Origin of the sequence: Knoellia sp. LjRoot47, assembly GCF_964253435.1 — a bacterium.
Classification (GTDB): Bacteria; Actinomycetota; Actinomycetes; order Actinomycetales; family Dermatophilaceae; genus Knoellia.
On record NZ_CAXUQS020000001.1, the window covers coordinates 1,292,937 to 1,734,627 of the forward strand.

The window sequence follows — 441,691 nt, forward strand, 5'->3', positions numbered from 1 at the left end:
TCGCCTTGGCCTGCGCGGCGACTTGCACAATTGCCGGGATCGGTGCGGCCTCCGAGACTGCGGCAATCGCGCTCGCCGAAGTCGGAGCCCCCGGCGCCATGGCGGGAGCAGGCGCTATAGGCACAGGCTTGGTCAAGGCCTCAAGTGCCGCAAACAGCGTGAAGTCTGCCGCTCCAAGTACGTTTACTCGTGCGGAGACTCTCAGCGGACGTGCATCTCAGCGGACAGTAAACGAGATTGCGGATTCGATGCGTACCAATGGTTGGCAGGGCGCACCAATCGATGTGGTCGAACTGCAGGGCCAACGCATCGTCGTTGACGGACATCACCGACTCGCTGCCGCTCGGCGAGCCGGTATCGATGTGCAGTACCAGGTCGTAGATCCGTCATCCGTGATTGGCCCGGGCAGGTACACCTCGATCGACGACATTCTCCAATCGACCTATTCCGTCGGCAGGGACAGGCTGCGATGAGGCCCCGCGAAATCGTAGACACCTTCGTGCAACTGACAGCCCAGTGCCTGGATGCCCTCATTGCCAAGTACGAAGGGACTGAACGCCCGACGGTTTGGACCGGCCTCTTCCTGCAACCGCGAAACGGCGGCGAGCCTGTCCGGTCTGGGGTGCTTGAAGGGTTGGGGACCTTTAAGCTCCACGGTCGTGGTTGTCAGTTCGAGCTGGAGTCGGGCGCCGACGTCGACGTCGACTGGGACGCCGAGGGTCGCGCGGTGTTCGATTCCTGGGGAATCTTGATGTATGCCCGGTCGATCGGCGAAGTGTCCGCCGACCGAGAGTCCCTGCGTGTAGCCGCGTCGGAAGTGGCCACGGTCGTCGTGATTGGCCCCGACACCTTCACATGGCGCGATCGGCGCTACGACCTCGCCCTGGGTGACGCCTGATGCTGCGCGCCATCCGCACGCTCCTCGTCGCGCTCCAGGCGCTGGTTGAGTTTGCGCGGGCCGCGGCAGCCGCTGAGTTGGCTTCTCTGATGGGGTTCATCACATACACGTACGCCAACACTTGAACGAGCCTGACGACGCTGCTGCCCTGGGTGGTCAGTTTGGTTGGGCGCGGAAGGTCCGAACGCCGATATGGGGACAGGGCCTGATTGAGACTCTGGGTGCGGAGCTCCTGACGTGGCTGCCTCGTCATGCGCAGAGCCAATCGTGACGTCCTCATCTGCCGCGGATGGTGAGACCTGTTCGGGGAAGGTCGAATGAGCATGTCCAACGATCCGCCGACTCTTCTGGCACCGTAGCCACGTCCGCCGGAAAGCGGCTTGAACTGCGAACGGCAATGCGGGGGAATCATGGTGAGTTCCGGCCGGGGACGGCTGTCGAATCGGTGGTTCGAGCAGGAGCGCCGCACCTGGAAGCGGCTGGTCATCTCGCTGTATTTGTTGATGGGGCTCGCCGCCGCGCCGTGGCTTACGCGTGACCTCCTGGCAGGTACAGGGGCTTACATCTGGCTCGGACTGCTCGTCGTGGGGATGGTTGTCCTATGCGGCTGGCTTGCCGTTCGCATCACTCGGTCTATCCGCCTAGGGCGCGACGATCTCCGTCGGTCGAGTGAGGCATCAGAGAGCGACGAGCCGCACTGAGACCAACGGTGCCTCTTGGGTGATTGGTGTTCTCGAGGAGGACCCGGTGATTGCCACATCGTGATCCGCTCGGTGCGCCGCTACGACATGGTCACCGCCTCGAGAAGGGGCGCAACTTCACCGAGTGAACATACGGAAATGCCGCGAATCGCGCGGTCGCTCCAGCCGATGAGCGGGTGCGTGACCCTTCGGCCCAGCAAGGCAACCTCACCCAAGCGGCCCCTCGTATAGCCTCCCGTTATGGGTGACACGAGAGGTTGGACCAGTTCCGACGCGTGGATCCTGGCTTCGATTGCCGCCTCACGACGAGGCTCCACGCTGAGCCACGTGATCGGCACTGCAGACGCGTTCAACCACGACATTCCGAGCCGTGACCAACTCGCTTCCAGCATCGGCGCACTTATTGGTGCGGGGCTCGTGGACTCAGTTGACGAGCGTCTTCGCCTGACCCGCGAGGGCCAGCGGATTCGAAAGACTTGGCGCGGTGGCGCCTTCGAGTGGGGCGAGATGTTGCCGCATCTGCAGCGCACGCCGCGCAGCGGTCAGGTTTACCCGCTTAGTGGCGAGGAGTGGCAGCGCGCCTATGACGAGTACTACCCGCCGGAGCGCCGGTCGCAATAGCTGGCACGCACATGCCGCGACTCGGACTGATGGCTACCCCGCGAATCCCCGCCACCAGGACTCATCGCGCTCACCTTCGAGCGCCGTGGTCATGTTGATGGCGTGCTGGACGAACTCGTCCGGCGGCCGCACTTGGTGCTCCAGTACGTAGTGCGCGAAGCCGCTCGGCCAGACATAGGTCCCGTCCGAGTACTCGCTGTCGCCGTTGTCCTTCTTGCCGCAGACTCGGCACGTGGAGTAACCCATGTACAGCCGGCCCAGCACCCCGTGGTTCAAATAGCTCGCGATGAAGTCGCGTTCATCCTCACCCCAGTCTGGATCGACAAACCGTTCGATCTCCGGCCAGCCAGCAGGCGTATGCGCCCCGTTCCAGAACCCGATCGCACGTGGCCCGTCACCCATGGCGCAAGCCTCCCATCCATCAGAACTCTTGCGACAGGATTGCGTTGCCAACCATCCTCAATTGCCGCGTAGCGCGCGCTCGAGACTGCCGATGTGTGGGGCACCCCAAGACGCTATTCGTAGTGGGGACGCCAATCGCCCAGCGGTTCCTTGTTCTCGTGCCATGGCCGCAGGAACTGATCGGTCACTCGTATCTGCTCAGTTCCCACTCAACAGCTCGTCGTCGCTGCCTCAGCTGGTTCACTGGGAGCGACCGCTTCCTTTCGCGGGCAAGTTCAGCATCGATCAGTCTGAGGGCCGACTTGAGCGTGCGTCGTCGTGTGTGCGCCTTCGAGCGATGTTCGTCGCTGCAGTACTTGTGGCGTCCGGGTGCTAGGTCGCTCAGCGGAGGGATGAGGACCTCGGTGCACCGTGGCCAGCCGCAAGAACCGATGGAGCGCCCGACGTTGCGGGCCAAGAAGGTGGCTGCGTCCATAGTGCGAGACTATCGCGGGTGTTCCCCTCTGACCTGCGAATCTGCGACGCAGCCCCGGGATTGATTTCGCGCCGGCTCGGTATACCTTGTGTCAAGAAGGCAGGTAGAGCCCGGGGGCAGGCCAAGGACGTGCGACGGAGCCCCCTTGTCACGTTTGCTCGGTAGGGGCATACTGGCCGATGCGTCCCACCCTTGGCCCGACATGGGCGAGGACGCCCAAGGTCGTAACTTGGGCGCCCTCGTGGGGCTCCCAGAGCTTTGCGAGTCACAGGAGCACCCAATGGGTCATTGTGTCATGCCCACCTGTCGTCGGACGGTGGTCGCGGACCAGGACTACCGCGCGTCATGCGTGGCCACGCCCCCGCACCTCGGTGCGTCACGCGAGCACGGGCAGGCATGCCGTGATGCTCGTCTGCGCCAAGGACGCCGGGCACTACCTGCACATGTGGCGCCGGTAGCGAGGGGGCGCACAAGCATCAGTTCGTGCGCCCCCTCGCGTATCTGATCCGCATGCCTGCCGCAGGCGGCATCTCCTCGAAGTCCCAAAAGCGACGGGGCGCGAAGTGGCAATCCGCGGTGGCGCTTCCGGACGGGGGACGACTTCTTCGCGACGGAGAGTTGCCACGAATCGTCCTGAACGACTGTGGTGCACCGAGCGTGACAACCGACCAGGCTGAGATTGCGTCAGCAGCCATCGCAGGGCGGATCCTTCCGGCCCGGGTCTTCAAGTCCCGGATTGGAGACAGGCACACGCCGCAGACGCCCTTCCTGGACAGACTCGGGCGGCACGTTCAGGTGGAGACGGTCACTGAGACCCCACCGGCTCACCTGCTCGATCGGGACCCCGGCGTTGTCGCGCTCATCCCGCAGGGCCTGTGGGTGGAGCGTGTCGGTGCGCGTAGTGGTTGGGCGTGCCCGGACTACCTCGTGGTTACAGCCTCTAGCCGAGTGGTGGCGGTGGAAGTGAAGACCCACCGAAGCTTCACCAAATACGAGACTCGCAGAAAACTGGCGCAAGTCGGGGCGGCATGTCTGAGGGCCGGAATGGGCTACGAGGTCTGGTGCGAGCTGTCGCACGATCAGAAGACTCTCTACGACCGTGTTTTCGCGCTTGGACGCGATCGGTTGGATGACGACGTCCACAACTCTTGGCTGGACGACGAGATAGTCGGAGCGGCCGACCTGCCCATTCCGTTCGGCACCCTTCACGCTTCTATTGACGCACCGAGTGCGGATTTCCTTCCAGCGTTCTGGCGACTGTGCTGGCAGGGACGCCTGTGCATCGATTGGGAGAAAGAGTTCACCGACGGGGCACTAGTTCGCGCTCACGGGGACCACTGTCGGAAGGTCGGCCAACGCACCACGGGCTGGTCGGCCATCTGCGGACCGGTGCTCGAGGTGCATCCATTCTCGCGCCGAGGGTTTGCCTGATGAAGACAGATCTCGCACCCGGGGTGACGGTCGTTGAGCCCGGTGTCCAGCTGATCGTGGACGGTCAGCTTTGGACGGTCGACGCGCTCACGGGAACTGACCTGGTGATGAGTCGGCCGGGAAGGGGCGGCTCACAGAGCATGTCCAAGTTGACGCCTTGGTCTCGGGTGACCGCGGTTAAGGGCGCGGGGGCCGTGACGTATCTGGATTCGAACGCTGCGCGCCAGTGGACCGAGTGGGGTCCTTCCGACCGACTCCGCTGGTTTTTCCGGCTCTGCGTCGTCAACCTGGTGTTGACTGGCTACCGGTTGGGTCACGAGGCACTCGCCGGTGACGGTGAGCCACTACTTCCCCCGGCTGGGCCCAACGGTGCACTCGAAGAACCGATCAAGACGCGGGCAGAGCAGGTGAACTCCCTATTAGCCACGCGGCGAGACCTCGACTGGGTCGTCGAACTCCTAGTCGCAGCTCGTGGCGAAGACCCCGGCGACAAGCCCGTGCTACCCCTCAACGCGCGCGTCCCGTCCGCCCGCACCATCCAGCGTTGGGTCCAGGCCGTAGAACACGAGGGCGTGTTTGCCCTGCAGGACGGGCGTCGCGGCAGGTCTGGCGGCAAGAAGGGCGACAGGCTCCGACGCAAGCTGACGGAGGAACTTGTCGAGGAGGTCATCAAGAGCAAAAAGACCAGCTCCACGATGATGGCCGGGACCTACTACACCGAGGTGCGGCGGCTAGCTGAGGACCGTGGTCTTGACATCCTTGGTCGGACGACCGTTCTGGACATTATCGGCGTCGTAACGAAGCGATACGGGAAGACGCCCGCGCAGAAGAAGTCGGTCGAGCTGAACGACACAAGGTTCACGCGCGCCAACACACGCATGGCCTACCCAGGCGCTCTGCTCGCCTGGGACGCGACATGGTCCGACAACCTCGTCACCATGACGATGGGCGGGAAGCCGTTCAGGCCGTGGGTCATCGCCATCTGGGACGTGGCGACAGGCATCATCCTGGGGATCTGGGCCACCGGCCACTATCGGCAGATCGACGTGCAGATGGTGTTGCACGACGCGTGCCGACCCATGCTTGTGGCACCTGCCAACCTGCACATACCCCCTCGAATCAAGGGACATCCAAGGAGCATCGAGGCATGGAGCGACACGGCCTGGGCGCCAGTCGGGTCATGGGTGAAACCAGGGGCGATTCCGCGTACCGTCCGTGCCGACAATGCTCGGCAGCACTCCGGAGCCAACATTATGGCCAGCCTGCGCAGTCTGCAGTGCGACCTCTCTCCGTCGCGGAAAGGTCGTAGCACTGACAACCCCAACGCCGAATCCGGATTTGCCGCGCTCCGCGGCTTCTCGGAGTCTCAGCCTTGCTTTACGGGCAACACGACCGAGAACCGCGGCGTTTTGGATGAAGTGCCGCTCTTGCTGTCCCAGTTCAACGCGAAACTTCAGCGCTTTGCATTTGTGGAATATAACTTCATGCCGTCAGCCGCGCCGTTTGCAGGACTGGTCGGTGGATCCGGCCTGACCCGCATGCAGCACTGGGACGCGATCGTTGAGGCAACCGGAGCCATGCCCGTGCTCACTGATCCGACAGCGCGCTTCCTCTTTACGCCGCAGACGACATGCACGAGAACGCAGAAGGGCATTCGGCTCAACCGGCAGGTCTATAGCGACCCCGTTCTCTTCGAGTTCGGGCGGAACGTCGTCGGCCGGGAACAGCAGGTGAGAATCCACTTCGACCCGCGAGACGAATCATGCATCTGGGTGCACAACTCCGAAGACAACCATTACTACGAGATTCCAAACGTTCTTCGACAGCACACCCGCAATCCACTGACCCACAACATCCTGACCGCCGGGTTGCGGCTCGCGAACCTAAACAACGCCCACAACCCGAACCATCACGCTCTGCTCGCCGACCGCATCGCCGACGTGGACCTGTCTGACCTGGGCATTCGTCGCGACCTTGCTGACCTCTCCAATGCACGCTTCACGCTCGACGAGGTGGTGCGCGCCGGCGCTCGGATCGTTCCGGGTTCGCAGGTCGCCGATCGTGCGGCAGGCGGGCCGGTCCACGACCTGTACGCGCCGCTGCCAAGATTGGAGGTCCGCGCGTGACGTCTGGGTCAGCTCCGTACGTGCGGTTCGCCCATCGCGCTGCGGCGGCTCTGCCGCCGGAGCCAGAGCCGCTCACGGCCCATGAGCGGCGTCGCCTCCCCGAAGGGCAACGCCGCCTCCGACTTGACGCTGAGCAGAAATACATCGGGCGCCTTTACGTGCCTACTCCGCAACAGACGCAGTGCGAGCAACTGGTCAGGCGAACGCAAGGACGTGCCGCACACAACCTCGAAGGCGCACAGGTCGCCCTGTATGTACTCGGACGGCCCTTTCTCGGGAAGTCGACGGCGGTGGATCGCGCAGCGTTGGCCATCCACCGAGAAGCCATTGCTGACAGCGACATGTGGGTGCAGGGCCAACCACGGCTACAGCACGCGGCCGGCCACGACGCGCATATGCCGGTGGTGCGTGTGCTGGTTCGACCTGATGCGCAGCGTCGCGCGGTGGTGACTCACATCGTCAACTTTTGCGGGTACGGAACCCAGGGATCGGCCAACGAACTGACAGACAAGGTGGCCGAGTTCGTGGCCAAGCACGGGGTACGACTAGTCGTCCTCGACGACGTTCACAACCTCGCGACGGACAGGCGCGACGCCCACAAGATCTACAACACGATCAAGGACCTCAATACCGAACTGGGCGACCAGCACGTCGCGTTCGTCTACGTAGGTAACCCCGATGCGGCCGGCTTCGGCAATTTACTGGAGCACGAGCAACTGAGCTCGCGGCTGATCACCCTCCCCATGAGCCCGCTGGGCTTGGACCAAAACAACCTTCGCAGCGACGAAACGTTGGCATGGCAGGAGTACTTGACTGCCTGGGAAACAGCGCTCCGTCCAGTGCTTCCCGATCTCAATGCTGGACGCTTAAGCGCCGATTTGGGACGTGCCCTGTGGGCACACACTATGGGGTACGCCGGCGGAGTGGCACTGCTGCTGAAGGACATGGCCGTTGAGGCGCTTGAGGACCCCAGTCCGCGTCGTCAGCTGACCGTGACCATGGAAGCCCTCAAGGCAGCCCACATGCCTGACAAGTTCGTAAAGGAACTGGCCAAGCGCAGGTCGGCGGCATGATCACCCTGTTGCCGAGCGTCCCGGACCTGCAGTCAGGGGAGGCCCTAACCGGATACGTGAGCCGACTCGCATCAAGCAATGACCTGCGCACCTCAGATGTGCTTGCCCGGACCAACGCAGCAGACCTTTACAGGCGGCGAGTCGCTACTTCGGAGGGACTGCAGGCCCTTGAGGACCTCACGGGAATTTCCGCCCGAACTCTGGCTGACGCGACTCTCGACCGCTACCCGGGTGCGGTGATTGGCAGGCCCGACATCACCTACCAGCACGCCGATCCGATGGGATGGGTTTCCCCCGCCTTCAGTGCCTATTGTCCGACGTGCTTGCAAGACGGCTCGGGCTGGAGGCTCGAGCACCAAACAGCGCTGGCGATGACCTGTCCGACACACGGAGGATTTCTACGGACCACATGCGGAAGTTGCGCCACACAAGACTCATTGACGCGTCGTCCGTCGCGCGGATGCCGACATCACCGCCAAGGCAGCGCAGTCGCCGGGGCACGAGAGCCGTCCGAAGAGGCTGAACGCACCCTTTTGAGGGCGCTGGACACAGCCCGCGGAAGTAGCGATCTGATCATTGGCCTGCGCCGCATTCGCGCCGCGACCGCACTTGTCTGGATAGATGCGCTCACTGGGAACCCGCAGGAACCTATGACCCGAGACTTGCGGAAGTTGGTGGACTCGCATGGAACCGGACTGTGTGGCGGTGGCCGTTGGGCAAGTCGTCGCTTGATCAGGCCCCCCGGTGAACCTTGGATCAACGCTCAGTTGCTGAACGCCACCTGGCCGCACGTGGACCCCACAACCCTGACTTTAGAGCCAGCCTGGCTGACGCATCTTGGATCGATCGGCGAGTCTCGCCCAAGTGCGCAGCGAGCCGCCGTATTCCTCGAAGAACTTGGCGTCCGGACACCTGTCCCGAGGCTCACCCTGCCCATCCATGACGACTGGCTCCGCATGGCAGTGCGTGGAGTAGCGGAGCGTCCCAACGAAATGACGGCCGCTGAAGTGCCGCCATGCCTGTGGGCACCTGACGAAGATCTCTTTGGGAGCTGGCTCGAGGCTGCTGCCCGAGCGATTTTGTATCACCACGCCGCGACCGCCTGTGCCTACACCAACAGCGTCCTGACTCTGGGGCATCGGCAAGCGGTGTCGACAATGACGCGCACCATACTGACCAGCGCCCCAAAACCGGCACAAAAGCGAGCCTTCGAGGCGGCGATGGCGGCGTTTCACTCCGCCGACGGAGTGCATGGGGAAGTAGGGCGGTGGGCGCAAGGCCAGGTCGGATCCGTAGCCCCCACAGTGCTGAGGCGGATGCTTCGCCCGTTGCCGCAGCATCCGGGCGTCACCCCCGGACAGATGGGTGCGCTGTGGCTGTGGACGATGACCACACATGGACCCTTGGTAACCGCTCCGTTCCTTGATGGGCGATCCGTGCGGTCTGCGGCAACACCGTTGCGGCAATGGTCGGAGGCCGCGTCGGCGGACGACAAGCTGGCCCTGCTGGATTGGAACAACTCTCAACTCGTCACGGTGGGTGTCCCAACGGCTGCTCCAGTGCTGACGCACGCAGCGACCGGCTGACCATGTTTCCAACGACGATTCTGCCCCGGCCAGGGGAGAGCCACACCTCTGTCAGACGTCGGACTCTACGAGCCAACAACGTATCCGTGAGCGAAGCGCAGAAGCGCTTCCCCCAAGTCAACTGGACATCCCGCCAGAACCTCCTCGCGAGTGCAGAGCTGAGAGCGGCCAGCCGTGTAATGGGAGTGCCCGTCGAGGTCGCCCGCCCGACAACGATGGCTCGCTACGTCGAGGCGTTCCCGGCTCTTCAAGACGTCCTCGACGGGCATAGTCCCGTCAACTCGTTTGCTCGCCGCCACTGGTATTGGCTTAGCGCCAGCCAGTGCTGCCTGCTGTGCCTGCACCAGTCACCCACTGTGTGGCGACTGGAATGGCACCTCCCGTGGAGCATCGTGTGCGAGACTCACGAGCTGCCTTTGCTGTCGACGTGCCCGCTCTGCGACCAAGTGCTCTTCGAGGCCCATCGTTGCCCCCGCCGCATTGGGGGTCCCCGTCGATCCGAGGACTTCGCCGCGGTGCTCCTGCGGCTGTGGCCACACCTTGGCGACAGGCAAGCCTCCGCAGAGACAAGGGCGACCGTCCGTGACATCAACTCAGCCTTGGACGGGTCCACAGTTGGAACAAGTGCTCTAGGAGTCCTGACTTGTGACGACTACTTACAGGCGCTTCGCAGCCTTGCGGGCCTGGAGGAGCACCTTCGGAACTTCGAACCGGTCCGTGGCGTCGTGACCCGACGGGCCGTCGCCGCCCCACCTCGCGCCACCACCACTCGAACGACGCTGCTCACGACCGCGCACCAGCTCCTCAGCTCACCCGCGGAAACCGTTGTCGCCCACATCCGCCAGAGCCTGGACAGACACGTGGTGGGCACCAGCTCCAGGCTGACCTGGCTCCGAGACCGCACCATCGCTCTGCCACCACTCGCTCCCATACTTGAGGAGGCAGCTCAAGGGACAGCGAGCGTGGGAAACCGTCGAATGGTTCCTGTATCCGACCGGGACGCATCCGTACGGCACCTACCCCAGCTGACCTGGATGGAAGTCTGGGACGACCTAAAGCCGATGACTGAGTCTGCTGAGGTCGTCGGACGCGGCTTCGCCTCACTCGCCATGGCGAAGTACATCCTTCGCTGCACTTGGCAGGCGGCTGGCGCGGCCCTCCAACTTCCCAAGCCCATCGCGATCAAGCTTGCCCGCAGCGGCCATCAGGCTCTCCTCGTCGACGATGGAACCTACTTCGAGACGCTCAAAGCAGGCCTCATGGAGGGCATCACGGACAGTCCCGACTATCGGGTCCGTGAGGACAGGTTCCGGGCCTGCCTTTGTGATGGTGACTGGATGTCCCGGACGCGAAACGCCGTTGGCGTTTCGCCGGCTTTCGATCCTGTCCTGCGCCAACACGTGTGGCACGACTTCGTTCAGGGCCACCCGGCGACTACACCCGCCAACTTCGAATTCGATCACGCGGAACGAAGCAAGCTCGCCGTCCAGAAGCGACGTTGGACCAAGGACCAGACCGCGTTGCTCCTTGCCCATCTCACGGCTGACGAGCCGAAGGGTTCACGCCGTCAGACGTTGCCCACCTCGGGCCAAGGCCGCGTGGCAGCGGATCGAAGTGACGTCGCCCCAATCAACCCCACAAGACCAAAGGACTCGCGATGACGGACAACAGAAGCTTCAAGCAAGCGGTAAGGGCATACGCGGACGTTCACGGACTGACCTACACCACAGCTCTGCGACTCCTGAAAGCCGAGCGATCGGGAAAAATCTCCGATGATTCTGGGACCGAAGACGCACGTGCCTCGTGGGGCGCTGAGATGCAAACAGTTGAAGTTGGCGATGCGAGCGAAGGCGGCGCACGCGCCGCAACTTCCCCTAACGACGACCTGATTCCCCAGGTCATCGCGCGAGAAGAAGTAGAGGCGCGCGAGGCAACAGCAGAACGTAGTTCCATGTCACGTGGAGAGCGGTCAACGCGGCGGTCCCAGCCGCCGCGGACGTCTCGTTTCGAAGGAGGTCCGACGCCCTACGAGGAGTTCCTTCGCGCGATGGGCCTGTCCACCTCACCGCATGAAGACGGCCAAGGACGCCAAGCCGATGCGCCGCGTGGTACAGGACGCCCACAACGATGAGTACCTGCCTTGCGGCGAACGGTACTCCCTTCACGAGGTGGATGAGACCGAACGCGATGGCCCGCAACGCCCGCTGCCACAGTGGGCGGTGGCGGCTTCCCCCTCGCACGTCTCTTGGGCACCATCTCGCCTAACCGACCTTCGGTGGCGTCACCGAGAACAGGACTGCGGCGATGGCGATGAAGATTCCGCCCAAGGTCAGGATCGACGACCCGGTGTTGTGGATGGCCGACCCCTGGGCCAACACGACGTCAGGGTGGGTGACCGCCACCCCTGCTGGCCAGTGTGGAGCGTCCTCCAAAAGTTGTGGACACCCTGACTGCACGGTGCTCTAGTCGGTGCATTGACTCAGGTAGGTGGCACGGGAGAACCAGCGTTCTGCTTCGTCGAACGCCGCATCCGCTGACATCAACGTCAAACAGCCCAGACCGAAGGCGCCCACAGCCAGTACTCGCACGATCCAACGGGACCAAAAACGCGCCCAGCGCATCACGATCCCACCCCATCATCGTCGGGCTGGCCGCAGAAGGCGCAGCGTGGGTCTTGGCGGGGGTTGAGAAGGTCTCGATTGCGGGTTCGAGGCCGCACGAGCACGCTGGCCGGGTCGACGTCATCGCGGTGGAGATTGGTGACGGCGAGCATGAAGTGGTTGACCGCCTCGGCAACGGCCAAGGCGTTCAGGGTGATCACGCTGGGAGCGGGAACCTCGTCCAGGTAGCGGGCCCGGCGTGCTTCGTGCTGTGGCAGGTGGTCCAACGCGAGATCGGTGCGGTCGATGAGCCCGTTGCACCACAGGCAGCCGCTGCCCGGCACCATCGGTCGGGTGACTGCGTGGATTTGTCCGACGGTGCCATCGTCGAGGACTTGGACCTTCACTCCGACCTGAGTCCCGGGGATGAGGTGCTCCTCGACGATCATGTTGGCGTAGTGCCTCGCACCTGCTGTGTCAGCCGCGAGGAAGATCCAGTCGCAGGACGTGATCAGGTGCGCGGTGGTGGGACCGAGGGTCGCCTTGTGCAGGGTCAGGGCGATGGACGAGTTGGCCCGACGGGCGGTGTCGGCGGCGACCTCGGTCTTGGGACGCCCAACGTCCGCACGGGAGGCGCCTGTGAGCCGGTTGAGGTTGTTTTCGGCGACCGAGTCGTCGTCCATGAGAACGAGTTGTCCCACGCCGAGGCGGGCGAGGTACTCGACGATGAGTGACCCGGCGCCGCCGAGACCCACGATTCCGACGGTCATGTTGCTGAATGCGGCCTGCCCGGCGTCGCCGAAGAGGCGGACCTGGCGGTCCGCGGCAGGATCGGAGGCCCTCGCAGTGGCGGGCGTGGGACGCAGCCGGAGGAGGTTGTTGCTTGGCACGACAACGTCGGCGAGCTGAGTGCGGGTGCCGTCTGGAAGCCAGAGGTCGCCGGCCGCGGCGCCCTCCGCGAGGACCAGTGCGCCGACCACCTGACCTGTGATCTGCCGCAGCGCCGGGTAGCCCCGCTCATGGCTGGCGAGGTCGACGTCGGAAAACTTGACTCGACCAGCACCGCCATGGGCGTGCACGGCGATGTAGGCCTGACCCGCCGTGCGGGCTCGTAGGGCGGCGTCCCGCACGAACGAGGCCGAGAGTGCGTGATGCCCGAAGGTGCCATCGACGTAGTCAGTACCCGCGGCCGCCGGAATGAGTGTGGTGGCCAGCAACCGGGGACCGCGCGGGCCGTCCACTTGACGAGCCAGCAGGACCGCCCCACCTCCGTTCAAGCTGTACAGGTGATCTTGGAGGTCCTGCCAGATCGACGCTGGGATGGTGAGGCTCCATCCGTGCGCCGGCGGGTTCAGAGCTCGGCGAACCATGCCCTCACCTTCTCCGCTTTCAGAGCCGCGTTGTCGGTGGCGGGGTTCCACCGGTTCGACCGTCGGGACAGCTGTAGGGCGGGTCGGCCCTGCCACTCGACCGACTGGACGGCCGAGCAGTGCGGCTGGTGGTCGCGCCGCTCGACGCATCCGATGTAGTGGGGGTAGACGTCCGAGTGAGGGTAGGCGGCGTTGAGGTGGAACCCCAGCCAGGTCTCGTCCGGCTCGTAGGTACCGCCGATCGAGACGGTTGGGATGACGACGTGGGCGCCTCCCGCGCCGTCCTGAGTCACCTCCGGCTCTTGCTCGAATTGGCCACGAAGGGCGTCAACGGCGTTCTGCACGGCGGGCGTCAAGTCGCCGGTCATGAGTTGTCGTCCGGGGCGACGCACGTGAATTCCATGTGGTTGTGGACCTTGACGATGTCCTCGTCGCCGACTACGTCGTACCGCTGACCGTGCAGGACGGAAAGCTGGAAGTTCAGTTCGATGGGTGCGTGCTGGGCGATGGCGGCCTGCTTGATCTGCAGCCCGGTCTGGTCACCCTTGGCGAGGTACAGCTGGATCTCGGTGTTGAACGTGACGGTGACGGTGTCCGCCTTCGGGTTGTGCTTCTGATCTGGCTTCTCGGTCATGGATGGTGCTCCTCATGCTGGGCGGCGTGTGCCGCGATGTCGACAGTGTTCGATAAGTCGAACACTCTGTGCGACAGAGTAGCATCACTGTGCGACATGTCGAACACCGTCGTCTCCGCCCCAGCCCCAGGGAGGTCTCATGGCCAGAACGAGCATCGACGTACCCGCTCTCTACTCAGCCCTCGACGCCAGTCGCGAAAGCCGTGGTATGTCTTGGCGCCAACTCGCCCGCGAGATCGAAGTCAGCCCATCAACCCTCTCCCGCCTCGCCAACGACCTCAAACCAGACGTCAACGCCTTCGCGGCGATGCTCCAATGGCTACGAATGGACGCTTCCGCCTTCATGGTTGGTCATACCGATGACTCCGACGAGGCGGGACTTGAGCCCGACTTAGTGGCTGAGCTCGCCCCTCTCCTGCGAGCTCGCAAGGATCTAGATGGCGAAGACGTGCGACACCTGGAGGAACTCATCGGGTCAGCAGTGAAGCGGTTCAACACCGAACGAGCGAAATCTGGCAGGTAGCAAAATGGCGCAGCGGTGGACACAGGCCCTAATGAGACAGGTCGCGCAGGAAGAACGCGCTGGCCTACATCTCGACTTGTACCAGCCGCTCGATCCCTACGCCCTCGCCGCCGAACACGGCATCCCGGTGTACTCCTTCGACGACCTCTTGGAGTCCGGCTGCCCGATCGAGTCGGTTCAGCACTTCACCCGATTCCGCGCGAGCAGTTGGTCAGCGGCCCTCGTGGCTGTCGGCAGCCACCGACGGTTCATCATCGAAAACGCCGCGCATGCGCCCGTTCGGCGGCGATCCAGCATCGCTCACGAACTCGGACACCACCTGCTTGAACACGTCTTCGACCGGATACTCCTCGCTGACGACGGCTGTCGCCGATTCGACGCGAAGATGGAGAAGGAGGCCGACTACCTCGCCGGCGAGCTCCTCATCCCGAAGGCGGCCGCAGAGCGGGCGGCCTTCGCCGGCTGGAACAACGACCAAGTGGCCCAACACTTCGCGGTCAGCACCCAATTCGCCCAGCTTCGCATGTACGGCGCCCGGGTGTTCGCCAAGCGGGCACTCGCTAAGCAGTCCCGTCGTGGGAATCAGTAGCGCGGCGGCTCCACGCAGCCCGGGGCGCAGGCTGGTTGATTCGCTGGACGTCAGCCAATCTCACGGACGATCGTCTGGAACGAGAAGGACGCGATGATGCTGCTTCCATCTTTGAATACATGGCTCTGGGGCGCTTCCGGCGTGGTGAGGAGAACTGACGTCGGCTTTAGGCGTCGCTCGGCTCTGCTCCGTTGTCTTCTGGGGGTCGCGGAGGGGCTCGGCCCCGACGTGGAGGACTCTTTGGGAGCCAAAGCATTCCCGCGCGCGGTGCGACTCCTTGAGTCTCGTTTCCAGAGCGGCGCATTTGTGCTGATCAGCGACTTCTAGAACGTTCGGAGGCGTACCCTCCACCCATGCAGGACAGTCTGTTCAGCCTGCAGGGGGATGAGGCAGTACTGGCCAAGCCACTGGATAGACGACCTCGACGCCTGCGAGTTCTCATCACCGTCACGGCTGCGCCCAATCCGTCCGCGAGCCACGGAGAAACGGTGTGCGTGGCTGGTTTGGAAGTTGGCGTCACGGGCACCAATTGGATCAGGCTCTATCCCGTGAACGTGAGGCACTTGGGCGATTCCGCGAGGTTCGGCAAGTACGACGTGATTGAGGTAGATGCCACCCCAGCAATCGCTGACTCCCGCCTCGAGAGCTGGAAGCCCGACATGAGCACGTTGAGGGTTGTCTCACGCCACAAGAAGCCTTGGGATCGACGAGCATGGATCGACCCGATGATCCGAGCGTCGATGTGCTCACTGCTCACCGCGGTTGCGGGAAACCCCGCTGCCCCATCCCTGGCCCTGATTCGTCCGGCCCGCATCGTCGGATTAGACATCGAACCCCACCCCGGCTGGACGCACGCCGAACAAAACAAGATCGATGCCTACGTCAACCAGTACGAACTCTTCGACGACAGGGCGAAGATCCCGCTAGAGGCCCCACGATTCAAGGCCTGGTACGCGTACGTTTGTGGCGATTCGGAGTGTCACGGACGGCACCGTCAGGGCATTCTCGATTGGGAACTGGTGGCCTATCAGCGCCGGCTCGGACGAGTTCCTGACGCGAAGGCAAGGCAAGCCATCGCGGACAGGTTCTTGGGGATGGTTTGCGATGCTCGCAAAGACACGTGCTTCTACGTCGGCAATCAGGCGAAGCACCGGAACACCTACAGCGTGATCGGCATGTACTACCCACCCCGTAGCTAGACGTGAACGGCGTTGACGCCGACGCGTGACCGAAGGTCGGCCACGACGACATCTCGGTGGCAGCGGCGGTGATCGGCCTCGAAGCACATCACGGCGATGACCTCTGACGACGCCTTTGAACCCAGGTCGCTTAGAGCCTTTTCCGCCTCGGCGCTCTTAAGCACCTGACGGAAGTGGGCAATTCCCTCGTCCAAGGGGCCCTTCCGAAAGCGCTCTCGGTTCTCCTTTGGATTACCCAAGCAGCGCAGGTGGACATACTCGATACCGGCGTCCGCAAGTGCCTGCCCCAGCCGAGTCTTCGAGAAGCCCACCCTGCGGCTTATGGCGTTGAGCCGGACATCAGCCAAGGTTCCAACGTGATGGGCCACCAGAAGGTTGACGAAGTCAGCGAGGTCTCGTCCCTCGTAGCCGACCGACACGATACCGAAGTTCAAGCTGCTCCTCGCGTTGCAGGCGGGCAGCCCCTTCGGCTGCGACATCAAGCATCCCACCCGTAAAGCGGGGAGGGGCGGGGTGCCCCCAATGCCCCTCGCACGGACCTGCGCCTGCCTGATGCTGCACAAGACGCGAGCGGGGGTTCCTTCGCTGATATGCCCCCGGGCCTTGGACTTCGAGCGGTCCCTCGGCGTCTGCCGGTCAAACTTGGCATCGAGAAGTGGATTCGCACCACCGGTCGCGCTGGATGCCATGTCACCTATCGGCGGAGGGACCAGCGGCTTCTGACCCCGCGCCCGCACCGGCCCGGCCGGGCGCTTCGTCCGGCGAAACCAGCGACGCCACCTCGGTGTGGCCACCCGCAGAGGCAGCCACACCGAGATGGAACACGCAGCGCTACACCGCTACCCGGGGCGTGCCCCGAGTCGCGGCCAGAGAAGCTGCGACCCGGTCAGCCCACCGTCCGGTACACCAGGCGGGACGCCCACTTGTCGCGGGTGGGGTCGAAGCCCAGAACGCTGCAGGGAACGACGATCTTCGTCCACGAGGAGTTGTACGCGGGTGCGGCCGCCTTGCACTTCTCGAGGCTGCGAGCCGCTGTGTCCGCGAAGAACCACACGCTCTGTTCGCTGCTCGCCTGAGCGGACGGGGCGCTCATCCCGACCACGGTCACGGTTCCCAGAACGGCGAGAGCGGTGGCACCAAACTTCCGACGCATCAGCAAATCCCCCTCTTTCGGCGAGGCAGAGGCCGACGACCCCCTTGTGAACCCCGCCAGCAGATGCAGGGTAGACGGTGAGGGCCGCTCGCGCTCGGTCAAGAGCGTCGCCGAGCCGGTTCGCCGGTGTCGCAGTGGTTTCGCAGCGGTTCCGCAGTGGCGGTTGCGACGGTCTGAGCCGTGCAGGTTTCCAGTGCACGAAGGTCCAGACCAGCGAGCGGGCGGATGGGCATGGGGGTTCTCCCGTGTTCGGCAACCCGATCACGAGCAGATTCGGGAGAACTGTCATGACAGACCATGAGGAACTGCAGCGCACCCCCAGCCGACGGATGCTGTTGGGCGGCGGCGCCGCCCTCGGCGGGCTGGCGATCGGTGGCATCGTCGGAGCGCCGGCAGCCAACGCCGCGTCCTACGTGCGGCCGGTGAAGAACCCCACCGCGCACCCGATCACGGCCCAGTGGCGCCAGCCCGGCAACTGGGCGGCCGGCTACCACACGGGCGTCGACATCGGCTGCCCCATCGGCACCCCCGTCTACGCGACCATCGGCGGTGACGTCCGCACCGGTCGGGCGAACTGGGGATCGGCTTACGGCACGATGATCCTCATCAACGACAACGTCGACGGCTCGGACTGGGGCTACTGCCACCTGTCCCGCCGTGTCGTGAGTGACGGCCAGCGGGTCGCCACGAACCAGCTCATCGGCTACTCGGGCAACACCGGCAACACGACCGGTCCGCACCTGCACCTCGAGCGCCGCCCGCGCTACGGCGGCTACGGCTCGGACAAGAACCCCAACCTGTGGCCCTGACACAGGTCTGAGGTCCGGCCATCGCCGGGAGGGCCTCCGGGTGCCGCGTGGACGTCCACGCCACCCGGAGGTCCTTGCGTTGGGCGCGGGCGCGGCTCAGGAACGAGGGGGCCTCAGCCCGCCGCCACCGCTGACGTGTCGACGCACACGACTCCACGGTTGCCGTCCTGGTCGGCGAGCACGGTGAGCCCGGGCGACTCGCTGTCGTCGACGACGACGCCGCCGGCGGCCACGGCAGCCGCGATCCGCTCCTCCACGACCTCCGGGGCCAGATAGACCTCGACGTGGAAGCGCTGGCCGGTCCCGTCGCCCTGCGGGGCGTCACCGAACCAGAGGTTCGGGGTGCGTCCGGTGGCGTCACGGACCTCGTCGCCGGGCGTGCCGCGTCCCTGCGAACCGGCGTCGCCCGTGAGCAGAGCCGCCCACACCGGGGCGATCACCGCCGAGTCCGCGGTGTCGAGACCGAGCTCGACCTCACTCACGGAGCTGGGGTCGGTTCCGAGCCCCTGCATGGCGGCGATCTCGCTGATCGTGCGCGCGAGGTCGACGTCCTGCTGCGTCACCCACTCGACGACGTGTTCGGTGCCCTCGTCATCGCGATAGATCGCGTCGGCCGTGACGAGCTCGAGGTCGACGTGGCCGACTCCGATCACCGCCCGCGGGTGGTGGCCCAGCGCGTCCCCCGCCTCGGCCACGGCGGTGACGAAGCGCGCCCCGACGCCGAAGTCGTCGATCACGAAGCGGGCGTGCAGCCCCTGCGCGAGCTTGCGCCAGTCGGTGAGGTTCGCCTCGGCGATCTGTGGCCCCCTGAGCATGTCCATGCAGCGAACCTACGCCCGGGCGACGCCCGAGGTCAGGTTCGCGCGATGCCGTCGTGGACGAGGGTGAGCCGCTCGGTCACGGGCTCCGGGGCACCCGCGCGCAGGCCGGCATACTCCAGCTTCCTCGGCCACGCCCGCGTCAGGGTGAAGGTCGCGACCCGCTGACCCTTGCGGTCGAGGACGAGGATCGCGACGGTGCGACGACCCGCGTCCGCGTCGGCGGTCACGTCGCGCATCCACTGCTCGAAGGTGGGTTCGGTGGTGAGGCCGCGCACGACGGTGACCTCGCCGGACTTCGTGCGGCCGGGCAGCTTGCGCACCACCTGGGTGCCGTCCGCCCCGCCCTCCCTGAACTCGACGACCTCACGTTCGACGGTCAGTCCGAGGACTTCGGTGAGCATCGAGACGCGCACCCCGTCGAGCTCGAGTCCGAAGCTGTGCCCGACCCCACCGTCGGGCTCACGACGACCTGGCACCGGGTCCTCCGTCCTGCCGTGCGCGACCTGTCAGGACGAGCGTGGCAGCGTCGGCGGCGGACCGTCAACGGTGGACGCGCACGCCCTTCGGGGTGGGGTGGCCCGCGCTGTCCGCATGACAGGTTGGTGGCATGAGCCCCGTGCAGATCCGCCCCGTCGGAGGCGCCGCCGGCTGCCTCACGATGATCGCCGTCTCCGTCGTCCTGTCGATCCTGCTCACGGTGGTGCTCAACCTCGTCCTGTGACGCCGTGACGTGGTCGTCGGCGTGCGTCATCCTGTCGTCATGTCCGCACGCACCAGCCCGTATGCCGTCCACGGCACCTGTGCCTTCCGGCTCATGCCGAACGACCCGCTCGCCGAGGGATCGTCGTCGGCGACGCTCACCACGATCGGTGACCAGGGCTTCACGTTGACCTACACGTGGGTGCACCCCACCGACGGTGAGCAGCAGGGCGCGCTCCTCGTCGGCGGCACTGGCGAGGGTGGTGCGGTCGAGGCCAGCCTCTTCGACACGTGGCACCAGCAGCCCGGCCTGATGTCGCTGCACGGCACCCGCTCCGGCGACGGCGTGGCCGTGGGCGGCACCTATCTCCAGGAGTGGGGCTGGAGCGTCGACATCGACCTCATGGGACACGAGGTGTCGATGACGATGCGCAACGTCGTGCCCGAGTCGGCGCTCGCGTCGTTGCCGCCGGACAGCCCGCCGATGAGCGCGGGTCCCTACGACGTCATGGTCGCGGTGTGGCGGGCGGCCATGACCGGCTGAGCCGGAACCGCGCCGTCCGCTCCGACGTCGAAGCGTCATGAGGAGACGGTGGCGGTGGCTCGCGCTCGCAGCGCTCGTCGCGCTGGCAGGAGTCGGTTCCCTGTATGCCGTCCAGCTGGCGATGGAGCGGTCCGCGGACCGGAGCGCGGGATGGCTGCACTCGCTGGACGAGGTGCGGGGGAAATGGGTCTCCCGCACCGGGTTCGCCTACGACGGCACCAGCCCGTGGACGAGACCGGTCACGCTGACCGTCGACGGTGACGAGCTGCGCTTCGACGTGGGGTGCAACCGGATGAGCGCCGTCGTCCACGTCGAGGACCACCGCCTCCGGTCCGAGCAGGGTGTGGTCACGACCGAGATCGGGTGCCCGCCGGAGGTGGCAGCCGCGGAGGCCTGGCTCGCGGCCCTCGTCACCGACGGGGCACAGGTGCAGCTCAAGGGGTCCACCGAGGGGCCGATGTTCAGCCTCGACACGAACGCCGGCTGGATCGGCTTCGTCCCCCGCTGACCCGGTGCGGCCGAGCGTGGGCCGTGTCGCCGCCTGCCACGATGACCGGGTGGACACGCTGAGGTCGATCGCCCTGTTCGTCGCCGCCGCGCTCGCCGAGATCGGGGGCGCGTGGCTCGTCTGGCAGGGAGTGCGCGAGCACCGCGGCTGGGTCTGGATCGGCGCCGGCGTCATCGCCCTCGGGCTCTACGGCTTCGTCGCCACGCTGCAACCGGACGCGCACTTCGGACGGATCCTCGCGGCATACGGAGGGGTGTTCGTCGCAGGCTCGCTCGCGTGGGGGATGGCGCTGGACGGCTTCCGGCCCGACCGCTACGACGTCGCGGGAGCGCTGCTCTGCCTCGCCGGGGTCGCCGTGATCATGTACGCACCTCGCTCGGCCTGAACCGCATCGCTGTCACCTCCGTGGGACATGCTGGAGCCATGACGATCCGCACCGGTACCACCGTGAAGTGGAAGTGGGGCTCCTCGTGGGCGAAAGGCTCGGTCACCGAGGTCCACCACGACTCGGTCAGCCGCACAACCAAGGGTGAGGAGATCACCCGCAACGGCAGCGAGGACGACCCGGCCTACGTCATCGAGCAGGAGGACGGCACGGTCGTCCTCAAGCTCGCCAGCGAGGTGCAGCGGGCGGACGGCGACTGACGGGTGGCCGAAGGTCACGCGGTCCACGGCATGGCGGCCCGACTGCGCCAGCTCGTGGGCCAGCCGGTGCGGTCGTCCTCCCCCAACGGGCAGCTCGACGCCGCGCTCTTCGACGAGCACGTCGTGGCCGACGCCCAGGCGGTCGGCAAGCACCTCCTCGTGACGGCGGTCGACGTGCCGCTCGCCGTGCACCTCCACCTCGCCATGGACGGCGGTGTCTCGGTGCGCAAGCACTCGCGCGCGCTCGATGGCGCCTATCCCCGCACCGAGCCACCGTCCCACGGCAACGTCGCCTGGCGCCTCCTCTCCGCGACCCACCACGCGGAGGTCACCGACCCCGCGGTGTGCGAGCTCCTCGACGAGGACGGCGTACTCGCCCTGCGAGCGCGCCTGGGACCCGACCCCTTGCGCGAGGATGCGGAGCCCGACCTCGCCAGGCGACGGATCCAGAACTCCCGCAGGCCGATCGGCGCACTCCTCATCGACCAGAAGGTCATCGCCGGCATCGGCAACGTCTATCGCGCCGAGCTCCTCCACCGCGCCCGGCTCGACCCCTTCATCCCCGGGCACGACATCGACGACGACACCTTCGCCGCCCTGTGGCACGACGCCGTCGAGCTGCTGACGCTCGGTCTCGGAGCCGGGTGGATCGTCACCGACGAGGTGCAGATGACCGCGGCGCGCGAGCTCCTCGTCCGTGGCGAGCGGGTGCCCCGCTGGCCCAAGAGGTATGCCGTCTACGGCCGTGCCGGGAAGCCGTGCCACGTGTGCGGAAGCACCGTGCGTGCCGAGCGCATGGGGCCGCAGCGCATGTTCTGGTGCCCGGGCTGCCAGCACTCCTGAGTCGCGGCGCCGCGAGGTGGCCGACCTCCGGGGCACGATGGGGGCATGCAGGCACTCGAGCTCCTCCTCGACGACGACACCGACGCAGTGGTGCGTGAGGAGTGGGCAGCCCTGCGGGACAGGGGTTTGCCGAGCCAGGCCGACCACACGGGCGAGACCAACGCGCCTCACGTCACCGTGCTCGCCACCGACTCCCTGCCGGCGACCGACGAGGAGCTCGCCTCGGCGCTGCGCCCCTTGCTGCCTGTCCCCGTGCGGCTGGGTCCGGTGATCGCCTTCCCCGGCCGCAGAGCCGTCCTCGCCCGCCTCGTCATCGTCGACTCCCGCCTGCTCACCCTCCACGAGACGGCGGTGTCGACGAGCCGGGCCGACGCCTCGCCACTGACCGCCCCCGGACGGTGGGTCCCGCACGTCACGCTCGCCCGCGGCTTACCGCTCGACCGGGTCGGTGAGGCCCTGGCGCTGGTGCGGGCCGCGGGGCACGACGGCACGGCCACGCTCCTGCGCCACTGGGACAGCGACGCACGCAGGACCACCGCGCTGGCCTGAGCAGGCCGTGAACGCCCGACGGCTGTCGGCGCGACGGCATACGTTCGTGTCCGTGCTCACCGCCGTCGCCGTCTCGGGATACCGCTCGCTGCGCGACGTCGTCGTGCCACTGCACGGGCTCGACGTCGTCAGCGGCGCCAATGGCACCGGCAAGTCCAGCCTCTACCGCAGCCTGCGGCTGCTGGCCGGGTGCGGGCGAGGGGACGTCATCGGCACCCTCGCGCGTGAGGGTGGTCTCCAGTCGGCGTTGTGGGCCGGCCCCGCGAGCCTCGACGGCGCGCGCAGGCGTGGAGCAGCCGTCCACGGGACCGTGCGCAAGGGTCCGGTCAGCCTCCGACTGGGCTTCGCCAGCGACGAGTGGGGCTACCTCGTCGACCTCGGTCTGCCACAGCAGGCGTCGGGCTCGGACGCCGGTGGCTCCGCGTTCCTGCGCGATCCGGAGATCAAGCGCGAGGTCGTCTGGTCGGGGCCGGTGATGCGCCCGGGGTCCGTGGTGGCCCGACGGAAGTGGGGCACGGTCGAGATCCGCACGGACGACACGGCACCCGACCGGGGGTGGGACGACGAGTGGGACACCGGTCGCCCGGCCGGCTGGGAGTCCGACCCCCAGCCACGCGAGACGGGACCGGGCCGGTCGCAGGCGCGGGGTTGGACCACGCTCACCGGGTCGCTGCGGCCGTGGGAGTCGATGCTCACCGAGCTCGCCGACCCCGACCGCGCCCCGGAGCTGCTCCAGGTGCGTCGGCTCATCCGCGGCTGGCGGTTCTACGACGGGTTCCGCGCCGACCCCGCGGCACCCGCTCGCCAGTCCCAGATCGGTACGAGGACACCGGTGCTCGCCGACGACGGGTCCGACCTGGCCGCGGCGCTCCAGACGATCCGGGAGAGCGGACGCGGTGCCCTGGACGCAGCCGTCGCCGACGCCTTCGACGGGGCGATCCTCGACGTGCCCGTCACGGACGGCCGGTTCGACGTCCACCTGCACCAGCCGGGGATGCTCCGGCCGCTCGCTGCCGCCGAGCTCTCCGACGGGACGCTGCGCTACCTCTGCCTGGTCGCAGCGCTGCTCACCGTCGACCCGCCGTCGTTCATGGTGCTCAACGAACCCGAGACCTCACTGCACCCCGACCTCCTGCCGCCGCTGGCCCGCCTCATCACGGCCGCCTCGGAGCGGAGCCAGGTCATGGTGGTCTCGCACTCGCAGGCCCTCGCGCGCGAGCTGGGTGAGGACGCCACCGGCGTCACGCTGGTCAAGGACCTCGGCGAGACCTTCGTCGAGGGACAGGGGCTGCTCACGACCCCGTCGTGGAACTGGGGGAGCCGGCGCTGACGCCGAGCACGGCGGTGGTCCCGCGTGTCCGGATGCCGGGACGGGCGTTGCCGGACGGGGACCCATCGCCACACTTGTGACCTGGATCACTTCGCGGGCGCCATCGTCGCCGTTCGCGCCATCCGTCCTCGAACTCCCCTCAGGAGACCCATGGCGCCCGTCATCCGTCCTGCCGTCAACCCTGCCCTCCATCCCGTCCTCGACGCGGTCACCGCCCGCGTCACCGAGCGCAGCGCCGCCATCCGCACGGCCTACCTGCAGCGGACCGCGCGCGCCGCCTCCGAGCTCAGCCTGCGCCCGGCCCGCACCGACCTCGGCTGCTCCAACCTCGCCCACGCCGTCGCGGCCTGCGGCGGCAGCGACCGCGACGTGATGTCCGCGACGAGCGGGGTCAGCCTCGGCATCGTCACGTCCTACAACGACATGCTCTCGGCGCACGCGCCGTTCGAGCGCTACCCCGAGCAGATCAAGGCGACGGCCCGGGACCTCGGCGCCGTGGCGCGGGTCGCCGGCGGTGTCCCCGCCATGTGCGACGGCATCACCCAGGGTCGGGCCGGCATGGAGCTCAGCCTCTTCAGCCGTGACGTCATCGCCATGTCGACGGCGATCGCCTTGTCGCACGACGTCTTCGATGGGGCCCTGCTGCTCGGTGTGTGCGACAAGATCGTGCCCGGCCTCGTCGCCGGCGCGCTCGCCTTCGGTCACCTGCCGATGGCGCTCGTCCCGGCGGGGCCGATGGCGTCGGGCCGCTCGAACGCCGACAAGGCCGAGACGCGCCGCGCGTTCGCCGCCGGTGACGTGGGGCGCGACGAGCTGCTCGGCAGCGAGGTCGCGTCCTACCACTCGCCGGGCACCTGCACGTTCTACGGCACCGCCAACTCCAACCAGCTCCTCATGGACGTCATGGGCCTGCACCTGCCCGGGGCCGCCTTCGTCCACCCCGACGACCCGCTGCGCGCGGCGCTCACCGCGGCCACCACCGCCCGGGTCGCCGAGATCGCCGCCTCGGACGAGCCCTACGGCATCGGGCAGATGGTCTCGGAGAAGTCCGTCGTCAACGGCGTCGTCGCGCTGCTCGCCACCGGTGGCTCGACCAACCACACGATGCACCTCATCTCGATGGCGGCCGCCGCGGGGATCGACCTCACCTGGGACGACTTCGACGAGCTCTCCGCCGTCGTGCCCTCCATCGCGCGCATGTATCCCAACGGCACCGCGGACGTGAACCACTTCCACGCGGCCGGCGGGACGGCATACGTCGTCTCGACCCTCCTGGACCACGGGCTGCTCCACGACGACGTCCTCACCCTCGCGGGCGAGGGCCTGCGTCGCTACGCCCAGCGCCCCGTCCTCGTCGACGGCCGGCTCGAGTTCGTCGACGTCGCTGCCACGTCGGGCGACGTCACCGTGCTGCGCGGCGCGGACGACCCGTTCACCGTCGACGGCGGCCTGCGGGTCCTGCGCGGGTCCCTCGGGCACGCGGTCATCAAGGTGTCCGCCGTGGCCGACGCCCACCGCGTCATCGAGGCGCCGGCGAGGGTCTTCACCGACCAGGTCGGCTTCCTCCAGGCCTTCTCACGACGTGAGCTCGACCGCGACGTCGTCATCGTCATCCGCGAGCAGGGTCCGAGCGCAAACGGCATGCCGGAGCTGCACGCGCTCACCCCCTCACTCGGCGTCCTGCAGAAGCGTGGGTATGCCGTGGCTCTCGTCACCGACGGACGCATGAGTGGCGCTTCGGGAGCCATTCCGGCGGCCATCCACGTCACCCCAGAGTCGGTCCACGCCGGACCCATCTCGAAGGTCCGCGACGGCGACGTCATCCGGCTCGACTCCGTCACCGGGCGGCTCGACCTGCTCGTCGACGCCGACGAGCTCGCCGCCAGGCCGTCCGCGCCGCGGGTCACCACCGACGAGCCCGGCACGGGGCGCGAGCTGTTCGCCCCGATGCGGGCAGCCGTCGGTCGGGCCGACGAGGGTGCCCACGTCTTCGGGCGGCTCGGTCTCGCACCAGAGCTCGCCACCGCCGCACCGATCCTGACCTCCGAGGAGACCCGATGAGCACCGTGCTGACCCCCGAGACGACCGCAGCGCAGAGCGCCGTGCCGGCGAACCTGCGCAGCGGCGCCGACGTGCTCGACCTCGCGCCGGTCATCCCCGTGGTCGTCGTCGACACCGTCGAGCAGGCCGTGCCGCTCGCCCGAGCCCTGGTGCGCGGCGGGATCCCCGTCATCGAGATCACCCTGCGCAGCGAGGCCGGTCTCGGCGCCATCGAAGCCGTCGCCTCGCAGGTCGAAGGCATGGTCGTCGGGGCCGGGACCGTCGTGACGCCGGAGCAGGTGCAGCAGGTCACGGACGCGGGCGCCCAGTTCGTCGTCACGCCCGGCTCGCCACCGCGGCTGCTCGAGGCGGCCCTCGCCAGCGGTCTGCCGCTGCTCGCCGGGGCAGGAACGCTCACCGAGATGCTCACCCTGGTCGAGGCGGGGCTCGAGGCGATGAAGTTCTTCCCCGCCGAGGCGAGTGGCGGCCGGCCCTACCTCTCGGCTGTCGCCGGGCCGTGCCCGCAGCTGCGCTTCTGCCCGACCGGCGGCATCACGCCCGAGACGGCGCCGCAGTGGCTCGCGCTCGACAACGTCGGCTGCGTCGGCGGATCGTGGCTCACGCCCAAGGATGCTGTTGCACAGGGGGACTGGGCCCGCATCGAGGGTCTCGCCGCCGAGGCGTCGGCCCTGCGCCGGCCCACCGACTGAGCGGAGCGGGTCGCGCGGACGTGACGGGACGGCATACGAGGACGTCGTTCCTCGTATGCCGCCCCGCCCCGGTCACGCCCAGAAGTCGCGGATCGCTGCGGCCAGCTCGTCCGGAACCTCCATCGAGGCGAAGTGGCCGCCACGCGGGTGCTCGGTCCACGACACGATGTCGGTGTTGTCGCGCTCGGCGAACGGCCTCATCGAGCGGAAGTCGTCGGCGAAGACGGCCACGCCGATCCGGCCCTCGTTGACCTTGGGCTCGACCGTCTGTTCGGTCCGGTAGTAGCGGGCCGCGCCTGCGCTGCTGTTGGTGAACCAGTAGAGGCTCACCTGGGTGAGGACCTGGTCGCGGGTGAGGGTGGAGGTGCCGTTGCCGAAGTTCTCGAAGAGCTCGTTGTAGGCCAGCTGGCCGACCGGAGAGTCGCTGAGGGCCGCCGCGATCGTCTGCGGGCGGGAGGCGTTCATCGTCGCGAAGCCGTTCACGGTCTGGAACCACCCCGCGAACTCGAGGGCCGCGTAGTCGGCCGGCGTCATCCGCTCGAACTCCGCCGGGTCCCCCGACGGGAACGAGAAGAGCTGGAGCACGTGGGCGCCGAGGAAGCCCTCGGGCGCCATCGCGGCGAGCTCGCGGGAGACGACCGCACCGTTGTCCGAGCCGTGCGCGCCGTAGGACTCGTAGCCCAGACCCCGCATGAGCGCGTCCCAGGTGCGGGCCACGCGGGGCGAGTCCCACTGGCCGTCGGACAGGGGTTGGCTGAACCCGATGCCGGGGAGCGTCGGGATGACGAGGTGGAACCGGTCGGTGAGGCGCGGGATGAGGTCGAGGAAGTCGACGAACGAGCCGGGGTAGGTGTGGGCGAGCAGGAGCGGGGTCGCGTCCTCGTTGGCCGAACGGACGTGGACGAGGTGGATGGTCTGGCCCTCGACCTCGGTGAGGAACTGCGGGTAGGCGTTCATGGCCCGCTCCTGGGCGCGCCAGTCGAAGCCGTCGCGCCAGTGGGCGACCATCTCGCGCAGGTAGGACACCGGGGCGCCGTTGCTCCAGTCGTCGGTGCCGGACTCGGAGACCGGCTCGGCGGCGAAGCGGGTGGAGGCCAGGCGGCGCTGGAGCTCGTCGAGCTCGACTTGAGGGATGTCGACGGTGAAGGGGCGAAGGGACAGGGCGGGGGACTTCTCGGTGGTGGTCATGAGAAGGACGGTATGAAGGGTTCCGGCACGTTTCGTTCCTGTTCAATGGGGGCTGGGCGACCTTTTCCTGACGACCATGAGGAGACTCGATGCTGCAGACCTCGACCCGGCTGCTGGCGCTGCTCGGTCAGCTCCAGGCGCGCGACATCGTCTCCGGCGTCGAGCTGGGCGCGCGGCTCGGTGTCGGTGAGCGGACCATCCGCAAGGACGTGGAGCGGCTGCGCGAGCTCGGCTACCCCATCGACTCGGTGCGTGGTCCGGCCGGCGGCTACCGCTTCGGTGACCACGGGCGGCTGCCCCCGCTGCTCCTCGAGCCCGATGAGGCGGTCGCGGTGGCGGTCGGCCTCGGGGCGGTGGCCGCGGTCCGGGGCGTCGAGGAGTCGAGCGTGCTCGCCCTGGCCAAGCTCGAGCAGGTGCTGCCGGACCGGTTGCGGCGGCAGGTTCGCGCGCTGCACGAGAGCACGGACGTCGGGCCGGCCAACACCGCAACCAACGTCGAGGCGCCCGAGGTCGACGTCGCTCTGCTCGCCGAGCTCGCCGCCGCCGTGCGAGACCACGAGGGGCTGCGGTTCCTTCACCGGCCCGGCGCCGGTGACGCCGAGGAGCGGGTCGAGGCCGATCCCTACCGGCTCGTGAGCTGGCAGGAGCGCTGGTACGTCGTCGCGCGGCGTCGGCCGACCGGGACGTGGCAGGCCTTCCGGGTGGACTGGCTGACCCTGCGGGTGCCGGGTGCGGGGCGCTTCGTGCCGGCACCGCTCGAGGGAGGTGACTACGCCGCCTTCGTCCTGCGCGACGTCGCGTTCTCGGGCTGGAAGGTCCACTGCCGGATCGCCGTCGACGCCCCGGCTGACGAGGTCCTCGGCCGGATCAACCCCACAGTCGGGGTCGTCGAGACCGTGGACGAGGGTCACAGCGTCCTCGTCACCGGCGGTGACAGCGTCGAGGTCGTCGCCGTGTGGATCGGCATGCTCGGGCTCGACTTCCACGTCACCGAGCCGCCCGAGCTCGTCGAGCACGTGCGCCTGCTCGGCCGGCGCTACTCCCGGGCCGTGCGCTGAGCCCGACGGGGAGCCGACTCGGCTCCCCGTCGGGAGTCGGGTTCAGCCGGCGCAGTCGACCGATTTCGCGCCCGCGACCCAGGTCGCGACCATCTGGAACGGCAGCTCGGAGCCGGCACCGAAGTACTCCAGCCCCTTGCCGTTGGCGCCGTTCGGGTTCATCCGGCCCGTGTGCTTGGGGTCGCCGATCGTCATCTTCTCGTTGATCTTGATGGCGACGGGCAGCTTGGCTGCGCGCAGGGCGGCGTAGCCGGCGTCGACGGCGGCGTCGCACCCGGCCTCGTAGCCCGCCTCGAAGACGGCGCCGTCCTCCGCCGTCAGGACGAACCAGTTGGGGGAGGCGGGGCCGCCGAGGCTGTACATCGGGACGAAGCAGTGGTGGGCCATCGCGGGTGCGGCGGCGAGGACGGCGACGGTGCCGGTGGCGGCGACGGCGAGCCCGGCGCGGCGCAGGGTGGAGCGGTTCATGGTGTTCCTCCGGGGGTGGGTGACCGGCGGCCCGTCCTGGGACGCCGTGGTACCCGAGAACGGTGGCTGCCACCGCGTCCCGACCGACAGGGTCAGGTGTCCCGGAAGGGCGGGAGGTGCGGCCATGGCCCGGCCGTCCCAGAGGTCACTGCAGTGTGTGGGAGTCCGAGGCGCCTTCGCTGTCGTCGCTGTCGTCGGACGAGTCGACGGTGAAGAACGAGAACCCGCCGTCGACCTCGAGGACGCACAGCTCGATGTCGCGCAGGCGGCGAATCCCCTTCTCGCGAGCGGCCTCTTCGACGTCCTCGATCGTGAGGTGCTCCGACGACAGCACCTCGAGGAGCGGTGCGCCGTCACGCACGACGACGCGCGCCCGTCCGGACAGCAGCGGCCGGGTGACCGGGAAGCGGTAGTGCGTCCAGGCCAGGAGCAGGCTGAGGACGCAGAACGTCGTCACCGCCAGCGCCGCGGCGCTCAGCGAGTAGTCCTCCTGCACCACACCCTGCGCGACGAGGTCGCCGAGGGTGACGACCATGATCATGTCGAACGCCGAGAGCTGGGCGACCTCGCGCTTGCCCGAGACCCGGATGACGAGCCACAGCAGCAGGAAGATGGCCGTGGCCCGCAGGACGATGTCCATCAGGGCACCACCCTCACGCCGAAGTCCGCTCCCACCACGGGGGCGTCGTCGACGAGCACGGTGGCGCGGCATCGCTCGTGGCCACCCCACTGTCCCGGGGCCGCGCGTGCATCGAGGCTGACCTCGAGCACCGACCCCGACGGCGGGTCGAACTCGTAGAGGAGGCGACCCGGTGAGCTCGTCTCCGCGGACGGGTTCGGGTACCAGTTCTGGAAGTCGAGGTGGTCGAACAGGCCGTCGCACAGCGCGATCTGCACCGGCTGGGTGAAGCCTTCGGCGTGCTCGACCCGGAGGTGGAGCGGCGCCGGCTGTCCCGACCGGGTGATCGAGGCGTGCTCGACGGTCAGCCGCCAGCCACCGGCGGAGGCCGTCTCGGTGCTCGTGCGCGGGCCGAGGAGCCCGGCCATGCCTGCGACGACGATGAGGACGACGATCGCCAGACCGGTGCGGTGCGCCAGCTGGCCACGGAAGCCACGCGGCGCCTCGACCAGGTCCTCGGTCGTCGAGTCCGTGCGAGCCACGACCCGACGCTAGGACCTGGGCCGGGACGCCGCACCGCGCCACGCGGGTGTCGGGCCCACCGTTTCGGCAGCCCGGTGACTCACGAGTCGGCCCGGGTCACCCGGTAGTCGATCGGCTTGCAGACCCCGCCGTTGGACTTCTCGGCCGAGCAGGCCGTGATGCCGACGTGGAGGGCCATCTCGGCTCTCACCGAGAACCGGTCTCCCGCAACGCTCGTGGGCGGGTCGATGTGCAGCTCGCCGGTCTCGTCGGCCCAGACGTTCATGAAGACGTTGAGCGTCGTCCCGATGTCGTCGGGGCGGACCCCGTGGGGCTCCAGCGCACCGACGAGGTTGCCGAAGCAGCTCGGGTGCTCGGCGCCACCGAGGTCCGGGTAGAGGATGTCGAACGTCTGCTGGCTGCACGGGGTGAGCAGGAAGTCGTGGCTGCCGCAGGTGTCCTCGACGACGGTGAGCATCGGGCGGCTCCGGTTGCTCCACAGCCGCGAGCCCGTGGTGAATCGGATGCTGTTCTCGAAGTCGATCGAGCGGCCCGACGAGAGCCGCTCGGCGACGTCGTCGGCGCTGACGCAGTAGAGGTCGCTCACCTGCACCCCGGTGGGGTCGAGCAGGGTGAGGACGTCGCCGGGCGCAAGGCGCACCGAGGTTCCGGTCTGCGGCGCGAGCCGTGAGAAGCCGTCGGCGAGGTCGTGAGTGTCGGTGGTGTCGCTCGTCACCGACCTCACGGTGCCATGTCCGCGTTCTCGAGCGGCGCCCGCCACGACGGGTCGACGGCGCGACCGGAGTACTGCCGGGCCTCGGACTGCTCGCCGTGGTCGGCCACCATCGGGTTGACCGAGCCCTGCAGGTCGAGGTCGCGGCTTCGGATGAGGTCGCGCATGCGCTCGTAGCGACCCGAGGCCTTGAGCTCCTCGAACTGCGAGTGCAGGTTGAACACGAGGACGGGCCATGGGGTCCGGCGCGCGTCGCGGGAGGCGCCCGGGTGCAGCCCGACGACGAAGTACGCGATGCCGCCGATGCTGAACGAGAAGTCCACGTCGGCCGGGTCGCTCGACACCTCCGCGTTCCACGGGGTGTCGTCGAAGTCGTGGAGGTGCTGCAGCGTCGTCCAGAGCCGGTCCTCGAACGCGCGCTCGCTGGGCGGCGCCTGGCCTCCGAACGCCGCGACGAGCGAGGTGAACCCCTCGTCCGGGTCGGCGTCGTCTCCGAAGTCGCGCAGCGCCTGGTAGACGTCCAGGCTGCTGCTCGCGCTCCCGAGCCGTCCGGTGGTGACGATCCGGGCGCGGTCGCGGTTGAACACGGCGCGGGCGCCGAGGCAGGGGTACTCGGGGTCGAGCACCCACTGGGCGAGGTGGTCGTGGACCGCGTCGACGGTGGGCTCGGGCGCAGGGGTGGGCACCGCGGCGCCGGCAGGGGTGGGGGTGGTGCTCATGGGGGCCTCCTAGGCACGTTGCCTCGACGGTAGGCAGCCGCCGGAAGGAGCCACTACCTCCCTACGGGTGCTGGCCGTGCGACGCACCTCACGCCCGGGGTCTCCACGTCCTAGGGTTGTAGCCATGGATGCACCCGCACCAGCTCCTCGCGCCGACCTGCGGGTCGCGCTCTTCGCGACGTGCTTCAACGACACGATGTGGCCGGAGACGCCCAAGGCCACGGTGCGCCTCCTCGAGCGGCTCGGGTGCCGGGTCGAGTTCCCTGCCGCGCAGACCTGCTGCGGCCAGATGCTCACCAACACGGGGTATGCCGGCGAGGCCGTCCCGCTCGTCCGTCGCTTCGTCGACGTGTTCGGGGACTACGACGCGGTGGTTGCGCCCTCAGGGTCGTGCGTCGGCTCGGTCCGCGACCAGCACGCGATGGTGGCCCGGCGCGCAGGCGACGAGGGCCTGGCGAGCGAGGTCGAGCAGGTGGCGCCACGGGTGCACGAGCTGTCCGAGTTCCTCGTCGACGTCCTCGGTGTCACCGACGTGGGCGCGTGGTTCCCCCACCGCGTGACCTACCACCCGACGTGCCACTCGCTCCGGCTGCTGCGGGTGGGGGACCGGCCGCTACGGCTCCTCCGGGCTGTCGAGGGCATCGACCTCGTCGAGCTCCCCGGTGCGGACGAGTGCTGCGGCTTCGGGGGCACCTTCGCCATGAAGAACTCCGACGTGTCCGTCGCCATGGGCACCGACAAGGCGGCACACGTCGTCGAGACCGGTGCCGAGGTCGTCGTCGCCGGCGACAACTCCTGCCTCGCGCACATCGGAGGGATCCTCGGGAGGCAAGGGGCCGGCATACGCAGCCTGCACCTCGCCGAGATCCTCGCCTCGACGAAGGAGGACCCCGCATGAGCGTTCCGGTCCAGCGCACCTCACCGACCTTCGTGGGTATGCCGTCCTTCCCCGAGGCCGCGCGTGAGGCGCTCGCGAACACGCAGCAGCGCCAGAACCTCCATGACGCGACGCACACGATCCGCGAGAAGCGGGCGGCCGTCGTCGGCGAGGTCCCCGAGTGGGAGGCGCTGCGGGTGGCGGGCGCGGAGGCCAAGGACGAGGCGCTGACTCACCTCGGCGACTACCTCGAGCAGCTCGAGGCGAGCCTCACGGCCAACGGCGCGACGGTGCACTGGGCGCGGGACGCCGACGAGGCCAACGCCGTCGTCGTCGAGATCGCGCGGGCCAAGGGAGTCGACGAGGTCGTCAAGGTCAAGTCGATGGCGACCCAGGAGATCGAGCTCAACGAGGCCCTCGAGGCTGCGGGCATCGCGGCGTGGGAGACCGACCTCGCCGAGCTCATCGTCCAGCTCTTCGGCGACCGGCCGAGCCACATCCTCGTGCCCGCGATCCACCGCAACCGCACCGAGATCCGCGACGTCTTCCTGCGCGAGATGGCCAAGGTCGGGCGTCCGGCGCCGGAGGACCTCACCGACGAGCCGACCCGGCTCGCCGAGGCTGCACGGCTGCACCTGCGCGAGAAGTTCCTGCGGGCCCGCGTCGCCGTGTCGGGCGCGAACTTCGCCGTCGCCGACACCGGGACGCTCGTCGTCGTCGAGTCCGAGGGCAACGGGCGCATGTGCCTCACGCTGCCCGAGACGCTCATCTCGGTCGTCGGCATCGAGAAGGTGCTGCCGACGTGGGACGACCTCGCGCCGATGCTCCAGCTGCTGCCGCGGTCGAGCACGGGCGAGCGGATGAACCCGTACACGACCATGTGGTCCGGGGTCCACGACGGCGACGGGCCGCAGGAGGTCCACGTCGTCCTGCTCGACAACGGTCGCAGCCACGTGCTCGCCGACCGCGTCGGGAGGCAGGCGCTGCGGTGCATCCGGTGCTCGGCCTGCCTCAACGTCTGCCCGGTCTACGAACGCACGGGTGGGCACGCCTACGGCTCGGTCTACCCGGGGCCGATCGGCGCCGTCCTCAACCCGCAGCTGCGGGGCACGGCGAGCGAGGTCGACCAGTCGCTGCCCTATGCGTCGTCGCTGTGTGGCGCGTGCTTCGACGCCTGCCCGGTGCGGATCAACATCCCCGAGCTGCTCGTCGAGCTGCGCGGCACGGTCGCCGAGCAGGGCGGGCACCGGGCCGAGTCGGCGGCCATGAAGGCCGCGGCGTGGGTGCTGTCGGATCCTCGTCGGCTCGCGGTCGCGCAGCGCGGTGCGACGACGGTGGGGCGCCTCCTCGGCGACCGGACGGTGCATCGGGTGCCCGGACTGGGCGCCTGGACCGATGCCCGTGACGTGCCGAACCCGCCCAGGGAGACCTTCCGGCAGTGGTGGGCCCGCGAGCGTGGCGACGGAGGCACGCAGGTGGGCGGACGGCATACGGAGGACGGCCCGGACCGACCGGGAGGTGAGCCGTGAGCGCCCGCGACGAGATCCTCGCCCGGGTCCGGTCGGCCACGTCGGACGTCACGACCCCAGCGCGACTGATTGCGCCACGGCGAGGCGAGGACGGATCGGACGGAGGGCAGATCGCCTCGCGATGGGGCAATCAGTCGCGCGCCGTCGGCGAGTCGATCGACCTGTTCGCCGAGAACGTCGCGGACTACCGGGCAGAGGTGCTGCGCGTGCCCGCCGAGGAGGTGGCCGCGACCGTGGCGCAGACCCTGCGCAGGCGTGGCCTGGGCTCCGTCGTCGTGCCCACCGGTCTCGACGCCGGGTGGCGGGCGGCGCTCGCGGACGTCGCCACGGTCGTCGCCGAGGGCGAGGCCGGTTCGGCTGCCGAGCTCGACCGGGTCGAGGCGGTCGTCACCGCGTCGGCCGTGGGCATCGCGACGACGGGCACGATCGTCCTCGACCACGGCCCGGACCAGGGCAGGCGTGAGCTCACCCTCGTCCCCGACACGCACGTGTGCGTCATCCGGGCCGACCAGGTGGTCCACGACGTGCCGGAGGCCGTGACCCGGCTGGGCGGAGAGGCGCACCGGGGTCGGCCGCTCACCTGGGTCAGCGGACCGAGCGCCACGAGCGACATCGAGCTCCAGCGGGTCGAGGGCGTCCACGGTCCCCGGACCCTCGTCGTCGTCATCGCCGGTGGCTGACCCGTCAGGGGTGCGGCGCCGCAGGGGTGTGCCACCATCGGGCCATGGGACCCCAGGACGCCGCGAGTGACACGCCGACGCCGGTCTTCTTCCTCGCCGGCGGCACCGGCATCTCGGCCGAGACGCTCGGCAACCTGCTGCTGGCCCAGTTCCCCGGGCTCGCCTTCACCCGCCGCAAGATCCCGTTCATCACCACCGCCGACAAGGCGAGCGAGGTCGTCGCGCAGATCGACGCCGCGATGACCGACTCGGTGACCCCCCTGGCGTTCTCCACGGTCTCGGACGACGAGATCCGTCAGGAGCTGCAACGCACGCAGGCGGCGTTCATCGACCTGTTCGGCTCGCACCTCGACACCGTCGAGCGGGTGCTCCACGTCAACGCCACCCACAGCCCCGCCGCCCTCCACGGGGTCGGCGACACCCTGCGCTACGACCGCCGGATGAAGGCGATCGAGTTCGCGATGGAGCACGACGACGGGGCCAGCCTGCGCAACCTCGCGCAGTCCGACCTCATCCTCGTGGCGCCCTCGCGGTGCGGGAAGACGCCGACGTCGATGTACCTCGCGCTCCAGCACGGGCTCAAGGTCGCGAACTACCCCCTCGTGCCCGAGGACTTCGACACCGGCGACCTGCCGCGACCTCTTCGCGACCTCGGTGAAAAGTGCTTCGGTCTGCTCTCCACGCCCGCCCGTCTCAGCCAGGTGAGAGGGGAGCGCAGGCCGGGGTCGACCTATGCCACGCTCGCCCAGTGCAGCTTCGAGCTGCGCCGTGCGGAGGCGATGTACAGGGCGCATCGCATCCCGTCGATCAACTCCGCCAAGATGTCCGTCGAGGAGATGGCTGCCGTGATCATGCAGAGCAGCCGACTGCCCGACCTGGCCTGAGCTCACGAGGGCGACGACGCCCCGACGAAAGGACCGCCATGACCGCCACCCAGCAGGGCGCCGGCAGCACCAACATCGCCTGGTTCGCCGAGCTCGGACTTGACGACGTCGAGCACGTGGGCGGCAAGAACGCCTCCCTCGGCGAGATGGTCCAGCACCTCTCGAAGGCCGGCGTGCGCGTGCCCGACGGGTTCGCCACCACGGCCGATGCCTACCGCCGGTTCCTCGCCCACGAGGGCCTGGCCGACCGGATCAACGCCATCCTGCGCGAGCTCGACGTCGAGGACACCCGGGCGCTCGCCGCCGCCGGTGCGGAGATCCGCGACACCGTCGAGAAGCAGCCGTTCCCGGCCGACCTCGAGGACGAGATCCGCACGGCATACGAGCGTCTCGTCGGTGAGGCGGGAGCGGCGGCCGACGAGGTGAGCTGGGCCGTGCGCTCCAGCGCGACGGCCGAGGACCTGCCGGACGCGAGCTTCGCGGGGCAGCAGGAGACCTTCCTCAACGTCCGCGGCATCGACAACATCCTGCTCGCCATCAAGCGGGTCTTCGCCTCGCTCTACAACGACCGCGCGATCTCCTACCGCGTGCACAGCAACTTCGACCACGAGGCCGTCGCGCTCTCGGCCGGCATCCAGCGGATGGTCCGCTCCGACATCGGCAGCTCGGGCGTGATGTTCACCATCGACACCGAGTCCGGCTTCGCCGACGCCGTGTTCATCACGAGCAGCTACGGCCTCGGCGAGGCGGTCGTCCAGGGCGCGGTCAACCCCGACGAGTTCTATGTCCACAAGCCGTCGCTGCGCGCGGGTCGCCCCGCGATCCTCAAGCGTGGCGTGGGGAGCAAGGCCACCAAGATGGTCTACACCCAGGACTCCGAGGTCGGCCGCTCGATCGACTTCGTCGACGTCGACCCCGCCGAGCAGGTCCGGCTCAGCCTCACCGACGCCGAGGTCACCGAGCTCGCCGAGCACGCGCTGAAGATCGAGGAGCACTACGGCCGCCCCATGGACATCGAGTGGGGCAAGGACGGCGTGGACGGCGGCATCTACATCCTCCAGGCCCGTCCCGAGACGGTGAAGTCGCGCCAGTCGGGCTCGACCCTGCAGCGCTTCCGGATGGACCAGCCCGGCGAGGTCGTCGTCGAGGGTCGCGCCATCGGCCAGAAGATCGGCGCCGGCGCCGTGCGCGTGCTCGCGTCCGCCGAGGCGATGCACGACTTCCAGCCCGGCGAAGTGCTCGTCGCCGACATGACCGACCCCGACTGGGAGCCGGTGATGAAGCGCGCCAGCGCCATCGTCACCAACCGTGGCGGCCGCACGTGCCACGCGGCGATCATCGCCCGCGAGCTCGGCATCCCCGCCGTCGTCGGCACCGGCTCCGCGACGCGCGACCTCGCCGACGGCCGCGAGGTCACCGTGTCCTGCGCCGAGGGCGATACCGGCTTCGTCTACGACGGGCTGCGCGAGTTCTCCGTCTCCGAGACCGAGCTCGACGCCATGCCCGACATCCCGGTGCGCATCATGATGAACGTCGGCACCCCCGAGCAGGCCTTCGAGTTCTCGCGCTTGCCGCACAGGGGGATCGGGCTCGCCCGGCTCGAGTTCATCATCAACCGGCAGATCGGGATCCACCCCCGCGCCCTGCTCGAGCTCGACGACCAGGAGCCGGACCTCAAGGCCGAGATCGAGACTCTCATCGCGGCATACGACTCGCCTCGCGACTTCTTCGTCAAGCGCGTCGCGGAAGGCGTCTCGATGCTCGCCGCGGCCTTCGCACCCGAGCCGGTCATCGTGCGGATGAGCGACTTCAAGTCCAACGAGTACGCCCACATGATCGGCGGCCCGCGCTACGAGCCCACCGAGGAGAACCCGATGATCGGGTACCGCGGCGCTGCTCGCTACCTCTCCGACGACTTCGCCGAGTGCTTCGCCATGGAGGCCGAGGCGCTCAAGCTCGTCCGCGACGAGATGGGTCTGACCAACGTCAAGATCATGATCCCGTTCGTCCGTACCCTCGCCGAGGCCGAGGGCGTCATCGACCTGCTCGCCTCGCACGGCCTCAAGCGTGGTGACAACGACCTCCAGGTCGTCATGATGTGCGAGGTCCCGTCCAACGCGGTCAACGCCGACGCCTTCCTCGATCACTTCGACGGGTTCTCGATCGGGTCGAACGACCTCACCCAGCTCACCCTCGGTCTCGACCGCGACTCGGCGCTCGTGGCGGGCTCGTTCGACGAGCGCGACCCGGCGGTCAAGAAGATGCTGAGCATGGCGATCGAGGCGTGCAAGGCGCGCGGCAAGTACATCGGGATCTGCGGGCAGGGCCCCTCGGACCACCCGGACCTCGCCGACTGGCTGCTCGACCAGGGCATCGAGTCGATGTCCCTCAACCCCGACACCGTCGTCGACACCTGGCTGCGGCTCGCCAAGCGCGCCGACGCCTGAGCCGCTCTCCCGCCGCCTCACCTCCCCAGCGTCTGCGGATCCGGTCGTTCTAGCAGCCATTTGCGCAGACGCTGCGGCGGCGAGGGTGAGGGTTACGCTGCGAGCGTGACCACGACACTCGTCCTCTCCGTCATCGGCAACGACCGCGCGGGCCTCGTCAAGTCGCTCGCCGACGTCATCGAGGCCAGTGGCGGCAACTGGGAGCGCAGCCACCTCAGCGAGCTGGCGGGCAAGTTCGCCGGCATCGTCGTCGTCACCGTGCCCGAGGACCGGGTCGACGAGCTGCGCGGTGCGCTCGCCCCGCTGCAGGGTCTCCTCGACGTCTCGGTGCACTACGGGTCGAGCGGTGACTCGCCCGGCGCCGCAGCCGAAACCGCGCGTCGCGAGGTCCGGGTCGAGCTGCTCGGCAACGACCGGCCCGGCATCGTCGGCGCCGTGTCGGGGGTGCTCGCCAAGCACGGCCTGAGCGTCGCCGAGCTCGAGAGCGGCACGCGCGACGCCCCGATGGCGGGCGGCCGGCTGTTCGAGGCGACGGCCGTGGCCACGGTGCCGGCCGACACCGACCTCGAGGCGCTGCAGGCCGACCTCGAGGAGCTCGCCACCGAGATCATGGTCGACGTCTCGCTCCGGGCGACCGACGCCGACCCGACTCCCTGACCGGGGCGCCTCAGCCGGCCGCGGCACCCGGCCTTCTGATGCGGGTCGGGCGAGCGCACTGGCCGTCACCGCAGTCGCGCCGACGTCGGCGCCCCGCCCACGTCGGCGCCCCGCCCACGTCGGCGCCCCGCCCACGTCGGCGCCCGAGCCGCTCGGACGCGTGCGCTGTGTCAGCGTGAGTTGAAGACGTAGCAGAGCCAGATGTTCGGGGCCCAGCGGTCGCCGATCCGGCCGTCGACCTTGAGGCAGTAGTAGTCGCGGTCGGGGTTGGCCGGGTTCGCGCCGCCGACGTGGATGTCGTACGAGCCGTTCCAGTCGCCGGAGGTGCGGATGGCGCCGGCGTACTGCGAGTGGTCACCGCGGTCGTACTTGCTCCCGATCGACACCATCGTCCACATGGTCTTCCCGACGGTGCTGCCGACGTGGACGTTCTTCACGCAGACCTCGGACTCGCGGTAGCGGCCGTACTCCCAGATCTGGACCCGGCTGAGGACGGTCCCGCCGGCGCTCGTGATCGGCACCGACCGGCTGAGCGTGCCGCGGCAACCGGCATAGGTCGTCGTGTTGCTCTCGGCGCTCGCCGACGGTGCCGAGGCGAGGATGGCGCCGATCGCGGCCGTGGCGGCCAGGACGGTGGTGACGAAGCGCTTCATGGGGGGTTTCCTCTCGTCGGGTGTGCCGCAGCCTCGCGAGACGCACTGCGGATCGACTGCGATTTCGCTGCGGGCGGAGGGCTCGGCGAGGATGCCGTATGCCGTCCGCCCCCGTCCCGCTCCCACCGCACGAGGCCGCGCTGGTCAGGTCACGCCTCGAGACCCTCGGGCTGCCCGGGATGGTCGACATCCACACCCACTTCATGCCGGCCCGGGTGCTCGACAAGGTCTGGGCGTACTTCGACCGGGCGGAGGAGGCGTTCGGGCGGCCGTGGCCCATCGCCTACCGCACCGGCGACGACGAGCGGGTCGAGACGCTGCGGGCGTTCGGTGTCGAGGCGTTCACGGCGTTGAGCTATCCGCACCGTCCTGGCATGGCGCAGTGGCTCAACGCGTGGGCCGCGGACTTCGCCGACACCCACCCGGACTGTCTGCGCTCGGCGACCTTCTTCCCCGAGCCGGGCGCGAGCGCCTATGTGCGAGAGGCGATCTCGTCCGGTGCGAGGGTGTTCAAGGTGCACGTGCAGGTGGGCGCGTTCGACCCCAACGACCCCCTGCTCGACGACGTCTGGGCAGCACTCGAGGAGAGCGGGACGCCGGTCGTCATCCATGCCGGCAACGGCCCGGCGCCGGGCGAGCACACGGGCGTCGCCGGGGTCCGGGCCCTGCTGCGGCGCTTCCCCGGGCTCGTGCTCGTCGTCGCCCACGCGGGGATGCCGGAGTACCGCGAGTTCCTCGAGCTCTGCGTCGCACACCCGCGGGTCCACATCGACACGACGATGGTGTTCACGCGGTTCACCGAGGAGCTGGCGCCCTTCCCGTCGGAGCTGCGCGACCTGCTCGGCGAGATGGGGGAGCGGGTGCTCTTCGGGAGCGACTTCCCCAACATCCCCTACCCCTACCTCGAGGCGGTCGACTCGGTGATCGACCTGGCCATGGGGGAGCAGTGGACGCGTGACGTGCTGCGTGAGAACGCGCGGCGGTTGTTCAGGCTCGACGACGCGGGCGCGACCCGGCGCCCGCCGCAGAGCTGACCACACCGACCGTCCGGGCCTTCCGCCCATTGGGGTGAGCCGGTGGCGCCGGTTCGTCCATAGCGTCATAGACATGACCGTCTTCAGCACTGCCGTCCGGGCGACCCACCTCGTCACCAACGCTGCGTGGTTCGGTGGCTCCCTCATGGGCGCGGTGGGGCTCAACCCCGCGGCCCGGGAGGGCGACGACGACACGGAGAGGGCGCAGATCTCCGACCGTGGCTGGACGGCCTGGGGGCCCGTGCAGGGTGGCGCCATCGGGCTGCACGTCCTCAGCGGGCTCGCCATCGTCGCCGACAACCGCCGCCGCACCCTGGCCCACCCACCGACCACGGCCGCCGTGGTCCTCAAGACCGCGCTCACCGGGGCCGCGCTCGCGGCCAGCGCAGCGGCCTACCTCAACGGCGCCCGACTGGGACGGGCCCAGGAGGCTGCCGCGAAGGATCCGGCTGCCTCGGCCCGCAAGGACGAGCTGGTCCAGCGCATGCGGTGGCTGCAGTGGGCGACGCCCGTCACGACGGCGGGGCTGCTCGTGCTCGACGCCTACCTCGGTGAGCAGCAGCGCGGCCCGGCCGGGCTGCTCGACCGCCCGATGTCCCTGCTGCGGCGCCGATGAGACGCCGCTTCAACTTCGCGTTCGCGCCGGCATACCGGCTCCCCGGCATGCTCTTCGGGATCCGGCCCGAGACCGCCTGGGTCGACGTCGGCGACGACGAGCTCCGGGTCCGCTTCGGTCCGTGGCGCCTCACCACCGCGCTCGAGAACATCACGGGGTGCCAGGAGAGTGGCGACTTCGCCTGGATCAAGACCGCCGGTCCACCCCACCTGTCCCTGAGCGACCGCGGGGTGACGTTCGCGACCAACGGTGACCGGGCCCTGTGCGTGACGTTCCGCGACCCGGTCCCCGGCATCGACCCCACGCGCACCATCAAGCACCCCGGGGCCACCCTCACCGTCGTCCGCCCCGACCTGCTGCGTGACCTCCTGACCGACCTCACCCGTGGCTCCGCCGGGGACACCACGACACCGACGAGTGGCTGACGGAGGCGTCGTGGCGGAGTTCTCCAACGACCCGGTGCAGGCCGAACCCATGGCGCCACGGGAACCCTCGGGGTTCCTCGGGTGGTCCGACCCGGCGCTGGTCGATGCTGCGCGCTGGGTCGGCGAGGACCTCGACGCCGCCCTGGAGATCGCGCGGTCGCTGAGCCCGGTCGCGGGTGCCCTCGGCGGGTCGACGTGGACCTGGCTGCGGACCCTGGCCTCGCTGGGCGCGGGCGACCTCACGGTCGCCCGCGTCGTCGAGCCCCACCTCGACGCCCTGGCCATCCTCGACCAGGCCGTGCAGCACGAGCGCGCCACCGACGACAGCTGGCCGAGCCCGGTCCCCCCGCGCAACAGCACATGGGGCGTCTATGCCGCCCATGCCCCGGGGAAGCACCTGCAGGCCGTCTCGTCGGGGGGTGAGTGGACCCTGACCGGGAGCAAGCCGTGGTGCTCCCTCGCCGACCGGCTCACCCACGCCGTCATCACCGCCCACGTGGACGAGCACCGGCGGCAGGCGTTCGCGGTCGACCTCGCCCACAACGGGGTGCGGGTCAGCTCGGACCCGTGGGTGGCGAGGGGGCTCGCCCGGGTCCGCAGCACGTCGATCACCCTGACCAGGGTCCCGGCGATGCCGGTGGGGCCCCCGCAGTGGTACCTCGAGCGTCCCGGGTTCGCCTGGGGAGGCATCGGTGTCGCCGGCGTCTGGTTCGGGGCCTCCTGCGCCCTCGCGCAGTCGGTCCTCGACAACGCCCACAGGCGCGACCCGGACCAGCTGGCGCTGACCCATCTCGGCCGGCTCGACACGGCCCTGCACACCACCCTGCTCTCGCTGCGGGACGCCGCCGAACGGATCGACGCCGGGGAGGCCCGCGGACCGGGGGGCGAGCTGCTGGCCGCCAGGGTGCGGGCGACGTCCGCAGCGACGGCCGAGCTCGTCCTCACCGAGACCGGTCGTGCACTCGGACCCGGACCCCTCACCTCCGACGAGGAGCACGCCCGTCGGGTCGCGGACCTCACGGTCTACGTCCGGCAGCACCACGGAGAGCGCGACCTTGCCCGGATCGGCGCCCAGCGCGTCAGGGAGCCACGGTGAACGCCGGCTCGCCGGCACCCCGGCTCGACCACCCGGAGGGGGAGCGACGGTGGGTGAGGGACCCCCGGTGGTCTTCGGTGACGCGGACCGACATCGAGACCGTGCACACGGCATACGACCGCCTGCTCGTCGTCGCCGCCCACCCCGACGACGAGTGCCTCGGCGTCGGCGGGCTCATCGCCGACGCCTGCGACTCGGGCATCGAGGTCGTCGTGCTCGTCCTCACCGACGGCGAGAACTCACATCCGGCGTCGCCGACGGTGGCGCCGGCACGGATGCGGGCACGCCGGGCCATCGAGGCCGACCGGGCCGTCGCGGTCCTCGCCCCCGGGGCGCGGGTGGTCCACGCAGGGCTGCCCGACGGCGACCTCGCCGCCCGCCACGACCAGGTGGTTGAGCAGGTGCGCGCCCTCGTCGGGCCGCGAACCCTCGTCCTCGCACCGTGGAGCGCCGACGGCCACCCCGACCACGATGCCGCCGGCCGCGCGGCCGCCGAGGCCGTGGGGACGGACGCCGCGACCGGCCTGGCGCACTACCTCGTCTGGCTGTGGCACTGGAGCGAGCCCGACGACCTGCCGTGGGACCGGGCCGTTGTCCTCGACGCCTCGCTGACCGCCACGACCCGCGCCGCCCGGGCCCTCGGCGAGCACCACACCCAGGTCGCGGCGCTCTCGCCCGCCCCCGGGGACGAGCTCATGCTCACCGACGGGGTGCTCGCGCCCGCACGACGTGGGTTCACCACCCTGCTCCTCGCCGACGGGATGACGCTTCCACCCGCGAGTGGTGACGACGACCACCGGGTGGCCTCCTTCGACGCGATGTTCGCCGACGGTGACGACCCGTGGTCGAGTGCGAGCTGGTACGAGCGCCGCAAGCGCGCCCTCACGCTGGCCGTGCTCCGCCGCGAGCGCTACACCCGGGTCCTCGACCTCGGCTGCTCGACGGGCGTCCTGACGCGGTCGCTGGCCGAACGCGCCGACCACGTCGTCGGGGTCGACGTGAGCGCGCAGGCGCTGGACGTCGCCCGACGTGCCGGTCCGACGACGGTCGAGTGGGTCCGTGGTCAGGCGCCGGGTGTCGTCGACGCGCTCGAGGGGCCCTTCGATCTCGTCGTCCTGTCGGAGGTGGGCTACTTCCTCACCCCGTTCGAGCTGTGGCTCACCGTGGCCGCGGTGCTCGACCGGCTCGCCCCGGAGGGCGAGCTGGTGCTCGTCGACTGGCGCCACCCCACCGAGCACATCCCGCTCGACGGGCCGGCCGTCCATGCCCTGGTCCGCTCCATCTGCCACGAGCAGGCCACGGTGACCCACGTCGAGCCCGACGTGCTCCTCGACTGCTACGAGGTGGCGACGTGATCCGCGCGGTCCACGTCGTCATCCCCGCGCGCGACGAGGAGGCGCTGCTGCCGAGGTGCCTGCTCAGCGTGGACCGGGCGCGACGGGTGCTGCGGGCCTGTCGCCCCGACCTGCTCATCGACGTCACCGTCGTCCTCGACGGCTGCGCCGACGGCTCGGCCGACGTCGTCGAGGCCGCCAGGATCGGCAGCCTCGTCGTCGACCACGGTCTGGTCGGAGCCGCCCGGCACGCCGGGGTGAGCCGGGCCGTCGACGCCGCCGCCGAGTCGGGTGTGGCCGCCGAGGACCTCTGGGTCGCGTGCACCGACGCCGACTCCGTCGTCCCGCCCCACTGGTTGGTGGCGCAGGTCGGTCTGGCGACGACGCGCGACCTCGTCATCGGCACGGTCGAGCCGATCGGGCTCGCCGACACCGCCCTCCTCGAGGCCTGGCGTGAGCGCCACGAGCTGGTCGAGGGACATGCGCACGTGCACGGAGCCAACCTCGGCTTCCGCGCCAGCACCTACCTCGCCGTGGGAGGCTTCGGGCCCACGGCCGTGCACGAGGACGTGGACCTCGTCCGCCGGATCCGCGCCCACACCACGCGCTGGGTCGCGACGGACTCCGCCCGGGTGGGCAGCTCCGCCCGCGGCCAGGGCCGCACCCCCGGGGGCTTCGCGGGCTTCCTCGCCCGACTCGCCGACGAGGTGGGCTGATGCGCATCGCCATGCTCGCGACCTCACGCAACCCGATCGTCGAGCCGTATGCCGGGGGCCAGGAGTCGCACACCGCCATGCTGGCGCGTGGGCTGCGGCGCCTCGGCCATCACGTGCGGCTCTATGCGCGTGCCGGCACCGACACGGAGCTGTGCGACGAGCTCGTGCCCTACGTCGACCTGCCCGCACTCAGCGAGGTCGCCGCGATGGACCACCAGCTGCCCGAGCCGGACTTCCTCACCGACCACGCGGCGTTCACGGGCGCCGTCGCCGACCTGCTGACCCGCCGGGACGTCGACGTCGTCCACAACCAGAGCCTGCACTTCCTCCCACTCGCGTTCAGCTCGGCACTGGCGCTTCCGGTCGTGACGACGCTGCACACGCCGCCCTTCCCGTGGATGGAGCTGGGGGTGGCCCTGGCCGGTCCCGGGTCGAGCTATGTCTGCGTCTCCCGGGCGAACGCGGGTCTGTGGACCTCGCTCCCGGACGCGCCCAGGATCATCCACAACGGTGTCGACGACGACGGCCGTGGGCCCGGCCCGGGTGGTCGCCCCCTCGTGTGGACGGGCCGGCTCACGCCGGAGAAGGGTGCCGACCTCGCGATCCGCGCCGCCCGACGCGCCGGTCTCCCGATGCGCCTCGCCGGGCCGGTGAGCGACCCCGCGTGGTTCGACGACGTCGTCGCACCCGAGCTCGGACACGGCGTCGAGCACGTCGGGCATCTCTCCCACGCCGAGCTCGCCGACCTCGTGCGCGAGAGCGCCGTCACGCTGGTCACTCCCAAGTGGGACGAGCCGTTCGGCCTCGTCGCGGCGGAGTCGGCCATGTGGGGCACCCCCGTGGTCGCGCTCGACCGCGGTGGCCTCCGCGAGTTCGTCACGCCCGACATCGGCGTGCTCGTGGGCCCGGAGGGTGACGACGACTCAGTCGTCGGAGCGCTCGCGGACGCCGTGCCCGTGGCGACCGCGCTGGCGCGAGCGCAGGTGCATGCAGCGGCTCGTGCCGCACTGGGCTCGGACCGCATGGTCGAGGACTACCTCGAGCTCTACCGCGACCTCGTCATCCGACAGGGGACCCTGACATGAAGGTCGGTTGGTACGTCCATCACCACGGCGCAGGTCACCGCACCCGTGCGACGGTGGTGGGGCGCGAGCTCATGGGCCGAGGCGCCGACGTCACGCTGCTCGGGTCGGCTCTCGAGGGGGATGCGGCCCGGCCGGGACCCGTGACGTCGGTCCGGCTCGCGATGGACGCCCCGCTGCCGGAGCCGGTCTCCGCAAGCTCGGCGGACGTCACGGTACACGGGTCGATGCACTGGGCTCCCCTGTGGCACAGCGGATTCCGCGAGCGGATGACGACTATTGCCCGATGGGTGCAGGTGGAGGAGCCGGACGTGGTCGTGGTCGACGTCTCCTGCGAGGTGGCCGTCATGGTGCGGCTGCTCGGTATCCCCGTGGTCGTCGTCGCCCAACCCGGAGAGCGCACCGACTCGGCCCACGCCGCGGCCTACGACGCCGCCACCGCGGTCCTGGCACCCTGGCCCGCGTGGGCCACAGACGACATCTGGCACACGTCCCGGGACTCGACCTGGACGAGCGGACCCGACCAGCGCGTGGTCGCCGTCGGTGGGATCGCGCGGCAGCCCACCACGGGGTGGACCGCGGCGACTCCCACGGCGAACCGCCGTGGGCGAGGACTCGTCCTGGCCGGCTCCGACGGCTTCGACGACCCCGGCCTGGCCGACCTCATCACCGCCGCCGTGCCCGACATCGACTGGACCGTCGTCGGCGGGCGGGCCTGGGTCCCGGACGTCCAGGACCATCTCGCGAGCTCGGACGTCGTCGTGACGCACGCCGGTCAGAACGCCATCGCCGACGTGGCCGGCTGGGGCCTCCCGGCCGTCGTCCTCCCGCAGAGCCGACCCTTCGAGGAGCAGCACCACATGGGCGCCGTCCTGGCACGCTCGGGGATCGCCCAGGTCGTCCAGCGCGACCGGGTCGAGGGGGCGCCCTGGGGCGAGCTCGTGCAGCGGGCGCGCAACCACGGCGGCCAGGGCTGGTCGACGTGGGGGTGCGACGGCGCGGCCTCACGGGCGGCCTCCCTCGTCGAGGTGGTGGCGGGTGGCTGAGCCGGCGACCGTGGTGACGATCGTCAAGGGACGCCACGAGCACCTGCGGGAGCAGCGTCGGGTGCTGCGCGCTGTCGCTCCGCGGACACCGCACGTCGTCGTCGCGATGGGTGATCCGGCCATCGACGACGTGGTGGGCGCGGACGACCTGACCACCGTGGTGCACGTCGACGACGACCCGGGCGGGCTGCCGCTGGCGAGGGCACGCAACACCGGGGTGTCCACGGCGCTCGCGGCCGGCGCCGAGCTGGTTGTCCTCCTCGACGTCGACTGCGTCCCCGGTCCCGACCTCGAGCCGGCCTACCGGCGGGCTGCCCGGCTCGCGCCCGGCGCCCTGCTCGCCGGACCGGTGACGTACCTGCCCGAGGGTGTGGAGGTCCCGCAGGACCCCCGGGACCTCACCGCCCTGCGCGCCCCACACCCGGCTCGACCCGACCCACGCCCCGGGGAGCTCGAGCGTGCGGGCAACCACGACCTCTTCTGGTCGCTCAGCTGTGCCGTGTCGGCGAGCACGTGGGTCACCCTCGGCGGGTTCCACGAGGGCTACGTCGGCTACGGCGCGGAGGACACCGACCTGGGCCGGGTGGCCAGGGCAGGCGGGGTCGAGCTGGTCTGGGTCGGCGGGGCGGACGCCTTCCACCAGTTCCACCCCGTCTCGCACCCGCCGGTGGAGCACCTCGAGGACATCGTGCGAAACGCCACGACGTTCCATGCGCGCTGGGGTGACTGGCCGATGGAGGGCTGGCTCGTCGAGTTCGAGCGCCGCGGGCTGCTGCTGCGGAGCGCGGGGCGCATCACGGCCACGGCTGACGGGCAGGTGTCGGCCGGGGACGGAGGTAGCGTTCACCCATGACCCCTGTGCCCGACCGTCCCGTGAACGTGGCGGTGATCAACGACCACGAGCTCATCGTGCGGGGCGTCGCCTCGATGCTGCTGCCGTACCCCGACCTGGTCCGCGTGGTCGAGCTGGACTCCGACCTCATGCCGGTCACCCCGGTCGACGTCGCGCTCTACGACACCTTCACCCACACGAGCCTCGACGAGCCCGACCTCGACGACCTCGCCGCGAGCCCTCGGGTCGGTCGACTCGTCCTGTTCACCTGGGTCCTCACCGAGGAGCTCATCGCGACGGCGCGCGCTCGTGGTGTGCACGCCGCGCTGCCCAAGTCCCTCGACGGGGCGGGTCTGGCCGCCGCCCTGGTCAAGGTGCACCAGGGCGAGCTCGACCTCGTCACGGTCAACGAGGAGCCGGTGATCCCCAGTGAGTCCTGGCCGGGGCGCGACCACGGCCTCACCCCGCGAGAGTCCGAGATCGTCTCCCTCGTCACCTCGGGTCTGAGCAACAACGAGATCGCCGAGCGGACCTATCTCAGCATCAACTCGGTGAAGTCCTACATCCGCTCGGCCTACCGCACGATGGGAGTCACGAGCCGCAGCCAGGCCGTCCTCTGGGGAATCGACCACGGTATGGCGCCGACGCGGATGAGGGTCCTGCTGCCGGCGGCCGGCAGCGAGACGCTGTCGGTCGGATCGTCCCCCGGCGGCGAGCGCGACGCCTAGAGGTCACGCGACCCCGTCTCGTTGAGCCGACGTGCGGCCCGGTCGCCCAGCACGCTGACGCCGTCGACCACACGCGAGCCGAGGGTCCGTCGCGCCTGCTCGCCGTCGACGTGCCCCGATGCATCGCTCATCGATGGTGCACGGTCATCACCGCGTGGCAACGCCCGGGCCACGAACCCGAGCACGCGGGAGGTGATGCCCGGCGCGAGCCCGTGCACCCGCCGTCCGACCCACGTGAGCGGGGTGAGCTCGACCTGCGACCGGCCCGCGAGCACGCCCTCGACGATCCGGCGGGCGGCCCGCTCGGCGGACACCGAGAGCAGGGGCATCGAGGCGCCCGGCGCGAACCAGGCGTAGTCCCTCGGAGCGTCCCCGACGAACTGAGCGTGGACGTGACCTCCCGTGCGCATGAGGCCCGGGACGATGGTCGTCGCGGTGACCCCCGTGCCACTCAGCTCTGCCTGCAGCCCCTCGCTCAGGCCGACGGCGCCGAACTTCGCCACCGAGTACGGCAGGAGGTGCGGCACCGCCACGACTCCACCCACGGAGCTGACGACCCCGATGCGCCCGTGGCCGGCCTCGAGCATCGCCGGCAGCACCGCGAGGCACAGGTGGACCGGCCCGAGGAGCATCGTGTCGATGGCGGCGCGGAAGTGGCCCAGGGTGGTCGACTCGACCGGGCCGACCTGGATGATCCCGGCGACGTGGATCGCCACGTCCACAGAACCTTCGCGGGTGCGCACGCCCTCGACCCACGCAGCGACGGCGTCCGCGTCGGTGACGTCGCAGACCTCCCCGATGAACGACCCGACCGGTCGGTGGCCCGTGGCCTTCGGCACGAGCTCACCGAGCCGCTCGGGGGCGAGCAGGTCCTCCGCGCGGTCGAGCTCGCCCCGGTCGCGGGCGCACCCGTGCACGCGGTAGCCGCGCGACACCAGCTCGGCGCTGATGAGCAGACCCAGCCCGCGCGACGCCCCGGCGACGAGGGCGACTCCGCTCACGGGCTGAGCACCACCTTGATGCAGCCGTCCTCCTTGGCCCGGAACATCGCGTAGGCATCGGGGGCCGAGGCGAGGGGGAGCCGGTGCGTCGCCAGGGACTCGAGGCCCAACGGGTCGCCGTCCTCCATGACGACGGGCACGATGTCGTCGACCCACCGCTTGACGTTGCACTGCCCGAACCGCAGGGTGAGCTGCTTGTCGAAGATCTCCATCATCGGCATCGGGTCGGCCATCCCGCCGTAGACACCGCTCACCGACACCGTGCCGCCGCGACGCACCGCGCCGATCGACGACCTCAGGGCGGCCAACCGGTCGATGCCCGCGCGTTCCATCACGGGCTTGGCGAGGGCGTCGGGGACGAAGCCGACACCCTTGATGGCGGCCTCGGCGAAGGGGCTGCCGTGAGCCTCCATCCCGACCGCGTCGAGGGTGCCGTCGACGCCGCGGCCGGCGGTGAGCTGGAGGATCTCGTCGGCCGGGTCGCCGTCGGAGCTCACGACGGTGGCGCCGTAGGCCTCGGCCTTGGCCATCCGCTCGGGCACGTTGTCGACGCCGATGACCCGCAAACCGCGGTGGACGCCGATCGCCACGGCGAGCAGCCCGACCGGCCCCAGCCCGAAGACCGCGAGGCTCCCGCCCTCCGGCACGCCGGCATACTCCACGCCCTGCCACGCCGTCGGGAGGATGTCCGAGAGGTAGAGGAACCGCTCGTCAGGAACGCCGTCGGGCACCGGGATCGGCCCGAACTGGGCCTGCGGCACGCGGAGGTACTCCGCCTGACCGCCCGGCACCGACCCGTAGAGCTCGGTGTAGCCGAACAGCGCCGCACCCTTGCCCTGCGAGCGCACCTGCGTGGTCTCGCACTGCGACATGAGGCCGTGCTCGCACATCCAGCAGTGCCCGCACGCGATGTTGAACGGGATGACGACGCGGTCACCGGGCGCGATGTTCGTCACCTCGGCGCCGACCTCCTCGACGACGCCCATCGTCTCGTGGCCGAGGACGTCGCCGGCGGACAGGAACGGGCCGAGGGGGTCGTAGAGGTGGAGGTCGGATCCGCAGATCGCCGTCGAGGTGACCTTGATGACGGCGTCGGTCGGCTCCTGGATCCGCGGGTCAGGCACCTCCTCGACGCGGACGTCCTTCTTGCCCTGCCAGGTGAGTGCCTTCATGTGGTGCTCCTTCGGTCGTGCGGGCGATCGGTCGGGTCAGGCGCTGATGTCGCGTTCCCAGTGCCGAGTACCCGCGATCCGGGTGACGTATGCCGTCGTCTCACCTGCCGTCCCCACGGCCAGGCACGCCTCGTCGAGCTTCCCGTCGAGGCCGGCGGCCGTGACGAGGGCGTCGGTGGCCCCGGCGAGGCCGATCACCTTGAAGTGGGTGAAGGCGTCGGTGAGGAAGTCGCGCGCTGCCGGCTCGTCGGCCAGCGTGGCGCCGCCGTCGTCTCCGGTGACGATCGCGACGGTGTCGTAGAGCACCGACGGTGCCCCGGCGATCGCCTGCTTGGCGGTGAGGCTCGACCCGTCGGACAGGGTCGCGCCACCCACCTTGGCCGCGATGACCTCAACGACCCCACCGGCCTTCTCGACCGCCTTGGTGAGTCGCTTGACCGCGGCGGCGTTCGCGCCGTCGCCGACGAGCAGCCCGAGCTTGCGGCCCTCGAAGGTCTCCTTGGCGTTGGCCAGGATGCTCAGCGCCGGCGACACCTCGGTCTCCACGACGGGGGCCGCGGGCTCCGACGCGGCGGGCAACGGCATACCGAGTCCGTCCGCGACGCGAGCGGCGAGGGACTCGTCGACGTTGCGCAGGTTCGCGACCATCCGCTCGCGGATGGCCGGGATCTCGCACTTGCCGAGCTCGAAGACGTAGGCCGCGACGATGTGGTCCTGCTCGACCGGCGTCTGGCTCAGCCAGAACTGCCGGCCCTGGCTGTAGTGGTCCTTGAACGACTCGGCCCGGATCCGTCGCGTCTCGCCCTCGACCGGCGCGGCGAAGGGCACGTGCCCGTCGGACCCTGCTTCGCGTGGGCCGCGGTCCTCGCCGGTGAAGGAGTTCGGCTCGTATGCCGCCCGCCCCCGTTGTGGAGACGTCTGCATGTGGCCGTCGCGCTGGAAGTGGGCGACGGGGCAGCGCGGGGCGTTGACCGGCAGCTGGCTGAAGTTCGTGCTGCCGAGTCGCTTGAGCTGGGTGTCGAGGTAGGAGAAGTTGCGGCCCTGGAGCAGCGGGTCGTTGGTGAAGTCGATGCCCGGCGGGACGTTCTGGGTCATGAACGCGACCTGCTCGATCTCGGCGAACACGTTGTCCACCACCCGGTTCAGCGTCATGGTGCCGACGGTGCGGATGGGGACGAGCTCCTCGGGGATGATCTTGGTCGCGTCGAGGACGTCGAAGTCGAACTCGTCGGCGAACGCGTCGTCGAAGACCTGGACGCCGAGCTCCCACTGGGGGAAGTCCCCGGCGGTGATGGCGTCGAACAGGTCGCGGCGGTGGAAGTCCGGGTCGGCGCCGTTGATCTTCACGGCCTCGTTCCACACGACGGACTGCATGCCGAGGACGGGCTTCCAGTGGAACTTCACGAACGAGCTCTCGCCCGCGTCGTTGACGAACCGGAAGGTGTGGACGCCGAAGCCCTCCATCATCCGGAACGAGCGCGGGATGGCACGGTCCGACATCGTCCACAACGTCATGTGGGTCGACTCGGGCATGAGCGAGACGAAGTCCCAGAAGGTGTCGTGCGCCGACTGCGCCTGCGGGAAGCCGCGGTCCGGCTCCTCCTTGACGGAGTGCACGAGGTCGGGGAACTTCACCGCGTCCTGGATGAAGAACACCGGGATGTTGTTGCCCACGAGGTCCCAGTTGCCCTCGTCGGTGTAGAACTTCGTCGCGAACCCGCGCACGTCGCGGGCGAGGTCGAACGAGCCGAGGTTGCCGGCCACCGTCGAGAAGCGCACGAAGGTCTCGGTCTGCTTGCCGGCCTCGGCGAACACACTGGCCCGGGTGATGTCGGCGAGCGACTCGGTGCACTCGAAGACGCCGTGCGCGCCGTAGCCGCGGGCGTGGACGACGCGCTCCGGGATGCGCTCGTGGTCGAAGTGGAAGATCTTCTCGCGGAACGCGTGGTCGGCCATGAGCGTGGGACCGCGCTCGCCCGCACGCAGCGAGTTGTTGTCGTCCTGGACTGGTGCGCCGTGCGCGGTCGTCATCACGGGGCTGTCGCCGCCGGCCAGCTGGTGGAGCTCGCCGCCGTTGCCGACCTCCTCGGTCGCCGTCTGGGCCGCGCCTCGGGCCTTGCCGGTGGTGGTGGCCTTCTTCTTCGTCGCCATGCTGGTGCTCCCTCTCGCGGGTGTGTGCCCGGGAGCGACCGCTCCGCGAGCATGCGGACGTCTTCTCGACGCTATGCCGCCAGCAGGGGGTCCGGCACCTCCTTCGGGGTGTATCGGGCCTGCCTCACGATTGGCGGTGTTCTCGCAGGTCACGGGGCCTGAGTGCTGACCTAGGGTGGACGGACCCGACTGGAGGAGGACCTCGTGGTCCACATCGTTCGAGAGTTCGAGGTGCCCTGCCCGCAGGACGCCGCTGTCGCCTACCTGGCCGACTTCGCCAACGCCGTCGAGTGGGACCCGGGCACGGTGTCCTGCGTGCGCGACGGCGACCCCGCCGCCCCGGTGGTCCCGGGGGCCACCTGGACCAACGTCAGCAAGGTGCTGGGCCGCGAGACGACCCTGACCTACGAGCTCATCACGCTCGAGGACGACCACGTCGTGCTCGAGGGCAGCAACAAGACCGCCGACTCGCGCGACGACCTCACCGTCACCGCCGTCGACGCCTCGACGAGCCGGATCCGCTACGAGGCGACCATCACCTTCAAGGGGATCGCCAAGCTCACGGACCCGCTCATGGCGCTCGTCTTCAAGGGCATCGCCGACGAGACGGTGGACGACCTCACGGCGGCCCTCACCCGCGTCGCCTCGTGACGACCGACGTCCAGGCCGTCCAGGCCGACGCGCTCGGGGCCGAGGACTTCGTGCTGCTCACGACCTTCCGTCGCAGCGGCGAGGGCGTGCCGACGCCCGTGTGGGTCACCCGGCTGGCCGACGGCGGCCGCGTCGGCTTCTACACGACCATGGGCACGGGCAAGACCAAGCGGCTGCGCCACACGCCGCAGGTCACCGTCCAGCCGTGCAGCCGCACCGGAACCCCGACCCCCGGCACGCACCCGGTCGAGGCCACCGCCGAGATGGTGCAGTCCGGCCGGGAGTTCGACGAGGTGCAGGCGGCCATCCGCGAGAAGTACGGCTGGCAGACCACGCTCTTCGCCGTCGTCGCGGGGCTGGCCACCCGCCGCAAGGGCCTCACCTACCGCGACACCGTCGTGCTCATCACCCCCACCCCGAGCAGTTCGCACAGAGAGGACGACCAGCATGGCTGACAAGGACCCCAGGGCGCTCACCGCGCAGATCATGAAGGAGACCCGGATCGCGACGTTGACCTATGTCGACGACGAGGGCCGGCTCGTGTCGACGCCGATGGGCACCCAGGACTTCGAGGACCCGGGCACCGTCTGGTTCATCACCGAGCTGGACACCGACAAGGTGGCCGCGATCCGGCAGCGCCCCGCGGTCAACGTCGCCTACGCCAGCGACACGGGCTGGGTCTCCTACGCCGGCACGGCCGTGATCAGCACCGACCGCGCCAAGCTCGAAGAGCTGTGGGACCCCTCGGTGTCCGCATACATGAAGGGCGACGCGCAGGACCCCAACAACGGTCTCATCGAGGTCCGCGCCGACACCGCCGAGTACTGGGAGTCGCCCGGGAAGGCGGCCATGCTCGTCCACCTCGTCAAGGGTCTCGTCACCGACGACAAGGCCGAGGACGAGGACGACGACTCGAGCGGGGTCGTCCAGCTCTGACGACGCGTGCCGGCCCCGGGCGACCCGGGCCGGCAACGCCTCGTCGTCAGTTGCCGCGCAGGGAACGTAGGACGCGTGGCAGGTGATCGACGATCTCGCTCGCGAGGTAGCCCACGCGCCCGAACGTCATGACGAGGTCGTCGCCCGCCGCCGCATGCATGTACTTCGCCCAGACGAGGGCCTGAGTCGGGGTCGCGCCCCGGCTGAGCAGCCCGACGACCGCACCGGCGACGACGTCACCGCTGCCCGAGGTCCCGAGTCCGGTGTCACCGGTCGTGACCTCCCAGACCCTGCCGTCCGCGACAACGGTCGTGCCACAACCGATCACGGCCCCCAGACGGCGTGAAGCAGTGAGGCAGGCTTGGGCGACGCCCTCGTCGTCGAGGTCGTCACGCCCGAGTAGACGGGCGAGCTCACCGGTGTTGGGGGTGAGGACGAGGCGCCCGGCCAGCGCCCGAGCCGTGTCGGGCGAGGCGTCCGGCAGGCTGGTCAGGCCATAGGCGTCGAGCACGACCGGCGTCCTCCTCGGCAGGAGCGGCACGAGCTCGTCGAGGAGCCGCGCCGACCCCTCGCCGTCGTCGAGCCCGGGTCCCACGAGGACGGCGTCCGCGCGCTCGAGCTCGGAGGACAGGACCTCTCCGGCCCCGACACCCGTCACCGACCCGCTCTGGTCCTCGGCCAGGCCGAGGGTCCCGCACTCCGGCAGGGCGACGGCCACGGGGGTGGCGACACTCTGCGCGACAGCGAGGCTGAGACGACCCGCGCCCGTACGCAGCGCCGCCCGTCCGGCGAGCAGCACCCCGCCCGGGGTGCCGCGCGCCCCGCCGACGACGAGGGCCTGCCCCCGGCTGTACTTGCTGCCTGCCGGCTCCGGCAGCGGCCAGTCGTCGAGCAGGTGCGGTGTGACCGGGCGGGGCGATCTCGCCGTCCCCCCGCGGACCGCCTCGGGGACGTCGGCCGTGCCGGTCGGCTCAGCCACGACCGGCACCGACCTCGTCGGAGGCGCCGGGCTGGTCCGTGACCTCGACTCCGAGCTCTCGCAGGTGCGTGTCGATGTTGTAGTCCTGCACCACCCAGCCGGTGGGTGAGTCCTCGTCGCGGCGGAGGCGGCAGATCGCGGCGTTCTTGAGCGGGTCCTTCCGCGACCGCTCGAGCACCGCCTCCTCGTCGAGCCCCTCCGCGACGTAGGTGAACATGAGCAGGACGACGTCGTGCGCGGCGACGAGCACCCGCTCGTGCCGCTCGGTGTGGGCGATGTCGGTCAGCACGGCGCGGACCCGCCCTGCCACGTCGGACCAGGACTCCCCGCCCGGAGGCCGGTAGTAGAACTTGCCGAGCCACTCGCGGCGCTCCGCCTCCTCGGGGTACTTCGCCCGGATACCGGCCCCGGTGAGCATGTCGGTGATCCCCATGTCGCGGTCGCGCAGGCGCTCGTCGACCCGGACCTCGAGATCGGTCCCGGTCTCGTCGAGGGCGAGCTCGGCGCTCTCGCGCGCCCGCCGGTAGGGGCTCGTCCACACGATCTCGGGGCGCTCGTCCTCCGGCAGGTCGGACAGCCAGCGTCCCACGGCAGCGGCCTGCTCGCGCCCGAGCTCGGAGAGCTCCACGTCGGGGTCTCGGGCGGGGACGGCGATCCGTTCGAGGTTGTCCCGCTGGGCGGACTCGGCGGCGACGTTGCCCTCGGACTGGCCGTGGCGGACGAGGATGAGACTACGAGCTGACATGACTCGAGGCTATGGCGAAAAGCGCTGTGCGGCAGCGCTACCGACCGGGCGAAACCTGTCCCCCCGCCCCGAGGTCCCAGCTCGTGGGAATGAACATCTGGCAGTCTGCTCGCCATGACGACCTCGGGGGAGACGGCGATGGCGTGCGGGCGGTGGCGGGTGCTCCCGGGCTGGGCGGTCCTGCCGCTCGCCGCAGCAGTGTGGTGGGTCGTGGGCTTCCTACCCTGGATCGTCGAGGGCATGCACCTCAGCTCGTCCGCGTGGCCCATGACCCTCACCCTCGAGGGTCCGGTCGCGGCGCTGCCCTTCAGTGAGTTCGGGTTCCCCACGCTGCTCGTGTGCGGCGTCATCGGCGGGACGGCGGCCCTCGCCGTCTCCCGGCTCGCGGCACCGGGGGTGTCCCACCCGAGGCTTCTCGCGGCGACGGGTGGCGTGGTCGCCGTGCTCGCCTCGCTGGCGCAGACGTGGCGCGCGATCGAGCCGGCCAAGGCGGAGACCGACGAGGCGACCCTCCTGCTCGTGGCGTTGGTCGTCGCGACCGTCGTGTTCGCTGCAGTCGGGCTGCTCGTGGGCGCCGGGGTGGCCCGAGGTCGAGGCTGGCCGTGGGTCCTCGGTGGCGCGACGGGCGCGTCCCTGTCGGGGTCCTGGGTCCTCGACCTCCTGGACCGGGGACAGGGCCCGCTGCCCGGGTGGCTGGCTCAGGTCCTTCTCTGGCACCCGTGGGTCGTCGGCATCCTCCTCGGCGGGGTGCTGGCCGTCGTCGGGTTCAGGCCCACCGGCCGCGTCGTCCGCTGGGTGGTCGCCCTCGCGATCGCGTGGGTCGTGCCCTCGGTCCTCACCGCGATGACGTATGCCGTCTTCTACTTCAGCCAGGGGCCGGTCACCCGCGCGCACGCCATGGAGGTCCTCGACGCGGGCAGTGAGGTCTTCGTGCAGTCGCTCTCGCCGGGGGACCGCCACCTCGGGTCACTCGTGCTCGCGGTCGTCATCGGCGTGACCGGCTCGTGGCGGCGGCGGGCCTGACGCCGGTCGGACGGCCCGACGCCGGTCAGGCCAGCCAGGTGCCGTCGCGCATGAGCGTGCGGTCGGCGAGCTCGGGGTACTCGCGCCAGGCCTGGACGAGGCGGGGCGTCACGACGTAGCCCGCGTAGGCAGGACCGGACTCGCGCGGGTCCCAGCCGGCGCGGACGGCATACGACTCCCAGCGGACGGCCGGGAGCGAGTCGAGGGCGACCTCGACGACCGGACCCTCGACCATGACGACATCGCGCAGCTCGCCGAGCGCGAGACGGACGAAACCTCGGTCGCGCATGTTGCGGCCGGCGGGGGTGTCGCGGCCGGTGGCGAGCAGCAGCTCGGCGCCGTCCCAGTCGAACGACAGGGGGACGAGGCCGGGCGGGCCCTCGCCGGTCGGTGCGGTCGCCACCCACGCGTCGACGTCGTTCTCGAGCCGGGCTCGTGTGTCGGCGAGCCGGACCGTGAGGGAGCGCGGAGTTTCCATGGGCCCATCCTGCTGCCCTGGGCCTACGCTTCGCCCATGGTCATCGTCGCGTCCGTGTTCGCCGCCGTCGCCGCCCTCATCCACGTCTACATCTTCCGTCTCGAGTCGCTCGCGTGGACCGACCCGGGCACCCAGAAGGTCTTCGGCACGACCCCGGAGACCGTGGAGGTGACCAAGCCGCTGGCCTACAACCAGGGCTTCTACAACCTCTTCCTCGCGGTCATCGCCGTCACCGGCATCATCGTCTCGGCCGCCGGACCCGACGACGTCGGGGAGGCCCTCATCTATGCCGCGTGCGGCTCGATGCTCGCCGCCGCCCTCGTCCTCGTGACGAGCGATGCGAGCAAGCTCCGGGCCGCGCTCATCCAGGGTGTGGCCCCGGCCCTGGCCGTCGTCGCGCTCCTCGTCGCCTGACGGGCGTAGCGTCGGAGCCATGCCCGCACCCGCCCAGTTCCCCGTCTCCGGCGACATCGACCCGAGCGTTCCGCCCTCTGGGCCCGGATGCGCCGAATGCACTGCGGCACAGGGCTGGTGGGTGCACCTGCGACGGTGCACCGCCTGCGGCCACATCGGGTGCTGCGACACCTCGCCGGAGCAGCACGCCACCGCGCACTTCCGTGAGACGGGCCACAAGGTCGTGGCGAGCTTCGAGCCCGGGGAGTCGTGGTTCTGGAACTACGAGACCGAGGAGACCGCGCGAGGGCCGGTGCTCGCCGAGCCGTCGGCGCACCCGGAGGACCAGCCGGCGCCGGGCCCCGAGGGCCAGGTCCCCGACAACTGGCGCGACCTCATCCACCGGTGAGCGGACGGCATACCCCCATGGACGACGCGACGAGGTTCCTCGCCGAACAGCAGTACGTCGAGCTGACCACCTTCCGCCGCAACGGCAAGGGCGTCGCGACGCCGGTGTGGATCGCCCCTGACGGTGACGACCTCCTCGTCGTCACCGTCGACGACACCGGCAAGACCAAGCGTCTGGCCCACACCGCGCGCGTCGAGCTGCGCCCGTGCAGCGTGCGGGGCGAGGTCGCGCCGGGCGCCCCACGGTATGCCGCCCGCGCCAGCGTGCATCGTGACGCTGCGGCCATCGCTCGGGTCAAGCGGGCGATCGGGGCGAAGTACGGCTGGTGGTACCGCGCGCTCACCGTCGTCGAGCCGGTGCTCGACCGCCTGCCGGGACGCAAGCCCCGGGCCTCGATCGTCGTCACCGACGTCAGCCGGCTCGAGCCCTGAGCTCCTTCTCGATCGATCGGGCGAAGCCCGAGCCCATGACCTCGAGGACTCCGTGCATCGAGGCCTGCACCGCGGGCCGGGTGATCCCGGGGAAGGGCAGGTCGACCGAGACCGCGAGCTCGATCCGGAGGTCGGTGGTGTCGGGCTCGGTGCCGTCGCTGAGGTCGTAGCGGCCCTCCGTGCCGGCTCGCTCGTGCCCGTCGGGGTCGTGGCTGAACGTGATCCGGGTCCGCGGGTCGAAGTCCATCTGCTCGGTGAAGGCGAGCTCGAAGGACTGTCCGAGGACGGGGATGCGGGCGAGCTGCCACCGCCAGCGGTCGCCGGTCGCCCGGATGGAGCGCACCATCGGGGTCAGCCTGGCCACCGTCGCGGGGTCAGTGAGCACGTCCCACACGAGGTCGCGGGGGTGGGCCACGGTGGCCTCGGAGGTCTTCTTCGCGGAGAAGGTCGCCATGTCAGTAGCCCGAGATGAGGGAGACGCACGCGCCGCCGAGCACGAGACTGCCGAGCGAGAGACCGAGCATGACGCCGACTCCCCACATCCGCGTGCTCTTCGCGATGAGCAGGGGTGACGCGAGCAGCGGCGGGATGATCGTGACGAGCAGGACGAGGAGCTCGGTGGGCGCCTGGACGCCGGCCAGCGCGAACGCGAGCAGCGGCGAGCCGACCGACGCGACGAGCCCGATGAGGCCGCCGAGGACGACCTTGGCCCACGACGGCAGCCCGGTCGGGAGGGGCTGCTGGGGGTACATCGGGCCGTAGGGGCCGTGTGGTCCCGGTGGCATCCCGGGCGGCGGTCCTGGTGGCATGCCGGGTGGTGGGCCTTGGGATGGCGGGCCGGGTGGGAACCCCGGCGGCGGGCCGGGCGGTGGGCCGGGCGGTGGCTGGGTCATGGTCCCTCCCTGGGGTCGGTGGCGGTCACCAGAGCCGCCAGGGTCCGAAGCCGACGACGAGTGCGGCGACGGCGACGACGACGAGCAGTGCGAGGTAGCCCAGCACGATGCGGGTGTCTCCGAGCAGGCACTTCGAGCGCAGCAGCCCGGCCCGCCGTGCCCGGGCGTACCCGAGCACCCCGAGCCCGGCGAAGAACACCAGCGCGAAGGGCCCGAGCAGCCAGCCGAGCAGCGCCACGGTGGCGAAGATGCACAGCCGCAGCGGGTCCGGCGTCTCGTGGTCGGCGGACGTTGTCGGGCCGACCGCCGGAACGCCGGTCGGCACGATGCGTGGGTCGGTCATGACCGCCTGCCCGTCGCCGTCGAGATCCGCGTGCGCGACAACGGTGCCCACGCCTGCACCGCGCAGAACGGCGCGCACTGGTGGGCGTCGGTCTCGGCGTTGACGGTGGCGACGTGCACGCAGCACTGGGTGAGCCGCTCCTCGATCATCGTGTTCATGTCCATGAACGGCTTGACCGTGACCCGCAGCACTCGCTCGCCGAGCATCGCCCGCAGCTTCTCGTGCCGGCCAGGCAGCCGCGAGGAGGCGAGCGTGGCGAGGGTCCCGATGCCGATGTCGCAGTTGGTGCAGATGTCCTTCCAGATCGTCGACATCGACGGGTGCGACAGCGACGACTGCTCGCTGAGCAGGTCGAGCAGGGAGCCCTTGACGACGGCCTTCATCGCGTCGGGGATGGTGTCGTCGGCGATGCGGTTGGCGAGCAGGTCGGGCTCGAGGTCGAGCCACTCCTTGAGCCGGGCGTGCCCGATGAGGCTCGTGAGGGAGCGCCACTCGCCCGCGTCGTCGCGCAGGAGGTAGCCCACCGAGCAGCAGTGCGGGTGGCTGCACGGCAGCGCAGTGAGGTCGCGCCAGGTCACCAGCCCGCCGGTCTGGCCCTCGAGCCGGGCGAGCACACCGGTGTGGGTGAGCCGGTCGAGCGGGTCCACGGTGCTGCCGCGGCCGCTGCCGAACACGGGCTGGATGGTGACGCCACCGATGTAGGGCGTGTCCAGAGCGCGTTTGACGACGTGGCCGATCTCGTCGTCGTTGACGCCGAGTGCCGCCGTCATCGTCAGCGTCGTGAACACACCGGCAGCGGAGAGCCGCTCGATCGCCCGCTCCTTGAAGCGGCGGATGTCGGCGCCACGGTGGGTGATCGACGCCTGTGCGGACTCGCCGTCGTACTGGAGGTAGACCTCGACCCGCTCGCGGTGACGGCGCAGCAGGGCGACCAGCTCGTCGTCCTGGGCGATGCGCAAGCCGTTGGTGTTGACGAGGATCCGCACGATGGGCCGTTCGATGACCGCGTCGAGGAGCTCCTCGAGCTGCGGGTAGAGCGTCGGCTCGCCACCCGAGAGCATGAGGACGTCGATCCGGCCGTTCTCCCGGGAGAGCCGGGTGTCGATCGACGCGAGCACCTGCTCGAGCGGAGCCACCGATGCCAGCGCGGGCGAGGACTCGGCGAAGCACGTCGGGCACTTGAGGTTGCAGTGGTCGAGCAGGTCCTCGAGCAGGATGCAGGTGTGCTGGGTCTGCATCTGCGGCAGCCCGTCCTCGTAGGCGCTCGGCACCGGCTTGAAGTTCCCGGTGACGTCGGGCTGGTGGACCTTGGTGGGCGCGGTCCACTGCTCGAGGTAGGCGAGGATCTCGGGCGACTCGTCGTAGAGCGTGCGGATGAGCCCGTGGTCGGGGCAGCCCCGCTCGAGCCAGACCCGGTCGTCGCGCACGGCGAGCCAGCCGCTGAGCCGGCGCACCTCGGCGAGCGGCCGGTCCGGCTGCTCCTCGTGGCACAGCGGGCAGAACGCGTTGACGTAGCGGTGGACGCGATAGTCGCGCAACGGCATACCGGCTCCTCGGGGTGCGCTCACGCGCTCACCTCCACGGGCTGGTCGGGACGGGCGGTGGCGTAGGCGCCGGTGCGCCAGCGCCACGCGATGCGGACGAGGACGAGCGGGACGGTCACGCAGAGGAAGAGCTGCGGCCGGGTGAGGCCCATCCAGACGTCCTCGTTGCCGCGCACCGTCTCGACGAGGAAGCGGAAGACCCCGTATGCCGCGACGTACCAGACGAACGTCTCTCCCGGGGGCGTGTCGCGGTGCCTCAGCCAGAACCACAGGATCGCGAACGCCGCTGTGTGGAAGGCGATCTCGTAGACGAACGACGGGTGGAGCGGGACCCCGGTGACGCTCCCCGTCCGGGCGGCCTGGGTGGCGTCGAGGGTGATGCCCCAGCCGTGGCCGGTGGGGGTGCCGGGCTCCTCGGTGAGCAGGCAGCCGATCCGCCCGACGGCCATGCCGAGAGCGACGGCCGGTGCGAAGAGGTCGCCCGTGCGCAGACGGTAGCCGGTGACGCGCTTGGCGACGTGCACCCCGAGCCAGGCACCGACGAGTCCGCCGAGGATCGACCGGTTGCCGTAGAGCCACTGCTCGGCCACGGACGCGTTCGCGCGCAGGTCGACGTGCTGGAGCCAGGTGCCCATCCGCATGAAGATCGCGCCGCCGACGACCGCGCCCAGCACGACATGCAGGAGACGCTCGTCGCGGTGACCCCGCCGGCGGGCCTCGACGACGAAGACCGCTGTGGCGGCGACGACGCCGAGGGCCACGAACAGCTCGTGGGCCGGGATCGGTCCGAGGCGGGTGATCACGCCCACACCCTTCCATCCGAGCCCGCGTTCTGCCCGAGTATCGCGACTCAAGCCGCAGGGGTGGGCGATGCGCGTCAAGATCACGTCAAGATGGTGAGGATCCTCGTCAGTGGGTCTAGCGTGCGGGCAGTGACGAGGAACGAGCCGCGGCGATCGATGAGGCATTGGTTGCTCGAGGTCGAGGACGCTGATCCCGGTGGCTACTACGAGGGCGAGCGCGAGGCGCTCAAGAAGGACCACGTCCAGCCGTGGTGGCGGGTCATGTGCCTCACCGGCGTCGACTACTTCTCGACGCTGGGCTACCAGCCGGGGATCGCGGCCCTCGCCGCCGGCGCGCTGGCCCCCGTCGCGACCCTCGTACTCGTGCTCGTGACCCTCTTCGCCGCGCTGCCGATGTACCGCCGGGTGGCGAGGGAGAGTCCGCACGGCGACGGCAGCCTCTCGATGCTCCAGCGGCTCCTGTCGTACTGGCCGAGCAAGCTGCTCGTGCTCTCGCTCCTGGGCTTCGTCGCGACCGGGTTCATCGTGACGATCACCCTGTCGGGCGCGGACGCCGCGGCCCACCTCACCGAGAACCCGTTCCTGCGCGACGCCCTCCACGGCAAGGAGGTGCTCATCACGCTCGGCCTCATCGCGCTGCTCGCCGGCGTCTTCCTCAAGGGGTTCAGCGAGGCCATCGGGGTGGCCGTCGTGCTCGTCGTCGCCTACCTCGGTCTGAGCGCGATCGTGCTCGTCCGTGGCGTCTACGAGGTGTTCACCCACCCCACCGTCATCGGCGACTGGACCGACCACATGACGGCGACCCACTCGATGCCGTTCGGGATCATCGCGGCGTCGCTGCTCGTCTTCCCCGCGCTCGCGCTCGGCCTGTCAGGGTTCGAGACCGGGGTCGTCGTCATGCCGCTCGTCAAGGGCGACCCGACGGACACCGCCGAGGACCCGGCCGGGCGGATCCGCAACGCCAAGAAGCTCCTCACGACCGCCGCGCTCATCATGAGCGTGCTGCTCGTCGGCTCCTCGCTCGTCACGACGATGCTCATCCCGGAGGACGCCTTCAAGGCCGGTGGTGAGGCCAACGGCCGCGCGCTGGCCTTCCTCGCGCACCAGATGTTCGGCGACGGGTTCGGCACGGCATACGACGCGGCGACGATCGGCATCCTGTGGTTCGCCGGCGCCAGCGCGATGGCGGGCCTGCTCAACATCGTGCCGCGCTACCTTCCCCGCTACGGCATGGCGCCGGACTGGGCGAGCTCGACCCGACCGCTCGTCCTCGTCCTGGCGTTCATCGCCGCTGTCGTCACGCTGCTCTTCAGGGCAGACGTCGACGAGCAGGCCGGCGCCTATGCCACCGGTGTCCTCGCCCTCATGACGTCGGCGGCGATCGCGGTCTTCCTCACCGAGCTCCGCCGAGGGCACAAGGGGGCCGCGGCGTTCTTCGCCCTCGTGAGCGCGATCTTCGTCTACACGTTCGTCGTCACGGTGGTCGAGCGCCCGGAGGGCCTCATCATCGCGCTGCTGTTCATCGCGATCATCCTCGCCGTCTCGGTGGCCTCGCGGATCTCGCGCAGCACCGAGCTGCGCGTGCGTGAGGTGGAGTACGACGACGCCTCGACGGCGCTCATCCAGCGCACGAGCGACGGCCGCAACCCGCTGCGCTTCATCGCCAACAAGCTCAATGCCGGTGACGACGCCGAGTACGACGGCAAGGACCTCGAGGTCCGCGTCGACAACCACCTCAAGGGCTGGCAGAAGGCGCTGTTCATCGAGGTCGAGATCACCGACGCGAGCGACTTCGACTCACCGGTGACGGTGCGGGCCGTCAAGGTCGGCCGGCACGAGATCCTGCGCGCCACCGGGACGTCCGTGCCGAACGTGCTCGCGGCGGTCCTGCTCGACATCCGCGACCGGACGGGCATCCCGCCGCACGCCTACTTCGAGTGGAGCGAACGTGCGCCGGGCGCCAACGTGCTCCGCTTCCTGCTCGCCGGTGAGGGCGACGTCCCGCCGCTGACCCACGAGATCCTCCGTCGTGCCGAGCCCGACGAGCCCCGCCGCCCGAGGGTGCACGTCGGCGGCTGAGCCGAATCGGGAGAGGGGTCTTGACCACCGCGCCTGGGCACCGCGCGACATCGCGCGAGGACGACGTCAGCGGACGAGGCCGCGCTCGTGGGCGATGGCCGCCGCCTCGGTCCGCGACGACGCGCCGAGCTTGGCGAGGATGCGGGACACGTGGACACTGGCGGTCTTGGTCGAGATGAACAGCTGTGCCCCCACCTGGCCGTTGCTCAGGCCGCGGGCGACGAGCTCGAGCACCTCCTGTTCGCGCGGGGTGAGAGCGTCCGGCGAGTCGGCCGTGGACGTCGGGTCCGCGGAGAGCTCGTCGAGCTCGCGCAGCAGGGGCGCGGCCCGCAGCCGGGTCGCGACCTCACGGGCGAGGTCGGCCTCGTGTCGGGCGCCGGCGGCGTCGCCCGAGACCCGGAGCGCCGCGGCGAGGCGCGCACGGGAGCGCGCGGTCTCGTAGGGGTGGCCGTAGCGCTCGAAGGCTGCGACCGACTCCTGCCACGCGGCGACCATGGCCCCCGGGTCCGGCGGCGACCCCTGGCCGGACCGCCACTGCAGTCGGAGCAGCTCGGCGCGCAGCCTGCGGTCCCAGGCCCAGGTCTCGGTGTTGGTCTCCTCGATGACCTCGGTCGTCGGCTCGCGGACGCCGCGCTGTGGCTCGGCGACGATGGCGTCGACCTTGGCCGTCATCGAGTCGAGGTCGGCGTGCGCGCGGCGCAGCAGGGTCGCGTCAGCGTGCGGGGCGTTGCCCGCCGTCTGCCCGGCGACGAGCGCGGCGAGCCGGACGACGGCGTGGAACCTGCCCCAGGTGCGCTCGAGGACGTCGACGGCGTCCTCGGCGATGTCGAGAGCGCGCGCGAGGTCTCCGGAGTTGCCGTAGTGCTCGACCGTCGGCATGACGAGCTGCACCACGCCGAACCCGTCGACGTGCCACCAGTCGCGGACCGCCGCGATCTCGCCCTCGCCGATCTCCTCGCCCCGACCGACCCGCACGACCATGAGTGCGGCATCGAAGAAGGACCGGCCCGGCTGCGGCAGCAAGGGGTCACGCACGTCGAGTCGCCGGACCGCGCCGTCCCAGTCACCGATCTCGTATGCCGTGAGCCCACCGACGAGCCGCGCCTCCAGTGCGAAAGGAGCCCAGTCGATGTGGAGCTCGCTCGCGAGGGCGGCGCCGCGGTCGTAGGCCTCGAGCGACTGCTCGAGGCGTCCGCGGCGGTGGTGCATCGTCGCCGCCTGGTGGTGGATGCGCACCCGCAGCGGGTCGCGGTCGCCGAGGTCGGCGAGCAGCTGGTCGATGTGCCGCTCGAGCGCGTCGAGGTCGTCGTGGACCTCGATGACGCGTGACATGACCGTGCGGATCTCGGTAAGCGCCCCCGGCAGGTCGAGGCGCTCGGCGAGCGAGGTGGCCTCCTCGCCGAGCGCGGCCGCCTCGGGGTAGTGGCGGATGTCGACGAGCTGCTGCATGTGCGCCGTCATGACGAACAGCCGGTCGGCGCTGTCGCCGTCCGGGACGACCGCCATGGCCTCGGTCGTCATGTCGAGCGCGCTCTCGGCGAACGCGAGGTCGACGAGCCGGCACCGGTTGGCGCACGTGGCCAGGAGCCGTGCCCGGGTCGCCGGTGACTGCGCCGGGCCCGGGTGCTCGATCCGGTCGCGCAGCAGCTGGACCGACCGGACGATGTCGCCGGCGGTCAGGGCCGCATCGGACGCCTCGAGGCTCACCTCGTCACGCTCGTCGCTGTCCTCCGGGAGCCACCCGAGCGCGTCCTCGAGGTGCTGGAGGGCGTTGGCCGGGCCACCGACGGCGAGGTCGGAGCGCGCTGCCTCGCGCGCGGCGCGCACCGCGGTCGCGAGGTCACCCGACGCGGCGGCGTGGCGGGCCAGCTCGGCAGGCGGGCCGAGCGTGGGATCGGCAGCCAGCGCACCGGCATACGCGCGGTGGAGCCGGATCCGTTGGCCAGGGAGGAGGTCGCTCGTCGTCGTCTCGGCGAGGAGGGCGTGCCGGAAGGCGTAGGCGGGTGGCCAGCGGGTCTCGATGACGTGCCGCTCGACGGCTTCGGCGATGGCGGCATCGAGCTCGGGTTCGGTGAGGTCGACGAGCCGGACGAGGAGGTCGTGGCTGATCGTGCGCCCGCCGACCGCCATGGTCCGCACGACCTCCTGGGTGGGGGCGGAGAGCTGGTCGACCCGCGCCCAGAGGACGCGGCTCAGGCCGCCCGAGATCGGCTGTCCCGAGACGGTGCTCGCGGCGAGCTCCTCGGCGAAGAACGGGTTGCCCTCGGCCCGTCGAGTGATCTCACGCGTGGTGCGGTCGTCGGGGGTGAGCGAGCCCGACGCCACGACGATGTCGCGAATGGCGCTGTCGCCCAGCGGTTGCAGGTCGACGTGCTCGACCCCGGCGATCCGGGCCCAGACGGCAAGCGTCTCGTGGAGCGGGTGCCGGCGGTGCAGGTCGTCGGAGCGGTAGGTCACGACGAGCGCGACCGACGAGGCGAACCCTCGGGTCAGCAGCAGCGTCATGAGGTCGCGCGAGGAGGGGTCGGCCCAGTGGGCGTCCTCGAGCACGACGAGCAGCGGGGTGCGCTCACCGACGGCGGTGAGCAGCGCGTGGACGGCCTCGGCGACCTGCCCGGGGGAGTGGTTGCCCGCCGATGTCTCCCGGCGCCCGGGCAGGAGGACGGCGAGGGCGGGGCGGGTGGCGACGACCTGTTCGACGACCTCGGGCTCGAGGAGGTCGAGCCGGCCGACGAGCTCGGTGAAGGGGAGGTGGGCGACGCCGCTGCCGGACTGTCCGACGCAATGCCCCCACGCGACGCTCCAGCCCGCGGCCTCGGCGTCGGCGGACACGCGCGCCAGGAGGGTGGACTTGCCGATTCCGGCGTCTCCGGACACGACGACGCCGACCCCACTGGGTGCGTCGAGTCCGAGGATCTCGGCGAGCCTGGCGAGGTCGGCGTCGCGTCCGACGAGCTCGCGCACGGGAGGAGTCATGAGTCGCAGTATCGACGACTGCACCGACTCCTCGCTGGCGAGCGCTGCTCCGGGGACCACCCGATTCAGCGGGTGGCGCGGGCGGCGGTCATCCGGGCCCGCACCCGGCGGATGACGTGGAGCGAGGATCCGGGACGCTCCTGCGTCTCGGGGAACTGCCCGTAGCGGGCGTGCATCTCGGCCCGGACGGCTTCGGGGGTGAGGAACGAGGTGTTCATCGCTGGTCCTTTCCGACCTGTGCTGTTGCTGACTCCTCAACAGTCGTCGGGTGAGGTAGCCGCCCACATCGGTCAGGTGCCGTATTTCGTGCGTGTCAGCTACCTCAGGCGCGTCTCGTCTCCTACCTCAGGAGCCCGTATGCCGTGTGCTTCAGAAGGGGATCGCCTCGGGGTCGGTCTTGGCGCGGGTGGACCGGTGGGGCATGTCGAGGGTGAGGGTGTGGTGGCGGCCGGTGGTGTGGTGGGTCAGGTGTCCTGGTGTGGAGTCGGTGCGGGGCAGTGGTCCGGTGAGGAGGTGGCCGCGGGCGTCCCAGACCTTGGGTCGGGTGCGCGGCGTCAGGGGGATGGCTTCGTGGTCGAGGAGGGCGGCGAGCTCGTCCTCGAAGGTGGCGGGCGCTGGTGTGGTGGGTGCGGTCGTGGGGGTGTTGCCGGGCGTGGTGTTGCCGGGCGCGGTGGGGTGGGGCGCGCTGGGGTGGGTGGCGGTGGCGAGGTGGAGGTGGTCCACGGGCCAGGTGGTGGATGCGTGTGCGGTGGGGTCGTGCCAGGTGACGCGTCCGTCAGGGTGCAGGTGCACGGTCCAGCCGGGTCGTTGCTTGATGCGGTGGTGGTGTCGGCACAGGGCGATGAGGTTGCTCGGGCTGGTGGGTCCGGTGGGCCAGGGTCGGACGTGGTCGAGGTCGCACTGCCTGGCGGGGGTGGAGCAGCCGGGGAAGCGGCATCCGCCGTCGCGCAGCCGCACGAGGCGGGCCATGCCGTCGGGGATCCGGTAGGCGGGGGTGGGTTCCTCGGCGCGGCGCGACCGTGCGGGTCGGGTACGTCCGGTGGCGAGCGCTTCGGGTACGTCCCCGGCGATCAGGGCGCCGGTGTCGGGGTCGCAGACCAGTTCGCGGTCCCCACGGGTCGTCTTCTCGGTCGAGGTGGTGGCGTCGTCGACCCAGGCTCGAGGGACGAACGTCGTGCCGGGCGTGCCGAGGCCTCCGACTTCCCTCAGCCCGCCACCGGTGGATTCGTCGTCGGCTGCGCGGGTGGTGTGGACGACGACGGCGACGTCGCAGTGGTCCAGGACGAGCTCCATGAGGGCGTCGGCGCGGGCGAGCTCGAGGGTGGGGGCGGTGCCGTCGCGGACCTTGCGGCGGGCGAGCTCGGTGATCGCGGCCCAGGCGGTGCGGGACTGCTCGACGAGGAACTCGCCGCGCCAGGCGTCGGTGCCGTGGCTGCCGGTGCGTCGGGTCAGTCCACGTCGGGAGCGTTCGTCGTCGGCGTGGGCGGCGACGGCTTCGGGGTCGATGATCGCGGCGGCACGCGCCAGCAGCTGGCGCAGCGGTCCGACGGTGAGCCCGGCCCAGCGTGGCGCGACGAGGTCGACGACAGCGGCCGCGGACCCCGGGGACAGGAACTCGGTCTCCTCGGTCACGGCCGCGGCGCGTCGTTCGTCGAGGTCACCGCACGCCATCGCATCGACCACGGCCGGGGTGCGGGTCAGCTGGTCGATCGCCTGGCCCACCCGCCGCGACGCGACGTGCACCGACACCCCCATCCGGGGTGCGGCGAGCTCGGGTGCGTCCATCCGCTGGTAGCCCACCCCGTGGTGGACCTCGACCGTGGTGCCGTCCTCCTGAAGGTGCGGCTCACGCGCCGACAGGTGCGCCAGCGCGAGTGCCTGCCGTGCCGACGCGGCGTCCTTGTCGCGCTGCGCGGCCTCGATGACGTCGAGGAGCTCTTCGGTGGTCAGCCCCGCGACCTCACCTCGCAGCACGGCATACCGGCCCTCGTGGGCGGCAGACGCGGAGGTGGCTTCCATGAAGCAATCTTACCCGAACACATGTTCGATAACAAGAGTTGTCCACACGAATTCGGTTCTGCCACAAGCGAACACGCTCGACCCGGAATTGCAGATCAGAGCCGCACTCGATCGCGCTCGAATCTCGACCAATCCAGACGACCCCGGGTGGCGAACCCCCCAAGCAACTCGCCGGGCCGACCTACGGTCCGGACCAGCGAAGGAGCGCAACGATGCGAATGACTTCCAAGGCTGCCCTCGCCCTCCCGGGCACGGCACTCCTCATCCTGACGGGTGCCACCGGCGCCAACGCCGCGGACTCCTGGAACATGAAGCTCACCGACACCATGGGCAACGACAGCGGATCGAGCTCGACCGCCAACCTCACGGTCGACGGTGACAGCCTCAAGATCTCGATCAAGGGCACGGGCTTCACCCCCAACTCGCCGCACGCACAGCACTTCCACGGCTCCTTCAGCGGAGACAAGAAGTTCACCTGCCCCGACTCGTCCGCCGACAAGGACGGCGACGGCCAGGTCAACACCGAGGAAGGCCTGCCGATGTACGGCGACGTCATCCTCTCGCTCACCACCTCCGGCGACACGAGCGCCAAGAGCGGTCTGGCCATCGAGCGGATGCCCAAGGCGGACGCCGACGGCAACCTGTCCTACAACCGCACGATCGAGCTGCCCGCCGGTGCGGGTGCCAAGCTCAAGAACCTCCACATCGTCCAGCACGGGCTCGACGCCAACGGCAACGACAAGTACGACCTCGACGCCCTGGGTGAGTCGACGTTCGCCAAGTCGCTCGGCGTCAACGGCATCCCGGAGGAGGCCACGAACCCGGCCACCTGCGGCACCGTCTCGAGCGCGTCCGCGGGTGAGATGCCGTCCGGCGGCGTCGCGACCGGTGACGGGACGACCGACGGCATCGAGGCCGGTGGAGCGTTCGGCCTGGCCGGAGCCGCCTTCGCCGCAGCCGGTGGCGCGCTGCTCTACCGTCGCCGCCTCGCCACCGACAAGGCCTGACCGGTTCATTCCATGACTGACGACGACACGAACCGCAGCCGGCGCCTCACGGTGTCGGCTGCGGCCGTCATGGCCTTCGGGCTGCTCGGGATCGGTGCCACCGGCTACGCGTTGGCGCAGCAGACCGGCCCGCCCCCGAAGGTCGCCGCCGGTCAGGGTGGCCACGAGGGTCACGGCGGGATGCAGCCCTCGACGACGCCGTCACCCTCGACGACCACGTCGCCCTCCGGCAGTGCTGGGAGCCCCCACGCAGGTCACGGCGGCACGGCTCCGGCAGGGACGGCATACGAGACCCCCAAGGGGCCGCTGCTCGAGCGTTCACGTCCGACCAAGGTGACCCTGCCCGGCATCGGCGTCAGCGCCCCGATCATCGACCTCGAGCTCAAGTCCGACAAGACGATGGAAGTGCCCGGCAACGGGACGGACGCGGGGTGGTTCACGAGCAGCCCCACCCCCGGTGAGCTCGGTCCGGCGATCATCGCCGCGCACGTCACCCACCGGAGCAAGCCCGCCGTGTTCTTCGAGCTCAGCGGCATGCGCAAGGGCGACAAGATCCAGGTGGCGCGCGAGGACGGGACGACCGCGACGTTCGGCGTGACGAGCGTGGGGCAGTACCCCAAGGCGAAGTTCCCCACCGAGGAGGTCTACGGACCCGTCGACCGGGCGGCCCTGCGCCTCATCACCTGCGGCGGCGTCCTCGACGGCGAGACCGGCAGCCACGTCGACAACGTCGTCGTCTACGCCGACCTCATCCAGTAGCCGACCACGGCAGCAGCGACACCACGACGGCCGTCATGGCCGCCGTGGTGCCGCTGTGCGATCGGTGATGTCAGAGCCGGAAGGACATCACCGACCCGCCTCCGGGGCAGACCGCGCACGTCGTGACGTACGCCTTGCCCGAACGGATCGCGACGCCGTACGGCGCCGGAAGGTCACCGACGACGACGGTCGGCGACGTGGAGCCACGGTTGACCTTGACGAGCGAGCCCATCGGGAGGCCTTCGGTGAGCAGACCCTTGGTCGCGATCTGCACGGCATACAGCTGGCGTCCCTTGAACGCGAGGTCGGTGACGTTCGTCAGGCCGGTGGCGTAGACCGTCGGGGTCGAGGAGTGACGACCGATGCGCCAGATCGTCGAGCCGCCGACGGGGAACGGGAAGCCGGTGAGCTGGCTGACGTAGAGCGCACCGTCAGGACCGACGACGACCGAGGTCGGGACCGCCTGCATCGGCATCATCCCGCCACCGGGGGCAGGGACCATCGTGTCGGGGAACGTCGCGACGGTCGAGGTGGCACCCCACGGGCGCACCCGGTTCACCGCGTTGGCACCGGCGTCGGCGACGACGAGGCCGCCGCGCCAGGACGAGATGCCCACGGGGTTGGAGTCGAGCTCGCCACCGTCCGGGTTCGCCCTGGTCTCGTAGGCGCCGAGGTCGGTCAGGGTCCGCATCCCGCGGCCGAACGTGCCGACCTGGATGGTGTCGAGCTTCTGCCCGGCGGCTGGGAGCATGGCGCGGACGGCCGGGTCGGCGCCGAGTCCCATGCTCAGGGCGAACCTCTTCGATCCCATGACGAGGATGTCGGCGGCCCCGATGGCGCCACCGCCCTCGGGGGACGCGAGCGAGGGCAGGCCGGTGAGCACCCGGCTCTGCGACCCGCGGTGGACCCTGGTGACCGAGCCTGAGAGGCCGAAGCACGTCTCGCCCTCGGGGCCGGGCATGCACGGGCCGGCGCCGCCGGTGCCCGCCTCGGCGACGTAGAGGTCACCGTTGGGGGCGAACGACAGCTGGCGGGGGTTGTTGAGCCCGGAGGCGACGACCGCAGTGTGCGAGCCGTGGGTGCCGTGCGACCCGTGGGCCGAGGCGGGTGGTGCGAGGACGACGAGGGTGGGCAGGGTGAGGGCAGCGACAGCCGTCGCGACCCGACGCAGTCTCGATGACATGGGGTCTCCATCGTCAAAAGGGCGCGGGTGATGGCCGTGCAGGCCGTGGGAGGCCGCCTCGCCTCCGGTGCTGGAGATGGGTCGGCTCGGTCCCGCGACCCGGCGACCCGTCCCTCGACAGTGGCCCGGCCCCCAGACCGGGTCAACCGCCCAGACGTGTCAGATGCCGGGGGGTCACACCCGCCTAGAACACCGGCTTGCCACCGGTGACCCCGACGACGGTTCCCGAGACGTAGCTCGCCTCGTCCGAGGCGAGGAACACGTAAGCCGCGGCGACCTCGACCGGGTGCCCTGCACGCCCCAGCGGGGTGTCGGAGCCGAAGCCGTCGACCTTGTCGGGCGCCATCGTCGCGGGGATGAGAGGGGTCCAGATCGGGCCCGGCGCAACGGCGTTGACGCGGATGCCACGAGGGCCGAGCTCTCCGGCGAGGTTGACGACGAGGTTGTTGAGCGCGGCCTTCGTCGCCGCGTAGTCGAGCAGGTGGCCGGAGGGCTCGTAGGCCTGGATCGACGTCGTGACGATGACGCTGCCACCACTCTTCTCGAGCTCGCCGGCGAGCGCCTGCACCAGCCAGAACGTCGAGAAGACGTTCGTCGCGAACGTCCGCTGGATCTGCTCGGGCGGGAAGGCTTCGATGTCGTCGAAGGTCATCTGGTATGCCGCGTTGCACACGAGGACGTCCAGCCCACCCAACGCGTCGACCGCGTCCGCGGCCAGCTTGGTGTTGGCGTCGAGCTCGGTGAGGTCGGTGGCGAAGAGGTGCGCCGTGCCGCCCGCCGCCTCGACCGCGCGGGCGGTGTCCTCGGCGTCGAAGCGCTCGGCGGTGAGGTGGGCGATCGCGACGTCCGCTCCCTCCTTGGCCATCGTGATGGCCACGGCCCGGCCGATGCCGGAGTCGCCGCCGGTGACGAGGACACGCTTGCCCTCGAGGCGTTGCCGTGGCGTCCACGTGGACTCGCCGTGGTCGGGGCTGGGGGTCAGCTCGTCGGTGCTGCCCGGCCACTCCTGGGACTGGCTGGGGATCTGCGTGAGCGTCGCGCGGGGCATGCCGATCTCCTTCGGTGCGGGTCCGGGAGGTCTCCTCCCACCATGGCACTACCCCGGGGGCCCTGAAAGGATGCGTCAATGCCCGACTACGGCCTCGACCTCGAGTTCGGTGTCTTCCCGAGCCCCGACGCAGCGCATCACCACGAGGTGCTCGAGCTGGCCCAGCTCGCCGACGTCCTCGGTCTCGAGCACGTGAGCATCCAGGACCACCCCTACCAGGCCAAGCACCTCGACACCTGGACCCTCCTGTCCGCGATCGGCGCCCGCACCACGCAGGTCAGGCTGTCGACCAACGTCGCCAACCTGCCGCTGCGTCCTCCTGTCGTGCTCGCCAAGGCGGCGGCGAGCCTCGACGTCCTCACCGGTGGGCGGGTGGAGCTCGGGCTCGGCGCCGGAGCGTTCTGGGACGCCATCGAGGCGGCCGGGGGCGGACGCAAGTCCCCCAAGGAGTCCGTCGACGCGCTCGTCGAGGCGATCACGATCCTGCGGGGCTTCTGGGCCGGTGAGCCCGGCCGGCTCCGGGGCGAGCACTACTCCGACCACGGGCTGCGGCCCGGGCCACGGCCGGTGCACGACATCCCGATCTGGCTCGGCGCCTACAAGCCGCGCATGGTCCGGCTCACCGGTCGCCTCGCCGACGGCTGGGTGCCGAGCATGGGCTACGCCGACCCCACGGACCTGCCCGACCTCAACGCCCGGCTCGACGAGGCCGCGGTCGCGGCGGGCCGTGCGACGCAGGACATCCGGCGCATCTACAACGTCTTCGGGCAGTTCGGCACCGGGTCAGGTCTCCTGCGCGGCACCCCGACCGACTGGGCCGAGCAGCTCACCGACCTCGCCGTCGGTGTCGGCATGTCCACGTTCATCGTCGGCACCGACGACCCCGACTTCCTGCGCCGCTTCGCGGAGGAGGTCGTCCCGCTCACGCGCGAGCTCGTCGCGGCCGAGCGCGAGGGTGGGGAGAGTGCGCCCGCACCCGTGGACGCGACGCCTGCGGTGGCCGACGCCACGCATTCGCAGCGGACCGCAACCGTTGCGGCCCAGGCCGATTCGGGCTTCACCGCGCAGCAGCTCGCCATCCCGGCTCACCTCGTCGAGGTCCATGACTACCTTCGCGCCGAGCTCGACCAGGTGCGCGACATCGTCCGCCAGGTCCGTGAGGGGCACACGACCATCGGCTCGGCGCGTTCGGTCATCAACACCATGACGATGCGCCAGAACAACTGGACCCTCGGCGCCTACTGCGAGTCCTACTGCCGGATCGTCACCGGTCACCACACCAACGAGGACCGCGGCATGTTCCCCCACCTGCTGCGCTCGGACCCGGCCCTCACCCCGGTCATCACCCGCCTGCACGACGAGCACGAGGTCATCGCAGGCCTGCTCGACTCGCTCGACCGCGCGCTCGTGTCGCTCGTCAGCGACCCCGGTCACGGCAGCGCCGGCTCCCGCGCCCTCGATGCCCTGTCCGACGCGGTCGACGAGCTCACCGAGCAGCTGCTCGCCCACCTGTCCTACGAGGAGGAGGCACTCCATGACGCCCTCGCCACCCACGGCTTCGGCTGAGCCCGCCGACGTCCCCGGCATCCCGCTCGACGCGGTCGAGTTCTACCGCACGCTCGAGACGTCGAACTCGCGCGAGTGGTGGGCCGCCAACAAGGAGCGGTATGCCGTCTCCGTCCGTGAGCCGATGGCGCACCTCGGCGACGTGCTCACCGACGAGTTCGGCGAACCGAAGCTGTTCCGCCCCAACCGGGACGTTCGGTTCAGCAAGGACAAGTCGCCCTACAAGAACCACCAGGGCCTCTTCGTCCCGACGTCGGCGCGGATGGGCTGGTACGTCCAGATCGGCGCCGACGGCCTCCGCACCGCCGGTGGCTTCTATGCCTCGGAGTCCGACCAGGTCGCCCGCTACCGCGCCTCGGTCGTCGACGACGTCGCGGGCGCGCTGCTCATCACGATCCTGGATGCCCTGTCCGACAACGGTTTCGAGATCGGGGGAGAGGTCCTCGCGACGCGACCACGCGGCATACCGTCAGATCATCCGCGACTGGAGCTGCTGCGCCACCGGACGCTGACCGCGACGCGCGACCACGGCACGCCGGACTGGCTCGAGTCCGACGACGTGGCAGACCGGGTCCGCGCCGACTGGGTGGCGATGCGACCGCTCGTCGAGTGGTGCGACCAGTACGTCGGTGCGACCGAGAAGCCCGGACGTCGCTGATGGTCCGGCGGGCGAGAGCGAGCGACGTCGACGAGATCGCGGGGTCGCTGCCCGAGACCGAGCTCGGGATCTCGTGGGGGGACCGGCCGACGTGGAAGGTGCGCGGCAAAGGGTTCCTCCTCTACCGGATGCCGCACAGGACGGCGGTCGACCCCGAGACCGGCGAGATGTGGGACGACCTGCTCGTCGTGACGATGCCCGACATGGGGGCCAAGCAGGCGGTCGTCGAGGCGGACAACCCGTTCTTCGACATCCCGCACTTCCGCAGCCACGCGGGCGTGCTCGTCCGGCTCTCACGCCTCGGCGAGATCGACCGCGACGAGCTCGAGGAGATCATCGTCGAGGCGTGGGCGGCTCGGGCACCGGCGAAGCTCGTCCGCGAGCACCTCGGGCCTGGGACACTGCCCCCATGAGCGGAGACGGCACCAAGGAGTCCCCCTGGGAGCTCACCACGGCCCCCGGGACGTCGGCCTAAGCCGCGGACGAGAAGAAGGACGCCAAGGACGGGACCGTCGAGGGGTGGGGGCGCTCGCAGGACAACCCGGTCGGCGGCTGGTACGGGCTGCGCAAGGGCTACCGGGGGCGGTTCGGGATGTACCTCCCGCCGCTGCTCGAGGAGCTCGGTCTCGCCGAGCTCGAGCACAACCCCCGCAACAACCGCGTCCGCGCCATCTGACCGAACGGACCCTCGAAGGGGCCGCCCTGCGAACGCCACGGGGCGGGTCCACGCGTGCTGCGCGAACCCGCCCCGCGGACGTGGCCGTGGACCGTCAGCCGACGTGCACCGGCTCCGGACCGTCGGTGGCGAGCTCCTCGTGCTCGACGTCGAGGAAGATCCAGATGACCGCGGAGGCCGCGAGCATGAGGAGCGAGCCGACGAGGAAGGCCTGCGTCGACCCCTCGGTGAAGACCTGGAGGCGGGCGACCGCCTCCATGGCCTGCATCTGCTCGGGCGACGGCGCCGGGCCGCCGGCGGTCGCTGCGGCCGCGCCGGCGCTGGCCAGCTCGGCACCGCGGTCGGTGAACGTCTGGGTCGCCACGGTGGCCAGCACCGCGAGGCCGAGCGCGCCACCGACCTGCTGCGCCGTGTTGAGCACACCTGATCCGATCCCGGACTCCTGAGCGCGCAGGTGGTGCACTGCGGTCGTCGTGAGCGGGACGAAGGTCAGGCCCATGCCGAAGGCCATCATGACGACGAAGGGCAGGATGTCGGAGACGTAGCTGCCGGTGAGGTCCTGGACGGGGAACGACGTGTCGTAGGGAAGGGTCGAGAACCCGTAGAGCGCGCCGGCCGCGATGAGCGTGCCGGTGCCGGCGATGAAGCGCGGGTTGACCCGGCTGAGGAGGTTCGACGCGAGCCCGGCGCCGACGACGATGCCGACGGTGAAGGGAAGGAACGCGACGCCCGCCTTGAGGGGGCTGTAGCCCATGACGTTCTGGATGTACTGGCTGAGGAAGTAGAACATCGCGAACATCGCCGCCGGGGCGAAGAACATCGCCACGAAGCTCGAGGCCCGGGTCCGGCTGGTGAAGATGTGGAAGGGCAGCAGTGGGTGCGCCACCCGACGCTCGATGAGCCCGAAGACGACGAGCATGACGACACCGGCGGCGAGGCTGGCGAGGGTCCAGCCGTCGGTCCACCCCTCGGTGCCGGCGCGGGAGAGGCCGTAGACGACACCGAGCAGGCCCAGGGTGCCGGTGAGGGCGCCCGGCAGGTCGAGCTCACCCGGGTGCGACTCCGACTCGTTGAGGAAGCGGGGCGCGAGGAACGCCGCGGCCAGGCCGATCGGGAAGTTGATGAGGAAGGTGAGGCGCCAGCCGTCGATGGCGGTGCCGAAGAGCTCCGGCGAGGTGCCCGTGAGCCAGCCGCCGAGGATGAGACCGACGGCCGCCCCGGCGCCGGACATCGCGGCATACACCGCGAAGGCCCGGTTGCGCGCGGGTCCGGCCGGGAACGTCGTCGTGATGAGCGCAAGGGCTGCGGGTGAGGCGAGGGCTGCACCGAGACCCTGCAGGCCGCGGGAGGCGAGCAGCATCGGCTCGCCCGTCGCGAAGCCGCCGAGCAGCGAGGCGACGCCGAAGATCACGAGGCCGACCATGAAGACGCGGCGACGGCCGTAGAGGTCGCCGAGCCGGCCACCGAGCAGGAGCAGGCTGCCGAACGCCAACGCGTAGCCGGTGACGACCCACGTGAGGTTGGCCTGGCTGATCTCGAGGTCGGCCTGGATGTAGGGGAGGGCGATGTTGGCGATGGTCCCGTCGAGGACGATCATGAGCTGGGCGATCGAGATGAGCACGAGGGCCCACGTGAGGTTGAGCTCGCGCTGCGGCTTCGCGACGTCGGCCGCGGGTTCGTCGAGTGGTCGTACGTCGGTCATGCGTGGTCCTTGTCGTCGGGCTGGGCTGACGTGGGGGTGGCGTGACAGGCCGGGAGGACGACCTGGTCGATGAGCGCGGCGATGGTCGCCGTGCTGGGGGGTTCGCCGAGCAGGTGGGTGCGGTGGAGCACCATCCCGGCCAGGGCGGGAGCGATGAGGTCGAGGTCGACACCGGCGTCGATCTCGCCGCGCTCGCGGGCCCGCTCGAAGACGGCCCGGCCGGCGGCGACCTTGGGGCCGATGAAGTCCCGCCGGAAGGCGGTCGCGAACTCGGGGTCGATGTTGATGGCGGTGATGACCGACGCGAGGACGCTCATGGCCCGCTCGTCGGTGACGCCACCGGCGCCGCAGTGCATCTGGAGCAGGTCCTCGCGCAGGCTGCCGGTGTCCGGCGTCGACGTCGGGCCCTTCTGCGCGAGCACGGCGTCGATGACGAGCGCCGACTTGCTGCTCCACCGGCGGTAGAGCGTCGCCTTCGACGCCTTGGCCGCGGCGGCGACCGCGTCCATCGTCAGCCGGTCGTAGCCCACCTCGGCGAGGACGTCGAGCGTCGCCTGCAGGATCTCCTGCTCGCGGTCGCCCTCGACCCGGGGTCGGGCCTGCGCTTCGGGGGTCATGGGTTCTCGAGTCCTTCCGGTGATGAAACGAAACCGTTCCGTACGATAGAACGAAACGGTTTCGTTCCGCAAGTGGCGTTCGTGGACGACGCCTCGCCCGGCGCCGCAGCGAAACCGCAGCGACTTCGCAGCGCCCCCGGCCACGGTGGGTCCCATGAACGACCTCGTCCCCTGCGACCCTCACCAGGTGGTGGCTGCCTTCGCGCTGACGCACTGACCCGAACCCACGTCCGGACCCGGCCCGCGGGTCGACAGGGGGAGCGCTCCCCGGCTCCTCCTGATGCGAGGCGTGCCCACCGTCGCTAACCTCGCGGTGTGGTCAGACGACCGGCAGAGGACATCCAGGAGCGCGGCCAGGAGACGGCGACGGCGCCCGAGATCGGCGCGTGCGTGCTCGGCATGGTCCGGCTCGTCCGGGACGGGCGAGACGTCCCGCTGACCCCCTCCGAACGCGCCCTCGTCGCCGGCCTCACCGTCGCCGAGCACCGGGTGGTCACCGTCGACGCTCTGGCCGAGTGGATCTGGGGCGGTCGGTCGCACGCCTCCCCGCGCAACCGCGTCCAGGCCGTCGTCTCCGGGATCCGGCGCAAGGTGGCTCCGACCGCGCTCATCGTCACCCACGAGGCCGGCTACCGCCTCGACGACGGGGTCTGGACCGACGTCGGGCACCGCGCGTCCCTCACGCGCCGGGCTCTCGGCCTCGACGCCGCCAGCACCGAGAAGCACGCCCTGCTCCACGAGGCCGAGGCTCTCGACCTCGGCGCGGCCCTCGGTGGCGTCGCCGACAGCCCCGACGTCGAGGCGCGCCGCCGCCGGATCGACGAGGAGAGCCTCGAGGTCACCCTCCAGCGCATCGAGTCCGACCTCGAGACCGGACACCTCGACGGCGTGGCCAGCGCGCTGGGCCACCTCAGCGAGAGTCACCCCTTCCACGAGCAGGTGCACGCCCTGCTCATGCGCGCCCTCGTCCGGGTCGGGCGGCAGGCCGAGGCGCTCACCGTCTATCGCGATGTCCACACCCGCCTCGACGAGGACCTCGGCGTGCGACCCGGGCCGATCCTCGCGGCCGCCCACCACGAGGTCCTCACGTTCGACAGCCCGGCCACCTCGCACACGGCAGCAGGCGACGGGACCCGCGACAGCACCGCAGCCCCGGCGCCAGCCGCAGCAGACCCGGCCGACGCCGCCGACACCGACGCAGCCACCGGCACCAGCACCAACGCCAGCACCACCGCGGGCACCGGGACCCCCATCTCCCTCCGCCAGATCCCCGCACCCCGCACGGCGCCGCGCAGCGTGGCCCACCTCGTGGGGCGCGAGTCCGAGCTCGAGCGACTCGTCGCCGCCGCCACGCGGCCCACCGGCACCGCCCCCGTCGTCGCCGTCACCGGGCTCGGTGGCATGGGCAAGACCACCCTCGCCGTCGAGGCCGCCCACCGGCTGCGCGACGACTTCCCCGACGGCACCCTCTACCTCCACCTCGACAGCGAGACCGGACGCGCTGGTGTCTCGAGCGTCCTCGCCCACTTCCTGCAGCTCCTCGGGGTGCCCGCCGACGTGCTGCCCACGAGCCACGACGCGCGGGTCGCGATGTACCGCTCGATCCTCGACACCAAGCGTCTCCTCGTCGTCCTCGACGACATCGGCCCCGGCGTCGACGTCCGCGACCTCCTGCCGACCCGGGCTCCCTCCGCCGCGATCCTCACGAGCCGGCTGCCGCTCACCGAGTGCGAGCCCACGCTCCGCATCGTCGTCACCGCCCTCGGCGACCAGGAGAGCGTCCACCTGCTCGGTGGTCTCGTGGGCGACGACCGGGTCGAGGGCGAGGCCGACGGCCTGCGCCAGCTCGCCCAGGCCTGCCTCGGGCTGCCGCTCCTGCTCCGCATCACGGCCCAGCGGGTCGCCTCTCGTCCCGACCTCACGCTGCGCCGGGCGGCGTCGTCGCTGAGCAGCGAGATCCGCGGGCAGTCCGACGGCGAGCAGTCCGACCGGGCGATCTATGCCGGACTCGGGCTCGCCGAGGCCCCGCTCGGCGACGCGGCCAGAGAGGTCCTCGGGCGCTTCGCGGGGCTGCCGTTCCGCGCGGCGAGCCGCTGGCTGCTCGCCTCGCTCGTCGCGGACTCGCCGGACGCCGACGGCGACGCCGCGGTCGACGAGCTCCACGCGGCATACCTGCTCGAGACGGAGTCACGAGAGGGCGTCTCGACGCAGTTCGTCCTCCACGACCTCGTCCGCCTGTATGCCGTCCAGTCCGAGCCGCACGCGGACGTCGCCGAGGACCTCGGCCGCGTCGCGCGGACCCTGCTCGTCACGGCCCTGCCCCAAGCGCAGGCCTACCCGGTGCAGTTCCTCCCGCTGCCGCCGTGCCCCGACGGCCGCCGGCTCACGCGCACGAGCGGGCCGGTCGACTGCGAGGAGGCGCTCGCGTTCTTCCGCACCGAGCAGGACACGTTCCTCCTGTGTGCCCGCGAGGTCGCCGCCACCGACGCGGCCACGGCCTGGCGCCTGCTCGTCGTCCTCGGGCAGCACGCCCAGAACGGCCTCGAGCTCGAGCGCTGGTTCGCCGTCGCCGAGACGGTCCGGGGCCACCTCGACGCCGACCTCGTCGACGACCGGCGGGGGCTGGCCCACCTCGACCTCGTCGAGGCGCACCTGCGGCACGAGTCGGCGCACTCGCGACTCGCCGCTACCCTCGCCACCCACGCCCGGCGCACGATGCTGCTCGACGGTGACGTCGACGGTGCCGTGGTCGCGGCGGTGGTCCTCGGCCGGGCCCACCGGGCCAACGGCGAGCGGGCCGCCGCCGAAGAAGCCCTTGAGTGGGCGAGCCGGTCGAGCGACGAGGACGTCGACGGCATCGTCCGCGCCTACGTCGCGCTCGCCTGGGGCAGCCTGCTCGACGACTACGACGTCCTCGAGGCCGGGCGCGAGCAGCTCTTCGAGGCGACGCGGCTCTTCCGCGACGTCGAGGACTGGTCGGGCTCGGCGACGGCCCTGTTCGCCCTCGCGCGCATCCACCGCCGTCTCGGCGAGTACGCCGCGGGCCTGCCGCTCTGCGATGCGGCCATGGACCTCTTCACCCGTCTCGGTGACGTCAACGGCCTCACCGCCGTCCTCGACACCCGGGCCGACATCCTCGTGCAGATGGGCGAGCCCCTGCAGGCGCTCCCCGGTGCGGTCCAGGCCGTAGAGCAGGCGGCCGTGCGGCACGACGACTTCATGCTGCACCGCGCCCAGCGCACCCTCGGCCGGGCGCACGCCGCCCTCGGACGACTCGTCGAGAGCGAGTCCGTGCTGCGCGACAGCATCGCCGGATTCGAGCGGCTCGACCGGCCGCTGAGCCGCGCGGCGAGCCTGCGTGACCTCGGGCGGGTGCTCCAGCTCCAGGGCCGGCTCGGCGAGGCCATCGAGGTCCTCGAGTCCGAGCGCGACTGCCTCGTGAGGTCCGGCCTCACCGACAACGCCGAGCTCGACGGGATCCTCGCCCGTCTCGACGCCAAGGTCCGGGCCCAGGGTGGGCGTCCCGGTCGCGAGGCGCACCGCGGGCGGGGAGGTCCGGGCGTCGCCTGAACCGCAGCCGATCCGCAGTGGCTTCGCAGCCGATGTTGCCAGCCTGCGGGCAGAGGCCGGGACGGTCTCGTCCGTGACGGAGAGGACAACCCGATGAGCACCCTTCGACGAGGCGCGGCCGTGGCCGTCGCCACCCTGGCCGCGATGGCCTCCGTGGGCCTGGCCGGTGGCCCGGCCGCCGGCGCGCCCAGCGAGGTCGCTGCCCTGCCGGTCGTCAACCACGAGCGCCTGCTGCTGGCGGCCCAGCTCGACCCGAGCAAGCCCGACCGTGGGCTGACCTCTGGCGCCGAGGCGTCGGTCAAGACGGTCAAGGCTGCGCTGAGGGCCAAGGGGCTGCTCGCCGCGAGCGACACCGACGGGCACTTCGGCAGGGGCACGATGGACGCCTGGCGCGCCTGGGAGAACCGGGTCCACACCACCGCCAACCCGTGGTCGACCAACGGCCTGCCGAGCCTCTACGAGCTCAACGAGCTGGCCCCGAACCGCTTCACGCTGAGCAACAAGGTCGACCAGGGCTCGTGGGTCACCGAGGACGGTGAGGCAGTCAACGAGCGGACGAGGGCGATGTTCCGCAAGGCCGAGGCGCTGAGCAGCAACATGACGATCACCCAGGGACGTGGAGGAGCGGACGCCTCGGCGGGCACCCACGTGGGCGGCGGAGTGATCGACATCCGGGTCAATGACGCCCCCTCGCAGACGAGCGCGCGCGTGGCCGCCCTGCGCAAGGTCGGGTTCGCGGCCTGGTTCCGCAACTGGAGCGGCAACGAGCACATCCACGCGATCGCCATGGGTGACCCGTGGGTCGCCTACGGCTCGCACCGCAGCCTCTGCCAGATCTACCAGTTCCGCTTCGGCGGCGAGGGCGGCTCGTGCAGCGACTCGACCGCCGGTGCCGACCGCCCGCTCGTGTGGTGGGAGCAGTACCAGCGCACGCTCTGAACCCTCGAGACGAACGAGAGGCGGTATGCCGGGTGCGCACCCGGCATACCGCCTCTCGCTCTGTCCCCACGCGCGTGCACGTCACTCGCGGGAGGTGTGCCCCATGAAGTGCTTGCCGTCCTTGGTCGGGCCGTTGGCGTCCCACGCGTAGGTGTAGCGCCGGATCTCGTCACCCTCGACGTTTCCCTCGACGCTCGTGACGACCTTGGTCGTGGTGTTGACGGCGGTGACGACACCGACGTGGCCGGTGGCCGTGCCGTTGTCGACGCCCGCGGTGCCCGCGCCGTTCTGCCAGACGAGGACGTCACCCGGCTTGGGCAGCAGGCTCGCCGAGAAGCGGTGATAGGGCGTCTTGGACTCCGTGCGCCACGCCTGGGACCGCATGTAGTACGTGGGGATCCGCGGGTATGCCGTGGGTGCGGGGGTGTTGGTGCCCGTCCAGGTCCGCGCGACGAAGTAGCCGCACCAGTCGAGCCCGTTGTAGTCGTTGAGGACGTTGCTGTTGGTGTTGCTGCCGCCGAAGGACAGGACGTTGCGGTTGGTGCTGGGCTGGGTGCTCGTGCGCACGGTGCCGGAGTCGTCCTTGAACTTCAGGTCGGCCGCGAGGAGGGAGTTGGCGCGGTCGACGGTGTCCTGCCGCAGCGTGGACAGTGCCGTCGCGGCGCCCTGGACGGTGGTGCTCGCGGTGCCGTCGGCGGCGTTCTGCTGCGCCTGTGCGGTGGGGATCGCGGCGACGAGCCCCGCGGTCGTGGCCGCGGCGGCGAGTGCGGCGATGGTGCGTGCCTTCATGTCAGCCCTCCCTGTCGTGGGTGCGGGCGCGGTGCCCACGACAGGCACGGTGCTCGTCAGCGCTGCGAAACCGCTGCGATTCCGCTCCGGGGGGCTCCGGTCAGTGCTGCGGCTCGCGGATCGAGGTCCGCACCGAGAACAGCTCGGGGAAGAACGTGAGGTCCAGCGCGCGCTGGAGGAAGCCGACGCCGCTCGAGCCGCCCGTCCCGGTCTTCATCCCGATGACCCGCTGCACGGTCTTGAGGTGGCGGAAGCGCCACAGCTGGAAGTTGTCCTCGAGGTCGACGAGCTCCTCGCACGCCTCGTAGACGTCCCAGTGCTGCTCGGCGTCCTCGTAGATGCCGGTGAGCACCTGCACGAGCTCGTCGTCGGGGACGTGGGCCACGCTCACGTCCCGCTCGAGGATCGACTGCGGCACGGCATACCCACGCCGGGCGAGGTACCTGAGGAACTCGTCGTAGATGCTCGGCGCCTCGAGCAGCTCCTCGAGGATCGCGTGGGCGGCCGGGTCGGCCTCGTGCACCTTGAGCATCCCGCGGTGCTTGTTGCCGAGCATGAACTCGACGGCGCGGTACTGCCAGGACTGGAAGCCCGACGCGTGGCCGAGGTAGCCGCGGAACTCGCTGTACTCGGTTGGGGTGAGGGTCGCGAGGACCGACCACTGGTCGGTGAGGGTGCGCTGGATGTGCTTGACCCGGGCGATCCGCTTGAGTGCGATCCGCATCTCGTCCTGCGCGAGCAGCGCTGCGGCAGAACGCAGCTCGTGCAGGACGAGCTTGAGCCAGAGCTCCGACGTCTGGTGCTGGATGATGAAGAGCAACTCGTCGTGGTGCTCGGGGTCGCTCACCGGGTGCTGGGCGCTGAGCAGCTCGTCGAGCGAGAGGTAGGAGCCGTAGCTCATCTCGCGGCTGAAGTCGGTGTGGATGCCCGACTCGATCGGCCGGGTGTTGCCCGCGGAGGTCTCGCTCATGCCGCTCACCCTAGAGCCCGCGGCAGGGTGCTCAGATGCGGCGGAACAGCGCGGCGAGGGCCTGTCCGCCACCGATGCACATCGTCACGACGCCGGTCTCGAGGTCGCGCCGGTGGAGGTCCTTGGCGACGCGCAGCGACAGGATCGCGCCGGTGGCGCCGACGGGGTGGCCGAGGGCGATGGCCCCGCCGTACGGGTTGACCTTCTCGGGGTCGAGCTTGGCGTCGCGCACGACGGCGACGGCCTGCGCGGCGAACGCCTCGTTGACCTCGTAGGTGTCGACGTCGTCGGGCGCCAGCCCGGTCTGCTCGAAGAGCTTCTCGAGCGCGATGACCGGGGCGTAGCCCATGAGCTCGGGCTCCATCGCGCCGGTCGTCACGGCCTCGAGGGTGACGAGACCGGTGAGGCCGCGCTCCTTCACGACGGACTCGCGGGCCAGGACGACGGCCGCCGCGCCGTCGTTGATGCCGGACGCGTTGCCGGCCGTGACCGTGCCCTCCTTGGCGAAGGCCGGGCGGAGTCCGGCGAGCGCCTCGAGGGTCGTGCCGGGCTTGGGGTGCTCGTCCTCGGTGGCGGTGAACGGCTTGCGGCCGCCGACCTCGACGGGGGTGATCTCCTCGGCGAACGCCGCGCGACCGGCCTCGCTCGTCGCGAGCTGCTGGCTGCGCAGCGCGAACTCGTCCTGCTCCTCGCGGCTCACGCCGTAGCGCTCGGCGACGTTCTCGGCGGTGACCCCCATGTGGATCCCGTGGAACGGGTCGGTGAGCATCATGACGGTGCCGTCGACCAGCTCACGGTTGCCGAGGCGGTAGCCCGCACGGGCACCGAAGTCGTAGAACGGCATACGGCTCATCGACTCGTCGCCACCCGCGAGAGCGACGTCGACGCCACCCCAGCGCATCTGCATCGCCGCCGACCAGATCGCCTGCAGTCCCGATCCGCAGAGCCGGTTGACGGTGTATGCCGGTGCCGACCTCGGGAGCCCGGCCGCCAGTGCCACGCGTCGCGCGTTGTAGGCGTCGGGCCCGACCTGGCCGATGCAACCCATGACGACCTCGTCGACGTCCTCGGCGGCGACACGGGCGCGGACCAGGGCCTCGCGCGCGGCCGTGGCGCCGAGCTCGTGGGCGGGGACGTCCTTGAACATCCCGCCGAAGCTGCCGACGGGCGTGCGGGCGCCGTCGACGAGGACGATCGGCTCTGCGGACGGGTTCGCGGCGGGGGTGCTCATGGCGACCATCGTAGGAAGCGACCCGGGAGCCGGACAGGGCTGTGGGGTGTGACGTGCAGCCGACCTATGGTTTTCCGGTGACCGCTCTCGCCGACGCCGACCGCCCGCTGCTCGCCCTGTGGCAGCGGCACCGCCGCTACCGGGGTCGTCTCGTCGCCGCCGTGGTGATGTCCACCATCAACAAGGTCGCCGACGTCGTGCCCGAGCTGCTCATCGGCGCAGCCATCGACGTCGTCGTGCGGGGCGACGACTCGTTCGTCGGCACGCTCCTCGGGATCGACTCGCGCTACGCGCAGCTGGGCTGGCTCGCCGCCTTCAACGTGCTCGTCTGGGTCATCGAGTCGGGGTCGCAGTACGTCGCCGACGTGCTCTGGCGCGGACTGGCGCAGGGCATCGAGCACGACCTGCGGGTCGAGGCGTACGACCATGCCCAGCACCTCGACATGTCGTGGCACGAGGGCCGGGCGAGCGGGACGACCCTCGCGACGCTCAACGACGACGTCAACCAGCTCGAGCGCTTCCTCGACGTCGGGGCGGCCGCGATCCTGCAGACGGCGCTCAACGTCGTGCTCGTCGGCGCGGTCTTCGCTGCCTCCAGCCTCCAGCTCTTCGTCCTCGCCTTCCTGCCCATCCCGGTGATCATCGCGGGCTCACTCGTCTTCCAGCGCCGGCTCGAACCGCTCTACGCGCGGGTCCGCGAGACCGTCGGTGACCTGTCGGGGGCGCTCAGCGCCAACCTCGCCGGCATCTCGACGATCAAGGCGTTCACCGCGGAGGAGCGCGAGCGGGACCGGATCGCGGCGCTCTCCACGGCATACCGGAAGGCCAACGTCGACGCGATCCGGTCGAGCGCGGCCTTCGTCCCCCTGGTGCGGATGGCGATCCTCGCCGGGTTCACCTGCACGCTGCTCTTCGGTGGCTGGTCGGCGCTGCGCGGTGACCTCCAGATCGGCACCTACTCGGTCCTCGTCTTCATGACCCAGCGGCTGCTCTGGCCGCTCACCGAGGTCGCGACGGTGCTCGACCTCTACCAGCGCGGCCGGGCCTCGGCCGGCCGGATCCTGCGCCTGCTCGACGAGCCGGTCACGGTCCCGGCCGGCACGCAGGCGCTGCAACGACCGGTGCGTGGTGCGGTGGAGCTCCGGGGCGTGACCGCGGGCTACGGCGAGGGTCCAGCGGTCCTCCACGGCCTCGACATGGTCATCCCCGCCGGCGAGACCCACGCCGTCGTCGGCGCGACCGGGTCCGGGAAGTCGACACTGCTGCGGCTCGTGCTCCGCTTCGACGACCCGAGGGACGGCGCCGTGCTGCTCGACGGGCGGGACGTGCGGGAGCTCGACTGGGACTCGCTGCGAGGCTCGATGGGCTACGTGGCCCAGGACGTCTACATCTTCTCCGGGTCGGTCGCCGACAACATCGCCTACGGCCGGCCGGGCGCGAGCCGCGCCGAGGTCCGCGGTGCTGCGGTCGCCGCGGCCGCGGCCGACTTCATCGAGGCGCTTCCCGACGGCTACGACTCGCACCTCGGCGAGCGCGGCGTCAACCTCTCCGGCGGCCAGCGGCAGCGCATCGCCCTCGCGCGCGCCCTCCTGCGCGACCCGGCCGTGCTCGTCCTCGACGAGGCGACCAGCGCCGTCGACAACGAGACCGAGGCCGCCATCCAGGCCTCGCTGCGCCGGGCCACCCTCGACCGGACGGCGATCGTCGTCGCGCACCGCCTCTCGACGGTCCGGCACGCTCACCGCATCTGGGTCCTCGACGACGGGCGGGTCGTCGAGGCCGGGACGCACGACGAGCTCCTCGCGTCGGACGGCGCGTATGCCGCCCTCTGGAGGGTGCAGACCGGCGAGCTCTGAGGCTCTCTCGACCGAGGGGCATGTGTTGGACTTCTCGCCATGGACCTCCCCGCCCAGGAATCTCCTGCCGTCGTGCTCGTCGCCCACGGCACCCGAGACGCCCGCGGTGCCGCCACGGTGCAGCGCCTCGCCGACCGGGTCGCCGAAGCCCTGCCGACCCGTGAGGTGGCGCTCGCCTACGTCGACGTCCAGTCGCCGCTCGTCGGTGAGGCGCTCGACGACGTCATGACCCGGCACGCGTCGGTCGTCGTCGTGCCGCTGCTGCTGAGCCGGGGGTTCCACGTCGACGTCGACATCGCCGAGGCCGTCGCGGCGCACCCCGGGTCGGTCGCAGCGCCCCAGCTCGGACCGGACCCGCTGCTCGCCGCCCTGCTCGTGGGACAGCTCCGCGCGGCGGGGGTTCTCGAGACGGCCCACGTCGTCCTCGCGGCAGCCGGGTCGAGCCGGGCCGAGGCGGCGGAGGACGTCGAGGTCGCGGCCGAGCAGCTCGACCAGGAGTGGGCCGGGCCCGTGACGGTTGCCTACGCCACCGGGACCGAACCGTCCGTGCCCGACGCCGTCGCGGCCGCACGGGAGGCGGGCGCGACCTCGGTCGCGGTCGCCTCCTACCTCTTGGCGGAGGGCTTCTTCCACGACCGCCTCGACGAGGCGGGTGCGGACGTCGTCACCGCACCCCTGGCAGCGACCGCCGAGGGTGAGGACGCCGTCCTGGCCGTCGTGCTCACCCGGCTGTCCTCCGACTGACCTGTGGGGGTCGTCTGCATGCTCGATGACCGATAGGTGATCATCACGAACGCCGATCGGTCATCGACGCCGGCGTACCACCCTCGCCATCTCGTGACCGGGAGCTGTGAGTCGCGGCAGCCGCGACAGGCCCATCGGAGGCAGTGGCTCAGGTCGTGATGTCGCGGTGCCAGGACTCCGTCTTGTATGCCGTGACCCAGCCCATCGAGTCGTAGAGGCCGTCTGCTCCGGTCGGGGAGTCGGCGTCGACCTCGAGCCCGACGCGGTTGTGCCCCCGCGCGGCCGCGTCGCGGATCACGGTGTGCAGCAACGCCTTCGCGACACCGCGTCCGCGGGACAGCCGGTGCACTCCGATGTAGTCGACGTAGCTGCCGAGCTCGCCGGACGCGTCCGGCGGCAGGATCGTCGCGACCAGCGCACCGCCCGGGACGGTCTCGCCGTCGACGTCGAGCTCGGCGATCCACCAGTGGTCCCATCGGTGCCCCGGGTCCTCGCGCAGTCGGGTCAGGAACTCGGGGAAGGACTCGCGATAGCTGTTGAAGTGGTCGGCGAACGACTCCTCGAGCATCCGGTGCACGGTCTGGAGGTCGGCGGCGACGGGAAGGCCGTTGTCGTGCTTGGCCACCCGCCGGATCGTTACGCCCTCGCGCGGAGCGGGCAGGACGCCCTCCTCGCCCTCGGCAGCGGTGACGGGACGGGACATCTGCAGCCACGTGCGGGTCTGCCGGTAGCCGGCGGCGGCGAGCCACCGACGCTGGCGGGAGTCGTCGGCGTAGGCCCCGGAATCGAGCTGGGTGCCCTCGAGCTCGCGGCCACCGGCAATGACCCGACCCGCGTCCTCTGCCCAGGCGAACAGCGCCGTCGCCAGCGTGTCGGCGTCGCGCTCGGAGAGCCCTTCGGCGGCCACGGTCACCTCGACGAGCGTGCGGCCACCGGCGCGGTCGTGCACCGACACCCACCCGACGACCGTCCCCGACGCGTCGGTGACGAGCGCCTGGTGCCGGGTCCACGAACCCGTGCCGGCGACGTTGCTCTCGACGGTGTCGACGTCGACCGACCCCGACCCCTTGGCCATCCGCTGGTGCGCCTCGGCCAACGACACCAGAGCCGTGACGTCCTCACGCGAGGGGACGCGCGCGACCCAGCCGGACGGCATACCCTCCAGATCCGGGAGACCGGACTGGTGTGGCGGGATCCCGGTCTCGGACAACGGATCTGGCGAATGCGACGTCATGCGATGGGTCCTCCGGACTCCACGATCTGGACAAGGTCGGCGATCGAGTCCATCACGGCCGTGGGGCGGTAGGGAAACAGCTCGACGTCGGCGGGCCTGGTCGACCCGGTGAGGACGAGCACGGTGCGCAGGCCCGCCTCGAGACCGGAGACGACGTCGGTGTCCATCCGGTCGCCGATCATCACCGTGGTCTCGGAGTGCGCCTCGAGCCGGTTGAGGGCGCTGCGCATCATGAGCGGGTTGGGCTTGCCGACGTAGTAGGGCTGGCGACCGGTCGCAGCCGAGATGAGCGCGGCGACCGACCCGGTGGCGGGCAGCGTGCCCTCGGTCGACGGCCCGGAGACGTCGGGGTTGGTCGCGATGAACCGGGCGCCCTTCTCGATGAGTCGGATCGCCTGGGTGATCTGCTCGAACGAGTACGTGCGGGTCTCGCCGAGCACGACGTAGTCGGGCTTGCGGCTCGTGAGGATGTAGCCGACGTCGTGCAACGCCGTGGTGAGTCCGGCTTCGCCGACGACGTATGCCGTGCCCTGTGGTCGTTGGTCGGCGAGGAACTGCGCGGTCGCCATCGCCGACGTCCAGATCGACGCCTCGGGCACGTCGATGCCGCTCGCGAGGAGCCGGGCCCGCAGGTCGCGGGCGGTGTAGATCGAGTTGTTGGTGAGGACGAGGAAGGGTCGCCCGGCGGCCTTGAGCGCCTCGATGAACTCGGTGGCGCCGGGGATGGCGTGCTCCTCGTGGACGAGGACGCCGTCCATGTCGGTCAGCCACGTCTCGATCGGCTGGTGCTCGGTCATCGGGGGTCCTCTGTCATTCCGCCATTGTGGTGCCTACGGTGGAGCCATGGCGCAAGCACAGGCATCGAGGACCGAATCCGACACGATGGGCTCGGTCGAGGTACCAGCCGACGCGTACTGGGGAGCGCAGACGCAGCGCAGCATCGAGAACTTCGACATCGGGCGCGACACGTTCGTGTGGGGTCGTCCGATGATCCGGGCCCTCGGCATCCTCAAGAAGGCTGCGGCGCAGGCCAACGGCGAGCTCGGTGAGCTCCCCGCCGACGTCGCCGACCTCGTCGTGCGGGCCGCCGACGACGTCATCTCGGGTTCGCTCGACGCGCACTTCCCGCTCGTCGTCTTCCAGACCGGCTCGGGCACGCAGTCCAACATGAACGCCAACGAGGTCGTCTCCAACCGCGCCATCGAGCTCGCCGGCGGCGAACGCGGGTCCAAGACGCCGGTCCACCCCAACGACCACGTCAACCGCGGCCAGTCGAGCAACGACACCTTCCCGACGGCCATGCACATCGCCGTCGTCCTCGAGGTCGTCGAGCGCCTCGAGCCCGCGGTCGCGGAGCTGCGCGAGGTCCTCGACGGCAAGCGGACGGCATACAGCGATGTCGTCATGGTGGGGCGCACCCATCTCCAGGACGCGACCCCGGTGACCCTCGGCCAGGTCTTCGGCGGCTGGGTCGCCCAGATCGACGACGCCATGCAGGCCCTCTCGTATGCCGTGGAGGCCACCCGCGCGCTCGCCATCGGTGGCACCGCCGTGGGGACCGGGCTCAACGCCCACCCGGACTTCGGTCGCCTCGCCACCGAGAAGATCGCGGCCGAGACGGGCCAGGCGTTCAGGCAGGCGCCCGACCTCTTCGCGGCGCTCTCCGCGCACGACGCCCTCGTCGGCGTGAGCGCTGGACTCCGCACCCTCGGCGGTGTCCTCATGAAGCTCGCCAACGACGTGCGCTGGTATGCCTCCGGGCCGCGCAACGGCCTCGGCGAGCTGCGGATCCCCGAGAACGAGCCGGGCTCCTCGATCATGCCGGGCAAGGTCAACCCGACCCAGGCCGAGGCGCTGACGATGGTCGCGACGAGGGTCTTCGGCAACGACGCGACGGTGGCGTTCGCCGGCTCGCAGGGCAACTTCCAGCTCAACGTCTACAAGCCGGTCATGGCCCATGCCGTGCTCGAGTCGACCCGGCTCCTCGCGGATGCCTGCCGCTCGTTCACCGAGCACTGCGCCCGGGGGATCGAGCCCAACGCCGAACGGATCGAGGCCAACCTCGCGAGCAACCTCATGCTCGTCACGGCACTCAACCGCCACATCGGCTACGACAAGGCCGCGGCCATCGCCAAGAGCGCCCACAAGCAGGGGCTGTCGCTGCGCGAGGCCGCGCTCGCCTCGGGCGACGTCACCGGCGAGCAGTTCGACGAGTGGGTCGTTCCCGAGGACATGACCCACAGCTGAGCCAGGGCGGCACGAGCTGCACCGGGCCGGTCGACTCAGGTGGTGCTGCGACGACCGCGACCGAGCATGTTGAGGACCGCCTCGGCGCGCGACCCGGCCCCGGTCACGTCGAGGATCGCGGCGACGTCACGTGCCACCGTCCGTTCGGAGACGCCGAGCTGACGGGCGATCGCCGCGTCGGTCCGGCCCAGACAGATCCCCCGCGCGACGTCGACCTGTCGGGGGAGAAGCGGCGGTCCAGCGCCGTCGGCCAGTGCCGGCGTCGACTCGTCCCACGTCCGGTCCCAGACCTCGACCGCGTCCTCGAGGAAGACCCCGCCGGTGGCGATCCACGCGGTCGGGTCGCCCTCTCGGGTCACCGGTCCGTCGAGGATCACCGCCCTGCGGTCGATGACGATCATCCACGTGACCACCGGCCCGAGGTGCACGCCCGTGGACAGTGAGGTCAGCAACGGGTTGAGCCGGAGTGAGCGCCGCGTCGTGATCAGCCGCAGGTCCACGCCGCGCGAACGTGACCGCTCGTCCAGCGCGTAGGAGGTGTCCTCCGGGTCGAACCGGGGATGGGGTTGCAGGCTCCACACCGAGGCCCGGGTGCGGCGTTCCAGCTCGGCCTTCATCGGCGCCACCGCGGCATGGCCGATGCCGAGGAGGGCCAAGCCGGGTGGAAGGGCCTGCCCCGGATGAGCCACCTCGTTCATCCGGCCTGCGAGGGCCAGGGCGAGTCGGTGTGCGTTCGCCATCCTGAACCCCCTCACGTCGGTCGTCGGATGGACGGTATGCGGTGCGCCCACGCCGCGCCAACCGTGTCAAGGCTCGCGTCGAGATCTCGCCACGGGTCTCGACGTCCGCAGAGGTCGACGGTCATCCTGTGCCAGTCGCGGGCGGCAGGGGGCTCGCGACCCGCGCGGCTGCTGGGGGGCAGCCCACGTGGCACCAGCCGGCGGGGCGGTCGGCGTGCGCTACCCGGCCTCGAGCGTCCACCGGATGGCGGGCGGCCGCACCGCGGCGCACACCGGTCCGCCGCGGGCGTCGACGAGCGAGAGTCGGCCGACGAGGACGTCGTCGTCCCGGGCGTCGACGAGGTCGGCCGGGTCGAGCACCCCGAGCATGAGCTTGGCCCGGCGGAACAGGTCCAGGTCGGACCCGTCGCGTCCCCCGTGGCCCCAGCAGAGATAGAGGAAGCGGTCGCCCCGGCGGCCCTGCACGAACGGGCCGCGCAGGTCCAGCCCGTCCGGCGTGACCACGACGTCGAGCGACAGGTCGAACACCATCGGCGACCCGGTCACCGGTCGCGGGTTCTCGACGACCCGGCCGCGCTGCACACCGACGAGCAGCGCAGGGCCACCGGCCGGAACGGCCGGGACCGGGTCCCCGACGAGGCGCACGTCCACCGACACATCGTCGCAGCAGTCGTGCCCCGAGTTGTGGCAAACCCCGGGTGCGCCCTCCTGCCCGGTCCTACCCTCGAAAGATGGCTGATGCGGACCTCAACATGAACGCCATCGTCCACGCCGCCGTCCGGCGTGACCTCGGCCGGATGGAGGCAGCGCTGCGCGGCTTCCCCGCCGGCGACCAGCAGCGGGCCCGAGGGCTCCAGCGCGCCTGGTCGACCCTGTGGAACCAGCTGCACCACCACCACGTCGGCGAGGACACCCACGTCTTCCCCTACGTGCGCGGCCTCGGTACCGACGTCCTCGACCCCGCCCTCGTCGACGCGATGGAGTCCGAGCACGAGGCCATGAGCGAGTCGATGCAGCGCGCCACCGCCGCCATCGACGCCCTCGCCGCGGATGCCAGCGCGGCCAACGCGGCGGCTGCCGTGACCGCCGTGGCCACGGCGGCGCAGGTCACCGACGGTCACCTCGTCCACGAGGAGACCGACGTCGTGCCGGTCATCGCCGCCCGTGTCGAGACGCCGGAGTGGAAGGCGGTCGAGAAGCAGCTGCGCAAGGGCAACCTCCGCGACACCGGCGAGATGTTCGCGTGGCTCCAGGACGGCGCCGACCCGCAGGTCCAGCAGTCCCTCGGTGCGCTCGTGCCCGCGCCGGTGCGCTTCGTGCTGAGCCGGGTGTTCGGCCGGTCCTACCACCGCGAGGTCGCACCGGTCTGGCGCTAGCGGTCGCGGCGTCCACGCCGCCACTAGGTTGAGCGCCATGGACTTCCGCGCTCCTTCACCCCACTCCGGCATGGGGGCCACCCTGGCCGACGACGGCGTGACCTTCCGGGTGTGGGCGCCGCACGCCCAGCACGTCTGGGTCATCGGCGACTTCAACGGTTGGGACAGCGGCCACAACCCGCAGCTCGAGCGGGACGGCGCCGGCGAGTCCGGCACGTGGTCGGTCCACGTGCCGGGAGCGCACGCGGGGCAGGAGTACCAGTTCCAGGTCGACACCGGCTCCGAGGTCGTCTGGCGCGCCGACCCCTACGCCCGCCAGATGACGAGCTCGGTCGGCAACTGCGTCGTCTACGACCCGTCCTCCTTCGACTGGGGCGACAACCACTTCCGTATGCCGTCCTGGGACGACGTCGTCATCTACGAGATGCACGTGGGCACCTTCGGGGGCGACGGCAACGGCGGGCGCGGCAGTTTCGAGTCGGCCGTGCACCGGCTCGACCACCTGCGCGACCTCGGCGTCTCGGTCATCCAGGTCATGCCGCCGTTCGAGTACGCCGGCGACATCTCGTGGGGCTACAACCCGAGCCACATGTTCGCCGTCGAATCCGGCTACGGCGGGCCCGACGCGTTCAAGACGTTCGTCCGGGCGGCCCACGAGCACGGCATGGCGGTCGTCGTCGACGTCGTCCACAACCACATCGGCCCCTCCGACCTCGACCTCTGGCGCTTCGACGGCTGGTTCGAGGGCGAGGGTGGGGGCATCTACTTCTACAACGACTGGCGGGCGGACACCCCGTGGGGCGCGACCCGTCCCGACTACGGCCGGCCCGAGGTCCGCGACTTCCTGCGCGACAGCGCCCTGCTCTGGCTCGAGGAGTTCCGGTGCGACGGGCTGCGGTTCGACGCGACGAACTACATCCGCTCGACCACCGGCGGAACCTGGGACGGCGGGGCCGCGATCCCCGACGGCGGGAGCTACCTGTCGTGGCTCACGTCCGAGATCAGCGGCCGCCAGCCGTGGAAGCTGCTCATCGCCGAGGACCTCCAGAACGACCCACTCGTCACGAGGCCCAGCGACGAGGGTGGGCTCGGGTTCCACGCCCAGTGGGACGCCGGCTTCGTGCACCCGGTGCGGCGCGCGCTCACCGAGCTCGCCGACGAGAACCGCGACCTCGCGAGCGTCGCCGCGGCGATGCTCGGCGAGGACCGGGGGCCGGCTGGGACCCGCGTCATCTACACCGAGTCGCACGACGAGGTCGCCAACGGCAAGACCCGCCTGCCCGAGGCCGTGGCCCCCGGCGACGCCGACTCGTGGGCGGCGAAGAAGCGCGCCGCGCTCGGCTTCGTCACGGTGATGTGCTCACCCGGCATCCCGATGCTCTTCCAGGGCCAGGAGTTCCTCGAGGACCGCTGGTTCGACGACTCGGTCGCCCTCGACTGGGGCAAGTCCGAGGAGCACTCCGGCATCGTCGCGCTGCATCGCGACCTCATCCGGCTGCGCCGCAACGCCGACGGCGTGAGCGCCGGCCTGCGCGGCCCGGGTGCACACCTGCTCCGTGTCGACGACGAGGCCAAGGTCCTCGTCGTCCACCGCTGGGCCGAGGGCGGGCCGCATGACGACACCGTCGTCGTCCTCAACTTCTCCACCCGGGTGGAGCGCGAGCTCGAGGTCGGCATGCCGGCCCCGGGGCTGTGGAAGGTCCGCTTCAACTCGGACTCCCCCCTCTACGCCCCCGAGTTCGGTGGCGTCGACGCCTTCGACGTCGAGGCCGACGGCCCGGCGATGGACGGCTGCGAGCAGAGCGCCGTCCTCACTCTCGGCCCCTACAGCGCGGTCGTCCTCACCCGCGAGGCGTGAGGCGAGGCGGCCTCAGCCGGTCGTGTGGCGGTCCGCGACGTCGAGGGCGGCGTCGAGCATCTCGAGTCCCTGACGCATCTCGGCTGCCGTCGTCGTGCACGGCGGCACGACGTGGGTGCGGTTGAAGTGCACGAACGGCCACAGCCCGTTGTCCTTGCACGCCGCCGCGAACTCGACCATCGGCTTCGCCGCGGGGCCCGAGGCGTTGAACGGGACCAAGGGCTCTCGGGTGCGCCGGTCGCGGACGAGCTCCACGGCATACATGAAGCCGACTCCGCGGACCTCGCCCACCGACGGGTGCCGATCCGCCATGGCCTCGAGACCGGGTCGCAGGACGGTCTCCTCGACACCGCGCACGTGCTCGAGGATGCCCTCCTCCTTGAAGATGCCGATCGACGCGACGGCCGAGGCGCAGGCGAGCGGGTGGCCCGAGTAGGTGAGGCCACCGGGGTAGGCGCGGTCGGCGAAGGTCGCCGCGATCTCGGCCGAGATGACGACGCCGCCGAGCGGGACGTAGCCCGAGTTCACGCCCTTGGCGAAGCAGATGAGGTCAGGGGTCACGCCCCAACGGTCGACCGCGAACCATTCGCCGCACCGCCCGAACCCGGCCATGACCTCGTCGGCGATGAGGACGATGCCGTGCTCGTCGCAGATCTCACGCACCCCGGCGAGGTAGCCCGCCGGCGGGACGAGCACGCCGTTGGTGCCGACCACCGTCTCGAGCATGACCGCGGCGACCGTCGAGCCCCCCTCGACCATGATCGTGTCGCGCAGGTGCTGCAGCGCGCGCTCGCACTCCTCCTCCTCGGTGGTGGCGTGGAAGGCGGAGCGGTAGAGGTAGGGACCCCAGAAGTGGACGATGCCCGGCACGGACGGCTCCGAGGCCCAGCGCCGTGGCTCACCGGTCGCGGCGATCGCCCCGGCGGTCGCGCCGTGATAGCTGCGGTAGGTCGTGAGGACCTTGTGCCGCCCCGTGTGCAGGCGCGCCATGCGCATGGCGTTCTCGGTCGCCTCGGCGCCGCCGTTGGTGAAGAACACGGAGTCGAGGTCGCCGGGGGCCAGCTCGGCGATGAGTCGTGCCGCCTCGGAGCGGGCGTCGTTGGCGAACGCCGGCGAGACCGTGAGCAGCCGGCCGGCCTGCTCCTGGATCGCGGCGACGAGCTTGGGGTGCTGGTAGCCGATGTTGACGTTGACGAGCTGGCTCGAGAAGTCGAGGTATCGGCTGCCGTCGGCGAGCTCGAAGTGCGACCCCTGCGCGCTCACGACCTCGGCCGGCGAGATCTGGCCCTGCGCGGACCACGAGTGGAAGACATGCTTCCGGTCGGACTCGGTCACGGAAGGGGCTGCGCTCGTCGTCGTCACCCTCGGCAGCATATGGGCCGCCCCCTGACGCGGCACGTGTCACACGTCAAAGACTGTTCAACCACCGTCACTCTTCGCTACGCTCGGATCAGCCGGGCGCGCGTCGTGAACTCCCTGTACCGACGCGCGCCCGTGGCGTGTCCCGGCCCGGACGTGGCGTATGCCGTGTGCCCCCCGTGGATGATCCGCGTGCCTTCCGGTGTTGACCCCCTCGACGACATCCGATCAGACACCCCTGACACCCCGACTCCGAGGAGACCCCTGCATGGCAACCGTCGAGCTGACCGCCGAGACCTTCGAGAAGACCGTGACGGGCAACGGCATCGTGCTCGTCGACTTCTGGGCCGACTGGTGCGGTCCGTGCAAGCGCTTCGCCCCCGTCTTCGAGGAGGCGTCCGAGAAGCACCCCGACGTCACCTTCGGCAAGATCGACACCGAGGCCGAGCAGCAGCTCGCCGCCGCCGCCCAGATCACGTCCATCCCGACGCTCATGGCCTTCCGTGACTCGATCCTCGTCTTCTCGCAGCCCGGCGCACTCCCGGCCCCGGCGCTCGAGGGCATCATCGAGCAGATCAAGGGCCTCGACATGGACGACGTCAAGAAGCAGCTCGCCGCCGCCCAGCAGGACGACGCCGCCAAGGCCTGACCGCACGACCCCCACGGATCCCCGCCCGAGCCCGTGCTCCGGCGGGGATCTGTCCGTTCCCGCTGCTTGGATGGCCCGATGGCCCTTCCGTACGTCGCCCTCGGAGACTCGTATGCCGCCGGCGTGGGTGGCGGTGCCAGGCTCAACGACTGCTGGCGCGCCGTCGAGGGCTACCCCGTGCTCGTCGCCCGCGCCCTCGGCGTCGACCTCGCCTACCAGGCGTGCCTCGGCGCGACCGTCCGCAACGTCGAGCGCGACCAGCTCGCGGTGCTGGACTCGGCGACGACCCACGTGTCGCTCACCGTGGGTGGCAACGACATCGGGTTCGTCCCCGTCCTCGTCGAGTGCGCCAAGCCGTCGTGGATGGTCGACTCCGACCCCGTCATCGACCGGGCGCTCGAGCTGCTGCGCACCGAGCTGCCCGCGCGGCTGGCCGGGCTCCTCGGGCAGGTCGCGGGAGGTGCGCCGAACGCACGACTGGTGCTCACGGCATACCCCGTCCTGTTCAACGGTGAGGACTGCAACGCCCTGACCTTCTTCAGTCCCCACGAGATGCGCCGGATCGAGGCCGGTGTGGGTGAGCTCGCCGAGGTCGTCGAGGCGGCGGGGCGCGCGGTCGGGGCGGTCGTCGTCGACCCCCGGGCGACGTTCGCCGGGCACGCGGTCTGTGACGACCCGGAGTGGGTCAACGGGGTCGCGTTCCCGCTCGAGGCGTCGTTCCACCCCAACGGCCAGGGGCACGAGGCCTACGCGCGGCTCGTGGCCGCGGCGTTCGGGGGTGGCGAGTCGGCCGGCCCGCCGCGCGAGGTGCGCATCGAGCAGGGTCCGGCCGGGCGTGGGGAGGCCTCGACGTTCAGCCTGCCCGACCTGCTCTCACCCGAGAGCCTCGACGGGGCCCGGCGGCACGGGCTCGACGCCGACCACGTGGCCGACCTCGCCCGCCGGGCCCAGGCCACCGCCCTGGGTGAGGACGCGGAGGCCGCGCGGGTCGAGCTCCAGGCGCTCGACCGGCTGGTGCGGGAGCGCCTCGGGAGATGAGTCAGCGCCGAACCGTGACACGGTCCAGCGCTGTCGGGGTGCGCCCGTGAGGGGCGCAGGTGGTGCGGTCGTTCTCAGATCGAGCGGTTGTGCTGCTGGAACTGCGAGGCGACCATGAGCTCGTGGCTGGCGCGGGTGTAGTCCATGTCGACGGTCGTGGACCAGCCGGAGGTGCCGGGGCGACGGAAGTTGCGCAGGCGCTCGGCGATGCGGTGGGCGGTGGTGAAGGTCTGGGTGCGGGGGATCATGGGTCCAATGGTCCTCGTTTCAACTGCTTAGCACAACGTGACTTTACTTAGGGGTTGTTAAGCAACGCTGTAGAGTTTTCGCATGCTCGATCCGCACCGTCTCAGGGTCTTCCGCGCCGTCGTCAGCAGTGGCTCGGTGCAGGCCGCAGCCGACAACCTCGGGCTCACGTCGAGTGCCGTGAGCCAGCACCTCAGCGCTCTGGCACGAGAGACCGGCCTCACGTTGTTCCAGCGCCAGGGCCGGGGCATCTCACCCACCCCGGCCGGGCTCGGGCTCGCCGCCCAGAGCGAGGAGGCGATGAGCCAGTGGGACCGCCTCGACTCGGTCGTCGCCGACCTCAGGGAGGGGCGCAGCGGACGCCTCACGGTGGGCTACTTCTCGTCGGCCGGCTCCGCGTGGATGCCGGCGCTCGTCAAGCGCCTCACCGCAGAGATGCCGGACCTCACCGTCGACCTCGTCCTCACCGAGGTGACGAACCGTAGCGTCACCCCCGACATCGACATCGTCACCCTGCTGCCCGAGACGCCGGAGCGGCCGGGCTACCGTCGCGAGGCCCTCGCGAGCGACCCCTACGTGGCCGTGGTCCCGCGAGACCATGAGCTCGCGTCGCAGCGGTCGGTGCCGCTGGCCGACCTGCGCGGCGAGACCTGGGTGTCCAACGACCTCGTCGGCAACCCGGGGCACCGCATCCTCGTGCAGGCCTGCGCCGCCGCCGGCTTCACACCCCGCTTCACGGTGCAGGCCCAGGAGCAGTACTCCGCGATCCAGTTCGTCGCCGCCGGGGTGGGCATCTCGGTCATGCCGCGCCTGGCGGCCCGGGCCCTGCCGGCCGAGGTCGTGCGGCTCCGCATCACGGACCCCACGCCGGTGCGTGAGATCTCGGCGCTGGTGCGCCAGACGGGGCGCCCGAACCCCGCGGCGGAGCGGCTGCTCGAGATGCTCCTCGACCTCAACACGCACCCCGCCCGCCGCGGCCGACCCGGCGTCTGACCGTCACGGCGCGATGGTGTGCGCTTGACGATGGTGTGTGTCGCACACTATCGTGTGCGGCATGGACCAGGACTTGGTGACCGGTCACCTGCAGGAGCTGCGCAGGGGCACCGTCGTGCTCGCCTGCCTTGCCACCCTGGCCCGGCCCCGCTACGGCTACGCCCTGCTCGAGACGCTCGCCGACGCCGGGTTCGCCGTCGACGGCAACACGCTCTACCCGCTCCTGCGTCGTCTGGAGAAGCAGGGCCTGCTCACGTCGCAGTGGAACACCGACGAGGCACGGCCGCGCAAGTTCTACAGCGTGAGCCCCGACGGCGCCGCAGTGCTCGACCAGCTCAGGACCGAATGGCGCTCGCTCGACTCCGCGATCGCCGCGCTCGACGGAGGGAAGCAGTGATGACGACGAGGACCGCGACCACGCTCACCGACCGCTACGTCTGGACGGTCACCCGCCACCTCCCGGCCGACGTCGGGCCCGACGTCGCCCGAGAGCTGCGTGCCACGATCGCCGACGCCGTCGACGCCAGGGTCGAGGCCGGCGCCGACCCGGTCACGGCCGAGAAGGAGGCCGTCGCGGAGCTGGGCGACCCCGATGTCCTCGCGCGGCAGTACGGCGGGCGACCGGCATACCTCATCGGTCCCGGCGTCTATCCCGACTACGTGCGGCTCATGCGGGTCCTGCCCGCGATCGTGCTGCCGCTCGTCCTCGTCGCGAACTTCGCCGCGAAGGCCGCGACGACCGACGAGGGCTGGGGGCCGATCCTGCTCGACGCGTTCCTGCTCGTCCTCACGACCGCGGTGCACCTCGCGTTCTGGGTGACGCTGACCTTCGCCGTCATCGAGTGGACGCGCCCGGAGGGGGAGCGCGAGCGGCCGCTCAGCGTGTGGACGCCCGACCAGCTCACCGCCGACGTGCCGTGGCGGACGGTGAAGATCGGGGAGACGATCTTCGAGGTCGGGTTCGCGCTCGCCCTCGCGGCGCTCGTCACCTGGCAGCTCGGTGGGGTCGGCGACAACGGCATCCAGGTGCTCGACCCCGACATGCACGCCGTGTGGAAGGTCCTCCTCGTCGGCTGGTTCCTCGTCGACGCTGCCGTCGCCCTGCTCGTGTGGCGGGTCGGCCGCTGGACCCCGTCGTTCGCGGCCCTCAACGTCGTCACCAACGCCGGCGCGGCGATCCTCGTGCTCTGGCTCCTCGCCCGCGACGAGTTCATCACCGACCTGCCCCAGGTCCTCGGCGAGAAGTTCGGCTGGTCGACCGACTGGTCGGTCTCGTCAGCAGCCGTCGGCGCGGTCATCGTCGCCATCGCCGCGTGGGACGCGGTCGAGTCCGTCCTCAAGGCACGACGGGCGTCCCGTGCGGGGCAGTGAGCACGCGGGTGTCCACCACGGCTGAGGGGTTGATCGGCCCGTAGACGTGGGGGAACTGCTCACCCGTCTCGGGGTTGCCGACCTCGCGCACGAGCCGCGACTCGAGCAGCTCGGGGTCGATCGTCAGCAGGAGCAGGTCGTGCGGCACACCGGCATAGAAGGTCGTCAGGACGAAGTCGAGCTGGTCCGGGTCGCAGCAGTGGATGAAGCCCTCCTGCTCGAGAGACCGGTCCAGCGTCGACTCGGTGAACGCCCCGTCGGCCACGGCGCGCTCCCACGTGTCGGCCGTCGTGACGTGGTGGATGGGGTGTGTCATGGCTGTCAACCTACGCCGCGGCCTACGCTCGCCGACATGACGATCCGCGAGGCCACCCCCGACGACGTCCCGGCGATCCTGCGGCTGGTCCGCGACCTCGCGGTCTACGAGAGGGAGCCGGATGCCGTCGAGGCGACCGAGGAGCACTTCGGCGCCGCGCTGTTCCCGTCGGACGGCTCTGCGACGACGTTCGCTCACGTCGCCGAGGTCGACGGCGAGGTCGTGGGCATGGCGATCTGGTACCTCACCTTCTCGACGTGGACCGGGGTCAACGGCATCTGGCTCGAGGACCTCTTCGTCCAGCCCGAGCACCGCGGCAGCGGCGTCGGGAGGGAGCTGCTCGCCACCCTCGCGCGCACCTGCGTCGAGCGCGGCTACCGCCGGCTCGAGTGGTGGGTCCTCGACTGGAACGAGCCCTCGATCGGCTTCTACAGGGGCCTGTCGGCGGTGCCGCAGGACGAGTGGACCGTCTTCCGGATGGACGGCGACGCGCTCGCCGCGCTCGGCGGCTGACGGGTCTCGATGACGACCGACCCTGCTGCGTATGCCGTGGACCTGCGTCCGCGGCATCGCTCCACCTTCGTGGTCACGACCGCCATGTGCTCGTGGGACCTCGTCGTCTTCAGGGTCGAGCCGGCGTCGGGTGGTCGCCCGGTCTTCGTGGCCAAGCCCGGTGAGGAGGTGCCGTCGTTCGTCGCGGCGCTCGACCGCGGTGAGCTCGACGAGGACCTCGTGCGCGCCCTGCGGCGTCCGCCGCGCCGCCGGCTCGTGCGGGCGCCACGTCCCCGTCGCGGCATCCGGCTGGGGGTCGAGCACGAGTTCGTCGTGAGCCGCGAGGAGGAGGTGGTCGACGTCCGGGATCTGCTGGCGGACCTCGACCTCGGGGTGCGGGCAGACCCGACCGACCCGCGGGCCCAGCGCTGCCCCTGGGGCGGCGTGGTCACGGCCGACGGGCGCGAGGCCGAGATCGCCACACCGGCGGTGGTGCTCGGGCCGGGGAGCCCGGCGATGGTGCGGGCGCTCACCGACGTCGGGCTCGACGTGCTCGCGACCGCCCTGCGCTCCCGCCTCGAGCCCGAGATGGCCCTTGCCGGCTACAGCACCCACCTCAACGTGACGGCGCCGAGGCGGGGTGCGCGTGCTCATGCGCGGCGCTTCGCGTCGGTGTTCGCCCCCTCACTCATGCTCCTGCTCGACCGGCCGACCTCGCCCGGGCTGCTGGTCCGCCCCCGTCCCGGTCGGCTCGAGCTCGGTGGCGAGTTCTGCGCCGGTACGGACCTCGAGGTGGCGCTGACGTTCGCCGCCGGGGCGGTGCTGGCCTCGCGCGGCCCGGCGTGGGCCCGAGCCCGACGCCTGCAGGTGGAGGTCGTGCTCGAGCCGGCGCGGGAGCGCTACGGCTGGTACGTCGACCGGCGAGCCGTCGGGTGCGACCTCTACACGCTCGGGCGGGAGGCGCCGCTGCGACGCCTCCACACCTCCACGAGCGTCTCCGCGGGCCTGCACCTCGAGCAGACGTGGGAGCTGGCCCGGGCGGCGTTGGCCGGCCGGCTGTCGGCGCCCGAGCTCGCGCTCGTCGACGCGGTGGTCGGTGGGGACACCCCGCTGCCCCGGCCTCAGGACGGCGTGGCGTCGAAGACGTAGGTCTGCTCGGCTCCGAGGCAGTTCACGGTGGGGAGCTGCTCGGCGACACGGCTCGTATGGGCCACGCCGACGATCCGGGCAGGGTGCCTGATGCCCTCGGTGACGGCTTCCCCCACGGGGGTGATGCTGATGTCCCAAGAGGTCTCCTGGCACCCCTCCGTCGCGCCGTTCGTCTTCCCGGACATGGTGAGCGGTCCCGTGAGCGGACCCTCCCTGACGTAGTAGACCGTGCAGCCGTCGACCGTGCAACGCACGGTTAGGGGGTCGTAGTCGTTCGGGAACTTGTCGCACTCCCCCTTGCCCGACAGGTCGGTGCACCGGTCGACGGTGAGTTTCCCTCCGGAGTACTCCAGCGTGATCGCCGATGCGACTGCGGCGGGAGCGTCCGTGGCTGAGGCGGCACCGGGGGAACCGGTGACGTCTCCCGCGCCGCCCGTCGCGCCCGTCTCGGGGCCGCCCGTGGCTCCAGGGGTCAGCACCCCTGCCGTTCCCGCGGACGCCGGCGCCGCATCGCCGGCGCCGCCGAGGGCGCGTGCCCCGAGCACGCCGCCGGCCACGACGATGGCGAGGACCGCCACCGCGGTGGCGATGACCGCGGGGACCGAGGCCGAGGTGGACAGCGACGCGAACGACCGGCCCGACATCGTGGGTGCGTGCTGTGACGACCCGTGGGTGTCGGCGTCGTGCTGGTCCTGGTCGTCGTGCCGCTTGTCGTCGCGCTGGCCGGTGAGCCGTCCGGTGACGACGTCCCGTTCGCGGGGCACCAGCCGTCGCCAGTCCGGGACGTCGCCGTAGACGTCGTTCACGGCCCGGCGCCCTCCGGCACGAGGAGCAGGCGTCCCTCGTATGCCGTGAGGCTGCACGTGCCCTTGAGGCCGGCGGCGTTGGGGTTGAGCCGGTCCTTCCACGTCCCGGCGAAGATGGGCTTCGCGTCACCGGTCAGCGCGACCGCGTGCAGCGCCTCGAAGGTCTCCTGGGCGTCCGCGCCCTTGGGCACCGTCGACCCCGAGACGGCCCGGCAGTCGTTGGGGCTGACCGGCGGGGTCGAGGCCCACCCCGCCGGCGAGGACGTGATCGGCCCGGGCTGCTTCGTCAGGCCGGTGATCGTCTGGTTGCTGCCGGTGCCGGACGTGCTCATGGTGCCGAGCCACAGCACGCTCCCGATGCTCGCGACGCTCTTGGGCTTGGCCGCGGTCGTCGTCATGGACGCGTCGTAGCTCCCCGACAGGGGAGTCGTGACGGGGAGCGATCCCGTCGGGACCCCGCCGACGGCTTCCGTCTCGACGAAGTCGGTGCATCCTTTGGCCCGACTGGCGGGCGTGCCCTTGGCGGTGTGCACGATCGTCCCGTGGAGCCGCGCGGGCGTCGCGCCCGACGGGGGGACGAAGGTGAGCGAGAAGCGGCTGACCTGGACGTAGCCGTCGGGCACGCTCGTGCCCTCCTTGGTGAGGCACGAGCTCTTGCGCTCGGGGGACTGGCCGGAATACGCCTTCCCGTCCCAGGCGAGGTCGATGGGTGCGGTGGCCGGTGTCGAGCCCTCGGCGACCGGCGCCTCGGCCTCACGGAAGGTGCCGTTGTTGCCTCCCGGCGCCATGGTGAGGTCACACGGTCCGCTGGCGCACCCCGGGGTGAGGACCCCGAGGATCGTGCGCGCCATCCGTTGCTCGACGGTGAGGTCCGAGCGCTTCACGGTCCACGCGACGAGCGTCCACCTGCCCTCGGGTCGGGCATCCGCGGTACGCGTGCTCGGCGAGGCACTGGGCGGGTCGGAACCGGCAGCGGGGGTGCTCCCGCTACAGCCGGCGAGGGCCGTGGCGAGCAGCGGCGCGAGCGCCCCGGCTGCGAGCAGACGGGTGCGACGACCGGAGAGCGCGCGGGGCTCAGGCCCTCGGCCCGACATCCCCGCCGTCCTCGTCCGCTGGCGTTGCGTCCGCCGAGAGCGGCGCCTGCGCGCCGGCCGCCGGATCCTCGCGTCGTCGGAGGCGGCGACGTGCCTCGTCGATCGTCGCGTCGGCTCCCTTGTCGAGGGCCTTGTCCTTGACCGATCCGAGGGCGTCCTTGCCGACACCGAGGAGCGTCTCGGACGTGGTCGTGGTCACCCGTTCGATCACCGACGGCTCGGCCGCCAGGCCGGTCGCCATCGAGGCCACGGTGGCCATTCCGCCATCGAGCGCGTTGCCCTTCTCGCCCATGCCACACCTCCGATGGTGCGCGCACCAGGCCGGTGCGTGTCGGGCTCGGCACGTCGTCGGTGCGGTGACAGCGACTCTAGGACCGCGGCGCCACCACCGATGCCGGTTTGCCGGGATTGCTCAGGGCCAGATGGAGGCGACCCATTCCGGGTGGTCGATGAACGGGTTGCGGTTGCCCTGCCACTGCGCGTGGATGCGGTCGTTGCGGCGCTTCTCGAAGGCATCCGGCGGGTCACCCGCGCTCCAGGACTTGAGGACCGAGAGCTTGCCGATGTAGGGAGCGCTGCCGTTGGCCACCGACTCGTTCGGTTCGAGGTTGGGCCAGCCGTCGCCACCCTCGTAGCGCACGGCCATGTAGAGGATCATCCGTGCGACGTCTCCCTTGACCGCGTCGCGCGGCTCGAAGGAGTCGGCGTCGCGCCAGCAGTCCGAGCACTGGTTGACCGCCGACCCGCCGTTGTCGAAGTCGAGGTTGCCGCGGTCCGAGTTCACCGTGACGTCCTCGGGGCGCAGGTGGTGCACGTCGGTGCCCGGCCCGTTGGCGGTGCCGAAGTCACCGTGGCTCTTGGCCCAGACGTGCTCGCGGTTCCACTGGTCGACGCCACCACCGTTGTTGGACTTGGCGATCGAGCGGCCCGAGTAGATCTCGATGACGTTGCTCGAGTTGTTGGGGTCCTGGTCGGTGTCCTTGAGGGCGTCCCAGACCTGGTCGTAGGTGAGCACCGTCTGTTTGCTGATGATGCCGTGCAGGGCGCTGCGCAGGGCGGTGCCGGACTTGCCGAGGGCGCCGGCATAGTAGGTGTCGGTGCCGCCCGTCGACGTGGGCGTCGGTGTGGGAGTGGGGGTCGTCGTCCCGGTGGGTGTCGGGGTCGGCGTCGTGCCCACCGATGAGATGGCCGTCGGCGACTTGAGCCCGGCGTGCGAGAAGTAGGCCGTGAGCGGCCCCGTGACGTCGATGAGCTTCCCCATGAGGGACGGGTTCGTCCGGAGCCCCCACGCACTGCGCCACTGAGTCGTCAGCTGGACGTAGAGCATCTTCGTCGTGTCGGTCTGGCTCGCCGAGTCGGCGATCGCGATGGCGAGGTCGCCGGTGAAGCCGCTGCGGTTGACCGTGGTCGTCGCGACCGGCTCGCCGACGACGTAGCCGCGCACGGTCTGGGACGTGCCGTTCTGCGTGGCGATGGCCTGGCTGACGGTGAGCGGCGCCGCAGCCGACGCGGTCCGGGCCGTGGCGGCGCCGAGCGCGATGACGGCGACGAGGGCTGCGAGGAGCAGCGCGGCGAGCGTGGTGGAGCGGACCCGGGTGGCGGGCCGGACGGTGAGGGGCGCGGTCGTGGGCATGACGCACAGCCTCTCGCCGGCATACGGAGGGTGGGGCAAAGCCCGTGTCCGGGTTCGGCAAGGGTTCGGCAAAGGCGCCCCGCTCGGGGTGGGACCCCGAGTCCGCTCGGGGTCGGTCAAGGGGTGGGTCGGGTCCCGTCCCCGATGTGCGCGGGGGCACCCCGGCGCGAGGGTTGCCGTCATGATCACCATCGACTCACTCACCAGGAAGTACGGCGACCACGTCGCCGTCGACGACGTCTCCTTCACCGCCCGCCCCGGTCGGGTCACCGGCTTCCTGGGTCCCAACGGGGCCGGGAAGTCCACGACGATGCGCGTGATGGTCGGGCTCACCCCGCCCACCAGCGGGTCGGCCACCATCGAGGGCCGGCGCTTCGTCGACCTGCCCAACCCGGGTCTCGAGGTCGGCGTCCTGCTCGACGCCTCGGCTCAGCACGCCGGACGCACCGGCCGCGAGATCCTCACCGTCGCCGCGATGACGATGGGTCTGCCCGCGTCCCGCGTCGACGAGATGCTCGAGCGGGTGAGCCTCACGCCGACCGAGGCCGGCCGCCGCGTGCGCCACTACTCGCTCGGCATGCGCCAACGGCTCGGCATCGCCACCGCCCTCATCGGGGACCCGCACGTGCTCATCCTCGACGAGCCGGCCAACGGTCTCGACCCGGCCGGCATCCGGTGGATGCGCGACCTCCTGCGGGGCTACGCCGACGAGGGAGGCACCGTCCTGCTGTCCTCGCACCTGCTGCACGAGATCGAGGTCGTCGCCGACGACATCGTCGTCATCGGCAACGGCCGCATCGTCGCCCAGGGCACCAAGGACGAGCTCCTCGCGGCCGCCGGCACCGTCGTGCGCACGCCGGACCGCACCGAGCTCGCCGACGCCCTCACCCGTGAGGGCGTGGAGTTCACGTCGTCGCCCGACGGTGCCCTGCGCACCGTGGCCGACCCCGCGCTCGTCGGCCGGATCGCCCGGGCCGCCGGGTGCGCCCTCACCGAGCTCAAGTCCGCGGACGGCGCGGGCCTCGAGGAGATGTTCCTCGAGCTCACCGCCGACACCCAGCGAGAAGGAGTAGCAGCATGACCGCCACGACCGCCCCGACCCTGGCCCCGGCCGGGTCCCAGACCACGAACCCGGTCGCCGCACGGCGTCGTCCGGTGCCCGCCGCGATCCCCACCAGCCGACTGCTCAAGGTCGAGCTGCGCAAGATGTTCGACACCCGGTCCGGGACGTGGCTCATGGCCAGCATCGGGATCCTCGCGGTGCTCGCAACGACCGCGGTGATCCTCTTCGGTCCCGAGGCGGACCAGACCTACGACAACTTCGGTGCCGCCGTCGGCTTCCCGATGGTGATCATCCTCCCGATCGTCGCCGCCCTCTCCGTGACCAGCGAGTGGAGCCAGCGGAGCGGTCTCACGACCTTCACGCTCGTCCCGCACCGTGGCCGGGTCATCACGGCCAAGCTCGTCGTCGCGGCCGCGGTCGGTGTCGTCGCCATGGTCTTCGCCCTGGCCGTCGGCGCGCTGGGCAACCTCGTCGGCGCCGCGATCGCCGGCATCGACCCCGTGTGGGACATCTCGGTCACCCAGGCGCTCACGATCACGCTCGCCACCGTGCTCAACATGCTCATCGGCTTCATGCTCGGCGTCCTCATCCGCAACTCGCCGGGCGCCATCGTGGCCTACTTCGTCTACAACTTCGCCCTGGCGCCGCTGTCCATGGTCCTGGCCGCGAGCCAGACGTGGTGGCGGGACCTGCAGCCGTGGATGGACTTCAACTTCACCCAGGGCGCCCTGTTCGAGGGCGACCTGACGGGCCAGCAGTGGTCCCAGCTGGGAGTCACCGGACTCTTCTGGCTGGTCATCCCCCTCGCGGTCGGGCTGCTTCTCATCCGTCGCTCCGAGGTCAAGTAGCAACCACCGCACTCCGAGTGGAGGATCGCCGGGGCCCGGGTCCCGGCGATCCTCCATGTGGATGTCCGGGTCAGGCAGTCGGGACGTTGCGCTCGATCTCGGCGAGCCACGCGGCCGACGAGACGTCGGACGGCATACGCCAGTCGCCGCGAGGCGACATCGTCCCGCCGGCGACGACCTTGGGTCCGTTGGGCAGCGCGCTGCGTTTGAACTGGTTGCTGAAGTAGCGCCTGACGAAGACCTCCAGCCAGTGCCGGATCGTCGCGAGGTCGTATGCCGGCCGCTCACCCTCGGGGTAGCCCGCGGGCCAGTCGCCGGTCGCCGCGTCGGACCACGCGTGCTGGGCGAGGAAGGCGATCTTGCTGGGCCGGTAGCCGCGACGGAGCACGTGGTAGAGCGTGAAGTCCTGCAGCGCGTAGGGCCCGACCGAGTCCTCGGTGGACTGGATCTTCTCGCCCTCCTTGGTGGGGACGAGCTCAGGGCTGATCTCCTGGTCGAGGATCTCGGTGAGGGTCCCGTTGACCTCTCCCTCGAACTGGCCGGACGAGACGACCCACCGGATGAGGTGCTGCATGAGCGTCTTGGGCACGCCGGTGTTGACGCCGTAGTGGCTCATCTGGTCGCCGACGCCGTAGGTGCACCAGCCGAGCGCGAGCTCGGACAGGTCGCCGGTGCCGAGGACGATGCCACCGCGCTGGTTGGCAGCACGGAAGAGGTAGTCGGTGCGCAGCCCGGCCTGGACGTTCTCGAAGGTGACGTCGTAGACCTCCTCGCCCTCGCCGGCCGGGTGGCCGAGGTCCTTGAGCATCTGCGTCGCGGCGGGCCGGATGTCGAGCGTCTCGAAGGTGATGCCGAGCGACTCCATGAGGTGGATGGCGTTGGACTTCGTGCCCTCGCTCGTCGCGAACCCGGGCATCGTGAAGCCGATGATGTCGGTGCGCGGGCGGCCGAGCCGGTCCATCGCCTTGGCCGCGACGATGAGGGCGTGGGTCGAGTCGAGGCCGCCGGAGACGCCGATGACGATCTTGGGCTGGCCGATGGCCCGAAGCCGCTGCTCGAGCCCGGAGACCTGGATGTTGTAGGCCTCGTAGCAGTCCTGTGCGAGCCGGGCCTCGTCGTCGGGGACGAACGGGAAGCGGTCGACCTTGCGGCGCAGCCCGATGTCGCCGCTCGGCGGATCGAGCTCGAACGCGATGACCCGGAAGGACTCTCCGCCGGGCTCGCCGATGCCCTCGACCCGGCGGTTGTCGTCGAAGCTGCCCTGACGGAGCCGCTCCTGCCGCAGCCGGTCGAGGTCGACGTCCACGATCGTGGCCAGCGGGCCGCTGGGGAAGCGCTCGCTCTCGCCGAGCAGGTCGCCCATCTCGTAGACCATCGTCATGCCGTCCCACGACAGGTCGGTCGAGGACTCCCCCTCGCTCGCGGCGGCATACAGGTAGGCCGCGTTGCACCGCGCGCTCGCGGACCGGGCGAGGAGGTGGCGGTCGTCGGCGCGGCCGACGGTGATGGGGGAGGCGCTGAGGTTGAGGAGCACGGTGGCTCCGGCGAGCGCGGCTCGGTGGCTCGGCGGCACCGGCACCCACATGTCCTCGCAGATCTCGACGTGGACGGTGAGCCCGGGGACGTCGGTCGCCTCGAAGAGGAGGTCGGTGCCGTAGGCGATGTCGCCGTCCTCGTCGGCGCCGGGCCAGTGCGGGCGGTTGACGAGCGTGTCGACGGCGTCGTCGCCGGCGGCGAACCAGCGCTTCTCGTAGAACTCGCGGTAGTTGGGGAGGTACGACTTCGGCGCGACCCCGATGACCTCGCCGCCCTGGATGACGACGGCACAGTTGAGCAGCCGGTTGCCGACGAGCAGCGGTGCGCCGACGACGACGATCGGGGTGAGCGTGGCGGTGGCCTCGGCGAGGGTGACGATCGCGCGGTCGACCTCGTCGAGGAGGACGTCCTGCAGGTGGAGGTCGTCGATCGCGTAGCCACTCAAGCCCAGCTCGGGGAAGAGGGCGACCGCGACACCGTCGTCGTGGAGCCTGCGGACCTGCTCGATCGTGGCCTCGGCGTTGCGGGCCGGGTCGGCCATGACGACGGGGAGGGTGCAGGCGGCGACCCGGGCGAACCCGTGCGCGTAGGCGTTGCGGAAGTCCATGCGCCGAGTCTGTCAGGTGGGCCACGGTGTCGGGGGTCGGTGGCAGCGTGGACGACGTGCTCATCCATGCCGACGCCGACGCGTTCTTCGCCTCGGTCGAGCAGCGCGACTTCCCGCACCTGCGCGGGCGACCGATGGTCGTGGGTCCGCAGGTGGTCGCCTGCGCGAGCTACGAGGCCCGAGCGCTCGGCGCCCATGCCGGTATGCCGTTGCGCCAGGCCCTGCGTCGCTGGCCCCAGATCGTGGTCGCGGACTTCCGGGGTGAGGTCTACGAGGCCGTGAGCGCCGAGCTCATGGCGCTCTTCCGCGACGTCACCCCGCTCGTCGAGCCCGGGTCGATGGAGGAGGCCTTCCTCGACGTGTCGGCCCTCGACGGCGGGTCGGTCGAGGAGGCCGGGCGGATCGCGGCGGGGCTGCGCGAGCGGGCGCGCCGCGAGCTCGGGCTCCCGGTGTCAGCGGGTGTGGCCCGGGCCAAGCTCTTCGCCAAGCTCGCGTCGCGCCGGGCCAAGCCCGACGGGCTCGTCGTCGTCGACGCCGAGACCGAGGCCCGCGTGCGTCCGCGGCTGCCGGTCTCCGACCTCTGGGGCGTCGGGCCGGCGACGAGCGCCAGGCTGCACGACGCCGACATCGTCCACGTCGCCGACCTCGCCGGCTGGAGCGTCGACGGGCTCGTCGAGCGCTGGGTCGCCAGGGCGATGGCCAAAAACCTCGTCGCCATCCGCGACGGCCTCGACGACGCCACGATCAGGCTGCCCGGTCCCCGCAAGTCGATCTCGTCGACGCGGTCCCTGGGCCGTGCCACCCGGCAGCGGTCGGTCGTCGAGGAGGCCCTGCGGGACAACGTCGTGCGCGCCCTGGAGCGGCTGGGTGACGACCCGAGGGAGCCGACGCGTCTCGACGTCCACCTCCGCTACGACGACCAGCACGCCGTCATCCAGCCCGGGTCGCTCGACGAGCCCAGCCGGGACGTGCCGACCCTCGTCGGTGCGGCGCTCGCGGCGCTGGGGCGGACGGCATACGAGGAGGACGGCAGGGGAGTGGCGATGGTGGGGGTGTCCTTCACCCTCCCGACACGAAGGCCGTGATGAACCCGACCGCGGACTCGAGGTGGCCGGCGCCGTCGAGCGGCTCCTCGTCCATGACGGCGCGCAGGGTGAGCTCGGTGAGTCCGGCGACCACCGCGACCGACTCGGGGACGCTGAGCGCGCGCAGCTCGGGGTGGTGCTCGCGGGCGTCGTCGACGAGCTGGCGCAGGTAGGCAGCGTGTCCGTCCATGAGTGAGCGGCGGGCCCGCAGCCCGAGGTCGCCGAGCCCGTGCGACTCGAGGATGTGGGCGCGGGCGAGCTCGGGGTTGTCGGCGAGGAAGCCGAGGTAGGCCGCGACGCCGACCCGGATCTGCTCCTCGATCGGGGCCGCCGGGTCGGTGACGACGTCGGCGATCGCGGCGACGAGCTGCTCGGCCCGGGCGGCGTAGAGCGCGAGGAACGCCTCGTCCTTGGTGGAGAAGTGCTCATAGAACGTGCGCTTGCTCGTGCCCGCGATCCGGGCGACGTCGGCCACGGTCGTGCGGGCCAGGCCCTGCTCGACGATGGCCTCGCCGAGGGCGTCGAGGAGACGAGTGGCAGCCGGTGCGGTCATGGTGGTACGGTAGCGTACCGAAAGTGGTACGCACGAGTACCACGCCAGCATGGACACGTCCGACCTTGCACCGGGAGAGCACATGACCGCACTTCGCGTCGCCCTGACCGAGCTCCGGCGACTGACCGACACCACCTTCGCCAAGGTCGCCCTCGTCGCGATGATCGTCGTGCCGTCCCTCTACGCCGGCCTGTACCTCTATGCGAACAAGGACCCCTACGCGAACCTCGAGGGCCTGCCGGCAGCGGTCGTCGTCGAGGACGCGGGTACGACGCTCGCCAGCGGGGAACGCCTCCAGGTCGGGGACGAGGTCGCCGACACCCTCCTCGACGCGCATGACCTCGACTGGCACGAGGTCGGTGCCGCCGACGCGGCCCACGGGCTCGAGGAGGGGACCTACGCCTTCGTCCTCACCATCCCCAGGACGTTCTCGGCCGATCTCGCCTCGAGTGCCGACTTCACCCCGCGCCGGGCGAACCTGCGCATCGACACCAACGACGCGACGAACTACCTCGCGAGCACCATCGCGGATCGCGTCGTCGGCAAGGTGCAGGAGTCCGTCGCGAGCCAGGTCAGCCGCACGGCCGCGAGCGAGGTCCTCGGCGGGCTCAGCACGATCCACGCCCAGCTCGGCGACGCCGCGAAGGGTGCGGGCGAGCTGGCCAAGGGCGCGCACGACGCCCACGCCGGAGCCACCCGGCTCAGCGAGGGCGCCACCCAGCTCGCCGCCGGGCAGGCGAAGCTCGCCGACGGGACGGCCACGCTCAGCAGCGGTGCGACGAAGCTGAGCAACGGTCTCGCGACCCTCGACTCGCGCACCGACGCCCTCCCCGGGCAGACCGCCAAGCTGGCCGACGGTGCCCGCCAGGTCGCGGACGGCAACGCCAAGGTGGCCGCTGCCGGGCAGAAGGCCGCCGCCGCGGGCACGAAGGTCGTCGGCGAGCTCGACGCCTTCGACAGGACCCTTCCCGCACGTCTCGAGAAGGCCGGACTGACCCAGGACCAGATCGACGCCGTCCTCGCCGAGACCGCGAAGCTGCGCACCCCCGTCGCGGACGCCAATGCCACGCTCCAGTCGACCTCGAAGGACCTCACCCGTCTGTCCACCGGAGCCGAACAGGTCGCCGACGGTGCCGCGACCCTCGCGTCGTCGTCGGAGGACCTCGAGAGCGCGATCGACTCCGCAGCCGCGGGCAGTGCCCAGCTCGCGTCCGGCGCCTCCGACCTCAACGCCGGTCAGCAGAAGGCCCTCACCGGGGCGAACGACCTTGCCAAGGGGGCGAGCGCCCTCAACAGTGGGCTCGTCCAGCTCGACGCCGGCGCCGCCACCCTGAGCAGCTCGCTCGCCGACGGCGCGAAGCAGGTGCCCAACCCGACGCCGGAGCAGCGCAAGGCCGTCGCGCAGACGCTCGGCGCCCCCGTCGGTGTCGTCGCCTCCGCGCTCGCCAAGGCCGGGTCCTACGGCGCCGGACTCGCGCCCTTCTTCCTCTCGCTGTCCCTGTGGATCGGCGGCTTCACGCTCTTCACTCGCGCACGGCCGCTGCTCGAGGAGGCCCTCACGACGCGGTGGGCCGTCATCCCCGTCGCGTTCGGCGGCTGGCTCGCCCCGGCCGTCATCGGTGTCGGTCAGGCGCTGCTCACGTGGCTCGTCGTCAGGTTCGCCGTCGGCATCGACCTCGCCCACCCCTGGTGGATGCTGGGCTTCATGGTCCTCGTGTCGATGGTCTTCATGGCGATCATCCACGCCCTCATGGCCCGGCTCGGGGACACCGGCCAGTTCCTCGCACTCATCCTCATGGTGCTCCAGCTCGTCAGCGCGGGGGGCACGTTCCCGTGGGAGACGCTGCCCGGTCCGCTCCAGTGGCTGCACCACGTCCTGCCGATGTCGTATGCCGTCAGCGGACTTCGCGCCCTGGCCTATGGCGGGCCCGCCGCCCACCTCGGCCTCGACGTCGGCGTGCTCCTGGCCTGGGGAGCCGGGGCGATGCTGCTCTCGACGGCCGCTGCACGCCGCGTCCACCTCCGGCTCCGGGCGCAGCCGGCATGACCGTGACTCGTGCCGGGGTGCGTGCCCTCGCCGCCGTCCTCGTGACGACTCTCCTCCTCGGCGGGTGCTCCCTCATGCCGGGTGGGGACGACGGACACGGTGAGGGTGACACCGGAGGGGAGCAGGCGGCATACGAGATGTCGGTCGACTGCCCGGACGCTCCGGCGGAGCAGCGGATCGAGCCGACCGTCGCGCAGCTCAACTCCGTCGTCGCGCAGGCGGACCTGCCCTACTGGCAGGCGGGTGACATCGGCGCGAGCGCGCGGCTCACCGACGGGCGGCTCGTCTGGATCTTCGGCGACACGTTGCGGCGCACCGGCATCGGCCCGGGGATGGTCGCGAACTCGATGCTCGTGTCATCGGGGCTCTGCGTCAGCCAGCTCATGGCGACCGCGCGCGGGCCGATCATCCCCGACGTCGAGCCGGGGGTCGTCCGCTGGCCGATGTCGGTGAGTGTCGTGCGCGAGGGCGACGAGGACATCATCGTCGTCTTCGCCGGCCGCATCCGCCGCGGGAGCGGTGACGACGTGTGGGGCTTCAGCTATCTCGGGTCGGACGCCGTGACCTTCCGGGTCAGGGACGGCGAGGCTCCGCAGCTCGACGCCGTCCTTCCGCTCACGGCCGACGACGAGAACGCGCACCAGGTCAACTGGGGGTCGGCGTCGATGGTGTCCGACGGCCACATCTACGTCTACGGCACGGAGCTGCCCCGCGGTGTCGCGTTCGGCCGGTCCCTGCGGGTGGGCCGCGGCTCGCTCGCCGACCCCGAGGACCGCCGGACGTGGGAGTTCTGGGACGGTGCGCGCTGGCAGCCCGACCCCGCGAAGGCGGTGCCGGTCATCCCGGCCGCCGGGGGTGTGTCGCAGACGCTGTCGGTCGACCGGATCGACGGGTCGTTCGTCGCGGTCTCGAAGAAGGACGGCGACCTCGGCTCGACCGTCGCCACGTGGACGTCGTCCTCACCGGTCGGCCCGTGGAAGGTCAGCACGGCCATCGAGGCACCCTTCCTCACGGGCGAGGACGAGTTCTCCTACGCGCCGCTGGCGCACCCCGAGATCTCGCTGGCGAGCGGCAGGCTGCTCGTCTCGATCTCGCGCAACACGACCGACCTCGCCCGGCTGCGGCAGGACCCGACGATCGGCCGGCCGGTGTTCGCCGAGATCCCGCGCCCCTGAGAGGACGCGCACCTCAGGGAGTCAGCAGGATCTTGCCGGTCGCACGGCGCTCGTCGATGTCGCGCAGCGCCACGGCCACCTCGTCGAGCGAGCGCACCGTCCCGATGACCGGGTCGAGCTGTCCCGACTCGAGCAGCGGCACGAGGTCGTCCCACTGGCGGCGCACGAAGTCCGGACCGCCGGCCCCGGTCCAGTAGGCGCCCCACCCGACGCCGACGACGTCGACGTTGTTGAGCAGCAGTCGGTTGACCTTGACCTCGGGGATGGCGCCGGCGGTGAAGCCGATGACGAGCATCCGACCGAGCGGTGCGAGTGAGCGCAGCGAGTCGGTGAAGCGGTCGCCACCCACCGGGTCGACGACGACGTCGACGCCGTGCCCGGACGTGAGGTCGGCGACCGCGTCCTTGAACCCGTCGGCCAGCACCACCTCGTCGGCCCCGGCCGACCGCGCGACGTCGGCCTTCGCGTCGTCGGACACGACGGCATACACGGTGGCACCCCAGGCCTTGGCGAGCTGGGTCGCGGCGGTGCCGATCCCGCCGGCGGCCCCGTGCACGAGGACCTTCTCGCCCTCGGCGAGCCGGCCCCGGGTGCGCAGGGCGAAGTGGCAGGTGAGGTAGTTCATCGGCAGCGATGCGCCCTGGTCGAACGTCACGCCGTCGGGCAGCGGGAAGACCATGGCGGGGTCGCAGACGACCTGCTCCGCGAACCCGCCGAGGAACGGGAACGCCGCGACCCGGTCACCCTCCTCGAGCCCGCTCCCGGCGGGGGCGACCCGGACGAACCCCGCCACCTCGGCACCCGGAACGAACGGGGTGGGCGGCTTGATCTGGTACTCGCCGCGCGTCAGCAGGACGTCGGGGAACGAGACCCCGGCCGCGGCCACCTCGATGAGCACCTGCCCGGCGGTCGGCTCGGGATCGGGGACGTCGGCCACCTCGATGGCGTCGGGTCCGTCGAGTCGGGTCACGAGGGCTGCACGCATGCCCCCGATCCTAGGAGGGCTGGTTCGCCGGCCCGCGAGGGAATGTCCGGGCCGTCTCGTCGCTTGTCCTTGTGTGCCCGAGCCTCGTCATGCCCTTCTTGCCACGATCGCCCTCGTCGTCGGCGGCTTCGCCATCGGGACGACCGAGTTCGTGACGATGGGCCTGCTGCCCGAGATCGCGGACGGTGTGTCGGTGTCGATCCCCACCGCCGGGCACAGCATCTCGGCGTATGCCGCGGGCGTCGTCGTGGGTGCCCCGCTCCTCGCGATCCTCGGCGCCACGTGGCCGCGCAAGGCGCTGCTCGTCGGGCTCACGGTCGCATTCGTCGTCGGCAACGTGGGCACGGCGCTCGCGCCCGACTACTCGTGGCTGCTCGTGGCGCGCTTCGTCGCGGGTATGCCGCACGGTGCGTTCTTCGGTGTGGCCGCGCTCGTCGCCGTCGACATGGCGGCTCGCGGGCAGCACGGGCGCGCGGTCAGCCGGGTCATGCTCGGCATCCCGATCGCCAACGTCGCGGGGGTGCCCGGCGCCACGTGGCTCGGGCAGCACTACGGCTGGCGCTCGGCGTACTGGCTCGTCGCCGTGCTCGGGGTGCTCACCATCGGGCTGCTCCTCGCCTACGTGCCGCACATCGAGCGCAACATCGAGAGCACCATCAAGCGCGAGCTGCGCGGCTTCGCCACGACGCAGGTCGCGCTCACGCTCGCCGTCGGCGCGATCGGCTTCGGTGGCATGTTCGCCATGGCGAGCTACATCGCTCCGACCGTCACCGACGTGACCGGGCTCGACGCGAGCGCGGTCCCGATCTTCCTGCTCGCCTCCGGCATCGGCGGGCTCGTCGGCACCCCGCTCGCCGGGCGGCTCGGCGAGTGGTCGGTGCTCCGGTCGATCACCATCGGGTGCGTCGGCATGGGCGTCAACCTCGTCGCGTTCGCCCTCACCGCGCAGTGGTGGGCGCCGGCGATCTTCTTCTACTTCCTGTCGTCCGTGCTCGCCGGCATCCTCGTCGTCAACCTCCAGCTCCGGCTCATGCAGGTCGCGGGGCAGGCGCAGACGCTCGCCGCCGCGAGCAACCACGCCGCCCTCAACACCGCCAACGCGCTCGGCGCCTGGCTCGGTGGCGTCGTCATCGCGAACGGCTACGGCTACACCGCGCCGAGCTGGGTCGGTGCCGGCCTGTCCGTCCTCGGCGCGGGCGTGCTCGGGCTCAGCCTGCTCAAGCACCGCGCCGACACCCGGCCCACGCCGGTGCGCGCTGCCTGACCGACGGACCGGGCCTAGTCTGCGGGGATGACCGAACTCGTCACCTGTCGCACCGAGGACGGCGTCGCCCATGTCGCACTCAACCGGCCCGACAAGCTCAACGCGCTCACCCTCGACACCCTCGAGCAGCTCGTGTCGACCGCGCGCCGGCTCCACGCGGACCGCACGCTGCGGGCGGTCGTCCTCTCCGGTGAGGGTGACGCGTTCTGCGCCGGGCTCGACTTCGCGACCGTGCTGCGTGACCCGAAGCGGGTGGCTACGGCCTTCGCGCCCCGCCCGTGGCGCGGCACCAACACCTTCCAGGAGGCGTGCTGGGCGTGGCGACGGCTGCCCGTCCCCGTCATCGCTGCGGTCCACGGCCACTGCCTCGGGGGTGGCCTGCAGATCGCGCTCGCGGCGGACTTCCGCATCACCGCGCCCGACGCGACGTGGAGCGTGCTCGAGGCCAAGTGGGGGATCATCCCCGACATGTCCGGCATCCAGGCGCTGTCGCAGCAGGTCGGCATGGACGTCGCGAAGCGCCTGACGATGACCGGCGAGTCCCTGTCGGGCACCGAGGCGGTCAGGGTCGGCCTCGCGACGGAGACGAACCTCGACCCGTATGCCGGTGCGCTGGCTCTCGCGTCGACCCTCGCGGAGCGCTCCCCGGACTCCGTCGCGGCGGCCAAGCGCCTCTTCAACCGGACGTGGTCGGCGAGCGACCGTCGCACCTTCCGGTGGGAGCGGCTCGAGCAGGCGCGCCTGCTCATGGGAGCCAACGCGGCCGAGGCGCGGCGCGCGGCCACGCGACGGGAGCGGCCGGCATACAAGCCTCGTGCCGGGATCGACCCGCGCGGGTGACCTCGGTGACGAGCGGCGCGGGTGGCGAGGCCACGACGACACGGCACATCACCTGCGTGCTGTGCGAGGCGTCCTGCGGTCTGCAGGTCGCCCTGCGCGGCGACGAGATCGTGAGCATCAAGGGGCACGCCGAGGACCCGCTGTCGCGGGGCCACATCTGCCCCAAGGGCGTGGCGCTCCAGGACCTGCACACCGACCCGGACCGGCTGCGGCGGCCGGTGAAGAGGGTCGGCGACGAGTTCGTCGAGATCGGGTGGGACGAGGCGATCGAGCTCGCCGCGGACCTGCTCCACGGTGTGCAGAAGAGGCACGGGCGCGATGCGGTCGCGACCTATCTCGGCAACCCCAACGTCCACAGCGTCGGCGCCCTGACCCACGTCACCGCGATCCCGCGCACGCTGCGGAGCCGGCACGTCTTCAGCGCGACGAGCGTCGACCAGCTGCCGCACCACGTCGTGGCGTGGGCGATGTACGGCCACCAGTTCCTCCTCCCGGTGCCGGACATCGACCGGACGCGGCTGCTCGTGCTCGTCGGGACGAACCCGATGGCGTCGAACGGCTCGCTGTGGACGGTGCCCGACTTCCCGGGCCGCCTGCGCGAGCTGCGTTCTCGCGGTGGGCGGCTCGTCGTCCTCGACCCGCGCCGCACCGAGACGGCGGCGGTCGCCGACTCTCATCATTTCGTGCGTCCGGGCACCGACGCGACGGTGCTGCTGGCGCTCGTCAACGTCGTCCTCGCGGAGGGGCTGGCGCGGCCGGCGGCGTACGTCACCGGGATCGACGAGCTGCGGGTGGCGGTCGCGGACTTCACGCCCGAGCTCGCGGAGTCGGTGAGCGGCGTTGCGGCAGAGGTGATCCGGGCTCTGGCACGCGATGTCGCCGCGGGTTCGGCGGCGGTGCACGGGCGGATGGGGGTGTCGACTCAGGAGTTCGGCGTGCTGTGCCAGTGGGCGATCCAGTGCCTCATGGCGATCACCGGCAACCTCGACCAGCCCGGCGGCACCATGTTCACGACCCCGGCGATCGACATCGTCGGGCGAGGGTTGGTGGGGCGCGGCCATCGGGGCCGGACGCACTCGGCGGTGCGTGGGCTGCCGGAGTTCGGTGGCGAGCTGCCTGTCTCGGTCATGGCCGAAGAGATGGAGGGGCCGCGGCAGGCCATCCGCGGGCTCATCACGATCGGGGGCAACCCGGTGTCCTCGACCCCGGCGGGAGGTCGGCTGTCGGAGCGGATGGCCGAGCTCGAGGCCGTCGTCGCGATCGACCCCTACGTCAACGAGACGACAAGGCACGCGCAGGTCATCCTGCCGCCGACGGGCCCGCTCGAGCGCGACCACTACGACCTGATCTTCCACACGCTCGCGGTGCGCAACACGGCCCGGTGGTCACCGGCGCTGTTCGAGCGGGGGGAGGACCAGCGGCACGAGTGGGAGATCGCGCGCGATGTGGTGCTCGCGCTGGGGCGCCTCGGTGGTCGGCGGATGCCGCTCAAGCAGCTGGTGCGGCTGCGCGCCTCCCCGCGTCTCACCATCGACGTGCTGCTGCGGTCGAGCCGTCGCGGGCTGTCGGTCCGGCGGCTGGAGCGAACTCCGGGCGGGGTCGACCTCGGCGCGCTCGAGCCCAGGCTGCCGGAGCGGCTGCGGACGCCGGAGCGCACGGTCGTCCTCGCGCCTGCGGTCGTGACGGACGGGCTGTCGGCGCTGCGCTCGCGACTGCCCGCGCTGAGGCGCGCGGCGCACAGCGACGACCTGCTCCTCATCGGCCGCCGGCACCAGCGCGACAACAACTCGTGGATGCACAACACCGAACGGCTCACGAGGGGGAGGCCGCGCCACCAGCTGCTCATGCACCCCGACGACCTGGCGTCACGCGGGATCGTCGACGGTTCGGTCGTCACCGTGACCTCCGAGGTGTCCTCGCTCCAGGTCGAGGTCCGCGCGACCGACGAGGTCATGCCCGGCGTGGTGTCGCTGCCCCACGGCTACGGCCACCGGCGTCCCGGGGTCCGGCTGAGCCGGGCCGTCGAGGTGCCGGGGGTGACGATGAACGACCTCACCGACCCGGCCCGGGTCGAGGGCGTGTCGGGCAACGCGGTGCTCAACGGCGTGCCCGTCGTTGTCACACCTGCGGTGGCTGTCTGACCCTCGAGTCGAGGGAGTCGTTCTGGTCCGTTTGGGCTGTGCCACAACCGAATTGGCTGTGGACAACTCCACTCGATGTCATCGAACAGGTGTACTATTGGTGCATGGGGACGGGGAGAGAGTCGAGCGACGGACCAGTGGTCCAGATCCGCTCCGTCCTGTCCGCGTTGGCCGACTTCGCCGCCGAGGGGCTCACCGAGGCCGAGCGGGTCGAGGCGGTGGCCGCGCTGGAGTCGCTCAAGGGTGCGACCGCGGCTGCGCAGGCACGGTTGACCGCTGCCGCCGTGGTGGACCGCGAGCAGCTCGGTGAGGACTCCCGGAGCGTGCGCGCCGACCTCGCCCTGGCACGACGGTGCTCGCCGACGCTGGCTGACCAGCACGTCGGCGTGGCCCGCGCACTCGTCGAGGAGATGCCCTCGACGATGGGCGCTCTTGAGCGCGGCGAGATCAGCGAGCGTCGCGCCACGATCGTCGTCCGCGAGACCGCCTGCCTGAGCAGGGAGCACCGCGCCGAGGTCGACCGGCGCCTCGCCCCGACGATCGGCACGCTGAGTGACAAGGCGCTGGCCGCGGCCGCACGCCGGGCGGCGGCGGCGCTCGACTCGGAGTCGCTCGCCGAGCGCAACCGGCGGGCCGTCGCGGGTCGACGAGTGTCCGTGCGACCTGCGGCCGACGGCATGGCGTGGTTGTCGGTCCTCGGCCCCATGGCCGAGGTCATCGGTGCCCACGTCGCCCTGGTCCGCGCCGAGGGACAGCGCCACGTCATCGACGCCGATCTGCCACCCGCCGAGTGGGAGGCGGCAGCCGCCGCAGCTCGTGACGACACGCGCGGCAAGGGTGCCTGGCTCGCGGACCGGGCCCTCGAGCTCCTGTCCGGACGCGCGAAGGGGCAGCCGCAGGCGGTCGAGGTCGACCTCGTCATGACCGACCGCACGCTGCTTCCGGCTGCCTTCGGGGGTGGCCGACCCGACGACGACGTCGCCGTGGTCCCCGGCTGGGGTCCGCTCCCGGGCTGCGAGGCGCGGGACCGGGTCGCTGCCCTCGTCGAGTCGGGCGTCACGGTCTGGCTGCGTCGGCTCTTCACCGACCCGACCGGTCGTGATCTCGTCGCCATGGACTCGACCCGGCGACGCTTCCACGGCGGCCTGCGCCGGTTCCTCGAGCTGCGCGACCCCACCTGTCGTATCCCGTGGTGCGACGCCCCGGCCGTCGAGGTCGACCACGCGGCAGCCGTCCATGCGGGTGGTGCTACCTCCGGCGGCAACGGCGAGGGCCTGTGCCAGCGTCACAACCTCGTCAAGGAGCTCGACGGCTGGCACGTCCGGGTGGAGTCCACCGGCCTCGACGGCACGGGAGCACACGGCATACGGATCCAGACACCGACAGGTCGCACGCACGACTCGACCGCCCCGCCGATCCTGGGGGAGGGCTGGGAGTCGCAGCCCGTCGATGCGCACCCGCCGGACGACGCGGACGAGCTCGGCGAGCGCTTCGGTGACTGGATCGACCACGCGCGCGAGGGCCACTACTGGGCCGCCTGACGACCCTGCACCTCCAGTGAGCCATCCCACTGTCCGCCTAAGCGTGCGCTCACCTAAGGTCGGGGGATGGACTTCTCACCGTCGGCGCGTTCGCTCGACCTCGCGCAGCGTGTCCGCGCCTTCGTCGACACCGAGATCGAGCCGGCCGAGCGGGTCATCGCCGCCGACATCGCGGCCCGCCGCGCGGCCGGTGAGGACCCATGGCCCGCGCACCCGCTCATCGCCGAGCTCCAGGGCAAGGCGCGCGAGCAGGGCCTGTGGAACCTCTTCCTCCCGGCCAGCCACGAGGGTCCGTATGCCGTGCAGTTCGGCACCGACGGCGGCTCCGGTCTGTCGAACGCGGAGTACGCCCCGATCGCCGAGGCGATGGGCCGCTCCTTCTCCGCGCCGCTGGTCTTCAACTGCAACGCCCCCGACACCGGCAACATGGAGGTGCTGCTCAAGTACGGCACCGACGAGCAGAAGGCCGACTGGCTCGAGCCGCTGCTCGACGGGCGGATCCGCAGCGCCTTCCTCATGACCGAGCCCGGGGTCGCGTCCTCGGACGCCACCAACATGGAGGCGACGGCCGTCATCGACGGCGACGAGGTCGTCCTCAACGGGCGCAAGTGGTGGTCGACCGGTGTCGGCAACCCGGACTGCAAGGTCGCGATCTTCATGGGCGTCACCGACCCCGAGGCGTCGCGCCACTCGCGGCACTCGATGGTGCTCGTGCCGTTCGACCACCCCGGCGTCAAGGTCGAGCGGATGCTGTCCGCCTTCGGCCAGCACGACGAGCCGATCGGGCACGGCGAGGTCTCGCTCACCGACGTGCGGCTACCCGTCACCAACATCATCGCCGGACCCGGCCGGGCGTTCGAGATCGCCCAGGGCCGCCTCGGTCCCGGCCGCGTCCACCACTGCATGCGCCTCGTCGGCCTCGCCGAGCGCGCGCTCGAGCTGGCCTGTGAGCGGGCCACGACCCGGACCGCCTTCGGCAAGCCCATCGCCAACCTCGGAGGCAACCGTGAGCGCCTCGCCCACGCGCGCATCGCCATCAACCAGGCCCGACTGCTCGTCCACCACGCGGCGTGGAAGCTCGACACCGTCGGAGCGCTCGGCGCCATGAGCGAGGTCAGCGAGATCAAGGTCGCCGTGCCGCAGATGGCGTGCGACGTCATCGACATGGCGATCCAGCTCCACGGCGGAGCCGGCATGTCCGAGGACTTCCCGCTGTCGGCGGCCTACGCCAACGCGCGTTCACTGCGCCTGGCCGACGGACCGGACGAGGTCCACCTCGGCGTCATCGCCAAGCTCCTCCTCCACCCCTACGCAGAGAAGGCGGGCCGCGCATGAGCCGCCGGGTCCTCATCACCGGCGGCGCCTCGGGTCTGGGCCTCGCGCTCGCCAAGGCGTTCGCCTCACGCGGCGACCAGGTCCTCGTGGGTGACCTCGCCGAGAGCCGTCCGGACAGCGTCCCGGACGGGACGGCATACCTGCGTCTCGACGTCCGGAGCCAGCAGGACTGGGACGGCGCCCTCGCCCACGTGCGCGAGACGTGGGGTGGGCTCGACGTGCTCGTCAACAACGCCGGTGTCGCGACCGGTGGCCGCATCGACGTCGAGTCCATCTCGGACTGGGAGCGCGTCCTCGACATCAACCTGCTCGGTGTCGTGCGGGGCTGCCAGACGTTCACCCCGATGTTCAAGGAGCAGCGCTCCGGCCACATCGTCAACACCGCGTCGCTCGCCGGGCTCGTGCACGGACCGGGGATGTCGTCCTACAACGCCGCGAAGGCCGGTGTCGTGGCCCTGTCCGAGACCCTCGGGTTCGAGCTGGCGCCGTGGGGGATCCACGTGTCTGCGGTGTGCCCGGCGTTCTTCCGGACCAACCTGCACCAGTCGCTCCAGGGCAAGGACACCGCCATGGAGGAGACCGCGCTCAAGCTCATCACCAAGGCGACGATGAGCGCCGACGAGGTCGCGGAGACGGTGCTCAAGGGCATCGACCGGCACAAGAAGGTCATCCTCACGGACCGGCTCGGCCGCCAGGCCTACTGGACCAAGCGACTGGTGCGGCCGGCATACGACCGTGTCGCGACCCGGGCGGGAGCGAAGCTCGCGCGGAAGTCCCGCGATGCCTGACGTCCCCTCTGTCCCGAGCAACGCCGTCAACGTGCGCGACGAGGACGCCTTCGACGTCGAGTCGTTGGCCACGTGGCTGCGCGACGCCGCCCCGGGCGAGGCCGGGCTCGAGGCGACCCCCGAGGTGCGCCAGTTCAAGGGTGGGGCGTCGAACCTCACCTACCTGCTGCGCTACCCGACCCGTGACCTCATCCTGCGGCGGCCGCCGCGGGGGACCAAGGCCAAGGGTGCGCACGACATGCGGCGCGAGAGCGACATCCAACGCGCGCTCGGGACCGTCTTCGACCGCGTGCCGCGCATCGTCGCGTGGTGCGGTGACGAGTCGGTCATCGGCTCCGAGTTCTACGTCATGGAGCGCCTTGTCGGGACGATCCTGCGTCGCGACGTCCCGGCATCGCTCGGCCTCTCGCGTGACGGCGTGAACTTGCTGTGCCGCAACGCTCTTGACACCCTCGTCGACCTGCACCAGGTCGATGTCGACGCCGCGGGGCTCGGCGACCTGGGCAAGGGCCCCGGCTACGTCGAGCGGCAGGTGACCGGCTGGTCGGCGCGCTACCGCAAGGCCCGCACCCCGAACGTCGGCTCGTTCGAGGGCGTCATGGAGTGGCTCGAGGCCAACCGGCCCGACGACGCCGGACAGGTCCTCATCCACAACGACTTCCGCTTCGACAACCTCGTCCTGGCCGAGGACGACCCCACGCGCGTCGTCGGCGTCCTCGACTGGGAGATGGCGACCGTCGGGGACCCGCTCATGGACCTCGGTGGCGCGATGGCCTACTGGGTGCAGGCCACCGACGACCCGGTGGCCAAGGCGCTGCGGCTCCAACCGACCCACACTCCCGGGATGCTGTCGCGGGTCGAGGCCGTCCGCTACTACTGCGACCGCATGGGCATCCCGATGGATGCCGAGCGGTGGCGGTTCTACCAGGTCTTCGGGCTCTTCCGCCTCGCCGTCATCGCGCAGCAGATCTACCTGCGGACCTATCGCGGCGAGACGACCAACCCGCAGGCCAAGCGAATGCGCTGGTTCGTCCTCTACCTCGACCTGCGGTGCCGGCTACTGGTCCGTCGGGCGCGCCGCGAGGCCCACCGATGAGCCGGATCATCCTCGTCCGCCACGGCCAGGCGTCGTGGGGAAAGAAGGACTACGACAAGCTGTCCGACCTCGGGCACGAGCAGGCTCGGACGGTCGGGGAGGAGCTCGCCGCCCGCGGCGTCGAGGCGTCGAGGGTCGTCACCGGCTCGATGCGCCGCCAGATCGACACCGGGGCCGGGCTGGTCGCCGGCGCCGGCTGGTCGATGGAGACCGAGACCGACGCCGCGTGGGACGAGTACGCCCACTCGGCGATCCTCACGGCATACAAGCCCGCCTACCGCTCGATGGCGCTCATGAAGGCCGATCTCGCGCGCACCCTGCGCCCGCACCGCGCCTTCGACGAGATGTATGCCGTGGCGACCGAACGCTGGGTCGCCGGCGCCCACGAGGCGGACTACGACGAGCCGTTCTCGGCGTTCGGTGAGCGCGTGCTCGCCGGGCTGAAGTCGTTGGCGGAGAACGTCGGTCGCGGTGAGACGGCGGTCGTCGTCAGCTCTGCGGGTGCGATCTCCTGGGTGGCCGCCGCATTGCTGGGCGGTGGCTCGGCGGTGTGGACGTCGTTGCAGCGTGTCATCGCGAACGCGTCGCTCACCACGCTCTCCGTCGGCGCGACCGAACCCGTGCTCCGCACCTTCAACGACACGTCCCACCTCGAGCGGGTGCCGGACCTGCTCACCACCCGCTGAGGAGAACCACGCTCATGACGACGACCCTCATCACCGGCGCCAGCTCGGGCATCGGCGCCGAGCTCGCCCGACAGCTCGCCGCCCGCGGTCACGACCTCGCGCTCTGCGCCCGCCGCACCGAACGGCTCGACGAGCTGCGCGCCGAGATCGTTGCGGCACACCCGGATCGGACCGTGGCGCTCAAGGCCCTCGACGTCACCGACGACGAGGCAGTGTTCCGGGTCTTCCACGAGTTCGACGAGGAGCTCGGTGGCATCGACCGGGTCGTCGTCAACGCCGGGCTCGGCAAGGGTGCGCCGATCGGCGTCGGTGGCTACGCCGCCAACAGGGCGACGGCGATGACGAACTTCATCGGCGCGCTCGCGCAGTGCGAGGCGGCGATGGAGATCTTCCGCCTGCGCAAGCGCGGCCACCTCGTCGTCATCTCGTCGATGTCGGCGATGCGCGGAATGCCCAAGACGGTGACGACGTATGCCGCGACCAAGGCGGGGATCGCCCACCTCGCCGAGGGGATCCGGGTCGAGATGCGCGGCAAGCCCGACCTCGACATCACGGTGTCGACGATCTACCCGGGCTACATCCGCTCGGAGATGAACGAGAAGGTCGAGCAGCGCACGAAGTTCATGGTCGACACCGAGACCGGTGTGCGCGGCATCGTCGAGGCGATCGAGAAGGGCGTCGAGTCGGCGCGCGTTCCGGCGTGGCCGTGGAAGCCCTTGGGGACAGCGATGCGTCACCTGCCGCTCGGGGTCGTCCGCAAGCTCACCTGACGAAGAGGAGTGCTGCCTGGTCGTCGCGCTCTGTACGCATGGCGCGGCGGACCAGACGAGCGGACTCGGTGAGGCCGGCGTCGCTCGCCCACGCGGCGGCTTGGTCTGCGGTGAAGAGGTGTCGCACCAGCTCGACGTCGTGTCCGAACCTCGCGTAGGCCGACGAGACGTTGCGCGTGCCCTCGCCCGCCTGGAAGGCGACGAGCAGGTGTCCGCCGGGCCGCAGGACCCGGGTGGTCTCGGCCCAGATCTCGGGCTGGTCCTCAGGTGCGGTGTGGATCGTCGAGTACCAGAGCACCACCCCGTCGAAGGTGCTCTCCGGGTGGGGGAGCTCGGTGAGGCGCGCGACGTCGAACTCGAGGTCCGGGTGGGCGCGGCGAGCCTGCTCGACCATGCCCGGGGAGAGGTCGACGCCCTCGACCCGGCAACCGCGGTCGGCAAGGTAGCGGCTCATCCGGCCGGTGCCACAGCCTGCGTCGAGGACCCTCGGGCTGGCGGTGCTCTCGGTCACGGCGGCGGTGAAGGCGTCGACCATCGCGAGGTCGAGCGGTGCCTCGGGTTCGGTGCTGGGGAAGTGGGCGGCATACGTCGTTGCGACCTCGTCATACGCACGTCGCACGGAGTCCGGGGTCGCCATGCGGTCATGCTCCCACTGCCTTGTGGCGAGCTCGTATGCCTTCCCGCCGCTACGTTGGATCGGTGACGCTGGACGAGATCGACGAGTTCGCGACCTCGCTGCCTGGCTGCAAGCGCAAGGGACATCCTGGGCGGGTTGCGTGGTACGTCGACGACCGGCTCGTGGTCCGGCAGGACGAGCCGGGGACGGTCCTCGTCCGCGTGACCTTCGAGGACCGCGAGCGGCTGCTCGAGGCTCACCCCGAGACGTTCGGGGTGCCACCGAGGTTCAAGGCGCACATGGAGGTCCAAGCCGACCTCGACGGAGACCCCGACGGCATCAAGGAATCCATCCGCCTCGCCTGGACCTCCCAGAGGAAGCGCTGAAGGAGCCGGTCACTCGGCCTCGTAGACGCACCAGTCGTAGGGGGCTCCGCTCTCGTATGCCGTGGGAGCCCGGTGCCGGAAGGCCTCCCGGCCAGCATGGGGAAGCACCTCGACGACATCGGCGGGGTCGACTCCCGGTGGCCAGTTCGGGAAGTCGACCGCATTGCCGACGACGAACGGCAGGGTCGACCCGTCACGCAGCCGAGCAGTGAAGACCGTGTGGCCCATGCCGGACTCTCCGGCTTGGTACAGGGTGTTGGCCCAGTGGACCGGGAGGCGCAGCGGGCTGTCCTCGATGCGCTCGATGTCGCTCAGGTCCAGAGTGGTCCGGCTCGATCCCCACACCCGTTCGAAGCTGACGGCCTCGACGAGATAGACGCGGTCGATCACGTCGCCGGACCCGAGCGTCACCCGGCACGGTGCGTACTCGCAGTGCCCGTCCGAGGACTTGGGCACACGGCTCAGCTGTTCCGCCAGGTGTCGGGGCAGTCGCATGCCGTGATCCTCGCATCGGCACGCTCGTCAGGCGTTGGTCCAAGTCCAGGCGGTGCAGCCGGTCATGGGGCCGTTCGCGGAGTAGTCCTTGCGGCAGGCGGATATCGCCACACGGGTCGTCCCACGAGGAAGCGAGATGTTCGAGACCTTGACGGTGCCGTAGCCGTTGGCGTTGCGGAAGATGAGAACGGTCCCACCGTAGCTGATCCTCGCGACGGCGGAGTAGCCGTCGCGCACGGTGTCGGTGATGAGCAGGCTGTTCTGCGCAGCGTTCCAGTAGACGCTCGACCCGTAGGTCGCGACACCCAGGTCGGCCGAGGCGTTGGCCGACAGCAGGAGCGCGGCGGCGCTCGTGGCGCCGAGAGCGGCGATGGTGCGCCGGCCGGAGAGAAGTCGCATGGTGAGTCCTTGTCGACGAGGTGCGTGCGAGTGCGGCCACGGGCTCGTGGCCGCACTCGGCACGCTAGGGACCCTCAGCCACCCGGCGAACCCAACGAAAGCGCGGACTTCGGCTCTCGATGCTGCGCCTGCGGCGAACCGCTGGCAGGCTCGGTGACGGCAGCGCCTGCGCTGTCCCGAGTTGTCAGCACCCGGCGCGTGGAGGGGCGCGCCGGGCGCCACGGCGAACGTCAGAGGTACTGGTGCATGACGTGCAGGCCGACCCGGCCGTGCGACGCACTGTCGAACGCCTCAGGAACCGTCCCGATGACGGTGAAGCCGAGCGACTTCCACAGCTCCACCGCAACGGTGTTGGTCTCGACAACGGCGTTGAACTGCATTGCGGCATAACCCTGCTCGCGCGCCCAGCCCAGCACCCACTCGCCCAAGGCTCGACCGACACCCCGACCACGAGCGGCCGACGTCACCATGAACGACGCCGTGGCGACGTGCGACCCGCGACCCGGCCGGTTCGGCCCGGTCTTGGCCGACCCCAGCAGCTCACCCTCGTCCGACACCGCGACGACGGTGATTCCCGGCGGCTGCTCCACCCACCAACCGCGCGCCTCGTCGAGCGAGAGCCCGACCGGGAACGCGTAAGTCTCGCCGGCCTCGACGACCTCGGTGAACGTCGGGAAGAACGCGACCCAGTCGTCCTCGGTGATCTCGCGAATGATCATGCGGTGGGGTCCTCCGGGACGGGGTCGGGCTGCACGGGGTCGAGGGGCGCGGGCTCGTCGCGCAGCCCGTGGACGAGAAGGGCCAGGGCCGCGGCATACGTCGCCATGATGGTGCCGGAGACGACGGCCCGTTGTCGCGGGGTTTTCGCCACGTGCTCGCCGACGATGATCGTCGCGTCGGACAGCAGGAACAGCGCTCCTCCCCACCCGACCGACCGTCGGCCCGAGCTCGTCGCGAGCGCCGCCATCGAACCGAGAAGCATCCCGTATGCCGTGAGCACCAGATCCGGTCGCGCCCCACCTTCCGTGTCGACCACCGCCAGCCCCACCAGCGTGCTGCCGACGACGGCGGTCGGCAGCGCACGAGGTCGCGCCCCATCGGCGAGGAGCAGCCGGACGAGCCCGGCCTGTTGCACCGCGAACCCGGCGGCCCCACGCTGCAGGAGCGCCCGCTGACGGTGGGCATCGCCCGCCCGACTCGACGCGTTCATGAACCAGTCGCCGACCGTCGAGCCGACGAGGGCGGCCACGAGCGTCGCGGTGCGCGACGTCGACCTCGCTCCCCGCGTCGCGACCACACCCGCGGCGAGGCTCGGCGCCAGCAGCAGCTTGCTCGCCAGGTGCGTCCGCTCACGACCGGCCACGGCGGCAGCCGTCGTCACGACCGCCGCCGGCACGAAGGCGAGCAGGCCCCGAGCCCTCATCGACGTGTCGTCGTGAACTCGAAGTCGTTCCCCTCCAGTCGCGACACGAGTGCGTCCCCGAACGCCACCGACGGCGTGAGCACCCCGCCACCGGAGTCGAGGTGGTCGAGCACCAGCGACAGCCCGGCCTGCCCGAGCATCACTGCCGTGCCGGAGTAGCCGGGGTCGTAGGGCGCGGCGACGCGGGATCGGTAGCGCGCCCGCGTGGTCGTCGTCGTCTCGACGTCCATGACGAACCGGCCGCGCTCCATCGTCTCCTCGGACGGGCCCTCGCCGGGCTTGGGCAGGACGACGTCGAGCAGCCGGCGCGTCGGTGCGGTCGACATCCCCGCGAACAGCCCGCCCAGGACGGCGGTCGTGAGGCCGGCCTTCACCGCACCCATCGGCCCGCTGCCGGTGTCCATGACCTCGTCGTATCGGAACTCCCGTCCGTAGGACCAGTTCGTCAGGGCGTTGCTGCGGCGGACGATGCGCGTGTTGAACGACGCCATGAAGAACGGCGCGACCCAGCGCTTCGTCACGGAGTCGTAGCGCGTCCCCGTCACGGCCTGCACCTTGTCGAGCAGGCCGAACTCGTCGGGGTTCGGGCGGTTGCGCGACGGCGGCTCGGCCGACCGGTCCGGCGACAGCCCGTGCGGGTCCGTGACGGCCTTGCGCCGCGCCGGGTCCGAGACCTCGATGGCCTGCTGCCGCATCGAGTCGATGGTGCCGCCGCTGACGCCACCTCGCAGGGTGCGCACGTGGAGCACGGTCTCGCCGAGCGTGCCCTCACCGTCGGCCGCGACACGCTGCGCGAGCCTCCACACCCCGAGGTCCGAGGGGATCGAGTCGAAGCCGCACGAGTGCACGATCCGGGCTCCGGTCCGCTCCGCCTCCTCGTGGTTGGCGTCGATGCTGTCGCGCACGAAGAGCACCTCGCCCGTGAGGTCCGCGTAGTGGGTGCCCGCGGCGGCACACGCGGACGCGAGCGGCATACCGAGCCTGGCGTACGGACCCACGGTGGTGACCACGACACGGGTGCGGGCTGCGAGGTCGGCGACCGCGGCCTCGTCCGTCGTGTCGACGACGAGCAGCGGCCAGTCCTCCACGCGGTGGGGCAGCAGGGACGCGCGCACCTCGGTGAGCCGGTCGAGCGAGCGCCCGGCGAGCGCGATCCGCACGGACGACGGCGCGTGCTCGGCGAGGTGGGCGGCGGTGAGCCGCCCGACGAACCCGGTGGCGCCCACGAGGACGAGGTCGAACTCCCGATCAGTGCTCATGTCCCCGAATCTAGGCGATGCCCTTGGGCCAGACCACGGTCGAACGATCCGGTGGGGCAGAGTGAGACGCATGTCGCGACGACCCCGGGTGCTGGCCATCGTCCAGGCGGGTGGCAAGGGCTCCCGCATGGACGTCCTCACCCGTGAGCGGGCCAAGCCCGCACTCCCGTATGCCGGCCAGTACCAGCTCGTGGACTTCGCCCTGTCGTCCTTGGCGCACAGCGGGATCAGCGACGTCTGGCTGTCGGTGCAGTACCTCGCGACGAGCCTGCACAAGCACGTCGCCAACGGGCGGCCGTGGGACCTCGACCGCACGCGCGGCGGGCTGCAGTGGCTGCCTCCCGAGGAGGGCAGCGGCGCCGCCTCGCAGGACGGGTTCAGCGAGGGCAACGCCGACGACCTCTATCGCAACCTCAAGAGCATCACCGACTTCGGCGCCGACGTCGTCCTCGTGCTCAGCGCCGACTCGGTCTGTTCGATCGACCTGCGCGACGTCGTCGACCAGCACCTCGACCGGGGCTCGTCCTGCACCATCGTCACGACCGAGGTGACCCGGTCGCAGGCGAGCGCGAAGGGTGTCGTCCGGGTCGGCCGGGGCGGGCGGGTCACGGGTTTCGACTACAAGCCCGAGGATCCGGCGGGCACCACCGTCGCCGCCGAGATCTTCGCCTACGACCCGGCCCGCCTCGCTCGGGCGCTCGAGGACTTGCGGGCCGAGCGGGTGGACGCCGCCGACGGCGAGGACTCCGGCCTCGGTGACTTCGGCGAGCACCTCGTCCCGCGGCTCGTCGCCGACGGTGACGTGCACGCCTTCGCGCTGCCCGGCTACTGGCGCGACGTCGGCACCCCGAGCGAGTACGTCGCCTCCCACCGCGACCTCCTCGCCGGCCGGGTCGACGTCATCGACGACCCGGAGTGGCCGATCCTCACCCGGTGGCCCGAGCTCCCGCCGGCACGGATCCGCAAGGGCGCCGTCGTCGAGGCGTCGGTCGTCAGCGCGGGCGCCGACGTCGCCGGCACCGTCCTCCGCAGCGTCCTCGGACCGGGTGTCCGCGTGGGCAGGGGTGCCCTCGTCGAGGACTCCGTGGTCTTCGCCCAGACGACCATCGAGGCGGGCGCCGAGGTCCGCGGCGCCGTCGTCGACTCGGAGTGCACGATCGCCCGCGGCGCCTGGGTCGGTGAGACGCCTCCCGGCACCCGGGTCGGTGACGACCGGATCGTCCTCGTCGGCCACGAGAGCCGGGTCGGTCGGAATGTCGTCGTGCCACCCGGCGCGCGGCTCGAGCCCGGTTCGACCGCCTGACCTGCGAATTTGCCCTGCGGCTCCCCGGTGTCGCCCCGCTCCTCAGGGGGTAGGAAGGAGGGACCGGCGCCGACCGGCTCCGGATGACCACAGGAGGTACGCGATGACGCAGGACCAGAGTGGCACGGACCCCGAGGGCGGTCTCACCATGGGAAAGGGTGCCGACGACATCTCCGGCAGCCAGTCCGGAACCGACGCCGAGGGCCCCGCTGACAGCGGCGCCGGCGAGTCCGGCCAGCCCGGCGAGCACGACGGCGGTGCCGACGGTGGCGCCGACGGCGGCGTCCTCAGCGGTGACGGCGGCGACGGCCTGAGTGGCGCCGGCGGCGGCGACGGATCGGACGATGCCGAGGGCCCGGCCGACAGCGGTGCCGGCGAGTCCGGCCAGCCCGGCGAGCACGACGGTGGCGCGGACGGCGGGGCCGACGGCTCCCGGTGACCGCACCTCCCGAGGACCCGCGGCCGGAGGCGACGTCTCCGGCCGCGGGTTCTCCTGCGCTGACGCGCCTCGTCGGTATGCCGTCCGCGGACTTCGCGTCGGACGTCTGGTCGCGCGGGCCCCACCTCAGCCGCGGGGCCGAGCACGACCGGGACGTCAGCGACCTCTTCGGACCCGATGCCGTCGACGAGCTCGTGGCCCGCCGCGGGCTGCGCACCCCCTTCGCCCGGATGGCCAAGGACGGCTCGACCCTGGCGGAGCGCCAGTTCACGCTCGGGGGCGGTGTGGGCGCGGGCATCGGCGACCAGCTGAGCGAGGACCGGGTCCTGCGCGAGTTCGCCTCGGGCGCGACCCTCGTGCTCCAGGGGCTGCACCGCACGTGGTCACCCGTGCGGGAGTTCGCCGCCGCGCTCGCCGACGACCTCGGCCACCCCGTCCAGGTCAACGCCTACGTCACCCCACCCCAGAACCAGGGCTTCTCCGACCACTACGACGTCCACGACGTCTTCGTGCTCCAGGTCTCGGGCGAGAAGCGCTGGCGCGTGCGCCCGCCCGTCCTCGAAGCACCTCTGCGCGACCAGCCGTGGGAGCAGCACCGGGCGGCGGTCGAACAGGCCGCCACCGCCGAGCCCCTGCTCGAGGAGACTCTGCGACCCGGCGACTGCCTCTACCTCCCGCGCGGCTACCTCCACTCGGCCACGGCGCTCGGCGGGACGAGCATCCACCTGACGTTCGGCGTCCATGCATGGACCCGGCGCCACCTCGTCGACGCCCTGCTCGACCGCATCGGGGACCGGCTCACCGACGACGTCGAGGCGCGCCGGTCGCTGCCCGTCGACGGCGGTCGGTCGACCGGCTCCGAGGTCGCGTTCGGTGACGACGCCGAGGTCGTCCGCTCGCTCGTCGCCAAGGCTCTCCAGGACGTCACCGTCGACGAGGTCGTCGCAGCCCTGCGCCCGGCGGTGCGTGGTGCGCAGCGCGCCGAGCCGCTGGGAGTCCTCGACCAGGTCGAGCGCGCATCGCGCATCGAGGCCGGCGACGGGACGTCCTGGCGAGTGCGCCGCCACCTGGCCGCCCACTGGGAGGGCGACGGCCAGCGCTCCACGCTCGTGAGCCGGGTCGGCCGCCTCACCGTCAGCGGAGACGAACGGGACGCGGTCGCGGAGGTGCTCGACGGCATACGGGATCCTGCGGACCTCGAGCCCGAGCTGAGGCGACGGCTCGCGCTCGCCGGACTGCTCGTCCCCGCGGACGTCAGCGACGCGTGACCCGACCGGCCTCGACGTGCCAGCGCTGGTCGAGGTCGACGTTCTCGAGGAGCCGGCGGTCGTGCGACACGAGCAGCAGCGCGCCGTCGTAGGACGCCAGCGCCTCCTCCAGCTGCTCGATCGCCGGCAGGTCGAGGTGGTTGGTCGGCTCGTCGAGCACGAGGACGTTGACCCCGCGGGCCTGGAGCAGCGCCATCGCCGCCCGGGTGCGCTCACCCGGCGAGAGGCGTGTCACGAGGCTCGTCACCTGGTCGGCGCGCAGCCCGAACTTCGCGAGCAGCGTGCGACGGTCGGCCGGTGAGAGGTCGGGGGCCGCCTCGCCGAACGCGTCGTGGAGGGTGAGGTCGTCGCGCAGCCCCGTGCGGGCCTGGTCGATCTCGCCGATGGCGACGCTCGTCCCGAGGCTCGCACTGCCCGTGTCGGGCGCGAGTCGGCCCAGCAGGAGGCCGAGCAGCGTCGTCTTGCCGGCGCCGTTGGGCCCGGTGATGCCGATCCGGTCGCGTGCATCGACCTGGAGCGAGACGGGTCCGAGGGTGAAGTCCCCGCGGCGCACGACGGCCTCGTTGAGGGTCGCGACGACCGAGCTCGACCGTGGTGCGCTGCCGATCGAGAACTGCAGGACCCACTCCTTGCGCGGCTCCTCGACCTCCTCGAGCCGGGCGATCCGCGACTCCATCTGGCGGACCTTGCGGGCCTGCTTCTCGGCGGAGTCGATGCTCGCCGCACGCCGGATCTTGTCGTTGTCCGGGCTCTTCCTCATCGCGTTGCGGACGCCCTTGCTGCTCCACTCGCGCTGGGTCCGGGCCCGCGACTGGAGGTCGGCCCTGGTCTCGGCGAACTCCTCGTAGGCCTCGCGCGCGTGCCGCCGGGCGATCTCGCGCTCCTCGAGAAACGACTCGTGGCCGCCGTCGTGCACGGCGACCGAGTTCTGCGCGAGGTCGAGCTCGACGATGCGGGTGACGCAGCGCGACAGGAACTCGCGGTCGTGCGACACCAGCACGACGCCACCGCGCAGCCCGGTGACGAACTCCTCGAGCCGGGCCAGCCCGGCGAGGTCGAGGTCGTTGGTCGGCTCGTCGAGCAGGACGATGTCGAAGCGGCTGAGCAGCAGCGCGGCGAGGGCGGCCCGGGCCGCCTGGCCGCCCGAGAGCGAAGTCATGAGCGCCTCGCCACCGACGTCGAGGCCGAGCTCTGCGAGCATCGCGGGGATCCGGTCCTCGAGGTCCGGGGCCCCGCTCGCGAGCCAGTGGTCGAGGGCGTTGGCGTATGCCGTGTCGGCGCCGGGCGTCCCAGCGGCGAGCTCCACCGCGCTCACCTCCATGGCCTGGGTGGCGTCGGCGGCTCCGGTGCGGCGCGCGATGTAGGCGGCGACGGTCTCGTCCTCGAGGCGCTCGTGCTCCTGCGGCAGCCAGCCGACGAAGGCGTCGACGGGTGCGGTGGTGACCGCACCGGCCAGCGGTGCGGTCTCACCGGCGAGGAGGCGGAGCAGGGTGGTCTTGCCGGCACCGTTGGCGCCGACCACTCCGACGACGTCGCCGGGCGCGACGGTGAGGTCGAGGTGCTCGAAGAGGGTGCGGTGGGCGTGACCCCCGGACAGGTCCTTCGCGACGAGCGTGGCACTCACCCGGACAGACTAGGTGGAGCCGGGGAAGGGTCGCTCGCGAGCTTGCGAGCCTCGGGTCAGCCGTGCAGCCGCCCCCGGAGGTCGGCGTAGCGCCCTCGCAGCTCGGCGCTCGCCTCGCGCGCCGCGTCGTCGGGTTCGACGACGGTCTCGGTGCGCACCTCCCACTCGGGCAAGCCCTCGCCGGTGAGGGTGGCCGCGGCCTGGCGGGCGGCGCCGAGGGCGACGTACTCACCGGACACGGGCACGTGGACCGGCACGCCGAACAGGTCGGCGGCCATGGAGCGAACCGCCGTCGAGGCGGCGGCACCGCCGATGAGCAGCACCCGCTCAACGTGGACACCCTGTCCCCGCAGGGCGTCCAGCGCCTCGGCGAGGTTGGTGACCATGCCCTCGACGACGGCGCGGGCGAGGTTCTCCGGGGTGGCGTTGGCCCGGGTGAGGCCGGAGAGGGTGCCCGACGCGCTGGGCAGGTTCGGGGTGCGCTCGCCGTCGAGGTAGGGCAGGAGGGTGAGCCCGCCGGCGCCGCGGGGGGCCGTGCTGGCGAGCCGGTCGAGCTCCGCGAGCTCGACCCCGAGCATCGAGGCGCCGGCCGTCATGACGCGCGCCGCGTTGAGGGTGGCGAGGAGGGGGAGGAAGTCACCGGTGGCATCGGCGAAGGAGGCCACCGCCCCCGAGGGGTCCGCGACGGCGGCACCGTGCCGGGCGAAGGCGGTGCCGCTCGTCCCCAGCGAGATGACAGCGTCACCGGGGCGCAGGCCGAGCCCCAGCGCGGCGCCGGCGTTGTCACCGGTGCCCGGGCCGAGCACCATGCCGGACCCGGTGCGCCCGGCAGCCTCGGTGGGCCCGAGGACGCGAGGCACCTCGAGCGAACGGCCGATCGCGAGGTCGATGAGCTCGGGCAGGTAGTGGCCGGACCCAGCCGACCAGTAGCCGGTCCCCGAGGCGTCGCCGCGGTCTGTCGTCCAGCCGTCGAACCCGTTGCCCTGCTTGAGGATCTGTCCGGTGAGCCAGTCGTGGGGGAGGACGCACGTGCGCGTGCGCTCGAGCGACTCGGGCTCCGCCCGGCGCAGCCAGCGCAGCTTGGTGATCGTGAACGAGGCGACCGGCACGACCCCGACCTCGTCGGCCCACCGCTGGGCGCCCCCGAACTCCTCGGTGAGGTCGCTGGCGTCCTGCGCCGAGCGGGTGTCGTTCCACAGCAGTGCCGGGCGCACCACCTCGTCGGCCTCGTCGAGGGTGACCATCCCGTGCTGCTGCCCGCCGACCGCGATCGCCCGGACGCCGTCGAGGAGCCCGTCGGCCGTCGCGGCCTCGTAGGCCGCCCACCACTCGCGCGGGTGGACCTCCGTACCGTCGGGGTGCGGCGCCCGCCCCTGCCGGACCACCTCGCCCGTCTCGGCGTCGCAGACGACGACCTTGCAGGACTGGGTGGACGAGTCGACGCCCGCGACGAGCTGCTGCTGCTTCGTGGCCATGCCTGCATCCTTCCCGACCGGCCGGGCCGGCGCACGGACGCGGGCACCGGGGAGTGCTCCCCACTGACGGACGCGGCGATCCGTGCTTGGATTCACGCAGCGTCGGTCGACCGCTGTCCGCGGTCGTCATGAGGGAGGGAGCGCTGGTGGTCGACCCGGAGGACCTGTTCCGCGACCTCGTGTCGGGCAACCCGCCCACGGTGCGCGGGCAGGCCGACACCGTCGGCGACGCGATGAAGAAGGTCTCCGAGGCCGCCTCGCGGGTCGAGGAGGCCGCCGACCGCCCGACGTGGACCAGCGCGGCGTCGGCCGGCTACAAGGTCCGCACCGCCGGGGTGAGCCAAGGCATCGAGGTCAACTACTTCGTGCTCGGCCGGATCCAGACGGCGCTCACGACCGGCGCGAGCCAGTGTGCCGCGATGGAGAACCGGGCGCGCGAGGTCATCGGCACCTGGCGCAACCGCCCGGCCGGGCTCAACCCGCTCGTCGAGGAGATCCTCGCCCTCGTCGTCAACGGCCAGCTCCTCCAGGTGTCCGCCGACTACAACAAGGACCTCGCGACCGTCGCGGCCTTCGCCAAGGGCGAGAAGATCGACACCGACGAGCTCGACGCCGACACCCGCGAGTGGCTCGAGCGGGGCATGGACAAGACCGCCGACTGGCTCCGCGAGAACGGCGGCGGGCTGGGGCCGCTCATCCCCAACCTCGGTCTGGGCGGCGACACGCGCGGCCTCATCCCGCAGGGGCTGGGCGTCGACCCGAACACCGGCTGGATCATCCAGACGAGCTACTCCAAGGACGGCGGCCAGCACTCGGTCCTGTCGATGGTCGACCCACGAACCGGCCGCGAGATGGTCGACGTCGAGCTCGGCGGCTACGGCGACATCCCGACCCCCGACCACGCCGGCGGCGTCGCGTCGGACGGCAAGTACACCTACGTCACCTCGAGCGGCAACCCCTCGCACGTCTTCACGTACCTCACCTCCGACCTCAAGAACGGCGGCAGCACGCCCGTCGACCCGATCGGTCCACCCACCGAGCTCCCCGACGGCGCCGGGGCCTACGGCACGGTCAAGGACGGCGTCCTCTACGTCGGCACCCACCACGACACCATCGGCGGCGGAGGCAACCAGTACGACGGCGCCGACGACGACGGCAAGCTCTACGCCTACGTCTCCGACGGTCACGGAGGGTGGACCCCGGACACGAGCTTCGGCGGTGGCGCGGGCTACGTCCACACGCCACCGCAGGCGCAGGGAGTCGTCGTCCGCGACGGCGAGTACGTCTTCAGCACCTCGCTCGGCCGCGACAAGGCCGGCCGCCTCATCGTGCAGGAGCGCCAGGACGACGAGCCCGGCAACGGCGACCGGGGAGAGGCCTACGAGCTGCCCTACATGTCCGAGGGGATCATCGAGCTCGACGGCGAGATCCTCACGACCTACGAGTCGGGCGCCGACCACTACGGCCCGGACGGCTCCGACGACGAGGACCTCTGGGCCAACCCCTACATGACCCGGACCTCGCTCGAGGCCCTCGGTCTCAGCGAGGACATCGACGTCGACCCCGAGTCGCTCAAGGGCGCGGCCAAGGACTTCGAGACGGCCGCCGGACCACTGTCCCGGGCCGCCAACCTCGTCGGTGGCATCACCGTCAACGCATCCGACTTCGGCAAGGTCCCGTCGGCGAGCACCCTCGCCACCGCGGTCAACACGGAGCTGGGCAAGGGCGAGACGAGCCTCGACACCGGCGCCAAGGCGGTCCACCGCACCTCGGCGCTGCTCAGCGGCAACGCCCGGACCTACACCAACACCGACGACTACGCGGCGGACACGATCCGCCGTCCCGGCATTCCCTGAGGCCGCCTCAGTCCCAGGTGATGACGACCTTGCCGGAGGCACCTGCTGCCGCGACGGCATACGCCTCGTCTGCGTTGGCAAGCGCAAAGCGGTGCGAGACAACGCGTTCGGCACTCTCTCCCCACCGGGCGAGGAGGTCGAGCAGCTCGGCCATGTGCCCGAGCGAGGTCACCCACGAGCCGTGCAGCGCGATCTGCTTGTGGATGAGCAGGTCCGAGACGGGGAAGTCGATCCGGCCACCCTCACCGACCATGACACAGCGCCCGCGTGCGGCCGTGTGGGTCAGCGCCGCGAGACGGGCGTGGGCGTTGCCGCTGCAGTCGAGCGTCACCTCGCAGCCGCGTCCGTCGGTGGCGTTACCGACGGCATCGGGGAGCGCGTCGGGGTCCGTGACGACGACGTCGACGAGGCCCAGCTCCGCTGCGAGAGAAGCACGCTCGGCGTTGGGCTCGAGTCCGATGACCGTGGACGCGCCGAGGTGCCGACCCAGCATGGCGGCGGCCAGGCCGACCGGCCCGAGCCCAGTGACGAGCAGCCGGTCCCGTCCGCTCACTCCACCACGCAGCAACCCTTCGTATGCCGTCCCGAACCCGCACGAGACCAGCGCGCCGTCGACGTGGCTCACGCCCTCGGGCAGCCGCAGGCACGACACCGCCTCGGCGAGCATGTAGTCCGCGTGCCCGCCGTCGCGCTGCCAGCCATGGGCGGCGCGCGTCGGTGAGGTGCAGCCGATGGGGTAGCCGACGCGGCACTCGTCGCAGGAGCCGCAGCCGGTGATGTGGTAGACCGCGACGCGGTCGCCGACCTCGAGCGTCCGGACCCCGGGGCCCAGCTCGACGACGTCGCCGCAGGGCTCGTGCCCGGCGACGACGCCCTGGTAGGCCTCGGCGCCGTGTCCGAGGTGCTCGCGGTAGATCGCGCGGATGTCGCTGCCGCAGATGCCGGAGGCGCGCATCCGCAGCAGGACCTGACCCGGTCCGGGGGAGGGCACGTCGACCGTGACGTGCTCGACCGTGCTGTCACCGGGCAGTCGTACGGCAGCCATCGTCGTCATGCTCTCGATCCTGCCACTTCGGCTCCGTCTCCAGCCGACGACACCGGCGCGTCAGGATCGCGTCAAGACCGGTCAGGGCGGCGTCAGCACGCGCCGCGTCGAACCGGCCCGGTGGTTGCGTGGACGGCATGTGGCAAGACCTCCTCGCGGGCACGATCGCCCTGCTCCTCCTCGCGTACCTGACCGTCGCGCTCCTCCACCCCGACCGGTTCTGAGGCCGGCATGGGTACTGCACTGCAGACGGTCACCGCCGTCCTCCTCGTCGCCGCGATCCTCGCGGCCCTGCACGTCCCGCTGGGGTCGTGGATCCACGGCACCTTCACCGACGAGTCGGACTGGCGCGTCGAACGGCTCGTCTACCGCCTCGTCGGCGTCAACCCTCGCGTCGAGCAGCGCTGGACGTCGTATGCCGGGTCCGTGCTCGCGTTCTCCGCCGTCGGTGTGCTGGCCCTCTTTGCGCTGCTCATGGTGCAGGGGTGGCTGCCATGGTCGTACGGCCGGTCGATGCACTGGCACACCGCACTCAACACGGCGGTCTCGTTCGTCACCAACACGAACTGGCAGTCGTATGCCGGTGAGGCCGGCACCGGGTACGCGGTCCAGATGCTCGGTCTCACCGTCCAGAACGTCGTGTCCGCGGCAGTCGGCCTCGCCGTGGCCATCGCGCTGCTGCGCGGTATCGCCCGCGAGAAGACCGACCGGCTCGGCAACTTCTGGGTGGACCTCGTCCGCGGCACGGTGCGCGTCATTCTCCCGCTCGCGGCGGTGGCGGCCGTGCTGCTCCTGCTCGGTGGCGTCATCCAGAACCTCTCGGGCCCGCACACCGTCGAGACCCTGAACGGCGCGCAGCAGGTCATCCAGGGGGGACCGGTCGCCTCGCAGGAGGCGGTCAAGCTCCTCGGCACCAACGGGGGTGGCTTCTTCAACGCGAACTCGGCGCACCCGTTCGAGAACCCGGGGCCGTGGACCAACCTCCTCCAGATCGTGCTCGTCCTCGCGATCCCGTTCTCCCTGCCCCACACGTTCGGCCGCATGGTCGGCGACCGCCGCCAGGGCCTCGTCGCCGTCGGCGTCATGGGCAGCCTCCTCACGGCGAGCATGGCGCTCGCCGTGTGGGCGGAGACCGCGGCCGCCTCGTCTCCGCCGGGGTCGATTGAGGGCAAGGAGCAGCGCTTCGGCGTCGTCTGGTCCGCGCTCTTCGGCGCCGCGACCACCGGCACGTCGACGGGTGCGGTCAACGCGATGCACGACAGCCTCAGCCCGCTCGGAGGTGGCGTGGTCCTGCTCAACATGATGCTCGGTGAGGTCTCGCCCGGCGGGGTCGGGACCGGCCTCTACTCGTACCTCGTCGTCGTCGTCATCGCGGTCTTCATCGCCGGGCTCATGGTCGGGCGCACCCCCGAGCTGCTCGGCAAGTCGATCGGCCGCGCCGAGGTGACGAGCGCGGCGCTGGTCATCCTGACGATGCCGGCGCTCGTCCTGCTCGGGACCGGACTCGCGGTCGTCGTCCCCGTGTCGGTGGCCGCGCGCCTCAACGACGGTCCCCACGGGCTGAGCGAGCTCCTGTATGCCGTGACCTCCGCCGCGAACAACAACGGCTCGGCCTTCGCGGGGCTCTCGGCCGACCAGCCGTTCCTCAACCTGCTGCTCGCCGCGTGCATGCTGCTCGGCCGTCTCGTCCCGATCGTGCTCGTGCTCCGGCTGGCGGGCTCGCTCGCGGCCCAGGGTCGCCGCCCGGTCACGGCCGGAACCATGCCCACGGCGACTCCCCTGTTCGCGGTCCTCGTCCTCGGCACGGTCGTCATCGTCGCCGGCCTGACCTTCTTCCCGTCCCTGGTCCTCGGACCCCTTGCGGAGGCACTGTCATGACCTCGTCCCTCGTGCGCACCGGCTGGCAGGCCCTGCCCGCGGCCTTCGCCAAGCTCGACCCGCGCCACCTCTGGCGCAGCCCCGTCATCCTCACCGTCTGGGTCGGCTCGGCGGTCACCACCGTGCTCTCGGTGCTCGAGCCGTCGGTGTTCTCGGTGTCGGTGACGCTCTGGCTGTGGGCGACGGTCCTGTTCGCCAACCTCGCGGAGGCCGTGGCGGAGGGCCGCGGCAAGGCCCAGGCCGAGACGCTGCGCCGCACCCGGACCGAGACGACCGCCCGCCGACTCCTCGGCGACGGCAGCGAGGAGGAGGTGCGCGGCACCGAGCTCCTGCTCGGCGACCTCGTCGTCGTCGAGGCGGGACAGGTCATCCCGGGCGACGGCGACGTCGTCGAAGGGGTGGCGACGGTCGACGAGTCGGCCATCACCGGGGAGTCCGCGCCGGTCGTGCGTGAGTCCGGTGGTGACCGGTGTGCCGTCACGGGCGGGACGACCGTCCTGTCGGACCGCATCGTCGTACGGGTGACGAGCCGCCCGGGTGAGACCTTCATCGACCGGATGATCGCGCTCGTCGAGGGTGCCTCCCGGCAGAAGACGCCCAACGAGGTCGCCCTGTCGATCCTCCTCACGACGCTGACGATCATCTTCGTGCTCGCCGTCTCGGCCATCCAGCCGATGGCGGTCTACTCCGGCGGCCGGCTCTCGCTCGTCGTCCTCGTCGCCCTGCTCGTCTGCCTCATCCCCACGACGATCGGTGCGCTGCTGTCGGCCATCGGCATCGCCGGGATGGACCGTCTCGTCCAGCGCAACGTCCTCGCGATGTCGGGCCGGGCCATCGAGGCCGCCGGTGACGTGAGCACCCTGCTCCTCGACAAGACCGGGACGATCACCTTCGGCAACCGGCGTGCCAGCGACCTCGTCGCGGTGGGTGGGGCCGAGCCCGACGAGCTGGCCCGCGCCGCGCACCTCTCGTCGCTGGCCGACGAGACGCCGGAGGGCCGGTCGATCGTCGAGTATGCCCTCGAGCAGGGCGTCGCACCCGGCGACCTCGTGGCCCTGGGGCGCAGCGGCGCGACGGTCGTCCCGTTCTCGGCGACGACCCGGATGTCCGGCGTCGACCTGCCCGACGGGGCGCGGGTCCGGAAGGGCGCGGCCGGCTCCGTCGTGGACTGGGTCCGTGAGGAGGGCGGCGAGGCCCCCCGAGACCTCGACGTCCTCGTCGACGGCATCGGCGCCACGGGAGGGACACCCCTCGTCGTGGCGGCCGCCGAGCCGGGCGCCCGTCCTCGTGTCCTCGGGGTCATCCACCTCAAGGACGTCGTCAAGCCCGGCATGCGCGAGCGGTTCGACCAGCTGCGGGCTATGGGCATCCGCACCGTGATGATCACCGGCGACAACCCGCTCACGGCCAAGGCGATCGCGCACGAGGCCGGTGTCGACGACTACCTCGCCGAGGCGACCCCCGAGGACAAGATGGCGCTCATCCGCAAGGAGCAGGAGGGCGGCCGCCTCGTCGCGATGACCGGTGACGGCACCAACGACGCACCCGCGCTCGCGCAGGCCGATGTGGGGGTGGCGATGAACACCGGGACCTCGGCGGCCAAGGAGGCCGGCAACATGGTCGACCTCGACTCGGACCCGACCAAGCTCATCGACATCGTCGCCATCGGCAAGCAGCTCCTCATCACCCGCGGAGCCCTCACGACCTTCTCTATCGCCAACGACGTGGCCAAGTACTTCGCCATCGTGCCGGCGATGTTCGTCGGGATCTTCCCGGGACTCGACGCCATCGACGTCATGCGGCTCTCGAGCCCGGAGTCGGCGATGCTCTCGGCGGTCATCTTCAACGCGCTCGTCATCATCGCCCTCATCCCGCTCTCCCTGCGGGGGGTGAGGTACCGGCCGCAGTCCGCGCACCAGATGCTCCGCCGCAACCTGCTTGTCTTCGGACTCGGCGGTGTCATCGCGCCGTTCATCGGCATCAAGGCGATCGATCTCGTCGTCTCGCTCCTCCCAGGTCTCTGAGGTGACCACCATGACCCGACAGCTCCTCGCCGCCATCAAGGCGCTCCTCGTCCTCACCCTCGTGTGCGGGGTGGGCTACCCCGCCGCCGTCCTGCTCGTCGCCCAGCTCGTGCCAGGGCGTGCCGTCGGCCAACCCGTGGTCGTCGACGGCCGCGAGGTCGGCTCGCACCTCCTCGGCCAGCCGGCGGGTGGACCCGGGTGGTTCCAGGGCCGGCCGTCGGCCTCCGACGCCTCGGGGGAGACCAGCGGTGGCTCGAACCTCGGACCCTCCAACCCCGAGCTCGCCGCGGCCGTCGCCGACCGTGGGGCGTCGCTGCGGGCGGCCAACCCGGACGCCCCCGCGACGATCCCGCCCGACGCGCTCACCGCCTCGGCGAGCGGTCTCGACCCCGACATCTCACCGGCATACGCGCTCTGGCAGGTCCCGCGGGTTGCGAAGGTACGCGGTCTCGACGAGTCGGAGGTCCGCGGCATCGTCACCGACCACGTCCAGGAAGCCCCCCTGGGGATGCTGGGGCAGGCGCGCGTCAACGTGCTCGCGCTCAACGTGGCGCTGGATGCCCGCACGCCCGGGGAAGAATGACCCCATGGCACGTGGACGGCTGCGCATCTATCTCGGGGCCGCCCCCGGCGTGGGCAAGACGTTCGCGATGCTCGACGAGGCCCACCGCCGCCTCGAGCGCGGGACCGACGTCGTCGTCGGGTTCGTCGAGACCCACGGGCGCGCACACACGACGGCCGAGCTCGACGGGCTCGAGGTGCTGCCCCGGGCCCGGGTGAGCCACCGCGGCGCCACCCTCGAGGAGCTCGACCTCGACGCCCTCCTGGCCCGGCGGCCGCAGGTTGCCCTCATCGACGAGCTCGCCCACACCAACGCGCCCGGTGGTCGCCACACGAAGCGCTGGCAGGACATCGAGGACGTCCTCGACGCGGGCATCGACGTCATCAGCACGGTGAACATCCAGCACCTCGAGTCGCTCAACGACGCCGTCACCTCGATCACGGGGGTCGTGCAGCGCGAGACCGTGCCCGACGAGGTCGTCCGCCGCGCCGACCAGATCGAGCTCGTCGACATGTCTCCCGAGGCGCTGCGGCGAAGGATGGCCCACGGCAACGTCTATCCGCCCGACCGCGTCGACGCCGCCCTCGCCAACTACTTCCGGGTCGGCAACCTCGGAGCGCTGCGCGAGCTCGCCCTGCTGTGGCTCGCCGACCGGGTCGACGAGGGGCTGGGTCGCTACCGCGCCGAGCACGGCATCGAGTCGACGTGGCCGACCCGGGAGCGGGTCGTCGTCGCCGTCGCCGGCGGGCCCGAGGGTGAGACGCTGCTGCGTCGCGGCGCCCGTATCGCCGCCCGCGGCGCCGGCGGCGAGCTGCTCGTCGTGCACGTCGCCCGCACCGACGGGCTCGCCGGTCCCGCACTGCCCGACCTCGTGTCGCAGCGGCGGCTCACGGAGGAGCTCGGCGGCACCTTCCACACCGTGACCGGCGACGACCTCGCCGAGGCGGTGCTCGACTTCGCGCGTGGCGTCAACGCGAGCCAGGTCATCATCGGCAGCTCGCGCCGGGCGCGGTGGCGCACCCTCGTGACCCCGAGCACCACCGAGGAGGTCATCGCCGGCTCCGGCGACATCGACGTCCACGTCGTCACCCACCGCTTCGCGGCCGGGCGCGGGTGGCGCACCCCCCGCCGCGGACTGCCCCGCAGGCGGGTCCGTGCCGGGTATGCCGTCGCGCTCGCGGGGCCGTTCGTCCTCACCGAGCTGCTCGCGGCACTCCCGGACGATCCCGAGCTGCCGCTCACCGCCCCGCTCTTCCTCCTGCTCAGCGTGCTCATCGCGCTGCTCGGCGGCATGGGGCCGGCGCTGCTCGGCGCGGTGGCGTCGTCGCTGTTCCTCAACTGGTTCTTCACCCCGCCCACGGGTGGCCTGACGATCTCGCAGCCCCAGAACGCCGTGGCGCTCGCGGTCTTCGTCGTCGTGGCGGCGGCGGTCGCGTTCGTCGTCGACCGCAGCGCCCGTCGCGCGGACTCGGCGGTGCGGGCCCAGGCGGAGGCGTCGTCGCTCGCCGCCCTGAGCCACACCCTGCTCGGGTCGACCGACCAGATGGGGCTGTTGCTGCGCGAGGCGCTCGACATGTTCGGGGCCGAGGCCGCCGCCGTGGTGCGCCGGCCGACGTCGGACCACCCGGCGGAGGTGGTGGCGGGGACGCATCCGGGGCTCGAGCCCGAGGACCTGCGCGCACCCGGCCTGCCCCGCGAGGAGGTCGACGACGACCACGACCTCGTGCTCGTCGGCGAGAGCCTGCCGGCGGGGCAGCAGCGGCTGCTCGCGGCGTTCGCGGCGCACGCCGGGGCGATCCTCCAACGGCGCTCACTGCGGGCGGCGGCGGCCGAGGCAGCCGAACTCGCCCGTGACAACAGCGCGCGGACGGCTCTGCTGTCCGCCGTCTCCCACGACCTACGCACCCCGCTCGCCGGCATCAAGGCCGCGATCGGGAGCCTGCGCTCGACCGAGGTCACCTTCAGCCCCGAGGACGAGGCCGAGCTCCAGGCCGCGATCGAGGACTCCGCCGACCGGCTCGAGACGCTCATCGGCAACCTCCTCGACATGTCGCGACTCCAGGCCGGTGCGCTCGTCGCCCACCCGCGCCCGGTCGACCTCGGCGAGGTCGTGCCCGGCGTCGTGCGCGAGACCGCCGATCCAGGCCGGGTGCAGTGGCACCTCGACGACCACGCCCGCGTCGTGACCGCCGACCCGGGCCTGCTCGACCGCGTCCTCGGCAACATCGTCGAGAACGCACTGCGCCACCAGCCCGCACCCGGAGCGGTCCGGATCTCGTCCTCCGGGCTCGGCGACCGCGTCGAGATCCGCGTCGTGGACACCGGGCCCGGTGTCCCGCAGGGAGACCGCGACCGCATCTTCCTGCCCTTCCAACGGCACGGTGACGCGCCGAGTGGAGACGGTGTCGGCCTCGGTCTCGCCGTGGCGCGTGGCCTCGCCGAGTCCATGGGTGGCAGCGTGGTCCCCGAGGACACCCCCGGCGGTGGCCTCACCGTCGTCGTCGACCTGCCCGCAGCCCGGACGGAGATCCCCTGACATGGCCCAGCGCATCCTCGTCGTCGACGACGACCCGACGATCCGCCGCACCCTGCGCATCAACCTCCGTGCCCGGGGCTTCGAGGTCGAGGAGGTCGGCAGCGGGGCCGACGCGCTCTCGACCCACGCCGACGCGCCGGCGGACCTCGTCGTCCTCGACCTGGGCCTGCCCGACCTCGACGGCGTCGAGGTGCTCCGGCGCATCCGGTCGGGGTCGCAGGTCCCCGTGGTCGTGCTCTCGGCCCGGCACCAGTCCGACGACAAGGTCGAGGCGCTCGACGAGGGGGCCGACGACTACGTCACCAAGCCGTTCGGGATGGACGAGCTCATGGCCCGGATCCGCTCCGCCCTGCGCCGCGGTGGCGGCGAGGCGGACTCGCTCGGCGGTGTCGCCCCGGTCGTCACGGATGCCTTCACCGTCGACTTCGCCACCCTCGACGCCACCCGTGGCGGTGCGCCCGTGCACCTCACGCCGACCGAGTGGCGCCTGCTCGCCGAGCTCGCGCGCCACCGAGGCACGGTCGTCACCCAGGCCGACCTGCTGCGGGCCGTGTGGGGGCCGGGCTACGGCCGGGAGTCGAACTACCTGCGCGTCTACAGCAACCAGCTGCGCCGCAAGCTTGAGGCCGACCCGGCCCGGCCGCAGCACATCGTCACCGAGCCGGGGATCGGCTACCGCCTGCTCTGACCGGGTGGATGATCGACTTGATCGACTCGGGATCGGTGCGGGCGGCGGTGAGCGCGGCCTCGGTCTCCTCGAGCTCGAAGTGCCCGGTGGCCAGCGGCCCGAGCGTGACCCGCCCGGACGCGACGAGGCCGATCGCGGTGGGCCATGTGTTCGCGTAGCGGAAGACGCCGGTCACCCACAGCTCGCGGTTCTGGACGTCGCCGAGCGGCAGCGCCACGGTGTCGCCGCCCATCCCGATGAGGACGACCCGCGCCGCCGGGGCCGCCACCCGGATCGCCGCCTGGGTCGAGCCCTCGTGGCCCGAGCACTCGAGGACGACGTCGGGACCGGGGCGGCCGGCATACGCCTGCGAGAGCGAGGTCGTCGAGACGTCGACGACCTCGGTGGCCCCGAGTGACGACGCGACCGACAGCCGGTGCGCGTTGACGTCGGCGACGACGACCTCCGAGGCGCCGAACGCCGTCGCCACCTGCGCGGCGAGCTGGCCGACGGGTCCGGCACCGATGACGAGGACTCGTACGCCCGGCGCGACCCCGGCACGGCGGCAGGCCCAGATCCCGACGGAGAGCGGCTCGAGCATCGCTCCCTCGTCGAGCGAGACGGAGTCGGGCAGCGCGAACGCGAAGGCGGCGTGGTGGGTGACGTACTCGGCGAGCGTCCCGTCGACCGGCGGGGTCGCGTGGAAGACCATGTCGGGGCAGAGGTTGTAGTGGCCCGACAGGCACTGTGCGCACGACCGGCAGGGCACGCCCGGCTCGATGGCGACGTGCTCGCCGACCCGGGCGGGGTCGACGTCGGCGCCCACGGCCACGATGACGCCGGCGCTCTCGTGTCCGAGCACCAGGGGCCCGGTGACGACGTGGTCACCGATCCGGCCGTGGTCGTAGTAGTGCGTGTCCGAGCCGCACACCCCGACGGAGCGGACCTCGATGACGACCTCGTCGGGCCCCGGCGTCGGAACGGGGCGTGACTCGACGACGATCGAACCGGGCTGCGTGAGGACGGCGGTCCGCATGGTGGCAGCGGGGGCCGCTGTGGTCATCGGTTGGACTCCAGGTCCTCGAGGGTGGCGCGAGCACCATTGTCGTGCAACGACTTGAGGAACGCGATGTATGCCGTGGTGAACGGCTCGCTGTCGATGAGACTCCCGAAGAAGTCGCTGTCGCGCAGGAAGGCCAGCTCGTCGCTCGACCACGCCCTGGCCGCTGCCATGACGCGGTCCTTGTGGCGGTCCACGACCTCGATCGGCTCGCCGGACTCGTCGACGCCCTCGGCGTAGCGCGCCCACGACGCGACGACGAGGGCCGAGCGCTCGAACTGGCCGCCCGCCACCAGGTTGGCCTGGATGACGGGCACGAGCCACTTGGGGATGCGGTCCGAGCTCTCGGCGCAGAGGCGGGCGAGGGTGTCGCGCACCTCCGGGTTGGCGAACCGCTCGAGCAGCTGGCGGCGATAGACGTTGAGGTCGACACCCGGCACCTCGGGCAGCGTGGGCGACCCCTCCTCCTCCATGTAGCCGAGGAGGAAGCCGGCGAAGAGCGGGTCCTGCGCGACCTCGTGGGCGTAGCGGTAGCCGGAGAGGAACCCGAGGTAGCACAGGGCCTGGTGGCTCGCGTTGAGCAGCCGCAGCTTCATGAGCTCATAGGGCACGACGTCGTCGACGATCTGCACCCCGACCTCCTCGAACGGCGGTCTGCCCGTGGGGAAGTGGTCCTCGAGCACCCACTGCGTGTAGGGCTCGCACACGACCGGCCACGCGTCCTCGACGCCGAAGGTGTCGGCCAGTGCGGCGATGTCGTCCTGCGAGGTGACTGGGGTGATCCGGTCGACCATGCAGTTGGGGAACGCGACGTCGGCCTCCATCCACGCCCCCAGCTCCTCGTCCTTGAGCCGGGCGAACGCGACGATCATCTTCTTCGCGACGTCACCGTTGCCGGGGAGGTTGTCGCACGACATCACCGTGAACGGCTCCGTGCCGGCCTCGCGCCGGCGCCGCGCGGCCTCGACGACGAAGCCGAACATGCTCTGTGGGGCATCTCCCCCGGCGAGATCGGCGGCCAGATCCGCCTGCAGGACAGGGTCGTTGGCGTCGAACTCACCCGTCACCTGGTTGACGTGGTAGCCGCCCTCGGTGACGGTGAGCGACACGATCCGCGTCGCCGGGTCGACGAGCCGGTCGAGTACGGCACCCGGGTCGTCCGGCGCGAAGAGGTAGTCGACCATCGACCCGATGACCCGCGGCTCGAGGTGCCCGTCGGGGTGCTTGACGACGAGCGTGAAGAGGTTGTCCTGGGCCGCCATCGCGTCGCGCATCCGGGAGTCACCTGGCAGCAGGCCCACGCCGACGATGCCCCAGTCGAGGGCCTCGCCCTCGTTCAGGAGCGCGTCGAGGTACATCGCCTGGTGCGCGCGGTGGAAGCCACCGACACCGAAGTGGACGATGCCGGGGCTCACCGAGGATCGGTCGTATGCCGGCCGCCCCACCTCCGCGGGCAGGTCACCGAGCGTTGCCTGGCTGAGCTTCACCACTGGGGGACTTCTCCGATCACTTGACGGCACCCATCGACAGGCCCTGGACGAGCTTGTCCTGCGCTGCGAACCCGGCTGCGAGCACCGGTAGCGAGACGACGAACGACGCCGCGCAGACCTTCGCGAGGAAGAGGCCCTGGCTGGTCACGAACCCAGTCAAGAACACCGGCGCCGTTCCGGCAACGGTCCCGGTGAGGACGCGGGCGAGGAGCAGCTCGTTCCAGCTGAAGATGAAGCAGATGAGGGCGGCGGCCGCGATGCCCGGCATGACGACCGGCGCGATGACCTTGCGCAGCGTCGTCATGAGCGACGCGCCGTCGACCTGGGCGGCCTCGAGCATCTCGACCGGGACCTCGGCGAGGAAGGAGCGCAGCATCCACACGGCGATCGGGAGGTTCATCGACGTATACAGGATGATGAGCAGCCAGATGTTGTCGAGCAGGTTGACCTTCTGTGCGAACAGATAGATCGGCAGGATGCCTGCGACGATCGGCAGCATCTTGGTCGACAGGAAGAAGAAGAGGACGTCGGTCCACTTCTTCACCGGACGGATCGACAGCGCGTACGCCGCCGGGAAAGCGAGCAGCAGCACGAGGATCGTCGAGACGACGCTGGCGGTGAGCGAGTTCGCCAGCGGCGGCCACGGCCCCGCGTCGAAGAACGCCTTGTAGCCGTCGAGGCTGAGCGGGGCGAAGAGGCTCGGCGGGTTGGTCGCCGCGTCCTCCTCCTTGTGGAAGGAGGTGAGGATCATCCATGCGACGGGCAGGGCGAAGAGCAGCCCGCAGAGCCACGCGGCGAGCGTGAGCAGGATGTGCGACTTCGGGTCCTTGTGGTGGTTGATGGCCTGGGGCTCGCGGTTCGGGTCGGCCACCTCGGCACCGTCCTCGAACGTCCGGTCGGTCGTGCTGCTCATCGTCCCTCCTCCTTGAACAGGCTGAATGCGGTTCGCAACGCGGCGGTCGCGATGAGGATCGTGCCGATGACGACGACGACGCCTGCGGCAGAGGCGCGTCCGTAGTCCTGGGCGGTGTAGAAGGTCTGGTAGATGAAGTACGGCAGGTTCGCCGTCCCGAGGCCACCGGACGTGATGGTGAAGACGTGGTCGAAGTTCTGCACAACGTAGATCGCGCCGAGCAGACCGCTGAGCTCGATGTACTGGCGCATGTGCGGGAGCGTCATGCTCTTGAAGATCTGCCATGAGCTGGCACCGTCGATCCGGGCGGCCTCGACGACGTCGAGCGGCCGGGACTGCAGGCCCGCCAGCAGGATGAGCATCATGAACGGCGTCCACTGCCAGACGAGAGCCGCGACGATCGAGATGAGCGGGTTGTTGCTGATCCAGTCGGGCTGGGGCGCGTCGTCACCGAACACCGCCTTGAGCGTGCCGTTGAGCAGGCCGTACTCGGGGTTGTAGAGCGCGTGCTTCCAGAGCAGCGCGGCCGCGACGGGCACGACGAGGAACGGCGTGATCATCAGGGTGCGCACGATGCCCCGGCCCATGAACTTCCGGTCGAGCAGCAGCGCGATGAGCATGCCCAGCACGAGGCTGATGCCGACGACGAGCACTGTGAGCAGGATCGTCACGAAGACGGCGCTGCGGGTGTTGCTGTCGGTGAAGACCCGCGCGAAGTTGTCGAACCCCGCGAATCCCCGCTCGTCCGGGTAGTAGGCGTTCCAGTTCATGAACGACACGACGAGCGTCGCGACGAACGGGAGCTGGGTGAGGACGATGACGAAGATCAGGGCGGGCAGCAGGGGCGCCCGTCGCGACCAGTCTCCGGCCTTGGCGAGCCGCGTGGCGCGGGCCGTGTTCTCGCCCTCGGTCCGTCCGCGAGGCGCACCCGACTCCTCGGCGGGACCGTCCGGCATACCGGGTTCCCTGGTCTGCGAGACGTCGGAACTCATGACCCGCTCCTCTTCTGGTAGCGCTCGGCGACGTCCTCGGCGAGCTCCTGCCCCTTGTCGAGCGCCTCCTTGACCGTCGTCTGCCCGGCGATGGCCGAGCTGACGTCCTGGCTCACCTGGGTGCCGAGGTCCGGGAACTCGGGGATGTCGACGAACTGGATGCCGATGGCCGGCCGCGGCTGGGCGCCGGGGTTGGTCGGGTCGGCGGCCTCGATGGCCGACCTCGTCGGCTCCGCGAACGCCTTGGCGACCTCGAGGTACTGCGGGTTCTCGTAGGTCGAGGCGCGCTTGCCGGCGGGGACACGGGTCCAGCCGAGCTCCTGCCCGACGAGCTCCTCGTACTCCTTGCTCGACGCCCACGAGATGAACTTCCAGGCGTTGTCCTTCTTCTCGCTCGCCTGCTGGATGCTCCACGACCACGCGTAGAGCCAGCCGGAGGAGTCGGTCTTGACCACCGGAGCGGGCGCGTAGCCGAACTTGCCCTTGGTGGGGGAGTCGTCGGCCTCGAGCGAACCTGCGGCCGACGTCGCGTCGTACCACATGGCCACGTTGCCCTGGACGAGGTTGTTGAGGCACTCGGTGAAGCCGGCCTGGGGGGCGCCGTTCTCGCCGTGCTCGCGGACGAGGTCGACGTAGAACTGCACCGCCTCGGTGAACTCGGGCGCGTTGACCTTCGGCGTCCAGTCCTCCTCGAACCACGTGCCGCCGAAGGTGTTGACAACGGTCGTGAGCGGGGCGAAGAGCTGGCCCCAACCCGGCTGGCCGCGCAGGCAGATCCCCTTCATGCCCGGCTCGGCGCCGTCGACCTTGGCCGCGATGTCCGCGACCTCCTGCCACGTCGGCTTCTCGGGCATCGTCACGCCCTTGGCCGCGAGGACGTCCTTGCGGTACATGAGGAACGAGCTCTCGCCGTAGAACGGCTGGCCGTAGATCTTGCCCTCGCTCGACAGCGAGGTGGTCATCGGCTTGAGGATGTCGTCCTGGTCGAACGCCGTGTCCTTGGCGATGAAGTCGTCCATCGGCGCGATCCACTTGGCCTTAGCGTAGATCGGGATCTCGAAGTTCGACAGCGTGGCCACGTCGTACTGCCCGGCCTGGCTCGAGAACTCCTGGCTGATCTTGTCGCGCACGTCGTTCTCGGGAAGGACCGTGAAGTTGACCCGGATGCCCGTCTCGGCGGTGAAATGCTTGGCGGTGAGCTGCTGCAGGTCGACCATCTGCGGGTTGTTGACCATGAGGACGTCGATCGAGTCGGCGCCTCCACCGCCGACGCTGCCGCCGCCCCATCCGGCGCAACCGGTGAGCCCGACGGAGAGGGCGGCGGCGCTCGCGACGGCGAGGATGCGCCCCCGACGGCGACGATGTCGCGTGCGCCGTGGTGCTGCGTTGTCGTTCGGCTCCAGTGGCGATCCGGTGGGGGGCATCGTTGCCTCGTTCTCGTCGTCTGCTCTGGTCTGGCTGTCTGCGGTTTCGCTGCGCTCCGCTCATATGAGCGCGTATGGTGCACACATGAGCCTGTCCGACCCGCGGCGCCGTGTCAACAGGTCACCTCGTGACCGAGACGGCGGCGGCGTGCCCGAGGATGTGCGCCGTGCCTGAAGCCCTCGGTCCCTCGGAGGCCGTCCTCGCGGCGGCTGTCGCCCGCCGCCACCTCATCGACGGCGAGTCCAAGGTGGACCTCGCCACCTCGCTCGGCATCAGCCGGTTCAAGGTCGCCCGGCTCCTCGAGGCCGCCCGCGAGAGCGGGATGGTGAGGATCGAGATCGTCTCGCCGCTCGGCATCGACACCGACCGCTCGGCGGCGCTGCGCGAGGCCCTCGGGCTCGAGCACTGCGTCGTCGTCCCGGGGTCGGGACCGCAGGCGAACCCCGGTGTCTCGGCAGCCGCCGCCGCCCTCCTCAGCGAGGTCGTCAGCGACCGCGACGTGCTGGGTCTGCCGTGGAGCCGGTCGGTAAGCCGAATGGTCGACGCCCTCGAGACGCTGCCGGTGATCCCCGTCGTCCAGCTCAGTGGCGCGATGGTCACCCCCGAGGAGGACAGCAGCTCGGTCGACGTCGTCCGCCGCGCCGCCCGCATCGCCGGCGGTGGCCGGCACGTCTTCTACTCGCCGTTGCTGCTCGACGACGCCGCCAGTGCCGAGGTCATGCGGCGCCAGCCGCCGGTGCGCGAGGCGCTCGACCGCGTCGACGACGTCACCCTCGCGGTCATCGGCCTCGGAGCCTGGACTGCCGGGACCTCGACGATCCACGACGTCCTCAGCGCCAAGGAACGCACGGCGGTCACGAGGTCCGGTGCGGTCGGGGAGGCGGCGGGTGTCTTCTTCGACGCCGACGGCGAGATCGTCGACACCCCGCTCACCGCCCGGATCGTCGGGCTCACCGGACCGCAGCTGCAGGGCATCCGGCACGTCATCGGCATCGCCCACGGGGACGACAAGGTCGAGGCCATCGCCGCCGCCGTGAGGGGCGAGCTCATCGACTCGCTCGTGACGACCGCAGACACCGCCGACGCCCTGCTCGACACAGCAGAGTGATGTGAGTGACCGGGGCCGCCCGTCACCGCTTCAGAAGGGGATGACGTCGGGCCGGGGTTCGCGTGGTGGTGGGTCGTAGGTGAAGCCCTGAGGCCAGTAACGATCGATGGAGAAGTGCGTCCGGTTGAGGCCGTCGTGACCGCGTCCGGAGCGATGCATGCGGTGCGAGTGGTCGATCGGTTCGATGAGGTCGTCCTCGAGGAGGCTGAGGTCGATGTGTCGCGTCTGCGGTGGTGATGGCTGCGGCGGTCGGTCGGGGCTGCGGGGCGTGGTGGCGCCGAGGTGGAGGTGGTCGATGGCGGAGGTCGTCGAGCGCACAGCGGTGGGGTCGGTCCAGTCGACGGTGCCATCGGGGTGGAGGCGCGCGGTCCATCCGTCGCGTTGCTTGATGCGGTGGTGGCGCCGGCACAGGGCGATGAGGTTGGTGGGGTGGGTGGGTCCGGTGGGCCAGGGTCGGACGTGGTCGAGGTCGCACTGGCGGGCGGGGGTGGCGCAGCCGGGGAAGCGGCACCGCCCGTCGCGGAGCCTGACGAAGCGGACCATGGCGGCGGGGATGCGATAGGTCCCGGTGTCGGTGGTGGAGGTGCCGGTGAGGTCGCGTCCGGGGGCGAGCCCGGCGGGGACGTCGCCGCCGACCAGGGCACCGGTGGCGGGGTGGCAGGTCAGCCCCGTCGTTGCTCCGTGAGTGCCGGATGCGGCGCGGGCGAGCCAGCGGGCCGGGACGAACGTGGTGCCGGGGGTGTCGAGCCCGCCGACCTCGCACCAGCCCTGCATGTCACGACCAGCACTGGCGTCACGTGAGGTGCCGCCGAGCGCCGTCGCCGCGGATTCCGGCTCGGTGTCTCGGGCGCGGGTGGCGTGGACGACGACACGCACGTCGGCGTGGTCGAGGACGAGCTGGGTCAGGGCGTCGGCGCGGGCCTGGGTGAGGTTGTCCGCGTTGCCCTCACGCACGATCTGGCGGGCGCGTTCGGTGATCGCGGACCAGGCGAGGCGGGCGGGTCCGGTGGGCAGGTCGGCGCGCCACTGGTCGGTGCCGTGCTCACCGGTGGTGCGGGTCAGCCCACGCCGCTCGTGGGCGCGTTCGGCCTCGTCGGCCACGGCGTCGGGGAAGAGCCGGGCGACGGTCCGGGCCACGAACCGGCGCAGCGGCCCGACCGTCAACCCCTGCCAGTGCGGGCGGATCGCGTCGACCACGGCCGCGGCGTGGTCAGCGGGCAGGAGGTCGGTCTCCTCGGTGACGACCGCGGCCCGTCTCTGGTCGAGCTCTCCGGCAGCCATGGCGTGGACCACGGCCGGGGTGCGGGTCAGCTGGTGGATCGCGTCGGTCACCCGGTTGGTCGCGACGTGTGTGGAGACGCCCAGGCGGGGTGCGGCGAGCTCGGGGGCGTCGAGGCGCTGGTGACCCAGGCCGTGGTGGACCTCGACCTGCGTGCCGTCCTCCTGCCGCACCGGGTCGATCGCCGACAGGTGCGCGAGCGCGACCGCCTGGCGTGCGCAGGCGGCGTCGATGTCGCGCTGGGCCTCCTCGATGACGTCGAGGAGCTCCTCGGTGGTGAGGGTGTGCGCGCTACCCAGCAGGACGGCATACGCGCCCTGGCGGGCGTCGGTGGCGGTGCTGGGGTCCATGACCACACGCTACCCGAACAGGTGTTCGAAAGCAAGAATCAAGCGCGCGAATTCGGTTCTGCCGCAAGCAAACACGCAGCGCGTACCTGAGGAGTTGTCATCGGATCCGCACCCGACGCCACCGGGCACGTAGCATCGGGCGCGTGAGTCCCGAGACCGTCCGCTGCTCCAACCTCTCGCGTGAGAGCGGCGAGCCGATGCTCGGCTCCGCCCCCGTCGCCCGCCGCTGGCTGCTCATCGAGCACCCCGGGCCGTGGGCCAGGAACCACCTCGACACCCCGCCGCTCTCGGGAGCCCTCGCCGACGTCATCGACACCGGCTGCGCCGAGCTCCAGGGCCGCTCGCTCCTCGTCCGTCGTCACGGGCGTCGCGCTGCCGGCGAGGCACCCTCCTGGTATGCCGTCGACTCGGCCCGCGGGACCTGGGTCACCGGCACGTGGCGCACGAGCGAGGACCTCCGGGCCGCCGTCGCCGCGATGGGGGCGCCGCTCACCCAGTCGGAGACCCTCGCCGAGCCGATGCTGCTCGTCTGCACGCAGGGCACCCGCGACGCGTGCTGCGCCCTGCGCGGCCGGCCGATCACCGCGGCCCTGGCCAAGGTGTGGCCCGACGAGGTCTGGGAGTGCACCCACCTCAGCGGCCACCGGTTCGCCGGCACGTTCCTCTCCATGCCCGACGGCACCTGCTACGGCGGCGTCGACATGGCCGGCGCCGTCGACATCGTCCGGGCCCACCGCGCGGGCGAGGTCGACACGGCACACCTTCGCGGCGTCTCCCGCTTCTCGCCGGCGGTCCAGGCGGCGACTGGCTCGGTCCTCGCCGAGCACGGACCCGCGTCCGTGACCGCCGCCCGCCCCGGCGCGGTCGAGGTCGTCTCCGAGACCGTCACCCGGGTCGAGGTCATCGGCGACGACCCGCTGCCCGACACGACGTGGGTCGAGGTCACCGCCGAGGCGCTCGAGCCGGCGCCGCTGTCGTGCGGCAAGGGCCCGGGTGACCACACGGCATACCGGACCGCGGTCGTGCCGGCGCCCTACTGACCGACCGGACCACTCGACGGGGTGGCGCGCACCGCCAGGTCGGGGCAGGGTGAGCCCATGACTCCTCCGGCGCCGTCGGCGCTCCCTGCGAACCCCGCCACCGACCGCTACCGGGCAGCGCGTGACCAGATCCTCGGGTGGCGCGGCAACCACGAGGACGCCGTGCGGGAGTTCGTGTGGCCCGACCTCGGCGAGCGGTTCAACTGGGCGGTCGACTGGTTCGACGTCATCGCCCGCGGCAACGACTCCACGGCGCTCGTCGTCGTCGAGGAGGACGGCTCGTCGATGGAGATCACATTCGACGCCATGGCCAACCGCTCCGACCGTGTGGGTCACTGGCTCGCCGAACGCGGTGTGGCACAGGGCGATCCGGTCATCCTCATGCTCGACAACCAGGTCGAGCTCTGGGACTGCATGCTCGCCGTGATGAAGCTCGGCGCCGTCATCATGCCGACGACCTCCGCGGCCGGGGCGAGCGACCTCGAGGACCGCGTGTCCCGCGGCGGTGCGCGGCACGTCATCACCAACGCCTCCCAGGTCGACAAGCTCGCCGGCGTCCCGGGGGACATCACCCGGATCAGCGTCGGTCCCGCGGACGGCTGGCACGACCTGCGTGATGCGTATGCCGTCGACTCACCTCCGCTGCCCCACCCCGGGACCGCGCCGGCCGACCCGGTGCTCCTCTACTTCACGTCGGGCACGACGAGCCGACCCAAGCTCGTCGAGCACACGCAGGTGTCGTACCCCCTCGGCCACCTGTCGACGGTGTTCTGGCTCGGGCTCCAGCCGGGCGACGTCCACCTCAACATCAGCTCTCCGGGTTGGGCCAAGCACGCGTGGTCGTGCTTCTTCGCGCCGTGGATCGCCGAGGCGACGATTCTCGTCTACAACTACGCACGGTTCGACGCACCGGCGCTGCTCGACGTCCTGCGCGAGCACGAGGTGACGACGTTCTGCGCTCCGCCCACGGTGTGGCGCATGCTCATCAACGCCGACCTGTCCGACGGTCCGGGGTCGCTGCGGGAGGTCATCGGCGCCGGTGAGCCGCTCAACCCCGAGGTCATCGCCCAGGTGCAGGACAAGTGGGGGTTGCCGCTGCGCGACGGCTACGGCCAGACCGAGATGACCGCCGCGATCGGCAACACCCCCGGGTCGCGGCTCAAGCCGGGCTCGATGGGCCGGCCCCTGCCCGGGTGTCCGGTCGTGCTCGTCGACCCCGCGACCGGGGAGCGGGTCGTCGGTGCGGGGGAGGGAGAGCTGTGCCTCGACCTGTCGGCGTCACCGCTGCCGCTCATGACCGGCTACCAGGGTGACGCCGAGCGCAACGCCGAGGCCATGGCCGACGGTTTCTACCACACCGGCGACGTGGCGAGTATCGACGAGGACGGCTGGATCACCTACGTCGGGCGCACCGACGACGTGTTCAAGGCGAGCGACTACAAGATCAGCCCGTTCGAGCTCGAGTCGGTGCTCATCGAGCACCCCGCCGTCGCCGAGGCCGCGGTCGTGCCGGCGCCCGACGAGCTGCGCCTCGCCGTGCCCAAGGCCTACGTCGTGCTCGCTCCCGGGCACGAGCCCGACGAGGAGACGGCGCGCTCGATCCTCGCCTACGCGCGCGAGCACCTGCAGCCGTGGCAGCGGGTGCGGCGGCTCGAGTTCGGCGAGCTCCCCAAGACGATCTCGGGCAAGATCCGCAGGGTCGAGCTCCGGGGCCGCGAGGAGGAGCTCGCCGGTGGCGGGGTGGAGCGAGCCACCACTGAGTGGCGGGACGACATCCTCAGGACGGAGTGACCGTGGGGGTTGCGGTGGACGCCGACGTCGTCGTCGTCGGTGCGGGGCCGGCAGGTGCGGCCACCGCACTCGGTGCCCTCCACGAGGACCCGTCGCTGCGCGTGCTGCTCCTCGACCGCAGCGACTTCCCGCGCGACAAGTCCTGCGGTGACGGCATCGCACCACACGTCCTCACCGCGCTCGCGCAGGTCGGCGCGGAGGACGTCGTCGACGGTTGGGCGCCGCTCACCCGGCTCGAGCTCTCGCACGGTGACGTCCGCGTCGAGGGCGACATGGAGCGCGAGGTCCACGTCGTCCCGCGAGCGGTCCTCGATGCGCGGCTCGTCGAGCGGGCGGTGGCCGCCGGCGCAGAGCTCCGACGTCACCGGGTCACGTCCCTGACCACCGACCCGCTCGGCGTCTCCGGCGAGATCACGGCCGGGGTGGTCGTGGGGGCGGACGGTGCCCACTCCCTCGTGCGCGAACGGCTGATCGGCCGCCGCCGCGAGTCGCGCGCGCTCGCGATCCGGGGCTACGCGCCCGTGTCGTCGGCCCTGCGCGGGCGGCAGGTCATCCGCTACGGAGACCGCCGGCAGCCGTCCTACGCCTGGGCCTTCGACCGGGGCGACGGTCTCGCCAACGTCGGCTACGGCGAGCTCCTCCCCGGGGAGCGCTCCGGCCCGGGTGCCGCGGCGCCCCCGAGCCGCCGGCTCCTCCTCGACCAGCTCGAGCAGCTCATCCCCGGAGCCGCCGAGACCGGTGACGGCTGGCTCGGTCACCACCTGCCGCTGAGCACGTGGCGCTGGGACCAGCCCGACGGTCCGGTGCTCCTCGCGGGCGACGCCGCCGGCCTGGTCAACCCCATGACGGGCGAGGGGATCTACTACGCGGTCGCCACCGGCATCCTCGCCGGACGCACGGCGGCGCAGGCCGTGCGACTCGGCCGCCCCGGCGACGCCGGCGCGGTGCACCGCACGATGGTGCGGCGGCTGCTCGCTCGGCACCTGAGGCACACGTGGCTCGCGTCCCGGCTCGCGCAGTCGCCGCGAGTCGTCGACGCCGGGATCACCGCCGCCACCCGCGACCGCCGGGTCTTCGACACCCTCGTCGAGATCGGGCTTGGTGACGGGCTCATCGACCGCCCCCTGGCCCTCGGTCTCGTCACGGCGATCACTCGCTCGCGGTGGCCTTCGCCGGCACGGGGGTGAGGGTGAGCGAGCCGAGCGGGCCGGTGCCCGGTTCGGGTCGCTCGCAGGTGCGCTCGGGGTCGGTCGTCGTGTCGATGCGGCTTCCGTTGAGGAGGCTGACGTCGTCGTATGCCGGCCGCCCCTCGATGACGTTGCGGAACCGGTAGCGGGTCACCGACGTGAGCCGGCAGCTCTCGCCGAAGGTGAGCACGTCGAAGGCGGACGGTTGCCCGATGAGCTCCTCGCCGTCCTCCTCGCCGACGAAGTGGGTCAGCGGGCCCCCGCCGGTGAAGGTGCCGGCCTGGATCCGGTTGCCCTCGAGGTCCGGGGTGTGCATGTGGCCGTTGACCACGACATCGGCCTTCGGCACGTCCTGGACGGCCCACGGCTCGTGCGAGGCGAGCAGGTCGAGCGGGTCCTGGTCCTCGAACGCGGCGATGAACGCCTTCTTGGCCGGCTGCTGCTTGTCCTTGCTCCGTTTGCCGTCGTCGCCGAACCACCGCGGGTCGTTGAACCCCCCGATGCGTATGCCGCCCGTCTCGACGACCGTGTAGGTCTCGTCGTCGGGCTGGAGCAGGACGACGTTGGGCAGGGTCGCCATTCGATCGAGGAGCGCGCGGTCGGTCGCCGACGTGGCGTCGTGGTTGCCGCGGACGAAGAGGTAGGGCACGGGCACGGAGGCGATCCCGGCGAACATCGCCGACGCCTCGCCCTCGGTGACGGTGCCGAAGTTCACGAGGTCGCCGGTGTCGACGACGAGGTCGATGTCCTCCTCCTCGATGATGGTGCGCATCAGGGAGTACTGGTTGCCGGCGTGCAGGTCCGAGACGAGGAGCACGCGCAGGGCCGTGGGCTGGGCGAGCTCGGTGGGGGAGTACTTGTCCTGGAGCGAGGCGGACAGGGCGATGAGGTTGCGAAGGTAGGGCGAGACCTGCGCCGTGCGGGCCTCGACGTCGGAGAGCAGCGACTGGTTGCGCTGCACCGTGCCGAGGACGCCGGTCGAGGTGAACTCGTGCTGCCGCTCGGGCTGGTAGGTCTGCCAGACACCCAGGCCGGTCGCTGCGCAGGCGACGAGCCATGCGCTCGCGGCGCCGGCGAGGGCCCACCCGCCGGGTCGTCTCTGCTTGACGAGCGCGCGCACGAGCAGCCACATGCCGGCGACGACGAGGGCCCCGAGGGCGAAGCGGAGGCCGACGTCACGGGCCGCCTTGACGATCGCGGCGTTGAGCTCGAGCGGCCCGGGCTGCAGGCTCGACACGCTGATACCGGGCCGGCTGAGGAGGTCCGCGATCGACGCCTTGACCTGCGGCGTGGCTTCGATGCCGGGCGCGAGCCCGGTGAAGCCGACGTCGATGTCGCCGAAGAGGGTTCGCGCGACGAGCCGGGTGGAGTCGCGCGGGTCCATCGACAGCTGCACCTGTGCCGAGTAGTGCGTCGTCTGTGCGGTGGCGGGCGCGAGCCGCGTGGCCGCGACGCCGCCGGCGGCACAGCCGAGGGTGAGCACGGCGACCGTGAGCACCCGGCGCGCCCTCTTGCCGCCGACGCGGTGACCGAAGGCCCACCACGCCGCGACCGCCGTCGCCAGCGGCCAGAGTGCGAGCAGGGCGGCCACGATGCGCTCGTGGGCGCCGAACGGCATACCGGCTCTCGTTCCCAGCGGAAGCGTGGCCACGAGGACGAGCAGGACGACCGAGGCTGAACGAGCGACCGGGGGACGGAGCAGGGGCGTCGCGTCCGCATGGGCGGCGAACCACGGCCAGAGGGCGAGGAGGACGAAGCTCAGGGCGGCCACGGCGGTGTGCAGCGCGGAGCCGTCGGAGCGCGAGGGCAGGGGCACGAGGGCCACCGCGACGGTCGCGAGGCCGGCCGCACCGAGGATGAGCCGGCCGGGGCGCCGCATCCCTTGGAGGAGGACGGCGGAGCCGACGTGCGCGACACCGGTGAGGACGAGGGCGAGGGTCATGATCCAGCGGTGCGGCGTCTCGGAGGCGGCCAGGGCACTGATCGACTCGCGGACCGCGTCGTAGCCGTCGGGTTGCTCCATCGCCGCCCAGGTCCAGCCCCCGACGAGGGCGAGCACCGCGGTCGTGGAGGTCGCGAGGGCGCCGCGCACGTGTCCCGAGGTCGGTGGCGCCATGACCCAACCCTAGGCTGAACCGATGAGCGCACCCCTCGCCGGACTGCTTCCCGACCGCACCTTCCGCGGTGTGCTGTTCGACATGGACGGCACGCTCATCGACTCCACGGGCGCGGTGCTGAGGTCCTGGGTGCAGTGGGCGCAGGAGTACGGCGTGACGCGCGAGGCCCTCGCCGGGTCGCACGGGCGGACGAGCATCAACACGATCCGTGCGGTCATGGCCGACCGTCCCGAGGTGGAGCAACTGGAGGCCCACGCCCGCATCCGGGACCTCGAGCTCGCCGACACCGAGGGGGTCGTCGCCCTGGCCGGCGCTCGCGAGACCTTCGAGCTCCTCGACGAGCTCGGTGTGCCGCACGCCATCGTCACCTCGTGCGAGCGCGAGCTCGCCGGGGTCCGGATCGAGGCCGCCGGGCTGCCGCGTCCCACCGTGGTGGTCACGGCGACAGACGTCTCGCACGGCAAGCCGGGTCCCGAGCCCTACCTGCTGGGTGCGTCACGGGTCGGGCTCGAGCCGGGAGCATGCGTCGTCGTCGAGGACGCCACGGCAGGGCTCGTGTCGGGGCGCGCCGCCGGGGCGGGGGCGCTGGTCGCGGTGCTCGGGACGACGCCGGCGCAGGTGCTGGCCCCTGACGCCGACGTCGTCTACGAGAGCATCGCCTCCGTCCCCTGGCGCTCGCTGGTCGCCCGCGCCTAGGAGGTGCCGGTGCGCTTGGCGCGCTCGATCGTCACGCCGATCGCGGGTGCACCGTCCTGCTCGGTGCCCTCGGTGCCCGCGTCGATGCCGCCGGCGGCGATGGTGTCGAGGACCTTCATGCCCTCCTCGGTGACGTGGCCGAACACGGTGTAGTCCGGGCGCAGCCGCGAGTCGGCGTAGACGAGGAAGAACTGGCTGCCGTTGGTGTCGGGCCCGCCGTTGGCCATGGCGAGGGTGCCTCGCGGGTAGACCTTGCGGCTGCCATCGGGGAAGCCGGGCCAGTTCCCGAGGGCCTTTGCCGAGTCGAGCTCGTCCTTGAAGGAGTAGCCCGGGTCGCCCCACCCGGTCCCGAGCGGGTCACCGCACTGGAGGACCGAGAGCGCCGCAGGCGGAGTCGTGTATGCCGTGAGGCGGTGGCAGTCGGTGCCGTCGAAGTACTTCGTACGGGTGAGGAACTCGAAGCTGAGCACCGTGCAGGGTGCCTTGGCGCGCTCGAGGACGACGGGGATGTCGCCCTGGTTGGTCTGGAGGACGACGCCGGACGTGCCGCGGCTCGGGGTGCGGGCGGGGTCGTTCGGCAGCCCGACGAAGGTCGAGTAGGTCTGGTCCTCGAGCGGTGCGAACCCGCACGCCCCCTTCGTGGGCTGCGTCGGGACCTCGTTCGGTGGCGCGGCGAGGGCCGGGGCGGCGGTGAACGGCAGCGCGCTCGCGAGCAGTCCACCGGCGATGGCAAGGGCTGCGGAGCGGACGAGGGTTCGGGTCATCGTTGACCTCCTGTGAGGAGTGGGGGTGCTTGCGACGATAGGTGCGGCGCGCGGACGGCGCCTGTCGAGCGGGTGCTGACGGGTTCGGGCGACGGGTGGTACCGGCCGGTAGCGAGCAACTAGGGTCGGCGCATGGACGCTGACGCCCTTGTCGTCGGGGCCGGCCTCGCCGGTCTCGTCGCTGCCAACGAGCTCGCCGACGCCGGACGATCCGTCGTCCTCCTCGATCAGGAGAGCGAGGAGAACCTCGGCGGCCAGGCGTGGTGGAGCTTCGGCGGGCTGTTCCTCGTCGACAGCCCGGAGCAGCGGCGCATGGGCATCAAGGACAACCTCGACCTCGCCTGGCAGGACTGGGAGGGGACCGCCGGCTGGGACCGCGACGAGGACTTCTGGCCCCGCCAGTGGGGTCGCGCATACGTCGAGTGGGCCGCCGGTGAGAAGCGGGAGTGGTTGCGGCAGTACGGGATCAGCTTCTTCCCCGTCGTCGGGTGGGCCGAGCGAGGCGACGGTCGCGCCGGTGGCCACGGCAACTCGGTGCCGCGCTTCCACATCCCGTGGGGCACGGGCACCGGCGTGGTGTCACCCTTCATCGAGCGGGTCCGCGAGCACATCCGTGGCGGGCGCATCATCTACCGCCCGCGGCACCGGGTCGACGCTCTCGTCACGACCGGTGGCGCGGTGACCGGGGTGCGCGGATCGGTTCTCGCAGAGGACCGTTCAGCCCGTGGGGTCGCCTCCAACCGCGACGTCGTCGGCGACTTCGAGTTCGCCGCGCCGGCCGTCCTCGTCACGAGCGGCGGCATCGGCGGCAACCACGACCTCGTGCGCGCCAACTGGCCCGAGCGCCTCGGCGCAGCGCCCGAGCACATGATCACCGGCGTCCCGGCCTACGTCGACGGGCGCATGCTCGCCATCACCGAGGAGGCAGGCGGGACGGTCATCAACCGCGACCGCATGTGGCACTACGTCGAGGGCATCAACAACTGGGACCCGGTCTGGCCGCAGCACGCCATCCGCATCCTGCCCGGCCCGTCGTCGCTGTGGTTCGACGGCAACGGCGACCGGCTGCCCCCGCCGAACTTCCCCGGGTTCGACACCCTCGGCACGCTTTCGCACCTACGGACCACCGGCCACGACCACTCGTGGTTCGTCACCAACCGCACCCTCGTCGGCAAGGAGTTCGCGCTCTCGGGCAGCGAGCAGAACCTCGACCTCACCGACCGCAGCTATCGCGACATCGCCCGACGCCCCATCACGGCCGTGCAGCCCTCGATGCAGGCCTTCCTCGACCACGGCATCGACTTCGTCCAGGCCACGACGCTGCGCGAGCTCGTCACGAAGATGAACGAGCTCACCCCGGACGCGCCGGTCGACTTCGCGCACATCGAGCGGCAGGTGCTCGAGCGCGACCGCCAGGTCGAGAACGCCTTCACCAAGGACGCGCAGGTCGCGGCGATCCACGTCGCCCGGCAGTACCGCGGTGACAAGCTCACCAAGCGCGCCTTCCCGCCGCACCGGATCCTCGACCCCAAGCGCGGGCCGCTCGTGGCCGTGCGGCTCAACATCCTCACCCGCAAGTCGCTCGGCGGGCTCCAGACCAACCTCGACTCGCAGGTCATCGGCGCCGACGGCGAACCGGTCAAGGGCCTGTATGCCGCGGGAGAGGTCGCCGGGTTCGGTGGCGGTGGGGTGCACGGCTACCGCTCGCTCGAGGGCACCTTCGTCGGCGGCTGCCTCTTCTCCGGTCGCGCAGCGGGACGCGCGGCCGCGCGAGAGGCCCGCTGACCGGCATACGCGCCGTCAGAGGTTCATGCGGGCGGCGAGGGTGTCGCGCTTGTCCTCGAAGCGGGAGGCCTTGGTTTCGAGGTCGTCCATGAACGCCGAGAGCTCCAGCCGGGCCTGCTCGCCCTCGGCCGAGAGGTTCTCGACGTCCCAGACCTTCCAGAAGCGGAGCACCGGCGCGACGACGTCGTCGCGGTGCTGGCGCAGGTCGTAGATCCCGGCGACGGCCATCTCGACGGCCTTGCGCTGGAAGCCGGGGATGTCGGTGCCCGGCATGGCGAAGTTGAGGACGACGTCGCGGATCGCCATCATCGCCTGGCTCGGGTCGAGCTCGAGCGCGGCGCCGAGGAGGTTGCGGTAGAAGATCATGTGGAGGTTCTCGTCGGCCGCGATCCGCTGGAGCAGCTGGTCGGCCATCGGGTCGTCGGTGAACCGTCCGGTGTTGCGGTGCGAGACGCGGGTCGCGAGCTCCTGGAACGACACGTAGGCGAGCGAGTGGAGGAGCTCGCCGCTGTGCGCGGACTCGTAGCCCTGCGACATATGGGTCATCCGGAAGTCCTCAAGCGCCTTGGGGTCGACCATGCGCTTGACGAGCATGTAGTCGCGCATGGCGATGCCGTGGCGGCCCTCCTCGGCCGTCCAGCGGTGGACCCACTCGCCCCACGCGTCGTCGCGACCGAAGATCAGCGCGATCTCGTGGTGGTAGCTCGGGAGGTTGTCCTCGGTGAGCAGGTTGACGATGAGCGCCGAGCGGGCGACGTCGGAGATCGGCGCGTCGTCGGGGCTCCACGCGTCGCCCCCCATCAGGCCGTCGAAGTTGCGACCGTCGCTCCACGGGATGAACTCGTGCGGGTACCACTCCTTGGCGACACCGATGTGCCGGTTGAGGTTGGTCTCGACGACCTGGTTCATCTCGCGCAGAAGGTCGGTCTGGCTCCACGTCGTGGCGGTCATGGCGCCCAACCTACGCTCGCGTAGGTTGGGCGCGCCAGTTACTCGGCAGTTCGTTTTCGGGGCTTCCCGGCGTGCTCAGAGACGACCGACACGGCCTCCGCCGCCAGCCGCCCAGCACGCCCCGTCGCGGGTGCAGTCGAGGGTGTGGAAGGCCTCGGGGCTGAACTGGCGCCAGGTCCGGCCGTTGTCCGTCGACACGCTGCTGCCCCCGATCGCGCCACCCTGTCCCACGACGACGAGCCGGTGCCCGAGCCACGACACGTCCTCACCGAGGTGGGCCAGGTCGCCGGCGCCGCGCCAGGTCCGGCCGTTGGCGCTGCGGGCCACCGCGTCGGTGCCGTCGGCGGGCTCGGCGAAGTCGCCTCCGACCGCGATGCCCTGCCCGGGCGTGCGGAACGCGAGGGCGAACACGCCGGCCGCCTCACCGGCGGGGATCGTCGAGTCGGTCGCCGACCAGGAGTACCCGCCGTCGCGCGAGTGGAAGACGCGCGACTTCGCCCCGCCGGAGCCGAACCACGCGTCGCGGCCCGAGATCGTCAGGCAGTCACCGCTGGCCGAGAAGTTCGCCTCACCGGTCGAGTCGGGCATCCCGGCGTCGGGCAGCACCTGCCACGACCGGCCGCCGTCGCGCGTCGCGACGATCCGGAACCTGCCATGCACCGGGTCGCTCACCGCGAGGCCTCGCTGCCCGCCGGGGAAGAAGTCCATGCAGTTGTAGAAGGCGGTGGGCTCGTCGTTGCGGAACGTCTCGGTCCACGAGCGCCCGCCGTCGGTGGTGCGGTAGATCCGCGACGCCTCACCCTCGCCGATGGCGAGGACCGTGGCGGTGCGGGCGTCGACGGCCTCGACGTCGCGGAAATTGAGCCCGGTGCTCCCAGGAGGGCTGACATCCACCCACGACGACCCTGCGTTCGTCGTCCGGTAGACCTTGGCCGCGCCACCGCTCACGCTGGCGCCGGTGACCCAGGCGGTGCGGTCGTCGACGGCGTCGAGGCCGCGGAAGCTCTGGTCGGCGTCGACCGTCGTCACGTCCCAGGCGAGGTTGCGCCCGTGGTGGGACGCGGACGGTGCGGACGGCGTGGCGGTCGCGACGGGTGCCGAGAGCGCGGCGGGGGCCGCGAGCGCGACGGGGGCCGAGAGCGCGACGAGCGCCACGGCATACAGGGGAGCGGTGAGGAGGCGGGGGAAGGTGCGCATGGATGGCACCCTGCCGCACCTTCGACGCCGGCGCTCGGCGAGCGACCCGGACTCAGAGGTACTGGCCGGTGCCCTCTCCCGGTCCGGTGTCGGCGGGGCGCGACGGGCCCCCGGGCATCGTGGGCATGCCCACCGGGCCGCCGGAGGAGCCGGGGTGCCCCTGCTCCGGGCCGTGACCCGGCGGCAGCTGACGCATCTGCTGGAGCTGGGCCTGGGCGGCCATCTGCTGGGCGACGAGCGCGGTCTGGATGCCGTGGAACAGGCCCTCGAGCCAGCCGACGAGCTGGGCCTGGGCGACGCGGAGCTCGGCGTCGGAGGGGGCCTCGTCGCTGCTGAACGGCAGCGCGATCCGCTCGAGCTCCTCGACCAGCTCGGGGGCGAGCCCCTCCTTGAGCTCGGCGATCGAGCGCTCGTGGACGTCGGCGAGCCGGGCGCGGCCCTTCTCGTCGAGCGGCGCGTTGCGCACCTCCTCGAGGAGCTGCTTGATCATCGAGCCGATCCGCATGACCTTGGCCGGCTGCTCGACGAGGTCGGCCGGGTTCTGGCTCGGCCTGCCCTCCTCGCGGTGCGCCACACCCATGCCCTCGGGCGTCACGACCACGACCTTGTCGTCGTCGATCGTCGCGGTGCCGTGGACCTCGCGCGACTCCTCGGCGGCGTCGGGCGTCTCGGCGGCGTCGGGCTGCTGGGGCGTCTGGCTCATGTCCGTCATCCTGCCCCACGAGCCCGACGGTGCACCGGGACGGCTCAGGCCGGTGGCGTCCACGACGGGTCGCGGCCGATGAAGCCGACGAGCTTGTCGGTGATGTCGGCGGTCTCGGGGACGTCGACGCGCGGGCCGTACTGACCCGACGCGCGCAGCATCTCGTCGTGCTCCTGCATCCCGCTGAACATCTGGTTGGCGAACTCCTCGTCCAGCCGGTCGGGCTGTCCCGTCGCCCGGGCGAGGTCCCAGGTGTGCAGGAAGACGTCGCTGACGTAGAACTGGTCGACCGCCTGCGGCAGCGGGATGTCGCCGATGTGCGGGTTGCTCAGCACCTTGGTCGCGGTGTCGGGGTCGTCGAGCAGCCCCTGCACCGCGTCGGCGTGGGTCGTCCACGCGGCGACCGGGTCGTCGTCGACGGACGGCCCCCTGTCGAGCGTCACCCCGGCGCCGGACTCGAGGAACGACGGGAACCACTCGACGAGGTGCCGGACGACGTCGCGCGCCGCCCACCCGTCGACCGGCGCCGGAGCGTCCCAGTCGTCGACGGCGCGGACGCGCTCGGTGAAGATGCCTGCGATCGCGCGGTGACGTCCGGCTGGGTCGTGGGGGAACGGCATACGACGGAGTCTGTCAGGGAACGGTGACAGTCACGCGGTTCGGTGCGTGGCGTCCGGAGCCTTGCGTATGCCGGCCGCGGCCAGTCCCGCTGCCACCACCGGGACCGCGACCGCGAACCCGGCGAGGACGAGCCACGGGAAGACGAGGATCGGGTCGGACCGCAGCTGCTCACCGGTGATGGCGTCCCACGACTGGGCGGTGAGCGGGTAGGCCAGGGCGATGCCCGGCACGATGCCGACGGCGACCCCGAGGACCGCCCCGATGATGCACAGCGTGAACGCCTGCGCGGCGGCCATGACCCGGCGGGTGCCGCGCCCAGAACCGAGGGCGGCGAGGGTGGCTTGGTCGTTCTCCTGCTCGGCGAGCGTGAGTGCCGTCGAGGTGAGCGTGATGACGAGCAGGAGGAGGACGAACAACCCGACGAGGACCGCGACGATGCGCCCGACGTCGGACTGGAACCCGCGCTCGGTGTAGAGGTAGACGGCGTCGTCGGAGCCGAACCCGAGGCGGTCGGTGAGGTCCTGCGACATGGGTCCGGCGGGGTCGTGGACGGTGAGCCGGGTCGTCCGGGTCGGCCAGCCGTGGCTCGAGGCCGACTCCGGCGTCGTGAGCATCCGGGCACCGAGCATGGCGCCGATGGTCGACCGGTCGAGCGGGACCTCGATGGCGGGGACCTCGACCGTGCGGACCTTGGTCAGCGCCGTCGCGGGGTCGGGCTCCGTGGTGGCCTGCGGGTCGATCCGGAGGCTCGCGGACATGACGGTGACCGTGCCTCGGGTGAGGAGCGAGGGCTGGCCCTCGGGGCGGCCGACGACGACGGCACCCTTGCGGACGGCGGCGGCGTCGTCCTCGCGACCGAGGGTGGCGAGCCGGCGGCTGATCTCGTCGGCCGTCGTCACGGTGATCTGGGCGCCGTTGCCCATGCCGTTGGTGCCGAGGACCTGGCAGGACGCCGGCTTCATCTCCCCACGGGTGGGTGGCGTCGCGTCGTAGACGGTCGCCTCGGGGGTGCAGCCGGGTGGCACGACGTTGACGGTGGTCGTGTCGTAGGGCTTGGTGGGCGGAGTGGCGTTCGCGGTGTACATCCACGAGTCACCGGTGTCGACCTCGCCGACCGGTGCGACGACGAGACCGGGACGCACCGAGCGGAAGCCGTCGGTGATCGACGCGATGGTGTCGGCGTCGATGCCGCCGGACTCGTGGTGCACGCTCGTGTCGCCCTCGAGGTTCTGCGCGGTGTACTCGCGCCGGCTCTGCTCCTCGTCGCTGCCGCTGGCGATGAGCACCATCGTGAGCACCGCGACGCCGGCGAGGATCGCCGCGATCGCGGGCACGCTGCGGGCCCGCTGGCGCCCCGCGTCGCGGGTGGCCATGCGCAGCGAGACGGGGAGCCGCGAGCTGACCCTGGCGAGGCCGACGAGGATCATCGGCGCGAGCATCACGGCACCGACGACGAGCGCGATGGCCGCGGCGACGGTGCCGATCTGGCCGCCGTCGGTGCCGCTGGCCGCCTGCGACCTCGCGAGCGAGATGAGGGCGAACCCGCCGAGGCCGGCCATCACGGCGCCGACGACGAGGACCGCGACGCTGGGCCGGGGCGAGACGCTCTGCCCCTTCATCACGCCGATGATGTCGAGCCGGCCGAGCCGACGGGCGGGGAGCAGAGCCGCGATGACCGCGCTCGTCATGGCGACGAGGGTGGTCGCCAGCACGCCGAGGAGGGGGATCTCGAACGGGCCCGACATGCCGAACGTCTCGGAGAGGCGGTCGTTCTGTGCGAGCCCCCACGCGGCGCCGACACCGAGGGCGGCGCCGATGGCGGCTGCCATGGAGCCAAGGACCAGCGCTTGGGCGAGGACGGTGTGGCGCAGCTGGCCGGTCGTCGCGCCGTTGCTCGCCGACAGCGCCAGGGCGCGTCGCTGGCGGGCGGCGCTCACGGCGAACGCGGGACCCACGAGCAGCGTGGTGATGACGAGGAGGAGGGCGCCGCCGATGGCGAGGAACGTGCCCATGCGGTCGCGGTCGAAGTCCGCCATCGAGGCGATCTCGGGGTCGAGTGCGCTCGCCGGCGGTGGGTCGCGCAGTACCTCGGCGGACCAGACCGTGAGGCCGAACTTGTTGAGGGCGGTGACCTCGTCCCAGCCCACCGGGTCGTTGTCGAGGAGGATCCACCCGCCGCCGGCGGAGGCTTCGCCGAGCGGTTGGGGCGTGACGAGGTGGTTCCACGAGCGGCCGCCGAACTCCGAGAGCACCCTGGCGGTGCCGACGACGGTCACGTCGACGTCCTTGTCGCCCGCGCGCAGGCCGAGCGTCCCGGACGCCGGGAGACCGCGCTCGAGCCCCATCGTCGTCACGAGCACCTCGCCGGCACGCTCGGGGATGCGCCCGTCGACGAGCGTCACCTTGTCGGTGACGCCGGTGCGCAGGTCGAGGCTGAGCGACTGCAGGTCCAGGCGCCGCCCGTCCCGGCGCGTCGTCAGCGACTCCTCGGTGAGGGGGACCGCGCGGGCGCCGGTGAGCCGGCTCATGGCGTCGGCGTTGTCGAAGACCGAGCCGCCCTCGACCCACCCCGGGATCGGCGTCGCGTCGCCGCGCGAGCTGCTGCCGATGCCCGGGTCCGGTGGGTGGAGGACCTGTTGCGGCTGGGGGTACTCGACCATCGCGACGCCGTTGCCCATGCGACCCGGGATGACCTCGGCGCCGGACACCTGGCTCGTGCTGGCAGCGACCATCGCGAAGGTCAGCAAGGCGGTCGGCAACGCGACCATGACGAGGATGAGGGCGCTGCGGCCCTTGTGCCGCCGCACGTCGCGGCGGGCCATGCGCAGGGCGACGGCCCAGCTCCCGGTGAACCTCATCGCGTGCTGGTGGTGAGGAGGTCCTCGGGCGCGCTCGCCCGCCCGGTCGAGTCGACGACGACGCCGTCCCGGAGGAAGACGACGCGGTCGGCCCAGGCGGCGTGCCTCGCCTCGTGGGTGACGAGCAGCCCGGCGACGCCCTCGTCGCAGCGCTCGCGGAGCACGCGGAGGACGTCCTCGCCGGTGTGGCTGTCGAGGGCGCCCGTGGGCTCGTCGGCGAGGACGAGCCGGCGGCTGCCGACGAGGGCACGGGCGATGGCGACGCGCTGCTGCTGGCCCCCGGACATCTGGTCGGGGAACCGGTCGGACAGCTCGCGCAGCCCCATGAGGTCGAGGGTCTGGCGCGCCTGGCGGCGGGCCTGCCGCGCGCGCACCCCGTCGAGCTCGAGCGGGAGCCCGACGTTCTCGGCGGCGGTGAGGCTGGGGATGAGGTTGTAGTCCTGGAAGACGAACCCGACCCGGCGCCGCCGCAGCTGGGCGATGCCCTTGGCGCCGAGCGTCGAGAGGTCCTCGCCCTCGATGACGACCCGTCCGCTCGTCGCGAGGTCCAGGCCGCCGGCGAGGTTGAGCAGGGTCGACTTGCCGGACCCGCTCGGCCCCATGACGGCGACGAGCTCGCCGGGCATGACCTCGAGGCTCACCCCGTCGAGAGCGCGGACCGCGGTCTCACCGGTGCCGTGCACCCGGGTGACGTCGTCGAGCAGCAGGCTGGGTGTGGTCATCGTCGTGCCTCCGTCCGGGCGTGGGCCTCGTCAGGCAGTGCGGCCGCGTTCGCCCCCGAACGGCGAAAAGGACGCAACGACTCCCGGTGCAACCGGGTCTCGACGTGGTCGAGCCACCGGACCTCGGCCTCGGCGGTGAAGATGAGGTTCTCGAGGACGAGCAGCCAGGCGAGGTCGTGGTCGGCCCCTCCGCCGGCCACACCGCGCGGCTCACCGTCGGGCGAGTGCTGCTCGTCGCGCTGCTTGCGCATCACCTGCTGCTTGAGCCGGGTGAGGTCGTGCAGGTGCTTGAGGGTCGCGGTCCGCTGGGTCTGCGCGACGGCCTGCACGTCGACGCCGGGCACGGTGACGGCGAGCGCGAGCTTGATCGTCAGCTCGTCGCGCGGTGTGCTGTCGCGGTCGACCGGTGTGGTCCACCAGGTGCCCACCTCGGCGGCGCCGGCCTCGGTGAGGCGGTAGGAGATGCGTCCCTCAGCGTCGGCCTCGCCGGTCGGCTCGACCATCCCGTCGCGCTCGAGCCGGGCGAGGGTCGTGTAGACCTGCCCGACGTTGAGCGGCCACGTCCCGCCGGTGCGCTCCTCGAACTCGGCGCGCAGCTGGGCGCCGTACATGGGCCCTTCGGCGAGGAGGGCCAGGAGCCCCTGCTTGACCGACATGTGCTTCCCCTTCGACGTTCGACGCGAGAACCCCTGCGCTCCCGCGTACGGTGCCGAGCCGGCATACCGAGGGTTTCAGTTGGCCCCTGTTCCGCGTGAATACTCGGTATGCCGTGCTCGGGCAGCACATGTATACCGAGTATTCACCCGGTTGGCAAGTGTCCCGGTCGGGAGTGCCAGGGCTGGCCCGTCAGCCCGCGATCAGGAGGATCTTGCCGATGTGGGTGGAGGCCTCCATCTCGGCGTGGGCCGCGCTCGCCTCCGCCAAGGGGTGGCGCGAGTGGACGATCGGGCGGACCCGGCCGTCGCCGACGAGGGGCCACACGTGCTCGCGGACGGCGGCGACGATCGTGGACTTCTCGGCGACCGGGCGCGCTCGCAGGGACGTGGCGATGACGGCGCCGCGCTTGCGAAGGAGGGCGCCGATGTCGAGCTCGCCCTTGACGCCGCCCTGCATGCCGATGATGACGAGGCGGCCGGCCGTGGCGAGCGCCTGGACGTTGCGCGGGAGGTACTTCGCGCCCATGTTGTCGAGGATGACGTCGGCGCCGTGCCCGTCGGTCGCCTTCCTCAGCTCCTCGACGAAGTCCTGCTCCTTGTAGTTGACGAGGATGTCGGCGCCGAGGTCGCGGCACACGTCGAGCTTGTCCTGCGAGCCGGCGGTGACGGCGACCCGCGCACCGACCTCGCGGGCGAGCTGGATCGCCATGGTGCCGATGCCCGAGGAGCCGCCGTGGACGAGCAGGGTCTCGCCTGGCTGGAGGTTGGCGGTGAGGAAGACGTTGGACCAGACGGTCGACGCGACCTCGGGCAGGGCGGCGGCGTCGACGAGGTCGACACCCTGGGGGACGGGCAGGACCTGGCCCGCGGGGACGGTCACCTGCTCGGCGTAGCCGCCACCCACGAGGAGCGCGCACACCTCGTCGCCGACGACCCACTCACCCACGCCCTCGCCGACCGCGTCGACGACGCCCGACACCTCGAGCCCGGGGATCTCGGTCATGCCGGGCGGCGGGTCGTAGAACCCCATCCGCTGCATGACGTCCGCGCGGTTGACGCCCGCGGCGGCGACCTTGATGCGGACCTCGCCGGCCGCGGGCTCCGGGGTGTCGACGTCGGACAGGACGAGGGCCTCGGGGCCGCCGGGCTTCGGGATGGTGATCGCCTTCATGGCTCCCAACGTACGACCGCGACAGCGTGCGTCCGTTGTCGGGGCCACCCCGCGTTGACGGGCCTCGAGATCCACCCGACAACACAACCGGGCCACGACAACCGGGAAACTCATCACTCGAGCCGGGTGGCCGCCAGGTCCTCGGGGGTGTCGATGTCGGGGACCTCGAAGGGTGCGAGGACCTCGCGGTGGTGAAGTGACAGCAGCGTGCGCGCCGCGACTCCCGCCGGCTCGGGGGGCATCGCGTCACGCAGCTCGCGGACCCGGTATGCCGCGAGCACCGGGTTCGCCTGTCCCTCACCGTCGCTCAGCACGGCTGTCGCAACCAACGGCGCGGCCTCGAGGGCGGCGACCAGCAGCGGCAGCACCTCGCCCGCTCGGGGCGCGTCGCCCGGCGCCACGCACACGACGTCGGCCGTGACGACCTCCAGCCCAGCGGCGATCGCAGCCAGCGGACCACCCCCGATCGGCGATTCCCGGACGAACCGCACGCGGTCGGCCACGGCGGACGGGACCTCCCGAGAAGGGCCCACGAGCACGAGGTCCCAGGCGGACGGCATACCGAGGAGGCAGTGGTCGAGGACCGTGCGACCGTCCGGCAGCGACGCCGCGAGCTTGTCCGAGCCGAAGCGGCGCGACGACCCCCCGGCCAGCACGATGACCTGCACGGACCCACTCACGTGACCATTGTCGCCCGTCGCACCCCCGGCATACGTTGGTCCGATCGCCACACGACAAAGGAGTCGAGACCATGGCAGTTGAGAGGCGCACCGTCATCAAGGGTGCTGCAGTAGCCGCGGGGGCCACCGCCCTCGCCGGACCGTTCCAGGGACTGGTGGCCGGACCGGCCGGCGCAGCGCCCGTGGGCACAATCGGCGGGCCGGCGTTCCGCGGGCTGCGCGCGGTCCCGGACGAGCGCGACGGCAAGGTGCGGCTGCACCTGCCCGAGGGCTTCCGCTACCGGTCCTTCCACGACACCGAGACCCCGATCACGCTCGACGACGGCACCGTGCTGCCCGGCCGCCACGACGGCATGGGCGCCTTCCGCGGGCCCGACCGCGGCACGGTCACGCTCATCCGCAACCACGAGGTCAACAACCCCGGACCGGCGTTCGGCCCTCCCGGTGCCCACGTCTACGACCCGATGGCCAGGGGTGGCTGCACGCACGTCGACGTCGACGGCCGCGGCAACGTCAAGGCGGCATGGACCGCGATCAGCGGCACGATGATGAACTGCTCCGGCGGTCAGATGCCGTGGGGCGCCTGGGTGACGTGCGAGGAGACGGTCAACGGGCCCGACGTCGGACCGGACTTCACCGGCGCGTCCAACGTCCCGCTCACCAAGCCGCACGGCTACGTCTTCGAGGTGCCGACGAAGGGACGGGCGGAGGCGAGGCCGATCACGCGGGCCGGGCGCTTCCCGCACGAGGCCGTGTCGTTCGACCCGCGCGAGGGGCGGCTCTACCTCACCGAGGACAACTTCGCGTTCCCGTCGGGCTTCTACCGCTACACCCCGAAGCGCAACCCGATGAGGAGCGGACACCTCGACAACGAGGGTCGGCTCCAGATGCTCGCCGTCAAGGGACAGCCCAACGCCCACCTCGAGGGCAACCAGCGCAAGGGTGCGACCTACAAGGTGCAGTGGGTCGACATCGACGACCCGGACCCCACCTACCCCTACACGCCGGGGCAGACCGCGCCGACGCTCAACGACACCGCGCTCCAGCACGTCAGCGGTCAGGGCCGGGCCAAGGGCGCCGCCGGGTTCTCGCGGCTCGAGGGGCAGATCTACGACAACGGCGTCGTCTACTTCACCTCGACCCAGGGCGGCGGTGACCCCGAGACGGGCAACGAGCTGATCAACGGCTACGGCAACGGTTTCGGTCAGGTGTGGGCCTACGACACCCGCTCCGAGACGCTGCGGCTCGTCTACCAGTCGCCGGGCAAGCAGACCTTCGACTTCCCGGACAACATCACGGTGAGCGACCGCGGGACCCTCGTCGTCTGCGAGGACAGCAACGAGGACAACTACGTCCGCGGCCTCAGCCGTGGCGGCCAGCTCTGGGACATCGCGCTCAACCGCGCCGAGTCCGCCCGCACCGGGCTGCCGCGCTACGACGACGAGTTCGCGGGGTCGACGTTCAGCCCCGACGGCCGCACGCTCTTCGTCAACATCCAGGCGAGCGCGGGCATGTCCTTCGCCATCTGGGGACCGTGGGAGCGCATCGGCGTCTGACGCCGCCCCCCCGACCCACGACGGACGTGCGCGTATGCCGGTCGCCCACCGACCGGCATACGCGCACGTTCTCGTCCTGGCACCGCTGCCAAATGCCACAATCCGCGGCATGGGGATCTTCCGACGCAAGGCCCAGGCTCCAACGGGTGAGGGCCAACAGGGCGCCATCGACGCGTTCTGGCAGTGGTGGACCGACGACGGGGCGGCACGCACGGCCGCGGGCATCGCCGAGCGGGACCCGTCGCACATGGTCGAGCCGATCTCGCAGCGGGTCTCGGCCATCGACGAGCGGCTCGCGTGGGAGCTCGGGCCGGGCCGCGACGCCCAGCACATGCTCGTCGTGTCACCCGAGGGCGACCCGGACGTCCGGGCGGTCGCCCGGCGCTGGCTGCGCGCCGCACCGGCGACGAACGACCCGACGTGGGAGTACGCCGACGCGCGCCAACGGGGTTCGTGCGAGGGGACCCTCGAAATCGGTCCGCACGTCGTGTCCTTCGCCGACATCGTCGTCGGCGCCCGCCGAGAGGGGGCGCACCTCGACGTCTCGGTGCACCATCCGAGCTTCGTGGACCTGCCCGAGCAGGCCCGCCAGCAGGTGACCATGCTCGCGCTCGACGAGGCACTGGGGGAGGTCGACGTCGAGACGTGGATCGGCCGGGTCGACTCGGCCGTCGACGCGCCCCTCGACGCCTTCCCTCTGGACCGCCTCGCGCCGCTCGTCGACGGGCTCGCCGCCGAGCACCGGGACGACTCGGGGGAGCCGACCTGGATGCTTCTGCAGGGCCAGGGGCCGCAGGGTCGCGTCATCGCCAGCGCGCAGGTGCCGCTCGCGGCGACGACCGCACCCGAGCTCGACCGGCACGTCCTCGTCCGCGTCCCCTACACCGACCTCACCGACGACGGGCTGCCCGGCGAGGGGTCGCTCGACGCGCTGCGTCGGTTCGAGGACCACCTCACCGGGCGGTTGGGCGGTGGTGGGCGCGTCGTCGCCCACGAGAGCTCCGCCGGCGTCCGGACCCTGCACGCCTACGTCGACTCGACGGGTCCCGGGGCCGACGTCGTGCGCGCCGCCGTCGGTGGCTGGGAGCAGGGTCGGGTCGACGTCGCCGACGAGCCCGACCCCGGCTGGCAGGGCGTCGCCCACCTCCGGACCTGACCCGTCCAGATAGCCCCATCGCGTATCCGCACGTCAGAGCGCTGCGGGCGTAACGTGCCGAGAGGTTCGGCACCCGGCCGGACACGTGCGACGCAGGTCCGAGGGAGCTGGGATGTCAGCAACAGAGGTCGACCAGGAGAAGCCGGTCAGGAGCCTGATCCCTGCCCGGATGCACGACATGCCATGGACGAAGTTCCACTGGATGGTCATCGTCGGACTGGGCACCGCCTGGATCCTCGACGGTCTCGAGGTGCAGATCGTCGCGGCCGGTGGCTTCGAGAAGTCGCTCGACATGAACGCCGCGCAGGTCGGTCTCGCCGGCTCGGTCTACCTCGTCGGCCAGGTCGTGGGTGCGCTCTTCTTCGGACGCCTCACCGACACCCTCGGGCGCAAGAAGCTCTTCACGATGACGCTGGCGCTCTACCTCGTCGCCTCGGGCCTCGCGGCGTTCTCGCCCAACATGCTCGTGTTCCTCGCGCTGCGGTTCGTCGCGGGCATGGGCATCGGTGGTGAGTACTCCGCGGTGAACTCGGCCGTCGACGAGCTCATCCCCGGCCGGTTCCGCGGACGGGTCGACCTCGCCATCAACGGCACCTACTGGTTCGGGGCCGGTATCGGCGCCTTCGCCAGCCTCTTCCTGCTCGACACCGAGCGCTTCGGCGAGAACGTCGGGTGGCGCATCGCCTTCCTCATCGGGCCGATCCTGGGTCTGGCGATCATCTACCTGCGCCGCCACATCCCCGAGAGCCCGCGCTGGATGGTCACGCACGGCAAGGGCGACGAGGCCGAGGAGATCGTCTCCCGCATCGAGCAGGAGGTCGAGGCCGCCGGCAAGAAGCTGCCGAAGCTCGACGAGGAGAAGCACGGCATGTGGGTCAAGCCGCGCGAGGGCCTCACGCCCAAGCAGCTCGCCTACGTCTTCTTCAAGCTCTACCCCAAGCGCACCGTGCTCGGCGCGACGCTGATGATCACGCAGAGCTTCCTCTACAACGCGATCTTCTTCACGTACTCGCTCGTGCTCCAGAACTTCTACGACAAGACGCCGTCGAGCGCCGCCGCGTACTTCTTCCCGTTCGCGATCGGCAACCTGCTCGGCCCGCTGCTGCTCGGCCCGTTCTTCGACACCGTCGGCCGACGCAAGATGATCGGCGGCTGCTACGCCTTCGCCGCCATCGTCCTCGCCATCTCGGCGTTCCTCTTCAACGCAGGCTCCCTCTCGGCCGGCACCCACACGATCTTCTGGTGCGTGGCGTTCTTCTTCGCCTCGGCGGGAGCCTCGGCCGGCTACCTCACCGTGTCCGAGATCTTCCCGCAGGAGGCCCGTGGCCAGGCGATCTCGTACTTCTTCGCCATCGCCCAGGTGTTCGGCGCGCTCGGCCCGGTCCTCTACGGCGCCCTCATCGGCGAGGGCGAGGAGCGCACCCCGATGTTCTGGGGCTACCTCCTCGCGTCCGGGATCATGCTCATCGGTGCCGCCGTCGCCGCGGTCTGGGGAGTCGATGCCGAGGGCAAGTCGCTCGAGGAGATCGCACCTCCGCTCAGCAGCTACGACAAGGACGGCAACGAGACCGTCCACCTCCCGGTCTGAGGCGGCGGCGATGAGCGAGCAGACTCCCACGCCTCCGGAGGGTGGGCGCCCCTACACCGTCGTCGTCGGTGTGAGCGCCACGTCGAAGTCGGCGGCCGCGCTCGAGTGGGGCGCGGCCCAGGCCGCCGCCAACCACGGGCGGCTCGTCGCGGTCCGCTCCTGGCGGGTCACCGGGCCCCCGGGCTCGATGTCCGGTGGTGCCTCGGCCCGGGTCACCGACGAGCGCGACACCGCGCGCAGCGAGATGGCGGCGCTCGAGGCCGACGTCGCCGCGGTCCTGGGGCCGGAGCACTCCGTCGAGGTGCGCTCGGTGCGCGGCGGCAAGCGCAAGGCCCTGCTGGCCGCCGCCGAGGAGGCCGACCTCCTCGTCATCGACGCCCCACGCAGCCTGACCGGGCCACCGCTCTTCGCGCAGCGTCTCGTCTATGCCGCGAGCTGCCCGGTGGTCGTCATGCCGCCGCGGGTCTCGCAGCTGAGCAATCCGTTGGAGCAGGCCGGTCGCGTCGTCGGCCGGGCCGCGGTGCGCTCCGCCGGGCTCGCGGGTCGCCCCGGCTACCGACCGCCGATGGCCCACTGAGCCGGGCCGTCGACGAACGGGGTCAGGCGCGGCGAGGTGGCCGCGCCTGGCCCCGCAGACGTGCCGAGAGATCGTCGGCCGCGGCGGCCACCGCCGCCACGAGCCGGGACTCCTCCGCCGCGTCGGCGGACTCGACCCGGTAGGTCACGGCGACCGAGGCGACCGGGTGCTCGCTGTGGTCGAGGACCGCGACGGCCACGGACTTCAGCCCGCGTGTGATGTGCCCGTCCTCCACGGCATACCCCCGTCCGCGCACGGACTGGAGCAGGGAGCGCAGCGCGGTCGTCGACGAGGGGCCGTGCCCGTCGCGCTGGACGAGTGCGTCGGCGTGGGGGAAGAGGGCGCGGACCTGCCCCGCGGGCAGCGCCGCGAGCATCGCGAGCCCGGTCGCGGTGAGGGTCGCGGGCAGGCGGACGCCGACGTCGGACACGAGCAGCGGCCCCTGGGGTGCACGCTGCTCGATGACGTAGAGGACGTCGCGCCCGTGGAGCACGGCGAGGTGGGCGTTGTGCCCAGTCGCGTCGACGAGCCGGTCGAGGGTGCCCCGCGCGATCCGCTGCAGGGGCGCCTGGCGCTGGTAGGCCGACCCCAGCTCGTATGCCGCGACGCCCAGTCCGTAGCGGCGCTCGCCCTCGAGGTGGGAGACGTAGCCGCGCTCGCGCAGGACCGAGAGCAGGTGGTAGGTGCTCGAGCGCGGCAGCCCCAGCTCGCGGGCGACCGTGGCGGCGGGCAGCGGCTCACCACGCCGGGCGAGCAGCTCGAGGACGTCGAGGGCGTGCCCGGCCGCCGGGGCGACCGTCACGCGGCGTCGGGGTCCGGCTGGTGCACGCCGAAGACGTTGCCCTCAGTGTCGATGAAGTAGCCCTGCCACGCCATGCCGGGCAGGGCGTGCTTCTCGAGGGCGACGGTGGCGCCGGCAGTCAGGGCCTTGGCAGCGGTGGCGTCGAAGTCGTCGCTGCCCATCGTGAGGACCGACCCCGCGACGGGACCGCCGGGCTCGGGGTTGGGTCCCTGCCGCTGCATGATCGCGCCGTTGATGCCCGGCTGGTCCTCCGGACCGGTCGTCACCCCGACGTAGGGCATGCCGGCGAACTCGCTCCAGTCCTCGGTCTCCCAGCCGAACACGGCCGTGTAGAACGCGACCGCGCGGGGGACGTCGGCGGCGTGGATCTCGAAGTGGATGGCGCGGGTCATCGGAGCTCCTCGGTCGGACGGGTGGAGGTGGTGGGGCCCATCATCCACCCGACGGACCGTCGTCGAGCAGCCTCCCGAGGATGCGGGTCAGCGTGGCGCGGTCGCGGTCCGAGAGGTCGGCGAAGTAGCCCTCGGCGTCGGCCCGCCGGGCGGTGTCGAGCTCGTCGAGGACCCGACGTCCCTGCGCGGTGAGCGCGACGCGAGTGGCCCGCCGGTCGCTCGGGTCGGGCTCGCGGGCGACGAAGCCCCGCCCCTCGAGGGAGTCGACGACGTCGGTGACCGAGCGCGGTGCGATGCGCAGGTGCTGGGCGACGACGCCGAGCCGGGTGGGCTCGTGGTGGCCGATGACCCGCAGCGCCCGCGACTCGTGCGGCGTGATGCCCCAGGGTTCGAGCGTCGCCGCGAACCGCCGCCGCAGACCTCGCGCCACCTCCATGACGAGCTCGCCGAGCGCCGGCTCGGGTGAGACATCCGGAGGGTGAGGGGCGGACGCCATACGGGAATGTTATCGCCGAACGCTGCGTTGGGCTCATTGTGAGGCAACCTCACCAAACACTTTCGCTCGACACGGACAGGAGGGTGCGCATGACAGCCACCCCACACCCCACCCCCGAGACCGGCGCTCGCGGCGGTCGCGGCGGCGGCCCGATGAAGGTCGACCCGCGTGACCGCGCCCAGCTCGAGATCGCCCCCGTCCCGCTGCGACGGGTCACCGCCCTCTTCCGTGGCTTCGGCCGCCCCATCGGCGTCGTCACCGCGATCATCGTGGCCACGTCGGTCATCTCGATGGCGCAGCCGTTCCTCGTGCGCGAGGTCGTCGACGTCGCCATCCCGCAGCAGGACGTGCGCCTGCTCCTCCTCGCCGTCGGCGGCATGCTCGCCGTCGCCGCGACCACCCAGCTCCTCGGCGTCGTGCAGACGTGGATGTCCACCGGCGTGGGCCAGCGCGTCATGCACCGCCTGCGGACCGACCTCTTCGCCCACCTGCAGCAGCAGTCGCTGGGCTTCTTCACCCGCACCCGGGCCGGCGAGGTCCAGTCGCGGCTCACCAACGACATCAACGGCATGCAGGGCGTCATCACGACGACCGCCACCTCGATCGCCTCGAACCTCACGACGGCCGTCGCCACGTCGGTCGCCATGGTCGCCCTGTCCTGGCGGCTCTCCCTGCTCTCGCTGCTCGTCATCCCGCCGGCCGTGTGGATGACCCGCCGCGTCGCGCTCATCCGCCGCGAGGTCACCGCGCGCCAGCAGGCCCGCCGGGCCGACCTCAACGTCCAGATCGAGGAGGGCCTGTCGGTCTCCGGCGTGCGCCTGTCCAAGACCCTCGGCGCGGGCCGCCGCCACGCCGAGCGCTTCGCGACGACGTCCGAGGAGCTCGTCGACCTCGAGCTGCGCAGCCAGCTCGCCGGTCGCTGGCGGATGGCGACGATGCAGATCATCTTCTCGGCCATCCCCGCGCTCATCTACCTCGTCGCCGGGCTCCCCGCGACCTCCGGCGGCATGACCATCGGGACCCTGATCGCCTTCACGACGCTCCAGGCCGGCATCTTCCGGCCGCTCATGGGCCTGCTCAACGTCGGCGCCCAGTGGGTGTCGTCGATGGCGCTGTTCTCGCGCGTCTTCGAGTACCTCGACCTCGTCCCCGACGTCGCCGCCCCCTCCACACCCGTGGCCCTCGATCCGGGGACCGTGCGCGGCGAGGTGCGCCTCGAGGACGTCTCCTTCGCGTATGCCGCAGACGCACCTCTCGCGGTCGACTCCGTCTCCGCTCTGGTCCCGGCCGGTGGCTCGCTGGCCCTCGTCGGCCACACCGGGTCGGGCAAGTCCACCCTCGCCTCGCTCGTGGCCCGGCTGCACGACCCGACCTCGGGGCGGGTCACCGTCGACGGCGTCGACCTGCGCGATCTCGACCCCGAGGTCCTCGCCCGGATCGTCGGTGTGGTGTCGCAGGAGACCTACCTGGTGCACGCCTCGATCCGCGAGAACCTCCTGCTCGCGGCACCCGACGCCGGTGAGGTCGACCTGTGGCGCGCCCTCGGCGCCGCCCAGGTCGCGGACCTCGTGGCGTCACTGCCCGACGGGCTGGACACGGTCGTCGGCGCTCGCGGACACCGGTTCTCGGGTGGGGAGCAGCAGCGCATCGCCATCGCCCGGACGATCCTGCGCGACCCGAAGGTGCTCGTGCTCGACGAGGCGACCAGCGCGCTCGACAACGACACGGAGCGCGCCGTCCAGAAGGCTCTCGACGAACTCGTCCGGGGCCGGACGACGATCACCATCGCGCACCGCCTCACGACCGTCGAGTCCGCCGACGAGATCGCCGTCCTCGACCACGGCCGCGTGGTCGAGCGTGGCACCCACGAGGAGCTGGTGACGCTCGGTGGCCGCTACGCCGCGCTCGCCGGGGCGCCGGTGGCCGAGGGAGAGGGTGCGCGGACGGCATACGCGACGGTCTGACCCCGGAACCGCTCGCCGCGCGGCCCCGGCACATCGGTGCCATGCTCCTTGCCATGAACGCGCGCCGGACGCCCCGAACGGTCCAGCTCGGCGTCGGGGCCTGCGCCCTGGCGCTGGCCCTCGTCGCGAGCGGAGGGGCCGCCTCGGCGCAGGGTCCGGCGGGCCACCCGGCGCCCCGTCCGGAGTCGGTGCCGCCGGCCGACTCGCCGCAGGTGACGCAGCGCGGCCCCGAGCCCGGCCAGCTGGTCCTCAGCGCGGCGGACACCCGCACCATCCCGCAGCGGCTGGCCGCCGCCGGCGCCGACCCGGCGCTGGGCAGCAGGGTGAGCGCGCTCGTCATCGACCCGGACACCGGCGCGACCGTCTACCAACGCAACTCCACGCTGTCGCTCCTGCCCGCGTCGAACATGAAGCTCGACACCGCGTTCGTCGCGCTGTCGAGCATGTCGCACACCCAACAGTTCACGACGACCGTGCGGACCAACGCCGCCCACAGCGTCGTCTGGATCGTCGGTGGCGGCGACCCGGCGCTCAGCGCGACCTCGGTCCGGGCCCTGGCGAGCGCGACCCGTTCGGCCCTCGTCGCCAAGGGAGTGAAGACGGTCGCGGTCCGGGTGGACGACTCGATCTTCCCGGCACCCACGTCGGCCACGGGGTGGAAGGCCAGCTACGTCCCCGGCGACGTGGCCCCGGTGCGCGCGCTCGTCGTCGACGGCCACGACGTCATGGACACCTCCATCGACGCGGCCCTCGGCTTCGGAGCCGCCCTCAAGCGCCTCGGCATCGGGGTGTCGTCGACCGCGCGGGCCTCGGCGTCACCGGCGACGATCACCCTGTCCAGCGTCCGCTCTCCCTACGTGCGCTCGCTCGCGGCGACCCTCATCAACACGTCCAACAACGACTACGGGGAGAATCTCCACCGCCAGTCGGCGCGGCTCAACGGCAAGGGTGCGACGTGGTCGGCCGCGAACGCTCACGCCCTTGCGACCATCCGCGCCCGCGGGGCCATCACGACGGGAAGCGCGACCTACGACGGCTCCGGCCTCTCTCGGTCGGACCGCCTCACTGCGCAGAACCTCGCGAGCCTGCTCCGGCGTGTGCACCAGACGCCGACCGTGCGCGACGTCCTCTACAGCTCGTCGGGCATGCCGACGGCCGGCGTCTCCGGGACCCTCAAGGATCGCTTCGCGACGGCGGACACCCGGTGCGCCCGCGGCAAGGTCCGGGCCAAGACGGGGTGGCTCAGCGACGTCGTCTCGCTCTCGGGGACGGCGTACGGGGTCGACGGCAAGCAGCGCATCTTCGCGATCATCGAGAACGGAGCGCCGGACCCGGCGCGGGCGCGGCTGGCCATCGAGCGCTTCGCGACCGCGGCGACCGGGTGCAACCCGGGCTGAGGGGTCAGTGCCCCCAGGTCTCCTCGACCGTGGCCTCGAGGATGCCGCGCCGCCGGAGGTCCGTGGTGCGGTCCGAGTCCAGGGGCCCGCGCCGGTGCCGCGACAGCTGTCCGGGAAGGGGTGCGCCGAGCGCCGTCATGAGCGCGCGCAGGGCTCGGTCGGGGCTCGTCGCCTCTCCCAGGACGCGGGCGACCGGAGCGGCGTCGACCTCGAGCGCTGAGGCCAGCTGTGACGAGACGGTCCGTGCGTCCGCGGCCGGCAGGTCGTTGACCTCGCCGGACGTCCATCCGACGCGCGCGGTGCGACGTCCGCCCTGCCAGAGCTGCACGCCGGTGCGCAGGTCGCCCACGACGACGAGCAGTGCCGGGCCGAGCGCGCTGGCCTCCTCGGCCACGCGCTCGAGCGCTGCCTGGTGAGGCTCGCCGACGTCGACGAGCGACCAGCCGGGACGCTCGCTGTCGACGAGCCGCACCCGGGTCCGCGCCCAGACGACCGGTCGCTGCAGCTCGGCGGCGCTCGCGCGGACGAGCAGGACCATCGAGCTCACGACGCGCCGGCCGCCATCGTGACGATGTGCGAGCGGTAGGTGAGGAACTCGTCCCGGGCGTCGCCCCAGTAGCGCCACGGGTAGGCCGCTGCGTGCTCGCCCATGGCGCGCACCTGCTCGTAGGCCTCGTCACCGCGCTCGAGGTGGAAGAGGACCCGGGCGAGGGTGCCGCGGGTCCGGGCCGTGAGGTGGTGGCCGGCGTCGGGGTTGGCGTCGAGCCAGCCCTGCGCCCGGGCGATGGCCTCGTCGACGCGGTCCGGGTTCGAGGTCAGGGCGGAGGGCTCGGCAGCCAGGTGCTCGAGCACGGCGTCGAGCAGCAGCGACTGCACCCGTGCCTCTCGTGGTGCGGCGTCGACGCTCGCCTGCGCGAAGTCGTACATCTCCTCGTGCGACCCGAACCACTTCGCGCACACGAACTGCATCGCCTCCCACCGCGCGCCGTAGTGGTGCGGGTCCGCGCCGTCGAGCTCGCGCAGGCACTCGTCGAAGACCGTGCGGTCGTGCTCGGTGCCGCGGCAGTGCCGCAGCGCCACCGCCCACGGCACGGGGTCGCCCGGAGAGCCCGCCACGGCCTGCCGGATGCGCTCGGTCGCCTCCTCGAGCGTGCGGCCGAAGGCCTCGAACTGCTCGCGGCTCACCTGGCTCGCGTCGTCGTTCGACCGCTGCTCCCACGCCAGCTCGACCCGGCGGCGCGCGTCGACGACGGCGAGGTCGGGGTTCTCGGGGTCGGCCGCCGCCCACGACTCGAGCCAGTCCGGTGACCTCAGGGTGAGGTGGGCGAGGGTGTGCACGTCGCTGTCGCGGTCCTCCCAGGCGCGTGACTCCCGACTGCCTGCGAGCAGCTCGGCGGCGGGCTCGTGCTTCCCGTCGAGCGCCGCGTCGACGGCCGGCTGACCCGCGTCCGAGGGCGCGTCGATGACCACCGCATCGTCGGGGGCGAGTCCGGCGGCGAACTCGTCGCCGTGCTCGAGGTAGGCCTTCGCGGCCTTGATCTTCTTGAACATCCCGTCTCCCCTGGTCGTCGGTGTCTCGCACGCTAGACCCGGTGGGGACGCTCGCCCCGGACTCGCGAGGGACCATCCTTCGCGTCTCGGATCCGAGACGGTATGCCGGGTGCGCGCCTGTCGCGGACGGCATACCTGCGGTGTGCTTGGGGGATGACGCACACCCAGACCCAGCAGCACCCGGTCGTCGTCGGCGGCGGTCGGCTGAGCATCGACGACGTCGTCCGAGTGGCGCGGCACGGTGCGACCGTCGAGCTGAGCCCTACGGCGCTCGAGTCGGTGCGGGCGACCCGCGCGACGATCGAGGGCCTGGCCGAGGACACGGTGGCGCACTACGGCGTCTCGACCGGCTTCGGGGCGCTCGCCACCCGGCACATCCCCGTGGAGCTGCGCGCCCAGCTGCAGCGCTCGCTCGTGCGCTCGCACGCCGCCGGCGCCGGGCCGGAGGTCGAGCGCGAGGTCGTGCGCGCCCTCATGCTGCTGCGCATCAACACCCTCGCCACCGCGCGCACCGGCGTGCGGGCCGTGACACTCGAGACCTACCTCGCCATCCTCAACGCGGGCATCACGCCCGTCGTCCACGAGTACGGCTCGCTCGGCTGCTCCGGCGACCTCGCCCCGCTCTCGCACTGCGCGCTCGCGCTCATGGGTGAGGGCCTGGTGCGCGACGACGACGGCGAGGTCATGGAGGCGGGCGAAGCCCTGTCCGCAGCCGGGATCGAGCCGGTCGAGCTCGCCGAGAAGGAGGGCTTGGCCCTCATCAACGGCACCGACGGCATGCTCGGCATGCTCTGCCTCGCGATCGCCGACCTGCGCCAGCTCGTGACCACCGCGGACATCTCAGCCGCGATGAGCGTCGAGGGGCTGCTCGGCACCGACGACGTCTTCGCCGCCGACCTGCACGACCTGCGTCCGCAACCGGGGCAGGCCCGGTCGGCCGAGAACATGCGGAAGGTGCTGGCGCACAGCCCGATCCGCGACTCGCACCGCGACCCCGCGGCGTGCACGCGGGTCCAGGACGCGTACTCGCTGCGGTGCGCACCGCAGGTCGCCGGGGGAGCTCGCGACACCATCGACCACGCCTCGCGCGTCGCCGAGTGGGAGCTCGCCTCGGCGATCGACAACCCGGTGGTCACGCTCGACGGCCGGGTCGAGTCCAACGGCAACTTCCACGGAGCACCCGTGGCCTACGTCCTTGACTTCCTTGCGATCGTCGCCGCCGACCTCGCCTCGATCTCGGAGCGCCGCACCGACCGGTTCCTCGACAAGGCCCGCAACAACGGCCTGCCGCCCTTCCTCGCCGACGACCCCGGCGTCGACTCCGGACTGATGATCGCGCAGTACACCCAGGCCGCGATGGTCTCGGAGATGAAGCGCCTCGCCGTGCCTGCATCGGTGGACTCCATCCCGAGCAGCGCGATGCAGGAGGACCACGTCTCGATGGGCTGGTCCGCCGCCCGCAAGCTGCGCCGCTCGGTCGACGCGCTGACCCGGGTCGTGGCGATCGAGCTCGTCGCCGCGGCTCGCGGCATCCAGCTGCGGGCGCCACTGCAGCCGGCTCCCGCCTCCGCGGCCGTCATCGCCGCCCTCGCCGAGGCCGGCAACGTCGCGCCCGGGCCCGACCGCTTCCTCGCACCCGACCTCGAGGCGGCCTACGAGGCGGTGCTCGACGGGACCGTGGTGACCGCCGCCGAGGCCGTCACCGGCCGGCTCAACTGATTCACACGGCATACCGAATCGCCTTGAAGGAGAACGTCATGGAAGGTGCTCGTCCCGTCCGCGCCCCGCGCGGCACGTCCCTGACCCACGCCACCCACTGGGGTACGGAGGCTCCGCTGCGGATGCTCATGAACAACCTCGACCCCGAGGTCGCCGAGCGTCCCGACGACCTCGTCGTCTACGGCGGGACCGGTCGCGCGGCTCGCGACTGGAAGAGCTTCGACGCGATGGTCCGCACGCTGAGCACGCTCAAGCAGGACGAGACGATGCTCGTGCAGTCCGGTCGCCCTGTCGGTGTCATGCAGACGCACGAGTGGGCGCCGCGCGTCCTCATCGCCAACTCCAACCTCGTCGGCGACTGGGCGACCTGGCCCGAGTTCCGCCGGCTCGAGCACCTCGGACTGACGATGTACGGCCAGATGACGGCCGGGTCGTGGATCTACATCGGCACGCAGGGCATCGTCCAGGGCACCTACGAGACCTTCGCCGCGGTGGCGGAGAAGCGTTTCGGCGGAACCCTCGCCGGCACCCTCACCCTCACCGGCGGCTGTGGTGGCATGGGCGGCGCGCAGCCGCTGGCGGTAACGATGAACGGCGGCGCCTGCCTCATCGTCGACGTCGACGAGTCCCGGCTGCGGCGCCGGGTCGAGCACCGCTACCTCGACGAGGTCGCCTCGTCGCTCGACGACGCCGTCGAGAAGGCGCTCGCGGCCAAGGACTCGAAGCGCGGCTGGTCCGTGGGAGTCGTCGGCAACGCGGCGGAGGTCTTCCCCGAGCTGCTCCGGCGCGGTGTGCCGATCGACATCGTCACCGACCAGACGTCGGCGCACGACCCGCTGTCCTACCTCCCCGAGGGGGTCTCGCTCGAGGAGTGGCACGAGTACGCCGAGAAGAAGCCCGAGGAGTTCACCGACCGGGCGCGCGCCTCGATGGCCGCACAGGTGCAGGCGATGGTCGAGTTCCAGGACGGCGGCGCCGAGGTCTTCGACTACGGCAACTCGATCCGCGACGAGGCCCGCCAGGGCGGCTACGACCGCGCGTTCGACTTCCCCGGGTTCGTGCCGGCCTACATCCGTCCCCTGTTCTGCGAGGGCAAGGGACCGTTCCGCTGGGCAGCGCTCTCGGGCGACCCCAAGGACATCGCGGCGACCGACCGTGCTGTGCTCGACCTCTTCCCGGACAACGAGCGGCTGCACACGTGGATCAAGGGTGCGCAGGAGCGGATCGCGTTCCAAGGCCTGCCTGCTCGCATCTGCTGGCTGGGTCAGGGTGAGCGCGACAAGGCGGGTCTCGCGATCAACGAGCTGGTCCGCACCGGTGAGGTGAGCGCGCCGATCGTCATCGGCCGCGACCACCTCGACACGGGGTCCGTCGCCTCGCCCTACCGCGAGACCGAGTCGATGGCGGACGGGTCCGACGCCATCGCCGACTGGCCGCTGCTCAACGCGCTCGTCAACACCTCGTCGGGTGCCTCCTGGGTCTCGATCCACCACGGCGGCGGCGTCGGCATGGGCCGGTCGCTGCACGCCGGGCAGGTCTCGCTCGCCGACGGCACCCCACTCGCTGCCGAGAAGCTCGCGCGCGTCCTCACCAACGACCCGGCGATGGGCGTCATCCGCCACGTCGACGCGGGCTACGACATCGCCGACCGGACCGCTGCCGAGCAGGGCGTCCGGATCCCGATGCGCGAGGGCTGAGGCTGGCCCCCAGCTTGTACTCCCCATGAGGGAACCTTGAGGGTCCGGACGGAACATGTCCCTCCGGACCCTCAACCTTTCCTCCGTTTGCCGTGCGCAGGTCAGCCGTCGAGGACCGGCCAGCGCTCCCACTGGGCGGAGAGCTGGCCGGCGCGCACGTCCGGTTCGGCCGAGCTCGGGACCTCGCGTTGCTGCCACGTGCGACCCCAGTCGGTGCTGATGTGGAGCTGGGCGGCCAGCCGCCCGGCCGCGTCGACACCGACGGAGTAGATCGCGATCGCACCGTCGAGACCGTTGGCGACGACGCCGGTGGCGGACGATCCGGAGCCGTCGATCCGGTGCCGTTGCTTGCGGCCACTCGGCTCGATCCACACGGCGTCGAGACGGACGACGGTGCAGTCGGCGACAGCGGCGACGCCCCAGGGGCCGTTGCTCCCCGCCTGCCCCCAACGGGTCGACTCCACCACCTCACCCGGCTCGACGGGACCGGTCGACACCGCCGCGAGGCCGACCGGGCGGGTGCTCGGGCGGCCGGACTCGGGCCAGCAGGCCGGGGCTCGCTCGTCCGTGCCGCCGGCTGCTGCTCGCGTGCTCCCGTGTGCGCCGACTGGACCGGCCGGCGTCCCGTCGGGCGTGACGACGGACCACCCGAGGGCGAGGGCGAGGGCCGCGACCGCGACCCACCCCGCCCTCGCGGTGGCTCGCGGGTCGGAGCCGTCGAGCGCGCGCGAGACCCAGTCCCGGACCTGGCCCGTCAGTCCTGTCATCGCTGCTCCGTCGCTGCGGTGTGTTGCGTCACGCCCTGTCGACGGTACGCCCGCGGACACGTCAGGGGGAGGCGCGGGTCCCACGCTCTGCGTGGGCCGGCATACGCGCGGTTCGTGGCTCCCCGACCCTTGTGCGGCGCCCGCGGGCGGGAGGAAGGTGTGGTCATGAACCGCACCTCGGGTGCCGACGACGCACCTGCCCCCACGAGCCCGCAGCAGATCCGCAACGTCGTCCTCGTCGGTCCGCCGGGTGCGGGCAAGAGCACGCTGTTCGAGCACCTCGTCGCGGCGCGGGTCGAGGGGCGGCGACCGAGGGGCGAGGATCGGTCGTCCTCGACGGGCCTCGTGGCGGCGAGCTTCGCCAGCGGGGAGGTGGTGGTCAACCTCGTCGACACACCGGGCAACCCCGACTTCGTCGGCGAGGTGCGAGCAGGGCTGAGGGCGGCGGATGCCGCCCTCTTCGTCGTCTCGGGGGCGGACGGGGTGGACGAGGCGACGAGGATGCTGTGGCGGGAGTGCGCAGCGGTCGGTATGCCGCGTGCCGTCGTCGTGACGCGGCTCGAGCAGGCGCGGGCGGACTTCGACGAGACGCTCGCGACGTGCCGACGGGTCTTCGGCGACGCGCAACCGCTGGCACTGCCGGTGCAGCCGGATGGTCCCGCCACGACCGTGACCGGGCTCGTCGACCTGCTCGCGGCGGGGCAGGAGGCCACCGAGGAGGTGCTGGCCCGGCGCGCCGAGGTCGTCGAGGCGATCATCGAGGAGTCCGAGGACGACACGCTGCTCGAGCGCTACCTCGACGGCGAGGAGGTCGACGCCGCTGCGCTGCGCGAGGACCTGCACGCGGCCGTCGCCACAGGTCGCTTCTTCCCCGTCCTGCCGACCCACGCCACCAGCGGGATCGGGCTGGAGGAGGTGCTCGACCTCGTGGAGCACGGCCTTCCCTCACCCGCCGACGTCAGGCTGCCGCGGGTGTTCCGCACCAACGGGGGCGACTTCGGCGAGCTGTCCTGCGACCCCTCCGGGCCGCTCGTCGCCGAGGTGGTGCGGACGACGACCGACCCCTTCGTCGGGCGGCAGTCCCTCGTGCGAGTGTTCTCGGGGACGCTGCGCCCGGACGACCCGGTGCACGTGTCGGGCCACCTCCAGCAGTTCGCGGGCGAGGCGCTCGGCGGTCACCGCGACCACGACACCGACCTCGACCGCGTGGGTGCCCTGGCCGCACCCCTCGGTGACGAGTCGCAACCCAAGTCTCACGCCGTCGCCGGTGACCTCGTCCTCGTGGCCCGACTCGGGGCGGCCGAGACGACGGACACCCTCTCGTCGCCGTCGCGCCCCGCGCTCGTCGAGCCCTGGGTGCTCCCCGAACCGTTGCTGCCCGTGGCGATCCACGCCAGGAGCAAGGGCGACGAGGACAAGCTCGCGACGGTGCTGCAGTCGCTTGTCTCCGAGGACGTGGTGATGCGACTCGACCTCAACGACGAGACGCACCAGGTCGTCATCTGGGCCATGGGGCCGGCGCACGTGTCGCTGCTGACGACGTCGTTGGAGGAGCGTCACCACGTCGCGGTCGAGGCCGAGCCGCTGCGGACGGCCCTGCGGGAGACGTTCGTCGAGCCCTGCGACGCCCAGGGCCGGCAGGTCAAGCAGTCCGGTGGCCACGGGCAGTACGCCGTCTGCACGCTGAAGATCGAGCCGCTGCCGCGCGGCTCGGGGATCGAGTTCGTCGACAAGGTCGTCGGCGGTGCGGTGCCTCGCCAGTTCATCGCGTCGGTCGAGAAGGGTGCCCGCGCCCAGCTCGACAAGGGGGTGCTCGCCGGCTACCCGGCCGTCGACGTCCGGGTCACCCTCGTCGACGGCAAGGCGCACTCGGTCGACTCCTCGGACATGGCGTTCCAGACCGCGGCCGGTCTGGCCCTGCGACAGGTGGCCAACGAGACCACGGTGGCGATGCTCGAGCCGATCGACGCGGTCGACATCGACGTCGCCGACGTCTCGGTGGGTCCGGTGCTCGCCGACCTGCGTGGTCGGCGCGGCCAGGTCCACGGCACCGAGCCGTCGCAGCACGACGGTCGCACGGTGATCCACGCGGAGGTGCCCGCGCTCGAGCTGTCGCGCTATCCGATCGACCTGCGGTCGGTGTCGCACGGTACCGGGACGTTCACCCGCAGGTTCGCCCGCTACGACTACCTGCCGCCGCAGCTCGTCAAGGACGTCGTGGCCGGGAGTCGCTGAGGGGGTGCTCGGACGGGTTCAGGCGGGGTCGGTGACGTCGACGACGTCGGCGCCCAGTGCGGACACCACGTCGTCGGCGGCCAGCGTCACGGACGTCCCGTGCGCGCCGGCGCCCATCGAGATGGTCCGGCCGGGGACCGTGGCGTCGGCGATGACCGGCCAGGCGGTCGTCGACCCGAACGGCGTGATCGTGCCGCGCTCGTATCGGTCGCGTCGCGCGCCTTGTCGGCCGGCGGCATCGACAGCCGGTTGACGCCGAGGTGGGCGCGCAGCTTGGGCCACGAGATCTCGCGGTCGCCGGGCACGAGGACGAAGACGTAGTCGCCCGATCCACGTCGCACCACGAGCGACTTGACGATGTCGCGCGGCTCGATGCCACGCTGCCTCGCGGCCTCGGCGAGGGAGGACGCCCGCTCGGTCGCGACGACGATCCGGTGCTCCACGCCGCTGGCCTCGAGCGCCTCGCGCGCCCGACGCGCGCCCTCGACCTCACCGGTTCCCGTGCCGCCATCGCTCATGCCACGACTCTAGATGCGGGTGCGCGTCGCGTGGTCTCGGATCCGAGACAGGGAATCGGCGCGGTCACGCGCCCCGCCCCCGCGTGGGGGTGTGGAATGGGGTCGTGGCCCGACGACGAGGACGGAAGAGGCAGCGGTGACCTTCAGCTCGATGTGGCGAGACCTCACGCCGATCGGCCGTGACGCCTCCTCCGGTGGCTACCGGCGCTTCGCCTGGACGCGGGAGGACGCCACGCTGCGCGAGTGGTTCGCCGCCGAGGCCGAGCACCGCGGGCTCGACCTCACCGTCGACCGGGTCGGCAACCAGTGGGCGTGGTGGGGCGACCCCGACGCCGCGCTCGCCGCAGGCCGCCCCGGCGTCGTCACCGGGTCGCACCTCGACTCCGTACCCGATGGCGGCGCGTTCGACGGGCCGCTCGGTGTCGTGTCGGCGCTGGCCGCGGTCGATGCGTTGCGGGACAGCGGCTTCGAGCCCGAGCGGCCCATCGGCGTCGTCAACTTCGTCGACGAGGAGGGCGCCCGCTTCGGTGTCGCCTGCGCCGGCTCGCGCGTCCTCACGGGGGCGATGACGGCCGACCGCGCGCGCTCGCTCACGGACGGCGAGGGCATCTCGATGGCCGAGGCGCTGAGCGCCTCCGGCCGCGACCCGCACGAGCTCGGCCCCGACGCCGAGAGCGTGCGCCGCATCGGCACCTTCGTCGAGCTCCACGTCGAGCAGGGCCGCCATCTCTCCACGCTCGACACCGACACCCCGGTCGCGGTGGGCAGCGACATCTGGCCGCACGGACGGTGGCGGATCCGGACCCTTGGCGAGGCCAACCACGCGGGCACGACCCGCCTGCAGGACCGGGACGACGCGATGCTCGGCTTCGCCGCCGCCGTCATCGCCGCGCGGCGCGCCGCTGAGACCCACGGGTGTGTGGCGACGGTCGGCAAGGTGGCCGTCACCCCCGGTGGCGTCAACGCCCTCCCGAGTGAGGTGACCGGCTGGCTCGACGCCCGCGGGGCCGACGAGGACGCGGTGCGCGCCGTCGTCGCCGACGTCACCGAGGTCGTCGACGAGTTCGGCGGGCTCGTCGTCGAGGACTCGTGGACCGGCTCGACGCCCTTCGACCCGGGACTGGCGCGCCGGATCGCGACCCGGCTCGGCGGCATACCCGTCATCGGGACCGGTGCGGGACACGACGCGGGCATCCTCGCCAACGCGGGTGTCCCCACGGCGATGCTCTTCGTCCGCAACCCGACCGGCATCTCTCACTCCCCGGAGGAGTTCGCGACGTCCGAGGACTGCCTCGCCGGCGTCGACGCGTTGACCACGGTGCTCACCGACCTGGCGGGAGCGCACGCGTGACGGCCTACTGGTGCGAGCACGCACAGCTGCCGGACAAGGTCCACCGGGGCGTGCGGGTCGTCGTCGCCGACGGCCGGATCACCGAGGTCGTCGCCGACGCGAAGCCGGCCGACGGGGACGTTCGGCTGCGGGGCATCGTGCTGCCCGGGCTCGCCAACGCCCACAGCCACGCCTTCCACCGGATGCTGCGGGGGCGCACCCACGCGGACGGGGGCAACTTCTGGTCGTGGCGCGACCAGATGTATGCCGTGACCGCTCGACTCACGCCGGACACCTACTTCGCCCTCGCGAGAGGGGTGTTCGTGGAGATGGTGGCAGCCGGCTACACCGTCGTCGGCGAGTTCCACTACCTGCACCACGCCCCGGGTGGACGTCGTTACGACGACCCCAACGCCATGGGGGAGGCGCTGGTCGCCGCGGCGGGCGAGGTCGGGATCAGGCTCACCCTGCTCGACACGTGCTACCTCACGGGTGGTCTGAGTGCCGACGGCCACCTGCCTCTCGACGAGGTGCAGACCCGGTTCTCCGACGGGTCGGTGCAGGCCTGGGCCGAACGGGTGGAGGCGTTGCAGGAGAGCGACACCGTGCGCATCGGGGCTGCGGCCCACTCGGTGCGTGCCCTCACCGGGGAGCAGCTCGCGGAGTTCGCGAAAGTCGTCGGAGACCGGCCGGTCCACGCCCACGTCAGCGAGCAGATCGCCGAGAACCTCGCGACGCAGATGGCCTACGGCGCGAGCCCCGTCGAGCACCTCACCGACGCCGGGCTGCTCGGCGAGCGGTTCACCGCCGTCCACGCGACGCACCTGTCCGAGGACGACCTCGACCTCATGGGCCGGTCCGGTGCCGGAGCCTGCTTCTGCCCCACGACCGAGCGCGACCTCGCCGACGGCGTCGGGCCCGGGTGCGAGCTCGCCGAGCGCGACGTGCCGATCAGCCTCGGCTCCGACCAGCACGCCGTGATCGACCCGTTCGAGGAGATGCGCGGCATCGAGATGCACGAGCGGCTCAAGAGCCACGAGCGCGGCCGCTTCCCGGTCGCCTCGCTGCTCGAGATGGGCACCGCCGCGGGCTATCGGAGCCTCGGCTGGGACGGCGGACGGATCGCGGTCGGGGCCGTGGCCGACCTCGTCGCAGTCCGGACCGACAGCCGGCGCACGAGCGGGGTCGGGCTCGGACAGGTGATCTTCGGTGCGACCGGGGCCGACGTCACCGATGTCGTCGTCGGGGGTCGGCGCATCGTGTCCGGTGGGGTCCACCCGATGGGCCCGGTGGACGACGTCATCGCCGAGTCCATCGCGGCCGTCCGGGTGGGGCAGTGACAGCGACCGCGGTCGTCGGGATCGGCGAGCTCGTCACCTGTGACGGCTCCGGCGACTCGGGGCTCGGGCTGCGGACCGACGCCGCACTCGTCGTCGACGACGGACACGTTGCGTGGGTCGGCGACGCCGCCGACGTCCCCGACGCCGACCACCGGATCGACCTCGAGGGACGCGCTGTCCTACCCGGGTTCGTCGACAGCCACAGCCACCTCGTCTTCGACGGTGACCGCGCCGCCGAGTTCGCCGCGCGGATGACGGGCGAGCGCTATGACGGTGGCGGGATCGGGGTCTCCGTCGGTGCCACACGCGCGGCCGACGACGTCCGGCTGCGTGGGCTCGTCGGTCGCCGCGTCGTCGAGATGCGCGCCCAGGGCACGACCACCGTCGAGATCAAGGGTGGCTACGGCCTCACCGTCGACGACGAGGCGCGGTCGCTGCGGATCGCCCGGGAGTTCACGACCGAGACCACCTTCCTCGGTGCCCACGTCGTGCCACCGGAGGCACGAGGTGACCGGGCGGCCTACGTCGAGCTCGTCACGGGACCGATGCTCGAGGCCTGTGCGCCGCACGCCCGGTGGGCCGACGTCTTCTGCGAGCCGAACTCGGCGCACGCCTTCACCGAGGACGAGTCACGCGCCGTCCTCACCGCTGCCCGCAACGCCGGGCTCGAGCTCCGGGTCCACGGCAACCAGCTCGGTCCCGGGCCCGGGGTGCAGATCGCCGTCGAGCTCGGCGCTGCCAGCGTCGACCACTGCACGTTCCTCTCCGCGGCGGACGTCGCGGTGCTCGTGGACGCGGCGGACACCACCGTCGCCACCCTGCTGCCCGGCGTCGAGTTCTCCACCCGGTCGCCCTACCCCGACGCTCGCGCCCTGATCGACGCCGGTGTGAGCGTCGCGCTCGCCAGCGACTGCAACCCCGGCACGTGCTACTCGAGCTCGATGCCGTTCGTCATCGCCCTCGCCGTGCGCGAGATGGGGATGACGCCGGGTGAGGCGGTCTGGGCCGCGACGCGCGGTTCGGCGAAGGCGTTGCGGCGCGACGATGTCGGCCGCATCACCGTGGGGGGACCGGCCGACCTCACCGTGCTCGACGCGCCGAGCCACCTGCACCTCGCCTATCGCGCCGGTGTCCCGATCGCCTCGACCCTGGTCACCCGCAGCGACGGATGGGTGGGCTCTCCTCGCCCGTGAGGGGAACCCCGTCGCCGTCCCAGCCGTAGTCGACGACGTGGCTGTGTGCCAGGACTCTCACGGTGGCGTCGATGAGCAGCCCGATCTGCCCGGAGGCCGCGAGGACTTCTCTGTGGCTCACCTGCGGTGGGATGGTCACACCAATGACGACCCAGGACCCCACGCCCTCGCAGCCGTCAGCCACGTCCCCGTAGAGCCGGGGCTCGCTCACCCCGGCCCGCGAGAGCAGGCCGAGGACCTCGTCCAGGTGTGTGGAGAGGCGGCGCCCGATAGGCCCGGGGAACGGCGTGCCCTGGGCAGGCGCCTCGCTCACCGCCCCGCTCGCTCCGTCGCCGCTCCGGAGGGTCCACTCGAGCTCGTATCCGCACGCCGCCACGAGACGCTCCAGTGCGGCGACCGTGGGCTGCTGTCCGCTGTCCCGACTCGTAGCGGGCGATCACGGTCTTGCTGACGCCTGCTCTGGCAGCCAGCTGTGCCTGGCTGAGGCGCTGTTGCCGGCGGGCTCGGCGCAGGATGTCACGCGCCGTGGACGCCGGAGTCGGGCTGGGCATGTGACCACCATGCCGGGATGGGCGACCAGCGTCGTGCGGTTGTCCACACAGCCCTACCGGGACGGGTCCCGGACGGGGTCCGTCGGGGGTGCTTGCGAGGGTCGGTCACCAATAAGTGTCCGCGCTGGACACTTATTGGTGACCGACCCTCAACAGCACATATGAGAGAGGCCGGTCCGAGCCCGCCGCTCAGAGGTCGCGGTCGACGATCTCCTGCGGCTTGTGGCCCGCCGAGCGGGCGTAGAACTGCGCCGCCTTGCGCGTCGCCATCGTCCGCGCGACGCCGGCCGCGAGGCCGGTGAGGGCGGCATACGCGAGGGCGGTCGTGAAGGGGGAGTCGGGGTCCTTGGGGTCGAACTTCGCGTCCTGGCCGGCCTTCTGCCAGATCTGGTCGGCGACCTTGGTCGCGGCGATGCCTGCGAGGACCGCCGAGCCGGTTCCAAGGATCTTCCACACCATGCTGCCCATGGGTCACTCCTTCGCTGTCGTCGTGCCGGACGCACGCCTGTGCTCGCGTTCCACCCTGCCACACGCAAGGAGTAGGGTGACGATCGTCAACGACAGGGGAGCGCTCCGGCGCTGAGAGTGCGGGCAACCGCAGACCCTCACACCTGATCCGGTTCGCACCGGCGTAGGGAGTCGAGTTCTCAGGGAACTGAGCGCCAACCGAGAGGTCTGCGAGCAGTCCCTCCCCGAGGTATCCAACGGACGACGTCCGGAGACCACGGGAGAAGAAGTCATGGCAGCACAGACCGACGCGCCGGCGACCGCCGACGCCACGACGGGTGCGGGCAGCTCGCGCACCCGAAGCATCCTCGCGACCCGCCCCCTCATGGGCTGGCGGACCGTCGACATCCTCACCATCGCCTTCCTCGGCGCGGCGATGGGCATCGCGTTCTGGGGTTGGGGCGTGTTCTACAACGGCCCGCTCAGCGCGATCACCTTCGGGTTCGCGCCGCTCGGCGGCCTCTTCGCCGGGCCGTGGTTCCTCGCGGGCGTCGTCGGCGGACTCGTCGTCCGTCGACCCGGCGCGGCGCTGTTCTGCGAGGTCGTGGCGGCGCTCGTCTCGATGATCCCCGGCACGGAGTGGGGTGCGACCACGCTCGTGTCCGGCATCGTCCAGGGACTCGGTACCGAGATCGCCTTCGCGCTCCTGGGCTACCGCGCGTTCGGCATCGCCGCCGCCATGCTCGCCGGTGCGCTCGCGGGTCCGTTCGCCGCGGCGTACGAGTCGTTCACCTGGATCCAGGACTGGTCCTTGGCGTGGAAGGTGGCGTACGCCGGCGTGCTCGCCCTCTCTGGTGCTGTGGTCGCCGGTGCCGGGGGGTGGCTGCTCACCCGGGCGCTCGCGGTCGCGGGTGCGTTGGGAGCGTTCCCTGCCGGACAGGAGCACCGCGAGACCCGCGCTGTCTGACGTCATGGGCGGCCACGTCGTCCTCGACGGGGTGACGTGGCGCCCGTTCGGCCGGCGCGAACCGGTGCTCCGCGACGTCTCGCTCTCCCTCGGGCCGGGGGAGCGGGTCCTCCTCGTCGGGCCCTCAGGGTCCGGCAAGTCGACGCTGCTTCGCGCCATCGCCGGGCTGCTCGAGACCGCGGACGCGGGCGAGCTCGCCGGGTCGGTGACGATCGACGGCCACCCGCCGGGCATCCGCGCCGGTGAGGTCGGGCTCGTCCTCCAGGAACCCGGATCCGGCGTGGTCGCCTCGACCGTCGGGCGCGACGTCGCCTTCGGCCTCGAGAACGTCGGTGTGCCGCGCGCGGACATGCCCGCGGCCGTCACCGCCGCTCTCGGTGCCGTCGGGCTCGCGAAGCCCCACGACACCCCGACCTCGGCGCTGTCGGGCGGTGAGACCCAGAGGCTCGCCCTGGCCGGTGCCCTGGCGCTGCGGCCGGGCGTCCTGCTCCTCGACGAGCCCACCGCGATGCTCGACCCGGGCCACGCGGCTCAGGTGCGCCGAAGTGTGGAAGGTGCGCTCACGGCATACCCGATCACGACGGTCGTCGTCGAGCACGTCCTCGGACCGTGGGTCGACCTCGTCGACCGGATGCTCGTCCTCGACGACGACGGTGCTCTCGTGGCCGACGGGCCGGTCCACGACGTGCTGCGCGACGAGCGGGGCCGGCTGCTCGCCATGGGCATCTGGGTGCCCGGCGCCCCTGCTCCCGAGCCCGTCGCCCCGACGGCACTGGCGACCTCGTCGGCGCCGGACCGTCCACAGGACCTCACCGCCACCGCGCTGACGGTCGAGCGCACCACGAGACTCGTCGACGGGTCGACACGCACGCGCGTCGCCGCCACGCTCGACGGTCCCCTCGCCCCGGCACCGGGCAGTGCGACCGCGCTCGTCGGCCCCAGCGGGTCGGGCAAGTCCACGCTGCTGCTCGCCCTCGCGGGCGCCATCGAGCCTGCGACCGGGTCGGTGACGTCGGGGGAGGTGCCCGTCGGCGAGCTCTCGAGCACCGCGCTGGCCGCCCGGCTCGGCTGGGTGCCACAGTGGTCGAGCTCGACGATCATCGGGCGGACCGTCCTCGACGAGGTGCTCGTCGCGTGCCGCGCGCTCGGTGCGGACACCCTCGAGCGCCTCGTCCGGGCCCGGGCCCTGCTCTCCGACCTCGGTCTCGCGCACCTCGAGAACGCCGACCCGCGCGAGCTCTCCGGCGGTGAGCAGCGTCGTCTCGCCGTCGCGTCGGCCGTGCTCCACCGCCCGCCGCTGCTCCTCGCCGACGAACCCACCGTCGGGCAGGACCGGCACACCTGGGCCGCCGTCGTCGGTCTGCTCGCCGCCTACCGCGAGGCCGAGGGAGCGGTCGTCGTGTCGACGCACGACCCTGCGCTCATCGACCGCGCACACACCGTGGTGACGCTCGAGCCGCCCCCGCCGCCGCCCGTCGAGGAGCAGCCCCGCCGCGTGCTCGCCGCGCACGCCGGGCCGCTCGCCCTCCTGCTCGGCGCGCTCGTCGCCATCCCCGCCGGCATCGTCCCCGGGCACTGGCACACGTCGCTGGTCGTCCTCGCCGTCCAGGCGGTCCTCGCCGTGGTGGCCCTGTGGGCCGGTCCCGGCCGGGGTCCGCGACCCACGGGGCGGCTCAGGCGCGTGGTCCTGAGGATGCTGCCGGGTCTGCTCGGCGCGCTGTCGGTGGGCTGGTCGACCTGGCTGCTCGGCGGCCACGACACGACGACGGCGTTCACCGCGGCCCTCCGGGTGCTCATCATCGTCCTGCCCTCGGCCGTGCTGCTCCCGCTCGTCGACCCGGACCGGCTCGGCGACCACCTGGCCCAACGCCTCCGTATGCCGTCCCGTCCCGTCGTCGCGCTCGCCGCGGCCCTGCAGCGGGTCCACACGTTCGGCGAGGTGTGGTCCGAGATCTCGCTGGCCCGCCGGGTCAGGGGTCTCGGCCTCGACCGGCGCCGCCCCGTCGCGGTCGTGCGCGACCTCGCCACGGTGACCTTCGGCCTCCTCGTGCGCACCCTGCGGATGGCGGCAGACCTCGCGGTGGCCATGGACGCGCGCGGTTTCGCGTCGGCGTCCCGTCGGACGTGGTTCGCCCCTGCCCCGTGGCGTCGACCCGACACGCTCGTCGCGCTCGCCTCCCTCGTCCCCGTCGTCGTCGGGGTGCTGCTCGGCTGAGGTCGGGGAATGTCGGAGGCGGGCGGCATACTTGTCACCTGTCATGACCACCACCCCCTCCGCGCCGATTGAGCGTGTCCGCATCCCGCGCGAGATCTGGGTCCTGGTCGCCTCGGCCTTCGTCATCGCGCTCGGCTTCGGCCTCATCACTCCGGTGCTGCCGCAGTTCGCGCAGAGCTTCGGCGTCGGCGCCACCGCCAGCGCCGTGGTGGTCAGCGTGTTCGCGTTCTTCCGGCTGATCTTCGCCCCCGCGGGTGGCGCACTGATCGTCCGGCTCGGCGAGCGCCCGATCTACCTCGCCGGCCTGCTCATCGTCGCCGCCTCGACCGCTGCCACGGCCTTCGCCCACTCGTACTGGCAGCTCGTCGTCTTCCGCGGACTCGGCGGCATCGGTTCGGTGATGTTCACGGTGTCGGCGACCGCGCTCGTCGTCCGCCTCGCACCGCCGTCGATCCGCGGGCGGGTCTCGTCCGCCTACGGCTCGGCCTTCCTCATCGGCGGTATCGGCGGTCCCGCCGTGGGTGGCGCCCTCGGTGGGCTCGGTCTGCGCGTGCCCTTCCTCGCGTATGCCGCCGCGCTCGTCGTCGCTGCCGCGCTCGTCGGCATCTTCATCAGCAGCCACTCGCTGCGACCCGCCGCCGACGCACCTGTGCTCCCGGTGATGACCGCGCGTGAGGGCCTGCAGGACAGCGCCTACCGCGCCGGGCTGGGGTCCGCATTCGCCAACGGATGGGCCAACTTCGGGGTGCGCAACGCGATCATCCCGCTCTTCGTCGCCGCCAACATCGGCAAGGAGCCGTGGCTCGCCGGTGCCGTCCTCGCGATCTATGCCGGAGCCAACGCGGTCGGCATGAACGTCGCCGGGCGGCTCTCCGACCGGGTGGGCAGGCGACCGTTCATCATCGGTGGCCTGGCCGTCGCCGGCGTCGCGACGATCGCCACGGGGCTGGCCACGACGTTCCCGGTGCTCGTCCTCTTCTCCGTCGTCGCCGGTATCGGCTCGGGTGCGCTCAACCCGTCGCAGCAGGCGAGCATGGCCGACGTCATCGGACGGGACCGCAACGGCGGACCGGCGCTGGCCGCCTTCCAGATGTCCGCCGACGCCGGCGCCATCATCGGACCGGTCGTCGCGGGCGCCCTCGTCGACTCCGGCAGCTACGCCCTCGCGTTCGGGGTGACGGGCCTGCTCAGCCTGCTCGCCACCATCCCGTGGACCCGGGCGCGCGAGACGCTGCCGCGCGAGGCCGTCGCGGCGGCCGCCGCCCGCTGAGGCCGCTGTGGCCGCCGTGGCCGCTGTGGCCGCGGCTCAGCGCACGAGGACCGTCGAGCCCTTGGGCATGAGGTCGCGCGACCAGATCATGTCCATTGCGGAGTTGCTCACGCGCGCGCACCCGTGCGACGCCGGGTGGGCAGGGATCGACGGGGACCCGTGCACGGCATACCCGCCGTTGAAGTAGCGCGGTCGCCACATCTCCCCGAGGAAGCCTTCGTCGGGACCGTCCACGGTGTAGCCGACCCGGAACGTGCCCTTGGGTGTGCGGGCCGTCGCGGTGCTCCCGTCCTTGCGCACGTACTCGTAGCCACCGCCGGTGCTCGTGTTGAGGATGTAGCGCACGCGGCCGCCCCGCACGATGAGGAGGACCTGGCGCTCGAGGTCGATGTCGACGCCGCTGCCGTCGAGCCGGGTCCGGGGTCGGACGCCGTCGTCGAGGGCCCGCTGGGTCCGCCGGCCGACCCGGCCGTCGCGCGAGATGCCCGCCGTCTTCTGGAGCGCGAACACCGCCTGCTGGGTGAGCGAACCGAAATGCCCGTCGGGCTCGCCCATCCAGTAGCCCAGGTCGGACAGGCGCTGTTGGACCGCGAGCACCTCGGGCCCGCGGTCACCAAGGCGCAGGACCGGGTGCGCGGGCTTCGGCCGGGGAGTCCTCGCGGGCTTCGGCGCCGGAGTGGCCCTGGGCTTCGGTGAGGCCGACGGGGTCGGGCTGGGCGTCACCGTCGGGCTCGGTGTGGCGGTGACACTGGACGAGGCGCTCGGGCCGGTCGCGACGTCGGGCGCCGCCACCGTGACGCTCCTCTTGGGTGTGTACGTCACGCCACCACAGGCCCCCAGCCCGACGGTGACGACGGCGGCCGTCACCAGCGTGACGCTCCCTCGACGGATGCTCCCTGACATCTGCTCCCCCTGCTCTGCCGAACGGTCATCCTCCACCCCCAGAGACGCACAGCCCGGGAGGCGGGTTGCGTGCGTGGCCGATTCGTGACCCGCGGGGTCAGGCCAGGGTGAGGGCCAGGAGCGCTGCCGACACGGCGGCGACGGCACAGAGCAGGCTGCGGACGGCATACGGCCAGGCCGCGATCGTCAGCCCCGCGCGACGGCAGCGGTCGCGCCACAGCAGGGTCGCGAGCGACCCCCACACGGTGACGATCGACCCGGCGTTGACACCGACGAGGAGGGCCATGAGGCGCTCGCCCGAGCCGTCCGCGACGGGCTCGAGGGCGAGGTAGGCCGGCAGGTTGTTGACGACGTTGGCGCCGGCCGCGCCGACGAGCCCGACCCGCCAGAGGCTGCCGTCGTCACCGCCGACGAGACTCGCGAGGACGGACTCGAGGCCGTGGCGCATCGCGACGTCGACGACGACGAAGAGCACGCACACCGCGAGGACCATCGGCCACGGGACGGCGACCGTCCGCACCCGTGCGGGCCAGCGCCAGGCGAGCACGGCGACGAGGGCCACGGCCCCGATGGCCGCGGGGAACGCCGGGGTCACCCCGCTGACGAAGGCCGGGCCGAGCGCGACGCAGATGCCGCCGGCGACCCAGAGCAGGACGCGGTCGTGCGGTTGGGCCGGTGCTTCGACGTCGTAGCGCGTGAGCAGGTCGCGCCGGTGCAGGACGAACAGGACGACGACGGTGGCGACGACCGCGGCCACGGCCGGCCGCCAGGCGAGCGCGATGTACTCGTGCGTCCCGACGCCGAGCGCCGAGAAGCGGTGCAGCGCAATGAGGTTCGACAGGTTCGACACCGGCAGCAGCAGCGACGCGGTGTTGGCGAGCCACACGGTCGTGAGGGCGAACGGCATGGCCGCGATCCCCAGCTGCCGGGTCATCGCGATGACGACCGGCGTGAGCAGCACGGCCGTGGTGTCGATGCTCAGCACGATCGTGCACGCGGTGGCGAGCGCGACGACGAGCAGCCACAGCAGCCAGGTGCGGTGCCGGCCCGCGTGAGCGGTCCAGTGCGCCGCGACGTCGAACACCCCGGCGATCTCCGCGACCTCGGCGACGACCGTCATCGCCACGAGGAAGACCATGACCGGCCCGATGCGGGCAGCGAGGTCGACGAGCTCCTGACCGGTCATGCGGCGGCCGTCGCGAGGTCGACCACGTGCCGGGCGATGGGGAAGGCCGACGTCGCCGCCGGTGACGGGGCGTTGCAGACGTGCACCGTCCGCTCGGTGCGGCGCACGAGGAAGTCGTGGACGAGCGTCCCGTCGCGCAGGACGGCCTGGGCCCGTATGCCGGCCGGCTCGGGCAGGAGGTCCTCGACCGTGAGCTCGGGGCAGTAGCGCTGCACCAGCCGAAGGTAGCCGCTGCGACGCCAGGAGTCGCGCTGCTCGGCGAGCCCGGTGCGCCAGTGGGTGCGCGCCACGCGCCACATGCCGGGGAACCCCGCCCAGCTCGCGACGTCGCGCACGTCGACCGACCCCTTGCGGTAGCCCTCGCGGCTCAGCCCGAGGACCGCGTTGGGCCCGACGGTGATGCCGCCGTCGATCATCCGGGTGAGGTGCACGCCGAGGAAGGGCAGGTCCGGGTCGGGCACCGGATAGATGAGCGCGTCGACGAGGTCGTCGCGGCTCTCCGGCAGCCGGAAGTACTCACCCCGGAACGGCACGATCGAGAAGGCGTCCTCGCCGGAGTTGAGGCCGGACATCGCCGCCAGCCGGTCGGCCTGCAGCCCGCCGCAGAGAATGACCAGGCGTGTCGCCTCCACGCTCTCCCACCCGTCGCGGTCCAGCGTGAGGTCGACCGACGCGGACCTCTCGGCGATGCCGGTCACCGCGGTGGAGGTGCGCACCTCACCACCGGCGGCCGCGACATCGGAGGCGAGCGCACGGCATACGGCGGCGTAGTCCGTGATCCCCGTGGCGTGCACGTGCAGCGCTGCCTCGCCGCTCACGTGCGGCTCGCGCTCACGCAGCTCGCCACCGGTGAGTGGAGTCACGGCGAGCCCGTTGGCCCGCGCCCGGGTGGTGAGCTGCTCGAGGCGCTCGACCTCGACGGCGTCGGTGGCGACGACGAGCTTGCCGGTGTCCGAGAACGGGATCCGCTTGTCGCGGCAGTACTCGCGCGTCGCCTCGGCGCCCTCGCGGCAGAAGCGGGCCTTGAGGCTGCCGGGCGCGTAGTAGACCCCCGCGTGGATGACCCCGCTGTTGTGGCCGGTCTGGTGCTGGGCCACCGCGGCCTCCTTCTCGACGACGAGGACGTCCGCCCCCGGTCGCCTCCTCAGGACCTCGTGTGCCGTCGCGAGACCCACGATCCCGCCGCCGACGACGACGACGTCACGCACGGGACAGCTCCGGGTGGCCGTGGCCCTCGACGAGGTCGGCGACGGCGGCGACGAAGCGCGGGCACGACGTGATGTCGTGGGCGCGGCACCGCAGGGCGTGCTCGGTCATCTCTCGGGAACGCTCGAGGGCGAGCATGCGCTCGTCGATGTCGCGCAGGTGCGCCTCGAGGACCTGGTGGCGGTCCCACGCGCCGGCGTCGAGGAGCACCCGGATCTGGTCGAGGGTCATGCCGGCCGTCTTGTTGCGCTGGATGATCGCCACCCGCACGAGGTCGTCGTGGCCGTAGCGGCGGTAGCCGGACGCGTCGCGCCGGGGCTCGATGAGACCGATCGACTCCCAGTGGCGCAGGACGTGGGTCGGCAGGTCGAACCGCCCAGCGAGGTCGCTGATGCTCCAGTTGTCGTGGGCCTTGGCGTCGGTGCCGGCGTCGGTCTGCGAGTCGGTCATGTCCACCCTCCTTCAGGTGCACCTGAACGTACTCCCCGGCCCTGTCGCTCCCGACGGGCACACTGGACCGCATGGCCCAATGGGTGCTCCACGTCGACCTCGACCAGTTCATCGCGGCGGTCGAGATCCTGCGCCGGCCCGAGCTCGCCGGGCTGCCGCTGGTCGTCGGCGGACGCGGGGACCCGACCGAGCGCGCCGTGGTGTCGACGGCGTCGTACGAGGCGCGCGAGTTCGGCGTGCACTCCGGCATGCCGCTGCGGCTCGCCGCCCGCAAGTGCCCGGACGCGGTCTTCCTCCCGGTCGACGGCCCGACCTACGAGGCCGCGTCCGCGCTGGTCATGGAGGCCCTGCGCGCCCACGACGGCGCGGTCGTGCAGGTCCTCGGCTGGGACGAGGCCTTCGTCGGCATCACGACCCCCGGCGACGACGTGGCCGAGGCGGTCGCGCACGCCGACGCCATCCGCGCCGACGTGCTCGAGGCCTCGCAGCTGCACTGCTCGGTCGGCGTCGGTGACACGACCGTGCGAGCCAAGATCGCGACCGACTTCGGCAAGCCGCAGGGCACCTTCGTCCTCACCCGCCACAACTGGTTCGACATCATGGGGGAGCGGCCGACGACCGCGCTCTGGGGTGTGGGCAGCAGGATCGCCGCCCGGCTCGCGTCGCACGGCTACGACACGGTGCAGCAGCTCGCCGACGCCTCCGACGAGGTCCTCACGGCGGAGTTCGGTCCGCGGATGGGCCCGCACTACCGCCGGCTCGGGCGCGGGCTCGGGGCCACGGTGATCGACGACACCCCCTGGGTGGCGCGGGCCCACGGCCGCGAGACGACCTTCCAGGTCGACCTCACCGAGCCCGACGAGGTCGCCGCCGCGACGCACGCGCTGGCCGAGCAGGTCGTCGAGGACATCCGGCATGAGGGCCGGGCGTGTGCGCGTGTCCACCTCAAGGTCCGCTTCGCGCCGTTCTTCACGACGACCCGGATCCGCAAGCTGGCCGAGCCGACGTTCGACCCCGAGGTCATCGCCACGACGGCGCTCGAGCTGCTGCACGGTCTCGAGGACGACCGCCCCATCCGCCTCCTCGGCGTGCGCGCCGAGATGGTGCCGCCCGAGGGTGGCTACGAGCCGCCGCGCACCACCGGGCGCGGCGGTCCGGCGGCGATGCCCGGCGGGGACTTGCCTTCAGGTTGACCTGAAGGTTCACCATCGAGTCATGACGAACTCCCAGCACACCGACATCGCCATCATCGGCGGCGGCCCCGCCGGGCTCCAGGCCGCCCTCACCGCCGGCCGGGTCCGCCGCCGGGTCACCCTCTTCGACGACGGGACCTACCGCAACGCGACGGTGAGCCACATGCACAACGTGCTCACCCACGACGGCACCCCACCCGCAGAGTTCCGCGCGGCCGCCCGACGCGAGCTCACGGCATACGACACCGTCTCGGTGCGAGAGGAGCGGGTGGCGAGTGTCGAGCGCGACGGGGACGGCTTCCGGCTCACCCTCGCGACCGGCGAGGTCATGACGTCGTATGCCGTCGTGCTCGCGACCGGGGTCCGCGACGAGCTGCCGCCCGTGCCGGGGCTGCAGGAGGTGTGGGGCGACCTCGCGGCCCAGTGCCCGTTCTGCCACGGGTTCGAGTTCGCGGGGCAGCGCATCGGCATCCTCGGCGCCGCCGCCGCGCCGCACCTGTCCGCCCTGCTGGGCCCGGTTGCCGGCGAGCTCGTCGTGCTCGACGAGGGCCAGGAGCTCCCCGAGGGTGCGACCCTCGACGTCCCACGCGTCGCTGCCCGGGTCACCGCGGTCGAGCGCCACGACGGCGGCCTGCGCCTCACCCTCGACGACGGCACGACGCAGGACGTCGGGGTGCTCTTCGTCGTGCCGACCCTGCACCAGTCCGCGCCGTTCGCCGAGCAGCTCGGCCTCGACCTCAACCCGTCGGGCTGCGTGCTCGTCGACGAGTTCGGTCGCACGAGCGTGCCCGGGGTGACCGCCGGTGGCGACCTCGCTCACCTCGCCGTGTTCCCGATGCCCATGGCCTCGGTCGTCCAGGCCTCGGCGGCGGGCCAGGTCGCGGGCAACACGGCCATCGCCCACCTGCTGTCACGCCGCTGACCGTGCTGCAATGGCGCGGTGACCTCGTCGACCGTGAAGCCCTTGGACCGACCGCGACGACTCCGAGGCGGTGACCGAGTCGTCATCGCCTCGCCGAGCGGCCCGGCTCCGCACGACCGGATCGAGGCCGGTGCGGCGATCCTGCGGGAGTGGGGGCTCGACGTCACCGTCGCCCCGCACGCTGCCGCCGTCTCCGAGCGGTTCGGCTACCTCGCCGGCGACGACGACGTCCGCGCCGACGAGTTCCAGGCCGCCTGGTGCGACCCGGACGTCGCGGCCGTGGTGTGCGCCCGGGGCGGCTACGGCGTGCAGCGGATGGTCGACCGGCTCGACTGGGACGCGATGCAGGCCGCCGGGCCCAAGGTCCTCGTCGGCTACAGCGACATCACCGCCCTGCACAGTGCCGTCACGACCCACCTCGGTCTGGTGTCGCTGCACGCGCCGATGTCGGCCACGGAGGTGTTCCTCAATGACGAGCCGAGCGCCGAGCACCTGCGGCGCACCCTCTTCGAGCCCGAGTCGGTCCAGACCCTGACGTCGGAGGCCGCTCGCCCCCTCGTCGGTGGTCGCGCCACGGGAGTGACCCTCGGCGGTTGCCTCAGCCTGCTCGCCGGTGAGCTCGCGACCCCGACCGGTATGCCATCCGCCTCGGGTGGGCTGCTCCTCCTCGAGGACGTCGAGGAGAAGGCCTACCGGATCGACGGCTACCTCACCCACCTCCGGCGCAGCGGCTGGCTCGATGAGGTGGCGGGGGTCGTGCTGGGCTCGTGGCGTGACTGCGAGCCGCTCGACGAGGTCCTCGCGGACCGGTTGGGCGACCTCGGTGTCCCGGTGCTCGCCGACCTCGGCTTCGGTCACTGCCCGAGCACGATCACCGTCCCCCTCGGGGTCCCGGCGACGCTCGACGCCGACGCCTCAACCCTGGCGCTGGACGTCCCCGCGCTCGCCTGACGGCGCGAGCAGCCGGGCCTGCGCCAGGTGGCAGGCCGCCTGCGTCCCGCGGCCGTCGAGGACCGGCAGGTCGCGCGTGCGGCACAGGTCGTCCACGCCGGCAGCCGCGGCCGCTCCCGACGCGAGGCTCTGGCAGCGCACGTGGAACCGGCACCCGTCCGGCACCCGCGACGGGTCCGGCGGCTCACCGGAGAGCACCACCGGCTCGCCACCCTCGGGGAGCACGGAGAGCAGGGCCTGCGTGTAGGGGTGCTCGGGAGCGGTGAGGATCTTCTCCACGGGCCCGGTCTCGATGATCCGCCCGAGGTACATCACGGCGACGCGGTCGGCGATGTTCCAGGCGAGCCCGAGGTCGTGGGTCACGACGAGCGCGGCCAGGCCGAGCTCCTCACGCAGCCGGAGCAGGAGCGCGAGGATCTCGCCGCGAACGGACGCGTCGAGCGAGGCGACCGGCTCGTCGGCGACGATGAGCGTCGGGTCGAGGACGAGTGCACCGGCGATGACGACGCGCTGGCGCTGACCGCCGGACAGCTCGTGCGGGTAGCGCAGGAAGTAGCGCTCGGGTGGACGCATCCCGGCCCGGGACAACGCATCCGCGACGCGCTCGCGCTCGTCGGCGACCTCCCCGTGGATCCGCAGGCCCTCGGCGACGGCGTCGTAGACCGTGTGCCGGGGGTTGAGCGAGCCGCTGGGGTCCTGGAGGATCAGCTGCGCCTCGCGGCGGTAGGCCTTGAGGGCCCTGGAGGAGTAGTCGAGAGGGGTGCCGCGATAGGACACCGTGCCTGCCGTCGGGCGCTGCAGCCCGAGCAGGGTGCGGGCGAGCGTCGTCTTGCCGCACCCGGACTCGCCGACGAGGGCGACGATCTCGCCCGGTGCGACGTCGAGGTTCACGCCGTCGACGGCGCGGGCGGACGCGCCGCCGCGCCGCCCGGGGAAGGTGACCTCGAGGTCACGGGCGCTGATGAGGGGCGCACCGGTGTCGTTCATCGGGCAGCCTCCTCGGCGAGTCGGTCGGGTGAGAGCGAACGCCCCTCGTCGGGCAGGACGCGCACGCAGGCGGCCTCGTGACCCTCTCCGGCCGGCCAGAGCCGGGGATCGACGGTGTCGCAGTGCTCGAGCCGGACCGGGCAGCGCGGGTGGAACGAGCAGCCTGTCGGCAGCGCCTGGGGGTCCGGCGGGTCGCCTGCGAGACCCTGCGGGCGCATCCGCGAGGCCGGGTCGCCGACGGTCGGGAACGCCGACGCGAGCGCCGAGCCGTAGGGGTGGCGGGCGTGGCGGAAGACCTCGCCGGCCGGGCCCACCTCGACGACGCGGCCGGCATACATGATCGCGAGGCGGTCGCACACGTCGGACAGGACCGACAGGTCGTGGCTGATCATGAGCAGGCTGATGCCGCGGCTCGCGACGAGGTCCTCGATGAGGGTGAGGATCTGCGCCTGCACCATGACGTCGAGGGCGGTCGTGGGCTCGTCGGCGATGACGAGGTCGGGCTCGCAGGCCAGTGCCATGGCGATCATGACGCGCTGGCGCTGCCCACCGGAGAGCTCGTGCGGGTAGGAGCGCGCTCGGTCGGGCAGCATGCCCACCTGTCCGAGCAGCTCGCGCACCCTCGCATCGGCGGACTCGCGCGAGACCTTCTGGTGACGCAGGATCGGCTCGGTGATCTGGTCGCCGATCGTCTGCACCGGGTTGAGCGAGTGCATCGCCCCCTGGAAGATGATCGACGCTCCGGCCCACCGCACGGCCCGCAGCCGGCCCCAGCCCATCTCGGTGACGTTCTCGCCGTCGAGGAGGATGTTGCCTCCCACGGTTGCCGTCGCCGGGAGCAGCCGCAGCAGGGCCAGGGCGAGGGTGGACTTGCCCGAGCCGGACTCGCCGGCGACGCCGAGCTTCTCTCCTCGCGCCAGGGTGAGGTCGACTCCGCGCACGGCGGGCACGACTCCGTCGCGGGTGCGGTAGCCGACGGTCAGGCCCTCGAGCCGGAGCAGGGGCGTCGTCATCAGCGGTTCCTCAGTCGGGGGTTGAGGACGCCCTCGATGGCGCGTCCGCACAGAGTGAAGGCCAGGGCGACGAGGGCGATCGCGATGCCGGGCGGGAGGATGTACCACCACAGTCCCGAGCTCACCGCACCCGTGTCACGGGCGGCCTGGATCGTGCTGCCCCACGACGGCACCGTCGGGTCGCCGAGGCCGAGGAAGGCGACGGTGGACTCGGTGAGGATCGCACCGGCGACCATGAGCGTGGTCTGTGCGAGCACGATCGGCATGACATTGGGCAGGACGTGCCGGGTCATGACGTGCCAGTGACCACCCCCGAGCGCACGGGCGCGCTCGATGTAGGGCCGCGCCTCGACGGCGAGGGTCTGGGCGCGCACGAGCCGGGCCGTCGTCGGCCACGACGTCACGCCGATGGCGATGACGATGGTCGACAGGCTGCGACCGAGCACCGCCGCGAGGGCCACCGCGAGCACGAGGGTCGGCATGACGAGGAACCAGTCGGTGATACGCAGCAGCAGCCCGGACAGCCAGCCGTGGAAGTGGCCGGCGAGGATGCCGATCAGCGAGCCGACCGTGATCGAGATCAGGGTCGCCGCGAAGCCGACGGTGAGCGAGACGCGCGAGCCCCAGAGGATGAGGTCGAGGACGGACCGGCCCGAGCGGTCGGTGCCGAGCCAGAACTCGCCGCTCGGCGGCTGCAGCGGCTCGCCGGCGGGGCGGGTCACACTGAGCGCGTCCTCGCCGACGAGCCACGGGACGAGCAGTGCGGAGACCACGAAGACGGCGAGGATCGCGAGGCCGAAGAGGCCGGCGCGGTTCTGGCGGTAGTCGCCCCAGAACGTCGCCACCGCGCGCCGACGTCGCGCCCAGGTGAGCTGGCGTGGTGAGGCGGTCGCGGTCGTCATGGGCGCACCCGGGGGTCGATGAGCGGGTAGATGAGGTCGGACACGAGGTTCATGAGGATGACCGCCGCGGAGAAGATGACGAACAGCCCCTGCACGAGCGGCAGGTCGGGCACGCTCAGGCCCTCGTAGAAGAGCTTGCCGAGCCCGGGCCAGGAGAAGACCGTCTCGACGAGGACGGCGCCGAACAGGACGAACCCGACGTTGATGAAGACGAGCGTGGTCGCCGGCAGCAGCGCGTTGGGGACCGCGTGGCGGCGCTTGACCTCGGTGTCGCGCAGCCCCTTGGCCCGAGCGGTCGTGAGGTAGTCCGAGCCCATCTCGTCGAGCAGCGAGGAGCGCATGACGAGGAGGTACTGGGCGTAGACGACGGCGACGAGCGTGACGAGCGGCAGCACCATGTGGTGCGCGACGTCGAGGATGGCGTCGGCGCCTGTCACCCCGGGCGTCTTCATGCCGGACGTCGGGAACCACCCCAGCCCCGACGCGAAGACGACGATGAGGATGAGCCCGAGCCAGAAGCTCGGCACCGACCAGAGGGTGAGCGCCACGCCGGTGTGCACGCGGTCCGAGGTGCTGCCGTGCTTCCACGCCCCCTGCACGCCGAGCCACAGGCCGAGCGCGATCGAGACGGCGAGGCTTGCCCCGACGAGCAGCAGCGTCGGGCCGAGGCGCTCGCCGACCATCGACAGCACGGGCCGGTTGTACTGGAACGACTCGCCGAAGTCGAAGCGCAGCACGCCCAGCAGGTAGTTGACGAACTGCTCGAGCATCGGCTTGTCGAGCCCGAACTCGCGGGCGAGCGCCTCCTTCTGCTCGATGGTCACCGGGCGGCCGTGCGTCATGACGCGCACCGGGTCGCCGGGGATGATCCGGAAGAGGAAGAAGCTCGTGAAGATCACGGCGACGAGCGAGACGGCTGCGCCGAGCAGACGCTTTCCGAGGTATGCCGCGGTGCGCCGCAGGCGGTCGCCGTCGCGCCCGCGTCGGTCGTCGGTGGCGTCCACGCGGTCCCGCACCTCGTCGAGGTGCGGGACCGCGTCACTGGGAGGAAGCTCCGTCATCCAGCGTCACTCACGGTCGTCAGCGGCGGACCCGCCGCGGCGACGAAGCAGGACGACCCCGGCCGCGAGGGCCGCGAGGACCACGGCGCCGCCGCCGAGCATGAGCCCGGAGCTCGTGCCGCCCGAGTCGGCCGCAGCCGTGTCCTCCTCGCCCACGGGCTTCGCGGACCACCAGCTCCAGTAGCCATCCTGGCTGTCGTAGTTGCCACCCGGGTCCGGCTGCGGCGTCATCGAGGCGATGACGTCGGAGCGGAAGGCCTCGAGCTGGTCGGCATAGCCCAGGACGACGAAGATGTTGTCCTTGTAGAGCGTCTCCTGCATCTGCTTGACGATCTCGGCGCGCTTGGGCTGGTCGAGCTCGGCCAGCTGGGCGGCATACAGCTTGTCGTACTCCGGGTTGCAGTAGTACGCGTCGGACAGGTACGGACCGCCGGCCTTGGCCGGGAGACCGGAGCACCGGTTGATGCCGAGGATGTAGTCGGGGTCGGGGTTGACGCTCCAGCCGGTCGTGAGGATGTCGTAGGTGCCGGCGTCGAGCAGTGCGCCGACCTCGGACACGGGCTCGACCTTGAGGTCGATCCCGGCCTCCTTGGCCCACTCGCGCATCATCTCGGCGGCCTGGATGTACTGCGGGTTGTCGGCGTGCACGTTGAAGCGGAAGGACAGCTTGAGGCCGCCCTTGGCCCGGATGCCGTCTGAGCCCTTGGCCCAGCCGGCTCCGTCGAGGAGCTCGCCGGCCTTGGCGGTGTCGAACCCGATGACGGCGTCGCCCTCGGGCTGCCAGTGGTAGTCCTTGTAGCGCGAGGGGATGTAGCCGCCGTTGGCCTCACCGAAGCCGCCGTAGGCCGTCTTGTAGATGGCCTCGCGGTCGATGGTCCGGACGAGCGCCTCGCGCACGACCGGGTCCTGGAGGGCCTTGTTGCCGTCACCGAAGGCGGTGCCGTCCTGGAGCCGGGCCCCCGGGTTGAGGGTGATGGCCTGGAAGCGCTTGCCCTTGGCCTTGTTGACGGTGATGTTCTCCGCCGAGTCGAGGGCCTTGGCCTGGGCCGGGGTGAGACCCGAGACGAAGTCGACCTCGCCGGCCTTGAGCGCCTCGACCTGCGCGTCGCTGTCGTCGATGTAGCGGAAGACGAGTTTGTCGAACTTGGGGGCACCGCGCCAGAAGTCCTTGTTGGGCGTGAGGGTGATCGACTGGTTGACCTCGTAGGCGCTGATGACCCACGGGCCGCTCCCGACGATCGGGAACTCCTTGTCGTTGTTGAACTTCGAGTAGTCCCCGGCGTTCTCCCACTTGTGCTTGGGCAGGATCGGCACGTCGAGCGCGAGCATCGTGGCCTGCGGCGCCTTGAGCTTGATCTCGAGCGTGCGCGGGTCAGGGGCGCTGACGGTCTCGAAGTTCTCGACGAAGTTGCCGTTGGCCGTCGCCGCTGCCTCGTCCTTCATCATCGTGTCGAAGGTCCACCGGGCGTCCTCGGAGGTGATCGGGGTGCCGTCGGTCCACTTCGTGTCGCGGATCTTGTAGGTCCAGGTCAGGCCGTCCTCGGAGGTCGTCCACGACTCGGCGAGCGCCGGAATGGTCTTGCCCGTCTTCGGGTCGTAGTTCGTGAGGAAGTCGTAGGACAGTCGCCCCAGGGCCGTCGTGATGCGCCGGACGGCGAGGAAAGGGCTCAGCGAGTCGACCTCCTGGCTCACCGCGATGGTCAGCGTCTTCTCGTTCTTGGACTCGGCGTGGGCGCCGGTGCCCGCGAAAAGCGTTGCCGCACAGGCCAACAGTGTGACGAGCAGTCCGGAGAGCACGGTTCGCAGCCCCCGGCCGGCGGGGTTCGTTCGGAACTTCATCGGTCCTCGATCCTTCGGCCTTCGCGGAGCATCGCCCCCGCGCCCCACGCGAAGCGCGGTTGTCGATGAGGTCTACACGGAATCCGGCACGTCCGTCAATAACTTCCGTCCAGATCGCATCGGAATGTAACTTTCCGCCGCACCCGTCGAGCGAGACGAACGGGGCGCAGACTGGGGCCATGAGGCCCGCGACGATCGACTGCGACGGGGTCGCGCTGTCCGTCCGGACGTGGGTCTGCCCGACGCCCGAGCACGCGCCGGTCGTCCTCCTGCCGGGCACCGGCCTCACCGCGTCCGACTGGGACGTCGTGGCAGCCGACCTGTCGAGGGACAGGGCCGTGTATGCCGTGGACCTGCGCGGTCACGGGGCCAGCGCGTGGCCGGGCGCCTACTCGATCGAGCTCATGGCCGGGGACGTGCTGGCACTGCTCCCACGCCTCGTCGGCGACGAGGGCACGCTCGACGTCGTCGGGCACTCCCTCGGCGGTCTCGTGGCGTGCCGCGTCGCCGCCGTCTCACCACTCGTGCGCCGGCTCGTGCTCGAGGACGTCGGTGTGCCCCGACCTCGTCGGCCGAACACGCCGCACCGGCCGCGGGGCGAGCTGCCCTTCGACTGGGCGGTCGTCGAGCAGGTGCGGCCCGAGATCGACAGTCCCGCCGCCGACTGGCCCGAGGTGATCGCGGCGATCCCGGTGCCCGTCCTCGTCATCGGCGGGGGGCCTGCGAGCTTCGTCCCGCAGGACGCGGTCGCGGACCTCGCCGCGACCGTCCGCGACGGCAGGACGGTGACCGTCGACGCGGGCCACGAGATCCACGCGCGCGAGCCGACGGCATACCTCGCGGCGGTCCGGGACCACCTCGACGCGTGAGCCGGTCGCCGACGCGACCCGCTCGGTATGCTCCGGTCGTCAGCAGGGGCGCTCGCGGCGGGCGACGACATCGGGGGAGTGCATGAACGACGAGATGAGGGTGCGCGACATCCCGGCCGTGCTCGTGTCGGCGTGGCGGGTCCTGCGCGCCTACTGGGCACCGTTCGTCGTCATCGCATGCCTCGGTCTCGCGCTGCGCAGCGGGGCCCTCTGGCTCGCCGTCGTCGTGAGCGACCACAACGCCTTCGCCGCCCAGCTCATCCTCGTGCTCGCCCCGCTCGGGTTCCTGCTCGCGATGATCGCCATGCTCTGGATGACCCGTGGCGCCCTGCCCAACGTCGCCGCGCTCGCGCAGCGCGAGGCCCGCCAGGCGCCGACGGAGAAGCGCGAGATGCGGCTCGTCGACGTGGCCGTCAGTGTGCTCGTGCCCTTCCTCGCGGTCTACGTGTCCTACGGGCTGCTCAAGGAGGACCTGCTGAGGTTCACCAACGAGGCGGCCTACGCGGAGTTCAACCAGTTCAGCCTCTCCGAGGACATCGACTACGACTTCGCGGGTCGGCTCGCGATCTACGACTGGCAGGTCGTCCTCGCCATCGTCGCGATCGCGTGGGTGCTGCGCTACGCGCTCGGCCGGTTCGAGAGCGTCACGCGATTCCTCTGGCTGGCGTTCGTCGGCGCCCTCGTCGAGGTCTACTACACCTCGCAGGTCGCGCAGAAGGTCGCCAACATCCGCGAGGCCGGTGTCACGTGGGTCGAGGACCGCCGGGCCTCGCGACTCGTCCTCGACCAGTACGACCAGGTGGTCAGCACCCTGGGACCGCTGGCGAACCCGGTCGACACGGCGACGACGTGGCTCTTCGGGCTGCTCGGCGCCGTCGACGCGGTCGTCATCGTGCCGCTCGCATGGATCACCGTCGGTGCCGTCGTCCTCGGCCACAAGCTCTCAGGGCCCGAAGAGGCCTCGACGCAGCCGAACCCGCGCTGGGAGAGGATCCCCGCGCCGGTGCGCCGCTTCGGCGGCGGGCTTCTCGCCGACGTGCGCGAGCGGTGGTCGGCGTTCTGGAACGGGCTGCGGATGATGGCGACCGCCGGGCTGCTCCCGATGCTGACCTTCTGCCTCGCCTTCCTCCTCGTCCTGCGGGTCCCGTGGCTCGTCGCCCAGCTGCTGCGTCTCGTGATCGGTCCGGTGGAGACGAAGACCTGGCTGGCGTTCTCGCCCCTGGAGAAGTCCGTCGGGCTCGCGGTGACGATGGTCCTCGCGGCGGCGCTGCTCGCGGCGGCGATCGACTGGCTCCTCGGGCCCAAGCTGCGGGTGGACCGCGTCGACGACCCCGAGCCCGTCGCGCCGACCGCGGTCAGCGCGGAAGCCGGAGCGTGACGTAGTCCGGGTTCTCGAACGAGATCCGCAGCGCGACGAACGTCGCGTTCTTGGGCACGGCGATGGCGGGCGTCACCGACCACTCGCTCGGTCGCGGCAGCTCCTTCTCCGGCAGCACGCCGCGCTTCTGCGCGGTGAGCACCGGCATGCTGGGGCCGGGAGTCTCCTCCGGGACACAGTTCGCGATGCTCTCGCCGATCTCGTCGAACGGGTGGCCGACGCGGTACTCGCGACCCTCGTCGTCGACGAGCGTGAGCGCGCAGTGCATGAGCGGCTGGCTCGGGTCGGCCCTGAAGTCGAGGCGCACCTGCCGTGCCACCATGCCGTCGGCGAGCGTGAACTCGTCGGAGCGAGCCTCGTATGCCGTGCTCTCGCCTCCCAGCCCCGCGAGCCTCACCGAGTAGCGCCGAGTGAAGTCCCCGTGGGCGTCCGAGGTCTGCTCGGCGACGTCCACCCACTCCTGCGCGTCCCCGTCGGCGATCTCGTGGTGCTGGCCGGACTGGTACCAGAACACGGGGACGCGGTATCCGCTCGCGGCGAGCATGGCGGCGACGGCGAACGGGACGCCCGCGATCCACCACCGGCTGGGTCGGGTCCTCATCGGCGGGCCTCCGCGGGCGGCACGGGTCCGCTCTCCTTGACGTTGACGGCGTCCTTGCTCGCCCAGAGGTCGTCGACCTCGGAGGCGGCGATGCCGAGGTCGATGTCGGCGAGGTCGTCGCGGCGGAACTGCGCCTCGTGCGAGTCCCAGGCGCCGCGCGTCACCATGAGGTGGGCGCCGTCGAGCGCCTTCTTGGGGACGTCGAAGCAGAAGCTCGCGTAGTGGCGGACCCCGGTGGAGAGGTTGGCGTTCTGGGCGCACTCGGGGCCGCGGGTGGAGGCGATCCAGCGCCGGTCGTGCTTGTCGACGAGGAAGAACCCGGCCACGAACGTCGGGGCCTTCGTGGCGACCATCTCGGTGTCGACGACGAGGAAGCGCCCACCGGCCGCCGACGCGGGGTTGCCCATGATCGTCGGTGTCACGTGGATGCCGGTCACGGTGACGTCGGCGTAGTCCAGGGGGACGGGCTTGCCCACCGACCCGGGGTGGACGAACGCGCTGTCGGCGACATCACCCAGCGGGATGCGGTCGTTGATGACACGTCCGATACCCATGGCCGCGATGACGAGGGCGCCGGTGGCGATGGCGCGCCTCACGGTCGCCTCACCAGGGGCAGGCTGCCCTGCCACTGGACCTCGTCGCGGGCGACCCAGGCGTCGGGGTCGAGCGTCTGCTTGTCCTCTTCGCGGAACTCCACGAGGTTGGCCTTGACGGTGACAGAGTCGCCCTGCCACGGACCGGAGGTGACGTAGGCGAGCGCCAACCGGTAGGTCAGGCCCGGGTTGAAGTTCGACATCCGCGTCGCGTCCTCGACGAAGTAGAGGTTGGGCGCCTCGACGATCTTGACCCCGCCCCCGGAGACGGCGATGTTGTTGGAGAGGGTGACGCCGTACTCCGGTCGGTCTCCGGTGAGGGTGACACGGGTGTCGAGGACCACGACGCGCTGTGACGGCAACGGCGAGACCGCGGGCTTGAGATCGGGCAGCTCGACGACCTTGTCGACGACCACCTCGTAGGGGCCGACCATGATCGCCTTGCCGGCGACGATCGGCTCCGGCCCGGGTTCCGGTGTGCCGGCCAGGCCTCCGAAGGGTGCGCTCGCGAGCAGGGCCGCGGCGACCCCGCCGCCGACCTTCTGGCTCGTCGGCCGGCCCGTGACGAAGCCGCGGGCGCGCCCGAGCACGCCTCGTCCAGCCCTCGCGTTCTCCCCCATGGCAGGGAGTGTAGGGAATCCGGGGGGCCGGAGAGGCCAGGACTACTGCTGTTCGCCGACCATCCGCTGCAGGAGGTCGCGCAGGGTCGTCCGCTCGGCGCGCGAGAGCTCGGCGAGGGGCTCCCTCGCGAAGCCGAGCGAGTCGCGCAGCAGGCGTGCCGTGCGGGCTCCGGTGACCGTCATCGCGGCCACCTTGACCCGACGGTCGGCCGGGTCGGGACGTCGCTCGACGAGGCCGCGGGCCTCGAGCCGGTCGACGATCCCGGTGACGTTGGACGGCTCACACTTGAGCGTCCGTGCGACCTGGCGCATGGGCAGCGGCTCGATGGCGAGCAGGGCCAGGACCCGGGCCTGTGCGCCGGTGAGGGAGTGCTGCGCCGCGGCCCGGTCGTACTCCTCGTGGTAGCGCGCCACCACGGACCCGATGAGGTCGACGACCTCGAAGGTCAGGGGGTCAGGGCGGGGAGTGGACATGCCTCCACGATAGGCCAAGTATTTGACAACCTGAAATATCTCGGAGCATGGTGTTTCACGTACTGAAGTTTCTGTCGCACCCGAGGAGAGCCTCCACCCATGACCGCAGCACTTCCCACGTCCAGCCGTGAGTGGCACCTCGTCGCCCGTCCGCAGGGCTGGCCGACGACCGAGGACTTCGCGCTGCGCGAGGCCGAGGTCACCGCTCCCGCTGAGGGCAAGGTCCTCGTGCGCAACCTCCACTTCTCGGTCGACCCCTACATGCGCGGTCGGATGAACGACGTGAAGTCCTACACCCCGCCGTTCCAGCTCGACCGCCCCATGGAGGGTGGCGCCGTGGGTGAGGTCATCGCCTCCGCCGCCGAGGGCATCTCCGTCGGCGACCACGTGCTGCACGGCCTCGGCTGGCGCGAGTACGCCGAGGTCGACGCCTCGGTCGTCGTCACGGTCGACCCCACGATCGCCCCGCTCTCGGCCTACCTGGGCGTCCTCGGCATGACCGGGCTCACGGCATACGCGGGTCTGCTCGAGGTCGCGTCGTTCCAGCCCGGCGACGCGGTCTTCGTCTCCGGCGCGGCCGGTGCCGTCGGCAGCCAGGTCGGCCAGATCGCGAGGCTCAAGGGCGCCTCGCGCGTCATCGGCTCGGCCGGCTCCGACGAGAAGGTCCGTCTGCTCGTCGAGGAGTACGGCTTCGACGCCGCCTTCAACTACAAGAACGACCCGGTCGCCGACCAGCTGCGCGAGGCTGCTCCGGACGGCATCGACGTCTACTTCGACAACGTCGGTGGCGAGCACCTCGAGGCCGCGATCTCGTCGCTCAAGGTCAGGGGCCGCGCCGCCATCTGCGGGATGATCGCGCAGTACAACGCGACCAAGCCGACGCCCGGACCGCGCAACCTCGCGCTCGTCATCGGCAAGCGGCTGCGCCTGCAGGGCATGCTCGTCGGCGACCACGCGGCGCTCCAGCCGCAGTTCGTCGAGGAGGTCGGCGGCTGGCTGGCCTCCGGCGAGCTCAAGTACGCCGAGACGGCCGTCGAGGGCATCGAGAACGGCGTCGACGCCTTCCTCGGCCTCCTGCGCGGCGAGAACACCGGCAAGATGATCGTCTCGCTGGGCTGAGCCCCCAGCGGTCAGCCGGCGCGCAGCCGCTCACGCTCGGCGCGCAGCTGCTCGAGCCGCGCCCAGTACGCCTCGCGGTCGAGGTCGTCGCCGACGACCTCGACCGGGCGTGCTGCGCGCACCACCCGCAGGTGTCGCACGGTGCCGTCGTCTGCCATGCCGAGAACGCTAGGGCCGGCCACCGACACCTGGTGTATCTGCGGGCCCGCGCCCCGCTCCTCAGGGATGACCGACCCCGACCCCAGGAGCGACCATGGCCACCATCCCCGTCCGGATCCGGCTCGACAAGCTGTTCTGCTTCCACGGCGCCGACGAGAGCGACAGCGAGCCCTACATGTGGGTCATCGTCGTGACGATCGACGGTCGCACCATCACCCACCGCCCGGACGCCCCGAACCTCGACGGGGCGCCCGGGTTCGTCTTCTCCCCGGGCAGCCACGGCAGCGTCGGTGGCCCGATGGGCATCGGGGCCAACCGCACCCTCCCGGCCCAGCTCGGCCACGTGGACACCACGCTCCAGCCGATCGTCATCAACGCCGCAGGGCAGCAGGTGGAGGTCCCGGGCCAGCTCGCCCTCGTCGCGATCCTGCTCGAGGAGGACATGACGTCCGATGCGGGAGCCGAGGCCGCGCACGCGAAGATCAACGAGCTCATCAGGGTCGAGCTCACCGAGGCGATCGCCGACATCGACCTCGACGGCGTCGGCGCCAAGATCCTGCGTGGCATGGCCGAGGGCACGTCGGCCGAGGCCGTGGCCCGTGAGTACTTCGCCCAGCGGATGACCCGCGTGGTGGGCCGCCTCAACCGCTACGCGCAGGACGTCGCCGTCGCCGCGATCGTGCGCGCCCTGAGCTTGCCCGCCGCCATCGTCGAGGCATCGGACCCCGACAACTTCCAGGGCATCGTCACCCGCTTCTGGAGCCAGACGCAGCTCGAGGCCACGACGACCCACCAGCGGATCGACATCCACGAGCAGATCTGGGACCGCGGAGCGGGGCGACGTGAGTCGTCGGACTACAACTACAACCTGCACGGGCAGGTGTGGCAGCCGATCGAGGAGTTCTGGGTCCCGGTGACGGACACCCTCGCCCCCGGTCGGTGGCAGGTCACCGGCATCCAGAGGGCGGGGCGCAAGCCGTTCATCAGCACCCTGGGTGGCACGCTGCCCGACGGCACCCCGTGGGCCATGCCCAAGGGCAAGGTCATGGACGCCATCGCGGCCGGCACCCACACCTTCTTCGTGCGCGGAGAGTCGGGGCGCGAGGCCGACGTCCACGTCGACGAGAACGAGGACAACCGCTTCTTCCCCTACCTCGCGACGGTCTCCGACAACGACCCGACCAACAACCTGTCGAGGCTTCCGGCGTGCACCGTGGCGATCCGGCACACCCGCCCCGCGCCCTGACGTCTCCACCAGAAGGCCCGGCGCAAGAAAGTTGGCGCCCGGGGGAACACGGGCCCCCGGGCGAGAGTTGAGTCGAGTGAACGCAAGTTTTGACGCGCGGATTTGCCACACGGCATACCGGCTCCTAACTTGAGTGACAGCAACTCAACCCCAGCTCAACGCAAGGAGACAGTCACATGGCCCGTGCAGTCGGTATCGACCTCGGAACCACCAACTCCGCCGTCGCCGTCCTCGAGGGTGGCGAGCCCACGATCATCGCGAACGCCGAGGGCGGCCGCACCACCCCGTCGGTCGTCGCCTTCTCCAAGGGCGGTGAGGTCCTCGTCGGCGAGATCGCGAAGCGCCAGGCCGTGACCAACGCCGACCGCACCCTCCGCTCCGTCAAGCGCCACATGGGCACCGACTGGACCAGCGAGGACATCGACGGCAAGAAGTACACCGCGCAGGAGATCAGCGCGCGCACGCTCCAGAAGCTCAAGCGCGACGCCGAGTCCTACCTCGGTGAGCCCGTCACCGACGCGGTCATCACCGTCCCCGCCTACTTCGACGACGCCGAGCGCCAGGCCACAAAGGAGGCCGGTGAGATCGCGGGCCTCAACGTCCTGCGCATCGTCAACGAGCCCACCGCCGCGGCGCTCGCCTACGGCCTCGACAAGGGCAAGGAGGACGAGCTCATCCTCGTCTTCGACCTCGGCGGCGGCACCTTCGACGTGTCCCTCCTCGAGGTCGGCAAGGACCCCGAGGACGGCTTCTCGACCATCCAGGTCCGCGCGACGAGCGGTGACAACCAGCTCGGTGGTGACGACTGGGACGACCGCGTCGTCAAGCACCTCCTCACCACGGTCAAGAACAACACCGGCGTCGACCTGTCCAAGGACAAGATCGCCATGCAGCGTCTGCGCGACGCCGCCGAGCAGGCCAAGAAGGAGCTCTCCTCGGCCAGCTCGACGACGATCTCGATGCAGTACCTCTCCATGAGCGAGAACGGCCCCATCCACCTCGACGAGACGCTGACCCGCGCCCAGTTCGAGCAGATGACCAAGGACCTCCTCGACCGCACCAAGCAGCCGTTCCAGAACGTCATCAAGGACGCCGGCATCCAGCTCTCCGACATCGACCACGTGGTCCTCGTCGGTGGCTCGACCCGCATGCCGGCCGTGACCGAGCTCGTCAAGGAGCTCACCGGTGGCAAGGAGCCCAACAAGGGCGTCAACCCGGACGAGGTCGTGGCGCTCGGCGCCGCGCTCCAGGCCGGTGTCCTCAAGGGTGAGCGCAAGGACGTCCTTCTCATCGACGTCACGCCGCTCTCGCTCGGCATCGAGACCAAGGGTGGGCTGTTCACCAAGCTCATCGAGCGCAACACGGCCATCCCGACCAAGCGCTCCGAGGTCTTCTCGACGGCCGAGGACAACCAGCCGTCGGTCCTCATCCAGGTCTTCCAGGGTGAGCGCGAGATCGCCCAGCAGAACAAGGCGCTCGGCACCTTCGAGCTCTCCGGCATCGCGCCGGCCCCGCGTGGCGTGCCGCAGGTCGAGGTCACCTTCGACATCGACGCCAACGGCATCGTCCACGTGACGGCCAAGGACCGCGGCACCGGCAAGGAGCAGAAGATCACCATCTCGGGCGGCAGCGCGCTGTCCAAGGAGGAGATCGACCGCATGGTCAAGGACGCCGAGGCCCACGCCGACGAGGACAAGAAGCGTCGCGAGGAGACCGAGACCCGCAACATGGCCGAGTCGCTCGTCTTCTCGACCGAGAAGTTCCTCAGCGAGTCCGGTGACAAGCTCACCGACGAGCAGCGCAGCCCGGTCGACACCGCGCTCGCGGACCTCAAGGAGGCGATCAAGCCCGAGTCGACGCTGTCCCGCGACGAGGTCCAGGCCAAGATCGACCACCTCAACGAGGAGTCCCAGAAGATGGGCGCCGCGATGTACGCCGCGGCCGCCGAGCAGGGCGAGTCCGGCGACGTCCCCGGTGGCGAGGCGTCGGACGGCGCCGAGCAGGCCGGCGCGCAGGCCAACGATGACTCCGACGTCGTCGACGCCGAGGTCGTCGAGGACGACGAGGAGAAGAAGTGACCGACGCTCGTATGCCGGGTGAGGACGAGGTCTTCGACGGCGAGGTCGTGGACGACGAGTCGTCCGACGCGATCAACACCGAGTCGGCCAACGACGGTGAGGAGGTGGCTCCGGCTCCGGCCGGGGCCACCGCCCCCGCGGCCGAGGACGTGGCTGCCGAGGGCGGCGAGCACCCCGACACGGTGCTCGCGGCCCAGCGCCTCGACGACCTCCAGCGGCTCAACGCCGAGTACGTCAACTACAAGCGTCGAGTCGACCGCGACCGGGCCCTCGTCCAGGAGCGCGCGGTGCGCGACGTCCTCGAGACGGTCCTGCCGGTGCTCGACGACATCCAGGCGGCGCGCGACCACGGTGACCTCACCGACGGCCCGTTCGCCGCGATCGCCGACAAGCTCGAGGCGAGCTTCGGCAAGTTCGGCCTGACCCGCTTCGGCGAGGTCGGCGAGCCGTTCGACCCGATGCACCACGAGGCGCTCATGCACGCCGCCTGGGACTCCTCGAACCCGGAGCTCCCGGCGGACGCGAGCACGACGACGGTCGTCCAGGTGCTCCAGCGCGGCTACCGCACCGGTGACCAGGTCCTGCGCCCGGCGCGGGTCGCGGTGGCCGACCCCGAGTGACCCATACTCACGAGACGACGTCCGGAAGGAGGCGCTGATGGCGAGCCAGGACTGGTTCGAGAAGGACTTCTACGCGATCCTCGGCGTCCCCAAGGATGCCGACGCGGGGGCGATCAAGAAGGCCTACCGCAAGCTCGCGCGCACCCACCACCCCGACAAGAACCCCGGGGACTCCGCTGCCGAGCAGAAGTTCAAGGACATCGGCGAGGCCCACGCGGTGCTGTCGGACCCCAAGCAGCGTGAGGAGTACGACGCGGTCCGGCAGATGGCGCACGGCGGTGCTCGCTTCACGGCCGGTGGGGCCGGTGGCAACGGCGGGTTCGACGACATCTTCAGCGCGTTCGGCGGTGGCGGTGGGTCGCGGGTCCGCTTCGACACCGGCGGCCGTCAGTCCTACGGCGGCCCCGGTGGCGGCGACGACATCAACGACCTCCTGTCGCAGATGTTCGGCGGTGCCGCCGGCGGTGGCGGTCGTCCGCAACCCGGGTATGCCGGCTACGGCGCCCCCCGCGGTCCGCGCAAGGGCGCGGACGTCCAGGCCACGACGACGCTCCCGTTCCGGGACGCCGTCGAGGGCTCGACGGTGACCCTGCGGACCGCCGAGGGCCGCACGATCACGGCCCGGATCCCTGCGGGCGTCAAGGACGGGCAGAAGATCCGGCTCCGCGGCAAGGGCCAGCCCGGTGAGCCCGGGGCCGCCGCCGGTGACCTCATCCTCACCGTCACCGTCGAGAAGCACCCGGTCTTCGGGCGCGACGGCGACAACCTCACGATCGACCTGCCGGTGACCTTCGCCGAGGCGGCTCTCGGTGCCACGGTCGCCGTGCCGACGCTCGACGGCTCCAGCGTCAAGGTGCGCATCGCCCCCGGCACGCCGTCGGGTCGCGTACTTCGCGTCAAGGGTCGCGGCGTCGCGGGCTCGTCCTCGACGGGCGACCTGCTCGCCAAGGTTCAGGTCCTCGTCCCCGACGAGCTGTCCGACCGCGCCCGAGAGGCCGTCGAGGTGCTGCGTGCGGAGGCCGAGGGGCTCGACCCGCGCGCCGGTCTCGTCGAGCAGGCGAAGGCCTGACCGTGGCTGCGCGCCGAGCGACGCCGCGACCGGACGACGACGCCGCAGTGTTCGTCATCTCGGTCGCGGCCGAGCTCGCCGGCATGCACGCGCAGACGCTGCGCCAGTACGACCGGCTCGGACTCGTCACGCCGTCGCGCACCCGAGGCGGCGGGCGCCGCTACTCGGCGCGCGACGTCGAGCTGCTCCGCGAGGTGCAGCGCCTCTCCCAGGAGGAGGGCGTCAGCCTCGCCGGCATCGCCCGGATCCTCGAGCTCGAGAACTCCGTCGACGCGCTGCGTTCGCGGGTCGCCGAGCTGACCCGAGAGGTCGAGCAGCTCCGGGCCGCCGCCTCGGGCGGGTCACGCGTCTTCTCCGTCGGCCCCGGTGGCGAGATCCTCGCCAGCCGGCTCGGCGAGCGGCCTCGCCGTCGCCCGGGTTCGGGACAGGGCGCCGGCTCGGCGTCCCGAGCGCTCGTCCTCTGGCGTCCCTGAGTGCGCGGACGGCATACGCTTCGCTGCGTGACCGAGCACCTGCTGATCTTCCCCGAGCGCGAGACCGCCGACGAGATCGCCGCCGAGCTCATCGAGGAGGGCTTCACCGAGGTCCGGGTGATCCGGGTCGCCCACGCCGGTGACGACGACGCCGAGGACGCCGACTGGGGTGTCCACGTGCGCGAGGAGATGGTCGACGACCCCTCCGGACCCGTGGAGGGTGGTCTGCGCGACCGCTTCTCGGCGCTCGCCGAGGAGCGCGACGGCTGGTACGACCCGGAGCCGAGCCTTCCCTGAATTGTCCACTTCCGCTTGTCCACCGGACAAGCCGTGCGTCCGGCTCCGGAACGTTGCGTGGCTGACAGATCTTGGGTCTAGCATCCTGTCCACCGAGGCCAGTGAGGTCCACGGTGTTCGATGTCGACGAGGAGACGATGTGGCCGGTTCTGCGCCCATCCTGGAGATGACGGGCATCACCAAGACATTTCCCGGTGTCAAGGCCCTGTCCGACGTCAACCTCACGGTCCGCCGTGGTGACGTCCACGCGATCTGTGGCGAGAACGGCGCCGGCAAGTCAACCCTGATGAAGGTCCTGTCGGGCGTGCACCCCCACGGCACCTACGACGGGACGATCCGCTTCAACGGCGCCGACGTCACGTTCAACAACATCCGTGACTCCGAGCACGCGGGCATCGTCATCATCCACCAGGAGCTCGCGCTCATCCCCGAGCTCTCCATCGCCGAGAACATCTTCCTCGGCAACGAGGAGACCAGGCGCGGCGCGATCGACTGGGTCAAGACCAACAACCGCGCGCGCGACCTCCTCGCCCGGGTCGGGCTCGAGGAGGACCCCGAGACGCCGATCAAGAACATCGGTGTCGGCAAGCAGCAGCTCGTCGAGATCGCCAAGGCCCTCGCCAAGGACGTCCAGCTGCTCATCCTCGACGAGCCCACGGCGGCGCTCAACGAGGAGGACTCGCGCCACCTGCTCGACCTCATCCGGGGCCTGCAGGGCAGGGGCATCACCTCGATCATGATCAGCCACAAGCTCAACGAGATCGAGGCCATCGCCGACGCCATCACGATCATCCGCGACGGCCAGACGGTCGAGACGCTCGACGTGCGCGAGGGCGCCGTCGACGAGGACCGGATCATCCGCGGCATGGTCGGGCGCTCGCTCGAGTCGCGCTTCCCCGACCACACCCCCGAGATCGGCGAGGTGATGTTCGAGGTCAAGGGCTGGACTGTCGCCCACCCGCAGGTCCCGGAGCGGCTCGTCGCGAAGCAGTCGGAGTTCTTCGTCCGCCGCGGCGAGATCGTCGGCTTCGCGGGTCTCATGGGCTCGGGCCGCACCGAGCTCATGCGCTCGATCTTCGGGCACTCCTACGGCACGTGGCTCGGTGGCGAGATGACGCTCAACGGCAAGCGCGTCGACCTGCGCAGCGTGCCGGCGGCCATCGACGCCGGCATCGGCTACGTCACCGAGGACCGCAAGACCCTCGGCCTCAACCTCCTCGACGACATCAAGACGACGACGGTGTCGGCCAAGCTCAAGAAGATCGCGCACAACCTCGTCATCGACCGGCGGGCAGAGCACTCCGCGGCCGACGACTACCGCAAGCAGCTGCGCACCAAGACGCCGTCGGTCGACTACGACGTCGCCAAGCTGTCGGGCGGCAACCAGCAGAAGGTCGTGCTCTCCAAGTGGCTCTTCACCGACCCCGACCTGCTCATCCTCGACGAGCCCACCCGCGGCATCGACGTCGGTGCCAAGTACGAGATCTACGGGATCATCCAGCGCCTCGCCGCCCAGGGCAAGGGCGTCATCGTCGTGAGCTCCGAGCTGCCGGAGCTGCTCGGGCTGAGTGACCGGATCTACACCATCAGCGAGGGCCGGGTCACCGGCGTCCTCGACAAGGAGCACGCCGACCAGGAGTCGCTCATGCGGCTCATGACCAAGACCTCGACGACCCCGAAGGACGCTGCATGAACAAGCTCAAGGAGATCTTCGGTGGGGACACCCGTCAGTTCGGGATGATCTTCGCGCTCGTCTTCCTCATCGTGCTGTTCCAGGTCCTCACCGACGGGCTGACGCTCGACCCCGGCAACGTCATCAACATCTTCCAGGGCAACAGCTACATCCTCGTCATGGCGATCGGCATGGTGCTCGTCATCATCGCCGGGCACATCGACCTCTCGGTCGGCTCAGTGGCTGCCTTCGCCGGCATCGTCGTCGCCATCGCGATGCGCGACTGGGGCATCCCGTGGTGGGTCGGCGTCCTGCTCGGACTCGGCATCGGCGCGGTCGTCGGAGCCTGGCAGGGCTTCTGGGTCGCCGTCGTCGGCATCCCCGCGTTCATCGTCACCCTCGCCGGCATGCTCATCTTCCGCGGCGCCAACCAGTACGTCGGCAAGTCCAACACCGTCCCCGTCAGCGAGAGCTTCCAGAAGATCGGGTCGGGCTACCTCCCCGAGGTCGGGCCCAACACCGGCTACAACAACCTCACCCTGCTCATCGGCATCGTCGTGTGCGCGGCGATCATCGGTGGCACGCTGCGCAACCGCCGCAACCAGAAGAAGATCGGCGCCGACCTCGAGGACGGCACGGTCATGTGGATCCGGCTGGCGCTCATCAGCGTCGCGATCCTCGCCGTGGTCATGCTCATGGCCTCCGGCCGGCCCGGCACCTCGCTGCCGATCTCGGCGCTCATCCTCGGCGCGCTGGTCCTCATCTACGGCTTCATCTCGACCCGCACGATCATCGGTCGCCACATCTACGCCGTCGGTGGCAACCGTCACGCCGCCGAGCTCTCCGGTGTGCGCTCCAAGCGGGTCAACTTCCTCGTCATGATGAACATGTCGATCCTCGCCGCGCTCGCCGGGATGATGTTCGCCGCCCGCTCCACGTCCTCCGGTCCCTCCGACGGCGTCGGCTGGGAGCTCGACGCGATCGCCGCCGTCTTCATCGGTGGCGCCGCGGTCACCGGTGGTGTCGGCACCGTCGTCGGGGCCGTCATCGGTGGTCTCGTCATGGCCGTGCTCAACAACGGCCTCCAGCTCCTCGGCATCGGCGCCGACATGACCCAGATCATCAAGGGCCTGGTGCTGCTCACCGCCGTGGCCTTCGACGTCTACAACAAGAGCCAGGGTCGTCGCTCCATCACCGGCCTCATCATGCAGAACTTCGGTGGTCGGGCGACCAAGGAGACGGCGGAGACCGTCAAGCAGGAGTCCTGAGGTCAGCAGGTTGCCGCACAACTGAATACGCATCACAGTGACGCTTCCGCCCCGGGTGCGCCACGGCATACGAAAGAAAGAGACGACATGCGTTCCCTCACCAAGCTGATGGCAGTCACCGCCGTCGCCGCACTCGCTGTGACCGGCTGCGGCCGGGCCGACGACGAGACCCCCGCCTCGGGTTCCGACAGCTCCGCCTCGGGCGGCAGCGGTGGGTTCGCCGGCGACTCGCTCATCGGGGTGTCGCTCCCGCAGAAGACCTCGGAGAACTGGGTCCTCGCCGAGCAGCTCTTCAAGGACGACCTCGCAGGGGCCGGCTTCAAGGCCGACGTCCAGTTCGCCAACGGCGGTGTCGGCGAGCAGCAGAACCAGATCCAGTCCATGGTGACCAAGGGCGCCAAGGTCATCGTCGTCGGCGCCATCGACGGCGCCCAGCTGGGCACCCAGGTCAAGGCGGCCAAGGACGCCGGCGCGACCGTCATCGCCTACGACCGCCTCATCAAGAACACCGACGCGGTCGACTACTACGTCGCCTACGACAACTTCAAGGTCGGTGTCCTGCAGGGCAACGCTCTCCTCGAGGGCATGGCGGCGAAGAAGCCGTCCGGTCCCTACAACATCGAGCTCTTCGCCGGTTCGCCCGACGACGCCAACGCCCAGGTCTTCTTCGACGGCGCCATGAGCGTCCTCAAGCCGAAGATCGACGACGGCACGCTCAAGGTCACCTCGGGCCAGACCGCCTTCAACCAGGCCGTCACCCAGGGCTGGAAGGCCGAGAACGCGCAGAAGCGCATGGACACCCTGCTCTCGGCGTCCTACTCGTCGGCCGCCCTCGACGGCGTCCTCTCCCCGAACGACACCCTCGCCCGCGCGATCATCACCTCGGTCAAGGCCGCCGGCAAGCCCGTCCCGGTCGTCACCGGTCAGGACTCCGAGGTCGAGTCCGTGAAGTCGATCATGGCCGGCGAGCAGTACTCGACGATCAACAAGGACACCCGCAACCTCGTCAAGGCCACCATCGAGATGGTCCAGGCGCTGCAGAAGGGTGAGAAGCCGACCGTCAACGACGAGAAGTCCTACGACAACGGCGTCAAGGTCGTCCCGGCCAACCTGCTCGAGCCGCTCATCGTCACCAAGGCGAACGCCAAGGAGGCCTACGCCAACGACCCGACCCTGTCCAAGCTCACCCAGTGAGCTGAGACCCTCGCGGTCCACGACCTCGGCCCCGGCACCCTCGTGGGTGGCGGGGCCGAGGTGCGTCCGGACTCAGGCCTCGACGGCGGCCGCTTCGGTCTCGGACTCGTTGCCCTGCTGCTCCCAGAGCTGACGGGTCTCGCCCATGGTCCGGTCCATGATCGCCACCATCGCCTCGTGCGCCCGGTCGCCGTCACCGCGCTGGATCGAGGCGGCGACGTCGCTGTGCAGCTGGAGGGCGTCCACGTGGGGGTGGTGCGGCATGAGGCCGTAGGCGTGGCGACCGGCGAGGACCTCGGCGACCTGCTTGTGCAGGTGCTCGAACATCTCGTTGCCCGAGGCGGCGAGGACCCTCTTGTGGAACTCGACGTCGAGGCGGAGGAAGTCGTCCATCCGCCCGTCCTGACCCGCCGCCCAGAGCTGGCCGGCGAGGGTGACGAGCTCGGAGGCCTCGAGCGGCTTGGCGCGTTCGGCTGCGAGGCGCGCAGCCTGCGGCTCCACGGCGGTGCGGAGCTCGGTGATCGAGCGGAGCTGGGTGAGGCGGCCGCCCGTCGCGAGACGCCAGCGGATGACCAGTGGGTCGTACACGTTCCACGCGGACCTGTCGTGCACGACCGTCCCGACCCGGCGGCGCGAGGTGACGAGACCCATGGAGGACAGCACCCGCAGGGCCTCACGCACGACGGAGCGCGAGACGGAGTGCCGCGCCATGAGGTCGTCGATGAAGAGGATCGTGCCGGGGGGCAGCTCGCCCCCACAGATCGAGAGCCCGAGGGACTCGACGAGGCGCCCGTGGAGGCCGGAGGAGTCGTCGTCGTGGAGCGCATCGGTGGGCACGTCACAAATCATACGAGCGAGCGCAGACTCTTGCACAAGTCAGACTTATGACCTTATGCTCGCGGACAAGACGGACGTGAAGTCCGCCGCGGCGACGGCTCCAATGGCGGGGCGGCCGGATATCCAAGGAGATCGACGTGTTGCGACGTACAGCAATCGGATCGACCCTCGCACTCGCCGCGGCGCTCAGCCTCTCGGCGTGCGGTGGCGGTGGCGACGACGAGGGCACCGGGTCCAAGACCATCCAGGTGACGCTCGCCAACCACGTGTGGACCGACAACATCAAGGCGGCCCTGCCCGAGTTCGAGAAGGCGACCGGCCTCAAGGTCGAGCTCACCCAGCTCGGCGAGGACCAGTTGTCCGACCAGTACAACGTCAAGCTCAACGCGGGCACCAGCGACCTCGACGTGATGATGTACCGCCCCCTCCAGGAGGGCAAGCTCTTCGGCAAGAACGGCTACCTGTCCGACATCACCGAGGACACCAAGGGCGCCTCGGAGTGGAACTGGAGCGACTTCCAGTCCGGTCCGGTCGAGGCCACGACGTACGACGACAAGGTCGTCGGCGTCCCGCTCATCACCGAGACCGAGGTCCTCTACTACCGCAAGGACCTGCTGCAGAAGGCCGGCCTCAGCGCCCCGCCGAAGACGCTCGACGAGCTCAAGGAGGCGGCGGCCAAGGTCCAGGCCGCGAACCCCGGCGTCGCCGGCTTCGTCGCCCGCACCGGCAAGACCGCCGCCGTCACGCAGTTCTCCGGCTTCCTCTACAGCTTCGGTGGCGCGTGGGTCGACGACTCGGGCAAGGCCGCCGTCGACTCGGCCGAGGCCAAGCAGGCCTACGCCTACTACGGCGGGCTCATCCACGACCACGGCCCCAAGAACGTCAGCACCGACATGAGCTGGCCCGAGGCGATGGCGATCTTCACCCAGGGTCAGGCCGCCTTCTACACCGAGGCGAGCTCGCTCTACAAGAACGCCACCGACCCGGCCAAGTCCAAGGTCGCCGACACCGTGGGCTTCGCGCCGTTCCCGGAGGGCCCCGCCGGCTCCAAGCCCTACAACGTCCCGTCGTGGGCGCTGGGCATCAACGAGGCCTCCGAGAACAAGGCGAACGCCTGGAAGTTCATCGAGTGGGCCACGAGCAAGGAGCAGACGCTCGCCAACCAGAAGGCCGGCGTCCCCGGTGCGCGCACCTCGGTCGCGAACGACGCCGACGCCACGTCGACCTACCCGAAGGACCTCGTCGAGGCCGCCAAGGCCGGCGCCGAGAACGGTGTCGGATTCGACCGCCCGCAGGTCGTCAAGGTCCCCGAGGCCCGCGAGCTCGTCGGCCAGCCGATCGTCGACGCCATCACCGGCAAGGACTCGGGCGCGTCGGCCGACAAGGCCGCCGAGGCCTTCCAGGCCCTGCTCGACGACGAGAACAAGTAAGACCCGCCCACGCCCTGACACCAGGGCATCCCGGGTGACCCCGGGTGGCCGCACCCCACGGGGCGTGCGGTCACCCGGGACCCGGAGCACACGGCATACGACCGCGTGCCTGCACGAAGCACCCACGGCAACGAAGGCGATACTCCATGTCTGCTGACGCACTCCCCGTGACGGGAACGTCCGGGTTCTCCCGCTGGGCCAACGCCCACCGCAAGTGGCTCTTCGCCTCTCCGGCCATGGCGTTCGTCGTCGTGCTCATCATCTTCCCCGTCGCGTGGACGCTCTACCTCAGCCTCACCGACGCCGAGGGCTCGGTGCGCGCGGAGAAGGAGTTCGTCGGGGCGCAGAACTACCTCGACGTCCTTGCCGACACCGCCCGGTTCTGGCCGGCGGTCTGGCGCACCGTGCAGTTCACCGGTGTCGTCCTCATCGTCGAGGTCGTCCTCGGCATGGCGATCGCCCTGCTGCTGTGGCGTCCGTTCCGCGGCGAGAAGTGGGTGCGCGTGGCGATCCTCATGCCGCTCGTCGCCACGCCCGTGGCCGTCGGCATGATGTGGCGGCTCATCTTCGACCCCAACATCGGCATCGCCAACCAGGTCCTCGGCTGGTTCGGCATCCCCGAGCAGCCCTGGCTCGCCGGCCCGAACTCGGCGCTGTGGACCACGATGCTCATCGACATCTGGCAGTGGACGCCGATGGTCGTCCTCATCCTCCTCGCCGGTCTCACCTCGCTCTCGGACGAGCCGCAGGAGGCCGCGCTCATCGACGGCGCCAGCGGCTGGCAGCGCTTCCGCTACATCACCCTGCCGCTCATGAAGTCGACGATCATCGTCGCGGTGCTGCTGCGCGGGATCGACGCCCTCAAGACGTTCGACATCCTCTACGCCACGAAGGGCAAGGGCGGTGGCAGCTACCACGAGGTCGAGACGCTCAACGTCTACGCCTACGGGTTGAGCTTCGACTACAACGAGTACGGCACGAGCTCGACCGTCCTCATCCTCTTCTTCCTCATCATCATCGGCTCGATGTGGGCCCTCACCTCACGCCGGAAGGCGGACTTCTGATGCGCGGCGGCACGGCATACAAGACGTTCCGGGTCGGGGCCCTCGTCCTCGTCGTCCTCGGGCTCCTCATGCCCCTCATCTGGATGGTCGCGGCGTCGCTCAAGACCAACGTCGACATCTACGACACGAGCAAGGCACTGTTCTTCTCGCCGACTGTCGACAACTACAAGACCGTCCTCGAACAGGCCAACTACGTCACGTTCATCATCAACAGCCTCTGGGTGGCGTTCGCGTCGACCGTCCTCTCGCTGCTGCTCGGCGTCCCCGCGGCCTACTCGATGAGCCGGTTCGCGATGAAGCGCTCCGCGCTCGTCGTCCTCATGGCCCGCGTCATCCCCGGCGTCTCGCTGCTCGTCCCCTGGTTCTACGTCTTCTCGAACCTCAAGCTCGTGGGCGGGTTCACGGTCCTCGTGCTCAGCCACATGTTCGTGTCGCTGCCGCTCGTCGTCTACATCATGATGGGCTACTTCGACGGGCTGCCCCTCGAGCTCGAGGAGTCGGCCCAGGTCGACGGGCTCACCCCCATCGGCGCGTTCCGCCGGATCACCCTGCCGCTGTCCACGCCGGGCATGGCGACCGCCGGGATCCTCGCGTTCATCTTCTCGTGGAACAACTTCATGTTCGCCCTCGTCCTGTCCGGTGCGAAGACGAAGACCCTGCCCGTCGCGATCTTCGACTTCGTCGGCTACGCGGCCATCGACTGGGGTGGCCTCATGGCCGCGGCCACGGTCGTCACGGTGCCGATCATGGTCATCGCACTCCTCGCACAGAAGTACGTCGTCTCCGGTCTCACCGCCGGCGCCACGAAGGGCTGAGCCATGACCACCACCACCTCCGTCATCGACCGCGTCGAGACGTTCCTCGTCGCGCCCCGCTGGCTCTTCGTCCGCATCGAGACCTCCGACGGCATCGTCGGCTGGGGCGAGGCGACCTGCGAGGGCCGGTCCGAGACCGTGCGCGCGGCCGTCGAGCAGCTCGCCGAGGTCATCCTCGGCGGCGACCCCGAGCGGATCGAGGACCACTGGGCCGTCATGACCAAGGGCTCGTTCTATCGCGGCGGGCCCATCCTCGGCAGTGCGGTCTCCGGGATCGACCAGGCCCTGTGGGACATCAAGGGCAAACGGTATGCCGCACCCGTGCACCAGCTGCTCGGCGGCGCCGTCCGTGACCGCGTCCGCGTCTACGGCTGGGTCGGCGGTGACGAGCCCAACGAGGTCCGCGACCACATCGGCGAGCAGGTCGCTGCCGGTCTCACCGCCGTGAAGATGAACGCGAGCGGCCGCATGTCGCCGCTCGGCACGGTCGCCGAGATCGACGGCGTCGTGGCGCGGGTCGCCGCGGCGCGCGAGGTGCTCGGCGACTCCGGCGACGTGGCCGTCGACTTCCACGGACGGTTCAGCCTGGCCAACTCCCGCCGGGTCGCACCGCTGCTCGAGCCGTACCGCCCGCTCTTCCTCGAGGAGCCGGTCACGCCCGAGAACTCCCACCTCATCGCCCAGTTCGTGCAGTCGACGACGACGCCGGTCTCGACGGGGGAGCGGCTCTACTGCCGGCAGGAGTTCCTCCCGGTCCTGCAGGCCGGGGTGGCCGTGGTCCAGCCCGACCTCTCGCACGCTGGTGGCATCACCGAGGTGCGCAAGATCGCCGCCCTCGCCGAGACGTTCGACGCGGCGCTGGCGCCGCACTGCCCGCTCGGTCCGCTGGCGCTGGCCTCCTCGCTCCAGGTGGCGTTCGCGACGACGAACCACCTCATCCAGGAGCAGAGCATCGGCATCCACTACAACCAGGGCGCCGACGTCCTCGACTACCTCGTCGACACCAAGCCGCTCCAGTTCGTCGACGGCCACATCGAGCGCCTCACCGGGCCGGGCCTCGGCATCGAGATCGACGAGGCCGCGGTCCGCAAGGCGGCCGAGGTCGGCCACGCCTGGCGTGGACCCGTGTGGCGCCAGCCCGACGGCGCGTTCGCGGAGTGGTGATGGAGCGCAGTCAGCTCGTGTCGACCGTCCGGTCGCACCCGGTCATGGCGATCGTCCGCGGTACGTCGGCCCAGGCGTCGCTCGACGCTGGGCGGGTCCTGCTCGAGGAGGGCATCCGCCTCGTCGAGGTGACCCTCACGACGCCCGGCGCCCTCGAGACGGTGGCGACCCTGCGTGCCGCCGCACCCGAGGACGCCTATGTCGGTGTCGGCACGGTCCTCACCGAGGACGACGTCACCGCCGTCGTCGAGGCAGGTGGCGACTTCGTCGTGACTCCTGCGGTGACGCCAGCGGTCGCCGAGGCTGCCCGACGTGGGCTTCCCTGTGCCGCAGGCGCGTTCACTGCTACGGAGTCGTATGCCGCGTGGTTGGCCGGTGCCGAGGTGGTCAAGCTCTTCCCCGCGTCCGTCGGCGGCCCGGGACACCTCAAGGCCCTGCGTGACCCGTTCCCGCAGATTCCCTTCATGGCCGTGGGAGGGGTCGGCATCTCGGAGGCCCGCGCCTACCTCACCGCCGGTGCCATCGGCGCCGGGGTGGGCGGTCCGCTCGTCGGTGACGCCGCCTCGGGAGGCTCGCTCGACGCCCTGCGCGACCGGGCCCGGGCCTTCGCGTCCTGGGCCGCGGACGCCGGGGAGCGCGCATGAACGTCGAGGTCGTCACCCTCGGTGAGAGCCTCGCGTCGTTCCGGTCCTCCGGGCCGATCGGGTTCGGGGCGCCGGTGACCCCGCACCTGGCGGGTGCCGAGGCCAACGTCGCCATCGGGCTGGCACGGCTGGGTCACGCGGTCTCGTGGGTGGGGCGCGTGGGTGCGGACCCGTTCGGGAGCGAGGTGCTACGGACGCTGCGTGGCGAGGGTGTTCAGGTCGACCACACCGTCGTCGACGCCGCGCCCACCGGGCTGATGTTCCTCGAGCAACGCACGGCGGACCTGTCGCGCGTGCACTACGTCCGGGCGGGGTCCGCCGGGTCGCGCCTGTCGGCCGACGACCTACCCGTCGACACCATCCGGGCGGCATCGCTGCTCCACGTCACCGGGATCACGCCTGCACTCTCGGCCACCGCTGCCGAGGCTGTCTCGTCGGCGGTCGAGCTCGCCCACGACTCGGGCGTGCGGGTCTCGTTGGACGTCAACCACCGCGCACGCCTGTGGAGCCGGGATGACGCGTCCCGGGTGCTGCGTGGCCTGCTGCCGCACGTCTGGATGGTCGTGGCGGGTGAAAACGAGCTCGACCTCGTCGCCGACGGGTCCGAGGACGAGGCCGTCGCCTCCCTGCTCGACGGCGGGGTCGCGCAGGTCGCGGTCAAGCGCGGCGCCGACGGTGCCTCGCTCCACACGTCGGACGGTCGCTGGGACCGTCACGCCGTCGCCGTCACGGCGGTGGACACGGTCGGGGCGGGCGACGCCTTCTGCGCGGGTCTGCTCTCCGGGACCTTGGACGGTCTCGCACCGGACGCGTCCCTCGACCGTGCCGTGCAGCTCGGGGCCTGGTCGGCCAGCACGACCGGGGACTGGGCCGGTCTCCCGACGAGGGTCGAGCTCGGCGACCTCGGGTCGCTGCGGCCCGGCGAGACCCTTCGATGAGCGCTCGGAGCACCCGGCACGTCGTGGTCATGGGCGTCTCGGGCAGCGGCAAGACGACGGTGGCGCAGGGCGTCGCCGACGCCACCGGGTTCGAGTTCGCCGAGGCCGACGCCTTCCACTCGCCGGAGAACATCGCGACGATGGAGCGCGGCATCGCCCTCACCGACGCCGACCGCTGGCCGTGGCTCACCGCCCTGGCGGAGTGGATGACCGCGCGCTCGGCCGCGGGGGCCTCGACGATCATCACCTGCTCGGCCCTCAAGCGGACCTACCGTGACGTCCTGCGCGACGGAGCCCCGTCGGTGACGTTCGTCCACCTCGACGGTCCGGCCGAGGTGATCCGCGAGCGGCTGTCCGTGCGCGAGGGCCACTTCATGCCGGCCAGCCTGCTGCAGTCGCAGATCGACACCCTCGAGCCCCTCGGCGACGACGAGGAGGGGGTCGTCCTCGACCTCCGCCGATCGCCGGACGAGCTCATCAGGGACGCCGTCGACTGGCTGGAGCACGACGGCTGACTCCCGCACGTTCGCGGGCCAGCCGCTTCATGCCGTCCGCGGGCCGGATCGGCTCGGGCCACGTGGGCACGGCCGTGTCCCCGTCGTAGCGACCGCTCGGCCGGCGGCGCACGAGCGGCAGCACCTCCGTCCGGAGGGAGCGGCCCTCGTCGCGCACCGCCTGGCGCCACGCCCGCGGCTCCCACTCATCCGGTTCATGTGGATCCTGTCCGGGGCCCAGAGCCTGCGGTCCTCGTACTCGCGCATCGGGGTGTGGTCGAGCAGCGTCGCCCCGTGGGTGGCGGCGAGGTCGCGCACCGCGGCGTTGAAGGTCAGGACGCGTCGACGCAGCGGCTCGAGCAGGGCCGTGGTCCGCATGTCGAAGGCGGTGAACACGAGGACCTGCGCGCAGCGACAGGATGTCGTTGCCCCCGACATAGAACGAGACATGGGTCGGCTCCATCGCCAGCGCCCGGTCGAGCTGGTCGGCCACCACCTGGTCCAGCACCTTGCTCCGGATGGCGAGGTTGGCGTACTCCCACCGAGGGTCGGCCCGGCCCAGCTGGCGGGCCATGCGGTCGGCCCAACCGCGGAACCCGTTGGGGTAGTGGAGGTTCGGGTCACCCACCCCTTCCGTGAACGAGTCCCCGATGGCGACGACGCGGCCAGCATCCATGGCCCATGCCTCTCATGCGCGGACGGCGGCCGCCACCCCTTCGAGCAGGTGTCGGGAGATGTTCGCCCAGACGTTCCCGACGCGTCGGGTGAGGGCCGCCGACGACGGTGGGCACCCGGCATACGGTCCGGTCGTGACCACGTTCGTCGCCCTGGGCGCCTCGCCCTGGTTCGACGTGGGCAACGATCCGGGCGCGACTTCGGCGCAGCCTCGCTGATTCGCGTGCCGTTGGCGGCATGATGTGCACGTGCCCCCTGAGAACCCGCGCCGCCACCGCGGAGCCTGGCGCGCCGAGGACGTCGAGGACCACGACGACGACGTCGACGACGACGTCGACGACTACGACGAGTACGACACCAACGCCACCCCGGGACGGTTCTTCGGTCTCACCGCGCTGAGCACCATCCTCCCCGGCGCCGGGCTCATCCCGACCCGGCGACGTGGTCTCGGACTCCTCCTGCTCGGGAGTGCGGTGCTGCTCGTCTCGCTGGGGCTGTTCTATGCGTGGCGCAAGGGGTTCGTCGTCGCCGCGCTCGACCTCGCCGTCCGTCCGCGCGTCCTCGTGGCGATGCTCGTCGCCACCACCGTCGGCGCCATCGTGTGGTGCGCCGGCATCCTCCTCACCGCCCGGGAGACCTCACCCGGTGGGCCCGGGCGCGGCTGGAGGGCGCTCTTCGCCGCGGTCTGCTGCCTGCTCGTCGTCGCACCCGCGGCCAACGCCGTGCGCTACCTCGCGATCCAGCAGGACGTCGTCCAGGTCCTCACGGGTGGCAACAACGCCAATGCCGACGAGGCGACCGCCAACGCGTGGGCGGACCAGCCCCGCGTCAACGTCCTGCTGCTCGGCTCCGATGCCGGCGACGACCGCATCGGGGTGCGCACGGACTCGATGATGGTCGCGAGCATCGACACGACGTCCGGAGACACGGTCCTGTTCAGCCTGCCGCGCAACCTCGAGCGCGTGCCGATCCCCAAGAGCAACCCGCTGTCGACGCTGTACCCCAACGGCTACGACTGCGGGGACGAGTGCCTGCTCAACGGCATCTGGACCCTCGCGACCGACCACCCCGACCTCTTCCCCGGCAACGACAACCCGGGCCTGACGTCGACCCGCGACGTCATCTCCGAGATCCTCGGCCTCGAGATCGACCGTGCCCTGGTCGTCAACCTCCAGGGGTTCCAGGCCCTCGTCAACGCGATGGGCGGCGTGGACATCGACGTCAAGGAACGTGTCTGCGTCTCCTGCAAGCTCGTCGACGGCCGAATCGTCTTCACCGGTGGCAAGGAGCGGTGGATCGAGATCGGTCCGCAGCACCTCGACGGCTACCACGCCCTCTGGTACGCCCGCTCGCGCGCCGGCAGCGACGACTACAGCCGCATGCGTCGTCAGCGGTGCGTCACCGGCGCGATCATCGACCAGGCCGACCCGGTACAGCTGCTCCGCAACTACCCGAAGCTCGCCGAGGTGGTCAAGGACAACCTCACCGTCGACATCCCGACGTCCGAGCTGCCGGCCTGGGCCCAGCTCATCGGCACGGTGCAGGACACCGGCTCGATCCGCAGCCTCCCGATCACCAACAAGGTCGTCCGCGTGACCCGGCCCGACTTCGCCAAGATCCGCGAGCTCGTCCGGACCGCGATCGACCCACCGGAGAACACCCCGGCCCCGACCACCTCCGCCCCCTCACCGAGCCGGACACCGAGCAGCTCGGGTTCCGGTTCCAGCACCCCGAGCCCGAGCGAGCCCACGGACGAGGTCCAGGAACTGGGAGCCACCTGCTGAACCGGGCGCAGAGTTGAGTGGAATCAACTCAACTCTGTGCTCGTTGCACCTGATGAACCCGTGACGTCACGACCCTCAGGAGACAGCCGCGATGGAACTCACGCCGACCACCAAGGTCGCCGAGGCCTTGGCCCTCGCCCAGCGCACCGCGCAGGCGGCGGGGCACCCCGAGATCACGCCCGCGCACCTCGTGCTGGCCCTCGCCGAGCAGCCGGACACGTCGACCCCGGCGCTGCTCGAGGCGGCCGGCACCACCGTCGACGCGGTCACCTCGGCCGCGCGCTCCGCGCTCTCGGGTATGCCGGTGAGCTCCGGTCCGACTGCGGCGACTCCGTCGCTCGGGCAGGCCGTGCTCGCGGTGCTCCAGCAGGCGAGCACCCTCATGTCCGCCAAGGGCGACACGCACCTCGCCACCGACCTCCTCGTCCTCGCCCTCGTCGAGAAGGGCGCGGTGCCCGGCGTCGACCGGTCCGCCGCGCCTGCGGTCGAGTCCCGTGTCGACGAGCTGCGGGCCGGGCGGAAGGTGACGTCCGAGGCGCAGGAGAGTGGCAGCGAGTCGCTCGAGAAGTACGGCACCGACCTCACCGCCATGGCGCGCGAGGGCAGGCTCGACCCCGTCATCGGGCGTGACTCGGAGATCCGCCGCGTCGTCCAGGTGCTCTCGCGCCGGACGAAGAACAACCCCGTCCTCATCGGCGAGCCCGGCGTCGGCAAGACCGCCGTCGTCGAGGGCCTCGCCCAGCGCATCGTCGACGGCGACGTCCCCGAGTCCCTGCGCGACAAGCGGCTCATCAGCCTCGACCTCGGCGCGATGGTCGCCGGCGCGAAGTACCGCGGCGAGTTCGAGGAGCGGCTCAAGGCCGTCCTCGAGGAGATCAAGGCGAGCAACGGCCAGATCGTCACCTTCATCGACGAGCTCCACACCGTCGTCGGCGCCGGTGCGACCGGCGAGGGCGCGATGGACGCCGGCAACATGCTCAAGCCGATGCTCGCCCGAGGTGAGCTCCGGCTCGTCGGCGCGACCACGCTCGACGAGTTCCGCGAGCACGTCGAGAAGGACCCCGCGCTCGAGCGCCGCTTCCAGCAGGTCTTCGTCGGAGAGCCCTCGGTCGAGGACACCGTCGCGATCCTGCGCGGGCTCAAGGAGCGCTACGAGGCGCACCACAAGGTCGAGATCGAGGACACCGCCCTCGTCGCGGCCGCCTCCCTCTCCGACCGCTACATCACCGGCCGTCAGCTGCCCGACAAGGCGATCGACCTCGTCGACGAGGCCGCCTCGCGGCTGCGCATGGAGATCGACTCCAGCCCCGTCGAGATCGACGAGCTCCGTCGCGCCGTCGACCGGCTCAAGATGGAGGAGCTGCACCTCGAGCGCGAGACCGACGAGGCCTCGGTCGAGCGCCTGGCGAGGCTGCGTGAGGACCTCGCCGACAGGACCGAGCAGCTCTCGTCGCTCAACGCCCGTTGGGACGCCGAGAAGGCCGGCCTCAACCGGGTCGGTGACCTCAAGGCCCAGGTCGACGAGGCCCGCACCCGTCTGGAGAAGGCGCGGCGCGAGTACGACTTCGAGACCGCGAGCCGGATCGAGTTCGGCGAGATCCCCGAGCTCGAGAAGCAGCTCGCCGCCGCGAGCGAGGCCGAGGTGGCCCGCAGCGGCGACGACCTCATGGTCAAGGAGCGGGTCGGCGCCGACGACATCGCCGAGGTCATCTCGGCGTGGACGGGCATCCCCGCCGGCCGCCTGCTCCAGGGCGAGACCGAGAAGCTGCTCTCGATGGAGTCGATCATCGGCTCGCGCCTCATCGGCCAGACCTCCGCCGTCCAGGCGGTCGCCGACGCCGTCCGTCGCAGCCGCGCGGGCATCGCCGACCCCGACCGCCCGACCGGCAGCTTCCTCTTCCTCGGGCCCACCGGTGTCGGCAAGACCGAGCTCGCCAAGTCGCTCGCGGACTTCCTCTTCGACGACGAGCGCGCGATGGTTCGCATCGACATGTCCGAGTACTCCGAGCGGCACGCCGTCGCCCGACTCATCGGTGCACCTCCCGGCTACGTCGGCCACGAGGAGGGCGGACAGCTCACCGAGGCGGTGCGCCGCCGGCCCTACTCCGTCGTGCTGCTCGACGAGGTCGAGAAGGCGCACCCCGAGACCTTCGACATCCTGCTCCAGGTCCTCGACGACGGCCGCCTCACCGACGGCCAGGGCCGCACGGTCGACTTCCGCAACGTCATCCTCGTCATGACGAGCAACCTCGGCAGCCAGTTCCTCATCGACCCGACGACGGACCCCGCGACCAAGCACGATGCCGTCATGGCGACCGTGCGCGCGGCGTTCAAGCCCGAGTTCCTCAACCGGCTCGACGAGGTCGTCGTCTTCGACCCGCTGAGCCGTGACGAGCTCGCCCACATCGTCGACCTCCAGGTGCGCGCCCTCGGCCTGCGGCTCAAGGACCGCCGGATCGACCTCGAGGTGAGCGATGCGGCACGCGAGTGGCTCGCCGACACCGGATACGACCCGGCATACGGTGCTCGTCCGCTCCGCCGGCTCGTGCAGAAGGAGATCGGGGACCGGCTCGCGCGCGCCCTCCTGGCGGGCGAGGTCCGCGACGGTCAGACGGTCACGGTGGATCGGGAGGGCGACACGCTCATCCTTCGGTGACGACCTGGCGAGATATCGCCAATTCCCTTGTCGGGGCGCACACCGGGCGTTACTGTTCGCTCGCCGCTCACCTGCGGACCAGCTCTTTCAAGGGGATCCATCATGACCACTGCACGTCCCGCGCGCGCCCGCGCGGCAGCCATCACCATCGCCGGTCTGGCGATGCTCGCCCTCACGGTGCCGAGCGCCGTCGCGAAGGATCCCCAGCTGCGGGAGGGGACCAACCTCAAGCACAACCAGAAGTACGCGGCCCAGTCCGCCGTGCCGCTGGGCGCCGACCAGAAGCCGGTCAAGGGTGCGGCCGGCAGCCGCACCTCGGCTGCCACGTCGACGGCGACGGCCACTGCCGCCGCGCTGCCCACCGACTGCGGTCTCGTCTTCCACCGTGCGGCCAACACCTCCCTCGGTGAGTACTTCCTGCGCGGCTCGAAGTTCTCGGGCTACGGCGTCGGCCGGATCATCCTCAACGGCGTCCCGGCCCAGCCCGACGTCATGGCGTTCGTGCGCGTCGTCTCGTCCGAGCCCTACGTCGAGCAGTACGTCGCGGTCAAGGACGGCCAGCTCCACGCCGTCCGCGTCGAGGAGAAGAACGGCGTCGTCTCGGCCGTCGGCACCCTCGTCGCCCCGTCCGGCTGGGCGGGTGTCCGCGAGATCGGTGGCACCGGCACCGGGCGCATCTACGCCCTCAACACCGCCGGCAGCATCGCCCGCTACCAGCTCTCGGCCAGCGGCACCGTCCAGAGCGCCAGGATCGTCGGCGCCTCCGGCTGGACCAACGTCTACTCCCTGGCCCCGGCCGGCGGTGGCACCTACAACGGCCGCACGGTCGACGGCTTCCTCGCCATCACCAAGTCCGGTGCGCTCAACGAGTACCTCTTCCGCACCGACGGCAGCGGCTACAACGGCTTCCAGCTCCGCAGCACCGGCTGGGCCGGCTTCACCCACATCTCGGTGGGCGGTTGCGCCTCCAGCTCGCGTCCCATCGTCGGCGTCAACCGCATCGGTGACGTCTACGCCTACCGCGACTACAACGGCTTCAACCTCTCGGGCGCCGACATCGCGGCGGCCGGCAAGGTCGGCAGCGGGATCGTCGGTCTCGTCTTCGACTGATCGTCGACGCACCACCGGCTGACGGTGTGGGCCCGGACCTCGAGGGGTCCGGGCCCACACCCGTCTCCAGAACCGGCCAGTAGGGTGTGCGCCATGCGACGACGCGCTCTGCTGACCAGGTCGGCCACCGTGGCCGCTGTCGGGTTGGCCCTGCTCACCGGCTGCTCCGGTGGCGGCGAGCCGAAGGCCACGGTCGACCCGAAGGCTGCGCTCACGGCGGCCAAGGCCTCCTTCGACGGCGCGAAGTTCGTCGGGCTCCAGCTCACGAGCAAGGACGTCCCCAAGACCGAGAACGGCGTCACGGGCGCGCTCGGCACCGGTGAGATCAGCGCGACCGAGCCGAAGTTCAAGGGCAGCGTCACCGCGACGATCAAGGGCGTGGCCGGGTCGGCCGACGTCATCACGATCGGCGACGCGGCATACATGAAGTTCTTCACGCCCGGCTACAACCCGACCGACCTCGCCGAGCTCGGCGCCCCCAACCCGTCGAACTTCTTCGACCCGGCCAAGGGCATCTCGAAGCTCCTCGTCGACACGGTCGACCCGAAGGCGGGCAAGGAGGTGCGCGACGGCGCGGCGGTGCTCCAGCAGTACACCGGCACGCTGCCCGGCTCCCGCATCAAGGAGCTGTTCAACCTCGGCGACGGCACGGGCACCTTCGACGTGACCTACGGCATCGCCGAGGGCGACCGGCTCCAGCTCGCCGAGATGAAGGGGCCGTTCTTCGCGGGCACGACATCGGTCTTCACCCTGCGCCTCAAGAGCTACGGGACCGCGGTTGAGATCACCCGCCCCTAGGAGCGCTCGTCCCAGGGCACTCCTCGCGACCGCCTCGGTCGCGGTGGCGCTCGCCGCCGCCGACACCTATGTCGTCGTGCTCGCCCTCACCGACATGATGTCCGGCGTCGGCCTCGGCATCGACTCGCTCCAGCGCGCGACCCCGATCATCTCGGGCTTCCTCCTCGGCTACATCGCCGTGCTCCCGCTCATCGGCCGCCTCGCCGACCTCACCTCGCGCCAGCGCGTGCTCCTCGGCTGCCTCGCCGTGTTCGTCGTCGGCTCGGCGGTCACGGCGCTCGCGGTCGAGCTGCCGGTGCTCGTGGCCGGCCGGGTCATCCAGGGCGTCGGCGGAGGTGGTCTCGTCCCCGCGACGCTCGCGATCGTCGCCCAGCTCTGGGACCGTGATCGCCGAGGCACCCCGCTCGGTGTCGTCGGCGCGGTGCAGGAGCTCGGCTCGGTCCTCGGTCCCGTGCTCGGTGCAGCGGTCCTCGCCGTCGCCGACTGGCGCGCGATCTTCTGGCTCAACGCGGTGCTCGGCGTCCTGCTCGCGGCCGCCGTGGTCGCCGTCGGCGGAGGTATGCCGTCCCGTCCCCGAGCGCTCCCGCTGGTCGTCACGCTCGTCGCGGCCGTGGTCGGGTGGCTCGCGCTCGCGGCGCCCGAGGGACTGGTGACCTCGGTGTCTCTCGGTGTGCCCTTCGTGCCGTTCGGGGACTCGACGTCCCGCTTGGCGACGCCGATCGGGGTGGTGGCGCTGGTGCTCGTCGTGGGCGCGATCGCGCTCTGGGTGCGCGGCGCCTGGTCGGTGCTGCGCCGGGCCGACCTGCTCGGTGCGCTGCTCCTCGGCGGAGTTCTGGGCTGTGTCGTCCTGACCTTCGCCGCGGCGAACCCCGAGAAGGAGGTCGTCGGCCCCCTCGGGTTCGCGCTGCTGCCCGTGGCGGTCGTGCTCGCCGGGCTCTACCTCCTGCACCATCGGCGCACCGGCCAGCCGCTCGTGCCCCGAGGTGTCGTGGTCGGGCGTACCCGCTGGTCGCTGCTCGTGTCGCTCTGCGTCGGGGTCGCCCTCGTGGCCGTCATCGTCGACGTGCCCCTGCTGGCCCGTCTCGTCCACACCGAGAGCGAGACGGTTGCCGCGTTCGTCCTCGTGCGGTTCCTCCTCGCCGTCCCCGTCGGAGCGTTGCTCGGCGGCTGGTCGCTGCGCCACCTCGGCGACGGGCTCGTGAGCGCCGTCGGGCTGGCGCTGGCCGCGCTCGGGCTCGTCGTCATGTCGACGTGGGGTCGCGGGTCGCTCGCCGAGTGGTTCTCGACCGTGGTCCTCGCCCTCGTCGGGCTCGGCATCGGCCTCGCGCTCGCGCCGGTCAACAACGCGGCCCTCGCCGACTCACCCGAGGACGCCCACGGCACGGCCAGCGCCCTCGTCGTCGTCGCCCGGATGATCGGAATGGTCGTCGGCCTGGCCCTACTCACCGCGATCGGGCTGCACGAGTACTACGCCACCGTCGCGGCGCTGCCCGACCAGACCGACGGCCAGGCCCTGCTCGACGCCGCGGTGGTGCAGGTCGAGTGGGTCTTCCGTGGAGCGGCCATCGCCGCCGGCGCCGGTGCCCTCGCCTCGGTCGCGCTCGGGCTCACCCGACGCCACGAGCTGCGCTGACCCTCGGGGTGCCCAGCCCGTGACGGCGAGCCGAGCACCCGCGGCGAGCGTCGCGCAGACCCCGGACATCACGACGAAGCCCAGCGCCGTGCGGGCGGTGAACGGCTCCTCCGAGGTCGCCGTGAGGTAGCCGACCATGACCACCCAGGCGACGACGACGACGGCGCCGAGGGCGCGGACCCAACGCCGGGCCGAGGCGACGAGGGCCAACCCGAGGACGCCCGGCAGCAAGAGGCTGCCGGGTCCGAAGAAGAGCAGCACGGCAGGCAGGACGACGACCTTCCACCAGCGGGACCGGTGCCGGAGCCTGAGGTCGTAGGCGAGGGCGAGCACCAACCCGACGACGGCGAAGAGCCCGAGGATGAACCCCGTGCCCTCCCATGAGAACTGGGGGTCCTCGGTGAGCAGGTGCATGAAGCCGCGGGCGACGGCGCCGGTGAGCAGCCCGAGCCCGAGCCCTGCTCCGAGGTGGCGGAGGGCTCTCACCACGACACCGTGAGGCAGGCGAGGCGGGGGCCGGCGCCGCCGGTCTGCGGGTTGGTCGGGAGGGCATGGATGACGACCGAGCGGTTGCCCGGCTGCGGGACGAACGGGACGCTCGCCGTGCCCGTCCCTGCACCGTCGGCCACGGTGAAGTCGAGCCAGACCTCGGTGCGGTCGCTGACACCTGCCTGGGGCGTCTGGCCGTGGACGTGCGAGTTGTAGTGCGGCCCTGCGGCCGCCCCGTCACCGGCGATGCACGGGCCGTCGTGCAGGTGCGCGCCGAACGTCTGCCCCGACACGGAGGGGTCGATCCCCTTGACGGTGAGGACCGCGTGGCTGCCCTTGGCCGACTCGACGAGCTGCACCCGGGCCGAGGCACCGTCGAAGGGGCCGGGCGTGCCGAGCACGAAGTCGGTGAGTGGGCCGCTGGTGCGCAGGAACGGTCCAAGTGCCAGCGCGGGGGTGGCGGTGAGGAGGACGATGGCGGTGGCGCCGACAGCGGTCCGAAGCGGTGAGGTGGTGATCATCGGGTGTCCCTTCTTCGTCGTCGACAGGGAGTCGACACCGATGCAGACGCACCTGCGGCACCCTCGGGTGACACGGCATACGGAACAAAAGACGTCGGTCCGGGACGTCACCCGAACCATGCCCCTCGGCCGTCTGTCAGGGCGATGGAGACCGTTGCCGAGTTCGATCTCGAACCGTTCGACGTCGGGGGAGCGGCCCCCGACGTCGTCGGTCTCTTCGCGCAGGAGGCGGCCTCCCTCACCCGGCTGGCCCGGTTCTACCTCGACGACCGCACGGCTGCCGAGGACCTCGTCCAGGAGGCGTTCATCCGGCTCTCCCGCTCGGCCGGACGGATCCGTCAACGCGGCAACGCGGCGGCATACCTGCGCTCGATCGTCATCAACCTCGCGCGCGACCACAACCGCCGAGGGCTCGTTTCGCTCCGGCACCGCCCGTCGGCACTGCCGGACGCTCCGTCCGCCGAGGAGGACGCCCACACCCGGGCGGAGCGGCAGGAGGTCATCGACGCTCTGCGTGCGCTGCCGCGAAGGCAACGCGACTGCGTGACCCTGCGCTACTACCTCGACCTCTCGATCCCCGACATCGCCGAGACGCTCGGGCTGTCGGCCAACACCGTGAAGACCCATCTCCAGCGAGGCATGGCCAGCCTCGCGACGACCCTGGAGGGCACCCGATGACGCACCTCGAGGACAGGCTCACGAGTGCCCTGTCCGACTACCCCGTGGAGCCCGCCCCCGACCTCTTCGAACGCGTCGTCGACGGCATCGCCGCCGACCGCGCCCGCCGCCGGGCGGTGGCCCGGTGGTCGACCGTCGCCGTCGCCGTCGTCGTCCTGGCCGTCACGGCCGTCCTCACCCTCACGCCCCGAGTGAACGGAGCCCTCGCCATGCCCTGGTGGATCCTCGAAGTCGCCACGAACCTCGCCCTCGTCGCCATCGCGCTGTGGCTGGGTCCGTTCATCAAGCGGTTCGGCAGGGCGTATGCCGCCGACGTCTTCCACGACAACCCGCTCACCGGCAAGAGCTACATCGTGCTCACCGACATCGTCTACTACCTCATCTTCGCGGCCTACATCCTCTTCACCCTGCGCGTGGGGCCCGAGCCCACGTGGGCGCTCACCCAGCCGATCACCGACGTCACGGCCGGGCAGGTGAAGTTCGAGCTCGAGCGGATCGGCGGCATCCTCCTCATCATCGGGATCCTGCACGGGCTCAACATCGTGCTCATGCCGGTGCTCGGCCGGCTCTTCTCGCTCAACCGTCGGCTGCCGGTGCCCTGAGTCCCGGGCCTGCTCGCCGAGCGGGAACGCGCAGGTCACCCTAGGTTGTCTGTATGGCCCCGACGTCGCGCGCCGCGCGCACCCTCGCCCTGTCCACGACCGCCGCCCTCGCCCTCGGAGGCGTCGTCCTCGCCGGCGGCCCGGCCAGCGCCGGCTCGGCGCACGCCGGCGTCCCGACGGCGATGACCCCGATCGGCGGTGGCTACACGCTGGCCACGCTGCAGGGCTTCGCCCGCACCGCCGCCGACGGTGCGAGCGGTCCGACCGTCGACATCGTCGTCGTCCCGTCCTCCTACGGCGACGCCCCCGAGGACCGCGAGGAGAACCTCGCCCTCGCCCAGGAGCGGACCGACCAGGTCGACGCGGCCTGCGACGCGGTCGTCACCGCTCCCTTCACCGGGTGCACCGCCGTCCTCGCCCCGCTGCTCAACCGGGCCGACGCCGAGGACCCGGCGAACTCCGCCATGGTGACGGCGCAGACCGACGGGTTCTTCATCCTCGGTGGCGACCAGGGTCTGGCGATGTCGATCCTGGCCGACACCCCGGCCGAGGACCGGATGGAGGCCGCGTTCGCCCGCGGTGCCGCCGTCGGTGGCACGAGCGCGGGTGCCGCGGTCGAGTCGCGGTCGATGATCAACGGATACGTCGGGGACTTCGGCGCCTCGGACGGCCTCAAGCGGGGCAGCTCGCTCATGTGGTGGGGCGACGACGCCGACCAGGAGCGCGGGCTGCGGTTCGGCTCGGAGCGGGCGATCTACGACCAGCACTTCTACCAGCGGGGGCGCTTCGGTCGGCTGCTGTCCACGCTCGCGTCGTCGGACGAGCGGTTCGGGGGCCGGAGCAAGGTCGGTGTCGGTGTCGACTACGCCACGGGTGTCGTCAACACCTCGGACCGGCGCCTGTCGGGTGTCTTCGGCGCATCCTCGACGGCGGTCCTCGACCTCGAGACCCTGCGCTCGCCGATCCGCTGGGTGGGCAAGGACGACGTGCTGTCCACGCGCAACGTCGTCACCCACCTCCTCACCCCCGACGCGCCCCGCGCGGCCACGACCTACGACCTCGCCACCCGCAGGCTGACCCTCGGACGGTCGCAGGTCACGGCGCCGCGCGCCGGCCAGTGGAAGGCGCCGACGGCGAACCGTGCCTCGGGCACCGTCTACCTCGGGGGTGACGTCCTCGACGGCGGCTCGACGCAGGTGCTGGAGCAGGTCGTCGCCGAGGCGCGTTCCGCGACCCGCGCACCCGCCGCGGCGCGCATCGTCGTCATCTCGCTCGACGCGTCCGAGAGCCCCGCTGCCCAGGACTACGCCGCCGCCCTCACCGAGGCCGGCTGGCCGGGAGCGGTGCAGCACACGGCATACGGCGTCGGGACGCCGACCGACACCAAGGGTGCGTCGGCCGTCGTCGTGATCGGCGAGGACCCGACGAAGCTCGCCGCCGCGGTGGCGGACCGGACGTTCGCGCGCTACCTCACCAATGCCGTGACCAGCGCCCCGGTGGTGCTCGCCGACCGGCACGCGGCCGGCGTCCTCGGCCAGTGGTGGTCCTCGAAGGCCGACCCGACCGGCTCGAACTACGAGGACGAGGCGATCGCCAACTTCCGCAGCGGTGACGGGCAGTGGAAACGCGGCCTCGGCGTCGTCAGCGCCAACCTCGTGCCGTCGCTCACCTACGACTACCGCTGGGGCAAGCTCTTCGACATCGGCCAGCGCGACGGTCGCACGCCGCCCGTGGGCATCGGCGAGGACACCGCGATCCGGCTCGGCGCGCACCGGTCGGCGACCGTCGTCGGCCCGGGCTCGGTCGTCGTCCTCGACCCGACGCAGGCTCGCTGGTGGACCGGCCCCAACGGCGCGATCGGCGCCGCCAACGTCCTGCTCAACACCTACGGCGACGGCGAGCGGGTCACCCCTGGTCGATGAGCTCGATGAGGGCGTCGGCGACGGTGTCGGTGGCCTCGTGGGTGAGCATGTGCCCCTTGCCGGGGAGCACGGTGAGCCGTGAACCCGGTATGCCGTCGTGCAGGCTGTGTGCCCAGCGCACCGGCGTGAGCCGGTCCTTGGTGCCGACGAGCACGTGGGTCGGGACGTCGGCGAGCTCGGCGAGCGCCTCGGACTCGTCGTGGTCGCGGATGGAGGCGAAGTAGCGACCGGTCGTCGCGAGCGAGGTCCCGGCGATGGTGCGCACCGTCGACCGGACGTGCCCGCGGTCGGGGTTCTCGCCGAAGTTGAGATTGCGCAGGACCGAGCGCGGGACGAACATCCCCATGCGCAGCAACGGAACTCGCGACGCGATCGCCATGGCGAGGGCCTCGCCCCGGATCTCGCGCCGGCCCTCGACGGTGGCGGTGGTCGAGAGGAGGGCGACGCCACGCACGCGCTCGCGGACGGCGTCGGCGTGCCGGCCGGCATACGCGAGGAGGGTCATGCCGCCCATGGAGTGTCCGCCGATGACGAGGGGTCCTGTGGGGGCCGTCGCCTCAATGACGGTCGCGAGGTCGTCGGCCAGGCCCTTGATCGACTGCGCCCGGACCGACCCCCACGTCGAGCGGCCGTGGCCCCGCTGGTCGTAGGTGACGACGCGCACGGCCCGGTGCGACTGCACCTCCTGCACGACCGGCTCCCAGCTCGCGCGGGTGAGCGTCCAGCCGTGGGCGAGGACGAGCGTCGGGGCGCCGGGAGCAGGAGTCGTGGCGGGTACGAACTCGGACGCCGCGAGGGTGGCACCGTGGGCCGCGGGGATGCTCAGCGTGCGCTCGGTCCGCTGGGCGCTCGGGGTGCTCACGCGTCCGCCACCTCGATGACGACGGGGGCGTGGTCGCTCGCGCCCTGGCCCTTGCGCTCCTCGCGGTCGATGGCGGCCCCCTGCACGCGCTGTGCCAAGGGCTCGGACGCGAGGATGAAGTCGATCCGCATGCCGCGCCGCTTGGGGAACGCGAGCCGCTGGTAGTCCCAGTAGGTGAAGTCGCCGGGCTCGGTGTGCGGTCGCACGACGTCCGTGACCCCCGCGTCGAGGACGGACTGGAAGGCGGCCCGCTCGGGTGGGCTCACGTGGCTCTTGTCGAGGTAGTACTCCATCGACCAGACGTCGTCGTCCTGCGGCGCGATGTTCCAGTCACCCATGAGCGCGAACGGCGCACCGGTCGCGGCCCAGGCCTGCGTCTGCACGCGGAGGGTGTCGAGCCAGGCGAGCTTGTACTGCATGTGCGGGTCGGTGATGTGCCGCCCGTTGGGGACGTAGAGGGACCACAGCCGTATGCCGTTGCAGGTGGCCCCGATCGCGCGCGCCTCCTCGACGGCCGGCTCACCCCACTGCGGCAGGTCGGGGAAGCCGCGGCTCACGTCCTCGAGGCCGACGCGGCTGGCGATGGCGACGCCGTTCCACTGGTTCAGACCGTGGTGCGCGACCTCGTAGCCGAGGGCCGCGAAGCGGTCGAACGGGAACTGGTCCTCACGGCACTTGGTCTCCTGGATCGCGAGGACGTCGACGTCGGTCCGTTGCAGCCAGGCCTCGACACGGTCGATGCGGGAGCGGATGGAGTTGACGTTCCAGGTGGCGATTCGCACCCAGTCACACTAGGTGGTCCTTGGCCCAGAGGGCGGCACTCGTCCGGTCGGCGACCCCCAGCTCGCGGAAGACCTTGCCGAGGTGGGCCTTGACGGTGCGCTCGCTGATGCCGAGCGCGCGGGCGATCTGCTTGTTGGCCAGGCCGTCGGCGACGAGCCGGAGCACCTGCTCCTCGCGCGAGCTCAGGCCGTCACCGGTGCGCTGGCCCCGCGTGGGGAGCAGGACCTGGGCGACGCGGGGGTCGAGCGGGGCCTGACCGGCGGCTGCGGCCCGGACGGCGGCGATGAGGGTGGCGGGTTCACCGTCCTTGAGCTGGTAGCCCACGGCGCCGGCGTCGAGCGCGGCCGTGACCCGGGCCCGGTCCGAGAACGACGTGAGCACGACGACGCGCAGCTCGGGCAGCTCCTGGAGCACCGCGGCGGTCGCTGCCACGCCGTCCATGCCCGGCATCGACAGGTCCATGAGGACGACGTCGGGGCGCACCTCGACCGCGAGGGCGACGGCGTCCGCCCCGTCGGCGGCCTGGCCGGCGACGGTGATGTCACCGCTCGCCTCGAGCAGGGTGGTGAGGCCGGCCCGGACCATCGCGTGGTCGTCGACGACGAGGACGCGGATCACTCGGCTGCTCCTAGTGCGGGGAGGTGGAGGCGCCAGCGGGTGCCGGAGCCCGGTGCAGTCTGCACGGCGAGCTCGGCGCCGGCGTCCGAGGCCAGGTCGGCCAGGACCTTGGTGCCGAGGTGCCCGACCGCAGGGTTGTCGAGGACCGCCGGGTCGAAGCCCGGGCCGTCGTCGGCGACGAGGAGGGTGACCCCGTCGTCCTCGCGGGCGAGCCGGAGGAGGACGTGGCAGGGCGCCGCGTGGGTGGCCGCGTTGCGCAGGCACTCCTGGGCGATCCGGTGGATGAGCCGTTGCTCGTCCTCGGGGAGGGTGATGCTCGGGTCGACGTCGAGCTCGACCTCGACGTCGCGCCCGTGGGTCGTCGCCGCGACGTCGGACAGGACGGTCGTGGGGTCGGCGCCGGACAGGCTCTCCGGATAGATCTCGACGAGGAGCGAGCGCAGGGCACGGGCGTTCCCGCGGGTCGCGCCGGCCAGCCGGTCGAGGGTCCCGGCGAGCTCGGCGTCGCCGCGCCGGGCCGCCTGCTCGGCCGCGCCCGACGCGGCGAACGAGGAGGCGACGAGCTCCTGCACCGGCCCGTCGTGGAGGGTGCCGGCGATCCGGCGGCGTTCGGCGTCCGAGGCCTCGAGCGAGCGCTCGAGCATGCGCTCGCGGTGCCGGGTGACGTCGCGCAGCCGCCCGAGGAGCCGCGACAGCACCGGCGTCATGAGGACGACGAGCAGCAGCAGGCTGCTCAGCGTGACTCCGACGAACCCACGGCGCAGCTCAGCGGCCCGCTCGCTCACGACGTCGTATGCCGTGTAGGTCTCGAAGAGCATCTCGCGGCCCGTCGGGGTCCACACCGGTCGGTAGACCTCGAGGAGGCGGTTGCCCGTCTCGAACTCGTTCTCTGTCTGGTCGAGCTGCGACACCTCGGCGATGGTGCGGGGGTCGGCGAGCGCGTCGCGCTGGTCCTGCGACAGGGGGAACGTCCGGCCGATGAGGTGGCCCTCGTCGGCGTAGACGATCGTCCCGTCGGGTGCCCAGATCTTGACCCGCACGATCTCGTCGCCGATGACGACGTCGCGGACGACCCGGTCCAGCGGGGCGGCGGCCCCGTCGGCCCCGTCGAGCAGCTCGTCGGTGAGCAGCGGGGTGATGACGGCCTGGGCGATGAGGTCGGCGGCGGCCGCGGCGTCGTTGACGGCCTCACGCTCGGCGAGGCGGCCGGCGGCGAAGGTCGCGAGCGCGGCCACGACGACGAGGACGAGAGCGAGGGCCGCGACCATCTGGGTGACGACCCGTCGGGGGGTGACCATCGGGGACGGGTCGGTCCGGGCATCGGGGGTGGAGACGAGCCGCCACCCGGGCTCGGTCGAGCCGTCGGCGCTCGCGACCGGGGACAGGAGCTCGTCCTCGACGGTGCGGGGGCGCGGCGGGGCCGCCGCGACAGGTGCCGCGGCGGCCGGGTCGGGTGCGATCGCCACTCAGTCATCGCCTCCGTGACCACCGTGGTCGTCGGGTTGGGTGTCGTCCGACCCGCCCGAGCGACCGGAGTGCCCGGAGCCGGAGCCGGAGCCGGAGCGGCTGGAGCCGGAGCCGCTCGAGTCGTCCGAACTGCTGGAGGTGCGGCGGTCGTCGCCGGGCTCGGTCCGCTGGTCGCGGGGGGTGTCGCCGCCGTGGTCGTCCGCCGTCGTGTCGTCGTGGTGGCGGCTGGTCGAGCCGGAGCCGGAGGAGCCCGAGCGTGAGCCGGACGAGCCGGAGCCGGAGGAGGCGGAGCCGTTCTTGCGGCGGTCGTCACCGGGCTCGCTGCGCTGGTCGCGCGGCGTGCGGCCGCCGTGGTCGTCGCTGGCCGAGGGGCTGGGGCTCGACGAGATCGAGGGTGAGGGGGTCGAGGTCGTGCGGACGACCTGGCCACTGGCCGGGACCCGCACCGGGACCGCCTCCGAGAACGACGCGTTGGCCCAGAGGCCGATGACGGCGGGGCAGACCGCGACGGTCAGGCCGGCCAGAACGAGTCCCATGCGCTTCATGATGTCTCCCGAGTCGAGTGGATGTGAGGTGTTCAGCCTCCGCCGCACCCGTGGACCCGCACCATTGGGCGATGGTCGTAGTACCTCGTGAGGTGGGCGGACGGCATACGAGGGGTGGGGTGCGGCATACGGTGAGCGCATGACGTCCGCACTCGTGACGGGAGCCACGGCCGGGATCGGCCGTGAGTTCGCCCTCCAGCTCGCCACCCGTGGTGACGACCTCGTCCTCGTCGCCCGCGACGTGCCCCGGCTCGAGGCGTTCGCCGCGGAGCTGCGCAGCGCGCACGGGGCGCAGGTCGAGGTGCTCGCCGCCGACCTCTCCGACCGGACGCAGCTCGGCCGGGTGGCCGAACGCCTGGCGTCGACCGAGGCGCCGGTCGATCTGCTCGTCAACAACGCCGGGTACTCACTCAAGGGAGCCTTCCTCGACAACGACGTCGCCGCCGAGGAGGCGCTGTTCGACGTGCTGTCGCGGGCGGTCCTCGTGCTCTCGCACGCCGCGGGTCGGGCGATGAAGGCCCGCGGTCGGGGAGCGATCGTCAACGTCTCGTCGGTGGCGTCCTTCCTCACGTCGGGGACCTACTCGGCCAACAAGTCCTTCGTCACCGTGTTCAGCGAGGGCCTGGCGGCGGAGCTCGCCGGGACAGGCGTCACAGTGACGGCGCTGTGCCCGGGTTTCACGCACACCGAGTTCCACCAGCGGGCCGAGCTCGACATGTCGTCGATGCCCGAGTTCATGTGGCTCGACGCGCCCCGGCTCGTCCGCGATGCGCTGGCCGACGTCGACAAGGGCAAGGTCGTCTCCGTGCCCGGCCGCCAGTACAAGGCGATCGTCACCGCATTGCGCGTGCTGCCGCGCCCCCTCGTGCGCTCGCGGTCGCGGCGCGCCCACCGCCCGACCTCGACCTGAACCGACCGGCAACGGGTCGGTAGCCTCGGGGCCGTGACTGACATCGCCGCCGACCGCGCCCGCCTGCTCGAGATCATCAAGGACAAGGCCATCGTCCACGGCCGCGTCACGCTGTCGTCCGGCAAGGAGGCCGACTACTACGTCGACCTGCGCCGCATCACGCTCCACGGCGAGGCGAGCCCGCTCGTCGGCCGGGTCATGCGCGACCTCGTGTCCGACCTCGAGTTCGACGCCGTGGGAGGGCTGACCCTGGGCGCCGACCCGGTCGCCACCTCGATGCTGCACGCGGCCGCCGCAGCAGGAGAGCGGCTCGACGCGTTCGTCGTCCGCAAGGCGGGCAAGGCGCACGGCCTCCAGCAGCGCATCGAGGGTCCCTCGATCGAGGGACGCCGCGTCCTCATCGTCGAGGACACCTCCACCACCGGGGCCTCGCCGCTCGACGCCGCGAAGGCCGCCCAGGAGGCCGGCGCCACCGTCGTCGGGGTCGCGACGATCGCCGACCGCGCCACCGGCGCCGCGCAGGTGTTCGCCGACGCGGGGCTGGGCTACCGGCACGCCTTCGGGCTGGAGGACCTCGGACTGGCGTGAGCACCCGTGGGGTCCCGAGCGTGGGGCCGCGCAGGCCCTAGGATCGCGATCGAGACGCCACCAACAGGGGAGTTCACATGATCACCGCCATCATCATCATCGTCGTCGTGCTGGTGCTCGTCGGCATCGTCGTCGGGATGTACAACGGCCTCATCAAGCTGCGCAACCTCGTGCAGGAGGCCTGGCGCCAGATCGACGTCGAGCTCACCCGGCGGCACGACCTCATCGGCAACCTCGTCGAGACCGTCAAGGGCTATGCCGCCCACGAGCGCGGCACCCTCGAGGACGTCATCAAGGCGCGCTCGGCGGCGATGGCCCCGAACCAGTCGCCCGGCCAGCAGGCCGAGAGCGAGAACATGCTGAGCCAGGCGCTCGGTCGCCTGCTCGCCATCGCCGAGGCCTACCCCGACCTCAAGGCGAACCAGAACTTCATGGCGCTGCAGCAGGAGCTCACCTCGACCGAGGACCGGATCGCCTCGTCGCGCCGCTACTACAACGCGACGGTGCGGGACCTCAACACCAAGGTCGAGACCGTCCCGACGAACTTCATCGCCGGAATGTTCGGCATCAAGCAGGCCGAGTACTTCGAGGCCGTCGGCGAGCAGCGCGAGGCCCCCAAGGTCGACTTCGGCCAGCGCGACGCGACGATCCCGCCGCCCAGTGGCTACGCGCCCGCTGCGCCGAGCGCCGCAACGCCGCCGAGCCCGCAGTCGCCCGCGCAGACCCCGGCCGCCCCGGCCGGACCGGCTGGTGCCCCGCCGGCCGTCCCCGCGGACCAGACGCAGCCCATCGACCCGTCGGCTCCCGGCGACATTCCGCCGGCGCCTCCCGCGCCGCGCGTCTGAGGCCCGGCCGTGGCACGTCCAGGCGTCGGTGGGTCCGGCGCAGCCTCCGCGTGGGTGGCCGAGGTCTGGGTTGACCCGCAGTGGTACGAGTGCCAGAGCAGCCCCGACCGGCTGCCTGCGTTCGGTCCGCCCACGGTCGTGCCGTTGCGTGGCAGCCAGGTCCTCATCGGACGGCACAGCGAGGTCAAGGCGGTCGTGCCGCACATCGACTGCGAGGGCGACGCCGGGGTGAGTCGTCGGCACGCGCAGCTGACCCGTCACGGCCTCGGCTGGGTCGTCGAGGACCTCGGCTCGGCGAACGGCACCTACGTCAGCTCGACGATCGGTGAGATCCCGGACGACCCGATCGACGCCGGTCACACCGTCGAGTCCGGCCACGTCCTCTACCTCGGGTCGTGGACTCGCATCGTCCTCAAGCAGGAGTCGCTGACCCGCTGACCCGGTGACGGGTCGTCGTCACGCAGCCCGGGCGTCGTCGAAGAACGCGACATCGGGCACGCCGTCGTCGGTCGGGACATCGGGGTCGCCCGAGTCGTCGGGTGGGTCGAGGTCGTCGAGCCAGCGTGGTGACCAGCCCTCGCCCAGTAGCGGTGGCGCGGTGGAGTCGTAGGTGGACCCGGTCGGGGTGGTGATCCGTATGCCCTGTGGCCCCGCGCCGCCCGACTCGGCGCGGACGTGCCAGCCGGTGTCCTCCTTGACGAGGTTGTGGCGCTGGCAGAGCCCGGCGCCGTTGACGGCGGACGTGGCGCCGCCGTCTGCTGCCCGGCGTAGGTGGTCGGTCTGGGCGGCGGGTGCGTCGCACCAGGGGATGCGGCAGGTCGGGTCGCGCAGCTCGAGGAACCGCCGCAGCCCACCGTGGAACCTGCGGCGCCTCGAGTCGAGGGCGACGAGGTCGCGTCCGGTCGGGTCGGTGAACAGCCGCCGCAGCCAGACGAACGCGTCGGGCTCGCCCAGCCCGTCCGAAACCGCGGCTCGGGCCTCGGCGCCGGGGACCGGACCCCAGCCCGGGATGCTCGCGCAGTCGTCGGCCGGAGCGTCGCCGCCGAACGCGGCGGGCAGCAGCACCCGGTCGGTCATCACGAGCGACACCTCGACCGGCTGAGGCCGGCCCGGGGCGCGGCCGGACAGCAGCTCGAGGGCACGGTCGGCCAGCCACGCACCCTTGCCGCGGGTGTCGGCCCGGGCCGTCGCAGCGGCGGCCTCCCACTCACCCGCCGGGAGGTCGGGGTCGATGACGTGACGGCGGCCCTCTTCGCAGATGAGGGCGAGGTGGGCGCCGATGACGTCCTTCATGGGGCCCAGGACCGACAGCCACGCCATCCCGTCCGCCGCCGGCCGGACACTGACGCGCCGCGAGGCGACAGCACGGCGGTGACGCGCCGCCAGCGACTCCGCATCCAGCGCGGCACCCGCACGTCGGGCGGCAGCCGCCAACGCCTTGTCACCCAGGCCGCCGATCACCGAGGCCAGGCGCCGGTCGACCTCCCCGCGGTGCTCCAGTGACAGGCACGCCGTCTCGCGCACGACGATCGTCGCCCGGCGCTCACTGATCTCGCCGCGCGTCAGGGCGGCCATGGTGCAGGGCAGCTCCTCGACCAACGCGCGCGCGACTCCCGCGTGCTGGTCCGCGAGCGTCGGCGAGCAGCGCCGCGCCAACGCCAGGTCGGCGCGGACGCTGCGCGAGTCCTCACCCAGCGCCTCACGGTCCACCACCGCGGCCGCCGTCAGCCGGGCCTGCGCCGCGGCGGCCGCGCCCTTCAACGCCTCCAGCGCGGACACCGCTGCCACCCGCTGCGCCGGCGTCAACCCCTCGGGGCCCACCTCGGCGAGGGCGGACACGACAGCACGAACCCGGCCCTCAGGCCCGCTCGGTGCTGGTGTCCCGTCCATGGAAAAACCCTAGGATCCACCACTGACAGTCACTCGAGTTCGGCTGTGGCACAACGGGTTTGCGTCAGCATATTGACGCAAAGGTCCACCGCGCTCGCTGAGCGGCGCAGGGTGGCGCCTGCGCCGACGCGGGCAAGGTGAGCCGGCGCACTGGAACTCGCGCCACAATGGCGCCATGAGCACCCCCGTCCTCGACACCTTCTCGCTCGCCGGCCGCACCGCCCTCGTCACCGGCGGCTACCGCGGGCTCGGCCTCGCCTTCGCCCGCGCCCTCGCCGACGCGGGCGCCGACGTCGTCATCGGCGCCCGCGACGAGGAGGCGTCCGTCGCCGCGGCCAGGGACCTGGCTCAGGCCACCGGTCGCACCGTCGTCGGGGTCGGGCTCGACGTCACCGACCGGGCGAGCGCCGAGCGCGCCGTCGCCACCGCGCTCGAGGCCACCGGCCGCCTCGACGTGCTCGTCAACAACGCCGGGGCCTGCGTCCACCGCCCGGCTCTCGAGGTCACCGACGACGAGTGGGACGAGGTCTTCGACACCAACGTCCGTGGCCTGTGGATCATGAGCCAGGTCGCCGGCCGGCACTTCGCCGACCAGCACAGTGGGGTCATCGTCAACATCGGCTCGATCTCGGGACTCATCGTCAACCGCCCGCAGTGGCAACCGGCATACAACGCGTCGAAGGCGGCCGTGCACCAGCTGACCAAGTCTCTCGCCGCCGAGTGGGCGCCGATGGGCATCCGGGTCAACGCGGTCGCTCCCGGTTACGTCAAGACCGAGATGGCGCCCGTCGACGACCCGGCCCTCAAGCCCCGCTGGATCGACGACGCCCCGATGCAGCGCTACGCCCTCCCCGAGGAGATCGCCCCCACGGTCGTCTACCTCGCCTCCGACGCGTCGAGCTTCGTGACCGGCTCGGTGGTGGTCATCGATGGCGGCTACACGACCTTCTGACGCAGCCTCAGGCCTTCTCGGCCGGGAGGATCATCGCGTAGACGTCCCAGGCACGTGAGTCCTCGGGGTGGTCGCGCCGGGTCCGGCCGCGGTACGCCTTGAGGACGTCGTCGAGCTGACCCTTGATCTCCTCGAGCTCCGCGTCGGTGACCCACAGCCGACCCCGTGAGGTCATGCCGGTCTCGCGGCCGGACTCGAGCGACTCGGCGAGGCGGTCGAGCCCGGCGTCCATCCCGACGAACCACTTCGCCAGCGACGAACGGCTCAGGTCGCGACCAGCAGCCCGGTGCGCCTCCGGCAGGATCGAGATCGACGACGCGGTCGATCGCCACGGACGCTCCCGCGCGTCGTCCGAGGACGTGTCGCGCTCGACGACCCCCCACTTCTCCAGCGCGCGCAGGTGGTAGCTCGTCGCCGACGGGGTGAGGTCCACCAGCCTCGCCGCCTCAGTCGCCGTGAGCACCTCCCCGGAGAACAGCTCGGTGATGAGCCGCTGCCGGGCGGGGTGCGCCAGAGCCCGCAGCGCGCGCGGGTCGGTGATCCGCAGCTCGTCGGGTCGCTTCGTCGCCATGAACCCAACCCTAGTCTTGACCGACCAAAGCGTGAAGCGTTACCTTCACAAATATGAAGCAACTACTTCACGAGTATGCCGGCGTGCTGGCTGTGCGTCAGGCTCGCCTCGTCCTCGGGGCCAGCGTCGTGTCGATGGTCGGCGACGTCATGGCGATGGTCGCCCTCATGCTCCAGCTCCACGACGGCGGCCACGGACCGTATGCCGTGATGAGCCTGCTCATCTGCTTCGCCCTGCCGATCGTCGTGACGATGGGCGTCGCCGGGTCCGTCGCCGACCAGCACGACCCGCGTCGCGTCCTCGTCGTCTCGCTCGCCGTGCAGGCGATCGGCGCCGTCGGCCTCGTGCTCGCGCCGTCCCTGCTGTGGACCTGCATCGCCGTCGTCGTCATGCAGACCGGCTTCGCCTTCGCCAACCCCGTCTGGACGGCCGTGATGCCGCACGTCGTGGGGGAGTCGCTCTCGGGGACCTACGTCTCGCTCGCCCAGGGCATGCGAGCGATCGCCTCGCCCGTCGGCGCCGCCCTGGCCGGCGTCCTCGTGCACCACTGGGGGTCGAGGCTCGTCCTGGGGGTCAACGCCACCAGCTTCGTCGGCCTCGTCGGAGCGGCGTTCGCCCTCAGGGTGGCTCGGCCCGCGTCGCCTCCCAGCCGCACCTCGCTCCTGCCACGCGAGGGGCTCACCGCCCTGCGCCGCGACCGCGTCCTCGCCGCACTCGTCCTGGGGGTCGTCCCGATCATCCTCACCGTCGAGGCGGTCAACGCCGTCGAGGTCTTCCTCGTCCGCGGCGAGCTCGGCGCCACCCCGACCGGCTACGGCCTCGCCGAGGCTGCGAGCGGCGTCGGCGTGGTGCTCGGCTCGCTCGCGGCCGCCGCCGTCCGCGCGCGCAGTACACGCATCCGCGGACTGCTCCTCGGGATCGCCGTCGTGCCGCTCCTCCAGATCGGCGAAGGTCTCTCCCCGACCCTCGTCCTGTATGCCGTGTGCGCGTTCGCGGTCGGCCTCGCCCTCGGTGTCGTCAACGCCCTGGTCTTCGCCCTGCTGCTGCACGAGATCGCCGACGCCGACCGGGGCAAGGTGCTCGCACTCGTCAGCGGCCTGTCCCGCACGGCCACCATCGGTGCGCTCGCCATCGGCGGAGTCCTCGGGACCCAGGTCGGTGCGCGGACGGCATACGTCGTCTGTGGCTGTGTCGGCCTGCTCATCGCGGCCACGGCGGGCCTGCGTGTCCGGGCGGGTGTCCACCGGTCGGTGGACCCGGCCTCCACCCGCCGGTCGGTCCGCGCGCGTGCCTGACCCGACCATGCTGGAGCCATGACAGCGATCAGCATCCGTGGACTCGTCAAGGCGTACGGCGACAAGCGCGCCGTCGACGGCCTCGACCTCGACATCGAGACGGGGGAGGTGTTCGCGCTCCTCGGGCCCAACGGCGCCGGCAAGACGACGACCGTCGAGATCCTCGAAGGCTTCCGCACCGCCGACGCCGGTGAGGTCAGCGTCCTCGGCTCCGACCCGCACACCGCGAACCGCCTGTGGCGCAACCGGATCGGGATCGTGCTCCAGACCTCGTCCGGGCTCGACCTGCTCACCCCGCGCGAGATCCTCGCGTCGACGGCGCACACCTACGCCAACCCGCGCAGCGTCGACGAGGTCATCGCCGCCGTCGGCCTCCAGGAGAAGGCCGACGTCCGCATCGCCGGCTTGTCGGGGGGACAACGCCGCCGCCTCGACGTGGGGCTCGGCATCGTCGGGCGCCCCGAGCTGCTCTTCCTCGACGAGCCGACGACGGGCTTCGACCCGCAGGCCCGCCGCGACTTCTGGGGGCTCATCCGCACCCTCTCCTCCGAGGGCACGACGATCCTGCTCACCACGCACTACCTCGACGAGGCCGAGCACCTGGCCGACCGGGTCGGCGTCATCGCCGGCGGCACGCTGCTGGCCCTCGACACCCCGGCCAACCTCGGCGGCCGCGCCTCCGAGGAGGCGACGGTCGCGTGGCTCGAGGACGGCGAGCGGCACACCCTGCGCACCGCCACACCCACTCTTGAGGTGAGCCGCCTCGCCGACCGGTTCGGCGGCGAGGTGCCCGAGCTCGTCGTGAGCCGGCCCTCGCTCGAGGACACCTACCTCACCCTCATCGCCCCGCACGTCACGGAGAGCGACGAGGGCACTCCCGCTGCCACCACGACACGGAAGATCTCGGCATGAACGCCGTCGCCCTGGGCTTCGACCGCACGCTCCTCGAGCTCAAGATGTACTCCCGCGAGAAGGAGGCGGTGTTCTTCTCCTTCCTCTTCCCGATCATGATGCTCGCGCTGTTCTCGGTGATCTTCGGTGACTCGATGGGTGGCGACTCCCAGATGAGCGCCGCGGAGTACTTCCTGCCCGGCATGATCTCGGCCGGCATCCTGCTCACGTCGTTCCAGACGATGGCGATGTCGGTCGCGGCCGAGCGCGATGACGGCACCCTCAAGCGGCTGCGCAGCACCCCCATGCCCCCGGTGTCGTACTTCCTCGGCAAGGTCGGTCTCGTCGTGACCACCGCTCTGGCACAACAGGTCCTGCTCCTCGCAGTCGCGAAGTTCGCGTTCGGGGTCGACCTGCCCGACACCGCCGCCCGGTGGCTGACCTTCGCGTGGGTCTTCGGGCTCGGTTCCTTCGCGGGCACGGTGCTCGGTACGGCCTACAGCTCGCTGGCCTCCGCGCGCACCGTCGGTGCCGTCGTCGTCGCCCCGATGCTCATCCTGCAGTTCATCTCCGGTGTCTACTTCTCGTTCACCGACATCCCCGAGTGGCTCAAGCAGGTCGCCTCGGTCTTCCCGCTCAAGTGGATCGCCCAGGGCATGCGCTCGGTGTTCTTCCCCGACGACCTCGCGTCGATGGAGATGGCCGGGGCGTGGGAGCACGGCCGCACCGCCATGGTCCTCGGCGTGTGGGCCATCCTGGGGCTCGTGCTCTGCGTCCTGACCTTCCGCTGGTTCAAGCGCGGCACGACATGATGGCACCGTGAACCCGGCCCCCGCCCCACCCGCTGAGCTCTCGAGCGACGAGCTCGCGCAGATGTGGCGCGGCCAGGCGAAGTGGTGGCACGCCGGCTGCTACGCCCTCATCGCCACGGCCATCGTGGTCTCGCTCATCCAGCCTCCAGGGCCGCACGGCTACCTGCCCACGATCGCGCTCCTCGTGGGGATCGCCTTGGCCTACACGCTCTTCGGTCGCCGGGCGATCCAGCGCGAGGGGAGCGTGTATGCCGTCGCCTACCAGCTGTGTGCCTGGGCCTGCATCCTCACGATCATCGTCATCGACCCCGAGTTCGAGGCGTGGCTGCTCTTCTTCTGCCTCTTCCCGCAGATCTGGGCCACCTTCGAGAGGGGCCCGGCGCTCGTCGGCACCGGCCTGGCGCTCGCCGCCCTCTTCGTGGCGACGGTCGTGCCCGCCGACGACCCGGCGGGGGCCGCACCCGGCGCCCTCGTCTCCGTGATCATCTCGTTCGTGCTCTCGGCGGCCCTCGGCCTCTTCATCCACCGGATCATCACCGAGGCCGAGAGCCGGGCCTGCATCATCGACGAGCTCCGGTCGACCCGGGCCCAGCTCGCCTCCGTCGAACGCGCGCAGGGCGTCCAGGACGAGCGCAGCCGCCTCTCCCGCGAGATCCACGACACCCTGGCGCAGGGCTTCACCTCGGTCATCGCCCTGTCCCGGGCCGCGACGTCCGCGCTGGACCGCGACGACGTCGCCAGCGTTCGCGAACGCCTCGCGATGATCGAGCGCACCGCCGTCGACAACCTCGCCGAGGCGCGGGTCATCGTCGCCGAGCTCACGCCCGGACACCTCCAGTCGCGCACCCTCGTCGAGGCCCTCGCGAGGCTCACCGAGACGGTGACGCGCGAGACCGGCATACGGGTCACGTCGTCCGTGGAGGGTGAGCCGGCACCGCTCGGTGGCAACGCCGAGGTCGTCCTGCTGCGCGGCGTCCAGGAGGCGCTGTCCAACGTCCGGCGCCACTCGGGCGCGACATCCGCGGCCGTGACGCTCGCCTACGAACCCGAGCGGATCGCCCTCGAGGTGACCGACGACGGCAGCGGGTTCGACCCCATCACCACGCCACCCGGGTTCGGACTCGACGGCCTGCGCGCCCGGGCCGCCGAGCTCGGCGGCGAGGTCAGCATCGACCGGGGCGACCCCCGCGGTACCCGACTCGTCATGGAGCTGCCCCGATGATCCGCGTCCTCGTCGTCGACGACCACCCCGTCGTGCGGGCCGGCATGGTCGCCCTGCTCGGCGAGCTCGAGGACGTCGACGTCGTCGGCGAGGCCGGCAACGGCGCCGAGGCGCTCGCGCTCACCCCTCGCCTCACGCCCGACGTCGTCCTCATGGACCTCCGTATGCCGGTGATGGACGGTGCCGAGGCGACCGCCCGACTGCGCGAGCAGCCCGACGCCCCACAGGTCCTCGTCCTCACGACGTACGACACGGACGCCGACATCGTGCGGGCCGTGGAGTCGGGCGCCCGTGGGTACCTGCTCAAGGACACCCCGCCCGCCGTCCTCGCCGATGCGATCCGCCGGGCTGCCCTGGGGGAGACGGTGCTCGCACCGCCGGTCGCGGCCAAGCTCGCCGAGCGGCTCCGGGCTCCTGTCCGGGTCGAGCTCACGCCTCGCGAGCTCGAGGTCCTCACCGCCGTCGCCCGCGGGCTGTCCAACGCCGAGGTCGGCCGCGAGCTCTACATCGGCGAGGCCACCGTGAAGACGCACCTGATCCGGGTCTTCAGCAAGCTCGAGGTGACGGACCGGACGGCAGCCGTCACCGCGGCATACCGGCTCGGTCTGATCTCGGTGCCGCAGGCCTGACCCGCGGCGCGCTGGGGACGCCCTCAGCGCAGGCGCAGGAGCATCTGTCCGTTGTCGAGGGTCCGGGTCTCCACGACCGAGCTGCGTGCCTCGACGAAGCCGCGCCACGAGGACTCGCCGTAGGTCTTCTCCTTGAAGCCCGAGTCCAGCCGCAGGATCTGGTTCTTCACGGTCGACGAGTCGTGCCAGCCGTCGTCCCTGGCGGTGCCGACCTGCATCGCCCGCCGCAGGAGCTTGCTGCCGGGCAGGTCGGGCTTGGTGCCAGGTGGGGTCGACGCCTTCTTGGCCGCGGCCTTCTTCGCAGGCGTCTTCTTCGCTGCGGGTGCCGCTGCCTTGGTGGAGGCCTTCGTGGTCGGTGCCTTCTTCTCGGCCGGCTCGGGCGCCTTCGCCGCCGGTGACGGTGGGACGGCTCGCGCTGCGGCCCGGTCCTCGAGACCGGGCAGGTCGTCGTAGGAGCTGAAGGCGTCGCAGGCGGACCGCAGCGCCCGGCTGGTCGAACCGGAGACGCCGATCCCGACGACGAAGCGGCCCATCCGCTTGCAGTGCTGGGCGAGCGGGATGTAGTCGGAGTCACCGCCGACGATGACGACATGGGTGAGGTCGCCGTGCTTGTAGAGGTCGTCCACCGCGTCGATCGCGAGCCGGATGTCGGCGCCGTTCTTGGTGCCCGACGTCGCGAAGAGCTGGACGAGGTCGACCGCCCGGTCGACGAGGTCCTGGCGGTAGGCCGCGTTGGCGGGCACCGACCAGTCGGCGTAGGCCCGGGTCAGCGCCACCGTGCCGAACGACGACGCGTAGTCGATGACCGCGCCGAGGTCGACGTGCGCGGCGTGGAGCCGGACCGGCACCTCGGTGGCCGAACCGTTGCCGTTTTCCTTGCTGCTCGGGGTGTGGTTCCTCGCCTTGTCGTCGCGCCATCGCCCGGAGCCGTGGACGTTGTCGTAGCGCGAGATCACCATGTTGTCGAAGTCGACGTAGACGGCGACGCGCGCAGCATCAGTCATGGCGTGACCCTAGCCTCGCGCGGGCGGATCGGGCCGGAGGTGGGTCAGGCGTGGTCGTGGCGGGCGTCGCGGGCGTCCTCGACGGCCTCCGCGGTCTCCTCGGCGCTGGTCTCGACGGCCCGGCGCGACTGGCTGCGGTGACGGAGGAACTCGAAGACCATCGGCAGCACCGAGAACCCGACGATGAGCAGGATCGCCGCCTCGAGGTTGTTCTTGACGAGCTCGACACCGCCGAGGAAGTAGCCGGCGGTCGTGAGCAGCAGCACCCACAGCACCGCGCCGACGCCGGACCACACGAAGAAGTGGCGGCGCTCCATCCGGCTCACACCGGCGACGACGGTGATGTAGGTCCGCACGATCGGCACGAACCGGCCGAGCACCAGCGCCTTGGCACCGTGCTTCTCGAAGAAGGCGTGGGTCTGGTCGAAGTACTTCTTCTTGATGATCCGGCCGTCGCGCTCGTAGAGCGGCTTGCCGAGGAGCCGCCCGAGCTCGTAGCCCACGACGTTGCCGAGGAACGCGGCCGCGATGAGCGCGAGCACCGCGACGAAGAAGTTGACCTGGAGCTCACCACCGGCGATGAAGATGCCCACGGCGAAGAGCAGCGAGTCACCCGGGAGGATCGGGAAGAACAGGCCGCACTCGACGAAGACGATCGCCAGGGACAGCCAGAAGAAGGCGGTGCCGTACTGGTCGAACAACCACTGGGGGTCCATCCAGTCGGGACCGAGCATCGGCATCATCACGCGCGCAAGGGTATGCCGTGCGGCTGGACGTTCGCTGAACGGTGCCCGGGCCGCGGCGACACGCGAATTTGGAGGATTGCGCGGGCGTGTCGCGCCGCCGCCCACTACAGTGCGTAGTGCTTGAGTTTCCGACGGTCGCAGGCCCCGCCCTGCTCGTACAGAGAAGAAGCACTGCGATGAGCGAAGAACCCCGTCCTCGCACCGCCCGGCGAGAGCGCGCCGCAGGTCCGCCCATGGGCCCGGACCCCGCCGCGGCGCGCACGATGCTCGTCCTCGCCACTGTGGGCTTCGCCCTCTGCTTCTGGGCGTGGGCCCTGCTCTCACCGTTAGCGGTGACGCTGCGCGAGGAGCTCGGGCTGACGTCGTTCCAGCAGTCGCTCGTCGTCGCGACTCCCGTCATCGTCGGCTCGCTCGGCCGCATCCCGGTCGGTGCCCTGACCGACCGCCTCGGCGCCAAGGTGATGTTCCCCGCGGTGGCGATGCTGACCGTCGTGCCGGTGCTCTTCCTCGGCTTCTTCGGCAAGAGCCTGACCGCGCTGCTCGTCGGCGGCTTCTTCCTCGGCATCGGTGGCACGTCCTTCGCGGTGGGCGTCCCGTTCGTCAACTCGTGGCACGCGCCGGCCCGCCGCGGCGCCGCCCTCGGCATCTTCGGCATGGGCACCGGCGGCACGGCGGTCAGCGCCTTCACGACGCTCGCCCTGGCGAACCGACTCGGACGTGCCGCCCCCTTCGTCCTCGTGGCGGTCCTCCTCATCGCGTATGCCGTCCTCGCCCGGACCATGCTGCGGGCACCCACCGTCGTGGGCGGGCCGGCCAAGCGTGGCAACTGGCTGACGGCGGCGGTGCGCACCCTGTCAGAGCCCGTCGCCCTGAAGCTGGCCATCCTCTATGCGATCGCGTTCGGCGGGTTCGTCGCGTTCAGCGTCTACCTGCCGACCTACCTCGTGAACAACTTCGGCATGAGCAAGGGCGACGGCGCCCTGCGGATGGCCGGCTTCGTCGTCGTGGCGGTCCTCGCGCGGCCGGTGGGTGGCTGGCTCGCCGACCGTTACGACAGGACCAAGGTGCTGGCAGCGCTGCTCGTGCTCACCGGTCTGTTCGCCATCCTCGCGGCCGTGGTGGGCGGCGGGACGGTCGACCTCGCCCTCGAGCCGGTCGGCACGGTGGCCTTCCTCGGGATGGCCGCCGGGCTCGGCGCGGGCGCCGGCGCGGTGTTCGCCCTCGTCGCGGCGCTCGTCGAGCCGGCCCGGGTCGGCGCCGTCACCGGTGTCGTCGGCGCGGCCGGTGGTCTCGGCGGGTTCGTGCCACCCCTCCTCATGGGCGCCATCTACGACTCGCAGGGCAGCTACACCCTCGGGCTCGTGCTCCTCGCCGTGGTCGCGATCGCCGGTGGCGCACTCGCGCTGGTCGGGTTCCGCAGGGAGCTGGGTTGAGCCTTCTCGACGCGCCACTGCGTCGCGCCATCGTCGAGGAGCTGACGGGGGCGTCGGACGGCGAGGGCCACGAGGGACTCACCGCCGCCGAGCTGGCGGACCGGCTCGACGTGCACGTGACGACCATCCGCTTCCACCTCGACCGGCTCGAGGAGGCGGGGCTCGTCGGCGGCCACGTCGTGCGCACGGGTGGCCGCGGGCGCCCGCACCACCGGTTCGTGCTGCGGGGCCGAGTGCCCGAGGCACCGTTCGAGGTGCTGGCCTCGGTCCTCACGTCGATCCTGTCGACGGCGCGGGCGCAGCAGGTGACGCCCCAGCAGGCCGGTGCTCAGTGGGCCCTCGCCCGCGCGCAGGAGCGCACGCTGCCTCCGACCCCTGACGGTGACGAACGGTTCTCCGAGGTCGGCCGGCACGTCGGCGACCTCCTCGGCGAGTGGGGCTACACGCCGCAGACCGACATCGACGCCGATGCCCTCACGCTCACGCTGACGCTGCGCCGGTGCCCGTTCCTCGAGCTCGCGCAGGCGCACCCTGACGTCGTCTGCGGCATCCACCGCGGCCTGCTCCAGGGCACCCTTCAGGCGGTCGGCGAGACCGGGTCGCGCGTCACCCTCGAGCCGCTCGTCACCCCGGACACCTGCGTCGCCCGCCTGCGCCTGGCCCCACGGACCGGCACCGACCCCGAGACCCGACCACCCCACTCCACAGGAGGAGCTCCGTCATGACACAGGCCCCTACGGGTCCGGCCGGACTGGACGACCGGCTCTCCGACGCCCTCGTCGGCACAAGGCGCTTCTTCACGCGGGGTGAGGTGTCGCAGGACCGGCGGACGCTCAACCTCAGCGGTGGCCGCAGCGGCGACTCGTTCTACCGGGACCGCTGGAGTCACGACAAGGTCGTGAGGTCGACGCACGGGGTCAACTGCACCGGCTCCTGCTCGTGGAAGGTCTACGTCAAGGACGGCATCATCACGTGGGAGGCGCAGCAGACCGACTACCCGTCGGCCGGCGCCGACCGCCCCGACTACGAGCCGCGGGGGTGCCCGCGAGGTGCGGCCTTCTCCTGGTACACGTACTCGCCGACCCGGATCCGCTACCCCTACGTGCGTGGCGTCCTGCTCGGGATGTTCCGCGAGGCCAAGAAGGCGCACGGCGGCGACCCGGTGCTCGCGTGGGCGTCGATCGTCGAGGACCCCGAGAAGGCCGCCCGCTACAAGTTGGCCCGGGGCAAGGGCGGGCTGGTGCGCTCCACGTGGGAGGAGGTCGTCGACATCGTCGCGGCCGCGCACGTCTACACGGTCAAGACCTACGGGCCCGACCGGATCGCCGGCTTCTCACCCATCCCGGCGATGTCGCCGGTCTCCTACACGTCCGGCGCCCGCTTCCTCGAGCTCGTCGGCGCTCCGATGCTCTCGTTCTACGACTGGTACGCCGACCTGCCCAACGCCTCGCCCCAGATGTTCGGTGACCAGACCGACGTGCCGGAGTCCGGGGACTGGTGGGACGCGGCCTACCTCGTCATGTGGGGCTCGAACGTGCCCCTGACCCGCACGCCCGACGCGCACTGGATGGCCGAGGCGCGCTACCGCGGGCAGAAGGTCATCGCGGTCGCGCCCGACTACGCCGAGAACGTCAAGTTCGCCGACGAGTGGGTCACCCTCGGCCCCGGGACCGACGGGGCCCTCGCGATGGCGATGGGCCACGTGCTGCTCAAGGAGTTCTTCGTCGACCGGCTCGAGCCCTTCTTCGCCGACTACAACAAGCAGTTCACGGACCTCGCCAACCTCGTCGTGCTCGTGCCGGGGGAGCGCGGCGACGGTGGTGACGGTGCCTATCGTCCGGGCAAGTACCTCGTCGCCGGTGACGTCGAGGGCGGGCCGAAGTCGGACTCCGAGAACGCGATGTGGAAGCCCACCGTCATCGACGCGCGCACCGGCGAGATGGCCGTGCTGAATGGCTCGATCGGCGACCGGTTCGGCGACGAGGGCGTCGGGAGGTGGAACCTCGAGCTCGGTGACACCGACCCGCTGCTCAGCCTGCACGGCACGACCGACGAGGCCGTCGAGGTCGAGCTGCCACGGTTCGACGGGGCCGACGGCAAGGTCGCCCACGAGGTCCGCGGCGTGCCCGTCCGGCGTATCGGCGACCGGCTCGTCACGACCGTGCTCGACCTCCTCCTCGCGCAGTACGGCGTGGCCCGCGACGGCCTCCCGGGCACGTGGCCGACCGGCTATGACGACCCGTCGGTCCCGGCGACCCCGGCATGGCAGGAGCAGCACACGGGCGTGCCGGCCGCACAGGTCGAGCGGCTCGCGCGTGAGTGGGGTCGCAACGCCGTCGACACCCAGGGCCGCGGCATGATCCTGCTCGGCGCCGGAACGAACCACTGGTTCCACAGCGACCAGATCTACCGCGCCATCCTCCTGCTCACGACGATCACCGGCTGCCAGGGACGCAACGGCGGCGGCTGGGCGCACTACGTCGGCCAGGAGAAGATCCGCCCGATCATGGGCTTCCAGCACATGGCCTTCGCGCTCGACTGGCAGCGCCCGCCGCGGCACATGAACCAGACGGCGTACTGGTACGTCCACACGTCGCAGTACCGCTACGACACGTTCTCGGCCGACGACCTCGACTCCGGCACAGGGGTCTTCGCGGGCAAGAGCGTCATGGACCTGCTCTCGCAGTCGGTGCGGCTGGGGTGGACCCCGAGCTACCCGACGTTCGACCGGAGCTCGCTCGACCTCGCCGACGACGCTGCGGCCGCGGGCATGGAGGCTCCGGCCTACGTCGCGCAGGAGCTCAGGGAGGGACGTCTCAAGTTCGCCGTCGACGACCCCGAGTCGGGCACCAACCACCCGCGGGTCCTCTCGCTCTGGCGCTCCAACCTGCTGGGCAGCTCCGCCAAGGGCAACGAGTACTTCCTGCGCCACCTGCTCGGCACCGACAGCGCCGCCACGGCGACCGAGGCGGGCCCGGAGCACCGGCCGCAGGGCATCGAGTGGCCAGAGAAGGCTCTCGAGGGCAAGCTCGACCTGCTGCTCACGCTCGACTTCCGGATGACGAGCTCGACGATCCTCTCCGACGTCGTGCTTCCCGCCGCCACCTGGTACGAGAAGCACGACCTCTCGACCACCGACATGCATCCCTTCATCCACTCGTTCAACCCGGCGATCAGCCCGCCGTGGCAGACGAAGTCGGACTGGGAGACGTGGAAGGAGATCGCGAAGAAGTTCAGCGAGCTCGCCGTCGACCACCTCGGCACCCGCAAGGACGTCATCGCCAAGCCGCTCTGGCACGACACCCCCGAAGCGATGGCCACGGTCCACGGCGTCGTCAAGGACTGGAGGGCCGGTGAGTGCGAGCCGGTGCCGGGCAGGACGATGCCGGTCATCGCCGTCGCCGAGCGCGACTACACGGCCGTCTTCGACAAGATGACGAGCATCGGCCCGCTGCTGGAGAAGGTCGGCATGCTCACCAAGGGCGTCGCCTACGACGTCAAGCGGGAGGTCGAGATCCTCCGCCAGCGCAACGGCATACGGCGTGGTGGTGCCGGTGACGGACAGCCCAAGGTCGAGACCGACATCCAGATGGCCGACGCGATGCTGCACCTCGCGGGCGTCTCGAACGGCCACCTCGCGACGCAAGGCTTCCGCTTCCTCGAGAAGCGGACCGGCACGCAGCTCGCCGACCTCGCCGCCGAGCACGAGGGCAAGCAGATCACCTTCGCCGACACCCAGGTCGCGCCCGTGCCGGTCATCACGAGCCCGGAGTGGTCGGGATCCGAGTCCGGTGGGCGGCGCTACAGCCCGTTCACGATCAACATCGAGCGGCACAAGCCGTTCCACACCCTCACCGGACGCCAGCAGTTCTACGTCGACCACGACTGGTTCCTCGGCATGGGGGAGGCGCTGCCGGTCTACCGGCCACCGCTCGACATGACGCGGCTCTTCGGCGAGGCGCCCATCGGCGAGCTGAGCCGGGCGGAGGGGCAGGGCGTCGCCGTCTCGGTCCGCTACCTCACGCCGCACAACAAGTGGTCGATCCACTCGGAGTACCAGGACAACCTCTTCATGCTCGCCCTCTCGCGTGGCGGGCAGTCGGTGTGGATGTCCGAGGTGGACGCCGCCAAGGTCGGCATCGAGGACAACGACTGGATCGAGATGGTCAACCGCAACGGCGTCGTCGCCGCGCGGGCCATCGTCAGCCACCGGATGCCCGAGGGGACGGTCTACATGCACCACGCCCAGGACCGGCTCATCGACGTCCCGCTCACCGAGCGCGACCGCAAGCGCGGCGGCATCCACAACAGCCTCACCCGGATCCTGCTCAAGCCCAATCACATCGTCGGCGGCTACGCGCAGCTGTCCTACTTCTTCAACTACATCGGTCCGATCGGCAACAACCGCGACGAGGTCACGACCATCCGTAGGCGCACCGCGAAGGTGGAGTACTGACATGAAGGTCATGGCGCAGATGGCGATGGTCATGAACCTCGACAAGTGCATCGGGTGCCACACCTGCTCGGTGACGTGCAAGCAGGCGTGGACCAACCGCTCGGGCATGGAGTACGTCTGGTTCAACAACGTCGAGACGCGGCCCGGCCTCGGCTACCCGCGCGGCTACCAGGACCAGGACAAGTGGAAGGGCGGCTGGACGCTGACCAAGGGTGGCCGCCTCACCCTGCGCGCCGGTGGCCGACTCTCCAAGCTGCTCAACATCTTCAGCAACCCGAAGATGCCGGCGCTGAGCGACTACTACGAGCCGTGGACCTACGACTACGAGACGCTGCTCACCGCCCCGGCGGGCCAGACGTTCCCCGTCGCCCGCCCGCACTCGCTCATCTCCGGCAAGCCGGTCAACATCGAGTGGTCGGCGAACTGGGACGACGACCTCGGCGGCAGCGGCAAGCACGCCGCCAAGGACCCGATGATCAAGGGCATCGAGGACAAGGTGAAGCTCGCCTTCGACGACACCTTCATGTTCTACCTGCCCCGCATCTGCGAGCACTGCCTCAACCCGTCGTGCGCGGCGTCGTGTCCGAGCGGCGCGATCTACAAGCGCGAGGAGGATGGCATCGTCCTCGTCGACCAGGACAAGTGCCGCGGCTGGCGCATGTGCGTGACGGGCTGTCCCTACAAGAAGGTCTACTTCAACCACAAGACCGGCAAGGCCGAGAAGTGCACCTTCTGCTACCCGCGCGTCGAGGTCGGCATCCCGACCGTGTGCGCCGAGACCTGCGTCGGGCGACTGCGCTACATCGGGCTCATGCTCTACGACGCCGACCGCGTCCTCGAGGCCGCCTCCGTCGAGGACGACCATGACCTCTACGAGGCGCAGCGCTCGGTCTTCCTCGACCCCTTCGACCCGGAGGTGCAGCGCGAGGCGGAGCGGGCCGGCATACCGGGTGACTGGATCGCGGCAGCGCAGCGATCGCCGGTCAATGCGCTCATCAACACCTACAAGGTGGCGCTGCCGCTGCATCCGGAGTACCGCACGATGCCGATGGTCTGGTACATCCCGCCGCTGTCGCCGGTCGTCGACGCCCTCAAGGACACCGGCCACGACGCCGAGGACGAGGACAACCTCTTCGCGGCCATCGACACCCTGCGCATCCCCGTCGAGTACCTCGCCAACCTCTTCACCGCCGGTGACACCAAGCCGGTCGACGCGGTGCTCCGCAAGCTCGCGGCGATGCGCTCCTACATGCGCGACATCAACCTCGGCCGGGACCCGCAGGCGCACATCCCCGAGGCGGTCGGCATGAGCGAGGAGCAGATGTACGACATGTTCCGGCTGCTCGCCATCGCGAAGTACGACGAGCGCTACGTCATCCCGACCGCGCACGCCGAGGAGGCGCACGGGCTCGAGGAGCTCGCCACCGACTGCCCGGTGACGTCCTACGACGACGAGCTGCTCGACATCTCGGGGCCGTTCGGCGAGGGCTCCGGGCGCGGCAACGCCACCCCGGTCGCGGTCGAGAACTTCCACATGCTCCAGCAGCGCCAGACGTCCGAAACCCTTGTCGGAGGCGGCAGCTCGACCGGCCGGGTCAACCTCCTCAACTGGGACGGCAAGGGCGCGCCGGATGGTCTGTTCCCGCAGGGCCGGGCCGATCGGACCGAGGATGACGCCCCCGACGAGGAGGTGCGGTCGTGATGCCGTGGCGCCGGCACCGCCGGTCCTCCTCACGGCTCTCGGCGGCCGACCAGGCGACGGCGTGGCAGGTCGTCTCGCTCCTGCTCGACCATCCCGACGAGACGCTCCTCCAGCGGGTGCCCATGCTCACCGACGCGGTTGCCGGACTTCCCGACGACGTCCGTATGCCGTTGTCCCGCTTCCTCGCTCGACTCTCGACCGCGGACCTCGGGGAGCTCCAGCGCGACTACGTCGACACGTTCGACGTCACCCGCCGGTGCTGCCTGCACCTCACCTACTACCTGCACGGCGACACCCGCAATCGCGGCGCCGCGCTCGTCCGGATCAAGCAGGACTACCGCCGGATGGGCGGGGTGCTCGTCGACGAGGACGCCGAGCTGCCCGACCACCTGTGCGTCGTCCTCGAGTTCGGCGCGGGAGTCGACGCCGACGTCGCGTGGCGCATCCTCAACGACCACCGGGTCGGCATCGAGCTGCTCCGGGTCGCGCTCGCCGACCGCGGCTCCCCCTGGCTCGACGTCGTCGACGCCCTCAGGGCAACCCTCCCGGCGCTCGAGGGGGACGACGACGAGGCGCTCGAGCGGCTCATCGCCCAAGGCCCGCCCACTGAGCTCGTCGGGCTGAGCACCGAGCTCGACGCGCCCTACGCCACGCCGTCGAGCCTCGACGAGCAGCACCCCTCCGGGCCCGCACACTCCGGACCCACGCCCGTGACGATCGGAGGCCCCCGGTGAGCACGTTCCTGTGGGTGATCTTCCCCTACATCTGCCTCGCGGTCTTCGTCGTCGGGCACGTCTGGCGCTACCGCTACGACAAGTTCGGGTGGACCACCCGCAGCTCGCAGCTCTACGAGAACCGGCTCCTGCGGATCGGCAGCCCGCTCTTCCACTTCGGCATGCTCGGCGTCGTCCTGGGACACGTCATGGGCCTGCTCCTCCCTCAGGACTGGACCGACGCGGTCGGGCTGAGCCACGAGGCGTACCACGTCATCGCGCTGGCCGGCGGCATCCCTGCGGGCATCGCGGCGGTCGTCGGGCTCGCGATCCTCGTCTACCGCCGCCGGACGGTCGGCCCGGTCTTCTCCGCGACGACGGTCAACGACAAGGTCATGTATGCCGTCCTCGGCACCGTCATCATCCTCGGCATGTGGAACACCGTCGCCGGGAGTCTGTTCACCATCGGCGGGGAGTACAACTACCGCGACGGCGTCTCGCCGTGGTTCCGCCAGATCTTCTGGTTCCAGCCCGACGCGAGCCTCATGGAGTCGGCGCCGGTCGGCTTCAAGCTGCACGCGTTCCTCGCGTTCCTCCTCATCGCGATGTGGCCGTTCACGCGTCTCGTCCACGTCTTCTCGGCGCCGCTGGGCTACGTCACCCGGCCCTGGATCGTCTACCGCAGCCGCGACGAGCGGCCAGGACGCGGAACGGGTACGCGCGCACAGAAGCGCGGCTGGGAGAAGGTGCAATAGTCGAGGAAGCCGAACGCCACCGACCTCGAGGAGGAGCCATGCCCACCGGAAAGAGCGGTTCGACGGACCCGGGACCGAGCATCAAGGACCCGGAGCTCTACGAGAAGCTGCGCGACGACGGCGCGAGCAAGGAGAAGGCCGCGCGGATCTCGAACGCCGCCGCGGCCACGTCACGTTCGGAGATGGGGGAGCGCGGCGGGTCCGCCGAGGACTACGAGGACCGCACGGTCGAGGAGCTGCGCGAGCGGGCCAAGGAGCTCGACATCGAGGGGCGGTCGTCGATGAGCAAGGACGAGCTCATCGACGCGCTCCGCAACCACTGACACCGCGGCCGGGTCACTGACCCGTGCGGCCGTCGATGCACTCGCGGAGCAGGTCTGCGTGGCCGAGGTGCTGGGCGTACTCCTCGATGAGGTGGACGACGACGTCGCGCACGTTGACCCGACCGTGGTGGCCGGCCTCGACGACGAGGCCCATGTCGTCGTGGTCCGCGAGCCACTGCTCGGCGAACGCCACCTCCTCGCGCCAGGCGGCCCACGCCTCGTCGACCGCCTCCTGGGTCCCGACGGCGCCGTTCCAGTCGGAGTCGCTGCGCGGCGGTCCCCAGAGCCGCTCGGGCGTGCCCCCGGCGAGCGTCCGGCGCCACCACCCGCGCTCGACCTCGGCGAGGTGGCGCACCAGCCCGAGCAGCGACATCGACGACGGCGGCACCGACCGGAGGGCCATCTGCTCCGGGGTGAGCCCGTCGCACTTGAAAACGACGAGCTCCCGTCGGCTGCGCAGGTATTCGGCGTAGGTGTCCCTCTCGTCCTGCAGCTCTCCCATGGCTGACATTGTTGGGCCCGTGACCGACGAGCGCGACCGCATTCCCGACCCGACCGTCGGCGTCGGACCGTGGGAGGGCCCGTGGCCCGACGACGACCGGCTCGACCCCGAGCTGCTGCGTGACGGCGACCGCCGCAACGTCGTCGACGCCTACCGCTACTGGCGGCACGACGCGATCGTGGCCGACCTCGACACCCGGCGGCACGACTTCCACGTCGCGATCGAGAACTGGGAGCACGACTTCAACATCGGCTCGGTCGTCCGCACTGCCAACGCGATGGGTGCCGCCGCCTTCCACATCGTCGGCCGCCGGCGGTGGAACAGGCGCGGCGCCATGGTCACCGACCGCTACCAGCACGAGCACCACCACCCGACCCCCGGCGACCTCGCGACGTGGGCCGGAGCACGCGGCATACACCTCATCGGGATCGACAACCTGCCCGGCAGCCGCGCGCTCGAGACCTACGACCTGCCGCGCAGCGCGATGCTCGTCTTCGGCCAGGAGGGCCCGGGGCTGTCCGAGGCGATGCGGGCCGAGTGTGAGGCGACGCTGCACATCGAGCAGTTCGGCTCGACCCGGTCGATCAACGCGGGGGCGGCCGCGGCCATCGCCATGCACGCGTGGGTCCGTCGTCACGCCTTTGGCCAGACGCCGACCTGACCTAGGCTGTCCCTCCCCCCACAACACCTGAGCTCAGGAGAGGCGACGTCGTCATGCCCACTCATGAGGAGCTCACGCAGGAGCGCGCCCACCTCGCGAACGCGCGCGCCGAGCTGGCCCGGATGCGCGAGCGGACCCTCGCCCTCGACGTGCAGGGCGGCGACGCCGTCTCGTCGGAGCGGCTCGCCGAGACCCTCTGGCGGCGAGCCCGCTCGCTCGAGGACGACCCCACGACCGCGCTGTTCTTCGGCCGGGTCGACCTCGACACCGACGAGCGCTGGTACATCGGGCGCCGCCACGTCACCGACGACATGGGCGACCCCCTCGTCATCGACTGGCGCGCGCCGGTCTCGACGACGTTCTACCGCGCGTCGCACAGCGACCCGCTGGGGGTGCGCCTGCGTCGGCGGTTCGGCTACGACCACGGCCGGATCACCGCGATGGAGGACGAGCACCTCCTCGACGCGAGCGAGCCCGACGCCAGGTCCCAGATCCTCGCGACCGAGATCGAGCGACCGCGCGTGGGCCCCATGCGCGACATCGTCGCGACGATCCAGCCCGAGCAGGACGCCCTCGTCCGCGTCGACGCGACGACGACGGTCTGCATCCAGGGAGCGCCCGGCACCGGCAAGACCGCCGTCGGGCTCCACCGCGCGGCCTGGCTGCTCTATGCCTTCCGCGAGCGGCTGAGCCGCAGCGGCGTCCTCGTCGTCGGGCCCAACGAGGCGTTCCTCGAGCACATCGGCGCCGTCCTCCCCACCCTCGGCGAGGTCGAGGTCAGGCACACGAGCATCGAGGCGCTCACCGCCTCGGTCCCGGTCCGCGCCACCGAGCCCACCGAGGTGTCCCGGCTCAAGGGCGACGCCCGCATGGCGCAGGTGCTCCACCGGGCCGTGTGGTCGCACCTCGTGCCGCCGAATGAGGCGATGGTCGTGCCGCGCGGGTCGCGCAGGTGGCGCGTGCCGGCATACGACATCGCTCCTCTCGTCGACGGGCTCGCGGGACGCGAGATCCGCTACGACGCGGCCAGGCAGCTGCTCCCGCAGCGGCTCGCCCACGCCGTCCTCGTGCGGATGGAGGCGCTGGGGGAGTACCCCGACGACAGGGTTCAGGACGCGGTCGCGCGCAGTGCGCCCGTCAAGGCGTATGCCGCGTCGATCTGGCCCAAGGTCGACGCCCGTCAGCTCCTGCACCGGCTGCTGTCCGATGCCGGGGCGCTCGCCGCGGCCGCCGAGGACATCCTCACCGAGGACGAGCAGCAGCTGCTCCTCTGGGAGAAGCCCTCTCGCACAGCGGGATCGGCCAAGTGGTCACTGGCCGACACGTGGCTGCTCGACGAGCTCACCGACCTGCTCAACCGCACCCCGAGCCTGGGGCACGTCGTCCTCGACGAGGCGCAGGACCTCTCGCCGATGCAGCTGCGGGCCGTCGGCCGCCGGTGCTCGACCGGCTCCGCGACCGTCCTCGGCGACATCGCCCAGGGCACGACCCCGTGGTCGACCGCGTCGTGGGAGGAGAGCCTGGCCCACCTCGGCAAGCCGGAGGGTGTCGTCTCCGAGCTGCGACGCGGGTTCCGCGTCCCCGCGAGCGTGATCGAGTTCGCCGCCCGGCTGCTGCCGCAGGCCGCCCCCGGGCTGGCCGCGCCGCAGTCGGTGCGAGACAACCCCGGACGGCTCGACCTCGTCGGCGTGGCCGAGGCCGACCTGGTGGGCGCCGTTGCGGCACAGGTCGACCGACTCCGCGGGCTCGAGGGGAGCGTCGGCGTCATCGTCCACGACGCCAGGGTCGCCGAGGTCTCGGCGGCGCTCACCGCAGCGGACATCGAGCACGGCACCCTCGGTGCGACCCACGGGGACGTCGACCACCAGGTCGACCTCGTCCCGGCCACCGTCGCCAAGGGTCTCGAGTTCGACCACGTCCTCGTCCTCGAGCCCACCGAGATCGCCGCCGCCGAGCCCGACGAGCGGACGGGTCTGCGCCGCCTCTACGTCGTCCTGACCCGCGCCGTCTCCGACCTCACCGTGGTCCACTCGGCGCCGCTGCCGGAGCTCCTCGCCGCTGGCTGAGCAGCAGGAGCCCGACCGCCGCGACGGTGAGCACCGGCCACCACCAGTGCACGCCGTCGGCGCCGACGATGCCCTTCGCGGCCATGAGGCCGAGGCCCGCGCATGCCACGACCGTCACGGCGACGGGCAGCCACACCGGTGGGGGTGCCGACTCGTCCGGTCGCGGGGTCTCGAAGCGCCCCAGCGCGGCGACCGCGCCGACGGTCACGAGAGCGAGCGCGGCCCACCACAGGGGCCGGGACGCCCACCAGCCGGCGCTGAGCGGGTCGAGCCCCAGACCGGGGCCACCGAGCAGCAGCAGCGCCCCGATGGTGAGCACCATCGCCGTGAGGTGCCACAGGTAGAGCGTCATGATGCGGGTGTTGACGAGCACCGTCGCGGTCCACGCGCGCGGGTGCTGCATCCACCGGGACAGGAGCGGCTCGACGGCGAGCACGAGTCCGCACTGCAGCAGGCCGAGGGTGAGCATCGTGACCCGTGTCGGGTACGAGTTGTTCACCACCGCGCCGTCGAGACCGATCATCGACACCGGGTAGGGGCCGAACCGCACGAGCGCCACCGTCCCGACCGCGCCGGCCGCCGCCAGGAGCAGCCGACGCCCCGTCCCCGCGAGCCGGCCGTCGAGCCACGCGTAGCCCAGCTGCGACACCGTGGCCCACACGACGAGGTAGTTGACGAACCCGACGAGCAGGAGGTCGGCCCGGATCGAGACCAGGTCGACGAGCCCGGCGACGACGAGACCACCCGCGATCGACGCCCACCCGGTGCGCTCCCACAGCCAGAGGGTCGCGGGGGCGACGGCGCACACCACGACGTAGGCCGCGAGGAACCACGTCGGCACCAGCGCCACCTGCGAGGCCGTGCGCAACGTGGCCGCGGGCACGCCGGCCTCCCACGCCACCCCGGTCGCGACGAGCCAGAGCAGCAGCAGGGGGACGACCGGGACGAGGAGGCGACGCAGCCGGGCGCGCAGCCACGCGGCATACGGGAGGTGGCGCCGTCGCGCCGAGCGCCAGGAGAGCCCGTTGGCGTAGCCACCCACGACGAAGAAGACCGGCATGACCTGGAAGACCCAGGTGAGCGGGTGCGTCCACGGCGCGAGCGCGAGCAGGTGCCCCATGACGAGTCCGCCGTCGCGCACCTGCACGGCGGCCATGAGCCAGTGGCCGAGGATGACGACGAGGATGGCGCAGCCGCGCAGCAGGTCGACGACGCGGTTGCGCTCGACGGGCGTGGTCGCCGCGAGGTCGCGGACGGTGGAGAGGTCCATGCGCACAGCGTGGCGTGCCGGCCCCGTGGCGCGCGTGAGTATGTCGACCCAGCCCGATGTCGATTCCTTTGTGGTTCGCTCGTCACGGGGGTGAGGTCGCGCTCGCACCTCACCACCACGACCACGAGGAGCTCACCGATGAGTCGCCACCTGTTGCTGCTGCCCGCACCCGAGGCGGAGTGGGCCCAGCTGCCACCCGAGGAGCACGAGAAGGGCATGAGGTCGCACGAGCAGTTCCACGCCGACCTCGAGGCGGGCGGGCACACCCTGCTCGTGACGAGCCCGCTCACTCCCTCGGCCGAGGCGACCTCGATGCGTCCCGACGACTCGGGAGGGGCGCTCGTCACCGAGGGCCCGTTCACCGAGTCCGCCGAGCAGGTCGTCGGCTTCTACCTCGTCGAGACCGACGACGTGGCCGACCTCCGACGCATCTGCACCGAGTTCGCCGCCCGCGGCGAGCTCATCGAGTTCCGCGACCTGGTCTGAGAGAAGGGATTCGCCATGAAGGAGTACGTCGTGCTCATCGTCGGGGACGCCGACCGCTGGTGGACGTCCATGTCCGACGAGGAACGAGCCGCCGGGTATGCCGTCTACGGCCGCTTCGGGGAGGAGCTCGAGAAGCGTGGTCACACCGTCACCGGCGGCGCGGAGCTGCACCGCACGAGCACCGCGGAAACGATCCGGGCCGGCGGGGGACCGGTGACCGACGGCCCGTTCGCCGAGTCGGCCGAGAGCGTCGGCGGGTTCTACCAGGTGCGTACCGCCGACCTCGACGACCTCATGGAGTGCTGTCGCATGCTCGCCGAGCTCGGCGACGCCATCGAGGTCCGGCCGGTCGTCACCGACGAGGAGCGGGCGTCATGACCGCGCGCTACGTCGTCCTCCTGCCCGGCAACGAGTCGGCGTGGGAGGAGGCGACGCAGGAGCACCGCGACGCCGTCTACGCGCGACACGACGAGTTCGGCCGCCGCCTGCGCGAGAACGGCCACACCGTCGTCGGCGGCGCCGAGCTGACCCACTCGCGCGAGACCAAGCTCGTGCGCGCCGATGCCGACGGCCGGGTCATGGTCAGCGACGGCCCGTTCGCCGAGACGACCGAGCAGCTCACCGGCTACTACGAGGTCGAGACCGACGACGTCGACGACCTGCTGCAGCTCGTCGGGCTCGTCGCCGGACCCGACCACGACCGGGCCGGGATGGGCGGCGTCGAGGTTCGTCGCGTCGCCACCGCGGAGGACCGCGAGACATGAGGCGCTACCTCATGCTCCTCGCCCACGAGCCCGGAGGCTGGGAGGCCGCGAGCGCCGAGGAGCGGCAGGTCTACGTCGACGGGCACGAGGCCTTCCACCGCTTCGTGGACGAGCGTGGGCGGCGCATCTCCGGCGCCCCGCTCGCCGGCTCCGACACGGCGACCACGGTCCGCCACCGCGACGGTCGACGCGTCCTCACCGACGGTCCGTTCACCGAGTCGGTCGAGATGGTGGGCGGCTACTACGACGTGGAGCTGCCCGACCTCGACGTCGCCATCGCGGCCGCGTCCCTCCTCCCGCCGGCGTATGCCGTCGAGATCCGTTCCGTGGTCGAGCTCGACGACGCGGGTCAGCAGGTCGAATGACGCCTCTCGAGCGCGTCGTGCGCGAGGAGTGGGGACGTCTCGTCGCCCTGCTCCTCGCGCAGTTCCGCCGTCTCGACCTCGTCGAGGACGCCCTCGCCGAGGCCGTCGCGACGGCGCAGGAGCGGTGGACCGCGGAGTCGGCGCCCGACAACCCCGCGGGCTGGCTCATGACCGCCGCGCGCCGCCGCATCCTCGACCGGCTGCGGGCCGAGGCGATGGCCGCGCGCAAGGAGCCCCTGCTCACCGTCGAGGCCGAACGCCGGCCCCAGGAGGGTGTCATGGTCGATGACGGCTCGGTCGTGGACGACGACCTGCTGCGCCTCGTCCTCATGTGCGCCCACCCGGCACTCCCGCCCGAGGGGGCGAGCGCCCTCTCGCTCCGCCTCGTCATGGGTCTCTCGACGTCCGACATCGCCCGGCTGTTCCTCGTCCCCGAGCCGACGATGGCCGCCCGCATCACCCGGGCCAAGAAGAAGATCGTCACCGCCGGCATCCCGTTCGCGATCCCCGGAACGGACGCGATCGGTGAGCGGCTCGACGTCGTGGCGCACACGGCATACCTCGCGTTCACGGCCGGCTACGCGCCCGGGAGCGGACCCGACCTGCTGCGCGCCGAGCTCGCCGGTGAGGCGATCCGGCTGGCCCGGGTCGCGCACGAGCTCCGCCCGAGCGACACGCTCGCCCACCTCCTCGTCCTCATGACGCTCCAGCACTCGCGCCGCGACGCTCGCGTGGGTCCGGACGGCTCGCTCGTGCTGCTCGCCGACCAGGACCGCGGGCTGTGGCACCACGACGAGATCGCGGAGTCGCTCGCCGTCCTCGAGGTGGCGTCCAGCCGGCCCGAGCCCTCGTCCACGCTCGCAAGGAGCTATCGCCTCCAGGCCCTCGTCGCGGCCGAGCACGCGAGCGCCCCGTCGCCCGCCGACACGCGGTGGGACCGGATCGCCGGCCTGTATGCCGTGCTCGAGGAGCTCGTCCCGTCGCCCGCCGTGAGGGTCGCGAGGGCCGTGGCGGTCGCGGAGGCGGAAGGGCCGCGCGCGGGGCTGGGGCTGCTCGATGGGGTCGAGATGTCCGGTCACCGGCTGCCGGCGGTTCGTGGCGAGCTCCTGGCCCGCGCCGGCGACATCGCGCGGGCCCGTGCAGCGCTGGAGGAGTCGGTCGCGCTGTGCGACAACGCGATCGAGCGCCGCCACCTCGAGGGTCGCCTCGAGGAGCTCGGCGCCTGACCGGTGAGTTCGCGACCGGTCCTCGGGCACCTGTTGCCACGGGGTGCGTGCGTGGAAGGATCGGGAGTGATCCGGCCTCGCCCCGCACAAGGAGACTCCATGCCCATCGCAACCCCCGAGATCTACGCCGACATGCTCGACCGGGCCAAGAGTGGCTCGTTCGCCTACCCGGCCATCAACATCACGTCGAGCCAGACGGTGACCGCGGCCATCCGCGGCTTCGCCGAGGCGGGCAGTGACGGCATCATCCAGGTCTCGACCGGTGGCGGCGAGTACGCGTCCGGATCGACGATCAAGGACATGGTCACCGGCGCCAAGGCGCTCGCGGCCTACGCCGAGGAGGTCGCGAAGAACTACCCCGTCAACATCGCGCTCCACACCGACCACTGCCCCAAGGACAAGCTCGACGGGTTCGTCCGTCCGCTCCTCGCGGCGAGCGCCGAGCGGGTCAAGGCCGGTGGGCTCCCGATCTTCCAGAGCCACATGTGGGACGGCTCGGCCGTGCCGCTCGAGGAGAACCTCCAGATCGCCGAGGAGCTCCTCGCGGCGTGCAAGGCGGCCAACGTCATCCTCGAGATCGAGGTCGGCGTCGTCGGTGGCGAGGAGGACGGTGTCGCCAACGAGATCAACGAGCAGCTCTACACCACCCCCGAGGACGCCATCGCCACCGTCAAGGCGCTCGGAGCCGGTGAGAAGGGTCGATACCTCACGGCGCTGACCTTCGGCAACGTCCACGGCGTCTACAAGCCGGGCAACGTCAAGCTGCGCCCCGAGATCCTCAAGTCCGCGCAGGAGGCCGCCGCCGGTGAGCTCGGGCTCGGCGCCGACGGCCGCCCGTTCGACCTCGTCTTCCACGGCGGCTCGGGCTCGACCGCCGAGGAGATCGCCGCGGCCGTCGACTACGGCGTCGTCAAGATGAACGTCGACACCGACACCCAGTACGCCTTCACCCGCCCCGTCGCCGAGTGGATGCTCCGCAACTTCGACGGCGTCCTCAAGATCGACGGCGAGGTCGGCAACAAGAAGCAGTACGACCCTCGCGCGTGGGGCAAGGAGGCCGAGGCGGCGATGGCCCGTCGCGTCATCGAGGCCTGCGAGAACCTCCGCTCCGCCGGCACCCACCAGGCCTGAGGACGCGATGACCGACAACCTCCTCGGCATCCCCGAGACCCGCCTGCCCGTCGACCCGGCCGCCCGGCTCCTCGACGAGGGCGTCGCCGCCGACCAGGTCGCGGCGTCGAACCCGACGTCGTCGCTCGCGTGGGCCACGCTCGCCGAGGACGCCCTCGCCGACGGTCGCACCGTCGAGGGCTACGCCTACGCGCGCACCGGCTACCACCGGGCGCTCGACTCGCTGCGCAAGAACGGCTGGCGCGGCCAGGGGCCCGTCCCGTGGGAGCACGAGCCCAACCGCGGCTTCCTCCGCTCGCTCGCCGTCCTCTCGCGGGCGGCTGGCCTCATCGGTGAGAGCGACGAGGAGCGGCGCTGCGCCGACTTCCTGCGCGACTCGTCGACGACGGGGGCGCGCGAGCTCGGCCTCTGACACAGCCACCGCATCGATGAGAGAAGGGCTCGGACCACCAGGTCCGAGCCCTTCTCCAGCCCCTGCCAGGGAGCACCGCGCCTGAGCGCGTCGACGTCCGCGTGTCCCCTGCCACGTCGGGTGTCGCGCCCATCATGCAACGGGTTCGCAGGTTTCTGCGACACTAAAGTGCCATTGGCAGCATCCTGCCAGCGACATCGCACGAAAGGTTGTGACATGCCCCTGACCTCAGGGAACGTCACCTCGCCCGGTCGGCTGCTCGAGGAGTACTTCGACCGCGAGGACGCCCGCATCGACGAACGGCTGCGAGACCTGAGGCAGGTCCGCGACCTTCTCGGACGCCTCACCAGCCCTGCGTCGGAGCGCCAGACACCCGGTGTCGAGCCGATCAGCGACGAGCTCGCCCCCACCGTCGTCCAGCGCCTCATCCACGAGTCCAGCGGCGTCCTGCGCAACCTCGTCATGGTCGTCGACGCCGGACCCGCCCTCGACGACGCGACGATGCGCGACAACCAGCAGTGGATCGCCGCCGGCAACGTGCAGCGCACGCTCTACCCGGCGCAGGCGCTCGACACCCCGCAGGGGCTTCAGTGGCTCCGCTCGTGGTCGACGGTCGGGGAGGAGCAGCGGCTCCTGCCCGAGGTCGCGAGCGAGTACGCCGTCTTCGGCGAGGTCGGCGCCGTCGCCCTGCGGCGATGGGGCGACGTCGAGTCCGGCTACGTCCTCATCCGCGACCCGCTGCTCATCTCGACCCTCTCCGCCTACTTCGACCTCGCCTGGGAGCACTCGCACGCCGTGCCCTACGCCGCGAGCGGGCCCGGCGACGAGCGCCTCGTGGAGCTGCTCGGCATGGGCCTCAAGGACGAGGCCATCGCCCGCTTCCTCGGGGTGGGTCTGAGGACCGTGCGGCGCCGGATCGCGGGCCTCATGTCCATCCACGGCGTCGACACCCGCTTCCAGCTCGGCGCCGCGCTCGCGGCCTCGCGCCCGACGGCATCGGTGGGCGGACGGCATACCCGATAGTCTGGGATCTCACAGGGGCCCGTCGCGAACGCCACGCGCCGGGCTCCTCGCATGTCACGCACGCGCGGCACCGGTCGCGCAGGGAAGGACAACCGCATGCCGGCAATCGTGCTCGTCGGAGCCCAGTGGGGCGACGAAGGCAAGGGCAAGGCCACCGACCTCATGGGCGAGGACGTCGACTACGTCGTCAAGTTCAACGGGGGCAACAACGCAGGCCACACGGTCGTCATCGAGACCGAGGACGGCCAGCGCGAGAAGTACGCCCTGCACCTCCTCCCCTCCGGCATCCTCACCCCCAGCGTCACGCCGATCATCGGCAACGGCGTCGTCGTCGACCTCGAGGTGCTCTTCGAGGAGCTCGACGGGCTCAACGCGCGCGGCGTCGACACGAGCAAGCTGCTCGTGAGTGCCAATGCGCACGTCATCGCCCCCTACAACCGCACCCTCGACAAGGTCACCGAGCGCTTCCTCGGTGCCCGCAAGATCGGCACCACCGGCCGCGGCATCGGCCCGACCTACGCCGACAAGATGAACCGCGTCGGCATCCGCATCCAGGACATCTTCGACGAGGGCATCCTGCGCCAGAAGGTCGAGGCGGCCCTCGCGCTCAAGAACCAGGTGCTCGTCAAGATCTACAACACCCGCGCCGCCGAGGCCGACCGTGTCGTCGAGGAGCTGCTCTCGTATGCCGACCGGTTGCGCCCCATGGTCGCCGACACCGCGCTCGTGCTCGAGAAGGCGCTCAACGAGGGCCAGAACGTCCTCCTCGAGGCCGGCCAGGCCACGCTGCTCGACGTCGACCACGGTACCTACCCGTTCGTGACGTCGTCGTCGGCGACGGCCGGTGGCGCCTGCACCGGCTCGGGCATCCCGCCGACCCGGGTCTCGCGGGTCATCGCGATCCTCAAGGCCTACACGACCCGCGTGGGCGAGGGCCCGTTCCCGACCGAGCTCGACGACGACAACGGCGAGTTCCTGCGCAAGACCGGCGCGGAGTACGGCACGACGACCGGCCGCCCGCGCCGCTGCGGCTGGCTCGACGTCGTCATCGGCCGCTACGCCACCCGGATCAACGGCGTCACCGACTTCGTCATCACCAAGCTCGACGTCCTCACCGGACTGCCCAAGGTCCCGATCTGCGTCGCGTACGACGTCGACGGCGTGCGCCACGACGAGATGCCGGTGGGGCAGAGCGACTTCCACCACGCGACGCCGATCTACGAGGAGCTCCCCGGCTGGTGGGAGGACATCTCCGGCTGCCGCACCTTCGAGGAGCTGCCCGCCAACGCCCAGGCCTACGTCCTGCGCGTCGAGGAGCTCGTCGGCGCCCGCGTCTCGGCGATCGGTGTCGGCCCGGGCCGGCACGAGATCATCGAGCGCCACGCCCTCCTCGACTGACGGCCGCTACGCCGGGGTGGCCGCCCGCGGCACCCGTTGCGTCCGCAACCTTGGTCGGGTTCTCGACCAGGGTTGCGGACGTTGCCGTATGCCGTCCGCCTCCGTCCGCGGATGTGGTCGGGTTCCCGACCACCCTTGCGGACGCTGGGGTCGGGTGGGTGTCAGGCGGGTGGGAGTCGGGCCGGGATTCAGCCCGGGCGGAGGACCGTCATGCGGTGGGCGGCTCGGGTGAGCACGACGTAGAGCACGCGCACCCCACCGGGTGACTCCTCGATGATCGCGTCCGGGTCGACGACGACGGTCGCGTCCCACTCGAGGCCCTTGGTCGACAACGGGTCGATGACCTGCACCCGTCCGTCACCGGCGCCCTCGAGGTGGGAGAGCCGGTCGGCCCACCGCAGCGGCGTGATGACCGCGATCGAGCCCTCGACCTCGCCGAGCAGGTCGTCGATGGCGGACTCGACCGAGGCCACGGGCGGCGGCTCCACGACCGTGTCGACCGGGTCGATCCCGGTCTCGCGCACCGCTGCCGGGATGTCGGCGTCAGGGACGAGGGGGAGGATCACGTCCCGGGCGTAGTCGAAGATCTCGCGGGCGTTGCGGTAGTTGGTGTCCATGTGGAAGCCGCGCACCTCGTGCGAGCCGTAGGCCTCGAGCCGGGCCGTCCGCGACTCCTCGAGGTCGCCCCACGAGGCCTGGGCGGCGTCGCCGACGACGGTCCACGACGCGTTGCGGCCCCGACGCGCCAGCGTGCGCCACTGCATCGGTGACAGGTCCTGGGCCTCGTCGACGAGGACGTGGGCCGAACCCGACGCACGCTCGATCCGCCCGTGCATCAGGCGTTCGCGGGCGTCGGTCGGCGTGACGACGCTCTGGCTGGCCGTCGGCGAGACGCGGCGGTCGACACCGGCGCGGACGTCGAGGACGCCGTAGGCCGACAGGTCGTCGAACTCCTCGATCTCGTAGAAGCCGCGCTCCTCGGTCTCGGGCACCTGGACCTGGCCGAGGCGGGAGGACAGGTCGTCGATCAGTGCGACATCGGCGACCGACCACGTGCCGAGGTCGAGCGCCTCGCGCAGCGACTGGGCCAGGGCGGCAGCCTCCTCCTGGTCGAGGACGCCGCGGGCGAGGCGGTAGGCGTGGTCGGTGTCGGCGAGCGTGAGGAGCACCTCGCGCGGGTCGAGCTGGCGCCACCACGCGTCCATGAACTCGTCGACGTCGCGCGAGCTGTCGAAGGCGTCGAAGAACTCGTCGCGGTCGCCCTGACGCACCGAGCGCCACGCCTCCTGGGCGAGCTCCTCGCGGGCGTGCTTGCTCGCGAGGTTGTGCTGGCCCGAGCGCAGGATCTGGCGCCGGATGCGGTGCAGGACGGACTCGTCGAGCCGCACGGCGTGCCCGTTGACGAACGCGCGCAGCTGCGAGGGCGCACCCACCGGCGGCCGCGACGCGGCGCGCGAGAGCACCCGGCGGATACGCAGCGAGCCCTTGACCGCAGCGACCTCGGGCTGGTCGAGCCGCGTGGCCGTCACCCCGTCGACGAGGTCGCCGAGGGCGCGCAGCGAGACGCTGTCCTCACCGAGCGAGGGCAGGACGCGCTCGATGTATGCCGTGTAGGCGGCCGAGGGGCCGACGACGAGGATCCCGCCCGACTCGAAGCGACGTCGCTCGGAGTAGAGGAGGTAGGCCGCGCGGTGCAGGGCGACGACGGTCTTGCCCGTACCGGGGCCGCCGGTGATCTCGGTGACGCCGCGTGAGGGTGCCCGGATCGCCTCGTCCTGGTGGCGCTGGATGGTGGCGACGATGTCGCGCATCTGGCGGCCACGACTGCGGGTCAGCGCGGCGATGAGGGCGCCGTCGCCCACGACGACGATGTCATCGGGCGCCTCGGGCACCATGAGGTCGTCCTCGACCCCGACGACGGTGGCACCCTTGCAGCGCAGCACCCGTCGGCGCAGCACGCCCATGGGGTCCACGGGGGTCGCGCGGTAGAACGCCGAGGCGGCCGGGGCGCGCCAGTCGATGACGAGCGGCTCGTAGTCGTCGTCACGAACGCCGAGCCGGCCGATGTGCCGGACGTCGCGCTCGGACGCCGGGGTGTCCACCGACCCGAGGTCGAGGCGGCCGAAGACGAGCCCCTCGTACTGCTTCTCGATTGCGGAGCGGCGCTTGGCGGCGGCGTAGACGAGGGCGTCGCGCTCGAACAGCCCGGTGAGCTCCTCGTCGCGGACCTCGCCGCTGCGGCTCGAGCGTCCTCGGGCGATGCCGTCCTGCTCCACCTCGGAGGCGCGCGCGGAGGCCTTCTCGAGCTCGGCGTAGACGCGGTCGACGTGGGCCTGCTCGAACGCGATCTCGCGGGCGACGTCCGCCGAGGTGTCAGTGGCACCGGGGCGCGTGGTCGTCACGGTCGAAGCCCTCCCTGCAGAGCGACGTGGGTGTGGTGCGCGGCGCGCACGGAAGGGATGAGTCTACGCGGGGATCGGGCCCGCCACCGCACGGTCGACGTATCGCGTCGGGCCGGCTCGGAGTGCACTCAGATGAGGCCGCGCCGACCGGCGATGGCCCCGGCCTGGAACCGCGTCGTCGCGCCGAGCTCGGTCATGATCGAGCGGACCCGTCGCTCGACCGTGCGTTGCGAGATCCCGAGCTGGCGGGCCATGGTGAGGTCGCTGGCACCGGCGGCGAGCAGGGCGAGGATCTGCCCGTCCCGGTCGGTGAGCCGGACGAGGGCCTTGCCACGCGGGGTGCGGGGCAGGGGCGTGGCGAGGGCGAAGAGCCCCAGGCACATGTCCATGAGCGCTGCGGCGAGCTGGCGCTGCTGGACGTAGAGCGAGCCACCACCGGTGTCGAGGTGGGTGATGTCGATCACGGCGGTGCTGCGGTCGACGGCGAGGACCGAGAACGCGAGATGCGGCGTGAGCCTCACGTCGATGCCGTCGGCGCGCATCGTCTCGAGCGCGCTGAAGGCGCCCTCGACCTCGAGGATCGACTGCTCGAACACCACCTGCCGCTCGAGCGCCGGGCTCGTGACGGTGCTGTGGGAGGCGATGATCGACTCGGCGTGCCGGATCACCACCTGGTCCATCCGGTCGCTGCGCGCGACGAGCCTGACGACCCGGCTCTCGGCCCGGCGCGAGGCCCGGAAGAACGCCGTCTCGACCTCCTCGAGCGTGTCGAGGATCGCGACGTCACGGCTGGACTGTCCGGCGGCCACCCCCGACCGCGCCTCGTTGTACATGTGGGTCAGCCCCTCGACCGCCGAGCGGGTCGTGCGTGCCTGGCGCTCGAGGTCCGCGGCCCAGGCCGGCAGCGTCGTGTCGGGCGGGAAGACCTCGATGACGTCGCGCCGGGCGGCGTTGACCATGTGGCGCGCCTCGAGGTTGGCCAGGGCCGCGGTGACCTCGTCCTCGGTCAGTCCCTCGCGCAGCAGGGCGCTGCGCCGGGGCGCGGGCTGGCGCAGCAGCAACAGGTAGACGCGGGTGGTCAGCTCGTCGATGGCGAGGCGGACATCGGGCACGCTCACAGCGCCCAGACTATGGCGGGATCACGACATTGTCAGGAATCCGCCGCCGTTTGGTTTGAATGAAAGGTGAACCGCGTGTCATGGTGGTCCACGTCGACCTCGTCGACGTTCACGCAGAGCCTCCGGTTCCCCCCAACCGTGAGTGCCGCGTGAGCGGGCGCGGCGCACCCGGGGGTACCCCCCTGCTCCCCGGGCGCGTCGCGCCCACACCTTTGTCCCGGGCACGACGTCGTATGCCGTCCCGCTGGACTGCCGTTCGTACGGCCCCTCCTCCGCCCTAGGCTTGGCGCCCATGAAGGTCCTCGTCATCGGCTCAGGTGCCCGCGAACACGCCATCGTCCGCAGCCTCGTGGCGGACCAGGCCGTCGATGCGGTCGTCGCCGCCCCCGGGAACCCCGGCATCGACACGATCGCCCTGTGCGAGCCGCTGGCCGACGCCACGGACCCCGCCGCGGTCCTCGATGTCGCACAGCGCCACGAGGTCGACCTCGTCGTCATCGGGCCCGAGGCCCCGCTCGTGGCCGGTGTCGCGGATGTGCTGCGGGACAACGGCTTCGACGTGTTCGGCCCCTCCGCGGAGGCCGCCCGTCTCGAGGGCAGCAAGGCGTTCGCCAAGGAGGTCATGTCGTCGGCCGAGGTGCCCACCGGGCTCGCCCACCTGTGCACGACCCTCGACGAGGTAGCCGAGTCCATCGACGCCTTCGGCGCGCCCTTCGTCATCAAGGACGACGGACTGGCCGCGGGCAAGGGCGTCGTCGTCACCGACGACCGCGAGGCCGCGCTGGACCACGCCCGGGCCTGCCTCGCCAAGGACGGTGGACGCGTCGTCGTCGAGGAGTTCCTCGACGGCCCCGAGGTGTCGCTCTTCGTGCTCAGCGACGGCGTCACGGTCGTCCCGCTCACGCCTGCCCAGGACTTCAAGCGGGTGGGTGACGACGACGCCGGCCCCAACACCGGTGGCATGGGGGCCTACAGCCCGCTCGCCTGGGCCCCCGACAACCTCACCGACGAGCTCGTCGCGCGCGTGGCCCAGCCCACCGTCGACGAGATGCGCCGCCGCGGGGCGCCGTTCGTCGGCGTCCTCTTCATCGGGCTCGCCATGACGAGCCGCGGCCCCCGGGTCATCGAGTTCAACGCGCGCTTCGGCGACCCCGAGACGCAGGTCGTCCTCGCCCGGCTGCTCACACCGCTCGGCGGGCTGCTCAAGGCGGCCGCGACCCAGCGGCTCGACGACTACGACACGCTGCGCTGGTCCGACGACCACGCCGTCACGGTCGTCGTCGCGTCGCACAACTACCCGGGGACACCGCGCACTGGTGACCCGATCACCGGTGTGGGCGACGTCGAAGGCGTGCCCACGGCATACGTGCTCCACGCCGGGACGGCGCGCGACGAGAGCGGTACCCTGGTCTCGGCTGGCGGGCGGGTCCTGTCGGTCGTCGCGACCGGGAGCGACCTCGGGCAGGCGCGCGAGCGGGTCTACGCCGCGGTGGACCTCATCGGGCTCGAGGGGTCGCACCACCGCACCGACATCGCCCTCAAGGCCTCACGCGACGAGATCACCGTCGGCTGATCCCCCGCGGACGTCAGCCGCGGAACGGGATCGCCGAGCGGAGCACCGGCACGCCGGCGTAGCCGCGCGAGGTGAGCAGTCCGCGCAGCGACTCGGTCGCCTCGTCGCCGTTGGGCGAGGGCGAGATCGCCACGGCGCGGATCGGGAGGGGCGCCGGAGCGCGGGCCACCGGGCCGTCGTCCCCGGACGTCGCCGACGCGGCCGGGCCGGTGAGCTCGACGTAGGGCGCCATGCCGTAGGGCGTCGACCGGTAGCGGACGAGGCTCGCCTCGAGGGACTGTGCCTCCGGTTCGTCGGCGGTCCACAGGACGATGGCCTGACGGGTCTCGCGCTCGTCGACGAAGCCGCTGTGCTTGATGAGGAGCAGGGCCTGCTCGAGGTCGTCGCGCGCGTCGTCGAGCTCGGCGTACGCCCCGGGGTTGACCGCCCCGGAATGCGACGCCTCGCCGACCCGGTCGCGGAAGCGCATGAGCTCGCCGGGCAGGCCGTCGAAGACCGCGTCGACGAGCGCGAGCTGCTCGGCCTCGTCGTAGCGGACCGGCTCCCAGCGCGTGCGGCGGACGTGGATGGAGGACCCGAGGCCACCGGCGTAACGAGCCGGGTCGGTCGTGGGGTCGCCGAGCACGCGCAGCGGTGCGTCGGCGTCGAGCCCGATGGCGTAGGACTCCTGCGCCCCGCCGTAGTTGCGCCACATCACGAGGCTGTCCCACGCCTGCGAGGCGCTGAGGATGAAGAACGACGCGGGGCTGGGGCCGTGCCCGTGGTCGACGCCCTCACGCACCCGCTGGGCCATGGCGGCGAAGTACGAGTCGGCGCCCTCGGCCTCGCCGAGCTCGAGGAGCCGCCGGACGATGAGCTCGCCCCCGAGGGCGACCTCCTGCTGGTCGTTGAGGAACGACGCCGAGGTCGCCCACAGGACGTGCTGGGTGAGGATCGAGACGAGACCGGGCCCGTTGGTGAAGTGCCACACGACGTTGCCGTCCACGACCGGAGGCGTCGAGGGTGGGGTGAGCGCGGTGCCTCGACCCCGCGGCGCTGGTCCGAACATGCCTCCGAACCTAGTGCGCGGCGAGCGGCTGGGTCAGACCTGCGGCAGGACGGTCGACGCGAGCTCCTCGACGTGGTCGAGGTCGGCGAGGTCGAGGACCTGGAGGTAGAGGCGCGTCGCCCCGGCCTCCGCGTAGCGGCCGATCCGGTCGACGACCTCATCGGTCGAGCCCGCGAAGCCGTTGCGCCGCAGCTCGTCCACGTCGCGGCCGATCGCGCCGGCCCGCCGGGCGAGGGTCGCCTCGTCGCCGCCGAGGCACAGGACGCCGACGGCCGACATCGTCAGCTCGTCGGGGTCGCGCCGCCGCTCCTCGCACGCGGCGCGGACGCGCTCGAAGAGCACCCGTGAGTCCTCGGGTGACTGGAACGCCGCGTTGAACTCCGAGGCGTAGCGGGCCGCGAGGGCCGGCGTGCGCCGCTTGCCGGAGCCGCCGACGATGATCGGGACGCCGCCCTCCTGCACCGGCTTGGCGAGCGCCGGCGCGTCGACCATCGGGTAGTGCGACCCGTCGTGCGTGTAGGTCCTGCCCGGCGGTGTCGCCCACAGGCCGGTGATGACGGCGAGCTGCTCCTCGAGGCGGTCGAAGCGCTCGCGGACGTCGGGGAAGTCGATCCCGTATGCCGTGTGCTCACCCGCGAACCACCCCGCACCGATGCCGAGCTCGACCCGGCCGCCGGACATCTGGTCCACGCCGGCCACGGCGATGGCGAGCGGGCCGGGGAGGCGGAAGGTCGCCGCGGTGACGAGCGTCCCCAGACGGATCCGGGTGGTGTCGCGAGCGAGGCCGGCGAGCGTCACCCAGGCGTCGGTGGGACCGGCGCCGCCGTCACCGCTCATGTGGAGGTAGTGGTCGGACCGGAAGAACGCGTCGAACCCGGCGTCCTCGGCGGTGCGGGCGACGGCGAGGAGGTCGTCGTAGGTCGCGCCCTGCTGCGGCTCGGTGAAAATCCGGAGGTCCATGCCGCAACCCTACGGAGGTGTCGGTGGATGGTCCTAGGTTGGAGTGATGGATCAGCACCCCGAGCTGGGCATCACGTTCGACTGCCATGACGCGCAGGTGGTGGCGGCGTTCTGGTGTCGCGCCCTCGGCTGGGTCGAGTCACCGCCGCCGCAGGGCTGGGACGACTGGCCGAGCTTCCTCACCGACCACGGCGTCCCCGAGGACGAGTGGGGCGACGGCGCCGCCATCCGGCCCACGACGGGTGATGGACCGTCGATCAGCTTCCTCAAGGTGCCCGAGGCCAAGACGGTCAAGAACCGCATGCACCTCGACGTCAAGGTCAGCGGCGGTCGCCACGTCGACCAGGAGCTGCGCGAGACCCGGATCCGCGCCAAGGAGGCCGACCTCGTCGCCCACGGCGCGCGGTCGCTGCGCGAGGACGTCGGTGAGGACGGGAGGCTCGACCACGTCGTCATGGCCGACCCCGAGGGCAACGAGTTCTGCGTGGTCTAGTCGTCCACGCCGCGGGCGCTCAGCGCCTCACCGAGGCGGTCGGCGTGCCGCAGCGACCGCACGATGAGTGGGACGGCGAAGGCTCGCGGGCTCGACCTCAGGCCACGGGCGTGCTGCGCCTCGCGGACCTCCTGGGCGAGCCCCAGGACGACGTGCACCGACCGGATGCCGAGCGCGAGCATGAGCCCGACCCGTTCCGGGTCGACACCGAACCGGCGGAGCCACCCGCAGACGCGCACGACGACGTCGACCATGGCCGTCGTCCGGGTCGTCGTGGTGACGAGCCCGGCGAGCAGGACGAGTGACACGAACGACCCGACCACCCCGACCCCGGTCTGCCACGACGCGAACACCCACTGGACGACGAGCAGCGGCACGGCGACCCAGGCGAGCCCGGCGACCTGACGGCCGAGGACGCGCAGCGGGAGGCGAGCGACGGCATACAGGGCACAGACGAGACCGAGGGCGAGCCCCACCTGCCACGGTGAGCGCCAGACCGCCAGGGCCACGCCGGTGCCGAGGAGGACGAGCAGCTTGGCGCCGGCACCGAGGCGGTGGACCGGCGAGGTGCCGGGGAGGAAGAGCGGGACCGCGGTGGCGGGCATCAGCGTGCGACGAGCGCGCGGTAGGCCGCGACGGCGTCGGCGGGGGAGCCGTCGTGCACGACGGCGCCGTCGTCGAACACGAGCACGCGGTCGAAGCCGTCGAGCAGGTCGAGGTGGTGGGTCACGAGGACGACCTGCTGCGCGAGCCCGTCGACGAGCCGGCGAACCATCTCGGCGTTGCGCAGGTCGAGCAGGGTCGTGGGCTCGTCGAGGACGAGGAGGTCGGGTTCGGTGACGAGCACGCTCGCGAGCGCCAGCAGCTGCTTCTGTCCGCCCGACAGCAGGTGGGCCGGGTGGTCGGCATGGCCCTCCAGCCCGTATGCCGTGAGCGCGGCCTCCGTGCGTGCGCGGACCTCGGCCTGGGTCAGGCCGCGTCGGCGCAGGCCGAAGGCGATGTCCTCGCCCACGGTCGGCATGACGATCTGCGCGTCGGGGTCGGTGAAGCAGAAGCCGACCCGCCGTCGCACCTCGCGCCCCTCGCGCACGGTGTCGCGCCCGTCGACGGTGACCGTGCCGGTGTCGGGGTGGACGAGGCCGTTGAGCAGCCGGACGAACGTCGACTTGCCCGAGCCGTTGGCGCCGACGATGCCGATGCGGTGCTCGGTGAGGACGACGTCGACGTCACGCAGCACCGCCCGCCGGGCGGGGCCGTCGCCGAAGGCGTGGCTGACACCAGTGACGCGGATCTCGGGCACGGTCGAGGCAGGGTCAGGCGGAGACGCGCTCGGTCGGCGCCGGCCGCTCGGCGCGGGCCGGGATGAGCCCGGGGTAGGCCGCGTGGACGCCGACGGCGACGAACGCCGTGAGGACGGCCTTGACGACGTCGCCGGGCATGAAGACGGCGGCGAGGGTGGTCGCCTTGACGAGGCTCACGTGGAGGACGAGCGCCATGCCGACGATGCCGATCGCGTTGAGGGCGAGGACCCCGCCGAGGATGTTGGCCATGACACCGAGGTGGAGGCGGTAGGGGCGGCCGATCCGCTCGGTGAGCAGGCCGATGAGGAACGCCGCGACGGGGAAGCCGACGAGGTAGCCGACGCTCGGGCCGGCGAAGACGCCGAGCCCACCGCGACCGCCGGAGAGCAGCGGGAGGCCGACGGCGACGAGGGCGAGGAAGAGCAGCACCGACAGGGCGCCGCGCTTCGCTCCGAGGATGGCGCCGGCGAGCATGATGCCCATCGACTGCGCGGTGATCGGCACGGCGCCGCCGAACGGCGAGACCGCCGGGACGAGGCCGAGTGCGGCGATGACGCCGGTGAAGATCGCGATGAGCGACAGGTCGCGGGACGTGAGCATGACCCGGAGTGTGCCAGTCCCGGGGGTGCTCGCGACACCCGCGGCCACCGTGCGGGCGACCTACGGGCGCAGCCGCTGCGTGAGCGTGAGGGCGACCACGGCGGCACCGATCGAGATACCCATGAGTAGGGCGAAGACGCCTCCGTCGAGGGCGTCGTGCCGCGCGGCGATGAGCGCCCCGCCGCCCGCCGTGGTGAGGGCGCTCCCGAGGCTGGCGCCGATCTGCGACGCGGCCGTGGCCCGTCCCTGCTCGTGCTGTGGCGCGAGGACGAAGATCTCGGTGGCCAGGCTCGGCGACGACAGGCCCATGCCGGTGGCGGCGAGGGCCCAGCCGGCGAGCCCGGGGACGAGCTCGACGACCTCGAGCGAGAGCAGCAGCGGGCCGATGCCACCGAGCGCGATGAGCGCGAGCCCGAGGCGCACCCGGGCCGCCGCGTCGAGGTGCCGCTGGACCACGTCGAGCCCGTGGATGGCCGAGCCCGCGGCCCAGAAGACGCCGGTGAGGCTGAGGCTGACCCCCGCGAGGGCGGGGCCGACGTCGTGGGTCACGTCGAGCATGAGCGGGAGGTAGCCGCCGATGCCGCCGAACGCCACGACGAGCAGCGTCCGCAGGGCCACGACGGCCGGTATGCCGCGCGCAGCCGTGAGCGTCCCGGCCGGCAGGGCCGCCCGGACCGTGGCGACGAGCGCGAGGCCGCCGACGACGAGGGCGAGCAGCCCGGCCCGGTGGTGCTCGCCACCGTCGAAGGCGAGTGGTCCGCCGACGCTGAGGAGGGCGACGGCGGTGGCGAGGCCGATCGCCGGGCCGAGCGGCGCCGGCTGGCTCGCGTCCGCAGCCGTGGTGGCCTGGTCGTCGTCGTCCTGCCGGGTGGTGTCGCGGCGCAGGGCGGGGAGCAGCAGGAGCAGCGCGGGGACGAGGAGGAACGTCGGCAGGAGGAAGACGAGGCGCCAGCCGACGAGCGCTTCGGCGGCGCCGGCAGCCCCCGGGCCGAGCAGGCTCGGAAGGATCCACGCGGCGGCGAACGTCGCGAACACCTTGGCCCGCAGGTGCTCGGGCAGCGCCCGCGCGGCGAAGACGAGCGTCGAGACGTCGATGAGGCCCTCGGCGACGCCGGAGAGCCCGCGGCCGGCGAGGAAGACCGTCATCGACGGCGCGGCCGCGGTGACGACCTGGGCGGCGGCGAAGGTCGCCAGCCCGGCGAGCAGCACCGTCCGCGAGCCGACCCGGTCCACCCAGCGGCCGGCGACGACGACGGCGACCATGAACGTCACCATCGACGCGGCGTTGGCCGCACCGAACCATGCGAGGCCGTCGAGGGCCCGGGTGGCCGTCGGCATGATGCTGATGACGGCCCGGTTCTCGAAGGCCCCGAGCGTGACCAGGGCGATGATGCCCGCCGCGACCGGGAGGTGCCGGGCGCTGAAGAGCCGTTCGGGAGGGGGCGCCAGGGCCGTCGAGGTCATGGGCGGCATCCTGATATCTCAAGTCCACTTGAGATCAAGTCGTAGGCTGGACCCGTGGACAAGAACGACCTGCTGCCCATCGGGGAGGCTGCCGCGCGCAGTGGCGTCACCGTCGCGACGGTCCGGTTCTACGAGGACCGAGGACTCATCCAGAGCGTGCGGAACGTGGGCAACCACCGCCGCTACGGACGGCATACGCTCCGCCGGATCGCCGTCGTGCGCGCGGGGCAACGGTTCGGGCTGAGCCTCACCGAGATCGGCGAGGCGCTCGCGACGCTGCCCGTGGACCACCCGCCGACGAAGCGCGACTGGGCCCGGATGTCCGCCGCGTGGCACGACGCCCTCACCGAGCGGATCGAGGCCATGACGCAGGTCCGCGACGGCCTCACCGACTGCATCGGCTGCGGCTGCCTCTCGGTGACGTCGTGCCCGATCTACAACGCCGACGACGCCCACGCGACCGACGGCCCGGGCGCCCGGCGCTGGCCCGCGGCCGCCCGCTCGTGACGCCGGCCCGTCGACTGCGAGAATCGGCGCCATGACGACGCCGCTCGAGATCCCCGGCTTCACGCACCTCTACTCCGGCAAGGTGCGCGACCTCTACGCGCCGGAGGGTCGTGACGACCAGCTCCTCCTCGTGGCCTCCGACCGGATCTCGGCGTTCGACTTCATCCTCGACCCGCCGATCCCCGACAAGGGCACGGTGCTCACCCAGCTGTCGCTGTGGTGGTTCGACCAGCTCGCCGACCTCGTGCCCAACCACGTCGTGTCGACCGACGTGCCCGACGTCGTCGCCGGCCGCGCGGTGCTCGTCCAGCGGCTCGACATGGTGCCGGTCGAGTGCGTCGCCCGGGCCTACCTCACCGGTGGTGGCCTGCGGGAGTACGTCGCCGACGGCACCGTGAGCGGACTCGCCCTGCCCGACGGGCTGCGCGACGGCGACCGGTTCGAGGAGCCGCTCTTCACCCCCTCGACCAAGGCGCCGATGGGCGAGCACGACGAGCCGATGTCGTACGAGGCGGTCGAGGCCGAGGTCGGCCCCGAGATGGCCGCCAGGCTGCGCGACCTCACGACCCGCATCCTCGCCCGCGGCAACGAGATCGCGGGGGAGCGCGGCATCCTCATCGCCGACACCAAGGTCGAGTTCGGGCTCGACGCCTCGGGGGCCATCGTGCTCGCCGACGAGGTGCTCACCCCCGACTCCTCGCGGTTCTGGCCGGCCGACCAGTGGGAGCCGGGCCACACGCAGCCGAGCTTCGACAAGGAGTTCGTCCGGGAGTGGCTGCTCTCGTCGGAGAGCGGCTGGGACAAGGGCTCCGGCGAGGCGCCGCCGGCGCTGCCCGCCGACGTCGTCGAGCGGACCCGGGCCAAGTACGTCGAGGCCTACGAACGCCTCACCGGCCGGACCTTCTGAGCCATGGCCCCGGAAGGCACCGAACCGCGCAGCTGGCAGACCGAGGCTGACCGGCTGGCGCACGCGAGCGCCGAGCGGGGCGACCCCACCGGCTGGTTCGAGCAGCTCTATGCCGCCGGCGAGTCCGGCGAGGTGACGATGGCCTGGGACCGGTCGGAGCCACAGCCCCTCCTCGCCGACTGGACCCGCCGCGGTGCGGTCCCCGGTGAGATGCGTTCCGCGGTCGTCGTGGGCTGCGGGCTCGGCGCCGATGCCGAACACCTCGCTTCGCTCGGGTTCGCCACCACGGCGTTCGACCTGTCCCCGACGGCCATCCGGACCGCGCAGGCACGGCACCCCCGCTCGGGCGTCGACTACCGGGTGTCCGACCTCTTCGACCTGCCGCCCGAGTGGCACCACGGCTTCGATCTCGTCGTCGACGTCTACACCGTCCAGGCCCTGCCGCCGGACCTGCGCGAACGCTCGAGTGCCGCGGTCGCGGACCTCGTCGCGCCCGGTGGGACCCTCGTCGCGATCCACGGGGTGCTGCCCCCGGACGACGACGGGTCGGGCCCGCCGTGGCTCCTCACCGCCGAGCAGATGCACGCCTTCGCCGAGCACGGGCTGACCGAGGTCGGGCTCGAGCGGGTCGACGACCTCACCGCCTACCCGTGCTGGCGGGGAGTCTTCACGCGCTGAGCCGGGTTTCGGGGAGCCAGGGGCCGCGCAGTAGCCTGTGACGCGGCCCAGCCGCACCTCCCACGGAGTCCCTGAGTGATGGTTTCGTCGCACGAGCTCGCCCTGACCACCGTCGACGGCGGGTCCGCGCTGTCGCCCTTCCGGGCGCGCGCGCTGCTCACCCGGCTGCAGGCGGTCGACCCGTCCGTCACCGGCGTCACCGCCCGGTTCGTCCACTGGGTCGCGAGCGAGGAGCCCCTCGACGAGGCCGGGCGCGCCACCGTCGAGCGCCTCCTCACCTACGGCGACCCGTATGCCGGCGGCTCACCCTCCGAGGGCCCGTGGACGACCGTCGTGGTCGGGCCCCGGCTCGGCACCATCTCGCCCTGGGCGAGCAAGGCCACCGACATCGCGCACAACTGCGGGCTCGACCTGCGCCGCGTCGAGCGCGTCACCGAGTACACCGTCGAGGGCGTCGAGCTCACCGGTGAGCCGTGGGGCGCCGTCGCCGCGCTCCTGCACGACCGGATGACCGAGACCGCTCTCCCCACGCGTGACGCCTCCGCCGCCCTCTTCGAGGAGCGCGAGGCCGAGCCGATGGAGCACGTCGACGTGCTCGGCGGCGGGCGCGCCGCGCTGGAAGGTGCGAACACGGCATACGGGCTGGCCCTGTCCGACGACGAGATCGACTACCTCGCGGAGTCGTTCACCGGGCTGCAGCGCAACCCCACCGACGTCGAGCTCATGATGTTCGCGCAGGCCAACTCCGAGCACTGCCGCCACAAGATCTTCAACGCCGACTTCGTCGTCGACGGCGAGCCGCAGGTCAAGAGCCTCTTCGGGATGATCCGGCACACCGAGGCGGTCGCGGGCGCGGGCACGGTCGTCGCCTACAAGGACAACGCCTCGGTCATGGAGGGTGGGCGGATCGAGCGCTGGCTGCCCGAGCGTGGTGACGGGCCCGGCGCCTACGTCGCGCGCGAGGAGGACGTCCACGTCCTCATGAAGGTCGAGACGCACAACCACCCGACGGCGATCTCGCCGTTCCCCGGCGCGGCCACCGGTGCCGGTGGCGAGATCCGCGACGAGGGTGCGACCGGTCGCGGCTCGGCCCCCAAGGCCGGCCTCACCGGGTTCGTCGTGTCCAACCTCCACCTGCCCGGCACGGACGAGCCGTGGGAGACCGAGACCTACGGCGCGCCGGACCACATCGCGTCGCCGCTCGACATCATGGTCGAGGGCCCGATCGGCGCTGCCGCCTTCAACAACGAGTTCGGTCGCCCCGGCATCGGCGGCTTCTTCCGTGTCTACGAGCAGACGGTCGACGGGGTGCGCCGCGGCTACCACAAGCCGATCATGAGCGCCGGTGGCCTCGGCTCGATCAGCGCCGACCAGACCGAGAAGGTCCGCTTCCCCGCCGGCACCCTGCTCATCCAGATCGGTGGCCCCGGCATGCGCATCGGCATCGGTGGTGGTGCCGCGTCGTCGATGGCCTCCGGCGACAACGCCGTCGAGCTCGACTTCAACTCCGTGCAGCGCGGCAACCCCGAGATGGAGCGGCGCGCCCAGGAGGTCATCAACCACTGCTGGTCGCTCGGCGCGGACAACCCGGTCCTCGCGATCCACGACGTCGGCGCCGGTGGCCTCTCCAACGCCTTCCCCGAGCTCGTCGACGACGCCGGGCTGGGTGCTCGCTTCGACCTGTCCGCCGTCCCGCTCGAGGAGTCCGGTCTCGCGCCCAAGGAGATCTGGGTCAACGAGAGCCAGGAGCGCTACGTCCTCGCCGTGGCCCCCGAGTCGCTCGAGCTGCTCGAGTCGTTCGCCGAGCGTGAGCGCTGCCCGCTGTCGGTCATCGGCGTCGCCGCGGACGACGCGCAGCTGCTCGTTGCCGGTAAGTCCGACGCGGATGTCCCGATCGACATGCCGATGGAGGTCCTGCTCGGCAAGCCGCCGCGCATGACCCGCGACGTCGAGCGCGTGCAGTGGACCGGTGACACGCTCGACGTGGGCTCGATCGCGGTGCGGGACACGGCATACGCCGTCCTGCGTCACCCCTCCGTCGCGAGCAAGCGTTTCCTCGTGACGATCGGCGACCGCACGGTCGGCGGGCTCACGCACCGCGACCAGATGGTCGGCCCGTGGCAGGTGCCCGTCGCCGACGTCGCGGTCACCCTCGGGGACCACGCGGGCTTCGCGGGCGAGGCCATGGCCTCGGGGGAGCGTATGCCGCTCGCGTCCGTCGACGCTCCCGCCTCCGGCCGGATGGCGGTCGGCGAGGCGATCACCAACCTCCTCGCGGCACCGATCTCGGCCCTGTCGTCGGTCAAGCTCTCGTGCAACTGGATGGCCGCGGCCGGGGAGTCCGGCGAGGACGCCGCGCTCTACGACACCGTGCAGGCCGTCGCGATGGAGCTGTGCCCGGCGCTCGGCGTCTCGGTGCCGGTCGGCAAGGACTCGATGTCGATGCGGACCCGGTGGACGGACCCGGCGTCGGGCGAGGCGAAGCAGGTCACCTCGCCGGTGTCACTCGTCGTGTCCGCGTTCGTCGCGCTGCCCGACGTGCGCGGCACCGTCACCCCGCAGCTCGCACCTGACTCGGCCCTTGTCCTCATCGACCTCGGCGCCGGTGCGAACCGGCTCGGCGGGTCGATGCTCGCCCAGGTGTCGGGCGCCTTCGGTGGCGACGTCCCCGACCTCGACGACCCGTCGCGGCTCGTGGCGCTGGCCCGGGCCGTGGCCGAGCTGCGTTCCCGCGGGCTGCTGCTGGCCTACCACGACCGTTCGGACGGTGGCCTCTGGGCGACCGTGTGCGAGATGGCGTTCGCGAGCGGGTTCGGCGTCGAGGTCTCGGTCGACTCGGTCGAGCAGCTGTTCACCGAGGAGCTCGGTGCCGTGCTCGGCGTGCCGGCCGGCGCGGTCGCCGACGTGCTCGAGGTGCTCGTGTCCGCGGGGGTGGGCGCACTCGCGACCGTCGTCGGTGGCACCCACCCCGAGCGACAGGTCACGGTCAACATCGACGGCGAGGTGTCGATCGACGAGCCGCTGTCCGACCTCGCGCAGGCCTGGGACGAGGTGTCCTGGCGGATCTCGGCACTGCGCGACAACCCCGAGTGCGCCGACGAGGAGCACGCCGCGTTCGGCTCGGACGACGACCCGGGCCTGCGGGTCTCGACGACCTTCGACCCGACCGACGACATCGCCGCGCCGTTCCTCAACCTCGGCGCCCGGCCGCGGGTCGCGATCCTGCGCGAGCAGGGCGTGAACTCGCACGTCGAGACGGCCTACGCGTTCCACCGGGCCGGCTTCGAGACGCTCGACGTCCACATGACCGACCTGCAGGCCGGGCGAGCGTCCCTCGCCGACGTCACCGGGCTGGTGGCCTGCGGCGGGTTCTCCTACGGCGACACCCTCGGAGCCGGTGAGGGATGGGCGCGCTCGGTGCTCTTCAACGACGCGCTCACCGAGCAGTTCCACGAGTTCTTCCACCGTCCCGACACCTTCGGTCTCGGGATCTGCAACGGGTGCCAGATGTTCGCCGCGCTCGCCGACCTCATCCCGGGCGCGGAGGCGTGGCCGCGGTTCACCCGCAACCGTTCCGAGCAGTACGAGGCGCGGCTCTCGCTCGTCGAGGTCCTCGAGTCCCCGTCGATCTTCACGTCGGGGATGGCGGGGTCGCACCTGCCGATCGCCGTCGCCCACGGCGAGGGCTTCGCCAACTTCTCGGCGCGCGGTGACGAGGCCGCGGTGCAGCGCGTGGCGCGCTACGTGACGGGCGACGGGTCGGTCGCCACGGCATACCCGCACAACCCCAACGGCTCGCCGGACGGGCTCACCGCGGTGACCACGCCGGACGGCCGGTTCACGGCGATGATGCCGCACCCGGAGCGGGTCCAGCGCAACGCGCAGATGTCGTGGACCGACGGTCGGGTCGAGGACGTCTCGCCGTGGATGCGGATGTTCCGCAACGCCCGCACCTTCGTCGGCTGAGGTCCCGGCTAGTCCCTCGCCGCGGCGATGAGCCGGGTGAGGCCGTCGCGCAGGTCCTCGAGCTCGCTCAGCTCCATGCCGAGGCGCTCGAGGATCGCGGGCGGGACCTTCTCGGCGCGGCTCCGCAGCCGTGCGCCGGAGGGGGTCAGGGCCACGGCGAGTGCGCGGTCGTCGTGCGGGTCGCGGCCCCGGGTGATGTGGCCGCTGGCCTCGAGGCGCTTGAGGAGCGGGGACAGGGTGCCCGGGTCCAGGCTCACCCGACGCCCGAGCTCGCTCACCGTGAGCGGTGCCTCCTCCCAGAGGGCGAGCATGACGAGGTACTGCGGATGGGTCAGCCCCATCGGCGCGAGCAGCGGCTTGTAGAGGGCGATGACGTTGCGCGACGCCACGGCGAGGGCGTAGCAGACCTGTCGGTCGAGGGCGAGCAGGTCGGTGCCCGTGGGTGCTGCTGCGGTGGCCTTCGACGTCGTCACAGGTCGGATCCTACGCGGCTCGGTGATATTGTGAGTGCACAAACTATTAGTGCACCAAGGAAGGTCGGCCGATGAGCAAGCCCGAGAACGAGGGGTTGTCGCTGGGCTACCGCATCGGCTACCGCATCCAGTACGCGATGTGGGAGGTCTTCGGCCCCGCCCAGCTCGGCGCCGGCGACGACCCGCAGATGCGGCTCAAGCGTCGGCGCGCGGCCAAGGTCGAGGCCGCCCGCGCTGCACGGCTCGCTCGCGAGGCCGACGCCGCCTGACTCGCCAGTTGTCGGGGGCATCCTGCGTCGTCGCCGGGAGCTTGACCCCCGACAGCGAGAGATGGTCCCGACAAGCCTGCGTCGTGGGCAGCGGGGCGGCCTCTACCCTGTCCCCCAGAGCGTGCGCGACGTCGCGCGCGCGTGGGGAGGGGACCCATGGACCTGCGGGAGATGCCGACGGACCGGCTCGGCACGGTCAGCGTCCGGTTGCTGGCAGCGGCGTCCGTGCTGACCACGGCCGGGATCGGCTTCAGCACGTGGGCGAGCTGGCGGCAGATCGGGCAGTCCTTCAGTGCCGAGGGCACGCCCATCCCCAACGACGTGGGCTTCCAAGAGCGTGTGAGCATCACGATCTTCCAGTCCAGCTTCGGAACCGGAGGTCTCCAGCTGTCGCTGGCCGCCGTGCTGCTCGCGTGCGCCGTTATGGCCCTCCAACTGCACCCGACGCCGTCGCGGGTCCGATCGCTGCGCTGGGAGGTGCTCGCAGCGGGCGTCGTGACCCTTGTCCCCACGGTCGTGCTCGTGCTCGGCAACCTCTACATCCTGACCGACCCTTCGGACAACGACGCTGACGAGGCGATCATCGGGTCACCGTCGATGATCGACATCGTCGGGAACGGCCTCGCGATCGCCGTGGGTGCCCTCGTGGTGCTGGTCCTCGCCGCCCTCTGGTGGGTCCGCCTCGGAACCGCACCTGACGTCGGCGGCGCCGACGCCGTCGACGGCGACGAGGAAAGCGAGGTCGTCAGCAACCATGTCGACGGCGAGGACGGACCCGAGCACGTCCCCCAGACGCCGCGGTCGCCCGCCGCCGCGAACCGCTCCCCGGACGGCCCCGCACACGGCACGTTCGGCGAGCCCACCCGGGACTACTCGCGGGACTGGTCGCCCGAGGACTTCCGGCCGCCCCGCTGACCCGCCCCCGACACCTGCGGGAAGCAGGTCAGTCCGGCGGTTCGGGCGACTCGGCCGTGTCGTCCCGCTCCGCACTGAACGGGTAGGCCCCACCCGCGCGGGCGAGCACCTCGCTCGGTGGCACGACGCCCGTCGGCAGCGGCTGGCGTGCCGCCGCCCGACGCATCGCGTCGAGCGGGAGCGCGTCGAGCGAGGCCATGAGCACGACGTTGCCGAACCCCTTGCCCTTGAGGACGTGGTGCAACCCGACGTATGCCGTCTGCGCCCCCGGTCCCAACGCTGCCCGGGCACCCGAGGCGACGCGCGCGGCATACCGGAGTCCGGGCCGGTCGCCGAGGTTCGCGAGGAACACCCCTCCCGGCGCGAGGACCCGCGCGACCTCGCCCAGCCACTCGACCGTCGTGAGGGAGGCGGGAACCTGCCCGCCGGCATACGCGTCGAGGACGACGACGTCGGCGCTGCCGTCGGCCAGGCCGGCCACGCCCTCCTCGCCGCGCAGCGGCCGCACCCGGATCCGGTGACCCCGGGGCAGCGGGATCTCCCGTCGCACGAGCTCGGTCATCGCGGTGGCCGGCTCGAGCACGATCTGCGGTGAGCCGGGACGGGTCGCGTGCACCCAGCGCGCCAACGTCAGCCCGGCCCCGCCGACGTGCGTCACCCGCAGGGGCGCCGGCCTGGCGAACCCGGCGTCGATGCAGAGGGCCAGCTGCTGGACGTACTCGAAGACGAGGTGGAGGGGGTCGCCGAGGTCGACGGCGGACTGGGCGTGGCCGGCCACCCTGATCCACGTGACGTCGCCGTCCTGCTCGAGCTCGAGGTCGTCCACCCCCACAGACAAGCACCCCCCGCGCCGTGGTGGCGCAGGGGGTGCCCGGGTGCGGAGTCGATCCGCGGACCGGTCAGAGGCCGCCGATGCGGCTGGCCGGAGCGGTGAGGCCGGGGTTGGCCTGGAAGTACGCGACGAGGTTCGCGAGATCCTCCGGACCACCGGCGCGGTTCGTGCCCTGGGTGAAGGCGGTGAACAGGTCGCCACCGTCCGCGAGGAAGTTCAACGTCCCGACCCGGTAGGTCTTCGTCGCCTCGATCGGCGCCCCGTTGAGGGCCATCGAGCCGTTGACGACGCGCGAACCCTGCGGCTGCGAGGCATCCCAGTCGTAGGTGAAGCCCTTGGACACACCCAGCGCAAGCATGGGGCGCGAACCGCGGGCAGCCACCGGCTGGTACTGCTGCTCGAGGACCTGGCGGATCTGGTCGCCAGTGAGGTCGATGCTCACGAGCAGGTTGTTGAACGGAGCGATGTCGAAGGCCTCGGCATAAGTGATCTGTCCCGGTGCCTCGGAGTACTTCGGCTTCATCGGCAGGTCTTCGCGCACGCCACCGACGTTCATGAAGGCGATCTGGGCACCTCCCTCGTTCGGCCCGTCGGTGCCGGCGAGGATGGCGTCGGCGACGACATCGGCCATCGGCGTCTCGATGCCGCGGTTACCGCTGGAGTCGCCGAGGATGTCCTCGGTGTGGGTCCCGACGATCTGGGCCTTGAGCGGTCCGGCGAGAGTGTTCCACTTGTCGATGATCTTCGTGATGGCGCCGTCCTTCGGAGCCGTCTGGGCGACGAGGTGGTTGGTAGCGGTCGAGCGGTCACGCATGACCTCGCCGCTCTTGGTGTTGATCACGAGCGACGTCTCGGTGACGGCGCGGCCGTAGTCGTGCGCGCTCGTGACGAGGCGGTCGTTGCCGGCCGGGTCCGGAAGCGAGCAGATGTAGGCCTGGTGAGTGTGGCCTGTGATGATCTGGTCGACCTCGGGCGTGATCTGGGCGGCGATCTGGGCGATCGGGGCGGAGATGCCGTTGCAGTCGTTGATCGTCCCGGTCTGGTAGCCGCCCTCGTGGAGAAGGACGACGATCGACTTCACGCCCTGCTTCTTCAGGGCTGCGGCCTGGGCGTTGGCCGTCTGGACCTCGTCGAGGAAGTCCACCGAGGACACGCCGGCCGGGCTGACCAGCGTCGGTGTCGCCTCGAGGGTCATGCCGATGAAGCCGATCTTGACTCCGTTGACGGTCTTGACCGACGTGCCGGGCAGGAGGGTCTTGCCGTTGTCCTTGCGGACGACGTTGGCCGAGAGCCACTGGAAGTCGGCGCCTGCGTAGGGCGACTGCGGGAAGTAGCAGCCGTCGGTCGGGTGACAGCCGCCGTTCTGCATGCGGAGCAGCTCGTCGGTGCCCTCGTCGAACTCGTGGTTGCCGACGGAGCTGACGTCGAGGCCCATCTGGTTGAGCGACTCCACCGAGGGCTCGTCGTGGAACATGCCGGACAGGAAGGGCGAGCCGCCGATGAGGTCTCCGGCCGCCACCGTGAGGCTCGACCCCTTGCCCACCTTGGAGCGCAGGTTGCTCAGCGTCGTCGAGAGGTACTCGGCCCCACCGACCGGAGTCTGGCTCGGGTCCTCGGCAGGCGTGAGCTTCGGGTCGGTCGCCTCGAGGTGACCGTGGTAGTCGTTGAACGACAGCAGCTGCACCGTCGTGAGGTTGGGGTTGCCCTTGGGCTTGTCCTTGGTGTCGCCGCTCGCGGGCGCCGCCGCGAGGGTCGCGGCGCAGGCCGCCGCCAGAACGGTCGCGCCGACCCGGCGCCTGGTGGTGATCGTCATGCCAACTCCTGGTTCCGCCACTCCGGGGTGAGTGCGTGCGTCGTCACCGGCAGGGGCTCGGCAACTCGGCCCATGTTGCCGCAGAGCGCCGGCGAAGTCTCTGCCTCTGCATAACTATTTATGACATCCGAGTGAAGTGTCCGCCGCCTCCCGGACCGTCGGTGGCCGGACCTACGATGCCGGTATGCCGTCCCGTCGCCGAGTGCCCGTCGCCGCAGGTCACGCGGCACTCACGGCCTGGGCCGCCGACCCCGCCGCCAGCGACCGGACGACGACGGCGACCGCGGTCCGCTTCACCCTCGAGGAGCTCGGGATCCGGGCTCCCGGCCGCAGCGTCGAGGTGCGGGTCCCGCCGTTCGGCGTGGTCCAGTGCATCGAGGGCCTGCAGCACCGGCGGGGCACCCCGCCCAACGTCATCGAGACCGACGCCGACACCTGGCTGGGGCTCGCCGTGGGCACGCTCGACCCCGCCATGGCCGCCGGTGCGGGGCGCCTGCGGGTCAGCGGCACGCGAGCGGACCTCACGGCATACCTCCCGCTCTTCGACGACCTCGAGAAGAAGGTGACCTGACGTGCGACACGGGATCTCGATCCTCCCCGACCTGCCCTGGCGCGAGGCGGGGCCGCGCTGGCGGGCCGTCGAGGAGATGGGCTTCGCGCACGCGTGGGTCTACGACCACCTCGTGTGGGGCGGCCTGCCCGACAGCACGTGGTTCCCGGCCGTCCCGACGCTGGCCGCCGCAGCTGGCGTGACGTCGACCATCGGGCTCGGCACGTTCGTCACCTCGCCCAACTTCCGCCACCCCTACGTCTTCGCCCGCGACGTCCTCGCTCTCGACGACCTCTCCGGCGGGCGCTTCCTCTGCGGTCTCGGCACCGGGGGCGACCTCGACTCCGCGGTGCTCGGGGAGTCGCACCCGGTCAAGGCTCGCGTCGACCGCTTCCACGAGTACGTCCCGCTCCTCGACCGCCTCCTGCGCGAGGATCACGTTGACCACGACGGCGAGTGGTATGCCGTCCGCGACGCCCGGACACTGCCCGGTCCCGTCCGCGACCGGGTGCCGTTCGTCGTCGCCGCCAACGGGCCGCGCTCGCTCCGACTGGCCGCGAAGCACGGGCAGGGCTGGGTGACGACCGGCCCGGGTGGCGCCGAGACCCTCGACGCGTGGTGGGCCGGGGTCGAGGGGCTCGTGCAGAGGTTCGACGCGCTCGAGGGCACCGCCGGGCTCGACCGCTACCTCCTGCTCGACGCCTCGCCGCAGTTCTCGCTCGAGTCGGTCGGCGTCTACGAGGAGATGACCGGGCGGGCGGCTGCGCTCGGCTTCACCGACACGATCACCCACTGGCCGCGGGCCGAGGACCCGTATGCCGGCTCGCTCACGACCCTCGAAGCCGTCGCCTCCGGTGTCGTCGCCGCGGCACACGCGAAGTAGCGTGGTGCCCGTGAACCCCGAGATCCGCCGCCCCAACCACCTCCGCGTCCTCATCATCGGAGCCGTCGTGGGGTTCGCGCTCGGTGGCTTCCTCGGCGTCTATCGCGGGCTCGAGTCCTCGGCCCGCACGACCGCCGGCGAGTACTCCACCTCGACGTCCGTGGGCTACCTCGGGCTGCTCGGGGCGATCGTCGTCGGCCTGCTCGCGGCCGGGCTCTCGGTGCTCATCGAGACGATCTCCGAACGCCGCAACCGCTGAGGTGAGGTCATGAGCCGACAGGTGCGCGTCATCCTCGGAGCGGTGCTCGTCGTCGTGGGGGCGATCTGGACCCTCCAGGGGCTGGGTGTGATCGGCGGCAGCGTGATGACGGGTGTGACCCTGTGGGCGGTCATCGGCCCGGTCGTCATCGTGCTCGGTCTCGTGCTCGCACTCGGCGGCCGGCGCACCACCTAGCCCGCGCGCAGGGCGGACACCGTCTCGGCGAGGCCCTGGTCCAGCGGGCGGCAGTGCCACCCGAGCTCGCGCTCGGCCTTGGCCCGCGACCCGGTGTAGCTCGCGAGGGACGCCCGCAGCGACTCCGGGTGGTAGCTCGACGGCAGGGGGAGGACCTTGGCCAGCGGCGTCATCGCCCGCTCGGTGAGGCGGACGACGGCAGCAGGGACGCGCATGGGTGCCTGGGTGCCGGCGAGCGTCGCGACTCTCTCCAACACGCCGGCGAGGGCGGCCGGCTCTCCGGCGAGCATGTAGTCCTCACCGGCGACCCCGCGCTCCATCGCGAGGACGTGCCCACGTGCCACGTCGCCGACATGGGCCCACATGAGGGTGCCCCCGCCGCCCGGCACCTGCACCCGGCGCCCGGCGACCACTCGCGCGACGAGCTCGCCGACCTGTGAGGTGTCGCCCGGGCCGTAGATGGCGCCGGGCATGACGCTGACGACGGGGAGGCCGCGGGTGAACAGCTCGTGGGCGACCTCGTGGGCCTGCGCCTTGGTGCGGTCGTACTCGCTGAGGTGGTCACCGGTGAAGCGGTGGGACTCGTCGTGGAGGACGCCGCCGGTGTCGGAGTTGATGGCCAGGGTGCTGGTGTGGACGACCTTGGGGGTGCCGGCGCGCAAGGCGGCGGACAGCACGTTGCGGGTGCCCTCGACGTTGACCCGCCGGCCCGGCGACGGGTCGCGCTCGCCGAGCTTGTACCAACCGGCAACGTGGAACAGCCCGTCGGCGCCGGCGAGCAGGCGGTCGAGGGCGTCGTCGCTGTCGAGCTCGCCCTCCACGAGCTCGACGCCGAGGTCGGCGAGGTCACGCGCCTTCGCCGGAGTGCGAACCAGGGCGACGACCTCGTGGCCGGCCCCGACGAGCTGGCGGGTGAGCTCCCCACCGACGAACCCCGTGGCTCCCGTGACTGCGTAGCGCATGAGCGTCATTGTCCACCGCGGACGGCAGCCTGCGGCCGGCCCGGGCGAACGGCTCGCTCAGGTGAAGGACTCGCTCAGGCGAAGGAGAAGAGGGCCACCGGGTCGCTGGTCGGGTGCTGGGACCCCGACTCGGGCTCGAGCGTGATGCCGGCGCGGGTCGCGGTCCTGGCGTCGCCTTCGAGCGGGACCGTGACGGCGTGGCCGGTGGTCGGGATGAGACCGGCGCTCACCATGCCGCGGCCCGGCATGTCGAACCACAGCTGGTAGGCCTTGCCCGACGGCGGGGCCGGCATGTCGTCGGCGAGGAAGACCGCGCGACCGACGGTCCGGCTTCGGACGAGGGTGACCTCGGAGGCGCCCATGGGCAGCTCCAGACGCTGGGCGTCGTCGGCGCGCAGCACCTGCTCGGTGGCGGTCAGCTGTGCGGGCGAGTCCTCCCAGGGCTGCCAGGCGACGCCACCGATGGTGATGACGGCGGCAGCGACGGCCGCGGCGAGCCACGGGCGCAGGCCGCGCCGGTCGCGCCGCGCGGCGAGCTCGTCGGCAGGGACGGTTGCGACGGCGACCGGTGCCGACGCCGGGTCGCTCGCCACGGTCGGGGCGGGAGCCGAGGGTTCGAGGGGTGAGAGCTGGCGGGTCTGCGAGACCGCGGACAGGATCGAGGCGCGCAGCGCCGGCGGGGGTGCGAGCTCGACGTCGGAGGCCAGTGTGGCCGCGGCGGCACGGAGTTCGGCCACCTCGGCGCGGCAGTCGGCACACTGATCGAGATGGATCTCGAAGGACCGTCGCTCGTCGTCGGTCACGGCATTGACGGCATACGCGCCGGCCAGTGCGTGCGTGTCTGGGTTCATGCCGTCACCTCCAGAGTGTCTCGCAGTCGGATGAGTCCGTCTCGGATGCGTGTCTTCGCCGTCCCGAGCGGGATGTCGAGCAGCGCCGCCACCTCGCTGTGCGTGTGTCCACCGAGGTAGGCCAGCTCGACCGCTCCGCGTTGGGTGTCGGTCAGGGTGGACAGGGCCCGGCGGACGCGTTCCTGGTCGAGGCGGACCTCGACCTTCTCGAGCGTGGAGTCGTGCTCGCGCTCGGCAGTCGTGACCTCGTAGGTCACTTCACGTGCCTTGCTGGCCTCCGCCGAGCGGACCCGGTCGACGGCCTTGCGGTGGGCGATCGTGAGCATCCACGACAGCGGCGACCCCTTGGCAGGGTCGAAGCGGGTGCAGTGCGTCCAGATGTCGAGGAAGGCCTCCTGGGTGACCTCCTCGCTCTGCGCCCGGTCGCGCACGACCCGGACCACGAGACCGTGAAGGCGGGCCGCTGTGGCGTCGTAGAGCTCGGCGAACGCGCCCTCGTCACCACGGGCGGACCTGGTCAGCAGGCTGACGAGGTCCGGCCCCACGGCAGCGGTCGGAAAGGATTCATCTCCACTACCGACCGCTGCCATAAGGACCATGATTGCCTACGTTCGCTCAGAAGTGCTCAGCGGTCAGGAGGCCGGGAGCAGGACGCCGTCGATGAGGTAAACGGTGGCGTTGGCGGTCTGGACGTTGCCGCAGACGACCTTGGCCTCGCCGACGGTGAAGTCCTCGCCGCTGCCGGCGACCGTGATGGTGCCGCCGCCGAGGGTCTTGTGGTCACCGGCGAGCTTGTCCGGGGAGATCTTGCCCTCGACCACGTGGTTGGTGAGGACCTTGGTGAGCAGGCCCTTGGGGTCGGCCATCGCGCCGTCCATCGTGGCCTTCGGGACGGCCGCGAACGCGTCGTTGGTCGGCGCGAACACGGTGATCTCGGGGGCGTTGTTGAGGGTGTCGACGAGACCGGCGGACTTGACCGCGGAGACGAGCGTCGACAGGAGCGGGTTGGCGCTCGCGGCGGTGGCGACCGGGGCCGTCATCATGCCGTCGAACGATCCGGCGCCGGAGGCGGGGACCTGGTCGCAGGCGGCGCCGAACGGCTTGTCCATCATCGCGTCGGACGGCGACTCGGAGGCGCTGGTGGACGGGCTCATCGACTCGGAGGTGGAGGAGCTGGCCGCGGTGTCGGTGCTGGTGTCGTCCGAGCTGCCACAGGCAGCGAGGCCGAGGGGCAGGGCGAGCGCGAGAGCGAGGACTGCGGGGCGGTGCGTGAGCTTCATGATCGTCTCCTGTGTGGGGGTGGATGACACTCGTGGTTCGGTGCTGCTCCCACATCGGATGGGTTCTCGCCCAACCTTTTTCACTTTTTCTCGTCGGTGCGTTCGTCAGCCGACGGTGACGGGGATCGAGTGCCACCCCGTGGCGCCGCGGGGGAACGGCTCGGCCCGCTTGTCCGTCTGGACGGCACCGGTGAGGTCGGTCGCGCGGACGGTGAGCTCGTGCCGCCCGGGCTTGGCGTCCCACGCGAGATACCACTGGCGCCAGTAGTCGACGTTGGCGTCCGGTCCGAGGGTGGCCTCCTGCCACGGGCCCTCGTCGATGCGGACCTCGACCTTGGCGATGCCGCGGCCCTGGGCCCAGGCGACACCGCCGATGACGTTCTCCCCGGTCTTGAGGTTGGCGAGCCCGCGAGGGGTGTCGATCCTCGACTGCGTGAGGATGCGCCCGTCGATGGCCCAGTCGCGCTCGGTCCAGTACGCCTTCTTCGCGGCATACGTCGTCGCCGTGAGGCGCTCGAGCCACTTGGTGGAGCCGACGAAGCCGTAGAGGCCCGGGGTGACGAGCCGCACGGGGTAGCCGTGCCGGCGGGGCAGCGCCTCGCCGTTCATGCCGATGGCGACCAGCGCGTCGCGGTCGTCCATGAGTGCCTGCACCGGTGTCGAGATGGTCATGCCGTCGACGGAGGTGCTGAGGATCTGGTCGGCGTCGTCCCTGACCCCGGCGCGCTCGAGCAGCTGCCGGACCGGGACCCCGAGCCAGCGCGCGCCGCCGATGTAGGGGCCGCCGACCTCGTTGCTCACGCAGCACATCGTGATGTCCTTCTCGACGAGGTCCATGCCCGAGAGCTCGGCGAAGTCGATGCTGAACGGCTTGTCGACGGAGCCGTCGATGGTGAGCTTCCACGAGTCGACGTCGACGCGGGGGATCACGAGGGCGGTGTCGATCCGGTAGAAGTCCTTGTTGGGGGTGCGCCAGGTGGCGATGCCCTTGACCTTGCCCTCGATGCCCGCCTGGAGCGGCGCGAGGGTCTGGGAGGGGGCAGGCAGCGTGATCGTCGACGGCGAGATGGCGTCGGCGGTGAGCTTCTGTCCGAGCGCTCCGACGGCGGCGGCGCCGACGGCCGTGCCACCTGCGGCGAGGAGGAAGGTGCGGCGTCCGCTCGTGACCGGCTCCCCGGTGCCGCGAGCGTTGTGGTCGATCGGGCTCTCGGGGGTGGCGCCGGCGGGAGTGGTGGCGAGAGGCACCGCCTCGTCGCGGTGGAGGCGGCCGAGCAGGAGCGTGAGCACACCGACGCCGACGATGCCGGTGACGAGACCCGGGACGATGTCGAGCTGGCCGGCGGTGGGGCGGAGGACGGCGGCGGCCGCGGCGAGCGCGGCGAGTCCGACGATGACAAGCCGGCCGGCGAGCGGCCGGGTGCGCGACACGAGTCCCGCGACGGCCGCGAGGAGGAGGGTGACGACGGCGACGCTGCCGATGAGGATCGGCTTGTCGTTGGTGCCCATCGTCCGCACCGCCCACTCCTTGACGGGGGTCGGTGTCGCGTCGATGACCTGCGAGCCCACCGCCAGCACGGGTGAGGACTCGGGTGCGACGAGCGCGGCCACGAGGTGCCCGGCGGCGGCACCGGCGGCCGCTGCGAGGAGGCCGCTGACGGCATACGGCCAGCGGGACTGCGACGACGGAACGGGAGCGTCCATGGCAAGCCATTCGGAGCCGAGCCCGGCGTGGATGGGTCGAGGGACGGCACCGGCACCGGGGTCCCGCGAGGTCGTGGGACACTGGGAGTGTGGCACGCGGAGACGGACGACTGACCCACGACCTCATGCCCGGCGAGAAGGGCCCCCAGGACGCGTGTGGCGTCTTCGGGGTCTGGGCTCCGGGTGAGGACGTCGCCAAGCTGACCTACTACGGGCTCTACGCCCTGCAGCACCGCGGGCAGGAGTCGGCCGGCATCGCCACGAGCGACGGCCGCCGCCTCCTCGTCTACAAGGACATGGGCTTGGTCTCGCAGGTCTTCGACGAGCGCTCGCTCGGCTCGCTCAAGGGCCACCTCGCGATCGGTCACTGCCGCTACTCCACGACCGGCGCCTCGACGTGGGAGAACGCCCAGCCGACGCTCGGCGGCCACGACGGCGGCACGCTCGCGCTCGCCCACAACGGCAACCTCATCAACTCCGCCGAGCTGCGCGACCTCGTCGACGAGGCGACCGGCGAGGCGCGCCACCGCGGCGAGATCGGCCGCGGCAACACCACCGACACCGCGCTCGTGACCGCGCTGCTCACCGCCGACCCCGACCGCACCGTCGAGGACGCGGCGCTCGAGGTCCTGCCGAAGCTGCGCGGAGCCTTCTGCTTCGTCTTCATGAACGAGCACACCCTGTATGCCGCCCGCGACCCGCAGGGGATCCGTCCCCTCGTCCTCGGTCGCCTCGAGCGCGGCTGGGTCGTCGCCTCCGAGACCGCCGCGCTCGACATCGTCGGTGCGTCGTTCATCCGTGAGGTCGAGCCCGGCGAGCTCATCGCCATCGACGAGGACGGCCTGCGCTCGCAGCGCTTCGCCGAGACCGACCGCAAGGGCTGCGTCTTCGAGTACGTCTACCTCGCCCGCCCCGACACGACGATCAACGGTCGCGTCGTCCACGAGGCCCGGGTCGAGATGGGCCGCACCCTCGCCCGCGAGCACCCCGTCGAGGCCGACCTCGTCATGCCGACGCCCGAGTCGGGCACCCCGGCCGCGATCGGTTACGCGCAGGAGTCCGGCATCCCCTACGGCCAGGGGCTCGTCAAGAACGCCTACGTCGGGCGCACGTTCATCGCGCCGTCGCAGACCATCCGCCAGCTCGGCATCCGGCTCAAGCTCAACCCGCTGCGCGAGGTCATCAAGGGCAAGCGCCTCATCGTCGTCGACGACTCGATCGTGCGGGGCAACACCCAGCGCGCCCTCGTCCGGATGCTCCGCGAGGCGGGCGCGGCCGAGGTGCACGTGCGCATCTCGTCGCCGCCGGTGCGGTGGCCCTGCTTCTACGGCATCGACTTCGCGACCCGCGCCGAGCTCATCGCCACCGGTATCGGGGTCGAGGAGGTCTGCAACTCGATCGGCGCCGACTCGCTGGGCTACATCTCCGAGGAGGGGATGATCGCGGCGACCGAGCAGGAGCCCGAGCGGCTGTGCTCGGCGTGCTTCACCGGCACGTACCCCATCGAGCTGCCGACCTCGGACCGACTCGGCAAGGGCCTGCTCGAGCTCGAGTTCCCGGTCGACGAGGGCGTCACCGACGCCACCGAGACCGGCACCCTCGACGTGGACCGCGTCGCGGTCACCGCATCGGGCGGGGCGGCCGAGGCCGTCCGCCGTCCCTGACCCTAGGCTGGCCGTCGTGAGTGACCAGGGCGAACAGATCACGTATGCCGCGGCCGGAGTCGACGTCGAGGCGGGTGACAAGGCCGTCGAGCTCATGAAGGCCGACGTGCGCCGCGCGACCCGGCCCGAGGTCCTCGGCGGCCTCGGTGGGTTCGCGGGCATGTTCGACGCGAGCACCATCGCGCGGATGGAGCGCCCGGTCCTCGCCACGAGCACCGACGGCGTCGGCACCAAGGTCGCCATCGCCCAGGCGCTCGACAGGCACGACACGATCGGCTTCGACCTCGTCGGCATGGTCGTCGACGACATCGTCGTGTGCGGCGCCGAGCCGCTCTTCATGACCGACTACATCGCGACCGGCAAGGTCGTCCCCGAGCGCATTGCCGCCATCGTGGGCGGCATCGCCCGCGCCTGCGAGCAGGCCGGCGTCGCCCTCGTCGGCGGCGAGACCGCCGAGCACCCGGGTCTGCTCGACCCCGACGAGTACGACGTCGCCGGTGCCGCCACCGGCGTCGTCGAGCACGCCGACGTCCTCGGGCCGCAGCGCGTGCAGCCCGGCGACGCCGTGCTCGGCATCGCGAGCTCGGGCCTGCACTCCAACGGCTACTCGCTCGTCCGCAAGGTCGTCGCCCACGCCGGGTGGCAGCTCGACCGGCACGTCGACGAGTTCGGCCGCACCCTCGGCGAGGAGCTCCTCGAGCCCACGCACGTCTACTCGCTCGACCTGCTCGAGCTCATCCGCACCGACGGTGTCGACGTCCACGCGCTGTCGCACGTGACCGGCGGAGGCCTCGCCGCCAACCTCGCCCGGGTGCTCCCGAGCCAGGTGTTCGCCCGAGTGGACCGTGCCACGTGGACCCCGCCGCCGGTCTTCTCGACCGTCCAGCGCCTCGGCCAGGTGCCGCAGGCCGACATCGAGCGTACCCTCAACATGGGGGTCGGCTTCGTGGCGATGCTGCCCGCCGACCAGGTCGACCTCGCCGTGCGGACCCTCGCCGGGCGCGGGCTGGATGCCTGGCCGATGGGCGAGGTCACCGCGCTCGAGAGTGCCGACGTCGAGGACGGCGTCGAGGTCGTCCAGGGCGCCAAGGGCGTCGACGGCGGCTCGGTTCAGGTCGTCGGGTCGCACCCGTCCTGAGCAGCCGACCTCAGGACACGAGGCCGCGGTGGCGTCCATGATCCAAGGGCGGCCGGCGTCACGGCAGGGCTGCTGGGTGTGGTCGTCGGCGCCGTCGTGCTCTCGGCCACCGGCATCCTCTGAGCGAGGAGGCCCCGCTCAGACGATCGTCACCTGCGGGGCGAACATGCTCATCGCCCCGAGCGCCTGCTCGTGCATCGCCACGGTCGAGCCGGCGCAGGCCTGGGCGACCACGCGGACGCTCGCACCCGCGTCGGCCGCCGGGAGTGCGGTCGAGATGACGCAGCAGTCGGTGGCGACGCCGGCGAGGGCGAACCTCGGCTGCTCACCGATGACCGCGCGGAGCCCCGGCGTCCACTTGCCGAAGGTCGGCTCGGTGACCACGTGGTCGGTGAGGTCCGCGAGCTCGGGCACCACGGCATACAGGGGGTCCGTGCCGGGGACGAGCGCGAACTGCCAGTCGTCGTAGTAGTCGGCCCACGAGCCGCCGATCCCCGGGTCCGCGACGAACCGCGTCACGACGACCCGACCTTCGTATGCCGTCGCGAGACGCGCGATTCTCGGCACGGTCTCGGCCCACATGGGGGAGCCCCACGGGCTGGTGCCCGGGTCGGCGAAGACGGTCTGCGGGTCGATGACGACGAGCCACTCGTCGTCGAGGGGGCTGACCTCCTCGACGGCGGTGCTCACGCGGACTGCTCCTGGCGGGCGACCTTCCCGCGTCGGGCGACCCAGGTGACGACGAACGACAGGACGAGGGCGAGCAGGACGCCGAGGTTGGCGTAGGCGAAGGTGCCCTCCCAGTACGAGCCGGCGGGGTCCTCGACGAAGGTGCCGAGGCCGAGCGGGTCGAGGAGGAAGCCCTGCCAGTTGTTCCAGGTCGCGTCGTCGGCGAAGTTGTTGACGACGAGGCCCCAGCCGAGCACCGAGGCCACGACCATCGTGCCGATCGAGACCCAGTCGAAGGCGCCGTAGCGGCCGGAGGAGTCGAAGAGGGCGTCGTCGTCGTAGTCGCGCTTGCGCAGCGCGATGTCGGCGATCATGATCCCCGCCCACGAGGCGAGCGGGACGCCGAGCGTGATGAGGAAGGACTGGAACGGGTTGATGAAGCTCTCGGCGACGAAGACGACGTAGAACGTGCCCAGCGTGAGGATCACGCCGTCGATGAGCGCCGCCATCGGGCGCGGGATGCGGACGCCGAGCGAGAGCAGGGTGAGCCCGGACGAGTAGATGCCGAGGACCGCGCCCGAGACGAGCGAGAGGATCGCGGCGACGAGGAAGGGCACGAGCACCCAGGTCGGGAGCAGCGTGGCCAGCGTGCCGATGGGGTCGGCGCCGATGCCGGCGAGCACGTCCTCGTCGGAGCCGGCGAGGGCGAGGCCGTAGCAGACGAGCAGGGCGGGTGCGAGGGCTCCGCCGAAGGTGTTCCAGCCGACGATCGCGGCGCCGCTGGCGTCACGGCGCTGGTAGCGGGACCAGTCGGCGGCGATGTTGATCCACCCCAGCCCGAAGCCGGTCATGACGAGGACGAGGGCGCCGATGACGGCGCCGATGCCACCCGAGGGGCGCGAGGTCACGGCCGACCAGTCGACGTGGTTGGCCGTCATGAGGACGTAGAGCACGGTGATGGCGCCGGTGAGCCAGGTGAGGATCGACTGCATCCGCATGATGACGTGGTAGCCCGCGACGGCCGCGAGGACGATCATCGCTGCGACGACCACGGCGGCGACGACCTTGGTCGCCGTGCCCCCGCCCCAGCCGAGCCGGTCGAAGATCGTCGCGGTCGCCAGCACGGCGAGGATCGCGAGGAAGGTCTCCCAGCCGATCGACGTCAGCCAGGAGATGACACCCGGCACCTTCTGCCCCCTGACCCCGAAGGCGGCGCGCGAGAGCACCATCGTGGGGGCCGAGCCCCGCTTGCCGGCGAGGGCGATGATCCCGCAGAGGGCGAACGACACGACGACGCCGACGATGGTCACGACGACGGCCTGCCAGAAGGAGATGCCGAAGCCGAGGACGAAGGCGGCGTACGAGATGCCGAACACCGACACGTTGGCGGCGAACCAAGGCCAGAAGAGGTCACGAGGAGCCGCGGTGCGGGCCGACTCGTCGATGATCTCGATGCCGGTGGTCTCGACGCCGAGCCGCTTGGCGGCGTCGGCGGTGCGCACGTCTGTCATGTCCGTGAGCATGGCAGATCCAGACCTGCTGGACACACATGCCACACGAGGACGTGTGGGACGGGGACGAACGGTCAGTCAGGCGTCAACGACGCCCGCTGGCCCACTTGTCGTAGTCGTCGTCCTCGTCGCTGTCGGACTCGGCGACCCGAGTCGACGGCAGCGACGGTGCGCTCCCGTGGAGTTCGCGCTCAAGCGAGCTCAGGTCGGTGTCGGGGCTGTAGTACTTGAGCTCCCGTGCCACCTTGGTCTGCTTGGCTTTTGCTCGGCCGCGCCCCATGGCGAGACCCCCTTGTGCGTCTGCCGGGCGACATACCCGAAGGGACGGCCCCGAAGGGGTCATCCCAAGTCGAGCTGTGGTCCCGGGAATCGTGTGTGTGTCGTGGGGTCAACGCTACATCAGGCCGTGGTGTTTCCGCGCACGGGTCGGGCTTTGGGGCCGTGTCCGGGAAGAATGTTCACCTGAGGCGCCACCGGGCCCCGGCGAAGGGGCTGAGAGACGGCGTATGCCGTGTGCCCGCCTCGGGAGGTGGGCACACGGCATACGGGCGTCCGGGTGGTGCAGGACCTCAGGGCTGGGGGAGCCAGATCGTCGAGGAGCCGGCGGCCATGCGCTTCTCGGCGATGTGGTCGGCGGCGGCGGCCGGGCTCTCGCCACGCTCGTCGGCGGTCTGGAGGACCTCGAGGGTGTGCTCGAAGATCGCGGTCGCACCACGCTTGGCACGGTCGAAGTCGAAGCCGAGGAGCTCGTCGCTCACCTGGATGACCCCACCGGCGTTGACGAGGAAGTCGGGGCAGTAGGTGATGCCGCGGGCGACGAGGCGGTCGGCGGTGCCGCCCTCGCCCTCGGTGACGAGCTGGTTGTTGGCGCCGCCGCAGACGACCGTCGCCTTGAGCACGTCGACGGTGTCGTCGTCGAGGGCGCCACCGAGGGCGCAGGGCGCGTAGACGTCGATGTCGGCGCGGACGAGGGCGGCAACGTCGCCGACGACCTCGATGCCGGGGTGGGTCGCCGTGAGGGACTCGACGGCAGTGGCGTCGACGTCGGTGACGACGACCTCGGCGCCGTCCTCGACGAGGTGGCCCGCGAGGATCCGGCCGACCTTGCCGACGCCGGCGATGCCGACGCGACGTCCCGTGAGGGTGGGCGCACCCCACAGGTGCTGGGCTGCGGCCCGCATGCCTTGGAAGACCCCGAACGCGGTGAGGACGGAGGAGTCGCCGGCGCCGCCCTTCTCGGGGGAGCGACCGGTGGCGAAGCGGGTCGTCTCGGCGACGACGTCCATGTCCTGCACGTAGGTGCCCACGTCGCACGCCGTGACGTAGCGGCCGCCGAGGCTCTCGACGAACCGGCCGAAGGCACGGAGCAGCTCGGGGGTCTTGTCCGTGCTGGGGTCGCCGATGATCACGGCCTTGCCGCCACCGTGCGGGATGCCCGCGACCGCGTTCTTGTAGGACATGCCGCGCGAGAGTCGCAGGACGTCGGCCAAGGCCTCGTCGTGGCTGGCATACGGGTAGAAGCGCGTCCCGCCGAGGGCCGGCCCGAGCGACGTGTCGTGGATCGAGATGATCGCGCGCAGACCGGTCTTCGGGTCCGAGCAGAGGACGACCTGCTCGTGGCCGGAGGTGTCGATCGGGTCGTGGGCAGCGGGTGCCGGGGCGGTGACGGACGACGCGGTCACGGTGGTGACTCCTTTGTCAGGGTGGGGCTGCGAGATGGTGCAGCGGGTGCTCGGCGTGGGTCCCACGCACGCCTACAGGCTAGTCCCGGCCCGGGTCCCCGGCTGCCGAGTCCACCCGGGGCCCGAGGGGGTGCAGGCGGGCCACGGGGATCGTCCTCCCGGACCGCTTCTCGTACTTCTCGACGCCGGGGATCTGCGCCCGGACGGTCGCCAGCCAGACGGTGTCGCGGTCCGAACCCTCGAGCACCTCGGGACGCACCTGCTGCGCGTGGGTGCCGATCTCGATCGTGGCCTCGTCGGCGAGCCGCAGGTTGCGGAACCAGTCCGGCTCCGTGGTCGAGCCGCTGCCCGTGCCCCAGACGAGGTAGTCGTCGCCGTCCTCGAGGTAGCGCACCATCGTCGAGCGCGGCAGCCCGGTGCGCCGCCCCGGTGAGGTGACCATGAGGACCCCGCCAACCTTGCCACCGCCGTCGAGCCGACCCTTGAAGGCCCGGTGCATCCACACCCCGATCGCGTTGCCACGGGCCATCATCGAGTGGGACATCGCCATGGCCGACACCTCCTCAGCCCAGAGTCCGCCTGCCCGTGGGCGTGGTCAATGGGCGGGGTGGGCCAGCCCGGCTCAGCCCTCGACGCCGGTGGACTCGTGCGGCTCACCGACCGGCTTGGACTCGGGCGACCCCCGCTCGCGCAGGTAGATCGAGAAGACCACCATCGTCGCCACGGCGAGGAACTCGGACTGCCAGTTCTGCAGCGTCCTGCTCCAGAAGTCGGGGTCGAGGGCGTACTCGCCGAGGCCTTGGGGTTCCTTGAGGTCGCGGATCAGCTCGGCGTTGTGGGCGACTCGTCCCGCGACGAGCTGGGCGCTCCACGACCCCAGGAAGATCGCACCCATCGTCAGCCCGAGCGAGCGCGAGAACAGGGTGCGGCGCCAGCCGCCGACGACGGCCCAGCGCGGCGAGTCCGGCTGCGCGTACGCCCCGACCTTCTGGTCCTCGTCACTCTCGCGGCCGGTCTTGTCGAGCGGCTTGGACTCCGGCGACCCCCTCTGGACGAACCAGACGGTGAGCAGGATGAAGAGCAGGAACTGGAGGTACTCGGACTGCCAGTTCTCGGCGACGTCGACGGCGAAGCTCGACGAGGTGAGGTACTCGCCGAGCGAGATGGTCTGCAGGCCCTTGTCGCGCGCCTCGCCGTTGACGCCGGCCAGCCCCCACAGGGCCTGTCCGACGAGGGCCAGGAGGAGGAGCCCGCCGAAGACGAGGGCGAGCCCGTGGTCGCGCAGCCGCCTCATCGACCCATCACCCCGAGCGTGAGGCACCACGCCAGACCGAAGACGATGAAGAGCATCCATCCGAGGAATGACCACCGCAACCCGCTCACCGCCCTTCGATCGTGCAGTCGTAGGGCAGGTCTTTGCCCCGGGGCTCGCACCCTGCGGCCGTGACCCGCCACCCGTCGTCGAACCGGGCGAGGAACAACGTCGCCCCGCCCCACCGCACCATCGCGTCGCGCCCGTAGACGTCGACCCGTGGCTCACCGGACCCGGGGGAACCGGAGCTCGCGACCTCGCCCAACGCCTCGCCGCACTGCTCGCCGTCGGACTCGAGCTGTTCCAGGGTCGCCGGAGCCAGCAGGTCGCAGCCCGACTCGGGCGCCGTGCCGACGGCGGCGAGGAACTGCGTGGCCGCGTCGGCTGCGGCCTGGTCCTCGGCGGAGCCCCGCCCCGCGCAGCCCGTGACCAGCAGCGTCAGGGCGGTTGCGAGGGCGACGGGGGCGAACGGCATACGGCGTTCATGCAGGTGGGCGGGCACGTCGTCACTATGGCACCGGGATGGGAGAGGATGGCGGCATGCGCATCGGCTACAAGGCTTCGGCCGAGCAGTTCGCCCCCACGGAGCTGGCCGGCTACGCCGTCCTCGCCGAGGAGCTGGGACTGGACTCGGTGACGATCTCGGACCACTTCCAGCCGTGGCGGCTCGAGGGTGGTCACGCCCCGAACTCGCTCGCCTGGCTGTCGTTCGTCGCGGCGCGCACCGAGCGGGTCCTGCTCGGCACGTCGGTGATGACCCCGACCTACCGCTACAACCCGGCGGTCGTCGCCCAGACGTTCGCGACGCTCGGCTGCCTCGCGCCGGGCCGCGTCATGCTCGGCGTCGGCACCGGCGAGGCGCTCAACGAGGTGGCCGTCGGCTCCGTGTCCGAGGACGGCTGGCCGGAGTTCAAGGAGCGGTTCGCCCGGCTGCGCGAGTCGGTGCGGCTCATGCGGGCGCTGTGGACGCAGGAGTCGGTGACCTTCGAGGGCGAGTACTACCGGACCGAGGACGCGCGGATCTTCGACCGCCCGGACACCCCGGTCCCCGTCTACGTCGCCGCGGGCGGTCCGCTCGTCGCCCGGTATGCCGGCCGGTCCGGTGACGGCTTCATCTGCACCTCGGGCAAGGGGCGTGAGCTCTATGCCGACAAGCTGCTTCCCGCCGTCGCCGAGGGCCTGGGGAAGGCGGGGCGTGAGGCGGACGACGCCTCCTACGACCGGATGATCGAGATCAAGCTGTCGTGGGACCCGGACGCCGACCGTGCCCTCGAGAACACCCGGTTCTGGGCGCCCCTGTCGCTCACCGCCGAGCAGAAGCACTCGATCCACAGTCCCGCCGAGATGGAGAAGGCCGCAGACGAGCTGCCCATCGAGCAGGTCGCGCAGCGGTGGATCGTCGCGTCGAAGCCGGAGGACGTGGTGTCGGCGGTCAAGGAGTACACCGACCTCGGGTTCGACCACCTCGTCTTCCACGGGCCCGGCGGCGACCAGGAGCGCTTCCTGCGCACGTTCACCGAACAGGTCGTGCCGGGTCTGCGCGAGCTCACCGTGGGGTCGCCCGCATGAGCGCCGTCGTCACCGCCACCACCGCGGTCAGCCCGACCGAGCTCGACGTCGCCTCGCTCGTGCTCCGTCTCGCTCTCGGTCCGATGCTCGTCCTGCACGGGCTCAACAAGGTGCAGGGTGGTCTCGCCGGGACGGCCGGCTGGTTCGAGTCGCTGGGGCTGCGTCCCGGCTGGCTGCACGCCCGCGTCGCGGCGTTCACCGAGATCGGGTCCGGGATCATCGTCACGCTCGGGTTGCTCAACGCGCTCGGCGCCATGGCGTTCGTCGGGCTCATGACCGTCGCCGCCCTCACCGACCACCGCGGCAAGGGCTACTTCATCTTCAAGGGCGGATGGGAGTACGTCGTCCTCGTGGCGATCGTCGCCGTCGCCCTCGCCGTGCTCGGCCCGGGCCGCTGGTCGCTGGACCACGCGCTCGGGCTCGACCTCGCCGGGATCGGCTGGGGGGCCGTGGCGCTCGTCGGAGGGCTCGTCGCCGCCGGCGGGCTGCTCGCGACGTCCTACCGACCTTCCGGGGACAAGGCCTCCGCATGAGCGACGCATCCGTCGTCGTCCGGGTCGACGGCGCCGTCGGGCACGTCACGCTGGCCGCACCGGACCGGCTCAACGCCGTCGACGTGGCGATGCTCGAGGCCGCCGCCGGGGGAGTCCGCGCCCTCGACGCCGACCCGGCGGTGCGGGTCATCGTCGTCTCCGGCGAGGGACGCGCCTTCTGCGCCGGTGCCGACCTGTCGGTCCACCTCGACGAGGGTGACCTCGACGGAACCCTGCACGGCGTCGGTGCCGTGAGTCGCGCGGTGATCGAGGCCGGGACCCCCGTGCTGGCGCTCGTCCCCGGGGTGGCGGCCGGCGCGGGGCTGTCGATGGCGCTCGCCGCCGACTACGTCCTCGTGGCCGACGACGCGAAGCTCGTGCTGGCCTTCGGTGCGCTGGGCCTCATGCCCGACGGTGGCGCGACGTCACTCGTCGTCGCCAACATCGGCCGGGCACGTGCTCTGCGGCTCGCTCTCACCGGCGAGAAGCTGACCGGTGCGGTTGCCGCCGAGTGGGGGCTGGTCTCGGAGTCCGTTGCGGCAGAGGCGTTCTCGGCTCGCGCCGTGGAGCTCACCGCCCACCTCGCCGGGCTGGCGCCACGGGGGACAGCGCTCACGGCGGCGGCGATCACCGTGGCTGCCCTCGACCTCGACACCACCCTCGAGCGCGAGGAGGCGGGCCAGCACGAGCTCCTGCGGACCCCGGACTTCGTCGAGGGGCTCACGGCCTTCCGTGAGAAGCGACGCCCCACGTTCGGCGCGTGAGCGCGATGGGTGGGCACACGGCATACCGGGCGTCGGACTGGAGCGCCGAGGCGCTGCTCGAGCGCAAGGGTGACCGGACGGTCTCCGTCGTCGTCCCGGCGAAGGACGAGGAGTCCACGGTCGCTGCGGTTGTCCAGCGCATCATCACCGACTTCGTCCGCCCCGACGGTGGCGGGCTGGTCGACGAGGTCGTCGTCATCGACTCGGACTCGACCGACCGCACGGCGCAAGTCGCCCGGGAGGCCGGTGCGGTGGTGCACTCCGCCAAGGCGATCCGGCCCGACCTCGGCTCGGTCCCGGGCAAGGGCGAGGCGCTGTGGAAGTCGCAGCTCGTCACCTCCGGCGACCTCGTGGCCTTCGTCGACGCCGACCTCGTCGACTGGGGGACGCACTTCGTCACCGGGCTGCTCGCACCGCTGCTCGTCGACGACGACGTCCAGCTGGTCAAGGCGGTCTACGACCGGCCGATGATCGACGCGACCGGCCGTGAGGAGGAGACCGGGGGTCGGGTCACCGAGCTCGTCGCGCGCCCCTGGCTCGCCCTGCACCGTCCGGGTCTCGCCGGGATCGTGCAGCCGCTCTCGGGCGAGTGGGCCATCCGGCGCGAGGCCTTCGAGTCGTATGCCGTGCCCGTGGGCTACGGCGTCGAGATCGCGGCGCTGCTCGACACGTTCGACCGGTTCGGCGTCGAAGGCATCGCCCAGGTCGACCTCGGCCGGCGGACCCACCGCCACCACCGGCATGACACGCTCGGTCTCATGGCCGTCCAGGTGCTCGCCGCAGCCGACCGGCGCCGTGGCGTGACCACGGGCGGCGCCGACCCGGAGTCGACGGTGGCGCTGACGCAGTACGCCCGCGGCGCGGAGGGCTTCGAGCCGCTGGTCACCGAGGTGGGGACCGGTGAGCGGCCCCCGGCCCACACGGTGCGCATGCCGGCCCACGCAGAGCGTGGGACCCGCGCGGGGCGACGATGAGCGACCTCACCTTCCGGCTCGGTCGCCGGACGTACGACTCGCGGGCGCGTCTCGTCATGGCCATCGTCAACCGCACACCCGACTCGTTCTACGACAAGGGCGCCACGTGGCGTGAGGACGCGGCCTTCGACCGGGTCCGGCAGGTCGTGTCCCAGGGCGCCGACATCGTCGACATCGGCGGGATCAAGGCCGCCCCCGGCGTCGAGATCGGTGCCGAGGAGGAGAAGGAACGCGTGGTCGACTTCGTCGCGGCCGTCCGCGCGGAACACCCCGACCTGCTCATCAGCGTCGACACCTGGCGTGCCTCGGTGGGGCGCGCGGTCCTCGAGGCCGGCGCCGACATCCTCAACGATGCGTGGGGCGGCGCGGACCCGGAGCTCGTCGAGGTGGCGGCCGAGTTCGACGCGGCCGTCGTGTGCACCCACACCGGTGGCGTGACCCCGCGGACCCGGCCGCACCGCATCGAGTACGACGACGTGGTCGCCGACGTCGTCGAGTCGCTCGTGAGGCAGGCCGAACATGCCGTGTCGGTGGGGGTCTCGCGCGACCGGGTCGTCATCGACCCCGCGCACGACTTCGGCAAGAACACCTGGCACTCGGTGGAGGTGACGCGGCGGCTCGACGAGCTCGTGGCGCTGGGCTGGCCGCTGCTCGTGTCGCTGTCCAACAAGGACTTCGTGGGTGAGTCCCTCGACCTGCCGGTGGGGGAGCGGCTCACCGGAACCTTGGCGGCGACGGCGATCTCGGCGTGGCACGGCGCCCACATCTATCGCGTCCACGAGGTCGTCGAGACCCGGCAGGTGCTCGACATGGTGTCGGTGCTCGCCGGTGACCTGCCGCCGGCCAGGACTGCCCGGGGGCTCGCGTGATCACCGACGTCGTCGTCGTGCCGGGAGCGCCGCTGCTGCTGCCGGAGTACCAGGGCCGGGTCGCCGCTGCCCCGGGGCTGCTCGAGTCGTGCGTGGGTGCGGTGCGAGACGCCGTCGCGACGGCGGCGCACGTCGTCGTCGTGCATGCCAGCGACCGCGAGCCGCGCAGCTCCCGTCCCGCGCTGGGGGCACGGGTGGCCGACCACCTGCTCGCCGCGACCCACGTCGGCTTCGCGGTCGAGCACGTCGCGGTCGCGTGGGACGCGCCGCTGACGGAGTGCGTCGCGGTGGGACGCGAGGTCGCGGCGCGGGCGGCGACTCCGGCGGAAGCGGATGCGGAGGGTGCTCGCCAGAGGAGTGTCTTTGCTCCCGCTCTCGACGCAAAGACACCCCCATTCGCTGCAGGAGATGACGCGGAGGCCTTTGCTCCACATGGTGACGCACAGGCACGTCCCACGACGCTGCTCGTCGTGGCCGACGGCTCGGCCCGCCGGACGGAGAAGGCTCCCGGCCACCTCGACCCCCGCTCGCACGAGGTCGACGCCGCCATCGTCGCCTCGATCCGCGGCGCCGCCGACGGTGGGCTCGCTGCTCTGCTCGACCTCGACCCGGATCTCTGCGCCGACCTCCTCGTCGCCGGCCGTGCTCCGCTGCAGGTGCTCGCCGCCGCAGCGGGCGCGACGAACCCGCTCGAGCTCGTGACCTGTGAGGTGAGCGACCCGTTCGGGGTGCTCTACGTCGTGGCGCACCTCGCCCGTGCCCGCTGAGACCGCATCCGACACCGACACCGACACCGACACCGACATCGAAACGCCGACCTCAGTCGAGGCCCAGCCCCTCCTCGCGCGCCCGCACCACGGCCGCCGCGCGGTCGCGGACCGCGAGCTTGGTGAGCACGTTGGAGACGACGTTGCGCACGGTCTTGGGCGACAGTACGAGCCGCCGCGCGATGGTGAGGTTGTCGTGCCCCCGGGCGACGAGGTCGAGCACCTCGCGCTCGCGGTCGGTGAGCTCGGGGAAGGGGACCCGCGCGACCGCCCGACCGGACGTCAGCGCCGTCACGGCCCGTGCGGCGACCGCCGACCCGAGGATGACGTCACCGTTGGCGACCGCGCGCACGGCCCGCTCGACCTCGTCGGGGCTCGCGCCCTTGAGCAGGTAGCCCCGGGCCCCGACGCGCATGCACGATGCGACGGCGTCGTCGTCCTCGCGCATCGTCACGACGAGGACGCGAGCGTCGGGATCGCGCCGCACGATCTCGCGGGTCGTCTCGATCCCGGAGTCCGCTCCGAGGTTGAGGTCCATGAGGACGACGTCGATCTCGGCCAGCGGCAGGGCCAGGGCCTCGGCCGCATCACTCGCCTGCCCCACGACGCGGATGCCGTCGAGCGAGTCGAGCAGGCCCGCCATGCCCATCCGGAAGACGGGGTGGTCGTCCACGACGGCCACGGTGAGGTCAGCCATGACCGACCACCACGGCATGCGGGAGGACGGCCTCGACGACGGTCCCACCGGTCGCCGGTGTCGTGATCTCGAGGCTGCCGCCCAGCTCCTCGGCACGTTCGCGCATCGACCGGGTCCCGACACCCGGACGCGCGCCCTCGGACCTGCCCTGACCGTCGTCCGCGATGGTGACCCGCAGGCCTTCCGTCGTGCTCGCCGTCACGACACGTGCGGACTGGGTTCCGCTGTGCCGCAACGTGTTCGTCACGGCCTCCGCCACGATCGCGTATGCCGCGGCAGCAGTCTGCGGGTCGAGGACGTCGTCGTGCTCGAGGGTGAGGGAGATGTCGACGCCGTCCTCGGCGTGCCGGGCGGAGAGCTCGGACAGCGCCGCCGACAGACCGAGCTCGTCGAGCACGGGCGGCAGCAGGTGGTGGGAGAGGGTGCGGACGTCGGTGACCCGCTGGTCCAGCTCGGACTGGAGGGTGGTGAGCAGGGCCGCCGCGGCGTGCGGGTCGGTCGCCATGAGGTTGCGTGCCCCCTGCAGCCCGAGCCGGAGACCGGCCAAGGAGGGGCCGAGCCCGTCATGGATCTCGCGGCGGATGACGCGGCGCTCCTCGAGGCGGGCGCGGGCCAGCCGGGCCCGGGCCTCGTCGACGTCGGACGCGGCGCGGGTGACCGCGGCGGCGGTGGCGACGACGGTCGCCAGGTCGGCGAGGGTCTGCTCACCCCGGGACCCGAGGCTCTCGCCGCCGGGCAGGGTGACCGCGAGCTCGCCGACGGGTTCGCCACGGTGGGCGAGCGGGACGCGCACGGGGTGGGCGGCCGGCATACCCCAGACGACGTCCTCGCGGTCGGGAAGGGACACGGTCACGGACTCGAGCCGCATGGCTGCGCCGATGTCGGCGGCCAGTCCGCGCAGGAGGTCGTCGGTCGACTCGGCCAGGCGCAGGTGGCTGCCGAGGCGGCGGACGACGGTGTCGGGCGAGGCGGAGACGCCGTAGACGAGGCGGTGGACGCGGCGCTCGAGCCACAGTCGGGTCGGCTGCACGGCGACCGCGACGACACCGGCGCCCACGAGACCCGCTCCGTCGCCGGGCAGCAGCCGGGTCGTGACGACGGTGACGCCGACATAGACCGCGACGAGCGCTGCAGTGACGAGGCCGGCGAGGACGGTGCGGCTCACCGCGAGCTGGAGGCCCCACATCCGGCTGCGGAGGACGGCGACGAGGATCGCCGCGGGATAGACGGCCTGCGAGAGCAGGTGCAGGACCGGCGTGGTCCAGACCGGGAGGGGGAGCGAGCCGTAGGGGAGCAGCAGCGGGACGAACGACAGCGCGAGAAGTCCTGCGCCGAGGGCGAGCCAGCCGAGGCCGTTGCGCTCGGCGACCGGACCGCGGCGGTGCCGGTGCTCGACCGCGGTGGCGGTGACGAGCCCGAGCACGACGGCGAGGGCCAGCAGGACCATGAAGGCCGCCTGCGCGTTGGCCAGCTGGACGACGAGGAACGCGACGACGACGACGGCCCCGGCCACGACGCCCCATTTCGCGCGCCCGAGCGGGTGGTCGCGCACGAGCCACGGGACGACGAGGAAGAGGGCGAGCGTTCCTGGCACCCAGGCGGTGCTCTGGAGCCACGAGACGAGGTCGGCACCCGGGAGGCCGGGGCGCTGCGCGGCCAGAGCGGGGTAGCCGAAGCCGAGGGCGGCGACCCCTCCGCCGGTGGCTGCGAGGGCGAGGAGCCAGCCGACGGGGTGCGGTCGACGCGAGAGGATGAGCGCCGCGACCGTGCCGTAGACACAGGCGACCGCGACGTCGACGACGAAGAACCAGACGCCTTCACCGAGCTCGGGACGGGCCGCGACGACGAGCACCACGGCGAGCACGGCCGTGCCCCAGGCGGTCGCGGCGATGACCGCGGCCGCCCGGGGCAGGCCCGCCCGTGAGGGGGCGTCGGGGGAGCTCATGGTGTCGGCACCATAGCGCCGGTCCATGGTGTGAATCCGGGCTTTTCTCAGACCCGCGAGCGGGTGGCACGGTCGCCAAGGGCAAGGCCCAGAGCGGTGACGAACAGCCACACCGGACCGGTCATGCCAGCCATGTACTGCAGGGGCGAGATGCCGAGGACGAGGGTGAGGCCGCCGAGGACGACACCGACCCAGCCGAGCCAGCGTGACATGGCGCCGTGGCGCAGGGCACTGATGGCGACGGCGACACCGGTGGCACCGGCGCCGACCCACAGCCACGGGATCGTGCCGACCCAGTGGTTGAAGAAGACGGCCGACTCGGGGACGAGCCCGATGCTCGGGTCGGAGACCGCGAACACGAACTCGGTGGTGAGGCCCGAGCCGAGCAGCCCGGCGACCGCGACGAGTCCGAGCCCACCGCCGGCGACGTCGGGGAGCAGGCTGCGGCTGGGGAGCTGGTCCGCGAGCCGGCGGCGCAGGCCCGCGGCGAAGACGAGCATGAGCACGACCGAGATCATCGTCGCCGTGTGGAAGACGAGGATCTGCGGCACGAGCTCGCCGAGCCGCGCGACGATCTTGTCCGGGTCGCCGTCCGCGTCGGGGGAGTAGACGGCGTCGATCTGCATCGAGGCGCCGATGCCGATGATCGAGGCCAGGCCGGCGGCGACGCCGGTGAAGGCCCAGCCGCGGCTGGTGGTGGCGGGGGCCGGCTCGGTGGTGTCGATCCGGTTCGGTGCGGTGGTGGGGGTGGTGACGGTGGCGCTCATGGCGACTCCTCGGGGTGTGTCGGTTTCTGGATGACACCCACCGTGGTGCGCCCCGCGTCCCCGCCGACAGGGCCCGGTGTCCCGTCCGCCCGGGACGTTCGGACGGGACGCTCCCGCATCTGCACACAACCTTCACAGGTTCCTCCCCCACCTCCGCCGGGGCTGGGCCTAACGTGCGACGGGAGCGAGCGGACGAGGACGGGAGCACGGCGATGATCAGGGTCGAGGGGCTGACGAAGGTGTATGCCGGGGTGCGCGCGGTCGACGACCTCACCTTCGGCGTGGAGTCGGGGAAGGTGACCGGGTTCCTCGGTCCCAACGGGGCGGGCAAGTCGACGACGATGCGGATGGTGCTAGGCCTCGACCGCCCCACGGCGGGGACGGCCACGGTGAGTGAACGGCGCTACAAAGACTTCCCGGCGCCGCTGCGCGAGGTCGGCGCACTCCTCGATGCGAACGCCATGCACCAGGGCAGGACCGGGCGGGCTCACCTGCGGATCGGGGCTCGCAGCAATGGGATTCCCGCAGCTCGGGTCGACGAGGTGATCGATCAGGTCGGGCTGGAGGGGGCGGCCGGCCGGCGCATCAAGGGGTACTCGCTCGGCATGCGCCAACGGCTCGGCATCGCCGCCGCGCTGCTCGGTGACCCACCGGTGCTCCTCTTCGACGAGCCTGTCAACGGCCTGGACCTCGACGGTGTGCGCTGGATCAGGGCGCTGCTTCGCGGGTTCGCCGACGAGGGCCGCACCGTCCTTGTGTCGAGCCACCTCATGAGCGAGATGCAGCTCATCGCGGACCGGGTCGTCGTCATCGGGCGCGGCCGCCTCATCGCCGACACCGACATGGACGGGCTGCTCGCCGGTCTCGACGGCGGACGCGTGCGGGTGCGGTCACCCCGGGCAGCCGACCTCAGGTCGGCCCTGGACGGCAGGGCGACGGTCACCGCCCACGGTGCCGACGAGCTCGAGGTCAGGGGCCTCCCCGCGAGCGAGGTCGGAGACCTCGCGCACGCGAACGGCATACCGCTGCACCTCCTCTCGGAGGTCGAGCAGTCGCTCGAGGACGCCTACCTCTCGCTCACCGAGGACAGCGTCGAACACCACGGCCACGTCCCCGGGGACGTCGCCGCGACCGTCGGCGAAGGAGCAGCGCGATGAGCACCGCCACGGTCCTGGCGCGGGCGGCCCGCGCCGAGTGGAGCCGGATCTGGAGCGTGCGGTCGAGCTGGGTGCTCGTCGTCTGCCTCGGCCTCTTCGTCGTCGGCGTCGGAGCGCTGGCGGGCGTGGATGCCGCGCGAAACCCCGGGTCGGTCCCTCCAGGCTCGACGGCGTGGGACGGTGCCCGCTTCACGGCGATGTTCGCGCTCTTCGGCACGGTCGCGCTGGCGGTCATGACGAGCACCGCCGACCACGGCACCGGCGCCATCGTCCCGACGCTGCAGTGGACTCCGCGACGGGGCGTCCTGCTCACGGCGCGCAGTGCGGTCATCGCGCTCTCGGTCACCGTGATCGGCATCGCCTTCGTGACCGGAGCGAGCATCGCCATCACGCTCATCGCGTCGGAGGTCGCGCTCCCGGTCGGCCAAGGACTGCGCTCGATGGGCGACCTCGTCGTCGTCCTCGGGTGCGGCGCGCTGCTCGGCATCGGGCTCGGGCTCGCGACACGGAGCACCGCAGCCGCGCTCGTGCTCGCCATCGCGCTGCTGCTCGTGCTGCCCCTGCTCGTCGCCAACCTGCCCTTCGACTGGGCGACGACCGTCTCGTCGCGGCTCCCCGGCTCGGGTGCGCTGTTCCTCATCTTCGGGGAGGGGCCGCGCGACGACATGACCGTCGCATCGGCCCGACTCACCCTCGTGGCGTGGGCAGCCGGTGCGACCGCGCTCGGAGGCTGGCGCCTGCTGCGGAGCGACGCCGGCCACTGATTGCCCCTCCACCGCGCCTGCGGGCAGACATACTGCGGTGCATGCCCCGCGACCGCCTGACCCGCGCCCAGACCGCGGGGTATGCCGCCGGGTCGGTCGGGACGGGCGGCTTCGGCACCCTGCCGGGTCTCGTCCTCGCCTACTACCTCACCGACACGCTCGGGGTCGCGGCCGCGTTCGCGGCCGTCGTCGTGCTCGTTCCCAAGGTCTGGGACGTCGTCATCGACCCGGCGATCGGCGCCCGCAGCGACCGCGAGGTCGCCACACGCGGTTCGCGGCACCGGCTCATGGCGCTCGGCGCCCTCACCCTGCCGGTCGGGTTCGTCGCGATGTTCGCCGTGCCCTCAGGCGTCGGCGCCCCGCTTGCCGCCCTCTGGGTCGTCGTCGCGTTCGTCCTCGCCACGACGTCGTTCAGCCTCTTCCAGGTGCCCTACATCGCGGCCCCCGCCGACCTCACGAGCGACTACACCGAGCGCACGCGGATGATGGCATGGCGGGTCGGTGTGCTCGCGCTGGCGATCCTCGCGTTCGGCGCCGGAGCGCCAGCGGTGCGCGACGCCCTCGGCGGTGGCCGGGCGGGCTACCTCGTCATGGCCGTCGTGTCCGCGATCGCCCTCACGGCAGGCATGCTCGCCACTGTCGCGAGCCTGCGCGGTCACGAGAGCGTGGCCGGCTCGGTGGGCGAGTCGCAGACCCTGCGGGCCGGGCTCGACGCGGTGCGCGACCTGCCTCGGTTCCGCTCGCTCCTCGTCGTCTTCGTCCTCCAGGCCTTGGCGACCGGCATCGTCCTCGCCTCCGCGCAGTACGTCGCGACCTACCTCCTCGGCTCCCAGTCGTGGGTCAGCGTCCTCTTCGCCGCGGTCGTCGCCCCGGCACTCTTCGTCATGCCGCTGTGGAAGCGGCACGCGGCCGCGCGAGGCAAGCGGACGGCATACCTCGCGTCGTCCTGGTTGTTCGTCCTGGCCTGCGTGGCCCAGGTCCCGGCGCTCGTGCTCGGCTGGGTGTGGCTCTCCGTCCTCGCCCTCGCGGTCGGGGGGATCGCGTATGCCGGGATGCAGCTCTTCCCGTTGGCGATGCTTCCCGACGTCATCGAGGAGGCTGGGCGGGCCCGGGGCGGTGCCATGAGCGGAGTGTGGACCGCACTCGAGACGGCCGGGCTCGCGCTCGGCCCCGCGATCGTCCTGGGGATGCTCGCCGTCGGCGGGTTCGTGTCGAGCACGGGTGACCCGGCCGCGCAGCCGCGCGGTGCCGAGTTGGCGATCGGGCTCGCGTTCACGCTCGTGCCGGCCGCACTCGCGCTGGTGTCGATCACGGCGCTGCGGCGCTACGAGGAACCGGAGGTGGTGCTCGGTGGCCCCTGAGTCACGCGACATCGACGAGGTGCTGGCGCAGCTGCGGGCCTACCGCTCGCACGACGCCCCCACCCATGGCGGCAGGGTGCTGTCCTACGTCTACGACTCCGGTCGGCCCGACCTCGATGAGGTTGCGGCACAGGCGATGCGGCTCCTGCAACCGGTCAACGGTCTCGACCCGACGACCTTCCCGTCGATCGCGCTCATGGAGTCCGACCTCGTGGCGTTCGGTCGCACGATGCTCCACGGCCCGGCGGCGACCGGGTCGGTGACGTCGGGCGGGACCGAGAGCTGCCTTCTCGCCGTGAAGGCGGCGCGTGACCTCTGGGTGGCGCGGGGCGGGACCGGGCGTCCACGGATCGTGCTGTCGACGTCGGCGCACGCGGCGTTCCACAAGGCCGCGCACTACTTCGGGCTCGACGTCGATACCGTGCCGGTCGACGTCGCGTCCGGTCGCGCGGCGGTGGGTGCGCTCGAGGCCGAGCTCGGTCCGGAGGTGGCGCTGGTCGTCGTCTCGGCACCGTCCTACCCGCACGGCGTCATCGACCCGGTCGCCGAGGTCGCGGGAGCGGCGGCGGACCTCGGGATCCCGTGCCACGTCGACGCGTGCGTCGGGGGGTGGGTCCTGCCGTGGTGGGAGGCGGCCGGCGGGGATCCGTTGCCGCAGTGGGACTTCCGCGTCCGTGGCGTGAGCAGCATCAGCGCGGACATCCACAAGTACGGCTACGTCCCCAAGGGCGCCTCGCTCCTCCTCTTCGCCGACGGCGAGCTCGACCTCGCCCGCTACTTCGCGACCACTGGCTGGCTCGGCTACCCCGTCGTCAACCCGACGATGCTCGGCACCCGCTCGGCGACGTCGCTGGCCGCTGCGTGGGCGGTGGTCCAGACCCTCGGTGAGGACGGGTATGCAGGCCTCACCTGCCGCGTCGTCGCCGCCACTGCCGCGGTGGTGGAGGCGGTCGAGGACATCGAGGGGCTGCGGGTCCTCGGGGAGCGGCAGGGTCCCCTCGTGGCGGTGGCGACCGACGAGGACGCGTCGCCGGACCGCCGGGTCGACCCCCTGCTCTGGGTGGCGGCCGTGGCCCGGCGCGGGTTCACCCTCCAGGGGCAGCCCTCGCTCACACAGGGCGACGGGTCCGTGGTGCCGCACACGGCGCACCTCACCATCACCCCGGTCACCGACGGGCTGTTGGGCGAGCTCCAGCCGGCCCTCGTCGAGGGTGCCGACGAGGTGCGGGGACACACGCTGCCGAGCCTGGAAGCGTTGTCGCAGAACGGCATACCGGATCCTGTGGCGCTGGCTGACGGTGCGCGGGCGGGAGGCGACCTCGACCTCACGACCGTCCTCATGCTCATCGAGACGCTACCCCGGGAGGCGTCCGCCCAGCTGCTCTCGGCGTTCCTGCAGAGGTTCACCGCGCCGCGAGGCTGACCCTGGTCGTAGTACCCATGGACAGTTGTCGGCTGAACTCTCCCGCCCGTTGAGTGTGCGTGCACACACGACGCAGCGAGCAGAGGAGAGAGTCATGGCAGGCAGAGCACGCATCATCGGGGTGGCCCTGGCCATCGCCGCGCTGGGGGCCATGGGGACCGCAGCCACGGCACCGGCGCAGGCCGCTTCGTCGAAGGGCTGCGTGAGCGGGGGCTACCGACTCGTCAACCTCACGACCGGGGCGACCGTCGCCACGGCGGGCAGGGACCGGATCCGCACGACCATCCCCGCGGCGCAGCTGGGCAGCACGTTCGCGGTCCGCGGGCGCTACACCCAGTTCGACGTCCGCAGCGCCGACTTCGCCGTCCTCAACCAGTCGTTCACCGGCGCGGCCAACGAGCTCGACATCACAGGCGGGCGTTTCACCCCGGTCTATGCGAGCAAGGTGCCCGACCACCGTGGCCTGACTCTCGGCAGCGGGATCGCCGTCGAGCTCGACGAGGAGGAGCTCAGCCTGTCGCGGACCGGCACCGGGCTGTCGATGAAGATCCAGGCCAAGGACTGCGCGCAGGGCGGCATCTTCCAGATGGAGCCGCAGCGAACCGACGGCGCCACGACGCGCGTCACCCACACGCTGGCCCAGTCGGCGGCGCCGGGTCTCACGCCGTTCTACTTCGACAACCCGAACTTCCGCTCGCGGATCGGGCAGTTCCTCGGGTCGGGGTGCACGAGCGTGACGACCGGCCCCGCCGGGCAGTTCTGCGTCCAGGTCGCCTCACGCGTCAACATCGCCAACGACGTGTCACCGACGTTCGTCGTCCGGGACAGCGCCCAGGTCGCCACCCGCGTCCCGCAGCCGGCGTGCAACACCGCCACGCCGCTCACGCCGAGCGCGCGCCACTGCGGCGGGGTGTCGGTGTGGGACGTCGCGAGCGGTGGCCGGATGGGCTTCGTCACCGGTGAGGACGCCACCGAGGTCGCGAACCCACCGACGACGTGCACGTCGGACTGCCAGGCGCAGAACCAGGTGCGGGGCCGGCTCGCCAACCTCGGCCACCCGTTCCCGGTCCCGGCGGGGAGCAGGCTCACGCCACGGATCTCGAGCGTGCTCGGCTGATCCCGGGGAGAGGTCGACGACGCCGCAGGTCATGCCCCTGACCTGCGGCGTCGTCGCGTCCCCGTGGGCGGCAGATGCATGGACGCGGTGCCGAGAGGGTAGGGACCGGTCAGGTGCGCACGCGGGGTGGGCACGCGACCATCCGTCTGACGGAGGAGACCGATGAGCCGACTTCAGGACCCCACGACGACGTCCCGCCGGTCGGTGCGGCCCGCGCTGCTCCGACTCCCCGGGTGCTATCCGGTGCAGGCCGACACCTGGCTGCTCGCGGACGCGATGGCCCACCTCGGCTGTGCGGCCGGCGCGAAGGTCCTCGACCTGTGCACGGGGACCGGTGCGCTCGCCGTCGCAGCAGCGCTGGCGGGTGCCTCCGACGTCACGGCGGTCGACCTGTCGTACCGGTCGTCGGCCAATGCCTGGCTCAATGCGAGACGTCACGGGGTCCGTGCGACGGTCCGGCACGGCGACCTCTTCGGCGCCCTCGCCGGTCCGGACCGGTTCGACCTCATCCTTGCGAACCCGCCCTACGTCCCGTCTCGGTCCGGCCGACCCTCGCGCCACCGCCTGGACCGGTGCTGGGACGCGGGGCCCGACGGCCGGCTGTTGCTCGATCGGATCTGCGACGAGGCGTACGACAGGGTCATCCCCGGGGGGTGCCTGCTGCTCGTCCACTCCGACGTCGCAGACGAGGTCCGGACGCTGGGAAGCCTGCGACAGAGGGGTTTCGAGGCGGAGGTGGTCCTTCGTGCGACGGAGAACTTCGGTCCAGTGATGAGGTCCCGTGCCGCGATGATGCGCGAGAATGGCCTCATCGAGCCGGGGCAGGCGGTCGAGCGTCTCGTGGTCGTCCACGCCACGCGTCCGCCACTTTCCCGGGGAGTCGGTCTGGAGGCGTCCGCATGAGCACGGTCAACCGGGTGGTCGTCACGGGCGAGGGGCCGGTCCTCGTCGAAGGACCGGTCGAGGTGGTCGGGCCGGACGGGGACGTCGTGCGCTCCGACCGAGCCGTCGTCGCGCTCTGCACCTGTCGCCGCAGCCGGATCGCGCCGTTCTGCGACACGAGCCACCGCGACAAGGTGAGGGCTGCGTCGGGCGCCGAGGTGGAGTCATGACCGCGACGACGAGCTCTGCCGCGCCCACCGCACCGACAGCACCCCCCGCCCGCTCCCCGGACCCCTCGCCCGGCCCCCGGCTCCCCACGCCCCGTGGACCCATCTCCGAGGCGGTGGTCGACCTCTGCACCGGCCGCCTCGGTGCACCGTTCCCGTCCCACCGCGTCGTCGACCCCTACGGCGAGGACCTCCAGCTCGCTCTCTACGTCTGCTACGAGCTGCACTACCGCGGCTTCGTCGGTGTCCCCGATGCGATGGAGTGGGACCTCGACCTGCTCGGGATCCGGCTCGAGCTCGAGTCGATCTTCCTCGACGCCCTGCGTCGCGACGTCGCAGGTGGCGACGACCTCGACGCCGAGATCGCGGGTCTCCTCACCGAGCAGGTGGGCGCCGAGGGCGTCTCGCACCACCTCGCCGGGACGGGCACCCTCGAGCAGTTCCGCGAGTACGTCGTCCACCGCTCGGCCTACCACCTCAAGGAGGCAGACCCGCAGCTCCTCGTCGTCTCGCGTCTGGAGGGTCCGGCCAAGGCCGGGCTGGTCCGGGTGGAGCACGACGAGTACGGCGCCGGTCGGGCCGAGGCAATGCACTCTGAGCTCTATGCCGCGATGATGCGCGAGCTCGGCCTCCGGGCCGACTACGGCCACCATCTCGACTCGGTGAGCGGCACTGTCCTCGCCGAGGTCAACCTCATGTCTCTCTGCGGCCTGCGACGCGAGCTTCGCGGCGCTTCCGTCGGCCAGTTCGCAGTCATCGAGCTCACCTCGTCGCCGGGGTCGGCCCGCCTCGTCAGGGCGGCACGACGTCTCGGGTGCGGCCCCGCCACCGAGCACTTCTACGCCGAGCACGTCGAGGCGGACGCCGTCCACGAGCAGGTGCTGCGGCGTGACGTCATCGCACCGCTCGTGGAGCGCGAACCCGCCCTGCGGGCCAACCTCGTCTTCGGTATCCAGGCCAGCCAGCTGCTCGGTGACCGTTTCGCCGACGAGGTCCTCGGTGCGTGGCGAGCGGGAAGGTCGAGCCTGAGGTGACGCGCACCGTCGGGGTCGAGGAGGAGTTCCTCCTCGTGGGCGTCAGCTCGGGAGAACCGGTCCCGGTGGGTCCGGACATCGCGTCCGAGGCCGGCGTCGCGGGGATCAAGGGAGAGTTCAAGCAGGAGCAGGTCGAGATCTGCTCGGCGCCGACGGACGCGCTCGAGCGCCTGTCCAGTGACCTGCGGCACCTCCGCGGCCAGGTGTCCGACCTCGCCGGCCGGCACGACGCCGCCCCGGTCGCCTCCGGCACCTGGCCCGGCGCGCACACGCCGACGGCGGGGGCATCGGAGCGCTTCGACCGGATCGGGGCGGAGTTCGGCGAGCTGGCCCACCAGCAGCTGACCTGCGGCACCCACGTCCACGTGGCCGTCGCCTCGCCCGAGGAAGGGGTGCGGGTGCTCGACCGGATCCGCCCGTGGCTCGCGCTCCTCACCGCCCTGGCGTCGAACTCGCCCTTCTGGCAGGGACGCGACACCGGGCACGCGAGCTGGCGTTCGGTCGTCCTCTCGCAGCTGCCCACCGCCGGACCGGCTCCGGTGTGGGGCGACCTCGACGCCTACCGTCGCGCCTCACGGGCCGTCATCGACGCGGGCGGAGCCTTCGACGAGGGGATGCTCTACTACGACGCCCGGCTGTCGGCGCGCTACCCGACGGTCGAGGTGCGGGTGACCGATGTCTGCCCCGAGCCCCACGTCGCGGTCGCGGTCGCCGGGCTCTGCCGCGCGCTCGTCGACACGGCTGCCAGGGCGACCGCGGCGATCCGTCGGGACGGCGAACCGTCGACCCTCGCGCTCCGCTCGGCGTCGTGGCGAGCGGCCCGGCATGGCGTCGGCGACCGTCTCGTCGACCCCGGCACGGCAGCGCTCGTCGCTGCCGAGCAGGCGTTCGAGTCCCTGCTCCGGTTCGCCGGTGACGCCCTCGACGAGAACGGCGACCGGGCGCTCGTCACCGAGGTCGTCAAGCGCACGCTCGTCGACGGCACGGCGGCGGACCGCCAGCGACGCGTCGTCGACCCCGGGTCGCCGTGGCGGGGGCTCACCGACTTCCGAGTCGCCTGACCCACATGTCCGGCCGCGAGGCACTTCCGCGGGCGGACGGCATACGACAGACTTCGAGGACGGAGGAGGGAGGCTGCGGTGGGCAGCGTCATGATCGACCTCATCACCAGTCTCGACGGCTACGCCGCGGCGGAGGGCTGGCCCGGCCTGTGGGGCGTCGAGAGCGCCGAGTACCTCGCGTGGCTCGATGCGCAGGAGACGGACCACGACGTCCTCATGGGCGCGACGACCTACCGGCTCATGGCCGACTTCGCCGCGCAGGTGCCCGACGACCCGGGCTTCGTGCAACTGAGCGAGATGTCCAAGGTCGTCTTCTCGTCGACCCTCGAGGAGCCGCTGTCGTGGTCGAACTCGGTTCTCGTGAGGGGAGATCCGGTCGACTGGGTCCGCTCGCAGAAGGAGGGTGGCGACCGCTCGATGCGCACGCTGGGCAGTCTCTCCGTATGCCGTGCGCTCCTGTCCGCGGGACTCGTGGACAGCTTGCGGCTGGTCGTGTTCCCGTTCATCACGGGGCTGACCGGTCAGGAGCGGATCTTCGACGGCTACCCGGACGTGGCCCTCGAGCTCGTCGAGAGCCGGACGTTCGCGCCGGGCCTGCAGCTGCTCGAGTACGTGCCGACGCTCCTCGACCGGCCGCCGGCCGGTGGCATCGTCACCAGACCGGGGTCGGAGTCGGGGGGCTGACTGCCCGGGGGGGCTAGGGATGCGCGAGCTCACGGCCCCAGTCACGGGCTCTCTCGAGCTCACCGTCGACGAGCGGCCCCTCGGTGCCCTCGACCCAGAACGACTCCGGGTCCGCGCACGCGCTGCCACCCAGTCTTCTCAGGCGCCTGGCCGCCTTCTTCGCGGCGGAGCCCGGCAGGTGAGGGTGGTTCACCCGCGTGTCGAACGTCGCGTATGCCGTGTGCACCCCGCCGTCGTCGAGGCCGGCCAGCCACTCGCGCACGCCCATCGAGGAGGACTCGACCGGGCGCTCGGCCTTGGTCTCGGCGTCGTGCCGGGTCGAGGCCCGGCTGAGCCCGAAGGCGTGGGTGGGGCCACCCACGACGAGCAGATCGAGGTCGGGCGGCAGGGGTGTCGCCGTCGACACTTCGTGCACCTCGACCTGCGCCCGCTCGCGCAGACCCTCGGCGACCGCGTGCGCGACCTCTCTCGTGTTGCCGAACATCGACTCGTAGACGACCCATGCCCGTGTCATGACGTCCTCCGTCCCGGTCCGGCCTGACGGATGGCGAGGATGATGATCGCGGCGCTCGCGACGGCGAGGAGGAGGCCTCCGAGGAGCAGGCCGAGGCCGAGCTGGGTCAGCCACGGGAACGTCGCACCGATGGCGACGTCGGCGGTCACCCCGGAGCTCCCGTCGGAGTTCATGAGCACGGCGGACCAGCTGCCGTCCCTGGGCTCCCACGTGAGCTGCTGGCTACCGCCGCCCGTCGCGGACGCCACCCAGAAGGTCTGCGCGGTCGGGGCGCCCGGGTCGGCCGATCCCGCGACCTCGCGCTGGTCGATGCCGGGGCGGCGCTCGACGCTGTAGGACGCGCCGTCGAGGTAGGCGGCGACGTCCCGGTTCGGCCCGATGCCGAAGAAGACGGGGTCGCTGGAGCTTCCCGGGGACACGGTGATCCGGACGTCACCGATGACCCGGTCCGGGACCCAGCTCGCACCCGTGGTGTCGAGCTCGAGGTCGCTGAAGAGGACCGCGCTGCCCGAGGTCGTGAACGTCTCGGTCCGCGACATGACGTAGCCGTCGTCGTTGCGCGCGACGCCGTCGGCGACGAGTGCCGCGACACCACCGGTGACGAGACCGAGCGACGTCAGGGCCGCGATGCTGCCCACGATGACGCTGATGACGGAGCCGGCGCCCCAGCCTCCTCGTGGCGGCAGCCCCGAGCCCCCGGCGGCCGGGCCTTCGACGGTCGGTGGTTCGGTGCCCGGACGTCCCGTGACGGGACCGGCCGGTGCGGACGGGGCGGAGAGGGTCATCCGACCACCGGGTTCGTGCGGACCCTGGTCGAGGCGGAAGGGCGGGTACTCGTCCGTCATGAGGCCCGCATACGCGGCGACCCGCAGGACCCAGCGGTTGAGCCCGAGGAGCAGGTCGTAGAGCGGACGCGGGTAGGCGCCGGTCACGGCAAGGACGACGGCGGCAACGATCGCGAGCAGCCCCACGAGGCCTCCGCCGAAGACCCACCGGGCGTTGTCGTCGGCCTGCCACGCGACGGCGGTGCCGCCACCGACGAGGATGCCGACGACGAGGTAGTGAGGGATGGCGAGCAGCCACCACTTCACCAGGGCCAGCCCGCGCGAGAGGTGCTCGGGGTAGTCGACCTCGAGGTGTGCGGGGTAGTCCGGGTCCTCGGCGAGGGTGAAGGGTGGATAGCGGTCCGTCGCCAGCGCGCCGTAGGAGTAGTAGGTCACCCGCCACCACCAGCGCAGGACACCGACGTTGAAGTCGAAGATCCCCCTCGGGTAGCGACCGGTGACCAGGATCGCGAAGAGGGCGACGACGCTGAGGACGACGAACGCCGCCCAGAGGAACGCCAGGACGATGTAGTGCGGGATGGCGAGGAGCCACTTGACGAGCCACAGCCATCGAGAGGCGGCCGGGTGGTCGACGGCGTCGACGTGGACGGGGTAGGGATGGGGGATGGGAGTGGGGGCGTACTGGGTGGATGCCGCCATGGGGATCACGACCTTCGATGTGCGGGGTTCCTGTCCCGTCTCCACGCTCCTCGCCGGCTCAGTGCCGCAGAAGGGACCTTCGACCCGCAGTGGCGGGAGGTGCGGTCGCGGTCGTCGGCCTCGGGCTCGCACCGGAGCGAGGTGTCGAACCGGCGACGGGCCGGAGCAGGAGCCACAGCGGGACCAGGCCGACGACCGCGAGGACGAGGAACGGCGGGACGACGGCCAGTGAGACCACCGGCGACTCGGGGTCCGCACGCACGCCGAACCACTGGTCGAGTGCGATGCTCACGCTCTCGATGACCCACATCCCGAGCACGGCACCGACGACGAGGGCGCCGCGACGCTCGCGGCGGCGCAGCCACAGCGCGCCGACTGCGGCGAGCGGGAGCCAGATCGCGAGGTCCTGCACATAGATGGCGTTGGTCTGCACGCCGGTCCCCTCGAGCACGGGTGCCGGGTCCTGCCCGAGCGACGGCACGATCCTGGCGAGCCAGGCGAGGGTGTTGAGCGCGACGACGAGCCACACGTAGGTCGACAGGCCGCGGACCGAGGCCCGCTCCGCGATGAGCTCGCCCGCCCGGCCCACCTCGGTTGATGCGATGAGGTAGCCCGTGGCCCACAACCCGCACCCGAGCACGGCGACGTAGAGGAGGAAGGCCGCGTTGAACGGCGTGAGGAACAGCAGGAGGACGGCGTTGTAGATGACGTAGAGCAGGGCGCCGGCCCAGACGACGAGGGCGCGGGCCGAACCACGCCACGCCATCCGGAGCGAACCGAGCAGGACGGGCAGCGCGACGGTCCCGAGCACGAGGGCGGTGCCGCGCGCCGAACCCTGCATCGCCTCGGGCCCGTGCAGCAGGCCCGGGTCGGCGAACGTCCACCCGGCGGCGAGTCCCGCGACGAGCACCGTGGCCACTGCGAGGGCGGTCGCGGTCCTCAGGGCGCTCGAGGAAGGGGATGCGTGGTCGGCCGATGTGGTCCTCATGCACCAAGACTGGTGTCCTGCAGCACCGTGGCTTCAGGGGACGAGGTCCCGTCCTCCGCGACGAGTGACCGCAGCTGGAGGTCGAGGGCGTTCGTCAGGGCGACCACCTCCGGGACCACGTCGGGATCCGCGATCGCGGTCACGACGAGCTCGCCGGCATACGAGAGGACCGCGAAGGAGACGCCGACGTTCCCAGGGGTGGTCGCCATCGGCACGATGTGCTCGATCGGGCTGCCGCACAGGAGCATTGGGCGACTCGGCCCTCGCACGTTCGTGAGGAAGGAGTTCACCAGGCGCTGCCGCACGATGAACCAGCCGAACGTCCGTGTCGCCGCCAGGAGGCGGAAGGCGGGACCGACGAGCGCGGCAGACTCGCCGTGGCCGCCGGACCGTCTCGCCGCGGTCAGGCGGCCGACCTCCCGGACGCGCGCTGGGGCGCTGCCGTGCAGTGGGACCCGGACCGGCATGACGCCGACGTGGTTGCCGAGCTCGCCGTCGGGCCGTGGACGACCGGACACCGGGACCGAGACGACGAGCTCGGACAGGTCCTCGCCCCGACGGCGGAGCACCTCGTCCATGGCTCCCGTGACGGCAACGAGCAGCAGGTCGTTGACCGTCACGTCCTGTCGCCGCGCGGCGCTCCGCACGGTGTCGAGGCCGATGGTGACGACGCGGAAGACGCGCCGTGGGCCTGTGGGGCGGTTGAGCGAGGTCCGCTGTGCGGCGTGCGGGACGCCTCGCCCCAGCTCGCGCCAGCCTTGTGCCACCCGCGGCAGGAGCCGCCTCGCCGGGTCGGTCTCTCCCCGCTCCGTCGACTGTGGACCCACGTGTGGGGGGTTGTCGACGAGTGCGGCGAGGAGGGAGAGTCCGCCGACGCCGTCGGCCACCACGTGATGGAGGACGATGACCACGGCGTGGGCCGTCTCGCCTCCCGGTCCAGTGACCACCACGGCCCGCCACGGAGGCCGTGAGGCCACGAGCCGATGGGTGAGCACGCCCGCCGCGGTTTCGAGGACGACGTCGAGGTCGCCCGGGTCGTGGCACCGTCGCCGGGTCACGTGGTGGGAGAGGTCGAACCCGGGGTCGTCGCGCCAGACCGGACGTCCCCGCCCGTGGCACGGGTGGTGCACGGCACGGCGCAGACTCGGCACCGCGCCGAGCCGACGTCGCAGGGCAGCCTCCACGTCGCTCGCCCCCACGGGCTCGGCGAGGGTGAGGACTGCGCCGAGGTGCATCGGGGCCGGGCCGACGTCGGTGCGCAGCGGGACCAGGTCGGCGTCGGTGAGGCGGTCGACAGGTCCGTGCACGGCGGTCGCCCTCATGGGTGCGAGCCTGCCACCGGGGCGACGGGAGGCCCACGGCCGAAGGTCCTGACGCAGGCCCCCCTGAGCGTGTCAGGCGGTGCCGGTGCCGTCCACGACCTCGTCGTCCGGCAGCGGAGAGGAGGCCCGCACCGGAAGCGCGCCGGTCCGCTCGACCTCCTCCGCGACGTCGCGCAGCTTGCGGTTGAGGTGCTGGCTGGCGCGGCGGAGCACCGAGAAGGCCTCCTTCGAGGTGATGCGTCGCTGCGCCATGAGGATGCCGATCGCCGTCCCGATCTGGCGGCTGCTCGACAGGGCGGCCTCGAAGTTGCGGGCGTCACGCTCGCGCAGGGTGTGCTCGACGGACAGGGCCGCGAACGGCGCGAAGATCGAGGCGACCGCGAGCTCGAGCTCGCCGAAGGCGTCACGTTCGCGCGAGTAGAAGTTCATCGCCGCCTGGTCCTGGCCCACCATGGCGAGGCGGATCGACAGCATGCTCAGGACCCCGGTCTCCTCGACGCACCTCGGACCGAACCGGGGCCAGCGCTCGTCGGTGTCCAGCTGTCCGGCGATCTCGGCCGTCTCTGCCTCGGCGGCGTCGAGACAGGGTCCCTCGCCGAGGGCGTACTGGATCCGGTCGACGTTGCGCGAGAGCTCGTCGGTGGAGCTGACGGTGTGGGGTGCCTGCTTGGGGCGCAGGAGCGTCAGCCCGCAGTGGTGGGTCGACGGTACGGCCATGGCAGCGAAGCGGACGACCCGGTCGGGGTCGAGGCCCGAGCCATCGGTGGCCAGGAGTGCAGCGCTGAGCTCACTGAACTGTGTGCCCAGGTGCTGCATGAGCTGGACGGTTTCCATGAGAGTCACCACCTCGATCTCGGCAGAGCGGTGACGCGACGGGTCGGGCGCACCGCATCCCTGTCCATCCACCGTAGGCCAGTCACCTCGACGATCGGCACTCCCGTGCGCCCTCTCTGGTCGACGCGCGCCTGAGGCTCAGCCGGAGCCGGCGACGAGGCCGGATGACCCCTTGGCGAGATAGGCGAGACGTCGCAGCGCCTCGGAGTTGCGGGGCAGGATCATCGCCTGCCGCACAATGCGCGGCGGCAGTGAGCCCGGCCCGGAGATGGCGTCCTCGGTCATGGTCACGGTGCAGCTCTGCGGGCCGTCGGGCTCGATGTCGATCTCGACCCGTGCCTCGCCCAGTGGCCAGCCCCGCGCCTTGAGCACGAGGCGACGCCCGGTGACGCACTCCTCGACGCTCGTGGTGTCCGAGAGCAGCGCCGGCCACAGCCCCACCGAGTGGTGGATGCGCGAGCCGGGCGCGGGCCAGGCCGTGTCGACGTCGCGGATGCGGGCGGTGCCCACGACCCAAGTCGCATAGCTCCACCCGTCGGCGAGCACGTCCCAGACGCGATCGGCCGAGGCGGCGACCGTGCGCCGCTGCGGCTGTCCCTGCGTCGTCAGGTGCTGGTCGGTGTCGTCCATCGTGTTCTCCTCCATGTCGAGGGCGCGTCTGGCGCCCGTGGTGCTGGCCAGCCATCCGCCGCTGAGGGCTTCGGCCTCCGGTCGTGGTTCGAGAACATTGCCCGGGGTGTCGGCCACCCCGCTCCCGGCCTGCAGCGCCACCCGGTTCATGAGCGGGCCGACGAGGCGGTCGTAGATGGCCGGCATGGCGCGGAAGCCCATCACGGTCAGGGCGTTGCCCGCCCCGACGTTGACCTCGCGACGCGGCCGGTCGAGGCAGCCCATCACCGCATCGGCGACGGCGAAGGCGTCGACCCTCGGGGGCGGTGGCTGACCGTGCCGCCCCAGGTAGGTGCCGGCCTGACGGTAGACCGGAGTGTCCACCCCGCCGGGCGAGACGAGCGAGACCTGGATGCCGGGTTCGTCACGTGTCTCCAGCTGCAGCGAGCGCACGAGTCCGTGCACGCCCCACTTCGCGGTCGTGTAGGTCGACATCCCGGGGACGGCCGTCTTGCCCAGCAGCGACCCGATGACGACGAGACGACCGCGGCCAGCGAGCCGGAATCGGGACAGGGCCTCACGGCATACGCGCGTCGTCCCCATCAGCGTGGTGTCGAGAGCGGACTCGAACACCTCGTCGGGCACGTCCTCGAAGCGACCGTAGGCGAGCGTCGCCGCAGAGTGGACGACGACGTCGAGACTCCCGGTCTCGTCGTCCGCCAGCTCGAAGGCCGCTCGTACCGACGCGGTGTCCCGGACGTCCGCCACGGCGACGACGGCGGTGCCGCCCGCCCTCCGGCACGCCTGTGCCGCGCGCTCCAGCGAGCCTGTGTCGCGCCCCACCAGGACGACGGTCCAGCCGCCGCGCGAGAGGGCGAGCGCCGTGGCCAGCCCGATGCCGCTCGAGGCGCCGGTGACCAGGGCGCTGCCCGCAGCCGAAGGCTCGACGCGGCTCATCGTCCGCGCTCCGGGTCGCGCAGCACGCGGTCCCATGCGGTGCCCACGAGGGCCCGGCGCAGTGCCCGACCGGGACGCTCCGCCGCCAGCGCGGCGCGTGCGGCGTTCCAGCCGCAGGCACCATGGACGCCACCACCGGGGTGCGCGGAGGCACTCGCGAGGAAGAGTCCGGCGACGGGCGTCTCGGGCCGGCCCAGCCCGGGGGTGGGCCGCATGAAGAGCTGCTGGTGCAGACCGGACGTCCCGCCGTTGATGGCACCTCCGACGAGGTTGGCGTCCCACTCCTCGAGCAGCTGCGGCGACTGCACGTGCTCGCCGACGACGTGGTCGGTGAAGCCCGGCGCCACCTCCTCGACTGCCGAGCGCATGCGGTCGACGTGCTTGGCCAGGTCGTCGGCCTGCCAGCCCATCCCGCTGGGGACGTGCGTATAGGCCCAGGCCGACTCGGTGCCGGCGGGGGAGCGACTGGGGTCGGCGGTGGTCATCTGGCCGAAGAGGAGGAACGGGCGCTCGGGGACACGGCCCAGGGAGATGTCCTTGGCAGCCTCGAGCAGCCCGTCGTTGTCGACACCCAGGTGGACCGTGCCGGCGCCGTCGAGGCCCGCACCGGACCACGGCACCGGGGAGTCGAGGGCCCAGTTGACCTTGATCGTCGCGCCGTCCCACTCGAACCGGTCGAGGTCGCGACGGACCCTCTCCGGGACGGCGTCGGCGGGCAGGAGATCGCGATAGAGCGCAGGAGCCACGACGTCGGCGAGCACCGCCCGACGCGCGCGCACCGTGCCACCTCCAGCGAGCTCGACGCCCACGGCGCGGCCACCGCGGACCATGACGCTCGAGACCGGGCTCCCGGTACGGAACTCGGCGCCATGCTTCTCGGCCCGGCGGCGCAGCGACTCGGCGAGGACCCCGGCGCCGCCCTCCGGGACGGGGAAGCCGACGTCCTGACCGAGCATGCACAGCAGCCATCCGAAGAAGCCGCTGCCGGCGCCGTCGGGCGGGAGGTCGCTGTGCATGGCGTTGCCGGAGAGGAGCGCGGGACCTCCGTCGCCACCGAAGCTCTCCGAGCCGAGGCGGCGCACGGGGACGACCCCGAGACGGGCCAGGTCGACGAGCCCGGCGGCACGCTGCGTACGGAGGACCGACAGCATGGCTCGCACCGGCGGGAACGGCGTGAACAGGGCGTCGAGGAGCGGTCCCCGGACGCGCGACCACTGCCGATGAAGGGCCAGCCAGGCCTCGCCGTCGCCCGGGTGGAACTCCTCCAGCCCGGCGGCGGTGTCCTCCGGCGATCGGTGGAGCACCGCGGCGCGGCCGTCGGGGAACGCGTGACCGACGACCGACGGGGCATGGCGCCACCGAAGCCCGTGCTCCTCGAGGTGGAGGTCGCGGATGACCGGACTCGCCTGGGCGAGAGGGTAGAACGCACTGAAGAGGTCGGTGACGTAGCCGGGCGCCACGATCTCGGCGCTGCGGACCGCGCCACCGACGGAGTCCTGGGCCTCGAGGACGAGGACGCTCCAGCCCGCGTCGGCCAGCGCGTTGGCGGCGACGAGCCCGTTGGGTCCGGCGCCGATGACCACCGCATCCACCGTCTCGGGATGGCCACCGGTCTGCACAGGTCGGTCCTCTCGTCGTCCGTCGTCCGTCGTTCGTCGTCCGTCGCTCGTCGTCACGGTCGATCGGAGATGGCGCGACCGCACGCCCCGCCTCGGAGGGCACGCTCTCGAGCCGGCGTGCGGCCGCACAGGCTCTTGCCCTCCTCGTCGCGTGTTCAAACGTACCCACCGCGGACAGAGTCGGGGCGCTCCGGCGACCCGGATCCGAGGGCCATGAAGAGATGGTCCTCCTCCCAGTGGTGTTCGTGTCCGGAATCGTGGTCGGATGGAGGGACACGTTCACACCCCATGGTCCAAACCCGGCGCCATCTCCTCGCAGGAAGGATGGCGCCGGCATGACCGTCACACCGTTGAACCGCAGGCTCCCCTCGACGTTCGTCGAGTCGCGCGAAGAGGGTTGCGCAGAGGCCGAACGTCTCCTCGACAGCATCTCGGATCCGTCGAGTCCGGAGGCTGAGAGGTGCCGTCACGACGCCGTGCTGCTCAGTCTCGAGCTCGCCGACACGGTCGCGCACCGCTACAGCGGCCGTGGCATCGAGGACGACGACCTCGTGCAGGTCGCGCGGATGGCTCTCGTCAAAGCGGTTCGGGGCTACCGGCCCGGCCGGGGCCACAGCTTCGCCGCGTACGCCGTGCCCACGATGTCGGGCGAGATCAAGCGCTACTTCCGCGACAAGGGATGGGCCGTGCGACCTCCACGACGCCTTCAGGAGAGGCGCGCCCAGCTCATCGCCGCCGAGGAGATGTTGCGGCACGAGCTCGGTCGTGAGCCGAGCCGCGTCGAGCTCGCCGATCGGTTGGGCCTCGAGCCCGCAGAGCTGGGGGAGACGCAGGCGTGCTTGTCGGCCTACCAGACGCAGTCGCTCGACGCCGCGTCGCCGGAGGGACGTCGTGCACCGGAGATCGAGCTCGACGGTGACGACGAGGTCAACAGGCTCGTCCAGAGCGACGCCCTCGGTCGGGCGCTGCGAGGGCTCACCGAGCGAGAGCGGACCATCGTCCACCTGAGGTTCATCGAGGAGCAGACCCAGGTGGAGATCGGAACGGCCCTCGGGGTGAGCCAGATGCAGGTGTCACGACTCCTCGGATCGATCCTGCGGCGACTGCGCTCCTCGCTGGAGCAGGCCGCCTGATCGCGCCGCAGGTCAGCAGGGCCGCCGGTGGGGACGGGCGAACGAGGCCTTCATGTGTGTTTGGGATCCCGGGGGGACGGGGTAGGGGAGCGGTGGGTGACTTGGACTCACGAAGTGACCCGGAGGGCCGAGGCGGTTGAAACCTCCAGCTGCCTTGGTCCGCCGAACCCTTGTCACAGCAGACCGGTTCGCACCACGTCGTCGGCGATGGCGGCGAGCTTGCGGTTGGTGTCCTGACTTCGCCGGCGGAGCATCGCGAAGGCGGTCCGTTCGTCGACGCGGTGGCCGTGCATGAGGATCCCGATCGCCGTGCCGATGCGCCGGCTGGTGCGCAGGGCGATCTCGAGGTTGTCGGCCCGCTCCTGCTCCTCCGCCGCCTGGAGCGCCACGGCCGCATGTGCTGCGAAGACGGCGAAGATGGCCACGGCCGACTCGCTGAAGGCGTTGCGGCGGTGGGCGAAGGCGTTGAGGGTCCCGATGACGTTGTCCCCGACGAACAACCGGTGCGACATGAGGCTGTTCACACCGACGTGCCCCACGGCACGCGTCGCGAAGTTGGGCCAGTGGTGCTCCTGGGCGAGGTCACCGGTCACGAAGGTCGGGTCCTCGTCGAGCCCGTCGAGGTGTGGTCCTTCTCCGGTGTCGAACTGGATCTGGTGGATGGCTCGTGGCAGGTCGCTCGTGGCGGCAACCGTGCGGAACCCGTCGCCGTGCCGGACGGTGATCGACGCGTGGTCTGCGTCGATGACCGTGACGGCCAGCTCGCAGACGGTTTGCAGGGTCCCCAGCCGGCCGCCCTCGTTCTGCAGGGCGTGGGCCAGCTCCGCCAGCTCACGAGCCACTCCCGGTTCGAGCTCGCCCTCGGGCGCCGGGACAGAAGGTGTCATCGATGACTGCTCCGGTACAAAACGACGGCTCGTCCGACCGGCTCGTGGTTTGACCGCTGACGCTCCCGCGAGCAGGACTCTATACAAGTCCGGGCGCCGTTCCGCAATCAGGCGGTCGTGTCGCCAAGCGTCCCGCGCGCACCGCCCGATCAGGAGTGGGGACCGGTGCGCGAGAGGGAGAGTGGCGATGGCTCGGGTGGAGGCCGGCGCCACGGCATACGGGAGTGTCGGGCCGCCACCGGTCACCAGTCGACACCGCGGCACTGCTTGTCGCTCGTCTCCACCTGCAGGGTGGCGTGGGCGATGTCGAACTGCTCGCGCAGGACGGTCGTGGCTCCGTCGAGCACCCCGTCGGCAGGGCCTGCGGCGACGAGGTGGGCCGTCGCGACGTCCATGCCCGACGTGAGGGTCCAGACGTGGAGGTCATGGACCTCGCTCACACCGTCGACGGCCTCGAGGGCCCGGAGGACGTCCTCGGGCACGGCGTTCGCCGGAGCGTGCTGGCCGAGGACGGCGACGACCTCGCGACCGAGCCGGAGCGCACGGACCATGACGAACGCACCGATCGCGAGGGCGACGACGGTGTCCCAGACCGGCGAACCGGTGGTGAGGACGAGGGCCGCCGCGACGATGACGCCGATCGAGCCCACCGTGTCGGCGACGACCTCGAGGTAGGCGCCCTTGACGTTGAGGCTCTCGGAGGCGCCGCCGCGCAGCAGGAGCAGCGAGACGACGTTGACGACGAGGCCGATGCCGCCGACGACGAACATCGCGGTGGAGCCGACCTCGGTCGCCGCGCCGATCCGGCCGATCGCCTCGACGACGGTGTAGACCGAGACGCCGACCATGACGAGCACGGCGAGGCCGGAGGCGAAGATCTCGGCACGGTACGAACCGAAGGTGCGCCGACCCGTGGTGTCGGGGCGCGTGGCGATGCGGGTGGCGACGAGCGCAGCGCCAAGGGTGACGACGTCTGCGGCCATGTGCCCGGCATCGGAGAGCAGGGCCAGCGACTGCGAGAGGATCCCGGCGACGAGCTCGACGCCGAAGAACGCGGCAACGAGCCCGAAGGCGATGGCCAGGCGCCAGCGGTGTCGGCCCCCCGCGTGGCCGTGTGCACCGGCTCCTGCTCCGTGCGAGTGCCCGCTCATGCGGTGCTCGTGTGGACGACGTGCTCGCGCGTGATGTCGAGCAGCATCCGGACGTGCCCGTCGGAGAGTCGGTAGAAGACGTTGCGGCCCTCCCGCCGGCCGGCGACGACCCCCGACGCGCGGAGCATCCGCAGTGCCTGGCTGACCGTCGACTCTGCCGTCGAGGTGGCCGCGGCGAGGTCGCAGACGCACAGCTCGCCGGCCTCGAGCAGGGCGTAGAGCAGGCGGGTGCGGGTCGGGTCGCCGAGCAGCTTGAAGACCTGGGTGACGACCGAGAGCTCGTCGGGGTCGGGTGCGTTGGCGACGACCAGCGCGACCTTGTCCGGGTGGACGCAGCCGTCGGTGCACGCGTCGAGGGCGACGGCCTGGCTCATGGGGACCTCCGAGATCTGAACGATTGTTCAGATGTTAGCGGCGTCGTTCGGCTGCGCTCGGGTGCGGGTCGCCCCTAGCGTGGAGGCAGTAGCTGGCGCCGGAAGGAGCAGGCCATGACGAGGATGCCGATGCCCGCGCCCAGGGCACGCCTGTACCCCCTGCGCGAGCTGGCCTCCGCCGTGACGAGCGTGCACCATCTCCCGCACCACCGACGACGCCTGACGATCGACCACCAGCCGCTCGTCCGGGTCACGCCCGCGATGCTGCTCTGGTGGTTCCGTCATCTCGGCGGCGAGATGGACTACGGCGGCCGCCGGGTGTCGAACTACCTCGTGTGGCACCCCGAGGACCACATCCGCTGGGAGCTCTCCCGGCCTGCACCCGGTGGTGGCGCCGGGGAGGGGGCCCGGTTCCGCATCGTCGAGGCCTTCCAGCGGCGGCCCGAGTTCTACGTTGACTCGACCGAGACGGTCGAGAAGCTCGACGAGACGGGGATCCGGCTCGTGCGGCGCCTCGCGGGCGTGCCGGTGTTCCAGTTGGAACACACGTGGTCCCAGGGGGCGGGCGGCACGCACTATGTGAGCGTCATGGACCTCGGGGCGAGGAGCCGGGCGTTCACGCCGGTCAACCGCGTCCTCACACGGCGGACCTTCCCCGACGCCATGGCTCGCGCCTGGCTGCGGCACAACGTCGAGGAGGTCGGGCTGCTCGAGCACCTCCTGCCGACGCTCCTCGACCACGAGGGCTGACCGGGCCCACGGCTCGCGCACCACCGCCGGGAACGACGACACCGCAGGTGCCGGGACGGCATACCTGCGGTGTCGGGTGGTGGCCAGGGACGGGGTCGAACCGTCGACCTTCCGATTTTCAGTCGGACGCTCGTACCAACTGAGCTACCTGGCCGAGTCCTCACAGTCACTCGGCACGGGGCCGGTCCTGCTCGAACAACAGCGCCAGGTCGCCCTGACGCGACGGCAACTATAACCCATCCGGCGGGGCCGGTTCACGCTCGCCCGAGCGCCCGGACCCCGCCGGCGAGTGCCTCAGCGCACCCCGGCCATGAGCCGCGTGATCCACCGGTTGCCGGCCACCATGAGCAGCCCGACGACGATGGACGCGAGCCCGAGGAAGAGGAAGTAGGGCTTCTCGTTGTCGGTGTCGTAGAACCCGGCGAGCGAACCGGCACCGGCCGAGCCGACGGCGACGGACAGGAAGAACAGCGCGATCATCTGGGTGTGGAACGCCTCGGGGGCGAGCTTGGTCGACAGCGACTGGCCCACCGGCGACAGGCAGAGCTCGGCGATGGTGAACCAGAAGAGGATGAGGACGAGCGCGAGCAGCGGGGTGCTGTTCGCGCCACCACCGGTGAACGGCAGGAACAGCAGGAACGCCACCCCCATGAAGATCGTGCCGAGGGCGAACTTGATCGGCGACGACGGCTGCCGCGACCCCAGGCGGGTCCACATCGCCGCGAAGACACCGGCGAGGACGATGATGAAGATCGGGTTGATCGACGTGACCCAGCTCGGCGGCATCTCCCACCCGAGGAGAGAGCGGTCGAGCCGCTCGTCGGCATAGAGCGCGACGACGGTGAACTGCTGCTGGAACAGCGACCAGAAGACCGCGCTCGCGACGAACATCGGGATGAACGAGACGACCCGGCTGCGCTCCTCCTTCGTGATGCGCCTGCTCGTGAGCATGACCGTGAAGAGCGCGACGGCCGCGACGAGGGTGATGCCGACGACGATGTCCGACAGGCGCTCCGCCGTGATGACGCCGGTCACCGACAGCAGCGCGACGAGAGCGACGACGGCAGCCGTGATGACGGCATACCGGATCCGCCCGGCGCGGTCGAGCGGGTTGGTGACCTCGCTGCCCGCGTCGCCGATGGTGGAGCGGCGCAGCGCGAGGTACTGGACGAGGCCGACGGCCATGCCGATGGCGGCGAGCCCGAAGCCCCAGTGGAAGCCCTTCATGTCCCAGATGAGACCGGTGAGGAGCGGGCCGACGAGCGCACCGAGGTTGACGCCCATGTAGTAGATCGAGAACGCCGCGTCACGCCGCTCGTCGCCCCGGTCGTACATGTCACCGAGGACCGAGCTCGTCGTCGTCTTGAGCGAGCCCGAGCCGACGGCGATGCAGACGAGACCGATGCCGACACCGACGAGGTTGGGCAGCAGGGCGAGCGCGATGTGGCCGCACATGATCGTCACCGCGGCGACCGTGAGGGTCCGCTCGGCGCCCAGCAGGCGGTCCGCGACCCACGCGCCGAGGACGGCCGAGAGGTAGACGAGCCCGCCGTAGGCGCCGACGATCGAGGTCGCCGCCTCCTGCGAGAGGCCGAGTCCGCCGTCGCTCAGCCGGTAGTACAGGTAGTAGACGAGGATGCCCTGCATCCCGTAGAAGCTGAACCGCTCCCACATCTCGATGCCGGCCAGGTTGGCCAAGCCCATCGGGTGGCCGAAGAAGCGGCGGTCCTCGTGCTGCGTGCGGTCCGTGACCGCGGTGTCGTGTGAAGTCACGTCCTCCATCTCAACACGGAGGAGCGTGATCCCACCACACGGCCAGCTCGCTCAGGCGCGCAGGACCTTGTCCATCGGCCGGCCCTTCGCGAGCTCGTCGACGAGCTTGTCGAGGAAGCGGATCCGCTGCATGAGCGGGTCCTCGACCTCCTGCACCTTGACCCCGCAGACGGAGCCGGTGATGAGCGACGTCTTCGGGTTGAGGTCGGCCTGGGCGAAGAAGTCCTCGAAGGTCGTCTCTTCGTCGAGGTGCCGCTGGAGCTCGGCGTCGTCGTACCCGGTGAGCCACCGGATGACCTCGTCGACCTCGTCCTTGGTCCGGCCCTTGCGCTCGGCCTTGGTCACGTAGTGCGGGTAGACCGACGCCACGCTCGTCGTGAAGATCCTGTGGCCCATGCCGTGAGCGTATGCCGTCCGCCCGCGGAATGCTGCCCCCTCACGCCGACGTTGGCCCGACCATGCGAGCCATCACCTACAGCGAGTACGGCACCCCCGACACCCTCACCCTCACCGACGTCCCGGACCCCAGGGTCGGGCCCGGCGAGGTCCTCATCCGGGTGCGCAGCGCCTCCGTCAACCCGGTCGACTGGAAGGTCATGGGCGGCTACCTCGACGGCCTCATGCAGGTCGACTTCCCGGCCATCCCCGGGTGGGACGTGGCCGGTGTCGTCGAGGCCGTCGGGCTGGACACCCCCGAGTACGCCGTGGGTGACGAGGTCATCGCCTACGCCCGCAAGGACTGGGTGCAGCACGGCACCTTCGCCGAGCTCGTCGCCGCGCCGGTCCGCACCGTCGCCCGCAAGCCCAAGAGCCTCGACTGGCATCAGGCCGCCGGCCTCCCGCTCGCCGGCCTCACGGCATACCAGCTCCTCAACCGGCTCGGCACGAGCAAGGGCGAGACGGTCCTCGTCCACGCCGCAGCCGGTGGCGTCGGCCTGCTCGCGGTCCAGATCGCCCGCCACCTCGGCGCGCGCGTCATCGGCACCGCCTCCGAGGGCAACCACGAGTTCCTGCGGGAGCTCGGTGCCGAGCCGGTGACCTACGGCGACGGGCTGGCCGAGCGCGTGCGCGAGCTGGCGCCGGACGGCGTCGACGTCGTCCTCGACCTCGTGGGCGGTGTGCTCGACACGACGAAGGCCGTTCTTGCAGAGGGCGGTCGGCACGGCTCGATCACCGACGGCACCGTCGCCGAGGCGGGCGGCCTCTCCGCCTGGGTGCGACCCGACGCCGCGGACCTGCAGGCGCTCGCGGGCCTGGCCGACGCCGGAGCGCTCACCGTTCCGGTGGCCGAGGTGTTCGCGCTCGAGGACGCGGCTCAGGCCTATGCGCTCAGCGCAGGCGGGCACGTGCGCGGCAAGATCGCGATCGAGGTCAGCGCCTGAGGCGCTCCCCGGACAGGCGAAGAGCCCCACACCATGCGGTGTGGGGCTCTTCGCTGCTGCTTCGCACTCTCTGCGACCCCGACGGGACTCGAACCCGCGACCTCCGCCGTGACAGGGCGGCGCGCTAACCAACTGCGCTACGGGGCCTTGTTGGTACAAGACCTTGACTTGCGTATCCCCAACGGGATTCGAACCCGTGCTACCGCCGTGAAAGGGCGGGGTCCTGGGCCGCTAGACGATGGGGACCCGTCTTCCGACAGGAACCCACGTCGCGCAGCGCGCAGCGCTCGGATCCGTCGTGGACTCGGAAAGCATAAGGGACTCTCGCGCAGGTTCCAAAACGAGCCGTTTTCGTGCTCGCAATGCGGTGTCTGCGAGTGCCGAAAGCGTCAGATCTGACGCCCTCGGCACTCACCACGACCCCCCTCTCGTATGCCGGCCGCCCGCCTCAGGCGCGTGCCTCCCGCAGCGCTGCGCGGACCAGGTCGATGGCCGCCGACTCGCTCAAGCCTGCCTTCGCGGCGGACAGGGCGTAGGCGGCGGCGCTGCGGTGGAGCGCGACGTCGGTGGCGTGGCCGCCTCCGGCGACGACGGTGCCCGCCCGGCGCCTCGTCGTGACCAGGCCCTCGGCCTCGAGCTCCTTGTAGGCGCGGGCCACGGTGTTGACGGCGAGCCCGAGGTCACCGGCGAGGGCGCGCACGGTGGGCAGCCGGTCGCCCTCGGCGAGGTTGCCCCGGGCGATGAGCCCGGCGAGCTGCGCACGAACCTGCTCGTACGGCGGCACGTGCGCCGTGACGTCCACCGTCAGGCGGAGGCCGCTCATCACTGGCTCCCCGGGTTGGCCCAGGCGTGGAGCCGGTCGGCGTCCCACGTCGTGACGATCCGGTCCCACGGGACGCCCAACCGCTCGGCGCGCTCGCACCCGTAGGCCTTCATGTCGAGCTGGCCCGGAGCGTGGGCGTCGGAGTCGATCGAGAACAGGCAGCCGATCTCGAGGGCGAGCTCGATGAGGTCGTCAGGCGGGTCCTGGCGCTCCGGGCGGCTGTTGATCTCGACGGCCGTGTCGCCCTCGAGGCAGGCCTCGAACACGGCACGCGCGTCGAAGTCGGACTGGGGGCGCTTGCCGCGCGACCCCTCGACGAGGCGCCCCGTGCAGTGGCCGAGGACGTTGACGCGAGGGTTGAGGACGGCGGCGACCATGCGCTTGGTCATCGGCGCGGAGTTCATCCTGAGCTTGCTGTGCACCGACGCCGTGACGAGATCGAGCTGCGCGAGCATGGCGTCGGTCTGGTCGAGCGCACCATCGTCGAGGATGTCGACCTCGATGCCCTTGAAGAGCCGGAACGCCTCTCCCACACCGCGGTTGATCGCGTCGACGATGGCGAGCTGCTTCGTCAGCCGCTCGACGGTGAGGCCGTTGGCGACGCGCAGCTGGGGGGAGTGGTCGGTGAGCACCATCCACTCGTGCCCGAGCTCGATGCCGGTGAGCACCATCTCGTCGATCGGCGACCCGCCGTCGGACCAGTCGGAGTGGAGGTGGCAGTCCCCGCGCAGCGCGGCATACAGGTCCTCGCCCCCGCTCGCGAGCAGACCACCGCTCTTGTCCTGCAACGACTCCAGGTATGCCGGCAGCTCACCTCGCGCGGCCTCCTCCACCACCGCTGACGTGGACTTGCCGATGCCGTGGATCTCCTGGAGCGTGCCGGCCTCGACCCGCTCCTGCAGCTCGTCGTCGCCGATCTCCTTGAGGGCCTTGACCGCGTTGCGGAAGGCCTCGACCCGGTAGGTGCCGGCCCGGTTGCGCTCGAGGAGGAACGCGATGCGGCGCAGCGCCTCGGTGGGTTCGACAGGGGCCTCGAGCGGGGGGAGGAGCGCAACCATGGCCCCATCCTCGCCCACACCTCCGACCGCCGCCGCTAGCGTGGCGCGGGTGAACGAGCAGACGCCGTCAGAGCCGACGACCGGACCCGGCCGCACGCGCCAGAGCGCGATCTACCGCCGGGGGACCCTTGGTCAGGTGCCGCGCGTGCCGACCCACCCGGACGAGCTGGAGAGCCGAGCGCGCAAGGCCATGAGCGAGCGCGCCTGGGCCTACGTCGCGGGCGGGGCCGGGGCGGGCGCGACGGTGAGCGCCAACCGGGCGGCCTTCGACCGGTGGCAGGTCGTGCCGCGGATGCTCCACGGCACCACCACCCGCGACCTGCGGACGGAGGTCCTCGGCACTCAGCTCGCCGCACCGGTGATGCTCGCCCCCGTGGGTGCGGCCGACCTCGTCTCCCCGGGGTCCGACGTCGCGATAGCCCGCGGCGCGGCAGCCGCCGGCACGCCCTACGTCTTCTCGACCCAGGGCTGCGTCCCGATGGAGGAGACGGCCGTGGTGATGGGTGACGTGCCGTGGTGGTACCAGCTCTACTGGTCGGTCGACGAGGGCCTCGTCGACTCGCTCATCGGGCGGGCGGAGGCCGCCGGTGCCAAGGCGCTGGTCGTCACCCTCGACACGACGATGCTCGGCTGGCGGACCCGTGACCTCGACCTCGGGTCTCTTCCGTTCACGCAGGGCATCGGGATCGCCCAGTACACCTCCGATCCGCGCTTCATGGAGATCGTGCGCGAGCGGGTCGCGGTTGCCGGGGACACCCCCTCGCCCCTCGCCGGGGCCAGGGGTGCCGAGAAGGTCGTCGCCGCGGCGAGTGGTGCGCGCACCCTCGTGCGCCAGGCCCGCCGCCACCCGGGCGGCACCCGAGACAACCTCCGCTCACCCGAGCCGCGGGCCGCGGTCGAGACCTTCCTCGACATCTACTCCAACCCCGGCCTGTCGTGGGGTCACATCGAGACGCTGCGCAGTCGCACGCGACTTCCGGTGCTGCTCAAGGGAATCCTCCACCCGGACGACGCGCAGCGGGCGTTCGACTCCGGGATGGACGGCGTCGTCGTGTCCAACCACGGTGGACGCCAGGTCGACCGGTCGATCGCCTCGCTCGACGCCCTCGTCGCGGTCCGGGAACGCGTCGGACCCGACCCCGTGGTGCTGCTCGACAGCGGCGTCCGGTCGGGCGCCGACGTGTTCGTCGCGCTCGCGCTCGGTGCCGACGCCACGCTGCTCGGGCGCCCGCACATCTACGGGTTGGCGCTCGACGGCGCCGACGGGGTGCAGGCGGTCGTCGAGGACGTCGTCGCCGAGCTCGACCTCACCATGGGGCTGGCCGGTGCCGCGAGCCTCGCCGACATCCGGTCCGGCGGCTTCGTCGAGCGCCGCACCACCTGACTTTCCGTCGGCCGGCTCGTTTGTCGGGGGTACCTCGCGTCGTCGCCCGCACATCCGGGCCCGACAACGCGAGATGGTCCCGACAGCCCGACGACGGCGGTCAGGCCAGGGCGGCGACCCCGGCCAGCAGTCGGTCGATGTCGTCGTCGTCGGTGTACGGCGCCAGCCCGACCCGGACGCCGCCCTCGTCGCCGAGGCCGAGGTGGCGTGACGCCTCGATCGCGTAGAAGTGCGACGCCGGCGCGTTGACCCCACCCTCGGCCAGGGCGTGCCGCACCTCCTGCGGCGTCATCCCCTCGACGGTGAAGAGCAGGGTGGGCGTGCGCTTGCGCGCGTTCGAGAAGAGGCGGACGGACGGCATACCGCGAAGTCCGTCCTCGAGCCGCGACAGGAGACGGTGCTCGTGCTCCTCGAGCGCCTCGAAGCCGGCGAGGATGCGCTCGCGGCGGGTCCCGGTCGCCGACGGGTCGAGGGTGGCGAGGACGTCGACCGCGGCGGTGGTGCCCGCGAGAAGCTCGTAGGGCAGGGTGCCGAGCTCGAACCGTTCGGGCACAGCGTTGCTCGACGGCAGCAGCTTGTCCATCGTCAACGTCTCGAGCAGCTCGGGCGCGGCCGCGACGACCCCGATGTGCGGCCCGAGGAACTTGTAGGGCGAGCACGTCCAGAAGTCGACGCCGAGCGACGGCAGGTCGACCGACGCGTGCGCCGTCGCGTGCACCCCGTCGACCCAGTGGAGGGCGCCGACCTCGTGCACGGCTCGGGCGATCTTGCACACCGGCGGCTTGGTCCCGATGAGGTTCGACGCAGCGGTTGTCGCAACGAGCCGGGTCCGGTCGGTGATCAGCGACGTCACCGCGTCGGAGTGCATCTCGCCGGTGTCGGGCTCGAAGTCGGCCCACTTCACGACGGCGCCCACGGACTCGGCCGCCTGCACCCAGGGCCGGATGTTGGAGTCGTGGTCCAGCCGAGTGACGACGACCTCGTCGCCGGGCTTCCATGTCCTGGCCAGTGCCCGCGACAGGTCGTAGGTCAGCGCCGTCGCGCTGCGCCCGAACACCACACCACGGGGGTCGGCACCGAGCAGGTCGGCCATCGCGGCCCGGGCGTCGGTGACGACGGCCTCGGCCCGCTTCTCGCTCGCCGTGATGTCGCCGCGGTTGGAGATCGCGGACACGAGCGTGTCGCGCACGGCCTCCGCGACCGGGGTCGGGGTCTGCGAGCCACCGGGCCCGTCGAAGTGGGCCGCGCCCTCACGCAGCGCGGGGAAGAGCTCTCGGACAGCGGCCACGTCGTACGTCATGGCTCAACGTTGCCACGTGTAGCGCCGGACCACGTCGCCATCGCGCACGGTGAGACCGTCGTCGTCCACGCGCAGCGCGCGCAGTGGGTCACCACCCACGACCCGGCCCGTATGCCGGCCGCCCACCTCGAGCGTCCGCCTCCCGTCCCCGAACGGCCACCACCACACGCGAGTGCGGGTCGGGTCGACCGATGCGGAGTCCTGTTGCGCCGAGGGCGGTCCGCCGCCGGCGCACGGTCCCGGCGCCGAGCTCGTCGACGAACGGTCCAGCGAGGTGAACGTGGTCCGCCGGCACTGACCGCCGTCCTCGGCGCTCAGGGTGAGGGTGCCGTCGCGACCCACCGACGCCGCGGCGGGCGGCCGCAGGACGACCCGGCTCGACGTGGGGTCGACGAGGACCACGGTGCCATCGGGTGTGGGCAGGGCGCCCACGGTGGGCAGGTTGCCGTCGGCGCCGATGACGGGGGCCTGCGTGCCCGAGGCGGTCGGCTGCGGGGTCTGCCACGACTCCTTGCCCGAGGGCCCGACGCCGACGAGGCGGCACGCCACCGGAGTCCCGCCGCACGCCTGGACGACCGTCGTGGTCGCGTCGGCCGCCACGAGGGTGAGCCGATGGGCCGGCGGGCCCTGCCAGGTCCACCGCGAGCCGCCGTCGAGACCGGCGCCGTCGAGGGTGGGGCGCCCACCGGCGTCGCGCAGGATGAGCAGCCGGCCGGCGCCGATCGCCCGGGTGCCGCCCGTCACCGAGCCGAGGGTGATCCGCGTGCCGGTGACGAGGTCGATGGCGACGTTGGAGTCGGACGCCACGAGGGCCCGGCCGCCGAGCACCTCGCCGTCGACCGCCGAGGTCTCCCAGCTGCCCTCGAGCCCTTCGGTCCCCGGGGTCGTGAGCCAGCCGACGACGACGGTGACGGCGACCACGAGCGCCGCGAGGACGGCATACGCGGCCGTGCGACGGGACACCACGCGCAGGGTCACCAGGACTGGTGCAGCGGTCGTCCCTCGGCGAAGCCGGCGGTGCTCTGGAGGCCGACGGTGGCGCGCTCGTGGAACTCGGCCAGCGTGCGGGCGCCGGCATAGGTGCACGAGCTCCGCAGCCCGGCGATGATCTCGTCGATGACGTCCTCGACCGACGGCCGGGCCGGGTCGACGAACATGCGGGCGGTGCTGATGCCCTCCTCGAACATGGCCTTGCGGGCGCGTTCGTAGGCGGTGTCGGTGGCGGTGCGGTTGCGCACGGCTCGCGAGGAGGCCATGCCGAAGGACTCCTTGAACTGGCGGCCCTTCTCGTCGGTGAAGAGGTCACCGGGCGACTCGAGCGTCCCGGCGAACCACGAGCCGATCATGACGTTGGACGCACCTGCGGCCAGGGCGAGGGCGACGTCGCGGGGATGGCGCACACCACCGTCGGCCCACACGTGCTTGCCGAGCTCGCGTGCGGCAGCGGCGCACTCGAGCACGGCGGAGAACTGCGGCCGTCCGACGGCGGTCATCATCCGGGTGGTGCACATGGCGCCCGGCCCGACCCCGACCTTGACGATGTCGGCACCGGCCTCGATGAGGTCCCGCGTCCCTCTGGCGCTCACGACGTTGCCGGCGACCACGGGCACCTGCGGGTCGAGGTCACGGACCGCCTTGAGGGCCTCGAGCATCTTGGCCTGGTGTCCGTGGGCCGTGTCGATGACGAGGACGTCGGCGCCGGCGTCGAGCAGCTGCGCGGCCTTGGCGGCGACGTCACCGTTGATGCCGACGGCGGCGCCGATGCGCAGGGCACCGTCGGCGTCGATGGCGGGGGAGTAGAGGTTGGCGCGCAGGGCGCCCTGCCGGGTGAGGACCCCGACGAGGGTGCCATCGGCCGCGACGACCGGGGCGAGGCGGCGCCGGCTGTCGCTGAGGGTGTCGAAGGCCGCGACGACGTCGACGTCGTCCTGCACGGTGACGAGCTCGCGCGACATGACGTCGTGGACCTGGACGAAGCGGTCGACCCCGCTGAGGTCCTTCTCGGTGACGAGACCGACCGGACGGTCGCCCTCGGTGACGACCGCGGCGCCGTGGGCACGCTTGCCGAGGAGGACCTGGGCCTCGCCGACCGTCGTGTGCGGGTCGAGGGTGATCGCCGTGTCGAAGACGAGGTGGCGCTGCTTGGTCCAGCCGATGACCTCGCTCACGACCTCGACCGGGATGTCCTGCGGGATGATCGTCAGCGCGCCCCGGCGGGCGGTCGTCTCGGCCATCCGGCGGCCGGCGATGGCGGTCATGTTGGCGACGACGAGCGGGATCGTCGTGCCCGTGCCGTCGTCGGAGCTGAGGTCGACGTCGAGCCGGCTCGTGACGTCGGACTGGTTGGGGACCATGAAGACGTCGTCGTAGGTGAGGTCGAGCTGGGGCTGGAGGCCGTTGAGGAAATGCACGGTCCCAGTTTAGGAGGCGCCGTGTAGCAGGATCGTGCTCGTGAGCCTCCTCGCCCCGTCACCGGCCGACGCCCAGCGTCGCGTGGGCCTGCGCCGCATGCGCGCGGTCGCCCTCTCCCTCCTCGTCCTCGCGGCGATCGTGTATGCCGTGACGCTCCGTCACGAGACCGGCTGGCTGGGCTACGTCAACGCGGGTGCGGAGGCGGCGATGGTCGGCGCACTCGCCGACTGGTTCGCGGTGACCGCGCTGTTCCGGCACCCGCTCGGCCTGCCGGTCCCGCACACGGCGATCATCCCCAAGCGCAAGAACGAGATCGGGCGCAACCTCCAGGACTTCGTCACCGAGAACTTCCTCACCGACGAGATCGCCCGCGAGCGTCTCGCGGCGGCACACGTGGGGGAGCGGCTGGGCACGTGGCTGTCCGCCCCGGCGCACCGCAAGCGCGTCATGACCGAGGTCGTGCGCGTCTCGCGGGCGGGGCTCGCGCGGCTGTCCGACGAGGACGTGCGCGAGGTCATCGAGGACTTCCTGCTGCCCCGCCTGGCCACGGAGCCGATCAGCCCGATCGCCGGCTCGCTGCTCGAGGGGGTCGTCGACGAGAGGACGCACCACGGCTTGGTCGACCTCGGCCTCGAGCAGCTGCACGACTGGTTGCGGGACAGCCCCGGCACGTTCGCGTCGGTCATCGGCGAGCGGGCGCCGTGGTGGTCGCCGCCATGGGTCGACGACAAGGTCATCGGCTGGAGCTACCAGCAGGTGCTGGGCTGGCTCCGCGACATCCGCGAGACCCCGCAGCACCCGGCCCGGGTCGCCCTCGACGACCTGCTCGTCCGGCTGGCCCACGACCTCCAGTCCGACCCCGAGGTCATGGATCGGGCCGAGTCGCTCAAGGAGCGCCTACTCCTGCACCGCCAGGTCCCGGACACGGTCGTCGGGCTGTGGCGCTCCTTCGCCGCCGCGCTCGAGACGGCGATGGACGACCCCGAGTCCTACTTCCACGTCCGCGGGGACGAGCTGCTCGAGCACCTCGGCCGCCACCTCGTCGAGGACGAGCCGTGGCGCTCGCGCCTCGAGGGCCACCTGGGCGAGGCTGTCTCGTTCTTCGTCAACACCTACGGCTCCGAGCTCGCCGAGGTCATCTCGGTGACTGTCGACCAGTGGGACGGGCGCGAGGCCGCCGAGCGGATCGAGCTGCACGTCGGCCGCGACCTCCAGTTCATCCGGATCAACGGCACCATCGTCGGCGCCCTCGCCGGCATCGTCATCCACGCCGTGGCCTCCGTCGCCGCCTGACCCCGGGCGTCCCGGGGGCGCACGCACGACACCCCGCACGCCTGACGGCATGCGGGGTGTCGGTCGGTCCCAGGAGTCAGACGTCGCGGCGGACGTCGTCCCGCTCGTGGCGGCCGGGAAGGTCGTCACGGTCGATCCGTCCGTCGCCGTCGCCGACACCGTCGCGGTCGCGGCCGGCCACGTCGTCACGGTCGCGGCCGGCCACGTCGTCACGGTCGCGTCGACCGTCGCCGTCGACGTCCACGTCCGGGTCGATCTCGTCGGCGCGCTGGAGCTTCTCGTCGTACTCGGAGCGGGCCGCAGCCGCGGTCTCACCGCGTCGGGCGCCCTCGGTCTCGAGCTTCTCGGCCTCGGCAAGCTTCTGCTCCGCCTCCGCGCGCGCCTGGGCGGCCTTGGCCTCGGCCTCCGCCGCGTGCGCCTCACGCTCCCGCACGACGCGCGAGTGCTCCTGCGCCTCCTCGCGGATCTCTCCGGCCTCCTGGCGACGCGACTCCTGCTGACGCCGGCGCATCTGTGGGACGAGCAGCAGCACCAGGGCGATCAGCACGACCGCTGCGATGACCCACCACCAGATCGGGTCCATTCGGATCACTCTCCTTCGATGACGTGAGGGTTTGCCCTCGTCTCGAACGTAGTGACGATCCGGCGCCCCGAACGTGGGGTGCGTACCCCAAAAGTGGCGCTGAGCAGGGAGGATCCCTGGGGCGAGGCTCAGGAGCGCTTCGGCGGGAGCGGGAAGAACATCGACGTGCGCTTCATGTACTCGGGGTAGCCGGGTCGTTTGGCCATCTCGGACTCGAGCAGCCGGGCGCCTGTCGCGAACGCGAGGAAGTAGGTCATGATCGCCGGCGAGAACACCGTGAGCACGGCCGGCCACACCTCGGCCGCGATGACCCACAGACCCCACCAGACCGCGCTGTCGCCGAAGTAGTTCGGGTGCCGCGTCCAGCCCCACAGTCCGCGGTCCATGATCCGGCCCTTGTTGCCGGGGTCCGCCTTGAACCGCGCCAGCTGCGCGTCGCCGATGGCCTCGAAGCCGACCCCCACGACGAAGACGACGAACCCGAGCGCCGCGACCCAGCCCAGCGGCCTGCTGTCCGCGGCCGCCGCCACCTGCAGCGGCATGGAGACGAGCCATGCCGCGAGGCCCTGGACGAGGAAGACGCGACGGACGGCATACGAGAAGCGCTTCTCCGGCGGGGCCGCGGAGAGGAGCTTGTCGTAGCGGGGGTCCTCACCCGAGCCGAGCGCCCGGCGGCGGATGTGCCACGCGAGCCGCACGCCCCACACCGTGACGAGGACGGCGAGCAGGAGCGAGCGAGGGCCGGCGCCGACCAGCGTGCAGACCCAGGCGATCGCCACGAAGACGAGGCCCCAGGCGATGTCGACGACGCTGACCTTGCCGAGGCGACGGGCGACGAGCGCCGTGACGGTCATGACGACGGCGGACGTGAGGAGCGAGAGGAGGGTGACGACGAGGAAGCGGCCCATCAGCGCACCGTCTCATGCGCGAGCGCCGGACCGCCCGGGCGGCGCGCGAGGATCTGGTCGACGCCCATGCGCCCGTCCCGGAACGCCTGGCCGCCACCGACGAGGTAGAGCCGCCAGACCCGCGCGACCTCCTCACCGACGAGGTCGACCACGGCCGCCCAGTTCTTCTCGAACGTGTCGAGCCAGGCGTCGACGGTCCAGACGTAGTGCTCGCGCATGGCGTGCACGTCACGCACCTCGAGCCCGCCTGCCTCGATCAGCTCGACGGTCTCGCCGACGGGACGCATGTGCATGTCCGGGGCGATGAACGACTCGATGAACGGGCCACCGCCGGGGTGGCGCCCCCGGCGCGACATCTGCTGCACGAGGACGTGGCCGCCGGGCTTGACGGCCTCGCGCAGGACCGAGACGTAGGTCGGGTAGTTGCCCTGCCCCACGTGCTCGCCCATCTCGATCGACGCCACGGCGTCATAGGGGCCGTCGGCCACGTCGCGGTAGTCCTGCAGCCGGATCTCGACGAGGTCCTCGAGTCCGCGCTCGCGGACCCGCTCGTCGATGAACTTCTTCTGCTCGGCCGCGATGGTCACACCGGTGACGCGGGCGCCGAAGTGCTCCGCGGCATACAGGGACAGCGAGCCCCAGCCACAGCCCACGTCGAGGAAGCGCGACCCCTCGGTGAGACCGATCTTGCGACAGACGAGGTCGAGCTTGGCCGCCTGCGCTGCCTCGAGCGACTGGCCCGAGTCCGACGGCGCGTCGCTGAACCACGCCGACGAGTAGGCCATGTGCGGGTCGAGCAGGAGCTCGTAGAACGCGTTGGAGAGGTCGTAGTGGTGGCTGATCGCCGAGCGGTCGCGCCCGATCGAGTGCAGCCGGCCGCGCAGCCGGGCCTGGCTGGCGGGCGGGTCGAGGGGGCGTCCGAGCACCCCGAGCTCGCGGGCCAGCGCGACGAGGCGCGGCGCCGACCGGGCGAGGGCGCGCACGTCGACGCTGGTGACCCCGCGCTCCGACAGGGCGGCGCGCGCAGCGTCCAGCGCCTCGCCGACGTCCCCCTCGATGTCGAGCTCGCCGGTGACGTAGGCCTGCGCGGCTCCGAGCTCTCCCGGCGACCAGAGGAGCCGCTGGAGTGCCCTTGGCGATCGGAGGACCAGGACCGGCCCCTCCACCGGCCCTGCCCGTGAGCCGTCCCAGACCCTGAGCCCCACGGGCAGTGGCCCACGCAGGAGGGGAACGAGTGCGTCGGCGATACGCAGGGCGAGATCGGGTGACGAAGTGCTCACGGTCGACATTCGGAGACCCCTTTGGCGTGGATTGGACCGGCGGGCAGCGAAGATGGACCCAATCCAAACGCACCAGCGCCACGAATGGACGGCATGACCTCGACTGACGCTGCACCACGCACTGCCGTCGTCGGCTCCGGAGTGTCCGGGCTGACGGCTGCCCACGTGCTCTCGCAGCAGCACCGCGTCACCCTCTTCGAGTCCGACGACCGGCTCGGCGGGCACGCCCACACCCACACGATCACGTCCGGCGACGGCGAGGTCCGCGTCGACTCGGGCTTCATCGTCCACAACGACCGGACCTACCCGCACCTGCAGCGGCTCTTCGCCGACCTGGGGATCGAGGTCCGCGACACCGAGATGTCGATGTCGATCCTCGACCCCGCGTCCGGTCTGCAGTACGCCGGTGGCCGCGGGATCACCGGGTTCCTCGCCCGCCCGCGTCAGCTCCTCTCGCGCGACTTCCTCACGATGCTCCGGTCCGTCCGCCGCTTCCACCACGAGGCGGCGGACTTCCTCGCCGCGACCGACGACGAGGACCAGACGACCTACGGCGAGTTCATCGCGGCGCGCACCTTCCCGGACAGCTTCGTCGAGCTGTATGCCGTCCCGCTCGTCTCGTGCGTGTGGTCCAGCGGCCGCGGCGACGCGATGGACTACCCCGCGCGCTACCTGTTCCAGTTCCTCGAGCACCACGGGATGCTCAGCGTCACCGGCTCGCCGCAGTGGCGCACGGTGGTCGGCGGGTCCGCGACCTACGTCGAGGCCCTCGCCGCGCGCCTCGGCGACGTCCGCCGCGGGCACGGCGTCCTGTCGATCGAGCGCGACGACGACGGAGTCACCGTGACGACCCGCTCCGGCGCCGAGCGCTTCGACCACGTCGTCGTCGCCACCCACGCCGACGACGCCCTCGCCCTGCTCGTCGACGCCACCCCGGCCGAGAAGGAGATCCTCGGCGCCTTCCGCTACTCGCGCAACGAGACCGTCCTGCACCGCGACGACTCGCTGCTGCCGTCGGCGCGCTGGGCCCGCGCCTCGTGGAACTACCGCGTCGCCCGCCCCGGTCACGACGTCGGGACGACGGGGCCGGTCGTCACCTACGACATGACCCGGCTCATGGGGTTGCCGGCTGCCGACCCGCTCTACGTCACGCTCAACGCGACGGCGCTCATCGACCCGGCCACCGTCGTCGCGGTCATGGACTATGCCCATCCCATCCACGACCTCGCCGCCGTCCGCGCCCAGCGCCGCCGCGACGAGATCACCACGGCCCGCACGGCCTTCGCCGGGGCGCACTGGGGCTGGGGGTTCCACGAGGACGGCTGCCGCTCCGGTGTCGAGGCGGCGCACGCACTCGGAGTGCGGTGGTCATGACCGAGGTCCGTCCCCGCGTCGTCGACCAGGCGATCACGCTCCCCGTCCTCCCGGCGCTCGTCGTCGGACAGGTCCACCACGTCCGGCACACGCCGATGCGCCACGCGTTCACCCACCGGCACTACCAGTGGCTCGTCGACCTCGACGCACCGCCGCGGCTGCCGGTGTGGCTGCGTCCGCTCGCGTCCTTCCGTCCCGAGGACCACCTCGCCGGCTCCGCGAGCCTGCCCGAGCTCAAGGCGAACGTCCTGCGCTGCCTCGAGCGCGAGGGCATACCTGCTGACGGCGTGACGCGGGTCGTCGCGCTGACGCACGCCCGCGTCCTCGGGCACGTCTTCGACCCGATGACCGCGTACTGGTGCCTCACCGCCGACGGCGCGCTGCGCGGGGTCGTCGTCGAGGTGCACAACACCTACGGAGGACGGCACGCGTATGCCGTCCGCCCCGATCCCCGTGGTGCGGCCTCCGTGGACAAGGACTTCTACGTCTCTCCGTTCAACGACACGTCCGGCGAGTACTCGATCCGCTTCCACCTCGACGCCGAGCGGGTGTCGGTCGGCATCCGCCTGCACCGCGAGGGCGAGCTCGTCCTCACCGCCGTCGTCGACGGCGCGCTCGTCCCGGCCACGTCGTCGTCGGTCGTGCGCACCGTCGCCCGCCACCCCCTCATGCCCCAGCGGGTGAGCGCCCTGATCCGGATGCACGGCATCCGCCTCTGGGCCCGCCGCCTCCCCGTCCAGCCCCGCCCTGCCAACACCCAGGAGAGCGTCCGATGACCTCCGAGACCCTGCCCTCGCTCGAGATCCCCACTCCGCGAACCCTGTTCACCCGCGGCGCCGTCGCGCGCACCCTCGTCCACAAGATCGTCGCCGGCGTCCCCGTCCGACTGCGCTACCCCGACGGCTCGCACGTGGGTGGCGGTGGCGACGGTGCCCCGACGCTCGAGGTGGTCCGACCCGCGTCGCTCTACCGCCGGGTCGAGCAGCACCCCAAGATCGGGCTCGGTGAGGCCTACATGGCCGGCGACTGGCACGCCGCCCACGGCACCGACCTCGCGCAGGCCCTGCTGCCGTTCGCGGCGCGGATGGGTCGGCTGCTGCCCAAGCCGGTGCTGTCCCTGCGCCGGATCGTGGACCGTGCGCTGCCCGCCGGCACCCGCAACACCCTCGTCGGCAGCCGCGCCAACATCGAGGCTCACTACGACCTGTCCAACGACCTCTTCGCGGCGTTCCTCGACCCGACGATGTCCTACTCGTCGGCCCTGTTCGACCACTCGCGGCCGCTCGCCGACCAGGACCTCGTCGAGGCGCAGCACCGCAAGATCGACGCCATCCTCGACTCGGCCGGCGTGACCTCCGGGTCGCGGGTCCTCGAGATCGGCACGGGCTGGGGCGAGCTGGCGTTGCGCGCAGCGGCCCGGGGCGCCGACGTCCTGTCCATCACCCTGTCGCGCGAGCAGCAGGCGCTGGCCCGCGAGCGGATCGCCGCGGCCGGGCTCTCCCACCGGGTCGAGGTGCGCCTCCAGGACTACCGCGAGGTGACGGGCGAGTTCGACGCCGTGGTCTCGGTCGAGATGATCGAGGCCGTCGGTGAGGAGTACTGGCCGACCTACTTCTCGGCGATCGACGCGCTGCTCGCTCCGGGCGGGACGGCCGTCGTCCAGGCGATCCTCATGGGTCACGACCGCTACCTCGCCACCCGCAACAGCTACGGGTGGATCCAGAAGTACATCTTTCCAGGTGGCCTCATCCCCTCGCTCGACGCGATCTCGGAGGTGACCGGACGGCATACGGATCTGCGAGTGCGTGGCGTGCTGGCGTTCGGCGGCGACTACGCCGAGACGTTGCGCCGCTGGCGGATGCGCTTCCTCGAGGCGTGGCCGCAGATCGAGGGTGGCAGCTTCGACGAGACGTTCAAGCGCATGTGGGAGTTCTACCTCGCCTACTGCGAGGCCGGGTTCGCGTCGGGCTACCTCGACGTCGCCCAGGTGACGATGCGCCGCGACTGAGCCTGGCTCAGCCGGCCCAGTCGGGGTCGGCCGCGGTGAGCCGGGCCGGGTCGACCGTGCCCGGCTCGGGGCGGTCCTTGGCGGTGCCGCCGAGAGCCGCGCGGACGGCGTCGTCGAAGCCGGTCTTGCCGCCCTCGGGATCGCCGACGGCGTCGTCGATGTCGTGCTCTTGGCAGACGACCTCGTGGATGAGGCTGCCCACCAACGGTTTGGCGATGCCCGACGGCACCGGGGTGACGAAGCCGACCCAGTGGCTCGCGAGCCCCGGGGTGAGTACCGGGACCGTGCGGATGGTGCGCGACCGGAGCCCCGCCACGGTCGCGTAGCGCTGGATCATCTCGCGGTAGGTGAGGACCTCGGGGCCGCCGATGTCGAAGGTCCGGTTGACCTCGCCCTCGAGGGTCGCGGCCCCGACGAGGTAGTGCAGGACGTCCGCGATGGCGATCGGCTGGATCCGGTTGTTGACCCACTTCGGGGTCACCATGACCGGGAGCTTCTTGGTGAGGTGGCGCAGCATCTCGAACGACGCCGACCCGGAACCGAGGATGATCGCGGCCTGGAGGACGACGGTCGGCACGCCCGAGGCCATGAGGAGGTCACCCACCTCGACGCGTGACGCGAGGTGCGCCGACAGGTGGCCCGAGCTCGGGTGCAGCCCGGACAGGTAGACGATGCGGCCGACGCCGGCGCCCTGAGCGGCGAGTCCGAAGGTCCGTGCCAGCTCGCGGTCGCGCTCCTCGAAGTCGTCCTTGCCGTCCATCGAGTGCAGGAGGTAGTAGGCGACGTCGATGCCCTCGAGCGCCGTCTCGAGGTCCTGGCGCGACGTGGCGTCGCCCTCGACCACCTCGACGTCGTCGGCCCACTTGCGGGCGCGGAGCCGGTCCGCCGACCGCGTGAGCACGCGCACCCGCAGCCCGGCCTCGAGGAGCACGGGTACGAGACGGGACCCGATGTAGCCGGTCGCGCCCGTCACGAGGACATGGGGCTGCTGGGAGGAAGTCATCTGTGGCATCGTCTCACCCGTCATGGCGAATCCGGTGGTTGAACTGCGGAGATTCCTAAACGCTGCCCTCGTGGAGCCGGTGCCACGCGACCACACCGAGAGCGACGCGGCCTTCCGCCGCCGGCGCATCGTCGCCGCCGTCACCCTCGTCGTCGGTCTCGCCGTCAACGCGTGGGCGCTGCGCATCGAGCCGGGCAACAACCTCTTCTACCCGGCGACCCTCGCCCTCGCGGCCGTGTGGGCCTTCGGGGCACTGATGTCCGGCCCGCTGCACCTCGGCTGGGCCCACACCCGCGCCGGTGACCGGCCGAGCCGCTCGGTGGTCCAGTCGCTCGTCCTCGGAGCGATGCTGCTCGGCCTCTTCCTCGTCGGCGCCGTCGTCGTCGCGCGGATCCCGGTCCTGCGCGAGCCGGTCGACCGGCTGCTCGACCACGCCCGCTTCGGCTCGCTCGCGGTGGTGGCCGTCATCACCGCGATCAACGGCGTCGCCGAGGAGCTCTTCTACCGCGGTTCGCTCTTCGCGGCCGTCGGCCGCAAGCACGCAGTCCTCGTCACGACGGTCGTCTACGCCTTGGTGTGTGCGGGCTCGGGCATCCCCCTGCTCGTCCTCGCGGCGGCGCTCGTCGGCGCGGTGGTCGGCCTCCAGCGGCGCGTCACGGGCGGGATCCTCGGGCCGATCGTCACGCACCTCACGTGGTCGCTCGGCATGCTCTTCCTGCTCCCCGTCGTGCTCGACGCCGCCCGCTGACGAACTCGTCGGAGCGGTTCGGGACGATTTCGCCGGGTCGGTCGTTGGGTGGGGCATGAGCACCCTCACCTGCCCCAAGTGCGGCTCCGAGATGCGCAGCTACGAACGCAACCAGGTGCACGTCGACCAGTGCACCGGCTGCGGCGGGCTCTTCCTCGACCGCGGCGAGCTCGAGGCGCTCGTCAACGCCGAGACCGCCTACTACCAGCCGCCGGCCCAGCAGGCTCCGCCGCAGCAGGCAGCGGCACCTCAGCAGCCGGCATACGGCAACGACCCGTACCGGCAGCCCGCGGCACAGCACTACGGCCAGGCTCCGCGCTACTCGTCCTCGCCCGGCAAGGGCTACTACGGCCAGCCCGGGTACCGCCGCAAGAAGTCCTTCCTCGGCGAGCTCTTCGACTGATCTGCGAGGCGCCCGGCGCCACCGACTCGCAGGCCCCCGTTGACGTCTGGTCAGCGGGGGTTTGTCGTGCCACTCTTCCTCCATGAGCACCGGGGTGGGGGAGGTCGCGGCGGGGGCCGCGACGCTGCAGGAACGACGGTTCGGCGCGTGGCGGGAGCGGCTGGTGGTCGCCCTCGGTGGAGCGGTGGTCGCCGTCGTGGCAGTCCTGCTCGTCATGTCGTGGTCGACCGGGCTGCGCGCGTCGACGTTCCAGCAGCTGCAGTCCGACATCGCGGACGGCTCGGTCCAGCAGTGGTATGCGGCCGAGCGGTTCGAGTCCGGACCGCTCGACGTGAGGCAGGCACCGGCGTCCACGGTCCGTGGCGACCTCGACGAGGGCTCCGAGGGTGTCTACCTGCCGCCGGCGGGCGACCCGCTCGGCGGCATCCTCGTCTGGCGCACGTGGGGCGAGCCCGGGTGGCGCGTCGCCTCGGAGTCGGGCGTCTCGAACGCGGCTGACGGCGACCAGGAGGCGGCGACCGAGGTGTCCACGGCCCTCGTCGGTCAGCTGCGCGCCGCCCAAGTCCCGATGAAGCCCTACGAGTTCTCCGACGGGGGCTGGGTCAGCGGCGCCGTGACGTTCGGTGGTTTGGCGCTCTTCGTGTTCCTCGTCGCTGGCCCCTCGCCGCGGGTGGGGACGCGGTGGTTCTGGTTCTGGGTGGTGCTCACCCTCCCGGCCGCCTCCGGCGTCGTCGCGTATGCCGTCCTCGAGCTCATCGGGCTCCGTCGCCGCCCGGACCGGCCCCTCGACCGGCGGATCAGTGGACTGCGCGGCTTCCTCGGTTCGATCCTCGTCTCGATGGTGGTTCTCGCCGTGGCGCACACGTTGCGCGACAACGGAGTTCCGCTGCCACTCTGAAAGCCGGGCTCACACTTCGCCGGGGGTGGCCTCGTGGCCCGGGCGGTCGTGGGTGCGACGCTCCTGCTTCATCTCGGCCTCGAAGACGTGACGCCGTCCGTCCATGAGGGCGTCGCGCACGCGGCGGTCGTGCTCGCGGAAGGCCGCGTAGTAGCCGTCGTCGAACTCCTCGACGATCTGGAACGTCCACCGTCCGGCGAGCACGTTGCGCCCCACGAGGTCGGTCTCGATCTCGTCGGCGATGTCGCCGTGGCCGGCCTCGCGCAGCTTGTCGACGGCCTCGCCGAGGGTGAGGTCGGCGCGACCGAGGTTGCGGTGGAAGGCGTAGAGCGAACCTCGGGCCTCCTCGATGACCTCGAACGCCTCCGACAGCTTGCCGACCGCCTCGACGGTGGCGTCGGTGGTCCCCTCGGGGCGGGTGTGGGCGTCGTCGACGGACTTCATGGACCCGATGCTAGGTCGCGCTGCACGCTCAGGAGCGGGTGCGCCTCGGCCCCGTGTCAGGCCGGGCCCGCCGCAGGAGCGGTGAGGTCTTCGCGGCCCGAGCACACCGAGTGGGGGACTCGTCGGTGCCGCGTGCTCGACGCCGAGTGGCACGAGTGGAGTGCTGGCGCCTACCGCCCCGCAGCCGCTTGGTAGGTCCACTCATGAGCAGTCGGTAGGCCCCGTGGGACTCGAACCCACAACCTACGGATTAAAAGTCCGCAGCTCTGCCAATTGAGCTAGAGGCCCGCGCGAACCGTCGGGTCCGCACGTGCGCAGACGATACCGGGCGCCGACCGAGCGCCCCGGGGCAGTTGACGCGGGTCAGTCCTGCTACTGGAACTCGATCGGCCGCTGGTGCGACTCCGCCGTCGCCACGAGGTCGGCGAGCCGCTCGAGCAGGGGCTCACCGTCCACGTCGATGAAGCAGTCGGCCAGGGTCGCCGGTGCGACGCCCTGACGACGGGCGACGTCGGCCTGCCAGGAGCCAAGCTCGAAGGCGACGGCCTCTGCCTGGGCCAGACCGTGCCGGATCACGTCCACCTCCTGCCCGAGCAGGGGAAGCGTCTCGGTGTCCCAGACGGGTCCGTTGTCGGGGACGGTCATGAGCGTGGGGAAGCGTGATCCCCACTCACCGTCCTCGAGAGTCCGGCACACGGCCTCCCGCAGGGTCATGAAGTCGCCGTAGGACCCGACATTGATCCCGTCGAGCTCGACGTCGACGTCGTCCGACGCGAACACCGCGAGGTAGAGGCTCATCCGGTCCGCCGATCGACCCTGATGGACGCCTTGTGGTCGCGGATGAACTGGGTCAGGTCGCGCGAGAGTCGCGTGCCCTTCGGCACCACGACCACGAGCCGCTGACCGGCGTCCTCGGCCAAGGCCGTGAGGACGCGGATCTGGTAGGTGCACCGCAGCCGACTGACGTTCTTGATGAGGTGGGGCCAGTTGTCCTTGACGGCGTCGGGACGCGCCCCGCGAGGGACCTGCCCCGACGTGTGCGGAATGCCTGTCACAGCAGCGCGAGGGTGGCCGGGTCGGGCTCGCCGTCGAAGTACTTGTCGAGCACACCGTCGAACAGCGCACGGTCGAGCTCGACCTCCGCGGCGCGCGAGAACAGCGTCATCGACGACCGGAGCTTCACCGCGTCGATGCTGCCGAAAACGGCGACCGGGTCCGAGCCGGTGAGCTCGAGAAGCACCTCGGCACACTCGCGCAACCGCTGTCCGAGAACGGGATCCGCGAGGTAGGCGCGTGCCTCGTCCAGGCCCGACACGGCATACCTGTGGGCCATCTCGCTCCGTCCGAGGCCGGCGACCTGCGGCAGGACGAACCACATCCAGTGGCTCGTCTTGCGGCCGCGCCGCAGCTCGGCGAGCGCTGTGGCGTACGTGCCGCCCGCGTCCTGGGCCTCGACGAACCGGTTCAGCTCCATGGGACCCACTCGGGCAGGTCGCGCGAGGCCGCCGACGTGAACTCGGGCGCACGCTTCTCGCGGAACGCGGCGACGCCCTCGCGCCCGTCGTGCACGCTCGTCCACCACATCGCGAGCGAGTCGACGCGGTGCGCCTCGAGCGGGTGCGGCTGCGCCGCGTTGCGCCACATCATCTGCCGGGTGAGCGCCGTGGCGACCGGTGAGCGTCCCGAGACGAAGCGACGTGCGAGCCCGTATGCCGTGTCCAGCAACGCTTCCGGCTCCACCACCGAGCGGAGCAGGCCGCCGTCGAGGGCCTCCTCCGCGCTGAGGATGTCGGCGGCATAGGTCCACTCGAGGGCGCGCGAGACGCCGACGAGGCGCGGCAGGAACCACGACGAGCACGCCTCCGGGACGATGCCGAGCCGCCCGAAGACGAACCCGATCCGCGCCGCCGTCGAGGCGATCCTCACGTCCATCGGCAGCGTCATCGTCGCGCCGATGCCGACGGCGGGGCCGTTGATGGCCGCGATGACCGGCTTGGTGCAGTCGTAGATCGCCAGGGCCACGCGACCACCCGTGTCGCGCACACCGTCCTCGATCTCGGGAGAGTCGAGCCGCTGCGTCATGTCGTCGAGGGTCGGGGCGAGCGACTCGTCGAGCCCGAAGACGTTGCCCTCGCGGGAGAGGTCCATCCCGGCGCAGAACGCTCGGCCGGCACCGGTCACGACGACCGCAGCGACCGTGTCGTCCTCGTTGACCCGACGAAACGCGTCCTCCAGCTCGCGGGCCATCGTCACCGTGAACGCGTTGAGCGCATCCGGCCGGTCGAGGGTGAGTGTGAGGATGCCGTCGGGTGAGACCTCCCACCGCAGCGTCTCGTAGGTCCGCGGGTCATCGGTGCCGGTCATGACCCCAACGTAGAGGGCAGGATGGACGGGTGACAGACAGCGGACGCAACCTGCCGCGGCGGCCGGTCCACTTCGGCCCGGACGCCCTCGAGGCCCACGGCGGCACCCTGCCCGGGCCGGCGGAGGTCACCGAGATCGCCCACCAGACCGCAGCCGTCCTCGTGGGGACCGGCCGCGCCGCCGCGGACCCCACGGTCACCTCCCGCCTCGTCGCCCTCGTCGACGACCTCGGCCTCTCGACGGTGGCCGACCTCTGGGCGGGCCGGCCGGCGCGAAGCCTGCCCGGATCCCTGTGGCGCCTCTACGCCCTGCGCGAGTGGGTGCGGCGCCAGCCTGTGGAGGCGAGCCGTCAGTACGCGGCCGGCATCCGGTTCACCGACGTGGCGCACGCCGTCGCCGGGGTCGCCGAGCCGCCCGGCCCCGACGAGGTGCAGGCGCTCGCGGACGAGATCCTCACCGGGGTCTTCGCCGGGGACCTCGCGGTGGCGCTGGAACGGGCCGCGGCCTTCGCGGCGGTCATCGCCGCAGGTCGGGCGGACCTCGCGCACGACCGCGACGTCACGGACCCGGGCGGCGCCGGGGCCCTCACGACGAGCGCCGTGGCGATGCAGCGCACGGGCGAGGACCTCGTGGCCTGCGCCCGCCTGTGGCGCGCCGACGAGCTCGACTGAGCCGGACGGCATACGCGAGCATCGCGGTGGGACGGCACGCCCCGACCGGGCGGGACGGCATACTGGGAGGCCCGTTCGGGAACAGACTTCGGGCACCGGCGCGTTAGGCTCTGGTGGTGGTGCCGGACCGCGGCAGCCCCGGGTCCCAAATTCAGCCGCTACGAGCGGCCACGCGCCGTGAGGCGCTCCCGGTCCGGCACCACTTCACTCCCCGGCCGAGCTGGCGCGGAACCCCGTCCGTCACACGCGTACCAACGGGTACGGACCGGCCAACGGCGGGTGAACCGCCGATGACGTGGTTCTGGCCGGGAGGCCGTAGCCTTGTCCGCGACCGTTGACCTCGAGCCTTTCGGAGCACTCACGTGGGCTTCCGCCTGACCCCCCAGGACACCGGGTTCTACGACCTGTTCTCCCAGTCCGCCGCACACCTCATCGAGGGTGCTGCCGAGCTCACCGCCATCCTCGGCGCCCAGAGCCAGGATGAGCGCGAGGCCATCGCCAAGCGCATGGACGAGGTGGAGACGTCGGCCGACGAGTCCACGCACGAGCTCATCCGCAAGGTGAACTCCTCGTTCATCACGCCGTTCGACCGTGAGGACATCCACGGCCTGGCCAGCGCGCTCGACGACTGCGTCGACCACATGGACGCCGCCGCCGACCTCGTCGCGCTCTATCGCATCGACACCTTCCCCAAGGGCGTCGTCAAGCAGGTCGAGATCCTGTCGCGCATGGCCGAGGTCACCGTCGAGGCGATGCCCAAGCTGCGTTCGATGAAGGACCTCAGCTCCTTCTGGATCGAGATCAACCGCCTCGAGAACTCCGCCGACAAGGCCTACCGCCGCATGCTGGCCGAGCTCTTCAACGCCGAGGGCGCCGACGCCATCACGGTGATGAAGCACAAGGAGCTCATCGACGAGCTCGAGGCCGCGGCGGATGCCTTCGAGACCGTGGCCCACAAAATCGAGAGCATCGCCGTCAAGGAGTCCTGACCACCGTGGACAGCTGGATCCCGGTGGCCCTCGTCGTCGCACTGGCGATGGGCTTCAACTACACCAACGGCTTCCACGACGCCGCGAACGCGATCGCGACGTCGGTGTCGACCCGTGCCCTCACGCCGCGCATCGCGCTGGGCATGGCCGCCATCGCCAACCTCGTCGGCGCGTTCCTCGGCACCAAGGTCGCCAAGACCGTCGGCAGCGGCATCATCGACGCGCCCGCCGGCAAGGTCGGCCTGACGATCTGTGCCGCCGCCCTCGTCGGCGCCATCGCCTGGAATCTCCTCACGTGGTGGTTCGGCCTGCCGTCGTCGTCGTCGCACGCCCTCATCGGTGGCCTGGGTGGCGCCGCGATCGCCGCGTCCACGACGGTGCACTGGGCCAAGGTCCTCGAGAAGGTCATCCTCCCGATGGTCGCCTCGCCCGTCGTCGGCCTCGTCGTCGGCTTCCTCGTCATGACGGCGATCCTGTGGCTGTTCCGCAGGGGTCACCCGGGCAAGGTCAACCGCGGCTTCCGCTACGCCCAGACCGTCTCGGCCGCCGCCATGGCGTTCGGGCACGGCATGCAGGACGCGGCCAAGACCGCCGGTGTCGTCGTGCTCGCCCTCACGGTCGGTGGCTTCCACACGAGCGGGAACGACACCATCCCCCTCTGGGTGCTCGTCATGAGCGCCGTGGTCATCTCCCTCGGCACGTATGCCGGTGGGTGGCGGATCATGCGCACGCTCGGCCGCCGGATCATCCACCTCGACCCGCCCCAGGGCTTCGCGGCGGAGACGACGGCCGCTGCCGTGCTGTACGTCGCCACTGCCACCGGTGCGCCGATCTCGACGACCCACGCCATCACCTCGGCGATCATGGGCGTCGGCTCGACGAAGTCGGTCAAGGCCGTCCGGTGGGGTGTGGCCAAGAACATCGTCGGCGCGTGGATCTTCACCTTCCCCGGCGCCGGCATCGTCGCCGCCCTGTCGTACCTCCTGCTCAAGCTCGTCATCGGCCTCTGACCCCCCGAGGCCTCTGACCCCCAGAGGGCTCTGACACGTCGAGACGAGCACCTCGTGGCCAGACGAGCACTCCTACCTGCTCGTCTCGCCAAGAGCTGCTCGTCTCGAGCGTCGGGCCCGCGTCCCCGGCTCAGCCGAACCGGCCGGAGATGTAGTCCTCGGTGGCCTTCTGCGTCGGGTTGCTGAAGATGCGCTGCGTGTCGTCGACCTCGACGAGACGGCCGGGCTGACCCGTGGCCTTGAGGTTGAAGAACGCCGTCTGGTCCGAGACGCGCGCCGCCTGCTGCATGTTGTGCGTGACGATGACGACCGTGTACTGGGACTTGAGCTCGTTGATGAGGTCCTCGATGGCCAGCGTCGAGATCGGGTCGAGCGCCGAGCACGGCTCGTCCATGAGGAGCACCTGCGGGTCGACGGCGATGGCGCGGGCGATGCAGAGTCGCTGCTGCTGGCCACCGGAGAGGCCGGCGCCGGGCTTGTCGAGCCGGTCCTTGACCTCGTTCCAGAGGTTGGCGCCCTTGAGCGAGCGCTCGACGACCTCGTCGAGCTGCTTCTTGTTCTTCATGCCGTTGAGCTTGAGGCCGGCGGCGACGTTGTCGCGGATCGACATCGTCGGGAACGGGTTCGGCCGCTGGAACACCATGCCGACGGTGCGACGCACGGCCACCGGGTCCATCGAGGAGGCGTAGAGGTCCTGGTCGTCGAGCGTGACCTTGCCGTCGACGCGGCCACCGGGGATCACCTCGTGCATGCGGTTGAGGGTGCGCAGGACGGTCGACTTGCCGCAGCCGGACGGGCCGATGAAGGCGGTGACGGAGCGGGGCTCGACGGTCAGCGTGACACCCTCGACGGCCTTGAAGTCGCCGTAGTAGATGTCGAGGTCCTTGACGTCAATGCGCTTGGCCATGGGTGCTGTCGTTTCTCTCTGTTCGGGTGAGGAAAAGTCGTGGGTATGCCGTGTGCTCGGCGGAGCGTCAGCTCTTCACCTTGCTGAACCGGCCGATGAAGCGGCCGAGGATGTTGAGCAGGAAGATGATGAGGATGAGGGTGAGGGCGGCGCCCCAGACGCGGTCCAGCGCCGGCTGCAGGGTCTGGTCGCGGTCCTGGTTGATCATCGTGGGCAGCGTGCCCATGAGGCCGCCGAAGAGGTCGGTCGCGATGACCTTGGTGTAGGGCGCGAGGATGAGCAGCGGGGCCGTCTCGCCCATGACCCGGGCGAGGCCGAGCAGGATGCCGGTGACGATGCCCGAGAACGACGTCGGGATGACGATCTTCATGATCGTCTTCCACTTCGGCACGCCGAGCGCGTAGGACGCCTCGCGCAGCTCGTTGGGGACGAGCTTGAGCATCTCCTCGGTGGAGCGGACCACCGTCGGGATCATGAGCATCGTCAGCGCGAAGCAGACCGCGATGGGCAGGCGCTGGAAGCCGAAGGTCGTGACCCACACGGCATAGATGAAGAGGCCGGCGACGATCGACGGGATGCCCGTGAGGATGTCGACCATGAACGACACGACCCGCGCGAGGCGGCCGCGGCCGTACTCGACGAGGTAGACCGCGGTGAGGACGCCGATCGGCACCGAGATGAGGGCCGTGACGAACGCCTGGATGAGCGTGCCCTGGATCGCGTGGACGGCGCCGCCACCCTCGCGGCGGGCGGTGATGCCGGCCTGGGACTTGCCCCACCAGTCGGCCTCGAGCAGCATGTGGCCGCCCTTGACCAGGGTGGAGCCGAGGATCCAGACGAGGGGGATGAGGGCGATGACGAAGGCCGTCCACATGAGGACCCGGGCGAGCTGGTCCTTGAAGGCCCGTCCGCCCGAGCGACCGCCGAAGTCGTCGGCCGGCGGGGTGATGCCAGCGGGGGGTGCCGTCTCGTCGACGGTGCTCACGGTGCTCATTCGGTGAAGGCCTTCCGGCGATCGATGACGACCCGGGCCGCCGCATTGACGATGAAGGTGAGGATGAACAGCACGAGTCCGGCGGCGATGTAGGCGCCGGTCTTCTGCGCCGAGTCGAACTCGTTGGCCGCGAGCGCGATCTTGGAGGCGAACGTCGCACCGCCGTTGAAGATCGTCGTCCGGAACGCGTCGCTGGAGTTGAGGCCGGAGAGCAGGATCGTCACGGCGAGGGTCTCGCCGAGCGCGCGCCCGAGGCCGAGCATCGCCGCCGAGATGATGCCCGGCTTGCCGAAGGGGAGGACGGCGGTGCGGATCATCTCCCACTTCGTCGCGCCCAGGGCGAGTGCGGCCTCCTTGTGGGCCGTCGGCACCTGGGTGAAGACCTCGCGCGAGATCGCCGTGATGATCGGCAGGATCATGATGGCGAGGATGACCCCGGCGAAGGCCAGGGTGCTCTTCGCGCTCGGGGTGCCGGTGTACTCGAAGAACGGCAGCCAGCCCAGGACGCTGTCGACGAGCTTGGCGACCGGCTCGAAGTACTGCCCGGCCACCTGCAGGCCCCAGAAGCCGTAGACGATCGAGGGCACCGCGGCGAGCAGGTCGACGAGGGTGGCGGCGGGCTTGCTCAGCCACGTCGGGGCGTACTGGGTGATGAAGAGCGCCACCGCGACTCCGAGCGGCACGGCGATGACCATGGCGATGAGCGAGGTCGCGACCGTCGCCCAGAGCAGGTCGACGATGCCGAACCTCGGCTCGGCCCCGGCGGGCTCCCACTCGCGCGAGGTGAGGAAGTTGACGTTGTTGTTCATCAGCGACGGCACGGCCTGCGCGATGAGGAAGACGCCGACGAGGGTGACGAGAGCGATGACGAAGATGCCCGAACCCGTGGCGAGACCGCCGAAGATGCGGTCGCCGAGCCGGCCGGTGCTGGCCCGGTCGGCCTCGAGCGGTGGGCGACCGTCGCCGCTGGGTAGCTCGTCGATCGCGCTGTGACCGGTGATCGATGACACGAGGTCGGATCCTCTCAGGGGCTGTGCAGGGGTGCTGTACGCGGTGCTGGTGCGGCAGGGCTGTGGAACCGGGTCGAGGGGGCGGGACCGGAGCGGCCCCACCCCCTCAGTCGACCAGATGGTCGACGCGTCCGGAAGACGCGGTCAGCTGATCGCCTCGATGGCGGCCTCGACCTTGGTCTGGACCTCGGCGGGCAGCGGCGCGTAGCCGACCTCCTCGATGACCTTCTGCGCGTCCTCGGAGGCGAAGAACTTGAGGAACGCCTTGATGTTCTTCTGCTTCTCGGCGTCCTTGCCCTTCGAGCAGACGATCTCGTAGGTCACCAGGTTGATCGGGTAGGCCCCGGCCTCCTTCGTGGCGTAGTCGAGCTTGAGCGCCAGGTCGTTGCCGGTGCCCGTCTGCTTCGCGGTGGCGACGGCCTTGCCGACCGACTCGCTGTTGAGCTCGACGGCGCCGGCGCCGTTGTCGATCTGGGCGACACCGAGGCTGGCCTCCTTGGCGTAGCTCCACTCGACGTAGGTGATGCCACCGTCGGTGCTCTTGACGCCCTCGGTCACACCGGAGGACTTCTCCTTGCCCTCGCCCTTGCCGGTCCACTTCTTGGAGGGCTCGCCGGCCCAGTTGGCGGCGGAGGCGGCCTTGAGGTACTTGGTGAAGTTCTCGGTCGTGCCCGACTCGTCGGAGCGGAAGAAGACCTTGATGTCGGTCGCCGGGAGGGTGACGCCGGAGTTCACGGCGGCGATCTTCGGGTCGTTCCACGTGGTGATGACACCCGAGAAGATGTCGCCGGCGACGGCCGGGGTCAGGGTGAGCTTGTCGACGCCCTTGACGTTGTAGGCGACGGCGATGGGGCCGGTGACCATGGGGATGTTCCAGGCGGGGGAGCCGCAGGCGGCCTCGGCGTCCTTGGACTCGATCTTGCCATCCTTCTCCTCGGTCTTGAGCGAGGAGTCCGAGCCGGCGAAGTCGACCTGGCCGCCGATGAACTGCTTGATGCCGGCGCCGGAGCCGGTCGGGTTGTAGTTGATCGTCGCGCCGGTGCACTTCTCGCTGAACGCGGCGGAGACCTCCTCGAACGCGTTCTTCTGGGCGGAGGAGCCCTCGGCGTTGAGCGTGCCGTCGAAGCAGTCGCTGCTCGACGAGGCGCTGGCGGTGCTGTCAGCCGCAGCGGAGTCGCCGCTGTTGTCGTCGGAGCCGCAGCCGGCCAGGGCGATGGAACCGACAAGGGCGAGGGAAGCCATCGCACCGAGACGCTGAATCTTCACTGTGTGTACCTCTCACAAGGACAAGGATCGGGGCCGGACGTGGTGTACCGACACCAGTGAAGGTAGGGACGGCTCATGACCGCTCGGCCCGTCCGGGGTGAACGACGCGTGAACGGCATTCGGCCATTGGTCGTCGCGCTGTTCAAGCGGGAGTCAGGGCCGGGACGCCACCGGAGCGCTCAGGGGAGGTGGCGCTCCACCGCGACGATGCGGGCGTCGGCGCCGACGCCCGCGACGTGGCACACGAGCGCCTCGCCCTTGACGAGGTTGTCGTCACGCGCCTCGACGAACCGCTCGAGCATCGCGACCGCGTCGCCCCCGTCGAGGTGCAGCCGCCGGGTCAGGACCTCGAGCACGGCGGGCATGACCGGGCCGTGCGTGCACACGGCGGAGGGTTCGCCGCGCTCGAGCAGCTTCTCGACGAGCTCACCTGCCCTCTCGGGCTCGGCCTCGTGCCCTTCCTCGGACAACCCCTCACGCGAGCGCGGCTCGTGACCGGACTCCACGGCATACGGGGCGATCGTGTCGCGACACCGCACGGAGGGTGAGGTGAGGAGGCGAGTGATCCCGTATGCCGCGAGCACCTGGACGAGGTCGGCCGCCCGTTGGGTGCCCCTGTCGTCGAGGGGGCGTTGCTGGTCGTCGGTCGACCACGACGAGCGGGGGATCGACTTGGCGTGCCGGACGACGACGAGCGGCCAGGTCGCCAGCGTGCCCTCTCCGTGGGCCCGGACGAGCGCGCGGAGCTGGTCGCGGTCGTGGGCGTAGTCGAGCCGGACGTTGGCCTCTGCGACGTCGAGCCACTCGACCGCGTCGATCTCGTTCTCGAGGCGGCCGTGGCCACCGGTGACGGTGGAGGCCCAGTAGCGCACCACCTTGTCGCCGCGGGCGCCGGTCTTGGTGAGCACGAGGTAGCGGGCCTCCGGCAGGGGCGGTCCGAGGCGGACCTCGAGACCGGTCTCCTCGAAGGTCTCGCGCACGGCAGCGGTCGCCCAGTCCTCGCCCGGGTCGAGCTTGCCCTTGGCCCACGACCAGTCGTCGTAGCGAGGGCGGTGCACGAGGGCGACCTCGAGCACGCCCTTGCGCACCCGCCACGGCAGCGTGCCCGCCGCGGGGATGACCTCGGGTCGGTCCTGCGTGCTCAGCGCCGCCGGGCCTTGCGTCGGCGCTTCGCGTGCATCTCGATGAGGGTCTCCTGGATGTCCGGCAGCGGCGAGCCGTCGGAGTCGAGGTGACGCCGGCTCCACCGGCCGTCGGAGCTCAGGGCCCAGTGGGAGTAGTCCTCACTCATGCCCTTGGCCATGAGTGAGCGGAGGTCGTCGAGGTGGCGGGGGTCGGTGAGGCGCACGAGGCACTCGACGCGGCGGTCGAGGTTGCGGTGCATCATGTCGGCGCTGCCGATCCACGCCTCGAACTCGTCGCCGGTGCCGAAGAGGAACACCCGCGAGTGCTCGAGGAAGCGGCCGAGCACCGAGTGAACCGTGATCGTCTCGGACAGGCCCTCGACGCCGGGACGCAGGGCGGAGATGCCGCGGACCCAGACGTCGACCTTCACCCCGGCCATCGAGGCGCGGTAGAGCGCGTCGATGACCTGCTCGTCGACGATCGAGTTGACCTTGATGCCGATGTAGCCCGAGCCGGCCTTGCCGTGCTCGCGCTCGATCTGGGTGTCGATGCGCTCGATGAGCCCGGTGCGGACGGAGCGGGGGGCAACGAGCAGACGCTTGAACTTGCTGCGCGGCGCGACGCCGGAGAGCTGGTTGAACAGCCGGGTGAGGTCGTCGCCGACCTGCGGGTCGACGGTGAGCAGACCGAAGTCCTCGTAGAGGCGGGCGGTCTTGGGGTTGTAGTTGCCGGTGCCGATGTGGCAGTAGCGGCGCAGTCCGTCCTCCTCCTGCCGGACGACGAGGCTGAGCTTGCTGTGCGTCTTGAGCCCGACGATGCCGTAGACGACGTGCACCCCCGCGCGCTCGAGCTTGCGGGCCCACGAGATGTTGTTCTGCTCGTCGAACCGGGCCTTGATCTCGACGACGGCGAGCACCTGCTTGCCGCTGTCGGCGGCGTCGATGAGGGCGTCGATGATCGGGGAGTCGCCGCTCGTGCGATAGAGCGTCTGCTTGATGGCGAGCACGTTGGGGTCGGCCGCCGCCTGCTCGATGAACGCCTGCACCGACGTGGAGAACGAGTCGTAGGGGTGCTGGAGCAGGACATCCTGCTTGCGGATGCTCGCGAAGAGGTCGCGGGCCTTGGCGCTCTCGGTCGGCGCGAGGTCGCTGTTGGTGCGGGCGACGAACGCCGGGTAGTGCAGGTCGGAGCGCTCGAGGTCGGCGATGATGTTGAGGCCGCGCAGGTCCAGCGGGGCCGGTAGCCGGTAGACCTCGGCGGCGGTGACCCCGAGCTCGCGCACGAGCAGGTCCATGACGTGGTCGTCCATGTCCTCGTCGACCTCGAGCCGCACCGGTGGGCCGAACCGGCGCCGGGTCAGCTCCTTCTCGAGCGCCGCGAGGAGGTTCTCGGCGTCGTCCTCCTCGACCTCCAGGTCCTCGTTGCGGGTGACCCGGAACGTGTAGTGCTCGTGCACCTCCATGCCGGGGAAGAGCTGGTCGAGGTGGGCGGCCATGACGTCCTCGAGCGGCACGAAGCGCACGTCGTAGACGTCGGCCGAGCCGCCGGACTCACCGACGCGCAGCAGGCGCGGCAGCAGCGGCGGCACCTTGACCCGGGCGAAGTGCTCCTTGCCGGTCTTGGGGTTGATGAGGAGCACGGCGAGGTTGAGCGAGAGGCCGGAGATGTAGGGGAAGGGGTGCGCCGGGTCGACGGCCAGCGGGGTGAGGACCGGGAAGACGCGGTCGGTGAACAGCTGTCCCAGCTGCTCCTGCTCGGCCCCGGAGAGCTCGTCCCAGCGAACGACCTGGATCCCCTCGTCCTCGAGCGCGGGCTGGACGAGGTCGTCGTAGACGCGGGCCTGCATCGCGAGCAGCTCGTGGCTCACGACCGAGATCTGCTCGAGGACCTCGCGCGGCTCGAGACCCGAGGCGGAGCGGACGGCGAGGCCGGTGGCGATGCGACGCTTGAGTCCGGCGACGCGGACCATGAAGAACTCGTCGAGGTTGGACGTGAAGATCGCGAGGAAGCGGGCCCGCTCGAGCAGCGGGACGTTCTCGTCGGCGGCGAGCTGGAGGACGCGCTCGTTGAACTGCAGCCACGAGATCTCGCGGTCGAGGAACCGGTCCGCGGGCAGCCCCTTCGAGTCGTCGGCTCCGCCGGTGCGCACGAAGCGGCCGTTGGACGCGCGTGGCTGGGTGCCCCGGGCCTCCGCGGCGGAGGCGCTCGCGATCGAGACCTCGTTGACGAAGCCGGCCGGGTCGAGGGCCTCGGCATCGGCGTCACGCACGTCGGCGACGGCCTGGGACGTCCCGGAGGCGCCGTCGACGTCGGGGGCGGAGGGCTTCGTCGACGTCGTCATGGCCTCATCGTGGCAGGTCGAGGTGAACGGCGGACGACACCGATCGCGCAGGGGTCCGCCGTCCCATGGTCAGCGCAGCCGTCCGCCGGCCATGGTCACGGTGCGGGCGGCGAGCGCGTCGAGCGAGTCGACGACGTCGGGCTGCTCGACCCGCAGGTCCGTCTTGAGGATCGACAGCTCGGTGCAGGCAAGCATCACGGCACCGGCGCCCTTGGTGCGCAGGTGCTGGACCGCCGCGTCGAATCGGGAGCGCTCGACCGGCATACCCGCCTTGACCCCGTCGTAGATCATCGACATGACGTCCTTCTGGACGACGTCGTCGGGAACGACCGGAGCGATCCCGGCGGCCAGGGCCGCGCGGTGGTAGGTCTCCGCCTTGAGCGTGCCGTCGGTCGCGAGGATGCCGACGCTCGTGAGCCCGGGGACGGCGGCGACGGCAGCGGCGACGGTCTCGTCGACGATGCTCAGGACGGGGATCTCGACGGCCGACGCGATCTCGTCCTGGAAGGCGACCGCGGTGTTGCACGGCACCGCGATGAACCTCGCGCCGGCCCGCTCGAGCTGGCGGGCGTCGTCGGCCATGACCGGTCCCGGGTTCTCGTCGCTGTCGCCGAGCAGGTATGCCGTCCGGTCCGGGATGCTCGCGTGGTTCCACACGAGCATGTCGAGGTGGTCCTGGTCGCGGGAGGCGTCGGTGAGGTCGAGGACGCGCTGCATGAAGTAGACGGTGGCCATCGGCCCGATCCCGCCGAGGATGCCGACTGGTTCGTTGCGTTCGTTGCGCACCCGTCGAGCCTAACCCCGACCGGCAAGGTCTCCCGGGAGCGGATTGCCTGGCCGATAGACTCCGACGCGACCCCTGACCGGCTTGACCTAGGAGCTCCGTGGCACTGGCCGCCCTCGACCTCACCGACCGCGAGCACGACGACTTCGTCCGTGACCACCCCAACGGTCACCTCATGCAGACGACGCCGTGGGGCCGCGAGAAGGAGCACACCGGCTGGACCTGGCGCACCGTCGCCGTCGGTCGCAAGGGCACTGGCGCCGACGGCGAACGTGAGGTCACCGGTGCCGCGCTCATCCTCTTCCGGCGCACCCCCGTGCTGCCGCTGGCGCTGGCCTACTGCCCGCGCGGGTTCGTCGTCGACTGGTCCGACAGCGAGAGCGTCGACGCCCTGCTCGCCGAGGTGACCCGCGTCGCGAAGGCCAACCGAGGCGTCCTGCTCCGCCTCGATCCGGCTGTCCGCATCGACGACCCGACGGTCCGACCCGCGCTGGAGTCGCGCGGCTTCACCCGCACCGACCCGGGCGAGGACGCCGCCAAGACGCTCGCCCAGCCGGCGCTGCGCATGGTCACCGACATCAGCGACCTCGACCGCCTCGAGAAGGAGCTGTCGCAGGGCACCCGCCAGTCGATCCGCAAGGGCGAGAAGTCGGGCCTGGTCTACGAGTCGGCCGGGCGCGACGGCATCGACGCCTTCTACGAGCTCATGCGGGTCACCGGTGAGCGCGACGGCTTCGGCATCCGCAGCAAGGACTACTTCACGACCCTCGTCGACGTCCTCTCGCCGACCGACGACATCGTCGTCTCCCTCGTCAAGCTCGACCACGGCGCCGCGGCCGCGTCGGCGCGCAAGGCCGTCGAGGACACCCGCGCCCAGCTCGAGAAGGCGCAGGCCAAGCGCGAGAAGTACCCCTCCGACAAGGCCGACCGTCAGGTCGCGCAGCTCGAGGAGCAGATCGCCAAGAAGGAGGAGTCGATCCCCGGCTTCGAGGCTGCCCACGCGCAGCACCCCGACGGCGAGTACCTCGCCGGGTCGATCTTCGCCACCTGTGGCAGCCGCGGCTCGTACCTCTACGCCGCGTCGTCCAACGAGCACCGCAACCTGCGCCCGAACTACCTCATGGTCTGGCGGATCATGCAGGACGCGGCGGCCAAGGGAGTGACGACCTTCGACTTCGGCGGCATCGACGCCTCCGAGGGCCTCGAGGAGTTCAAGCGCCAGTGGAACCCCGAACGACGCGAGTATGCCGGTGAGTTCACCAAGAGTCTCCGTCCCCTCGCGGGGCGGCTCATCGACCTCGTCGTCCGCGTCTACAAGCGCCGCTGAGGAGCGAGTTCCCTTGTCGCAGAGCACTGCTCGTCCCACGTCCTACGGGTCGATCGCGGACCAGCCGTTCGTCCCCGTGATCGTCGGGGCGCACGTCGGCGGCTACTCGCTCGTGCGCGCCTTCCACGAGGCCTACGGCGTGAAGTCCCTCGTCGTCACGGGTGCGACCTCGTGGGTGGTCGAGAACTCCGCGATCCTCGAGGTCGTCCACTGCTCCGACGCCCACGACCCCGACGTGCTGACGACGACGCTGGCCGGCGCACCCTTCGACGGACTCCCGCAGCCCAAGATCCTCCTCGCCACCTCCGACTCGCTCGTCGACGTCATCGCCCTGATGCGCGACCGGCTCGACGACTCGTGGAAGGTGCCGTACGCCAGCGACGAGTCGTTGGCGCGCGCCACCCGCAAGCACACCTTCGAGGAGGCGGCGCAGGCAGCGGGAGTGACAACCCCCGCGACGACGTTCGTCGACCTGGGCGACCCGGCATACGACGTCGTGGCAGCGGAGCTGCCGAGCGAGGGCTACCCGCTCATCGTCAAGCCGACCGCCCCGGCGGCGTGGAACGCCGTGACGTTCGACGGCCAGGCCAAGGTGCACACCGTCGCGACACGGGACGAGCTGCGCGACCTCATCGGGCGGGTGCAGGCGTCGGGCTACCGCGAGACGCTCATCGTCCAGGACATGATCCCCGGCGACGACACGGGCATGCGGATCCTCACCTGCTACTGCGACCGGGACTCCCGCGTCCGGTTCGCGAGCTATGGGCGCACGCTCATCGAGGAGCACGCGCCCGGCCTGCTCGGGGTGCCGGCCGCGATCCTCACCGGCCAGAACCGCGAGATCGTCGACGAGGCCGTGCGGCTGCTCGCCGAGCTCGAGTGGGTCGGCTACGCGAACTTCGACCTCAAGTACGACCCCCGTGACGGGACGACGAAGTTCCTCGAGCTCAACCCGCGCCTCGGGCGCTCGAACTACTACGTCACCGGGACCGGCTTCAACCCGGTGACCTGGTACGTCGACGAGTACGTCCACGACACCCTGCCCGACGAGTTCGAGCTCGTCGAGGCCGACACCGAGACGGTCTACTCCGTCGTGCCGGTGCGCACGATCAGGTGGGCCATCGCCCGCCACCCCGACCTGTGGGCGCGCACGAAGCGGGTCATCAAGGCCGGTGGGCTGCGCAACCCGCTGCACTACCGCGCCGAGAAGCACCCGGTGCGGTGGGCCAAGATCCTCGCGGCGGGCGTGAGCTACGACCGCAAGTTCCACCAGTACTACGACCCCGAGGCGGCGTTCCACCCCCGCGGCGAGCCCGCCGACAGCGACCTGCCCCGCCGCTGAGCAGCTCTGCGGCGGGTCAGCGGCCGATCGGCAGGCGGCGCACGATCGGGGCGAGCATGTCGTCGACCTCGCGGATCCGCAGCAGCTTGGAGAGCAGGAGGAACACGACGCCGAGCACGAGCCCGCCCACGGCGAGGGCCACGGCGTGTGCGGCGAGCGAGCTCGCCGGGTCGTAGACCAGCGTCGACACGGCCCACCCGGCGATGCCCGCGAGCGTCGAGGCCAGCGCCAGCCGCAGCCACAGGCGCGTGACCGCACCCATCCCGAGCCCGTCGAGCTGGCGGCGGGCGACGACGAGGAACGCTGCCGCCGAGACGATGTTGGCGATCGAGGCGCCGGCGGCCACGGTGGCGACGACGTACTCGGGGGACGCCATCCAGTACGCCACCCCGGCTCCGACCAGGTTGACCGCCGTCATGAGGGCGACGAGCCAGAAGTTCATCCACCCGTCGCCGCGTGCGAAGCAGTAGCGCTGCTTGAGCGCGGTGATCCCGAACGGCATGAGACCCACCGCCATGATCGCGAGCACGAGCGCGATGCTGCCGGGCTCGTCGATGCCTCGGGCCGGGTCGTAGCGCGTGCCCCAGAACAACGTCTTGGCCATGGGCCGGCCCAGCGCGATGAACGCCGCGACGGCGGGCAGCAGCAGGACCGCGGGGCTCGTGAGCCCGCTGACGACCCGGCGCCGCAGCTCGGCGAGGTCGCCGGTCTCGTGCGCGCGCGACATGGCGGGGAAGAGCGCCGTGACGATGGAGGTCGTGATGATCGAGTGGGGAAGGATGTAGAGGCTGTAGGCGTAGGCCTGCACGGCGTTGCCCGCGACGGCTGGTCCGTCGACGGCCCGGGGTGACATCACGGCGGTGCTGACGAAGCCGTAGAGCTGGGAGATGAGGAGCGCCGCGACGGTCCAGCCGGTCATCCGCGACATGTCGCCGAAGCCGTAGCCGCGCCACCCGAACCGCGGGCGGAAGCGGAAGCCGGACTTCCACAGCGGCCACATGAGGCTGACGCCCTGGATGATGATCCCGAGCGTCGTGCTGATCCCGAGGACGAGGATCATCTCGGTCGTCCACGGCGCGACGTCGGGCTGCTTGCCCCACTGCCAGATGAACCAGCCGAGTCCGGCGATCTGGATGACGTTGGCCCACGCCGGTGCCCACGCGAACGCGAGGAAGTTGCCGCGAGCCTGCAGGACCTGGCCGAGGACGGCATACAGGCCGTAGAAGAACAGCTGCGGCATGCAGATGTAGGCCATGAAGGTCGTGAGGTTGATGAAGGCCTGACCGGCGTCGTCCTTGGTCAGCCAGTCCACGATCCAGGGCGTCGCCGCCACCGAGAGGAGCGTCGCCCCACCGAGCACGAGCAGGCACAGGGTGATGAGCCGGTCGCTGAAGTCCTGCCCGCCGTCGCGGCGGAGCATGGCCTTGGTGAGCTGCGGGATGAGCAGGGCGGAGATGAGCCCGCCGTTGATGAGGACGAAGAGCTGCGTCGGCAGCGTGTTGGCGATGGTGAAGGAGTCGGCCGCCACGCCGGCACCGATCGCGGCCGTGAGCATCGCGGCGCGCACGAAGCCGAGGATGCGCGACCCGAAGGTGCCCAGGGCCATGACCGCGCTGTTGCGGGCGACGTCGTCGACCTTGGCGGCGATCGCCGGTGGTGCCGCAGCGCCCTCGGGGTCGGCTTCGGCGCCTTCGAGGCGTGGGTCGGACACGTGCTCTCCCTCGCGGGACGGTCGGTGGACCGCCACACTCTACGGCGCGGAGGAGTGACCGTAGACGACGTGCACGGCGGCGTCCTCGAACCCGGCGCGCCGGTAGGTCGCCAGCGCCCGCGTGTTGTCACCGTCGACGTAGAGCTCGATCGTCGTCACGCCCGAACGGGCGAGGTGTGCCGTGCCGAGTCCCGTGAGCGGTCCGGCCAGCCCACGTCCCTGGTATGCCGGGTGCACCCCGACGACATACACCTCGCCTGTGTCGGAGTCCGGCTCGCGCTTGGTCCAGTGGAACGCCGCCAGCGGGTGCGCGCCCCCGTCCTGGGTCACGGTGGTGTCCTCGACGAGGAGGAACCCGGCCGGGTCGAACCAGTCCTGGGCCATGCGCTCCTGCAGGTCCTCGAGCGTGATCGAGCCCTGCTCGGGGTGCGAGGCGAAGGCGAGCCGGTTGACGTCGAGCCAGGCCTGCTCGTCGCGCCCGGGCTCGAAGGCACGCACCGAGAAGCCCTCGGGCAGCTCGGGGTCCCCGTCGTCGCCGTCACGCACCGGCCGCTCCATGACGTGCAGCTCACGCGTCGAGACGAGCCCTTCGGACGTCGCCAGCGCCTGCGCTGCCGGCAGGTCCCCGTGTGCCCACACCCCCGACGCGCCGGCGTCGAGCACGGATCGGAGCAGCGCCCGACCCACGCCGTGTCGCCGTGACGGCGGGTCGACGACCAGCTCGGCCGACCCGGAGGCGTCGCGGGCGGCATACCCGGCAAGGGACTGACCGGAGTACGCGAGGGTGTGCGTGACCTCGCCACGTCCGGAGGTGAGGGCGAGCCGGAACGCCTCGGAGATGGCCTCGACACCGTCGGCCTCGGCCGCGCGTGCGGCCAGGGCCAGCACCTCGTCGGCGGAGGCGGCTGCTCCGTCGAGTGACGACGCGGTCTCGAGTCGCAGGTCCTCGCTCATGACGTCGCCGCCTCGGCCTCGTCGGGGAGGGCCTCCTCGGGCACGAAGCGGTAGCCGACGTTGCGGACGGTCCCGATGAGCGCCTCGTAGTCGGAGCCGAGCTTGGCCCGCAGCCGCCGCACGTGGACGTCGACCGTGCGCGTGCCGCCGAAGTAGTCGTAGCCCCAGACCTCCTGGAGCAGCTGGGCCCGGGTGAAGACCCGGCCCGGGTGCTGGGCGAGGTGCTTGAGGAGCTCGAACTCCTTGTAGGTGAGGTCGAGAGCCCGCCCGCGCAGCTTGACCGAGTACGTCGCCTCGTCGATGACGAGCACGCCGGCGGTGATCCGCACGTCGTCGGTGGACGGACCGTCCTCCTCGAGGGCGCGGGCGATGGCGAGCCGCAGCCGGGCCTCGACCTCGGCCGGGCCGGCGGTGTCGAGGAGCACGTCGTCGATGCCCCACTCGGGGGTGAGTCCGGCGAGACCACCCTCGGTGAGCACGGCGAACAGCGGCGCGGACAGCCCCGTCGTCCGGATGACCCGGCACAGCGAACGCGCCATCGCGAGCTCGCGGCGGGCGTCGACGAGGACGGCGTCGGCAGGCGGCGCGTCGATGAGGGCGGTGGCCTCGGCCGGGAGGATGCGAACATGGTGGCTGAGCAGGCCCAAGGCTGGCAGCACCTCGGCGCTCGGCGCCAAGGCGTTGGTCAGCAGCAGGAGGTGGGCCATCCAGCACAGAATAGGTGGACATGACCACGATCGACGGCGCTCACCGGGCCTTGAGACCGGTGACACTGCGCTACTGGGCCGGTGCCCGGGCGGCGGCAGGCGTGAGCGAGGAGACCCTCGAGGCCGGCCCGACCGTGGGTGACGTGCTCGACCGCGCCGTGGCTGCCCACCCCGACCTGCGCGACGTCGTCGCCGTCTGCTCGGTGCTGCTCGGCGGTCGGGCCGTCGGCCGCGAGACCGAGGTCGGCCCCGACGAGGTCCTCGAAGTGCTCCCGCCCTTCGCCGGGGGGTGATGGCAGGATGCCGACCGTGGAAGCGTCCGAGCCCGTGAGCGAGTCCCGCGCCGCGCGCCGGGCTGCCCGGGACGAGCGACGCCGCAACCCGGTCCTGCCGCCGATCGCGACCGAGCGGCGGGTCCCCGTCGTCATCGCGACCGCGGTGTTCGCGCTGCTCCTGGCGCTCGCCACCGCCGCCGACCACGCCCTCGGCGCTGCCGCGGTCGCTTGGCTCGGCCTCGCCCTCGCGTGGGGCTGGCCCGAGCTCCTCGGGTCCTCGAGCCGCTTCGGCTCGTCCTTCGCCATCGGCGTGGCCGGCGTCCTCGCCCCGGTGACCGTGGCGTTCACCCCGGACGACCCCTACCTGCGGCACGTCCCGGTCGTCGTCGCCGCCTCCGTGCTCACGATGTTCCTCCACCAGGTCATGCGCAAGGACGGGCGCCCGCGGCTCACCCAGTCGGTCGCCGTGAGCGCAGCGGGCATCGCTCTCGCGACGATCGGCGTCGCCTGGGTCCCGCTCGGCCGGACCTCCGGCGGTCCGGAGGTGGCCCTCGTCGTCGCCGTCGCCCTGGCCGTCTCGGCAGTCACCGACCTCGCCGCACCCATCGCCAGGGTGCGGCCGTGGATGGTGGCGATCGCCGGTGTCCTCGGCCTGCTCGCAGGCGGTGTCGCCGGGCTGCTCGTCGACGAGGTCGGCGTCCTCGCGGGCGCCGTGCTCGGGGTCGTCGCCGCGGGACTCGCCCACGTCATGCGACGCGCGCTGTGCGTGCTGACCCCGATCCGCGGCCTGCGGGGCCAGCTCACCTCGGCGGCGGCGGCGGTTCTCGTCACCGGTGTGCCGGTCGGCGTCCTCGCCACGATCTTCGTCGGCTGACGCACCCCTGACCCCACTGATTGCCCCGCCGCGAGACCTCGGCGTGGGGCAATCAGTGGGTGGTGCCTCGGCGTGGGGCAATCAGTCGGAGGTGGGCGGACGGCATACGCCGCCTTTGTCAGTAGACGATCGCCTGCGCGTCCGGTCGCAGGATCTCCTCGACGTAGGCCGCGGCGCCCCGGATCGTGGCCCCCTCCAGGAGGTCGTCGGGCCCGATCTCGCGACGGGCGGCGCACTGGCCGCAGACCGTGACGGTGGCCTCGGCGAGCAGGCCGTCGCGCAGCTCGTGCAGCGGAGCGCCGTGGGGGAGGGTGAGCTCCTCGGCCCGGCCCGGGACCGCCACCCACGTGGCGTCACCGGTGAGCCAGAGACTCACCTCGGCACCGGACGCCAGAGCGGTCGCTGCGACGGTGAGGCCCTGGTTGAGGCGCTCGAGGGCCTCGGCCCCGCAGGTGATCTTGACGACGAGCGGGCGGGTGGACGGCCGGGTGCCGGTCGAGGGCTGGGACATGGGTCCTCCTGAGGTCTGCGGCTACGATCCCACTCGTGGCATTCCACCTCGACACCAACCTTCCCTCCGAGCTCGCCCCGCTCGCCTGGCTCGTCGGCAAGTGGGCCGGCGCCGGCGTCGTGGGCTACCCGACCATCGAGTCGGCGAACTTCGGCCAGGAGGTCAGCTGCTGGCACGACGGCCGCCCGTTCCTCCAGTGGCACAGCCAGACCTGGCTGCTCGACGACGCGGGGGAGAAGGTCCGCCCGCTCGCGACCGAGGTCGGCTTCTGGCGGCCCGTGCCGGAGACGCCGGACGGCACCAACGTCGAGCTGCTCCTCACGCACCCGACCGGCATCGTCGAGATGTATGCCGGGACGGCCCAGCCGGCCAAGGTCGAGCTCCGCACCGACGGCGTCATGCGCAGCCCGCACGCCAAGGAGTACACCGCGGGCCACCGGATGTACGGCTACGTGCAGTCCAACCTGCTCTGGGTCATGGACATGGCCGCGATGGGCCAGCCGCTCACCTCGCACCTTTCGGCAGAGCTCAAGCGCGTCGAGTGACCCTCACGCCCCGTCGCCTCAGGGCGTGACGGTGACGTCGGCGTAGTCGTCCATCGTGTCGGTGCGCAGCGCCTTGCCCAGGGCCGCCATGCCCGCCTCGTCGACGACGTCGATCGAGCCGCCGTCAGGTGCGGTGCCGTAGCCCGAGAAGGGCGCGGTGATGAAGACGATGTCGCTGCTGCGCAGGTGGCGCAACGAGATCGCCTCGCTGCGCATCTGCCCGACGTCGAGGCCCCTGTCGACGGTGAGGTTGCCCGTGGCCGCACCGACGAAGCGGGTCAGCGTCACCGGGTTGGCGATGACCGACGGGGTGAGCGTCTTGACCATGAGCGCCTTGATGAACGCCTGCTGACGGCGGCCACGGGAGATGTCGCCCTCGGAGAGCTGTTTGCGCTCGCGGACGAAGGCGAGCGCCTGGTCGCCGTCGAGCTCGTTCCAGCCCTGCTGCACGGCGAAGCGGCCCTCGCCGCTGGCCTCCTCGGCATAGACCCGCACACCGCCGACCGCGTTGGTCATGTTGCGGAAGCCCTCGAAGTCGGTCTTGGCGACGTGGTCGATCTTGACACCGAGGAGGTTCTGCAGGGTGCTCACGAGCAGCGGCGCCCCGCCGTAGGCGTAGGCGGCGTTGATCTTGTCCTTCTTGCGCCCGGGGATCTGGACGTAGAGGTCACGCGGGAAGTGGATGAGCTGGACGGACTTCTTGTCCTCGGGCACGTGCGCGATGACGATGACGTCCGAGCGGCTCGCGGTCTCACCGGGACGCGCGTCCGAGCCGATGATGAGGTAGTTCTGCCCGACCCCCTGGGGGAGCTCGACGACCGACCCGTCGGGCAGCGTCGCCGACGGCCCCGTGGTGGGCAGGAGGTCCTCCTGGACGATGTTGTTCTTGGCCTTCTGGTTGAGGAAGAAGGCGAAGCCCCCGGCGGCCACCAGCGCGAGGACGACCAGCGAGCTGATGACGAGGAGCACACGACGACCCCACCGCGGCCTCTGCGGGTCGCGGTGGGAGGTGGGTGGGTTGCCGGCGTCGTCGAAGTCGTCAAGCACCCGGCCCAGTGTAGGTGGGCGCTCACGCACCGTCGTGCGAGCGGCATACTTGGGGGCGTGAGTGACCTCGGCACGCGACTGCGGGCCGCCGGGAGGCGGCTCACGCCGCAGCGCCAGCAGGTCCTCGACGCGGTCGAGTCGCTCGGCCACGCGACGCCGGAGCAGATCGTCGAGGCCGTGTCGGCCCGGAGCGAGGCGCCCATGGCGCTCTCCACGGTCTACCGCTCGCTCGAGGCGCTCTCGGACCTCGGCCTCGTCACCCACACGCACGTCGACCACCGCGTGCCGAGCTATCACCTCACCTCGCACGCCACCCACATCCACGTGGTCTGCCGTCAGTGCGGCTCCGTCGGCGAGGCGCCCACGAGCGTCGCCGAGGAATTCGTGGCCCGTCTCGACCGTTCTCTCGGGTTCGAGGCGGACGTCACCCACGCCGCCATCCACGGCCTCTGCCGCTCCTGCAGGAAGACGTCATGACCGACACCGTCACTCTCCCCACCTCCCCGCTGCTCGACCGTCCCGGCGCCGTCGCCGGTGAGGGGACCGACGCCGGTGTGGCCGCCCACTACGGCGACCCCGGGCGCGAGCAGCGGCTCCTCGAGGAGGGGCTCGCCGTCGTCGACCTGTCGCACCGCGGCGTCGTCACGGTCACCGGGCCCGACCGCCTGTCGTGGCTGCACTCGATCACCTCGCAACAGCTCACCGGTCTCGCCCCGCGCGTCTCGACCGAGTCGCTCGTCCTGTCGCCCAAGGGCCACATCGAGCACGTCCTCCACGTCGTCGACGACGGCGAGACGACGTGGATCACCGTCGAGCCCGGCACCGCCCCGGCGCTCGTCACGTGGCTGGACTCGATGCGCTTCATGCTCCGCGTCGAGGTCGCCGACGTCACCGCGTCGTATGCCGTCCTCGGCGAGCCGCTCTCGGCCGCCAGTGTCGAGGGTGAGCCGGTCGCGTGGGTCGACCCGTGGCCGAACCTCGTCGGTGACACCGCGGCATACGGGCCGGAGACGGGGCACCCGGGTGAGGCGCGTCGGTGGCGCGAGCTCATCGTGCCCCGCGAGGACCTCGAGGCCGCCGTGGGTGACCGGCCGCTCGCCGGCACCTGGGCGGCCGAGGCGCTGCGCGTCGCCGCATGGCGTCCGCGGCTGGGGTTCGAGACCGACCACCGGACCATCGCGCACGAGCTCGACTGGCTGCGGACGGCGGTGCACCTGCACAAGGGCTGCTACCGGGGCCAGGAGACGATCGCCCGGGTCCACAACCTCGGCCGTCCGCCGCGGCGCATCGTCTTCCTCCACCTCGACGGGTCCGGGCACGTGCTCCCCGTCGCCGGCGACGAGCTCACCCTCGACGGGCGGGTCGTCGGGCGGCTCACGACGGTCGCCCGCCACCACGAGGACGGCCCGATCGCCCTCGCGGTGATCAAGCGCAACACTCCGGCCGACGCCGACCTCGTCGCTGGCACGGTCGCCGGCGCGCAGACGGTCATCGTCACCCCCTGACCCCGGCTGGGCTCGGGGGTGCCCGGCGGCGCTGGCACACTGACGCCATGCCAGCCGCTGCACCCGCCACCCTCATCACCGTCGCTCCCACCGGCGCCGAGCACGCCAAGGCCGACGTGCCGCAGCTGCCGACGACGCTCGAGGAGCTCGTCGAGACGGCGCGCTCCTGCGAGGCGGCGGGCGCAGCCCTCATCCACCTCCACATCCGCGACGGTGAGCACCGCCCCACTCTCGACGGCGGCCGGCTCAAGGACGCCGTCGACGCGATCCGCTCCGAGACCGACCTCGTCGTCCAGCTCTCGACCGGCGGCTCGGTGCACGACCCGCTGGAGCAGCGCCTCACCGTGCTCGACGCCGAGCCGGACTCGTGCTCGCTGACCTGCGGCACGACGAACTTCGGCGACGACGTGTTCCTCAACCCGTGGGGCTTCATGTCCGACCTGTACGTCCAGGCGCAGGAGCGGGAGGTCGTGCCCGAGTTCGAGCTGTTCGAGCTCGGCCACGTGCACGCGCTGCGCCGGCTCCTCGACACCCACGGGCTGCCGTTCGGGGGCAGGGTCCACGTCGACTTCGTCCTCGGCGTGCCGGGTGCGATGCCGGGCACCGCGGCGGCGCTCATGGCCGGTGTCGAGATGCTCCCCGACGAGGTGACGTCGTGGTCAGCGACGGGCATCGGCCGGACCCATCTGCCCGTGCTCGCCGCCGCGCTCTCGGCCGGGGGCCACCTGCGGGTGGGCATGGAGGACAACATCGTCTTCGCCCGCGGTCAGCAGGTGCAGCACAACGCCGAGCTCGTGACCCGCGCGGCCGAGCTGGCCACGACGATGCAGCGCCCGCCGATGACGACGTCTCAGGCCCGCGAGCTCCTCGGCATCAAGCGCCGCTGACCCACCCGCCCTCGACCTCAAGTTTTGCTCCTGGGGAGGGAAGGTTGAGGGTCCGGAGGGAAGGTTTCCCTCCGGATGCCGAAGGTTCCCTCCTGGGGAGCAAAAGTTGGTGCGGTGCAGTGGCGGAGCGGTCTGGGGTCAGGCGGGCTGGGTGGCGTTCTCCCTGTCGCGCTGGCGCAGGGTGATGTCGTTGCACGCCGCGCAGGTCTCCTCGGGGATGACGCCGAGCCGCATGAGGTGACCGAACGCCCAGCAGCCTGCGCAGAACCCGACCGCGGACTCGAGCAGCGCGAAGACGACGAGCACGCCGAGCAGCACCGAGGCCACGGTCGTCGCGCCGAAGGCGAGGGCGGCCACCGCGGCGGCGGCGCTGGTCGCGAGGCCAACGGCCTGGGCGAAGCGCTTCGGCGGTCCAGGAACCCACCGGGGGTGCCCGAACCGGGGCGCGACGACGTGGACGGCGAGCCGGCCGAGGGGGCTGTAGCGCGGCCCGCCCGCGACCCGGAGGGCGAAGCCGGCGGCGAGCAGCACCGCGAGCCACCACAACTGGGTGACGAGCGTGAGGGTGGCGAGGACGACGACACCGGCCGCGACGGACCGGGCGGCCTTCTCGTTGACGGGGTTGGGGAAGGTCAGGGCCTCGCGCAAAGACATAACCGCAGATTATGTCAGACAGAATCTCACGGCATGTCCATGTCGCCTGTCGGACACGGTGTGGCCACCGTCACGCTTGCCCCGGTTTGCATTCTGCTAACTGGAGCAAGCACAATGGATGCATGAGCCGGAACCCGCTGAACGACCTCGCCGGACTGGGCGACTACCTGCGTGAGCAGCGTCTGTCGCACCGTCTGTCGCTGCGTCAGCTCTCCGAGCTCGCGGGCATCTCCAACCCGTACCTCAGCCAGATCGAGCGAGGACTCAAGCGCCCGAGCGCCGAGATCCTCCAGCAGCTGGCCAAAGGGCTGGAGGTGTCGGCCGAGACGCTCTACGTCAAGGCCGGGATCCTCGACGAGCACCACGACGCCGAGGCCGCCACGCCCACCGTGCGGGACGCCATCGCTGCCGACCCCGTCCTCACCGCCCGTCAGAAGGCGACCCTGGTCGACGTCTACGAGTCTTTCGTCGGCACCGACCGCACGCCCTGACGCCCTCAACCGTCCGAAGCACCACCTTCACCCAGGAGGAACACATGGCCACCAAGACCACCGCCAAGAAGCCCACCAGCCCGCTGTTCGCCGTCGTCGGCGCCACGGACCTCGCTGTCGAGCGCGCCCGTGGGGCCCGCCTGCGCGCCGACAAGGCCGCCGCCGACGCCCGCGTCCGCGCCGACAAGGTGCGCGCCGAGCTCACCCCCACCGCCTTCAGCAAGCGCGCCGACGAGGTCTCCAAGCGCGCCGGCGTCGTCATCGACGACGTCCGCGCCCTCCCGACCAAGGCCCTCGACCAGGGTGTCGCCACCCTCGACGAGGTCACCAAGGGCTACGAGGGTCTCGCGACCCGCGGCGAGAAGCTCGTGACCCGCATCAAGAACCAGAAGGCCACCAAGGACCTCGTCGAGCAGGCCGAGGTCACCCTCTCGCTCGGCAAGGGCGCCGTCACGACCGCCCGCAAGGCCGTCCTCGACGTGCGCACCTCCGCCCTCGCGACCTTCACCACCGGTCGCCAGGAGGCCGCCCACGTCGCCGAGATCGTCGTCGACACCGTCCGTGAGGACGCCGAGGTCGCCGCGACCGACATCAAGGCGTCGGCCAAGCGCACCCGCACCGCCGCCAAGCGCACCAGCACCACCGCGACCAAGGCCGCCAAGAAGACCACGACCCGCGCCAAGGCGACGACGACCGCGGCGAAGAAGACCGCCACCACCTCGACCAAGGCCGCCGAGAAGGCTGCCGAGAAGGTCGGCGACTGACCCAAGCCGGAGCGGACATAGTCTGGGCTGTGTGAGCGCCCAGAACCTGTCCACCCCTGCCGTCCTCGACGCCGCCCCGGTGCTCGCGCAAGCGATCCGGGGCGGCTTCGTCGAATCCGCCCACCGGGCGAGCGTGGCCGTCACCGCCCCCGACGGCTCCGTCGAGCTCGAGCTCGGCAACGCGACCGACCCGGTCTTCCCGCGGTCCTCGAACAAGCCGGTCCAGGCCCTCGCCATGGTGCGCCACGGCCTCGACCTCGCGCCGCACCACCTCGCGCTCACCTGTGCGAGCCACTCCGGCGAGCCGTTCCACCTCGACGCCGTGCGCCAGATCCTCGACGGCGCCGGCCTCACGGTGCGCGACCTCCAGAACACGCCGGACTACCCCGTCGACGACGAGGCCCGGCTCGACTGGATCCGGGCCGGCCAAGGCAAGGAGTCGCTCGCGCAGAACTGCTCGGGCAAGCACGCCGGCATGCTCGCGACCTGCGTCGCCAACGGCTGGGACCACACGGCATACCTCGACGTCGACCACCCGCTGCAGCGCGCCTGCGACGCGACCCTCGCCGAGCTCGCGGGCGAGCCCGTGGCCGCGACGGCCGTCGACGGCTGCGGTGCACCGGTCATGGCCGTCTCGCTCGCGGGGCTCGCCCGCGCCTTCGGCCGGATCGCCTCGGCCGAGGCCGGCACCGACGAGGCCCGCGTCGCCGACGCGATCCGCAGCCACCCCGAGTACCTCGGGGGCAGCCGCCGCGACGTCACGACGTTCATCCAGCGCACCCCCGGCGCGATCGCCAAGGACGGGGCCGAAGCCGTGTATGCCGTCGGGCTGGCCGACGGTCGCGGCATCGCCCTCAAGGTCGCCGACGGCGGCCAGCGGGCCCGCACCGTCATCCTCGCCGCGGTCCTGCGCCGGCTGGGTGTCGAGACCGGCGCCCTCGACGCCCTCGAGGACGCGCCGATCCTCGGTCACGGGGAGCCGGTCGGCTCCGTCGTCGCCGTCGGCATCTGACCGAGTCCCGACATGAGAGCCGTCCTCCAGCGGGTGCACCGCGCCGCGGTCGTCGTCGAGGGTGAGACGGTCGGGGAGATCACCGAGCCCGGGTTGTTCGTCCTCGTCGGCGTCGGCCACGACGACGGGCCTGCGGAGGTCGAGCTCATCGCCCGCAAGATCGCCGACCTGCGCCTGCTTCACGGTGAGCAGTCGGTGACCGACGCGGGCGCGCCCGTGCTCGTCGTCAGCCAGTTCACCCTGCTCGCCGACACGAAGAAGGGCCGCCGTCCCTCGTGGAACGCCGCAGCCCCCGGCGACGTCGCCGAGCCCGTCGTCGCCCAGGTCGTCGAGGCGCTGCGCGCGCGGGGTGTGAGCGTCGCGACGGGACGGTTCGGTGCGCACATGGACATCGACCTCGTGGCCGATGGCCCGGTGACCGTCGTCGTCGACAGCGCAGCGCCGTAGGCTGCACCCATGTTCGGACTCGGCGCGGCGCAGTACTACGTCACCCTCGCGATCACCATCGCTGCCCTGGGCCTCGAGGTCTTCGCGCTCGTGCACGCGCTCAAGACGCGCCCCGACGCGTTCGTCGCCGCCGGCAAGCGGACCAAGAACTTCTGGCTCGCCGTCACCGGTGTGGCGACCCTCCTCGGGTTCATCTCGCTGGGTAGGGGACTCGGGTTCCTCGCGATCATCGGCATCGTCGCCGCCGGGGTCTACCTCGCCGACGTCCGGCCTGCGGTCGAGACCGTCCAGGGTCGCGGGACCGGCTCGCACCAAGGCCCCTACGGCCCCTGGTGAACCGCAGCTCCTGACCGTGGCGCCACCGCGTCCCACGCGACGGTGAGCTCGCCGAGCCTCCATCGTGAGGGGCCGTCGAGCAGGGGCCATCCCGCGTCGCGCATCGCCTGCGCCGTGGCCAGGAACCGCTGACGGACCCCGTATGCCGCGTGGCCGGCGCTGCGGGCCCAGTGCCGGTCGAGGTCGGCGAGGTAGTCGTGGACGCCCTCGCCGGGGACGTTGCGGTGGATGAGGGCCTTGGGCAGCCGCTCGGCGACGGCCGACGGGGTGTCGAGCCCGCGCAGGTGCCACGACAGGGTGAGGCTCACCGGACCGCCGGGCTCGACGGCCACCCATGTCGACAGTCGTCCGAGCTCGTCGCACGTGCCGTCGACGAGCAGGCCGTCGGGGTCCAGCCGAGAGCACACGGTCGCCCACGCGCCGGCGACCTCGGACTCGTCGTACTGGCGCAGCACGTTGAAGGCGCGCACGACCGTCGCGGACCGTCCGTCCAGCGGCACCTCGAACCCGCCCCGGCGGAACGTCAGGCCCGGCCGCTCCAGCAGCCGGCCGGCCGCGACCCGCTCGGGGTCGATCTCGATCCCGACGACCTCGACGTCCGCGCGCACCCGGCGCAGCCGGTCGTGCAGCTCGACGGCGGTGACGGGGGAGGCGCCGTAGCCGAGGTCGACCACGACGGGTGCCCTGACGGCTCGACGCAGCCGCCACGACGCCGGTCCGGCGAGCCACCGGTCGCACCGGCGCAGCCGGTTGGGGTTGGTCGTCCCGCGGGTCACCACCCCGACCGGTCTCGTCCTCGCCACGGGGCCAGCGTACGAGCAGCCCGCACGCCCGCGTCCGACCCACGTGCTGCACGCCTAGGCTGCTGACGTGCACAGATGGGGAGTGCGCGGTGACCGCCGCGACGTGAGCCGGAGCATGGTGGCGCTCGTCGTCTCCGTGGCCGCGGCCGCCGCCCTCGGCCTCTGGGGCTGGCTGCCCGTCGTCCTGCGCACCGACAGTGGGCTCGTCGACGTCGCACCCGGGCTGTTCACCGTCGACCAGTCGGCACGAGGCGTCGCCACCCTGGGCCGGGGCTACACCGTCGCGGCCTACCAGTCGGGGTTCCGGGTCTCGGCCGCGAGCGGGACCCTCGTCGACACCATCACGCGAGGCTCCCCGGTGAGTGCGGTCATCGGCGAGGTCGAGGACCGCGACGACCACCCGGTCGAGCACGTCGAGGCGACCCTGGACCACGTCCGGGTCGACGAGGTACGCATCGAACCGGGGCGGGCGGCATACCTCGGTGAGGTCTACGGGGAGGTCGACGGGGCGACGCGCACCATGCCGTTGCGCCTCACCTTCCTGCTCACGACCGCCGGCGTGCACGTCACCGCCCACGTGCAGGGCGCGGACGCCGTCGTCGTGCACCTCGACACCATGCCCGCGACGACCGGGCTGCCCCCGGCACTGCCGGACCTCAACCTGCGCACCAAGGGGTGGTGGGTCGTCCCCCTCGCCGGGGAGCAGCGGGCGTTCTCGACGGCCCGCCGGGCCGTCGTCGGCCTCGGGCCGGCCATCCGCACGCGTGGGCTCGACCTCCGCCCGGACGGCCGGCTCGACGTCCACGTGTGGTCGAACCGGGCCACCCTGACGCTCAGTGGTGTGCCACGCCCGAGCTGATCCGTGCGTGGCGCTGCGTGACACACTGACGAGATGACGACCGATGACGCCCGGCCCCGTTGCCGGGTCGCGATGGTGTCGGTGCACACGTCGCCCTTGGCGCAGCCGGGCACCGGTGACGCGGGCGGCATGAACGTCTACGTCCTCGAGACGGCACGACGGCTGGCCCGCAGGGGAGTGGCGGTCGACATCTTCACCCGCCGGACCACCGCGTCCGACGCGCCGATCGTCGAGGTCGAGCCGGGCGTCATCGTCCGGCACATCGCCGCGGGCCCCTACGAAGGCCTCGACAAGGAGGACCTCCCCGGCCAGCTCTGCGCTTTCGCCGCGGGCATGATGCGGGTCGCCGCCCACGCGCCCGAGGGGCACTACGACCTCGTCCACTCGCACTACTGGCTCTCGGGCCAGGTGGGCTGGCTCGCGGCCGACCGCTGGGACGTCCCCCTCGTCCACACGATGCACACGATGGCTCGCGTCAAGAACCTCCACCGCGCCGAAGGTGACGCCGAGGAGCCCAAGGGGCGCGAGATCGGCGAGGCCCAGGTCGTCGAGGCGGCTGACCGGCTCGTCGCCAACACCGCCGGCGAGGCACGCGATCTCATCGACCTCTACGGCGCCGACCCGGACCGGGTCGACGTCGTCTCGCCGGGGGTGGACCTCGACGTCTTCAGGTCCGGTGACCGCTCGACCGCCCGAACCGCCGTGCGCGTCCCCGACGACGCCGTGCTCCTGCTCTTCGTGGGGCGCATCCAGCCGCTCAAGGCGCCCGACGTCCTCCTGCGTGCTGCCGGCAACCTCGTCCGGCGCAACCCGTCGCTGCGCGGCCGCCTCGTCGTCGGCATCCTCGGCGGGGCGAGCGGCTCGGCCGTGCGCTCGCCGATGGCTCTCGACCGGCTGGCCGACGACGAGGGCATCGCCGACCTCGTGCGCTTCGTGCCCCCGACCGACCGCGACACGCTCGCGACGTGGATGCGCGCCGCCGACGTCGTCGCCGTGCCCTCGCACAACGAGTCGTTCGGGCTCGTCGCCGTCGAGGCCCAGGCCTGCGGCGCCGTCGTCGTCGCCACCGACGTGGGCGGTCTGCCCACGGCCGTCGGGGACGCCGGCGTGCTCGTCGACGGCCACGACCCGCACGTCTGGGCGGATGCCATCGAGGGTGTCATCGACCACCCCGACCGCGCCGCCGCGCTCTCCCGCCGGGCCGTCGAGCATGCCGCCCACTTCTCCTGGGAGGCGACCGCCGAGCGCCTCGCCGCGGTCTACGACGCCGCGCTCGCGGCCCCGCTGCGCGCCTCGATCAACGACTCCGACGTGCTGACCGGCATCCCGACCGCGGTGATCCCGTGAGCGACCTGACCTCGACCATCGAGGCCTACCTCACCGAGACGGGCATCGAGTGGGAGCCCGGAGCGCGCGACGGCGAGTACGTCGTCACCCTCCCCGGCGAGAAGAAGCTCAAGACGGTCGTCTCGCTCGTCGCGGGCGACTCCGACCTGTCGGTCTCGGCCTTCGTCATCCGCAACCCCGACGAGAACCACGAGGCCTTCTACCGCAGCCTCCTGCGCCGCAACCTGCGCCTGCCCGGGCTCGCCTACTCCATCGACAGCAGCGGCGACGTCTACCTCACCGGGCGCGTCCCGGCGGCCGGCGTCGATGCCGAGCGCCTCGACCTGCTCCTCGGCGTCGTGCTCGAGGCGGCCGACTCTCCCTTCAACGACCTCCTCGTCCTGGGGTTCCTCACCTCGATGCAGAAGGAGTGGGACTGGCGGGTCTCGCGTGGCGAGTCGCTGCGCAACCTCGAGGCGTTCCGTCACCTCCTCGACAAGGCCTGACGGCCGAGCCCGTATGCCGAGTGCCCGCCTCCCGCTCCCGCCTCGACGCCGTCGTGGCCGGTGTCAGGCCAGGCCCTCGAAGACGTCGGTGAGGACGGCGGTCCCGGGATCCCTCGGCGGCCAGGCGACGGCCCAGGTCTCGAGGGAGATGACGTTCTTCCACTGCTCGTCGGTGCCCGAGGGGTCGAACATCACGTGACGCTGGCTGCGGTGCTCCTTGTGCGCCGCGAGCATCCGGTCGAGCCCGTCGCGGTGCCGCACGACGATGCCCACATCGTCGTCCGGGACGGAGCGCAGTTCGTAGACCCGCGACGGGTCCCAGGGCCCGAGGCCCGCGTGGGCGCGGTAGCGCTGGGCGATCGCCCAGGCCCGCCGCGGGATGCACCCGAAGAGCAACCGGTGCAGGCCCCCGCTTCCCTCGTCGCGGACCCGGTGGAAGGCGCGCTCGGTGGTGGCGCCGATGGCGACGTGGTCGGGATGGCCGGTGACGCCGTCGGGACCGAACGTGACCACGACGTCGGGACGCTCGGCCCGCAGGACCTCGGCCACCTCGTCGACGAGCCCGTCACCGACGTCCCCCAGCCGGCCGTCGGGGTGACCGAGCCAGACGTGGGGATCGGGTTCCGTCCCGAGAGCCCTCCACGCCGCCACGTCCTCGGCGCGACGCCAAGCTCCCAGGGTCTCGGGGGTCGCGGGGACGCCGGGGGCGATCTCTCCGGCGTCGCCGTCGGTCGCGTGCACCACGACGGGCCGGAACCCCGGGTCGGTGGCATGGCGCACGACCGTCCCGTACATCGCGTAGCACTCGTCGTCCGGGTGCGCCCACACACCCGCGAGGGTCCGGCCCATGCCCGATGCGCCCAGAGGCCCGGGTACCGCTTCAGCCGAATTCCGGGTTCTCACTAGGCTGCAGCCATGGCACACACCTTGATCCTGCTGCGGCACGGCCACTCCGAGTGGAACGCCAAGAACCTCTTCACCGGCTGGGTCGACGTCGACCTCAACGACCAGGGGCGCGAGGAGGCCGTCAACGGCGGTCGCCTGCTCAAGGAGCGCGGTGTGCTCCCGACCGTGGTCCACACCTCCGTCCTGCGCCGCGCGATCACCACGGCGAACCTCGCCCTCGACGCCGCCGACCGCCACTGGATCCCGGTCCGCCGCGACTGGCGGCTCAACGAGCGCCACTACGGCGCGCTGCAGGGTCTCGACAAGGCGGCCACGCGTGAGAAGTACGGCGACGAGCAGTTCATGCTCTGGCGCCGCTCGTTCGACACACCGCCGCCGCCCATCGAGGTCGGCTCCGAGTTCGACCAGACCGACGACCCGCGCTACGCCGGCATCGAGGTGCCCCGCACCGAGTGCCTCAAGGACGTCATCGAGCGCTTCATGCCCTACTGGGAGGGCCCCCTGCGTGACGACCTCGTCGCCGGTGAGACCGTCCTCGTCGTCGCCCACGGCAACAGCCTCCGCGGTCTCGTCAAGCACCTCGACGGCATCAGCGACGAGGACATCGCCGCCCTCAACATCCCCACCGGCCAGCCCCTCGTCTACGAGCTCGGCGACGACTTCATGCCGACGAAGCCCGGCGAGTACCTCGACCCCGAGGCGGCCGCCGAGGCCGCCGCGGCGGTCGCCAACCAAGGACGTTGACGCGACGGCGGGTCCCACGTGGACCCGCCCACGGGTCCGGCGATCTCAGGACGCGCCGAGTCCGGGGTTCCCGCTCGTCGTGGGGAAGCTGCCGACGATCGCGCCCCGGGAGTCGAGCACCTCGATCGAGTACTGCTCCTCGACCGTGAGCATCGAGACCGGCAGCTGGATCCGGGCCACACCGTCGACCACGGGGACGGCACCCGACGAGGGCCAGACGCTGGGCTGGGGGGATGCGGCCCTGACCTGTGAGGCGCCTTGGGCGAGCACCCAGAGAGTGAGCGGACCCTCGCCCTCCTTCTCCGGCGCGCTGATGACGACGGGTCGCTGGTCCGCGGTGGCCGCGGCGATCGGGTTGAGGTGCTCGGCCTCGAAGGTGCTGTTCTGCCCCGGCGACTCGGTGCGGATCTGTACCGTCCGCAGCGTCTGCCCGCCCGGAAGGGTGCTGACGATGACCTGCGCCGTCGTGCGTGCACCGGCCGGGAGTCCACCGACGAAGCGTGCCGCGATATCCCTCGGAACCTCGCCACGGTAGGTCGTGCGGGTCTGCACACGGTCGGACTCGAGCGCCATGGCTCGCGCGACCTCGTCGTCGACCACGCGCTCCTCGAAGGCCGCGAGCTGGTCGGCGCCGCACGGGTCCTCGCACGGCGGCGGCGCGGAGCGGCTGTCGTCCTCGCCGAAGGTGAACCGGGGGCTGCCCATCGTCTCGCCGACGCGGACCTGGGTCAGTGGCACGGCGGTCGAGCGGCCGACGCCGTCCGTGAGCGGCACGGGCACCCAGGTCCGGCTCACCGTGCCGTCGAGGGCGATGGTCGGCGTGCCCGAGACATCGGCAGATCTGAGATCGGGGGTCGTGAGGATGACGAGCGTGCCCTGGCCGGCGAGGGTGAGTGAGTCGCTCGCGACCTCGGAGAGCGGGATGGTCGTGGTGGTGCTCATCGACTCGACGTCCGACCCCCGGGGACCGGCGACGACGGCCAGCTGGTCGGAGAGGACCACCAACGCGAGCCGCGTCGCGCCCACGTCCTCGACGAAGATCGCGCGTCCCTCGAGCTTCGTCTCGATCGCGTCGACGAGGGCCCGGTCGTCGGCGAGGCCTCCCCGCAGCGGCCACGAACCGATCGAGCGCCACACCGGGCTGCCCGCCTCGGGCAGCGAGGGACGCGCGGCCGGCACCGTGACGCCAGGTCCGTCGCCGAGTCGTGACGTCAGGGTGGGGACGCCGACGGCGAGTGCGACGACGGCGACGAACGAGGCGGCCGCGACGGCACGCCGGCGGCGGCGGTTCGACGCCACGGCGGCGTGCACCCTCGCGTAGGGGTCGGCCACCGTGGACTCGACGGTCGCGGCGCGCTCGACCAGTGCGTCCCGGAGCTCGGTCTCGAGGCTCATCTCAGGCTCCGTTCGTCTGCAGGGTGCTGGGTGGCGTCGACGTCTCGGTCATCGCGAGCCGCAGCCGGCCGAGGCCGCGCGAGGTCTGGCTCTTGACCGAGCCCACCGACATGCCGAGCGCCTCGGCGGTCTCGCGCTCGGTGAGGTCGTCGTAGAACCGCAGCACGATGACCGCGCGCATTCGTGGCGGCAGGGTGTGCAGCGCACGCACGAGCTCGTCGCGACTGTCGACGACGGCATACGCGTCCGAGCGGGCGCGGTCCGCGTCGGCGGGCACGTCGCCCAGGTCCTCGGTGACCCGGCGTCGCCGCCACCACGACGTCGACTCGTTGGCGACCGCGGCGCGGGTGTAGGCGTAGGGCGACCCGTCGCGGTGCACGCGGGACCAGTGGCGGTGGACCTTGACGAGGGCCTGCTGCACGAGGTCCTCGGCGCGCCCCACGTCACCGGTGAGCAGGTAGGCCACCCGCACGAGCCGCGCCCACTCACGGGTCACGAACTCGGCGAACGCCGCCTCGTCTCCGTCCACGCCGCCATCCTCACCTTCGCTGGGACACCTCACCTACGAGAAACGCGAGTTCGGGCCGGAAGGTTGAGCGGGACGGCATACGACAGCGTCCGCAGGACCGGTCGCGTTCGTTCCCAACCCTGCGGACGCAGGCGGGGTATGCCGGGTGCCCCGGTCAGGCGGTCGGCTCCACCTTCGTCTCGGGGAAGGCCTCGTCGTCCTCCTCGTCCTCGTGGCTCACTTCGCTCTCGGCGCTGTGCGCCCCGGTGACGAGGAAGACCACGCGACGGGCGACGGAGACGGCATGGTCGCCGAAGCGCTCGTAGTAGCGGCCGACGAGCGTGATGTCGACCGTGGTCTCGGCCGGGTGGTTCCACGAGTCGGAGGCGAGGCGCTCGAACAGGCGCCGGTGCAGCTCGTCCATGGCGTCGTCGTCGCGCTCGATCTGGCGGGCGGCCTCGACGTCGCGGGCGGCGATGACCGAGCCGGCCTTGGTGACGATGCGCTCGGCGACCTGGCCCATCTCGAGGATGATCGAGCGGAGCTCGGCCGGCACCGCGGAGTTGGGGTAGCGCAGCCGGGCGACCTTGGCGACGTGGCGGGCGAGGTCGCCCATGCGCTCGATGTCGGAGCTCATGCGCATCGACGTCACGACCATGCGGAGGTCGGTCGCGACCGGCTGCTGGAGCGCGAGCAGGTCGAACGAGAGCAGGTCGAGCTCCTCGCGCAGCGCGTCGATCTCGACGTCGGCGCCGATGACCGACTCGGCGAGCTGGACGTCGGCGTCGAGCAGGGCCGTCGTCGCGCGCGACATCGCGGAGCTCGCGAGTCGCGTCATCTCGACCAGGCCCTCGGTGACCCGGTCCAGCTCTTCGTGGAATGCCTTGCGCATACGTGACCTCTCACAACATGGCGATGACTCGCCTCGGCTCGGGCGGCACGCAGACATGGTGGGCCGCCGACGTCGGCAGCGTGGCACGAGGCGGTGAACTCCCGCCACCTCGCAGGTGAACATTGAGGTGCCCCGCGCGGGGCCGCGCCGTCGGTGGCCGAAGTCGTGGTGGGAGTCGGATTAGGCTGGTCAGGTGGATGCGACGCTCGCCGGGATCGTCGGTGGCGGGCTGGGGCTCGTCATCGGAGCCGTCGCCGTCGCCGCCAGCCGGTTCAGCGAGCGCACGCTCACGACGATCCCGCCGACTCCGCCGCCCTCGCTGCCGAGCGGCGTCACGGACGTCCTCGCCGTGCTGCGGTCGATCGCCATCGTCCTCGACGCCTCCGACGCCGTCGTCAACAGCTCGGCGTCCGCTGTGAGCTACGGCCTGGTGCGACACGGCGAGCTCGTCCACACCGAGCTGCGCCAGCTCGCCCGCCAGGTGCGCCGTGACGGCGAGATCCGCGAGGTCGACCTCGAGCTCGCCCGTGGCTTCGGCACGACCACCAACGCCCTGATGAAGGCCCGGGTCGCGCCGCTGGGTGCCTCGCACGTCCTCATCCTCGCCGAGGACCACACCCACGCCCGCCGGGTCGAGGAGGTGCGCCGCGACTTCGTCGCCAACGTCTCGCACGAGCTCAAGACCCCCGTCGGCGGCATCGCCCTGCTCGCCGAGGCCGTGCTCGACGCCCGCGACGACCCCGAGGCGGTCTCGCGGTTCGCCGCCCGCATCCAGGTCGAGTCCACCCGCCTCACCCGGCTCGTCAAGGAGATCGTCGACCTCTCCCGCCTCCAGGTCGCCGACACGCTCCACGAGCCTGAGCTCGTCCAGATCCCGGCCGTCGTCGCCGAGGCGGTCGACCGGGTCCGGGTGGCGGCCGAGGCGCGCCGGATCAGCCTCGAGCAGGTCGCCGACGAGCGGGCCAGCGTGTTCGGTGACGCCGAGCTGCTCGCCACCGCCATCGCCAACCTCGTCTCCAACGCCGTGAACTACTCCGAGCCCGGCACGCGCGTCGCCGTCGCGGCCCGCCGGGTCGGCGACACCGTCGAGATCACCGTCTCCGACCAGGGCCAGGGCATCCCCGAGCCCGAGCAGAGTCGGATCTTCGAGCGCTTCTACCGGGTGGATGCCGCGCGGTCACGGGCCACCGGGGGCACCGGGCTCGGCCTCGCCATCGTCAAGCACGTCTGCGCCACCCACGGCGGCGACGTCTCGGTGTGGAGCGAAGAGGGGCACGGCTCGACGTTCACCATGAGACTTCCCGCAGCGGCCGTCCGGCCCGCGGCGGACCCCGACCGGGCGCCGGTCGGCACGGCACAAGGAGAGCAGAAGCAATGACCCGCATCCTCGTCGTCGAGGACGAAGTGTCCTTCTCGGACCCCCTGTCCTACCTCCTGCGCAAGGAGGGCTACGAGGTGAGCGTCGCCGAGAACGGCAACGACGCCCTCACCGAGTTCGACAGCGCCGGCGCGGACCTCGTGCTCCTCGACCTCATGCTCCCCGGGCTCTCCGGCGTCGACGTCTGCCGCTCGCTGCGCCAGAGGTCCGCCGTGCCGATCATCATGCTCACCGCGAAGGACAGCGAGATCGACAAGGTCGTCGGGCTCGAGCTCGGCGCGGACGACTACGTCACCAAGCCCTACTCCTCGCGCGAGCTGCTCGCCCGGATCAAGGCGGTGCTGCGCCGGCTCAGCGAGCCCGAGGAGCTGCTGCCCACGACCCTCGAGGCCGGGCCGGTCCGGATGGACGTCGAGCGCCACGTCGTCACCGTCGGCGGCGCGACCACCCAGCTCCCGCTCAAGGAGTTCGAGCTCCTCGAGATGCTGCTGCGCAACACCGGCCGCGTGCTCACCCGCATGCAGCTCATCGACCGGGTGTGGGGCAGCGACTACGTCGGCGACACCAAGACCCTCGACGTCCACGTCAAGCGGCTGCGCGCCAAGGTCGAGCCCGACCCGGCCAACCCCAAGCACATCGTCACCGTGCGGGGCCTGGGCTACAAGTTCGAGGCCTGAGGCGCGGGACCCCGGGGCGCCTCCACGAGGGCCCACCCAGCACGAAGCCCACCGGCGCGGATCGCGCTCGGTGGGCTCACGGCATACGGAAGGGGTGTCAGCCGCTCGTCGAAGGGCTCGCGGACGGGCTTGCGGAGGAGCTCGACTCCGGGGCCGGCGTGACGTCCTTGTAGTAGCCCAGCGCGGGCAGGACGGGCGCCGAGACGACGTTCTGCCCGGTGGCGCGCGTCGAGACCTGCACGTCGAGCACGTCGCCGGGCGCCGAGGTGACCGTCGACAGGGTGGCGTTCTCGCCGTCCTCGCCGAGCGACAGCGAGCCGTGGCGGGGCACGGTCACCTCGATCGGCTGGCTGCCCTCGCTGGCGATGGAGACGTCGATGTCCTCGTCGCTCGTGTTGACGAGCTGGCCGACGAGGGCACCCGGTGCGTCCTTGGCGTCGGCGATGACCGCGATGTTGCGGACGTCGAGGTCCCCGAAGGTCGCGTTGACGCCGTCGGCGGCCTGGTAGGCGTAGTCGGTCTGCTGCGGCGAGAACACGGCGCACCCACCGAGGAGCGTCGTGCCGAGCACGGCGGCACCGAGGACGGCGCGGAGGCGGTGGCGGGGGGCGGTGGAGGCGGCGTTCGTCACGGGGCACAGCCTAGCGAGGGGTGGCCGGTCGGGCGTGCACGGTGGGGCGTGTGGGTCCCCGGACGTGGCGGGCGGCGGTCGTCGCAGGCATGGGAACGGCGTTGTGTCAAGCCCCAATTTCGCTGGCGCCCAACGCATTTCAGGCCCCTGACCTGCATGTATGCCGTCTCCGCCGATTCCGTCTGTCCGTCCCGGCGTGTTAAACTAGGGGTCGCGAAAGGGGCAAACAGCATATGGTTTTCAAGGTCGGCGAGACGGTCGTGTACCCCCACCACGGGGCTGCGCGCATCGAAGAGATCAACAAGCGCACCATCAAGGGTGTCGAGAAGCTCTACCTCAAGCTCAAGGTGGCTCAGGGGGATCTCGTCATCGAGGTCCCCGCTGAGAACTGCGACCTGGTCGGCGTCCGTGACGTCGTCGACAAGGCCGGCCTCGAGAAGGTGTTCGAGGTCCTCCGCGCCCCGTTCGCCGAGGAGCCGACCAACTGGTCGCGCCGCTTCAAGGCCAACCTCGAGAAGCTCGCGTCGGGTGACGTCATCAAGGTGGCCGAGGTCGTCCGCGACCTCTGGCGCCGTGACAAGGACCGCGGCCTGTCCGCCGGCGAGAAGCGCATGCTCTCCAAGGCTCGTCAGATCCTCGTGTCCGAGCTCGCGCTCGCCGAGAAGACCGACGAGGACAAGGCCGAGACCATCCTCGACGAGGTCCTCGCGTCCTGAGCGGAGCATCCGGCTCCGTCGGTGTCGTCCTCGTCGCCGCAGGTCAGGGCACGAGACTGAGGGCAGCGCAGCCCAAGGCATTCGTCCGCGTCGCGGGCACCACGCTTCTCGAGCACGCCGTCACGCGCGCGTTCGAGGCTGCCGACACCGCACAGATCGTCGTCGTCGCGCCCGCCTCCCACCTCCGGGAGGCGGGCGCGCTCGTGTCCGGGCACCCGCGCGCCGGTGACGTCACCGTTGTCGCCGGTGGAGCCGAGCGCACACACTCCGTGGCGGCGGGGCTCGCCGCCCTGCGCGCCGACGTCGACGTCGTGCTCGTCCACGACGCGGCCCGGTGCCTCGCGCCCGCCTCGCTCTTCGACCGGCTCGTGGCCGCCGTGCGCGAGGGGGCCGACGCCGTCGTCCCCGGGCTGCCCGTGACCGACACGATCAAGCAGGTCGACGCCGACGGGGTCGTCATCGCGACCCCCGAGCGCTCGAGCCTGCGCGCGGTGCAGACGCCCCAGGGCTTCCGGCGCACGATGCTCACCCAGGCCCACGCATCTGGGGCCGAGGCGACCGACGACGCCGCCCTCGTCGAGCGGGCCGGTGGCCGGGTCGTCGTCATCGACGGTGACGCGCTCGCCTTCAAGGTGACCACCGCCGACGACCTCGAGCGCGCCGGCCGTATCCTCGGCCCGTGAGCCAGCCACCCGTCGCCCTCGTCACCGGAGGTGGCACCGGCATCGGTGCCGCCGTCGCCCGCCGTCTCGTCGAGGACGGGTATGCCGTGGTCGTCGCGGGCCGTCGTCGCGACCGCCTCGACGCCGTGGTCGCCCAGCTCGGGGACGCCGTCACGGCCCTCGAGCTCGACGTCACCGACGCCGCTGCGGTGGCCGCCGGGGTCGGTGGCCTCGAGCGCCTCGACGTGCTCGTCAACAACGCTGGCGGCGCCATCGGGCTGAGCCCCGTCGAGAGTGGGGACCTCGCCGAGTGGGAGGCGATGTACGCCACCAACGTCCTCGGCACCGTGCGCGTCACGCAGGCGGCGCTGCCGCTGCTGCGCCGGTCGCCGCGGGCCACGATCGTCAACGTCAGCTCGATCGCGGGCGAGCGCGTCTACGCCGGTGGCGGTGGCTACGTCGCCGCGAAGCACGGTGAGTCCGTCGTGTCCGAGACGCTGCGTCTCGAGCTCAACGGTGAGCACGTGCGGGTCGTCGACGTCCGCCCGGGCATGGTGCACACCGAGGAGTTCTCGCTGACCCGGCTGCACGGTGACCGCGACGCGGCCGACAAGGTCTACGAAGGCGTCGACCGTCCGCTCGTCGCCGACGACGTGGCGGCCTGCGTCGCCTTCGCCGTCGGCCTGCCGCAGCACGTCAACATCGACGCGCTCGTCGTCAAACCCGTGGCCCAGGCGGCGCCGCACCTGCTGCACCGCGGCCCGATCGACTGGAAGGACGGCTCGTGACCTCCGTGCTGCCGCGCACCGGTATCGGGTTCGACGTCCATGCCCTCGCCCCCGAGGGGTCCGACCGCGAGCTCTGGATCGCCGGCCTGCACTGGCCCGGTGAGCGCGGGCTCGACGGGCACTCCGACGCCGACGTCGCCGCCCACGCGGCCTGCGACGCGCTGTTCTCGGCCGCCGGCATCGGCGACCTCGGCGAGCACTTCGGGACCGACCGCCCCGAGATGGCCGGCGCATCCGGCGCGAGCATGCTCGCCGAGGCGGCCCGTCTCGTGCGCGCGGCCGGGTTCGAGATCGGCAACGTCGCCGTCCAGGTCATCGGCAACCGACCCAAGATCGGCACCCGCCGGGCCGAGGCCCAGCAGGTGCTCTCGCAGGCGTGTAGGGCGCCGGTGTCGGTGAGCGGGACGACGACCGACGGGCTGGGACTCACCGGCCGGGGTGAGGGCGTCGCCGCCGTGGCGTCGGCCCTGGTCGTACCCGTCATCGCGGGCCGAGCAGACTCGGGGTAACGTCACGGTCAGGTCCACCGCGAGGTTGCCGGCCGGCATACGCGGATCGACGCATGGGAGGGCTCAGTGCCACAGACCGTGAGGGGAGTCGTCGCCCTGTCCAAGGGTGCCGACGTAGAGGTCGTCGACGTCGTCGTGCCCGACCCGGGTCCGGGTGAGGCCGTCGTCAAGGTCGCCTCGTGCGGGGTGTGCCACACCGACCTGCACTACCGCGAGGGCGGCATCAACGACGAGTTCCCGTTCCTGCTGGGGCACGAGGCCGCGGGCGTCGTCGAGGCCGTGGGCGAGGGCGTCACCGAGGTGGCGCCCGGCGACTTCGTCATCCTCAACTGGCGCGCCGTGTGCGGCCAGTGCCGGGCCTGCCTCAAGGGCAAGCCGTGGTACTGCTTCAACACCGCGAACGCGACCCAGAAGATGACCCTCACCGACGGCACCGAGCTGTCGCCCGCCCTGGGCATCGGGGCCTTCATCGAGAAGACCCTGGTCGCCGCGGGCCAGTGCACCAAGGTCGACCCCGAGGCCGACGCCGCCGCGGTCGGGCTGCTGGGCTGCGGCGTCATGGCCGGATTCGGTGCGGCCGTCAACACCGGTGGCGTCCAGCGCGGCGAGTCCATCGCCGTCATCGGCTGCGGCGGGGTCGGCAACGCTGCCATCGCCGGCGCACGCACGGTCGGGGCGACGACGATCATCGCGGTCGACGTCGACGACGCCAAGCTCGCGACGGCTCGGACGTTCGGCGCGACCCACACCGTCAACGGCAAGGACGAGGACGTCGTCGAGCGGATCCGCGAGCTCACCGGTGGCTTCGGCGCCGACGTCGTCGTCGAGGCGGTCGGTCGCCCCGAGACCTACGAGCAGGCGTTCTACGCGCGCGACCTCGCCGGCACCGTCGTGCTCGTCGGTGTCCCCACGCCGGACAAGCAGGTCACGCTGCCGATGATCGAGATCTTCGGACGCGGTGGGGCCCTCAAGTCCAGCTGGTACGGCGACTGCCTCCCGAGCCGCGACTTCCCGATGCTCGTCGACCTCTACCGGCAGGGCCGGTTCGACCTCGACTCCTTCGTGTCCGAGCGGATCGCGCTCGACGAGGTGGAGTCCGCGTTCGACAAGATGGAACGCGGAGAGGTCCTGCGCTCGGTGGTGGTCCTGTGATGCCGCGGCCGGTGGACGCGGCGGCCATCGCTCCCTCGCACGGGGGCGTCCGCATCGACCGGGTCGTCACCTCGGGAACGTTCGAGCTCGACGGTGGCTCGTGGGAGGTCGACAACAACGTCTGGGTCGTCGGTGACGAGCGCGAGTGCGTCGTCGTCGACGCCGCCCACGACGCCGACGCGATCCTCGCGGCCGTCGCCGGTCGCAAGGTCCGCGCCATCCTGCTCACCCACGGGCACAACGACCACGTCAACGTGGCCAACAAGCTCAAGGAGCACACCGGCGCCAACGTCCACCTCCACCCGCTCGGCCGAGTCGTGTGGGCGCTCACTCAGGACGGCGCCCCCGACTCCACGCTGGCCGACGGTCAGGAGTTCCACGTCGGTGACGTGACGCTCCGCGTCATGCACACCCCTGGCCACTCGCCGGGCAGCTGCTCCTTCCACGTGCCCGCCCTCCACGTCGTCTTCACCGGCGACACGCTGTTCAACGGGGGTCCGGGAGCGACCGGCCGGTCGTTCAGCAGCTTCGACACGATCATCGAGTCGATCCGCACGCGGTTGCTCACCCTTCCGCCGGGCACCGTCGTCCTCACCGGGCACGGCGACGCCACGACGATCGGTGCCGAGGCACCTCATCTGGACGAGTGGATCGCGCGCGGTCACTGACCCGATGACCCGTATGCCGGGTGGTCCGGAGGCCTGCGCGCCGCCGGTACCCTTGTGCGGGTGACTCTCAGACTGTTCGACTCCCAGTCGCGCGCCCTGCGCGACTTCGTCCCGTTGCAGCCAGGCCGGGTCGGGATCTACATCTGTGGGCTCACGACACAGGCTCCTCCGCACATCGGCCATGTGCGGTTCGCCGTGGCGTTCGACGTGCTGCGGCGCTGGCTCGTTCGGGGGCACGGCTTCGACGTGACGCTGGTGCGCAACGTCACCGACCTCGACGACAAGATCCTGCGCAAGTCGGCCGAGTCCGGCGAGGACTGGTTCGCCCTGTCCTACCGCAACGAGGTCGCGACGTCCGAGGCGCTGCGCCTGCTCGGTGTGCTGCCCCCGACCTACGAGCCCCGCGCCATGGGACACATCACCGAGATGGTCGAGCTCATGGAGGCCCTCGTCGAGCGCGGCCACGCCTACGCCGCCGAGGACGGCTCGGGTGACGTGTACTTCGACGTCCGGTCGTGGCCGGCATACGGCGAGGTGACGAACCAGAAGATCGACGACATGGCTGCGGCCGAGGACGCCGACCCGCGCGGCAAGCGCGACCCGCGCGACTTCGCCCTGTGGAAGGGCAGCAAGGCCGACGAGCCGGTGTCCGCGAGCTGGCCGACCCCGTGGGGCCGCGGTCGCCCGGGCTGGCACCTGGAGTGCTCGGCGATGGCGCGCAAGTACCTCGGTGACGCCTTCGACATCCACGGCGGCGGCGTCGACCTGCGCTTCCCGCACCACGAGAACGAGCAGGCCCAGTCGCGTGCGGCGGGGCTGGCCTTCACGTCACTGTGGATGCACAACGCATGGGTGACGATCAGCGGCGAGAAGATGAGCAAGTCGCTCGGCAACAGCCTGCTCATCCACGAGGTCACCAAGAAGGCCCGCCCGCTCGCGGTCCGCTACTACCTCACGGCCGCGCACTACCGCTCGATGATCGAGTTCCACGAGGGCTCGCTCGCCGAGGCCGAGGCGGCCGTGGACCGGATCGAAGGCTTCCTGCGCCGCGCGCTCGGGGCCGGCTCGGCCGTGCCGGCGGGCGACGAGAAGCTGCCCGAGGAGTTCGTCGAGGCGATGGACGACGACCTCGGCGTCTCCGGTGCCCTCGCCGCCGTCCACGAGGCCGTGACGCGCGGCAACACCGCGCTCGACGAGGGCGAGATCGACGAGGCCCGCGAGGTCGCCGGGCTCGTCGTTGCCATGACCGACATCCTCGGGGTCAACCCGCTGGACCCCGCCTGGTCGAGCGACGACAGCTCCTCGAGCGACGCCCTGGGGGCGCTGGACGTGCTCGTGCGCGAGCGGCTCGCCGCGCGCACCGCCGCCCGCTCGGCCCGCGACTGGGCCACGTCGGACGCCATCCGTGACGAGCTCAAGGCGGCCGGCATCACCATCGAGGACACCGCGACCGGCGCCCGCTGGTCGTTGACCAGAGGACGAGGGGAGTAGCCGTGGCCGGCAACAGCCAGCGACGAGGAGCCATCCGCAAGGGTGGCAAGAAGGCGCCCACCGTCGGTTCCGGTGGTCAGCGACGCAAGGGGCTCGAGGGCAAGGGCCCGACGCCGCGCGCCGAGGAACGTCCGTACCACAAGGCCCACAAGGCGGCCAAGGCCACCGAGCGCCGCTCCGGCGGTGGTCGTCCCACCGGCGGGCGCAAGGCCAAGGCGTCGAGCGAGGTCGTCGCCGGCCGCAACTCGGTGCTCGAGGCGCTGCGCGCCGAGGTGCCGGTGACGACGATGTACGTCGCCGGACGCATCGACAGCGACGACCGCGTCCGCGAGGCCCTCAAGATCGCGACCGAGCGCGGCCTCGCCATCCTCGAGACGCCCCGCGGCGAGCTCGACCGGCTCACCGACGGTGCGGTGCACCAGGGCCTCGCGCTCCAGGTGCCGCCCTACGACTACGCCCACCCGAGCGACCTCATCGACCCGGAGATGCCCGGCATCCCGCTCGTCGTCGCCCTCGACGGCATCACCGACCCGCGCAACCTCGGCGCCATCGTGCGCTCGGTCGCGGCGTTCGGGGGCCACGGTGTCGTCGTGCCCGCCCGCCGCTCGGTCGGCATGACCGCCTCGGCATGGAAGACCTCCGCCGGTGCGGCCGCACGCATCCCGGTCGCGCAGGCCACCAACCTCACCCGTGCGCTCGAGGACTATCGCAAGGCCGGGTTCTTCGTCGTCGGCCTCGACATGGACGGCGACGTGGAGCTGCCCGACCTCGAGCTCGCCGACGAGCCGCTCGTCGTCGTCGTCGGCTCCGAGGGCAAGGGCCTGTCCCGGCTCGTGCGCGAGACCTGCGACCAGATCGTCTCGGTGCCGATGTCGTCGGCGGTCGAGTCGCTCAACGCCGGCATCGCCACCGGTGTCACCCTCTACGAGGTCGCCCGCCGACGTCGTCGCTGATCAGGCGCCCGCACCACGAAAGCGCGGATCTCCCGAAGGACCCGTGCGTCTCGCTCGACGGCGCGGTGACCTGTGCCACGATGTCCCGCAGTCGGGGAACCCGACCAGGGGGGTGCACGCCCCACTCGAGAATCGTCGTCTCAGTGAGAGGGACACAGAATGTCTGACTACGGAAGCACGCCGCCGCCCCCGCCGCCCGGTGACGGTGGGTCGACGCCGCCGCCCCCGCCCGGTGGCGGTGGCTACGACGGTGGCGCCTACGGTGCTCCGCCGCCGCCCGCCGGAGGCTACGGTGGCGCTCCCGCCGGCCCGCCGCCCAGCAACAACCTCGTCCTCGCGATCCTCGGCCTGCTCTGCTGCTGGCCGATCGGTATCCCCGCCGTCGTGTTCGCCGCGCAGGTCAACGGCAAGTGGAACTCCGGCGACCAGGCCGGTGCCATCGACGCGGCCGCCAAGGCGAAGAAGTTCGCGACCATCGCGCTCGTCCTCGGCATCATCGCGACGATCTTCTACATCGTCCTCATCGCCACCGGCGTGATGAGCTCCGACACGTCGGGTATGTGATCTCGACGTCCCTGACACAGCAGCCGGCGCCCCCGCTTCCCGACCCCGCGGTCGGGCGGGGGCGCCGCCTGCTGTGGCCGGCGGCCTCGGCCGTCGCCGCGACGGGCTTCGTGCTCGTCGCTCACGTCGTCGACCCCAACCAGCCCGGCAACTACCCGACCTGCCCCTGGCTCGCCCTCACCGGCACCTTCTGCCCCGGCTGCGGCACCTTGCGCGCCACGCACGCCCTGAGCGAGGGACACGTGCTCGAGGCCCTGCAGCGCAACCCGCTCACCGTGGCCGCCTTCACCCTCCTGGTCCTCGGGTTCGTGCGCTGGACCCGACGCCAGTGGCGCGGCGAGCAGCGGATGACCGCCGCCCCGGCATGGCTGCTCTACGGCCTGTTCTGGGCGATCATGGCGTTCTGGATCCTGCGCAACGTCCCCGGCTGGACCTGGCTCTCACCCGAGTGACCAGTTGGGGAGCCCGGGGTCAGGACTTGGGGAGCTCGATGACGGTCGAGTGGACGACCTTGTCGGCGAGCGTCTGCATGTTGTCGTCCCAGAGCATCCAGAGGTAGCTCAGGTAGAAGACCTGGTTGATGAGACCGCCGAGCAGCTCGCGCAGGAATGACTGCATGGCACCGATCGGCTGGCCGGTCTGCTCGTTGATGAGCTTGAGCCCCATGACCTTCTTGCCGACGCTCTGACCGGTGCGACCCATCTTGAAGATGCGGTTCCAGATCTGCAGGCCGATCATGAGCAGCACGCCGAGGCCCAGCAGGATGCCGCCGCTCGCGGCGAGGCCACCGTCGGCGGTGCCGGGCACCGTGTAGCCGGCCGCGTCCACGTCCGGAGCCGCGGTGACGAGCAGGACGGCGCCGAGGATGAACGGGATGAGGCCGAGCAGCGTGATGAGGGTGTCGATGATCAGGGCGCCGGCGCGGCTGCCGAACCCGGCGACCCTGCCGAAGTTCTGCTCGACGTACGCCTTGGACCCCGGCCACACCTGGCCGCCGCCGTAGGGGTTCATGCCCGGCGCGGACTGGTAGGCGGGAGCGGCAGGTGCGCCACCGGCATACGGCTGCGACGGGGCGGGCTCGGGCTGGCCCGGCTCGCGGTGCCATGCGGGCGGCTCGGGTGTGTAGCGCTCACGCGGCGCGGGTGGCCCGGCCGGTGGCGCCACGTTCGGCGTCGGCTCGCCCTGCGGCTGCTGGTTCGGGTCGTACGGCTCGGACATGCGGGTGCTTCCCCCTGTGGGATCTCGTGCTGGACGCCCTGATCCTAGTGACGGGTGGGGCGTGCGTCCGGGAGGCCGCTCAGTCGGCGATGACCGGCATCTCGACGGTGTCGACGCCGACGACCGACGCCTCGTCGGGCTTGCCCGGCAGGATCGAACGCACGTAGTCCTCGATGGCGCGCTCGATCGGCACGTCCTGCTGCTCGCGCTCGGCCATGTACCAGCGGTGCTCGAGCACCTCGTGGAAGAGCTCGGCGGGCTCGAGCTTGCCGGACAGCTCGCGGGGCACGCGGCGCGTGATGGGCTCGTAGATGCGGGTGAGCCAGTCGTGGGCGACGAGCTCCTCGTCGTCGTTCTGCCGGTCGCTCGCGGCACGGTAGCCGTCGAGGTCGTTGAGCAGCCGCCGGGCCTGGCCCTCGCCGACGTCGAGCCCGGTGAGCCGCAGCAGGCGTCGGGAGTGGTGGCCGGCGTCGACGACCTTGGGCTGGATGCTGATCGTCGTGCCGTCGATGTCGGTGGTGATCGCGAGCTCGTCGACGTCGAACCCGAGCAGGTTGAGGCGGCGAATGCGCTCCTCGACCCGCCAGCGCTCACCGGTGTCGAACTCCTCGGTCTCGGTGAGCTCGGCCCACAGCTCCTCGTAGCGGGTGACGATGCGGTTGGAGATCTCGACCGGGTCGATGCTGGCGTCGAGGAGCTCACCGGCCTGGAGGTCCATGAGCTCGCCGGCGATGTTGACCCGGGCGATCTCGAGGTCGTGGGCCCGCTGCCCGTCGGTGAGGCTGGGGAAGAGCTCGCCCGTCTCGGCGTCGACGAGCCACGCGGCGAAGCTGCCCGCGTCGCGGCGGAAGAGGGTGTTGGACAGCGACACGTCGCCCCACCAGAAGCCGGTGAGGTGGAGACGGACGAGCAGCACGGCGAGAGCGTCGATGAGCCGGGTCTCGGTGCCCGGTCGCAGGCCCTGCGAGAACAGGGCGCGGTAGGGCAACGAGAACTTGAGGTGACGGGTGAGGAGGCACGCATCGAGCGGGGTCCCGTCGGCGGCCACCCGGCCGCTCACGATGCCGAACGGCTCCACGGAGGGCTGGTCGAGGCGGCGCAGGTTGCGCAGCATGGCGTACTCGCGGCGGGCGATGTCCTCCTTGATCTCCTTGACGGCGATGACGCGGCCGGACAGGCGGACGAACCGGACGACGTGCCGGGAGATGCCGCGGGGCAGGGCGGCGAGGTGGTTGTCGGGCCAGTCCTCGAGCGGGGTCGACCACGGCAGGTCGAGGAGGGTCGGGTCCGGGCGGGCGGTCGTGATCTGCAGGGCCATCGGTCACCTCCGGAGGGAGAACGCGGGAACCACGGGGGCGGAACGCGTCGGGGGTGCCAAGCGCACGGCATACCGAGCTCTTGGCACCCCCGACGATGCAGCGTGTGGCGTCAGTGGCTCAGGCGTGCGCCGGACTCCGCGTTGAAGACGTGCATGTGGCTGGCGTTGGGCTGGACCCAGATCTTCTCGCCCTTCATCGGGACCCGGCGACCGTCGACGCGGGCGATGAAAGGCTTGACGAGCGCGTCGTCGCCACCCTCGAGCTTGATGGCGCTGTCGGTGGGCGTGCCGTAGACGTAGGCGTCGGCGCCGAGTTCCTCGACGACGTCGACGGTGAGCTCGAGACCGTTGCCCTCGCTGCCGACCTCGACGTCCTCGGGGCGGACACCGACGATGAGGTTGGTGCCCCCATCGGAGAGCGCGTCACGGGCCACGGGGAGGGTGTGCGAGCCGAACTTCACGCCACCGTCGGTGACGGGCACCGAGACGAGGTTCATCGCGGGCGAGCCGATGAAGCCGGCCACGAAGACGTTGGCGGGGGAGTCGTACATCTCGCGCGGGGTGGCGCACTGCTGGAGGATGCCGTCCTTGAGCACCGCAATGCGGTCGCCCATCGTCATGGCCTCGGTCTGGTCGTGGGTGACGTAGACCGTGGTGACGCCGAGCCGGCGCTGCAGCGACGCGATCTGCGTGCGGGTCTGCACGCGGAGCTTGGCGTCGAGGTTGGACAGCGGCTCGTCCATGAGGAAGACCTGGGGCGAGCGGACGATCGCACGACCCATGGCGACGCGCTGGCGCTGGCCACCGGAGAGGGCCTTGGGCTTGCGGTCGAGGTACTGGGTGAGGTCGAGGATCTTGGCGGCCTCCTCGACACGCTTGCGGATCTCGGCCTTGTCGGTGCCGGCGATCTTGAGCGCGAAGCCCATGTTGTCGGCGACGCTCATGTGCGGGTAGAGCGCGTAGTTCTGGAAGACCATGGCGACGTCGCGGTCCTTGGGGGACAGGTTGGTGACGTCGCGGTCACCGATCCAGATCTTGCCGCCGTTGACCTCCTCGAGGCCGGCGAGCATGCGCAGGGAGGTGGACTTGCCACATCCGGAGGGGCCGACGAGGACGAGGAACTCGCCGTCCTGGATGTCGATGTTGAGCCGGTCGACCGACGGGGTGTCGTTGCCCGGGTAGATCCGGGTCGCTTCGTCGAACTTCACAGTTGCCATGGCGTCATTGCCTTCCTTCACCGGCAGGAACGTGCCGGACGATCCGTTGTAAAGGGAAAACCCGCCGACGTCCGTGTCGGCGGTTGTGGCCAGCATGCCGTATGCCGTCCGCTCCTGTCACGCCGTGTCCGCAGGTCAGGCGGTGCGCGCGTGGCGGAGGTGCGGTGCGCGCGTAGCGGAGGCGCGGTCCGCGCGTCGCGGAAGTCTGGCGCGGCCCCGCCGGGAGCACTACCGTCGGCACATGAGGATTTCCGACGTCGTGAAGCGCAAGGGAGGCACCGTCGTCACGGTGCGCTCCGACGCCAGTGTCACCGCACTCCTCGACCTGCTCGCCGAGCACCGCATCGGCGCCGTCGTGGTGAGTGACGACGGCGAGACCATCGCCGGAATCGTCAGCGAGCGCGATGTCGTGCGCCACCTCCAGAAGCGGGGCGCGGCCGTGCTCGACGAGGACGTGTCGGCGATCATGACCGCCGAGGTGCAGACCTGCTCACCCGAGGACGAGCTCACCGACCTCGAGCACACGATGACCGAGAACCGCTTCCGCCACGTCCCCGTTCTCGTCGACGGCAAGCTCGCGGCGATCGTGAGCATCGGTGACGTCGTCAAGCACCGGATCACTGACCTGCAGGCCGAGCGCGACCAGCTGAGCGCCTACATCCAGCAGTAGCCAATCGGCCGGGGCGCGCCCGCGACCCGTGCGCGGTCAGAGGAGCTCGGCGAGCATCGCCGCAGCCCTCGCCGCGCCGTCGGTCTCGACGGGGCGGTAGTCGACGGCGCGGTCGAGCTCCTTGACGAGCATCGATGCCAGGGCGTCCGGGTCGGTGGCGAGCGAGTAGTCGAGGCAGGTCCCGGCGCGGTACCGCTCGAGTCGGCGTCGCACGTGGAAGTTCTGCTCGAAGTGGTGGCGCAACGGGACGTGGAGGAACGGCTTGCGCAGGGCGGTCAGCTCCATGCACGTCGTCAGCCCGCCCTGGGTGAGCGCGACGTCGCTCGCCGCCAGGTGCTCGGTGAGGTCGGGGAGGAAGCCGACGACCTCGACCCCGTCGGTCTCCGGCAGGGAGCGGGGGTCGATCCGCGGCCCGGTGACGATGACGAATCGGAGCTCGGGCACGACCCGTCGCGCCAGCGGCACGGCGTCGAGCACCCTTCTCAGCAGGGGCAGTCCGACGCCCGAGCCCCCGACAGAGACGACGCACACCCGCTCGTCCTGGTCGTGGCCGAGTCGCTCCCGCAGGGCCCCGATGTCGTAGGCCGTCGGGTCGAACCCCGTGACGTAGCCGGCGAAGTCAAACTCGCTCTCCGTCCACTCCCGGATCGACGGCAGCCCCGATCCGAAGGAGTCGGGGACGATGTCGTCGGGGTTGCCGACGAAGATCGAGCGGTCCCGCAGCCCCCGGAACCTCGCTCGCTGCTCGAGCATCTCCGCGTTGAGATCCGCTGTGAGAGAGGCCTCCTCGTCCCCACCGTCAGGCATCGGCAGCCAACCGACGAAGTCGGTGAACCACGCGTAGCGGGCTCGCTTGAGCTCGGGGTTCTCGTGCAGGAAGTAGTCGACGTCCCACGCCTCGTCGCCGATGACGAGGTCGAACGGCTCGCGCTCCATGAGCTCGTCGAACACCATGAAGTTGTTGACGAGGATCTCGTCCATCCGGCGCAGCGCCCGGAACGCGTGGAGGTCGTGCTCGCCCGACTCGCTCTCGACGTGGCCCGACTCGCTGGCGAGGTGGGCCGATGCGGGGTGGACCGACTCACCACGCGCGGCGAGGACCCGGGTCACGGGGTCCTGGGCGAGCCACTGGATGTCGAGGTCGGGGTGGAGGGTTCTCAGCTCGTCGGCGACGGCGAGGTCTCTTCGCGCGTGACCGAGTCCGATCGGCGAGGAGATGTAGAGCGCCTGCTTGCGACGCGAGGCGGCCCGGACATGGGTGCGCCGACGGTCCACGGCGCCTCCCGCGGGCGTCGCGCCGGGAGCGGGACGGGGGCGCACGGCATACCCGTCGAAACGTTGCGCGAAGCGCCGGATCTCGTGGTTGACCAGAACGGGGTCGCGCGCGAGCGGGCCGTGGCCGGCGCCCTCGACGACGACGAGCTCGCCACCGGTGAGCTCGGCCAGGCGCTCGCCGTACTGCAGGGAACGGATGCGGTCGTCCGAGCCGTGCAGCACCGTGACCGGCTGGGTCACCCGCCGGCAGAGGGCCTCGATGTCGGAGCACACCGCGCCGTCGCACCCGATGCGCCCGGCCGTGGTGTCGGCCAGGGTCTGCGGTGAGATCTCGTGCCCCCAGGCGACGGCGTCCTCGATCTGCTTCGTCGAGTGCGGCTCGCTGAACATCTGCCGGAAGAAGAAGCGCACGAAGTCGTCGTAGTCGCCCTCGAGCCAGTAGTACTTGTTGTACTTCTCCCACCCGTGCGCGCTGGGGAGCCGCTCGTCCCAGGGGACGTGGTCGCGGTGCGGGTCCTCGAGGGCGAAGCCGCACGAGGGCGCGATGGCGAAGAGGCCGAGCACCCGCTCGGGGTGGCTCGTCGCGACGTGCACCGACCACGCGCCGCCGCACGACAACGACACGAGGACGGCCTGCTCGACCCCCGCAGCGTCCATGACGGCGACGGCGTCGGCGGCGTACTCCTCGTTCGTGTATGCCGTGGCACCGGTCGGACGCCCGGAGGCGCCACTTCCGCGCCCGTCGAACGTCACGACTCGGAAGTGGCGGGCGAGGTAGGCGACCTGGCCCTTCCAGATCCGCGACGGGACGATCGACCAGGTCGGCATGAGCAGCAGGGTGGTGGCGCCGCAGCCGAACGTCTCCCAGGTGAGCTGGACGCCGTCGCGGGTCGTGACGCCGCTGTCGTCGGGCAGGCGGGCCCGGCTGCCCGGACCCGCCGCGTCGCCGAGCCGGACGCCGACAGTACCGGTGGTGCCGGAAGTGCCGGAAGTGGGGGCCTCGACGGTCACTTCCTCACCTCGAACACGTTGTTGAACGGTGTGGTGGCCGCGATCCGGAACGAGCCGAACCCGGCGGTGGTGACGATGTCCCGGATCCTCGCCGGGCCGGCCTGGGTGCCGATGGCGAGCCCGACGTCCTGTGAGAGCGACCCGGGGGTGCAGAGCAGGGTGGAGAACCCATAGTAGGCGCGGCCCACGGGGTTGAGGTTGTCCTCGACGTGGTCCCCGGCGACCGGCTCGACGACCATCCACGTGCCGTCGTCGGCGAGGGCGTCGTGCACCCGGCGAGCCGCTCCCACGGGGTCGCCCATGTCGTGCAGGGCGTCGAAGGTGGTCACGAGGTCGTAGCCGGTCCCGGGGAGCGTGGTGGCAGAGGCGACCTCCCACTGGATGCGTTGTGCGACACCGGCTTCGGCGGCGCGCTCGCGGGCCACCTCGATCGATGGGGCGTGCGCGTCGGAGCCCACGAAGGTCGATGCGGGGAAGGCCTGCGCCATGAGGATCGTCGAGGAGCCGTGCCCGCACCCGAGGTCGTGGACCGACCCGCCGGCGGTCAGCTTCGCGACGACTCCGTCGAGGGCGGGGAGCCACTCGCCGACGAGGTTCGCCGCGTAGCCGGGCCGGAAGAAGCGCTCGCAGCCGTCGTGGACGTCGCTGTTGTGCTCGCCCCAGCCGAGACCGTCGCCGTCGCGCGCCTTGTCGACGATGCGGTCGGCGTCGCGCACGGTGCCGAACGCGATCTGGAAGAAACCCGGAAGGTATGCCGGGCTGCTCTCGTCGGTGAGCGCCACGGCGTGCTCGGCGGGGAGCGTGTAGGTGCGGGTCGCCGGGTCGTAGGTCACGAACCCGCCTGCTGCCTGGGCGTTGAGCCACTCGGTCGCGTAGCGCTCGCCCGTCCCCGTCCGCCGGGCGAGGTCCGGTGCCGCGGTCGGGCCGTGGTCGGCCAGCGCCCGGTAGTAGCCGAGCTTGTCGCCCATGACGACGAGGGCGCAGTTGAGAGCGGCGCCGACCTCGTCGACGGCGCGGAACACGAAGCCCATGAGGGCATCCATGTCGATGGCAGGGGTGGTGGTGTCGGTGCTCATGAGGTCCTCCTCGTCCGGTGGCCCGGCGGGTGCCGCGGCCTGTCCCTTCGAGGCTCGCGGCGCGGGTGCCCGGGTCGCATCAGGGGACCCCCCTGGTCCCTCGCCCGGGTGAGCCCTCGGCCCTAGCATCAGAAGGTGCTGATGGGCCGGGAGGACGAGCAGCGCACCCTCGATGCGCTGGTCTCCGGTGCGCGGGTGGGTCAGAGCGGCGTGCTCGTCCTCAGCGGCGACGCCGGCATCGGCAAGAGTGCGCTGCTCGCCCACGCCGTGGAGCTCGCCACCGGGTTCCGGGTCCTGCGCTGCGTCGGCACCCCGGACGAGCGCGAGCTGCCGTTCGCCGGTCTGGCCCGGGTCCTGCAGCCCCTCCTGCCGGCCATCGACGACCTGCCCGAACCCCAGGCGTACGCCCTCGGCGTCGCGCTGGCGCTGCGGGCGGAGGGTGTCGCGGACCGGTTCGCGGTGTCCGCGGCCGCGCTCACCCTCGTGACCCGGGCAGCCGAGTCGGGCCCGGTGGCCCTCGTCGTGGACGACGCCCACCTCCTCGACACCTCCTCGGCGCAGGCGCTCGCCTTCGTCGCCCGCCGCGTCCTCGTCGACTCCGTCCTCGTCCTCGCCGCGACCCGGCCGGGGGAGTCGGATGCCTGGTCGGACCTGCCGACCCTGCACCTGCAGCCGATCGCGTCGGCCGCGGCCGAGCTCCTCGCGGACGACGCGGCGCCGACGGGTCTGAGCGCCGAGCAGCGGCGGCGGGTGGCCGAGGCCGGCGCCGGCAACCCGCTCGCGATCCGGGCCCTCGCGCAGGAGCCCGATGCCGTCGGACGCGCTCCGTTCGCCCACGCGCTCGAGGTGCCGCAGGTCGTCGCCGACACCTTCGCCCGCCGGGTCGCCGGGCTCGATCCCGACGAGCTGCAGGTGCTGCGTGTCGTCGGTGTGACGGGTGGCGACCTCCCGACGGTCGCCGCGGTCTGCCAGTCCCTCGGCCTGCGCCTCGACGGACTCGAGCGGGCGGAGGGTCTGCGGATCGTCACGCTCACGCCCTACCGGGTCGAGTTCACCCACCCCCTCGTCGGGTCGGCCGTGGTGGCAGGCATCCCGGCCGTCGAGCGCCGCCGGCTGCACGCGCTGGCCGCCGACGCGGTCCCACCCGGCGAGGCCGACCGCCGTGCCTGGCACCGGAGCGAGGCGACCCTCGGACTCGACGACGAGGTGGCGGCCGAGCTCGACGCCGTGGGCCGCCGCGCCTCCATGCGTGGTGCGTTCGCGGTGGCGTCCCTGGCGCACGAGCGCGCAGGAACCCTCTCCACGGAATCCTCGGCGCGAGCCCGTCGCTTCCTCGCCGCCGGTGAGGCAGCGTGGCTGGCCGGGGAGGACTCCCGCGCACCCGCGCTCCTCGACGAGGCCGTGCGCCACGCGCCGGATGCGGTGCAGCGTGCCCGCGCCCGCGCCATGGCCGGCCAGGTCGCTGCCCGGGGAGGTTCCATGGGGGAGGCGCGCGATCTCCTGCTCGCGGCGGCGGCCGAGGCCGAGGAGGCCGCACCCGTGGAGGCGGTCGGCATGTATGCCGGGGCCGTCGACTCCTGCTTCTACCTCCTCGACGCACGGTCGGCCCTCGCTGCGGCCGACCGGCTCTTCGCCCTCGTTGACCGGCTTGCCGACCTCGAGGACCGGCTCGCCGACCTCGAGGACCGCACCACCGCCGACCGACCGCCCCGCGGGGGCGCTCTCGCGTTCCTTCCCTCCCACTCCTCGAGCGTGGCGATCGCCACGATCGCCATCGGGATGGCTCGGGGGATCGCGGGCGAGCCGGGCGCCGAGCACCTGCGCAGGGGTGTCGAGGCACTCGTCGGGGAGAGGGCGCCCACGCCCCAGGAGGCGGACTGGGCGCTCACCGGTCTGCTCTACCTGCGGGAGTCGGGCGGGGTGCGCCAGGTCCTTCGCGACACCATCGAGACGCGCCGCCGCAGCTCCGAGATGGGCCAGCTGCCGCACCTGCTCTTCCACCTCGCCCGCCACGACGCGACGACCGACCGCTGGTCGTCGGCGGAGGCGTCCTACGGCGAGGCGGTCGAGCTCGCCCACGAGTTCGGTCAGCTCACCGAGCTCGGGGCATCGCTGAGCGGCCTGGCCCTGCTCCATGCGCGGCAGGGACGGCGGGAGGAGTGCCGACGCCTCGCCGCCCAGGCGGTGGCCGTGGGGGAGGGGCGTGACCTGCGGATCGCGTCCGTGTGGGCGGGCTTCGCGGTCGCCGAGCTCGACCTCTCACTCGGCGAGGTCGGCTCGGCGATCTCGGGGTTCACCACCGTGGTCGAGCAGCTCGACGCCCTCGACGTCGGCGACCCGGACCTGTCGCCGGGACCCGAGCTCGTCGAGGCGCTCCTGCGGGCGGGGGAGCGGGAGCGTGCGGTCGAGGTGCACGAGGCGTTCCTCGCGACGGCGCGACGCAAGGCCCGGCCCTGGTCGCTGGCGCGGGGCGCCCGGGCCGTCGCCCTGCTGGGCGACGACGACGAGGTCGACGAGCGGTTCACTGAGGCCCTGCGGCTGCACGACGAGGGCTCGGACCCGTTCGAGAGGGCCCGCACGCTCCTCGTGTGGGGCGCTCGTCTGCGTCGCGCCCGCCGGCGCGTCGACGCCCGCGTCCCGCTCGAGGAGGCGCGCTCGGACTTCGAGCGGCTCGGCGCCCGGCTGTGGGCTGACGCGGCCTCGGCCGAGCTCGAGGCGACGGGGCTGCGCTCGCGGGCCCGCCGGTCGGGCCCGGTCCTCGAGCTCACCGCCCGCGAGCTGCAGATCGCCGGGCTCCTCGCCGAGGGGCGCACCACCCGAGAGGTCGCCGCAGCCCTCTTCCTCAGCCCCAAGACGGTCGAGTACCACCTGCGCCACGTCTACACGAAGCTCGACATCACCTCCCGGAGTGAGCTGCGTGACCGACTGCCCGACGTCCCTCCCCAGTCACATCCGACACATCCGTAACACGCCGCTTCGGCGGTTCGGACAGGTTCCGCTCAGGCTGACGGCATACCGTGTCTGTCATGACCGCCGAGATCCTCGACGAGCCGGGTGGGAGGGACGCACTGCCCGAGCACTCCTTGCTGGGCTCCTACCGACTCGTCCAGCGCCTCGGCGAGGGCGGGATGGGCGTCGTGCACCTCGCGCTGGACCGCCAGGGCAAGGCCGTCGCGATCAAGGTGCTGCGCCCGCACGTCGCTCACGACCCCGCCGCCCGTGCCCGGCTCTCGCGCGAGGTCGACACCCTGAGCCGGATCCGCAGTCCCCGGGTCGCGCCGGTCATCGACGCCGACATCGACGGCGAACGGCCGTTCATCGTCACGCGCTACGTCCCCGGGCCACCGCTCGACGAGGTCGTCGCCGCCGGCGGACCGATGGGCGCCGACGACCTGCACCGTCTCGGTCGTGGCCTCGCCGAGGCCCTCGACGTCATCCACGACAGCGACGTCATCCACCGCGACCTCAAGCCCGGCAACGTCCTCATGGTCGACGGCGACCCGGTCGTCATCGACTTCGGCATCGCCCACGTCACCGACGACATCCGGCTGACGATGACGGGCCTCGTCATGGGCACGCCCGGCTACCTCTCTCCCGAGGTCGTCGAGGGCCAGCCCGTGTCGCCCGCCACCGACTGGTGGGGTTGGGCGGCCACACTCGCCTATGCCGCCTCCGGCCACCCGCCCTTCGGGCGCGGGCCGATGGACGTCGTGCTCACCCGCGTCACCGCCGGCGACCCCGACCTCGCCGGGGTGGACCGACGGATCGCTCCCCTCCTGTATGCCGCGCTCGCGCCGGACCCGCAGGACCGACCGCACCAGAGCGACGTCGTGGCGGCGCTCGAGCGCTACGCCCACGGTGGGCTCGTCACCGATGTCATCCAGGCGCGGCCTCCCGTGCCACCCGTGCAGTCGACCCAGTCGTTCGCGGTGCCGCGCACGTCGGTGCTGCCGCTGGCGCGCACCGCGGTCCAGCCCCGCATGCAGCCCGCGCCCGCGACCGCACGGCAGCCGGCCCCTCAGCTCGCACCGGTGACTCCCCTCCAGCTGGCCCCCCCGCCGAGACAGGACACCGCCGACGCGATCTTCGGACCGCGACCGGGGGTGGAGGACCCCTACGGCGTCGAGGCTCCGCGCATCGACCCGCGCATCGGTCGGCCGAGCCGCAGCGGCACCGTCGCCGCGCTGCTCGCCCTCCTCGTCGCAACGGCGATGACGGTGCCGGTCGTCGCCGCTGCCGCCCTGCTCCTCTGGTTCACCCTCGCCCGGGCCACCGACCGGTCGGTGACCTCGCTCATCATGCGGCGCCACGACCGCGGTGTGCGCCGGAGCGACGTCCCCGTCGCCGTCCTCGTGGGTCCGTGGCACCTCGTCCTCGGACTGCTCACCTCGATCTTCGGCGCGATCATGCCAGCGCTCATCGCCGTGTCCGGGGTCTTCTGCGCGGCGCTCGCGGTCGTCGCGGTGCGCGGGACCGGATCGCCCGAGCCCGACGCCCTCCTGCCACTCGCCGTGGGCGGGCTGCTCGCCGGACTCATGGCCTGGTGGGGACCCGGCGGCGCGAGCCTGCGCCGCGGGACGCGAAGCATCATGCGGGGAGTGAGCCCCGGTCCCAGCGCCAGCCGGGTGCTCGTGCTGCTGCTGCTCGTCGCCGCCGCCGCGGTCGCGGCAGCGGGCGTGGTCGACGGCCAGCCCTCGTGGTGGCCGACCGGCACGGCGTGGGCCGACCAGCTGAACCTGCCGTGAGTGAGGAGATCCGTCGACGACGGCAGTGGCGGCTGCAGGGTGGCCCGCCGACCGAGCCCATGCCACTCGTCGACCTGCTCCGCCGCACGCCCTACCGCAACGCGCGTGTCGCCATCGAGGCCGCCGAGGAGGCCCGGGTCCGCGAGGCGCTCGACCTCGCGGTGCGGCTCGGGGAGCTCATGCTCCGCTGCGGCGCGGGCGCCCCTCAGGTCGAGGGCTCGGTCGCGGCGGTCTGCGCGGCCGCCGGCCTGACCGACGTCGAGATCGACATCACCCTCCAGTCGTTGCTCGTGCACGCCCGCGTCGACGCCGTGCACTCGGTGACGTCCCTGCGCGTCGTCCGGTCGACCCGCCACGACTACGCCCGGCTGGTGGCCGTGCACGAGCTCGTCGACGCCTTCGTCAACGGTCACATCGAGCTGCAGGAGGCCACCGAGCAGCTGCGCGACCTCAAGCGCACGCCCCGGACCTGGCCGGACTGGGCGGTGACCGTCGCGACCGCGATGCTCGCCGCGGCCGTTGCCGTGATGATCGGCGCGTCCCTGTTCACCGGGTTCCTCACCGTGCTCGTCGTCCTCGGGGTCTCGGCGGTCGAGCGGGTCATGGGTCCGCTGCGGCTACCCGACTTCTACTCCAACGCCGTGGCCGCGTTCGTCGCCACGCTCCTCGCCTGGGTCGCCTACGCGGCGGGTGCGATGGGGTGGATCCCCTTGGGCGGCAAGGACTTCGCGTTCATCGTGGCTGGAGGGATCGTCGCGCTCCTTCCCGGCCGCACCATGGCGTCCGCGGTCGAGGACGTCATCTCCGGGTATGCCGTCACGGGCGCTGGCCGCCTGCTCGCGGTCTTCGTGTCACTCACCGGACTCATCATCGGCATCGCGGTCGCGCTGGGGGCCACGATCCGCCTCACTGACGCGATGGACTTCTCCTTCGTGTCGCCGTCGGTGCTCGACCTGCGGACCTCGCAGTCGGAGTGGTGGGCCGCGGTCATCGGTTCGCTCATCGTCGGCTCGTGCGGTGCCGTCACGATGCAGAGCCGACGCCGACTCCTGCTCCCCGCCGCGCTGCTCTCGCTCGCCGGCTCGGGCGTCTTCGCGGTCCTGACCCGCGTGGGCGACGTCGGGTCGGTCACGGCGACCGGGCTCGCCGCTGTCGCCATCGGCCTCGTCGGCCGCGTCGTGGCGCTGCGGCTCGGTGCGCCGGCGATGGTCCTCGTCGTGCCCGCGAGCTTCGGGCTCCTGCCCGGTCTGACGATCTTCCGCGGCCTCTACGAGCTCGTCGGCGAGAGCTCGTCCGACATCGGGACCCTGTCGTTCCAGGCCGGTGTGGCCACCCTGCTCGGCGCCGCCGGAGTGCTCCTCGCGATCGCCACGGGGACGACCCTGGGCGAGATCATCGCGTCGCGGTGGGACAGCCGCGTGGCGCGGGTGCGGCGGCGCGTCCGCGTCTGATCGACGACCCTTTCCGCAACTTCACAATCATGTGAATGTCCGTGACCGTCTTGTGACCTGCGGCGGGGGTGGGTACGGTTCAGGCTTGCCCGAACCCCTGTCGGGCGACACCTCACCCCCAAGGACCCCTGACGATGCCGTACAGCCCGAAGCATGCTGCCCCCAAGCCCGCGCCCGTCCGTCGTCGCCTCGCCGGTGTCGCCGTGACCTCCTTCGCCGCCATCGGTGGCGGAGCCGCCGTCGCCCAGTCCGCGAGTGCCTCGGGCACCGTGTGGGACCGCGTGGCCGACTGCGAGAGCGGGGGCAACTGGTCGATCAACACCGGCAACGGCTACTACGGCGGACTCCAGTTCTCCTATTCCACGTGGAAGGGCTACGGCGGCCAGCGCTACGCGGCCACGGCCAACAGGGCCACCAAGGCGCAGCAGATCGAGATCGCGCAGAAGGTCCTCAAGTCCCAGGGCCCCGGTGCGTGGCCGGTCTGCAGCAAGCGCGCCGGCCTGACCCGCGCCAACGGCGCCGCGGCCAGCACCGGCACGACGCCGAGCACGACCACCCAGGTCTCCCGCAACACCGTCCGCAGCACCAAGCTCGTCGTCGACGGCAAGAAGGGCCCGGCCACGCGTCGTGCCGTGGAGCGCTGGGTCGGCGGCTCGGTCAACGGCTCGTGGAGCCGCGCCGACACGCGTCTCATGGAGAAGAAGGTCAAGGGCTCGGTCAACGGCTCCTTCGGCCGCGACGACGTCCGCAAGCTCCAGCGCATCGTCGGCGCCCGCGCCGACGGCTCCTGGGGTCCGCTGACCACCAAGGCGCTGCAGCGCTACCTCAACAAGCGCTGATCCGAACTCCTCACGAGGCGGACCCGGGCACTGCCGGGTCCGCCTCGTTCGTGTCCGGACGCCCTAGCGTGGTCCGTATGCCGTCCTCGCGCCTCGTCGTTCCCGCCCTCGTCCTCGCGCTCGTGGTGGGGGCCTGCTCGGGCGAGGAGCCGGAGACCCTCAGGTCGACCGGCCCGACCGCCTCGATACCCGCCCCGACGCAGGAGACGGCGAGTACGCCCACCGCCGACGTCCCGAGCGTGACGCTCGAGGGTGGCGACCGGGCGATGGACGCAGCCCTGCAGTCGGTCTACGCCGGACGTCCCTCCGTGGAGGGGTCGGCCACGGTGGGGTCGTGGAAGGGGCAGAAGGTCGCGGTCGTGACGAGCGGTGACGACGCGACCCTGCTCGTCGGCGCCGGCTCGGCCTGGTCGGTCGCCGGCGGCTGGTGGCCCTCGCTCTCGCGGCCCGCACAGCTGGGCCGGGGACCGCGGCACGTCCTCGTCATCGGGTCCGACGCGCGCGTCGGCGAGCCGCTCGAGGGCACCCGTGGCGACACCCTCCAGCTCGTCGGGATGGACGGGGCCGGGGGTGCCGGGGTCATGGGCCTGCCGCGCGACATCTGGGCGCAGATGCCCGACGGCGGCCACGCGAAGATCAACGCCGCCTTCGCCTTCGGTGGCGGCAAGGGGCAGCAGGACGCCGTGACGGGGGTGACCGGCATACCCATCGAGGGATACGTCGCGGTCGGATTCGAGGGGTTCGAGAAGATCGTCGACGAGGCGGGTGGCATCCCGATCACGGTGCCGAAGGCGCTGCGGGCCGCCGGGGGAGTGGGGATGATCGGCGCCGGCGCCCAGCTGCTCACCGGGGCGCAGGCCCTCGGCTACGCACGCGAGCGCAAGACGCTGCCCGACGGCGACTTCGGCCGGTCGCGGCACCAGGGCGACCTCATTCTCGCGGCGGCCGTCAAGGCGCGGCTCCAAGGCGTCTCGTCGGTCCCGCGCCACCTCACGACCGTGTCGAGGTACGCCGACTCCAACCTCACCGCAGCCCAGGCGCTGACGTGGG

At 71.5% G+C, this 441,691-nt stretch carries 438 protein-coding genes, 4 tRNA genes, 4 pseudogenes and 1 riboswitch (2 of these 447 only partly in view); of the genes and pseudogenes, 252 read left to right on the forward strand and 194 right to left on the reverse strand.

The window, feature by feature from the left end; translation table 11 throughout:
- The 4 genes from ACSQ11_RS06280 to ACSQ11_RS06295 form a co-directional block, all read left to right on the forward strand.
- Positions 1–473, forward strand: partial view of an RHS repeat-associated core domain-containing protein gene (locus ACSQ11_RS06280; protein ID WP_436004077.1) — the end only. The gene continues 5,254 nt to the left of window position 1, outside the view; 473 of the gene's 5,727 nt are visible here — the last part of the coding sequence; its start codon lies off the left edge, out of view; the stop codon is at positions 471–473.
- On the forward strand, positions 470–898 hold the full coding sequence (locus tag ACSQ11_RS06285) for a DUF6896 domain-containing protein (protein WP_436004079.1): 429 nt from the start codon (positions 470–472) through the stop codon (positions 896–898). The genes ACSQ11_RS06280 and ACSQ11_RS06285 overlap by 4 nt, the downstream gene beginning before the upstream one ends.
- Positions 898–1,023: a hypothetical protein gene (locus ACSQ11_RS06290; RefSeq protein ID WP_436004081.1), complete on the forward strand. Its 126-nt coding sequence runs from the start codon at positions 898–900 to the stop codon at positions 1,021–1,023. The genes ACSQ11_RS06285 and ACSQ11_RS06290 overlap by 1 nt, the downstream gene beginning before the upstream one ends.
- 816 nt (positions 1,024–1,839) lie before the next feature.
- Positions 1,840–2,220, forward strand: a complete 381-nt coding sequence (locus ACSQ11_RS06295; protein ID WP_436004083.1) for a hypothetical protein — start codon at positions 1,840–1,842, stop codon at positions 2,218–2,220.
- Between the two features lie 33 nt (positions 2,221–2,253).
- Here ACSQ11_RS06295 and ACSQ11_RS06300 read toward each other — a convergent pair whose 3' ends face one another.
- Positions 2,254–2,622, reverse strand: coding sequence for a hypothetical protein (locus ACSQ11_RS06300; RefSeq protein WP_436004085.1), 369 nt, complete (start codon positions 2,620–2,622; stop codon positions 2,254–2,256).
- Between the two features lie 958 nt (positions 2,623–3,580).
- Between ACSQ11_RS06300 and ACSQ11_RS06305 the strand changes: the two genes are divergently transcribed.
- From ACSQ11_RS06305 to ACSQ11_RS06330, 6 genes and pseudogenes are all read left to right on the forward strand, one after another.
- Positions 3,581–4,528, forward strand: coding sequence for a hypothetical protein (locus tag ACSQ11_RS06305; protein ID WP_436004087.1), 948 nt, complete (start codon positions 3,581–3,583; stop codon positions 4,526–4,528).
- Entirely contained in the window at positions 4,528–6,654 is a 2,127-nt protein-coding gene (locus ACSQ11_RS06310) for a Mu transposase C-terminal domain-containing protein (protein ID WP_436004089.1), read from the forward strand. Before ACSQ11_RS06305 ends, ACSQ11_RS06310 begins: the two co-directional genes overlap by 1 nt.
- Before the next feature lie 158 nt (positions 6,655–6,812).
- Positions 6,813–7,727 (forward strand): TniB family NTP-binding protein, encoded by a 915-nt coding sequence (locus tag ACSQ11_RS06315; protein WP_436006716.1) that lies wholly within the window; start codon positions 6,813–6,815, stop codon positions 7,725–7,727.
- A complete protein-coding gene (locus tag ACSQ11_RS06320; RefSeq protein WP_436004091.1) occupies positions 7,724–9,313 on the forward strand; it encodes a TniQ family protein in 1,590 nt (529 codons plus the stop codon). Before ACSQ11_RS06315 ends, ACSQ11_RS06320 begins: the two co-directional genes overlap by 4 nt.
- 2 nt (positions 9,314–9,315) lie before the next feature.
- A pseudogene (locus tag ACSQ11_RS06325) lies at positions 9,316–9,720 on the forward strand (TniQ family protein); the annotation flags it as partial.
- A gap of 702 nt (positions 9,721–10,422) precedes the next feature.
- Positions 10,423–10,974 (forward strand): hypothetical protein, encoded by a 552-nt coding sequence (locus ACSQ11_RS06330; RefSeq protein ID WP_436006806.1) that lies wholly within the window; start codon positions 10,423–10,425, stop codon positions 10,972–10,974.
- Between the two features lie 959 nt (positions 10,975–11,933).
- Here the strand turns inward: ACSQ11_RS06330 and ACSQ11_RS06335 are convergent.
- The 3 genes from ACSQ11_RS06335 to ACSQ11_RS06345 all read right to left on the reverse strand — a co-directional run bounded on the left by ACSQ11_RS06335 (position 11,934) and on the right by ACSQ11_RS06345 (position 13,917).
- Positions 11,934–13,283: a ThiF family adenylyltransferase gene (locus tag ACSQ11_RS06335; protein ID WP_436004093.1), complete on the reverse strand. Its 1,350-nt coding sequence runs from the start codon at positions 13,281–13,283 to the stop codon at positions 11,934–11,936.
- Positions 13,265–13,576 (reverse strand): hypothetical protein, encoded by a 312-nt coding sequence (locus ACSQ11_RS06340; RefSeq protein WP_436004095.1) that lies wholly within the window; start codon positions 13,574–13,576, stop codon positions 13,265–13,267. The genes ACSQ11_RS06335 and ACSQ11_RS06340 overlap by 19 nt, the downstream gene beginning before the upstream one ends.
- Positions 13,577–13,647: 71 nt before the next feature.
- Positions 13,648–13,917 carry a multiubiquitin domain-containing protein gene (locus ACSQ11_RS06345; RefSeq protein WP_436004097.1) on the reverse strand — a complete coding sequence of 90 codons (270 nt, stop codon included), beginning with the start codon at positions 13,915–13,917 and terminating at the stop codon, positions 13,648–13,650.
- A gap of 139 nt (positions 13,918–14,056) precedes the next feature.
- On the opposite strand from ACSQ11_RS06345, the gene ACSQ11_RS06350 reads away from it, so the two are divergent.
- The 3 genes from ACSQ11_RS06350 (at position 14,057) to ACSQ11_RS06360 (ending at position 16,228) form a co-directional block, all read left to right on the forward strand.
- A complete protein-coding gene (locus ACSQ11_RS06350; protein ID WP_436004099.1) occupies positions 14,057–14,440 on the forward strand; it encodes a helix-turn-helix domain-containing protein in 384 nt (127 codons plus the stop codon).
- A gap of 4 nt (positions 14,441–14,444) precedes the next feature.
- The gene (locus tag ACSQ11_RS06355; protein ID WP_436004101.1) at positions 14,445–15,029 is read left to right on the forward strand and encodes an ImmA/IrrE family metallo-endopeptidase; all 585 of its coding nucleotides are present in this window, start codon (positions 14,445–14,447) and stop codon (positions 15,027–15,029) included.
- 353 nt (positions 15,030–15,382) lie between these two features.
- Positions 15,383–16,228 carry a hypothetical protein gene (locus ACSQ11_RS06360; protein ID WP_436004103.1) on the forward strand — a complete coding sequence of 282 codons (846 nt, stop codon included), beginning with the start codon at positions 15,383–15,385 and terminating at the stop codon, positions 16,226–16,228.
- Here ACSQ11_RS06360 and ACSQ11_RS06365 read toward each other — a convergent pair.
- Together ACSQ11_RS06365 and ACSQ11_RS06370 are read right to left on the reverse strand one after the other, a co-directional pair.
- On the reverse strand, positions 16,225–16,707 hold the full coding sequence (locus ACSQ11_RS06365) for a DUF488 domain-containing protein (protein ID WP_436004104.1): 483 nt from the start codon (positions 16,705–16,707) through the stop codon (positions 16,225–16,227). The genes ACSQ11_RS06360 and ACSQ11_RS06365 overlap by 4 nt on opposite strands.
- Before the next feature lie 407 nt (positions 16,708–17,114).
- Positions 17,115–17,483, reverse strand: a complete 369-nt coding sequence (locus tag ACSQ11_RS06370; protein ID WP_436004106.1) for a hypothetical protein — start codon at positions 17,481–17,483, stop codon at positions 17,115–17,117.
- Positions 17,484–17,668: 185 nt separating this feature from the next.
- On the opposite strand from ACSQ11_RS06370, the gene ACSQ11_RS06375 reads away from it, so the two are divergent.
- Positions 17,669–18,190: a M23 family metallopeptidase gene (locus tag ACSQ11_RS06375; RefSeq protein ID WP_436004108.1), complete on the forward strand. Its 522-nt coding sequence runs from the start codon at positions 17,669–17,671 to the stop codon at positions 18,188–18,190.
- Positions 18,191–18,303: 113 nt separating this feature from the next.
- Here ACSQ11_RS06375 and ACSQ11_RS06380 read toward each other — a convergent pair whose 3' ends face one another.
- Positions 18,304–19,011 (reverse strand): 4a-hydroxytetrahydrobiopterin dehydratase, encoded by a 708-nt coding sequence (locus ACSQ11_RS06380; protein ID WP_436004110.1) that lies wholly within the window; start codon positions 19,009–19,011, stop codon positions 18,304–18,306.
- A 32-nt stretch (positions 19,012–19,043) separates the two neighbouring features.
- Complete coding sequence (locus ACSQ11_RS06385) at positions 19,044–19,487, reverse strand: phage tail protein (RefSeq protein ID WP_436004112.1); 444 nt, start codon at positions 19,485–19,487, stop codon at positions 19,044–19,046.
- Between the two features lie 284 nt (positions 19,488–19,771).
- Here ACSQ11_RS06385 and ACSQ11_RS06390 point away from each other — a divergent pair, with 284 nt between their 5' ends.
- The 9 genes from ACSQ11_RS06390 (at position 19,772) to eda (ending at position 26,879) form a co-directional block, all read left to right on the forward strand.
- Positions 19,772–20,254, forward strand: coding sequence for a hypothetical protein (locus tag ACSQ11_RS06390; protein WP_436004114.1), 483 nt, complete (start codon positions 19,772–19,774; stop codon positions 20,252–20,254).
- A gap of 37 nt (positions 20,255–20,291) precedes the next feature.
- Positions 20,292–20,762 (forward strand): META domain-containing protein, encoded by a 471-nt coding sequence (locus ACSQ11_RS06395; protein WP_436004116.1) that lies wholly within the window; start codon positions 20,292–20,294, stop codon positions 20,760–20,762.
- Positions 20,763–20,811: 49 nt separating this feature from the next.
- Positions 20,812–21,147, forward strand: a complete 336-nt coding sequence (locus ACSQ11_RS06400) for a YnfA family protein (protein WP_436004118.1) — start codon at positions 20,812–20,814, stop codon at positions 21,145–21,147.
- A 38-nt stretch (positions 21,148–21,185) separates the two neighbouring features.
- The gene (locus tag ACSQ11_RS06405; RefSeq protein WP_436004120.1) at positions 21,186–21,407 is read left to right on the forward strand and encodes a DUF2945 domain-containing protein; all 222 of its coding nucleotides are present in this window, start codon (positions 21,186–21,188) and stop codon (positions 21,405–21,407) included.
- Positions 21,408–21,437: 30 nt separating this feature from the next.
- Positions 21,438–22,250: an Fpg/Nei family DNA glycosylase gene (locus ACSQ11_RS06410; protein ID WP_436004122.1), complete on the forward strand. Its 813-nt coding sequence runs from the start codon at positions 21,438–21,440 to the stop codon at positions 22,248–22,250.
- Between the two features lie 45 nt (positions 22,251–22,295).
- Entirely contained in the window at positions 22,296–22,799 is a 504-nt protein-coding gene (locus ACSQ11_RS06415; RefSeq protein WP_436004124.1) for a 2'-5' RNA ligase family protein, read from the forward strand.
- A gap of 52 nt (positions 22,800–22,851) precedes the next feature.
- A complete protein-coding gene (locus ACSQ11_RS06420) occupies positions 22,852–24,129 on the forward strand; it encodes an AAA family ATPase (RefSeq protein ID WP_436004126.1) in 1,278 nt (425 codons plus the stop codon).
- 150 nt (positions 24,130–24,279) lie between these two features.
- On the forward strand, positions 24,280–26,190 hold the full coding sequence (gene edd, locus ACSQ11_RS06425) for a phosphogluconate dehydratase (RefSeq protein WP_436004128.1): 1,911 nt from the start codon (positions 24,280–24,282) through the stop codon (positions 26,188–26,190).
- On the forward strand, positions 26,187–26,879 hold the full coding sequence (gene eda, locus ACSQ11_RS06430) for a bifunctional 4-hydroxy-2-oxoglutarate aldolase/2-dehydro-3-deoxy-phosphogluconate aldolase (protein ID WP_436004130.1): 693 nt from the start codon (positions 26,187–26,189) through the stop codon (positions 26,877–26,879). Before edd ends, eda begins: the two co-directional genes overlap by 4 nt.
- Positions 26,880–26,951: 72 nt before the next feature.
- On the opposite strand, the gene ACSQ11_RS06435 is transcribed toward eda, so the two are convergent.
- A complete protein-coding gene (locus tag ACSQ11_RS06435) occupies positions 26,952–28,067 on the reverse strand; it encodes an epoxide hydrolase family protein (protein WP_436004132.1) in 1,116 nt (371 codons plus the stop codon).
- An 89-nt stretch (positions 28,068–28,156) separates the two neighbouring features.
- Here ACSQ11_RS06435 and ACSQ11_RS06440 point away from each other — a divergent pair, with 89 nt between their 5' ends.
- On the forward strand, positions 28,157–29,125 hold the full coding sequence (locus tag ACSQ11_RS06440; protein ID WP_436004134.1) for a helix-turn-helix transcriptional regulator: 969 nt from the start codon (positions 28,157–28,159) through the stop codon (positions 29,123–29,125).
- Between the two features lie 42 nt (positions 29,126–29,167).
- On the opposite strand, the gene ACSQ11_RS06445 is transcribed toward ACSQ11_RS06440, so the two are convergent.
- The 5 genes from ACSQ11_RS06445 to gntA all read right to left on the reverse strand — a co-directional run bounded on the left by ACSQ11_RS06445 (position 29,168) and on the right by gntA (position 32,186).
- Positions 29,168–29,593, reverse strand: a complete 426-nt coding sequence (locus tag ACSQ11_RS06445) for a hypothetical protein (RefSeq protein ID WP_436004136.1) — start codon at positions 29,591–29,593, stop codon at positions 29,168–29,170.
- A gap of 145 nt (positions 29,594–29,738) precedes the next feature.
- Positions 29,739–30,233, reverse strand: a complete 495-nt coding sequence (locus ACSQ11_RS06450; RefSeq protein ID WP_436004138.1) for a DUF421 domain-containing protein — start codon at positions 30,231–30,233, stop codon at positions 29,739–29,741.
- The gene (locus ACSQ11_RS06455) at positions 30,233–30,754 is read right to left on the reverse strand and encodes a hypothetical protein (protein WP_436004140.1); all 522 of its coding nucleotides are present in this window, start codon (positions 30,752–30,754) and stop codon (positions 30,233–30,235) included. Before ACSQ11_RS06455 ends, ACSQ11_RS06450 begins: the two co-directional genes overlap by 1 nt.
- 80 nt (positions 30,755–30,834) lie before the next feature.
- Positions 30,835–31,470 (reverse strand): DUF1989 domain-containing protein, encoded by a 636-nt coding sequence (locus ACSQ11_RS06460; RefSeq protein ID WP_436004142.1) that lies wholly within the window; start codon positions 31,468–31,470, stop codon positions 30,835–30,837.
- A gap of 5 nt (positions 31,471–31,475) precedes the next feature.
- Positions 31,476–32,186: a guanitoxin biosynthesis heme-dependent pre-guanitoxin N-hydroxylase GntA gene (gene gntA / locus ACSQ11_RS06465; RefSeq protein ID WP_436004144.1), complete on the reverse strand. Its 711-nt coding sequence runs from the start codon at positions 32,184–32,186 to the stop codon at positions 31,476–31,478.
- A 124-nt stretch (positions 32,187–32,310) separates the two neighbouring features.
- Here gntA and ACSQ11_RS06470 point away from each other — a divergent pair, with 124 nt between their 5' ends.
- The 6 genes from ACSQ11_RS06470 to ACSQ11_RS06495 all read left to right on the forward strand — a co-directional run bounded on the left by ACSQ11_RS06470 (position 32,311) and on the right by ACSQ11_RS06495 (position 39,260).
- The gene (locus ACSQ11_RS06470) at positions 32,311–33,084 is read left to right on the forward strand and encodes a (Fe-S)-binding protein (protein WP_436004147.1); all 774 of its coding nucleotides are present in this window, start codon (positions 32,311–32,313) and stop codon (positions 33,082–33,084) included.
- Positions 33,081–34,592, forward strand: coding sequence for a LutB/LldF family L-lactate oxidation iron-sulfur protein (locus ACSQ11_RS06475; RefSeq protein WP_436004149.1), 1,512 nt, complete (start codon positions 33,081–33,083; stop codon positions 34,590–34,592). The genes ACSQ11_RS06470 and ACSQ11_RS06475 overlap by 4 nt, the downstream gene beginning before the upstream one ends.
- Entirely contained in the window at positions 34,589–35,272 is a 684-nt protein-coding gene (locus ACSQ11_RS06480; protein WP_436004151.1) for a LutC/YkgG family protein, read from the forward strand. Before ACSQ11_RS06475 ends, ACSQ11_RS06480 begins: the two co-directional genes overlap by 4 nt.
- 44 nt (positions 35,273–35,316) lie before the next feature.
- Positions 35,317–36,156: a pyruvate, water dikinase regulatory protein gene (locus ACSQ11_RS06485; RefSeq protein WP_436004153.1), complete on the forward strand. Its 840-nt coding sequence runs from the start codon at positions 35,317–35,319 to the stop codon at positions 36,154–36,156.
- 38 nt (positions 36,157–36,194) lie between these two features.
- The gene (gene ppsA, locus ACSQ11_RS06490) at positions 36,195–38,603 is read left to right on the forward strand and encodes a phosphoenolpyruvate synthase (RefSeq protein ID WP_436004155.1); all 2,409 of its coding nucleotides are present in this window, start codon (positions 36,195–36,197) and stop codon (positions 38,601–38,603) included.
- Positions 38,604–38,708: 105 nt separating this feature from the next.
- Positions 38,709–39,260 (forward strand): glycine cleavage system protein R, encoded by a 552-nt coding sequence (locus ACSQ11_RS06495; RefSeq protein WP_436004157.1) that lies wholly within the window; start codon positions 38,709–38,711, stop codon positions 39,258–39,260.
- A gap of 170 nt (positions 39,261–39,430) precedes the next feature.
- On the opposite strand, the gene ACSQ11_RS06500 is transcribed toward ACSQ11_RS06495, so the two are convergent.
- Positions 39,431–39,913 carry a hypothetical protein gene (locus ACSQ11_RS06500; protein ID WP_436004159.1) on the reverse strand — a complete coding sequence of 161 codons (483 nt, stop codon included), beginning with the start codon at positions 39,911–39,913 and terminating at the stop codon, positions 39,431–39,433.
- Positions 39,914–40,011: 98 nt separating this feature from the next.
- Between ACSQ11_RS06500 and ACSQ11_RS06505 the strand changes: the two genes are divergently transcribed.
- The 10 genes from ACSQ11_RS06505 to ACSQ11_RS06550 all read left to right on the forward strand — a co-directional run bounded on the left by ACSQ11_RS06505 (position 40,012) and on the right by ACSQ11_RS06550 (position 48,822).
- Positions 40,012–40,947, forward strand: coding sequence for an amidohydrolase family protein (locus tag ACSQ11_RS06505; protein WP_436004161.1), 936 nt, complete (start codon positions 40,012–40,014; stop codon positions 40,945–40,947).
- A gap of 73 nt (positions 40,948–41,020) precedes the next feature.
- On the forward strand, positions 41,021–41,563 hold the full coding sequence (locus tag ACSQ11_RS06510; protein WP_436004163.1) for a hypothetical protein: 543 nt from the start codon (positions 41,021–41,023) through the stop codon (positions 41,561–41,563).
- Positions 41,560–41,988 (forward strand): hypothetical protein, encoded by a 429-nt coding sequence (locus tag ACSQ11_RS06515; protein ID WP_436004165.1) that lies wholly within the window; start codon positions 41,560–41,562, stop codon positions 41,986–41,988. Before ACSQ11_RS06510 ends, ACSQ11_RS06515 begins: the two co-directional genes overlap by 4 nt.
- Positions 41,981–43,084, forward strand: a complete 1,104-nt coding sequence (locus ACSQ11_RS06520) for an acyl-CoA dehydrogenase (protein ID WP_436004167.1) — start codon at positions 41,981–41,983, stop codon at positions 43,082–43,084. Before ACSQ11_RS06515 ends, ACSQ11_RS06520 begins: the two co-directional genes overlap by 8 nt.
- Positions 43,085–43,161: 77 nt before the next feature.
- Positions 43,162–44,439 carry a PIG-L family deacetylase gene (locus ACSQ11_RS06525; RefSeq protein ID WP_436004169.1) on the forward strand — a complete coding sequence of 426 codons (1,278 nt, stop codon included), beginning with the start codon at positions 43,162–43,164 and terminating at the stop codon, positions 44,437–44,439.
- Positions 44,436–45,134: a glycosyltransferase gene (locus ACSQ11_RS06530; RefSeq protein ID WP_436004171.1), complete on the forward strand. Its 699-nt coding sequence runs from the start codon at positions 44,436–44,438 to the stop codon at positions 45,132–45,134. The genes ACSQ11_RS06525 and ACSQ11_RS06530 overlap by 4 nt, the downstream gene beginning before the upstream one ends.
- Positions 45,134–46,219: a glycosyltransferase gene (locus tag ACSQ11_RS06535; RefSeq protein WP_436004173.1), complete on the forward strand. Its 1,086-nt coding sequence runs from the start codon at positions 45,134–45,136 to the stop codon at positions 46,217–46,219. Before ACSQ11_RS06530 ends, ACSQ11_RS06535 begins: the two co-directional genes overlap by 1 nt.
- Positions 46,216–47,262, forward strand: coding sequence for a glycosyltransferase (locus ACSQ11_RS06540; protein ID WP_436004175.1), 1,047 nt, complete (start codon positions 46,216–46,218; stop codon positions 47,260–47,262). Before ACSQ11_RS06535 ends, ACSQ11_RS06540 begins: the two co-directional genes overlap by 4 nt.
- The gene (locus ACSQ11_RS06545; protein WP_436004177.1) at positions 47,255–48,115 is read left to right on the forward strand and encodes a glycosyltransferase family 2 protein; all 861 of its coding nucleotides are present in this window, start codon (positions 47,255–47,257) and stop codon (positions 48,113–48,115) included. The genes ACSQ11_RS06540 and ACSQ11_RS06545 overlap by 8 nt, the downstream gene beginning before the upstream one ends.
- Entirely contained in the window at positions 48,112–48,822 is a 711-nt protein-coding gene (locus tag ACSQ11_RS06550; protein ID WP_436004179.1) for a LuxR C-terminal-related transcriptional regulator, read from the forward strand. The genes ACSQ11_RS06545 and ACSQ11_RS06550 overlap by 4 nt, the downstream gene beginning before the upstream one ends.
- Here ACSQ11_RS06550 and ACSQ11_RS06555 read toward each other — a convergent pair.
- The 3 genes from ACSQ11_RS06555 to ACSQ11_RS06565 are packed head-to-tail and all read right to left on the reverse strand — an operon-like array spanning position 48,819 to position 53,146.
- A complete protein-coding gene (locus tag ACSQ11_RS06555; protein ID WP_436004181.1) occupies positions 48,819–49,823 on the reverse strand; it encodes an SDR family NAD(P)-dependent oxidoreductase in 1,005 nt (334 codons plus the stop codon). The two genes, ACSQ11_RS06550 and ACSQ11_RS06555, sit on opposite strands and share 4 nt — an antisense overlap.
- The gene (locus ACSQ11_RS06560; RefSeq protein ID WP_436004183.1) at positions 49,820–50,995 is read right to left on the reverse strand and encodes a zinc-dependent alcohol dehydrogenase; all 1,176 of its coding nucleotides are present in this window, start codon (positions 50,993–50,995) and stop codon (positions 49,820–49,822) included. Before ACSQ11_RS06560 ends, ACSQ11_RS06555 begins: the two co-directional genes overlap by 4 nt.
- A gap of 36 nt (positions 50,996–51,031) precedes the next feature.
- Complete coding sequence (locus ACSQ11_RS06565) at positions 51,032–53,146, reverse strand: catalase (protein WP_436004186.1); 2,115 nt, start codon at positions 53,144–53,146, stop codon at positions 51,032–51,034.
- Between the two features lie 204 nt (positions 53,147–53,350).
- Between ACSQ11_RS06565 and ACSQ11_RS06570 the strand changes: the two genes are divergently transcribed.
- From ACSQ11_RS06570 to ACSQ11_RS06580, 3 genes are read left to right on the forward strand one after another with little or no spacing between them, the layout of a single operon-like run.
- Complete coding sequence (locus ACSQ11_RS06570; RefSeq protein WP_436004188.1) at positions 53,351–53,797, forward strand: SRPBCC family protein; 447 nt, start codon at positions 53,351–53,353, stop codon at positions 53,795–53,797.
- A complete protein-coding gene (locus tag ACSQ11_RS06575) occupies positions 53,794–54,252 on the forward strand; it encodes a PPOX class F420-dependent oxidoreductase (RefSeq protein ID WP_436004190.1) in 459 nt (152 codons plus the stop codon). The genes ACSQ11_RS06570 and ACSQ11_RS06575 overlap by 4 nt, the downstream gene beginning before the upstream one ends.
- Positions 54,245–54,733, forward strand: a complete 489-nt coding sequence (locus ACSQ11_RS06580; RefSeq protein ID WP_436004192.1) for a pyridoxamine 5'-phosphate oxidase family protein — start codon at positions 54,245–54,247, stop codon at positions 54,731–54,733. Before ACSQ11_RS06575 ends, ACSQ11_RS06580 begins: the two co-directional genes overlap by 8 nt.
- 46 nt (positions 54,734–54,779) lie before the next feature.
- On the opposite strand, the gene ACSQ11_RS06585 is transcribed toward ACSQ11_RS06580, so the two are convergent.
- Both ACSQ11_RS06585 and ACSQ11_RS06590 read right to left on the reverse strand, forming a co-directional pair.
- The gene (locus ACSQ11_RS06585; protein WP_436004194.1) at positions 54,780–55,712 is read right to left on the reverse strand and encodes an NAD(P)H-hydrate dehydratase; all 933 of its coding nucleotides are present in this window, start codon (positions 55,710–55,712) and stop codon (positions 54,780–54,782) included.
- Positions 55,705–56,457 (reverse strand): histidine phosphatase family protein, encoded by a 753-nt coding sequence (locus tag ACSQ11_RS06590; RefSeq protein WP_436004196.1) that lies wholly within the window; start codon positions 56,455–56,457, stop codon positions 55,705–55,707. The genes ACSQ11_RS06585 and ACSQ11_RS06590 overlap by 8 nt, the downstream gene beginning before the upstream one ends.
- A gap of 114 nt (positions 56,458–56,571) precedes the next feature.
- On the opposite strand from ACSQ11_RS06590, the gene ACSQ11_RS06595 reads away from it, so the two are divergent.
- Entirely contained in the window at positions 56,572–57,480 is a 909-nt protein-coding gene (locus ACSQ11_RS06595; protein ID WP_436004198.1) for a hypothetical protein, read from the forward strand.
- A gap of 25 nt (positions 57,481–57,505) precedes the next feature.
- Here the strand turns inward: ACSQ11_RS06595 and ACSQ11_RS06600 are convergent, their stop codons facing one another.
- On the reverse strand, positions 57,506–57,958 hold the full coding sequence (locus ACSQ11_RS06600) for a pyridoxamine 5'-phosphate oxidase family protein (protein WP_436004200.1): 453 nt from the start codon (positions 57,956–57,958) through the stop codon (positions 57,506–57,508).
- 36 nt (positions 57,959–57,994) lie between these two features.
- Here ACSQ11_RS06600 and ACSQ11_RS06605 point away from each other — a divergent pair, with 36 nt between their 5' ends.
- Genes ACSQ11_RS06605 through ACSQ11_RS06615 form a run of 3 tightly spaced genes read left to right on the forward strand, consistent with a single transcriptional unit; the run spans position 57,995 to position 59,191 of the window.
- Positions 57,995–58,372: a DUF1304 domain-containing protein gene (locus ACSQ11_RS06605; protein WP_436004202.1), complete on the forward strand. Its 378-nt coding sequence runs from the start codon at positions 57,995–57,997 to the stop codon at positions 58,370–58,372.
- Between the two features lie 19 nt (positions 58,373–58,391).
- Positions 58,392–58,760: a UBP-type zinc finger domain-containing protein gene (locus tag ACSQ11_RS06610; protein ID WP_436004204.1), complete on the forward strand. Its 369-nt coding sequence runs from the start codon at positions 58,392–58,394 to the stop codon at positions 58,758–58,760.
- Positions 58,761–58,777: 17 nt separating this feature from the next.
- Positions 58,778–59,191 (forward strand): PPOX class F420-dependent oxidoreductase, encoded by a 414-nt coding sequence (locus ACSQ11_RS06615; protein ID WP_436004206.1) that lies wholly within the window; start codon positions 58,778–58,780, stop codon positions 59,189–59,191.
- Here ACSQ11_RS06615 and ACSQ11_RS06620 read toward each other — a convergent pair.
- From ACSQ11_RS06620 to ACSQ11_RS06640, 5 genes are all read right to left on the reverse strand, one after another.
- On the reverse strand, positions 59,172–59,645 hold the full coding sequence (locus ACSQ11_RS06620; protein ID WP_436004208.1) for an SRPBCC family protein: 474 nt from the start codon (positions 59,643–59,645) through the stop codon (positions 59,172–59,174). The genes ACSQ11_RS06615 and ACSQ11_RS06620 overlap by 20 nt on opposite strands.
- Before the next feature lies 1 nt (position 59,646).
- Positions 59,647–59,976: a hypothetical protein gene (locus ACSQ11_RS06625; RefSeq protein ID WP_436004210.1), complete on the reverse strand. Its 330-nt coding sequence runs from the start codon at positions 59,974–59,976 to the stop codon at positions 59,647–59,649.
- Between the two features lie 133 nt (positions 59,977–60,109).
- Positions 60,110–60,427: a hypothetical protein gene (locus tag ACSQ11_RS06630; protein ID WP_436004212.1), complete on the reverse strand. Its 318-nt coding sequence runs from the start codon at positions 60,425–60,427 to the stop codon at positions 60,110–60,112.
- Positions 60,424–61,995 carry a radical SAM protein gene (locus ACSQ11_RS06635; RefSeq protein ID WP_436004214.1) on the reverse strand — a complete coding sequence of 524 codons (1,572 nt, stop codon included), beginning with the start codon at positions 61,993–61,995 and terminating at the stop codon, positions 60,424–60,426. Before ACSQ11_RS06635 ends, ACSQ11_RS06630 begins: the two co-directional genes overlap by 4 nt.
- Positions 61,992–62,774, reverse strand: coding sequence for a prolipoprotein diacylglyceryl transferase (locus tag ACSQ11_RS06640; protein WP_436004216.1), 783 nt, complete (start codon positions 62,772–62,774; stop codon positions 61,992–61,994). The genes ACSQ11_RS06635 and ACSQ11_RS06640 overlap by 4 nt, the downstream gene beginning before the upstream one ends.
- A 156-nt stretch (positions 62,775–62,930) precedes the next feature.
- Here ACSQ11_RS06640 and ACSQ11_RS06645 point away from each other — a divergent pair, with 156 nt between their 5' ends.
- Positions 62,931–64,853: an amino acid transporter gene (locus ACSQ11_RS06645; RefSeq protein ID WP_436004218.1), complete on the forward strand. Its 1,923-nt coding sequence runs from the start codon at positions 62,931–62,933 to the stop codon at positions 64,851–64,853.
- A 66-nt stretch (positions 64,854–64,919) separates the two neighbouring features.
- Here the strand turns inward: ACSQ11_RS06645 and ACSQ11_RS06650 are convergent, their stop codons facing one another.
- From ACSQ11_RS06650 to ACSQ11_RS06660, 3 genes are all read right to left on the reverse strand, one after another.
- On the reverse strand, positions 64,920–67,829 hold the full coding sequence (locus tag ACSQ11_RS06650; protein ID WP_436004220.1) for a helix-turn-helix transcriptional regulator: 2,910 nt from the start codon (positions 67,827–67,829) through the stop codon (positions 64,920–64,922).
- Positions 67,830–67,894: 65 nt separating this feature from the next.
- Positions 67,895–68,047, reverse strand: a complete 153-nt coding sequence (locus tag ACSQ11_RS06655; RefSeq protein WP_436004222.1) for a hypothetical protein — start codon at positions 68,045–68,047, stop codon at positions 67,895–67,897.
- Between the two features lie 151 nt (positions 68,048–68,198).
- Entirely contained in the window at positions 68,199–69,848 is a 1,650-nt protein-coding gene (locus ACSQ11_RS06660; protein ID WP_436004224.1) for a DUF222 domain-containing protein, read from the reverse strand.
- Between the two features lie 212 nt (positions 69,849–70,060).
- Between ACSQ11_RS06660 and ACSQ11_RS06665 the strand changes: the two genes are divergently transcribed.
- Entirely contained in the window at positions 70,061–70,855 is a 795-nt protein-coding gene (locus ACSQ11_RS06665) for a hypothetical protein (protein WP_436004226.1), read from the forward strand.
- Positions 70,856–70,867: 12 nt separating this feature from the next.
- On the forward strand, positions 70,868–71,614 hold the full coding sequence (locus ACSQ11_RS06670) for a class F sortase (RefSeq protein ID WP_436004228.1): 747 nt from the start codon (positions 70,868–70,870) through the stop codon (positions 71,612–71,614).
- A gap of 70 nt (positions 71,615–71,684) precedes the next feature.
- Here ACSQ11_RS06670 and ACSQ11_RS06675 read toward each other — a convergent pair whose 3' ends face one another.
- Together ACSQ11_RS06675 and ACSQ11_RS06680 are read right to left on the reverse strand one after the other, a co-directional pair.
- Positions 71,685–72,797 carry a ScyD/ScyE family protein gene (locus tag ACSQ11_RS06675; RefSeq protein WP_436004230.1) on the reverse strand — a complete coding sequence of 371 codons (1,113 nt, stop codon included), beginning with the start codon at positions 72,795–72,797 and terminating at the stop codon, positions 71,685–71,687.
- 184 nt (positions 72,798–72,981) lie between these two features.
- Positions 72,982–73,845, reverse strand: coding sequence for an SDR family oxidoreductase (locus ACSQ11_RS06680; RefSeq protein WP_436004232.1), 864 nt, complete (start codon positions 73,843–73,845; stop codon positions 72,982–72,984).
- A gap of 78 nt (positions 73,846–73,923) precedes the next feature.
- Here ACSQ11_RS06680 and ACSQ11_RS06685 point away from each other — a divergent pair, with 78 nt between their 5' ends.
- From ACSQ11_RS06685 to ACSQ11_RS06700, 4 genes and pseudogenes are all read left to right on the forward strand, one after another.
- Positions 73,924–75,411 (forward strand): LLM class flavin-dependent oxidoreductase, encoded by a 1,488-nt coding sequence (locus ACSQ11_RS06685; protein ID WP_436004234.1) that lies wholly within the window; start codon positions 73,924–73,926, stop codon positions 75,409–75,411.
- Complete coding sequence (locus tag ACSQ11_RS06690) at positions 75,380–76,069, forward strand: DUF2461 domain-containing protein (RefSeq protein WP_436004236.1); 690 nt, start codon at positions 75,380–75,382, stop codon at positions 76,067–76,069. Before ACSQ11_RS06685 ends, ACSQ11_RS06690 begins: the two co-directional genes overlap by 32 nt.
- Entirely contained in the window at positions 76,069–76,482 is a 414-nt protein-coding gene (locus ACSQ11_RS06695) for an MmcQ/YjbR family DNA-binding protein (protein WP_436004238.1), read from the forward strand. Before ACSQ11_RS06690 ends, ACSQ11_RS06695 begins: the two co-directional genes overlap by 1 nt.
- 74 nt (positions 76,483–76,556) lie before the next feature.
- A pseudogene (locus ACSQ11_RS06700) lies at positions 76,557–76,745 on the forward strand (DUF6855 family protein); the annotation flags it as partial.
- A 94-nt stretch (positions 76,746–76,839) separates the two neighbouring features.
- On the opposite strand, the gene ACSQ11_RS06705 reads toward ACSQ11_RS06700, so the two are convergent.
- Both ACSQ11_RS06705 and ACSQ11_RS06710 read right to left on the reverse strand, forming a co-directional pair.
- Complete coding sequence (locus ACSQ11_RS06705) at positions 76,840–78,447, reverse strand: MFS transporter (protein ID WP_436004240.1); 1,608 nt, start codon at positions 78,445–78,447, stop codon at positions 76,840–76,842.
- Positions 78,444–79,064 (reverse strand): TetR/AcrR family transcriptional regulator C-terminal ligand-binding domain-containing protein, encoded by a 621-nt coding sequence (locus tag ACSQ11_RS06710; RefSeq protein ID WP_436004242.1) that lies wholly within the window; start codon positions 79,062–79,064, stop codon positions 78,444–78,446. Before ACSQ11_RS06710 ends, ACSQ11_RS06705 begins: the two co-directional genes overlap by 4 nt.
- 315 nt (positions 79,065–79,379) lie before the next feature.
- Here ACSQ11_RS06710 and ACSQ11_RS06715 point away from each other — a divergent pair, with 315 nt between their 5' ends.
- Together ACSQ11_RS06715 and ACSQ11_RS06720 are read left to right on the forward strand one after the other, a co-directional pair.
- Entirely contained in the window at positions 79,380–82,634 is a 3,255-nt protein-coding gene (locus tag ACSQ11_RS06715; protein ID WP_436004244.1) for a BTAD domain-containing putative transcriptional regulator, read from the forward strand.
- Between the two features lie 93 nt (positions 82,635–82,727).
- The gene (locus tag ACSQ11_RS06720) at positions 82,728–83,573 is read left to right on the forward strand and encodes a hypothetical protein (RefSeq protein ID WP_436004246.1); all 846 of its coding nucleotides are present in this window, start codon (positions 82,728–82,730) and stop codon (positions 83,571–83,573) included.
- Positions 83,574–83,654: 81 nt separating this feature from the next.
- Here the strand turns inward: ACSQ11_RS06720 and ACSQ11_RS06725 are convergent, their stop codons facing one another.
- From ACSQ11_RS06725 to ACSQ11_RS06735, 3 genes are all read right to left on the reverse strand, one after another.
- Positions 83,655–84,362, reverse strand: a complete 708-nt coding sequence (locus tag ACSQ11_RS06725; RefSeq protein ID WP_436004248.1) for a CHAP domain-containing protein — start codon at positions 84,360–84,362, stop codon at positions 83,655–83,657.
- Positions 84,363–84,462: 100 nt separating this feature from the next.
- The gene (kynA, locus tag ACSQ11_RS06730) at positions 84,463–85,332 is read right to left on the reverse strand and encodes a tryptophan 2,3-dioxygenase (RefSeq protein ID WP_436004250.1); all 870 of its coding nucleotides are present in this window, start codon (positions 85,330–85,332) and stop codon (positions 84,463–84,465) included.
- A gap of 31 nt (positions 85,333–85,363) precedes the next feature.
- Entirely contained in the window at positions 85,364–86,563 is a 1,200-nt protein-coding gene (locus tag ACSQ11_RS06735) for a thiolase family protein (RefSeq protein ID WP_436004252.1), read from the reverse strand.
- Positions 86,564–86,640: 77 nt separating this feature from the next.
- Between ACSQ11_RS06735 and ACSQ11_RS06740 the strand changes: the two genes are divergently transcribed.
- Both ACSQ11_RS06740 and ACSQ11_RS06745 read left to right on the forward strand, forming a co-directional pair.
- Entirely contained in the window at positions 86,641–88,419 is a 1,779-nt protein-coding gene (locus ACSQ11_RS06740; RefSeq protein WP_436004254.1) for an ABC transporter ATP-binding protein, read from the forward strand.
- Positions 88,420–88,458: 39 nt separating this feature from the next.
- Positions 88,459–89,163 (forward strand): sirohydrochlorin chelatase, encoded by a 705-nt coding sequence (locus ACSQ11_RS06745; protein ID WP_436004256.1) that lies wholly within the window; start codon positions 88,459–88,461, stop codon positions 89,161–89,163.
- A gap of 148 nt (positions 89,164–89,311) precedes the next feature.
- Here ACSQ11_RS06745 and ACSQ11_RS06750 read toward each other — a convergent pair whose 3' ends face one another.
- Positions 89,312–90,397 (reverse strand): GNAT family N-acetyltransferase, encoded by a 1,086-nt coding sequence (locus ACSQ11_RS06750; RefSeq protein WP_436004258.1) that lies wholly within the window; start codon positions 90,395–90,397, stop codon positions 89,312–89,314.
- A complete protein-coding gene (locus ACSQ11_RS06755) occupies positions 90,394–91,194 on the reverse strand; it encodes an HAD-IIA family hydrolase (RefSeq protein ID WP_436004260.1) in 801 nt (266 codons plus the stop codon). The genes ACSQ11_RS06750 and ACSQ11_RS06755 overlap by 4 nt, the downstream gene beginning before the upstream one ends.
- A 46-nt stretch (positions 91,195–91,240) precedes the next feature.
- On the opposite strand from ACSQ11_RS06755, the gene fumC reads away from it, so the two are divergent.
- A complete protein-coding gene (gene fumC, locus ACSQ11_RS06760; protein ID WP_436004262.1) occupies positions 91,241–92,644 on the forward strand; it encodes a class II fumarate hydratase in 1,404 nt (467 codons plus the stop codon).
- A gap of 35 nt (positions 92,645–92,679) precedes the next feature.
- Here the strand turns inward: fumC and ACSQ11_RS06765 are convergent, their stop codons facing one another.
- On the reverse strand, positions 92,680–93,384 hold the full coding sequence (locus ACSQ11_RS06765) for a LuxR C-terminal-related transcriptional regulator (protein ID WP_436004264.1): 705 nt from the start codon (positions 93,382–93,384) through the stop codon (positions 92,680–92,682).
- Positions 93,385–93,603: 219 nt separating this feature from the next.
- Complete coding sequence (locus ACSQ11_RS06770; protein WP_436004266.1) at positions 93,604–94,035, reverse strand: DUF5990 family protein; 432 nt, start codon at positions 94,033–94,035, stop codon at positions 93,604–93,606.
- An 80-nt stretch (positions 94,036–94,115) separates the two neighbouring features.
- On the opposite strand from ACSQ11_RS06770, the gene ACSQ11_RS06775 reads away from it, so the two are divergent.
- Positions 94,116–94,760, forward strand: coding sequence for a hemerythrin domain-containing protein (locus tag ACSQ11_RS06775; RefSeq protein ID WP_436004268.1), 645 nt, complete (start codon positions 94,116–94,118; stop codon positions 94,758–94,760).
- A gap of 37 nt (positions 94,761–94,797) precedes the next feature.
- On the forward strand, positions 94,798–96,618 hold the full coding sequence (locus tag ACSQ11_RS06780; RefSeq protein ID WP_436004270.1) for an alpha-amylase family glycosyl hydrolase: 1,821 nt from the start codon (positions 94,798–94,800) through the stop codon (positions 96,616–96,618).
- Positions 96,619–96,630: 12 nt separating this feature from the next.
- Here ACSQ11_RS06780 and ACSQ11_RS06785 read toward each other — a convergent pair whose 3' ends face one another.
- Complete coding sequence (locus ACSQ11_RS06785; RefSeq protein WP_436004272.1) at positions 96,631–97,992, reverse strand: aspartate aminotransferase family protein; 1,362 nt, start codon at positions 97,990–97,992, stop codon at positions 96,631–96,633.
- 253 nt (positions 97,993–98,245) lie between these two features.
- On the opposite strand from ACSQ11_RS06785, the gene trxA reads away from it, so the two are divergent.
- Together trxA and ACSQ11_RS06795 are read left to right on the forward strand one after the other, a co-directional pair.
- Positions 98,246–98,626 (forward strand): thioredoxin, encoded by a 381-nt coding sequence (gene trxA, locus ACSQ11_RS06790; RefSeq protein WP_436004274.1) that lies wholly within the window; start codon positions 98,246–98,248, stop codon positions 98,624–98,626.
- A gap of 78 nt (positions 98,627–98,704) precedes the next feature.
- Positions 98,705–99,664: an SGNH/GDSL hydrolase family protein gene (locus tag ACSQ11_RS06795; protein ID WP_436004276.1), complete on the forward strand. Its 960-nt coding sequence runs from the start codon at positions 98,705–98,707 to the stop codon at positions 99,662–99,664.
- 74 nt (positions 99,665–99,738) lie between these two features.
- Here the strand turns inward: ACSQ11_RS06795 and ACSQ11_RS06800 are convergent, their stop codons facing one another.
- Positions 99,739–99,912 (reverse strand): hypothetical protein, encoded by a 174-nt coding sequence (locus tag ACSQ11_RS06800; RefSeq protein ID WP_436004278.1) that lies wholly within the window; start codon positions 99,910–99,912, stop codon positions 99,739–99,741.
- An 82-nt stretch (positions 99,913–99,994) separates the two neighbouring features.
- Between ACSQ11_RS06800 and ACSQ11_RS06805 the strand changes: the two genes are divergently transcribed.
- The 3 genes from ACSQ11_RS06805 to ACSQ11_RS06815 all read left to right on the forward strand — a co-directional run bounded on the left by ACSQ11_RS06805 (position 99,995) and on the right by ACSQ11_RS06815 (position 102,274).
- A complete protein-coding gene (locus tag ACSQ11_RS06805) occupies positions 99,995–100,903 on the forward strand; it encodes a LysR family transcriptional regulator (RefSeq protein WP_436004280.1) in 909 nt (302 codons plus the stop codon).
- A 61-nt stretch (positions 100,904–100,964) separates the two neighbouring features.
- Positions 100,965–101,300 carry a PadR family transcriptional regulator gene (locus ACSQ11_RS06810; RefSeq protein WP_436004282.1) on the forward strand — a complete coding sequence of 112 codons (336 nt, stop codon included), beginning with the start codon at positions 100,965–100,967 and terminating at the stop codon, positions 101,298–101,300.
- Positions 101,300–102,274 carry a permease prefix domain 1-containing protein gene (locus ACSQ11_RS06815; protein ID WP_436004284.1) on the forward strand — a complete coding sequence of 325 codons (975 nt, stop codon included), beginning with the start codon at positions 101,300–101,302 and terminating at the stop codon, positions 102,272–102,274. The genes ACSQ11_RS06810 and ACSQ11_RS06815 overlap by 1 nt, the downstream gene beginning before the upstream one ends.
- On the opposite strand, the gene ACSQ11_RS06820 is transcribed toward ACSQ11_RS06815, so the two are convergent.
- The gene (locus ACSQ11_RS06820) at positions 102,240–102,590 is read right to left on the reverse strand and encodes a DUF952 domain-containing protein (protein ID WP_436004286.1); all 351 of its coding nucleotides are present in this window, start codon (positions 102,588–102,590) and stop codon (positions 102,240–102,242) included. The two genes, ACSQ11_RS06815 and ACSQ11_RS06820, sit on opposite strands and share 35 nt — an antisense overlap.
- Before the next feature lie 36 nt (positions 102,591–102,626).
- Here ACSQ11_RS06820 and ACSQ11_RS06825 point away from each other — a divergent pair, with 36 nt between their 5' ends.
- On the forward strand, positions 102,627–103,103 hold the full coding sequence (locus ACSQ11_RS06825; protein ID WP_436004288.1) for an N-acetyltransferase family protein: 477 nt from the start codon (positions 102,627–102,629) through the stop codon (positions 103,101–103,103).
- A 9-nt stretch (positions 103,104–103,112) separates the two neighbouring features.
- Entirely contained in the window at positions 103,113–104,231 is a 1,119-nt protein-coding gene (locus tag ACSQ11_RS06830; protein WP_436004290.1) for a hypothetical protein, read from the forward strand.
- On the opposite strand, the gene ACSQ11_RS06835 is transcribed toward ACSQ11_RS06830, so the two are convergent.
- The 4 genes from ACSQ11_RS06835 to ACSQ11_RS06850 all read right to left on the reverse strand — a co-directional run bounded on the left by ACSQ11_RS06835 (position 104,204) and on the right by ACSQ11_RS06850 (position 107,764).
- Positions 104,204–105,037, reverse strand: a complete 834-nt coding sequence (locus ACSQ11_RS06835) for a hypothetical protein (protein ID WP_436004292.1) — start codon at positions 105,035–105,037, stop codon at positions 104,204–104,206. The genes ACSQ11_RS06830 and ACSQ11_RS06835 overlap by 28 nt on opposite strands.
- Positions 105,034–106,131 (reverse strand): hypothetical protein, encoded by a 1,098-nt coding sequence (locus ACSQ11_RS06840; RefSeq protein WP_436004294.1) that lies wholly within the window; start codon positions 106,129–106,131, stop codon positions 105,034–105,036. Before ACSQ11_RS06840 ends, ACSQ11_RS06835 begins: the two co-directional genes overlap by 4 nt.
- Complete coding sequence (locus ACSQ11_RS06845; protein WP_436004296.1) at positions 106,112–106,423, reverse strand: hypothetical protein; 312 nt, start codon at positions 106,421–106,423, stop codon at positions 106,112–106,114. The genes ACSQ11_RS06840 and ACSQ11_RS06845 overlap by 20 nt, the downstream gene beginning before the upstream one ends.
- 120 nt (positions 106,424–106,543) lie before the next feature.
- Positions 106,544–107,764: an endonuclease gene (locus ACSQ11_RS06850; RefSeq protein ID WP_436004298.1), complete on the reverse strand. Its 1,221-nt coding sequence runs from the start codon at positions 107,762–107,764 to the stop codon at positions 106,544–106,546.
- 181 nt (positions 107,765–107,945) lie between these two features.
- Here ACSQ11_RS06850 and ACSQ11_RS06855 point away from each other — a divergent pair, with 181 nt between their 5' ends.
- Together ACSQ11_RS06855 and ACSQ11_RS06860 are read left to right on the forward strand one after the other, a co-directional pair.
- A complete protein-coding gene (locus tag ACSQ11_RS06855) occupies positions 107,946–108,845 on the forward strand; it encodes an ABC transporter ATP-binding protein (protein ID WP_436004300.1) in 900 nt (299 codons plus the stop codon).
- Positions 108,842–109,675 (forward strand): ABC transporter permease, encoded by an 834-nt coding sequence (locus ACSQ11_RS06860; RefSeq protein WP_436004302.1) that lies wholly within the window; start codon positions 108,842–108,844, stop codon positions 109,673–109,675. Before ACSQ11_RS06855 ends, ACSQ11_RS06860 begins: the two co-directional genes overlap by 4 nt.
- Positions 109,676–109,745: 70 nt before the next feature.
- On the opposite strand, the gene ACSQ11_RS06865 is transcribed toward ACSQ11_RS06860, so the two are convergent.
- Positions 109,746–111,818: an NAD(+) synthase gene (locus tag ACSQ11_RS06865; RefSeq protein WP_436004304.1), complete on the reverse strand. Its 2,073-nt coding sequence runs from the start codon at positions 111,816–111,818 to the stop codon at positions 109,746–109,748.
- A gap of 56 nt (positions 111,819–111,874) precedes the next feature.
- Between ACSQ11_RS06865 and ACSQ11_RS06870 the strand changes: the two genes are divergently transcribed.
- Positions 111,875–112,903 (forward strand): Y-family DNA polymerase, encoded by a 1,029-nt coding sequence (locus tag ACSQ11_RS06870; RefSeq protein ID WP_436004306.1) that lies wholly within the window; start codon positions 111,875–111,877, stop codon positions 112,901–112,903.
- On the opposite strand, the gene ACSQ11_RS06875 is transcribed toward ACSQ11_RS06870, so the two are convergent.
- Positions 112,878–113,456, reverse strand: a complete 579-nt coding sequence (locus ACSQ11_RS06875; RefSeq protein WP_436004308.1) for a TetR/AcrR family transcriptional regulator — start codon at positions 113,454–113,456, stop codon at positions 112,878–112,880. The genes ACSQ11_RS06870 and ACSQ11_RS06875 overlap by 26 nt on opposite strands.
- A gap of 82 nt (positions 113,457–113,538) precedes the next feature.
- On the opposite strand from ACSQ11_RS06875, the gene ACSQ11_RS06880 reads away from it, so the two are divergent.
- Together ACSQ11_RS06880 and ACSQ11_RS06885 are read left to right on the forward strand one after the other, a co-directional pair.
- Positions 113,539–115,503 carry a YhgE/Pip family protein gene (locus tag ACSQ11_RS06880; RefSeq protein ID WP_436004310.1) on the forward strand — a complete coding sequence of 655 codons (1,965 nt, stop codon included), beginning with the start codon at positions 113,539–113,541 and terminating at the stop codon, positions 115,501–115,503.
- On the forward strand, positions 115,500–116,678 hold the full coding sequence (locus tag ACSQ11_RS06885) for a DUF4185 domain-containing protein (RefSeq protein ID WP_436004312.1): 1,179 nt from the start codon (positions 115,500–115,502) through the stop codon (positions 116,676–116,678). Before ACSQ11_RS06880 ends, ACSQ11_RS06885 begins: the two co-directional genes overlap by 4 nt.
- A 13-nt stretch (positions 116,679–116,691) precedes the next feature.
- On the opposite strand, the gene ACSQ11_RS06890 is transcribed toward ACSQ11_RS06885, so the two are convergent.
- A complete protein-coding gene (locus tag ACSQ11_RS06890; RefSeq protein ID WP_436004314.1) occupies positions 116,692–117,663 on the reverse strand; it encodes an NADPH:quinone oxidoreductase family protein in 972 nt (323 codons plus the stop codon).
- 73 nt (positions 117,664–117,736) lie between these two features.
- Here ACSQ11_RS06890 and ACSQ11_RS06895 point away from each other — a divergent pair, with 73 nt between their 5' ends.
- The 9 genes from ACSQ11_RS06895 (at position 117,737) to ACSQ11_RS06935 (ending at position 128,124) form a co-directional block, all read left to right on the forward strand.
- The gene (locus ACSQ11_RS06895; RefSeq protein WP_436004316.1) at positions 117,737–118,927 is read left to right on the forward strand and encodes an MFS transporter; all 1,191 of its coding nucleotides are present in this window, start codon (positions 117,737–117,739) and stop codon (positions 118,925–118,927) included.
- A gap of 27 nt (positions 118,928–118,954) precedes the next feature.
- Positions 118,955–119,767, forward strand: coding sequence for a crotonase/enoyl-CoA hydratase family protein (locus ACSQ11_RS06900; protein WP_436004317.1), 813 nt, complete (start codon positions 118,955–118,957; stop codon positions 119,765–119,767).
- Positions 119,768–119,772: 5 nt separating this feature from the next.
- Positions 119,773–121,908, forward strand: coding sequence for a molybdopterin-dependent oxidoreductase (locus ACSQ11_RS06905; protein WP_436004319.1), 2,136 nt, complete (start codon positions 119,773–119,775; stop codon positions 121,906–121,908).
- 104 nt (positions 121,909–122,012) lie between these two features.
- Positions 122,013–123,449, forward strand: a complete 1,437-nt coding sequence (locus ACSQ11_RS06910; RefSeq protein WP_436004320.1) for a DUF222 domain-containing protein — start codon at positions 122,013–122,015, stop codon at positions 123,447–123,449.
- 66 nt (positions 123,450–123,515) lie between these two features.
- Positions 123,516–124,784, forward strand: coding sequence for an acyl-CoA dehydrogenase family protein (locus ACSQ11_RS06915; protein WP_436004322.1), 1,269 nt, complete (start codon positions 123,516–123,518; stop codon positions 124,782–124,784).
- A complete protein-coding gene (locus ACSQ11_RS06920; RefSeq protein WP_436004324.1) occupies positions 124,781–125,572 on the forward strand; it encodes an SDR family NAD(P)-dependent oxidoreductase in 792 nt (263 codons plus the stop codon). The genes ACSQ11_RS06915 and ACSQ11_RS06920 overlap by 4 nt, the downstream gene beginning before the upstream one ends.
- Positions 125,565–126,668, forward strand: coding sequence for a phosphotransferase family protein (locus ACSQ11_RS06925; protein WP_436004326.1), 1,104 nt, complete (start codon positions 125,565–125,567; stop codon positions 126,666–126,668). Before ACSQ11_RS06920 ends, ACSQ11_RS06925 begins: the two co-directional genes overlap by 8 nt.
- Complete coding sequence (locus tag ACSQ11_RS06930; protein WP_436004328.1) at positions 126,665–127,354, forward strand: histidine phosphatase family protein; 690 nt, start codon at positions 126,665–126,667, stop codon at positions 127,352–127,354. Before ACSQ11_RS06925 ends, ACSQ11_RS06930 begins: the two co-directional genes overlap by 4 nt.
- Before the next feature lie 14 nt (positions 127,355–127,368).
- Entirely contained in the window at positions 127,369–128,124 is a 756-nt protein-coding gene (locus ACSQ11_RS06935) for an SDR family oxidoreductase (RefSeq protein WP_436004330.1), read from the forward strand.
- Here ACSQ11_RS06935 and ACSQ11_RS06940 read toward each other — a convergent pair.
- A complete protein-coding gene (locus tag ACSQ11_RS06940; protein ID WP_436004332.1) occupies positions 128,117–128,761 on the reverse strand; it encodes a class I SAM-dependent DNA methyltransferase in 645 nt (214 codons plus the stop codon). The genes ACSQ11_RS06935 and ACSQ11_RS06940 overlap by 8 nt on opposite strands.
- Before the next feature lie 62 nt (positions 128,762–128,823).
- On the opposite strand from ACSQ11_RS06940, the gene ACSQ11_RS06945 reads away from it, so the two are divergent.
- On the forward strand, positions 128,824–129,126 hold the full coding sequence (locus ACSQ11_RS06945) for an MmcQ/YjbR family DNA-binding protein (protein ID WP_436004333.1): 303 nt from the start codon (positions 128,824–128,826) through the stop codon (positions 129,124–129,126).
- 9 nt (positions 129,127–129,135) lie between these two features.
- Here ACSQ11_RS06945 and ACSQ11_RS06950 read toward each other — a convergent pair whose 3' ends face one another.
- From ACSQ11_RS06950 to ACSQ11_RS06970, 5 genes are all read right to left on the reverse strand, one after another.
- On the reverse strand, positions 129,136–129,621 hold the full coding sequence (locus tag ACSQ11_RS06950) for a hypothetical protein (protein ID WP_436004335.1): 486 nt from the start codon (positions 129,619–129,621) through the stop codon (positions 129,136–129,138).
- 27 nt (positions 129,622–129,648) lie between these two features.
- A complete protein-coding gene (locus ACSQ11_RS06955) occupies positions 129,649–130,020 on the reverse strand; it encodes a hypothetical protein (RefSeq protein WP_436004336.1) in 372 nt (123 codons plus the stop codon).
- Between the two features lie 230 nt (positions 130,021–130,250).
- Entirely contained in the window at positions 130,251–130,739 is a 489-nt protein-coding gene (locus tag ACSQ11_RS06960) for an N-acetyltransferase family protein (protein WP_436004338.1), read from the reverse strand.
- Positions 130,736–131,443 carry a lysoplasmalogenase family protein gene (locus ACSQ11_RS06965; protein ID WP_436004340.1) on the reverse strand — a complete coding sequence of 236 codons (708 nt, stop codon included), beginning with the start codon at positions 131,441–131,443 and terminating at the stop codon, positions 130,736–130,738. The genes ACSQ11_RS06960 and ACSQ11_RS06965 overlap by 4 nt, the downstream gene beginning before the upstream one ends.
- Positions 131,440–132,702: a saccharopine dehydrogenase family protein gene (locus ACSQ11_RS06970; protein WP_436004341.1), complete on the reverse strand. Its 1,263-nt coding sequence runs from the start codon at positions 132,700–132,702 to the stop codon at positions 131,440–131,442. Before ACSQ11_RS06970 ends, ACSQ11_RS06965 begins: the two co-directional genes overlap by 4 nt.
- A 70-nt stretch (positions 132,703–132,772) precedes the next feature.
- On the opposite strand from ACSQ11_RS06970, the gene ACSQ11_RS06975 reads away from it, so the two are divergent.
- The 3 genes from ACSQ11_RS06975 to ACSQ11_RS06985 all read left to right on the forward strand — a co-directional run bounded on the left by ACSQ11_RS06975 (position 132,773) and on the right by ACSQ11_RS06985 (position 135,712).
- On the forward strand, positions 132,773–134,005 hold the full coding sequence (locus ACSQ11_RS06975; protein ID WP_436004343.1) for a glucose-1-phosphate adenylyltransferase family protein: 1,233 nt from the start codon (positions 132,773–132,775) through the stop codon (positions 134,003–134,005).
- A gap of 103 nt (positions 134,006–134,108) precedes the next feature.
- On the forward strand, positions 134,109–134,444 hold the full coding sequence (locus ACSQ11_RS06980; RefSeq protein WP_436004345.1) for a BatC protein: 336 nt from the start codon (positions 134,109–134,111) through the stop codon (positions 134,442–134,444).
- Positions 134,441–135,712, forward strand: coding sequence for a cupin domain-containing protein (locus ACSQ11_RS06985; RefSeq protein WP_436004347.1), 1,272 nt, complete (start codon positions 134,441–134,443; stop codon positions 135,710–135,712). The genes ACSQ11_RS06980 and ACSQ11_RS06985 overlap by 4 nt, the downstream gene beginning before the upstream one ends.
- Here the strand turns inward: ACSQ11_RS06985 and ACSQ11_RS06990 are convergent.
- Both ACSQ11_RS06990 and xylB read right to left on the reverse strand, forming a co-directional pair.
- A complete protein-coding gene (locus ACSQ11_RS06990; protein ID WP_436004349.1) occupies positions 135,699–137,336 on the reverse strand; it encodes an ABC-F family ATP-binding cassette domain-containing protein in 1,638 nt (545 codons plus the stop codon). The two genes, ACSQ11_RS06985 and ACSQ11_RS06990, sit on opposite strands and share 14 nt — an antisense overlap.
- 56 nt (positions 137,337–137,392) lie before the next feature.
- Positions 137,393–138,811, reverse strand: coding sequence for a xylulokinase (gene xylB / locus ACSQ11_RS06995; protein ID WP_436004351.1), 1,419 nt, complete (start codon positions 138,809–138,811; stop codon positions 137,393–137,395).
- Positions 138,812–138,897: 86 nt separating this feature from the next.
- On the opposite strand from xylB, the gene ACSQ11_RS07000 reads away from it, so the two are divergent.
- Entirely contained in the window at positions 138,898–140,667 is a 1,770-nt protein-coding gene (locus tag ACSQ11_RS07000) for a hypothetical protein (protein WP_436004353.1), read from the forward strand.
- Positions 140,668–140,674: 7 nt separating this feature from the next.
- On the opposite strand, the gene ACSQ11_RS07005 is transcribed toward ACSQ11_RS07000, so the two are convergent.
- Positions 140,675–141,721, reverse strand: a complete 1,047-nt coding sequence (locus tag ACSQ11_RS07005) for a zinc-dependent alcohol dehydrogenase family protein (protein ID WP_436004355.1) — start codon at positions 141,719–141,721, stop codon at positions 140,675–140,677.
- A 128-nt stretch (positions 141,722–141,849) separates the two neighbouring features.
- Here ACSQ11_RS07005 and ACSQ11_RS07010 point away from each other — a divergent pair, with 128 nt between their 5' ends.
- Genes ACSQ11_RS07010 through ACSQ11_RS07035 form a run of 6 tightly spaced genes read left to right on the forward strand, consistent with a single transcriptional unit; the run spans position 141,850 to position 149,400 of the window.
- Positions 141,850–141,936: a potassium-transporting ATPase subunit F gene (locus ACSQ11_RS07010; protein WP_371860252.1), complete on the forward strand. Its 87-nt coding sequence runs from the start codon at positions 141,850–141,852 to the stop codon at positions 141,934–141,936.
- Positions 141,937–141,943: 7 nt separating this feature from the next.
- Positions 141,944–143,590, forward strand: coding sequence for a potassium-transporting ATPase subunit KdpA (gene kdpA / locus ACSQ11_RS07015; protein WP_436004357.1), 1,647 nt, complete (start codon positions 141,944–141,946; stop codon positions 143,588–143,590).
- The gene (gene kdpB, locus ACSQ11_RS07020; protein ID WP_436004359.1) at positions 143,587–145,614 is read left to right on the forward strand and encodes a potassium-transporting ATPase subunit KdpB; all 2,028 of its coding nucleotides are present in this window, start codon (positions 143,587–143,589) and stop codon (positions 145,612–145,614) included. Before kdpA ends, kdpB begins: the two co-directional genes overlap by 4 nt.
- A gap of 10 nt (positions 145,615–145,624) precedes the next feature.
- The gene (gene kdpC, locus ACSQ11_RS07025) at positions 145,625–146,197 is read left to right on the forward strand and encodes a potassium-transporting ATPase subunit KdpC (RefSeq protein ID WP_436004361.1); all 573 of its coding nucleotides are present in this window, start codon (positions 145,625–145,627) and stop codon (positions 146,195–146,197) included.
- 4 nt (positions 146,198–146,201) lie between these two features.
- A complete protein-coding gene (locus ACSQ11_RS07030; protein WP_436004363.1) occupies positions 146,202–148,712 on the forward strand; it encodes an ATP-binding protein in 2,511 nt (836 codons plus the stop codon).
- A 1-nt stretch (position 148,713) separates the two neighbouring features.
- Positions 148,714–149,400 (forward strand): response regulator transcription factor, encoded by a 687-nt coding sequence (locus tag ACSQ11_RS07035; RefSeq protein ID WP_436004365.1) that lies wholly within the window; start codon positions 148,714–148,716, stop codon positions 149,398–149,400.
- On the opposite strand, the gene ACSQ11_RS07040 is transcribed toward ACSQ11_RS07035, so the two are convergent.
- From ACSQ11_RS07040 to ACSQ11_RS07060, 5 genes are read right to left on the reverse strand one after another with little or no spacing between them, the layout of a single operon-like run.
- Positions 149,366–150,442, reverse strand: coding sequence for an NAD(P)-dependent alcohol dehydrogenase (locus ACSQ11_RS07040; RefSeq protein WP_436004367.1), 1,077 nt, complete (start codon positions 150,440–150,442; stop codon positions 149,366–149,368). The genes ACSQ11_RS07035 and ACSQ11_RS07040 overlap by 35 nt on opposite strands.
- Positions 150,439–151,929 carry a mannitol dehydrogenase family protein gene (locus ACSQ11_RS07045; protein ID WP_436004369.1) on the reverse strand — a complete coding sequence of 497 codons (1,491 nt, stop codon included), beginning with the start codon at positions 151,927–151,929 and terminating at the stop codon, positions 150,439–150,441. Before ACSQ11_RS07045 ends, ACSQ11_RS07040 begins: the two co-directional genes overlap by 4 nt.
- Before the next feature lie 16 nt (positions 151,930–151,945).
- The gene (locus tag ACSQ11_RS07050) at positions 151,946–152,842 is read right to left on the reverse strand and encodes a carbohydrate ABC transporter permease (RefSeq protein WP_436004371.1); all 897 of its coding nucleotides are present in this window, start codon (positions 152,840–152,842) and stop codon (positions 151,946–151,948) included.
- Complete coding sequence (locus ACSQ11_RS07055; RefSeq protein WP_436004373.1) at positions 152,839–153,834, reverse strand: carbohydrate ABC transporter permease; 996 nt, start codon at positions 153,832–153,834, stop codon at positions 152,839–152,841. Before ACSQ11_RS07055 ends, ACSQ11_RS07050 begins: the two co-directional genes overlap by 4 nt.
- The gene (locus tag ACSQ11_RS07060) at positions 153,831–155,258 is read right to left on the reverse strand and encodes an ABC transporter substrate-binding protein (RefSeq protein ID WP_436004375.1); all 1,428 of its coding nucleotides are present in this window, start codon (positions 155,256–155,258) and stop codon (positions 153,831–153,833) included. The genes ACSQ11_RS07055 and ACSQ11_RS07060 overlap by 4 nt, the downstream gene beginning before the upstream one ends.
- A 167-nt stretch (positions 155,259–155,425) precedes the next feature.
- Between ACSQ11_RS07060 and ACSQ11_RS07065 the strand changes: the two genes are divergently transcribed.
- Positions 155,426–156,367: a sugar-binding transcriptional regulator gene (locus ACSQ11_RS07065; protein ID WP_436004377.1), complete on the forward strand. Its 942-nt coding sequence runs from the start codon at positions 155,426–155,428 to the stop codon at positions 156,365–156,367.
- Positions 156,368–156,397: 30 nt separating this feature from the next.
- Here ACSQ11_RS07065 and ACSQ11_RS07070 read toward each other — a convergent pair whose 3' ends face one another.
- Entirely contained in the window at positions 156,398–157,996 is a 1,599-nt protein-coding gene (locus ACSQ11_RS07070) for a DUF222 domain-containing protein (protein WP_436004379.1), read from the reverse strand.
- Between the two features lie 143 nt (positions 157,997–158,139).
- Here ACSQ11_RS07070 and ACSQ11_RS07075 point away from each other — a divergent pair, with 143 nt between their 5' ends.
- From ACSQ11_RS07075 to ACSQ11_RS07085, 3 genes are read left to right on the forward strand one after another with little or no spacing between them, the layout of a single operon-like run.
- On the forward strand, positions 158,140–159,036 hold the full coding sequence (locus tag ACSQ11_RS07075) for a sucrase ferredoxin (RefSeq protein WP_436004381.1): 897 nt from the start codon (positions 158,140–158,142) through the stop codon (positions 159,034–159,036).
- A gap of 57 nt (positions 159,037–159,093) precedes the next feature.
- The gene (locus ACSQ11_RS07080) at positions 159,094–160,827 is read left to right on the forward strand and encodes an AMP-binding protein (RefSeq protein ID WP_436004383.1); all 1,734 of its coding nucleotides are present in this window, start codon (positions 159,094–159,096) and stop codon (positions 160,825–160,827) included.
- A gap of 2 nt (positions 160,828–160,829) precedes the next feature.
- Complete coding sequence (locus ACSQ11_RS07085) at positions 160,830–162,014, forward strand: NAD(P)/FAD-dependent oxidoreductase (protein WP_436004385.1); 1,185 nt, start codon at positions 160,830–160,832, stop codon at positions 162,012–162,014.
- Here ACSQ11_RS07085 and ACSQ11_RS07090 read toward each other — a convergent pair.
- Positions 161,977–164,130 carry a DUF998 domain-containing protein gene (locus ACSQ11_RS07090; RefSeq protein WP_436004387.1) on the reverse strand — a complete coding sequence of 718 codons (2,154 nt, stop codon included), beginning with the start codon at positions 164,128–164,130 and terminating at the stop codon, positions 161,977–161,979. The genes ACSQ11_RS07085 and ACSQ11_RS07090 overlap by 38 nt on opposite strands.
- Before the next feature lie 22 nt (positions 164,131–164,152).
- Between ACSQ11_RS07090 and ACSQ11_RS07095 the strand changes: the two genes are divergently transcribed.
- Positions 164,153–164,827, forward strand: coding sequence for an HAD-IA family hydrolase (locus tag ACSQ11_RS07095; protein ID WP_436004389.1), 675 nt, complete (start codon positions 164,153–164,155; stop codon positions 164,825–164,827).
- On the opposite strand, the gene ACSQ11_RS07100 is transcribed toward ACSQ11_RS07095, so the two are convergent.
- A complete protein-coding gene (locus ACSQ11_RS07100) occupies positions 164,824–165,591 on the reverse strand; it encodes a peptidylprolyl isomerase (RefSeq protein ID WP_436004391.1) in 768 nt (255 codons plus the stop codon). The two genes, ACSQ11_RS07095 and ACSQ11_RS07100, sit on opposite strands and share 4 nt — an antisense overlap.
- A gap of 132 nt (positions 165,592–165,723) precedes the next feature.
- Between ACSQ11_RS07100 and ACSQ11_RS07105 the strand changes: the two genes are divergently transcribed.
- On the forward strand, positions 165,724–167,376 hold the full coding sequence (locus ACSQ11_RS07105; RefSeq protein ID WP_436004393.1) for an FAD-binding dehydrogenase: 1,653 nt from the start codon (positions 165,724–165,726) through the stop codon (positions 167,374–167,376).
- 15 nt (positions 167,377–167,391) lie between these two features.
- Here ACSQ11_RS07105 and ACSQ11_RS07110 read toward each other — a convergent pair whose 3' ends face one another.
- The 9 genes from ACSQ11_RS07110 to mobA all read right to left on the reverse strand — a co-directional run bounded on the left by ACSQ11_RS07110 (position 167,392) and on the right by mobA (position 176,935).
- A complete protein-coding gene (locus ACSQ11_RS07110; RefSeq protein ID WP_436004395.1) occupies positions 167,392–168,327 on the reverse strand; it encodes an acyl-ACP desaturase in 936 nt (311 codons plus the stop codon).
- A gap of 75 nt (positions 168,328–168,402) precedes the next feature.
- Positions 168,403–169,524: a WD40/YVTN/BNR-like repeat-containing protein gene (locus ACSQ11_RS07115; protein ID WP_436004397.1), complete on the reverse strand. Its 1,122-nt coding sequence runs from the start codon at positions 169,522–169,524 to the stop codon at positions 168,403–168,405.
- A gap of 52 nt (positions 169,525–169,576) precedes the next feature.
- The gene (locus tag ACSQ11_RS07120; protein ID WP_436004399.1) at positions 169,577–170,236 is read right to left on the reverse strand and encodes a bacterial proteasome activator family protein; all 660 of its coding nucleotides are present in this window, start codon (positions 170,234–170,236) and stop codon (positions 169,577–169,579) included.
- A 35-nt stretch (positions 170,237–170,271) separates the two neighbouring features.
- On the reverse strand, positions 170,272–170,847 hold the full coding sequence (locus ACSQ11_RS07125; RefSeq protein WP_436004401.1) for a TIGR03086 family metal-binding protein: 576 nt from the start codon (positions 170,845–170,847) through the stop codon (positions 170,272–170,274).
- A 30-nt stretch (positions 170,848–170,877) separates the two neighbouring features.
- Positions 170,878–173,706, reverse strand: a complete 2,829-nt coding sequence (locus ACSQ11_RS07130) for an FtsX-like permease family protein (protein ID WP_436004403.1) — start codon at positions 173,704–173,706, stop codon at positions 170,878–170,880.
- Positions 173,703–174,428 (reverse strand): ABC transporter ATP-binding protein, encoded by a 726-nt coding sequence (locus ACSQ11_RS07135; RefSeq protein ID WP_436004405.1) that lies wholly within the window; start codon positions 174,426–174,428, stop codon positions 173,703–173,705. Before ACSQ11_RS07135 ends, ACSQ11_RS07130 begins: the two co-directional genes overlap by 4 nt.
- Entirely contained in the window at positions 174,425–175,084 is a 660-nt protein-coding gene (locus ACSQ11_RS07140) for a PadR family transcriptional regulator (RefSeq protein ID WP_436004407.1), read from the reverse strand. Before ACSQ11_RS07140 ends, ACSQ11_RS07135 begins: the two co-directional genes overlap by 4 nt.
- Before the next feature lie 190 nt (positions 175,085–175,274).
- A complete protein-coding gene (locus tag ACSQ11_RS07145; RefSeq protein WP_436004409.1) occupies positions 175,275–176,255 on the reverse strand; it encodes an NAD(P)H-quinone oxidoreductase in 981 nt (326 codons plus the stop codon).
- 113 nt (positions 176,256–176,368) lie between these two features.
- A complete protein-coding gene (mobA, locus tag ACSQ11_RS07150) occupies positions 176,369–176,935 on the reverse strand; it encodes a molybdenum cofactor guanylyltransferase (RefSeq protein ID WP_436004411.1) in 567 nt (188 codons plus the stop codon).
- 71 nt (positions 176,936–177,006) lie between these two features.
- Here mobA and ACSQ11_RS07155 point away from each other — a divergent pair, with 71 nt between their 5' ends.
- The 4 genes from ACSQ11_RS07155 (at position 177,007) to ACSQ11_RS07170 (ending at position 181,812) form a co-directional block, all read left to right on the forward strand.
- Positions 177,007–178,491 (forward strand): alkaline phosphatase PhoX, encoded by a 1,485-nt coding sequence (locus ACSQ11_RS07155; RefSeq protein ID WP_436004413.1) that lies wholly within the window; start codon positions 177,007–177,009, stop codon positions 178,489–178,491.
- Between the two features lie 109 nt (positions 178,492–178,600).
- Entirely contained in the window at positions 178,601–179,647 is a 1,047-nt protein-coding gene (locus tag ACSQ11_RS07160; RefSeq protein ID WP_436004415.1) for a DUF695 domain-containing protein, read from the forward strand.
- Between the two features lie 112 nt (positions 179,648–179,759).
- On the forward strand, positions 179,760–181,235 hold the full coding sequence (locus ACSQ11_RS07165) for an MFS transporter (protein ID WP_436004417.1): 1,476 nt from the start codon (positions 179,760–179,762) through the stop codon (positions 181,233–181,235).
- A 10-nt stretch (positions 181,236–181,245) separates the two neighbouring features.
- Positions 181,246–181,812 (forward strand): universal stress protein, encoded by a 567-nt coding sequence (locus tag ACSQ11_RS07170; protein WP_436004418.1) that lies wholly within the window; start codon positions 181,246–181,248, stop codon positions 181,810–181,812.
- 22 nt (positions 181,813–181,834) lie between these two features.
- On the opposite strand, the gene ACSQ11_RS07175 is transcribed toward ACSQ11_RS07170, so the two are convergent.
- From ACSQ11_RS07175 to ACSQ11_RS07185, 3 genes are read right to left on the reverse strand one after another with little or no spacing between them, the layout of a single operon-like run.
- Positions 181,835–182,614, reverse strand: coding sequence for an IclR family transcriptional regulator (locus tag ACSQ11_RS07175; protein WP_436004419.1), 780 nt, complete (start codon positions 182,612–182,614; stop codon positions 181,835–181,837).
- Entirely contained in the window at positions 182,611–183,006 is a 396-nt protein-coding gene (locus ACSQ11_RS07180; RefSeq protein ID WP_436004421.1) for a VOC family protein, read from the reverse strand. Before ACSQ11_RS07180 ends, ACSQ11_RS07175 begins: the two co-directional genes overlap by 4 nt.
- Positions 183,007–183,046: 40 nt before the next feature.
- The gene (locus ACSQ11_RS07185; RefSeq protein WP_436004423.1) at positions 183,047–183,502 is read right to left on the reverse strand and encodes a MarR family winged helix-turn-helix transcriptional regulator; all 456 of its coding nucleotides are present in this window, start codon (positions 183,500–183,502) and stop codon (positions 183,047–183,049) included.
- A gap of 89 nt (positions 183,503–183,591) precedes the next feature.
- Here ACSQ11_RS07185 and ACSQ11_RS07190 point away from each other — a divergent pair, with 89 nt between their 5' ends.
- Positions 183,592–185,466 (forward strand): ABC transporter ATP-binding protein, encoded by a 1,875-nt coding sequence (locus ACSQ11_RS07190; protein WP_436004425.1) that lies wholly within the window; start codon positions 183,592–183,594, stop codon positions 185,464–185,466.
- A 53-nt stretch (positions 185,467–185,519) separates the two neighbouring features.
- Complete coding sequence (locus ACSQ11_RS07195; RefSeq protein WP_436004427.1) at positions 185,520–186,863, forward strand: D-alanyl-D-alanine carboxypeptidase/D-alanyl-D-alanine-endopeptidase; 1,344 nt, start codon at positions 185,520–185,522, stop codon at positions 186,861–186,863.
- A 4-nt stretch (positions 186,864–186,867) separates the two neighbouring features.
- Here the strand turns inward: ACSQ11_RS07195 and ACSQ11_RS07200 are convergent, their stop codons facing one another.
- Positions 186,868–187,410 (reverse strand): hypothetical protein, encoded by a 543-nt coding sequence (locus tag ACSQ11_RS07200; protein WP_436004429.1) that lies wholly within the window; start codon positions 187,408–187,410, stop codon positions 186,868–186,870.
- Entirely contained in the window at positions 187,407–188,414 is a 1,008-nt protein-coding gene (locus ACSQ11_RS07205; RefSeq protein WP_436004431.1) for a hypothetical protein, read from the reverse strand. Before ACSQ11_RS07205 ends, ACSQ11_RS07200 begins: the two co-directional genes overlap by 4 nt.
- 153 nt (positions 188,415–188,567) lie before the next feature.
- Here ACSQ11_RS07205 and hutH point away from each other — a divergent pair, with 153 nt between their 5' ends.
- On the forward strand, positions 188,568–190,133 hold the full coding sequence (hutH, locus tag ACSQ11_RS07210; protein WP_436004433.1) for a histidine ammonia-lyase: 1,566 nt from the start codon (positions 188,568–188,570) through the stop codon (positions 190,131–190,133).
- Between the two features lie 38 nt (positions 190,134–190,171).
- Positions 190,172–191,830 carry a urocanate hydratase gene (gene hutU, locus ACSQ11_RS07215; protein WP_436004435.1) on the forward strand — a complete coding sequence of 553 codons (1,659 nt, stop codon included), beginning with the start codon at positions 190,172–190,174 and terminating at the stop codon, positions 191,828–191,830.
- Positions 191,831–191,931: 101 nt separating this feature from the next.
- On the opposite strand, the gene ACSQ11_RS07220 is transcribed toward hutU, so the two are convergent.
- Positions 191,932–192,597: a hypothetical protein gene (locus tag ACSQ11_RS07220; protein ID WP_436004437.1), complete on the reverse strand. Its 666-nt coding sequence runs from the start codon at positions 192,595–192,597 to the stop codon at positions 191,932–191,934.
- A 165-nt stretch (positions 192,598–192,762) separates the two neighbouring features.
- On the opposite strand from ACSQ11_RS07220, the gene ACSQ11_RS07225 reads away from it, so the two are divergent.
- On the forward strand, positions 192,763–194,832 hold the full coding sequence (locus ACSQ11_RS07225; protein WP_436004439.1) for an elongation factor G-like protein EF-G2: 2,070 nt from the start codon (positions 192,763–192,765) through the stop codon (positions 194,830–194,832).
- 18 nt (positions 194,833–194,850) lie between these two features.
- On the opposite strand, the pseudogene ACSQ11_RS07230 reads toward ACSQ11_RS07225, so the two are convergent.
- Positions 194,851–195,350: pseudogene (locus ACSQ11_RS07230) on the reverse strand (aminoacyl-tRNA deacylase).
- A gap of 151 nt (positions 195,351–195,501) precedes the next feature.
- Here ACSQ11_RS07230 and ACSQ11_RS07235 point away from each other — a divergent pair.
- From ACSQ11_RS07235 to hutI, 3 genes are read left to right on the forward strand one after another with little or no spacing between them, the layout of a single operon-like run.
- On the forward strand, positions 195,502–196,701 hold the full coding sequence (locus tag ACSQ11_RS07235; RefSeq protein WP_436006719.1) for an allantoate amidohydrolase: 1,200 nt from the start codon (positions 195,502–195,504) through the stop codon (positions 196,699–196,701).
- Positions 196,698–198,020 (forward strand): formimidoylglutamate deiminase, encoded by a 1,323-nt coding sequence (locus ACSQ11_RS07240; protein ID WP_436004441.1) that lies wholly within the window; start codon positions 196,698–196,700, stop codon positions 198,018–198,020. The genes ACSQ11_RS07235 and ACSQ11_RS07240 overlap by 4 nt, the downstream gene beginning before the upstream one ends.
- Positions 198,017–199,213, forward strand: a complete 1,197-nt coding sequence (hutI, locus tag ACSQ11_RS07245; protein WP_436004443.1) for an imidazolonepropionase — start codon at positions 198,017–198,019, stop codon at positions 199,211–199,213. Before ACSQ11_RS07240 ends, hutI begins: the two co-directional genes overlap by 4 nt.
- On the opposite strand, the gene ACSQ11_RS07250 is transcribed toward hutI, so the two are convergent.
- The 3 genes and pseudogenes from ACSQ11_RS07250 to ACSQ11_RS07260 form a co-directional block, all read right to left on the reverse strand.
- Positions 199,173–199,526, reverse strand: a complete 354-nt coding sequence (locus tag ACSQ11_RS07250; protein WP_436006808.1) for a hypothetical protein — start codon at positions 199,524–199,526, stop codon at positions 199,173–199,175. The genes hutI and ACSQ11_RS07250 overlap by 41 nt on opposite strands.
- Positions 199,527–199,632: 106 nt before the next feature.
- Positions 199,633–199,764 (reverse strand): annotated as a pseudogene (locus tag ACSQ11_RS07255) (helix-turn-helix domain-containing protein); the annotation flags it as partial.
- Positions 199,765–199,953: 189 nt separating this feature from the next.
- Positions 199,954–200,232 carry a DUF4235 domain-containing protein gene (locus ACSQ11_RS07260; RefSeq protein ID WP_436004445.1) on the reverse strand — a complete coding sequence of 93 codons (279 nt, stop codon included), beginning with the start codon at positions 200,230–200,232 and terminating at the stop codon, positions 199,954–199,956.
- An 84-nt stretch (positions 200,233–200,316) separates the two neighbouring features.
- Positions 200,317–200,419: riboswitch (TPP riboswitch) on the forward strand.
- Positions 200,420–200,503: 84 nt separating this feature from the next.
- Here ACSQ11_RS07260 and ACSQ11_RS07265 point away from each other — a divergent pair.
- From ACSQ11_RS07265 to ACSQ11_RS07275, 3 genes are read left to right on the forward strand one after another with little or no spacing between them, the layout of a single operon-like run.
- Positions 200,504–201,178: an ECF transporter S component gene (locus tag ACSQ11_RS07265; RefSeq protein WP_436004447.1), complete on the forward strand. Its 675-nt coding sequence runs from the start codon at positions 200,504–200,506 to the stop codon at positions 201,176–201,178.
- Positions 201,179–201,182: 4 nt separating this feature from the next.
- The gene (locus tag ACSQ11_RS07270; RefSeq protein ID WP_436004449.1) at positions 201,183–203,393 is read left to right on the forward strand and encodes an ATP-binding cassette domain-containing protein; all 2,211 of its coding nucleotides are present in this window, start codon (positions 201,183–201,185) and stop codon (positions 203,391–203,393) included.
- A 43-nt stretch (positions 203,394–203,436) separates the two neighbouring features.
- Positions 203,437–204,663, forward strand: coding sequence for an MFS transporter (locus tag ACSQ11_RS07275; RefSeq protein ID WP_436004451.1), 1,227 nt, complete (start codon positions 203,437–203,439; stop codon positions 204,661–204,663).
- Between the two features lie 36 nt (positions 204,664–204,699).
- On the opposite strand, the gene ACSQ11_RS07280 is transcribed toward ACSQ11_RS07275, so the two are convergent.
- The 4 genes from ACSQ11_RS07280 to ACSQ11_RS07295 all read right to left on the reverse strand — a co-directional run bounded on the left by ACSQ11_RS07280 (position 204,700) and on the right by ACSQ11_RS07295 (position 208,408).
- Positions 204,700–205,566: a peptidoglycan-binding protein gene (locus ACSQ11_RS07280; RefSeq protein WP_436004453.1), complete on the reverse strand. Its 867-nt coding sequence runs from the start codon at positions 205,564–205,566 to the stop codon at positions 204,700–204,702.
- 97 nt (positions 205,567–205,663) lie between these two features.
- Positions 205,664–206,752 carry an SLC13 family permease gene (locus ACSQ11_RS07285; RefSeq protein WP_436004455.1) on the reverse strand — a complete coding sequence of 363 codons (1,089 nt, stop codon included), beginning with the start codon at positions 206,750–206,752 and terminating at the stop codon, positions 205,664–205,666.
- Positions 206,749–207,960, reverse strand: a complete 1,212-nt coding sequence (gene lhgO / locus ACSQ11_RS07290) for an L-2-hydroxyglutarate oxidase (protein WP_436004457.1) — start codon at positions 207,958–207,960, stop codon at positions 206,749–206,751. Before lhgO ends, ACSQ11_RS07285 begins: the two co-directional genes overlap by 4 nt.
- The gene (locus tag ACSQ11_RS07295) at positions 207,953–208,408 is read right to left on the reverse strand and encodes a MerR family transcriptional regulator (protein ID WP_436004459.1); all 456 of its coding nucleotides are present in this window, start codon (positions 208,406–208,408) and stop codon (positions 207,953–207,955) included. The genes lhgO and ACSQ11_RS07295 overlap by 8 nt, the downstream gene beginning before the upstream one ends.
- Before the next feature lie 71 nt (positions 208,409–208,479).
- Between ACSQ11_RS07295 and ACSQ11_RS07300 the strand changes: the two genes are divergently transcribed.
- From ACSQ11_RS07300 to ACSQ11_RS07310, 3 genes are read left to right on the forward strand one after another with little or no spacing between them, the layout of a single operon-like run.
- The gene (locus tag ACSQ11_RS07300) at positions 208,480–209,601 is read left to right on the forward strand and encodes a DNA polymerase IV (protein WP_436004461.1); all 1,122 of its coding nucleotides are present in this window, start codon (positions 208,480–208,482) and stop codon (positions 209,599–209,601) included.
- 22 nt (positions 209,602–209,623) lie between these two features.
- Positions 209,624–210,523 carry an NAD(P)/FAD-dependent oxidoreductase gene (locus tag ACSQ11_RS07305; RefSeq protein WP_436004463.1) on the forward strand — a complete coding sequence of 300 codons (900 nt, stop codon included), beginning with the start codon at positions 209,624–209,626 and terminating at the stop codon, positions 210,521–210,523.
- Between the two features lie 18 nt (positions 210,524–210,541).
- Entirely contained in the window at positions 210,542–211,474 is a 933-nt protein-coding gene (locus tag ACSQ11_RS07310) for a S66 peptidase family protein (RefSeq protein ID WP_436004465.1), read from the forward strand.
- Here the strand turns inward: ACSQ11_RS07310 and ACSQ11_RS07315 are convergent.
- Genes ACSQ11_RS07315 through ACSQ11_RS07335 form a run of 5 tightly spaced genes read right to left on the reverse strand, consistent with a single transcriptional unit; the run spans position 211,439 to position 217,276 of the window.
- A complete protein-coding gene (locus ACSQ11_RS07315; RefSeq protein ID WP_436004467.1) occupies positions 211,439–212,461 on the reverse strand; it encodes an ABC transporter ATP-binding protein in 1,023 nt (340 codons plus the stop codon). The two genes, ACSQ11_RS07310 and ACSQ11_RS07315, sit on opposite strands and share 36 nt — an antisense overlap.
- Positions 212,458–213,474: an ABC transporter ATP-binding protein gene (locus ACSQ11_RS07320; RefSeq protein ID WP_436004469.1), complete on the reverse strand. Its 1,017-nt coding sequence runs from the start codon at positions 213,472–213,474 to the stop codon at positions 212,458–212,460. The genes ACSQ11_RS07315 and ACSQ11_RS07320 overlap by 4 nt, the downstream gene beginning before the upstream one ends.
- Positions 213,474–214,376: an ABC transporter permease gene (locus tag ACSQ11_RS07325; RefSeq protein WP_436004471.1), complete on the reverse strand. Its 903-nt coding sequence runs from the start codon at positions 214,374–214,376 to the stop codon at positions 213,474–213,476. Before ACSQ11_RS07325 ends, ACSQ11_RS07320 begins: the two co-directional genes overlap by 1 nt.
- Positions 214,373–215,437, reverse strand: coding sequence for an ABC transporter permease (locus tag ACSQ11_RS07330; protein WP_436004473.1), 1,065 nt, complete (start codon positions 215,435–215,437; stop codon positions 214,373–214,375). Before ACSQ11_RS07330 ends, ACSQ11_RS07325 begins: the two co-directional genes overlap by 4 nt.
- 6 nt (positions 215,438–215,443) lie before the next feature.
- A complete protein-coding gene (locus ACSQ11_RS07335) occupies positions 215,444–217,276 on the reverse strand; it encodes an ABC transporter substrate-binding protein (RefSeq protein WP_436004475.1) in 1,833 nt (610 codons plus the stop codon).
- 179 nt (positions 217,277–217,455) lie between these two features.
- Here ACSQ11_RS07335 and ACSQ11_RS07340 point away from each other — a divergent pair, with 179 nt between their 5' ends.
- Positions 217,456–218,145, forward strand: coding sequence for an alpha/beta fold hydrolase (locus ACSQ11_RS07340; RefSeq protein ID WP_436004477.1), 690 nt, complete (start codon positions 217,456–217,458; stop codon positions 218,143–218,145).
- 82 nt (positions 218,146–218,227) lie between these two features.
- Positions 218,228–219,523 (forward strand): hypothetical protein, encoded by a 1,296-nt coding sequence (locus ACSQ11_RS07345; RefSeq protein WP_436004479.1) that lies wholly within the window; start codon positions 218,228–218,230, stop codon positions 219,521–219,523.
- On the opposite strand, the gene ACSQ11_RS07350 is transcribed toward ACSQ11_RS07345, so the two are convergent.
- The 4 genes from ACSQ11_RS07350 to ACSQ11_RS07365 are packed head-to-tail and all read right to left on the reverse strand — an operon-like array spanning position 219,501 to position 221,811.
- Positions 219,501–220,124: a hypothetical protein gene (locus tag ACSQ11_RS07350; RefSeq protein WP_436004480.1), complete on the reverse strand. Its 624-nt coding sequence runs from the start codon at positions 220,122–220,124 to the stop codon at positions 219,501–219,503. The two genes, ACSQ11_RS07345 and ACSQ11_RS07350, sit on opposite strands and share 23 nt — an antisense overlap.
- Positions 220,121–220,720 (reverse strand): hypothetical protein, encoded by a 600-nt coding sequence (locus ACSQ11_RS07355; protein WP_436004482.1) that lies wholly within the window; start codon positions 220,718–220,720, stop codon positions 220,121–220,123. The genes ACSQ11_RS07350 and ACSQ11_RS07355 overlap by 4 nt, the downstream gene beginning before the upstream one ends.
- On the reverse strand, positions 220,717–221,337 hold the full coding sequence (locus ACSQ11_RS07360) for a hypothetical protein (protein ID WP_436004484.1): 621 nt from the start codon (positions 221,335–221,337) through the stop codon (positions 220,717–220,719). Before ACSQ11_RS07360 ends, ACSQ11_RS07355 begins: the two co-directional genes overlap by 4 nt.
- Before the next feature lie 42 nt (positions 221,338–221,379).
- Positions 221,380–221,811 carry a MarR family winged helix-turn-helix transcriptional regulator gene (locus ACSQ11_RS07365; protein WP_436004486.1) on the reverse strand — a complete coding sequence of 144 codons (432 nt, stop codon included), beginning with the start codon at positions 221,809–221,811 and terminating at the stop codon, positions 221,380–221,382.
- A gap of 99 nt (positions 221,812–221,910) precedes the next feature.
- On the opposite strand from ACSQ11_RS07365, the gene ACSQ11_RS07370 reads away from it, so the two are divergent.
- On the forward strand, positions 221,911–222,930 hold the full coding sequence (locus ACSQ11_RS07370; RefSeq protein WP_436004488.1) for an NADP-dependent oxidoreductase: 1,020 nt from the start codon (positions 221,911–221,913) through the stop codon (positions 222,928–222,930).
- An 11-nt stretch (positions 222,931–222,941) separates the two neighbouring features.
- On the opposite strand, the gene ACSQ11_RS07375 is transcribed toward ACSQ11_RS07370, so the two are convergent.
- The gene (locus tag ACSQ11_RS07375; protein WP_436004490.1) at positions 222,942–223,088 is read right to left on the reverse strand and encodes a hypothetical protein; all 147 of its coding nucleotides are present in this window, start codon (positions 223,086–223,088) and stop codon (positions 222,942–222,944) included.
- A 95-nt stretch (positions 223,089–223,183) separates the two neighbouring features.
- On the opposite strand from ACSQ11_RS07375, the gene ACSQ11_RS07380 reads away from it, so the two are divergent.
- The 9 genes from ACSQ11_RS07380 (at position 223,184) to ACSQ11_RS07420 (ending at position 233,006) form a co-directional block, all read left to right on the forward strand.
- Positions 223,184–224,335 carry a hypothetical protein gene (locus ACSQ11_RS07380; RefSeq protein ID WP_436004491.1) on the forward strand — a complete coding sequence of 384 codons (1,152 nt, stop codon included), beginning with the start codon at positions 223,184–223,186 and terminating at the stop codon, positions 224,333–224,335.
- Between the two features lie 176 nt (positions 224,336–224,511).
- Positions 224,512–226,413 (forward strand): molecular chaperone DnaK, encoded by a 1,902-nt coding sequence (gene dnaK / locus ACSQ11_RS07385; RefSeq protein ID WP_436004492.1) that lies wholly within the window; start codon positions 224,512–224,514, stop codon positions 226,411–226,413.
- Positions 226,410–227,033, forward strand: a complete 624-nt coding sequence (grpE, locus tag ACSQ11_RS07390; protein WP_436004493.1) for a nucleotide exchange factor GrpE — start codon at positions 226,410–226,412, stop codon at positions 227,031–227,033. Before dnaK ends, grpE begins: the two co-directional genes overlap by 4 nt.
- 37 nt (positions 227,034–227,070) lie before the next feature.
- Complete coding sequence (locus ACSQ11_RS07395) at positions 227,071–228,102, forward strand: DnaJ C-terminal domain-containing protein (protein ID WP_436004494.1); 1,032 nt, start codon at positions 227,071–227,073, stop codon at positions 228,100–228,102.
- Between the two features lie 2 nt (positions 228,103–228,104).
- Positions 228,105–228,575, forward strand: a complete 471-nt coding sequence (locus tag ACSQ11_RS07400; protein WP_436004495.1) for a heat shock protein transcriptional repressor HspR — start codon at positions 228,105–228,107, stop codon at positions 228,573–228,575.
- A gap of 27 nt (positions 228,576–228,602) precedes the next feature.
- Positions 228,603–228,872 carry a hypothetical protein gene (locus tag ACSQ11_RS07405; protein ID WP_436004496.1) on the forward strand — a complete coding sequence of 90 codons (270 nt, stop codon included), beginning with the start codon at positions 228,603–228,605 and terminating at the stop codon, positions 228,870–228,872.
- A 166-nt stretch (positions 228,873–229,038) separates the two neighbouring features.
- Positions 229,039–230,565: a multiple monosaccharide ABC transporter ATP-binding protein gene (mmsA, locus tag ACSQ11_RS07410; RefSeq protein WP_436004497.1), complete on the forward strand. Its 1,527-nt coding sequence runs from the start codon at positions 229,039–229,041 to the stop codon at positions 230,563–230,565.
- Positions 230,562–231,812 carry a multiple monosaccharide ABC transporter permease gene (gene mmsB / locus ACSQ11_RS07415; protein ID WP_436004498.1) on the forward strand — a complete coding sequence of 417 codons (1,251 nt, stop codon included), beginning with the start codon at positions 230,562–230,564 and terminating at the stop codon, positions 231,810–231,812. Before mmsA ends, mmsB begins: the two co-directional genes overlap by 4 nt.
- Before the next feature lie 87 nt (positions 231,813–231,899).
- A complete protein-coding gene (locus ACSQ11_RS07420) occupies positions 231,900–233,006 on the forward strand; it encodes a substrate-binding domain-containing protein (RefSeq protein WP_436004499.1) in 1,107 nt (368 codons plus the stop codon).
- Positions 233,007–233,078: 72 nt separating this feature from the next.
- On the opposite strand, the gene ACSQ11_RS07425 is transcribed toward ACSQ11_RS07420, so the two are convergent.
- On the reverse strand, positions 233,079–233,843 hold the full coding sequence (locus tag ACSQ11_RS07425) for a FadR/GntR family transcriptional regulator (protein ID WP_436004500.1): 765 nt from the start codon (positions 233,841–233,843) through the stop codon (positions 233,079–233,081).
- A 137-nt stretch (positions 233,844–233,980) separates the two neighbouring features.
- Between ACSQ11_RS07425 and ACSQ11_RS07430 the strand changes: the two genes are divergently transcribed.
- The 7 genes from ACSQ11_RS07430 to ACSQ11_RS07460 all read left to right on the forward strand — a co-directional run bounded on the left by ACSQ11_RS07430 (position 233,981) and on the right by ACSQ11_RS07460 (position 240,413).
- Positions 233,981–235,273, forward strand: a complete 1,293-nt coding sequence (locus ACSQ11_RS07430) for an ABC transporter substrate-binding protein (RefSeq protein WP_436004501.1) — start codon at positions 233,981–233,983, stop codon at positions 235,271–235,273.
- 146 nt (positions 235,274–235,419) lie between these two features.
- Entirely contained in the window at positions 235,420–236,337 is a 918-nt protein-coding gene (locus tag ACSQ11_RS07435; RefSeq protein ID WP_436004502.1) for a carbohydrate ABC transporter permease, read from the forward strand.
- Positions 236,337–237,152 (forward strand): carbohydrate ABC transporter permease, encoded by an 816-nt coding sequence (locus ACSQ11_RS07440; protein WP_436004503.1) that lies wholly within the window; start codon positions 236,337–236,339, stop codon positions 237,150–237,152. Before ACSQ11_RS07435 ends, ACSQ11_RS07440 begins: the two co-directional genes overlap by 1 nt.
- A 3-nt stretch (positions 237,153–237,155) precedes the next feature.
- The gene (gene dgoD, locus ACSQ11_RS07445; protein ID WP_436004504.1) at positions 237,156–238,316 is read left to right on the forward strand and encodes a galactonate dehydratase; all 1,161 of its coding nucleotides are present in this window, start codon (positions 237,156–237,158) and stop codon (positions 238,314–238,316) included.
- On the forward strand, positions 238,316–238,960 hold the full coding sequence (locus ACSQ11_RS07450; RefSeq protein ID WP_436004505.1) for a bifunctional 4-hydroxy-2-oxoglutarate aldolase/2-dehydro-3-deoxy-phosphogluconate aldolase: 645 nt from the start codon (positions 238,316–238,318) through the stop codon (positions 238,958–238,960). Before dgoD ends, ACSQ11_RS07450 begins: the two co-directional genes overlap by 1 nt.
- Positions 238,957–239,898 carry a sugar kinase gene (locus ACSQ11_RS07455; protein ID WP_436004506.1) on the forward strand — a complete coding sequence of 314 codons (942 nt, stop codon included), beginning with the start codon at positions 238,957–238,959 and terminating at the stop codon, positions 239,896–239,898. The genes ACSQ11_RS07450 and ACSQ11_RS07455 overlap by 4 nt, the downstream gene beginning before the upstream one ends.
- Positions 239,895–240,413, forward strand: coding sequence for a gluconokinase (locus ACSQ11_RS07460; RefSeq protein WP_436004507.1), 519 nt, complete (start codon positions 239,895–239,897; stop codon positions 240,411–240,413). Before ACSQ11_RS07455 ends, ACSQ11_RS07460 begins: the two co-directional genes overlap by 4 nt.
- Here the strand turns inward: ACSQ11_RS07460 and ACSQ11_RS07465 are convergent.
- Complete coding sequence (locus ACSQ11_RS07465; protein WP_436004508.1) at positions 240,376–241,068, reverse strand: GDSL-type esterase/lipase family protein; 693 nt, start codon at positions 241,066–241,068, stop codon at positions 240,376–240,378. The two genes, ACSQ11_RS07460 and ACSQ11_RS07465, sit on opposite strands and share 38 nt — an antisense overlap.
- Before the next feature lie 58 nt (positions 241,069–241,126).
- On the opposite strand from ACSQ11_RS07465, the gene ACSQ11_RS07470 reads away from it, so the two are divergent.
- From ACSQ11_RS07470 to ACSQ11_RS07495, 6 genes are all read left to right on the forward strand, one after another.
- Positions 241,127–241,285, forward strand: coding sequence for a hypothetical protein (locus ACSQ11_RS07470; protein WP_436004509.1), 159 nt, complete (start codon positions 241,127–241,129; stop codon positions 241,283–241,285).
- A gap of 30 nt (positions 241,286–241,315) precedes the next feature.
- Entirely contained in the window at positions 241,316–242,851 is a 1,536-nt protein-coding gene (locus ACSQ11_RS07475; protein WP_436004510.1) for an LCP family protein, read from the forward strand.
- 91 nt (positions 242,852–242,942) lie between these two features.
- A complete protein-coding gene (clpB, locus tag ACSQ11_RS07480) occupies positions 242,943–245,507 on the forward strand; it encodes an ATP-dependent chaperone ClpB (RefSeq protein WP_436004511.1) in 2,565 nt (854 codons plus the stop codon).
- Between the two features lie 102 nt (positions 245,508–245,609).
- Positions 245,610–246,617 carry a tachylectin-related carbohydrate-binding protein gene (locus tag ACSQ11_RS07485; protein WP_436004512.1) on the forward strand — a complete coding sequence of 336 codons (1,008 nt, stop codon included), beginning with the start codon at positions 245,610–245,612 and terminating at the stop codon, positions 246,615–246,617.
- Positions 246,618–246,710: 93 nt separating this feature from the next.
- The gene (locus ACSQ11_RS07490) at positions 246,711–247,415 is read left to right on the forward strand and encodes an LppX_LprAFG lipoprotein (RefSeq protein ID WP_436004513.1); all 705 of its coding nucleotides are present in this window, start codon (positions 246,711–246,713) and stop codon (positions 247,413–247,415) included.
- The gene (locus tag ACSQ11_RS07495; RefSeq protein WP_436004514.1) at positions 247,396–249,048 is read left to right on the forward strand and encodes an MFS transporter; all 1,653 of its coding nucleotides are present in this window, start codon (positions 247,396–247,398) and stop codon (positions 249,046–249,048) included. The genes ACSQ11_RS07490 and ACSQ11_RS07495 overlap by 20 nt, the downstream gene beginning before the upstream one ends.
- A 482-nt stretch (positions 249,049–249,530) precedes the next feature.
- Here ACSQ11_RS07495 and ACSQ11_RS07500 read toward each other — a convergent pair whose 3' ends face one another.
- On the reverse strand, positions 249,531–250,058 hold the full coding sequence (locus tag ACSQ11_RS07500) for a superoxide dismutase family protein (protein WP_436004515.1): 528 nt from the start codon (positions 250,056–250,058) through the stop codon (positions 249,531–249,533).
- A 144-nt stretch (positions 250,059–250,202) separates the two neighbouring features.
- Between ACSQ11_RS07500 and ACSQ11_RS07505 the strand changes: the two genes are divergently transcribed.
- From ACSQ11_RS07505 to ACSQ11_RS07515, 3 genes are read left to right on the forward strand one after another with little or no spacing between them, the layout of a single operon-like run.
- Positions 250,203–250,736, forward strand: a complete 534-nt coding sequence (locus ACSQ11_RS07505) for an RNA polymerase sigma factor (protein ID WP_436004516.1) — start codon at positions 250,203–250,205, stop codon at positions 250,734–250,736.
- Positions 250,733–251,338: a hypothetical protein gene (locus tag ACSQ11_RS07510; RefSeq protein WP_436004517.1), complete on the forward strand. Its 606-nt coding sequence runs from the start codon at positions 250,733–250,735 to the stop codon at positions 251,336–251,338. Before ACSQ11_RS07505 ends, ACSQ11_RS07510 begins: the two co-directional genes overlap by 4 nt.
- A gap of 53 nt (positions 251,339–251,391) precedes the next feature.
- Positions 251,392–253,260 carry a hypothetical protein gene (locus ACSQ11_RS07515; RefSeq protein ID WP_436004518.1) on the forward strand — a complete coding sequence of 623 codons (1,869 nt, stop codon included), beginning with the start codon at positions 251,392–251,394 and terminating at the stop codon, positions 253,258–253,260.
- Here ACSQ11_RS07515 and ACSQ11_RS07520 read toward each other — a convergent pair.
- From ACSQ11_RS07520 to ACSQ11_RS07540, 5 genes are read right to left on the reverse strand one after another with little or no spacing between them, the layout of a single operon-like run.
- Positions 253,244–254,122, reverse strand: coding sequence for an alpha/beta fold hydrolase (locus ACSQ11_RS07520; RefSeq protein ID WP_436004519.1), 879 nt, complete (start codon positions 254,120–254,122; stop codon positions 253,244–253,246). The genes ACSQ11_RS07515 and ACSQ11_RS07520 overlap by 17 nt on opposite strands.
- The gene (locus ACSQ11_RS07525; protein WP_436004520.1) at positions 254,119–254,904 is read right to left on the reverse strand and encodes an exodeoxyribonuclease III; all 786 of its coding nucleotides are present in this window, start codon (positions 254,902–254,904) and stop codon (positions 254,119–254,121) included. Before ACSQ11_RS07525 ends, ACSQ11_RS07520 begins: the two co-directional genes overlap by 4 nt.
- A gap of 4 nt (positions 254,905–254,908) precedes the next feature.
- A complete protein-coding gene (locus tag ACSQ11_RS07530; protein ID WP_436004521.1) occupies positions 254,909–255,523 on the reverse strand; it encodes a response regulator in 615 nt (204 codons plus the stop codon).
- Positions 255,520–256,989, reverse strand: a complete 1,470-nt coding sequence (locus tag ACSQ11_RS07535) for a sensor histidine kinase (protein WP_436004522.1) — start codon at positions 256,987–256,989, stop codon at positions 255,520–255,522. The genes ACSQ11_RS07530 and ACSQ11_RS07535 overlap by 4 nt, the downstream gene beginning before the upstream one ends.
- Complete coding sequence (locus ACSQ11_RS07540) at positions 256,990–257,526, reverse strand: hypothetical protein (protein ID WP_436004523.1); 537 nt, start codon at positions 257,524–257,526, stop codon at positions 256,990–256,992.
- A 148-nt stretch (positions 257,527–257,674) separates the two neighbouring features.
- Here ACSQ11_RS07540 and ACSQ11_RS07545 point away from each other — a divergent pair, with 148 nt between their 5' ends.
- From ACSQ11_RS07545 to ACSQ11_RS07560, 4 genes are all read left to right on the forward strand, one after another.
- Positions 257,675–258,445 (forward strand): SDR family NAD(P)-dependent oxidoreductase, encoded by a 771-nt coding sequence (locus tag ACSQ11_RS07545; RefSeq protein WP_436004524.1) that lies wholly within the window; start codon positions 257,675–257,677, stop codon positions 258,443–258,445.
- Positions 258,446–258,478: 33 nt separating this feature from the next.
- A complete protein-coding gene (gene pyrE, locus ACSQ11_RS07550) occupies positions 258,479–259,033 on the forward strand; it encodes an orotate phosphoribosyltransferase (protein ID WP_436004525.1) in 555 nt (184 codons plus the stop codon).
- Positions 259,034–259,110: 77 nt separating this feature from the next.
- Positions 259,111–259,878: a LemA family protein gene (locus ACSQ11_RS07555; protein WP_436004526.1), complete on the forward strand. Its 768-nt coding sequence runs from the start codon at positions 259,111–259,113 to the stop codon at positions 259,876–259,878.
- Positions 259,879–259,887: 9 nt separating this feature from the next.
- Entirely contained in the window at positions 259,888–260,316 is a 429-nt protein-coding gene (locus tag ACSQ11_RS07560; protein WP_436004527.1) for an FHA domain-containing protein, read from the forward strand.
- Between the two features lie 18 nt (positions 260,317–260,334).
- Here ACSQ11_RS07560 and ACSQ11_RS07565 read toward each other — a convergent pair whose 3' ends face one another.
- Entirely contained in the window at positions 260,335–261,768 is a 1,434-nt protein-coding gene (locus tag ACSQ11_RS07565; protein WP_436004528.1) for a DUF222 domain-containing protein, read from the reverse strand.
- A gap of 175 nt (positions 261,769–261,943) precedes the next feature.
- Here ACSQ11_RS07565 and ACSQ11_RS07570 point away from each other — a divergent pair, with 175 nt between their 5' ends.
- The gene (locus tag ACSQ11_RS07570; protein ID WP_436004529.1) at positions 261,944–262,720 is read left to right on the forward strand and encodes an SDR family NAD(P)-dependent oxidoreductase; all 777 of its coding nucleotides are present in this window, start codon (positions 261,944–261,946) and stop codon (positions 262,718–262,720) included.
- Between the two features lie 7 nt (positions 262,721–262,727).
- Here the strand turns inward: ACSQ11_RS07570 and ACSQ11_RS07575 are convergent, their stop codons facing one another.
- Positions 262,728–263,291 (reverse strand): ArsR/SmtB family transcription factor, encoded by a 564-nt coding sequence (locus ACSQ11_RS07575; protein WP_436004530.1) that lies wholly within the window; start codon positions 263,289–263,291, stop codon positions 262,728–262,730.
- A 53-nt stretch (positions 263,292–263,344) separates the two neighbouring features.
- Here ACSQ11_RS07575 and ACSQ11_RS07580 point away from each other — a divergent pair, with 53 nt between their 5' ends.
- Genes ACSQ11_RS07580 through ACSQ11_RS07600 form a run of 5 tightly spaced genes read left to right on the forward strand, consistent with a single transcriptional unit; the run spans position 263,345 to position 268,140 of the window.
- Positions 263,345–264,586: an MFS transporter gene (locus ACSQ11_RS07580; protein WP_436004531.1), complete on the forward strand. Its 1,242-nt coding sequence runs from the start codon at positions 263,345–263,347 to the stop codon at positions 264,584–264,586.
- 18 nt (positions 264,587–264,604) lie between these two features.
- Positions 264,605–265,498 carry an ABC transporter ATP-binding protein gene (locus ACSQ11_RS07585; RefSeq protein WP_436004532.1) on the forward strand — a complete coding sequence of 298 codons (894 nt, stop codon included), beginning with the start codon at positions 264,605–264,607 and terminating at the stop codon, positions 265,496–265,498.
- Positions 265,495–266,289, forward strand: a complete 795-nt coding sequence (locus ACSQ11_RS07590; RefSeq protein ID WP_436004533.1) for an ABC transporter permease — start codon at positions 265,495–265,497, stop codon at positions 266,287–266,289. Before ACSQ11_RS07585 ends, ACSQ11_RS07590 begins: the two co-directional genes overlap by 4 nt.
- A 7-nt stretch (positions 266,290–266,296) precedes the next feature.
- Complete coding sequence (locus ACSQ11_RS07595; RefSeq protein WP_436004534.1) at positions 266,297–267,511, forward strand: sensor histidine kinase; 1,215 nt, start codon at positions 266,297–266,299, stop codon at positions 267,509–267,511.
- Positions 267,508–268,140 carry a response regulator gene (locus ACSQ11_RS07600; RefSeq protein WP_436004535.1) on the forward strand — a complete coding sequence of 211 codons (633 nt, stop codon included), beginning with the start codon at positions 267,508–267,510 and terminating at the stop codon, positions 268,138–268,140. The genes ACSQ11_RS07595 and ACSQ11_RS07600 overlap by 4 nt, the downstream gene beginning before the upstream one ends.
- A 23-nt stretch (positions 268,141–268,163) precedes the next feature.
- On the opposite strand, the gene ACSQ11_RS07605 is transcribed toward ACSQ11_RS07600, so the two are convergent.
- Both ACSQ11_RS07605 and ACSQ11_RS07610 read right to left on the reverse strand, forming a co-directional pair.
- Positions 268,164–269,144 carry an NYN domain-containing protein gene (locus ACSQ11_RS07605; RefSeq protein ID WP_436004536.1) on the reverse strand — a complete coding sequence of 327 codons (981 nt, stop codon included), beginning with the start codon at positions 269,142–269,144 and terminating at the stop codon, positions 268,164–268,166.
- Between the two features lie 44 nt (positions 269,145–269,188).
- Entirely contained in the window at positions 269,189–269,884 is a 696-nt protein-coding gene (locus ACSQ11_RS07610; RefSeq protein WP_436006721.1) for a VTT domain-containing protein, read from the reverse strand.
- 182 nt (positions 269,885–270,066) lie between these two features.
- Here ACSQ11_RS07610 and ACSQ11_RS07615 point away from each other — a divergent pair, with 182 nt between their 5' ends.
- From ACSQ11_RS07615 to ACSQ11_RS07645, 7 genes are read left to right on the forward strand one after another with little or no spacing between them, the layout of a single operon-like run.
- Positions 270,067–271,323 carry an MFS transporter gene (locus ACSQ11_RS07615; RefSeq protein WP_436004537.1) on the forward strand — a complete coding sequence of 419 codons (1,257 nt, stop codon included), beginning with the start codon at positions 270,067–270,069 and terminating at the stop codon, positions 271,321–271,323.
- A complete protein-coding gene (locus ACSQ11_RS07620) occupies positions 271,320–272,048 on the forward strand; it encodes a helix-turn-helix transcriptional regulator (RefSeq protein ID WP_436004538.1) in 729 nt (242 codons plus the stop codon). Before ACSQ11_RS07615 ends, ACSQ11_RS07620 begins: the two co-directional genes overlap by 4 nt.
- Positions 272,045–275,779 (forward strand): nitrate reductase subunit alpha, encoded by a 3,735-nt coding sequence (locus ACSQ11_RS07625; protein ID WP_436004539.1) that lies wholly within the window; start codon positions 272,045–272,047, stop codon positions 275,777–275,779. Before ACSQ11_RS07620 ends, ACSQ11_RS07625 begins: the two co-directional genes overlap by 4 nt.
- 1 nt (position 275,780) lies before the next feature.
- Entirely contained in the window at positions 275,781–277,481 is a 1,701-nt protein-coding gene (narH, locus tag ACSQ11_RS07630) for a nitrate reductase subunit beta (RefSeq protein ID WP_436004540.1), read from the forward strand.
- Entirely contained in the window at positions 277,481–278,215 is a 735-nt protein-coding gene (gene narJ, locus ACSQ11_RS07635; protein WP_436006723.1) for a nitrate reductase molybdenum cofactor assembly chaperone, read from the forward strand. The genes narH and narJ overlap by 1 nt, the downstream gene beginning before the upstream one ends.
- On the forward strand, positions 278,212–278,949 hold the full coding sequence (gene narI / locus ACSQ11_RS07640; RefSeq protein WP_436004541.1) for a respiratory nitrate reductase subunit gamma: 738 nt from the start codon (positions 278,212–278,214) through the stop codon (positions 278,947–278,949). Before narJ ends, narI begins: the two co-directional genes overlap by 4 nt.
- A 38-nt stretch (positions 278,950–278,987) precedes the next feature.
- Positions 278,988–279,272 (forward strand): DUF7218 family protein, encoded by a 285-nt coding sequence (locus ACSQ11_RS07645; protein WP_436004542.1) that lies wholly within the window; start codon positions 278,988–278,990, stop codon positions 279,270–279,272.
- Between the two features lie 13 nt (positions 279,273–279,285).
- Here the strand turns inward: ACSQ11_RS07645 and ACSQ11_RS07650 are convergent, their stop codons facing one another.
- Entirely contained in the window at positions 279,286–279,774 is a 489-nt protein-coding gene (locus ACSQ11_RS07650; protein WP_436004543.1) for a DinB family protein, read from the reverse strand.
- Between ACSQ11_RS07650 and ACSQ11_RS07655 the strand changes: the two genes are divergently transcribed.
- Entirely contained in the window at positions 279,773–280,435 is a 663-nt protein-coding gene (locus ACSQ11_RS07655) for a TrmH family RNA methyltransferase (RefSeq protein ID WP_436004544.1), read from the forward strand. The two genes, ACSQ11_RS07650 and ACSQ11_RS07655, sit on opposite strands and share 2 nt — an antisense overlap.
- A 53-nt stretch (positions 280,436–280,488) precedes the next feature.
- Positions 280,489–282,501 (forward strand): HelD family protein, encoded by a 2,013-nt coding sequence (locus tag ACSQ11_RS07660; RefSeq protein WP_436004545.1) that lies wholly within the window; start codon positions 280,489–280,491, stop codon positions 282,499–282,501.
- Here ACSQ11_RS07660 and ACSQ11_RS07665 read toward each other — a convergent pair.
- Positions 282,452–283,771, reverse strand: a complete 1,320-nt coding sequence (locus ACSQ11_RS07665; protein ID WP_436004546.1) for an acyltransferase family protein — start codon at positions 283,769–283,771, stop codon at positions 282,452–282,454. The genes ACSQ11_RS07660 and ACSQ11_RS07665 overlap by 50 nt on opposite strands.
- Before the next feature lie 138 nt (positions 283,772–283,909).
- Between ACSQ11_RS07665 and ACSQ11_RS07670 the strand changes: the two genes are divergently transcribed.
- The 9 genes from ACSQ11_RS07670 (at position 283,910) to ACSQ11_RS07710 (ending at position 290,576) form a co-directional block, all read left to right on the forward strand.
- Positions 283,910–284,257: a YciI family protein gene (locus ACSQ11_RS07670; protein WP_436004547.1), complete on the forward strand. Its 348-nt coding sequence runs from the start codon at positions 283,910–283,912 to the stop codon at positions 284,255–284,257.
- 15 nt (positions 284,258–284,272) lie between these two features.
- Positions 284,273–284,635: a YciI family protein gene (locus tag ACSQ11_RS07675; protein ID WP_436004548.1), complete on the forward strand. Its 363-nt coding sequence runs from the start codon at positions 284,273–284,275 to the stop codon at positions 284,633–284,635.
- On the forward strand, positions 284,632–285,021 hold the full coding sequence (locus tag ACSQ11_RS07680) for a YciI family protein (protein ID WP_436004549.1): 390 nt from the start codon (positions 284,632–284,634) through the stop codon (positions 285,019–285,021). The genes ACSQ11_RS07675 and ACSQ11_RS07680 overlap by 4 nt, the downstream gene beginning before the upstream one ends.
- Positions 285,018–285,386: a YciI family protein gene (locus ACSQ11_RS07685; protein WP_436004550.1), complete on the forward strand. Its 369-nt coding sequence runs from the start codon at positions 285,018–285,020 to the stop codon at positions 285,384–285,386. Before ACSQ11_RS07680 ends, ACSQ11_RS07685 begins: the two co-directional genes overlap by 4 nt.
- Complete coding sequence (locus ACSQ11_RS07690) at positions 285,383–286,612, forward strand: RNA polymerase sigma factor (protein ID WP_436004551.1); 1,230 nt, start codon at positions 285,383–285,385, stop codon at positions 286,610–286,612. The genes ACSQ11_RS07685 and ACSQ11_RS07690 overlap by 4 nt, the downstream gene beginning before the upstream one ends.
- A gap of 99 nt (positions 286,613–286,711) precedes the next feature.
- Positions 286,712–287,743: a class II fructose-bisphosphate aldolase gene (fbaA, locus tag ACSQ11_RS07695; RefSeq protein WP_436004552.1), complete on the forward strand. Its 1,032-nt coding sequence runs from the start codon at positions 286,712–286,714 to the stop codon at positions 287,741–287,743.
- A gap of 7 nt (positions 287,744–287,750) precedes the next feature.
- A complete protein-coding gene (locus tag ACSQ11_RS07700) occupies positions 287,751–288,155 on the forward strand; it encodes a DUF3151 domain-containing protein (RefSeq protein ID WP_436004553.1) in 405 nt (134 codons plus the stop codon).
- A gap of 216 nt (positions 288,156–288,371) precedes the next feature.
- Positions 288,372–289,178: a hypothetical protein gene (locus ACSQ11_RS07705; RefSeq protein WP_436004554.1), complete on the forward strand. Its 807-nt coding sequence runs from the start codon at positions 288,372–288,374 to the stop codon at positions 289,176–289,178.
- A 96-nt stretch (positions 289,179–289,274) separates the two neighbouring features.
- Positions 289,275–290,576: an adenylosuccinate synthase gene (locus tag ACSQ11_RS07710; protein WP_436004555.1), complete on the forward strand. Its 1,302-nt coding sequence runs from the start codon at positions 289,275–289,277 to the stop codon at positions 290,574–290,576.
- A 188-nt stretch (positions 290,577–290,764) separates the two neighbouring features.
- Here the strand turns inward: ACSQ11_RS07710 and ACSQ11_RS07715 are convergent, their stop codons facing one another.
- Complete coding sequence (locus ACSQ11_RS07715) at positions 290,765–292,978, reverse strand: HelD family protein (protein ID WP_436004556.1); 2,214 nt, start codon at positions 292,976–292,978, stop codon at positions 290,765–290,767.
- A gap of 128 nt (positions 292,979–293,106) precedes the next feature.
- Entirely contained in the window at positions 293,107–294,096 is a 990-nt protein-coding gene (locus tag ACSQ11_RS07720; protein WP_436004557.1) for a response regulator transcription factor, read from the reverse strand.
- Between the two features lie 292 nt (positions 294,097–294,388).
- Here ACSQ11_RS07720 and purD point away from each other — a divergent pair, with 292 nt between their 5' ends.
- Positions 294,389–295,669, forward strand: a complete 1,281-nt coding sequence (gene purD / locus ACSQ11_RS07725; RefSeq protein WP_436004558.1) for a phosphoribosylamine--glycine ligase — start codon at positions 294,389–294,391, stop codon at positions 295,667–295,669.
- Positions 295,670–295,682: 13 nt separating this feature from the next.
- On the opposite strand, the gene ACSQ11_RS07730 is transcribed toward purD, so the two are convergent.
- Both ACSQ11_RS07730 and ACSQ11_RS07735 read right to left on the reverse strand, forming a co-directional pair.
- A complete protein-coding gene (locus ACSQ11_RS07730; protein WP_436004559.1) occupies positions 295,683–296,717 on the reverse strand; it encodes a hypothetical protein in 1,035 nt (344 codons plus the stop codon).
- Between the two features lie 33 nt (positions 296,718–296,750).
- Positions 296,751–297,677 carry an LLM class F420-dependent oxidoreductase gene (locus tag ACSQ11_RS07735; RefSeq protein ID WP_436004560.1) on the reverse strand — a complete coding sequence of 309 codons (927 nt, stop codon included), beginning with the start codon at positions 297,675–297,677 and terminating at the stop codon, positions 296,751–296,753.
- Between the two features lie 46 nt (positions 297,678–297,723).
- Between ACSQ11_RS07735 and ACSQ11_RS07740 the strand changes: the two genes are divergently transcribed.
- Positions 297,724–298,170: a VOC family protein gene (locus tag ACSQ11_RS07740; RefSeq protein ID WP_436004561.1), complete on the forward strand. Its 447-nt coding sequence runs from the start codon at positions 297,724–297,726 to the stop codon at positions 298,168–298,170.
- Here ACSQ11_RS07740 and ACSQ11_RS07745 read toward each other — a convergent pair.
- From ACSQ11_RS07745 to ACSQ11_RS07760, 4 genes are read right to left on the reverse strand one after another with little or no spacing between them, the layout of a single operon-like run.
- The gene (locus ACSQ11_RS07745) at positions 298,167–298,775 is read right to left on the reverse strand and encodes an energy-coupling factor transporter transmembrane component T family protein (protein ID WP_436004562.1); all 609 of its coding nucleotides are present in this window, start codon (positions 298,773–298,775) and stop codon (positions 298,167–298,169) included. The genes ACSQ11_RS07740 and ACSQ11_RS07745 overlap by 4 nt on opposite strands.
- Positions 298,775–299,470, reverse strand: a complete 696-nt coding sequence (locus ACSQ11_RS07750) for an energy-coupling factor ABC transporter ATP-binding protein (protein WP_436004563.1) — start codon at positions 299,468–299,470, stop codon at positions 298,775–298,777. Before ACSQ11_RS07750 ends, ACSQ11_RS07745 begins: the two co-directional genes overlap by 1 nt.
- A gap of 13 nt (positions 299,471–299,483) precedes the next feature.
- Entirely contained in the window at positions 299,484–300,071 is a 588-nt protein-coding gene (locus tag ACSQ11_RS07755) for a biotin transporter BioY (protein WP_436004564.1), read from the reverse strand.
- 60 nt (positions 300,072–300,131) lie between these two features.
- Positions 300,132–301,535 carry an MFS transporter gene (locus ACSQ11_RS07760; RefSeq protein ID WP_436004565.1) on the reverse strand — a complete coding sequence of 468 codons (1,404 nt, stop codon included), beginning with the start codon at positions 301,533–301,535 and terminating at the stop codon, positions 300,132–300,134.
- 54 nt (positions 301,536–301,589) lie between these two features.
- Between ACSQ11_RS07760 and soxR the strand changes: the two genes are divergently transcribed.
- The 4 genes from soxR to purL all read left to right on the forward strand — a co-directional run bounded on the left by soxR (position 301,590) and on the right by purL (position 307,593).
- The gene (gene soxR / locus ACSQ11_RS07765; RefSeq protein WP_436004566.1) at positions 301,590–302,042 is read left to right on the forward strand and encodes a redox-sensitive transcriptional activator SoxR; all 453 of its coding nucleotides are present in this window, start codon (positions 301,590–301,592) and stop codon (positions 302,040–302,042) included.
- Between the two features lie 31 nt (positions 302,043–302,073).
- Complete coding sequence (locus tag ACSQ11_RS07770) at positions 302,074–302,949, forward strand: phosphoribosylaminoimidazolesuccinocarboxamide synthase (protein WP_436004567.1); 876 nt, start codon at positions 302,074–302,076, stop codon at positions 302,947–302,949.
- Positions 302,950–302,952: 3 nt separating this feature from the next.
- A complete protein-coding gene (locus ACSQ11_RS07775; RefSeq protein WP_436004568.1) occupies positions 302,953–303,627 on the forward strand; it encodes a class I SAM-dependent methyltransferase in 675 nt (224 codons plus the stop codon).
- Between the two features lie 78 nt (positions 303,628–303,705).
- Complete coding sequence (gene purL, locus ACSQ11_RS07780; protein ID WP_436006725.1) at positions 303,706–307,593, forward strand: phosphoribosylformylglycinamidine synthase; 3,888 nt, start codon at positions 303,706–303,708, stop codon at positions 307,591–307,593.
- A gap of 8 nt (positions 307,594–307,601) precedes the next feature.
- On the opposite strand, the gene ACSQ11_RS07785 is transcribed toward purL, so the two are convergent.
- Entirely contained in the window at positions 307,602–308,066 is a 465-nt protein-coding gene (locus tag ACSQ11_RS07785) for a MarR family winged helix-turn-helix transcriptional regulator (protein ID WP_436004569.1), read from the reverse strand.
- Between the two features lie 71 nt (positions 308,067–308,137).
- Here ACSQ11_RS07785 and ACSQ11_RS07790 point away from each other — a divergent pair, with 71 nt between their 5' ends.
- Both ACSQ11_RS07790 and ACSQ11_RS07795 read left to right on the forward strand, forming a co-directional pair.
- Positions 308,138–308,335 carry a hypothetical protein gene (locus tag ACSQ11_RS07790; RefSeq protein WP_436004570.1) on the forward strand — a complete coding sequence of 66 codons (198 nt, stop codon included), beginning with the start codon at positions 308,138–308,140 and terminating at the stop codon, positions 308,333–308,335.
- Positions 308,336–308,491: 156 nt separating this feature from the next.
- Positions 308,492–309,250, forward strand: a complete 759-nt coding sequence (locus ACSQ11_RS07795; RefSeq protein ID WP_436004571.1) for a hypothetical protein — start codon at positions 308,492–308,494, stop codon at positions 309,248–309,250.
- A gap of 28 nt (positions 309,251–309,278) precedes the next feature.
- Here ACSQ11_RS07795 and ACSQ11_RS07800 read toward each other — a convergent pair whose 3' ends face one another.
- Positions 309,279–310,076 (reverse strand): spermidine synthase, encoded by a 798-nt coding sequence (locus tag ACSQ11_RS07800; protein WP_436004572.1) that lies wholly within the window; start codon positions 310,074–310,076, stop codon positions 309,279–309,281.
- Positions 310,077–310,149: 73 nt separating this feature from the next.
- On the reverse strand, positions 310,150–311,895 hold the full coding sequence (locus tag ACSQ11_RS07805; protein WP_436004573.1) for a bifunctional metallophosphatase/5'-nucleotidase: 1,746 nt from the start codon (positions 311,893–311,895) through the stop codon (positions 310,150–310,152).
- 184 nt (positions 311,896–312,079) lie between these two features.
- On the opposite strand from ACSQ11_RS07805, the gene ACSQ11_RS07810 reads away from it, so the two are divergent.
- Genes ACSQ11_RS07810 through ACSQ11_RS07825 form a run of 4 tightly spaced genes read left to right on the forward strand, consistent with a single transcriptional unit; the run spans position 312,080 to position 313,782 of the window.
- A complete protein-coding gene (locus ACSQ11_RS07810) occupies positions 312,080–312,466 on the forward strand; it encodes a sterol carrier family protein (RefSeq protein WP_436004574.1) in 387 nt (128 codons plus the stop codon).
- A gap of 1 nt (position 312,467) precedes the next feature.
- Positions 312,468–313,328, forward strand: coding sequence for an LLM class flavin-dependent oxidoreductase (locus ACSQ11_RS07815; RefSeq protein ID WP_436004575.1), 861 nt, complete (start codon positions 312,468–312,470; stop codon positions 313,326–313,328).
- 10 nt (positions 313,329–313,338) lie between these two features.
- Positions 313,339–313,587, forward strand: coding sequence for a hypothetical protein (locus ACSQ11_RS07820; RefSeq protein WP_436004576.1), 249 nt, complete (start codon positions 313,339–313,341; stop codon positions 313,585–313,587).
- A gap of 9 nt (positions 313,588–313,596) precedes the next feature.
- The gene (locus ACSQ11_RS07825; protein ID WP_436004577.1) at positions 313,597–313,782 is read left to right on the forward strand and encodes a hypothetical protein; all 186 of its coding nucleotides are present in this window, start codon (positions 313,597–313,599) and stop codon (positions 313,780–313,782) included.
- Here ACSQ11_RS07825 and ACSQ11_RS07830 read toward each other — a convergent pair.
- The 5 genes from ACSQ11_RS07830 to ACSQ11_RS07850 form a co-directional block, all read right to left on the reverse strand.
- Positions 313,779–314,744: an NAD-dependent epimerase/dehydratase family protein gene (locus ACSQ11_RS07830; protein ID WP_436004578.1), complete on the reverse strand. Its 966-nt coding sequence runs from the start codon at positions 314,742–314,744 to the stop codon at positions 313,779–313,781. The genes ACSQ11_RS07825 and ACSQ11_RS07830 overlap by 4 nt on opposite strands.
- Positions 314,745–314,818: 74 nt before the next feature.
- Positions 314,819–315,595, reverse strand: a complete 777-nt coding sequence (locus tag ACSQ11_RS07835) for an anti-sigma factor (RefSeq protein WP_436004579.1) — start codon at positions 315,593–315,595, stop codon at positions 314,819–314,821.
- Positions 315,592–316,140: an ECF RNA polymerase sigma factor SigK gene (sigK, locus tag ACSQ11_RS07840; protein WP_436004580.1), complete on the reverse strand. Its 549-nt coding sequence runs from the start codon at positions 316,138–316,140 to the stop codon at positions 315,592–315,594. The genes ACSQ11_RS07835 and sigK overlap by 4 nt, the downstream gene beginning before the upstream one ends.
- Before the next feature lie 87 nt (positions 316,141–316,227).
- Positions 316,228–316,875 carry a fasciclin domain-containing protein gene (locus ACSQ11_RS07845; RefSeq protein WP_436004581.1) on the reverse strand — a complete coding sequence of 216 codons (648 nt, stop codon included), beginning with the start codon at positions 316,873–316,875 and terminating at the stop codon, positions 316,228–316,230.
- A 105-nt stretch (positions 316,876–316,980) separates the two neighbouring features.
- Complete coding sequence (locus tag ACSQ11_RS07850) at positions 316,981–318,576, reverse strand: molybdopterin-dependent oxidoreductase (RefSeq protein ID WP_436004582.1); 1,596 nt, start codon at positions 318,574–318,576, stop codon at positions 316,981–316,983.
- 89 nt (positions 318,577–318,665) lie between these two features.
- Between ACSQ11_RS07850 and purF the strand changes: the two genes are divergently transcribed.
- Both purF and purM read left to right on the forward strand, forming a co-directional pair.
- Positions 318,666–320,240, forward strand: a complete 1,575-nt coding sequence (gene purF / locus ACSQ11_RS07855) for an amidophosphoribosyltransferase (RefSeq protein WP_436004583.1) — start codon at positions 318,666–318,668, stop codon at positions 320,238–320,240.
- 16 nt (positions 320,241–320,256) lie between these two features.
- A complete protein-coding gene (gene purM, locus ACSQ11_RS07860) occupies positions 320,257–321,378 on the forward strand; it encodes a phosphoribosylformylglycinamidine cyclo-ligase (protein WP_436004584.1) in 1,122 nt (373 codons plus the stop codon).
- A 138-nt stretch (positions 321,379–321,516) separates the two neighbouring features.
- Here purM and ACSQ11_RS07865 read toward each other — a convergent pair whose 3' ends face one another.
- The 7 genes from ACSQ11_RS07865 to ACSQ11_RS07895 form a co-directional block, all read right to left on the reverse strand.
- The gene (locus ACSQ11_RS07865; protein WP_436004585.1) at positions 321,517–322,068 is read right to left on the reverse strand and encodes a cysteine hydrolase family protein; all 552 of its coding nucleotides are present in this window, start codon (positions 322,066–322,068) and stop codon (positions 321,517–321,519) included.
- On the reverse strand, positions 322,065–323,558 hold the full coding sequence (locus ACSQ11_RS07870; protein ID WP_436004586.1) for a purine-cytosine permease family protein: 1,494 nt from the start codon (positions 323,556–323,558) through the stop codon (positions 322,065–322,067). The genes ACSQ11_RS07865 and ACSQ11_RS07870 overlap by 4 nt, the downstream gene beginning before the upstream one ends.
- An 85-nt stretch (positions 323,559–323,643) precedes the next feature.
- Positions 323,644–323,838 carry a DUF3073 domain-containing protein gene (locus ACSQ11_RS07875; RefSeq protein ID WP_147062404.1) on the reverse strand — a complete coding sequence of 65 codons (195 nt, stop codon included), beginning with the start codon at positions 323,836–323,838 and terminating at the stop codon, positions 323,644–323,646.
- 289 nt (positions 323,839–324,127) lie between these two features.
- A complete protein-coding gene (locus tag ACSQ11_RS07880) occupies positions 324,128–325,240 on the reverse strand; it encodes a Glu/Leu/Phe/Val family dehydrogenase (RefSeq protein WP_436004587.1) in 1,113 nt (370 codons plus the stop codon).
- A gap of 79 nt (positions 325,241–325,319) precedes the next feature.
- Complete coding sequence (locus ACSQ11_RS07885) at positions 325,320–325,790, reverse strand: nitroreductase family deazaflavin-dependent oxidoreductase (RefSeq protein WP_436004588.1); 471 nt, start codon at positions 325,788–325,790, stop codon at positions 325,320–325,322.
- 72 nt (positions 325,791–325,862) lie between these two features.
- Positions 325,863–326,534 (reverse strand): DUF6766 family protein, encoded by a 672-nt coding sequence (locus ACSQ11_RS07890; RefSeq protein WP_436004589.1) that lies wholly within the window; start codon positions 326,532–326,534, stop codon positions 325,863–325,865.
- Positions 326,535–326,619: 85 nt separating this feature from the next.
- Entirely contained in the window at positions 326,620–327,054 is a 435-nt protein-coding gene (locus tag ACSQ11_RS07895) for a hypothetical protein (RefSeq protein ID WP_436004590.1), read from the reverse strand.
- A 38-nt stretch (positions 327,055–327,092) separates the two neighbouring features.
- Here ACSQ11_RS07895 and fgd point away from each other — a divergent pair, with 38 nt between their 5' ends.
- From fgd to ACSQ11_RS07925, 6 genes are read left to right on the forward strand one after another with little or no spacing between them, the layout of a single operon-like run.
- A complete protein-coding gene (gene fgd / locus ACSQ11_RS07900) occupies positions 327,093–328,121 on the forward strand; it encodes a glucose-6-phosphate dehydrogenase (coenzyme-F420) (RefSeq protein WP_436004591.1) in 1,029 nt (342 codons plus the stop codon).
- Entirely contained in the window at positions 328,118–328,654 is a 537-nt protein-coding gene (locus ACSQ11_RS07905; protein ID WP_436004592.1) for a DoxX family protein, read from the forward strand. The genes fgd and ACSQ11_RS07905 overlap by 4 nt, the downstream gene beginning before the upstream one ends.
- Positions 328,651–329,418, forward strand: coding sequence for an enoyl-CoA hydratase/isomerase family protein (locus ACSQ11_RS07910; protein WP_436004593.1), 768 nt, complete (start codon positions 328,651–328,653; stop codon positions 329,416–329,418). The genes ACSQ11_RS07905 and ACSQ11_RS07910 overlap by 4 nt, the downstream gene beginning before the upstream one ends.
- 5 nt (positions 329,419–329,423) lie before the next feature.
- Positions 329,424–330,392, forward strand: coding sequence for a glucosyl-3-phosphoglycerate synthase (locus tag ACSQ11_RS07915; RefSeq protein WP_436006727.1), 969 nt, complete (start codon positions 329,424–329,426; stop codon positions 330,390–330,392).
- The gene (gene folP / locus ACSQ11_RS07920; RefSeq protein WP_436004594.1) at positions 330,389–331,261 is read left to right on the forward strand and encodes a dihydropteroate synthase; all 873 of its coding nucleotides are present in this window, start codon (positions 330,389–330,391) and stop codon (positions 331,259–331,261) included. Before ACSQ11_RS07915 ends, folP begins: the two co-directional genes overlap by 4 nt.
- Positions 331,258–332,028 carry a hypothetical protein gene (locus ACSQ11_RS07925; RefSeq protein ID WP_436004595.1) on the forward strand — a complete coding sequence of 257 codons (771 nt, stop codon included), beginning with the start codon at positions 331,258–331,260 and terminating at the stop codon, positions 332,026–332,028. The genes folP and ACSQ11_RS07925 overlap by 4 nt, the downstream gene beginning before the upstream one ends.
- Before the next feature lie 52 nt (positions 332,029–332,080).
- Here ACSQ11_RS07925 and ACSQ11_RS07930 read toward each other — a convergent pair whose 3' ends face one another.
- The 3 genes from ACSQ11_RS07930 to ACSQ11_RS07940 are packed head-to-tail and all read right to left on the reverse strand — an operon-like array spanning position 332,081 to position 335,437.
- Positions 332,081–332,725: a response regulator gene (locus ACSQ11_RS07930; protein ID WP_436004596.1), complete on the reverse strand. Its 645-nt coding sequence runs from the start codon at positions 332,723–332,725 to the stop codon at positions 332,081–332,083.
- Complete coding sequence (locus tag ACSQ11_RS07935; protein WP_436004597.1) at positions 332,718–334,670, reverse strand: sensor histidine kinase; 1,953 nt, start codon at positions 334,668–334,670, stop codon at positions 332,718–332,720. Before ACSQ11_RS07935 ends, ACSQ11_RS07930 begins: the two co-directional genes overlap by 8 nt.
- A 47-nt stretch (positions 334,671–334,717) precedes the next feature.
- Positions 334,718–335,437: a hypothetical protein gene (locus ACSQ11_RS07940; protein WP_436004598.1), complete on the reverse strand. Its 720-nt coding sequence runs from the start codon at positions 335,435–335,437 to the stop codon at positions 334,718–334,720.
- Between the two features lie 212 nt (positions 335,438–335,649).
- Between ACSQ11_RS07940 and ACSQ11_RS07945 the strand changes: the two genes are divergently transcribed.
- The 10 genes from ACSQ11_RS07945 to ACSQ11_RS07990 all read left to right on the forward strand — a co-directional run bounded on the left by ACSQ11_RS07945 (position 335,650) and on the right by ACSQ11_RS07990 (position 345,147).
- Complete coding sequence (locus ACSQ11_RS07945; protein WP_436004599.1) at positions 335,650–336,594, forward strand: ATP-binding cassette domain-containing protein; 945 nt, start codon at positions 335,650–335,652, stop codon at positions 336,592–336,594.
- Entirely contained in the window at positions 336,591–337,358 is a 768-nt protein-coding gene (locus ACSQ11_RS07950; RefSeq protein WP_436004600.1) for a hypothetical protein, read from the forward strand. The genes ACSQ11_RS07945 and ACSQ11_RS07950 overlap by 4 nt, the downstream gene beginning before the upstream one ends.
- A 41-nt stretch (positions 337,359–337,399) precedes the next feature.
- On the forward strand, positions 337,400–338,719 hold the full coding sequence (locus tag ACSQ11_RS07955) for an MFS transporter (RefSeq protein ID WP_436004601.1): 1,320 nt from the start codon (positions 337,400–337,402) through the stop codon (positions 338,717–338,719).
- A complete protein-coding gene (locus ACSQ11_RS07960; protein ID WP_436004602.1) occupies positions 338,709–340,142 on the forward strand; it encodes a pyridoxal phosphate-dependent decarboxylase family protein in 1,434 nt (477 codons plus the stop codon). The genes ACSQ11_RS07955 and ACSQ11_RS07960 overlap by 11 nt, the downstream gene beginning before the upstream one ends.
- 94 nt (positions 340,143–340,236) lie before the next feature.
- Positions 340,237–341,259, forward strand: a complete 1,023-nt coding sequence (locus ACSQ11_RS07965; RefSeq protein WP_436004603.1) for a hypothetical protein — start codon at positions 340,237–340,239, stop codon at positions 341,257–341,259.
- A gap of 162 nt (positions 341,260–341,421) precedes the next feature.
- Positions 341,422–342,162, forward strand: coding sequence for a HemK2/MTQ2 family protein methyltransferase (locus ACSQ11_RS07970; RefSeq protein WP_436004604.1), 741 nt, complete (start codon positions 341,422–341,424; stop codon positions 342,160–342,162).
- A complete protein-coding gene (locus ACSQ11_RS07975) occupies positions 342,159–342,371 on the forward strand; it encodes a CDGSH iron-sulfur domain-containing protein (RefSeq protein WP_436004605.1) in 213 nt (70 codons plus the stop codon). Before ACSQ11_RS07970 ends, ACSQ11_RS07975 begins: the two co-directional genes overlap by 4 nt.
- Entirely contained in the window at positions 342,368–343,402 is a 1,035-nt protein-coding gene (locus tag ACSQ11_RS07980; protein WP_436004606.1) for an iron-containing redox enzyme family protein, read from the forward strand. Before ACSQ11_RS07975 ends, ACSQ11_RS07980 begins: the two co-directional genes overlap by 4 nt.
- Positions 343,399–344,463 carry a carboxylate-amine ligase gene (locus ACSQ11_RS07985; protein ID WP_436004607.1) on the forward strand — a complete coding sequence of 355 codons (1,065 nt, stop codon included), beginning with the start codon at positions 343,399–343,401 and terminating at the stop codon, positions 344,461–344,463. The genes ACSQ11_RS07980 and ACSQ11_RS07985 overlap by 4 nt, the downstream gene beginning before the upstream one ends.
- A gap of 78 nt (positions 344,464–344,541) precedes the next feature.
- Positions 344,542–345,147: a dihydrofolate reductase family protein gene (locus tag ACSQ11_RS07990; protein ID WP_436004608.1), complete on the forward strand. Its 606-nt coding sequence runs from the start codon at positions 344,542–344,544 to the stop codon at positions 345,145–345,147.
- Between the two features lie 13 nt (positions 345,148–345,160).
- Here ACSQ11_RS07990 and ACSQ11_RS07995 read toward each other — a convergent pair whose 3' ends face one another.
- The 7 genes from ACSQ11_RS07995 to ACSQ11_RS08025 all read right to left on the reverse strand — a co-directional run bounded on the left by ACSQ11_RS07995 (position 345,161) and on the right by ACSQ11_RS08025 (position 353,474).
- Complete coding sequence (locus ACSQ11_RS07995) at positions 345,161–345,661, reverse strand: flavodoxin family protein (RefSeq protein WP_436004609.1); 501 nt, start codon at positions 345,659–345,661, stop codon at positions 345,161–345,163.
- The gene (locus ACSQ11_RS08000) at positions 345,658–347,145 is read right to left on the reverse strand and encodes a DUF4389 domain-containing protein (RefSeq protein WP_436004610.1); all 1,488 of its coding nucleotides are present in this window, start codon (positions 347,143–347,145) and stop codon (positions 345,658–345,660) included. Before ACSQ11_RS08000 ends, ACSQ11_RS07995 begins: the two co-directional genes overlap by 4 nt.
- 58 nt (positions 347,146–347,203) lie before the next feature.
- On the reverse strand, positions 347,204–348,133 hold the full coding sequence (locus ACSQ11_RS08005) for a hypothetical protein (RefSeq protein WP_436004611.1): 930 nt from the start codon (positions 348,131–348,133) through the stop codon (positions 347,204–347,206).
- On the reverse strand, positions 348,130–349,455 hold the full coding sequence (locus ACSQ11_RS08010; protein WP_436004612.1) for a wax ester/triacylglycerol synthase domain-containing protein: 1,326 nt from the start codon (positions 349,453–349,455) through the stop codon (positions 348,130–348,132). The genes ACSQ11_RS08005 and ACSQ11_RS08010 overlap by 4 nt, the downstream gene beginning before the upstream one ends.
- 72 nt (positions 349,456–349,527) lie before the next feature.
- Positions 349,528–350,289 carry a GAF and ANTAR domain-containing protein gene (locus tag ACSQ11_RS08015; protein ID WP_436004613.1) on the reverse strand — a complete coding sequence of 254 codons (762 nt, stop codon included), beginning with the start codon at positions 350,287–350,289 and terminating at the stop codon, positions 349,528–349,530.
- A gap of 138 nt (positions 350,290–350,427) precedes the next feature.
- Positions 350,428–351,855, reverse strand: coding sequence for an SDR family NAD(P)-dependent oxidoreductase (locus ACSQ11_RS08020; protein WP_436004614.1), 1,428 nt, complete (start codon positions 351,853–351,855; stop codon positions 350,428–350,430).
- Positions 351,852–353,474, reverse strand: a complete 1,623-nt coding sequence (locus ACSQ11_RS08025) for a phytoene desaturase family protein (RefSeq protein WP_436004615.1) — start codon at positions 353,472–353,474, stop codon at positions 351,852–351,854. Before ACSQ11_RS08025 ends, ACSQ11_RS08020 begins: the two co-directional genes overlap by 4 nt.
- A gap of 335 nt (positions 353,475–353,809) precedes the next feature.
- Here ACSQ11_RS08025 and ACSQ11_RS08030 point away from each other — a divergent pair, with 335 nt between their 5' ends.
- Positions 353,810–354,607 (forward strand): sigma-70 family RNA polymerase sigma factor, encoded by a 798-nt coding sequence (locus ACSQ11_RS08030; RefSeq protein ID WP_436004616.1) that lies wholly within the window; start codon positions 353,810–353,812, stop codon positions 354,605–354,607.
- Positions 354,608–354,780: 173 nt separating this feature from the next.
- On the opposite strand, the gene ACSQ11_RS08035 is transcribed toward ACSQ11_RS08030, so the two are convergent.
- From ACSQ11_RS08035 to ACSQ11_RS08045, 3 genes are all read right to left on the reverse strand, one after another.
- The gene (locus ACSQ11_RS08035; RefSeq protein ID WP_436004617.1) at positions 354,781–355,494 is read right to left on the reverse strand and encodes a GAF domain-containing protein; all 714 of its coding nucleotides are present in this window, start codon (positions 355,492–355,494) and stop codon (positions 354,781–354,783) included.
- Positions 355,495–355,736: 242 nt separating this feature from the next.
- On the reverse strand, positions 355,737–356,645 hold the full coding sequence (locus ACSQ11_RS08040) for a cation diffusion facilitator family transporter (protein ID WP_436004618.1): 909 nt from the start codon (positions 356,643–356,645) through the stop codon (positions 355,737–355,739).
- On the reverse strand, positions 356,642–357,019 hold the full coding sequence (locus tag ACSQ11_RS08045; protein ID WP_436004619.1) for an ArsR/SmtB family transcription factor: 378 nt from the start codon (positions 357,017–357,019) through the stop codon (positions 356,642–356,644). Before ACSQ11_RS08045 ends, ACSQ11_RS08040 begins: the two co-directional genes overlap by 4 nt.
- A gap of 114 nt (positions 357,020–357,133) precedes the next feature.
- Between ACSQ11_RS08045 and ACSQ11_RS08050 the strand changes: the two genes are divergently transcribed.
- Entirely contained in the window at positions 357,134–357,769 is a 636-nt protein-coding gene (locus ACSQ11_RS08050) for a hypothetical protein (RefSeq protein ID WP_436004620.1), read from the forward strand.
- A gap of 77 nt (positions 357,770–357,846) precedes the next feature.
- Here ACSQ11_RS08050 and ACSQ11_RS08055 read toward each other — a convergent pair.
- From ACSQ11_RS08055 to ACSQ11_RS08065, 3 genes are all read right to left on the reverse strand, one after another.
- Positions 357,847–357,923: transfer RNA gene (locus ACSQ11_RS08055), tRNA-Phe, on the reverse strand.
- 140 nt (positions 357,924–358,063) lie between these two features.
- The gene (locus ACSQ11_RS08060; protein ID WP_436004621.1) at positions 358,064–359,551 is read right to left on the reverse strand and encodes a peptide MFS transporter; all 1,488 of its coding nucleotides are present in this window, start codon (positions 359,549–359,551) and stop codon (positions 358,064–358,066) included.
- 42 nt (positions 359,552–359,593) lie between these two features.
- The gene (locus tag ACSQ11_RS08065) at positions 359,594–359,938 is read right to left on the reverse strand and encodes a DUF2200 domain-containing protein (protein WP_436004622.1); all 345 of its coding nucleotides are present in this window, start codon (positions 359,936–359,938) and stop codon (positions 359,594–359,596) included.
- A gap of 62 nt (positions 359,939–360,000) precedes the next feature.
- Between ACSQ11_RS08065 and ACSQ11_RS08070 the strand changes: the two genes are divergently transcribed.
- A complete protein-coding gene (locus ACSQ11_RS08070; RefSeq protein ID WP_436004623.1) occupies positions 360,001–360,924 on the forward strand; it encodes an NADP-dependent oxidoreductase in 924 nt (307 codons plus the stop codon).
- Positions 360,925–360,997: 73 nt separating this feature from the next.
- On the opposite strand, the gene ACSQ11_RS08075 is transcribed toward ACSQ11_RS08070, so the two are convergent.
- The 4 genes from ACSQ11_RS08075 to ACSQ11_RS08090 all read right to left on the reverse strand — a co-directional run bounded on the left by ACSQ11_RS08075 (position 360,998) and on the right by ACSQ11_RS08090 (position 362,805).
- Positions 360,998–361,071: transfer RNA gene (locus ACSQ11_RS08075), tRNA-Asp, on the reverse strand.
- A gap of 26 nt (positions 361,072–361,097) precedes the next feature.
- Positions 361,098–361,170: transfer RNA gene (locus tag ACSQ11_RS08080), tRNA-Glu, on the reverse strand.
- 202 nt (positions 361,171–361,372) lie between these two features.
- Complete coding sequence (locus ACSQ11_RS08085) at positions 361,373–361,747, reverse strand: GntR family transcriptional regulator (protein ID WP_436004624.1); 375 nt, start codon at positions 361,745–361,747, stop codon at positions 361,373–361,375.
- Positions 361,747–362,805, reverse strand: coding sequence for a PHP domain-containing protein (locus ACSQ11_RS08090; protein WP_436004625.1), 1,059 nt, complete (start codon positions 362,803–362,805; stop codon positions 361,747–361,749). Before ACSQ11_RS08090 ends, ACSQ11_RS08085 begins: the two co-directional genes overlap by 1 nt.
- 49 nt (positions 362,806–362,854) lie before the next feature.
- On the opposite strand from ACSQ11_RS08090, the gene ACSQ11_RS08095 reads away from it, so the two are divergent.
- Positions 362,855–364,189, forward strand: coding sequence for an alpha-hydroxy-acid oxidizing protein (locus ACSQ11_RS08095; RefSeq protein ID WP_436004626.1), 1,335 nt, complete (start codon positions 362,855–362,857; stop codon positions 364,187–364,189).
- Between the two features lie 100 nt (positions 364,190–364,289).
- On the opposite strand, the gene ACSQ11_RS08100 is transcribed toward ACSQ11_RS08095, so the two are convergent.
- The 3 genes from ACSQ11_RS08100 to ACSQ11_RS08110 are packed head-to-tail and all read right to left on the reverse strand — an operon-like array spanning position 364,290 to position 367,900.
- Positions 364,290–365,489: a cysteine desulfurase-like protein gene (locus ACSQ11_RS08100; RefSeq protein WP_436004627.1), complete on the reverse strand. Its 1,200-nt coding sequence runs from the start codon at positions 365,487–365,489 to the stop codon at positions 364,290–364,292.
- Between the two features lie 3 nt (positions 365,490–365,492).
- Positions 365,493–366,452 carry a hypothetical protein gene (locus tag ACSQ11_RS08105; RefSeq protein ID WP_436004628.1) on the reverse strand — a complete coding sequence of 320 codons (960 nt, stop codon included), beginning with the start codon at positions 366,450–366,452 and terminating at the stop codon, positions 365,493–365,495.
- 11 nt (positions 366,453–366,463) lie between these two features.
- Positions 366,464–367,900 carry a GuaB1 family IMP dehydrogenase-related protein gene (locus ACSQ11_RS08110; RefSeq protein WP_436004629.1) on the reverse strand — a complete coding sequence of 479 codons (1,437 nt, stop codon included), beginning with the start codon at positions 367,898–367,900 and terminating at the stop codon, positions 366,464–366,466.
- Between the two features lie 40 nt (positions 367,901–367,940).
- Here ACSQ11_RS08110 and ACSQ11_RS08115 point away from each other — a divergent pair, with 40 nt between their 5' ends.
- A complete protein-coding gene (locus ACSQ11_RS08115; RefSeq protein ID WP_436004630.1) occupies positions 367,941–369,194 on the forward strand; it encodes a DUF445 domain-containing protein in 1,254 nt (417 codons plus the stop codon).
- A gap of 76 nt (positions 369,195–369,270) precedes the next feature.
- Here ACSQ11_RS08115 and ACSQ11_RS08120 read toward each other — a convergent pair whose 3' ends face one another.
- The 3 genes from ACSQ11_RS08120 to ACSQ11_RS08130 all read right to left on the reverse strand — a co-directional run bounded on the left by ACSQ11_RS08120 (position 369,271) and on the right by ACSQ11_RS08130 (position 371,974).
- Complete coding sequence (locus ACSQ11_RS08120) at positions 369,271–369,777, reverse strand: hypothetical protein (RefSeq protein ID WP_436004631.1); 507 nt, start codon at positions 369,775–369,777, stop codon at positions 369,271–369,273.
- Positions 369,778–369,905: 128 nt separating this feature from the next.
- On the reverse strand, positions 369,906–370,685 hold the full coding sequence (locus tag ACSQ11_RS08125; protein ID WP_436004632.1) for a DUF1295 domain-containing protein: 780 nt from the start codon (positions 370,683–370,685) through the stop codon (positions 369,906–369,908).
- A complete protein-coding gene (locus ACSQ11_RS08130) occupies positions 370,685–371,974 on the reverse strand; it encodes a class I SAM-dependent methyltransferase (protein WP_436004633.1) in 1,290 nt (429 codons plus the stop codon). The genes ACSQ11_RS08125 and ACSQ11_RS08130 overlap by 1 nt, the downstream gene beginning before the upstream one ends.
- An 84-nt stretch (positions 371,975–372,058) precedes the next feature.
- Here ACSQ11_RS08130 and ACSQ11_RS08135 point away from each other — a divergent pair, with 84 nt between their 5' ends.
- Genes ACSQ11_RS08135 through ACSQ11_RS08145 form a run of 3 tightly spaced genes read left to right on the forward strand, consistent with a single transcriptional unit; the run spans position 372,059 to position 375,347 of the window.
- Positions 372,059–373,339: an NAD(P)/FAD-dependent oxidoreductase gene (locus ACSQ11_RS08135; RefSeq protein WP_436004634.1), complete on the forward strand. Its 1,281-nt coding sequence runs from the start codon at positions 372,059–372,061 to the stop codon at positions 373,337–373,339.
- Entirely contained in the window at positions 373,336–374,115 is a 780-nt protein-coding gene (locus tag ACSQ11_RS08140) for a DUF1365 domain-containing protein (RefSeq protein ID WP_436004635.1), read from the forward strand. The genes ACSQ11_RS08135 and ACSQ11_RS08140 overlap by 4 nt, the downstream gene beginning before the upstream one ends.
- A complete protein-coding gene (locus ACSQ11_RS08145) occupies positions 374,112–375,347 on the forward strand; it encodes a class I SAM-dependent methyltransferase (RefSeq protein ID WP_436004636.1) in 1,236 nt (411 codons plus the stop codon). The genes ACSQ11_RS08140 and ACSQ11_RS08145 overlap by 4 nt, the downstream gene beginning before the upstream one ends.
- 7 nt (positions 375,348–375,354) lie before the next feature.
- Here the strand turns inward: ACSQ11_RS08145 and ACSQ11_RS08150 are convergent, their stop codons facing one another.
- On the reverse strand, positions 375,355–376,350 hold the full coding sequence (locus ACSQ11_RS08150) for an NAD(P)H-binding protein (protein ID WP_436004637.1): 996 nt from the start codon (positions 376,348–376,350) through the stop codon (positions 375,355–375,357).
- A gap of 22 nt (positions 376,351–376,372) precedes the next feature.
- On the opposite strand from ACSQ11_RS08150, the gene ACSQ11_RS08155 reads away from it, so the two are divergent.
- The 3 genes from ACSQ11_RS08155 to ACSQ11_RS08165 all read left to right on the forward strand — a co-directional run bounded on the left by ACSQ11_RS08155 (position 376,373) and on the right by ACSQ11_RS08165 (position 378,399).
- Positions 376,373–377,098: a CPBP family intramembrane glutamic endopeptidase gene (locus ACSQ11_RS08155; protein WP_436004638.1), complete on the forward strand. Its 726-nt coding sequence runs from the start codon at positions 376,373–376,375 to the stop codon at positions 377,096–377,098.
- Positions 377,099–377,153: 55 nt separating this feature from the next.
- The gene (locus tag ACSQ11_RS08160) at positions 377,154–377,501 is read left to right on the forward strand and encodes a zf-TFIIB domain-containing protein (RefSeq protein WP_436004639.1); all 348 of its coding nucleotides are present in this window, start codon (positions 377,154–377,156) and stop codon (positions 377,499–377,501) included.
- Between the two features lie 82 nt (positions 377,502–377,583).
- On the forward strand, positions 377,584–378,399 hold the full coding sequence (locus ACSQ11_RS08165) for a hypothetical protein (RefSeq protein ID WP_436004640.1): 816 nt from the start codon (positions 377,584–377,586) through the stop codon (positions 378,397–378,399).
- Between the two features lie 9 nt (positions 378,400–378,408).
- Here the strand turns inward: ACSQ11_RS08165 and ACSQ11_RS08170 are convergent, their stop codons facing one another.
- The 6 genes from ACSQ11_RS08170 to ACSQ11_RS08195 all read right to left on the reverse strand — a co-directional run bounded on the left by ACSQ11_RS08170 (position 378,409) and on the right by ACSQ11_RS08195 (position 381,207).
- The gene (locus ACSQ11_RS08170) at positions 378,409–378,843 is read right to left on the reverse strand and encodes a hypothetical protein (protein WP_436004641.1); all 435 of its coding nucleotides are present in this window, start codon (positions 378,841–378,843) and stop codon (positions 378,409–378,411) included.
- A gap of 215 nt (positions 378,844–379,058) precedes the next feature.
- Positions 379,059–379,131 (reverse strand) — tRNA-Lys (locus ACSQ11_RS08175).
- A gap of 84 nt (positions 379,132–379,215) precedes the next feature.
- Entirely contained in the window at positions 379,216–379,641 is a 426-nt protein-coding gene (locus tag ACSQ11_RS08180) for an Imm70 family immunity protein (protein WP_436004642.1), read from the reverse strand.
- Positions 379,638–379,898, reverse strand: a complete 261-nt coding sequence (locus ACSQ11_RS08185) for a hypothetical protein (protein WP_436004643.1) — start codon at positions 379,896–379,898, stop codon at positions 379,638–379,640. Before ACSQ11_RS08185 ends, ACSQ11_RS08180 begins: the two co-directional genes overlap by 4 nt.
- Positions 379,895–380,317: a DUF1810 domain-containing protein gene (locus tag ACSQ11_RS08190; RefSeq protein WP_436004644.1), complete on the reverse strand. Its 423-nt coding sequence runs from the start codon at positions 380,315–380,317 to the stop codon at positions 379,895–379,897. The genes ACSQ11_RS08185 and ACSQ11_RS08190 overlap by 4 nt, the downstream gene beginning before the upstream one ends.
- Entirely contained in the window at positions 380,308–381,207 is a 900-nt protein-coding gene (locus ACSQ11_RS08195; protein ID WP_436004645.1) for a crotonase/enoyl-CoA hydratase family protein, read from the reverse strand. The genes ACSQ11_RS08190 and ACSQ11_RS08195 overlap by 10 nt, the downstream gene beginning before the upstream one ends.
- A 29-nt stretch (positions 381,208–381,236) precedes the next feature.
- Here ACSQ11_RS08195 and ACSQ11_RS08200 point away from each other — a divergent pair, with 29 nt between their 5' ends.
- From ACSQ11_RS08200 to ACSQ11_RS08210, 3 genes are all read left to right on the forward strand, one after another.
- Complete coding sequence (locus ACSQ11_RS08200) at positions 381,237–381,878, forward strand: hypothetical protein (protein WP_436004646.1); 642 nt, start codon at positions 381,237–381,239, stop codon at positions 381,876–381,878.
- A 362-nt stretch (positions 381,879–382,240) separates the two neighbouring features.
- The gene (locus tag ACSQ11_RS08205) at positions 382,241–382,867 is read left to right on the forward strand and encodes a DUF47 domain-containing protein (protein WP_436004647.1); all 627 of its coding nucleotides are present in this window, start codon (positions 382,241–382,243) and stop codon (positions 382,865–382,867) included.
- A gap of 5 nt (positions 382,868–382,872) precedes the next feature.
- Positions 382,873–383,877: an anion permease gene (locus ACSQ11_RS08210; protein WP_436004648.1), complete on the forward strand. Its 1,005-nt coding sequence runs from the start codon at positions 382,873–382,875 to the stop codon at positions 383,875–383,877.
- A gap of 130 nt (positions 383,878–384,007) precedes the next feature.
- Here ACSQ11_RS08210 and pstB read toward each other — a convergent pair whose 3' ends face one another.
- The 7 genes from pstB to ACSQ11_RS08245 all read right to left on the reverse strand — a co-directional run bounded on the left by pstB (position 384,008) and on the right by ACSQ11_RS08245 (position 392,306).
- On the reverse strand, positions 384,008–384,784 hold the full coding sequence (pstB, locus tag ACSQ11_RS08215) for a phosphate ABC transporter ATP-binding protein PstB (protein WP_436004649.1): 777 nt from the start codon (positions 384,782–384,784) through the stop codon (positions 384,008–384,010).
- 67 nt (positions 384,785–384,851) lie between these two features.
- Entirely contained in the window at positions 384,852–385,778 is a 927-nt protein-coding gene (gene pstA, locus ACSQ11_RS08220) for a phosphate ABC transporter permease PstA (protein WP_436004650.1), read from the reverse strand.
- Positions 385,775–386,788, reverse strand: coding sequence for a phosphate ABC transporter permease subunit PstC (gene pstC / locus ACSQ11_RS08225; RefSeq protein WP_436004651.1), 1,014 nt, complete (start codon positions 386,786–386,788; stop codon positions 385,775–385,777). Before pstC ends, pstA begins: the two co-directional genes overlap by 4 nt.
- Positions 386,789–386,932: 144 nt before the next feature.
- Positions 386,933–388,054 carry a phosphate ABC transporter substrate-binding protein PstS gene (pstS, locus tag ACSQ11_RS08230; RefSeq protein ID WP_436004652.1) on the reverse strand — a complete coding sequence of 374 codons (1,122 nt, stop codon included), beginning with the start codon at positions 388,052–388,054 and terminating at the stop codon, positions 386,933–386,935.
- Between the two features lie 179 nt (positions 388,055–388,233).
- A complete protein-coding gene (locus ACSQ11_RS08235; protein WP_436004653.1) occupies positions 388,234–389,142 on the reverse strand; it encodes an NUDIX hydrolase in 909 nt (302 codons plus the stop codon).
- A gap of 53 nt (positions 389,143–389,195) precedes the next feature.
- Positions 389,196–391,520, reverse strand: coding sequence for an RNA degradosome polyphosphate kinase (locus ACSQ11_RS08240; RefSeq protein WP_436004654.1), 2,325 nt, complete (start codon positions 391,518–391,520; stop codon positions 389,196–389,198).
- A 69-nt stretch (positions 391,521–391,589) separates the two neighbouring features.
- On the reverse strand, positions 391,590–392,306 hold the full coding sequence (locus ACSQ11_RS08245) for an aspartate/glutamate racemase family protein (protein WP_436004655.1): 717 nt from the start codon (positions 392,304–392,306) through the stop codon (positions 391,590–391,592).
- A 98-nt stretch (positions 392,307–392,404) separates the two neighbouring features.
- On the opposite strand from ACSQ11_RS08245, the gene ACSQ11_RS08250 reads away from it, so the two are divergent.
- Together ACSQ11_RS08250 and ACSQ11_RS08255 are read left to right on the forward strand one after the other, a co-directional pair.
- Positions 392,405–393,631 (forward strand): lipid II:glycine glycyltransferase FemX, encoded by a 1,227-nt coding sequence (locus ACSQ11_RS08250; RefSeq protein ID WP_436004656.1) that lies wholly within the window; start codon positions 392,405–392,407, stop codon positions 393,629–393,631.
- Between the two features lie 13 nt (positions 393,632–393,644).
- The gene (locus ACSQ11_RS08255; RefSeq protein WP_436004657.1) at positions 393,645–394,973 is read left to right on the forward strand and encodes a hypothetical protein; all 1,329 of its coding nucleotides are present in this window, start codon (positions 393,645–393,647) and stop codon (positions 394,971–394,973) included.
- A gap of 16 nt (positions 394,974–394,989) precedes the next feature.
- On the opposite strand, the gene murJ is transcribed toward ACSQ11_RS08255, so the two are convergent.
- From murJ to ACSQ11_RS08270, 3 genes are read right to left on the reverse strand one after another with little or no spacing between them, the layout of a single operon-like run.
- Positions 394,990–396,684, reverse strand: a complete 1,695-nt coding sequence (murJ, locus tag ACSQ11_RS08260; RefSeq protein WP_436004658.1) for a murein biosynthesis integral membrane protein MurJ — start codon at positions 396,682–396,684, stop codon at positions 394,990–394,992.
- A gap of 39 nt (positions 396,685–396,723) precedes the next feature.
- A complete protein-coding gene (gene mshD, locus ACSQ11_RS08265; protein WP_436004659.1) occupies positions 396,724–397,638 on the reverse strand; it encodes a mycothiol synthase in 915 nt (304 codons plus the stop codon).
- A complete protein-coding gene (locus ACSQ11_RS08270; RefSeq protein ID WP_436004660.1) occupies positions 397,635–398,345 on the reverse strand; it encodes a response regulator transcription factor in 711 nt (236 codons plus the stop codon). Before ACSQ11_RS08270 ends, mshD begins: the two co-directional genes overlap by 4 nt.
- Positions 398,346–398,365: 20 nt before the next feature.
- Between ACSQ11_RS08270 and ACSQ11_RS08275 the strand changes: the two genes are divergently transcribed.
- Entirely contained in the window at positions 398,366–398,638 is a 273-nt protein-coding gene (locus ACSQ11_RS08275; protein WP_436004661.1) for a MoaD/ThiS family protein, read from the forward strand.
- Between the two features lie 16 nt (positions 398,639–398,654).
- Entirely contained in the window at positions 398,655–399,494 is an 840-nt protein-coding gene (locus tag ACSQ11_RS08280) for a hypothetical protein (protein ID WP_436004662.1), read from the forward strand.
- Between the two features lie 118 nt (positions 399,495–399,612).
- Here the strand turns inward: ACSQ11_RS08280 and ACSQ11_RS08285 are convergent, their stop codons facing one another.
- The gene (locus ACSQ11_RS08285) at positions 399,613–400,005 is read right to left on the reverse strand and encodes a DsrE family protein (protein ID WP_436004663.1); all 393 of its coding nucleotides are present in this window, start codon (positions 400,003–400,005) and stop codon (positions 399,613–399,615) included.
- A 35-nt stretch (positions 400,006–400,040) separates the two neighbouring features.
- Here ACSQ11_RS08285 and ACSQ11_RS08290 point away from each other — a divergent pair, with 35 nt between their 5' ends.
- The gene (locus ACSQ11_RS08290; RefSeq protein ID WP_436004664.1) at positions 400,041–400,550 is read left to right on the forward strand and encodes an FABP family protein; all 510 of its coding nucleotides are present in this window, start codon (positions 400,041–400,043) and stop codon (positions 400,548–400,550) included.
- A gap of 18 nt (positions 400,551–400,568) precedes the next feature.
- Here ACSQ11_RS08290 and ACSQ11_RS08295 read toward each other — a convergent pair whose 3' ends face one another.
- Positions 400,569–401,597: an LCP family protein gene (locus ACSQ11_RS08295; protein ID WP_436004665.1), complete on the reverse strand. Its 1,029-nt coding sequence runs from the start codon at positions 401,595–401,597 to the stop codon at positions 400,569–400,571.
- A gap of 57 nt (positions 401,598–401,654) precedes the next feature.
- Between ACSQ11_RS08295 and ACSQ11_RS08300 the strand changes: the two genes are divergently transcribed.
- From ACSQ11_RS08300 to ACSQ11_RS08310, 3 genes are read left to right on the forward strand one after another with little or no spacing between them, the layout of a single operon-like run.
- Positions 401,655–402,074, forward strand: coding sequence for a Fur family transcriptional regulator (locus ACSQ11_RS08300; protein WP_436004666.1), 420 nt, complete (start codon positions 401,655–401,657; stop codon positions 402,072–402,074).
- Positions 402,071–403,102, forward strand: coding sequence for a CAF17-like 4Fe-4S cluster assembly/insertion protein YgfZ (ygfZ, locus tag ACSQ11_RS08305; protein ID WP_436004667.1), 1,032 nt, complete (start codon positions 402,071–402,073; stop codon positions 403,100–403,102). Before ACSQ11_RS08300 ends, ygfZ begins: the two co-directional genes overlap by 4 nt.
- A 47-nt stretch (positions 403,103–403,149) precedes the next feature.
- A complete protein-coding gene (locus tag ACSQ11_RS08310) occupies positions 403,150–403,989 on the forward strand; it encodes a 3-keto-5-aminohexanoate cleavage protein (RefSeq protein WP_436004668.1) in 840 nt (279 codons plus the stop codon).
- Between the two features lie 138 nt (positions 403,990–404,127).
- Here the strand turns inward: ACSQ11_RS08310 and ACSQ11_RS08315 are convergent, their stop codons facing one another.
- Positions 404,128–404,643, reverse strand: coding sequence for a DUF4395 domain-containing protein (locus ACSQ11_RS08315; protein ID WP_436004669.1), 516 nt, complete (start codon positions 404,641–404,643; stop codon positions 404,128–404,130).
- Positions 404,644–404,765: 122 nt separating this feature from the next.
- Here ACSQ11_RS08315 and ACSQ11_RS08320 point away from each other — a divergent pair, with 122 nt between their 5' ends.
- From ACSQ11_RS08320 to ACSQ11_RS08340, 5 genes are read left to right on the forward strand one after another with little or no spacing between them, the layout of a single operon-like run.
- A complete protein-coding gene (locus tag ACSQ11_RS08320) occupies positions 404,766–405,134 on the forward strand; it encodes a helix-turn-helix domain-containing protein (RefSeq protein ID WP_436004670.1) in 369 nt (122 codons plus the stop codon).
- 44 nt (positions 405,135–405,178) lie between these two features.
- On the forward strand, positions 405,179–405,898 hold the full coding sequence (locus tag ACSQ11_RS08325; RefSeq protein ID WP_436004671.1) for a hypothetical protein: 720 nt from the start codon (positions 405,179–405,181) through the stop codon (positions 405,896–405,898).
- Between the two features lie 31 nt (positions 405,899–405,929).
- Entirely contained in the window at positions 405,930–406,910 is a 981-nt protein-coding gene (locus ACSQ11_RS08330) for an asparaginase (protein WP_436004672.1), read from the forward strand.
- A 12-nt stretch (positions 406,911–406,922) separates the two neighbouring features.
- Complete coding sequence (gene dtd / locus ACSQ11_RS08335; RefSeq protein WP_436004673.1) at positions 406,923–407,357, forward strand: D-aminoacyl-tRNA deacylase; 435 nt, start codon at positions 406,923–406,925, stop codon at positions 407,355–407,357.
- A gap of 9 nt (positions 407,358–407,366) precedes the next feature.
- Positions 407,367–407,693, forward strand: coding sequence for a DUF2516 family protein (locus tag ACSQ11_RS08340; protein WP_436004674.1), 327 nt, complete (start codon positions 407,367–407,369; stop codon positions 407,691–407,693).
- On the opposite strand, the gene ACSQ11_RS08345 is transcribed toward ACSQ11_RS08340, so the two are convergent.
- On the reverse strand, positions 407,678–408,496 hold the full coding sequence (locus ACSQ11_RS08345) for a class I SAM-dependent methyltransferase (RefSeq protein WP_436004675.1): 819 nt from the start codon (positions 408,494–408,496) through the stop codon (positions 407,678–407,680). The two genes, ACSQ11_RS08340 and ACSQ11_RS08345, sit on opposite strands and share 16 nt — an antisense overlap.
- Positions 408,497–408,563: 67 nt before the next feature.
- On the opposite strand from ACSQ11_RS08345, the gene ACSQ11_RS08350 reads away from it, so the two are divergent.
- Genes ACSQ11_RS08350 through ACSQ11_RS08360 form a run of 3 tightly spaced genes read left to right on the forward strand, consistent with a single transcriptional unit; the run spans position 408,564 to position 411,187 of the window.
- Positions 408,564–409,355, forward strand: coding sequence for a hypothetical protein (locus ACSQ11_RS08350; protein ID WP_436004676.1), 792 nt, complete (start codon positions 408,564–408,566; stop codon positions 409,353–409,355).
- A gap of 33 nt (positions 409,356–409,388) precedes the next feature.
- Positions 409,389–410,702, forward strand: a complete 1,314-nt coding sequence (mshA, locus tag ACSQ11_RS08355) for a D-inositol-3-phosphate glycosyltransferase (RefSeq protein WP_436004677.1) — start codon at positions 409,389–409,391, stop codon at positions 410,700–410,702.
- A complete protein-coding gene (locus ACSQ11_RS08360) occupies positions 410,699–411,187 on the forward strand; it encodes a YbjN domain-containing protein (protein WP_436004678.1) in 489 nt (162 codons plus the stop codon). The genes mshA and ACSQ11_RS08360 overlap by 4 nt, the downstream gene beginning before the upstream one ends.
- A 63-nt stretch (positions 411,188–411,250) precedes the next feature.
- Here the strand turns inward: ACSQ11_RS08360 and ACSQ11_RS08365 are convergent, their stop codons facing one another.
- Entirely contained in the window at positions 411,251–412,036 is a 786-nt protein-coding gene (locus tag ACSQ11_RS08365) for a PIG-L deacetylase family protein (RefSeq protein ID WP_436004679.1), read from the reverse strand.
- A gap of 66 nt (positions 412,037–412,102) precedes the next feature.
- On the opposite strand from ACSQ11_RS08365, the gene ACSQ11_RS08370 reads away from it, so the two are divergent.
- A complete protein-coding gene (locus tag ACSQ11_RS08370; RefSeq protein WP_436004680.1) occupies positions 412,103–412,837 on the forward strand; it encodes a phosphoglyceromutase in 735 nt (244 codons plus the stop codon).
- Between the two features lie 45 nt (positions 412,838–412,882).
- Here the strand turns inward: ACSQ11_RS08370 and ACSQ11_RS08375 are convergent, their stop codons facing one another.
- The 3 genes from ACSQ11_RS08375 to phoU form a co-directional block, all read right to left on the reverse strand.
- A complete protein-coding gene (locus ACSQ11_RS08375) occupies positions 412,883–414,232 on the reverse strand; it encodes a hypothetical protein (RefSeq protein WP_436004681.1) in 1,350 nt (449 codons plus the stop codon).
- A gap of 1 nt (position 414,233) precedes the next feature.
- Positions 414,234–414,761, reverse strand: coding sequence for a SigE family RNA polymerase sigma factor (locus ACSQ11_RS08380; RefSeq protein WP_436004682.1), 528 nt, complete (start codon positions 414,759–414,761; stop codon positions 414,234–414,236).
- Between the two features lie 154 nt (positions 414,762–414,915).
- The gene (gene phoU, locus ACSQ11_RS08385) at positions 414,916–415,632 is read right to left on the reverse strand and encodes a phosphate signaling complex protein PhoU (RefSeq protein ID WP_436004683.1); all 717 of its coding nucleotides are present in this window, start codon (positions 415,630–415,632) and stop codon (positions 414,916–414,918) included.
- A 193-nt stretch (positions 415,633–415,825) separates the two neighbouring features.
- On the opposite strand from phoU, the gene ACSQ11_RS08390 reads away from it, so the two are divergent.
- Positions 415,826–417,010 carry a sensor histidine kinase gene (locus tag ACSQ11_RS08390; RefSeq protein ID WP_436004684.1) on the forward strand — a complete coding sequence of 395 codons (1,185 nt, stop codon included), beginning with the start codon at positions 415,826–415,828 and terminating at the stop codon, positions 417,008–417,010.
- Positions 417,007–417,687, forward strand: coding sequence for a response regulator (locus ACSQ11_RS08395; protein ID WP_436004685.1), 681 nt, complete (start codon positions 417,007–417,009; stop codon positions 417,685–417,687). Before ACSQ11_RS08390 ends, ACSQ11_RS08395 begins: the two co-directional genes overlap by 4 nt.
- Positions 417,688–417,784: 97 nt before the next feature.
- Here the strand turns inward: ACSQ11_RS08395 and ACSQ11_RS08400 are convergent, their stop codons facing one another.
- A complete protein-coding gene (locus ACSQ11_RS08400; protein ID WP_436004686.1) occupies positions 417,785–418,318 on the reverse strand; it encodes a hypothetical protein in 534 nt (177 codons plus the stop codon).
- Between the two features lie 233 nt (positions 418,319–418,551).
- On the opposite strand from ACSQ11_RS08400, the gene ACSQ11_RS08405 reads away from it, so the two are divergent.
- The 10 genes from ACSQ11_RS08405 (at position 418,552) to ACSQ11_RS08450 (ending at position 426,273) form a co-directional block, all read left to right on the forward strand.
- A complete protein-coding gene (locus ACSQ11_RS08405) occupies positions 418,552–419,034 on the forward strand; it encodes a CarD family transcriptional regulator (RefSeq protein WP_056139333.1) in 483 nt (160 codons plus the stop codon).
- Positions 419,031–419,717 (forward strand): 2-C-methyl-D-erythritol 4-phosphate cytidylyltransferase, encoded by a 687-nt coding sequence (ispD, locus tag ACSQ11_RS08410; RefSeq protein ID WP_436006729.1) that lies wholly within the window; start codon positions 419,031–419,033, stop codon positions 419,715–419,717. Before ACSQ11_RS08405 ends, ispD begins: the two co-directional genes overlap by 4 nt.
- Complete coding sequence (locus ACSQ11_RS08415) at positions 419,714–420,484, forward strand: SDR family oxidoreductase (protein ID WP_436004687.1); 771 nt, start codon at positions 419,714–419,716, stop codon at positions 420,482–420,484. Before ispD ends, ACSQ11_RS08415 begins: the two co-directional genes overlap by 4 nt.
- Entirely contained in the window at positions 420,481–420,993 is a 513-nt protein-coding gene (ispF, locus tag ACSQ11_RS08420; protein WP_436004688.1) for a 2-C-methyl-D-erythritol 2,4-cyclodiphosphate synthase, read from the forward strand. Before ACSQ11_RS08415 ends, ispF begins: the two co-directional genes overlap by 4 nt.
- Positions 420,994–421,059: 66 nt before the next feature.
- Positions 421,060–422,145 (forward strand): S-(hydroxymethyl)mycothiol dehydrogenase, encoded by a 1,086-nt coding sequence (locus ACSQ11_RS08425; RefSeq protein ID WP_436004689.1) that lies wholly within the window; start codon positions 421,060–421,062, stop codon positions 422,143–422,145.
- Positions 422,145–422,813, forward strand: coding sequence for an MBL fold metallo-hydrolase (locus ACSQ11_RS08430; RefSeq protein WP_436004690.1), 669 nt, complete (start codon positions 422,145–422,147; stop codon positions 422,811–422,813). Before ACSQ11_RS08425 ends, ACSQ11_RS08430 begins: the two co-directional genes overlap by 1 nt.
- A gap of 60 nt (positions 422,814–422,873) precedes the next feature.
- Positions 422,874–424,304, forward strand: coding sequence for a cysteine--tRNA ligase (gene cysS, locus ACSQ11_RS08435; protein ID WP_436004691.1), 1,431 nt, complete (start codon positions 422,874–422,876; stop codon positions 424,302–424,304).
- A gap of 2 nt (positions 424,305–424,306) precedes the next feature.
- Entirely contained in the window at positions 424,307–425,257 is a 951-nt protein-coding gene (gene rlmB / locus ACSQ11_RS08440; protein ID WP_436004692.1) for a 23S rRNA (guanosine(2251)-2'-O)-methyltransferase RlmB, read from the forward strand.
- Positions 425,258–425,416: 159 nt separating this feature from the next.
- Positions 425,417–425,821, forward strand: coding sequence for a CD225/dispanin family protein (locus ACSQ11_RS08445; RefSeq protein WP_436004693.1), 405 nt, complete (start codon positions 425,417–425,419; stop codon positions 425,819–425,821).
- Complete coding sequence (locus ACSQ11_RS08450) at positions 425,818–426,273, forward strand: DUF2752 domain-containing protein (RefSeq protein ID WP_436004694.1); 456 nt, start codon at positions 425,818–425,820, stop codon at positions 426,271–426,273. The genes ACSQ11_RS08445 and ACSQ11_RS08450 overlap by 4 nt, the downstream gene beginning before the upstream one ends.
- A gap of 19 nt (positions 426,274–426,292) precedes the next feature.
- Here the strand turns inward: ACSQ11_RS08450 and ACSQ11_RS08455 are convergent, their stop codons facing one another.
- From ACSQ11_RS08455 to ACSQ11_RS08465, 3 genes are all read right to left on the reverse strand, one after another.
- Complete coding sequence (locus ACSQ11_RS08455; RefSeq protein ID WP_436004695.1) at positions 426,293–427,039, reverse strand: RDD family protein; 747 nt, start codon at positions 427,037–427,039, stop codon at positions 426,293–426,295.
- A gap of 79 nt (positions 427,040–427,118) precedes the next feature.
- Positions 427,119–428,357: a DUF4032 domain-containing protein gene (locus ACSQ11_RS08460; protein WP_436004696.1), complete on the reverse strand. Its 1,239-nt coding sequence runs from the start codon at positions 428,355–428,357 to the stop codon at positions 427,119–427,121.
- A 110-nt stretch (positions 428,358–428,467) separates the two neighbouring features.
- On the reverse strand, positions 428,468–429,574 hold the full coding sequence (locus ACSQ11_RS08465) for an ABC transporter ATP-binding protein (RefSeq protein WP_436004697.1): 1,107 nt from the start codon (positions 429,572–429,574) through the stop codon (positions 428,468–428,470).
- A 241-nt stretch (positions 429,575–429,815) separates the two neighbouring features.
- Between ACSQ11_RS08465 and ACSQ11_RS08470 the strand changes: the two genes are divergently transcribed.
- Complete coding sequence (locus ACSQ11_RS08470; protein WP_436004698.1) at positions 429,816–430,244, forward strand: CBS domain-containing protein; 429 nt, start codon at positions 429,816–429,818, stop codon at positions 430,242–430,244.
- A 36-nt stretch (positions 430,245–430,280) separates the two neighbouring features.
- Here the strand turns inward: ACSQ11_RS08470 and ACSQ11_RS08475 are convergent, their stop codons facing one another.
- The gene (locus tag ACSQ11_RS08475) at positions 430,281–432,530 is read right to left on the reverse strand and encodes an alpha/beta fold hydrolase (protein ID WP_436004699.1); all 2,250 of its coding nucleotides are present in this window, start codon (positions 432,528–432,530) and stop codon (positions 430,281–430,283) included.
- Positions 432,527–433,606, reverse strand: coding sequence for a class I SAM-dependent methyltransferase (locus tag ACSQ11_RS08480; RefSeq protein ID WP_436004700.1), 1,080 nt, complete (start codon positions 433,604–433,606; stop codon positions 432,527–432,529). The genes ACSQ11_RS08475 and ACSQ11_RS08480 overlap by 4 nt, the downstream gene beginning before the upstream one ends.
- 141 nt (positions 433,607–433,747) lie before the next feature.
- Here ACSQ11_RS08480 and ACSQ11_RS08485 point away from each other — a divergent pair, with 141 nt between their 5' ends.
- The 5 genes from ACSQ11_RS08485 to ACSQ11_RS08505 all read left to right on the forward strand — a co-directional run.
- Positions 433,748–436,573, forward strand: coding sequence for a helix-turn-helix transcriptional regulator (locus ACSQ11_RS08485; protein WP_436006731.1), 2,826 nt, complete (start codon positions 433,748–433,750; stop codon positions 436,571–436,573).
- 59 nt (positions 436,574–436,632) lie between these two features.
- Positions 436,633–438,351 (forward strand): protein kinase domain-containing protein, encoded by a 1,719-nt coding sequence (locus ACSQ11_RS08490; protein ID WP_436004701.1) that lies wholly within the window; start codon positions 436,633–436,635, stop codon positions 438,349–438,351.
- The gene (locus ACSQ11_RS08495) at positions 438,348–439,802 is read left to right on the forward strand and encodes a threonine/serine ThrE exporter family protein (RefSeq protein ID WP_436004702.1); all 1,455 of its coding nucleotides are present in this window, start codon (positions 438,348–438,350) and stop codon (positions 439,800–439,802) included. Before ACSQ11_RS08490 ends, ACSQ11_RS08495 begins: the two co-directional genes overlap by 4 nt.
- A 134-nt stretch (positions 439,803–439,936) precedes the next feature.
- Positions 439,937–440,641 carry a transglycosylase family protein gene (locus ACSQ11_RS08500; RefSeq protein ID WP_436004703.1) on the forward strand — a complete coding sequence of 235 codons (705 nt, stop codon included), beginning with the start codon at positions 439,937–439,939 and terminating at the stop codon, positions 440,639–440,641.
- A gap of 77 nt (positions 440,642–440,718) precedes the next feature.
- Positions 440,719–441,691 carry the 5' portion of an LCP family glycopolymer transferase gene (locus ACSQ11_RS08505; RefSeq protein WP_436004704.1) on the forward strand. 149 nt of this gene lie beyond the right edge of the window, so only the first 973 of its 1,122 coding nucleotides appear in the window; the start codon lies at positions 440,719–440,721; its stop codon lies off the right edge, out of view.

Excerpts from the sequence above, each read along its gene's own strand:
- ACSQ11_RS06285 (WP_436004079.1), top strand. The coding sequence starts at position 470 with ATGAGGCCCCGCGAAATCGTAGACACCTTCGTGCAACTGACAGCCCAG.
- ACSQ11_RS06290 (WP_436004081.1), top strand. The coding sequence starts at position 898 with ATGCTGCGCGCCATCCGCACGCTCCTCGTCGCGCTCCAGGCGCTGGTT.
- ACSQ11_RS06295 (WP_436004083.1), top strand. The coding sequence starts at position 1,840 with ATGGGTGACACGAGAGGTTGGACCAGTTCCGACGCGTGGATCCTGGCT.
- ACSQ11_RS06300 (WP_436004085.1), bottom strand. The coding sequence starts at position 2,622 with ATGGGTGACGGGCCACGTGCGATCGGGTTCTGGAACGGGGCGCATACG.
- ACSQ11_RS06310 (WP_436004089.1), top strand. The coding sequence starts at position 4,528 with ATGAAGACAGATCTCGCACCCGGGGTGACGGTCGTTGAGCCCGGTGTC.
- ACSQ11_RS06320 (WP_436004091.1), top strand. The coding sequence starts at position 7,724 with ATGATCACCCTGTTGCCGAGCGTCCCGGACCTGCAGTCAGGGGAGGCC.
- ACSQ11_RS06330 (WP_436006806.1), top strand. The coding sequence starts at position 10,423 with ATGGCGAAGTACATCCTTCGCTGCACTTGGCAGGCGGCTGGCGCGGCC.
- ACSQ11_RS06335 (WP_436004093.1), bottom strand. The coding sequence starts at position 13,283 with ATGGTTCGCCGAGCTCTGAACCCGCCGGCGCACGGATGGAGCCTCACC.
- ACSQ11_RS06345 (WP_436004097.1), bottom strand. The coding sequence starts at position 13,917 with ATGACCGAGAAGCCAGATCAGAAGCACAACCCGAAGGCGGACACCGTC.
- ACSQ11_RS06350 (WP_436004099.1), top strand. The coding sequence starts at position 14,057 with ATGGCCAGAACGAGCATCGACGTACCCGCTCTCTACTCAGCCCTCGAC.
- ACSQ11_RS06355 (WP_436004101.1), top strand. The coding sequence starts at position 14,445 with ATGGCGCAGCGGTGGACACAGGCCCTAATGAGACAGGTCGCGCAGGAA.
- ACSQ11_RS06360 (WP_436004103.1), top strand. The coding sequence starts at position 15,383 with ATGCAGGACAGTCTGTTCAGCCTGCAGGGGGATGAGGCAGTACTGGCC.
- ACSQ11_RS06365 (WP_436004104.1), bottom strand. The coding sequence starts at position 16,707 with ATGTCGCAGCCGAAGGGGCTGCCCGCCTGCAACGCGAGGAGCAGCTTG.
- ACSQ11_RS06375 (WP_436004108.1), top strand. The coding sequence starts at position 17,669 with ATGACAGACCATGAGGAACTGCAGCGCACCCCCAGCCGACGGATGCTG.
- ACSQ11_RS06380 (WP_436004110.1), bottom strand. The coding sequence starts at position 19,011 with ATGGACATGCTCAGGGGGCCACAGATCGCCGAGGCGAACCTCACCGAC.
- ACSQ11_RS06390 (WP_436004114.1), top strand. The coding sequence starts at position 19,772 with ATGTCCGCACGCACCAGCCCGTATGCCGTCCACGGCACCTGTGCCTTC.
- ACSQ11_RS06395 (WP_436004116.1), top strand. The coding sequence starts at position 20,292 with ATGAGGAGACGGTGGCGGTGGCTCGCGCTCGCAGCGCTCGTCGCGCTG.
- ACSQ11_RS06405 (WP_436004120.1), top strand. The coding sequence starts at position 21,186 with ATGACGATCCGCACCGGTACCACCGTGAAGTGGAAGTGGGGCTCCTCG.
- ACSQ11_RS06410 (WP_436004122.1), top strand. The coding sequence starts at position 21,438 with ATGGCGGCCCGACTGCGCCAGCTCGTGGGCCAGCCGGTGCGGTCGTCC.
- ACSQ11_RS06415 (WP_436004124.1), top strand. The coding sequence starts at position 22,296 with ATGCAGGCACTCGAGCTCCTCCTCGACGACGACACCGACGCAGTGGTG.
- edd (WP_436004128.1), top strand. The coding sequence starts at position 24,280 with ATGGCGCCCGTCATCCGTCCTGCCGTCAACCCTGCCCTCCATCCCGTC.
- eda (WP_436004130.1), top strand. The coding sequence starts at position 26,187 with ATGAGCACCGTGCTGACCCCCGAGACGACCGCAGCGCAGAGCGCCGTG.
- ACSQ11_RS06435 (WP_436004132.1), bottom strand. The coding sequence starts at position 28,067 with ATGACCACCACCGAGAAGTCCCCCGCCCTGTCCCTTCGCCCCTTCACC.
- ACSQ11_RS06440 (WP_436004134.1), top strand. The coding sequence starts at position 28,157 with ATGCTGCAGACCTCGACCCGGCTGCTGGCGCTGCTCGGTCAGCTCCAG.
- ACSQ11_RS06445 (WP_436004136.1), bottom strand. The coding sequence starts at position 29,593 with ATGAACCGCTCCACCCTGCGCCGCGCCGGGCTCGCCGTCGCCGCCACC.
- ACSQ11_RS06450 (WP_436004138.1), bottom strand. The coding sequence starts at position 30,233 with ATGGACATCGTCCTGCGGGCCACGGCCATCTTCCTGCTGCTGTGGCTC.
- gntA (WP_436004144.1), bottom strand. The coding sequence starts at position 32,186 with ATGAGCACCACCCCCACCCCTGCCGGCGCCGCGGTGCCCACCCCTGCG.
- ACSQ11_RS06470 (WP_436004147.1), top strand. The coding sequence starts at position 32,311 with ATGGATGCACCCGCACCAGCTCCTCGCGCCGACCTGCGGGTCGCGCTC.
- ACSQ11_RS06475 (WP_436004149.1), top strand. The coding sequence starts at position 33,081 with ATGAGCGTTCCGGTCCAGCGCACCTCACCGACCTTCGTGGGTATGCCG.
- ACSQ11_RS06485 (WP_436004153.1), top strand. The coding sequence starts at position 35,317 with ATGGGACCCCAGGACGCCGCGAGTGACACGCCGACGCCGGTCTTCTTC.
- ppsA (WP_436004155.1), top strand. The coding sequence starts at position 36,195 with ATGACCGCCACCCAGCAGGGCGCCGGCAGCACCAACATCGCCTGGTTC.
- ACSQ11_RS06500 (WP_436004159.1), bottom strand. The coding sequence starts at position 39,913 with ATGAAGCGCTTCGTCACCACCGTCCTGGCCGCCACGGCCGCGATCGGC.
- ACSQ11_RS06505 (WP_436004161.1), top strand. The coding sequence starts at position 40,012 with ATGCCGTCCGCCCCCGTCCCGCTCCCACCGCACGAGGCCGCGCTGGTC.
- ACSQ11_RS06510 (WP_436004163.1), top strand. The coding sequence starts at position 41,021 with ATGACCGTCTTCAGCACTGCCGTCCGGGCGACCCACCTCGTCACCAAC.
- ACSQ11_RS06515 (WP_436004165.1), top strand. The coding sequence starts at position 41,560 with ATGAGACGCCGCTTCAACTTCGCGTTCGCGCCGGCATACCGGCTCCCC.
- ACSQ11_RS06535 (WP_436004173.1), top strand. The coding sequence starts at position 45,134 with ATGCGCATCGCCATGCTCGCGACCTCACGCAACCCGATCGTCGAGCCG.
- ACSQ11_RS06540 (WP_436004175.1), top strand. The coding sequence starts at position 46,216 with ATGAAGGTCGGTTGGTACGTCCATCACCACGGCGCAGGTCACCGCACC.
- ACSQ11_RS06550 (WP_436004179.1), top strand. The coding sequence starts at position 48,112 with ATGACCCCTGTGCCCGACCGTCCCGTGAACGTGGCGGTGATCAACGAC.
- ACSQ11_RS06560 (WP_436004183.1), bottom strand. The coding sequence starts at position 50,995 with ATGAAGGCACTCACCTGGCAGGGCAAGAAGGACGTCCGCGTCGAGGAG.
- ACSQ11_RS06565 (WP_436004186.1), bottom strand. The coding sequence starts at position 53,146 with ATGGCGACGAAGAAGAAGGCCACCACCACCGGCAAGGCCCGAGGCGCG.
- ACSQ11_RS06580 (WP_436004192.1), top strand. The coding sequence starts at position 54,245 with ATGGCTGACAAGGACCCCAGGGCGCTCACCGCGCAGATCATGAAGGAG.
- ACSQ11_RS06590 (WP_436004196.1), bottom strand. The coding sequence starts at position 56,457 with ATGTCAGCTCGTAGTCTCATCCTCGTCCGCCACGGCCAGTCCGAGGGC.
- ACSQ11_RS06595 (WP_436004198.1), top strand. The coding sequence starts at position 56,572 with ATGACGACCTCGGGGGAGACGGCGATGGCGTGCGGGCGGTGGCGGGTG.
- ACSQ11_RS06600 (WP_436004200.1), bottom strand. The coding sequence starts at position 57,958 with ATGGAAACTCCGCGCTCCCTCACGGTCCGGCTCGCCGACACACGAGCC.
- ACSQ11_RS06605 (WP_436004202.1), top strand. The coding sequence starts at position 57,995 with ATGGTCATCGTCGCGTCCGTGTTCGCCGCCGTCGCCGCCCTCATCCAC.
- ACSQ11_RS06610 (WP_436004204.1), top strand. The coding sequence starts at position 58,392 with ATGCCCGCACCCGCCCAGTTCCCCGTCTCCGGCGACATCGACCCGAGC.
- ACSQ11_RS06615 (WP_436004206.1), top strand. The coding sequence starts at position 58,778 with ATGGACGACGCGACGAGGTTCCTCGCCGAACAGCAGTACGTCGAGCTG.
- ACSQ11_RS06620 (WP_436004208.1), bottom strand. The coding sequence starts at position 59,645 with ATGGCGACCTTCTCCGCGAAGAAGACCTCCGAGGCCACCGTGGCCCAC.
- ACSQ11_RS06625 (WP_436004210.1), bottom strand. The coding sequence starts at position 59,976 with ATGCCACCGGGACCACACGGCCCCTACGGCCCGATGTACCCCCAGCAG.
- ACSQ11_RS06630 (WP_436004212.1), bottom strand. The coding sequence starts at position 60,427 with ATGACCGACCCACGCATCGTGCCGACCGGCGTTCCGGCGGTCGGCCCG.
- ACSQ11_RS06645 (WP_436004218.1), top strand. The coding sequence starts at position 62,931 with ATGAGGCATTGGTTGCTCGAGGTCGAGGACGCTGATCCCGGTGGCTAC.
- ACSQ11_RS06650 (WP_436004220.1), bottom strand. The coding sequence starts at position 67,829 with ATGACTCCTCCCGTGCGCGAGCTCGTCGGACGCGACGCCGACCTCGCC.
- ACSQ11_RS06655 (WP_436004222.1), bottom strand. The coding sequence starts at position 68,047 with ATGAACACCTCGTTCCTCACCCCCGAAGCCGTCCGGGCCGAGATGCAC.
- ACSQ11_RS06660 (WP_436004224.1), bottom strand. The coding sequence starts at position 69,848 with ATGGAAGCCACCTCCGCGTCTGCCGCCCACGAGGGCCGGTATGCCGTG.
- ACSQ11_RS06665 (WP_436004226.1), top strand. The coding sequence starts at position 70,061 with ATGCGAATGACTTCCAAGGCTGCCCTCGCCCTCCCGGGCACGGCACTC.
- ACSQ11_RS06670 (WP_436004228.1), top strand. The coding sequence starts at position 70,868 with ATGACTGACGACGACACGAACCGCAGCCGGCGCCTCACGGTGTCGGCT.
- ACSQ11_RS06675 (WP_436004230.1), bottom strand. The coding sequence starts at position 72,797 with ATGTCATCGAGACTGCGTCGGGTCGCGACGGCTGTCGCTGCCCTCACC.
- ACSQ11_RS06680 (WP_436004232.1), bottom strand. The coding sequence starts at position 73,845 with ATGCCCCGCGCGACGCTCACGCAGATCCCCAGCCAGTCCCAGGAGTGG.
- ACSQ11_RS06685 (WP_436004234.1), top strand. The coding sequence starts at position 73,924 with ATGCCCGACTACGGCCTCGACCTCGAGTTCGGTGTCTTCCCGAGCCCC.
- ACSQ11_RS06690 (WP_436004236.1), top strand. The coding sequence starts at position 75,380 with ATGACGCCCTCGCCACCCACGGCTTCGGCTGAGCCCGCCGACGTCCCC.
- ACSQ11_RS06695 (WP_436004238.1), top strand. The coding sequence starts at position 76,069 with ATGGTCCGGCGGGCGAGAGCGAGCGACGTCGACGAGATCGCGGGGTCG.
- ACSQ11_RS06705 (WP_436004240.1), bottom strand. The coding sequence starts at position 78,447 with ATGACCGACGTACGACCACTCGACGAACCCGCGGCCGACGTCGCGAAG.
- ACSQ11_RS06710 (WP_436004242.1), bottom strand. The coding sequence starts at position 79,064 with ATGACCCCCGAAGCGCAGGCCCGACCCCGGGTCGAGGGCGACCGCGAG.
- ACSQ11_RS06720 (WP_436004246.1), top strand. The coding sequence starts at position 82,728 with ATGAGCACCCTTCGACGAGGCGCGGCCGTGGCCGTCGCCACCCTGGCC.
- ACSQ11_RS06725 (WP_436004248.1), bottom strand. The coding sequence starts at position 84,362 with ATGAAGGCACGCACCATCGCCGCACTCGCCGCCGCGGCCACGACCGCG.
- kynA (WP_436004250.1), bottom strand. The coding sequence starts at position 85,332 with ATGAGCGAGACCTCCGCGGGCAACACCCGGCCGATCGAGTCGGGCATC.
- ACSQ11_RS06735 (WP_436004252.1), bottom strand. The coding sequence starts at position 86,563 with ATGAGCACCCCCGCCGCGAACCCGTCCGCAGAGCCGATCGTCCTCGTC.
- ACSQ11_RS06745 (WP_436004256.1), top strand. The coding sequence starts at position 88,459 with ATGGACCTCCCCGCCCAGGAATCTCCTGCCGTCGTGCTCGTCGCCCAC.
- ACSQ11_RS06750 (WP_436004258.1), bottom strand. The coding sequence starts at position 90,397 with ATGACGTCGCATTCGCCAGATCCGTTGTCCGAGACCGGGATCCCGCCA.
- ACSQ11_RS06755 (WP_436004260.1), bottom strand. The coding sequence starts at position 91,194 with ATGACCGAGCACCAGCCGATCGAGACGTGGCTGACCGACATGGACGGC.
- fumC (WP_436004262.1), top strand. The coding sequence starts at position 91,241 with ATGGCGCAAGCACAGGCATCGAGGACCGAATCCGACACGATGGGCTCG.
- ACSQ11_RS06765 (WP_436004264.1), bottom strand. The coding sequence starts at position 93,384 with ATGGCGAACGCACACCGACTCGCCCTGGCCCTCGCAGGCCGGATGAAC.
- ACSQ11_RS06775 (WP_436004268.1), top strand. The coding sequence starts at position 94,116 with ATGGCTGATGCGGACCTCAACATGAACGCCATCGTCCACGCCGCCGTC.
- ACSQ11_RS06780 (WP_436004270.1), top strand. The coding sequence starts at position 94,798 with ATGGACTTCCGCGCTCCTTCACCCCACTCCGGCATGGGGGCCACCCTG.
- ACSQ11_RS06785 (WP_436004272.1), bottom strand. The coding sequence starts at position 97,992 with ATGCTGCCGAGGGTGACGACGACGAGCGCAGCCCCTTCCGTGACCGAG.
- trxA (WP_436004274.1), top strand. The coding sequence starts at position 98,246 with ATGGCAACCGTCGAGCTGACCGCCGAGACCTTCGAGAAGACCGTGACG.
- ACSQ11_RS06795 (WP_436004276.1), top strand. The coding sequence starts at position 98,705 with ATGGCCCTTCCGTACGTCGCCCTCGGAGACTCGTATGCCGCCGGCGTG.
- ACSQ11_RS06800 (WP_436004278.1), bottom strand. The coding sequence starts at position 99,912 with ATGATCCCCCGCACCCAGACCTTCACCACCGCCCACCGCATCGCCGAG.
- ACSQ11_RS06805 (WP_436004280.1), top strand. The coding sequence starts at position 99,995 with ATGCTCGATCCGCACCGTCTCAGGGTCTTCCGCGCCGTCGTCAGCAGT.
- ACSQ11_RS06810 (WP_436004282.1), top strand. The coding sequence starts at position 100,965 with ATGGACCAGGACTTGGTGACCGGTCACCTGCAGGAGCTGCGCAGGGGC.
- ACSQ11_RS06815 (WP_436004284.1), top strand. The coding sequence starts at position 101,300 with ATGACGACGAGGACCGCGACCACGCTCACCGACCGCTACGTCTGGACG.
- ACSQ11_RS06820 (WP_436004286.1), bottom strand. The coding sequence starts at position 102,590 with ATGACACACCCCATCCACCACGTCACGACGGCCGACACGTGGGAGCGC.
- ACSQ11_RS06825 (WP_436004288.1), top strand. The coding sequence starts at position 102,627 with ATGACGATCCGCGAGGCCACCCCCGACGACGTCCCGGCGATCCTGCGG.
- ACSQ11_RS06830 (WP_436004290.1), top strand. The coding sequence starts at position 103,113 with ATGACGACCGACCCTGCTGCGTATGCCGTGGACCTGCGTCCGCGGCAT.
- ACSQ11_RS06840 (WP_436004294.1), bottom strand. The coding sequence starts at position 106,131 with ATGTCGGGCCGAGGGCCTGAGCCCCGCGCGCTCTCCGGTCGTCGCACC.
- ACSQ11_RS06845 (WP_436004296.1), bottom strand. The coding sequence starts at position 106,423 with ATGGGCGAGAAGGGCAACGCGCTCGATGGCGGAATGGCCACCGTGGCC.
- ACSQ11_RS06850 (WP_436004298.1), bottom strand. The coding sequence starts at position 107,764 with ATGCCCACGACCGCGCCCCTCACCGTCCGGCCCGCCACCCGGGTCCGC.
- ACSQ11_RS06855 (WP_436004300.1), top strand. The coding sequence starts at position 107,946 with ATGATCACCATCGACTCACTCACCAGGAAGTACGGCGACCACGTCGCC.
- ACSQ11_RS06860 (WP_436004302.1), top strand. The coding sequence starts at position 108,842 with ATGACCGCCACGACCGCCCCGACCCTGGCCCCGGCCGGGTCCCAGACC.
- ACSQ11_RS06865 (WP_436004304.1), bottom strand. The coding sequence starts at position 111,818 with ATGGACTTCCGCAACGCCTACGCGCACGGGTTCGCCCGGGTCGCCGCC.
- ACSQ11_RS06875 (WP_436004308.1), bottom strand. The coding sequence starts at position 113,456 with ATGACCGCACCGGCTGCCACTCGTCTCCTCGACGCCCTCGGCGAGGCC.
- ACSQ11_RS06880 (WP_436004310.1), top strand. The coding sequence starts at position 113,539 with ATGACCGCACTTCGCGTCGCCCTGACCGAGCTCCGGCGACTGACCGAC.
- ACSQ11_RS06885 (WP_436004312.1), top strand. The coding sequence starts at position 115,500 with ATGACCGTGACTCGTGCCGGGGTGCGTGCCCTCGCCGCCGTCCTCGTG.
- ACSQ11_RS06890 (WP_436004314.1), bottom strand. The coding sequence starts at position 117,663 with ATGCGTGCAGCCCTCGTGACCCGACTCGACGGACCCGACGCCATCGAG.
- ACSQ11_RS06900 (WP_436004317.1), top strand. The coding sequence starts at position 118,955 with ATGACCGAACTCGTCACCTGTCGCACCGAGGACGGCGTCGCCCATGTC.
- ACSQ11_RS06910 (WP_436004320.1), top strand. The coding sequence starts at position 122,013 with ATGGGGACGGGGAGAGAGTCGAGCGACGGACCAGTGGTCCAGATCCGC.
- ACSQ11_RS06915 (WP_436004322.1), top strand. The coding sequence starts at position 123,516 with ATGGACTTCTCACCGTCGGCGCGTTCGCTCGACCTCGCGCAGCGTGTC.
- ACSQ11_RS06920 (WP_436004324.1), top strand. The coding sequence starts at position 124,781 with ATGAGCCGCCGGGTCCTCATCACCGGCGGCGCCTCGGGTCTGGGCCTC.
- ACSQ11_RS06925 (WP_436004326.1), top strand. The coding sequence starts at position 125,565 with ATGCCTGACGTCCCCTCTGTCCCGAGCAACGCCGTCAACGTGCGCGAC.
- ACSQ11_RS06930 (WP_436004328.1), top strand. The coding sequence starts at position 126,665 with ATGAGCCGGATCATCCTCGTCCGCCACGGCCAGGCGTCGTGGGGAAAG.
- ACSQ11_RS06935 (WP_436004330.1), top strand. The coding sequence starts at position 127,369 with ATGACGACGACCCTCATCACCGGCGCCAGCTCGGGCATCGGCGCCGAG.
- ACSQ11_RS06940 (WP_436004332.1), bottom strand. The coding sequence starts at position 128,761 with ATGGCGACCCCGGACTCCGTGCGACGTGCGTATGACGAGGTCGCAACG.
- ACSQ11_RS06950 (WP_436004335.1), bottom strand. The coding sequence starts at position 129,621 with ATGCGACTGCCCCGACACCTGGCGGAACAGCTGAGCCGTGTGCCCAAG.
- ACSQ11_RS06955 (WP_436004336.1), bottom strand. The coding sequence starts at position 130,020 with ATGCGACTTCTCTCCGGCCGGCGCACCATCGCCGCTCTCGGCGCCACG.
- ACSQ11_RS06960 (WP_436004338.1), bottom strand. The coding sequence starts at position 130,739 with ATGATCATTCGCGAGATCACCGAGGACGACTGGGTCGCGTTCTTCCCG.
- ACSQ11_RS06965 (WP_436004340.1), bottom strand. The coding sequence starts at position 131,443 with ATGAGGGCTCGGGGCCTGCTCGCCTTCGTGCCGGCGGCGGTCGTGACG.
- ACSQ11_RS06970 (WP_436004341.1), bottom strand. The coding sequence starts at position 132,702 with ATGAGCACTGATCGGGAGTTCGACCTCGTCCTCGTGGGCGCCACCGGG.
- ACSQ11_RS06975 (WP_436004343.1), top strand. The coding sequence starts at position 132,773 with ATGTCGCGACGACCCCGGGTGCTGGCCATCGTCCAGGCGGGTGGCAAG.
- ACSQ11_RS06980 (WP_436004345.1), top strand. The coding sequence starts at position 134,109 with ATGACGCAGGACCAGAGTGGCACGGACCCCGAGGGCGGTCTCACCATG.
- xylB (WP_436004351.1), bottom strand. The coding sequence starts at position 138,811 with ATGGCCACGAAGCAGCAGCAGCTCGTCGCGGGCGTCGACTCGTCCACC.
- ACSQ11_RS07005 (WP_436004355.1), bottom strand. The coding sequence starts at position 141,721 with ATGACGACGATGGCTGCCGTACGACTGCCCGGTGACAGCACGGTCGAG.
- ACSQ11_RS07010 (WP_371860252.1), top strand. The coding sequence starts at position 141,850 with ATGTGGCAAGACCTCCTCGCGGGCACGATCGCCCTGCTCCTCCTCGCG.
- kdpA (WP_436004357.1), top strand. The coding sequence starts at position 141,944 with ATGGGTACTGCACTGCAGACGGTCACCGCCGTCCTCCTCGTCGCCGCG.
- kdpB (WP_436004359.1), top strand. The coding sequence starts at position 143,587 with ATGACCTCGTCCCTCGTGCGCACCGGCTGGCAGGCCCTGCCCGCGGCC.
- kdpC (WP_436004361.1), top strand. The coding sequence starts at position 145,625 with ATGACCCGACAGCTCCTCGCCGCCATCAAGGCGCTCCTCGTCCTCACC.
- ACSQ11_RS07030 (WP_436004363.1), top strand. The coding sequence starts at position 146,202 with ATGGCACGTGGACGGCTGCGCATCTATCTCGGGGCCGCCCCCGGCGTG.
- ACSQ11_RS07035 (WP_436004365.1), top strand. The coding sequence starts at position 148,714 with ATGGCCCAGCGCATCCTCGTCGTCGACGACGACCCGACGATCCGCCGC.
- ACSQ11_RS07040 (WP_436004367.1), bottom strand. The coding sequence starts at position 150,442 with ATGACCACAGCGGCCCCCGCTGCCACCATGCGGACCGCCGTCCTCACG.
- ACSQ11_RS07050 (WP_436004371.1), bottom strand. The coding sequence starts at position 152,842 with ATGAGCAGCACGACCGACCGGACGTTCGAGGACGGTGCCGAGGTGGCC.
- ACSQ11_RS07055 (WP_436004373.1), bottom strand. The coding sequence starts at position 153,834 with ATGAGTTCCGACGTCTCGCAGACCAGGGAACCCGGTATGCCGGACGGT.
- ACSQ11_RS07060 (WP_436004375.1), bottom strand. The coding sequence starts at position 155,258 with ATGCCCCCCACCGGATCGCCACTGGAGCCGAACGACAACGCAGCACCA.
- ACSQ11_RS07070 (WP_436004379.1), bottom strand. The coding sequence starts at position 157,996 with ATGGACCCCAGCACCGCCACCGACGCCCGCCAGGGCGCGTATGCCGTC.
- ACSQ11_RS07080 (WP_436004383.1), top strand. The coding sequence starts at position 159,094 with ATGACTCCTCCGGCGCCGTCGGCGCTCCCTGCGAACCCCGCCACCGAC.
- ACSQ11_RS07090 (WP_436004387.1), bottom strand. The coding sequence starts at position 164,130 with ATGGCGCCACCGACCTCGGGACACGTGCGCGGCGCCCTCGCGACCTCC.
- ACSQ11_RS07095 (WP_436004389.1), top strand. The coding sequence starts at position 164,153 with ATGAGCGCACCCCTCGCCGGACTGCTTCCCGACCGCACCTTCCGCGGT.
- ACSQ11_RS07100 (WP_436004391.1), bottom strand. The coding sequence starts at position 165,591 with ATGACCCGAACCCTCGTCCGCTCCGCAGCCCTTGCCATCGCCGGTGGA.
- ACSQ11_RS07105 (WP_436004393.1), top strand. The coding sequence starts at position 165,724 with ATGGACGCTGACGCCCTTGTCGTCGGGGCCGGCCTCGCCGGTCTCGTC.
- ACSQ11_RS07110 (WP_436004395.1), bottom strand. The coding sequence starts at position 168,327 with ATGACCGCCACGACGTGGAGCCAGACCGACCTTCTGCGCGAGATGAAC.
- ACSQ11_RS07115 (WP_436004397.1), bottom strand. The coding sequence starts at position 169,524 with ATGCGCACCTTCCCCCGCCTCCTCACCGCTCCCCTGTATGCCGTGGCG.
- ACSQ11_RS07120 (WP_436004399.1), bottom strand. The coding sequence starts at position 170,236 with ATGACGGACATGAGCCAGACGCCCCAGCAGCCCGACGCCGCCGAGACG.
- ACSQ11_RS07125 (WP_436004401.1), bottom strand. The coding sequence starts at position 170,847 with ATGCCGTTCCCCCACGACCCAGCCGGACGTCACCGCGCGATCGCAGGC.
- ACSQ11_RS07130 (WP_436004403.1), bottom strand. The coding sequence starts at position 173,706 with ATGAGGTTCACCGGGAGCTGGGCCGTCGCCCTGCGCATGGCCCGCCGC.
- ACSQ11_RS07135 (WP_436004405.1), bottom strand. The coding sequence starts at position 174,428 with ATGACCACACCCAGCCTGCTGCTCGACGACGTCACCCGGGTGCACGGC.
- ACSQ11_RS07140 (WP_436004407.1), bottom strand. The coding sequence starts at position 175,084 with ATGTCGGTCAAGCAGGGGCTCCTGGCCCTCCTCGCCGAAGGGCCCATG.
- ACSQ11_RS07145 (WP_436004409.1), bottom strand. The coding sequence starts at position 176,255 with ATGAAGGCGATCACCATCCCGAAGCCCGGCGGCCCCGAGGCCCTCGTC.
- ACSQ11_RS07155 (WP_436004413.1), top strand. The coding sequence starts at position 177,007 with ATGGCAGTTGAGAGGCGCACCGTCATCAAGGGTGCTGCAGTAGCCGCG.
- ACSQ11_RS07160 (WP_436004415.1), top strand. The coding sequence starts at position 178,601 with ATGGGGATCTTCCGACGCAAGGCCCAGGCTCCAACGGGTGAGGGCCAA.
- ACSQ11_RS07165 (WP_436004417.1), top strand. The coding sequence starts at position 179,760 with ATGTCAGCAACAGAGGTCGACCAGGAGAAGCCGGTCAGGAGCCTGATC.
- ACSQ11_RS07170 (WP_436004418.1), top strand. The coding sequence starts at position 181,246 with ATGAGCGAGCAGACTCCCACGCCTCCGGAGGGTGGGCGCCCCTACACC.
- ACSQ11_RS07180 (WP_436004421.1), bottom strand. The coding sequence starts at position 183,006 with ATGACCCGCGCCATCCACTTCGAGATCCACGCCGCCGACGTCCCCCGC.
- ACSQ11_RS07185 (WP_436004423.1), bottom strand. The coding sequence starts at position 183,502 with ATGGCGTCCGCCCCTCACCCTCCGGATGTCTCACCCGAGCCGGCGCTC.
- ACSQ11_RS07190 (WP_436004425.1), top strand. The coding sequence starts at position 183,592 with ATGACAGCCACCCCACACCCCACCCCCGAGACCGGCGCTCGCGGCGGT.
- ACSQ11_RS07195 (WP_436004427.1), top strand. The coding sequence starts at position 185,520 with ATGAACGCGCGCCGGACGCCCCGAACGGTCCAGCTCGGCGTCGGGGCC.
- ACSQ11_RS07205 (WP_436004431.1), bottom strand. The coding sequence starts at position 188,414 with ATGTTCAAGAAGATCAAGGCCGCGAAGGCCTACCTCGAGCACGGCGAC.
- hutH (WP_436004433.1), top strand. The coding sequence starts at position 188,568 with ATGACGCACACCCAGACCCAGCAGCACCCGGTCGTCGTCGGCGGCGGT.
- hutU (WP_436004435.1), top strand. The coding sequence starts at position 190,172 with ATGGAAGGTGCTCGTCCCGTCCGCGCCCCGCGCGGCACGTCCCTGACC.
- ACSQ11_RS07220 (WP_436004437.1), bottom strand. The coding sequence starts at position 192,597 with ATGACAGGACTGACGGGCCAGGTCCGGGACTGGGTCTCGCGCGCGCTC.
- ACSQ11_RS07225 (WP_436004439.1), top strand. The coding sequence starts at position 192,763 with ATGAACCGCACCTCGGGTGCCGACGACGCACCTGCCCCCACGAGCCCG.
- ACSQ11_RS07235 (WP_436006719.1), top strand. The coding sequence starts at position 195,502 with ATGTGGCGAGACCTCACGCCGATCGGCCGTGACGCCTCCTCCGGTGGC.
- ACSQ11_RS07260 (WP_436004445.1), bottom strand. The coding sequence starts at position 200,232 with ATGGGCAGCATGGTGTGGAAGATCCTTGGAACCGGCTCGGCGGTCCTC.
- ACSQ11_RS07265 (WP_436004447.1), top strand. The coding sequence starts at position 200,504 with ATGGCAGCACAGACCGACGCGCCGGCGACCGCCGACGCCACGACGGGT.
- ACSQ11_RS07270 (WP_436004449.1), top strand. The coding sequence starts at position 201,183 with ATGGGCGGCCACGTCGTCCTCGACGGGGTGACGTGGCGCCCGTTCGGC.
- ACSQ11_RS07275 (WP_436004451.1), top strand. The coding sequence starts at position 203,437 with ATGACCACCACCCCCTCCGCGCCGATTGAGCGTGTCCGCATCCCGCGC.
- ACSQ11_RS07280 (WP_436004453.1), bottom strand. The coding sequence starts at position 205,566 with ATGTCAGGGAGCATCCGTCGAGGGAGCGTCACGCTGGTGACGGCCGCC.
- ACSQ11_RS07285 (WP_436004455.1), bottom strand. The coding sequence starts at position 206,752 with ATGACCGGTCAGGAGCTCGTCGACCTCGCTGCCCGCATCGGGCCGGTC.
- ACSQ11_RS07295 (WP_436004459.1), bottom strand. The coding sequence starts at position 208,408 with ATGACCGACTCGCAGACCGACGCCGGCACCGACGCCAAGGCCCACGAC.
- ACSQ11_RS07300 (WP_436004461.1), top strand. The coding sequence starts at position 208,480 with ATGGCCCAATGGGTGCTCCACGTCGACCTCGACCAGTTCATCGCGGCG.
- ACSQ11_RS07305 (WP_436004463.1), top strand. The coding sequence starts at position 209,624 with ATGACGAACTCCCAGCACACCGACATCGCCATCATCGGCGGCGGCCCC.
- ACSQ11_RS07315 (WP_436004467.1), bottom strand. The coding sequence starts at position 212,461 with ATGAACGACACCGGTGCGCCCCTCATCAGCGCCCGTGACCTCGAGGTC.
- ACSQ11_RS07320 (WP_436004469.1), bottom strand. The coding sequence starts at position 213,474 with ATGACGACGCCCCTGCTCCGGCTCGAGGGCCTGACCGTCGGCTACCGC.
- ACSQ11_RS07325 (WP_436004471.1), bottom strand. The coding sequence starts at position 214,376 with ATGACGACCGCGACCGCCTCACCACGCCAGCTCACCTGGGCGCGACGT.
- ACSQ11_RS07330 (WP_436004473.1), bottom strand. The coding sequence starts at position 215,437 with ATGACGGAGCTTCCTCCCAGTGACGCGGTCCCGCACCTCGACGAGGTG.
- ACSQ11_RS07335 (WP_436004475.1), bottom strand. The coding sequence starts at position 217,276 with ATGAAGTTCCGAACGAACCCCGCCGGCCGGGGGCTGCGAACCGTGCTC.
- ACSQ11_RS07340 (WP_436004477.1), top strand. The coding sequence starts at position 217,456 with ATGAGGCCCGCGACGATCGACTGCGACGGGGTCGCGCTGTCCGTCCGG.
- ACSQ11_RS07345 (WP_436004479.1), top strand. The coding sequence starts at position 218,228 with ATGAACGACGAGATGAGGGTGCGCGACATCCCGGCCGTGCTCGTGTCG.
- ACSQ11_RS07350 (WP_436004480.1), bottom strand. The coding sequence starts at position 220,124 with ATGAGGACCCGACCCAGCCGGTGGTGGATCGCGGGCGTCCCGTTCGCC.
- ACSQ11_RS07360 (WP_436004484.1), bottom strand. The coding sequence starts at position 221,337 with ATGGGGGAGAACGCGAGGGCTGGACGAGGCGTGCTCGGGCGCGCCCGC.
- ACSQ11_RS07365 (WP_436004486.1), bottom strand. The coding sequence starts at position 221,811 with ATGTCCACTCCCCGCCCTGACCCCCTGACCTTCGAGGTCGTCGACCTC.
- ACSQ11_RS07370 (WP_436004488.1), top strand. The coding sequence starts at position 221,911 with ATGACCGCAGCACTTCCCACGTCCAGCCGTGAGTGGCACCTCGTCGCC.
- ACSQ11_RS07375 (WP_436004490.1), bottom strand. The coding sequence starts at position 223,088 with ATGGCAGACGACGGCACCGTGCGACACCTGCGGGTGGTGCGCGCAGCA.
- ACSQ11_RS07380 (WP_436004491.1), top strand. The coding sequence starts at position 223,184 with ATGGCCACCATCCCCGTCCGGATCCGGCTCGACAAGCTGTTCTGCTTC.
- dnaK (WP_436004492.1), top strand. The coding sequence starts at position 224,512 with ATGGCCCGTGCAGTCGGTATCGACCTCGGAACCACCAACTCCGCCGTC.
- ACSQ11_RS07395 (WP_436004494.1), top strand. The coding sequence starts at position 227,071 with ATGGCGAGCCAGGACTGGTTCGAGAAGGACTTCTACGCGATCCTCGGC.
- mmsA (WP_436004497.1), top strand. The coding sequence starts at position 229,039 with ATGACGGGCATCACCAAGACATTTCCCGGTGTCAAGGCCCTGTCCGAC.
- mmsB (WP_436004498.1), top strand. The coding sequence starts at position 230,562 with ATGAACAAGCTCAAGGAGATCTTCGGTGGGGACACCCGTCAGTTCGGG.
- ACSQ11_RS07420 (WP_436004499.1), top strand. The coding sequence starts at position 231,900 with ATGCGTTCCCTCACCAAGCTGATGGCAGTCACCGCCGTCGCCGCACTC.
- ACSQ11_RS07435 (WP_436004502.1), top strand. The coding sequence starts at position 235,420 with ATGTCTGCTGACGCACTCCCCGTGACGGGAACGTCCGGGTTCTCCCGC.
- ACSQ11_RS07440 (WP_436004503.1), top strand. The coding sequence starts at position 236,337 with ATGCGCGGCGGCACGGCATACAAGACGTTCCGGGTCGGGGCCCTCGTC.
- dgoD (WP_436004504.1), top strand. The coding sequence starts at position 237,156 with ATGACCACCACCACCTCCGTCATCGACCGCGTCGAGACGTTCCTCGTC.
- ACSQ11_RS07450 (WP_436004505.1), top strand. The coding sequence starts at position 238,316 with ATGGAGCGCAGTCAGCTCGTGTCGACCGTCCGGTCGCACCCGGTCATG.
- ACSQ11_RS07455 (WP_436004506.1), top strand. The coding sequence starts at position 238,957 with ATGAACGTCGAGGTCGTCACCCTCGGTGAGAGCCTCGCGTCGTTCCGG.
- ACSQ11_RS07460 (WP_436004507.1), top strand. The coding sequence starts at position 239,895 with ATGAGCGCTCGGAGCACCCGGCACGTCGTGGTCATGGGCGTCTCGGGC.
- ACSQ11_RS07465 (WP_436004508.1), bottom strand. The coding sequence starts at position 241,068 with ATGGATGCTGGCCGCGTCGTCGCCATCGGGGACTCGTTCACGGAAGGG.
- ACSQ11_RS07470 (WP_436004509.1), top strand. The coding sequence starts at position 241,127 with ATGTTCGCCCAGACGTTCCCGACGCGTCGGGTGAGGGCCGCCGACGAC.
- clpB (WP_436004511.1), top strand. The coding sequence starts at position 242,943 with ATGGAACTCACGCCGACCACCAAGGTCGCCGAGGCCTTGGCCCTCGCC.
- ACSQ11_RS07485 (WP_436004512.1), top strand. The coding sequence starts at position 245,610 with ATGACCACTGCACGTCCCGCGCGCGCCCGCGCGGCAGCCATCACCATC.
- ACSQ11_RS07490 (WP_436004513.1), top strand. The coding sequence starts at position 246,711 with ATGCGACGACGCGCTCTGCTGACCAGGTCGGCCACCGTGGCCGCTGTC.
- ACSQ11_RS07500 (WP_436004515.1), bottom strand. The coding sequence starts at position 250,058 with ATGATCACCACCTCACCGCTTCGGACCGCTGTCGGCGCCACCGCCATC.
- ACSQ11_RS07505 (WP_436004516.1), top strand. The coding sequence starts at position 250,203 with ATGGAGACCGTTGCCGAGTTCGATCTCGAACCGTTCGACGTCGGGGGA.
- ACSQ11_RS07510 (WP_436004517.1), top strand. The coding sequence starts at position 250,733 with ATGACGCACCTCGAGGACAGGCTCACGAGTGCCCTGTCCGACTACCCC.
- ACSQ11_RS07515 (WP_436004518.1), top strand. The coding sequence starts at position 251,392 with ATGGCCCCGACGTCGCGCGCCGCGCGCACCCTCGCCCTGTCCACGACC.
- ACSQ11_RS07540 (WP_436004523.1), bottom strand. The coding sequence starts at position 257,526 with ATGGGACTCGTTCTGGCCGGCCTGACCGTCGCGGTCTGCCCCGCCGTC.
- ACSQ11_RS07545 (WP_436004524.1), top strand. The coding sequence starts at position 257,675 with ATGACGTCCGCACTCGTGACGGGAGCCACGGCCGGGATCGGCCGTGAG.
- ACSQ11_RS07555 (WP_436004526.1), top strand. The coding sequence starts at position 259,111 with ATGATCACCGCCATCATCATCATCGTCGTCGTGCTGGTGCTCGTCGGC.
- ACSQ11_RS07565 (WP_436004528.1), bottom strand. The coding sequence starts at position 261,768 with ATGGACGGGACACCAGCACCGAGCGGGCCTGAGGGCCGGGTTCGTGCT.
- ACSQ11_RS07570 (WP_436004529.1), top strand. The coding sequence starts at position 261,944 with ATGAGCACCCCCGTCCTCGACACCTTCTCGCTCGCCGGCCGCACCGCC.
- ACSQ11_RS07575 (WP_436004530.1), bottom strand. The coding sequence starts at position 263,291 with ATGGCGACGAAGCGACCCGACGAGCTGCGGATCACCGACCCGCGCGCG.
- ACSQ11_RS07580 (WP_436004531.1), top strand. The coding sequence starts at position 263,345 with ATGAAGCAACTACTTCACGAGTATGCCGGCGTGCTGGCTGTGCGTCAG.
- ACSQ11_RS07585 (WP_436004532.1), top strand. The coding sequence starts at position 264,605 with ATGACAGCGATCAGCATCCGTGGACTCGTCAAGGCGTACGGCGACAAG.
- ACSQ11_RS07590 (WP_436004533.1), top strand. The coding sequence starts at position 265,495 with ATGAACGCCGTCGCCCTGGGCTTCGACCGCACGCTCCTCGAGCTCAAG.
- ACSQ11_RS07600 (WP_436004535.1), top strand. The coding sequence starts at position 267,508 with ATGATCCGCGTCCTCGTCGTCGACGACCACCCCGTCGTGCGGGCCGGC.
- ACSQ11_RS07605 (WP_436004536.1), bottom strand. The coding sequence starts at position 269,144 with ATGACTGATGCTGCGCGCGTCGCCGTCTACGTCGACTTCGACAACATG.
- ACSQ11_RS07610 (WP_436006721.1), bottom strand. The coding sequence starts at position 269,884 with ATGCCGATGCTCGGTCCCGACTGGATGGACCCCCAGTGGTTGTTCGAC.
- ACSQ11_RS07615 (WP_436004537.1), top strand. The coding sequence starts at position 270,067 with ATGAGCGAAGAACCCCGTCCTCGCACCGCCCGGCGAGAGCGCGCCGCA.
- ACSQ11_RS07625 (WP_436004539.1), top strand. The coding sequence starts at position 272,045 with ATGACACAGGCCCCTACGGGTCCGGCCGGACTGGACGACCGGCTCTCC.
- narH (WP_436004540.1), top strand. The coding sequence starts at position 275,781 with ATGAAGGTCATGGCGCAGATGGCGATGGTCATGAACCTCGACAAGTGC.
- narJ (WP_436006723.1), top strand. The coding sequence starts at position 277,481 with ATGCCGTGGCGCCGGCACCGCCGGTCCTCCTCACGGCTCTCGGCGGCC.
- ACSQ11_RS07645 (WP_436004542.1), top strand. The coding sequence starts at position 278,988 with ATGCCCACCGGAAAGAGCGGTTCGACGGACCCGGGACCGAGCATCAAG.
- ACSQ11_RS07655 (WP_436004544.1), top strand. The coding sequence starts at position 279,773 with ATGGCTGACATTGTTGGGCCCGTGACCGACGAGCGCGACCGCATTCCC.
- ACSQ11_RS07650 (WP_436004543.1), bottom strand. The coding sequence starts at position 279,774 with ATGGGAGAGCTGCAGGACGAGAGGGACACCTACGCCGAATACCTGCGC.
- ACSQ11_RS07660 (WP_436004545.1), top strand. The coding sequence starts at position 280,489 with ATGCCCACTCATGAGGAGCTCACGCAGGAGCGCGCCCACCTCGCGAAC.
- ACSQ11_RS07665 (WP_436004546.1), bottom strand. The coding sequence starts at position 283,771 with ATGGACCTCTCCACCGTCCGCGACCTCGCGGCGACCACGCCCGTCGAG.
- ACSQ11_RS07670 (WP_436004547.1), top strand. The coding sequence starts at position 283,910 with ATGAGTCGCCACCTGTTGCTGCTGCCCGCACCCGAGGCGGAGTGGGCC.
- ACSQ11_RS07675 (WP_436004548.1), top strand. The coding sequence starts at position 284,273 with ATGAAGGAGTACGTCGTGCTCATCGTCGGGGACGCCGACCGCTGGTGG.
- ACSQ11_RS07680 (WP_436004549.1), top strand. The coding sequence starts at position 284,632 with ATGACCGCGCGCTACGTCGTCCTCCTGCCCGGCAACGAGTCGGCGTGG.
- ACSQ11_RS07685 (WP_436004550.1), top strand. The coding sequence starts at position 285,018 with ATGAGGCGCTACCTCATGCTCCTCGCCCACGAGCCCGGAGGCTGGGAG.
- ACSQ11_RS07690 (WP_436004551.1), top strand. The coding sequence starts at position 285,383 with ATGACGCCTCTCGAGCGCGTCGTGCGCGAGGAGTGGGGACGTCTCGTC.
- fbaA (WP_436004552.1), top strand. The coding sequence starts at position 286,712 with ATGCCCATCGCAACCCCCGAGATCTACGCCGACATGCTCGACCGGGCC.
- ACSQ11_RS07700 (WP_436004553.1), top strand. The coding sequence starts at position 287,751 with ATGACCGACAACCTCCTCGGCATCCCCGAGACCCGCCTGCCCGTCGAC.
- ACSQ11_RS07705 (WP_436004554.1), top strand. The coding sequence starts at position 288,372 with ATGCCCCTGACCTCAGGGAACGTCACCTCGCCCGGTCGGCTGCTCGAG.
- ACSQ11_RS07710 (WP_436004555.1), top strand. The coding sequence starts at position 289,275 with ATGCCGGCAATCGTGCTCGTCGGAGCCCAGTGGGGCGACGAAGGCAAG.
- purD (WP_436004558.1), top strand. The coding sequence starts at position 294,389 with ATGAAGGTCCTCGTCATCGGCTCAGGTGCCCGCGAACACGCCATCGTC.
- ACSQ11_RS07730 (WP_436004559.1), bottom strand. The coding sequence starts at position 296,717 with ATGTTCGGACCAGCGCCGCGGGGTCGAGGCACCGCGCTCACCCCACCC.
- ACSQ11_RS07735 (WP_436004560.1), bottom strand. The coding sequence starts at position 297,677 with ATGGACCTCCGGATTTTCACCGAGCCGCAGCAGGGCGCGACCTACGAC.
- ACSQ11_RS07740 (WP_436004561.1), top strand. The coding sequence starts at position 297,724 with ATGGATCAGCACCCCGAGCTGGGCATCACGTTCGACTGCCATGACGCG.
- ACSQ11_RS07745 (WP_436004562.1), bottom strand. The coding sequence starts at position 298,775 with ATGCCCGCCACCGCGGTCCCGCTCTTCCTCCCCGGCACCTCGCCGGTC.
- ACSQ11_RS07755 (WP_436004564.1), bottom strand. The coding sequence starts at position 300,071 with ATGCTCACGTCCCGCGACCTGTCGCTCATCGCGATCTTCACCGGCGTC.
- ACSQ11_RS07760 (WP_436004565.1), bottom strand. The coding sequence starts at position 301,535 with ATGACCTCGACGGCCCTGGCGCCCCCTCCCGAACGGCTCTTCAGCGCC.
- ACSQ11_RS07770 (WP_436004567.1), top strand. The coding sequence starts at position 302,074 with ATGACGACGCCGCTCGAGATCCCCGGCTTCACGCACCTCTACTCCGGC.
- ACSQ11_RS07775 (WP_436004568.1), top strand. The coding sequence starts at position 302,953 with ATGGCCCCGGAAGGCACCGAACCGCGCAGCTGGCAGACCGAGGCTGAC.
- purL (WP_436006725.1), top strand. The coding sequence starts at position 303,706 with ATGGTTTCGTCGCACGAGCTCGCCCTGACCACCGTCGACGGCGGGTCC.
- ACSQ11_RS07790 (WP_436004570.1), top strand. The coding sequence starts at position 308,138 with ATGAGCAAGCCCGAGAACGAGGGGTTGTCGCTGGGCTACCGCATCGGC.
- ACSQ11_RS07795 (WP_436004571.1), top strand. The coding sequence starts at position 308,492 with ATGGACCTGCGGGAGATGCCGACGGACCGGCTCGGCACGGTCAGCGTC.
- ACSQ11_RS07805 (WP_436004573.1), bottom strand. The coding sequence starts at position 311,895 with ATGACGATCACCACCAGGCGCCGGGTCGGCGCGACCGTTCTGGCGGCG.
- ACSQ11_RS07810 (WP_436004574.1), top strand. The coding sequence starts at position 312,080 with ATGCCGTCCCGTCGCCGAGTGCCCGTCGCCGCAGGTCACGCGGCACTC.
- ACSQ11_RS07825 (WP_436004577.1), top strand. The coding sequence starts at position 313,597 with ATGAGCCGACAGGTGCGCGTCATCCTCGGAGCGGTGCTCGTCGTCGTG.
- ACSQ11_RS07830 (WP_436004578.1), bottom strand. The coding sequence starts at position 314,744 with ATGCGCTACGCAGTCACGGGAGCCACGGGGTTCGTCGGTGGGGAGCTC.
- ACSQ11_RS07835 (WP_436004579.1), bottom strand. The coding sequence starts at position 315,595 with ATGAACCCAGACACGCACGCACTGGCCGGCGCGTATGCCGTCAATGCC.
- ACSQ11_RS07845 (WP_436004581.1), bottom strand. The coding sequence starts at position 316,875 with ATGAAGCTCACGCACCGCCCCGCAGTCCTCGCTCTCGCGCTCGCCCTG.
- ACSQ11_RS07850 (WP_436004582.1), bottom strand. The coding sequence starts at position 318,576 with ATGGACGCTCCCGTTCCGTCGTCGCAGTCCCGCTGGCCGTATGCCGTC.
- ACSQ11_RS07870 (WP_436004586.1), bottom strand. The coding sequence starts at position 323,558 with ATGACAGACGTGCGCACCGCCGACGCCGCCAAGCGGCTCGGCGTCGAG.
- ACSQ11_RS07875 (WP_147062404.1), bottom strand. The coding sequence starts at position 323,838 with ATGGGGCGCGGCCGAGCAAAAGCCAAGCAGACCAAGGTGGCACGGGAG.
- ACSQ11_RS07885 (WP_436004588.1), bottom strand. The coding sequence starts at position 325,790 with ATGGCGATGTCCCACTCGATGATGGCCCGTGGCAACGCGATCGGGGTG.
- ACSQ11_RS07890 (WP_436004589.1), bottom strand. The coding sequence starts at position 326,534 with ATGAGGCGGCTGCGCGACCACGGGCTCGCCCTCGTCTTCGGCGGGCTC.
- fgd (WP_436004591.1), top strand. The coding sequence starts at position 327,093 with ATGCGCATCGGCTACAAGGCTTCGGCCGAGCAGTTCGCCCCCACGGAG.
- ACSQ11_RS07905 (WP_436004592.1), top strand. The coding sequence starts at position 328,118 with ATGAGCGCCGTCGTCACCGCCACCACCGCGGTCAGCCCGACCGAGCTC.
- ACSQ11_RS07910 (WP_436004593.1), top strand. The coding sequence starts at position 328,651 with ATGAGCGACGCATCCGTCGTCGTCCGGGTCGACGGCGCCGTCGGGCAC.
- ACSQ11_RS07915 (WP_436006727.1), top strand. The coding sequence starts at position 329,424 with ATGGGTGGGCACACGGCATACCGGGCGTCGGACTGGAGCGCCGAGGCG.
- folP (WP_436004594.1), top strand. The coding sequence starts at position 330,389 with ATGAGCGACCTCACCTTCCGGCTCGGTCGCCGGACGTACGACTCGCGG.
- ACSQ11_RS07930 (WP_436004596.1), bottom strand. The coding sequence starts at position 332,725 with ATGGCTGACCTCACCGTGGCCGTCGTGGACGACCACCCCGTCTTCCGG.
- ACSQ11_RS07935 (WP_436004597.1), bottom strand. The coding sequence starts at position 334,670 with ATGAGCTCCCCCGACGCCCCCTCACGGGCGGGCCTGCCCCGGGCGGCC.
- ACSQ11_RS07940 (WP_436004598.1), bottom strand. The coding sequence starts at position 335,437 with ATGAGCGCCACCGTCACCACCCCCACCACCGCACCGAACCGGATCGAC.
- ACSQ11_RS07945 (WP_436004599.1), top strand. The coding sequence starts at position 335,650 with ATGATCAGGGTCGAGGGGCTGACGAAGGTGTATGCCGGGGTGCGCGCG.
- ACSQ11_RS07950 (WP_436004600.1), top strand. The coding sequence starts at position 336,591 with ATGAGCACCGCCACGGTCCTGGCGCGGGCGGCCCGCGCCGAGTGGAGC.
- ACSQ11_RS07955 (WP_436004601.1), top strand. The coding sequence starts at position 337,400 with ATGCCCCGCGACCGCCTGACCCGCGCCCAGACCGCGGGGTATGCCGCC.
- ACSQ11_RS07965 (WP_436004603.1), top strand. The coding sequence starts at position 340,237 with ATGGCAGGCAGAGCACGCATCATCGGGGTGGCCCTGGCCATCGCCGCG.
- ACSQ11_RS07970 (WP_436004604.1), top strand. The coding sequence starts at position 341,422 with ATGAGCCGACTTCAGGACCCCACGACGACGTCCCGCCGGTCGGTGCGG.
- ACSQ11_RS07975 (WP_436004605.1), top strand. The coding sequence starts at position 342,159 with ATGAGCACGGTCAACCGGGTGGTCGTCACGGGCGAGGGGCCGGTCCTC.
- ACSQ11_RS07980 (WP_436004606.1), top strand. The coding sequence starts at position 342,368 with ATGACCGCGACGACGAGCTCTGCCGCGCCCACCGCACCGACAGCACCC.
- ACSQ11_RS07995 (WP_436004609.1), bottom strand. The coding sequence starts at position 345,661 with ATGACACGGGCATGGGTCGTCTACGAGTCGATGTTCGGCAACACGAGA.
- ACSQ11_RS08000 (WP_436004610.1), bottom strand. The coding sequence starts at position 347,145 with ATGGCGGCATCCACCCAGTACGCCCCCACTCCCATCCCCCATCCCTAC.
- ACSQ11_RS08005 (WP_436004611.1), bottom strand. The coding sequence starts at position 348,133 with ATGAGGACCACATCGGCCGACCACGCATCCCCTTCCTCGAGCGCCCTG.
- ACSQ11_RS08010 (WP_436004612.1), bottom strand. The coding sequence starts at position 349,455 with ATGAGGGCGACCGCCGTGCACGGACCTGTCGACCGCCTCACCGACGCC.
- ACSQ11_RS08015 (WP_436004613.1), bottom strand. The coding sequence starts at position 350,289 with ATGGAAACCGTCCAGCTCATGCAGCACCTGGGCACACAGTTCAGTGAG.
- ACSQ11_RS08020 (WP_436004614.1), bottom strand. The coding sequence starts at position 351,855 with ATGAGCCGCGTCGAGCCTTCGGCTGCGGGCAGCGCCCTGGTCACCGGC.
- ACSQ11_RS08030 (WP_436004616.1), top strand. The coding sequence starts at position 353,810 with ATGACCGTCACACCGTTGAACCGCAGGCTCCCCTCGACGTTCGTCGAG.
- ACSQ11_RS08035 (WP_436004617.1), bottom strand. The coding sequence starts at position 355,494 with ATGACACCTTCTGTCCCGGCGCCCGAGGGCGAGCTCGAACCGGGAGTG.
- ACSQ11_RS08040 (WP_436004618.1), bottom strand. The coding sequence starts at position 356,645 with ATGAGCGGGCACTCGCACGGAGCAGGAGCCGGTGCACACGGCCACGCG.
- ACSQ11_RS08045 (WP_436004619.1), bottom strand. The coding sequence starts at position 357,019 with ATGAGCCAGGCCGTCGCCCTCGACGCGTGCACCGACGGCTGCGTCCAC.
- ACSQ11_RS08050 (WP_436004620.1), top strand. The coding sequence starts at position 357,134 with ATGACGAGGATGCCGATGCCCGCGCCCAGGGCACGCCTGTACCCCCTG.
- ACSQ11_RS08060 (WP_436004621.1), bottom strand. The coding sequence starts at position 359,551 with ATGGAGGACGTGACTTCACACGACACCGCGGTCACGGACCGCACGCAG.
- ACSQ11_RS08065 (WP_436004622.1), bottom strand. The coding sequence starts at position 359,938 with ATGGGCCACAGGATCTTCACGACGAGCGTGGCGTCGGTCTACCCGCAC.
- ACSQ11_RS08070 (WP_436004623.1), top strand. The coding sequence starts at position 360,001 with ATGCGAGCCATCACCTACAGCGAGTACGGCACCCCCGACACCCTCACC.
- ACSQ11_RS08085 (WP_436004624.1), bottom strand. The coding sequence starts at position 361,747 with ATGAGCGGCCTCCGCCTGACGGTGGACGTCACGGCGCACGTGCCGCCG.
- ACSQ11_RS08090 (WP_436004625.1), bottom strand. The coding sequence starts at position 362,805 with ATGGTTGCGCTCCTCCCCCCGCTCGAGGCCCCTGTCGAACCCACCGAG.
- ACSQ11_RS08100 (WP_436004627.1), bottom strand. The coding sequence starts at position 365,489 with ATGACGTACGACGTGGCCGCTGTCCGAGAGCTCTTCCCCGCGCTGCGT.
- ACSQ11_RS08120 (WP_436004631.1), bottom strand. The coding sequence starts at position 369,777 with ATGGACCCGATCTGGTGGTGGGTCATCGCAGCGGTCGTGCTGATCGCC.
- ACSQ11_RS08125 (WP_436004632.1), bottom strand. The coding sequence starts at position 370,685 with ATGGGCCGCTTCCTCGTCGTCACCCTCCTCTCGCTCCTCACGTCCGCC.
- ACSQ11_RS08130 (WP_436004633.1), bottom strand. The coding sequence starts at position 371,974 with ATGTCGACCGTGAGCACTTCGTCACCCGATCTCGCCCTGCGTATCGCC.
- ACSQ11_RS08135 (WP_436004634.1), top strand. The coding sequence starts at position 372,059 with ATGACCTCGACTGACGCTGCACCACGCACTGCCGTCGTCGGCTCCGGA.
- ACSQ11_RS08140 (WP_436004635.1), top strand. The coding sequence starts at position 373,336 with ATGACCGAGGTCCGTCCCCGCGTCGTCGACCAGGCGATCACGCTCCCC.
- ACSQ11_RS08145 (WP_436004636.1), top strand. The coding sequence starts at position 374,112 with ATGACCTCCGAGACCCTGCCCTCGCTCGAGATCCCCACTCCGCGAACC.
- ACSQ11_RS08150 (WP_436004637.1), bottom strand. The coding sequence starts at position 376,350 with ATGACTTCCTCCCAGCAGCCCCATGTCCTCGTGACGGGCGCGACCGGC.
- ACSQ11_RS08155 (WP_436004638.1), top strand. The coding sequence starts at position 376,373 with ATGGCGAATCCGGTGGTTGAACTGCGGAGATTCCTAAACGCTGCCCTC.
- ACSQ11_RS08160 (WP_436004639.1), top strand. The coding sequence starts at position 377,154 with ATGAGCACCCTCACCTGCCCCAAGTGCGGCTCCGAGATGCGCAGCTAC.
- ACSQ11_RS08165 (WP_436004640.1), top strand. The coding sequence starts at position 377,584 with ATGAGCACCGGGGTGGGGGAGGTCGCGGCGGGGGCCGCGACGCTGCAG.
- ACSQ11_RS08170 (WP_436004641.1), bottom strand. The coding sequence starts at position 378,843 with ATGAAGTCCGTCGACGACGCCCACACCCGCCCCGAGGGGACCACCGAC.
- ACSQ11_RS08180 (WP_436004642.1), bottom strand. The coding sequence starts at position 379,641 with ATGAGCCTCTACCTCGCGGTGTTCGCGTCGGACGACGTCGACGTCGAG.
- ACSQ11_RS08190 (WP_436004644.1), bottom strand. The coding sequence starts at position 380,317 with ATGGAGCTGAACCGGTTCGTCGAGGCCCAGGACGCGGGCGGCACGTAC.
- ACSQ11_RS08195 (WP_436004645.1), bottom strand. The coding sequence starts at position 381,207 with ATGACCGGCACCGATGACCCGCGGACCTACGAGACGCTGCGGTGGGAG.
- pstB (WP_436004649.1), bottom strand. The coding sequence starts at position 384,784 with ATGGCCAAGCGCATTGACGTCAAGGACCTCGACATCTACTACGGCGAC.
- pstA (WP_436004650.1), bottom strand. The coding sequence starts at position 385,778 with ATGAGCACCGTGAGCACCGTCGACGAGACGGCACCCCCCGCTGGCATC.
- ACSQ11_RS08240 (WP_436004654.1), bottom strand. The coding sequence starts at position 391,520 with ATGACGACGTCGACGAAGCCCTCCGCCCCCGACGTCGACGGCGCCTCC.
- mshD (WP_436004659.1), bottom strand. The coding sequence starts at position 397,638 with ATGAGCGAGGACCTGCGACTCGAGACCGCGTCGTCACTCGACGGAGCA.
- ACSQ11_RS08270 (WP_436004660.1), bottom strand. The coding sequence starts at position 398,345 with ATGGCCCACCTCCTGCTGCTGACCAACGCCTTGGCGCCGAGCGCCGAG.
- ACSQ11_RS08275 (WP_436004661.1), top strand. The coding sequence starts at position 398,366 with ATGACCACGATCGACGGCGCTCACCGGGCCTTGAGACCGGTGACACTG.
- ACSQ11_RS08285 (WP_436004663.1), bottom strand. The coding sequence starts at position 400,005 with ATGTCCCAGCCCTCGACCGGCACCCGGCCGTCCACCCGCCCGCTCGTC.
- ygfZ (WP_436004667.1), top strand. The coding sequence starts at position 402,071 with ATGACCGACACCGTCACTCTCCCCACCTCCCCGCTGCTCGACCGTCCC.
- ACSQ11_RS08310 (WP_436004668.1), top strand. The coding sequence starts at position 403,150 with ATGCCAGCCGCTGCACCCGCCACCCTCATCACCGTCGCTCCCACCGGC.
- ACSQ11_RS08315 (WP_436004669.1), bottom strand. The coding sequence starts at position 404,643 with ATGTCTTTGCGCGAGGCCCTGACCTTCCCCAACCCCGTCAACGAGAAG.
- ACSQ11_RS08320 (WP_436004670.1), top strand. The coding sequence starts at position 404,766 with ATGAGCCGGAACCCGCTGAACGACCTCGCCGGACTGGGCGACTACCTG.
- ACSQ11_RS08325 (WP_436004671.1), top strand. The coding sequence starts at position 405,179 with ATGGCCACCAAGACCACCGCCAAGAAGCCCACCAGCCCGCTGTTCGCC.
- dtd (WP_436004673.1), top strand. The coding sequence starts at position 406,923 with ATGAGAGCCGTCCTCCAGCGGGTGCACCGCGCCGCGGTCGTCGTCGAG.
- ACSQ11_RS08340 (WP_436004674.1), top strand. The coding sequence starts at position 407,367 with ATGTTCGGACTCGGCGCGGCGCAGTACTACGTCACCCTCGCGATCACC.
- mshA (WP_436004677.1), top strand. The coding sequence starts at position 409,389 with ATGACGACCGATGACGCCCGGCCCCGTTGCCGGGTCGCGATGGTGTCG.
- ACSQ11_RS08365 (WP_436004679.1), bottom strand. The coding sequence starts at position 412,036 with ATGGGCCGGACCCTCGCGGGTGTGTGGGCGCACCCGGACGACGAGTGC.
- ACSQ11_RS08370 (WP_436004680.1), top strand. The coding sequence starts at position 412,103 with ATGGCACACACCTTGATCCTGCTGCGGCACGGCCACTCCGAGTGGAAC.
- ACSQ11_RS08375 (WP_436004681.1), bottom strand. The coding sequence starts at position 414,232 with ATGAGCCTCGAGACCGAGCTCCGGGACGCACTGGTCGAGCGCGCCGCG.
- phoU (WP_436004683.1), bottom strand. The coding sequence starts at position 415,632 with ATGCGCAAGGCATTCCACGAAGAGCTGGACCGGGTCACCGAGGGCCTG.
- ACSQ11_RS08395 (WP_436004685.1), top strand. The coding sequence starts at position 417,007 with ATGACCCGCATCCTCGTCGTCGAGGACGAAGTGTCCTTCTCGGACCCC.
- ACSQ11_RS08405 (WP_056139333.1), top strand. The coding sequence starts at position 418,552 with ATGGTTTTCAAGGTCGGCGAGACGGTCGTGTACCCCCACCACGGGGCT.
- ACSQ11_RS08430 (WP_436004690.1), top strand. The coding sequence starts at position 422,145 with ATGCCGCGGCCGGTGGACGCGGCGGCCATCGCTCCCTCGCACGGGGGC.
- ACSQ11_RS08445 (WP_436004693.1), top strand. The coding sequence starts at position 425,417 with ATGTCTGACTACGGAAGCACGCCGCCGCCCCCGCCGCCCGGTGACGGT.
- ACSQ11_RS08455 (WP_436004695.1), bottom strand. The coding sequence starts at position 427,039 with ATGTCCGAGCCGTACGACCCGAACCAGCAGCCGCAGGGCGAGCCGACG.
- ACSQ11_RS08460 (WP_436004696.1), bottom strand. The coding sequence starts at position 428,357 with ATGGCCCTGCAGATCACGACCGCCCGCCCGGACCCGACCCTCCTCGAC.
- ACSQ11_RS08465 (WP_436004697.1), bottom strand. The coding sequence starts at position 429,574 with ATGGCAACTGTGAAGTTCGACGAAGCGACCCGGATCTACCCGGGCAAC.
- ACSQ11_RS08470 (WP_436004698.1), top strand. The coding sequence starts at position 429,816 with ATGAGGATTTCCGACGTCGTGAAGCGCAAGGGAGGCACCGTCGTCACG.
- ACSQ11_RS08480 (WP_436004700.1), bottom strand. The coding sequence starts at position 433,606 with ATGAGCACCGACACCACCACCCCTGCCATCGACATGGATGCCCTCATG.
- ACSQ11_RS08485 (WP_436006731.1), top strand. The coding sequence starts at position 433,748 with ATGGGCCGGGAGGACGAGCAGCGCACCCTCGATGCGCTGGTCTCCGGT.
- ACSQ11_RS08490 (WP_436004701.1), top strand. The coding sequence starts at position 436,633 with ATGACCGCCGAGATCCTCGACGAGCCGGGTGGGAGGGACGCACTGCCC.
- ACSQ11_RS08500 (WP_436004703.1), top strand. The coding sequence starts at position 439,937 with ATGCCGTACAGCCCGAAGCATGCTGCCCCCAAGCCCGCGCCCGTCCGT.